Consider the following 328,809-nt stretch of genomic DNA (forward strand, 5'->3'; position numbering starts at 1 on the left):
CGTTCCAGCCCCGATGGGCGTATCTGACCTGGCGCACCAGGACCGGCCCGCGCCCCTCGCCCCCGCGGGCGTCCCCTTCTTCCCCGGCGCCCCGGTCCCTCTCGCCGCTCCCGCCGCCGGTGGCCCGTGAGACGGCCCGGGAGAACGGCCGCATGCGCAGGGCGGGGAGGTTCAGGAATCCGGGCGGGGGCGCTTCGACGCCCGTCTCATGGCCGCCGTGAAGGATGAGCACCGCTGCCGACGGCGGTCGTTGCGCCACGCGTACCTCCAGATCCGGGCGCGGGCCGCACCGCCCGCTCACCCCATATTCGGTGCGGGGCGGACCGCGGACGGGGCGAACGTGTCATTGAGCGGGAAGTGCCGTTCACTGTACGGGGAACGACATCGTCCGCGTACCTTCGACAAGGGATACGACATGGCATCAGGACCACAAATCGGCAGCCCCGCACCGGACTTCACCCTTCCGGGAGGAGTCCTGGAGGGCGAGTCCTTCGCACGCGCCGACTACCGTCTCTCCACCGCCGGGGGCCGGGCCGTCGTGCTGGCCTTCTACCCCGGCGACAACACCGCGGTCTGCACCAAGCAGCTCTGCTCGTACTCCTCCGGCCTGGAGACCTTCGACGGGCTCGACGCCGATGTCTGGGGAATCAGTCCACAGGGTGTGGACAGCCATGAGTCGTTCGCCCGGACCCATGGGCTGCGCATGCCGCTGCTGGCCGACGAGGGCCGGGAGACCGCCAGGGCCTACGGGGTCGCCGCACCGGGCATCGGAGTCCGCCGCGCGGTCTTCCTCATCGGGCCGGACGGGATCCTGCGCTGGAAGCACGTGGCGCTGCTCGGAGCCACCTTCCAGTCGCTCGACACCCTGGCCGACCAGTTGTCCGGCATCAAAGCCGCGTAAAGACTGCCGGGTCCCGGCAGTGTCCCGATCCGTTCGTGTATGGGATCATCCAGCCAGTTCGACGGAAAATAATCGGGGGAAATCGAAAATCGGGGAGTGATCACGTGACCTTGTTTCTCGGTCTCGGCATTGCGGGGATCATCCTTCTCGCGCTCTCCCTGATCTTCGACGGAGTCCTCGAAGGGCTCTTCGGCGGCGTACTGGACGGCCTGTTCGACGGCCTCCTCTCGCTGCCGGTGATCGCGGGATTCCTCTCGATGCTCGGCTTCGGCGGGGCGATCGTGCTCGGCACCACCGGTGGCGGGACGGTCGTCGCCACCGGCGCCGGAGTCCTGGCCGGGCTCGTCGCCGCCTGGCTGACCTGGAAGTTCAGCCAGACGCTGATGCGGGATCAGACCACCGCGACACCGCGCGGCGAGGATCTCGTCGGCACCTCCGGATCCGTCGTCACGGCCATCCCGGCCGACGGCTACGGCGAGGTGCTGCTGCGGCTGGCGGGTCAGACCGTGAAGTACGCGGCGAAGAGCGCCGCACCCGTCGAACGGGGCGCCGAGATCTGGGTGGAGGCGGCGCTGTCGACCACCTCGGTCGCGGTCCGCCCGGTCGAGCGCTGACCACGCCGACCAGCACCCGGCCGCCCACCATTCGCACCTGTCTGTAAACGATCTGCCGTCCCCCGTCGGGAGGCAGGGGGGACACCTCTTATGAGCCCAGTTGTCATCGCCGTCATCGGCATCGTCGTACTCCTCGTCCTGCTCGCCCTCGTGGTCATCACGCGCTACAAGGTCGCCGGGCCCAGCGAGGCGTTCATCATCACCGGCCGCCGCGGCAAGAAGTCGACGGACCCGGTGACCGGCCTCACCAGCACGGACAACAGCGGCCAGAAGGTCGTCGTCGGCGGCGGCGTCTTCGTCGTGCCGTTCGTGCAGCAGAAGTTCACGCTCGACCTCTCCAGCCGCCACATCCCGATCGCCGTGCGCGGGGCCGTCACCCTGCGCGGGGTGAAGTCCAACCTCGAAGGCGTCGCGATCGTCAAGGTCGGCGGCAGCGAGGACGCGATCCGGGCCGCCGCCCAGCGCTTCCTCCAGCAGCAGGACGGCATCGTCGGCTTCACCCAGGAAGTGCTCTCGGGTGCGCTGCGCGCCATCGTCGGCCGGATGTCGGTCGAGGACATCATCCGCGACCGCGCCGCGTTCGCGGGACAGGTCGCGGAGGAGGCCGAGGCCAGCCTCTCCGGCCAGGGCCTCATCCTGGACGCCTTCCAGATCCAGGACATCACCACCGAGGGCTCCTACCTGGAGGACCTCGGCCGGCCCGAGGCCGCCCGCGCCAAGCAGGAGGCCGACATCGCCGAGGCGATCGCCCGGCGCGCTTCGGAGCAGGCCCGGCTGAAGGCGGCCGAGGAGATCGCCATCGCCGAGCGGACCTTCAACCTGAAGCAGGCCGAGATCAAGGCCGAGACGGAGGCCGCCGCCGCCAAGGCCAACGCGGCGGGCCCGCTCGCCGAGGCCGCCCGTCAGCAGGAAGTCCTCCAGGAGCAGGAGAAGGTGGCCGAGCGCCAGGCCGCCCTGACCGACCGCGAACTCGACACCAAGGTCCGCAAGCCCGCCGACGCCGCCCGCTACCAGGCGGAGCAGGAGGCCGAGGCCCGTCGTATCGCCCAGGTCAAGGAGGCCGAGGCGGACGCGGAGCGCTCACGTCTGACCGGTCAGGGCGAGAAGCTGCACCGTTCCGCCCTCGCCGACGCCGTGCGCATCGAGGGTGAGGCCGAGGCCGCCGCCATCGCGGCCAAGGGCTCCGCAGAGGCCGAGGCCATGCAGAAGAAGGCCGACGCGTTCGCGCAGTACGGCGACGCGGCCGTGCTCCAGATGCTGGTCGAGGTCCTGCCCCAGGTCGTCGCCAAGGCCTCCGAGCCGCTGAGCGCCGTCGACAAGCTGACCGTGATCTCCACGGACGGCGCGAGCCAGCTGGCCCGTACGGTGACCGACAACGTGGCCCAGGGCATGGAGCTCCTCAACTCCACCACCGGCGTCGACTTCGCCGCCCTCCTCCAGAACCTGAAGGGCCGCACGGCCGGTCAGGCCGAGGTACCCGCCCAGGGCGCGGAGACGGCCGGGGCCGCCGCACCGGCGCCGGCCCCGGCCAACGGCAGGATCGAGATCACCGACTGACCAGATCCCCGTCCCCAAGTACCCGTGCCCGGCGGCGACCGCTCACCGCCGGGCACGGGTGTGTCGGCGGCCGGCCGGACACACGCGGCCGGGGCGTCGCGAGCGGCCCGGGGGACGTCCGAAGTCTCCGGATAAGGTAATGACCGGATAAAGAGATCACCAAGTGCGCCGTCGTCCGCCGCACACCTCGGGAGGAAGTCATGGGAACCCGTCACACGTCGCTGCCCGGAGTCGGTGCTCAGTACGACTTCACCACCGAGTCGGGACAGCACATCTCCGTCGTCGTCCACCACGACGGACGGCGGTTCATCGGCTTCTACGAACAGGACGACCCTGATTCATGCCAGTTGTCGGTACCCCTGACGACGGCGGAGGCGACGGCGCTCGCCCACCTCATCGATCCCGCCCCCATCGACGCCGTACGGACCGAGGGCATCGACCTCCTCACCGAGCACATCCCGCTCGGCGCCCGGTCCCCCTACGGCGGGCGGCTGCTGGGCGACACACGGGCGCGGACCCGCACCGGGGCGTCCATCGTCGCCGTGCTGCGGACACACAGCGCGCACCCGTCACCGGGACCGGACTTCCGGCTGGCCATCGGGGACACGCTCGTCGTCGTCGGTACGCGTGAGGGCGTCGACACGCTCTCCGAGATCATTGCGGAGGGCTGACCGTGCATGACACCACCGCACTACTGGTGGAGCTGGGCTCCGTCATTCTCGGGCTGGGGATCATCGGCCGGTTCGCCGGCCGCATAGGGCTCTCGCCGATCCCGCTCTATCTGCTCGCCGGGCTGGCGTTCGGTGAAGGCGGCCTGCTGCCGCTCGGCGCCAGTGAGGAGTTCACCGCCGTCGGCGCCGAGATCGGCGTCATCCTGCTGCTGCTCCTGCTGGGGCTCGAATACAGCGCCTCCGAACTCGTGACCAGCCTCAAGACGCAGTACCCGTCCGGGGCCGTCGACTTCTTCCTCAACGCGACACCCGGAGCCGTCGCCGCTCTGCTCCTCGGCTGGGGTCCGGTCGGGGCCGTCGCGCTCGCCGGGGTCACCTGGATCTCCTCCTCCGGCGTGATCGCCAAGGTGATGACCGACCTGGGACGGCTCGGCAACCGCGAGACCCCCGTCATCCTCGGCGTCCTCGTCATCGAGGACCTCGCGATGGCCGTCTACCTCCCGCTGCTCACCGCGATGCTGGCCGGGGCCGGCCTCGCGGGCGGCAGCGTCGCCCTGCTCATCGCCCTCGGAACGGTCGGCTTCGTCCTGTATCTGGCGCTGCGCCACGGACGCCTCATCAGCCGGGCGGTGTCCTCCGACAACCCGGAGATGCTGCTCCTCGTCGTCCTCGGCCTCACCGTCCTGGTGGCCGGTGTGGCCCAGGAGCTCCAGGTCTCGGCGGCCGTCGGGGCGTTCCTCGTCGGCATCGCGCTCTCGGGCGAGGTCGCGGAGGGCGCGCGCAAGCTGCTGACACCGCTGCGCGACCTGTTCGCCGCGGTGTTCTTCGTGTTCTTCGGCCTCTCCACGAACCCGGCGGAGATCCCGCCGGTGCTGCTTCCGGCCGCCCTGCTGGCCGTCGTCACCGTCCTGACCAAGATCTTCACCGGCTGGTACGCGGCCCGGCGGGCCGGAATCGCCTCGCGCGGGCGCTGGCGGGCGGGCGGCACGCTCGTGGCGCGCGGCGAGTTCTCGATCGTCATCGCCGGTCTCGCCGTGGCCACCGAGCCGCGGATCGGGCCGATCGCCACGGCGTACGTCCTGATCCTCGTCATCGTCGGACCGCTAACCGCCCGCTGGACCCAGCCCGTCGTGGCGAAGATCCAGAGCATGCGCGGGCACGGGGAGAAGAAGAGCGGCGGTGGCGCGAGCGGTACCGCCGCAGTGACGGGTCCCGAGGCCAAGGCCGTACCCGTGGCCGAAGAGGCCGCCGCCGGACCCGCCGCCGCAACCACCGGCACACCCGCCGCCGAGGTCCGGGCGTCCTCGCACGACGACCTCACCCCCGAACCGGTGGGGGACCCGCGCGACTGAAGGCCGTCCGCGCGGAACACCGTCGCAAGAGCACCGCAGAACGCCTCGACCGGGCCGTACGCCGCCCGTGGTCGGGGCGTTCGGCGTTGGCCGGGCGACGGACGGACCCTCGACCGGGCGGACCGCGACCGGGCGGACCCCGACCTGGGGGACCCGGCCGGACGGGCCCCGGCCGGGCGGACCGGCCCCCCGTGCGGGACAGGGGTGCCACCCCTGCTAACTTCTACACGTCTGTAGAGTTCCACTCGGTTCCGGCAGTGCACAGCAATGCACGGCAAACGCACCGCAACGTATGGAGACGTCATGGCCCTGTGGGATCGGATCAAGGAATCCGCATCGTCGATGCAGACGCAGCTGGAGGCGAAGAAGAACGACCTGAAGAGCGGCGCGTTCCGTGACGCCAGCATGGCCATGTGCGCCCTGGTCGCCGCCGCCGACGGTTCCATCGACCCGTCCGAGCGGCAGCGCGTCGCCTCGCTGATCGCGAGCAACGACGTACTCCAGAACTTCCCCGCGGACGACCTCCAGCGCCGCTTCAACGACTACGTGAACAAGCTCACCGCCGACTTCGCCTTCGGCAAGGTCAGCGTGCTCCAGGAGATCGCCAAGGCGAAGAAGAAGCCCGCGGAGGCGCGTGCCGTCATCCAGATCGGCATCGTCATCGGCGGCGCCGACGGCGACTTCGACAAGTCCGAGCAGGCCGTCGTGCGGGACGCGTGCTTCGCGCTGGGCCTCCCGCCGCACGAGTTCGACCTCTGAGGGCAGCCCCCGGGGCCTCGGCCCCCGCGGCACCACGGCCGGACCCCAGCACCCCGGCCCCACCCCAGTACCGCCGGAAGACCACGGACCGACCGACCACCGGTCCGCGCCCGGCAGGCCGGGGGCGTGTCACCCCCCCTGCGCGCCCCCGGCCACCCTCTTCGCCCGCCCGGCACCGGACCCCGGCACCGGACCCCGTGTCCCCGGACCCCACCCCCGTACGCGCATCAGCATCGCGTCACCGGGGTGGGGTTTTGCGTCAAGTGCGCGTCAAAGCCGTATCCGTCCCCCTCCCGCCTGGGCATAGCTTCGGCAGACGGGCCGATGACAGCAGCGGCCCCGCACACGCAGGAGGAACACCATGTCGGACCCCGACCCTCTCGAACCCGTCCCGGCCGGACCGCTCGTCGTCCCCGTCCGGCCGGGCTTCCCAGGCTGTTCGCCCTCCTTCATTGCACGGTTCTTCCGTACCCCCCTCGGTGACCGCACGGCCGTCGCCTTCACCTCCGTGTCGCAGCTCGAAGCCACCCTGGGCGCGGGGCAGCCGTGGATCCTTCTCGCGGAGCCCGCCCTGCGCGCGCTCGCGGCCCCGCTGGGGGTCGGTGCGCTCACCGTCGACCCGCAGCTCTCCGCGCCCCGGACCGCGTCATGGCCGCCGTGCACCGGTACCCGTACACCCGCCATCGCCGCGGTCGCCCTCGCCCGCCACGGCTGCTGAGAGGCCCGCGCCATGACCACGACTCCTGTTGTCCGCACCCCGGCCCCGGGCGCCGCCCCGGCCACCGACACCGCCCCGGCCCCGGACACCGCTCCCGACGCCGCCCCGGGCACCGCTGTGTCCGAGGTTCCGGCCGGCCTCTGGCCCGCCTCCGCGCGCCCCGGCACGGACGGGGACGTCGCCGTCGGCGGGGTCTCGCTCACCGAGGCCGCCGACCGGTTCGGGACACCGCTGTACGTACTCGACGAGGGCGAGGTGCGCCGACGCTGCCGCACCTACCGCGCCGCGTTCCCCCCGGACGAGGCCGACGTCGTCTACGCCGCCAAGGCCTTCCTGTGCCGGACCGTCGTCCGCTGGGTCCGGGAGGAGGGGCTGGGGCTCGACGTCTGCTCGGCCGGTGAGCTGCTGCTCGCCGTCGGCGCGGGGTTCCCCGCCGAGCGGATCGTCCTGCACGGCAACGCGAAGAGCCCGGAGGACCTGCGGACCGCCGTACGGCTCGGCGTCGGCCGGATCGTCGTCGACAGCACCTCGGAGATCACCCGGCTGGCGGCGCTCGTGCCGCGGGGAAGCCGGCAGCCCGTCATGATCCGGGTCGTCCCGGGCATCTCGGCGGGCGGGCACGCGGCCGTCCGTACCGGCACCGACGACCAGAAGTTCGGCCTGTCCCTCACCGACGGCTCCGCGCAGCACGCCATCGACCGGGTGCTGGGCCAGCCGCGCCTCGAACTGGTCGGCCTGCACTGTCACATCGGATCGCAGATCACCACCGTGAAACCGTATGTCGCCGCCGTGCGCCGCATGGTGGGGCTGCTCGCCCGCGTCCGCGAGCAGCACGGCACCGCCCTGCCACAGCTCGACATCGGCGGCGGGCACGGCATCGCGTACCGGCCGGGCGAGCGCGCCCTCGACGTCCCGGCCCTCGCCGCCCGGGTCCGCGCCGAACTCGTCGACGGCTGCACGCGGGCGGGCCTCCCCGTGCCGCGGCTCACCGTCGAACCGGGGCGGGCGCTGATCGGGCCCGCCGGGGTCGCCGTCTACCGCGTCCTCGCGGTCAAGCGGACCGGCACCACCACCTTCGTCGCCGTCGACGGAGGGATGAGCGACAACCCGAGGCCCGCGCTGTACGGAGTGCGGTACGCGCCCCGCCTCGTCGGCCGGTCCTCCGCCTCCCCGGACCGGGTGGTCACCGTCGTGGGGCGGCACTGCGAGGCCGGCGACGTCCTGGCCGACGGGGTGGAGCTGCCCGGTGACATCCGGCCCGGCGACCTGCTGGCGGTGCCCGCCGCCGGGGCGTACCACCTGTCGATGGCATCGGGCTACAACCTGGTCGGCAGACCGCCCGTCGTCTCCGTCGACGGGGGAACGGCGCGGCTGCTGGTGCGGCGGGAGTCCCTGGACGACATGCAACGGCGCGACGTGGGGGTGTGACCCGGCAGCCCGCAGGCCGCGGCCGGCAGGAGTGGATCCGACTGGGTGCGGCCGGCGGCGCGATGGTCCCGCCCCGGGTGAACGGCGGTGGACGGAGCCGCCGTTCACCCGGGGCGCTCCCCCGCGCGCCACGGCACCGCCTCAGAGCTCCTTGGCGGGCCAGTCCAGCAGCCGGGCCCCGATCACCGCGGTCTGGAGCGCGTAGCGGTGCATCGGGTCGGACGGGTCGGACCCGGTCAGCTGGTGGATGCGCTCCAGCCGGTAGGTCAGCGCCCGCACGCTCAGCGTCAGCCGCCGGGCGGCCTCGGCCGCGACGCAGCCCGAGTCGAAGTAGACGGAGAGGGTCTTCAGCAGCGGCTCCGCACCGCCCCTGGCCTCCTGGAGCGGCCCCAGTTCGCTGCGGACGAGATCGGCCATCGCCTGCCGGTCCCGGGTCAGGACCGGAAAGACCATCAGGTCGGCGGTGTACAGCACGGGGTCGTCGAGCCCCATCCGGCCGGCCAGATCGAGGGCTTCGAGCGCTTCGTCGTACGAGTGGACGACGCCGCCCGGCCCCCGGTGCGGGCGGCCGACCGCGACCTGGCCGCCGTCCGTCGCCGCGTGGGCCTGCTTGGCGAAGTACCTCAGGACGTCCGGCTGGCTGCCGGGGGCGATGCAGACCAGCCGCCCGTCCTTCGTCGTCAGCAGGATCTTCCGGCCGCTGAACCGGGCCAGCAGAGCCGCCTCCACACTGCGCGGCACGGCATCGGTCTCGGTGTACGCCTCGGGGCCCGTGGCCACCGCGACCGCGTGGGCCCGGGACAGCCGGAGCCCGAAGCGGGTGGCCCGTTCGGCGAGACGGCCCAGATCGCTGCGCCCGTAGAGCAGGTCGTCGATGAACTCACGGCGGGCCGCCTCCTCGCGGCGCACCGTGAGCCGCTGGGCCCGCTCGAACCCCTCGGCGAAGGCGTCGACGGCCTGTTCCACCGCGGCCAGCACACAGTCCGTGCCCGCCTCGGTGCGGACGAGCGCGGTACGCGGCCAGTCGGTACGGGTCACCGACAGGTGCAGCGTCACCAGGGCGCGGAGCTGATGCCCCGCCTCGGCGGCGCGGCGGCCCAGGGCGCGGCGGTCCTCCAGCTCCTCACGCGTGAGACGGCGGCCGGTGACGGCGACTTCCCCCAGGATGCGGGCATAGTCCCCCAGAAGCTCCTCGGGGATCTCCGGCTCGGCCACGCCGACTCCTCCACAGTTGAAAATTCATTGACACTTTCTTAACGCACTCGGGCCGGTGCCGGTGCCCGGCACCGGGAGCACGGGAAGATTGCCGGACTCCAGCAGTGCGGCGGTCCGGCCGCGGGTGACACGATCCGGTCAGCACCACGGGGGAAGCACGGGGGTACGGGGGAAGCACGGGGGAGCGACGGGGACGACCCGGCCGGTGCGGCACTGTCCGCAGTACCGCACCGGCAGCTCCTCGTCCGGGCCACGGTCCCGCATCCGTCCCGGCTCCACATCCGGGCCCCCTCGCCCCATCGGCTCCGCATGGACCCCCATGGACCCTCCTGGGCCCCCATCAGCCCCAGGCACCCCACCACCCCCACACGCACCGTCGCACAAAGATCACCGGCACCCCTCACCGATCGGGACGGAGCAAGGCATGCTGGGTTTCGTGCCCCCACTTCCCGTGCCTCCGCAGCCCCAACACCCCACGACCGCCGGACACATGGTCGTCTGCGGCGACGACGCGCTGGCCCGCAGGCTCGCGGTGGAGCTGCGTTATGTGTACGGAGAACGGGTCACGCTCCTCCTCCCGCCGGGCCGCGACGCGAACCGCCCGGAGCTGCCGCTGACCCAACGGGGCCGGGCGGCGGCCCTGTTCGGCCGGATGTCGTCGGCCATGAACCGCAACGGCGGCGGCACCCTCACCACCGGCACGGGGATCGCCACCAGCGACAGCGACACCAACGCCGGGGTCGAGCCGGTCCGCATCATGGAGGCGCCGGAGCCCTCCGACGACGTACTCGAAGAGGCGGGCGTCGACCGGGCGGCGGCGCTCGCGCTCGTCTACGACGACGACGAGCGCAACATCCGCGCCGCCCTGACCGCCCGCCGCCTCAACCCGCGTCTGCGCCTGGTCATCCGGCTCTACAACCGCAAGCTCGGCCAGCATCTGGAAGCCCTGCTCGACCAGGCCGCGGCCGTCACCATGCCGGGCATCGACCCCGCGGCACTGGACGCCTCCACCACCGTCCTGTCCGACGCGGACACGGCCGCCCCCGCGCTGGCCGCCACCGCGCTCACCGGCAGCAGCAAGGTCATCCAGGCCGAGGGCCTGCTCCTGCGCGCCGCCGAACGCACCCCGCCGCGGCCGGGCGACACGGCCGACCCCGGACTGTGCACACTGGCCCTGCTGTCCTCCACCACCCACGACCCGGCGGGCGCCGAGGGGTCCGACAGCAGCGGCGACGAAGGCCCCCAGCTCCTGCCCGACCAGGCCGCGGTGGACGCGGCGACCGGCCGCGGCACGGTCGTCCTGGAAGCCATCAGCCGGGCGGACCCGGACCGGCCCGCCACCCGGATGGGAGGCCGGGGCGCACCGCTCGCCCAGGTCTTCTCCCGGCGGCTGCGCTGGTCGGCGCTGGGTGTGGCGACGGCCGTGGTCGCCCTGGCCGTGGCCTCCGTCCTGACGACGGGGGACGACGCGCTGCACGCCGCCTACCTCACCCTGCTCGACCTCTTCGCGATGGGCGACCCGGCCGAGGGCGCCCGGCCGGCCCGCCAGATCATCCAGCTGCTCTCCGGTCTCGCGGGCCTGATGCTGCTGCCGCTCCTGGTGGCCGCGGTCCTGGAGGCGTTCGGCTCGCTGCGCACCGCGTCCTCGCTGCGCCGCCCGCCGCGCGGCCTCTCCGGCCATGTGGTCCTGCTCGGTCTCGGCAAGATCGGTACCAGGGTCCTGGTCCGGCTGCGCGAACTCGACATCCCCGTGGTGGTCGTGGAGGAGGACCCCGAGGCGCGGGGCATCCCGCTGGCCCGCAGCATGCACGTCCCGACGGTCCTGGGCGACGTCACCCAGGAAGGCATCCTGGAGGCGGCCAAGATCCGCCGGGCCCGCGCCCTGCTGGCCCTCACCAGCATCGACACCACCAACCTGGAAGCCGCGCTGTACGCCCGCTCGGTCAAGCCGGACCTCAGGGTCGCCCTGCGGCTGTACGACGACGAGTTCGCCACCGCCGTCTACCGCACCCTGCGCACCGCGCACCCGCAGGCCCTGACCCGTTCCCGTTCCGTCTCCCACCTGGCCGCCCCGTCCTTCGCGGTCGCCATGATGGGCCGCCAGATCCTGGGCGCGGTCCCGGTCGAGCGCAAGGTGATGCTCTTCGCCGCGCTGGAGGTCGCGGGCCACCCCCAGCTGGAGGGACGCACCGTGGACCAGGCCTTCCGCGCGGGCGCCTGGCGGGTCCTGGCCCTGGACGCCACCCCGCCCGCCGACCGCCGGCCGGACCTGGCCGCCGTCCCGCCGTACCGCCCCGACGGCGCCGACCAGCCCGCGGGCCTGATCTGGGATCTGCACCCCGGCTACGTCCTGCGCGCCGAGGACCGGGTGGTGATCGCCGCGACCCGCCGGGGGCTGGCCGAACTGCTGCGCAGACAGCGCTCGGTATCGCTGCGCCGCTGACGGCGTCCGGCCCGGCCCCCGCGCCGCGCTCCCTACCCGCGCATGCCCATGACCTCGCGCACCTCGTCCAGGGTGGCCTCGGCGATGGCGTTGGCCCGTTCGTTGCCGGCGCGGAGCACCGACCGTACGTACGGCAGATCCCGCGCGTACTCGGCCCGCCGGGCGCGGATCGGGGCCAGGAAGGTGTTGACCGCGTCGGTCACGGTCCGCTTGAGCGCCGCGCCGCCGCCGTCCCCGATCTCCTCGGCGACGTCGTGCGGGTCCCGGCCGAGACAGAGCGCGGCCATTTGCAGCAGGCCCGACACCCCGGGCCGGGTCGCGGGGTCGTAGGTGATGTGCCGGTCGGCGTCGGTCTTCGCCCCCTTGATCAGGCGGGCGGTCTCGTCGGCGGTGGCGCCGAGCGGGACGGAGTTGGCACGGCTCTTGCTCATCTTGGTCCCGTCCGTGCCGAGGAGCAGGGGCGCGGCGGAGAGCAGTGCGTCGGGTTCCGGGAAGACGGCCCCGTACCGCTCGTTGAAGCGCCGGGCGACGGTGCGGGTGGTTTCGAGGTGCGGCAGCTGGTCCTGGCCGACCGGCACCACATTGCCCTTGCAGAAGAGGATGTCGGCGGCCTGGTGCACCGGGTAGGTGTACATCAGCCCGCTGACCGTGGACTGCCGGGAGTTGGCGATCTCGTCCTTGACGGTGGGGTTGCGGCCCAGTTCGGCGACGGAGACGAGGCTGAGGAAGGGCAGCAGGAGCTGGTTGAGGGCCGGCACCGCACTGTGGCTGAAGACCGTGGAACGGGCCGGGTCGATGCCAGTGGCGAGGTAGTCGAGCAGCAGCCCGTCCTTGTACTCGCCGAGCCGGTCGGCCACGTCCCGGTCGGTGAGGACCTGGTAGTCGGCGATGATCACGAAGACGTCGACCCCCAGGTCCTGGAGCCGGACCCGGTTGTGGAGGGTGCCGAAGTAGTGCCCGAGGTGCAGGGGTCCGGTGGGCCGGTCGCCGGTCATCACCCGGAAGCGGTCGGGCGTCTGCCGGAACTGCCGCTCCAGCTCGGCGCTGCGGCGCCGGGCGGGGGCGAGGGACATGTGGTCGGTGCCGGAGGGGGCGCCGGAAGGAGTGCCGGAGGTGGTGCCGGCGGCGGTTTCCGGGAGCGTGCTGGTCATGGTCTCTCCTCGCTGGTGGTGTGCGTGGAGGACGGCCCGCCGGTTTCCGGTGTCTGTCCGCGTCCGTACCGTACGCGGATGCCGTACGGGGGCAGCGAAAAGGGCCGTCCATCTCGAACGGCCCTGGTTCCGTGCAGGTGCTGTGGCCGCTCCTAGGAGGAGCGCCACCAGTTTCGGCACAGTACGGAGGTCATGGGGCGAGTCTAGCGCGCGCCCCGGTCCGGTCTCCAGGGTTCGGCCGGCCCGGACCGGAGACGCGCCCAGGGGGCAGGAGACGGAATCCGGCGCCGGATCGGGGCGACGGAATAGGACGAGGGGGCGTCCCGTTGTAGGGTGTGTTCACATAGTTCAATGTTCAACTACTAGATCAGTTCCTTGATCAGTCAGTTCCACGTCTTTGGAGGCGGGCGCCATGCAGTTCGGGATCTTCACCGTCGGGGATGTCACCACCGACCCCACGACCGGCACGACACCGAGCGAGCACGAGCGGATCAAGGCGACCCTCGCCATCGCGCTCAAGGCCGAGGAGGTCGGCCTGGACGTGTTCGCGACGGGTGAGCACCACAACCCCCCGTTCGTCCCGTCCTCGCCGACGACGACGCTCGGCTACATCGCCGCCCGCACCGAGAACCTGATCCTGTCCACCTCGACCACGCTGATCACCACCAACGACCCGGTGAAGATCGCCGAGGACTACGCCACCCTCCAGCACCTCGCGGACGGCCGCGTCGACCTGATGATGGGCCGCGGCAACACCGGACCGGTCTACCCCTGGTTCGGCAAGGACATCCGCCAGGGCATCCCGCTGGCCATCGAGAACTACGCGCTGCTGCACAAGCTGTGGCGCGAGGACGTCGTCGACTGGGAGGGCAAGTTCCGTACGCCGCTCCAGTCCTTCACCGCGACCCCGCGCCCGCTGGACGGCGTCCCGCCGTTCGTCTGGCACGGCTCCATCCGCTCCCCGGAGATCGCCGAACAGGCCGCGTACTACGGCGACGGCTTCTTCCACAACAACATCTTCTGGCCCATGGAGCACACCAGGAAGATGGTCGACCTCTACCGCAAGCGCTACGCCCACTACGGCCACGGCACCGCCGAGCAGGCCATCGTGGGCCTCGGCGGCCAGGTGTTCATGCGGAAGAACTCCCAGGACGCGGTACGGGAGTTCCGCCCGTACTTCGACAACGCGCCGGTCTACGGACACGGGCCGTCCCTGGAGGACTTCACCGAGCAGACCCCGCTGACCGTCGGCTCCCCGCAGGAGGTCATCGAACGGACCCTGTCCTTCCGCGAGTCCGTCGGCGACTACCAGCGCCAGCTGTTCCTGATGGACCACGCGGGGCTGCCGCTGAAGACGGTCCTGGAGCAGCTCGACATCCTCGGCGAGGAAGTCGTGCCCGTACTGCGCAAGGAGTTCGCCAACCTGCGCCCGGCCGGTGTGCCGGACGCCCCCGTCCACCCGGCGGTCACCGCCGCCCGCGCCGCGCGCGGCGCGGCCGACGCCCCGAAGGAGGTCTGAGAACCGTGTTCGACACCATCGCGACCGAGCCGCTGAGGATCGTGGCCGTCTCCGCCGGGCTGAGCAAGCCCTCCTCCACCCGGATGCTGGCCGACCGGCTGGCCGCGGCGGCCGGCGAGCGGCTGGGCACGGAGCAGGACCGCGGCGTCGAGGTCCAGGTCATCGAGCTGCGCGATCTGGCCGTCGACATCGCCAACCACCTGGTCACCGGCTTCCCGCCGCAGGCCCTGAAGCAGGCGATCGAGACCGTGGCGGAGGCCGACGGGCTGATCGCGGTGACACCGGTGTTCACCGCCTCGTACAGCGGACTGTTCAAGTCGTTCTTCGACCTGATCGACAACACCGCCCTGACCGGGAAGCCCGTCGTGATCGCGGCGACGGGCGGCACGGCCCGGCACTCGCTGGTCCTGGAGCACGCGATGCGTCCGCTCTTCGCCTACCTGCGGGCCGTCACCCTGCCGACGTCCGTGTACGCGGCCTCGGAGGACTGGGGCTCGTCCGGTGACGAGTACACCGAGGGCCTGCCCTCCCGCATCCGGCGGGCGGGCGGCGAGCTGGCCTCGGCGGTCATGGGCCGGACGGTCTCCGGCGCGGTCCGGACGCCCGGCCTGGACGGCGGCGAGGAAGCGGTCGTGCCCTTCGAGCAGCAGCTCGCCGACCTCCGGCTCGACTGAGCCGGAGCGGTCCGGACCGGTCCGGCGGTGGGCCGGTCCTCCCGCCGGACCGACCCACCGCACGACAGCTTGTCCTGTTTGACTACAGTTGGATCGAAAGCTGATCTTTGACCTAGCTGGAGGCAGATATGGGCAGGATCGTCGTAGGTGTGGACGGCTCCGATTCGTCGATCAAGGCACTGCGCTGGGCCGTACGCCAGGCCGAGCTGACCGGTGACTCGGTGGAGGCCGTGAACAGCTGGGAGTACCCCGCGACCAGCTGGGCGTCCATGATGCCGGGCATGCCGGAGGACTTCGATCCGCAGGCGCTGGCGACCGTGTCCCTCAACGAGGCGCTGGAGGAGTCCCTCGGCGCCGAGGGAGCGGCCGAGGTCAGCAAGATCGTGGTCATCGGCAACCCGGCCCAGGCCCTGCTGGACCGGGCCAAGGGCGCGAATCTGCTGGTCGTGGGTGCCCGCGGGTACAGCGGCTTCAAGGCCACACTGCTCGGCTCCGTCAGCCTCCACGTCACCCAGCACGCGCCCTGCCCGGTGACGGTCGTACGCGACTGACGGTTGTACGCGACCGACCGGCGCAGGTGACCGGCGGGCCGGGCCCGGGGTTTCGGGGCGGCGGGCGGCCCCGCGTGATTCCACGCGGGGCCGCCCGCCGCCGTGGGCTGCTCCTATCGTGTAGCCATGACCCCTGCTCTCTTCGGGCGCGACCATCCCGCAGGCGTGCTCCGCTCCGAGATCGGCCGGGCGACGGAGAGCCACGGCGGCCTGGTGCTCGTCACGGGCGAGGCCGGCATCGGGAAGACGGCGCTCGTCATGGACGCCGCCCGCGGGGCGAAGCGGCGCGGGGCACTCGTGGTCGGCGGTTCCTGCTGGGACTCCGACAGCACCCCGGGCTACTGGCCGTGGGTGCAGGTGCTGCGCGGGGTGCGCCGCGCAGCCACCGGCGCGGAGTGGGCCGCGGCCCAGGAGGCGTCGGACGGACGGCTGGGCGTGCTGCTCGGCGAGGCGGGGAGCGGGCCGGGAACAGCTCCGGAGCCGGAGGCGGGTCCACCGGACGGCGCGGAGACGTTCGGGCTGTACGACGCGGTGACCACGGCCCTCGTCACGGTCTCGCAGAGCCGCCCGCTGATAGTCGTCCTCGACGATCTGCACAGCGCCGACCCGGCGTCACTGCGGCTCCTGGAGTTCGCCGCCCAGCACGCCTGGTTCGAACGTCTGCTGCTCGTCGGGACCTACCGGGACGTGGAGGCGGAAGCCCCGGAACACCCCCTCCGGCAGCTGATCCTGCCGCTCGTCTCCCGCGCCTCGGCCACCCTCACCCTGACCGGCCTCGGCCGCGACGAGGTGGGGGCGCTGATGGCCGTCACGACGGGCCGGGAGCCCGCGGCGCGGCTGGTCGACGAGGTCCACCGGCGTACGGGCGGCAATCCCTTCTTCGTCGAGCAGACCGCCCGGCTCTGGCACAGCGGCAGCCCGCTCTCCACCATTCCGCCCGGTGTGCGCGAGGCGGTCGGGCAGCGGCTGACCCTGCTGCCCGAGCCGGTGGTCGCCCTGCTGACCACCGCGGCCGTCCTCGGCCGGGAGTTCCGTCGCCAGGTGCTCGCCGCGGTGCACGGCGTGCCCGTCGCGCAGGTGGAGGCCCTGCTGGAACGCGCGGTCTCGGCACGCGTCGTCGTCGCCCGCCCGTCCGGGCACTACTCCTTCGCCCACGACCTGCTGCGCGAGACGCTGTACGCCTCGCTGGACGCGACGGCCCTCCGCGCGCGCCACGCGGAGGTCGTACGGAACCTGGACGCCCACAGCGGGCTCGTCGGGTCCGTCTTCCCCGGCGACCTCGCCCGGCACGCCCATCTGGCGGGCGGGGCCCTGGACCGCGAACGCCGTGTCGACCTGCTGCTGGAGGCCGCCCGGGACGCCTCGGGACGGCTGGCCGGCGAGGAGGCCGTCGGCCACTACCGGCGGGCCCTGGCCGCGGCGGAGGGGGAGACGGCGACCGGGGAGACGCCGGACCACCGCCGGATCGCGCTGATCTGCCTGGACCTCTCCTGGCAGCTGCGGCTCGGCGGTGAGCAGGAGGAGGGGCAGCGCTGTCTGGACCGGGTCGTCGCACTCGCCCAGGAACTGGACGAGCCGGAGCTACTGGCCCGGGTCGCGATGACCCTGCACCGCGAAGGCGCCCTGGGCTCCCGGGACGCGTCCACGCCGACCCTGCTGCGCGAGGCGCACCGCAGGCTCACCGGCAGGGACGGCCAGGAGAACCTCTCCGCCGACCGGCTCGCCCGGGAACTGGCCATCAACATCGTCTCGCTCGCCCGGCGCGGCTCGGACGACGAGGCGCTCGCCTTCTCCCTCTGGGCGCTCCACGACTCCCTGTGGGGGCTCGGCTCCTCGGCGGAACGCCTGGCGCTGACCGACGAGATGACCGCCGTGGCCCGGCGCACCCACCACCGCGAGATGGAGCTGCACGCCACGTCGATGCGGTGGGTGACCCTGCTGGAACTGGGCGACCCGCGGTTCGTGGACCAGTTCCGCACCTATGTCACGCTCGCCGAGCGGTCCGGCATGCCCCGCTTCGACCTGGGCATCGCCGTGGACACCGGCCTGATCGCCTCCCTGCAGGGGCGGTTCGCCGAGGCCGACGAGGCCCTCGCGGACAAGGCGCTGGGCAAGGGCGACCCCGCGGCCTCACCGTTCGGCTTCACGGCGGACCATCTGCACTGGGCCCACCAGCTGCTCCAGGGGCGGTACGAGAAGGCCGAGGCGGTCCTCACCGGCCTGCCGGGCTCCGGATATCCCTACTCCCGGCTGCTGGAGGCGATCACGGCGGTGGAGCAGGGCGACCCGGCGCCCGCGCTGCGCCATATCGCCGAGAGGTCCGACCGGGCCGCCCCCTACTCGCGGCCCCTCACCCCGCTGTGGCTCCGGCTGCTGGCGCAGACGGCCGCGCTGACGGGCGACCGGCGGCTGATCTCCCGGGCCGAGGAGGCGCTCGCGCCGTACACCGGGCAGTGGGTCGTCTCGCTGTACGGGTGCGACATCAGCGGTCCCGTCGACCTCTGGCTCGGCCTGCTCGCCGCCGCCCGCGAGGACCTGGACGCGGCGGTGGCCCGGCTCACCGAGGCCGTCGCCTCCTCGGACCGCCTGGGCGCCCGCCCCTGGTCCGTACGCGCCCGGCTGCACCTGGCCCAGTCCCTGCTCGCCCGGGGCGGGGGCGGGGCCGGGGCCACGGCGGGCGACGGGGCGGGAGCGGCGGGAGCCGCTTCGGAGGATGCCGCGTGGGCGGGCCGGCTGCTGGCCGAAGTCGGCAGGGAGGCCGCTGAGTTGGGCCTGCCCCACCTGGCGTCCGGGGCCGCGTCCCCGCAGGCCCGCTCCACCCCGCGTCCGCCGCCCGGCGGCATCGCCGTACCGGCCGCAGCGGAGTTCCGGCGGAACGGGCCCGTGTGGTCGCTCCGCTGGGCCGGGGTGAGCGTCCATGTGCCGGACGCCAAGGGGCTCCGCGACCTGCACACCTTGCTGCGGGTGCCCGGCTCCGACGTCCCCGCCGTACACCTGCTCGCCCCCGAGGGCGGCGAGCAGGTGGTCGCCGCCCGCCGGCTCGGGGGCGACCCCGTGCTCGACGAGGAGGCCAGGCGCCGCTACAAGGAGCGCCTGGACCGGCTCGACGCGGAGATCGACCGTGCCGCGGCGCGGGACGACATGCGGAGGGTGGGGGAATACGACCGGGAGCGGCGGTCACTGCTCGACGAACTGCGCCGCGCGGCCGGGCTCGGCGGCAGGACCCGCCGTCTGGGCGACGAGTCCGAACGGGCCCGCAAGACGGTCACCGCCCGCATCCGGGACACCCTGCGCAAGCTCGACACGCTGCACCCCGCACTGGCCGCGCATCTGCGGGAGTCCGTGACCACGGGCACCACCTGCGCCTACCGCCCCGGCGACCTCCCCGACTGGCGCCTGTGACACGGACGGCCCTGGCGCGCCCCCCTCACAGCGCCACGACATCGGCGACGACACACGCCACGTTGTCGGGACCTCCGGCGTCCGCGGCCAGGGCCGCCAGATCCCGTACGGCCGTGTCGGGACCGTCCGCCGCGATGACCGCCCGGCGCAGGTCCCCCTCGTCCACCACCGCCGACAGCCCGTCCGAGCACAGGAGGTAGCGGTCACCGGGACGGGCCTCGCGCAGCCGGACGTCGGGCCGGGTCCGCACCGTGCCGGCGCCGCCCGCCAGCGCCTTGAGCAGGAGCGCGCGCTGCGGGTGGGAGCGCGCCTCCTCGGCGGTCAGCACACCGTCGTCGATCATCGACTGGACCAGGCTGTGGTCGTGCGTGATCCGGAACAGCTCGCCGTCCCGCAGCAGATAGGCCCGCGAGTCCCCGATGTGCACCAGTCCCAGCCGGGAGCCGGTCCACACCATCGCGGTGAGTGTGGTCCCCGACTCCTCCGGCGCGGGACGCCCAGCCACGGCGTCCCGGACCGCCCGGGACGCGCGGTCCGCCGCGTCCTCCAGCGCGTTGAGCAGGTCCGCGGCGCCGACCACCCCCTGGGCGGCCGGTTTCAGCGCGTCGAGGGCCGCCGCGCTCGCCTCGGCGCCGCTCTCCCCGAAGCCGTCGGCGACGGCCAGCAACCGGGCCCCCGCGTAGGCCGCGTCCTGGTTGGACTCCCGCACCGACCCCCTCTCGGTGAGCGCCGCGTACCGGATGCCGAGCGTGCCCAGCCCGGCCCCGGCCCCGCCCCGCCCCGCGGTTCCGGCTCCGGCCCCGCGGCCGGGACCGTCGTGCGCGTATGAATCGTTGCCGCCCCGTGCGTCGTCCGGCGTCCTCGGCATCGCGACTTCCTCCGCTGTCAGATGGTCGATGAGGAACGTCGCCAGATCGCGACGGGCCGCCGTCTCGGTCTCCACCCGCGCCCAGTAGGCCCGGATCTCCGCAGCGGCGGCGCCCGGGTCGAGCGCCACCACCGCGGTGATCCGGCTGAGCGGCATGCCGACCCTGCGCAGCCACGCCACCAGCCGGGCCGTCTCCACCTGTGCCCGGTCGTAGTACCGGTAGCCGTTCCCCGGATCGACCAGGGCGGGGCGGAGCAGGCCCAGTTCGTCGTAGCGTCGCAGCGCCTTGGCGGAGAGCCGGGACAACCGGGCGAACTCCCCGATCGTCACCAGACCGCCCGCCGCACGGCCCCCGCGTTCCACCACGTACCTCCTCGTACCGGACGTCTTCCCGCCCGGCCCCACCGATGCTGGGGCCTCCCCCGCGGGGAAGGTCAAGGATGCGCCGCCGGAACGGAACGCCGAGGTCCGGGGCGGTGTCCATGACGTCCGCCGTACGCCCGCCGGGCGCGGCCCGTCACTTGCGGTTGTAGAGCCGCATCGTCACCGGGCCGAACACCGCCACGAACAGCGCGGCCCAGCCGAGCGTCCAGGCGATCTCCACGGTGGGCCGGTTCCCGGCCATCAGCTCACGTACCGCCGAGGCCAGATGGGTGACCGGGCTGTTGTTCACGAAGGCCTGGAGCCAGCCCGGCATCGTCTTCGGGTCGACGAACACATTGCTCAGGAACGTCAGCGGGAAGATCACCATCATGCTGACGCCCATCACCGACTTCTCGGACTTCAGCAGCAGTCCGAACATCGTCCAGATCCAGGAGAACGAGAACGAGAACACCAGCAGCAGGGCCACGCCCGCCACCATCCCGACCACTCCGCCGTCCGGCCGGAAGCCGATGATCATGCCGACGACGAGCATCACCAGTGAGGCCAGCACATAACGCAGCACATCGCCCAGCAGGTAGCCGACCATCGGCGCGGGCCGCCAGATCGGCAGCGTACGGAAGCGGTCGAAGACGCCCTTGGCGATGTCGGTGTTGACCGAGATCCCGGTGTACATCGTGATCATCACGACGCTCATCACCAGGATGCCGGGCAGCAGGAACTGGATGTACTCCCCGGTCGAGCCGGCCAGCGCCCCGCCGAAGAGGTACGTGTACATCAGGACCAGCATGATCGGGAACGCCGTCACATCGAACAGCTGGTCCGGCACATGCTTGATCTTCAGCATGGCCCGCCACCCGAAGGTGACGGAGGCCGACAGCGCGCTCGGCCTCGGCGGCCGTTCCCGACCCACCAGAAGGGACGCGAGCCGCTCCGCGTCCGGTGCGGCGAGCGCGACCTCGTCGAGTTCCGTCCTGGCAGTCGTGGTGCTCATGCCGCCGCCCCCTTCTTGTCCGTGAGTGCGAGGAAGACCTCGTCGAGGCTGGGCTGTCCCAGCGAGAAGTTGTCGACGGTGATGCCGGACCTGGCCAGTTCCGCCAGCGCCCGTGCGGCCTGCGCCGCCGCGCCCCGCTCGGTTCCGTTCCCCGTGACCCGGGCCGTCAGCACCAGGGGGTCCGGTTCCCGCTGGACCGTCGCGTCCAGGGCGCTCGCCAGCACCCGCTCGGCCTCGGGCCGCTGCGCGGGGTCGCGCAGCCGCAGATGGACGGTGCCCGATCCGACCGAGGCCTTCAGCTCGCCCTTGGTCCCCTCCGCGATCACCTTGCCGTGGTCGATGACGGCGATCCGGGACGCCAGCTGGTCCGCCTCGTCCAGATACTGGGTGGTGAGCAGGACCGTGGTGCCCTGGGCGACGACCGTCCGCACGATGTCCCACACCTGGTTGCGGCTGCGCGGATCGAGACCGGTCGTCGGCTCGTCGAGGAAGAGCAGGTCCGGAGTGTTCAGGATGGAGGCGGCGATGTCGATCCGGCGCCGCATGCCGCCCGAGTAGTTCTTCACCTGCTTTCCCGCCGCCCCGGTCAGCCCGAAGCCCTCCAGCAGCTGCTCCGCCCGGGTCCGGGCGGCCGGCTTGGCGTGCCCGAGGAGGCGTCCGAGCAGCACCAGGTTCTCGCTGCCGGTCAGGTCCTCGTCGACCGAGGCGTACTGCCCGGTGAGGCTGACCCGGCCGCGGACGGCGTCGGCGTCCTTCACGACGTCGTTGCCGAACACCCGCGCCTCGCCGCCGTCCGGCCGCAGCAGCGTCGCGAGCATCCGTACGGTGGTGGTCTTCCCGGCGCCGTTGGGTCCGAGGACCCCGTAGACCGTGCCGGTCGGGACAGCCAGGTCAACGCCGTCCACCGCGCGGTTCTCGCCGAAGGTCTTCACCAGCCCCGCGGTCTCGATGGCCAGTTCAGTACTCATGTTCCGTTCCTTGTACGTCGATGGGCGGGGTGCGCCGAGGTCCGGTCCCAGCTGTGCCACCCCGTACTGACCGGCGGACCCGTGCCCGTGGCTCCCGGAGGGGACCGGCTCGCGGCTCCCTCACCCCAGGGGCGCCAGACGACGGGGCGCGGTCGCCAGACGGAATCTGGCGGCCACGCCCGCGGAGGGAGCAGGACCGCTCGCTCGGTCCCGCCCGGTGCGGAACGCTCAGTCCTCCCTGGTGTAGAAGACATAGAACGAGGCGCACAGCATCACGGCCCCGACCACCAGTCCCAGCACGGTGGACCGCAGCACGCTGGTATCGGTGAGACTGACCAGGAATCCGATCGCGCAGGCGGTCAGCCCGCCGTAGGCCGCGGCTCTCAGCTCACGTGGCAGCGCGTGCTGGATCCGGCCCAGTACGAAGCAGAGCGCGGCCAGCGCCGCTCCGGAGACCAGCCCGAGCACCACCTGCCCGCCGGTGCTCGGGCCGCCGTCGCGGCGGATGAAGGCCGCGTAGAAGCCGAAGATCACGCCCAGCGTGAGCGGCAGGGCCCAGGCGAGCGGACTGTGATGGCGTGCCCGTGCGCGGACCCGCGAGCCCCCACGGGTCGGCATGGCTGCGTGTGTGGCCATGGCGGACAGCTCCTTCCCTCTCCCCCGTCGCGCGCCCCCGTCCCTCCAGCGCACACCCGACCACGCCGGACGGCAACTCGAATGGCGTACGGCCTGCGGCGTGCGGCCCGCGCAGGGGATTTGCTGGGGGTGTGCGGACCTCCCTCTCAGCGGCCCTGTCGGCAGCGCTCTTCCTTCTTCTCGCCGTCCTGGTGCCCCTGAGCGCGCTTTCCGCCTGGGTCGACCTGGAGATCGACGACACCGACCGGTACCTGGCCACCGTCTCCCCGCTCGCCTCCGATCCCGCCGTGCAGAACACCGTGGCCGAGCGGATCACCGACGAGGCGATGAGGCGGATCGACCTCGGACCGCTCCAGGACACCGCCCGGAGCCTCCTCCACGAGACCGTGCGGTCGTTCACCACCACCGAGGCGTTCCATACGGCCTGGGACACCGCCAACCGCGCCGCGTACGAGGCGGTGGCCGCGGCCCTGGACGGTGAGAGCGGGGAGGCCGTGACCATCGATCTGGCGCCCGTGATCGAGCAGGTCAAGCAGGAACTGGTACGCGACGGGGTCCCGTTCGCGGACCGGATCACCGTCCGGCACACACGGATCACGGTGCTGACCGCCGATCAGGCCGACGACCTCCGCGGCTCGTTCCGCCTGCTGCGGGACGGCAGCGTCTGGCCGGCCGTGGGAACCCTGGTGCTCCTGGTGCTGGTGGTGGGCATCGCGACGGTGCGTGGTGGCCGGCGGGCCGCACTGACGGCCGCGGCGGTCGTCGGGGCGGGGTTCGTGGCCGGAGCGGTCATGCTGTGGGTGCTGGTCGCCGTCGGTCGCGACCGGGTGCTGGACGGGGTGCCGGACGGCGACCGGGACGCGGCCGCGGCCGTCCTCGACGCACTGACCGCGTCGCTGCGGACGACCGTGTGGGTGGTGCTGGCCGTGGGCGCCGTCCTGCTGGTGGGGGCGGCCGTGGTGCGGCTGTCGGCGCGTCGCCGGGCAGCGCGGCCGGAACGGACGGACCCCGGCGTTCCGACGGGCTAGCGCAGCCGCCGTGCGGGCGGGCGTCACCCGGGCCGGCGGGGCCTCGCGCGGGCGGGCGGACCCGACGTGCGGGCGGGCGTGGGCCGGGCGACAGTGGGACTCGTGAGTACCGGGCGCGACAGTACCGGGCGCGACGGAGAGGTCATCCCCCATGCGAGCCATCGCGGTCAGCGCGTTCCGTACGGAGCCGCGCCCGGTCGAGATCCCCAAGCCGGAGCCCGGAGCCGGCGAGGTCCGGGTGCGGATCGAGTACGCCGCGCTCAACCCGCTCGACTGGCAGACCGCGGACGGAGCCCTGGAAGGCACCGCCCCGCATGTCTTTCCCCTGGTCCTGGGCGTGGACTTCGCGGGCCGGGTGGACATGATCGGCAGGGGCGGGAACCGGTTCCGGGTGGGTGACCCCGTCTTCGGCCGCGTGACGCGTCCGCCCGTGGGACAGGGGACGTACAGCGAGTACGTGTCGGTACCGCAGAACTCCCCGGTCGCCCTCGCCCCCCGTGACCTTCCGCTCCAGGTCGCGGCGGCGCTCCCGTCCGCCGGGATGAGCGCCGCGCAGATCCTCTCGGCCGTGCGGGTCGGCAGCGGCGGGACCCTGCTCGTCGTCGGAGCGGCGGGCGGTGTCGGCAGCTATCTGACCCAGCTCGCCGCCGCCCGCGGTGTGCGGGTGATCGCGGTGGTGCGCGGCGACGAGGACCGGCGGATGGCCGCCCTCGGCGCGACCGCCACCATCGACACCACCGCCGGGCCCGGGGCTCTCGAAGCGGGACTGCGGGAGCTGTCACCGGACGGGGCCGACGCCCTCGTCGACCTGGTCTCCGCCGACCCGGCCGCCTTCACCGCGGCCTCCGCCCTCGTGCGCGACGGCGGAGTCGCGCTCACCACCCGCCCGGTCGCCGGACGGGCCGCGCCTCCCCCCGGGGTGGAGTGCGTCGGCTTCCGGCTCGCCCCGGCCCCCGGTCTGCTCGACGTCCTCGCCGCCGGAGCCCTGTCGGGCGCGCTGCGCAGCCCCGTCGACATCGAACTCCCCCTGGAGAAGGCCCCGCAGGCCCTCGCCAGGAACCGCGCGGGCGGCGCCCGCGGCAAAACCGTCTTCGCCCTCTGACCCCGTCACCGGCTCTCACCGCACCCACCAGACTCCAACGGAGGAACCCCATGGCCGACCGCGACATCTTCGAGAACATCGACGGACTGGTCGCCGAGGAGCGGGCCCTGCGCGACCGGTCCACCGGGAATCCGGGCCTGTCGGCGGAGGAGAAAGCGCGCCTGCGTACGGTGGAGATCCAACTCGATCAGTGCTGGGACCTGTTGCGTCAGCGGCGCGCCCTCAGCGAATTCGGCGAGGACCCGTCCGTGGCGAGGGTCCGCCCCGCCGACGAGGTGGAGGGCTACCAGAGCTGACCGGAGACCTCGAAGAACAGCCAGGGGGTACGCAGTGGCCACGGCCGACGACTCCGCCGACGCGGATGCCGAAACGGAGGCGGAACCCGAACGGAAGCGCGCGGCACCACCGCCCTGGCTGCTGAACGGGCTGCTCCCGCAGCCCACGCCCATTCACCGGGCCGCGGTCCTGCGCGCCTCCGTCGCCCTGGCCGCCCCGCTGGCCGTCGGCTTCGCCGCCGACCGGCCAGCGTACGGCGCACTCGTGTCGATGGGCGCCCTGTCCGGCGTCATCGGCGACACCGCCGACGCCTACCGCATGCGGATCCTCAACATCGCCGTGCCGCAACTGTTCGGGGCCCTCGGCATCATGCTGGGCACCTTCGTGTTCGGGACCGGCTGGGCGGCCGTCGCCGTACTGACCCTCGTCGGCCTGGTCTCCGGCATGATGTCGACGATCGGCGCCGTCGCCTCCGTCGCCGGCCTGCTGCTCCTGCTCAACGCGGTGGTCGGCGCCGGCCTGCCGATGCCGGACCCCTGGTGGGTGGCACCCCTGCTGCTGACCCTCGGCGGCCTGGTGGTGCTGGTCCTGACCCTGCTCTCCTGGCCGTTCCGCGGCAAGCTCCCCGAACGCGTCGCGGTCGCCGACACCTACCGGTCCATCGCCGATCTGCTGACGGCCGCCGCGACCCCGGAGTACGAGCAGCAACGCCAGGCCGTCACCCAGTCGCTCAACACCTCCTACGACCTGATCCTCGCCCGCCGTGCCCGCTACCACGGGCGCAGCGCCCCCATGGTGCGGCTCCTGTCGCAGCTCAATGTCGTCATCCCGCTCGTCGAGGCGGCACCCGCCGTCCATCTGCGCCGCCACCCGCTGCCCGCCGAGATCCCGGCGGCGGTCCGCGAACTGGCGGACGACGTCGAGCGGAGCCGTACCGGCGAGCCCGAACTCCGGCTGCCCGAACCGGACTCCCCCGAGGCCCGTGCGGTGGACAGCGCGCTGCGGCACACGGCGACCGTCGTGCACAAGGCCGACCCCGACCCGTACAACGTGGACGACCGGCTCGGACGGCCCGCCGCGCTCGGTGTACGGATCCGGCGGACGACCCGCAGTGTGCTCCTGTCCAGCACGTCCTGGCGGTACGGGCTCCGGCTGGCCCTCTGCATCGGTCTGGCGCAGGCGCTCACCTCGCTGATCCCGGTGCCCCGCTCGTACTGGGTCGCGCTGACCGTCACATTCGTCCTGAAGCCCGACTTCGGTTCGGTGTTCTCGCGTGCCGTGCTGCGCGCGGTGGGGACGGCGGCCGGGCTGGTCATCGCCGCCCCGGTGCTGTCCGCGGTACCGATCGGGTGGTGGGACGTGCCCGTGATGGTGGTGCTCGCGGCGCTGATCCCGGTGCTCACGGCGAAGGGGTACGCCTTCCAGACCGCGGCCATCACTCCGGTGATCCTGCTGCTGTCGGACCTGCTGAACCATGAGGGCGTGGGCCTGGTCTGGCCACGCTTCCTGGACAGTCTGATCGGCTGCGGAATCGTGCTGATCGCGGGCTATCTGCTGTGGCCGGAGAGCTGGCACACGCGGATCGGCTCCCGGCTCGCCGACGCCGTGACGGACATCGCCGACTACGTGGCCTGCGGCTTCGACGGCCACGGCACCGACCAGGCCGAACGGGTACGGGCCCGCCGCCGTCTCTACCGCGACCTGTCCTCCGTACGGTCCGAGTTCCAGCGGGCCCTGACGGAACCGCCCCCGGTCGGCACCCGGGCCGCCGCCTGGTGGCCACTCGTCGTCGCCGTCGAACGGATCGTGGACGCGACGACGGCGGCCCGGGTCCGGGTGAACCACGGCGTTCCGGAGCCCTCGCCCGACGAGGTGTCAGGGATCGAGCGGCAGCTGCGGGAGCTGGCCGACGGCATCCGGAGCAGCGAGGTCCTGGTGGAGGTGCGGGCCGAGCTGCCGGGCGACGAGGGCAGTGTCCTTGAGCCGCTGCGCCAGGAGGTGGCGGCGGCCCGCGCCATCGCCTCGCCCCAGCCCTGACCGGCCCGGCCTCGCGGCGGCTCCCGCCCGGCCCCGTACGGGCTCGGCCCACCTCGGCCACCACCGCCCCCGGTCGGGTGTTTCACGTGAAACACCCGACCGGACGCGTACGAGGACCGCAGGAGCCCGCAGGAGCCGTACGGATCAGTGCCGCGGGCCGGGCGCCTGTTCCGGGGCGCGGCCCTGGAGGCGTTCCATCTCCCGCCGGTCGCGCTTGGTCGGCCGGCCGGCGCCCCGGTCCCGGACCGGTACCTCGATCGCCACCTCACGCGGCGGCGGGGGCGGACTGTTGTCGACGAAGCACTCCGCCGCGACCGGCGGGCCGACCCGCTTCTTCACGATCTTCGACACGACGACGATCCGGTCCCGCCCCGCGTGCCGGAGCCGCACCTCGTCGCCGACGCCGACCGTCTGGGCGGGCTTGGCCCGTACCCCGCCGACCTTCACATGTCCTGCCCGGCAGGCGGCAGCGGCCTGCGAACGGGTCTTCGTCAGCCGGACCGACCAGATCCAGACGTCGACCCGGACGCTTCCCTCCGTCTGTGGTGCGTCACCGGAAACCATGGGTCCGACTCTAAGGGCTGTCCGGCCCGGTGCGCCGGGCACGCGGGGCACCGGACAGGACGCGGGGGACGCGTGTCGGGCCCGCACCGATCCGGTGCGGGCCCGACACGCGTGACTGACTCCCCTGACGAAAGCGCGTCCGGTCTCAGACGCCGATGTCGCGGCCGTCCTTGCGCCAGACGGCGACGACCGACGGGCGGACGATCTTCCCGGGACCGTCGGGCCAACTGCTCGCCGGCTTCTCGACGGACGCGCCGTCGACCTCACCGGGGTGCTGCACGGCGACCAGGACCCGGCGGTCCTGGATGAGCGGACCACACGTCTCGGCGCCGGTCGGCACGGTCAGGAACTGCTTCAGCTCCCCGCGCCGATCACCCTGGGTGGCGACCCCGAACAGCCCGTCGTGCGAGCCCAGTTGGTTGCCGTCCGTGGAGATCCACAGGTTGCCGTGGTCATCGAAGGCCACGTTGTCCGGGCAGGAGATCGGGCTGACCTTCTCCTTGGGGAAGCCGGCGAAGTACGTCGCCGGGTCGTTCGGGTCGCCCGCGACGAGGAAGAGCCGCCAGGCGAAGCCGTCGCCCGCCGGGTCGTCCCAGTTCTCGGCGAGCTCCAGGATCTGGCCGTGCTTGTTGGCGTTGCGCGGGTTCGCCTCGTCCGCCCCGGCCTTGCCCGCCTTGCCGCGGTCGGAGTTGTTGGTGAGCGCGATGTACACGCGGCCGGTACGCGGCGAGGGCTCGACGTCCTCGGGGCGGTCCATCTTCGTGGCACCGACCTTGTCACCGGCCAGGCGCGTGTAGACGTACACCTCCTCGGCGGTCATGCCGGGCACGTGCGAGGTGTTGCCCGTGGCGAGCGGAATCCAGACCCCGCTGCCGTCGAACTCGCCGTCCTTGGGCAGCTTTCCGGTGCCGTCGAACTCCTCGACCGGGGAGTCGCCGGTCAGCTTCGCGACGTACAGCGTGCCCTCGTCCAGCAGCGTGAGGTTGTGCTCGCGGGCCGCCCGCGAGTTCCCCTTCTTCATCCGCTTGCTGGAGACGAACTTGTAGAAGTAGTCGAACTTCTCGTCGTCGCCCATGTAGACGACCGGACGCCCGTCGGAGGTCAGCCGGGGCTGGGCGGCCTCGTGCTTGAACCGGCCCAGAGCGGTCCGCTTGCGCGGGGTGGAGTCCGGGTCGTACGGGTCCAGTTCGACGACCCAGCCGAAGCGGTTGGCCTCGTTGGGCTCCTTGGCCAGGTCGAAGCGCTTGTCGAAACGCTCCCACTTGCGCTCCGTGGCGCCCGCCGCGATGCCGTACCGCTTGTGCGTGTCGGTGGAACCGTTGGCGAAGTACTGGTTGAAGTTCTCCTCGCCGTGCAGGGTCGTGCCCCACGGCGTGGTGCCACCCGCGCAGTTGTTGAGCGTGCCGAGCACCTTGCGGCCGGTGCGGTCGGCGGACGTACGCAGCAGGGCACTGCCGGCGGCCGGGCCGGTGACCCGGAATTCGCTGGTCGCGGTGAGCCGGCGGTTGAGCGGGTGCCGGTTGACCGGGCCGAGCTTGCCGGTGCGGTGCTCCTCCTGGACGACGACCACGGAGAGTCCGTGCGCCGCCCAGGCGATCTCGACCTGCTCACGGGTCGGGTTGGCCGGATCGTATCCACGGAACATCAGGATCTCGTCCGTGTACTCGTGGTTGGCGACCAGGACCTGACGGCCGCGCTCACCGCGGAGCGGGAGCAGGGAGAGGAAGTCGTTGTTGTAACCGAACTGGCCCGCCTGCGCCTTCGCGGACTGCTTGTCCGGATTGAAGGCGGGCGCGCCGCGCAGGATCGGCTCGCCCCAGCGGATCACCACGTTCTGACCGTACCCGTCCGGGACGGTGACCTTGTCGTTCTTGTTGGGTGCCACGGGCGTGAAACGCAGACCGCGGGCACCGGAGGGAGTGGGCCGGTGCGGGTGTCCGGGCCCGTGGCCATGACCGGCGAGCGCCGCGGCCTCGGCCTGCGGAACGTTCGGGCCGGTCAGCGCGGCGGTCCCGGCGGCAGTGGCCACGGTCACCACGGCGGCGGCACGCATCATCGAGCGACGCGACAGAGCACCGGCGATGACATCGCCCGCGTACTCGTTGTCGCTGGTGTTCGGTATCTCCTTGAAGCAGGCGTCACCGCAGCGGAAGCGGCAGGTCAGCGCAGAGCGCCCGCCCGGGTGCGAGCTGATGAGCGGCAGCAGATTGCGCACGTGGTTTCCCTCCATCTATGTGTCTTGCGTGACGGTAGGTGCGCATCCACGCGGTACGACGGACTCCCGGTGAACGGACGGTGAAGTCCGGGACACCGCTGCTCTCTTGATGATCCGCCGGGGCACCGGCACGGCCCGGCCGGAAATCGATCGCGGCTCAACCGTGCCGGGGGCGGGCCGCACCGCCGAACGGCCGGATCCGGCCGCTAACCTTACGTATCCGTCCTGGTCAGGGATCATTCTCCGCAGGTCGGACATTTACCGCACCCAACTCATGCGAAAGGCCTCGCCCATGGGCATTCGGAGCTTGCTGCGCAAGGTGTTCGGCCGAACGGAGCAGGACGAGCCGACCACGGCCACCGTCCCGCCCCAGGCCGAGCGCACCCCGCCCACGGAGTCGGAGCCGGAGACCACTTCGGCGGCCGCACCCGCGCCGGAAGCGAAGGCCTCGGTTCCTGCCCCGGCCTCGCCTTCCTCCACTTCCACCCTGACGTCGGTCTCCTCCGCCGCAGCCGGTTCGGGCTCCGGCTCCGCCACCGGTTCCGGTTCCGGTTCCGGTTCGGACTCCGGTTCCGGTTCCGGTTCCGCCGAGAGCGGGCTGGCCTCCGATCTGGTCGCGGCGGCCTTCGACAAGGCGGCCACCCCGACCGTCCCGGCCCAGGCTTCGTCCCCGGATCCGACGAAGCCGAAGGCCGGGCCCGTCGAGGCGGCCAAGGCCGACAGGACCCCGGACGCGGAGCCGGAGACCGCGCCGGAGCCGATCACGATCGACCTGGAGCCGGAACCGGAGGCCGAGGCCAGGCCCGCACCGGCCGCCGAGGCGCCGGCGCAGACAGCCGCCGGGGCCGAGGCAGCGGCAGAGGTCGAGGCCGGGGCCGAGGCAGGCGCAGAGGCCGAGCCCACGCCTGCGGTCACCGCCGAAGCCGACACCGAATCCGGCACCGAATCCGGCGCCGAGAGCGTCACCGAGCCGGAGCAGGCATCGGAGCCGGAGCCGGCTCTCCAGGCGGCGACCGAGCCCGTCGAGGCACCTGAAGCCGAGGCACCTGAAGCCGTCACGGCACCTGAGCCCGTCGAAACCCCGGACGCCCACGAGGCCGTCGAGGCCCCCGAGGCAGTCGAGGCTCCCGAGACCCCCCGAGCCGCCGAGCCCGCTGCCGCGCCGGAAGCACCCACCGCACCGGCCCCCGCCGACACGGCTGCACCCGCACCCGCACCCGGCAAGCCCGCCATCACCCTGGCCCGGGTCAAGTCGCGCGCCCCCCAGCTCGTCGCCCCGTACAAGGCGGCCCAGGCCGGGCTCAAGACGCACGGGCTGACGGGGCTCCGTGCCACCGTCTACCTGGTCCTGGACCGCTCGGGCTCCATGCGGCCGTTCTACAAGGACGGCAGCGCCCAGCACCTGGGCGACCGCGCCATGGCTCTCTCCGCGCACCTCGACGAGAGCGCCACCGTGCCCGTCGTCTTCTTCTCGACCGACATCGACGGCACCGGGACGATCGACCTCGCCGCCCACGAGGGCCGGGTCGACGAGCTCCACGCGGGTCTCGGCCGCCTGGGCCGTACCCACTACCACCGGGCCGTCGAGGAGGTCGTCGCGCACTACGAGAAGTCGGCGGCCACCGGCCCCGCACTGGTGATCTTCCAGACGGACGGCCCGCCGGACGCCAAGCAGGCGGCCAAGCAGGCGCTGGCCGAGGCCGCGCGGCTGCCGCTGTTCTTCCAGTTCGTCGCGTTCGGCGAGCAGGACGCGAAGGGCTTCGACTTCCTCCGGAAGCTGGACGCCGACAACGTCGGCTTCTTCCACGCGGGCCCGGCCCCGCGCGAGGTGACCGACGCCGAGCTCTACCGGGAGATCCTGGCCGGGCTGCCCGCCTGGATCGCGGCCCGCGAGACCGTGACCGGAGGCTGATCCACCGGTAGCCGTACGGTCACGGCGAGGCCGCCCTCCGGGCCCGGAACCGCCGTGACCGTACCGCCGTGGGCCTCAGCGATAGAACGTACGATCGAGAGACCGAGCCCGGACCCCGGACCCATCCGGTCCCGGCCCTCGCCCCGCCGGAACGGCTCGAAGAACCCCGGGATCTCCGCCTCGGCCACCATCGGGCCGGTGTTGCGCACCGCCAGGCACCCCTCCGCCGTCAGTGACACCTCCACCTGCCCGCCGGGCACGTTGTACGTCACGGCGTTGGCCAGCAGGTTGGTCACCAACTGGGCGAGCAGCAGCCGGTTGCCCCGCACGGTGCAGGGCCCGCTCACCACGGTCCGCACGTCGATCCCGTCCGCCTCCGGCCCGCCCTGGGCCCGGCGCGCCGCGCGCAGTCGGGAGTGCTGCCGGGCGGCCTCCTCCTCCACCACCCGGGCGAAGCCGACCGCCTCGCGCTCACCCGACGCCAGCCCGCGTTCGCTGCGGGCCAGCACCAGCAGCCCTTCGATGAGCCGCTCGCTGCGCCGGTTGGCGTCCAGGAGCATCTGCCGGGTCCGGACGAGATCCTCCGGGGTCGGGTCGTCCAGCCCCACCTGGATCGCCGCCCGCTGGGTCGCCAGCGGGGTCCGCAGCTCGTGCGAGGCATTGGCGATGAACCGCCGCTGGCTGTCGAACGCCTTCTCCAGCCGCGCCAGCAGCGCGTCGAGCGTCTCGCCCAGCTCCTTCAGTTCGTCGTCGGGGCCGCTGGACGCGATGCGCTCGTGCAGGGTGTGCTCGGAGAGCCGGCGGGCCTTCGCGGTCATCGCGTGGACGGGCCGCAGCACCCGCCCCGCGGTCCACCAGCCCACGCCGACCGCGCACGCCGTCATCACGAGCAGCGCGGCGACCGACCAGTACATGAGCTGCTGCCCGGCGGCGTCGCTGACATGGTCGGTGAGGTCGTAGACGGTGGGCGGTCCGAGCCGTCTACGGGTGATGAGGGGGCCGTTCACCGCGTAACCCGGCTGCACGACCGCCGCCGAGGAGGCGATGGCCCGCGCCTGGGAGTCCGTACCGGCGCGGGAGGCCAGGTTGACGGTGGCGAGCAGCGCCGTCCCGAGGACGAGGAACACCCCGCCGTACACGAGGGCGATGCGGGTCCGGATCGTGGAGCGCGGCATCCTCGCCGCGCCGGGCACCCGCGGGAGCCAGGGCCGCCGCCTCACAGGGCGTACCCGACGCCCTGCACGGTACGGATCAGCGCGGGCTCACCGAGCTTGCCGCGCAGCTTGCTCATGCAGACACGGACGGCCCCGGTGAACGGGTCGGCGTTGGCGTCCCAGGCCCGCTCCAGCAGCTCCTCCGCGCTGACGGTCCCGCCGTCGGCCTCCAGGAGCAGCTGGAGCACCGTGAACTCCTTCGGTGACAGATCCAGGTCCCGGCCGTCCCGGGACGCGGCCCGCCGTACGGTGTCGAGCCGGATTCCGTACCGCTCCAGCTGCGGCGGTACGGGCCTGGCGCTGCGCCGCCGCAGCGCGCGTACCCGTGAGACCAGTTCGGGGAACTCGAACGGCTTGGCCACGTAGTCGTCGGCGCCGAGGTCGAGCCCGGCGACGCGGTCCTCCATGGTCCCGGAGGCGGTGAGCATCAGGATCCTGGTCCGGGAGCCGGAGGCGACCAGTCTGCGGGCCACGTCGTCGCCGTGCACCCGGGGCAGATCGCGGTCGAGGACGACGACGTCGTAGTCGTGCAGCCCGAGATAGGCGAGCGCCGCGTCACCGCTGTACACCGTGTCGACCGCGAACCCGGCCCGGCGCAGCCCGGTCGCGACCAGCTCCGCCAGGATCTCCTCGTCCTCGGCGACAAGTACCCGCATCGTGATGTCCCCTGCCTCGTGCATGCGTGTCCACTCCCTCCCAGGATGCGTCTTAATTACCGGAAGGCATGTTTCGCAAAGCTCTCCACAGGCTGTCCACAGGCGCCCGGCACCTGCGGGGCGGCGCGCCCGGGGCGCTCAGCAGGCCCTTCCCGGCGCCGGCGGCGTTTATCGATGTGAGGGGAGCTCCCACGGGCCGTTAGGATTTCGACCATGGCGGCCACTGGATCCGAGAAGCAGGGGGCGAAGGCGTGAATTCCTTCTACGTATCGACCCCCATCTACTACGTCAACGACGCTCCTCACCTGGGCCACGCCTACACGACCGTCGCAGGCGACGTGCTCACCCGCTGGCACCGCCAGCGTGGCGAGAAGGTGTGGTACCTCACCGGCACGGACGAGCACGGTCAGAAGATCATGCGCACTGCCGAGGCGAACAACGTCACTCCGCAGGCTTGGTGCGACAAGCTCGTCGAAGAGGCGTGGAAGCCCCTCTGGGAGCATCTGAACATCGCGAACGACGACTTCATCCGTACGACGGAGAAGCGGCACACCGACCGTGTGCAGGAGTTCGTGCAGGACCTGTACGACAAGGACGAGATCTACAAGGGCGGGTACGAGGGCCCGTACTGCGTGGGCTGCGAGGAGTACAAGCTCCCGGGCGATCTCATCGAGGCCGAGGACGGCACGAAGCTGTGCCCGATCCACAAGAAGCCGGTGGAGATCCTCAAGGAGGAGAACTACTTCTTCAAGCTGAGCGAGTACGGCCCGAAGCTGCTGGAGTTCTACGCGGCCAACCCCGGCTTCATCCAGCCCGAGTCGGCCCGCAACGAGGTCGTCAACTTCGTCAAGCAGGGCCTTCAGGACCTGTCGATCTCCCGCTCGACCTTCGACTGGGGCGTCCCGGTGCCGTGGGACGAGAAGCACGTCATCTATGTGTGGATCGACGCGCTGCTCAACTACGCGACGGCGGTCGGCTACGGCGCCAACCAGGAGAAGTTCGACGGGACCTTCCCGGCCGATGTGCACCTGGTCGGCAAGGACATCCTGCGCTTCCACGCGGTCATCTGGCCCGCGATGCTGATGGCGCAGGGGCTTCCGCTGCCGGGCCGGATCGCGGCCAACGGCTGGCTGATGGTCGGCGGCGAGAAGATGTCGAAGTCGAACCTGACCGGCATCAAGCCGCAGGACCTGACCTCGCACTTCGGCGTGGACGCGTACCGCTGGTACTTCCTGCGCGCCATCGCGTTCGGCAGCGACGGCTCGTTCTCCTGGGAGGACTTCTCCGCCCGCTACACCTCCGAGCTCGCCAACGACTACGGCAACCTCGCCTCGCGCGTCGCCGCCATGGTCGGCAAGTACTTCGGCGGCGCGCTGCCGGAGGCCACGGCCGCCGGTGAGGCCGAGCGGGCCGTCCAGGAAGGTCTGGCGGCGGCGGTCACCGCGGCCGACCGGCTGATCGGCGAGGAGCTGGACTTCCAGGCGGGCATCCTGGCCATCTTCGACTTCGTGAAGCAGGTCAACGGCTACATCACGGAGCAGGAGCCGTGGAAGGTCGCCAAGGACACCTCCGCGGAGGGCCAGGCGCGGCTCGCGACGATCCTGTACACCGCCGCCGAGGCGCTGCGCGGGGTCGCGGTCCTGCTGAACGCCGTCATGCCGGACACCTCGCAGAAGCTGTGGGAGTCGCTGGGCGCCGAGGCGTCCCTGGGCGCCCTGGCCGGCCAGCGGGTCCAGGACGCGGGCACCTGGGGTCTGCTGCCCGCCGGTACGACCGTCACCAAGGGCGCGGTGCTGTTCCCGCGTCTGGAGGAGAAGCCGGCCGCCTAGGCTCTTCGTCCGGATCGGACAGCACAGGGGCCCGGGACCGATCACTCATCGGTCCCGGGCCCCTGTGCGCCGAGGTCTGCCGCGGCACGGTCTCAGCGCCCCAGCGCGGCGGCGTCGCCCATCACGATCACCGGCTTCTTCGCCGGGTCGAGGGTGAGCAGGAGTTCCTTCATCCGCTCCTCCGGGAGCGAGACACAGCCCTGGGTCGGTCCGCCGTGGTCCACATGGATCCAGATGCCGCCGCCACGCTCCAGACCGAGCGGCCGGGCGCGGTCCAGGGGACTGACGCCTTCCGCGCGGTTGTAGTTGATGGCGACCACGTAGTCGAAGGACCCCTCCAGGGGTTCGCCGAAGAACCCGTCGCCGCTCACCGCGAAGTGCGGCTGCTCGTCGTACGGCAGCCGTGAGCCGGGGTCGGGCAGCCTGCCGCCCGCGTCGGTGAGCGAGTAGACGCCGTTGGGGGACTTGAGGTCGCCCGAGACATGGAGGTCCGTCCACCCCTTCATCCCGTTGTGCGCGGGCCAGGGGGCGGTCAGCCTTCTCCAGCTCCTCGCCGGGGCGTCCCGGGTGTAGAGCGCGGCGGTGGCCCGGTGGGAGTCGGCGGCCTCGCCGGTCACCACGAACGCCTGGAGCGCGGTGGACGGGATCAGGGCCCTGGTCCCCGGGCCCAGGCCCGGGATCTCGGCGGGACGGGCGGGCGGTGCGGGGCTGGACGGGGCGGCACGCATGGCCTCCACCGCGGGTTCCGGGCCCGCCGCACCGCGCGGGGGACCGGCGGGCGAGGCGTCCGTGGCATCCGGGGCGACCATGGAGCAGCCGGTGAGGAGCAGGATCAGAAGGAGGATCGGGGCGGTGGAACGGAGGGACGGGCGGCGGGGGACGGACACGGTGGCGGGCTCCTCGGTGGTTCCGGCGGCCGGCACGGCACGGCACGGTGGTCTCAGGTGCCAGTCTTTGCCGGGCCCGGCCCGGCCGAATCCGGACCGGGGCCATCCGGCTGTACCGGTGACCGGGGCGGGACGGGCCCGAAGTCCACGTGCCCGTACGCGCCGGTGAGTTGGGTGCGCCGCAGTTCCCGCTCGTCGCCCGTCGGCCCCGCACGGCCCGTCACACACGGGGCCCCGCACAACGAAACAGTCCCCGATCAGGTGACCGGGGACTGTTTCACGTGAAACGGGCGCGGAGCCTACTTCTCGGTCTTGTCCTTCGAGGAGGCGACCGGCTTGCGCAGCTGGATGTTCAGCTCCCGCAGGCGGGTCTCGTCCAGCTCGGTGGGAGCGCCCATCATCAGGTCCTGGGCGTTGCCGTTGAGCGGGAAGGCGATCGTCTCGCGGATGTTCGGCTCGTCCGCGAGCAGCATCACGATGCGGTCGACGCCCGGGGCGATCCCGCCGTGCGGCGGGGCGCCGAGGCGGAAGGCGCGGAGCATGCCCGCGAACTCGTGCTCGACGGTCTCGCGGTCGTAACCGGCGATCTCGAAGGCCTTGAGCATCAGCTCGGGCTCGTGGTTACGGATGGCGCCGGAGGACAGCTCGATGCCGTTGCAGACGATGTCGTACTGCCAGGCGAGGATGTCCAGCGGGTCCTTCGTCTCCAGGTCCTCAAGTCCGCCCTGGGGCATCGAGAAGGGGTTGTGCGAGAAGTCGATCTTCCCGGTCTCCTCATCCTTCTCGTACATCGGGAAGTCGACGATCCAGCAGAACCGGAAGACGCCCTCCTCGAAGTTGCCGGACCGCTTGGCGGCCTCGACCCGGACGACCGACATGATCTTGGAGACCTCGTCGAACTCGCCCGCGCCGAAGAAGACCGCGTGGCCGGGGACCAGCGACAGCCGCTCGGTGAGGGTCTTGACGTCCGTCTCGGTGAGGAACTTGGCGATCGGACCGGCCAGCGTGCCGTCCTCGCCGACACGCACCCAGGCGAGGCCCTTGGCACCGTGCTCGACGGCGTAGGCACCGAGGCCGTCGAAGAACTTCCGGGACTGGCCCGCGGTGTCCGGCACCGGGAGGGCGCGGACGTGCTTGCCGGCGAACGCCTTGAACTCGGAGTCCGCGAAGATGTCGGAGATGTCGACCAGTTCCAGCTGGGCCCGCAGGTCCGGCTTGTCGTTGCCGTACTTCAGCATCGACTCGCGGAACGGGATGCGCGGGAACGGCGAGGTGACATGGCGGCCGTTGCCGAACTCCTCGAAGAGCTCGGTCATCAGCTTCTCGATCGGCCGGAAGATGTCCTCCTGCTCGACGAAGGACATCTCGACGTCGAGCTGGTAGAACTCGCCCGGCGAGCGGTCGGCGCGGGCGTCCTCGTCGCGGAAGCACGGCGCGATCTGGAAGTACCGGTCGAAGCCCGAGATCATCAGCAGCTGCTTGAACTGCTGCGGGGCCTGCGGCAGGGCGTAGAACTTGCCGGGGTTCAGCCGGGACGGGACCACGAAGTCACGGGCGCCCTCGGGAGAGGTCGCGGTGAGGATCGGGGTCGCCATCTCGTTGAAGCCGAGGGCGGTCATCTTGTGCCGGATCGCGGAGATGACGGCGGTGCGCAGCATGATGTTGCGGTGCATGCGCTCGCGGCGCAGGTCCAGGAAGCGGTACTCCAGACGCCGCTCCTCGTTGACCCCGTCCTCGGCGTTGATCGTGAAGGGCAGCGGGGCGGCCTCGCCCAGCACCTCGACCTCGGTGACCTCGATCTCGATCTCACCGGTCGGCAGCTCCGGGTTGACGTTGTCGGCGCCCCGGGCGGAGACCTTGCCGTCGATACGGACGACGGTCTCCTTGGTCAGCTTCGACAGGGCGTCGTTGCCGGGCGTGCCGGGGCGGGCGACGAGCTGCACCAGACCGTAGTGGTCGCGCAGATCGATGAAGAGGATGCCACCCAGGTCTCGGCGATTGTGCAGCCAGCCGCTCAGCCGGACGTCGGTGCCGACGTCAGAGGCGCGGAGCTCGCCGCAGGTGTGGGACCTGTACCGATGCATCGTCGTTCATCCAGTCTTCGCGGTTCGGGGTGGATTCAGCCACCCCAGGCTACCGCCCGCGCCCGCACCACTTCATTGCCTTTGACCGTTCAAGATCATCCGTAGGGGCCGCGGATGCCCGCGTACGGCCATCCCTCGGTGGCGTCGGCCGAGTACATCTTCCTAAAGTGGGGCAATGCGCACCGAGGAAATCCTGGCCGCGATCGCGACAGGTCTGTGGCGCTGGGACAACGCCGCCGGCACGGTCACCCTCGACGGGGAGGCGGCCCGGCTGCTCGGGCTGCCCGCCGAGCCCGGCGTCTACCGGGAGTCCGCGGTGCGCTCCCGTTTCCACCCGGTCGACTGGAACGAGATCTACGGGGTCGTCAATCTGGCGGTCGCCGAAGGCACCCTGGCCGAGGCCCGGCTGCGGATCGTGGACGAGCGGGGCCGGGTCCTGCGCACCGTACGCAGCAGGTCCAAGCCGACCTACCCGGCCGAGCACGGCGCCGAGAGCTATGTGCTGATGGGCACGCTCCAGGAGGTCGCCGAGCCCCAGCCGGGCGCCACCGCCGCGCACACCTCCATCACCGGGGACTGGCGCCGGTCCAGGGAGGCGTTCCTGCTGGACGCGGGGCGGGCACTGGCCGAGGCCCGATCCACCCAGGAGGTGCTGCGGGTCGCCGCCTCGCTCTCCATGCCGGGGTTCTCGCCGGACGGGCTCGCCGTCTTCGGCGCCGCCGGGGAGCGGCTGACCATCATCGGGCACCACGGGCACAGCACGGGGGACGAGGAACCGTTCACCGACATGCCGCTGGAGACCGACTACCCGGCCGCCGAGGTCGTCCGGACGGGGCGGGCCATCTATCTCCCCTCCCCCGACGACTACCGGAGCCGCTACCCGGCCACCTGGCCGCTCGCCCGCCGCTTCGGGCGCCAGTCCTGGGCCTTCCTGCCCCTGGTCTCCGCGGGCCGCACGATGGGGGCCTGGATGGCGGGGTTCCGGCACCCCGTGGCGTTCTCCCCCGACGAGCGCGCCGTGCTCACGACCGTCGCCCGGATGCTCGCGCAGGCGCTGGCCCGCGCCGGTGTCGCCGAGACCGAACGCGAACTGTCCCTGGGGCTCCAGCGCTCGATGATGCCGTCCCTGGGACCGGACATCCCCGGGATGACGGTGGCGGCGCGCTACATCCCGACCGGCGGCGGACTCCAGGTCGGCGGCGACTGGTACGACATGATCCCGCTGCCCACCGGCCGTATCGCGCTCGTCATCGGCGACGTCCAGGGCCATGACGTGCGGGCGGCCGGTCTGATGGGCCAGCTCCGCATCGCCCTGCGCGCCTACGCCTCCGAGGGGCACCGCCCCGACGCCGTGCTCTCCCGGGCCTCGCGCTTCCTCGCCGGACTCACCGAGGCGTACGAGGAGCCGGGCGACGGGGGCGGCGACGAAGCCACGGCTCCGCGCTTCGCGACCTGCCTGTACGCGGAAGTGGACCCGGTCGGCGGAACGCTCGACATCGCCCGTGCCGGTCATCCGGACCCGGTGGTGATCAGTGTCGACGGCACCGCGGTCATCCGGCAGACCGCGGGCGGGCTGCCGCTGGGCATCGAGGAGGACTCGGACTATCCGACGACCCGAGTGGTCCTGGAGCCCGGAGAAACGATCGTGCTGTGCACGGACGGGCTCATCGAGACCGGCGGGCACGACCTGGTCACCGGATGGACCCGGCTCCGGCCGGTTCTGGAACAGCCCGTCGACGACCTGGAGAAGCTCGCCGACGCCCTGGTCCAGGCCGTGCACGGGCCCACCTCGCACTACACGACGGGGCCTCTGGCGGACCGCCGCGAGGACGACATCGCGGTGCTGGTGCTCCGCCGCGAGAGCACCGCGGTCCGGGTCGCGCAGCCGCGCCGCACCGCGATGACGATCGCCCAGGCCGAGCCCGAGCGGGTCGCCGTCGCCCGGCAGCAGCTGCGGGAACTCCTGCACGACTGGGCCGACCCGGACCAGGTCGACTCGGCGGTCCTGATGCTCTCGGAGATGGCCACCAATGTCCTGGTCCACACGGACGGCGACGCGCTGATGGTCGCCGAGGCGGCCGGTGGGCGGGGCGGGCGGCGGCTCCGTGTCGAGGTGGCCGACGCCAGCGACGAACTGCCGCACAAGCGGCGGCCCGGCGAGATGGCCTCCAGCGGACGGGGGCTGGTGCTCATGGAGATGCTGGCGGACTCATGGGGGGTCGACCCGCGGGGCGAGGGCAAGTCGATCTGGTTCGAGCTGTACGAGTCGGCCGGGCCGGGAAAGGACGCGGACGGGCAGGCGCCGGGTGACGGCTCAGGCGCCGGGTGACGGCTCGGGGGCGCTGCCCGGCGGGCCGGACGGTCCGGGCTGGTCCGGCTCCGTCGCGGTGTCCGAGGGTCCCCCGTGCCCCCTTCTCAGTTCCCCGATCACACCGAAGGCCGCCGCGCACAGCGGTACCGCCAGCAGCATTCCCAGCAGCCCGGCGACACTGGCGCCCGCGGTCAGCGCGACCATGATCATGGCCGGGTGCATCTGGACCGTACGGCTCTGGATCATCGGCTGGAGTACGTGGCCCTCCAGCACCTGGACCGCGAGCACGACCCCCAGCGCCCAGAGGGCGATGACGAGGCCCCGGTCGGCGAGGGCGACCAGGACGGCGACGGCGCCGGAGATGAAGGCCCCGAGATACGGGATGTACGCGCCGACGAAGACCAGCGCCCCCAGCCCCACCGCGCCGGGCACCTCCAGGACCAGCAGGCCGACCGTGATGCACAGGGCGTCGATCAGCGCGATGAACGTGGTGCCGCGCATGAAGCCCTCGACCGCCTCGAAGGCCCGCCGCCCCATGGCCTCCACCAGCTCCCCGGTGCCGCGCGGGGCGATGGAGTGGGCGAGGTTCACGGCACGGTCGGAGTCGCGAAGGAAGAAGAAGGTCAGCAGCAGGGCGAGCACACTGGTCGCCAGCAGCGATCCGACCAGGCTGATTCCGCTGAGCAGCCCGCCCGCCGCGCTCGCGCCGAACTTCTCGACGAAGGTCTTGGCGTTGTCGGCGAGGCTGTTCACGTTCGCGTCCTCGGCGATGCCGAAGTGGTCGACCACCCACTGCCCGGCGTCCTTCAGCGAGGCGACGATCTGATCGCCGCTGTCGATGAGCGCGGTGACGACGATGTAGCCGGCTCCGCCGACCACCGCGACGAGCGCGGCGCAGGTCAGACCGGCGGCAAGGGAACGATTCAGCTTACGGGCGATCAGCCAGCGGTGGACGGGGCCGAGCAGCGCCGTACCGAGCAGGGCGAGCAGCACGGGCGTGATCGCGGTCTTGAAGACGATGCACAGCCAGATGGCGACCGCTGCGACACCGGTGACCAGCAGGACGACACCGCACCAGGCGGCCGTGCGCCGCGCGGTGTCGGGCAGGAGGGGCTTTTGGGTATGCACCCTCCCACCCGATCACAGCGGGAGCCCGTCGGCCCACCCGCACCTCCGTACGAGTGAGCAAACGTCGCATGGCGAACGTCACATACCGTGGACCGCGGGCACGGTGCCGAGACGGCCGGCCTGGAAGTCCTCGAAGGCCTGCTTCAGCTCGGCCTGGCTGTTCATCACGAACGGCCCGTAGTGCGCCATCGGCTCGCGGATCGGACGGCCGCCGAGAAGGACGACCTCCAGGTCCGGGGCGTGGGCGTCCTGCTGCTCGTCCGCGCGGACGGTCAGCGAGGAACCGCTGCCGAACACCGCGGTCTGCCCCATGTGGACAGGGCGGCGCTCCGTACCGGCGGTGCCGCGGCCGGCCATCACGTACGCGAGTCCGTTGAAGTCCTCGCGCCAGGGCAGTGTCACCTCGGCGCCCGGCCGGACGGTCGCGTGGATCATGGTGATCGGCGTGTGCGTGATACCCGGGCCCTCGTGCCCGTCGAGCTCACCGGCGATGACACGCAGCAGCGCGCCGCCGTCCGGGGAGGCGAGGAGCTGGACCTGGCCGCCGCGGATGTCCTGGTAGCGGGGGGCCATCATCTTGTCGGCCTTGGGCAGGTTCACCCAGAGCTGGAGGCCGTGGAAGAGGCCGCCGGACATGACGAGGGACTCCGGCGGGGCCTCGATGTGCAGGAGGCCGGAGCCGGCCGTCATCCACTGGGTGTCCCCGTTGCGGATGGTGCCGCCGCCGCCGTTGGAGTCCTGGTGGACGAAGGTTCCGTCGATCAGATAGGTGACGGTCTCGAAGCCGCGGTGCGGGTGCCAGGGGGTGCCCTTCGGCTCCCCGGCCTCGTACTCCACCTCGCCCATCTGGTCCATCATGATGAACGGGTCGAGGTACTTGTAGTTGATCCCCGCGAACGCGCGGCGCACCGGGAAGCCCTCGCCCTCGAACCCGCTCGGCGCGGTCGTGACGGCGAGCACGGGACGGGCCGCGGCGTCGCCCGGGGCGGCGACCTTGGGCAGGGTCAGCGGGTTTTCGACGGTCACTGCGGGCATGGAAGCCACCTCCGGGCGAGTGTTCTGCGTCCAATTTAGTTGAACAGTGAACATCTCGCAAGGCGGCTTTCATTCCCGGGCAGCGAGAAGGCCCGCACCACGAGTGGTGCGGGCCCTCCCCGCGCTGTCCGGCGGAGGCGATCAGCCGTACATGCGGCGCATCGCGAAATCGACCATCTGCTCCACCGCCTTGGCGTCGAAGACCATCCGGTGATCGCCCTCCATGTCCAGGACGAAGCCGTACCCCGTCGGCAGCAGATCGATCACCTCGGCGCCGGTGATCACGAAGTACTTGGACTCCTTGCCCGCGTACCGCCGCAACTCCTTGAGCGTGGTGAACATCGGGATCACCGGCTGCTGGGTGTTGTGGAGGGCGAGGAAGCCGGGATTGTCGCCGCGCGGGCAGTAGACCTTCGACGTGGCGAAGATCTGCTGGAAGTCCTCGGCGGACAGCGAGCCGGTGGTGAAGGCCCGTACCGCATCGGCCAGGGAGGGCGGCGAAGGCTCGGGATACAGCGGCTGCTCGGCGTAACCGCCGGCCATCTGCTGCTGTGCACCCTGGTTCTGGTCGTAGCCGTACATGCCGCAAAGAGTAATCGGACACATCTGCGCCTTGAGGGGTTGCGCCTTATTACTGACGGGTAGCATCATCGGAGAGGTCAGCTGATACACCCACGCCGGCCTGCCGCCCGACCCGCATCACTCCCCGGGGCGCTGTGCGCCACTGCTATTGATTACGGAGCCTTCCCATGGGGCACTACAAGTCGAATCTCCGCGACATCGAGTTCAACCTCTTCGAGGTCCTCGGGCGCGACAAGGTCTACGGCGCCGGCCCGTTCGCGGAGATGGACGTCGAAACCGCGAAGAGCATCCTCGACGAGGTCAACCGCCTCGCGGAGAACGAGCTCGCCGACTCCTTCGCCGACGCCGACCGCAACCCGCCGGTCTTCGACCCGGAGACCAACACCGCACCGGTCCCGGAGAGCTTCAAGAAGTCGTACCAGGCCTTCATGGACTCCGAGTACTGGCGCCTGGGGCTGCCCGAGGAGATCGGCGGCACCACCTCCCCGCGCTCCCTGATCTGGGGCTACGCGGAGCTGCTGCTCGGTGCGAACCCGGCCGTCTGGATGTACTCCTCCGGCCCGGCGTTCGCCGGCATCCTCTTCGACGAGGGCAACGAGGCGCAGAAGAAGATCGCGGAGATCGCCGTCGAGAAGCAGTGGGGCTCGACGATGGTGCTGACCGAGCCGGACGCCGGTTCCGACGTCGGCGCCGGGCGCACCAAGGCCGTGGAGCAGGAGGACGGCTCCTGGCACATCGACGGGGTGAAGCGCTTCATCACGTCGGGCGAGCACGACATGTCCGAGAACATCATTCACTACGTGCTGGCCCGCCCCGAGGGCGCCGGCCCCGGCACGAAGGGCCTCTCGCTCTTCATGGTCCCGAAGTTCCACTTCGACTGGACCACCGGCGAGCTGGGCGAGCGCAACGGTGTGTACGCGACGAACGTCGAGCACAAGATGGGCCTCAAGGCGTCCAACACCTGCGAGATGACGTTCGGCGACCAGCACCCCGCCAAGGGCTGGCTGATCGGCGACAAGCACGATGGCATCCGCCAGATGTTCCGCATCATCGAGTTCGCCCGCATGATGGTCGGCACGAAGGCCATCGCGACCCTCTCCACCGGCTATCTGAACGCGCTGGAGTACGCCAAGGAGCGCGTCCAGGGCACGGACCTGTCGCAGTTCATGGACAAGACGGCGCCCAAGGTCACCATCACGCACCACCCCGACGTGCGCCGCTCGCTCATGACCCAGAAGGCGTACGCCGAGGGCATGCGCTCCCTCGTGCTGTACACCGCCTCCGTCCAGGACGCGATCCAGGAGAAGGAGGCCGCGGGCGAGGACGCCAAGGCGCTGCACGGCCTCAACGACCTGCTGCTCCCGATCGTGAAGGGCTACGGCTCCGAGAAGTCGTACGAGCAGCTGGCGCAGTCGCTCCAGACGTTCGGCGGCTCCGGGTACCTCCAGGAGTACCCGATCGAGCAGTACATCCGTGATGCCAAGATCGACACCCTGTACGAGGGCACCACGGCGATCCAGGGCCAGGACTTCTTCTTCCGGAAGATCGTCCGCGACCAGGGCGCCTCGCTGAACGCCCTCTCCGAGGAGATCAAGAAGTTCCTCTCGGGCGCACAGGGCAACGAGGAGCTGGCGAGCTCGCTGGACTCCCTCGCCAAGGCCGCCGTGGACCTGGAGGCGATCGTCGGCGCGATGATCACCGACCTCACCGCGACCGGCGAGGACGTCAAGAACATCTACAAGGTGGGCCTCAACACCACCCGCCTGCTGCTGGCCTCCGGCGATGTCGTCGTCGGCTACCTGCTGCTCAAGGGCGCGGCCGTGGCGGCCGAGAAGCTGCCGACCGCCTCCGCGAGGGACATCGCCTTCTACCAGGGCAAGATCGCCGCCGCGAAGTTCTTCGCCGCGAACATCCTGCCCGGCGTCTCGGCCGAGCGCGCGCTCGCCGAGTCCGTCGACAACTCGCTGATGGAGCTGGACGAGGCCGCGTTCTAGGCCGCGTCCCTCCGCTCCTCCCGCGGTCCGGCACACCGGCTCCGGTTCCGGCCGCACTCCGGCACCGAATCGATACGGCCCGCCCCCTGCTCCGGGGGCGGGCCGTATCTATGATCGGCATCCAGGTCCGAGGGGGAGGTTCATTCGTGAGTGCCAAGGGTTCGGCCCCGCGAAGGTGGTCCGTACGGTGTGCGGCGGCCGGAGCGGCGGCGCTGCTGCTCACCGGCTGCGGCGGCGGTGACAAAGGCAGCGACGGCAAGGCGACGGCGCTCGACAAGTCCCAGGTGGCGGCGCTGCTGCCGGACCAGGACGCGATGCCGGGCTGGAAGCGCAGCGGGGACTCCTCGACCGCGCCGATGAACGACCTCGCCAAGAGCAACATCTGCCCCAACAAGGGCCACGCCGGGTGCGAGGACTCCAGCTACATGGGCTCCGTCTCCTTCGAGCGCGAGGACCGGGAGGCCGCGGTCCGGTTCTGGCTGGTCGCGTTCGAGGACGAGAAGGCCGCCGACGCCGCCTACGACGTCCTGTGGAAGGCGACCGCGCGCACGAACGGCGGCGAGAAGGCCGACCTGGGCACCGTGGGCGACGAGCGTGACGCCCGTACCGGACCCCAGGGGTACAGCGGCGCCCACAGCGTCACCGGGCAGATCCGGGTGGGCACGACGGTGCTGTGGGCGGCCACGGACGCCCCCAGCGAGGCCAAGCTGGACAAGGGCCTCGCCAAGGACCTCGCGGCCCTGTTCGCGCAGCGGTCGCAGCAGGCGCAGGACGGCGACGAGCCGTCGGCGGGGCTCGGCTCGTAGAGCCCGGCGGGAACGCGCAGGAAAACGGGATCACTCGTCCGGACCGGTCGTCCGGACCACTCGTCCAACGGGGGCAGGGACACGATGGCGAAGCGGCGACGGTACGTGCGGGGCGGCGCGGCGGCGGGAGCGGCGGCGGTGCTGCTCACCGGGTGCGGCGGCGGTGACGGGGGCGGGGCGCGGGCCGCGGCGCTCGACCGGAAGCAGGTCGAGTCGGTCCTGCCGGACGCGGCGGCCGTACCGGGCTGGCGGACCCACCTGGAGCCGGGGGCCCTGAAGCCGGACCCGGAGTTCCCGCCCTCGGTGTGCCGTGTCACCGAGGAGAAGAAGGCGGACGAGATCTGCCTGGGCGCCACCTCCTGGGGTGCCTCCGCCTACGCACGGACGTCCGACAGGACCTCGCTCAACTTCTGGGTGCTCGCCTACAAGGACGAGAAGGCCGCCGGCACCGCGTACGACGCCCTGGCGAAGTGGTACGGCGGCGACCGGGTGGGGGTGGGCGCGCGGAAGGTGGGCCTCGGCGACCTCGGCGACCAGCGTCTGGCGAACCGTGCCGACGTGGGCACCATGGGCGGTCCGGCGACGATCGCGCAGGTCCGGGTCGGTACTGCCGTGCTCGGCATCAGCACGGGCACCACCGGCGAGGACGAGACCTCCGACCGCGATCTCACCGCGTTCAGCGGCATGTTCGCCAAGCGTGCGCAGCAGGCGCAGGACGGCGGGAAGCCCTCGGCGAAGCTTCCCTCACGGTAGGCACACGCGGGGCGCACGTACCGCACACGCGGAGCGCATGATCGGCATGCACCACCCTCGGCCAACCGGCGATTCTCCCGGGCGGTCCTCGTTACAGTGAAGAACATGAGTTCTCCCCTCCGGTTCGACCGCGCGCACACCGACGACCTGATGTCCTTCCTGGCGGCCAGCCCGTCCCCGTACCACGCCGTGGCCAACGCCGCGGCCCGGCTGGAGAAGGCCGGCTTCCGCCAGGTCGAGGAGACCGCGGCCTGGGACGCTTCCACCGGGGGGAAGTACGTCCTGCGCGGCGGGGCGATCGTCGCCTGGTACGTACCGGAGGGCGCGGGTCCGCACACCCCGTTCCGGATCGCCGGGGCGCACACCGACTCCCCGAACCTGCGCGTGAAGCCGCTGCCCGACACGGGCGCGTACGGCTGGCGGCAGGTCGCGGTGGAGGTCTACGGGGGGCCGCTGCTCAACACCTGGCTGGACCGCGATCTGGGCCTCGCCGGGCGGATCTCGCTCAAGGACGGCACCCACCGGCTGGTGAACATCGACCGGGCGCTGCTGCGCGTACCGCAGCTGGCCGTGCACCTGGACCGCTCGGTGAACACCGAAGGGCTCAAGCTCGACCGCCAGAAGCACATGCAGCCGATCTGGGGACTCGGCGATGTCGCGGAGGGCGACCTGATCGGCTTCGTCGCCGAGGAGGCCGGTGTCGACGCCGCGGACGTGACCGGCTGGGACCTGATGCCGCATGCCGTCGAGCCGCCGGCCTACCTGGGCCGGGACCGGGAGCTGGTGGCCGGGCCGCGGATGGACAACCTGCTCTCCGTGCACGCCGCGACCGCCGCGCTGGCCGCCGTCGCCGGACAGCCGGACGAGGAGATCCCGTACATCCCGGTGCTGGCGGCCTTCGACCACGAGGAGAACGGTTCGCAGTCCGACACGGGTGCGGACGGACCGCTGCTCGGCACGGTCATGGAGCGCTCCGTGTTCGCCCGCGGCGGTTCGTACGAGGACCGCGCCAGGGCCTTCGCCGGAACCGTCTGCCTCTCCTCCGACACCGGCCACTCCGTGCACCCCAACTACGGCGAGCGGCACGACCCGACGCACCACCCGGTGGCCAACGGCGGGCCGATCCTCAAGGTCAACGTCAATATGCGGTACGCGACCGACGGCGGCGGCCGGGCCGTGTTCGCGGCCGCGTGCGAGAAGGCCGGCGTGCCCTGGCAGACCTTCGTCTCCAACAACTCGATGCCCTGCGGCACCACCATCGGGCCGATCACCGCCGCCCGGCACGGCATCCAGACCGTCGACGTCGGTGTCGCCATCCTCTCCATGCACAGCGCCCGTGAGCTGTGCGGCGCCGACGACCCGTATCTGCTGGCGAACGCGCTGGCGGCGTTCCTGGCCGGCTGACCGCCGGCGCGTCCGACACCCCGGGGCGCCGGGGACCCCGACAGCCGGGTGTCCCCGGCGCCCCGCCGTCTCCCCCGCCGCTCCCGGGACATGGTCGTCGCCGGACCGGGTACCCGGTCGTACACGGCCCGGAGTGACCGGGCCGTCGAGGAGGCAGAATCACATGGGACTCGGAGGATGCATTCTTCTCATCGGCGCCGGGGCGATACTCGCCTTCGCCACCGACTGGGAAATGGACACCGTCAACGTCGGTCTGGTCGGCTGGATCATGATGATCGTCGGCGTCGTCGGCGTCTTCGTCCACATGAGCGTCGCGCGCCGCCGCCGCATGGTCGTACCGCCCACCACCACCGTCGTGTCCGAGGACGACCGCCCCTATCAGTGACCGGGCGTCCGGACGGACCCCACGCCTTTGACCAGGTGTGACCCCTTCGCCGGCACCACGGCTCCCCGATATTCTGAGCACCGTTCCACGCCCCGACCGCGGGTGCGTCCTGCCCGGAAGGGAAGCCGTTCGTGGAGTTCCGGCTGCTCGGCACCGTCTCCGTCGACACGCTCACCGGGCCGCTGCCGCTCGGACCCGCCAAACGGCGCAGTCTGCTCGCCGCGCTGCTCCTGTCCGCCAACACACCGGTGTCCATCGGCCGGCTGACGGACTCCCTCTGGGACGACACCCCTCCGCTCCAGGCCCGCAGTGTCATCCAGGGCCATGTCTCCCGGCTGCGCGCCCTCCTGATGGGCGCGGACGCGGTGGCGTACGGGGTGGAACTGGTCACCCTCGGTGACGCGTATGTGCTGCGGATACCGGAGACCCTGCTGGACTCCCAGCGGTTCGAGGAACTGCTGATGCTGGCGCGGGAGCAGCGCGACCCCGCCGACTCCGTACTGATGCTCAAGGAGGCGCTGTCCCTGTGGCAGGGCCCGGCGCTGACCGGGGCCTTCACCGGGGCACCGCTCCGGGCCGCCGCGCACTCGCTGGAGGAGTCGCGGCTGGCGACGGTCGAGCAGCTGGCGCGGTCCTACTCGGCGCTGGGGGAGCACAACCGCGCCGCGGCCGTGCTGGGCGCGGAGGCGGTCACCCACCCGATGCGGGAGTCGCTGGCGGCGGCGCTGATGATGGCGCTGTACCGGGCGGGGCGTCAGTCGGAGGCGCTGGACCGGTTCCACCGCACGAGGCGGCTGCTCGCCGACGAGCTGGGGATCGATCCCGGACATGAACTCGCCGACGCGTACGCGCTGATCCTGCGCGGCGACCCCGGACCCGACGGCCCCGCGGCGGGCACTGGGTCTGCGGTGCCCGCCGCGGTCACCGCCCCGGCGGGCACCGCAGGCCCGGTGCCCGCCGCGCGCCCGGCGGCGGACCGGCGCAACGGTACGGAGGCGACACGGGAAGCCGCCGCCCCCTCCATCACCGCCGCCTCCGTCACCACCACCTCTTCCGCCCCTTCCACCTCTTCCGCCCCTTCCACCTCTTCCGCCCCGGCGGCCCCCGCCGTCCCCGTACCGCCCCGGCCCCTCCCCACGCCGCTGTCCGCCACCGGCGAGCCGCACCCCACCGACCTGCTGCCCCGCGCACCCCGCGGCTTCCACGGGCGGGTCACCGAACTGGCCGCCCTCACCCGCGCGGCGGCGGGCGAGGCACCCGTCTGTCTGGTCACCGGCCCGGCGGGCGTGGGCAAGACCGCGCTGGCCCTCCAATGGGCCCACCGCAGCCCCGCGGCCTTCCCGGACGGACGGCTCTTCGCCGACCTGCGCGGGTTCAGCGACACGGGCGAGCCGGCGCTGATCGAGGTTCTGCGCGAGTTCCTGCTGGCCCTCGGCGTCGCACCGCGCCGAGTCCCGGAATCCGTCCCCGCCGCCGCCGCGCTCTTCCGTACCCTGACCGACCGGCGCCGGCTGCTGGTGATCCTCGACAACGCCCGCGACTCCGCCACGGTCAGGCCGCTGCTCCCGGGCGGCACCGACTGCGTCACGCTGGTCACCAGCCGCCACCGGCTGGAGGGCCTCATCGCCTCGGACGCGGCCCGCCCCGTACCGCTCGACACGCTCGAACCGCACGACGGCACGGCCCTGCTCGCCGGGGTGCTCGGTGAGGAGAGGGTCCTGGCCGAGCCGGTCGCCGCCCGCCGGCTCGCCGAACTCTGCGGCGGACTGCCGCTCGCGCTGCGCGTCACCGCGGCCCGGCTGGCCGGACGTCCGCAGTGGACCCTCGCCGCACTGGCCGACGAGCTGGCCGACGAGCGCGGCCGGCTGGCGTACCTCGATGTGGACGACACCGGTGTCTCGGCCGCGCTGCGGCTGACCGTGCAGCATCTGCCGCCGGACTGCGTGCGTCAGCTGGCCCGGCTCGGTCACCATCCCGGCAGCCACTTCGACCCGTACGCGGCCGCCGCGCTCGCGGAGACCGATCCGGTCACCGCCGCGGCGGCGCTGGAGCGGCTCGCGGCGGCCCATCTCGTCACCGAGAGAGCGCCCGGACGGTGGGTGCTCCACGACCTCGTACGCCTCTACGCCCGCGGGCTCGACCCCGCCTCCGCGCCCCGGGCCCTCCTCGGTGTGCTGGACCACTACATCGCCACCGCGCTGGCCGCCGCCGACACCGCCGAACCCGGCGGGGAGCCCTGCTTCGTCCTGCCGGACGGCTACCGCCGCCCGTCCGCCGTCCGGGACTTCGGCTGCCGGGAGACGGCGATGCGGTGGCTGGCCACCGAGCGCGACGATCTGGCGCTGGCGGCCGTCGCCGCCCGCAACGCCGGTCTCGACGACCGGGCCTGGCGGATCGTTCTGCTCCAGTGGCCGCAGATCGTGTGGCGGGTACGGGACAGCTGGGCCCCGATGCTGGAACTCGCGCTCGACGCCGCCCGCGCCCAGCGGGACCCGTACGCCGAATCACGGGTGATCACCCTGCTCGGGTGGGTGCTGGCGGAGGAGGGCAGGACCGCCGAGGCCGTCGCCCTGCTGGAGCACTCGCCGGGCCTCGCCCGGCAGGCCGGTGACCGGCTCGGAGAGGCGACCGCGCTGATCAACCTGTCCGTCGTCCAGGCCGAACAGGGCGGGTTCGACGCGGCGCTGGAGGGCTGCGCACGGGCGGTCGGGCTGGCCCGCGAGGAGCGGGACCGGCACACCGAGATGCTCGGCCTCAAGCACCTCGCCCGGATGCAGCTCACCGCGAACCGTCCCGCCGAAGCCCTCGAATCCGCCCGGACCGCGCTCGAACTGGGGCCGGAGGACGAAGAGGTGGCCCGACGGGTGCTGTTGCTGACCGTCAGCGGGGAGGCACATCTGGCGCTCGGCGAGGAGGGCGACGGAATCGGTCTGCTGGACCGGGCGGCCACGGAAGCGGAACGCGCCGGATACGACGAGGGCGCGGTACGGGCGCTGGCGGCACTGCTGCGGGTGACGGCGCGGGCGGAGTACCGCAGACGGCACGAACAGGCCGTGCGGAGGCTCGCGGACGAGGCGTGAGCGCGGCACCCCGCCACCGCGCCCCGCGCCTCGCGCCGCGCGGTCAGTCCTGCGCGTCCATCCCCGCCAGCACCAGCGGCAGCCGGGCCGCTCCCCGCGCGGTCACGCGGACGGGGACGCCCCAGTCCTGTTGGTGGACGTGGCAGGCCGGGTACTCGTTGAGCGGGTCGTCGTCGCACGACGCCGCCATCGCGGAGACATGCAGGACGCCTTCGGTGAACCCGTCCGCCAGCACCAGATCACGGCCCAGGTCGGAGCCGGGCCCGGCCCCCTCCGCCAGCAGCTCGGGCGGGGTCGCGGAGACCAGCAGCCGGGTCGAGGGCCCGTACCGGGTGTCCAGCTTCTGTCCGGCGGGCGCCTGGAAGACCACGTCGAGCCGGAGTGTGCCGGGGGCGACCTCGGTGGCCGCGCGCCGGGTGCGATGCGCCCGGTCCTCGACACGCACGGCCTCCTCGGGCAGCCGCAGCCGGGTCAGCCGGTGGCGGGCGGACTCGACGACGACCAGGTCACCGTCGACCAGCACGGCGTCGCTCGGCTCCCGCAGATCGGTGGCCAGTGTGGTGACCTCGCCGCTCGCGGGGTCGTAGCGCCGCAGGGCGTGGTTGTACGTGTCGCAGACGGCGACGGACCCGTCGGGCAGCACGGTCACGCCCAGCGGATGCTGGAGCAGCGCCTGGGCGGCGGCACCGTCACGGTGGCCGAAGTCGAACAGGCCGGATCCGACGGCCGTGTGCACATGTCCGTCCCGGTCGATCCAGCGCAGCGCGGACGTCTCCGAGTCGGCGATCCACAGCCGCTCCCCGTCGGCCGAGGCGGCGAGCCCGGAGGGCTGGGCGAACCACGCCTCATCGGCGGGCCCGTCGACCAGGCCCTCGTTCGTCGTCCCGGCCGCGACCCGTACGGTCGCGCTCTCCGGGTCGTACGTCCACAGCTGGTGCACGCCCGCCATGGCGATCCACAGCCGTCCGGCGAACCACGCGATGTCCCACGGCGAGGACAGGTCCACCTCGCGCGCCGGGCCGCTGGTGGGCGAGCCCTGCCACCACTGGCGGCCGGTACCGGCGAGGGTGCTCGTGACGCCCGTCGACGGATCGAGGACACGGATCGCGTGGTTGACGGTGTCCGCGACGGCGATCCGCCCGTCCGGGAGCACGGCGAGGCCCTGCGGTTCGCTGAACCTGACGTCGGCCGGCCCCCCGTCCGCCAGACCCCGCTCGCCGCTGCCGTAGTGCCCGCGCACGCTCTCGCCGTCCGCGTCCAGCTCGACCAGCCGGTGCCGCGTGGTGTCGGAGACCAGGAAGCCACCGTCCGGGAGCGCCAGCGCCTTGCCCGGGAAGCGCAGATGCGTGGCGACGGGCTCGGGCGCGACGTACGGGCCGTCACCGCGCCGCAGCGTCCCCTTCGCCGAGTGCTCGGCCTCCAGCTCCTGGACGAGCTTCTCGATGGCGTGGGCGTGACCCTCGCCCGCGTGCTGGGCGACCACATAGCCCTCGGGGTCGATGACGACCAGCGTCGGCCAGGCGCGCACGGCGTACTGCTTCCAGGTGGCCAGCTCGGGGTCGTCGAGGACCGGGTGATGGACCTCGTAGCGCTCGACGGCGTCGACCACGGCCTGGTGCTCGGCCTCGTGCACGAACTTCGGCGAGTGGACACCGACGATCACCACGGTGTCGCGGTGCTTCTCCTCCAGCTCGCGCAGCTCATCGAGGACATGCAGACAGTTCACACAGCAGAACGTCCAGAAATCCAGGATGACGATGCGTCCCCGCAGATCGGCGAGGGTGTACTGCCGGTCGCCTGTATTGAGCCAGCCGCCCCTGCCGATGAGCTCGGGGGCGCGGACGCGTGCACGTGTACCCATGCCACAAGTCAACATCACGCCAACCTGCGCGCATTCCGCCGGGGCGCGGGAGAACCTGTGGCTCATGAGACTTCTCGTACGTGAGCGGCTGTTCGCTGTCGGTGACGACTACTGGATCGAGGACACCGAGGGGCGCAAGGTCTTCCTCGTCGACGGCAAGGCCCTGCGGGTGCGCGACACCTTCGAGCTGAAGGACCGCGACGGCCGGGTACTCGTCGAACTGCGGCAGAAGCTGGTCAGTCTGCGCGACACGATGGTCATCGAGCGCGGGGGCGAGGAACTCGCCAGGGTCAGGCGCAAGCGGCTCTCGCTGCTGCGCAACCACTACCGGGTGACGCTGGTGGACGGCACGGAGCTGGATGTCAGCGGCAGGATCCTGGACCGCGAGTTCGCCATCGACTACGACGGGGAGCTGCTGGCACAGATCTCCCGGCGCCTGCTGACGATCCGGGACACGTACGGCATCGATGTCGTGCGCGAGGAGGCCGACGCCGCGCTGCTCATCGCCGTGTCGATGTGCGTGATCGTGCTCGCGGACAAGGAGCGTGAGGGGCGCGGGGAGTGAGGCGGCGGGGCCGGGAGGGGGAAGCCGGGCCCGCATGCGCCGCGTGGCCCGGCACCCGCCCTTCGGTGGGTCGGTTTCACGTGAAACCGACCCACCGAAGGGCGTAGCCGCACCTCAGCGCGGCGGGGCCACGTCCTGCGGCGTGTCCAGTCCCAGCCGGCGGTCCTTCAGCGCGGGGAACTGCTCCCTCGTGGTGGCCACCTTCGCCGGGTCGAACTCCACGCTCAGCACCTCCTCGCCCCCGCCCGCCTCGGCCAGGATCTGGCCCCACGGGTCGACGGCGATGCTGTGCCCGGCCTGCTCGACCCCGCCGTGGGTGCCCGCGGTGCCGACGGCCAGGACGTACGACTGGTTCTCGACGGCGCGGGCCTGCGCGAGGAGCGTCCAGTGGGCCCGGCGGCGCTCCGGCCAGCCCGCCGCGACGATCAGGGTCTCGGCGCCCGCGTCCACGAGCCCGCGGTACAGCTCCGGGAAGCGGAGGTCGTAGCACGTGGTGAGGCCGAGCGTGGTCTGCGGGAGTGCGGCCGTGACCAGCTCCTCGCCCGCGCCCATCATGACCGCCTCGCCCTTGTCGAAGCCGAAGCGGTGGATCTTGCGGTACACGGCACGGCGTTCGCCCTCGGGCGAGAAGACGAGCGAGGTGTTGTAAAGAGTGCCGTCCGCGGCCCGCTCGACGAACGAGCCCGCGTGCAGCCAGACCCCCGCCTCGGCGGCGGCCCCTGCCATCACGTCATGGGTGGGACCCTGGAGGGGTTCGGCCTCGGCGGCGAAGTCGGTGTACGCGAACGCGCCGACCGGCCAGAGCTCGGGAAGGACCACCAGATCCGCGCCGCGCTGGGCCATGACCAGCGAAACCGCGCGTTTCCGACGGGAATTGACTGATTCGTCCGGGTCTACTGCGATCTGGATGAGAGAGGCGCGCACACTACCACCGTCCTGGCATTCGAGCCGTCAACGCGGGCCTACGATCGTCACACCAAAGCACTGCCGGGGTGCCTGCTCGCAGCGTAACTTAGCCAACGAACCTCCCACGCAGCTCGCAGACAGCGTCGTCAGTGCCGGCCAGCCCGCCAGCACGCCCTGCTCTCCCAGCCCATGCACCGCAGAACCGCACGAGGGGTCCCGTGACCGTCCATCCCAGCCTCCAGACCTACACCGACGCCGCGACCCACTCCATCGAAGCGATAGCCGAGCTGGTGAAGCCACTCGTCGAGGGGGAGTGGAACCGCCGTACGCCCTGCCCCGCCTGGTCGGTCCGTGATGTCGTGTCGCACATCATCGGCATGGAGTGCGAGATGCTCGGCGACCCGCGCCCCATCCACACCCTGCCGCGCGACCTCTACCACATGCAGAGCGACTTCGCCCGCTACATGGAGATGCAGGTCGACGTACGGCGCCACCACACCGCGCCCGAGATGACCTCCGAGCTGGAGTACACGCTCATCCGCCGCGCCCGCCAGCTGCGCAACGAGAACCGCTCCCCCGACACGATGGTCCGGGCGCCCCTCGGCGCGGAGCAGACCCTCGAAGTGGCGCTGCACATGCGGGCCGTCGATCTCTGGGTGCACGAGCAGGATCTGCGCGTCACGCTGGGCGTCCCGGGCAACCTGGACTCCCCCGGCGCCCACATCGTGCGGGACACCCTGCTCCAGGGGCTCCCCAAGGTGGTCGCCAAGGACGCGGGCGCTCCGGCCAATTCGGCCGTCGTGCTCGATGTGCACGGGCCGCTGGAGTTCCTGCGAACGGTCCGGGTCGACGCGGACGGCCGCGGTTCGATCGACGGCGCGCCGTCGCTGGGCCCCGCGGTGACGCTCGCGATGGACTGGGAGACGTACTACCGCCTGGCCTGCGGCCGGGTCCGCGCGACAGCGGTCCCGGACCGCATCAAGATCGAGGGCGACCAGGAGCTGGCCGCGGCGATCCTGCACAACTTCGCCGTCATGCCGTAGTTTCCCGGCCGCGGTCCCCTGTGCGGGAACCCGTACACGGTGTACCGATCGGCGGCGCCCGTCCCGGAGGACGAGAGACGGGCGCGCCGCCGGTTCACCCCTCACCACGCCGCCGGTTCACCGCCCAACCGCACGCGCCGCACGCACTCCGCGCTCCGCCCGCGTGCCGGTCGTGCGCCGCGCTACGCGGGTACGTGAACCGCTTCGACCCGGCTGACCACATGGTGGTCGCGTTCCCTGAGCGTCGCCCTGGCATGCAGCCGCAGTATCTGTACGACGCCGAGCGCCTCCAGGACGAAGACCGAGGCGAGCGCGACGCGGTAGTTGCCCCCGGTCGCGTCCAGCAGCACACCGACCGCGAACAGTGTGGTCATCGACGCGATGAAACCGCCCATGTTGACGATTCCCGACGCGGTCCCCTGACGCTCCGGAGGATTGGCTGGCCGGGCGAAGTCGAAACCGATCATCGAAGCGGGACCGCAGGCTCCGAGCACCGTGCACAGGACGATCAGCAGCCACATCGGCGCATGGTCGCCCGGGTGGAAGATCGTGGCGGCCCAGAGCAGAGCCGTCAGCCCCACCGTGCCCAGCGCGAGCGGGGCGCGCGCGGCGTGGTGGCGGGCGATGATCTGCCCGTAGACGAGCCCGACCACCATGTTGGAGAGCACCACCAGGGTGAGCAGTTCACCGGCGGTCCCCCGGCTCAGCCCCTGCGCCTCCACCAGGAACGGCATCCCCCACAGCAGCAGGAACACCATGGCCGGGAACTGCGTGGTGAAGTGCACCCACATGCCGAGCCGGGTGCCGGGCTCCCGCCACGCGGCGGCGATCTGCTTGCGGACGTACGCGGACCCGGCGTGCTCGGCGGGCGGCGGTTCATGCCCCTCGGGGTGGTCCTTGAGGAACAGCAGCAGCAACACCAGCACCACCACACCCGCGACCGCGCTCCCGGCGAACGTCGTGGTCCAGCCGAGGCCGTGCAGCGCGCGGGCGATGAAGAGGGTCGAGACGAGGTTGCCCGCCATCCCGAAGAGCGCCGCGACCTGACCGATCAGCGGCCCGCGCCGGGCCGGGAACCAGCGGCTGCCGAGCCGCAGCACACTGATGAACGTCATCGCGTCGCCGCAGCCGAGCAGCGCCCGGGAGGCAAGCGCCGTTCCGTAGGAGGGGGAGAGCGCGAAACCCAGCTGCCCGACCGTGAACAGGACGGCCCCGATGGCGAGGACCTTCTTCGTGCCGAGCCGGTCGACCATCAGGCCGACGGGTATCTGCATGCCCGCGTAGACGAGCAGTTGGAGGATGGAGAAGGTCGACAGCGCCGAGGCGTTGACGTCGAACCGGTCGGCGGCGTCGAGCCCGGCGACCCCCAGGCTCGTACGGAAGATGATGGCGACGAAGTAGACGGCGACCCCGATGCCCCACACCCAGGCGGCACGCCGGCCGCCGGGCGGATCACCGGGCAGGGACAGGGTGGGAGCGGCGGCAGAGCTCACCGGTCCTCACCCCTGACCAGCACCTTGACCCGGCTGATATGGCGCCGCACGACCTGCGCGGCACCGTCCTCGTCACCGGCCCGGATGGCTTCCAGCAGCTCACCGTGCTCCGTGATGTTGGCGGCGATCCTGCCGGGGTGGGCCTCCATCACCGCGACGCCCATCCGCAGCTGCCGGTCGCGCAGCTGGTCGTAGAGCCGCGAAAGGATCTCGTTGCCGGCGTTCCGCACGATCTCGGCGTGGAAACAGCGGTCCTTCACCGAGACGGCGGCCAGGTCCCCGGCCTCCGCCAGCTGCCGCTGCTCCTCCAGGAGATGTTCGAGGCGGCCGATCAGCTGCGCCGAGGCCGGCACGGCCCGGCGCACGGCGAACTCCTCGACGAGCAGCCGGGTCTCCACCACATCCGCGATCTCCTGCGCGGAGACGGCGAGCACCAGGGCACCCTTCTTCGGGTAGAGCTTGATCAGCCCCTCCACCTCCAGCCTCAGCAGCGCCTCGCGCACGGGCGTGCGGGAGACCCCCACGGCCTCTGCGAGATCACCTTCGGTCAGGAGCGTCCCGCCCTCGTAGCGACGGCCGAGGACCGCTTCCTTGATGTGGGTGTAGACGCGTTCGGCGGCGGGCGGCTGCTTGAGCGAGGTCTTGGGCGGCTGTGCGGGGGCGAGAGGCGCGGCAGGCATGCACACAGCATAGATACAACATGCACGCATGTGTTTCAGGCGTCCGAAATCTGGACAGGAGCGGCAAACCTCGGCGCCCCTCCCCGTAGGGATGAACATTCCAGGATCCGGTGGCACATTCGATTTGCTCCGCTTTACGTTCCGTCACGGAGGTGGTTCACATGACCACGGCGGACAGGTCCGGGACGGCGGGGCGGACGCCCGTACGGCGCGACGCGATCGACATCAACGACTTCGTGTACGGGGCGACCGGGGCCCGGATCCGGCGGCTGACGATGCCGGACGGAAAGCACTGGTTCCCGGCGGTGGACGTGTGCGGGCAGCTCGGCTACACAACACCGCACAAGACGCTCCGCGACCACGTGCCCGAGAGAAACCGAGAGTTTCTTGAGACAGTGACCGGAAGTCATGGTCTCAGCGTTCCCCCAGGTAGAGAGTGGCGCCGAGACTTGCAGCTCATCGATCTCCAGGGGCTGATCCACCTCATCAACGGCAGTACGAAACCGTCCTGCCGCCCCTTCAAACAGTGGGCCGTCGACGTCATCGCCACCGTCCAGCGGGACGGGTGCTACGACGTCGGCGGGCCTCCGGCCGACCCCGGTCCGCCCGGGGCGGAAACCCCGGCCGGCCACGGCGTACCGGACCGGGTCGCCGACGCGATCGTGCGCCTCGAAGAGCGGAACATCCGCCTCGACGAACAGTTCGCAGCCGCACAGTGCGAGAGTCTGGCGACCCAGCGGGAAGCCCTTCTCGCCCAGCGCGCGACGGCGCACGCCCTGGAACGCATTGCCGATCGCCTCGACACCCTGTTCGCCTCCCCCGCCCCCACGATCCCGACCCAGGTCTCCGTACCGCCGCAGCCGGCCCGCCCCACCGCCCAGGCCCTCCTGGACGACTGGAAGTCGCGGATGTCCGTGACGGAGGACGTCTGGTCGGTGGCCGTCGCCATCGCCCCCGCACTGGCGGCAGAGGGCGAGTTACGTCAGTCGCTGGAGTCCATCGCGGAGCGCACGGGCCTCAGCGCGCACCGGGTGAACGAGTGCCTCCGGTTCATGCGCCGGCACGCCTGCATCCGCTCCCTCGGCGGTACGGCGGACGGGGCGCCGCACTACGCGCTCCACCGCCCATGACGGCGCACGCCGCCCGAGGGGACGAACCGGCCGGGACCCGGTGAAAAAACCATCCGTTCAGGAGCACATCCATTGCCCCGCCCCAGGAGTCTCACCACCGAGCGGCACCCTTATGTGGCCGCAACTCAGGGGCATTTGGAGCGTTCAGTTGAATATCGGCATCAAGCGCATCAATCGCGCGACCGCCACGGCCACCGTGGCCCTCACCGCGGGCGCCGTTCTCGCGGGAAGTGCCTTCGCCACCCAGGCGCAGGCAGCAGCACCGCCGAAGCCGACGATCACCGCCAAGGGCGGCTTCGTGATGAACAACGGCACCGGCAAGACCCTCTTCACCAAGTCCGCGGACACCCGCCGCTCCACCGGCTCCACCACCAAGATCATGACGGCCCTGGTGGTGCTGTCGCAGAAGAACGTGAACCTGAAGTCCAAGGTCACGATCCAGAAGGCGTACAGCGACTACATCGTCTCCAAGAACGCCTCGTCCGCCCGGCTGATCGTCGGCGACAAGGTCACCGTGGGCCAGCTCCTCTACGGCCTGATGCTCCCCTCCGGCTGCGACGCCGCGTACGCCCTCGCCGACAAGTACGGCTCCGGCAAGACCCGCGCGGCCCGTGTGAAGTCGTTCATCGGCAAGATGAACTCCACGGCCAAGAGCCTCAAGCTGAAGAACACCCACTTCGACTCGTTCGACGGCATAGGGGGTGGGAACAACTACTCGACCCCCCGCGATCTGACGAAGATCGCCAGCAAGGCGATGAAGAACTCCACGTTCCGCACCATCGTCAAGACGAAGTCGACGAAGCAGAAGGTGACCACGAAGAGCGGTGGCTACCGCTACATGTCGTGGGGCAACACCAACACCCTGCTCGGCAGCTACAGCGGCGCGATCGGCGTGAAGACCGGCTCCGGCCCGACGGCCAAGTACTGCCTGGTCTTCGCCGCGACCCGCAAGGGCAAGACCGTCATCGGCACCGTGCTCACCTCGCCCTCCGCGGCGAAGCGCACCGCCGACGCGAAGAAGCTCATGGACTACGGCTTCAAGAAGTAACCCGCTCGTCCCGCGGCATCCCGACGGGGGTGCGGTCACCGTGAGGGTGGCCGCACCCCCGTCCGCGTACCGGCGACAATCTGCCGGTGACTCCAACCTCGCGCGGCCGGGACCGCGTACAGCGCCTGGACGCCGGCCGCATGGCCGAAGCCGTGCACGCCGGCACCGGGATACGGCTCACCGTGGAGGGCCCCTGCCCCGGCGGGCAGGTGGGAGCCGCGTACGTGCGATGGCCGGACGGCCACCGGTCCGTACTCAAGTGGCGCGCCCACACGGAGCTCGCCGCACTCCGGGCCGGCCCGCTCGCGGTCAGCGAAACCCTGCGGGCGGGCGGCTTCCCCGCCCCGGCCACCGAGCTGGCCGTCCAGGCCGGGCACGCGGTCGTCACCGTCCAGGAACTCCTGCCCGGCACACCGGTCGAGCGCCTGGAGCGGAACGGCCTGGACCAGGCACTGGCCCTCAACGGGGCACTGACCGGCCGACTGGCCCACCGCACCGACATCCCGGCCCTCGCCCTGCACCTGCGCGAGGACGGCCCCGGGTACTGCCTGCACGGACCGCTGCGCGACCACAGCCCCCGTACCGCCGCCCTCGAACGCCGGATCGCCGCCATCGGGGCCGCCCATCCGGACCGGCTCGACGGCACCGACGCGGTCCATCTGGACTTCCACCCCGGCAACATGCTGGCCGTGGGCGGAAGGATCACCGGGATCATCGACTGGGACGGAGCGGCCCGCGGGGACCGCAGATTCGACCTCGTCACCCTGCGCTTCGGTCTGCTCCCCGCGGAACAGACCGAACCGGAGACCGTGGCCCATCTGGACGCCGTGCTCGACATGGTCCCGCCGGACGTCCTGCTGCCCTCCTGGGCCCACATGAGCCTGCGCATGACCGACTGGGCCATCCGGCACTTCGCTCCGGCCGAAGTGGATCAATGGCTGGACCTGGCGGAGCGGCGGCTGCCGTAGGCGGGAGCGGCTCGGAGGTACGGGGCCGGGTTACGGGTACCTGCTCGCGCCCTGGGTGGGGCGGGCGCTCCGGCCCGGACTACGGCTGCCGGCGCACGTCTGCCGTGAAGGCGTCCCACGCGGCGGGGGTGACGGTGAGGACGGGGCCACCGGGACGCTTGGAATCACGGACGGCGACGGTACGGGGAACGTTGCGGGCCACCTCGACACACTCCTGGCCAGCGTTCCCGCCGCTGTAGCTCGACCTGACGAATCTGTACGCGACCACGGGGCCTACAACTCCTTGAGAATGCCATCGATCAGTCCGGCGTCGAACCACGCACCATCGGCAAGACCGTGTTCGCCGAACTCGCCGTACGGTGACACCCGGACATGCCGGTGGGCCCGCGCGAGACGACGCGCGGGCCCACCGGAGACACGTACCGCAGAAGGGCGTTACGCCCAGGTGATCAGCCGCTTCGGCTGCTCCAGGATCGCGGCGACGTCCGCCAGCACCTTGGAGCCCAGCTCGCCGTCGACCAGGCGGTGGTCGAACGACAGCGCCAGCGTGGTGACCTGACGGGGCTTGACCTTGCCCTTGTGGACCCACGGCTGGAGCTTGATCGAACCGACCGCCAGGATCGCGGACTCGCCGGGGTTGAGGATCGGCGTGCCCGTGTCGACGCCGAAGACACCGACGTTCGTGATCGTCACCGTGCCGCCCGCCATCGCGGCCGGGGAGGTCTTGCCCTCGCGGGCCGTGGTGACCAGCTCGCCCAGTGCGGCGGCGAGCTGGGGCAGGGTCTTGTCGTGCGCGTCCTTGATGTTCGGCACGATCAGACCGCGCGGGGTGGCGGCCGCGATGCCCAGGTTCACGTAGTGCTTCTGGACGATCTCCTGGTTGGCCTCGTCCCAGGCGGCGTTGACGTCCGGGTTCCGCTTGATCGCGACCAGGAGCGCCTTGGCGATGATCAGGAGCGGGTTGACCCGGACTCCCGCCATGTCCTTGTCTTCCTTGAGCTCGGCCACGAGCTTCATGGTCCGCGTGACGTCGACCGTGACGAACTCGGTGACGTGCGGCGCCGTGAACGCGCTGCCCACCATGGCCTGAGCGATGGCCTTGCGGACACCCTTGACCGGGATACGGGTCTCCCGGGCGGTCACCGAAGGCTGCGCGGCCGGGGCCTCGGCCCCGGTTCCGGCGGACTCCGCGGCGACGGACACCGCGGCGGGAACCTCGGCCACCGGCGCTGCCGCCGCATGGACGTCCTCGCGGGTGATGATGCCGTCCTTGCCGGTCGGGGTGACCGTCGCCAGGTCGATCCCCAGGTCCTTGGCCAGCTTGCGGACCGGCGGCTTGGCCAGCGGCCGACCACCGGCGGGCACCTCGCCCGAGGCGCCCGAGGCGCCCGAGCGGGCAGGACCCGAAGCGGCCGGAGCGGCGGGCGCGCCGTGCCCGTTCAGCTCGGCCTGCACCGCCGCCGCGACGGCGGCGGCCTCCGGAGCCGCGGCGGCTCCCTTGCGCGGCCTGCGCTTGGTGGAGGACTCGGACACGCCGTAGCCGACCAGGACCGGCTGCCGGCCCTTCGGTGCCTCGTCCTCGGCCGCCGAAGCCTTCGAGGGCGCGGCAGCGGGAACAGCGGCGGAAGCGGTGGCGGGAGCAGCCGCAGGAGCCGCGTCACCGCTGCCCGGTGCCACGTCCACCGAGATGATCACTTCGCCGACATCCACGGTCGTGCCCTCGGGGAAGCGCAGCTCGTGCACCACCCCGTCGAACGGGATCGGCAGTTCCACGGCCGCCTTGGCCGTCTCCACCTCGCACACGACCTGGCCGTCGGTGACCGTGTCACCGGGCTGTACGTACCACTTGAGGATTTCCGCCTCGGTCAGTCCCTCGCCCACATCGGGCATCTTGAACTCACGGAAACGGGCAGACGTCTCAGTCATCGTCGTCACGTCCCTCTCCCCTTCAGTACGCCAGCGAGCGGTCGACGGCGTCGAGCACCCGGTCGAGACCCGGCAGGTACTCGTCCTCAAGACGGGCCGGCGGGTAGGGGACGTGGTATCCGCCGACCCGCAGCACCGGTGCTTCGAGATGGTAGAAGCAGCGCTCGGTGATCCGGGCGGCGATCTCGGCCCCGGAGCCGTAGAAGACGGGCGCCTCGTGGACCACGACGAGCCGGCCGGTCTTCTCGACCGACGTCTGGATGGCGTCGAAGTCGATCGGGGACATCGACCGCAGGTCCAGGACCTCGACCGACTTGCCCTCCTCCTGGGCCGCCGCGGCGGCTTCCAGGCAGACCTTCACCATCGGGCCGTACGCGACGAGGGTGAGGTCGGAGCCCGCGCGGGCCACGGCGGCCCGGTGCAGCGGGCCCGGGATGGACTCGGTGTCGACCTCGCCCTTGTCCCAGTAACGCCGCTTCGGCTCGAAGAAGATGATCGGGTCGTCGCTCTGAACGGCCTGCTGCATCATCCAGTAGGCGTCGCTCGCGTTGGACGGCGAGACCACCTTCAGGCCCGCGACATGCGCGAAGAGGGCCTCGGGGGACTCGCTGTGGTGCTCGACCGCGCCGATGCCGCCGCCGTACGGAATCCGGACGACGACCGGCAGCTTGATCTTGCCGAGCGCGCGGGCGTGCATCTTCGCGAGCTGCGTGACGATCTGGTCGTACGCGGGGAAGACGAAGCCGTCGAACTGGATCTCGACGATGGGGCGGTAGCCGCGCAGGGCCAGACCGATCGCCGTACCGACGATGCCGGACTCGGCGAGCGGGGTGTCGATGACCCGGTCCTCGCCGAAGTCCTTCTGCAGCCCGTCGGTGATCCGGAAGACACCGCCGAGCTTCCCGACGTCCTCACCCATGATGAGGGTCTTGGGGTCGTTCTCCAGGGCGTGGCGCAGTGACTCGTTGAGCGCCTTCGCGATGGACATCTTTTCCACGGCCATGGCTAGTTGCCCTCCTCGGCAGAGTCTGCGAACGATGCCTGGTAGGCGGCGAACTGGGCGCGCTCCTCGTCGACGAGGGAGTTGCCGTCGGCATAGCCGTGCTCGAAGATCGCCATCGGGTCCGGGTCGGGCATGGCCCGTACCGCTTCGCGCACCCGCTTGCCGAGGGTCTCGCTCTCCTCGTCCAGCGCGGTGAAGAACGCGCTGTCGGCGAGCTTCTGCTTCTCCAGGTACGTGCGCAGCCGCAGGATCGGGTCCTTGGCCTCCCAGGCCGCCCGCTCCTCGTCGGCCCGGTATTTCGTGGGGTCGTCGGAGGTGGTGTGGGCACCCATCCGGTAGGTGAACGCCTCGACGAGGGTCGGGCCCTCGCCGCGGCGGGCGCGCTCCAGCGCGGACCTGGTGACCGCCAGGCAGGCGAGCACGTCGTTGCCGTCGACCCGGACGCCGGGGAAGCCGTAGCCCTGGGCGCGCTGGTAGAGCGGCACGCGGGTCTGCTTCTCGGTCGGCTCGGAGATGGCCCACTGGTTGTTCTGGCAGAAGAACACCACGGGGGCGTTGTAGACCGCGGAGAAGGTGAACGACTCCGCGACGTCGCCCTGGCTGGAGGCACCGTCACCGAAGTACGCGATCACGGCGGAGTCCGCGCCGTCCTTGGCGACGCCCATGGCGTAGCCGGTGGCGTGCAGGGTCTGCGAGCCGATGACGATCGTGTACAGGTGGAAGTTGTTGGTGTTCGGGTCCCAGCCGCCGTGGTTCACACCGCGGAACATGCCGAGCAGATTGGTCGGGTCGACCCCGCGGCACCAGGCGACGCCGTGCTCGCGGTAGGTCGGGAAGACATAGTCGTCGTCGCGCAGCGCCCGGCCGGAGCCGATCTGCGCGGCCTCCTGGCCCAGCAGCGAGGCCCACAGGCCCAGCTCGCCCTGGCGCTGGAGGGCCGTGGCCTCCGCGTCGAAGCGGCGGGTCAGGACCATGTCCCGGTACAGACCGCGCAGCTCCTCCGCGGTCATGTCGATCGAGTAGTCCGGGTGCTCGACGCGCTCACCCTCCGGCGTCAGCAGTTGTACGAGCTGGGGCTCGGAACTCTGCGGCGTCTTGGCGGCGCTGGTCCGCTTGCTGCTGCGTCGCGGTTTGCGCGCGGCAGTGCTTTCCACGGTCACGTGCGTGCTCCTCCGTCGGTCCGGCCCCCGGGGTCTGCCGGGAACCAGTGCGGCTCGCCTGTTTCCGGACCCGTGCACGGGGTGGGTGCCGCTCGGCCGGGATCAGGCGTGACAGGTGCCCCGGCGAGCGTCCTGTCATAGGCACGTTACCCAGTGCTTCGCATAACTGCGAAACCCTATCTGACCTGCGATTTTGCTTGGATTTCCAAGTAAATCGAAAAAATCGTGAAGCCTTGCTGGTCACAGCACTGGTAACAGCCTTGCAGGCCGCCGGAACAACGGCACGTTATCCCGGCGAAAGGCGCCAGGGAAGGGCAGCGAGGAGCTGATCCACAGCTGGTCCGAGGCCGACGGGGGCGGAGCCGGGGTGAATATGTGAGACTGCGTTTGTGCGCAACGATGGAAAAATCACTGTATTTCTGCTCGATGACCATGAGGTCGTCCGACGCGGAGTCCATGAGCTTCTCTCCGTCGAGGAAGACATCGAGGTCGTCGGCGAGGCGGGCACCGCGGCGGACGCGCTGGTGCGGATTCCGGCCACCCGCCCCGATGTCGCGGTGCTCGACGTACGGCTGCCGGACGGCAGCGGGGTGGAGGTGTGCCGGGAGGTCCGTTCCCGGGACGAGAACATCAAGTGCCTGATGCTGACGTCGTACGCCGATGACGAGGCGCTCTTCGACGCCATCATGGCGGGCGCGTCCGGCTACGTCCTGAAGGCGATCCGCGGGAACGAGCTGCTGAACGCGGTACGGGACGTGGCGGCCGGGAAGTCGCTGCTGGACCCCGCGGCGACTGCACGCGTACTGGAGCGGCTGCGCGAGGGCAAGAACGGCAAGGGCAACGACAAGCTCGACAACCTCACCGAGCAGGAACGCAAGATCCTGGACCTCATCGGCGAGGGGCTGACCAACCGGGTCATCGGCGAGCGGCTCCACCTGGCCGAGAAGACGATCAAGAACTATGTCTCCAGCCTGCTCTCCAAGCTGGGCATGGAACGCCGCTCGCAGGCCGCCGCCTATGTGGCCCGCCTACAGGCCGAACGGCGCTGAGCGGCGCCGTACGGCACCGGGTGGGGCGGGGCAGGACAGGGCAGGACAGGGGCCAGGGACCCGGGTGGGACCGATCGGCACCGTCGGGCAGGTTCAGACCCTTCTGGGAAGTGCGGGTTCCAACCCTTCTGGGAAGTTCCGGCGGCCCCGGGCGATCTGGGACTTTGGTCCCGGACCACCCGGGGCCGCCGACTCTTACCCGTCCCCTACCCGTGCCGGACAGTGGACCTATGCCCTCTGAGGAACTCCACGCAATCGAGCTGCTCGGCCGCGTCCCCTACGGCCGGCTGGCGACGAGCATGCGGGCCCTCCCCTTCCTGGCGGTGGCCCGGCACATCGTGGTCGGCGACCGCATCCTTCTGCGGATGCACAGCGGCTTCGGCTACCACGAGGCGTGCAACGGAAGCGTCGTCGCCTACGGTGCGGACAACTTCAACGCCGCGACCTCCAAGGACGGCGGGAATCTCTGGTCGGTGCAGTTCACCGGTCCCGCAGAGATCGTGCATCCTCGCCCTGACCTGCGAGAACTGTTCGGCACCGCCCCCGCCAGGGTCAACGGCGAACCGTTCGAACCGGCCTTCCTCAGCCTGGATCCCCACTTCGCGAGTGAGCACACTTTGGACTTCCACGCAAGTCCGCTGATCCGCAACGCAGCGTGATCTACCATTTGGTAAGTGCCGCGCTCATATGTAACCCGCCCGCCTGTTCCTCCGGTCGGCGAGGTGCTGCGCCGCTACCCGGACGTAGGTGAACCGCTCGCCTGCGAGCCGATCACCAAGGGCCTTCTCAATCACGGATACCGCGTCTCCACCACCAGCGGCTCCTACTTCCTCAAGCACCATCTGGACAAGCAGCATCTGGACGACGCCACCGGCGAACGCGCCACGATCGTGCGCCAGCACCGCGCGACCCAGCGCCTCCAGTCGCTCGGCGTGCCCGTGGTCCCGCCGCTCGCGGACACGGAGGGTGACACGGTCGCGGTGATCGGTGGCCGCAGCTATGCCCTGCACCCCTGGGTGGACGGTATGCACCGGGTCGGCGCCCAGCTGACCTGTGCCGAGTCCCAACGGCTCGGGACGCTCCTCGGAGCCGTACACACCGGTCTGGAACAGGTCATGGCACCCGGCAGCGGCGAGGACGGCGACAGCGACGGCAGCGGCGGTCGCGCCGGCGGTGGGGGCGACGGGCGCGATGGCCGTACGGGGTCCGGGCAGCCGCCCCGGCCCGGTTACGGGAGTCCCGACCCGGCCGACACCTTCGCGCTGATCGACGACCTGCTGTCCGCGGCCCGCGGGCAGCACCCCCGGGACACCCCGCGCGACGCCTTCGACGAACTCGCCGTACACCGGCTGGTGGAGCGGCGCACCCTGCTGGAGCGGCATGCCCACCGCCGCCCACCCACCCCGGAGGGACCCGCCACGGGCTGGGTGCACGGTGACTTCCACCCGCTGAACCTCCTCTACCGGGGCGCCGACCCGGTCGCGATCGTCGACTGGGACCGGCTGGGAGTGCAGCCGCGCGCCGAGGAGGCGGTCCGGGCCGCGGCGATCTTCTTCGTCCGGCCGGCGGGGGAACTGGAGCTGGAGAAGGTACGGGCGTACGCCCGCGCGTACCGGAACGCCGCCGGGGCAAGCGCGGCGGAAATGGCCGCCGCGGTGCACCGGGTGTGGTGGGAGCGGCTCAACGACTTCTGGATACTGCGCTGGCGCTACCGCCTGCACGACCGCAGGGCCGACCCGCAGTTCCCTGCGGTGTCGGCCCTGGCGGTGTGGTGGACGCGCGAGTACGAGGCGGTGAGCGAGGCCTTCGCGGGGTGAGGACCACCCCGCGAACGCGCGGCTAAGGGGTCAGACCCGTCGACGCACCGACGTTGTTGCCCGCTCCGCCGTCCTCCGAGCCTCCGTCGTCACCGTTGCCTCCCGGGGAGCCCGGGGCCGTGGTCGGGTTGGTCGGCTGGTCGGTCGGCTCGCCCGTCCCGCCCTCGTTCGTGTTCCCGTCGGAGTTGCCGCCCGTGTCCGGAGGGCTCGGGGAGTCGGACGGGGTGTACGACGGCTGGGTCGGCCTGTGCGAGGGAGTCCACTGCGGCTGGCTGGGCTGCGTCTGGCTGCCCGAGGAGTCGTCCGGCTCCTCGGAGGGCTCGGTCTCCTCGTCGGTCGGCTCCGAGGAGGTCTCCTCGTCGGAGGGCGAGACGGAGGTGGAGGGGGTGACCGGCTTCTTCCCCGTGCCGCCGTCGTTCGCCGCCTGGACGGCGAACGCGACGCCCGCGCCGATCGCGATCAGCGCGAGCAGGACGAAGAGCCACATCTTGCCGCGACCGCCGCCGGGCCGGTGCCCGCCGTCGTACGCCCCGTCGTCCGGGTTCATCGGCGGCAGGATCGGCCCCTGCGAGGTTTCCCCGTGCACCGGGTGACCCATCGCCGTCGTCGCGCCGGTCATGCCCATGGCCGGGGTGTGGCCGCCCTCGTGCATCGTGACCGGGCCGGTGTTCCACGTACCGGTGTGACCGCCCTGCACCTGGAGCATCTGGAGGCTGTACTGGACCAGGCCGCGCATCTCCTCGGCGCTCTGGAACCGGTCGTCGGGGTCCTTGGCCAGCGAGCGCATCACGAGCCCGTCCAGCTCCGGAGGCACCCCCTCCGACACCTCGGAGGGCGGCACCGGAATGTCCTGGACGTGCTGGTACACCACGGAGAGCGGGGTCTCGCCGGTGAACGGGGGCCGCAGGGCGAGGAGTTCGTAGAGCAGACAGCCGGTGGCGTACAGGTCGGAGCGGTGGTCGACCGCCTTGCCGAGCGCCTGTTCCGGCGAGAGGTACTGCGGTGTGCCCATGACCATGCCGGTCTGCGTCATCGTCGACTGCGCGCCGTGCAGCGCGCGGGCGATGCCGAAGTCCATCACCTTGACCGCGCCGGAGTGCGTGATGATCACGTTGGCGGGCTTGATGTCACGGTGCACGATGCCGTGCTGATGCGAGTACGCGAGGGCTTCCAGCACCCCCGAGACGATGATCAGCGCCTGCTCCGACGGCGGGGCCTCCGCACTGAGGAGCAGGTCACGAATGGTGCGGCCCTCGACCAGCTCCATCACGATGTACGGGACGGTCTGGCCGCCCACGACATCCTCGCCGGAGTCGTACACGGCGACGATCGCATGGTGGTTGAGGCCGGCGACCGACTGTGCCTCGCGGGTGAAACGTGCCTTGGAGACCGGGTCCTCGGCGAGATCGGAGCGGAGAAGCTTCACCGCGACCGTACGTCCCAGGCGGACGTCCTCCGCGGCATAGACCTCTGCCATACCGCCCCGGCCGAGCCGGTGGGTCATCCGGTAGCGCCCGTCGCCGACGACACCGCCGATGCCCCAGGAGTCGGTGCCATCCGAAACTCCGCCGCCGTTTGCTTCGGAATCGGGTGCCATCAGTCCTCGCCGTCGTATCTGTCCGCGCGTCCGCGGGTTCTCACGGTGCCTAGCTGCATTGCCACGTCACGCTACAGCCTCTGCCGGACACACCTGTTCCGAGAGGGACGGGTCATCCAACCGGCCGGCGTGCCGGTCAAGCAAATTCCATGCGCTTCCTGTAACGCTTCCGAGACGCTTCTTGTGCTTAGGGTCACGGAACGGGCACCTGGCTTGACGTGTCGTACCCCTCGGGCAGACTTGGCCCGTCAGACGGATCATCGCGTCAGTCGCGCCGAGGGGGAAGCAAGTCATGAGCCAGGACGGCGCACACGGCGCACAGGGTCGCTACGCGGGCGGTGCCGTCGCGGGCGGCCGGTACCAGCTCCGGGACCTGCTCGGCGAAGGCGGAATGGCCTCCGTATATCTGGCGTACGACTCGGCGCTCGACCGCCAGGTCGCGATCAAGACGCTGCATACGGAACTGGGGCGCGAGCAGTCCTTCCGCGAGCGGTTCCGGCGTGAGGCACAGGCCGTCGCCAAGCTCCAGCACACCAACATCGTCTCGGTCTTCGACACCGGCGAGGACGAGCTCGGCGGCGCGCTGATGCCGTACATCGTCATGGAGTACGTCGAGGGACAGCCGCTCGGCTCCGTGCTCCAGGCGGACATCCGCAGCTACGGCGCGATGCCCGCGGACAAGGCGCTCAAGGTGACGGCCGATGTGCTGGCCGCGCTGGAGACCAGCCACGAGATGGGGCTGGTCCACCGGGACATCAAGCCCGGCAACGTGATGATGACCGGGCGCGGCGTCGTGAAGGTGATGGACTTCGGCATCGCCCGCGCCATGCAGTCGGGCGTCACCTCGATGACACAGACCGGCATGGTCGTCGGTACACCGCAGTACCTCTCCCCCGAGCAGGCCCTCGGGCGCGGGGTGGACGCCCGGTCCGACCTGTATTCGGTCGGCATCATGCTCTTCCAGCTGCTCACCGGCCGGATCCCGTTCGACGCGGACTCTCCGCTGGCCATCGCGTACGCGCATGTGCAGGAGGAGCCCGTCGCCCCCTCCAGCATCAACCGCGCGGTCACCCCGGCCATGGACGCGCTGGTCGCCCGCGCCCTGAGGAAGAACCCGAACGAGCGCTTCCCCAGCGCGGCCGCGATGCGGGACGAGATCGCACGCGTGCTGAACGCCGGCGGCGGCCAGACCGGCGCTCCGGTGATCGTCAGCGGCGGAGCTCCGACGAACAGCGGTTCGGGTGTCGGCTCGGCGGTGTTCCCGCCCGTCGACCAGGCCACCCCGGCCCCGCACAGCGTCCAGACGCCCTACCAGCCGCACCCGCAGCATCAGCCCCACCAGCAGCCGGGGCCCTACAACCAGCCCACCCCGGCGCCCGCGCCGAGCTACGGCTACCCGCAGTCCGCCCCGGCGTACCAGGCCCAGGGGCCCCTGGCCCACCAGACCCCGCCGCCGTACGCGACCGCCCCGCAGCACACCGGTGCCGGCGGCATGGGCGTCAGCGGTGGCGGTCCGGGCGGTGGCGGCTCGAAGCGGAACATGCCGGTCATCGTCGGAGCGATCGCCGTCGCGCTGCTCGCGATCGGCGGTCTGATCACGGTGCTGTCCCTCCAGGGCTCCGACGCCGACAAGGACGATCCGGCGCCGAACGAATCGTCGGTGGCGGGCGAGCACAAGCCGCCGGAGCGCAACCGGACGATGAAGACCGAGAAGTGCACGGACGCGATGGAGGACTCTAACGACCCCTCGAAGGTCGCGGCTCCGAACTTCATCTACAAGGACATCAAGTCGGTGAAGGCCTGCGCCCTGGCGGCCGGATGGACGATCAAGGAGATCAAGGAGCCGGGCAACACGTACGCGGAGGACCAGGTCGTCGACCAGTTCCCGTCCTCGGGCACCGCCGTCTCCGAGCGGGGCGCCCACTTCGAGCTGCGGATCTCCACCGGCGACCCCGCCTAGGGACCACACCCGGCACACCGCGCACGGCATGCGTGAGGCGTGCCGGGTGAGGCGTGCCGGGGGATGCGTGACGCGTGCCGGGTGATGCTGTCCGGGCGGCATTATGAGGGATCCCCGGGCATCCCGTGGGCGTCCCCGGTGTCCGGGATGCCGGATATATCGGCGCGTGTGACGCTGATCTCATGGCTCCAGGACTCCTCCCAGCGCGGTCGTCGACATACGTGGCCTGTCTGGTGATGGCGGTCGGCGCGGCGCTGGGGACCGTGAGCGGGACGGCGTACGCGGGCGCGCCCCCGGACGTCTCGGCCTTCGCCTCTACCGCCCGTCCGGGAACGGCCCCCTCCGGTGCCTCTCCCTCGGCTCCGCCGGATGCTCACCCGGATGCCGCGTCGAGCGCCCCGCCGTCCTCGGCCCGGCCGTCGGTGCTTCCTTCCGCCCCGCCCTCCCCGCGCCCCTCCGGCACGGCGCCGCTCCGGCCCACGGAGGGCGGTCCGCCCGCACCGACCGGGGCGGCAGACGCGTCCGCCGGTGATGCCGCACAGCCACCCGCGGGGCCGGCGGAGGGAGCGGCCGAGGGGTCGGCAGGAAGGCCGTCCTCCGCCTCTTCCGCAGCCCTCCCCGCCCCGGATTCCGCTTCGGCTTCCGCTTCCGCTTCGGCTTCGGACCGGCCACTCGCCGGGCGGGAGGCCGGGGCGGGGCGGGCGCGCCCCGGGCGGTCGCTGTCGCCGCTGGAACTCGCGCGGGCGGAGGCCGACCTCGAACAGGACGTACCGGAGCCGGACGCCGCTGACGTGCCGGTGTTCACCCCTCCGGCCGACGCGTTCTCCAACCCGCCCGGGGCCGCCGGGCAGGCGCTGGACGCGCCGTCCGTGGAGCAGGTGAAGCAGGTCTCGCTGGGGGCCGGGATCGCGCTGGTCGGGACGGGACTGGGCTTCCTCGCCTTCCGGATGCGTCGAACCCACTGAGCGTTCCCGGCCTTCGGAGACCGGACGCGATCCGCCTGTGGCACCAGGACCCCGGGCTTGCCACGAGCAACATACTCGGTATACATACTGAGTATGTCGATCCGTCACGGGCTTCTCGCCCTCCTGGAGCGCGGGCCTCGGTACGGCTCCCAGCTCCGCACCGAATTCGAGTCCCGCACCGGTTCCACCTGGCCCCTGAACGTCGGCCAGGTCTATACGACACTCAGCCGTCTGGAGCGCGACGGCATGGTCGCGCAGGACGGCGCCGACGACGCGGGCCACGACCTGTACACGATCACCGACAACGGCCGCGCCGAGCTGCGCAGCTGGTTCGAGTCGCCCGTGGACCGCAGCAGCCCGCCCCGTGACGAGCTGGCGATCAAGCTCGCGATGGCCGTGGGCGCGCCGGGCGTCGACATCCGGCACGTCATCCAGTCCCAGCGCCACCACACCCTGAAGGCGATGCAGGACTACACCCGGCTGAAGGCCCAGGCCCTCGCCGATGTCCCGGCCAACCGTGACGAGGTCGCCTGGCTCCTCGTGGTGGAGCAGCTGATCTTCCAGGCCGAGGCCGAGGCCCGGTGGCTGGACCACTGCGAGGCCCGGCTCGTCCGCCTCGCCGAGGCCGCCGCCACCGAGCCGGCGGCCGGGGCCGGTACGGCCACCACCCGCGGCCCGGCACGCTTCCCGGCCGGCCGCCCGCGTACCCGTCGCTGACCGGAAATCTGCCGCCGCCCGCCTGCCGGACACGGACCGGGAACTCTGCCACCCGCGTACCGGACACGGACCGGGAACTCTGCCACCCACCTGCCGGGCACGGACCGGAATCACTGCCGCCTGCCCCGCCCGCCCCGGCGCCTGCCCGTCCCTGCCAAGGTCTGCGGCCCTGCCCACGCACGACCGCACGACCTGCTCCGAGCGTTCCTAGGGGGAACAACCCACCATGTCCTCGCCCGCCCCTTCTCCGTCCACCGGCCTGCCCGTGGACGAGCCCGTTCTCGAACTGCGGAAACTGACCCGCACCCACGGTTCCGGCATCGCCGAGGTGCACGCCCTGCGCGGCGTCAACCTCTCCGTGCACACGGGCGAACTGGTCGCCGTGATGGGCCCGTCCGGCTCCGGCAAGTCCACCCTGCTGACCCTGGCCGGAGGCCTCGACACCGCCACCGGCGGCCAGGTCGTCATCGAGGGCCAGGACATCGCCGCCCTGGGGCGCAAGGGCATGGCCGCCCTGCGCCGCCGCAGCGTCGGCTACGTCTTCCAGGACTACAACCTGATACCGGCCCTCACCGCCGCCGAGAACATCGCCCTGCCCCGCGAACTCGACGGAATCCCGCTCCGCAAGGCCCGCAAGGAAGCCCTCGCGGCGCTGGCCGAGATGAACCTCGCCGAGATAGCCGACCGCTTCCCGGACGAGATGTCCGGCGGCCAGCAACAGCGCGTCGCCATCGCCCGCGCCCTCGTCGGGGACCGGCGCCTGGTGCTGGCCGACGAGCCGACCGGAGCGCTCGACTCCGAGACCGGCGAGGCCGTCCTGGCCCTGTTGCGCAAACGCTGCGACGAGGGCGCGGCCGGGGTGATGGTGACCCATGAGCCCCGGTACGCCGCCTGGGCCGACCGGGTCGTGTTCCTCCGGGACGGCTCGATCGTCGACCAGACGCTGTCCTCCGGGGCCGACTCCCTGCTCGTCGCCGAGGCCGCCGAGTGAGCCTCTTCTCCGGATGGCGCGCCGCCCTCCGTATCGCCCGGCGCGACGCGATGCGGGCCAAGGGCCGCAGCGCCCTGGTGGTCGCGATGATCGCCCTGCCCGTCCTCGGCGTCACGGCCGCCGATGTGACGTACCGCAGCGCCACCCCGACCAGGGCCGAGGAGCTGACGGCCCTCATGGGCGCGGCTGACGCCCAGTACTCCGACCCGGGCCTGGGGAGGGTGCCCATCCAGCAGATGCCCGACCAGACCGCCTGGGACAGTGAGGACGAGGCGGCCGGACTGCGGCAGGGAGGGGAGCGGAAGCCGGTGGACGTACCGGCCACGTTCCCGAAGGGCTCACGGTTCCTCACCGAACGGTCCGTGCCCGCCTCCGTCACGACCGCCCACGGCATCACGAACACCGAGATCACCGAACTGCGCACCGCGGACCGGATGCTCCGCGGCAGGATCGAACTGGTCGACGGCGCGTTCCCGCACGGCAAGGGTGAGATCGCCGTCACCGAGGCGTTCCTGAAGTCGTCCGGCCTCCGCATCGGCTCCCGCCTCACCGTGCGCGGCCCCGACCTGGCGTACACCGTCACCGGTTCCGTGGAACTCCCCGACGCGCTGGGCAAGCAGACCCTGTACGCCGATCCGGGCGCCGTCATCGCCCCCTGGAAAGCCGCGGCCGACCGCGACGACAAGATCCTCCCGCCCAACCCGGACAGGACGGAGTGGCTGGTCCAGGGCCCGAAGGGCGCCGGGGTGACCTGGCCCGACGTGCTCGCCGCCAACGAGAAGGGCGTCCTGGTGCTGTCCCGCCGGCTCGTCCTCGACCCCCCGCCGGACTCCGAGATCCCGATGGCCTCGCGGATGAGCGGAAGAAGCGACGGCGGGCTGGTCATGAGCACGGCCGTCGTCACCGTCGTGGCCATGACGGTCCTGGAGATCGTGCTGCTGGCCGGGCCCGCGTTCGCCGTCGGCGCGCGCCGGTCGCGCAGGCAGCTCGGCCTCGTCGGTGCGTGCGGCGGCGACCGGAGTCAGGTCCGGGCCGTCGTGCTCGCCGGTGGTGTCGTGCTCGGCGGCGTCGGAACCGTGCTCGGGGTGCTGCTCGGACTCGGCCTGACGCTGGTGTTCCGCCCGCTGATCGAGGGCTACACCGGCAACCGCTTCGGCGGCCTGACCCTGCGCCCCGCGGAACTGCTGGCGATCGCCCTGCTCGGCCTGGTGACCGGCGTCCTCGCCGCACTCGTCCCGGCCGTCGTGGCCGGCCGCCAGTCGATACTGGAATCGCTCACCGGCCGTCGCGGCACCCGCCGGAGCTCCCGCGTGCTGCCCGTCCTCGGCTCCCTCATGCTGGCGGGCGGTGTCGCCATCGCCGTCTACGGGGGTGTCAGCGGTGAGACCCCCCTGGTCGCCGGTGGCTCGGTCGTCGCCGAACTGGGCGTGCTCGCCTGCATCCCGGTGATCATCGGCTTCCTCGGCCGGCTCGGCCGCAGGCTCCCGCTCACCCCGCGCATGGCGCTCCGTGACGCGGCACGCAACCGGGGACGCACCGCGCCCGCCGTCGCCGCCGTGATGGCCGCGGTGGCCGGCACGGTCGCCGTCGCCACGTACGCCTCCAGCTCCATGGCCGAGCAGGACTACGACTACTCCCCGGTCCTCACCAAGGGCACCTCCGCGCTCGTGGCCGAGGACCCCTCCGCGGCGAGGAAGCTCCCGGGCGCGCGGGCGGCCGTCGAGCGGAACATGCCCGTCAGCGGTGGCCGCTCCGACGTCGGACGGGTCTGGGCGGGCAGCGACTGCTACGTCTACTACCAGGAGGAGAACGGCTGCGGCACCCTCGAACTGATCAAGCCCACCGGCAAGGGCCACACCTGCCCCCTGAAGGGCCGGGGCGCCAAGGAGCTCGCCGCGCGGCTCTCCGCCGAGGAGCACAAACGGCTGACGACCTCCCCCGCCTGCATGGACGAGTACATGAACCTCACGTCCTTCGGCACCGACACCAACAAGATCGTCATCGGTGACGCCTCGCTGCTCAGCACGTACGTCAAGCTCGACGACCCCGCTGCCGCCAAGGCCCTGAAGGCGGGCGATCCCGTCCTGCTCAACCCGGCCTACGCGAAGAACGGTGAGATCACCCTCAGGGCCGTCCACACGTACAACCCCCGCGACAAGAAGAACCGCGCACTGCACCCCGGCAGGGCCCGGACCACCACGGACCGGCTGAAGGTGTACGTCGCGCCCGCGAAGTACACCGCGACGCCCGGCATCCGCGTGATCATGCCGCAGCGGACCGCGGAGCGGCTCGGTCTGCATACGCAGAGCCACGCAAGCGTGTACACGACCTCCCGCCCTCCGACGGAGGCGGAGAAACAGGCGACCTCGGCCGCGATCGACCAGGCCGGCGGCAACGCCCACGTCATCACGGAGAACGGTTCGTCCAGCCGGGAGGACGCGATCCTGCTGATCCTCGCCCTGTTCGCGGGCGTGGTGACCCTGGGTGCGGCGGCCATCACCACCGGCCTGGCCAAGGCCGACGCGGAGGCCGACCTCACCACCCTCGCGGCGGTCGGCGCGGCGCCGGGCGTACGACGCTCACTCTCGGGGTTCCAGTGCGTGGTGGTCGCGCTCACCGGGGTGCTGCTCGGCACGGCGGCGGGCATCGTGCCCGCGGTCGCACTGCGCCTGCTCGACCTGCGCGACGCGATGCGGCAGATGCGCCTGGAGCCGATGAACTCCGCGTACACACCGATCGTGCTGCCCTGGCTCACGATCGGGCTGCTCGCGGTGGTCGTACCCGTGCTGGCCGGGCTGCTGGCCGCCGGTCTCACCCGGTCACGGCTGACGCTGTCCCGGCGGGCGGGGTGAGCGGTTCACGGGCCGACCGCTGACCGGCTGACCGGCTGACCCGGTTGAGCTGCTTCGGCTCGTTGAGCCGCGTGGGCTCGTTGCGCCGCTGCGGCTCGGTTCACCAGCCGTTCCGGCTGTTCCGGTGCCCTCGGGGAGGGTGGATCATGCTTTCCCGGGGGCACCAGGGTGGTGTACGGCATGTGTGCGAGACAATGGGCCCCATGGAGATGCCGAGGAATGACCGGTCGCAGGAGCACCCCCAGGTCCTCGTGGTGGGACAGGACGGAATGGCTATCGGCGGCGGTGGCGGTGACGACGAGTCTCGCGAGGTCCCGGTGACGGAAATGGTCGAGCAGCCCGCCAAGGTCATGCGCATCGGCAGCATGATCAAGCAACTCCTGGAGGAGGTCCGGGCGGCTCCTCTCGACGAGGCGAGCCGGGTCAGGCTCAAGGAGATCCACGCCAGCTCCGTGAAGGAGCTGGAGGACGGGCTGGCCCCGGAGCTGGTGGAGGAGCTGGAGCGCCTCTCGCTGCCGTTCACCGAGGAGTCGATCCCCTCGGAGGCGGAGCTGAGGATCGCGCAGGCCCAGTTGGTGGGCTGGCTGGAGGGCCTCTTCCACGGCATCCAGACCGCTCTGTTCGCGCAGCAGATGGCGGCCCGCGCCCAGCTGGAGCAGATGCGCCGCGCCCTTCCGCCCGGCACGGGCCACGAGGACGAGGACGGCAGCGGGGACCCGCACGGAGCGATCCGCTCCGGCCCGTATCTGTAAACCGCCGGCCAGAAGCCGATCAGTACTGGACGGACCGGGCCCGGCACACACCTCGCTGTGTGCCGGGCCCGCTCGTGTGCCGGGCCCGCTCATGTGCGGGCCCGCTCGTGTGCCGGGCCCGCTCATGTGCGGGCCCGCTCGTGTGCGGCGGCGGCAGGCCCGGGTAGCTCAGGCGAGGACTCCTGACGAGGACCCGTACGCACAGCCGCGCGTCAGGCGGACACGGGAGCGAGCAGGAGCACCTTCCCGATGTGCGCGCTGGACTCCAGGACCCGGTGCGCCTCGGCGGCGTCCTCCATCGGCACCGTGCGGTCCACGATCGGCCGGACGACGCCTCTGCCGATCAGCGGCCACACGTGTTCGCGCACGGCGGCGACGATCGCGGCCTTCTCGCCGAGCGGGCGGCCCCGCAGGGAGGTGGCGGTGATGGCGGCCCGCTTGTTCAGCAGAGCGCTCAGATTCAGCTCTCCCTTGACCCCGCCCTGGAGACCGATGATCGCGAGCCGACCGTTCACGGCCAACGCCTTCACGTTCCGGTCCAGGTACTTCGCACCGACGATGTCCAGGATGACGTCCGCGCCCGCCCCGTCGGTCGCCCTGCGCAGCTCCTCGACGAAGTCCTGTTCGCGGTAGTCGATGAGGATGTCCGCCCCCAGCTCGGCACAGCGCGCCAGCTTCTCCGGACCGCCCGCCGTCACCGCGACGCGCGCGCCGACCGCCTTGGCGAGCTGAATGGCCATCGTGCCGATGCCACTGGATCCGCCGTGGATCAACAGGGTCTCGCCGGGCCGCAGATGGGCCACCATGAAGACGTTGGACCAGACCGTCGCGGTCACCTCGGGCAGCGCCGCGGCCATCGCCAGGTCCACACCGTCCGGTACGGGCAGCAGCTGGCCGGCCGGTACGGCGACCTTCTCCGCGTACCCGCCGCCCGCCAGCAGGCCGCAGACCTCGTCGCCGACCGACCATCCCGCGACCCCGGGACCGAGCGCCGTGATCCGGCCCGCACACTCCAGACCGGGGTAGGGGGAGGCGCCGGGCGGCGGGTTGTAGAAGCCCTGGCGCTGGAGCACATCGGCGCGGTTGACCGCGCTGGACACGACCTCGACGAGCACCTCGCCCTCGCCGGGTACGGGATCGGGCACCTCGGCCCACACGAGCGCCTCGGGGCCACCGGGTTCGGGGATAGTGATCGCATGCATGGCGGCGAGGCTACTCCGTGCGGCCCACGAGGTCCGTGACGGCAGGCGGAACGACCTGCCGGCCCCGTGGTCAGGGACGCTGCGGCGCCTGCGGCGGATTGTTCACCGGCGAGGTGGGGAGCGGACTCGCCCGCACGATGGTGATCAGCCGGTCCGTCAGCTGGAGGGGGCTGGCAGCCGGATCGTCGTAACCGAGCAGCCGGTGCCCGCGCAGCACGCTGACCACCAGGTCATCGGTCTCCCGGACGTTCTTGCCCACCTCGGCCTTTATCACCGGCCGCTCGACGAGGTCGAGACCGCTGCCCTGCTGGATCAGGTCCTCCATCACGGTGCCCGCGCTCGGGCTGAGGACGGAGAGACCGAGCAGCCGGCCCGCCGCACTGGCGCTGGTGATCACCGCATCGGCGCCGGACTGCCGCAGCAGCGGCGCGTTCTCCTCCTCGCGCACCGCGGCCACGATCTTCGCCCCGCGGTTGAGCTGGCGCGCCGTCAACGCGACCAGGACCGCCGTATCGTCGCGCTGGGTGGCGATGATGACCTGCCGTGCCTTGTGAAGCTCGGCCCGCAGCAGCACATCGCTTCTGGTCGCATCGCCGACCACACCGGTGAAGCCCTCGGCGTTGGCCGCCTCGATCACCTTCGACGCCGGGTCGACGATGACGATCTGGTCCTTCTTCAGGCCGGTGGTGCAGAGAGTCTGGATCGCCGAGCGGCCCTTCGTGCCGAAGCCGACGACGACAGTGTGGTCACGCAAGTTGGATCTCCAACGCTTCAGCCGGAAGTCCTCCCGGGTCCGTTCCGTGAGGACCTCAAGAGTGGTGCCGACCAGGATGATCAGGAAGAGCACGCGCAGCGGTGTCACCAGCACCACATTGGTCAGCCGGGCGCCGTCCCCGTACGGGGTGATGTCGCCGTAACCGGTGGTGGAGAGGGTGACGGTCGCGTAGTACACCGCGTCCAGCAGATCGACCTTGCCGTCGGCGTTGTCGTTGTAGCCGGCACGGTCGACCCAGACGATGAGCACCGTGGCGGCCAGCACCATCAACGCCATCATCAGCCGCTTGGCGACCTGCCGCGCCGGACCGTCGACGACCCTGCGCGGGAGCATCACCCGGGTGGGTACGACATGCTCCTCGGCGCGCCTGGCCATCGCGTCCTGGCCGGGAAGTTTCACGTGAAACACCCTTCCGTCCACGGCGTCGCCGAGGCCCACGGTAGATCGAGGATGTCCACCTCGGTGCCGGACCGTACCCCGCCCGGTGGCACAACGGCCAGCCCGTCCGCCCCGGCGACCCCGCGCAGCATCGCCGGACCGTTGTAGTGCAGGGGTACGACATAGTCCCGGCCGCCCGCACGGCCGACGCGATGGACAACCGGGACGAGCCGGGTGTCATGCGGGTGCCCGTGCACCTCGGCATGGACGAGCGCCCGGTACGGCTCCTGGGACAGCCTGCCCGCGATCCCTCCGAGCAGCGGCTCGGCGAGCGTGAGCAGGCCCGAGACGGCTGCCAGCGGATTGCCGGGAAGGCCGACCAGGTAGGGCCCGCCCGATGGCAGCCGGGCCAGCAGCATCGGATGGCCGGGGCGCACGGCGACCCCGTCGACCAGCAGCTCGGCGCCGAGCTCGGCGAGGACCGGGTGGACATGGTCGACCGGTCCCGCCGCGGTACCGCCGGTGGTGATGATCAGGTCGGCCCGTGACGTGGTCAGGGCCTGGCGCAGGGCGTTCGCATCGTCCCCGAGGCGGCGGGGTTCGGACACCTCGGCTCCCGCCGCACGGAGCCAGGGGCCGAGCATGGGGCCGAGCGCGTCACGGATCAGGCCGTCGTGCGGGAGGCCCGAGGTGAGCAGTTCGTCGCCGAGGACGAGGACGTCGACGCTCGGTCTGGCCACCGCGGCCAGCGCGTCGTACCCGGCCGCCGCGGCGAGGCCGAGCACTGCCGGGGTCACCAGCGTTCCGGCGGGCAGCAGCTGGTCCCCGGACCGGCACTCCTGCCCCCGGGGCCTGATGTCCTGTCCCGGAACGACGTCCCGCCGGGCGTGCAGCAGCCCTTTCGCCTCGTCGGCGTGAGCGTGCTCGCTGCGGATGACGGCCGTGGCGTCGGCCGGGATGCGCGCACCGGTGGCGATCCGCACCGCCCGGCCGTCGGGCAGCGGCGCGGGCGCACCGCGTCCGGCGAGCAGCCCCTCGTCCTTCCGGAAGCCCCATGGCCCCGGCCCCGCGACGGCCCAGCCGTCCATGGCCGAGGTGTCGAAGGACGGCAGGTCGGTGAGCGCGCCGAGGGCCTCGGCGAGTACGTACCCGAGGGCCCGGTCGAGGGGGACCCGCAGCGCGGCCACGGGTGAGGTCCGCCCGGCACGAGCGGCGATGCTCCGGGCCTGGTCCCAGGGGGTGTCTCCGGCCCTGTGCGCACGAGGGAGGCGGGCGGGGGAGGCCCGGTCCCCGGCAGAATCGGCCCGGCCCCCGGCGGAGGCACCGGCAGGGGCACCGGAGGCCGACGCCGGGGAGGGGGAGGCGTACGGCGAGGGGGAGGGAGAGGAGTACGGGGAAGCGGCCGGGGCGGGGGCCGGAGGACCTTGGGGGTGCGTGGAGTGCCGCCCCGAGGACCGCGCGGAGGACCGGCCGGGAGACTGGGCAGAGGCATGGCCCGGATGCTGGTCGGCGAACCGGCCCGGTGACTGGTCGGACCGGCCCTGCTGTCTGCCGGGCGACTGGGCCGGGTCCGACGGGCGGGGCGCTTCGTGTGCCTGGTGGGCGACCAGCGCCAGGGCCTGTTCCACGGCTCGCTCCTCCTCGTCCGTCTCCGGAGAGACATAGGGGGAGTCGCCACCGGCCCCGGGGCCGCGGTCGGTCATGGTGTTCCGGCCCCGTCGGCGCCGCCCGTCTCGTCCTCCCACCGCAGGGCGAGCGCGACCGCCTTGCGCGCGGCCTCCGCGACCGCCTCGGCGGCGCCTTCGGGACCGGCGTCGTCGGCCGCCTTCGCTGCCGCGTACCCGACGAGGAACGTCGTGAGCGGCGCGGCGGGCCGCGCGACACCGTGCGCGGCATCACGGGCGAGGTCGAGCAGGACGCCGGTGTCGACGTCGAGGTCGATGCCCAGTTCGGTCTTGACTGCGGTGATCCATTCGTCCAGCACGGTCCCATGCTCCCTGATGCGGGCCCTGGCTTCGGCGATGTCCTCCCAAGTGTCGCAGTCGAACGAGGCGAGGGGACCGGCCGCGACCCGGGCCAGTTCCAGCTCGGCCGTCAGCAGCCGCAGCGGGAGTCCGGCGAGACTGCCGTGCTCGGTGGCGATGAGTGCCAGCTCCCGGCGCAGCGGCTCGCCCCGGTAGGCGGCGACCAGCGGCTGGTCGCGCCCGTCCGGGTCCGTGCACAGGGCGCCTTCCCTGCCGTCCTCCCCGGCGGCGGCCAGCAGGGCTTCGACGGTGCCCACCCCCAGGAACGGCAGGTCGGCGGAGAGTACGAGAACTCTCTCCGCCGACGTGTGGCGCACTCCCGCCCCGAGCGCCGCCAGCGGGCCACCGCCCGACGGCACTTCGCGCGCCCAGGTCACGGGCCTTCCGGTGGGCCTGCGGCTCCCCACCACGACGGTGGTGCGGGCCCCTGCGCAGGCCGCGAGAACCCGGTCGAGCAACGCCCGGCCACCGACCCGGACCCCCGGCTTGTCGGCTCCGCCGAGCCGCTTGGCGGCTCCTCCGGCAAGGACGATCACGTCATAGGCGGTCATGCGTCGAGTATGGGTGCCGGCCACCGCCCCCGGTCCCTCCGGGGGCGGGCGCCTGCCTGATGTTCCGCTACAGCGTGCGCAGCAGCACCGCCGGTTGCTCCACGCAGTCGGCCACGTACCGCAGGAACCCGCCCGCCGTGCCGCCGTCACAGACCCGGTGGTCGAAGGTGAGCGAGAGCTGGACGACCTGGCGTACGGCCAGTTCACCGTTGTGCACCCATGGCTTGGCCATGATCCGGCCGACGCCGAGCATGGCTGCCTCCGGGTGGTTGATGATCGGCGTCGATCCGTCGACCCCGAACACCCCGTAGTTGTTCAGCGTGAAGGTGCCGCCGGTCAGCTGGGCCGGGGTGAGCGCCCCCGTCCTGGCCGCCTCGGTCAGCCGGGCGATCTCGCCGCCGAGCGACTCCACGTTCCGTGTGTGCGCGTCCCGTACGACCGGGACGACCAGACCGCGCTGGGTCTGGGCCGCGAACCCGAGGTGGACGCCGGGCAGCCGCACGATCTCCCTCGCGGCCAGGTCCACCGTTGAGTTGAGCTCGGGGAACCGGGCCAGCGCCGCCGTGCAGATCCTGGCCAGCAGGGCGAGGACCGACACCTTGGGCCCGGCGGACGGCCCGTCCGCGGCGTTCATCGCGGCCCTGGCGGCCATCAGCTCGGTGGCATCCGCGTCCACCCAGCACGTGGCGTCGGGGATCTCGCTCCGGCTGCGCGACAGCTTGTCCGCGACCGCACCCCGGACCCCGCGCAGCGCGATCCGCTCACCCGCCGGGCCCGCCGCGGCCCGAGCCGCGGGTGCCGCGGGTGCCGCGGCCCCGGCCCCCACCGCATCCGCCGCGGTGACCGCGTCCGCCACCGCCCTGATCGCGGATTCCACATCGGCACGCAGGATCAGCCCGTCCGGACCCGACCCCGTCAACTGCCGCAGATCGAGATCGTGCTGCCGTGCCAGCTTCCGTACGAGCGGCGAAACCACCGCCACCGGGCCCGACGACACCTGGCCGGTGCTCTCTGCGGGACCTACAGGAGAGGCGGGAGCAGCGGCAGCAGCAGACGCAGCGAGAGCGACGGCAGCGGCGGGAGCGGCGGCCGGAACAGCGACGGGCGCGGGCTCGGACGCCGTGACGACCGGCATCCGCTCGGGCCGGATCCGCCGACGCCGTGCCGCGGGAGCACCCGTCCCGTAGCCCACCAGCACATTGCCCGAGGACTCCGACTTCGGCTCCGCCGTCCGGGACGACCCCGCCGCCCCACCCGTATCGGCCGCCCCCTGTGCGTCCGCTTCCCCCGCCGAACCGACAGCGACGGTCAACAGCGGTGAGCCGACCGGAAGTTCCGTACCCTCCTCGCCGAACCGGGCCGTCACCACGCCCCCGTAGGGACATGGCACCTCCACCATCGCCTTGGCCGTCTCGACCTCGACGACCGGCTGGTCGATGGCGACGACATCGCCGACCTCCACCAGCCAGCGCACGATCTCCGCCTCGGTCAGGCCCTCGCCGAGGTCCGGCAGCTTGAATTCGAGCACCTGCGGCATCAGCCCTCCGCCTCCCACTGCAGCCGGGCCACCGCGTCGAGCACGCGGTCCACGCCCGGCAGATGGTGCCGTTCCACCATGGGTGGCGGATACGGAATGTCGAACCCGGCCACCCTCAGCACCGGAGCCTCCAGATGGTGGAAGCACCGCTCGGTGATCCGGGCCGCGATCTCCCCACCGGGGCCACCGAAGCCGGTGGACTCATGGACGACCACCGCACGCCCGGTCCGTCGCACGGACGCGGCCACCGTCGCGTCGTCGAACGGCACCAGCGAGCGCAGATCGACGACTTCGAGGTCCCAGCCCTCGGCGACGGCCGCTTCCGCCGCCTCCATGCAGACCGGGAGCGAGGGCCCGTAGGTGATCAGGGTGGCGCTCCGCCCCGGACGGCGGACCACGGCCCGGCCGATCGGTTCGACCGCCGCGGGAGCATCGGGCGACCAGTCCGCCTTGGACCAGTAGAGCCGCTTGGGCTCCAGAAAGACCACCGGATCGTCGGAGGCGATCGAGGCGCGCAGCAGCCCGTACGCGTCCTCGACCGTGGCCGGTGTGACGACGTGGAGGCCGGGCGTGGCCATGTAGTACGCCTCCGAGGAGTCGCTGTGGTGCTCGACCCCGCCGATCCCCCCGCCGTACGGGATACGGACCGTGATGGGCAGCGGCATGGCGCCCCCGGTGCGGTTACGCATCTTGGCGACATGGCTGAACAGCTGCTCCAGCGCCGGGTAGGCGAACGCGTCGAACTGCATCTCCACCACGGGCCGCAGCCCGTACATCGCCATACCGACCGCCGCCCCGAGGATGCCCGCCTCGGCCAGCGGCGTGTCCGTACAGCGGTCGTCGCCGAACTCCCTGGCCAGGCCATCGGTGATGCGGAAGACCCCGCCGAGGGTGCCCACGTCCTCGCCGAGGACGTGCACGGCCGGATCCTCGGCCATCGAGTCGCGCAGCGCCCGTCCGAGGGCCTGCGCCATGGTGGCCGGCCTGGCCTTCGCCGTCCGCGCACCGGTCGTCGCCGCAGCGGTGGTCATCGTCCGTCCTCCGCACCGTGTTCGCCGTGCCGTTCCTGTTCGGCCTCCAGCTCGGCCCGCAGACCGGCCGCCTGCTCCCGCAGCTGGCCGGTCCGTTCCGCGTAGACATGGGTGAACAGGTCCATCGGGTCGAGCACCGGGTCGGCGTTCATCCGCTCGCGCAGCGCGGTCGCCATCCGCTCCGCCGCCTCCCGCGCTTCCTCGATTCGGTCCTCGTCGAGCAGTCCGCGCCCGGTCAGCTCCCGCTCCAGGAGCGTGACGGGGTCGTGCGCCCGCCACACCTCGACATCGCTGTCGGTGCGGTACCGGGTCGCGTCATCGGCGTTCGTATGGGCGTCCATGCGGTAGGTGACGGCCTCGACCAGCGTGGGCCCCTCACCGCGCCTGGCCCGTGCGACCGCTTCGCCGAGCACCTCGTGCATCGCCGCCGCGTCGTTGCCGTCGACCAGCCGGCCCGGCATCCCGTACCCGACCGCCTTGTGGGCGAGGGAGGGTGCGGCGGTCTGCTTGGCCAGGGGGACGGAGATGGCGAAGCCGTTGTTCTGCACGAGGAAGACGACCGGGGCCCGCCAGACCGCCGCGAAGTTCAGCGCCTCGTGGAAGTCGCCCTCGCTGGTGCCGCCGTCGCCCACCATGGCGAGGGCCACGACGTCGTCGCCCTTGAGCCGCGCCGCGTGCGCCAGGCCCACGGCATGCGGCAGCTGGGTGGCGAGCGGGGTGCACAGCGGGGCGATGCGGTGCTCACGCGGGTCGTAGCCGGTATGCCGGTCGCCGCGCAGCAGGGTCAGCGCCTCGACCGGGTCGAGACCGCGCGCCACGGCCGCGAGGGTGTCGCGGTAGCTGGGAAAGAGCCAGTCGCGCTCCTCCAGCACGAGCGCGGCGGCGATCTCGCAGGCCTCCTGCCCCGTGCTCGACGGATAGACGGCGAGCCGGCCCTGCTTGGTCAGGGCCGTGGCCTGCGCGTTGTACCGGCGGCCTCGGACCAGCTCGGCGTAGAGCCGCAGCATCAGCTCGGGGTCCGCGTCGGCTGCCGCGTCCGTACCGAGCACCCGGTACGGCTCGGGGTCCGGGAGCAGCGGCGCGGGGTCGGTGAGCGGTTTCCAGGCCGGGGGCGGCGTGGGCCGGTAGGCGGCCGCACCGGGCAGCTCCTGGACCGTCATGAGAAGCACCTCCTGGGCATCGAGGGAGATCGAGGGGTGTCGAAATATGTCGAGATGTCGAGGGGCGGGCGAGGCACGGGTGTGGCGTGTCTCACCTACCGATTGTTCGGTCGTGAGGGCATTTTGGCTACAGGCACCGCCAGCCTGTGGACAAACGGTTCTCCACAGCCTGGGATGGGGACAGGTCGTCCACCAGAGGGAGGCACGGGCAGATGGCAGCTGAACAAATGGCCGACAGGAGCGACGATCCCGGCCAGGTTCCGCCCGCGCGACCGCTGGACGCCATCGACCGGGACATCCTCCGCATCCTGCAGACGGACGGCCGCGCCTCGATACGGTCGGTGGCCGAGCGCGTGCATGTCTCACGCGCCAACGCGTACGCCCGGATCAACCGGCTGGTCGAGGACGGCGTCATCCGGGGCTTCGGCGCACGGATCGACCACGAGCGGGCGGGGCAGGGCGCCTCCGCGTACATCACGCTCAAGATCGTCCAGAATTCCTGGCGCACGGTGCGCGAGCAGCTTCAGGCGCTGCCGGGAGCCACGCACATCGCCCTGGTCAGCGGCGACTTCGATGTACTGCTGCTGGTACACACCCCGGACAACCGCGCCCTGCGCGAACTGGTCCTCACCCGGATCCAGTCCATCCCCGAAGTCCTCTCGACCCGGACCCTGCTGGTGTTCGAGGAGACGGACCTCGGCCCGCGCCCGGAGCGGCCCCCGGAACTGTCCTGACCGGCTCGGCGTCGGGCTCTCAGCGGCCGGCCGACCGCATCCCCTCGAAGGCCAGCTGGACGACCGTGTCCGCGAGCTGGTCCTCGCCCGGGAAGCCGCCCGGCTGGGGCCGGTACCACTCGACCAGCGAGTTCACCATGCCGAAGATCAGCCGGGTCGCCAGCCGTATGTCCACGTCGGCACGGAGATCACCGTCGGCCACGGCCGCCTTGAGCAGCTCGGACACCCGCTGGTCGAACTCGCGCCGCCGCTCCAGGGCCCAGCGCTCCGTCTTGGTGTTGCCCCGCACGCGCAGCAGCAGCGTGACATAGGGGAGCTCCGCCATCAGCACCCCGACCGTGCGGCGCGTGACGTATTCGACCCGCTCGATCGCGCGCCCCCGCGCGGCCCCCGGCTCGTCGAGGATCTGGAAGAGCCCGTCGAGCGCGCGGCTCACGGCTCGCCGCAGCAGCTCCTCCTTGCCCGCCACATGGTGGTAGATGGACGACTTGGAGATGCCCGCCGCCTTGGAGAGGTGCTCCATGGACGTACCGTCGTACCCGCGCTCGTTGAAGACACGAACGGCGACGGTGAGCAGAGTCTCCGGGGTGTACGTGTCCCGCTTGGCCGTGGTCATGACCGCGATCCTCCCCCATGAGTTGTCCACAGGTTTCCTGGGGCCCCTTGTACCGACCGATCGTTCGGTTACTCTAACTCCGTCCGTACCTCCCTGCCCGGCTCGATGAGGAGTTGGTCCGTCATGGCCGCCGAGCTCACCCCCCAGCAGCTGTCCGAGACCCACCGGCCCACGCTCGACCGGGCCCTCGACGCGATCCGCACCCGTGACTACTGGTCCCCGCACCCCGAGCACCCGAAGGCGTACGGCGAGGGCGGCGCCCCGGGGAGCCTGGGAGCGGCGGAGGGCAAGGCGGCGTTCGACGCGGTGCTGCACACCCGGCTCGATCTCGGCCAGCCGGGCACGGACGGCTGGACGGGCGGTGAGACCTCGCCGTACGGGCCGGAGCTCGGCGTCGAGTATCCGCACGTCGACCCGGACGTCCTGCTCCCGGCCATGAAGGCCGGCATGGGCGCCTGGCGGACTGCGGGGCCCGAGACCAGGGCCCTGGTGTGTCTGGAGATCCTGTCCCGCGTCAGCGCCCGCACCCATGAGCTGGCCCACGCCGTGATGCACACCAGCGGGCAGGCGTTCATGATGGCGTTCCAGGCGGGCGGCCCACACGCCCAGGACCGTGGACTGGAGGCGGTGGCGTACGCCTACCAGGAACAGACCCGCACCCCGCTGACGGCCGACTGGTCCAAGCCGCAGGGCAAGCGCGACCCGCTCCGGCTGCACAAGTCGTTCACCGCGGCGGGACGCGGCATCTCGCTGCTGATCGGCTGCAACACCTTCCCCACCTGGAACGGCTATCCCGGCCTCTTCGCCTCCCTCGCCACCGGAAACCCGGTCCTGGTAAAGCCGCATCCGCGCGCGGTTCTCCCGCTGGCGCTCACGGTGCGGCTGGCCCGCGAGGTGCTCGCCGAGGCGGGCTTCGACCCGAATCTGGTCGCCCTCGCCACCGAGCGGCCGGGCGAGGGCATCGCCAAGACCCTGGCGGTCCGTCCCGAGATCAAGATCATCGACTACACCGGCTCCACCGCCTTCGGCGACTGGCTGGAGGCCAACGCCCGGCAGGCCCAGGTCTACACGGAGAAGGCCGGGGTCAACACGATCGTCGTCGACTCCACCGACGACTACCGCGGCATGCTCGCCAACCTGGCGTTCTCGCTCTCCCTGTACAGCGGCCAGATGTGCACCACCCCGCAGAATCTGCTGATCCCCCGCGACGGCATCACGACGGACGCCGGGGCCAAGTCGTACGACGACGTCGTCGCCGATGTCGCCGCCTCCGTCACCGGGCTCCTCGGGGACGACGCGCGGGCCGCCGCGCTGCTCGGTGCCCTGGTCAACCCGGAGGTGAAGGCGCGCGTCGAGGCGGCGTCGGACCTGGGCGAGGTCGCCCTGCCCTCCCGGACGGTCGCCAACCCCGAATTCCCGGACGCGGCGGTCCGTACGCCGGTCATCGTCAAGCTCGACGGCAGCAAGCCGGACGACGACGCGGCCTATCTGTCGGAGTGCTTCGGCCCGGTGTCCTTCGCCGTGGCGGTCGCCTCGACAGCGGACGCCGTGGACCTGCTCCGGCGCACCATCCGCGACAAGGGCGCCATGACGGTCGGCGCCTACACCACGTCCCCGGAGGTGGAGCGAGCGGTGGAGGACGCCTGCTTCGAGGAGTCGGCCCAGCTCTCGCTGAATCTGACCGGCGGGGTGTACGTCAACCAGACCGCGGCCTTCTCCGACTTCCACGGCTCGGGCGGCAACCCGGCGGCGAACGCCGCCCTGTGCGACGGGGCCTTCGTGTCCAACCGTTTCCGTGTGGTGGAGGTCCGCCGCCAGGCGTGATCACCGGTCCGAGGCCCCGCGCCCCCGGTCCGGGGCCTCGGACCGGGGGCGCGGGGCCTCGGACCGCCCAGCCCCTCGGAGTCCGAGCCCCGCGACCACTCGGCCCTTCGGAGCCCCGGCCCCGCGGCCACTGGGTCCCTCAGAGCCTCAGCCGCGGGGGTCCGGAACGTCCGCGTACCGCTGCACCCACGCATGCATCGCGATGGCCGCCGCGGCACCGGCGTTGATCGACCGGGTGGAGCCGAACTGCGCGATGGAGCACACCATCGTCGCGTGGTTCCGCGCCTCCTCCGTGAGCCCCGGCCCCTCCTGTCCGAACAGCAGCACACAGCGCCGCGGCAGCTCGGTCCGCTCCAGCGGCACGGCCCCGGGGAGGTTGTCGATCCCGATGATCGGCAGCCCCTCGGCAGCCGCCCACGCGGTCAGGTCCGCCGTGTCGGGGTGATGCCGGACATGCTGGTAGCGGTCGGTGACCATGGCTCCGCGCCGGTTCCAGCGGCGCCGCCCCACAATGTGGATCTCCTTGGCGAGGAAGGCGTTCGCGGTCCGCACCACCGAGCCGATGTTGAAGTCGTGGCCCCAGTTCTCCACCGCCACGTGGAAGTCGTGCCGCCGCAGATCGAGATCGGCGACGATCGCCTCCCGCGTCCAGTAGCGGTACTCATCACCGACATTGCGCCGGTCACCGTGGGCGAGCAGTTCGGGGTCGTACCGCTCGCCCACCGGCCACGGCAGAGGATGCGGCCCGACGCCGATCCCGGTCCCGTACCCGTCGTCGTACTGGAGGGGTTCCGTTTCCGGTTCCGCTTCCGGTTTCGGGGAAGGTTCGGGGGCCGCCGCCGACGGCTCGGGGGCCGCCGCCGCGTTGGGCTCTTCTGTTCTGCCGGTCTCGCTGCTCACCCGACGAGCGTATGGCCCCCACCGGCACCGCGCTGCGGGGCCTCCTCCGTACCGGCGCGATCGGTGCCCGGCCTGCCGGGCACCCGGCCGGAGTCAACAGAAGCACCCGGGCCGCCCGCCACGCGCGGCAGGCGGGAGAACAGCCGCTCCCGTCCGAGCGCCACCCGCCCGCCCAGCCACACCAGGAAGACGGTCGGCAGGAAGACGGCGTCCGCGGCGATCATCGCCATCGAGAAGAACGGCAGCCCGAGCAGGAGGGCGATTCCGGCGTGCTCACAGATCATCGCGACCAGCAGTACGTTCTTGACCCGCCGGTTGAACAGGGTGAAGGGGAAGGCGACCTGGACGATGACCGTGCCGTACGTCAGCGCCATCACCATCACACCGTTGGAGGCGAGGATGTCCGACAGAGCGGGCCAGGGCGTGAAGTAGTCGAGCTGGAGCGGGTAGTGGAGCGCCGTGCCGTCCTGCCAGCGCGACCCCTGGATCTTGTACCAGCCGGCGGTCGCGTAGATCAGACAGACCTCGGCCATGATCACGGCGAGGGTGGCGTTGTGGATGAGATTGGCCAGGACATCGAGCAGGGTCCGCGGTTCACCGTGCGGCGCAAAGCGGTTGGCGGCCCACCACGCGGCACTGCTCAGCCAGATCACCCACAGCAGAACGGGCAGCCACCAGGTTCCCCCGAGGCCGTCCGTCAGCGTGGCGAAGAGCAGGACCGGGCCGAGGACCGCCCACAGAACCGGACCCACCACGTCGCGTACCGGCGCGAGCCCGTTCACGGCGCGCTCCGCGTTCCGTACGGCGTTCCGCTTCGCGCGCCGGGCATCCAGCGACCAGACCTGGGCACAGCGCGTCAGGACCAGATAGATCGCCATCAGGTGGATGACGTTGTCCCCGCCGTCACCCATGAAAATGCTGCGGTTCTGCACGGAGAGCACGCCGGCCATGAAGAGGACGGACGCGGTCCGGGTACGCCAGCCGAGCAGCAGGGCTGCGGCGGACAGCAGCGTGAGGACGTACACGGCCTCGAACCAGAGCGCGCTGTCCGACCACATGAGTACGGAGAAGGCTTCGTTGTTCGCTATGAGCTGCCGGGCCATGTCCCAGTGCCACGGGCTGTCGGGGCCGTAGAGCTCATGGCGGTGAGGCAGTTCGCGCAGCAGGAACAGCAGGTACGTGGCCGAGAAACCGATCCGGATCACGGCGCTCTGGTACGGGCCCAGGGCCGACGCGGTGACACGCTGGATACCGCGGGCGAGACCGTTTCCGGCTTTCTGGCCGAGCGCGGGAGCGGGGGCCGGGCCGCGGCCCGCAGGAATCGGTCCGGGATTCGAGCCGGGAGTCCGGCCGGGATCCGAGCTGGGATTCGCGCCGGCAATCGGTCCGGGAATCGCGCCGGGAATCGGTCCGGGAGCCGGTCCGGGAGTCCCGGGATTCCGGCGGGAGGCCGAAGAGGCCTGCCGGGGGGACACAAGGTCCTGGCCCGGGTTCGGAGGGTTCTGGCCGGGGAAACCGGCCGGGGAGGATGTGGTCACTTGTCCGCCTCCTCGCCGCGCGACGCCTGCGGCGCTCCGGCGTTCTCGGGAAGATCGTCCGGGGTCACGGTCCACCACGGGAGCACCCGGTAGTTCGGCCGGGTGCTGATCTTCTCCTCGCTCCAGGAGGGCGGCCCGACGGAGCGGGTCTCGGAACGCACCTGGATGCGCTCGACGGTGCCCCCGTAGTCCCGCTCGCTGAGGCGCAGCATCACGATGCGCCGGATGTAGCGCTCGGAGAGATCCCCGCGCAGGCCGTTGGGGCGGTTCGCGCTGTCATGGGAGTTGACGAAGAAGTCCCAGCCCCGGCGGAGCTCGTTCTGATTCACGTGGCTGGGGAAGAAACTGCCACGTATCGCTTTGCCGTCCTCGCCGGAGAGGCTCATCCACGGGGTGGTGGTGCGGCGGCCGTCGGCACCGGCCACCTCGGCCCGCACATGGACGGCGATGTTCTGCTGGAGCGGATTGGGGGCGAACAGCTTCCAGTTCTGCTCGAACTCCGGGTAGACCCATTCGTCGACCGTTTCACCATGCTGCTTGGTCAGGGTGTTGGACGGTGCGACGTGCAGAAAGACCATGGCCACCTGGGCACAGGCGAGCAGTCCGATGAGGGACAGCGCGAGGGCCGCGACGGCTTGGTACCGGAAGGAGAGCGCGGCTATGCCGCCGCCGGCGGAGCCGGGCCCGGGGTCCGCCGGAACGTCCGCCGACGCGGGCGCCGGGATGTCCGCCGAGCCGCCCGCCGGGGCAGCGGGCAGGCCGTCCGCCCGGGGCGACGGCGAGGCTTGCGGCGGGGCGTCACCGTGGCTCACCACCTGCGGCCAGGGGCCCTTCTCCCTGCTGTCGGAGCGCCCACCGTGGTCCGAATCCATCCCGCCCCGCTCACCGTCGATCACCACCGAGTTATCCACAGGGTTGACACCCTACGGGCCGCCGACTCACCATTGAAGTCATTGAACCGAACGATCGGTCGGTAGGGAGTCCGGGATGGCGGCAGTGACCGCGGGCCAGAAGGCGCAGAGAACGGCAGACCCAGCGGATACGGCGGACGCGGCCCGCGTCGCGGCATTCGACGCGGCGGTGGCGGCCGACGACCGGATCGAGCCGCGCGACTGGATGCCGGAGGCGTACCGGGCCTCGCTGGTCCGTCAGATGGCGCAGCACGCCCACTCGGAAATCATCGGCATGCAGCCCGAGGCCAACTGGATCACCCGCGCGCCCTCCCTGCGGCGCAAGGCCATCCTGATGGCCAAGGTGCAGGACGAGGCCGGACACGGGCTCTATCTCTACAGCGCCGCCGAGACGCTGGGCACCAGCCGCGAGGAGCTGCTCGACAAGCTCCACGCGGGACGCCAGCGCTATTCCTCGATCTTCAATTACCCGACGCTGACCTGGGCGGACGTCGGGGCGATCGGCTGGCTGGTGGATGGCGCCGCGATCACCAACCAGGTGCCGCTCTGCCGCTGCTCGTACGGCCCCTACGCGCGGGCGATGGTCCGGATCTGCAAGGAGGAGTCCTTCCACCAGCGCCAGGGGTACGAGCTGCTGCTCGCCCTGAGCCGGGGCACCCCGGAGCAGCACGAGATGGCGCAGGACGCGGTCAACCGCTGGTGGTGGCCCTCCCTGATGATGTTCGGCCCGCCCGATGACGCGTCGGCGCACTCGGCGCAGTCGATGGCCTGGAAGATCAAGCGCCACTCCAACGACGAACTGCGCCAACGCTTCGTGGACATCTGCGTACCGCAGGCCGAGGCTCTGGGACTCGCCCTCCCGGACCCCGACATCCGGTGGAACGAGGAGCGCGGCCAGCACGACTTCGGCGCGATCGACTGGACGGAGTTCCAGGAGGTCCTCAAGGGCAACGGCCCCTGCAACGAGCAGCGCCTCACCCAGCGCCGCGAGGCACACGAAGAAGGAGCCTGGGTCCGGGACGCGGCAGCGGCGTACGCGGCCAAACACCCGGCCCGGGGATCCGCACAGCACACCCAGCCCGGGGAGGCGACGGCATGAGCAGCACGACCGACTGGCCGCTGTGGGAGGTGTTCGTACGCTCGCGGCGCGGACTGTCGCACACCCACGCGGGCAGTCTGCACGCACCCGACGCCGAGATGGCCCTGCGCAACGCACGCGATCTGTACACGCGCCGTTCCGAGGGCGTCTCGATCTGGGTGGTCCCGTCCACGGAGATCACCGCGTCCTCCCCGGACGAGAAGGACTCGTTCTTCGAACCGGCCGGGGACAAGCCCTACCGGCACCCGACGTTCTACGAGATCCCGGAAGGGGTGAAGCACCTGTGAGCGCGGCTCTCGCCCTGGGCGACGACGCGCTGGTGCTCTCGCACCGGCTGGGGGAGTGGGCGGGCCACGCTCCCGTGCTGGAGGAGGAAGTGGCCCTCGCCAACATCGCCCTGGACCTCCTGGGGCAGGCCAGGGTGCTGCTCTCCCTCGTCGGCGACGAGGACGAGCTCGCCTACCTCCGCGAGGAACGGGCCTTCCGCAACCTCCAGCTGGTCGAGCAGCCCAATGGCGACTTCGCCCACACCATCGCCCGCCAGCTCTACTTCTCCGTCCATCAGCACCTGCTGTACGCCGAGTTGGCGGCCGGACGGAGCCGGTTCACGGATCTCGCGGCGAAGGCGGTCAAGGAGGTCGCCTACCACCGGGACCACGCCGAGCACTGGGTCCTGCGGCTGGGCGACGGCACGGCCGAGAGCCACGAGCGGCTCCAGACCGGCCTGGACGCCCTGTGGCGCTTCACCGGCGAGATGTTCCAGCACGTCGAAGGACTGGACATCGACTGGCAGGCACTGCAAGGCAGTTGGCTGGCGGCCATCACCGATGTCATGGAGCGGGCCACGCTGAGCGTCCCGGACGGTCCGCAGTCCGGGGCCTGGGCGGCCGGGGCCGGCCGCCAGGGGCTGCACACCGAGCCGTTCGGCAGGATGATCGCCGAAATGCAGCACCTGCACCGCAGCCATCCGGGGGCGTCATGGTGACCGAGACCCTGCTGGAGGAGGAGCTGCACAGGCTGGCCGGCTCCGTGCCCGACCCCGAGCTGCCGGTCCTGACACTGGAGGAGCTCGGCGTCCTGCGGGGCGTCCAGGTGGTCGCCCCGGGCCGGGTGACAGTGCGGCTCACCCCGACGTACACCGGCTGCCCGGCGATCGAGGCCATGTCCGCCGACATCGAGCGGGTACTGCACGACCACGGCATACCGGAGGTCTCCGTGGTCACCGTGCTCGCACCGGCCTGGACGACGGACGACATCAGCGCCGAGGGACGGCGCAAGCTCGCCGAGTTCGGTATCGCCCCGCCACGCGCCCACGGCGCGGACGGGGGACCCGTGCCACTGACGCTCGCGGTGCGCTGCCCGCACTGCGGCTCCACCGATACGGAGCTGCTGAGCCGGTTCTCCTCCACGGCGTGCAAGGCACTGCGCCGTTGCGTCACCTGCCGCGAACCGTTCGACCACTTCAAGGAGTTGTAGATGTTCCATCCGCTCCGGGTCAGCGCGATCGAACGGATCACTGACGACGCGGTGGCCGTCACCTTCGCCGTGCCGGCCGAGCTGCGCGAGACCTTCCGCCACGCCCCGGGTCAGCATCTCAACGTGCGTTACACCGTGGACGGCGCGGAGATCCGGCGCTCGTACTCGATCTGCGCACCGGCCGCGGAGCAGCCGGCCGAACCGGTGCTGCGGGTCGGCATCCGCATGGTCGACGGCGGCGCGTTCTCCACATACGCCCTGAAGGAGCTGGCCGTCGGGGACGAGGTCGAGGCCATGGCCCCGATGGGCCGCTTCGTCCTGAAACCGCGTCCCGGCCTCTTCGCGGCGGTCGTCGGGGGAAGCGGCATCACCCCGGTGCTGTCGATGGCGGCGACGCTGCTGGCACGGGAACCGCAGGCACGGTTCTGCCTGATCCGCAGCGACCGGACGGCGGCGTCGACGATGTTCCTCGACGAGGTCGCCGACCTGAAGGACCGGTATCCGGACCGCTTCCAGCTGGTGACGGCGCTCTCCAGGGAGGAGCAGTCGGCCGGGCTCCCGTCCGGGCGGCTGGACCGTGATCGGCTCACCGGTCTGCTGCCCGCTCTGCTGCCCGTGCGGGACGTGGACGGCTGGTTCCTCTGCGGGCCGTTCGGCCTGGTGCGGGGGGCGGAGGGCGCGCTGCGCGATCTCGGCGTCGACCGGGCCCGGATCCATCAGGAGATCTTCCACGTCGACGAGGGCCCTGCGGCACCCGCCGCCGCGGCCCGCGTCGCCTCGCCGGCCGACAGCACTCTCACCGCGACTCTCCACGGCCGTTCGGGGAGCTGGCCGGTGCAGGATGCCGAGTCGCTGTTGGAGACGGTCCTGCGCAGCCGCTCGGACGCGCCGTACGCCTGCAAGGGCGGGGTGTGCGGGACCTGCCGGGCCTTTCTCGTGTCGGGCGAGGTGCGGATGGACCGCAACTTCGCGCTGGAGCCGGAGGAGACAGGGGCAGGCTTCGTGCTGGCGTGCCAGTCGCACCCGCTGACGCCGGAGGTGGAGCTGGACTTCGACCGCTGACCTTCCTCGTGCGCGGAGCGCTCGGGCGCCCGAGCGCTCCAGGCCGTCCGGGTGCTCGGGGTGCTCCAGGTCCTCCGGGTCTTCCAGGTGCTCCGGGACCTCCAGCGCTCACGGTGTTCCCTTCCTGTAGAACCTGTTCTATCTTGACGGTCCGTCAGGTCCGGTTGCGGACAGCGCGGTTCAGGGACGCTACGGTTCGCGGGAGGCCGGGACAGTGGACTTCACCTTCACCGAGGAACAGCAGGCGGCCGTAGAGGCGGCAAAGGCGGTCTTCTCCGGCGTCGCACCCGACGCCGTGCCCAGTCCCGCACTGACCCCGGGTGCGGTCGCCGAGGACATCGACAGGGCACTGTGGGCCGGGCTCGCGGGTACGGATCTGCTGAGCCTCACGCTGTCGCCGGAATACGGCGGGGCCGGCCTCGACCCGGTCGCCCTGTGCCTGGTGCTGCGCGAGTCGGCGAAGGTGCTGGCCAGGGTTCCGTTGCTGGAGGGCTGCGCGGTCGCGATGGCCCTCCAGCGCCACGGCGACCGCACGCTGGCGGCCGAGCTGCTGCCCGGCTTCGGCCGGGGCGAGCTCGTCCTGACCGTCGGGGCCAACGGGCGCACCGGACACGACCCGGCCGAGCTCGCCGTCACCGCCCACCGGGCAACGGCGCGCCCCGTCGGCGAAGGAACCACCGAAGCCGGGGCCGAAACCGGATCCCGGACAGGAGCCGAAGCCGGATCCAGGACCGGGGCCGCAGCCACGGCAGGAGCCGAGGCGGCGAACACGTCGGGGTGGGTGCTCGACGGGGTGCAGTCAGGGGTGCCCTGGGCCCAGATCGCGGACTGGATCGCGATCCCCGCCCATACGGGAGAGGGCCGGTCGGTCCTGGCGCTGGTGCGCCGCGCCCAGGACGGCGTGACGCTCGCCGAGCAGGTTTCCACGAACGGCGAGCGCCTGGCGGAGGTCACACTCCGGTCCGTGCGTATCGACGACCGCGAGCTGATCGATGCTCCGGGTGCCTGGGACTGGCTGCGGTCGCTGCTGACCACCGGTACCTGCGCGCTGGCCCTGGGGCTGGGCGAACGGGTGCTCTCGATGACCAGTGCGTACACGGGCAAGCGCGAGCAGTTCGGCTTCCCGGTGGCCACGTTCCAGGCCGTGGCCGTGCAGGCGGCCGACAGGTACATCGATCTGCGGGCCATGGAAGTGACCCTCTGGCAGGCCGCCTGGCGCATCTCCACCGAGTCCGGAGGCGCGCTCCCTCCCGCGGGCGACATCGCCGTGGCGAAGATCTGGGCCTCGGACGGCGTCCGCCGCATCGTGCAGACCGCTCAGCACCTGCACGGCGGCTTCGGCGCGGACACGGACTACCCCCTGCACCGCTACCACGCCTGGGCGAAGCAGATCGAGCTGTCCCTGGGACCGGCGGCGGCCCATGAGGAGGCCTTGGGCGATCTGCTGGCCGCCCATCCCCTCGGCTGACGCACAGGGTCCGGAACCGCCGGGCCCCGGTGCGGAACCCGATGCTCGCGGTTCAGCGGAACCCGGTGCTCGCGGTTCAGAGGACGAACGCCGGATTCCCGCCGTCCGCGACCATCGGGCGCCCGGCGCCGTCCCAGGCGAGCATCCCGCCGTCGATGTTCACCGCGTCGATGCCCTGCTGAACCAGATACTGGGTGACCTGCGCGGACCGGCCGCCGACCCGGCACATCACATGCACGCGCCGGCCGTCCTCGGCGGCTTCGGTCAGCTCACCGAAGCGGCCGACGAAGTCACTCATCGGAATGTGCAGCGCGCCCTCGACATGTCCGGCCGCCCATTCGTCGTTCTCCCGGACATCCAGGACGAGGCCGTCCGACGGCACCGCCGCGACGTCCACCGAGGGCAGCTGGGCGAAATTCATGGGTCAGGCCTTCTCTCGTCACATACGCGGCACAGTCATCCGAAACGCTACTGCACCATCTCCGAGAGCTCGGCCTCACGCCGGGACACCTCGCCCAGGAGCTGTTCGCCGATGTCCTCCAGCAGCCTGTCCGGGTCGTCCGGGGCCATCCGCAGCATCGAGCCGATCGCGCTCTCCTCCAGCTCCCGCGCGAGCACCGTGAGCAGCTCCTTGCGGCGGCTGAGCCATTCCAGCCGGGCGTAGAGCTCCTCGCTCTCGCTGAGCGGGGCCTCCGGCGGGACCGGGCCCGCCGCCCACTCCTCGACCAGTTCCCGCAGCAGGGCCTCGTCCCCGCGCCCGTAGGCGGCGTTGACCCGGGTGATGAACTCGTCCCGGCGCTCCCGCTCCCGCTCGTCCTGGGCCAGGTCCGGGTGGGCCTTGCGGGCCAGCTCGCGGTAGAGCTTGCGCGCCTCCTCGCTCGGCCGGACGCGCTTCGGCGGCCGGACCGGCTGCTCGGTGAGCATGGACGCCGCTTCGGGAGACAGCCCGTCGGAGTCCATCCAGTCGTGGAACAGCTCGTCGACCCCCGGCATCGGCATGACGACCGCCCGTGCCTCCTGGGCCTTGCGCACATCCTCGGGGTCACCGGTACGCGCGGCCCTAGCCTCCGCGATCAGCGCGTCCAGCTCGTCGAGGCGGGCGTACATCGGGCCGAGCTTCTGGTGGTGCAGCCGGGAGAAGTTCTCCACCTCGACCCGGAAGGTCTCCACCGCGATCTCGAACTCGATCAGCGCGTGCTCGGCCACCTGGACGGCCTTGGCGAGCCGCGCCTCGGGCCTCGGCGGCACCTGCTCGCCGTCGGGCACCGAGCCCTGTCCAGAGGCCTCTGCCGAACCCTGGCCAGGGTTCTGCGCGGGCTGCGGCCCGGCCTGCCGGTCGTTGTCCTGCCGGTCTTCGTCGATCCGGTCTTCGTCGTTCCGGGTGGTCGGCACCCCGGCGGCTTCGTGGGTCACCCGTCCAGCGTATGGCCACGACCGGCGCCCCGGGGACGCGCGGTCACCGCGGACCACGTCATATACCCAGCTCGGCGGCTATCCGCCCCGCCTTGACCGCCCGCACCAGCTCGGCATGGTCCGCTTCCGTACGGTCGGCGTAGGTGACCGCGAAGCCGGCCACCGCCTCGTCCAGTTCGGCACTCTTGCCGCAGTAGCCCGCGAGCAGCCGGGGGTCCGCGCTGTGCGCGTGCGCCCGCGCCAGCAGGGCACCCGTCATCCGCCCGTAGTCGTCGACCTGATCGGCCGCCAGCGCCGCCGGATCCACGCTTCCCTTGCGGTTCCTGAACTGCCGGACCTGGAACGGTCTGCCGTCGACCTCCGCCCAGCCGAGCAGTATGTCGCTGACGACCTGCATCCGCTTCTGCCCGAGCACCACCCGACGCCCTTCGTGCGCCGCCTCCGGAACATCGAATCCGACCGCCGGAAGAAACGGCGCCAGCGCGGACGGGCGCGCCTCCTTCACCTGGAGAACCAGCGGCTCACCGCGGTGGTCGAGCAGCAGCACCACATACGACCGGGTCCCCACGCTTCCGGTCCCGACCACCCGGAACGCCACATCGTGGATCGCGTACCGCGCGAGCAGCGGCACCCGGTCCTCGGAGACCGTACGCAGATAGCCGCCGAGGCCCGCCGCGACCGCCGAGGCCTCCGCGTCCGGCACCCGGCGCAGCACGGGCGCGGCATCGACGAACCGGCGCCCGCCGTCCCCGGTGTCCTCCGTGGACCTGGCGGCGAACCGGGCACTCGTGTTGTTGCGGGCCTTCGCCGAGACCCGCTCCAGCGTCCCGAGCAGATCCCGCGCGTCCGTGTGCGAGACGAGCTCCTCGTCCGCGATGGCGTTCCAGGCGTCCAGGGCGGGAAGTCCGGCCAGCAGCCGCATCGTCCGCCGGTACGCGCCGACGGTGTCGAACGCACCCCGTCGGCAGGTGTCCTCGTCGGCCCCGGCCGCACGTCCCGCCAGCACCAGCGAGGTGGCGAGCCGCTTGAGGTCCCATTCCCAGGGGCCGAAGACGGTCTCGTCGAAGTCGTTGAGATCGATGACCAGGCTGCCCCGCGCATCGCCGTAGAGTCCGAAGTTGGCGGCGTGCGCGTCGCCGCAGAGCTGAGCGCCCACCCCGGTGACCGGCGTGCCCATCAGGTCGTGGGCCATGAGCCCGGCCGAGCCCCGCAGAAACGCGAACGGCGTGGCGGCCATCCGTCCCACTCGGATCGGCGTCAGGCCCGGCACCCGGCCCCTGTTCGACTCCTCGACCGCCCGCACCGCGTCCGGCCGCCCTGAGGGGAGGACCAGCGCGTCGTGCGAGGAGCGCGGCACCCGTTCCCGCAGCGCCTTGCCGGCCGCCTTCGGCGACTTCGGTGCCGTGCGCGGGGCGAACCCGGGCACCTCCGGGATGCGCGGCACCGCCGTCGCCGCCCGCTCTTCCGGCATCGCCACCTCGACTTCATCCATGGAGCGCCGCCTCCCCCGCCCTTGTCCGACTGCCGTGCCCCGACATCGATCGACCACGACCGTACCGCCGTTCCCCAACAGCCGCCCGCTCCTGTGGATAACCACGCCGAACCCTGTGGACAACGTACTTCCCAGGTCAGACGCCGACCGCCTCCTCCAGCTCCTCCTCCAATTCCTCGTCCTGCTCCTCGCGCCGATCCGCCCGGTGCTCCGCCCGGTGCTCCGCCGCGACCGCGCCTCCGGCCCTTCCGGTGCCCCCGGCACCGGAAGCCGCCCCGGCCTCCGGCTGAACCGCTGCCCGCTTCCGGGCCTCGGCCAGACCGGCGGCGCCCATCACGGCCAGCCCCACGACGAACCACAGCACAAGCACCAGGACATGCCCGCCGAGCGCGTGACCGTCGAAGTAGACATGGCTGCGTACGCCTTCGACGAAGCCCGCGCCATTCCAGAAGGCGTGGAGGGAGCCGAAGAAACCGGGCTGCAGCTCGGGCCGGAAGATGCCTCCCGAGCTGGTGAAGTTGAGCATGACGAACAGCACCATCACCCCGAGCGTCGTCCACCGCTTGAGGAACGTGTGCAGCCCGACACCGATCAGCAGGATTCCCGCCGAATAGAGCCAGGCCATCGCCCAGAGGCCACCGAGTCCTTGGTCCACGAGGCCGAAGAGCGGCCCGGCGAACACGGCACCGATGAGGCTCACCACGAGTGAGGCACCCGCCACGAGCGCCGCCCTGATCCGCAGCGCCAGCGCACCGCCCGCGCCGCCGATCACGGCGACCGACGCGTACGACCCGATGCTGATGGCGACCAGCAGGAAGAAGATCCCCTGCCCGGTCGGATCGCCGTCCGCCGTCGGCGCCACGTTCGTTACCTTCAGCGGGGCTCCCTGCCCGGCCGCCACCTCGGTGAAGACCTTCTGCACCACCGTCGCGCTGGTGTCCGACGAGGCGGTGGCCACCACCAGTTCGGGGCTCTTCCCCGGCAGGTAAGCGCCGTAACTCGCCTGACTGTTCAGGTGATCCACCGCGGTGCCTCGGTCGGCGACGGTCCGCACGTCCAGCGCGCCGTCGCCCTCGTTCTGCAAGGTCTGCGCGAGCATCTGGGCGCTCGGCCCCGAGCCGACCACGTCCACGCGCAGATCGTGCGGCTCCGGGGCATGGAACGCGCCCAGATAGGCCAGCCCCATGCCGACGCACATCAGCAGCGGGGTGATGAGGTGACTGAGCACATGACGCAGCGCACCGGCGGTGGTGCCGGAAGCGGTACTCGGGCCTGCGGGCATCAGACGATCTCCTATGGTTGGCTTTTACAACTTTCAGATCCGTTGTACTATACAACTGAAATTCGAGGAAGGTGAATCCGTGCCAGGCACCCCGGGAGAGCGTGAGAAGTCGCTGGACGTCATCCAGCGCGAGCTGACCGCCTTCGCGCGCCGAGCACGCGCGGCGGCGGCGCGACTCCACCCGGAGCTGCCCCTGGTCTCGTACACCTTGCTGGCGCACATCGACGACCGGCACGGCTGCCGCGCCACGGACCTGGCCGCGCACTACATGCTCGACAAATCAACCGTCAGCAGGCAGATCGGAACCCTGGAGAAGCTCGGCCTGGTCGAGCGCCACCCGGACCCGACCGACCACCGCATCCAGGTACTGCACCCCACCGAAGCGGGCACAGCGGCCCTCGCCTCCACCCAGGCGAGCCGCCGGGCCGCCTATCAGGAGCGACTGGCCGAGTGGCCTGCGGAAGATCTCAGCCGGTTCGCGGAGTACCTGCTGCGCTACAACTCGGCCGGGGATTCAACGCAGCGGTAGCGGTTCCGCATCGGTAGCCGGTTCCGCATCGGTAATCAGCCTCACAGCGGCAGCCGACCCCTCGGCAACCGGCCCCTCGGCAGCGGGGCCGACGCCGCTACGGCAGCCGGTTCCCCAGCGGCAACCGGCCACTCAGCAGCCGGAATCCTCGCCCGGCAGATAGACGTCCGCCCACCGCCCGAGTTCCTTGAGGGCCGGCTCCATCGCGGCTCCCGCGTCGGTGAGGCGGTACGAGACGCGCAGCGGCGGCCCTTCATCGACCTCGCGCACCACCAGACCGGCGGCCCCCAGCTCGGACAGCCGGTCCGAGAGCATGCGCTCGCTGATACCGGGAATCGCGCGCCGCAGATCCGCGAAGTGCACGGACTGCCGCATCAGCACCGAGACGATCGGCCCGGTCCAGCGCTTGCCGAACAGCTCGAAGACGCGAGTGATGCCCACATCGACCCGCCGACAGGCCTGCTCGCTGTGATCCGCCATGCCCCTAGAGTACTGCGCCCACGTGAGGTGCTTACGAAAAGTAAGGGACTATGGTATTCATAGGTACACACGGAAAATTAGTTCCGATCGGCAGGTCCGCCTTCACGCCGGCCCGCCCCTCTCGCCCCCCTCATATCTGTGGAGACCTCCATGGCCACGCTTCTGCACCTCGACTCCGCCGTCTTCTCCCAGGGCTCCGCATCCCGGGACGTCACCTCGGCGTTCGTACAGGCCTGGCGCGAGCAGCACCCGGACGGCACGGTCGTCTACCGGGATCTCGCCGCCGAACCGCTGCCCCATCTGGACGCCGCAGGCGTGACCGCCGGTGCCGAGGACCCGCTGCGCCGGGAGCTGACCGAGGAGCTGGCCGCGGCGGACGCGGTCCTGATCGGCGCCCCGATGTACAACTTCTCCATCCCGTCCACGCTGAAGGCATGGCTGGACCAGGTGATCGTCGTCGGCCACAACGCCGGAGCTGACTCCCCCCTCGCGGGCACCCCGGTCACCGTCGTCGCGAGCCGCGGCGGCTCGTACGCGCCGGGCACCCCGCGCGAGGGATTCGAGTTCGTCCAGAACTACCTGGAGAAGGTACTGACGGGCATGTTCTCCGCCGAGGTCGACTTCATCGTTCCGGAACTGACCCTGGCGCACTCCAAGCCCGAGATGGCCGACCTGATACCGCTCGCCGAGAAGTCCCGCGCGCAGGCACTCAGCGACGCCGCCGAGAAGGCGAAGGCCCTCGCCGGGCGCATGGCCGCCTGACAGCACACCTGACGAGAAAAGGGCTGCGGGCTCAACCGAGCCCCGCAGCCCTACAGTCACGATCCGGGCGTTTCACGTGAAACGAAACGCCGCCTCCCCGGGGGGTCAGCCGCCTGCGGACAGACTCAGCCCGCCCGCACCCACCGTCGCTCCGAAACCGGCACCCACAGGGCCGCTCAGGGGGTCGCCGCCCCCCTCACTCTCCTCGGCCTCCTGCCTCTCCCGCTCCCGCGCCTGAGCGGCCAGGTCCACCCGGCCCTCCGGCTTGATGTGCACGATGACACCGGGGTTGGCGATGGACGGCAGGATGTGGCGCCACATCTGGGCCACGCGCTCCCGCAGATCGGCCCGTCCGGAGTTGGCCTCCGAGATCAGCTGAATACCGGTGAACGACGCGACGATGACCTCCGCCGACACCAGCGGGTCGATCTGGGGGAGCACCTCGCCGCGCTCCTTGCCCAGTTGCAGCATCCGGGCCGTCGCCGCGATCCAGTCGCTCCACGGGTGCGGGCCACCGAGAAACACACCCTCGATGGAGAGGCGCGTACCGGCACGCGCCATCGAGTCGTGGCGCAGGGCGAACGCGAACTGCTGACCACCGTCCACCAGTGACTGGAGCGGAGATCCGTCCTCCACCAGGTCCACCGTGGCCGTCTGCTCGTCCATGATTGCCTGAGCGATGGCTTCCTTGGACGCGAAGTGGAAGTACAGGGCGCCCTTGGTCACCTTGGCGCGGCGGAGGATCTCCGAGATGGCCGCACGCTCGTAGCCGTAGTCGTCGAAGACACTCGCCGCGGCTTCCACGATCGACCGCCTTGTCTGCACCGCGCGAGCCTGCTTCGCCATCTCTTGCCTCCGGGACGTTCTGTGCGCTCGGCCGTTGGCGCCGAGCAACCGAGCAACCGTCAATCCAGCATCAGTAGTCAGCGTATGCAAGCACTTCACTCTAACCGACCAACGGTCTGTTTATGTACTGGACCATAGGCGTCGAGTGCGCGGTGCGCACTACGCCGCCGGGTCGCCAATGCGCTGCCTCCCTACCCCACCTGCCCTACGGAAAACCCCCTTCTCCCCGTGAACCACGGGGGTTTGCGCAGCAGTCGGCCCGCAAGTTGAGCACTTTCTCCCATAGCATCAGCTGCCACTCGCCAGCAGACTCATTGCATAAATAAACCGACCCCATGGTTTGGATTTGCAGGACTGTGGAAGTCAACCGACTCCCGCGACGTGAAAGGGGCAATTCGCGTGACCGCACTCGCCGCTCGGCCGGACCAGAACATGCGCAGCCGCACACCCTCCACCGGCGAGCCACCCATCATGAGCCTCGTACCACCGCACCTCGTGCACCGGTCCGACGAGTCGGATGTCCTGCTGACACACTTCGGACAGTCCGATGCTGACACGTATCAGTTCGCGGTCCAATGGCCAACGACACATGCGTTGTTCAGCTCGGTGCTGGGCCGTGCGAACCCCATGCTCATCGCGGAAACGGTCCGTCAGGCCGGCACCGTCCTGGCGCACATGGTCTACGAGGCCCCCATGGACGACCAGTTCCTGCTCTGGAACCTCCGGTACGAGTCCCTGCCCGGCCTCCACGGGACCGCCGGCACGCCGACTCCCACCGAAGCCGTCATACGCAACCCCGAGGTCACCCTGCGCGGACGCCGACTGGCCACGATCCGCATAGAGATGGACCTGTTCGCGGGCCCCCTGCGGATCGGTCAGGGCGAGGCCTCCGCCAACTGCCTCTCCGCAGCCGCCTATCGCCGTCTGCGCCCCGGGGTCGTGGATCTGGCCGACGTACCGCGCACCCCCATCCCGCCCTTCCGCGTGGGCAAGGAGAGCGAGCGGGACGTCATGCTGTCCCCCAGCGAAACCGTTCCTGCAGTCGCCGCCGAACCCGCCGGCCCCGCCGTCTCTGCCGAACCCGCCGGCCCTGCCGAACCCGACGGCCCCACCGGCCCCACCGGCCCCGCTGTGCCCGTCGGCACGCCCCGCACCGCCTCCTGGCAGCTGCGCGCCGACCGGAACCACCCCGTCATCTTCGACAGCCAGAGCGATCATCTGCCCGGCCGGGGCATCATCGAAGCCATGCGCCAGGCCGCTCAGCTCGCCTCGGGCCTCGAACACGCCCTCGTACCGTCCATGAACGCCGAGTTCCGCCGGTACGTCGAACTCGACCGCCCCTGCACCGTCAGCGCCGAGATACTGGGGGGCCGGCGTGACGGCCGGATACCCATAGAGGTGACCATGCGCCAGGACAACGAGGTCGCCGCCCTGGCCGTCCTGTACCTGGAGGACGCCGCAACCGCCCGCCACGACCTCCCCGTAGGCCCGTGACGAGTCGCGGGGCGGGATCCCGGTCACGGCGCGGCTGGGCGGACACGGAGACTGGTACCGGGATTCCCTGTCCCCGAGACGCCCGCGCCCGCTGAAGAGGAGCCAGCCATCCCCACCGTCAAGCTCATCCTGGCCGACGACGAGACAATGATCCGGGCAGGGCTCCGGGCCATCCTCGCCGGCGACCCCACGATCGAGGTCGTGGCCGAGGCGGCGGATGGGCGGGAGGCCATCGCGCTGACCCTGGAGCACCGGCCGGACGTCGTCCTGATGGACATCCGCATGCCGGTCATGGACGGTCTCACCGCGACCGAGGAGATCAAACGTGTCTCGCCCAGCACCTCGGTGCTCGTACTGACCACGTTCTCCGAGAGCGAGTACGTGAGCCGTGCCCTCGCCGGCGGGGCCTGCGGATTCATGCTCAAGTCCGGTGATCCGCGGGAACTGCTGGCCGGTGTGCACACCGCCGCGGCCGGTGCCTCCTGCCTCTCCGCGAAGGTGGCCCGGCATGTCGTCGCGGAGCTGAACCGTGGCTCGGCCCGGCACCGCGACGCCCGCAGAGCGGCACTGCTCCGGCAGATCGCCTCACTCACCGAGCGGGAGCGACAGGTGCTCGCACTCCTCGGCAGCGGGTTGTCCAACGCCGAGATCGCGCAGCGGATCCACGTCGTGGAGGGCACGGTGAAGAGCTACGTGAGCGCCGTCTTCACCGGTCTCGGTGTGCGCAACCGGGTCGAGGCCGCCATCGTCGCGTACGAGTGCGGGCTGACCGGCCACGAGGACTGAGGACCCACGCCACCACAGCACCACGAGACCCGCAGGGCCTACGAAACCCGCAGGGCCAGAACAGACCCCGGGACCAGGAGAGACCGCAGGACCAGAGCCACACGAAGCCCCAGAAGCCGTGGAACCCACGAAGGCCGCCCGCGGGCGGCCTTCGTCCATGTCACACGCTCACCACGTCACACATCACGTCACACATCACGTTCACGTCATGTCACGTCGCCTCACGCGGTCATCCCCGCGCCATGCCGTCCGCGTGACCTGCGGAACCTGCCGACCGCCCGGGTGCCGGGCCCCGCCAGGACCGCCATCAGCAACGGCGCGAGCACCGCCCCGAGCAGGAAACCCGCCGCCACATCGTGCAGATAGTGGACACCGACGTACACCCGTGACAGCGCGATCAGCACCGCCGGCAGCAGCGCCAGCAGCCCGATGAGGCGCCAGGAGAAGAGGAGAGCCAGCGCCGACGCGGCCGCGATGACGGAGTGGTTACTCGGGAAGGACCAGTCACCCGGCTCCGGGCACCGCGCGATCACCGTGACCCCGGGGATGTCCCGGCAGGGGCGCTCCTCGTGCAGCCAGACCTTGATGATCTCGCTCAGCGCATAGACCGCCGCCACCGCGACGGGGCCGAGCAGCGCCAGGGCCATCGTCCGGTCGTCGCCCCTGCGGGCCCGCCACCACTGGAGGACGAAGAGGGCGACGAAGACGAGTATCCCGCCCTCGGTGACGAGTTCCCCCAGCTTCTGCATCCACTCCGGGGTCCCGGCCGCCCACTGGGTGATCTCGCGGAACACCCCGACCCCGTAGTCGGGCCCCGCCTTCTCCGGCGGTCCGGCCGCCACCGGCAGGGCCGTACCGCTCGGCAGGCCTCCCCCGAGCGCCGCGCCGCCATGGGCGATCCCGCTGTGTGCTGTGTCGATGTACATAAGGGGTGTCGTTCTCCGCACGCCGTTCCCACGTTTTCCGGTCATCCGGACCGTAAGATCCGGCCGGATATGGGCACATCCCACCGAAGGAACCGGCCGCCCCTCTTCCGACAGGGCGCCACCCCGACTTTCGTCACCCCGGCCTTCGCCACCCCGGCTCCGGTCCCCCGACTCCCCTCAGCCGGTTTCGTCAGCCGGACAAGATCACGTCCGTACAACGAAGAAGCCCCCGCTCCGGATCTCTCCGAAGCGGGGGCTCTCTTGTGCGCGAGGGGGGATTTGAACCCCCACGTCCCTAAGGACACTGGCACCTGAAGCCAGCGCGTCTGCCGTTCCGCCACTCGCGCATGAGTGGTGTTTCCAGACTCTCTCACCGTGTGGTGCGAGCGCCTGGCGACATCCGGAAGATTAGCACGCTGGACAGGGTGGATTCACATCCGTTGTTTCGCCGATGCCAGGAGGGGAAGCGGGAACGCGGAGCCGTCGCCCCCACTCCTTCAGTGAGCACCCCGTGTGCGGGACACTGTCAGGAGGCCACCTCTACGATCCGTGTGAGGGGTGACACTCATCCACAGGGCAGACAAGGGGAACCAGCCGATTTCCCGACGCGTGGATACGATCAGTAAGCAGTACAGGGACGACGACACCGGAGGAGGTGCCCCATGGGAGTCATGAAGCGTTTCGAGCAGCGTCTCGAAGGTCTGGTCAATGGCACCTTCGCCAAAGTCTTCAAGTCCGAGGTGCAGCCGGTCGAGATCGCGGGCGCCCTCCAGCGCGAGTGCGACAACAACGCGACGATCTGGAACCGCGAGCGGACGGTCGTCCCCAACGACTTCATCGTCGAGCTCAGCACGCCTGACTACGAGCGGCTCAGCCCGTACTCCGGCCAGCTCGGCGACGAGCTCTCCGGTCTCGTGCGCGACTACGCCAAGCAGCAGCGCTACACCTTCATGGGCCCGATCAAGGTCCACCTGGAGAAGGCCGACGACCTCGACACCGGGCTCTACCGCGTGCGCAGCCGCACCCTCGCGTCGAGTTCCTCGCAGCACGAGCCGCAGGGCCAGCCCGGCGGCCCCGCGCCCGCCCAGCCGCACCGCCCCGGCCCCGGGCGGTCCGCCGCCCCGCAGGGCCCCGGCGGCTACGGCTACCCCCCGAGCGCCCCTCCGCCGATGCCCGCGGCCCCGCCGCCCGGCGCCGGACGGCCCTCGGGACCCTCGACCGACCGGCGCCCGCCGAGCGCGCCCGGCCCCCTGCCGGACGCCCAGGTACGGCGCTGGATCGAGATCAACGGCACCCGCCATCAGATCTCCCGCCCGACGCTGGTGCTGGGACGCAGCACCGACGCCGACGTGCGGATCGACGACCCCGGTGTATCGCGCCGGCACTGTGAGATCCGGACCGGAACGCCCTCGACGATCCAGGATCTCGGGTCTACCAACGGCATCGTGGTAGACGGGCAGCACACCACCCGCGCTACGCTCCGCGACGGCTCGCGGATCGTCGTGGGCAGCACCACCATCGTTTACCGGCAAGCCGAAGGGTGAAGCGGGGGCAATGTCAGAGCTGACCCTTACGGTCATGCGGCTAGGTTTCCTGGCTGTTCTGTGGCTGTTCGTGATCGTGGCCGTCCAGGTCATCCGCAGCGACCTGTTCGGAACGCGCGTCACGCAGCGCGGCTCACGCCGCACTGCCGCCGACGCGCGCCCGCAACAGGCACGCCAACAACAACAAACGGCGCCGCCACCGCAGCGCCAGCAGTCCGGGCGCCAGCGCCGCGGGGCACCCACCAAACTCGTCGTCTCCGAGGGCACCCTCACGGGCACCACGGTCGCGCTCCAGGGCCAGACCATCACCCTGGGCCGGGCACACGATTCGACGATCGTGCTGGATGACGACTACGCGTCCAGCAGGCATGCCAGGATCTACCCGGACCGTGACGGCCAGTGGATCGTCGAGGATCTCGGGTCCACCAACGGCACATATCTCGACCGGACCCGACTCACCACCCCGACACCTGTTCCGCTGGGCGCGCCGATCCGTATCGGCAAGACCGTCATCGAGCTGCGGAAGTAGTACGACAATGAGCGAGCGGAGCGAGCGAGCCGCGGCGGTCCCGGCGACGGACGCCGCCCGGCTCCCGACCGGAGGGTGGGCAGTGTGGCTCGAGACCGGCTGTACCCCGAGCCGACGGGCGAGGTGCGCATGAGTCTGTCCCTGCGCTTCGCCGCCGGATCGCACAAGGGCATGATCCGGGAAGGCAACGAGGACTCCGGCTACGCCGGCCCCCGCCTTCTCGCCATCGCCGACGGCATGGGCGGCCAGGCAGCCGGTGAGGTCGCGAGTTCCGAGGTGATCTCCACGCTCGTCCAGCTCGACGACGACGTACCGGGCTCCGACATCCTCACCTCGCTCGGTACGGCGGTCCAGCGGGCCAACGACCAGCTGCGCGTGATGGTCGAGGAGGACCCCCAGCTGGAGGGCATGGGCACCACGCTCACCGCCCTGCTCTGGACCGGGCAGCGCCTCGGCCTGGTCCATGTCGGCGACTCCCGCGCCTATCTCCTGCGCGACGGCGTGCTGACCCAGATCACCCAGGACCACACCTGGGTGCAGCGGCTCGTCGACGAGGGCCGGATCACCGAGGAAGAGGCCACCACCCACCCGCAGCGCTCCCTGCTGATGCGGGCGCTGGGCAGCGGAGACCATGTCGAGCCCGACCTCTCCATCCGTGAAGTCCGGGCCGGCGACCGCTACTTGATCTGCTCCGACGGCCTCTCCGGCGTTGTCTCGCACCAGACGATGGAAGAGACCCTGGCCAGCTACCAGGGCCCGCAGGAGACCATCCAGGAGCTCATCCAGCTCGCTCTGCGCGGCGGCGGCCCCGACAACATCACCTGCATCGTCGCCGACGTCCTGGACGTCGACAGCAACGACACCCTGGCCGGGCAGCTCAACGACACCCCGGTCATCGTCGGAGCGGTCGCCGAGAACCAGGCCGCCCAGCTGAACGACGGCGGAGCCATGCAGACCCCCGCGGGACGCGCGGCAGGCCTCGGCCGCCCCGTCCCGCCGCCCTCCGGCGGCTTCGGCCCGCCCGGCAGCGGCGATGTCGGCTACGGCGGCATGCCGGACGACTCCTTCGACTCGTACACCGACGAGGACTTCGTCAAGCCCGGCGGACGCAGGTGGATCAAGCGGTCCCTGTACGTCGTCCTGGCGCTGGCCGTCATCGGTGGCGGGCTGTACGGCGGCTACCGCTGGACCCAGACCCAGTACTACGTCGGCACACAGAACGAGAACGTCGCGCTGTTCCGCGGCATCAGCCAGGACCTCGCCTGGGTCTCGCTCTCGAAGGTCGAGAAGAACCACCCCGAGATCGAGCTCAAGTACCTCCCTCCGTACCAGCGCAAGCAGGTCGAGGAGACCATCGCCGAGGGCAGCATCACCGAGGCCCGCAAGAAGGTCGGCGAACTCGCCCTCCAGGCCTCGGCGTGCAAGAAGGACGCGCAGCGCCGCGCGGCCGAGGCGGACAGCGATGCCCGCACCGGCGAGGGCGAAGCGGGCGGCACCGCAGGTGCCCCCGCCACCAGGACCTCCGCCACGTCCTCCACGTCCGCCAGCACCGCGACCAAGCCGACCGCAGCGACTCCCACTCCTGGCCCCAGCCTCTCGGAGGAAGAGAAGAAGCTGGTCCCGCAGTGCGGTAAGCAGTAAAGCCGTAGGGGGCCTTCAGCACCATGAGCGTTGTCACCAACACGACCACCATCGGCGCGATCGACGCACCGAGCCGTCGCAACACCGAGCTGGCACTGGTCGTATTCGCCGTCTTCATCTCGGTGTTCGCCTACGCCAACGTGGGTCTCGCCCTCAACGGCGAGCTGCCCTCCGGCATGCTCGGATACGGGGCCGGGCTCGCCCTCCTCGGCGGCGTGGCCCACCTCGCGGTGCGGCGGTTCGCCAAGTACGCCGATCCGCTGCTGCTGCCGCTGGCGACGCTGCTCAACGGCCTCGGTCTGGCGCTCATCTGGCGCCTGGACCAGTCGGAGCGGCTGCTCAGGCTCCCCAGCTTCGCGCCCGCGGCCTCCAAGCAGCTGATCTTCTCGGCGATGGGCGTCGCCCTGTTCATCGGCGTACTGATCCTGCTCAAGGACCACCGCATCCTCCAGCGCTACACCTACATCTCCATGGTGCTCGCGCTGATCCTGCTGATCCTGCCGATGTTCTTCCCGGCGCAGTTCGGCGCGAAGATCTGGATCACCATCCCTGGCCTCGGATCCATCCAGCCCGGTGAGTTCGCGAAGATCGTCATCGCGGTGTTCTTCTCCGGGTACCTGATGGTCAAGCGCGACGCCCTGGCACTCGCCAGCCGCCGCTTCATGGGCCTGTACCTCCCGCGCGGCCGGGACCTCGGACCGATCCTGATGGTCTGGGCGATGTCCATCCTGATCCTGGTCTTCGAGACCGACCTCGGGACCTCGCTGCTCTTCTTCGGCATGTTCATCGTCATGCTGTACGTGGCGACCGAGCGCACCAGCTGGATCGTCTTCGGTCTGGCCATGTCGGCGGCGGGCGCCGTCGGTGTCGCCTCCTTCGAACCGCACGTGCAGGACCGTGTCACCGCCTGGCTCGACCCGTTCGGCGGCTGGGGAACCCACGCGGCCAGCGAGCAGATGGCCCAGGTACTGATGTCCTTCGGTTCCGGCGGCACGCTCGGCACCGGACTCGGCCAGGGCAACTCCGACCTCATCCTGTTCGCGGCGAACACGGACTTCATCCTCGCCACCGTGGGCGAGGAGCTCGGGCTCGCCGGAATGATGGCGTTCCTCCTCCTGTACGGACTGATCGTCGAGCGCGGTGTGCGCACCGCGCTGGCCGCCCGTGACCCGTTCGGCAAGCTGCTGGCCATCGGGCTCTCCGGTGCCTTCGCGATCCAGGTGTTCGTCGTCGCCGGCGGCGTGATGGGCCTCATCCCGCTGACCGGTATGACCATGCCCTTCCTCGCGGCCGGCGGCTCGTCCGTCATCGCCAACTGGGCCCTGATCGGCATCCTGCTCCGGATCAGTGACACCGCCCGCCGCCCCGCGCCGGCCCCCGCACCCTCATCCGACGCCGAAATGACCCAGGTGGTCCGACCGTGAACAAGCCGCTGCGCCGGATCGCGATCTTCTGCGGGATTCTCGTCCTCGCCCTGCTGATCCGGGACAACTGGCTCCAGTACGTCCGCGCCGACGAGCTGAGCAGCCACAAGTACAACCGCCGCGTCCAGATCGAGCGGTACGCCCACGAGCGCGGCGACATCATCGTGGACGGCAAGGCCGTCACCGGGTCCGTCGAGACCAAGGACAGCGACTTCAAGTTCAAGCGGGTCTGGAAGGACGGGCCCCTGTGGGCCCCCGTGACCGGCTACTCCTCGCAGGCGTTCGACTCCTCCCAGCTGGAGAACCTGGAGGACGGCATCCTCACCGGCAACGACGACCAGCTGTTCTTCGACCGGACGCTGTCGATGTTCACCGGTGACAAGAAGACCGGCGGCAACATCGTCACCACCCTGAACGGCGCCGCGCAGAAGGCCGCGTTCAAGGGGCTCGGCGGGAAGAAGGGCGCCGTCGTCGCCCTGGACCCGCAGACCGGCGCCATCCTGGCTCTCGCGAGCACCCCCTCGTACGACCCCTCGGTCTTCGCGGGCAACTCGCTCAAGGACTCCGACGCCCGGCAGAAGCTCCTGAAGGACGAGGACAAGCCGATGCTCAACCGGGCATTGCGCGAGACCTATCCGCCCGGTTCGACGTTCAAGGTCGTCACCGCCGCCGCGGCGCTGGAGAACGGCCTCTACGACGACATCGACGAGAAGACGAACTCCCCGCTGCCCTGGACGCTCCCGCAGTCGACCACGCCCCTGAAGAACGAGGGCAACATCCCGTGTGAGAACGCCTCGCTCCGGGAAGCGCTCCGCTGGTCGTGCAACACCGTCTTCGGCAAGATGAGCGACGACCTCGGCAACGAGAAGATGATCGAGCAGACGGACAAGTTCGGCTTCAACAAGGAAGTCTTCATGCCGGTCCGCGCCGACGCGAGCATCTACCCCAAGGACAACAGGCCGCAGAACGCCATGGCGGGCATCGGCCAGGCCTCCAACCGCACCACCCCGCTCCAGATGGCCATGGTGGCCTCGGCCATCGCCAACGACGGCAAGCTGATGCAGCCGTACATGGTCGCCGAGCGCCAGGCACCCAACCTGGACGTGATCTACACCCACAAGAAGGAGCAGCTCAGCCAGCCGCTCTCGGGGGAGAACGCCCAGAAGGTCCAGCAGATGATGGAGACCGTCGTCAAGAACGGCACGGGAACCAACGCCCGGATCAACGGCGTCACTGTCGGGGGCAAGACCGGTACCGCCCAGCACGGTCTGAACAACAGCGAGAAGCCGTACGCCTGGTTCATCTCCTACGCCAAGACCGACAACGGCTCCCCGGTCGCCGTCGCCGTCGTGGTCGAGGACGGGCAGGCCAACCGGGACGACATCTCCGGTGGCGGTCTGGCCGCCCCGATCGCGCGGGACGTCATGAAGGCGGTCATCGACAGCAAGTAGTGAGACCCGTCACAGCGACCGCCATAACCGGACATCGGGATACCGGTCAGATATCAGCTGACGGGTGCGGGCTGATCACGTAGGGCGTGCCCGGTAGCGTATGCGCGAACAGCGCACCGCCGGACCACACACGGGTGCGGTCGGGACTGACGGAGAGGGCTGGAACAGTTATGGAAGAGCCGCGTCGCCTCGGCGGCCGGTACGAGCTGGGCTCGGTGCTCGGCCGTGGTGGCATGGCCGAGGTCTACCTCGCGCACGACACCCGGCTCGGCCGCACCGTGGCTGTGAAGACGCTCCGGGCGGATCTCGCCCGCGACCCGTCCTTCCAGGCCCGGTTCCGCCGTGAGGCCCAGTCGGCCGCCTCGCTCAACCACCCCGCGATCGTCGCTGTCTACGACACCGGCGAGGACTACGTCGACGGGGTCTCCATCCCGTACATCGTGATGGAGTACGTCGACGGGTCGACGCTCAGGGAGCTGCTGCACTCCGGGCGCAGGCTGCTGCCCGAGCGCACGCTCGAAATGACGGTCGGCATCCTCCAGGCGCTGGAGTACTCGCACCGCGCCCAGATCGTCCACCGCGACATCAAACCGGCGAACGTCATGCTGACGCGCACCGGGCAGGTCAAGGTCATGGACTTCGGCATCGCCCGCGCCATGGGCGACTCCGGCATGACGATGACGCAGACCGCCGCGGTCATCGGCACCGCCCAGTACCTCTCCCCCGAGCAGGCCAAGGGCGAGCAGGTCGACGCGCGCTCCGACCTGTACTCCACCGGCTGCCTGCTCTACGAACTCCTCGCGGTACGGCCACCGTTCGTCGGGGACTCACCCGTCGCCGTCGCCTACCAGCACGTACGCGAAGAGCCTCAGCCGCCGAGCAACTTCGACCCCGAGATCACGCCCGAGATGGACGCGATCGTGCTGAAGGCCCTGACCAAGGACCCCGACTACCGCTACCAGTCCGCCGACGAGATGCGCGCCGACATCGAGGCCTGCCTCGACGGCCAGCCGGTCGCGGCCACGGCGGCGATGGGTGCGGCGGGCTACGGCGGCTACGACGCCTACGGCAACGACCAGCCCACCACGGCGCTGCGCCAGGCCGATCCGAACAGCGGCCAGACGTCCATGCTGCCGCCGGTCAGCGCGGACGACGGCTACGGATACGACGACCGCCCGGACCGCCGCCGCCAGAAGAAGAGCAACACCTCGACGATCCTGCTGATCGTCGCGGGCGTTCTGGTGCTCGTCGGCGCGATCCTGATCGGCCGCGCCGTCTTCGGCCCCAACGCCGACGACGGCCAGGTGAGCGTGCCGAACATGGTCGGCTCCACGGTCGAGGAGGCACAGACACTCGCGGACAGGTCCGACGTCGTCCTCAAGATCGGCTCCAAGGAGCCCTGCGAGACCCAGGAGAAGGGTCTGATCTGCAGCCAGACGCCGGACAGCGGCAAGATGGACGAGAAGGCGACCGTCACGGTCGTCGTCTCCACCGGAGCGCCCAAGGTCGAGGTCCCCGACGTCCTGGAGAAGTCGGAGGCCGGCGCCCGCCAGGCGCTGGAGGACAAGGGCTTCACCGTCGTGGTCAAGACGGTCGAGTCCGGCGAGCCGGAGAACACCGTCATCGACCAGAACCCCGATGGCGGTTCGAAGGCGGACAAGGAGGCCGAGATCACGATCACGGTCGCCAAGAAGGCGACGCAGAACGTGCCCGGTGTGGTCGGCAGGTCCTTCGCGGACGCGGAGTCCCAGCTCAGGAACCTCGGCTTCACCAACATCTCGCGCACCGACGTCGACTCCAACGAGCCTGCGGGCCAGGTCACCGAGCAGACCCCGGCCCGGGACAGCAAGGCGGCGAAGGACGTCCAGATCGTCCTGAAGGTCTCCAAGGGCCCGGCGGTCCCCGAACAGGTCACGATTCCCGGCGACATCGCGGGCAAGACCTTCCAGGAAGTGAAGGCCCAGCTGGAGGCCATGGGACTGGTGGTCGAACTGGGACCGGGCTCGCCCGGCAACCCCAACGCCAAGGTGGTCACGAGCAACCCCGGCCCCAACAGTCCGGTGGACAAGAACAGCAAGGTCACGCTCTTCACCGCACAGGACGGGGTCGGCAACATCTTCGGCGGCCCGTCCGGCCGATAGGCGCTTCACCGCTTCACCGCTTCACCCGCTTCACCGCTTCAGCCCGGGAGCCCCGGTCCAGCGCCCTTACCGGCGGGGACCGGGGCTCCGTCGTTGACAAGGGCCGCACGGGAAATGCGAGGCGGGAAATTCCCGGGCCCGCACACAAAGGCCCGAAGCCGCATCAGAAAATGTGCGACTTCGGGCCGTAAATCAATGCGTGTAATCCAAAGAGAGCCTAACCGCAGTGGGTGGCCAGACTGCTGTAACTTCCCACATTCCCCGCGGGAGAGACAATCGCCCCGCCAATCAGAATGCAGCGCCCCGCGGCGTTGAACGAGACCGGTCCTGCATAAGAGGTGAACTTGGTCGAGGACCCGAACGGCGGGTCGTAGAGGGTGAGGTCGACGGAGCAACCCTTGCCTGCCGTGCTCCCCGCGACACAGCGCGCCATGTACACGTTCTTGACCGTGGCGGTTCCCGCACCGCCGGCCGCCGTCGCCACGTTCACGGCACAGTTCTTGCCGGTGGACGAGTCGTAGTAGAGGTGGATGTAGCCATAGACCGTGCCACCGGACGTCTTCACGGCGTACGAGTCGATCTCGGAGCCGCCGCATCCGTAACCGGCCGCGTGCGCTGCGGGCGAGAAAAAGAGACCACCGGCGAGCATGGCTGCCACCATGGCAATTCTGGCGAATATTCTTTTCACTACTTCTCCTTGAAAGTGCAACAAGTTCCGCGCGAACTCTACTGAATCGCACAGCACCCGGCAAGCACTTAACAAAGCGCTCCAGTACATGCAAGAAAGGCCGATCTTGCGCAATTTGACGGCCTTATATGCACGTTACATTTGATTTGCTCCGCCGGGAAAAAGCCTCTCTGTGACGTGTTTTCCCGATTTATGACCAAAGGCCGCCCCGTCAGGAATGACGGGGCGGTCTTCAGATCCATGCCGAGGACGGGGAAGAGCACCGTGGCGTGCCTGCGGGCGGGGCCACCGCGCCGTTCCGGCGCGACGGCGCCCGTCTCAGCGCAGTTCCGCCGGCTTCGTACGGTCCTTGTCGACCTTCTCCGTACGCACCAGCTCGCCCCACACGATGTAGCGGTACTTCGACGTGTAGACCGGTGTGCAGGTCGTCAGCGTGATGTAGCGGCCGGGCTTCTTCACACCCGACTCCTTCGGCACCGGCTGGATCACGTCGACGTTGTACTTCGAGGTCTCCGGGAGCTCCTTGTAGACCTTGTAGACGTACCAGGTGTCCTTGGTCTCGAAGACGACCGCGTCGCCCGTCCGCACCTTGTCGATGTTGTGGAACTTGGCACCGTGTCCGTCCCGGTGCGCCGCCAGCGTGAAGTTGCCCTGCTCGTCCCAGGGCAGCGCCGACTTCACCGGATCCGTGTAGTAGCCGGCGATGCCGCTGTTCAGGGTCTTGGTGTCGGTGCCCTTCTTGACCAGCACCTCGCCGTTCTTCATGGCGGGTACGTGCAGGAAGCCGATGCCGTCCTTGGTGTCCAGGGCGCCCGGACCGCCCGCCCAGCGGTCGCGGACGGTGTTGCCCTGCTTGTCTGCCTCACGGTCGGCGAGCACGTTCGTCCACCACAGCGAGTAGATGACGAAGAGACCGAGCACCAGCCCCGCGGTGATCAGCAGTTCACCGAAGACGCTGATGGCCGTCGCGACCGGATGGCGGCTCCCGCGCCGTACCGGGGGCGCGGGCTCGTCCGTCCGCGCTTCGTGCTCGGTCCTCGCTGCCACCGCACCCGTCCCTGTCGTGATGATGATCAGCCCACCAGAGCGTCGGGCTTTCCCTTGCTGCGCGGCCGCTCGTCGACCATCTTGCCCCAGACGATCAAACGGTACGTACTCGTGAATTCCGGTGTACACGTGGTGAGGGTGAGGTACCTGCCCGGCTTCGTGAAGCCGGAACCGGGCGGCACCGGGCCGATCACCGAGACATTGGACGGCGAGGTCTGGGGAAGGATGCTGGCCATCTCGTACGTGTAGTACGCCTCCTGCGTCTCCACCACGATCGGGTCACCGGGCTGCAGCTTGTTGATGTAGCGGAAAGGCTCTCCGTGGGTGTTGCGGTGGCCCGCCACCGAGAAATTACCCTGCTTGTCGGAAGGCATCGCGGTCTTCAGCTTGCCCTCGCCGTAGTGGCCGATCATGCCGCGGTCGAGGACCTTCTCCTTGTTGATGCCCTCGGCGATCGGCGCGACCACGTCGAGCTTCGGGATGTGCATGATCGCGAAGCCCTGACCTGGTTCGAACACCCCGGGCTTGCGTGCCCCGTTGGCCCAGTCGTCCTGGATCCTGTGCGTCTCCTTGCCGGCTATCTGGTCGGCACGGATGTTGGTCCACCACAGCTGATACGTGACGAACAGCAGCATCAGCACACCCAGCGAGATGAACATCTCGCCCACGACCCGGCTGGCGACGACCGCGGGGCTGTCCTTGGCCGCACGCGCCGCGCGCCGCGCCTCCAGCCGCGTCAGGGGAACCGCCGGTACGGCCGGGGCGCCCGGCTCGGCCTCCGGTCCGGGCGGCGGTCCCGGGCGGCGCCTGCCGCGGCCCTTCGCGGCCTTGCGGCGCTCGGCACGCCCTCCGGTACGGGGTTCGGACGGCAGGGGCGTGGATCCGGGAGCCGGCCCGGTGTCCGGATCCGCCTCCCGCCCGTCCCCGTCGGCTCCGCGCGGGCGGGTGTCGGCGGTCCGCAGCCCGACGGTCTCGTCGTCCGCCGGGCGAGGATGCGGCGCGGGCACGGCCACGGGGCCGGGAGCGGGGGCGTGAACTGGCCCGGCGGCGTGAACGGGCCCCGGGGCGGGAGCGGGCGTGGCGGCAGGAACAGGGGCGGGCGGCTCCTGCTGCCCGTACCAGTCCCGTTGGTAGCCCTCGGGGTCGTACCACTCGGTCGGGGTGTCCTGAGGCCTCTGAAGCCCCTGTGGTCCCGGGGACATCCCCTGTGGCGCGGACCCCTGCCGCGTCTGCGGGTCCAGCTGCTCCTGCCGGGCCTGCTCCGCGGGGACGTGGTCCGCCGGGATGTTGTCCGCCCGGAACCACGGCGAGGTGTGCCGGCCCGGCAGCGGGTCGTTCAGCGGGTCCGCGAGCTGTTCCACCGCCGCCTCGAACGCGCCGTCGGTCCCGTGTGCTCCCTGCGCGTACGGGTCCTCCCGCCCGGCATCGGGTTCGGGGCGGAGGGGAGTCACGCGGCGGCCTTGCCCACCACCGGCGCGAGCCCCTCCGACCTCGCGACGGCTCCCGCGTCACCGCACTGCTCCAGCCAGTTGGCGAGCATCAGGTGACCGTGCTCGGTGAGCACCGACTCGGGGTGGAACTGCACGCCCTCCACCGCCAGTTCGCGATGGCGCAGCCCCATGATGATGCCGTCCGCCGTGCGGGCGGTGACCTCCAGCTCGGGTGGCAGCGTGCCCGGTTCGGCGGCGAGCGAGTGGTAGCGCGTCGCGGTGAACGGCGACGGCAGCCCCGCGAACACCCCCTTGCCCTCATGGGTCACGGGGGAGGTCTTGCCGTGCAGCAGCTCCGGAGCGCGGTCCACGACACCGCCGTACGCGACCGCCATCGACTGCATCCCGAGGCAGACACCGAAGACCGGAACGCCTGTGTCCGCGCAGTGCCGCACCATCTCGACGCAGACACCCGCGTGCTCGGGGGTGCCGGGGCCCGGCGAGAGCAGGACGCCGTCGAAGCCGTCCTGGGCGTGTGCCGTCGTCACCTCGTCGTTGCGCAGCACCTCGCACTCCGCACCGAGCTGGTAGAGGTACTGGACGAGGTTGAAGACAAAGCTGTCGTAGTTGTCCACGACAAGGATGCGTGCGCTCACCGACCGGTCCCCGCTCCACTGGTGCCTTCGCCGTCGACCGTCACATCACCGAACGGAAGCAGCGGCTCCGCCCACGGGAAGACGTACTGGAAAAGCGTGTAGACGACCGCGAGGACCAGCACGAGCGAGATGACACCCCGCACCCACGCGTTGCCCGGCAGATGCCGCCAGATCCATCCGTACATGCTGACCCCTCCGTTCGGTACGCCACCAGACTAAAGGGCCGGGGCCGGAGCGTGGGTCAGCTGTGGAAAGCCGGTGGTCTGCCGTCCGTCACCGGCTGGGTGGCGTCCAGATGCGCCCAGGCGATCAGCCGGTGGCTGCTGCCCCACTCGGGCTCACAGGTGGTCAGCGTCAGATAGCGCCCCGGCCCGTCGAAACCCGATTTCCGCGGGACGGGGTCGATGACGGCGGTGTCGCCGGGCACGGTCCGGTAGGGCCGGGAGGCGATGCGGTACGTGAACCAGGTCGTCCCGTCCGTCAGCAGCACGGCGTCACCGGTGCGCAGTTGCGGGAAGTCCTTGAACGGGTCCCCGTACGTCCGGCGGTGCCCGGCCACCGCGAAGTTGCCGGTGGCGCCGAGGCGGGCGGTCCCGCTGTAGTGACCGAGCCCCTTCTGCAACGTCCTGACCTCCGTGTTCTCCAGGACGGGCCACTCCCAGCCCGAGCCGAAGCGGGGGATGTACATCATCGCGAAGGGCTTCCCGCCGCGGTACGCCTCCGGGGCGGGCGCGGCAGGGGCGGCGGGGCCGGCCGAAGCGTCGGGGCCGGGCGCGGGTGCGGGGCCGCTCACGGGCCCCTGCGCCCAGTGGCTCTGAAGGGTGTCGATCTGGCCCTCGGCCGCGTCGGCGGCTTTCACTCCGGTCCAGAACAGCACATAGACCACAAAGAGGACGATCAGGGTGCCGACGGTGACACAGAGCTCGCTGAAGGTCCTGACGATCACCCGTACCGTCACCGGCCGGCCTCCCCGGGGCTTACTCCACAGGCTGCGCGTAGTGGAGATCCACTGTGCCCGAGTAACCGGGAAGAGTCACCGCCCCGTTCTCCTCCACTTTCCAGCCGAGTCCGTACGCCTTCACATACAGCTGGTAGTTCTGGATCGCCGTGGAGTCGTCGAGCGCCTGCCGGAGCCTGCCCGGGTCGCCGACGGCGGTGACCTTGTACGGCGGGGAGTAGACGCGGCCCTGGAGGATCAGGGTGTTGCCCACGCAGCGGACGGCGCTGGTGGAGATCAGCCGCTGGTCCATGACCTGGATGCCGCGGGCCCCGCCCTGCCACAGCGCGTTGACGACGGCCTGGAGGTCCTGCTGGTGGATGACCAGGTCATTGGGCTGGGGATCGGGGTAGCCGGGGTTGGCGGTGGCGTCGGGCGGCGCGTCGTTCAGCGTCACGCTGACGGCTCCACCGGTGATCTTCGTGGTGCCGGCCGCCTTCTCCAGGGCCTTGAGCTTGGCGTCCTCGGCCCTGGTGCTGCCGTCGTCGCGCTGGGCGAGAGCGTCGATGTCCGCGCGCAGGGCCGCCGTCGACTCGTTGAGCCCGGCGTTGTTCTCGCTGCGCTCCTTGATCAGGTCGGAGAGCTTGAGCAGGGAGGAATCGCTGCGGATGTTGGTGCCCTTGGCCGTGTTGGCACTGGTGACGAAGATCAGTCCGGCCAGGGCGAAGACGGCAGCGGTGAGCCCCCGGGCCGGCCACTTGGAGGTGTGCCCGACCGGGCCGTCGGGAGAGTCGGCAGAATTGCTCAACGTACCCTTATCTCCTCAGGCGCCATGGAAGCACTACGCTAACGGACGCCCGGGGGAGGCAGCATTCCCCCTCGCGCCTCGCCCCGGCGCCAGCCACAGATCCCTGCGCGGTCACGCAGCGCATCGACAGGAGAGTTCCTCGTGCCGAAGTCACGTATCCGCAAGAAGGCCGACTTCACGCCGCCGTCGGCGAAGCAGGCAACCAACATAAAGCTGACCAACCGCAGTTGGGTGGCGCCGGTGATGCTGGCCCTCTTCCTGATCGGGCTGGTCTGGATCGTGATCTTCTACGTGACCGACGGCGAGCTCCCGATCGACGCCCTGGGGAACTGGAACATCGTCGTGGGCTTCGGCTTCATCGCCGGCGGCTTCGGCGTATCCACTCAGTGGAAGTAGCGCAAGCCCTGCCCTGAAGTTACCCACAGAGTTATCCACAGGTGGGGGAAAAGGTCAGACGATCTGTGGATAACTTCCACCGAGGTTGACGCCGATGTGACTGCAGCCTCCCTCTTCGAGGGAGGCTGCACCCCTTGTTTCTGCAGGAAAGACCCTGCTCAGCGACAACGGGAACACATGTTCCTCTTGCCATGCACAAGATCCCGTGCACGCTGTGGACAACTTTGCGGACGAGGGCCGGGGAACCGCTCAGGTGAGCGAGGCGGTCCTGGCGAGGACGATCCCGAGGACCGCCACCAGCACCAGCGCACAGGTGCCGTACTGCACGGCGGTACGGTGCTCGCGCGGGGCGTGCACCATGCCGATCGCGATCACCGTGCCCGCGATCAGACCGCCGACATGCGCCTCCCAGGCGATACCGCCCCAGGTGAAGGTGAAGAGCAGGTTCAGCGCGAGCAGCACCAGGACCGGCCGCATGTCGTAGTTCATCCGGCGCATCATGACCGCGGTGGCGCCCAGCAGCCCGAAGACCGCACCGGAGGCTCCGAGCGAGCCCTGGTTCGGCGCGGCGATCCAGTACGTCAGGGCGCTTCCGGCGAGTCCGGACAGCAGGTAGAGCGAGAGGTAGCGGGCGCGGCCGAGCGCGGCCTCCAGCGGACCGCCGAGCCACCACAGCCCCAGCATGTTGAACGCGATGTGCATCACTTCCTGATGCAGGAACATCGACGTCACCAGCCGGTACCACTGGCCCTCGGCGACACCTTCGACACTGCCCGGCGGCGGGGTGGAGTCCCAGGCCCGGCCCAGCAGCATCAGATCGTCGGACAGCCAGGACTGGTCACGGCCGGTGACCCAGACCGCGAGGAACACCGCGAGGTTGATGCCGAGCAGGATCTTGGTGATCAGCCGCGGATCGGCCGCGACCCGGCCGCCCGCGAGCGTGCGCGGCATGCTGGCGGCCGGGTGGTGTCCCGTGCCGGAGCCCTGCCGTACACAGTCCGGGCACTGGAAGCCGACGGAGGCGCTGATCATGCACTCGGGGCAGATCGGGCGCTCGCAGCGCGTGCAGCGGACACCGGTCTCCCGGTCCGGGTGGCGGTAGCAGGTCGGCGTACCCCGGCCGTCCCCGGACGGCACCTGGTCTGCCGGCGGCTGCTGGTCCATCGGTCCTGGCCTGCCTTTCGGTCCTCGTCGTGGCGGTGGCGCACACGCCGCCGCCCTGCACGTCCGCTATGTAACAGTACGGACGAGCAGGGCGGTTGGTTCCCTCCGGGCGGACCGTCAAGCGGCCTCGTGGACCGTCAGCGGCTCTCATGGACCGTCAGCCGCCTCCGGCGTACGGTCCCAGCGGCCCGCGCGGACCTGTCAGCGGCTCTCGACGACGACCGACTCGATCACGACGTCCTCCACCGGACGGTCGGTGCGCGGGTTGGTTTGGGTGGCCGCGATGGCGTCCACGACCTTCTTGCCCGCCTCGTTGGAGACCTCACCGAAGATGGTGTGCTTGCCGGTCAGCCACGCGGTGGGCGACACGGTGAGGAAGAACTGCGAGCCGTTCGTCCCCGGGCCCGCGTTGGCCATCGCCAGCAGGTACGGCTTGGTGAAGGCCAGCTCCGGGTGGAACTCGTCGGCGAACTCGTAGCCCGGACCACCGGTGCCGTTCCCCAGCGGGTCGCCGCCCTGAATCATGAAGCCGCTGATCACCCGGTGGAAGACGGTGCCGTCGTACAGCTTGTCCGTGGACTTCTTCCCGGTCGCGGGGTGGGTCCACTCGCGCTCACCCTTGGCGAGCTCGACGAAATTCCTGACCGTCTTGGGCGCGTGGTTCGGCAGAAGCCGGATTTCGATGTCGCCCTGGCTGGTCTTCAAGGTGGCGTAAAGCTGCTCGGCCACGATCTGCCTTCCGTAAGTCTTCACTGGCGTGCACCGATCCTCGCACGGACCACCCCCGGCGGCGTGCCGTCAGCGCCCGGCAGCGGCGCCCGCGCGAGTCCCGCAGACCCCCTCGCCGGGTCCGCGCCGGTCGGCTCCGGGACCGCTCCGGGTCGGCGCTCCCCGCCGGGACAACTGCGGCCGAGTGCCCGCCGAAGCCACGCACCCGCCGCCGATCCGTGGCATTGTCGTCGGCACGCTCCGCTTGCACCGCATTGCCCCGAAGAAGGCGTTCATGACCCGGATGCCTGCCCCGCATGCCGCTCAGGACCCTGACAGGCATGATTTCGAATTGGGTGGAAAGGCGGAGTACCTACCCGCCACCAAGGAGGAGGATCCCGTGACCCGCATTGACCGCGTGCGCGCCGCAACCTACTCGGCGAAGGACAGCGCGCAGCACGCCGCGGAAGTGGTGGCGCCCTACGCCGACACGGCCAGGGAACAGGCCGCGCACTATGCCCTTGAGGCGCGCGCACGGCTCGCGCCCAAGGTGACGAAGGCGGCCCACCAGGCCCGTGCCCAGTACGCGTCCCATCTCGCCCCGCACATCGAGCAGGCCCTGACCCATGTGCCGCCCAAGGTCGACGAGGCCGCGCACCGCGCCGCGCACCGGACCCGGCGGGCCGCCCGGAGCGCCGCCGACTACACCGTGCCCCGCGTGGAGCACGCGGTGGCCGTGGCCCAGCCCCTGGCCGAGGAGGCCACCGCCCGCAGCGCGGCGGCGCTGGCCGCCCTGCGCGGACAGGTCACGGCGAAGGAGATCCAGAAGCTGGTCAGGAAGCACGAGCGGCGGGCCAGGGCCGGCCGGCTGGCCAAGGGCCTCGCCGTGCTCGGTGTCGTGGCGGGCGGCGCGTACGCCGCCTGGCGGTGGTGGGACAAGCAGGCCAACCCGGACTGGCTGGTCGAGCCCCCCGCTCCCACCGAGGTGCCCGACGAGCGCGCCCCGCTGACCTCGGTCGACGGCAGCGGCCGTACGGTGCTCGACCCGGAGGTCCAGGCCAAGCAGGCCGACGCCGAATCGGGCGACGGGGAGAACAACGGCCTCGACGACCGGCACTGAACCGGCCACCGCCCTCCGGTGCCCCTGCCCCGAGGGCGGGGGCACCGGGTCAGGAAGCCCGGCCCGTCCCCGCCCCGGCCTCCGTGTCCTTCGCCGCTTCCTCGGCGGGCAGATCCGTGCGGTCGGCCCCGGCCCTGATGATGTGCCCCTTCGGGACCTCCCGTACGACAGTCCCGTTGACCGCGACAGCGGTCGCCTGCGCGGTGAACTCCTTCGGAGCGGGAAGCATCAGCGTGTACTGGGTGTGACCGGTGCGCACCTTGGCGGTCTGGCGGCTCGTGGGCGATGTCTGGATCTCGACGGTGTCGCCGACCTCCGCCCCGGTCAGCTTCCCCCACACGGTCCGGCAGTCCTGGCTGTAGCGGATCTCCAGCTGCATGGTGCCCGCGAACTGGGACGCCACCGTCTTCCCGCTGTCACCGCATCCGGTGGTCTTGGGGTCGAGCCCCGTACACCCCTCGCCCGAACAGCTGGGCGGGGACTTGGGGTCGGCCGCCGCCGTGGCCTGCACGGATGTCGTCGGCGAACCCGGCGCACCGCCCGCGTCCCCGCCGCCGCCGCCGTCCCCGAGCAGCGCGGTCAGGCCCACCGTCACCGCCGCGCCCACGACGGCGACCAGAACCGACCCGACGAGCGTCGAGGGACCGTGGCGCCGTATCCACGCCCCCGCACGGCCGACAGCCGCACCGTCGCCGGCCCCGCCCGCGCCTCCGGTGTCCCCGCCGGGCTCAGGAACGCCGGCGCCCGCGCTCCCCGAACGCCCGGAGCCACCTGAGCCCCCCGCGCTCCCCGTGCCCGCGGTCCCGCCCGCGCTCCCCGTGCCCGTCCCGCTCCCCGGGCTGCCCGCGTCCGCGCCCCCTGCCGGAGCGCCGGTCCCGTCGTCCGGCAATGGGGCCCCGCTGCCTTCTGCCATTTCTCACCATCCCCATCCCGACCGATGCTCAGCGCCGGCGGCTGCCCGCACATGAGGCACCAGGTCACCTTCCTCGCTTCCTGAGGATGTCTCTTCCCTGCCGTCCGGCTTCCGCCACACCAACTCCGGCCAACTCCCGCGACCCTCAACCTGCTTCTGCGGAAGCCCTGTTGGCGCCCGTCGGCGGCGCTCCCGTTAAACCTAAAGAGTGAGCGGCGGAGCCCGCCATCACAGCGCGCGGAACGCACCGGCCGCCCGGCCCACCGGGCCGTCGAAGCCACCGCGCCGCTGTACGGAGACCGCCAGTCCCGGACCGGCCGGACCAGGTCCGCGGAACAGACGAAAAAGTCCCCCCGGACCGCGCTTCCGCAGGCCGGAGGGACTTTCGTGATGTGGAGCCTAGGAGATTCGAACTCCTGACATCTGCCTTGCAAAGGCAGCGCTCTACCAACTGAGCTAAGGCCCCGGAAAACAGCACACGCAAACAACGCCGAACACGTCCGCGTCACGGCTGCCGTCGCAGACCAGAGTACCGGGTGTCCCCCCGAATCCTGCAAAAGGATTGGGACTCCCGGTGGGCGACCACTCTCCGTAAGATGCACGACGAGGTTCGCAGCAGCGAAGCCGCAGCGAAGGGGAGACGCCATGGACGCAGCGCAGCAAGAGGCAACGGCAAGAGCCAGAGAGCTTCAGCGCAGTTGGTACGGAGAGCCGCTCGGCGCGCTCTTCCGCCGGCTGATCGATGATCTCGGCCTCAATCAGGCCCGGCTCGCCGCGGTACTCGGGCTGTCGGCGCCCATGCTGTCCCAGCTGATGAGCGGCCAGCGGGCCAAGATCGGCAACCCCGCGGTCGTACAGCGCGTCCAGGCCCTTCAGGAACTGGCCAGCCAGGTCGCGGACGGCAGCGTCAGCGCGGGCGAGGCCACCGACCGGATGGAAGAGATCAAGAAGTCCCAGGGCGGCTCGGTCCTGACCAGCACCGGGCAGACCACGACCACGGGCGGAGCCCCCACCGTCCGCCGCGTGGTGCGCGAGATCCAGTCGCTGCTGCGGTCGGTGGCCGCGGCCGGCGACATCATCGATGCCGCGGACTCCCTCGCCCCGACCCACCCGGAACTGGCAGAGTTCCTCAGGGTGTACGGGGCCGGGCGCACCGCCGACGCGGTCGCCCACTACGAGGGACACCAGAGCTAGCGGAAACGGAACCGGAACCAGGGCCTCGCTCCGGACGGAGGGCCCTGGAACCGGCGGCGGCCCCGGGGGGTCCGCTGCACGGAACGCGGCGGGAACACCGAATCGGGAACCACCGGAGCGGGAAGCCGGATCAGATACGCCGAAACAGGAACCGGAACGGGGAGCGGGCGCAGCGCAATGGGTGAGGTCTTCGCTGGTCGGTACGAGCTGATCGATCCGATCGGACGTGGTGGGGTCGGCGCGGTGTGGCGGGCCTGGGACCACCGGCGCCGCCGCTACGTGGCGGCCAAGGTCCTTCAGCAGAGCGACGCGCACACACTGCTGCGCTTCGTACGTGAGCAGGCGCTGCGCATCGAGCACCCGCATGTGCTGGCTCCCGCCAGTTGGGCCGCCGACGACGACAAGGTCCTGTTCACCATGGATCTGGTCAGCGGCGGTTCGCTGGCCCATGTCATAGGCGACTACGGCCCGTTGCCGCCGCGCTTCGTCTGCCTCCTGCTCGACCAGCTGCTGTCCGGACTGTCCACGGTGCACGCGGAAGGCGTGGTGCACCGGGACATCAAACCGGCCAACATCCTGATGGAGGCCACCGGAACGGGCCGTCCGCATCTGCGGCTCTCCGACTTCGGCATCTCGATGCGCAAGGGCGAGCCCCGTCTGACGGAGACCAACTACGTCGTGGGCACGCCCGGTTACTTCGCTCCCGAGCAGATGATGGGCGCGGAGCCCGACTTCCCGGCCGACCTGTTCGCCGTCGGTCTCGTCGCGCTGTATCTGCTCCAGGGCCAGAAGCCCGACTCCCAGGCCCTCGTCGAGCACTTCACCACCCACGGCACCCCGGGCGCCCCGCAGGGCATCCCGGAACCGCTGTGGCAGGTACTCGCCGGACTCCTCCAGCCCGACCCGCAGTCCCGCTTCCGCACCGCGACCGGTGCGCGCAAGGCCCTGACGGCGGCGGTAGAGATGCTGCCCGAACCGGGTCCGGGCGACGAACCGGTGGAGGTTTTCGACCAGATCGGACCGCTGCCCTCCGGATTTGGCCCCGACGGCCCCGTAACGGGCCTCCAGACGCCCGGACAGGCCTCGCCGGTCCCCCACGCCGGTCAGCTGCCGCAACAGGCCTCCCAGGCCGCACAGCAGGCCTCCGCGCAGCAGCCGTCAGTACAGCAGCCGTACCCGCAGGGCCCGTACACACAGCAGCCGAACCCCCAGCAGCCCGTCTCGATGTCGGAGACGGGCAGCTTCCACCTGGCGCCGCCTCCTCAGCAGCCCGCCGCGCACACACCGCAGGCCGCCCCGATGCCGCACCCGGCGCAGACGCCCGCGCCCGCCCCTCCGCACCAGGCGCACGCGGCTCCCCCCTATGCCGCCGGTGCCCCGGACCTCTCCCACGCCCCCACGTCCGCCGTCCCGCACGATCCGGCGGCCACCCGCGCCTACACCGCCCAGCACCCGCAGGCCCCGCACCCCGGCGCGACGGCCTCCCCGTCGGCCGCCCCAGCCTCCGGCGCGCACGCCGCGCACGTCTCCTCCGCGGCGCACAGCGCCCCCGTACGCCAAACGCGACCGGGACCGCCCCCGAAGGTGGCGGTCCCGGTCCTGCTGGTGGCGCTGCTCTGTTTCGCGGTCGGCATCTGGGCACTGACCCAGGCCTGAACCGGCCGCCCGGAGCGACCGCCGGCCGCGGGCTACCCGGCCTGCGGCGGCGGACCGCCGAAGGGCGGCTGCTGCCCGCTCCCGGCCGGCGGACCGCCCGCGGGCCGCGGACGGCGGCGGGCCAGCAGCGTCCACACGCCGAGCCCGAGCACCAGCACGGTGCCCGCGCCGATCCCGCCCGCTGCGACGAGCTGCATCGTCTCGCTCCTGGCGGCCTGTGGAGCGCTGTCCCCGCTCTTCGCCATCTCCTTGTCCTTCTCGGTGACCGCGAAGATCCCGGCGTCACCGTCGTACGGCGATTCCTCCGCCTTGTTCTTCACCTGGACCGTCGTGGTCAGCGGAATCGGCTTGTCGCCGTACACCTCCGCGACCTTCGGGCTGAGGGTCACCGACAGGTAGTACCAGCCGGCGAAACGCATGCCGCTGACCTCGGAGCTGTAGTCGAACCGGTTGTTGTAGGCGACCGGCGGCACCGGGTCCAGCGACGCCGTCGCAGACCTCCCCGAATACGACAGGTACGCGTCGGTGACGTGGCCCCCGGCCGGGTTCTCCAGCGAGAACGAGAGGGCGTTGCCCATGAACTCGTCCTTGCCGCTCGTGCTGTTGCTGAGCGCGGTGGAGGCGAAGAGCTGCTGCCCCCAGTCCACCGGCACCCGGTAGAACCGCGTCTGTCCGGGCGCGACGGAGTCCACCCAGGTACCCGTCTCCAGGCCGGTGGCGTCGTAGTGGCCCGCGCCGCCCGCCCGCTTCCGGTCGTCGCCCGCGGGCGGCGCCGGTGACGTGGACGGCCAGGTCTCCGGCGCCTCGGTCGGCATCGCCGACCCCTTCCTCAGCTTCGGCTCCAGCGCGAAGCGGAGCTCCAGGTCCCAGGGTTCCTGGTTCGACGTCGGCTTGCTCTCACGCTCGATCAGGACGTCGTACGTACCGGCCTCCTGGCACGTACCGCTCTTCTTGTCCACGGTCCGGTACGCGTAGGCGGAGATCGGACGCGCGAACTCCGTCGAGCCGAAGCGCGCGTCCTCGGAACCGCAACGGGAATCGTTGAGGTCCCGGATGCTGACCGTGATGCCGTCCCCGTAGGCGGTCGCGCCGCCCGGCTTCGGCACCGCGACGGCGGAGACATACGCGTTCGACTTCGCGTCGAGCTTCACCCGGTAGTAGAGCTTCTCGCCCGGCCCGATCGCGCTCCGGTACACAGACCCCGCGTCCAGCACGGACGCCTCGGCGTTGGCCGCGGCTCCCCGGATCGTCCTCGCCCCGGGATCGAAGGTGTACGCCGGAGTTCCGGCCGCGTGCGCCTGCCCCGGCAACGCCGCCACCGCGCACATCGCCGCGGCCGACGCCAGCGTCACCCGGCCCTTGTTGCGCTGCCTCTTCACGCGCTTCCCCTCGTCGTCCGCATCGACTGCTCCGCGACGGCCGCGTACGGGCACGAGGCCCCCGGCCGCAGCCACCGGGGCGCCCGCTCCGGCAGCGGCCGCAATGCCGGTCCATCCTGCCACCACCGGACCACGCCATTCGCTCTCGCAAGCTAGTGATTTGCGTAGGCGAACTCAAGGCCTCGGCCGTCACGGTCACGCAACAGCACGGCCCCGCCCCGGAGGGCGCGGACCAGCGGGAGCCGGACCAGCGGGAGAGAACCAGCAGGCACGGACCAGCGGGAGCCGGGCGGGGGAGGGAGTGAAGGAGCCGGGGCCGGGCCGGGGAGGCCTCGCGCGAGGACCCCCGGACAGCACGAAGCCCCGGCCGCTCAGCGACCGGGGCCCGTAACAGACTGTGCCGTCTCACACACCCGAACCTGCGGGCACGGAGTCGGTCGCCTCCGTCCACAGATCCTGCTCGGCGCGATCCGCCTGGATCTGGCGGTACACGAGGAGCCCGCCGATGGCGGCCAGTGCGACCAGGAGAAGCTTCTTCACCGCGCGACCTCGTCTTTCCTTGACGTAGGGGACTTCTGCCGCCCGACTATACACACCGACCGATACCGATCGGTGACCTGCCCGGAACCCCACCGCGGCGGGCCGGAGGGTTCGTTCGGGCCTCGTCGGGACCCCGTGACCGCCCGCGGACAGCCCGTCAGCACCGGTTGCACCATACGAGTGGTGTTCATCTGAACATCGGCGCAGCGGGGGCGTCGGTCCCCGAAATCGCGAGCCGGATCCACATCATCAGAAAGGTAAGCAAACCGGACCACCTGAAAGCGAGGGGCCATGAGCGCCTTCAAGGTCAAGAGCATCTGGACCGCCTTCATCACCGCCTTCTTCGCGATCCTCGCGTCGATGGGCCTCGTCACCGCCCCCGCCGCGGCGGCGCAGCCGACGAGCACGAACCAGGAGCACACGGGTGCGACCGCGGCAACCGCGACCACCCCGTCGGTGCGATGGACCCTTCCGCGTGACAGGGCGCTGCCACCCACGATGAAGCAGCGCATCCGCGCCGAGGCGCACGGCTCCTCACCGGCCACCCGGCACCTGTCCGCGGACACCATGGACGTCCCGCACTCCGTGGACGCGGCCCGCACCGGCCACACGGCCCCGGCCGGCGACTCGCCCCTGCCGCCACCCTGACCCCACCGCGGCACCCCACCGCCGCCCCCGCACCCCAGGGCCCCTGGTCCGGTTCACACCGGCAGGGGCCTTCTCCATGCCCGCCTTCTCCATCCCCGTACACACACCGGAACCGGCGCACCGGGCGCCGACGGGCCGAACCGACGCCCCCGGAACCGGGAAGCAACTCACCGGGCCCGCCCCCCTCCTGGCGGACCGGAAGCCGGCGGTACCGCCGTACCTCGTACCGCGGGCGGCCCGCACGCCGGGCAGAAGAGCAGTTCCCTCTCGCCGGAAGTCCCCCGGGCCGTCGGATGCCCCCCGGGCGGTCGGATGTCCCCCGGGCCCGTCGAATGTCCCCCGGGCCGTCGTGCGTCCCCGGACGCGCGCCCCCGTGACCTGAAGGAACCGGGACACGAAGAAGGGCGCCTCCCCTGAGGGAGACGCCCTTGCTTCTTGCTGTGGGGCTAACAGGATTTGAACCTGTGGCCTCATCCTTATCAGGGATGCGCTCTAACCAACTGAGCTATAGCCCCGCCGCGCGCTGCGCTGACTTCTGAAGATTAGCGCACGTCGGGGCCAGTCCCAAAATCGATACCCGGCGGGCTACTCGTCCTCGGCCAGAGTGAGCTCGACGCCACCCACGAAGCCGGCCGACAAGTTGTAGATGAACGCGCCCAGCGTCGCCAGCGCGGTGGCCAGAACCACATCGATCACCGCGATGACCGAGGTGAAGATGAGGACGCGCGGCAGCGACAGGAACGACTGGAGATCGAAGCCGTTGCTCTCGTTCGAACCGGTGGCCTCACTGATCGTGCCGCCCACGGTCTCGAAGACGCCCATGGCGTCCATGACCATCCACAGCACCGCCGAGGCGACCACCGTGCAGATACCCAGGGCGATGGAGAGCAGGAAGCTGACCTTCATCACCGACCACGGATCGGCCTTCGCCACCCGCAGCCGCGCCTTGCGGGTACGCGGAGTGGTCCGCGCCCCCGTGCGCGGCAGACGCGTCGCCTGCGCGCCGCCCACACCCTGTGCACCGCCCTGTGTGCCGCCGCGCTGCTGGCCCCCTTGTGTGCCGCCCGAGGGCGACGGGTACGCCTGCGGCGGGTGGTACGGCCCCGCCGGCCCCGTCGCGGGCTCACGCTCGCCGGGCAACGGCCCGGTCGCGTAACCCTCGTACTGGGGCTGAGGCCCCCGAGTGTCCGTCACAGTGCCCCCTTGGGAGTCCGTGGCAGGGCCACGGGCACCGTTCGCTCCTGCTCCGGAAGCGGCCGAACCGGCGCCCGTGGCTCCACTCACGCTCTACTCCTCGTGCTCCCCGGTCGAAGGCTCCGTGCCCTCGACAGTGCCCTCGATCACGCTCTCCGCGTGCGCTCCGGCCGCCTCGCCCTCGGCGTCATCGGTCCCATCGACCTCTTCCGCCTCGCGACCGGCCTCGGCGTTGCGCGCGATGCCGACGACGGCATCACGCTTGCCCAGATTGATCAGTTGGACGCCCATGGTGTCACGGCCCGTCTCCCTGACTTCATTGACTCGCGTACGAATCACACCACCGCCGAGTGTGATGGCGAGGATCTCGTCCGTCTCCTCCACCACCAGCGCTCCGACGAGCGAGCCCCGGTCCTCCACGATCTTGGCGGCCTTGATGCCCAGACCGCCGCGGCCCTGGACGCGGTACTCGTCGACGGGAGTCCGCTTCGCGTACCCGCCGTCGGTTGCAGTGAACACGAAAGTACCGGGCCGGACGACATTCATCGAGAGCAGTTCGTCGCCCTCGCGGAAACTCATCCCCTTGACACCCGAGGTCGCACGGCCCATCGGGCGCAGCGCGTCGTCCGTCGCGGTGAACCTGATCGACTGGGCCTTCTTGCTGATGAGCAGCAGATCGTCCTCGGCCGACACCAGCTCCGCACCGATCAGCTCGTCGTCGCCGCCGTCCGCGGTCTCCCGCAGGTTGATCGCGATGACACCGCCGGAGCGCGGCGAGTCGTAGTCCTTCAGCGCGGTCTTCTTCACCAGACCGCCCTTCGTCGCCAGGATCAGGTACGGCGCGGCCTCGTAGTCACGGACCGCGAGGATCTGGGCGATCTTCTCGTCCGGCTGGAAGGCCAGCAGGTTGGCGACATGCTGCCCGCGCGCGTCACGGCCGGCGTCCGGAAGCTCGTACGCCTTCGCCCGGTAGACACGGCCCTTGTTCGTGAAGAACAGCAGCCAGTGGTGCGTCGTCGACACGAAGAAGTGGTCGACGATGTCGTCCTGCTTCAGCTTCGTACCGCGGACACCCTTGCCGCCGCGCTTCTGCGAGCGGTAGTCCTCGGTCTTGGTCCGCTTGATGTAGCCACCGTGCGTGATGGTGACGACGATGTCCTCCTCGGCGATCAGGTCCTCGATGGACATGTCGCCGTCGAAGGGAACCAGCGCGGAACGCCGGTCGTCACCGAACTTCTCGACGATCGCCGCCAGCTCCTCGCTGACGATCTGCCGCTGCCGCTCCGGCGAGACGAGGATCGCGTTGTACTCGTTGATCTTCGCCTGGAGCTCGTCGTGCTCCGCCGTGATCTTCTGGTGCTCCAGCGCGGCCAGCCGGCGCAGCTGCATCTCCAGGATCGCGTTCGCCTGGATCTCGTCGATCTCCAGCAGGCCCATCAGGCCCTCGCGCGCGACCTCGACCGTCTGGCTGCGCCGGATGAGGGCGATGACCTCGTCGATGGCGTTCAGCGCCTTGAGCAGGCCGCGCAGGATGTGCGCCCGCTCCTCCGCCTTGCGCAGCCGGAACCGCGTACGCCGGACGATGACCTCGATCTGGTGCGTCACCCAGTGGCGGATGAACGCGTCGATCGACAGCGTGCGCGGCACCCCGTCGACGAGCGCCAGCATGTTCGCGCCGAAGTTCGACTGAAGGTCGGTGTGCTTGTACAGGTTGTTCAGTACGACCTTGGCGACCGCGTCACGCTTGAGCACGACGACCAGGCGCTGGCCCGTGCGCGAGGACGTCTCGTCCCGGACGTCCGCGATGCCGCCGACCTTGCCGTCCTTCACCAGGTCGGCGATCTTCTGCGCGAGGTTGTCGGGGTTGGTCTGGTACGGGAGCTCCGTGACGACCAGGCACTGCCGGTTCTGGATCTCCTCGACCGCGACGACCGCGCGCATCGTGATCGAGCCGCGGCCGGTGCGGTACGCCTCCTCGATGCCCTTGCGGCCCACCACGAGCGCCCCGGTCGGGAAGTCCGGGCCCTTGATCCGCTCGATCAGCGCGTCCAGGAGCTCCTCGTGCGAGGCCTCCGGGTGCTCCAGGTACCACTGCGCACCGGCGGCGACCTCGCGCAGGTTGTGCGGCGGGATGTTGGTCGCCATCCCGACCGCGATGCCCGCGGAACCGTTGACCAGCAGGTTCGGGAAGCGCGCCGGCAGGACCGTCGGCTCCTGGTTGCGGCCGTCGTAGTTGTCCTGGAAGTCGACGGTCTCCTCGTCGATGTCCCGGACCATCTCCATGGACAGCGGCATCATCTTGCACTCGGTGTACCGCATGGCCGCGGCCGGGTCGTTGCCCGGGGAACCGAAGTTGCCGTTGGAGTCCACCAGCGGCATGCGCATCGACCAGTGCTGCGCGAGGCGGACCAGCGCGTCATAGATCGAGGAGTCGCCGTGCGGGTGGTACGTACCCATGACGTCACCGACGACACGGGCGCACTTGTAGAAGCCCTTCTCGGGGCGGTAGCCGCCGTCGTACATCGCGTACAGCACCCGGCGGTGCACGGGCTTGAGCCCGTCCCGTACGTCGGGCAGCGCACGCGAGACGATCACGGACATCGCGTAGTCGAGGTAGGAGCGCTGCATCTCCGTCTCGAGCCCCACGGGCTCGACACGCATGCCCACGCCTGCGACGGCGGGCTCCTCTTCGGGCGTGACAGGGGTGTTCTCGTCGGCCATTGCTGGTCAAAGTCCTTTCGAGCTGCGGCTTGCTTGTACGGCCGACTCAGATGTCGAGGAAGCGGACGTCCTTGGCGTTGCGCTGGATGAACGAGCGCCGCGCCTCGACGTCCTCACCCATCAGCACCGAGAAGAGGTCGTCGGCCTGCGCCGCGTCGTCCAGCGTGACCTGGCCGAGCACCCGGTGGTCGACGTCCATCGTCGTGACGCGCAGCTCCTCGGCGTTCATCTCGCCGAGACCCTTGAAGCGCTGGATCGAGTCTTCCTTGATCCGCTTGCCGTTCTGCTTGCCCAGATTCACGAGCGCGTCCCGCTCACGGTCCGAGTACGCGTACTCGAAGTCGTCACGGCCCCACTTGATCTTGTAGAGCGGCGGGCGCGAGAGATAGACGTGCCCCGCCTCGACCAGCGGCCGCATGAAGCGGAAGAGGAACGTCAGCAGCAGGGTGTTGATGTGCTGGCCGTCGACATCGGCGTCCGCCATCAGAATGATCTTGTGATAGCGGAGCTTCTCGATGTCGAAGTCCTCGTGGACCCCGGTACCGAACGCCGAGATCAGCGCCTGGACCTCGGTGTTCTGGAGGATCTTGTCGATCCGGGCCTTCTCGACGTTCAGGATCTTGCCGCGGATCGGCAGGATCGCCTGGTACATCGGGTTACGGCCCGACTTCGCCGAACCACCGGCGGAGTCACCCTCGACGATGAAGATCTCGCACTTGGTGGGGTCGTTCGACTGGCAGTCGCTCAGCTTGCCCGGCAGCGAGGCGCTCTCCAGGAGCCCCTTGCGGCGGGTCAGGTCACGGGCCTTGCGGGCCGCCACCCGGGCGGTCGACGCGGCGATGCCCTTGCGGATGATGTCCGCGGCCTCGTTGGGATTCCGGTCGAACCAGTCCGTCAGCTGCTCGTGGACGACCTTCTGCACGAAGGTCTTGGCCTCCGTGTTGCCCAGCTTGGTCTTCGTCTGGCCCTCGAACTGCGGCTCGCCCAGCTTCACCGAAATAATCGCCGTCAGGCCCTCGCGGACGTCCTCACCGGTGAGGTTGTCGTCCTTCTCGCGCAGCAGCTTCTTGTCGCGCGCGTACCGGTTGACCAGTGAGGTGAGCGCCGCCCGGAAGCCCTCCTCGTGCGTACCGCCCTCGTGCGTGTGGATCGCGTTGGCGAAGGAGTAGACACCCTCGGTGTACTGAGTGTTCCACTGCATGGCGATCTCGGCCGAGAGAAGACGCTCCTTGTCCTCGGCCGCGATGTCGATCACCGACTGGTGAATGACGTCGCCCTTGCGGGAGTTGAGGTACTTCACGAAATCGACGATGCCGTTTTCGTAGTGGTACGTGACCGATCGGGCGGTCTCCTCCTCGGCCGGCTCGACCGCGTCCGCGCTGTCCGCGCCCGCCGTCGCCTTCGCCGACTCCCGCTCGTCGGTGAGCTTGAGGGTGAGGCCCTTGTTGAGGAACGCCATCTCCTGGAAGCGGCGCGCGAGGGTCTCGAAGCTGTACTCGGTGGTCTCGAAGATGTCCCCGTCGGCCCAGAAGGTGACCGTCGTGCCGGACTCCTCGGTGGCCTCGTGCTTGGCCAGCGGGGCGGTCGGGACGCCGAGCTTGTAGTCCTGGGTCCAGCGGTGGCCGTCCGTCTTGACCTCGACGGAGACCCGCGTGGACAGGGCGTTGACGACGGAGACACCGACGCCGTGCAGACCGCCGGAGACGGCGTAGCCGCCGCCGCCGAACTTGCCGCCCGCGTGCAGCACGGTCAGCACGACCTCGACGGCGGGCTTGCCCTCGGACGGCACGATACCGACCGGGATGCCACGGCCGTTGTCGATCACACGCACCCCGCCGTCGGCGAGGATCGTGACGTCGATGGTGTCCGCGTGGCCCGCCATCGCCTCGTCGACCGAGTTGTCGACGACCTCCTGCACGAGGTGGTGCAGGCCGCGCTCACCGGTCGAGCCGATGTACATGCCAGGTCGCTTGCGGACCGCGTCCAGCCCTTCCAGCACGGTGATCGCGCTGGCGTCGTACGAGGCGGTGACCTCGCCCGGCTCACCGGCTGTGGACGGAATGTTCTCGTTGGGGTTGCCGGAATCGGCCACGAAGCGCCCTTTCTGGCACAGCACAGGCCGTTCTCCGGACAGGCGGGAGCGGCTGCGTCGTTCGGCTTGTATCGACGAATCCCGCACAGGAGCGGGATTGTCCATCAGTCTACCGGTAGCGCCGACATGAATGGGGGTTTGCCGGTACCTGAGTCCGCATGTGCCGCCCTGAATGAGCGGCTGACGACTCCCCATATTCAGGATGGGGCCCCAAGAGGCCCTGGCGGGCATTGAGCGCTTCGGCCTGTCAACCTCCCACTACGGTGAGGGACGCCCCGGCCCCACGGCCCGGTCTCCACCCCCGCACAACGGGCCGACCCGACCCCCGCGCACCCGCCGAATCACAGCGAAAGCCCAGCTCAGCGAGGTGCCACGACGGTTCTCCACAACCGCTCGGCAGGACCGGAGACGGGCCCGCGGACACGGCCGGAGACCGCGGAATCCCGGCCGCCGGGACGCCGGGGCGCCCCTGCGCACGGCGAGCACCCCGGCCACGCCCGGCCGGAACGGCGGGACGCGCGGCTCAGCCGTACGTATCCCCGGGGCCCGTACTTCCCGGCGCCCGCAGAGGACCGAACCCGCGCCGCGGCCCCCCCGGCCCCAGCACCTTGATCATCCGGACCGTGCCCTGCCCCAGGTCCTCGTTCAGCCGGGCCACCAGCCGCGGAGCCAGCAGCCGCAGCTGCGTCGCCCACGCCGTCGAATCGCACTGCACGGTCAGCACCCGCGCGTCCGGATCCTCGTCGTAACGCAGCGGCACACAATGATTCGCCAGATCGTCACCGACGATCTGCGGCCAGCGCCCCATCACACCGCCCACGGCCGCCGGCGTCTCCCAGCCCCGCTCGGTGATCAGCCGGTTGATCGCCGACCCCAGCGGCAGCGGATCACGCCCGTCCGACCGCGCCCCCGACCGCAGCCCGCCGCCCCGCCTGGCCTGCTTCTTCTGCTGCGCCGCGGCGCCCCGCGCACGGGCCTGCTCCTTCGCCGCGCGCAGCGCCACCCGCGCCAGGTCCACCCCCGACACGTCCGGCGGCTTCGGCGCCCCGCCCATGCCGCCGCGCGACGGCTCACCAGCACCGCCCCCGGCCGTCCCCGGCGAACCCGCCGGGTCCCCGTCCCGGCCGGTCATACCCGTTCCACCTCGCCGGCGGTCACCGCGTACCGCGTCCCCGCCAGCACGCCCGGCACATCGTCCTCCACCGCCGCCGTCACCAGCACCTGCTCCCCCGGAGCCACCAGCTCCGCCAGCCGCTCCCGGCGGCGGGCGTCCAGCTCGGCGAAGACATCGTCCAGGACGAGCACCGGCTCATTGCCCTCGGAACGCAGCAGCTCGTACGAGGCGAGCCGCAGCGCCAGCGCGTACGACCAGGACTCGCCATGGCTCGCGTAGCCCTTCGCGGGCATCCCGCGCAGCCCCAGCACCAGATCGTCCCGGTGCGGGCCCACCAGCGTCACACCGCGCTCGATCTCCTGCTTGCGGACCCCCGCGAGCGCCGCCATCAGCTGCTCGTACAGCTCCTCGCGCGTATGCGCCCCCGCCGCCCCGGGCCCGGCGTCCGCTCCGGTACCCACCTCGGGCCCCACGGAGCTGCGGTACTCCAGCGCCACCGGACCGCCGCCCGGCGCCACGTCCCCGTACGCCTTGTCGGCCAGGGGCTGGAGCGTCGCGATCAGATCCAGCCGCTGTGCCAGCAGCTCGGCGCCCACCCGGCCCAGATGCTGGTCCCACACATCGAGCGTCGACAGGTCCATCGACCGGCCACCGTGCCTGCGCGCCATCGCCGCGGACTTCAGCAGGGTGTTGCGCTGCTTGAGCACCCGCTCGTAGTCGGAGCGGACCCCCGCCATCCGCGGCGAGCGCGCCGTGATCAGCTCGTCGAGGAACCGCCGGCGTTCGCCGGGATCGCCCTTCACCAGGGCCAGATCCTCCGGAGCGAACAGCACCGTCCGTACGATGCCCAGCACGTCACGCGGTCTGACCTGTGAGGACCGATTGATCCGGGCACGGTTGGCGCGGCCCGGGTTGAGTTCGAGCTCGATCAGCTGCGAGCGCTCGCCCTGGGTTACCGCGGCCCGGATGACGGCCCGCTCCGCGCCCATCCGCACCAGCGGCGCGTCCGAGGACACCCGGTGGCTGCCGAGCGTCGCGAGATAGCCGACCGCCTCCACCAGGTTGGTCTTGCCCTGGCCGTTGGCCCCCACGAACGCGGTGACGCCCGGGTCGAGCGGGACCTCGACCCGGGCGTACGAGCGGAAGTCGGCCAGTGAGAGATGGGTGACGTGCATCCGCGCCGACCTCCCGACTTTCCTGTTCCGCCGTGTGCTGCTGGGACTACTTCTTGTTCTCGACCGCGTGCCCGCCGAACTGGTTGCGCAGCGCGGCGATCATCTTCATCTGCGGGGAGTCGTCCTGACGCGAGGCGAACCGCGCGAACAGGGACGCCGTGATCGCGGGCAGCGGCACCGCGTTGTCGATCGCGGCCTCCACCGTCCAGCGGCCCTCGCCCGAGTCGGCGGCGAAGCCCCGGAGCTTGTCGAGGTGCTCGTCGTCGTCCAGCGCGTTGACCGCCAGGTCGAGCAGCCAGGAACGGATGACCGTGCCCTCCTGCCAGGAGCGGAAGACCTCACGCACGTCGGTGACGGAGTCGACCTTCTCCAGCAGCTCCCAGCCCTCGGCGTAGGCCTGCATCATGGCGTACTCGATGCCGTTGTGGACCATCTTCGCGAAGTGGCCGGCGCCGACCTTGCCCGCGTGTACGGAGCCGAAGTCACCCTCGGGCTTGAGGGCGTCGAAGACCGGCTGGACCTTCGCGACGTTCTCGGCGTCGCCGCCGTACATCAGCGCGTAGCCGTTCTCCAGGCCCCAGACACCGCCGGAGACGCCGCAGTCGACGAAGCCGATGCCCTTGATGCCCAGCTCGACGGCGTGCTTCTCGTCGTCCGTCCAGCGGGAGTTCCCGCCGTCCACGACGATGTCGCCGGGGGACAGCAGCGCCGACAGCTCATCGATCGTGGACTGGGTCGCGGCACCGGCCGGGACCATCACCCACACGACCCTCGGGCCCTTCAGCTTGCCCACGAGCTCTTCGAGGCTCTGGACATCGGAGACGTCCGGGTTGCGGTCGTAACCGATGACGGTGTGGCCTGCGCGGCGGATGCGCTCGCGCATGTTGCCGCCCATCTTGCCGAGGCCGACGAGACCGAGCTCCATCAGAGATTCCTTAAGCGTTGTGCCGATTCGTACCCAGGGCCGAGCCTACGCCCGGCCGGGGACAGAACGGCGGGCATGCTCAGCGCTGAGCGTGCCCGCCGGAAACTGCCGTGCGTGGACCGTCTCGCGGATCCGCGAGGTCAGCCGGAGAGGCGGACCGGCATGATCAGGTACTTGTACGCGTCGTCCGCCTCCGCGTCGACGGCCGGTCGGCCGCTGAGCAGGGCGGGCTTGGTGGAGGTCGTGAACGAGAGCTGGGCGACCGGGGAGTCGATCGCGCTCAGACCGTCCAGCAGGAACGTCGGGTTGAAGGCGATCGAGATGTCGTCGCCCTCCAGCACCGCGTCGACCCGCTCCACAGCCTGTGCGTCGTCGCTGGAGCCGGCCTCGAGGATCAGGACGCCCTGCTCGAAGCTGAGCCGCACCGGGGTGTTCCGCTCGGCGACCAGCGCCACACGTTTGACGGCCTCGACGAACGGCGCGGTCTCGATCACCGCGACCGAATTGAACTCGGTGGGGAAGAGCGTCCGGTACTTCGGCAGATCGCCTTCGAGCAGTCGCGTCGTCGTGCGGCGGCCCGCGCCCTCGAAACCGATCAGCCCCTCGCCCGCACCGGATCCGGACAGCGCCAGTGTCACCGTGTCGCCGCTGGTCAGCGCCTTGGCCGTGTCCAGGAGCGTCTTGGCGGGCACCAGGGCCACGGCCGAGGCGTCCGCGTTCTCCGGCTTCCAGTGGAACTCGCGGACCGCGAAGCGGTAGCGGTCGGTGGAGGCGAGGGTGACGGTGTCGCCCTCGATCTCGATCCGCACACCGGTCAGGACGGGCAGCGTGTCGTCACGGCCGGCGGCGATGGCCACCTGGGCGGCGGCGGAGGCGAAGACCTCACCGGGGACGGTGCCCGTCGCGGTCGGCATCTGCGGCAGCGCCGGGTACTCCTCCACAGGAAGGGTGTGGAGTGTGAACCGCGAGGAGCCGCAGACGACGGTGGCCCGCACACCGTCGGTGGAGATCTCCACCGGCCGGTTGGGCAGGGCACGACAGATGTCGGCGAGCAGACGGCCGGAGACGAGCACCGTGCCGTCCTCGTCGATCTCGGCGTCCACCGAGACCTTGGCCGAGACCTCGTAGTCGAAGCTGGAGAAGCTGAGGGCCCCGTCCTCAGCCTTCAGCAGAAGGCCCGCGAGAACGGGCGCCGGCGGCCGTGCCGGGAGGCTGCGGGCCACCCAGGCCACCGCCTCCGCGAGTACATCGCGCTCCACCCGGATCTTCACCGGAAACCGCCTCCTGCTGTTGCTCGCTCGCCCTGCTGGCCTTCGTCGTCTGGATGGGGTCTCCCCGCCGATGGGCTGGGGAGGACGCCGGGGTCCAGTCTGACGTACGGCACCGACAGTCGTTGCTGCTCGGGGTCAAGTCGCGCCAAGAGCGTCGCGGCACTCGCCGGTCGAGTTGTACACAGGCCCCACTTCGAAGCGGATCCCTGGCTAACTCTGAGTGGTAGTAGTAGTAGGCCCTGTGGAAACCGTGGATAACGTCGTTTGCGCAGGTCAGAGCCGGTTTTTTATCCACTGCGCCTGTGGGTGCAGCAGTGGACAACCAGGCGCTTCTGTGGACACAGAAAAGTTCTGCACACCCGATGCACAGGAGGGGGCCACTTCTCCCCAGACCTGTCCCCAGCTTTACCCATGTTCCCCACAGCCCAACCGACCCTCTTGGTGTGACGCCTTTCACTCTCGGCGGTGAAAGGGCATGTTGGGTTGCCGAACAGTGGACAGGGCTGTGGAGAAGCTGGGGACAACACCGATCCGCCTGTGGGCCGACGGTGGACAACCTCGGAGGCTCCCTGTGGGCCAAAACTTTGTCCACAGGCTGTGGATCATTGTTGACCACAAATCCCCAGGCACCTGACCTGGTCTGATGGAGTATCGACAGCTGCCCCTGTGGACGCAATATGGACAACTTCGTGTTCCCCAGGCTGTGGACGGAAGATTCCTCGCACATCTGTGGAGAAGGGGCACTCGACGGCCCGTATTCGAACAGCGGTGGCGCGAGGGAGGGGCCGGGCCGGGGTTCCGGGGCGCGCTCGGGGCAGGTTTTGAGGCCCTAAAGGAGTTCTCCAGGAGCCCTTCAGCGGCTCTCCTGGGCGTTCCAGGACCCTTCGGAGGAGCCGCTGGAGAGCCTCAGAGGCTTCTCAGCGCCGATCGAGACGCCGCCGGGGCGTCGGCACAGGGGCGCGAGGACGTCCGGCGAGAGTGTCACCACACGTTCCGCTCCGGCGTGTCGAAGAGCGCGGGGCGGGCTGCGGGGACTCGACAGGCGGGGACGGCAGGCACGACGAAAGGCGCCCCGGAGGACCGTGGAGTCCTTCCGGGGCGCCTTTCGTGCGCGCGGCGCGGTGTACGCCGCGCGCGTCAGCCGTTCTTGATGCGGTTGGTGAGTTCGGTGACCTGGTTGTAGATGGAGCGCCGCTCCGCCATCAGCGCCCGGATCTTCCGGTCCGCGTGCATCACCGTCGTATGGTCCCGGCCGCCGAACTGCGCGCCGATCTTCGGCAGGGAGAGATCCGTCAGCTCACGGCACAGGTACATCGCGATCTGGCGCGCCGTCACCAGGACGCGGCTGCGGGAGGATCCGCACAGGTCCTCCACCGTCAGACCGAAGTAGTCCGCCGTCGCCGCCATGATGGCCGGCGCGGTGATCTCCGGGGCCGAGTCCTCGCCGCCCGGGATCAGGTCCTTGAGCACGATCTCGGTCAGCCCGAGATCGACCGGCTGCCGGTTGAGACTGGCGAAGGCCGTCACCCGGATCAGCGCGCCCTCCAGCTCGCGGATGTTGCGCGAGATGCGGGAGGCGATGAACTCCAGCACCTCCGGCGGGGCGTTGAGCTGCTCCTGCACCGCCTTCTTCCGGAGGATCGCGATGCGCGTCTCCAGCTCGGGCGGCTGTACGTCGGTGGTGAGGCCCCACTCGAACCGGTTCCGCAGCCGGTCCTCCAGGGTCACCAGCTGCTTGGGCGGCCGGTCGGAGGAGAGCACGATCTGCTTGTTGGCGTTGTGGAGCGTATTGAAGGTGTGGAAGAACTCCTCCTGCGTCGACTCCTTGCTCGCCAGGAACTGGATGTCGTCGACCAGCAGGATGTCCACGTCGCGGTAGCGCTTGCGGAACGTGTCGCCCTTGCCGTCGCGGATCGAGTTGATGAACTCGTTGGTGAACTCCTCCGAGCTCACGTACCGCACCCGGGTGCCCGGATAGAGGCTGCGCGCGTAGTGCCCGATGGCGTGCAGCAGGTGGGTCTTGCCGAGTCCGGACTCCCCGTAGATGAAGAGGGGGTTGTACGCCTTCGCGGGCGCCTCGGCGACGGCGACGGCCGCGGCGTGCGCGAACCGGTTGGAGGCGCCGATGACGAAGGTGTCGAAGAGGTACTTCGGATTCAGCCGGGCGTGGGGCTCACCGGGACCGGGCGGGGGCGCCGACTGGGCGCCCATCGGGCCGGGGCCGCCGCCTCCGGTACGACCGGGGCCGGGACCGCCCTGGCGGTGCTGCGGCTGCTGCTCCTGCATGTCGTGACGCTCGGGGCGCTGCTCGTAGCCCTGGCGCTCCGGCGGCTGCGAGCGGTAGTCGTGCTGCGGCTGCTGGGGGCGCCCGGTGCCGTACGGCTCGCGCCACGGCTCGGAATGCTGCTCGCGGTCCTGGTAGCCGCCGTGCCGCGGCTGCTGCCAGGAGAGGTCCTCCTGGGTGCGCGGCCAGGCGCCGGGCTCGGGGCGCTGCTGCTGGTAGTCGGGGTAGGCCGGGCGGGCGGTCGGCATGCCGTCGTCCGAGGGCCGGTGCCCGTAATTGTCGTACCCGTCGTTGTGCGGGGAGTCGTCGAGCGGCTGCCCCTGGTAGCGGTGCGCCTGCTGGCCCTGGTGGGGCTGCTGGTGCGACTGGTGCATCGGGGGCGCCGGCGGAGTGGGCGGTTCGCCGGCGGAGTCGTCGACGGTGATCGCGATCCGGATCGGACGGCCGCACTCACGGGTGAGCGTCTCGCTGATGAGCGGCGCGAGCCGGCCCTCCAGGACACGCTTGCCCCATTCGTTGGGGACGGCCAGGAGTGCGGTGTCGGCGACGAGTGCCAGCGGCTGGCAGCGCTCGATCCACTGCTTGTCCTTCGGCTCGATGCCCTGCTGGCCCTCCCCGAGGAGCTGTTCCAGCACTCGTGGCCACACTGCGGCAAGATCGGCAGGTACGTCAGCCACGGGGCACGCTCTCTCGCAGGTCCCACGAATGTGTGGTTCTCGGGACGGGATGGGTCGGGTCGGGTGAGGCCCGGCAGGCGGGAAGGAAAAGAACCGGAGTTCAGCCACGGTAGTCAGGCCGACCCGCGTGGTTCAAGTTGTTGTCCACAGGCTGTGCATAGTGGGGGCCTGTGCGGGGCCGGTTTGACCGGATGGCGTAGCCGCGCGTACCGTGACCAGGTCGAGTTGTCGATGGCTGCTGCCGCCTGCCTCCGATGGGCAAAGATCACGATCTGTGATTGTGAAGCGGTGCACTAAGGCGTTTACGCGAGTTCCTCGTGGGCGCACGGTGACAGCCAGGCGATGTCCCGCCAACACACGAATCATTTCTGGAGCCCCCGAGTGAGCAAGCGCACCTTCCAGCCGAACAACCGTCGTCGCGCCAAGACCCACGGCTTCCGGCTGCGTATGCGTACCCGTGCCGGCCGTGCGATTCTCGCGAACCGCCGTGGCAAGGGCCGCAGCAGCCTGTCCGCCTGATCGCTTACAGGTCATGACGTGCTGCCTACCGAGAATCGGCTGAGGCGGCGCGAGGACTTCGCGACCGCAGTACGACGAGGACGTCGAGCCGGACGTCCGCTACTCGTCGTCCATCTGAGCAGCGGTGCAACGGACCCGCACGTGACTGGGGAGACTGTTCCCCCGCCGCGTGCGGGTTTCGTTGTCAGCAAAGCTGTGGGTGGAGCGGTCGTACGCACCGCCGTGAAGCGAAGGCTTCGCCATCTGGTCCGCGAACGGCTGGCTGAGCTGCCCCCCGGTAGCCTTGTTGTCGTACGAGCGCTGCCCGGATCGGGCGACGCCGACCATGCACAGCTGGCCCGAGACCTGGACGCCGCCCTGCAGCGGCTGCTGGGAGGGGGCGCGCGATGAAGTACCCGTTGCTGGCTCTCATCAAGCTGTACCAGTGGACGATCAGCCCACTTCTCGGGCCTGTCTGCCGTTACTACCCGTCGTGTTCCCACTATGGATATACGGCGATCGACCGGCACGGTGCGATCAAGGGAACAGCGCTGACCGCATGGCGCATCCTGCGATGCAATCCGTGGTCACCCGGCGGTGTGGATCATGTCCCGCCACGCAGGCGCCCGCGTTGGCACGAGTTGCTGCGCAACGCTCTGCGCGGTGGCAAGGGCGGGGACTCCGCCGCTGATGTGCCGCCCGGAGGCTCGGTCCCCGAACCTCCCAGCTCGGCCACAGAGACCTCGCCCAAAGCTCAAGGAGCCTGATTAGTGGACACGATTGCCAGTCTGTTCAGCTTTATCACCACCCCTGTCTCGTGGGTCATCGTTCAGTTCCACAAGCTGTACGGGGCGATCTTCGGTGATGACACGGGCTGGGCCTGGGGCCTGTCCATCGTGTCCCTGGTGGTGCTGATCCGGATCTGCCTGATCCCGCTTTTCGTGAAGCAGATCAAGTCGACCCGGAACATGCAGGTGCTCCAGCCGAAGATGAAGGCGATCCAGGAGCGCTACAAGAACGACAAGCAGCGTCAGTCCGAAGAGATGATGAAGCTGTACAAGGAGACGGGCACCAACCCGCTCTCCTCGTGCCTTCCCATCCTGGCGCAGTCCCCGTTCTTCTTCGCCCTGTATCACGTGCTCTCGGCGATCGCCTCGGGCAAGACGATCGGTGTGATCGACCAGCCGCTGCTCGACAGCGCCCGGCAGGCACACATCTTCGGCGCCCCGCTGGCCGCGAAGTTCATGGACTCCGAGGAGAAGGTCCAGGCGCTGGGCGCCTCGCTGACCGACGTCCGGGTCGTCACCGCGATCATGATCGTGATGATGTCCGCGTCGCAGTTCTTCACGCAGCGCCAGCTGATGACGAAGAACGTCGACCTGACGGTGAAGACCCCGTACATGCAGCAGCAGAAGATGCTGATGTACATCTTCCCGGTCATCTTCGCCGTGATGGGCATCAACTTCCCCGTCGGTGTCCTCGTCTACTGGCTGACCACCAACGTCTGGACCATGGGTCAGCAGATGTACGTGATCAACCAGAACCCGACGCCGGGCAGCAAGGCGCAGGACCAGTACCTGGGACGTCTGCTGAAGAGCGTGACCGCCCGCGGCGAGGTCCGCGGCCGGACGCGGCGCAACACCGTCAAGCGGATCGTCGCCAAGGGCCCGGACCGCAACGACATCGAGCGCAAGTTCATCACCGGTCTGGCCAAGCTGGGTCTCGCGGCCCAGGAGGACGGCACGGTTGCCAAGAGCGACACCGCTGTTGCCGAGGCCGAGGGCGGCGGTGCGCAGAAGCGGCACCAGCCCAAGCGGCAGACCAAGGCGAAGCGGCAGACGGGGGCCGCCACGGCCGGCGGCGCGAAGGACTCCGATTCCGCTGATTCGGGCTCCAAGACCTCGCTGGAGAAGCGCGACGCCTCGCAGGACGACGACAAGCCGAAGGCGGCGGGCAAGCCCGCGTCCGGCTCCTCACGCCAAGCCAAGTCCGGACAGCGCAAGGGCCCGCAGCGGCCCAAGCACCCGTCCAAGAAGTAAGAAGGAGTCCATCCGTGACGGAAGGCACCACCTCCACGGCCGCTGAGGGCAGCAGCGACACCCTGACCCGCCTTGAGCAGGAAGGGGAGATCGCAGCCGACTACCTTGAGGGCCTGCTCGACATCGCCGATCTCGACGGCGACATCGACATGGACGTCGAGGCGGACCGGGCCGCGGTCTCGATCATCAGCGACTCGGCACGTGAACTGCAGAAGCTCGTGGGCCGCGACGGTGAGGTGCTGGAGGCGCTTCAGGAGCTGACGCGTCTGGCCGTGCACCGCGAGACCGGTGACCGCAGCCGTCTGATGCTGGACATCGGCGGTTTCCGGGCCAAGAAGCGTGAGGTCCTCGCCGAGCTGGGTGCCAAGGCCGCGGACGAGGTGAAGACCTCGGGCGAGCCGATGAAGCTGGACCCGATGACGCCGTTCGAGCGCAAGGTCGTGCACGACGCGGTCGCGGCAGCCGGTCTGCGGAGCGAGTCCGAGGGCGAGGAGCCGCAGCGCTTCGTCGTCGTTCTCCCGGCCTGACCGGATCCTTGTACTGTCGGCCCCGTCTGTTCGCAGGCGGGGCCGATCTTTGTCAGCCTGATAGTCAGCCACCCACAGTGCGCTAGTGCGGTACGGAAGGACGGTCCCCGTGACGGAGGCAGCAGAGCTCCCCCAGGCGCCTGAAGAGGCGCAGGCGGTATTCGGAGAGCTCTTCCCGGAGGCTGTCCGGTACGGGGAGCTCCTCGCGGACGCCGGGGTCAAGCGCGGCCTGATCGGCCCGCGTGAGGTGCCGCGGCTGTGGGAGCGGCACCTGCTGAACTGCGCGGTGCTCTCCGAGGTGGTTCCCGAGGGTGTCACGGTGTGCGATGTGGGCTCGGGGGCCGGCCTTCCCGGTATTCCGCTGGCTCTCGTGCGCCCGGATCTGAAGATCACCCTGCTGGAGCCGCTGCTGCGCCGGACCAATTTTCTTCAGGAAGTCGTCGAGCTGCTGGGCCTGGACCATGTGACGGTCGTCCGTGGCCGGGCCGAAGAGGTCCTCGGCTCGCTCCAGCCCGTTCATGTGGTGACCGCTCGCGCGGTTGCCCCGTTGGACCGGCTCGCGGGCTGGGGCGTTCCCCTGCTGCGTCCCTACGGCGAGATGCTGGCGCTGAAGGGCGACACGGCCGAGGAGGAGATCCAGGGGGCCCGTGCCGCACTGAGCAAGCTCGGCGTGGTCGAGACCGAGGTGCTGCACGTCGGTGAGGGTGTGGTCGACCCGCTGTCCACGGTGGTGCGTGTGGTGGTCGGGGAGAGCCCGGGTGGTGTGAGGTTCGCCGCAAAGAGGGCCAAGGCCGCGAGGGTGGGCCGGACACGTCGGCGGCGCTGACGTCCGACCGGTCGCGCGGGGCGGCGATACACGGTTGTCCGTTATCCGCGGTGTGCCTCACTTGTTGGCGTTGCTCCGGTGAAGAGGTCATACGTGCGCGTGCGGAGTGTCGTGGCCTGGTAGTTGGGCTGCGGGGGCATCGTGTTTCACGTGAAACGTCGCTCTCTGCTGCAGGGAATCATCAGCCGCGGTCGTGCGGCTGCCACGCCGCGCGACCGTAAGCCCGTGAGGGCTGCCGGGCCCGTAAGAGCTACCGAGTTGTCCACAGAAGTGGATTCATCCACAGAACAGCGGGCCTCGCTGGTTCACGACCCCGAAAGCATGGCAGGCTCTGTTCATTGCGAGCCTGAAGTCGAGGAGAGTGAATCCTTGCGGTCCGACGCCAACATCGCGGGACCGATGACCGATCCGGTCCCCGGTCCCCGAACCGAGTCCGCGGGGGAGGGTGTTTCACGTGAAACACCGCCGCCGCTGGACGACACACCCATCGGTCGTGCGGCCCAGCTGGCGGTCGAGGCCCTCGGCCGCGCCGGCGAGGGGCTGCCCCGCCCCGACCGCACCCGCGTCATGGTGGTGGCCAACCAGAAGGGCGGGGTCGGCAAGACGACCTCGACGGTCAACCTTGCCGCTTCGCTGGCCCTGCACGGTGCGCGCGTTCTGGTGGTCGACCTCGACCCGCAGGGCAACGCTTCCACGGCTCTGGGGATCGACCACCACGCCGAGGTTCCCTCCATCTATGACGTCCTGGTGGAGAGCCGCCCGCTCTCCGAGGTGGTCCAGCCGGTCCCGGACGTCGAAGGTCTCTTCTGCGCTCCCGCCACCATCGATCTCGCCGGTGCGGAGATCGAGCTGGTGTCGCTGGTGGCGCGGGAGAGCCGGCTTCAGCGGGCGATCCAGGCGTATGAGCAGCCGTTGGACTACATCCTCATCGACTGCCCGCCTTCGCTCGGCCTGCTGACGGTCAACGCGATGGTCGCCGGAGCCGAGGTGCTGATCCCCATCCAGTGCGAGTACTACGCGCTGGAGGGACTGGGGCAGCTGCTGAGGAACGTCGACCTGGTGCGCGGACACCTGAACCCGGATCTGCATGTGTCGACGATCCTGCTGACGATGTACGACGGCAGGACCAGGCTCGCTTCGCAGGTCGCCGAAGAGGTCCGAACCCATTTCGGCAAGGAAGTGCTGCGGACGAGCATTCCGCGCTCGGTGCGTATTTCGGAGGCTCCGAGCTATGGGCAGACCGTGCTGACCTACGACCCGGGATCCAGCGGGTCGCTGTCGTATCTTGAAGCGGCTCGTGAGATCGCCCTGCGGGGCGTCGGGGTGCATTACGAGGCCCAGCATGCCCACACGGGCAGTCAGAACAGCCAGCAGAGCATCTCGGAGGGCATTCAGTGAGTGAGCGTCGTAGAGGGTTGGGGCGTGGGCTCGGTGCGCTGATCCCCGCGGCTCCGCAGGAGAAGCAGGTGCCGTCCCCCGGGACGGCCGGCGCGGGTCCGGTACTGACGGCGGAGCGTGGAGTGGCCGCCGCGAAGGTGACCACCCTTCCGCAGGCTCCGGTGGTGCCGGAACCGAGCTCTCCGGAGGCCGAGCCTGAGAAGACCACCGGGGCGACGGGCTCCGCAGGGGCGTACTTCGCCGAGGTGCCCATCGGGTCGATCACACCGAACCCCCGGCAGCCCCGGGAGGTGTTCGACGAGGATGCTCTCGCCGAACTCGTCACCTCCATCAAGGAGGTCGGTCTGCTCCAGCCCGTTGTCGTGCGGAAGGTGGGGCCGGACCGCTTCGAGCTCATCATGGGTGAGCGTCGCTGGAGGGCCTGCCGTGAGGCGGGTCTGGAGCGGATCCCGACCATCGTCCGGGCGACGGACGACGAGAAGCTGCTCCTGGACGCTCTTCTGGAGAATCTGCACCGGGCTCAGCTGAACCCGTTGGAGGAGGCTGCCGCGTACGACCAGCTCCTCAAGGACTTCAAGTGCACCCATGACCAGCTCGCCGACCGCATCGGGCGCTCCCGTCCTCAGGTCTCCAACACCCTGCGCCTGCTGCGGCTCTCGCCGCCAGTGCAGCGGAGGGTCGCGGCAGGCGTGCTCTCGGCCGGCCATGCCCGTGCGCTGCTGTCCGTGGACGACTCGGAGGAGCAGGACCGGCTGGCCCATCGCATCGTGGCCGAGGGGCTTTCGGTGCGTGCGGTCGAGGAGATCGTCACGCTCATGGGGTCGAGCCCCACGAGTTCACCGAAGTCGAAGGGTCCGAGGGCCGGCGGACGGGTGTCGCCCGCGCTGAGCGATCTGGCATCGAGGCTTTCCGACAGGTTCGAGACCAGGGTGAAGGTCGACCTCGGTCAGAAGAAGGGCAAGATCGTCGTCGAGTTCGCCTCGATGGAGGATCTGGACCGGATTCTCGGCAGCCTCGCCCCGGGCGAGGGGCGGGTGCTGGAGCGCGGAACCGCTGAGGGCTCGGCCGAGGACGACGAGGGCTGAGACCGGCAGGACCTGTGCGGGGCGGGCTGTGTTCCGATGGATTCCGGAACACGGCCCGCCCTTTGCTCTTCCTCGGTATCCGCGGCATCTCTGGGTGGATACGATGCGTTCTGGTATGGCGCATCCACCTTGATCCACCTCGGAGGAGGGCAGGGCCGTGCGAACAGTGAGCCGCAGCCGACTGCTGACTGTCGGTTTGGGCCTGGGGGCCGTCGGAGGTTTCGTCGGCAGTCTGTTCCGCGAACGGAGTGCGCTGACAGCCGCACGTGATGCGGCGGGTGCAGGAAGTGAGGAATCGCCTTCATGGGGCGTCGACTCGTACCGCTCACACTCGACAACCTTCCCGATCTCCCCTCGCGTTGCCGCTCGTGCGTCTTCTGGGAACTTGATCCGGTCAGCGGGGAAGCCGCGGTAAAGGCGGGCAGGCCCGAGCTGGAGAAGGAAGCCTGGATTTCGGCGGTGTTGCTGGAGTGGGGTTCCTGCGGCCGGGTGGTCTATGTCGATGATGTACCGGCCGGCTTCGTGCTCTACGCGCCGCCCGCGTATGTCCCGCGATCGACCGCGTTCCCCACCAGCCCCGTGTCCCCCGATGCCGTTCAGCTCATCACAGGGATGATCCTGCCCGGATATCAAGGACAGGGGCTGGGACGCGTTCTGGTGCAGACGGTGGCCAAGGACTTGCTCCGACGGGGGTTCAAGGCGATCGAGGCCTTCGGGGACGCCCGGTGGAAGAAGCCCGCCTGTGTACTGCCGGCCGACCATCTGCTCGCGGTCGGCTTCAAGACGGTCCGCCCGCACCCGGCGTATCCGCGGCTGAGGCTGGAGCTCCGCACGACGCTCTCCTGGAAGGAGGACGTCGAACTCGCTCTCGACCGGCTGCTGGGGGCTGTGCAGAAGGAGCCGGTACTGCGTCCGCTCTGAACGGACGCCGTTGGGAAACGGAACGGGCCCGCCCCTTGGAGGGGCGGGCCCGTTTCACGTGAAACATCGTGCGGGTGGCGCTACTCGCTGATGAAGCCTTCGAGGTCGCGGAGGATCGCGGCCTTCGGCTTGGCGCCGACGATCGTCTTGGCGACCTCGCCGTCCTGGTAGACGTTGAGCGTCGGAATGGACATCACGCCGTACTTGGCGGCGGTGGCCGGGTTCTCGTCGATGTTGAGCTTGACGATCTCGATCTGGTCGCCGTGCTCGGCGGCGATGGCCTCCAGCGACGGGGCGATCTGGCGGCAGGGGCCGCACCAGGCTGCCCAGAAGTCCACCAGTACGGGCTTGGTGCTCTTGAGGACCACCTCGTCGAAGGTGGCGTCGGTAACGTGCTTCAGGTCGCCGGCCACGGCGGCCTCCTTAGATTCTCGTTGTGGGGTGAGATGAGGAAGATCAGACGGCCGGGGTCTTCTCCGGCTCGGCGAGCTGCTCGTCGGCCAGTGCGGCGAGGAAGCGCTCGGCGTCCAGAGCGGCGGAGCAGCCGGTACCGGCAGCCGTGATGGCCTGTCGATAGGTGTGGTCGACCACGTCACCGGCGCCGAAGACACCCGTCAGGTTGGTGCGCGTAGAGGGCGCTTCGACCTTGAGGTAACCCTCGTCGTCGAGGTCGAGCTGACCCTTGAAGAGCTCGGTGCGCGGGTCATGGCCGACGGCGATGAACAGGCCGGTCACCGGGAGTTCCGAGGTCTCGCCCGTCTTGGTGTTGCGCAGGGTCAGACCGGAGAGCTTCTGCTCACCGCGGACCTCCGCGACCTCGCTGTCCCACGCGAACTTGATCTTCGGGTCGGCGAAGGCACGGTCCTGCATGGCCTTGGAGGCGCGCAGGGTGTCGCGGCGGTGGACGATCGTGACGGACTTGGCGAACCTGGAAAGGAAGGTCGCCTCCTCCATCGCGGTGTCGCCGCCGCCGACCACGGCGATGTCGTGGTCCTTGAAGAAGAAGCCGTCACAGGTGGCGCACCAGGAGACACCGCGTCCGGAAAGCGCGTCCTCGTTCGGCAGGCCCAGCTTGCGGTGCTGCGAGCCCGTGGTCACGATGACGGCCTTCGCGCGGTGCACCGTACCGGCGGTGTCGGTGACCGTCTTGACGGCGCCGGTGAGGTCGACGGAGACAATGTCGTCGGGGATGAGCTCCGCACCGAAGCGCTCCGCCTGTGCGCGCATGTTGTCCATGAGCTCGGGGCCCATGATGCCGTCCTGGAAGCCGGGGAAGTTCTCCACGTCGGTGGTGTTCATCAGTGCACCACCGGCGGTGACAGCACCCTCGAAGACCAGCGGCTTCAGCGATGCCCGCGCGGTGTACAGGGCGGCGGTGTACCCGGCCGGTCCGGAGCCGATGATGATCACATTACGGACGTCGCTCACGGGTTACTTCCTCGTCTCTGCAGACTGCCTACTGCCTACTGGGGCCGGTTCAACGACTCTCACCCCACCCAACGGATCCTACGGGCGATGCATTCCCGACGTGCCGGAGCCGTGCTCAGGAGCGGCTGTAGGGGCGGGTGAGCAGCAGTTGCCCCTTGGCCCCGGGGCCGGCGCCGACGCATGTGGCGGCGACGACATAGGCCTGGACGCGCGTGGTGTCGGTGGCATGCGGGAGGACCACGAGGAAGGCGTCTCTGCCCTGGTAGCGGCCTTCGTCGATGGCGAGGGCCGCGGTGTTCCGGCCGGTGGCCTGCTGGACGCACGGGGGCACGTCCACGGTGGCGGTGCGCAACGGCTTGTCCGGGGCGGTGGCCTCTGTGGCCTCGGGAGAGCCGACTTCGCCGGTCGTCCTGGCGCCGGAGTCCGATTGCTGCTTCTGGCCGCGGGGGCTCTTCGAGGCGGTCGTGGCGCTGAGCAGGTCCTGGACCGTTTCTTCGAGGGTGCCCTCCGAGAAGCTGCCGGCGCTTCTCTTGTCGGTGCCGGCGCTGTGGTCCGCCATGCTGGTCGTCTTGTCCTGCGAGGCCTGGAAGGGCTGGAGGAACAGGACGCCCATGGTGATCACTGCGGCGCCGAACGCCGCGCCGAGGACCGCGGTACGTCGGCGGCGCCCGGAGGCGCGGCGCCCGGGGCCTGTGGGTGCCGGTGGGCGGCCTGCGGGCCGGTCCGCAGGGATGTCGTGGGTGCGCTGTCCCGGCAGGGCTTCCGAGGGCTCGGCGGGATCCGTCTGGCTCTTGGTGGGGGCCGATGTTTCACGTGAAACATCGGCCTCTTCGCCGGGGACGGTGGAGTCGAGGAGGGCCTCCGCGGCCAGAGCGGCGTCGATGCGGCCGGCGATGTCTTCGGGCATCGGCTGGGGGCCCGGGAGTGTGCCGAGAAGGCTGCGGATCTCCTCCAGCGAGGTCCGTACATCTGCGCAGAGCGCGCAGCCGTCGACATGCCGGCGGACCTCCGCCGTGCGGGAGGGGGGAAGAAGTCCTTCGGTGAGGTCGGAGATCTCCGAGACATCGGGGTGCTGAGCCGTGTCGGCCGTGGATGTCATGCGCGCCCACCTCCTCCCTTCACTGCCGCGGGATCACTCGTTTCCGAGTCCCTTGGTCCCGATGCCGATGGGACGGATGTCCCGGGCGTCCGGTTCCTTCCCACGGAAAGGCTGCCACTATCCCCGACATCACCGCGCAGATGGGTGACAAGGGGCGCCAGTCTCGCCCGCCCGCGTGCGCAGCGGCTCTTCACGGTGCCGGTCGGTACGTCGAGGATGCGGGCGGCTTCCGCGACGGGGTAGCCCTGCATGTCGACCAGGACGAGCGCGGCGCGCTGTTCGGGCGGCAGCGTGGTGAGGGCGGCCAGGAGCTGGCGGTGCAGATCCTGACGTTCCGCGGGTGCCTCGGCGGACTCGTGGGGCTCCAGGAGCTGATCGAACCGTTCGGCGTCCTCGACCGGTGCCGTTCTGCGCGAGGCGGCCTTGCGGGCGCGGTCGAGGCAGGCGTTGACGGTGATGCGGTGCAGCCATGTCGTGACGGCGGACTGACCGCGGAAGGTGTGGGCGGCCCGGAAGGCGGACACCAGGGCGTCCTGGACGGCGTCGGCCGCCTCCTCGCGGTCCCCGAGGGTGCGCAGTGCCACGGCCCACAGCCGGTCGCGGTGGCGGCGTACGAGCTCACCGAAGGCGTCCGGTTCGCCTGCTACGTGCTGGGCCAGGAGATCCTGGTCGCTTGTGTCGGCGAATCTGGCGTCGTCCAACGGTGAGCCCCCTCCCCTGGTGCCGTCAGCTGGTGATCTTGATGTCCGCGACCTTGCCCCGGTAGTTCCCGTCGTCGCTCAGCGGCAGATTTGTCAGCCAGACCAGAACGTACCGTGCCTGCACGGGCTTGCCGGGCTTGAGGGACACCTTTGTTCCGGATCCTTCGGCGATCTTCTTGAAGCCGCCGGGCAGCGCGGGGACGGACGGGTCCTCCGTGGTGCGGAGCTCGACCGAGGTGGTGCCACCGAGGAAGGTGACGTCGACGGAGCCGACCTGCTGGACCTTGCCGAGGTCGAGAACGACGCCGACGCCCTCCTTGAGCCGGCCGAAGTCGGCGCTGTAGTAGCCGTCGGTGTTCCAGAAGGTGCTGGGGTCTCCGTCGTGGACGTTCTTTATCGACCCCGGCTTCTCGGAGCCGTCCACGCCGAGCGGGTCGTAGTCCCGTGCTCCGGCGATGGTGATGGGCTTGCCGCCCTTGATGGCGTTCTTGTCGTCGTTGACGTCCGGGGTGGTCTGTGTGGTGCCGGGGTCCGTGCTGTCGTTCTTGTGGTTGAGGAGTGTCTCGGCGAGCTGCCAGCTGCCGAGCCCCAGGGCGGCGATGAGCAGGGCGGACACGGCCCACTTGAGGGCCCTTCCGGTGCGGCTCTGGAGCGGGGCGGGCGGTGCCGTCATCACGGGCTGGGTCGCCGAGGCAGGACGGGCCGACGGGCGTCCGTAGGTGCCCTGCTGGTAGGTGGTGCGCTGGTACGCGGGCGGGGCGGTGAAGGTGGGCTCGGGCGGCAGGATGCGCGGCATCGCCGCGACCGCCTTGGCCAGCTCGTCGGGAGTGGTGCACGGCGGTTCCTGCCGGGAGGCCGTGGCGCCGTCGTTGGCGAGCGCGCGCATGGCGAGCTCGGAGAGACCGCGGTGGACGCCGGCCCGCACCTGGTCCGGAGCGATCAGCCCCATGCCCTTGGGCAGCCCGGAGAGGCCGTAGGCGTCGCTCTCGTACGGCCAGCGCTGGGTCAGCGCGGCGTACAGCAGGGCGCCGATCGCCTCGGTGTCCGTGCGCAGGGGGCGCTCGGCGGTGATGCCGCGCAGTGCGGCGTTCACGGCGAGCCCGCGGATGCGGTACTGCCCGGTGGAGCTGCGCAGGACGGCGCCGGGCGTGAGCCGGAGGTGGGCCAGCCCCTCGCGGTGGGCGGCCGCCATGGCCTGGGAGATCTGGCTGACGAGCTGATAGGCGTCGTGGGCGTCCATCGGTCCGGCGGCCAGCAGAGCGGTGAGCTCGGTGGCGTCCGGGAGCCATTCGTGGACGACGTAGACGAGATCGTCCTCCTCGACCGCGTCGAGGACCTGCACGAAGCGCGGGTCGCCGAGCAGGGCGGAGGACCGGGCCGCGGCCAGCACCGAGCGGGCGCGCGGGTGGTCGGCGGGGAGCAGATGAACGCCCACCGCGCGGCGCAGCTTCTCATCGACGGCACGCCAGCTGCTGAATCCGTCCAGACGGGTGACGCACTCCTCGAGCCGGTAGCGTCTGGCGAGTTTGTGACCGCTGTGCAGATCGGGCGTCGCCGGGACGGCATCGGAGCTGTCCCGCTCACCGTCCGCGTCGTTGGGGCCTTCGCCCGCTGATTCCTTGGCTTCCGCCGTCCCGTCGGTCGTGGCCTCGTCCGCCTTGGCGGTCAGCGGCTCGTCGCCGCTGTTGTCGGCCACGTCGACGGCAGCCGTGCTACGTTCCGCCACCGTCGTTCCTGCCTCCCCATCCGTTGCGCGATGCCAGCCAGCTCTGCACAGTCACGCCAATTGTGCCCACACTCCGGCGCTATGCACGACACGCGGAGTCCGGCGATGGTTGTGCGGTCGGACGTGTCTTCAGCGTCCGAGCCGTCCCCGGACCATACCCATCAGGCCGTTGACCTCTTCGATGCGCATCTTCTTCGCGGCTGTGAAGAAGACGCCCAGGAGGAGGATGCCGCCGCAGATCAGCGAGACGAGCGAGCCGAGAGCCCCGTCGCCGAGGAGTTCGAGAAGGGCGTAGCCCACGCCGCCGCCGATGACCGCGGCGGGGATGGCCGCCAGGCAGAGCCGGGCGTACGTACGCACCACATGGGCACCGTCCAGATCGCCTCCCAGCCGGTCGCGCAGCCGTCGCCAGGCGATACCCACTCCCACCGCGTAGGCCAGTCCGTACGAGGCCGCCATGCCCACGACCGCCCACCGGGCGGGAAGCACGACGTAGCACAGCGCGGAGGCGGCGGCGTTGACCGCGGCGACGATGACCGTGTTGTAGAAGGGGGTGCGGGTGTCCTCGTAGGCGTAGAACCCGCGCAGCACGACGTACTGCACGGAGTACGGGATGAGGCCGAGACCGAAGGCCATCAGGATGAAGCCCATGGACCGTGCGGCCTCGGTGCCGCTGGAGGCGTACAGCAGGGTGCACATCGGCAGCCCGAGCGCGAGGAAGCTGAAGGCGACCGGCACGATGGCGACCGCGGAGTTGCGCAGCCCCTGCGAGATGTCGTCGCGGACTGCGCCGGGGTCGTTGTCGTGGGCGGCCCGGGAGATGCGGGGCAGCAGCGCGGCCATGACGGAGACGGTGATGATGGCCTGCGGCATGCCCCAGATCAGCTGGGCGTTGGAGTAGGCGAGGAAGCCCGTGCCGTCCTTGCCGGCGAGCTTGCCGGCCGAGGTCGCGAGCTGGGTGACGACGAGCACACCCGCCTGGTTGGCCAGGACGAACAGGACGGTCCACTTGGCCAGCTTGATCGTCTTGCCGAGGCCGTGGCCCTTCCAGTCGAAGCGCGGGCGGAAGCGGAACCCCGCCTCGCGCAGATACGGGATCATCGCGAGGGCCTGGACGACCAGTCCGAGCAGGGTGCCGATACCCAGCAGGCGCACGCCCTCCGGCGGGATCGTGTCCACCCCCATCCGGGACTCGGCGGAGGTGCCGTAGACCCAGATGAACAGACCGAACGTGAAGATCATGACGATGTTGTTGAGGACCGGGGTCCACATCATCGCGCCGAACTTTCCGCGGGCGTTGAGGATCTGCCCCATCACCACGTGCACGCCCATGAAGAAGATGGTCGGCAGGCAGTACCGGGCGAAGGTGACGGCCACACTGTCGGCCGCCGCGTCGTTCGCGATCGTGCTCGACATGAGATGGATCAGCAGCGGCGCGGCGAAGACCGCCACGGCGACGATCAGGCCGAGCGCGACCATCACCAGTGTCAGCAGCCGGTTGGCGTAGGCCTCGCCGCCGTCCTCGTCGTCCTTCATGGAGCGGACGAGCTGGGGTACGAAGACCGAGTTGAGGCCGCCGCCCACGGTGAGGATGTAGATCATCGTCGGCAGGGTGTACGCGATGGTGAAACTGTCACCGAGCATCGCGGCGCCCAGCGCGGCGGTGATGACCAGGCTGCGGACGAAGCCGGTGAGCCGGGAGACGAGGGTGCCGGCCGCCATCAGCGCGCTGGACTTCAGCAGACTGGAGGCGCGGCCGCCGGACTTCGGAGGTACCGGTGCCGGGGCGGCTTCGGGCTCCGGCGGACCCGGCGGCCTTCCGGTGCCTTCCTGGTCACGGAAGAGGTGGGCGAAGGCGTCCGGCTCCTCGCGGTCGTCGGACGCCTGTGTGACCAGCGCGTCCACTCCGACGAACTGGGTGGTCGCCGCGTTGTCGCCGTAGGGCAGGTGGCGGGAGGGGCCTGCGGGCTCGGGCGGCGGGGTCTGGGCCCAGAGGCGCGGGTCGGGGGCGTACGGGGCCGGGGGAGGCTGCTGGTAGAGCGGCTGCGGCTCCTGGTAGGTGCCGGGCGGCGGCGGTGGGTGCGAGGCGCGGTCGTAGAGCGCCTCGTTCACCGGATCCTGGGCGGCGAGGTCCTGCGCCCGGTAGGGGTCGTGCTCGTAGGCGTGCTGGAGGTACGGGTCGGATGGCACCGGACCGTCCTGGCCGGAGCCCGGAGGCACGGGTGGCCCGCCGGGATACCCTCCCCCGCCCACACCCTGGCCGCGGTCACCGTCGTACGGCGCGTTCATCGAAACCCCACCTCATCGTCCCCGGCCGACCGGCCACGACAGACATCGCTCAACGGTCCACTTTCTCACCCGTATCCGACGGGGCCCCGCTTTCCGGTCCGGTGTCCGGGGTCGGGTCACTCGGCTGCTCGGGTTCGCCGCCGTTGCCGTCCGCCGTGTCGCTTGCGATGGAGCGCTTGCGGTGGGTGTACATCCGGACGCCGGCGAGGACCAGCAGCAGCAGCCCGCCGGCGATCACCAGCAGCACGGTGGGGGTGACTTCGGACACCTTCACCGTGAACGTCATCTCTTCGCCGTACGGCGTTCCGTCCTCGGTGAACAGCCGCGCGGTGACGCGCGCCTGGCCGTTGGCGTTGGCCGACGCGTCGAACTTCAGCGACTGGCTGTGCCCGCCCGCGATCTTGACCGGCAGCTCGGCCACTGATCCGTCATCGTCGAACTTGAGCCGGATGTTGTCCGACGTCACCTTGAGGACCAGATGGTCGACGCCCTGCACCAGCTTGTTCTGCACCGTCACCGGGATCGTCGCGCTGCGGCCGGAGAGGGTGACGTCCGACTTCTCGATGAGCGTGACCTCGTTGGAGAGGCCCTGCAGATAGGTGCGGACCGAGTCACGGTACTGCTGTGCTTCCAGCGGGCTGCCGCGCCAGGACGTCGACATCGAGCGGTTGATCGCGTTGCCGAAGGGGGTCACGACCCGCTCGGGCTGGGTGAGGACGACCCGGAAGCTGTTGAGCGAGTCCTGGGTCGTCCTGATGTCCTGGAACGCCTGGGTGGGCAGTTCTTGGTCGCGGAGCTTCTTGGGGTACTTGGAGGCCTTGGGCACCTTCGTGGTGGCCCGTGCGTCGGGTTTCACCTCGGCCGCCGCCACCAGGTCCAGGGGCTGCGTCCAGTGACCGTCACCGAGCGCCCGCAGGGCGGTGGCCATCGTCTGGGCCTGGGCGGCGGTGGGCATCCGCTGCGGCGCCACCACGATGCTGCGCTCGTTCTCCGGATCCTGCTCGGTCAGCGCCAGCGTCTGGGCGAGGAACTTCTGGACGGCGAGCGTCGAGGCACCCGCCTTCGACATGTCGCCGTCGAACGCGGTGGACAGCCGGGCGTCGGCGACGACCGCGGTGGTGCCGCCGCCGATCGGCCGGGCCGCGGTCGGCGTGTACGGCAGGTTGCCGGTCTCCCGGAGGCTGTCGCTGCGCGCGATCACCTTGTGGGCACCCGCCGAGGTGGCCACATCGACGATCGACGGGTCGATGGCGCCGTTCACGGGCCAGGCGAAGTCCGTGGACGGCTTCACGTGCAGGACGGTCTCCACCGTCTTCGCGGCCACTTCGGAGGCGGTCTGCAAATGGCTCAGGGTGCCGGAGACGCTCTTGCCACGATGGGCGATGGACGCCAGATCGGGGTCGGCGAACGGCAGGGCGATCACCTTGTCGTCCTCCACCGCGGCCTCCAGCGAGGTGAGCCACTGCTTGGCGATGTCCTGGTTCTTCCCCGCGACCGTGGAGTCACCGACCTTGACCTGGTAGTTCTTGGTCATCGCGTCGACGCCGGCCAGCAGGTCGGGGTCGATGACCCAGGTCACCGGCAGCTGGCTGCCCAGCGACACCATCTGTTCGAGCCGTCCACCGGGGGCCAGCTCCGCGGCGAGGTCGTCGTTCGCGAACACCGGTGTCTGCTGTTCGTCCGAGCCCGTCTCCGCCGTCACATGCGGGGAAGCGATCAGGGGCCAGAGGAACGTCATCCCGGTCTTGCTGTCGGTGTCCTCGGGCTGCCAGGGCAGGAAGGAACGCTCGATGCCGAGGACCTGCCCGTACCCGCTGCCGGACGTCCGGCCCGAGAGCGAGACGCCGAGCTGATAGACACCCTCGTCGTCCAGCCCGAGCTTGTCGACGGGAACGGCGAGCGTGAAGTCCTGGCTGATGCCGCTGCGCAGCTTGGGGACCTTCAGCGTGTACTTGCCGCCGATCTCCACCGGGTCCGCCCCGGGGACGTAACCGGTGCGCTTGGCCGCGTCGTCGATCTCGCCCCTGCTGGACAGCCGCGGGCCCACCCGCAGGCCGACCTCGCCGTCGGTGACCGTTTCCTTGCCCTTGTTGGTCAGGGTGCCGGAAATGGTCAGTGTGTCGCCCTCCACCGGTGCGTTCGGGGAGAGGGTGTTCAGGGACACGTCGACCGTACGGGAACCGGTGGGAGCCTTGCCGGTTTCAGCGGCCTGCGCGGCCGGGCCGGTCAGCAGAGCGGCCACCAACGGTGCTCCGAGCGCCGCGGCGGCTGTGCGCCGCAGCCACCGGCGGGCAGGAGAGGGACTGATCCCCTGAAAGTCTGCCGCCTCGGCCACGCGCCTACCCGTCCCTCGTCGTCGTCAGCTGCTGTCGATCGTTGTCGGTTCTGCGTCCCCGCATGGTAACGATGTGCGCGGGGGCGAAGTGCTGGGGACCGAGCGACATGATCGGGAGAGTCTTGCAGGGTCCCGGTAAACGATGACGCTCGGGCCGGTCCATGCACGTAACCTTTTCTGTTGTGCCGAACGCCAACGAAGACAACGCCAGTGCCCTGAGTCAGGTGCAGCACCGCGCAGTGAGTGAGCTGCTGCGGGTGTCCCCGGTCGCCGACGACCTCGCCCGCCGATTCGAGGAGGCCGGATTCAGCCTCGCCCTGGTGGGCGGCTCGGTCCGTGACGCGCTGCTCGGCAGGCTCGGGAACGACCTGGACTTCACGACCGATGCCCGCCCCGAGGACGTGCTCAGGATCGTGCGTCCGTGGGCCGACTCGGTGTGGGAGGTCGGGATCGCCTTCGGCACCGTCGGCTCCCAGAAGGACGGCTACCAGATCGAGGTCACCACCTACCGGTCGGAGGCCTACGACAGGACCTCGCGCAAGCCGGAGGTCTCCTACGGCGACTCCATCGAGGAAGATCTCGTACGCCGGGACTTCACGGTGAACGCGATGGCGGTCGCTCTGCCGCAGAAGGAGTTCATCGATCCGCACGGCGGTCTCCGGGATCTCTCGGAGCGGGTGCTGCGTACTCCGGGTACGCCCGAGGAGTCCTTCTCCGACGACCCGCTGCGCATGCTGCGGGCCGCGCGGTTCGCCGCGCAGCTGGACTTCGAGGTCGCGCCCGAGGTCGTGACGGCCATGACCGAAATGGCCGGGCGCATCGAGATCGTCTCCGCCGAGCGGGTCCGTGAGGAGCTCAACAAGCTGCTTCTCTCCGCGCATCCCCGCAAGGGGCTGGGGCTGCTGGTGGACACGGGCCTGGCGGACCGGGTGCTGCCCGAGCTTCCCGCACTGCGACTGGAAAGTGACGAGCATCACCGTCACAAGGATGTCTACGAGCACTCCCTGACCGTCCTGGAGCAGGCCATCGACCTGGAGGAGGACGGTCCCGACCTCGTTCTCCGGCTCGCCGCGCTGCTTCATGACATCGGCAAGCCGAGGACGCGACGCTTCGAGAGCGACGGCCGTGTCTCCTTCCACCATCACGAAGTGGTGGGCGCCAAGATGGCCAAGAAGCGGCTGACCGAGCTCAAGTACTCCAATGACATGGTCAAGGACATCTCGAAGCTGGTGGAACTGCATCTGCGGTTCCACGGTTACGGTGACGGCGAGTGGACCGACTCGGCGGTGCGCAGATATGTGCGTGATGCCGGACCGCTGCTGGACCGGCTCCACAAGCTGACCCGGTCGGACTGCACGACGCGGAACAAGCGCAAGGCGAATGCTCTCTCGCGGACCTACGACGGGCTGGAGGAGCGCATCGCGCTGCTGCAGGAGCAGGAGGAGCTGGACTCCATCCGCCCGGATCTGGACGGCAACGAGATCATGCGGGTGCTGGACGTCGGTCCCGGACCAGTGATCGGCAAGGCCTACGCGTTTCTCCTGGAGCTGCGACTGGAGAACGGGCCCATGGAGCACGAGGCGGCGGTGGCGGCACTCAAGGAGTGGTGGGCCGCACAGAGCTGAGCGATCCGCCGGTCATGTTTCACGTGAAACATGACCGGCGGATCGTCGAGCGAGGGGCACTGTTTCACGTGAAACAGTGCCCCTCGGCATGTCCGCGCAGTGCACCGCGCGCCCGGTCGCCCGCGTGGCCCTGCCGATTCCGTCCATGCCTGGCCCGTCCCGCTAAGGCCTGCCGCTCGTTCGCCGCCACCGGAACAGCGCCACCGAGACGGCCGCGTAGAGCACGGCCACTCCCACCACCACGGTGACCGACCTGCCGTCCGGGGGCAGCATCAGGGCCGACACGGCGGCAGCCCCCACGAACGCGACGTTGAACAGCACGTCGTAGAGCGAGAAGACCCGGCCCCGGAAGGCGTCGTCCACCGAGGTCTGCACCACCGTGTCCGTCGCGATCTTCGAGCCCTGTGTCACGACTCCGAGGACGAACGCGGCGACCAGCATCGGCGCCGGAGCGAAGGTCAGCCCCAGCGCGGGTTCCAGGACGGCCGCTGTCCCGGCGCACACGATCATCCAGCCGTACCGCCCGACGCGCCCCACCGCCCAGGGGGTCAGAACGGCGGCGACGAAGAAGCCCGCGCCCGAGATCCCGACCGCCAGGCCGAGCAGCGCGAGCCCGTCGGACTCGGTGTCCGACCATGCGTAGCGGCACAGCATCAGCACCATCACGGTGAGGGCGCCGTAGCAGAAGCGGATCACGGTCATGGCGGCGAGCGCGCGGGCCGCGTCCTTCCCTTCCGCCAGATGGCGCAGTCCGGCGGCGAGACCGCGGGCCGTGACGGCCAGCGCCGCCCGCAGCCGCAGGGGATCCCCGTCGCGGTCGGGTCCCAGGAGCTTTCGGGGCAGGCTCAGCGAGGCCAGTGCCGACAGGAGATAGAGCAGCGCGCCCAGGGTGACCACGGCGGCATCGGACTCGTCCGCCAGCAGGCGTACGACGAAGGCGAGACCGCCACCCGCGGTGGCCGCGAGCGTACCGGCGGTCGGGGAGAGGGAGTTGGCCATGACGAGGCGGTCGGCGTCGACCACACGGGGCAGCGCCGCGGAGAGGCCGGCCAGCACGAAGCGGTTGACCGCCGTGACGCAGAGGGCCGAGGCGTAGAAGAGCCAGTCCGGTACCGAGCCCAGGATCAGCAGAGCCGTGCAGCAGGCGAGGCCCGCGCGCAGCAGGTTCCCGTACAGGAAGACCTGACGGCGTGGCCAGCGGTCCAGCAGGACACCGGCGAACGGACCGACCAGGGAGTACGGGAGGAGGAGCACGGCCATCGCCGAGGCGATCGCGCCGGCCGAGGCCTGCTTCTCCGGGGAGAAGACGACATGTGCGGCGAGGGCGACCTGATAGACGCCGTCCGCCGACTGGGAGAGGAGCCGCACGGCGAGGAGGCGACGGAAGTTCCGAAGGCGCAGGAGTATGCGCAGATCACGCGCGACAGGCATGTGAGCAAGCGTCACACACGTCGGGGGTCCCCGGGCGCATTGCCCGGGGACCCCCGACGTACGGCAAGGGGAGGAGCGTTGCCGCTCATCGCCCTGGTGAGGCTGTCAGCCGTGCCGGCCGATTCAGCGCTCGACGTCGCCGCTGATGAACTTCTCGACGTTCTCGCGGGCCTCGTCGTCGAAGTACTGGACCGGCGGGGACTTCATGAAGTACGAGGACGCGGAGAGGATCGGGCCACCGATGCCGCGGTCCTTGGCGATCTTCGCCGCACGCACGGCGTCGATGATGACACCGGCGGAGTTCGGGGAGTCCCACACCTCAAGCTTGTACTCAAGGTTCAGCGGAACGTCGCCGAAGGCACGGCCCTCAAGGCGCACGTACGCCCACTTGCGGTCGTCCAGCCAGGCCACGTAGTCCGAGGGGCCGATGTGGACGTTGTCCGCACCGAGCTCACGGTCACGGATCTGCGAGGTGACGGCCTGGGTCTTGGAGATCTTCTTGGACTCCAGGCGCTCACGCTCGAGCATGTTCTTGAAGTCCATGTTGCCGCCGACGTTCAGCTGCATCGTGCGGTCCAGGATGACACCCCGGTCCTCGAAGAGCTTCGCCATCACGCGGTGCGTGATGGTGGCGCCGACCTGGGACTTGATGTCGTCGCCGACGATCGGGACACCGGCCTCGGTGAACTTGTCCGCCCACTCCTTGGTGCCGGCGATGAAGACCGGGAGAGCGTTGACGAACGCGACCTTGGCGTCGATGGCGCACTGCGCGTAGAACTTCGCAGCGACCTCGGAACCGACGGGCAGGTAGCAGACGAGGACGTCGACCTGCTTGTCCTTGAGGATCTGGACGATGTCGACCGGCGCCTCGGTGGACTCCTCGATCGTCTCGCGGTAGTACTTGCCGAGACCGTCGTGGGTGTGGCCGCGCTGAACGGTCACGCCCGTGTTCGGCACGTCAGCGATCTTGATGGTGTTGTTCTCGCTGGCGCCGATGGCGTCCGCGAGGTCGAGGCCGACCTTCTTCGCGTCGACGTCGAAGGCGGCGACGAACTCGACGTCGCTGACGTGGTAATCGCCGAACTGGACGTGCATCAGACCGGGCACCTTGCCGGCCGGATCTGCGTCCTTGTAGTACTCGACGCCCTGCACCAGCGAGGCGGCGCAGTTGCCCACGCCTACGATGGCTACGCGAACCGAACCCATTCCGGTTGCTCCCTGTGTGTTCTCGGTATGACCGATGAAGGATGAAGCCCTGCGGAACTGCGGGGACTTCACTTGGCGGTGTCGTCGGACGGATCCGGCGGGGTGTTACCCCGGTGCCGGGGCAGGCCGCCCGTCTCTCCTGATGTGTCCTGCTGAGCTGAGCCCTCGGGCGAGGATCGTCGCTGATCCCGTCCCGACCGCTCGCTCTCGATGAGCTCGTTCAGCCAGCGCACTTCGCGCTCCACGGACTCCATGCCGTGCCGCTGCAGCTCAAGTGTGTAGTCGTCGAGTCGTTCACGGGTCCGGGCGAGGGAGGCGCGCATCTTCTCCAGACGCTCCTCCAGCCTGCTGCGCCGGCCTTCCAGCACGCGCATCCGCACTTCACGTTCCGTCTGACCGAAGAAGGCGAAGCGTGCCGCGAAGTGCTCGTCCTCCCAGGCATCCGGTCCGGTGTGCGAGAGCAGCTCCTCGAAGTGCTCCTTACCTTCTGCCGTCAGCCGGTAGACGATCTTGGCCCGGCGCCCCGCGAGTGACGAGGCGGGAGCCGCGGCCCGGCCGGTGACCGGCGGAAGGTCTGCCGGGGCACTTCCCGGTTCCTCGATCAACCAGCCGTTGGCGACCAGCGTCTTGAGGCAGGGGTAGAGCGTGCCGTAGCTGAACGCGCGGAAGATCCCCAACGAGGTGTTGAGGCGTTTGCGCAGCTCGTAGCCGTGCATCGGGGACTCGCGGAGCAGGCCGAGGACGGCGAATTCGAGGATGCCGGAGCGTCTGCTCACCTTCGCCTCCTCCTTCTCCGAGTGCTCCCGCGGAGCTCTTACGGCGAACTTATGCCGCGCTGATGTATCGACTCGATACATCAGCACGATAGATCGGTCAGCACGGTTCGACAAGGGGAGCCTTCGTGAACGGCGTCACATCACCAATTCGTAGGAAGCGACTTGCGTTATTTGGGGTGAACTTCGGCCCTAGGTGGGTTTTGACCGTGCGTAGTCTGTGCGGCATGCAGACCACCGGGAACCGAGTGACGCCGCCGGGCGTCAGTCATCGCGGACTGGCGGATGCGCTGCGGGGAAGCCTTCCGCAGGGCTTGTCCGTAATTCGGGGGGACCGGATCTCAACTGCCGCTTCCAGGCGCTCTCGCCTGCCCGAGGAGTAGTCGTTCGATGAGCGAGCACCGTCGCAAAACGCCTGAGCCGCAAGGTGGCGGGCGTGCAGCGGCCAGACGAGCCGCCCAGCAGTCCACAGGACGCCGCGCGGCACCGTCACGCAGAGCAACAACAGAGTCACCTTCCGAACCCCATGGCGAGGAGCGCCCGTACGGGGGCCGCGCCGAGGCCCGTCGTGCCGCACAGCGCGGCGGCCGGCGGCGGGGCGGCGAAGAGGCGGGCTCCGCAGGCCATGGGGCCGGCGGAGGCGGCCGACGACGCGGTGGCGGAGGGGGCGGGCACGATGGCCCGCGCGGCCGGGGACGCGGTGACAGCCGCCCCGGCAAGAAGCGTGTCATCGACTACCCGCGCCACGGGAAGTACGGCTTCCGTCGCTGGGTACCGTCGTGGAAGCTGGTCTCCGGCGTCTGCCTGGGCTTCCTCGGGGTCCTGATGGGCGCGGCCGGGATCGCGTACGCGCTGGTCGTCCCCCCGGAGGTCAACAACGCGGCCAAGGCGCAGAACAACGTCTACTACTGGGCCGACGGTACGCAGATGGTGGCGACCGGAGGCGAGGTCAACCGCCAGGTGATCAGCTACGGGCAGATCCCCGAGGCGATGCGGAACGCCGTGATCTCGGCAGAGAACAAGACGTTCGACGACGACCGGGGCATCGACCCGATGGGCATCGCCCGCGCCGTGTTCAACATGGCCAAGGGCGGTGATACCCAGGGCGGTTCGACGATCACGCAGCAGTATGTGAAGAACTCGATGCTGAGCCAGGAACAGACGCTGAGCCGCAAGGTCAAGGAACTGTTCATCACGCTCAAGGTCGGTGGTACGGCCAACAAGGAAGACGTGATGGCCGGCTACCTCAACGTCTCCTACTACGGCCGTGGCGCATCGGGTCTCCAGGCGGCGGCCCGTACGTACTACGGCAAGGACGCCTCCAAGCTCAACCCGAGCGAGTGCGCCTTCCTGGCGACCCTCCTCAAGGGCGCGAGCTACTACGACCCGGCCGGTGCCCCTGAGGTCGGCAAGGAGAAGACCTCCGCGAAGGCGAACACCAAGCGTGCGAAGGAACGCTGGGAGTGGATCCTCAACGAGCAGGTCAAGGACAAGCGGATGTCGCAGCAGGAGCGCGACAAGTACACCGAGTTCCCGATGCCGCTGAAGCCGAAGAAGAACGCCCAGCTGGGCGGTCAGACCGGCTACCTCGTTGACCTCGCCAAGAACTACTTCATCAACAACAGCAGCCCGAAGGTCGACGCCGAGGACCTCGCCCTGGGCGGCTACGAGATCCACACGACCTTCGAGAAGGGCAAGGTCAAGGCCCTCAGCGACGCGGTGGAGAAGGTCTACAAGGCCAAGATCGACCCGGAGAAGCGCCCCGGGACCGACACCCATGTGGAGTTCGGCGGGGCGTCGATCGACGCGAAGACCGGCGCCATGCTCGCCACGTACGGCGGTCAGGACGCCACCGAGCACTACACCAACAACGCCAACCCGACCGGTGCGCAGGTCGGCTCGACCTTCAAGCCGTTCGTGCTGGCCGCGGCCATGCAGTACGGCAAGCGCGATCCGTCGCTGGGGGCCGAGCAGGGCGATTCGGAGCGCACCCTGGTGTCGCCGAAGAGCGTCTACAACGGTGACGACAAGCTGGAGATCAAGAACTACAACGGCGAGGTCTGGAAGGACGAGAACGACAACAGCTGGCTCCAGACCAACGACGGCAACCACGACTACGGCGACATCGACCTGCGGTACGCCATGCAGGAGTCGGCGAACTCCCCCTATGTGCAGCTCGGCATGGATGTCGGGACGGACAAGGTGAAGGACGTCGCCGTCGCCGCGGGACTGCGTGACGACGACTACATGGCGAACGCGACCGTGCCGTCGTTCTCCATCGGTACGTCCTCGCCCAGCGCCATCCGGATGGCCAGCGCCTACGCCACCTTCGCCACCAGTGGTCAGCAGAACGAACCGTTCTCGGTGACCGAGGTGAAGAAGAAGGGCAACGTCATCTACCGGCACCAGAAGAAGCCCAAGCGTGCCTTCGACCCCGTCATCGCGGACAACGTCACGGACGTCCTGAAGAACGTCGTGGAGAACGGAACGGGTACGCCCGCCCAGCTCCCCGGCCGTGATGTCGCGGGCAAGACCGGTACGACGGACGGCAACAAGTCGGCCTGGTTCGTCGGCTACACCCCGCAGATCTCGACCGCGATCAGCATGTTCCGGCTGGACGACGACGAGAAGAACAAGGACCGTGAGTTCCTGAAGATGTTCGGCACGGGTGGCGAGAAGAAGATCCACGGTGCCTCGTTCCCCGCGTCGATCTGGCACGACTACATGGCCGGTGCGATGAAGGGGAAGAAGGTCGTGCGCTTCCCCGAACCGCAGCCCCTGGGTGACACGCTGTACGGCGGTGGTGCGGTCAGCCCGACCCCGACGCCCAGCCCGACCCCCTCGGACACCCCCTCCAGCGAGGCACCCTCGACGCCGTCGCCCGACCCCTCCACGGCGTCGCCCACACCGACCAACACCTGTAACCCGCTCGACTGGCAGTGCAACAACAACGGCGGCGGTGCCAACACCGGTGCGGACGGCGGTGGGAACAACGCCGGTGCCGACGGCGGCTCCGACACGGGAGCCACCGACGGATCCGCCAACTCCGGAGCCAACCAGGGCGCCACGGGCGGTGCCGACGGAAGCGGCGGGAACGGGAACGGCGGGAACGGGAACACCGGAACCATCTGGGGCGGCGGGGGCTAGCCACTCCCTCCGGGACTCCACCGGGCAGCCCGCCCGGAATCCAGCACCCGGAACTCCACGGGCCGACGAGGGCCGCCGCACCACACCCGGTGCGGCGGCCCTCGTCGTGTCCCCGGCCCGGCCACGCCCCGCCCACAGCCCCGTACGGCAGGATGTGCGGCATGCCAAGCGCAGAAGACACGAGCGTGCACCAGGAGCGGCCCGTCGTACGGCCCACGCGCCAGGACGAGGTCGCCGCAGCGGGCAGCGAGCTGATCGGCGGGCGGGTGGGCCGCTGGGCGCGGCTCGGCGACGGTCCGCTGACGCCCGTGCGGGTCATCGCCCTGGTGGCGATCGGGATGTTCGCACTCGGCATGGTGCAGAAGATCCCCTGTTACGAGTGGGCCTGGTTCAAGGGCGCCACCTCGCAGTACACCCACGCCTGCTACTCCGACATCCCGCATCTCTTCCTGGGGCGGGGATTCGCCGATGGTCTCGTGCCGTACTTCGACGAGATCGGCGGTGACATGCAGTACCTCGAATACCCCGTTCTGACCGGGGTGTTCATGCAGGTCGCCGCGTGGCTGACGCTGACGCCGGACAGTGACCCGCTCCAGCAGCGCGAGCAGATGTTCTGGATGGTCAACGCGGGCATGCTGATGATCTGCGCCGTGGTCATCGCGGTGTGCACCTCCCGTACGCACCGGCGGCGCCCCTGGGACGGGCTGCTGGTCGCACTCGCCCCCGCGTTCGCGCTCACCGCGACGATCAACTGGGACCTGCTGGCCGTCGCTCTGACGGCCGCGGCGATGCTCATGTGGTCCCGGGGGCGGGTGATCGCCTTCGGCGTCCTCATCGGCCTGGCGACGGCCGCCAAGCTCTATCCCGTCCTGCTGCTCGGCCCGCTCCTCGTGCTGTGCTGGCGGGCGGGCAGAGGGAAGGAGTTCGGGCAGGCGGCCATCGGCGCGGCGGCGGCCTGGCTGGCGGTCAACCTGCCGGTGATGCTGTTCGCCCCCGAGGGGTGGAAGAAGTTCTACACGTTCAGCCAGGAACGGCCGATCGACTTCGGCTCGTTCTGGCTGATCATCACGCAGCGCACGGGGAAGGCCATCGACGTCGGCACGGTGAACACGGCGTCGGTGCTGCTGATGGCCGTGTGCTGCGCGGGGATCGCCGCACTGGCGCTGATGGCCCCGCGCAGGCCCCGGTTCGCCCAGCTCGCGTTCCTGGTGGTGGCCGCGTTCGTCCTGACGAACAAGGTCTACTCGCCGCAGTACGTGCTCTGGCTGATCCCGCTGGCGGTGCTGGCCAGGCCGCGCTGGCGCGACTTCCTCGTCTGGCAGGCCTGCGAGGTCATGTACTTCATGGGGATCTGGCTGTACCTCGCGTACACGACCAGTGGCGACAAGCACCAGGGGCTGCCGCAGGACGGCTATCAGCTCGCGATCGTCCTGCACCTGATGGGAACGCTGTACCTCTGTGCCGTGGTCGTACGGGACATCCTGCTGCCCGAGCGGGACGGGGTGCGGAGCGACGGGTCGGACGATCCCTCGGGCGGGGTCCTCGACGGGGCGCCGGACGCGTTCGTCCTGGGGCCGGCGGTGCATCCGTCCCGGCACGCGGCGTCCGCGGTCGAGGGGCCGCGGGTGGAATGGGGCACGGCGAGCGACCGGACCGCCGCCGACTGACCCGCAGCCGGGGTGCCCGGTCGCGGGGCGCGCGGTACGGGCCGGGTCAGCGGTCCACGAGGCGGTCGAACTGGGTGGTCGTGTGGCGGAGGTGGGCCACCAGCTCGTCGCCGACCTTCGGCTCCTGGGCGTCCGAGGGGACGAACAGGATCGACACCTGCATGTGCGGCGGCTCGGCGAACCAGCGCTGCTTTCCGGCCCAGACGAACGGCGACAGATTGCGGTTGACCGTCGCCAGACCGGCGCGGGCCACGCCCTTGGCGCGCGGCATCACCCCGTGCAGGGCCTTGGGGGCCTCCAGGCCCACCCCGTGGGACGTACCTCCGGCGACGACGACCAGCCAGCCGTCCGAGGCCACCTTCTGCTGGCGGTAGCCGAACCGGTCACCCTTGGCGACGGCCGTGACGTCCAGGACGGCACCCCGGTACTCCGTCGCGTCGTGGTCGCCGAGCCAGAGCCGGGTGCCGATCCGGGCGCGGAAGCGGGTCTGCGGGAACTGCTGCTGGAGCCGCGCCAGTTCGTCGGCGCGCAGATGGCTGACGAACATGGTGTGCAGCGGCAGCCTGGCCGCACGCAGCCGGTCCATCCAGCCGATGACCTCCTCGACGGCGTCGGAGCCGTCGGTGCGGTCCAGCGGCAGGTGGATGGCGAAGCCTTCCAGCCGTACGTCCTCTATCGCGGCGTGCAGCAGCCCCAGCTCCTCCTCCTTCACACCGTGGCGCCTCATCGAACTCATGCACTCGATGACCACCCGGGCGCCGACCAGCGCGTGCACGCCGTCGACGGAGGAGACGGACCGGATGACGCGGTCGGGGAGCGGCACCGGCTCCTCGCCCCGCCGGAAGGGGGTCAGGACGAGCAGATCGCCGCTGAACCAGTCCTTGATCCGGGCCGCCTCGTAGGTCGTGCCGACCGCGAGGGTGTCGGAGCCGAAGCGGATGGCCTCGTCGGCGAGCCGCTCGTGGCCGAAGCCGTAACCGTTGCCCTTGCAGACGGGTACGAGCCCGGGGAACTGGTCGATCACGGACTTCTGGTGCGCCCGCCAGCGCGCGGTGTCGACGTAGAGGGAGAGCGCCATGGCCGGCCCGGAACCTTTCTGGTGGCTGCGGTGGAGTCAGAGGTGTACGGAGTTGCTGGAGTGTCCGTCGACGGGATCGCGTCGGCCGGCGTGTCCATTGAAACGAATGACACCGGTTTCGTCACCGATGTCACCGGGATCAGCGGCGCGACATATACATGTCGAGCGCCTTGTGCAGCAGCTTGTTGAGCGGGAAGTCCCACTCGCCGACGTACTCGACGGCCTCGCCGCCGGTGCCGACCTTGAACTGGATCAGGCCGAAGAGGTGGTCGGTCTCGTCGAGCGAGTCGCTGATGCCGCGCAGGTCGTAGACGGTCGCGCCCATCGCGTACGAGTCGCGCAGCATCCGCCACTGCATCGCGTTCGAGGGCCTGACCTCACGGCCGATGTTGTCGGAGGCGCCGTAGGAGTACCAGACGTGGCCGCCGACGACGAGCATCGTGGCCGCGGAGAGGTTCACGCCGTTGTGCCGGGCGAAGTACAGCCGCATGCGGTTGGGGTCCTCGGAGTTGAGGACCGTCCACATGCGCTGGAAGTAGGAGAGCGGGCGCGGCCGGAAGTGGTCGCGCACGGCCGTGATCTCGTACAGCCGCTGCCACTCGGCGAGGTCCTCGTAGCCGCCCTGGACGACCTCGACGCCCGCCTTGTCGGCCTTCTTGATGTTGCGCCGCCAGAGCTGGTTGAAGCCCTTGAGGACGTCTTCCAGGGAACGGTTGGCCAGCGGTACCTGGAAGACGTAGCGGGGCTGTACGTCACCGAACCCGGCGCCGCCGTCCTCGCCCTGCTGCCAGCCCATCTTGCGCAGCCGGTCCGACACCTCGAAGGCACGCGGCTCGATGTACGTGGCCTCGACGTCCCGCAGACGCTTCACCTCGGGGTCCTGGATACCGGACTTGATGGCCGCCGAGTCCCAGCGCCGGATGACCACCGGCGGGCCCATCTTCACCGAGAACGCGCCCTGCTGCTTGAGGTGGGCGAGCATCGGCTTGAGCCAGTCGTCCAGGTTGGGCGCGTACCAGTTGATGACCGGGCCCTCGGGGAGGTACGCGAGGTAGCGCTTGATCTTGGGCAGCTGGCGGTACAGGACGAGACCCGCGCCCACCATGTCGCCGTTGCGGTCGAACCAGCCCAGGTTCTCCGAGCGCCATTCGGTCTTCACATCAGCCCACGCCGGGACCTGGCAGTGACTGGCCGAGGGCAGGCTCTGGATGTACGCCAGATGCTGCTCTCGGCTGATGGTCCTCAGGGTCAGGCTCATGCGGGGCGCTCCTCGGCAGGTGTGTCCCCATCGGTCAGGGGCTCCGGCTCTCGCGCCGAAGCCTACTGTGACCGAGGAGCGCCCGGTCTGGCCCCGCCCGGACCGGGTCCCGTCCCCTTTGGGGCGGTGCCCGGCCGTGGGCGGGGCGTGGTCAGCCGATCACACCGCCGAAGAGGCCTCCGTGGGCCATCCCCAGGAAGAACCCGATGGCGGACGCTCCGAGGCCGAGGATGAGCGGGAACCTCTCGCGGGTGGTCACCGAGATGTACTGCCCGTAGGCGCCCGTGAGGATCCCGATCAGACCGGCCCACGAGCTGATCAGGTGCAGGTTGTGGAACATCGCCGTCACGAACGCGAGAGCGCCGAGAACCAGGGTCACCGCCATCAGGCCGTCCTGCAGCGGATGGGACTTGCCGTCCGTGGCGAAGAGGGAAACGGGGGGGCGGGGTCGCATTGCCTGTGCCATGGAGTACCTCCTGGCCGGAAGGCGGCGCACTGTAGCGCCGCTCACATCCGATGTGTACAGATTGCGTCCTTCGGGCACCGGATTTCAACCGGAAGCCGGTCTACGGGTACTCTGTACGGTCTGCACCGGTGTCTGCCCAGGTCAGCACAGAGCGAGTCCCTCTTCACGGAGCGGATTTGTCAGTGGCGGCTGTTTTACTCGGAGACACTGTTGCTTACGCATCACGACCCTCCTGCCACGGAACGACCGTGGCCGCTGAGTCCAAAGGAGGTGGGTTCCACATGCGTCACTACGAGGTGATGGTCATCCTCGACCCCGATCTCGAGGAGCGAGCAGTCTCCCCGCTGATCGAGAACTTCCTCTCCGTCGTCCGTGAGGGCAACGGAAAGGTTGAGAAGGTCGACACCTGGGGCCGTCGTCGGCTCGCTTACGAGATCAAGAAGAAGCCCGAGGGCATCTACTCGGTCATCGATCTGCAGGCCGAGCCTGCGATCGTCAAGGAGCTCGACCGCCAGATGAGCCTGAACGAGTCGGTCCTCCGGACCAAGGTCCTCCGTCCCGAGACCCACTGAGCATCTAGCTCAGTGGTCATCGGGTTCGAGTAGCAGCAAGCAGCCAGAAGCAATCCCCGCCGAGAGGTTCACCCATGGCAGGCGAGACCGTCATCACGGTCGTCGGCAATCTCGTCGACGACCCCGAGCTGCGCTTCACCCCGTCCGGTGCGGCGGTCGCGAAGTTCCGTGTCGCGTCCACTCCCCGCATCTTCGACCGGCAGACCAATGAGTGGAAGGACGGCGAAGGCCTGTTCCTCACCTGCTCGGTCTGGCGTCAGGCGGCGGAGAACGTCGCGGAGTCGCTCCAGCGAGGCATGCGCGTCGTCGTGCAGGGCCGGCTGAAGCAGCGGTCCTACGAGGACCGTGAGGGCGTCAAGCGCACGGTCTACGAGCTGGACGTCGAGGAAGTCGGCCCCAGCCTCAAGAACGCCACGGCCAAGGTCACCAAGACCACGGGTCGCGGTGGCCAGGGCGGCCAGGGTGGATACGGCGGCGGCCAGCAGGGCGGCGGCAACTGGGGCGGCGGTCCCGGTGGCGGTGGCCAGCAGGGTGGCGGCGGTGCTCCCGCCGACGACCCGTGGGCCACCGGCGCGCCGGCAGGCGGCCAGCAGAGCGGGGGCCAGCAGGGCGGCGGAGGCGGCTGGGGCGGAAGCTCCGGCGGTTCCGGCGGCTCTGGCGGCGGCTACTCGGACGAGCCGCCCTTCTAGGGCAGCTCGTACCCCCACTTCTTGATCACACAGGAGAAACACCATGGCGAAGCCGCCTGTGCGCAAGCCTAAGAAGAAGGTCTGCGCATTCTGCAAGGACAAGACCCAGTACGTGGACTACAAGGACACGAACATGCTGCGGAAGTTCATTTCCGACCGTGGCAAGATCCGTGCCCGCCGCGTCACCGGCAACTGCACGCAGCACCAGCGTGACGTCGCCACGGCAGTCAAGAACAGCCGTGAGATGGCGCTGCTGCCCTACACGTCCACCGCGCGATAAGGGAAGGGTGACAAGAGCATGAAGATCATCCTCACCCACGAGGTCTCCGGCCTCGGTGCCGCCGGCGACGTCGTCGACGTCAAGGACGGGTACGCCCGTAACTACCTGGTTCCGCGTGGCTTCGCCATCCGCTGGACCAAGGGTGGCGAGAAGGACGTGGCGCAGATCCGCCGCGCCCGCAAGATCCACGAGATCGCGACGATCGAGCAGGCCAACGAGATCAAGACCAAGCTCGAGGCCGTGAAGGTCCGTCTGGCTGTTCGCTCCGGCGACGCCGGCCGTCTCTTCGGCTCCATCACCCCGGCCGACGTCGCCTCGGCGATCAAGGCTGCCGGTGGCCCCGACGTCGACAAGCGTCGCGTCGAGCTCGGCTCGCCGATCAAGACGCTCGGCGGACACCAGGTGTCCGTGCGTCTGCACCCCGAGGTCGCAGCGAAGCTCGGCATCGAGGTCGTTGCTGCCTAAGGGCAGAGCTCAGCAGAGCAAGGTGAAGGGCCGCACCCAGTGGGTGCGGCCCTTCGTCGTTTCACGTGAAACGACGGTGGCCGTGGCCTCGGTTTCACGTGAAACGACGATGGCGGCGGGTGGAGCCGGCTCGCTTCAGCGTGTCCGGTCCCGCGTGTGGGTGTGGCTGGGTCAGCGTGTGGCGCCGGTGACGATCCAGCGGCCCGACCGGGTACGCAGCCACAGGGTCACCAGCCGGACCGCCATCATCAGGGTCATGGCCCACCAGAGTGCGGTGAGGCCACCGCCGAAGGCGGGGACGAGCAGGGCCACCGGGGCGAAGACGGCCAGGGTGATCAGCATGGCCCAGGCGAGATAGCGCCCGTCTCCCGCACCCATCAGTACGCCGTCCAGGACGAAGACCACGCCTGCGATCGGCTGGGAGATCGCTACCACCAGCAGTGCCGGGAGCAGGGTGTCCTTGACCGAGGGGTCGCTGGTGAACAGCGGGATGAACAGGGGCCGGGCAAGAATGATCAGTACGCCGAGCACCACTCCGCAGCCGAGCCCCCACTCCACCATGCGGCGGCAGGCCTCACGTGCGCCCTTGGCATCGTTCGCCCCGAGATAGCGGCCGATGATGGCCTGTCCCGCGATGGCGATCGCGTCGAGGGCGAAGGCCGTGAGGCTCCAGAGCGACAGGATGATCTGGTGCGCGGCGATGTCCGTGTCCCCGAGGCGGGCGGCGACAGCGGTGGCGATCATCAGGACGGCGCGCAGAGACAGCGTACGGACGAGCAGCGGGACGCCCGCCTGGGCACTGGCTCTGATCCCGGCGGCATCGGGGCGCAGGGAGGCTCCATGCCGGCGTGCTCCCCGCACCACCACGATCAGATAGGCGATGGCCATACCGACCTGGGCGATCACGGTGCCCCAGGCGGATCCGGCGATACCGAGGCCGGCGCCGTAGACGAGGGCCGCGTTGAGCGCGCCATTGGCCGCGAAACCGCCGATGGCGACGTAGAGGGGAGTGCGTGTGTCCTGGAGTCCGCGCAGAACACCCGTCGCGGCGAGTACCACCAGCATGGCGGGGATGCCGAGGCTGGAGATCCGCAGATACGTGGTGGCGTACGGGGCCGCGGTATCGGATGCGCCGAAGACCTCGACGAGCCAGGGCGCGGAGGGGAGGGCGAGCGCCACCACGACCGCACCGAGCAGCAGTGCGAGCCAGATACCGTCCATGCCCTGGCGGATCGCGGACGGCAGGTCACCCGCGCCGACCCGGCGCGCGACGGCGGCGGTGGTGGCGTACGCGAGGAAGACGAAGACGCTCACTGCGGTCATCAGCAGCGCGGCGGCGACGCCGAGACCGGCCAGTTGAGGGGTGCCGAGATGGCCGACGATGGCGCTGTCGACCATCACGAACAGGGGCTCGGCGACGAGTGCGCCGAAGGCGGGGACGGCGAGTGCGATGATCTCGCGGTCATGCCTTCTGCGGCTGGACGGCGGGGTCGCGGAGGCCTGGGTCATGGGGGTTAATCTAATCTTCCACAGGTAAGAGATGCAACGTCATTTCAGTCCTTACTTTTGCCCTGGCTGCGCGCGCGGGTGTGTGCGGTGCGCGGCGAACTTGAGCTGAGGGCAAAAGTTTTTCTCCCCCACAGTCAGTGGATGGAGAACATGCAGGTCAGGGCATTAATGGCCGGTCGGCTATGAGTTTGTCCACAGTGCTGTCCCCCGGTCCGTGCACAGGTTCGGCGGAGTTCTCCACAGCATCTGGTCCGTCGTCCACATGCCCTGTGGATAACCAGATTGGCTGACGGTGCGGAGCGGCCTACCGTGGTCCGGCGCCCGCACTCCGTTCCGGCCTCGGAACCCGCAGAACTCGACGCGCCGGAAGCGGAGTCGGGCGGCCTGTTTGTCGGTGCCGTGCCGTAAGAAAGAGTGGCATGGCGAGGTCCGCGAAGCGGACGGGAGGAGGTGGCCCGGTGAGCATTCCCGAGCCTTTGGACGACCCCTGGGCCGACACCGGTCCCAGTGACCGTCTGCCCGTTTCCCGTCAGCGCCGCGGAGACCGCAAGGGGCGCGAGGACCGGCACGACCGGGGCTCGGAGGACGGCTGGGACGGTGGCTCCCCCGGCTTCGAGCGGGTGCCGCCGCAGGATCTCGACGCGGAGCAGTCGGTGCTCGGCGGCATGCTGCTGTCCAAGGACGCCATCGCCGACGTCGTGGAGATCATCAAGGGCCACGACTTCTACCGCCCGGCCCATGAGACGGTCTACACCGCGATCCTCGACCTCTACGCCAAGGGCGAGCCGGCCGACCCGATCACGGTCGCCGCCGAGCTGGTCAAGCGGGGGGAGATCACCAAGGTCGGCGGAGCCCCGTATCTGCACACCCTGGTCCAGTCGGTGCCGACCGCGGCCAACGCCTCGTACTACGCGGAGATCGTCCACGAGCGGGCGGTCCTCCGGCGGCTCGTCGAGGCCGGCACGAAGATCACGCAGATGGGATACGCGGCCGACGGCGATGTCGACGAGATCGTCAACTCCGCGCAGGCCGAGATCTACGCCGTCACCGAGCAGCGGACCAGCGAGGACTATCTGCCGCTCGGCGACATCATGGAAGGCGCGCTCGACGAGATCGAGGCGATCGGTTCACGCAGCGGCGAGATGACCGGTGTGCCGACCGGCTTCACGGATCTGGACGCCCTGACGAACGGGCTGCACCCCGGCCAGATGATCGTCATCGCGGCGCGTCCCGCCATGGGAAAGTCCACGCTGGCCCTGGACTTCGCGCGGGCCTGTTCCATCAAGAGCAACCTGCCGAGCGTGATCTTCTCGCTCGAAATGGGGCGCAACGAGATCGCGATGCGTCTGCTGTCCGCGGAGGCGCGGGTGGCTCTGCACCACATGCGCTCCGGCACGATGACCGACGAGGACTGGACGCGGCTCGCCCGGCGGATGCCCGATGTCTCGGCCGCCCCGCTGTACATCGACGATTCGCCGAACCTCTCCATGATGGAGATCCGCGCGAAGTGCCGCCGCCTCAAGCAGCGCAACGAGCTCAAGCTCGTGGTCATCGACTATCTCCAGCTGATGCAGTCCGGCGGCGCGAAGCGCGCCGAGAGCCGGCAGCAGGAGGTCTCGGACATGTCCCGAAACCTCAAGCTGCTGGCCAAGGAGCTGGAGCTGCCGGTCATCGCCCTCTCGCAGCTGAACCGTGGACCGGAGCAGCGTACGGACAAGAAGCCGATGGTCTCCGACCTGCGTGAGTCCGGCTCCATCGAGCAGGACGCGGACATGGTCATCCTGCTGCACCGCGAGGACGCGTACGAGAAGGAGTCGCCCCGGGCCGGCGAGGCGGACCTGATCGTGGCCAAGCACCGCAACGGCCCGACGGCCACCATCACCGTGGCCTTCCAGGGCCACTACTCCCGCTTCGTCGACATGGCGCAGACCTGATCAGCCGGTGGGCAGGGTCCGGCGGAGCAGCAGGAGCAGGCGGTCCCAGTGGCGCTGCACCGCTGAAGGGTCGAAGGCGTCGGTGTCGGACATGGTGAAGCCGTGGACGGTACCGGGGTAGATCTCGGTGGTGTGCTCGACACCCGCGGCATCCAGGGCCTGGAGGAGTCCAGCGGTGGTCTCGGGGGTCATGTCGCCCTCGGCGAGGCCGAGATGGACCTGTGCGGTGAGTTCGCCGAAGAGGTGGTGCGGGCTGTCGGGTGCGTCGGTGACCAAGGGGCTGGGGTGGAATCCGGCGACGGCGGCGACCCGGCCGGGGTGGGCCGCCGCGGTGCGTACGGCCAGGGCGCCGCCCATGCAGTAGCCGATCGCGGCGACGGGGCCGGCGGTGACCTCGGGCCGGTCGGCGAGGTACGTGAGGTACGCGTCGGCGTCGCGCAGGACCCTCTCGGTGGTGTGTGCCGTGATCAGGGGCATCAGCCGGTCGATGACCGCGGGCCGGATCTCCTTCCCGATGTGCCCGGGAAGCCCGGTCACCGGTGCCGGGCCGTGCCGGTAGTAGACGTTGGGGACGAGCACGTAGTAGCCGTGCGCGGCCAGTTCGCGGGCCTTGTCCTCCAGCTCGGGCCGCAGGCCGAAGGCGTCCTGGTACAGCAGCACCCCCGGGTGCCGCTCGCCGCCGTCGGGGAAAGCGGCGAAAGCGTCGGCCCGGCCGTCCGGGGTGGGAATCCGCACTGTCGTGGTGGGCAAGATCTTCCTTCCTTGGAGTCCGCTCGAACAACGTTAGTCACGCTAACGATCTTGGCGCGAGCGAAACTACATCGTTAGTCGGACTAACGCAATGAGTAGGATGGGCGCCATGACCGGATCCGAGGCCGCGGACCTGCCCGACGACGGCGCGCTCGCGACGCCCGACAGGCTGCGCCGGCGGGCGAGCCGGCTGCTGTCGCAGCTGACCGTACGGTCGGACCGGCTGATCTCCGAGGGCCTGGCCCGGGTCGACACCCGTAAGTGGCACTACGCCGTGCTCGCCTCGCTCCAGGATCTGGGGCCCGGCAGCCAGGCGGTGCTGAGCCGGCGTACCGGCATCTACCGCAGCGACATGGTCGGCGTGCTCAACGAGCTGGCCGAGCGCGGTTTCGTCGAGCGGGCACCGGATCCCGAGGACCGGCGCCGCAACATCATCACGATCTCCGCCCGGGGCCGCCGTCAGCTCCGCCTTCTCGACGACGTCCTGGACGGCCTCCACGACGAACTGCTCGCGCCGTTGACTCCGGCCGAGCGCGAACAGTTCACGCGGTTGCTCACGCGCCTGCTGGACCACCACACCCGTACCGCTTGAGCGTTGGCCATGCTGCGGTGAAGGTCCTCCCGGACCGCGTTGTCAGTGCTCCCTGCTTCGATGTCCTCATCGTGATGTGACGACACCATGCGGAGGAGCAGCCATGGGCACGTGGGGCAGCGGGAACTTCGAGAGCGACACGGCCAGGGACTATCTGTCGTCCTTCATCGACCGGCTCGTCGCGGAGGTCGCCGAGGCGATGGACGGCGATCCGGTCGAGATCGAGGCCGACGAGTACTGGGGAGTCGCCGTGCCGTGCCAGCTGGAGCTGCTGACCGTCCTCACCCGGGCCGGCCACACCTCGGACACCCCGCTGCGCCCGGAGCTGGTGGAGAAGTGGAAGAAGCACTTCATAGCCGTCTGGGAGCGGACGATCGACGATCTGGAACCCTCGCAGGACTACAAGGAGGAACGGCGGGCGGTGCTGATCGGCACCTTCGACCAGTTGGCCGAGGCCGCTGCCGCGCACATGGAGTAGCCGGCGGGACGGCCCTCAGCCGCTCGTGAGGACGACGAGTTGCCGGGTGGCCCGGGTCATCGCGACATAGCGGTCGACCGCTCCCTCGACGCCCTCGCCGAACGTGTCCGGGTCGATGAGGACGACCAGGTCGAATTCGAGCCCCTTCGACAGCTGCGGGGTCAGCGACCGGACGCGGGGTGTCTCCGGGAACGTGGGATCGCCGATGACACAGGCGGTCCCGTCGGCGTGCGTGGCGAGCCAGGCGCCGAGGATCGAGTCCCGTTCCGCGACGGATCCGTGGACGACGGGGAGACCGCTGCTGCGGATCGAGGCCGGTACGTTGGCGTCCGGGAGCACCGCGCGGATGACCGGCTCGGCTTCCGCCATGATCTCTTCCGGCGTCCGGTAGTTGACGCTCAGGGAGGCCAGGCCGATCCGGTCGAGGCCGGCCCGTTCGAGCCGTTCCTGCCATGACTCCGTGAAACCGTGCCTGGCCTGGGCCCGGTCGCCGACGACGGTGAAGCTCCGGGAAGGGCACCGGAGCAGCAGCATCTGCCACTCCGCGTCGGTCAGCTCCTGGGCCTCGTCCACGACGATGTGCGCGAACGGGCCGGCGAGCAGGTCGGGCTCGATGCCGGTCGGTGCGCTCTCGTCGACCAGGGTGTTCTGGATGTCCTTCCCGCGCAACATCGTGACCAGGCCCTCCCCGTCGTCGTCGGCTTCGAGCAGGGCGTCGACGACCTGGTCCATGTGCTCGCGTTCGGCGGCGACCGCGGCTCTGTGCCGCCGCCTGCGCCGGGACGCCTCCGGGTCGCCGATCCGCTGCCGTGCCGCGTCCAGGATCGGCAGGTCGGACACCGTCCAGGCACGGGTGTTTTCGCGTTGCAGCAGCGCCACCTCGTCAGAGCCGAACCAGGGAGCGCACTTGCGCAGATAGGCGGGTACCGACCACAGGTCTGCGACGATGTCGGCCGCTTCGAGCAGCGGCCATGCGCGGTTGAAGGCCGTGCGCAGCTCCCTGTTCCGTCCCAGTGACGCGCGGAGCTGGTCGTCCGGGGCATCGCCGTCGTGCTTGTCCACCAGGATCGTGAGCAGCTCCTCCCAGATCTGGTCGTGCGCCTCGTTGTGCGGCGTACCGGGTTCCGCAGCTTCGAACGCCGCGGCCCAGTCGTCGGCGCTCAGCCGGATGTCGGACCAGTGGGTCGTGACCGTCATTCCCCCGGCGGGCGGGTCCTCGTAGAACCTGACGGCCGTCTCGACCGCCTTGACCAGCTCCGCGGAGGACTTCAGCCGGGCGACGGCCGGGTCGGTCTCGGCCGTCGCCTCGGCTCCCTCGGTGACGAGGTCGCGCAGGGTGCAGGTCTGCACGCCCTCCTCGCCGAGGCTGGGGAGGACATCGGCGACGTAGCCCAGATAGGGCTGGTGCGGGCCGACGAACAGTACGCCGCCGCGGCGGCGACCGAGGCGGGGGTCGGAGTAAAGGAGGTAGGCGGAGCGGTGCAGGGCGACGACGGTCTTGCCCGTGCCCGGCCCGCCGTCGACGACGAGAGCGCCGCGGGAGCCCGCGCGGATGATGGCGTCCTGGTCGGCCTGGATGGTGCCGAGCACATCGCGCATCCGCGCGGACCGGTTGCTGCCCAGGCTGGCGATGAATGCGGACTGGTCATCGAGTGCGGCGTTCCCGGCGAAGCCGTCCGAGGTGAACACCTCGTCCCAGTAGTCGCTGATCCGGCCGCGGGTCCAGCGGTATCTGCGGCGGCTGGTCAGCCCCATCGGGTTGGCGTGGGTGGCCCCGAAGAACGGCTCGGCCGCGGGGGAGCGCCAGTCGAGCAGCAGCCGGCGGTCCGCGCTGTCCGTCAGGCCGAACCGTCCGACGTACACGGGTTCGCCGCTCTCCTCGCTGACCATGTGCCCGAGGCACAGGTCCAGGCCGAAGCGGCGCAGTGCGCGCAGGCGAGCGGTCAGCCGGTGGATCTCCAGGTCCCGGTCCATCGCCTGCCGGCCGATGACCCCGGGCGCCCGGCGCTCGGCGTCGAGGCGGTCGGACAGTTCGGCGAGCGACGCTTCGAGGCAGTCCGCGACGGCCGCGAAGTGACGTTCGTCAGCGGCGATCAGCGCCGGGTCGGCCTTGGGGGAGAGACGGTCGGGAAGGTCGAACGCGCTGGTGGTCAGGGGGTGCACGGCAGGACTCCGATCTGAGGCCGTTGCGGCCGTCGCGTCCGGCGGGACGGTGGGCCGGCGGTGGCCTCGGCGGACGATTCTGCGGCACACGGGGGGCCTTGCCGCAAGGCCCCCCGTGCGCTATAAGTTGAAAGTGGAAAGGCGTGGGTACTCCCCTTTCCCCTCTCGTCCGCCGGCTGTCGGCGACACCCTCCTGGCAAGAAGCCCCGGCGCCCCCGTGCGTCCTGCCGTGGCCCCGGTCGCCGCGGGTGAGGTGCGGCGCCGACGCCCCGTGGCCGTCTACCGCTGGGGCATGATGCGCGTGACGACGGTCTCCACCACCCGGTCCAGTTCGATGTCGCCGAGCATGTCGGGCAGGGTGAAGTGCTCCAGGAGCACACCGGTCATGGCCAGGTAGAGGACGAGGAACGCGTCGGTGTCGCCGGGGAGTTCCGCGTCCTGGTGGAACCGGGCGCTGTCGTCGAAGGCCGTGCGCACCGTCCGCGTCAGTTGTGCCCGCAGGGCGGGCCGGCGCGTGGCCTCCAGCCGGAGTTCCAGCATGGCCAGATAGCCGGTGCGGTCCTCGGCCATGCGCTGGACGAGCCAGCGCATCAGATCGGCGATCAGTTCGCGGGAGGGCGCGGGGCGCATCGCCTGCTCGACCCGGTCCGGGTCGGGTGTCATACGGCTGTTGATGCGCGCGCCCGCCTGCATGAACAGGTCGTCGCGGCTGCTGAAGTAGTTGGAGGCCGTGCCCACCGGCACACCGGCCCGCGCATCCACCGCGCGGAAGGTGAGCCCGCGCGCTCCTTCGTGCGCCAGCACCTCGATCGCCGCGTCCGTGAGCGCCGTTCTGCGCTCGGGGTTCTTCGCCATGGCCCTGCTCCTCGCCGGTCTCCGCTGATCGCCTCCCGTAAAAGAGGCTTGCTTAACCACTACACATGAAGCACTATAAGCGAAGTGGTTGAGGCGCGGTGCGTGAGTGCCGCGGCTGTCACCTTGAACAGGACTCTTCGGCCTGTGCCGAACGTGGAACGGGGAACACTTGCGAAAGCTCACGTACTTCATCGCCTGCTCGATCGACGGGTTCATCGGCGATCCCCAGGGCGATGCGTCGACGATGTATCCCTTCGTCAGCGAGGAGTTCCTCGGATTCCTCACCTCGGGGTACCCGGAGACGATCGCGGTCCAGGGCCGCGAGGCGCACGGACTCCAGGACGCGAAGCACGGACACTTCGACACCGTGATCCAGGGGCGGTCCAGCTATCAGCTGGCGCTGGACATGGGCATCACCAGCCCGTACGGCCACCTGAGGGAGTTCGTGGCGTCCCGGACACTCGCCGAGTCACCGGACGCGAATGTGGAGATCATCTCCGAGGGTCTGGTCGCCCGGGTCAGGGAGCTCAAGGCCGAGGACAGCGAGCTGGACATCTGGCTCTGCGGAGGCTCGCAGCTGGCGGGAGAGCTGCTCGACGAGATCGACGAGCTGGTGATCAAGACGTATCCGCTGGTGTACGGAAGCGGGATGCCGATGTTCGGGTCGGACTTCGCGGTCACCGAATTCACCCTGGAGGACGTGCGCTCCTTCGAGAACGGGGTGCTGGTCAGGACATACGGCCGCAAGGGCTGAGGCGTACCGCCCGGCCCTGCTTCCTGGCCGCCGGTCCCGGCCGGCCCGTCCCTCCCCCGCGGCCGTCCCCGCGCCCGCCGTCCGTCCGGCGGGCACTCGGGCGCCTCGCGAAAAGGGTTCGTCACAGGCCGGGCGGCCGGGTATGTGTGGACCATGACCTCTCCCCGTGAAGAACTGCTCCCCAGCACCCGGCGTGCCCTGCTGCACCGCGCTGCCACCGCGCAGGCCGAAGGGCGTGCTCCCTCGCTCGTGGCCGCCGTGCAGCGGCAGGGACAGCCCGTCTGGAGCGGCGCCCGCACCTGTGTCGAAGGGCATGCCCCGGACGGCGATACGCAGTTCAGGATCGGCTCGATCACCAAGACGTTCACCGCCGTACTGGTGATGCGGCTGCGCGACGAGGGCCTGATCCATCTGGACGACCCGCTGGAGAAGCACCTTCCCGGCACGGGAGTGGGAGACGTGACCGTCTACCAACTCCTGGGGCACAGCGCGGGTCTGGGGGCCGAGGCGCCCGCTCCCTGGTGGGAGCGGACCCCGGGGACCATCCGCCCGGAGCTCGCCGATGTCCTCGGTGAGAAGCCGCAGCCGCATCCGGCCGGTCACCGGCACCACTACTCCAACCCCGGCTACACCCTGCTCGGTTCGCTGATCGAGGCGGTGCGCGGAGCGTCCTGGGAAGAGGTGCTGCGCCGCGAGATCCTGGAGCCGCTGGGCATGCGGCGTACGTCCGCCCAGCCGCAGGCGCCGCACGCGGGCGGCTGGGCCGTGCACCCCTGGGCCGATGTCCTGCTGCCCGAGCAGGTCGAGGACCTCGGCCTGATGGCGCCGGCCGGTCAGCTCTGGTCGACCGCGGCCGATCTTCTCCGGTTCGCCGCGTTCCTCGCGGAGGGGGACGAACGGGTCCTGCGTGCCGCCTCCGTGCGGGAGATGCGCGAACCTTCGGCGCCGTCCGAGTCCGGTGACTGGCAGAGCGGTTACGGTCTGGGCGTCCAGATCGTGCAGCGGGGCGGCCGTACTCTCGTCGGGCACACCGGGTCGCTTCCCGGCTTCCTCGCCGCCCTGTGGTTCAGCGTGGAGGACGACGTCGCCGCTGTCGTGCTCAGCAACGCCACGTCCGGGCCGTTCACCGGTGATGTGGCCGCCGACCTCGTACGGATCGTCGCCGAGGCGGAGCCGCGGATCCCCGAGCCGTGGCGCCCGCTGCCCGAGGTGGACGGGCAGCTGCTGGCCCTGACCGGGCTCTGGTACTGGGGCACCCACACCTTCGCGCTGAAGCTGATCGCGGACCGCGGTCTGGAGCTCCGGCCGCTGCGCGCCACCGGCCGCGGTGCGGCCTTCCGCGCCGAGCAGGACGGAACCTGGACGGGCCTCGGCGGCTACTACGCGGGGGAGACCCTGCGTGTCGTTCGCGCCGACGACGGGTCGGTGGACCATCTGGACCTGGGCTCGTTCGTCTTCACCCGTGAGCCGTACGACGCGGGGGCGGCCATTCCCGGCGGTGTGGACGAGGGCGGCTGGCGGGGGCTCGGCAGCTGAATCCGGGGGTGCGTGTTTCACGTGAAACACGCACCCCGCCCGGCCCGGACGGCCCGGTCAGAGTGCCAGCTTGAAGCCCACATGGCTGGCCGTGAACCCGAGCCGCTCGTAGAAGCGATGCGCGTCGGTACGGGTGACATCCGAGGTCAGCTGCACCAGCTGGCATTCCTGCCGCCGTGATTCGTCCACCGCCCACTGGATCAGCCGGGTTCCGAGACCGCTGCCGCGCTCGTCGCCGTGGATACGGACACCCTCGATGATCGAGCGGGTGGCTCCACGCCGGGACAGCCCGGGGACGACCGTCAGTTGCAGGGTCCCGACGACGCGGTCCTCGCGTACGGCGACGACGAGATGCTGGTTCGGGTCCTCGTCCAGCCGCTGGAACGCGGCCCGGTACGGGGCCAGATCGTCGGGCGATTCGCGCTGGGCGCCGAGCGGGTCGTCGGCGAGCATGGCCACGACGGCCGGGAGGTCAGTGAGGACGGCAGGGCGTATCTCAAGATCACTCATGATCGGCAGAATACGCAGCCTGCCGTGCTGCACGGGGACCTTCCGTCCTTCGACCGCCCGACGCGCGGTGCCGGACTGCTCACGATGGCGATGACCGTCCTGGGCTTCGGCGGAGTCCTCGCCGAATCACCCGCATCACCCCGATGATGACCGGGCCCGCTGGACACTCCACATCGTCCGTCACCTGGCCGCTGGTCCTCTTCGGGCTCGGCACGACACACCGCCACCCGGCCCTACCGGACGGGTGGCACCGCAAGTCCGCGCGGTGTCAGCCCGTTGCCACGGTCAGCGGGGCGAACCGGCGGGTCCAGTCCCCCGGCAGGTCATGGCTCCCGTACGTCATCACAGCCGTACGGGAGCCCGGCCGCAGGCCGTGCTCCTCGAACCAGTCCAGCAGTTCCTCGTGGCGCGCGTCGATGTCCGCCCGCAGCGGACGGTCCGTCGTCGCGGCCAGCGAGGCGACGAGAGCCGTGGCCGTGGCCGTGTCGCGTGCGATCAGCGGGCCGACCACATGCGCGTTCCCGCTGGGCCAGAGCGCCGCGTAGCCGACGAGTTCGCCTTCGGCCTCCGCGACCCGGAGCCTGTCGGAGAAGGCCGGGAGCCGGGCGAGCATATGCGTCCGGTCGGTCCCGAAGACCGTGTGGTCCAGCCGGATCATCGTCTGAAGGTCGTCGGCCGCGGCCGGGCGGGTGGTCACGGACGCCGCAGCCGCGGCATCGTACGCGTCACCGCGCGGGAGGAACTGTCCGGCGACGCGGTTCGACCAGCCCACGAGCCCGAAGCCGAGCTGTTCGTAGAGAGGCTGTCCCTGCGCTGTCGCGTACAGCGAGAGCGGCGTGCCGTCGGCGACCTCGATGACATGCTCCATCAGCCTGCGCGCGACGCCCTGCCTGGTGTGGCGCCCGGCGACGAGCAGCATGCCGATGGCGGCGAGCCGAGGTCCGTACGAGGTCACCACACAGGCCGCCACGAGACCTTTGCCGCCGGGGTCGTCGATGCCGTATCCCGTACCGGCGGAGAGCAGCAGGCCCCATCGGGGCTCATCGCGTGGCCAGCCGCGGTCCTCGCAGAGATCCGCGCAGGCGACCAGGTCTTCCCGGGTGAGACGCCGGATGGGCAGTTCGGCGAGCGGCCGGGGCTGTGGGCGGTGCATAGAGGTCAGGCTGTCCGACGCGATGATCGCCCGTCCACCCCTTTGACGGAACTCGCCGAGACGCGCAGCCGTCGGCCGCGCCGGGTCGGCCCCCAGGGCTTGAGCACCGAGACGGCGGTGATGAAGAGATAGGTCGCCGTGGCCACCGCAGGTGCGACGACCAGATCGATGTCCACGGTGCCGCTCGCCGCGGCGTGGTTGATCCCGGGGCGCAGAGAGAAGATCGACAGCCCCGCTGTGATGAGGGTCAGCCAGAACTTCGTCCAGACCCAGCGATGGCGCGCCAGTCCCCATGGGGTGCCGAGGGCGAGGACCAGGCCGCTGAGAAGCGCGAGAAGGGCCACGGGGACGAGCAGCCAGTCCCCGAAGATCTTCATGGCGCGGGTGGCCGCCTCGGCGGTCGTGGCGTCACCCGTGAGGAAGGCCGTGAGACCGAGGGTCAGCAGACCGACGGTGAGGCCGAGCCAGCTCACGGAGACGGCGATATGGGCGACGAGGAGACCTCGGCGAACGGGACGCTTGAGTGGTTTCACGTGAAACACGATGCCGAGCCAGAGGCCAGGGGGCGTCTGCCGCGGGGAGTATCCGTCGATACTGGCCTCGGAGTACGAACCGCTGCCCTCGGCTCCCATGTGTGCGGGGGCTACCCGCACGGCCAGGGGGCAGGAGAGCCTGAACCGTCAGGTACTCCACAGTCCCGCCCGGTACTCCGCGCTGCGGATCCGGCCATCAGCAGACGTTCGAGGCGAGGCACAGATATGGACGCTCCGGCCACCACATCGGCCGACACCACCGGGACCGGCGGACCCACGGGGACACGCGGACCCACGGCGCCCTCCCCGTCAGCCGATGCGGTCCTGATCCACCGCACTCTCGCGGAGGTCGGGCCCGTCGCCGACCGGGCCACCTCGTACTTCTACGCCCTGCTGTTCATCCGGCACCCGGAGCTGCGGGACCTGTTCCCGGTGGCGATGGACATCCAGCGCGACCGTCTGTTCCGGGCGATCCTCACCGCTGCCGGCCTGCTGGACGAACAGGAGGCGCTCGTCGAGTACCTCGGCGGGCTGGGGCGCGGCCACCGGAAGTACGGCACACGCAGCGCGCACTATCCCGCCGTCGGTGAGGCCCTGCTGGGAGCCCTGAGCCGCTACGCGCTCACCACCTGGGACGGCGAGACCGAGGCGGCCTGGGTGCGTGCCTACACCGGGATCTCGCAGATCATGATCGACGCGGCTGCCGAGGACGAGAGGCGGGCGCCCGACTGGTGGCAGGCGGAGGTGGTCTCGCACGAGCGGAGAACGACGGACATAGCGGTGCTCACCGTCCGTCCCGACCAGCCCTATCCGTTTCTGGCCGGGCAGTACACGGCCCTGGAGACGCCCTGGTGGCCCCGAATATGGCGGCACTACTCGTTCGCGTCGGCTCCCCGGAGGGACGGACTGCTCTCGTTCCACGTCAGGGCGGTTCCGGCGGGCTGGGTGTCCAACGCGCTGGTGCACCGTGCCCGGCCGGGCGACATCCTGCGGCTGGGGGCGCCGACGGGTTCGATGACGGTCGACCACACCACGCACCACGGCCTTCTCTGTCTGGGCGGCGGTACGGGCATCGCGCCCATCAGGGCACTGGTCGAGGACGTCGCCGAATGCGGTGACCGGCGTCCGGTCGAGGTCTTCTACGGGGCGCGCAGCGAACGCGACCTCTATGACATCGGCACGATGATGCGCCTCCAGCGGACCCACCCGTGGCTCACGGTCCACCCGGTGGTGCCCGGAGGACCGGGTCGGGGAACGACGGGACTGCTGCCCGACGCGGTGCGGGAGGCCGGTCCATGGAGGGGGTACGAGGCCTTTCTGTCCGGCCCGCCGGGGATGATCCGCAGCGGCGTGGAGGTGCTCAGGGGCATCGGCCTGCCCGCCGAGCGCATACGCCACGACGCGGTCGAGGAACTGACGGCGGTCTCACCATCGCCCTGAAGCCCTGAAGCCCTGAAGCCCTGAAGCCCTGAAGCCCTGAAGCCCTGAAGCCCCGTGCCCCTGTGCCCGGCGTCGGCCGGTGTGTCAGCCGAGGTCCGATGCGTGCATGGCCCGTACACCCTCGATGTTGCCGTCCAGATAGTGCCGCAGCGACAGCGGCACGAGATGGACCGCCGCGATCCCGACCCTGCTGAACGGCACCCGGACGATCTCGTACTCCCCACAGGGGTCGTCGATCTCGGGGCCGTGGCGTCGTGACGGGTCCATCGACTCCAGCCGGCAGACGAAGAAGTGCTGGACCTTCACTCCCGTCACCCCGCCGTCCGCGATGTGCTCGACGGTGTCGACGAAACACGGCACCACATCGACGATCTTGGCGCCGAGCTCTTCGTCGACCTCGCGGTGCAGGGCGTCCACCACGGTCGCGTCCTCCGGTTCGACTCCGCCGCCGGGCGTCAGCCAGTACGGATCCACCCCCGGCTTGGTGCGCTTGATGAGGACGAGGTCCTCGCCGTCGAGCAGGATGGCGCGTGCGGTGCGCTTGACCACAGGACGTTCGGTCATGGCAAGAGCGTGGCCCGGGAAACGCGTTCCGAAACTCCCCGGGCCCGCCGGGTCACCAGGCGACGGCAGCACGCACCAGCGATTCGTGTGCCCGCGCGAGGTGCGGCAGGGCGAGTGTGCCGGTCCGTACGGCGAGGAAGTACGTCCGCAGCGGTGGCACCGGAGGATCGAGCAGGGCCACGACCTCGCCCCGCTCCAGTGCCCGCTCGCAGAGGTAGCGCGGCAGGACGGCGAGCCCGGCACCCGCCACCGCGCACTCCAGGACCGCCCGCAGATCCGGAGCGACGACGGCGGCGGACGCGGCGGGCGGGCTCTCGAAGACGGCGGCCCAGTAGCGGGAGACCAGCGGAAGGCTCTCGTGCACCTCGATCACAGGCAGCTGCTCCAGCACCACGGGGCCCTTGTGGCGCAGTGTCCCGGGTCCCAGCCGTCCGGCCCAGCGCGGTGCGGCCACCAGGACGTGTTCCTCGTCGCAGAGGGCGGTCGAGGTGAGCAGCCCACCGCGCGGCCGGGCCGTGGTGATGGCCAGGTCATGATGGCCCGCGGCCAGGCCCTCCAGCGTCTCTTCGGCGTTCGGGACGAAGGAGCTGCGCAGGGCGAGGCCCTGCGAGACCAGTGGTGTCAGCGCCGGCAGCGCGCGTACGGAGGTGAACTCCGGCGGACCGGCCAGATGCAGGGTGCGTACGCCCGACTCCTCGTCGAGCCCGGTCTCGGCGATCTCGATCAGCGCGTCCAGATGGGGAGCCGCCCGGTGGGCGAGTTCGTCGCCGATGCTGGTCGGGGTGACTCCACGGGCCCTGCGCAGGAAGAGGGGGCGGCCCAGCTGCCGCTCCAGGGTGCGGATCTGCGAGGTGACGGCGGGCTGGGAGAGCCCCAGGAGCGCTGCGGCCCGGGTGAAGGAGCCGGCCCGGTGCACGGTGACGAACGTGCGGAGCAGGGCCAGGTCCATGTCCGTCCCCTCCCAGCCGTGCACCGTGTGGATCCGGACAACGATAGATTTGTCGATAGGTCGCTGCCGCTACTGTGATTGGACACTGACGCAGAGTCAACTAGCCTTGTCCAGACGGTTCTTCGCGCGGAGAACCGGGGCGGTCCGAGCCACGAGGGGGGAGGCTCGGACCGCCGGTCGACGCTCTGCCACCGGGTCCTCGGCGCACCGCCTCGTCCAGTGCCCGCTCCACATCGGCCAGCAGGTCCTCCGGGTCCTCCGCGCCGACCGAGAAGCGGATGAAGCCTTCCGGTACCGCGTCGCCGCCCCACCGGCCCCGGCGTTCGGCCGTGGAGCGCACCCCGCCGAAGCTCGTCGCGTCGTCCACCAGCCGCAGCCCGGCCAGGAAGCGCTCGGCGGTCTCCCGGTCGGCCAGCACGAACGAGACCACGGAACCGAAGCGCCGCATCTGCCGCACGGCGTTGGGGTACGAGGGGTCGCCGGGCAGTCCCGGATACCGCAGCCCGGTCACCTCCGGACGCTCGCCCAGGGCCTCGGCGAGCGCGAGCGCGGTGGTGCACTGCCGGTCGATCCGCAGGTGCAGGGTGGCCAGCGAGCGGTGCGCGAGCCATGCCTCCATGGGCCCCGGAATCGCTCCGACGACCTTGCGCCAGCGCCGTACCCCTGCCGACAGCCGGGGATCACGGCAGGTCACATGGCCGAGGAGGAGGTCGCCGTGTCCGGTCATGCCCTTGGTGTCACTGGCCACCGAGAAGTCGGCGCCCAGTTCCAGCGGTCGCTGGCCGAGCGGGGTGGCCAGGGTGTTGTCGACGGCGACCAGCGCGCCCGCCGCGTGCGCGGCATCGACGAGCCGTCGTACGTCGCAGACATCGAGGCCCGGGTTGGACGGGGTCTCGATCCACAGGAGCCCGGCGCCGTCCAGGACGGCGAGCTGGGCGTCGCCTCCCGTCGGCGCGGTCCGTACCCCGACGCCGTAGGCCTCCAGCTGTTCACGCACCAGTGGCAGCGCCTGGTAGCCGTCGTCCGGCAGCACCACGGTGTCACCCGTGCGCGTCTGGGACAGCAGCACCGCCGAGACGGCCGCCATTCCGGAGGCGAACACCGTGGTTTCGACGTCCTCCCCCGGCGCCTCCAGCTCGCCGATGGCCCGCTCCAGATGGGTCCACGTCGGGTTGGAGTCCCGGCCGTAGGTGTACGGGCCGACCGGTTCGCCGGACAGATGGAAGTGCGCGGCGAAGACCGGACCGGGCAGGGTGGGTTCGTACTGCTCCGGTTCGGGAAGCCCCGCCCGTACCGCCCGTGTCCCGTCGCCCATCGTGCTCATGCTGATTCCTCGCTTCTCTCCCCGGCCTCACCGGTCCGCCCAGCACTGTTCCAGGTGACCCGGAGCGGGCTTCGGCGGCCCCTCGGTCAGTCCTCTTCGGGCAGGACCACGTTGAGTGCCCAGGACACGACGGAGATGATCAGGCCGCCGAGTACGGCGGTCCAGAACCCGTCGACATGGAAACTGAGATCGAACAGGCCGGCCAGCCATGAGGTCAGCATCAGCATCAGGGCATTGACGACCAGGGTGATCAGCCCGAGCGTCAGGATGAACAGCGGGAACGTGAGCAGCTTCACCACGGGCTTGACGAGGAAGTTCACCAGCCCGAAGAGCAGAGCCACCACGATCAGGGTGAGCGCCTTGCGCCCGGTGCTCCCTCCGTCGAGCGTGATGTCCTGGACCAGCCAGATGGCCACGGCCAGCGCACCCGCGTTGGCGATCGTCTTGACTAGGAAATTCTTCATGTGTCTGATCGTGGCAGACACGATCGGTGGCCGACACCGGCACAACAGGCACAAAGGGGCGGACGGGCCATGAAGGCATTCAGACTGGACGAGCTGGAGGCGGAGCGGGCCGCCAACGACGGTGCGTATCTTCAGTTCGTGCGGGAGCGCAATATGTCCGTCGGCCTGTACGCGCTGAACGCCGGTGAGCTCGACCCCCAGCAGCCGCACCAGCAGGACGAGGTGTACTTCGTCGTCAGCGGCCGGGCGGCGATCACGGTCGGCATGGAGACGACCCCGGTCGGCCGGGGAAGCGTCGTGTACGTCCCCGCCGGGGTGGCCCACAAGTTCCACCACATCACCGAGGACCTGAGGGTGATGGTGGTCTTCTCACCGCCCGAGAGCTGAGCCCGGAACCCCGGGTTCCCTAGGGGTTCGATCAGGGGACTCCAAGGGCTGCGGAGCCCCCGCCGGGCCACCTCGCGCCTCTAGCATCGAGGCAGGAACTCACAGAGACGAGGTAGAGCGATGGCCGTGCGGGAGATATTCGCGGGGATGCCGTGGTGGGTGAAGTGGGTCGCGGTGCCCGTCATCGCGATCGTCGTGTTCGGCGGGCTCATCGCCAGCGTGGTCGGATTCGTCATCGGCCTGCTCTTCAAGGTGCTGGTCTTCGTCGTCCTGGTGGGCGGTGTCGTCTTCATCGTCCGGAAGTTCATGTCGTCGTCCTCGTCGCGCGGCGACTGGTAGGAACGCGGGCGCCGCGCGGCGGCAGGCGCGGCACAGGTCCGATGAACACGCAGAGCGACGACGGTTAGGCCAGCTGAGCTAAGTCCCCCAGGAAACCGCATCCCGAAACGGGCGGTACGGATACAGTGGGGTACCGCTGCCGCCATCTGGGATGTAACCGTCCGTCACCACCCTGACCAGTGGTTTGTATGACAGTCCGTTTGCCGGACCCCAGGATCGCGGCAGGCCCGTGGGGGCGGCCCCCACGGGAGGGCTGACCGCCCGTCACCATGCCTGGGGGTGACCTTTGACCACGGCAACGAATGCCGCTGTCCCGACGCTGATCGGTTCGGTTCAGCGGGCGCTGAGGCTGCTGGAGGCTGTGGGCACCCATCGGGACGGGGCACCAGCGAAGCAGCTTGCGCGGGAGGCGGGCCTTCCGCTTCCCACCGCGTACCACCTGCTGCGCACCCTGACCCATGAGGGCTATCTCCGCAGGGAGAAAGGTGTCTTCGTCTTCGGCGCGGCCGCCGAGAAACTGACCGGGCTGCCGGCGGTGCAGAATCGTCGCAGCTCCGTCACCGACTCGCTCGCGCATCTGCGCGACGTGATCGGCGCCCCGGTGTACTGCGCCGTCTACCGCGAGGGCGAGATCGAACTCATCGCGGTCGCGGACACCCCGGCCGCCCCCGCCGTGAACGAGTGGGCCGCGTTCCGGGAGACGGGGCACGCGCATGCGATCGGCCAGTGTCTGCTGAGCCAGCTGGACGAGAAGGCCCGCGAGGAACATCTCGACCGCCATCCGGTCCAACCGCTCACCCGTTACTCAGTGCGAGATCGTGAGTCGCTTCTTGAGCGGTTCAGAACGATGGAGCGTACGGAACCTGTCATCGAGCGACAGGAGTACGCACTGGGCACGGTCTGCGCCGCCATCCCGATCACCGCGGGTTCCACGGTCGCCGCAGTGGCCATTTCCTTACCCCTTGACCAGGAAGATCGGTTGCTCCCCGCAGTCGAACAGCTACGTGGCGAAGTGACGAGCCTCTTGCGTTCGTTCGTGTTCTCTATCAGTATCTGAAAAATCACTCCTTGTGATCTGCTATCGCGTGCACCACGATGGCGTCAATAGGGCCATGGGGGATCATTCCTGGCCAGTTTCATCTACTGCGGGGTTGAACGATGCGCGAGTCGGTTCAAGCAGAGGTCATGATGAGCTTCCTCGTCTCCGAGGAGCTCTCTTTCCGAATTCCGGTGGAGCTCAGGTACGAGGTCGGTGATCCGTACGCGATCCGAATGACGTTCCACTTGCCTGGCGACGCCCCTGTGACCTGGGCGTTCGGCCGTGAGTTGCTGTTGGACGGTCTGAACAGTCCCAGTGGGGACGGTGATGTGCACATCGGGCCGACCGAGCCCGAAGGGCTGAGCGATGTGCACATCCGTTTGCAGGTCGGCGCGGACCGCGCTTTGTTCCGGGCCGGCACGGCGCCCCTCGTGGCGTTCCTCGACCGGACGGACAAGCTGGTGCCGCTGGGGCAGGAGCACACGCTGGGTGACTTCGACGGAAACCTCGAAGAGGCGCTCGGCCGGATCCTCGCCGAGGAACAGAACGCCGGTTGAGGCGGACGGGTCCCTTGCCGGTTCAGGAGAGCGGCGCGACGCCTGCCCAGGAGCGGCGCGGCGTCCGAGGGAAGAAGCGGGGTGGTTGTCGCCGGCGGAAGCGAGGTGTCGGTTGAAGCGCGGTTGAGCGCCGGTTGAGCGGGTGGTACGCGGTTGTTCGCGGTCATGCCTTGCGACGACGGCCTCTCCCGGTCCGTACGGGTGCAGGAGCTCCGGCTTCCGCGCCGAGCCCTGTGCGGTCCGCGGAGACGACCAGAGCGGCGAGCACCGTGGTCACCGGTACCGAGGCGACCAGTCCGATCGATCCGACCAGCGTCCGGACGATCTCCTCAGCCACCAGCTCGCTGTTGGCGACCGATCCCACACTGCTCTGCGCGATGGTGAAGAGCAGCAGCAGCGGCAGCGCCGCGCCCGCGTAGGCGAGCACCAGGGTGTTGACGACCGAGGCGATGTGGTCCCTTCCGATACGGATCCCTGCCCGGTACAGCGCCCGCCAACCCATCCGCGGGTCCGCCTGGTGCAGTTCCCAGACGGCCGAGGTCTGGGTGACGGTCACATCGTCGAGCACGCCGAGCGAACCGATGATGATCCCGGCCAGCAGCAGGCCGCTCATGTCGATGTCCGGGTACAGGCCGTGGATGAGGCCGGTGTTGTCGTCGGTGTTGCCCGTCAGGCTCGCCCAGCCGATGAAGAGCGAGCCGAGCAGCCCGATCAGCAGCAGCGAGATCAGGGTGCCGATGACCGCGACGGACGTACGGGCCGTCAGCCCGTGGCACATGTAGAGGGCTGCCAGCATGATGGCGCTGGCCCCGATCACCGCGACGACCAGGGGATTCGACCCCTGAAGGATCGCCGGCAGGATGAACAGGGTCAGTACGGCGAACGACACGGCGAGCGCCACCAGCGCCATCACCCCGCGCAGTCTGCCCACGACGACGACCGCGAGGGCGAAGATCCCGGCCAGCAGAGCCATCGGGACCGTGCGGTCCACATCGATGACCGAGTACTGGAGGTCGTGCGGCGCGTCGGGCGCGTACGCCACGACGACGCCCTGTCCCTCGCGCAGCTGACGGGGAGCGTCGGGCTGGATCACCTCGACGAACTTCCGGCCCTTGTCGTTGCCGGTGGTCACCTCGATCGTGGCCTTCGCGCACTGCCCCGACCGCTCGTTGACCGCTTCCCGCCCGGACGGGGTGGAGGTGCCCCCGGTCGGCGGCACCTGTGCGGCGTTGACGTCCTTGCAGTCGACCTTGTCGACCCGCACCACCGTGCCCTCCTGGGTCTGCCGGTCGAAGCCGACGCCGGTGCGCTCGTGCGCCGGGACGCCGCCGGGCCAGAAGGCCACGAGACCGACGACGACCGCGGTGGCGAAGGGGATCAGTACGGCCGCGATGACCTTGCGCAGATGCTTGGAGACGGGCGCGGCGGGGCCGTGACTGTGCGAGTGGCCATGTGCGTGGCCCTGGGATGCGGGGTCGCTTTGGGGGGAAGTCACGGGGCGATCATCGCAAGAACGGGAGGGGGCCTCTGTTCAGCTCGCCCGGGAGGACGCTAGCGTGGTGGCACCTTTGCACACGCGGGAGCTCGGAGCACCGGGCTGAGAGGACGCTGATCTCCGTACATCTGTACGGGACATGCTGCGTCGACCGCCGAACCTGTTACCGGGTAATGCCGGCGTAGGGAGTAGGTCTCATGACCACATCGGACGCACGCACGCCTGCCTCGAAGCGGAATGACCAGGAAGCGCAGAATGTGCGCGCCGGTCAGGACGCAGTGAACGACGAGGCCGGGAAGTCCATCGGCTGGCACAAGGGATACGTCCAGGGCTCGCGCCCGGACCTCCGGGTGCCGGTCCGTCAGGTGCACCTCACCAACGGCAACGACGTGACGCTCTACGACACCTCGGGGCCGTACACCGATCCGTCCGTCGACACCGATGTCCGCCGCGGGCTCGTACCGCTGCGGGAGAACTGGATCATCGCCCGCGGCGACACCGAGGAGTACGCCGGCCGTCCGGCCCGCCCCGAGGACGACGGACTCAAGCACACCTCGCCGCGTGGCGGACTGCGCAACCTCGACGCCGTCTTCCCGGGCCGCCCGCGCCAGCCGCGCCGCAGCCGGGACGGCCGGCCCGTCACCCAGCTCGCGTACGCCAGGCGGGGCGAGATCACTCCCGAGATGGAGTACGTCGCGATCCGGGAGAACGTCGAGCCCGAGGTCGTACGCCAGGAGATCGCCGCGGGCCGGGCGGTGCTGCCCGCCAACGTCAATCACCCGGAGATCGAGCCGATGATCATCGGCAAGCGGTTCCTGGTGAAGGTCAACGCCAACATCGGCAACTCGGCGGTCACCTCCTCCATCGAGGAGGAGGTGGACAAGATGACCTGGGCCACCCGGTGGGGCGCCGACACGGTCATGGATCTCTCCACGGGGCGCAACATCCACACCACCCGTGAGTGGGTGCTGCGCAACTCCCCGGTGCCGATCGGCACCGTCCCCCTCTACCAGGCCCTGGAAAAGGTCGACGGCCGGGCGGAGGAGCTGAGCTGGGAGATCTACAAGGACACCGTCATCGAGCAGGCCGAGCAGGGTGTCGACTACATGACGGTGCACGCCGGCGTGCGTCTGGCGTACGTCCCGCTGACCGCCCGCCGCAAGACCGGCATCGTCTCCCGGGGCGGATCGATCATGGCGGCCTGGTGTCTCGCGCACCACAAGGAGTCGTTCCTGTACGAGCGCTTCGAGGAACTGTGCGAGATCCTCGCGGCGTACGACGTGACGTACTCGCTGGGGGACGGTCTGCGCCCCGGCTCGATCGCCGACGCCAACGACGAGGCGCAGTTCGCCGAACTGCGCACGCTGGGCGAGCTGAACACGATCGCCAAGCGGTTCGGTGTGCAGACGATGATCGAGGGGCCGGGCCATGTCCCGATGCACCGGATCAAGGAGAACATCGATCTCCAGCAGGAGATCTGCGAGGAGGCGCCGTTCTACACGCTCGGCCCGCTGACCACCGATGTCGCCCCGGCGTACGACCACATCACCTCCGGCATCGGCGCGGCGATGATCGCCTGGTGGGGCACGGCGATGCTCTGCTACGTCACGCCCAAGGAGCACCTGGGGCTGCCCAACCGGGACGATGTGAAGACCGGGGTGATCACCTACAAGATCGCCGCCCATGCGGCGGACCTCGCCAAGGGGCATCCGGGGGCGCAGGACTGGGACGACGCGCTGTCGGACGCGCGTTTCGAGTTCCGCTGGGAGGACCAGTTCAATCTGGCCCTCGACCCGGTCACGGCGCGGGAGTTCCATGACGAGACGCTGCCCGCCGAGCCGGCCAAGACGGCGCACTTCTGCTCGATGTGCGGGCCGAAGTTCTGCTCGATGAAGATCTCGCAGGACATCCGGCGCGAGCACGGGGGCTCGCGGACGGAGATCGAGGCGGGGATGGCGGAGAAGTCGAAGGAGTTCGCGGCGGCCGGGAACCGGGTCTATCTGCCGATCGCGGACTGACGGACGGCCGGGTCTCCGACGGCGTACGGGCGGCATGAACGGCGCTGTTCCGGGCGGTCTCCCGCCGGGAACAGCGCCGTTCTCCGCGTGCGGAGAACCGCAACGTTTGTCTTGTACGTGACATTTGAGCCGGTCGGTGTCCATCCGGCCCGGTTTTTCATGCAGGTTGAGCGACGGTATGGACACGGTAGTGCTGCAGCTGGATGTACGTTCCGCCGAGGGTCCGCCAAAGCTTGACCGTCTCCTTATCTGTGCCTTACTTTCCGGCATGCCTGGCCGAAAAATGTGAGCCCTCGCACGGGGGGCCCGGGGAGGGAATCACCATGAACTGGTACCTGGACGTACTCAAGAACTACGCAGGCTTCAGCGGTCGCGCGCGCCGCAAGGAGTACTGGATGTTCGTGCTCTTCAACTTCATCGCGGCCGTGGTCCTGATGGCCATCGGTGCGGCGATAGGCACGCAGGTCCCGTACTACATCTACATCGTCGCCGTCATCGTCCCGTCGCTCGCCGTCATGGTGCGCCGTCTGCACGACACCGGCCGCTCGGGCTGGTGGATCCTGATCTCGCTCGTCCCGCTGGTCGGCGGCATCATCCTGCTCGTCTTCCTGGCCACCGAGGGCAAGTACGAGGCGAACGAGTACGGCGCCAACCCGAAGCTGTCGCCGCAGGGCGTCTGATTCTCACCGCTCCGGTGCCGTTACGGGCCGGAGCACCGCACGGGCCGGGTGCAGCGCGAGCTGCCCCGGCCCTTGCCGTGTCCGACGCGCCGGGGACCGCCCGTGCGCGAGTACTCCCCGGGGCGCGCGGACGCTGTGTCCGGGAGGACTTCCGCGTGCGGGAGCGTCACTCCGGCTGGTGCTCGGGGCCGCCGAAGTCCGGACTGGTGAAATCCGGGCTCGTGAACGTCGGCCTCGGGCCCGCCGCGGGGCCGCCCTCCGGACCGGAGAAGTCCGGCCTGCTGTAGCCGATCCTGGGGATGCGGTTCGGGGAGCGGTGCGGGGTCCGTGCCGCGGGGCCTGCCGTGGGATCGGCCAGGGCGTCCCGCAGGAACGGCAGGATGCCGCGCTCCAGCAGGGCGTGGCGCCAGGCCTCCCGGGCCCGTGCGATCTCTTCCGGAAGCTCCTGCTCCTCGTTCTCGGCGGAGAGCGAGGTCGCCCCGTTGCGCAGGGCCGTGATCAGCAGCCCCACGGCGGCGACGAGGATGGCCGCGGCGGCGGCCGCCGCGAAGAACCAGCCGGCCGTGACCATCGTGCCGGCGAACGCGAGGGACGGGCTGACGGCCTTCAGCAGATAGCCGACCAGCAGGAAGATCGCCGCCGCCGTGCCCGCCAGGACCGGGGCCAGGACGGTGACGACCGCGCCTATGCCCGCGCCCGTACGCGCGGTCCCGTCCGCCCCCGCGCCGCCGGGGGCGTGGTCCTGGCCCTGCTCGTCGTCCGGGTCCAGGTCCGCCGCGCCGGTGGGCCTGCGCAGCTCACCGCGGGCGCGCACATAGTGGTCGTACTCGGTGGCGGCGGCCTCGGTGATCAGGTCCGTCGCGTTCAGCGCCATGGTGCGCAGCTGTTCCGTGTTGAGACGGTCCCCGACGCCGTCCAGATCCGGGCGTTCATGAGCGTGGCGCAGTGCGTCGCCCAGGATCCGCTCGTACTCGGGTCGATCCTCGGCCAGCAGGTGCGGAGCGCTATTCATGTGCATCCCCCGATGCTCCGTAGGGCCTGACTGCCGTGTGGACCGGGCGATCGGGCGGAAACGGAGGAGAGCCTGCTACTGATACGCCGATGGTAGAGCGCCCACGGCACGGGGTGACAGGGGGTTTCCGTAAATAGGCCCGGTGATCGGAGCGGTCAGGTCGATGATGCGTCTTCCCCGGCAGCCGTCAGTCATGCAGGGGGAGTTGGACCACCAGAAGCTTTCCGGCCATGGTCACTCCGCCGTCCATGGCGATGGCGAGCCCGTCCGCGTAGACATGCGGGCCGGTCACGAGCGGACCCGCGCCGCTCTCGCCGTCCTCCGGGCCGACCTCGCCGAGCAGATACGGAATGGGGCTGTGACCATGGACGACGCGCTGTCCGCCGTACGTCGACATGAGCTCGCGCACCGCCTGCGCACCGCCCTCGTCGCGGAAGGCGAACCGCTTGGTGAGCTTGCGGAAGAGGTCCCAGCACTCGTCGGCGTCGTTGCGCGTGAGAATGGCGTGGACTGTGTCGTTGACGTCCTCGATGGTGGACCCGTAGTCGAGGTAGGCCGTCGTGTCGGAGTGCATCAGCAGATGCCCGTCCTCCTCGACGACCGCGTCGAGCCGGGACATCCACTGGAGGTGGACGTCCTGGAGCCGCTCCATGTCGGTCTTCTGGCCGCCGTTGAGCAGCCAGGCCGCCTGGAAGGTGGCGGTGCCGGCCCCGGAGTTGACCGGGGTGTCGGCGAACCGCTTGGCGCCGATCAGCAGGAGTTCGTGGTTGCCCATCAGGGCCTTGCAGTAGCCGCCGGCGGCCGCGGCCTCGGCGGAGAGCCGCATGACGAGGTCGATGACGCCGATGCCGTCGGGCCCGCGGTCCGTGAAGTCGCCGAGGAACCAGAGCCGGGCGTTGCCCGCGGTCCAGTTGCCGTCGGCGTCGACGAGACCCTGTTCGGCGAGGGCGGCCAGCAGCTCGTCCAGATAGCCGTGGACGTCCCCGACGACGTACAGCGGGCCGCGCTCCGACTCCGTGGCACTCCGCGGGGCCGGCGCGGCCTGCACCTGGACCGTGTCGCCGCGCTTGATGACGGGAAGGTCGCGCTCGGTGGGCGTGTAGCCCTCCGGCGGCTCCTGGCCCAGCACGGCGTTGCCGGGGTGCGGTGGGTGCTGGGGCACGGGTGTCCGCGCGTACGGAGGTACGCGGAAGTCGCGCAACGTCGCCGTCCGCACCACGGGTTCCTGACCGGCCCCCTGAGTCATCGACCCCTCCACCACCGTCGCGCCGCCGTACACCTGACGGGCCGTGCCTGGTAGAGGTGGTCCGCGGTGTCGTGCGCCCATCATAGGAATGCGGATCGTGCTGTGTGACGCACCAGGGGTGGTGAATCCGGGCGCACTCACGGTTCACCCGCCGTTTGGTCCGAAATAGTACGATCAGTCCCCGCTGGGAGATCGTGGCGGGCTGACCGTGGTGCGCGGCGGACGGCGTTGCGAGGAGGTCCGGACGATGAGCTCCGTCGGTATCACCTGCTCCACCGGACCGTCGTGCTCGACGCCTTCGATGGCGTCGATGAGGAGCTGGACGACCGCCGTGCCGATGCGGCGAGGCTTGAGCGAGAGCGTCGTGATGGGCGGTTCGGTGCTCGCGTAGACCGTGGACTCGCTGCAGCAGACCAGCAGCAGGTCCTCCGGGACCCGCAGACCGTAGCGGCGGGCGGCCGCCAGCAGATCGGTCCCGTTGGGGTCGAAGAGCCCGTACACGGCGTCCGGCCGGTCCGGGCGGGCGAGGAGGCGGTCGGCGGCGACCGCGCCCGCGCAGGGGTCGTGGGCCGGGTAGGACTCGTAGACCGGGTCCTGGCCCACCCGCTCGCACCAGTGGAGATACGCGGTGGTGGACAGCCGGGTGTACGTGTCGGTGGTGGTGCCGGTCAGCAGGCCGATGCGGCGCGCCCCGGCGGCGGCGAGGTGGTCCAGGAGGTCGAGCACGGCGGCCCGGTGGTCGTTGTCGACCCAGGCGGTGACCGGAAGCGTACCGGCCGGGCGGCCGTCCGAGACGACGGGCAGGCCCTGGCGGACGAGCTCGGTGACGACCGGGTCCTGGTCGGAGGGGTCGATGACGACGGTGCCGTCGAGCGCGACGTTCGACCAGACGTCGTGGCGGGAGGTGGCGGGGAGGATGACGAGGGCGTACCCGCGGTCGAGGGCCGCGGAGGTCGCGGCTCTGGCCATCTCCGCGAAGTAGGCGAATTCGGTGAAGGTGAAAGGTTCATTCCCGTACGTGGTCACGGTCAGGCCGATCAGGCCGGATCTGCCCGTACGGAGGGTTCGGGCCGCGGCGGACGGGCGATAGCCCAGGCGCTCTGCGACCTCTCGGACATGGCGGCGGGTGGCGTCCGGGAGCCTGCCCTTGCCGTTGAGCGCGTCGGAGACGGTCGTGATCGAGACCCCGGCCGCGGCGGCCACATCACGGATCCCCGCTCGTCCCGGCCGGCCGTTGCGCCGGGGTGTCTCCGTCCGGCTCACCTGGTGCTTCCCTGCTGCTGTCATGGCGAGCCGATAGTAGGGCTCCGGAGGGCGGTCGGTCCGGTCGCATATGCACGCGTTGACAGGCACGTTTCTGCATGGTCATCCGCAACCAAATACCTTGCAAATCAAGGGTGTTGGCCGCCTGGGCGTAAGTGTGTCATGTGTGGACCGGTGTGGGCCTCATAAATGTTCGATGTTTCGAAGAGGTCTCAACTCACCTCTTCGGGGGACGCGCGCCACGGAGTGAGCCACCGGCGCGCGCCAGGACGGGAAACGCTCCCCCCAGGAAACGATTCCTCGCTCCGCCATTCGCAGGGGCGCCCCATCCTCATAAGGTGAGCAGTATTGATCCGTACTGATGGCCTAGGAGGACCTGCGGTGAGCGAGACGAGCCCCAAGCTGCGTGCTGCGCTGGACGGTGTTCCCGCCTATGTGCCGGGCAAGCCGGCCGCTGCGGACGGACCGGTCGCCTTCAAGCTGTCCTCCAACGAGAATCCGTATCCGCCGCTGCCCGGCGTGCTGGAGTCCACCCTTGCCGCGGCCGAGCGGTTCAACCGGTACCCGGACATGGCGTGCACCGGCCTGATGAACGAGCTGGCGAACCGTTTCGGTGTCCCGCTCGCGCACCTGGCCACGGGCACGGGTTCGGTCGGTGTGGCGCAGCAGCTTCTCCAGGCCACCTCGGGCCCCGGCGACGAGGTCATCTACGCCTGGCGCTCGTTCGAGGCGTACCCGATCATCACCCAGGTCAGCGGGGCGACCTCGGTGAAGGTGCCGCTGACCGACGGTGAGGTGCACGACCTCGACGCGATGGCGGACGCGATCACCGACCGGACCCGGCTGATCTTCGTCTGCAACCCGAACAACCCGACCGGCACCGCCGTGCGCCGGGCCGAGCTGGAACGGTTCCTGGACCGGGTGCCGGGCGATGTGCTCGTGGTCCTCGACGAGGCGTACAAGGAGTTCGTCCGTGACGTCGAGGTGCCGGACGGCATCGAGATCTACCGGGACCGGCCCAATGTGGCGGTGCTGCGGACCTTCTCCAAGGCGTACGGCCTCGCGGGGCTCAGGGTCGGGTTCGCGGTGGCCCACGAGCCGGTGGCCGCCGCGCTGCGGAAGACGGCCGTCCCGTTCGGTGTCAGCCAGCTCGCGCAGGACGCCGCGGTCGCCTCGCTGCGGGCCGAGGACGAACTGCTGGGACGGGTCGGCACTCTGGTCGGCGAGCGCTCCAGGGTGTACGAGGGACTGGTGGGGCAGGGGTGGACCGTTCCGGAGTCCCAGGCCAACTTCGTCTGGCTGCGGCTCGGTGAGCGCACGGCCGACTTCGCCGCGGCCTGTGAGCGGGCCGGTGTGGTCGTGCGCCCGTTCGCGGGCGAGGGGGTGCGGGTCACGGTCGGCGAGAGCGAGGCGAACGACCTGTTCCTGAAGGTCGCGGAGGAGTACCGCGGCCGGCTGTAGGCCGAGCCCCGGCGCGGGGCGGACGTGCCGCGGGAGCGGCCGTGCCGCGGGAGCGGCCGTGCCCCGGCGGCGGGACGGACGCTGTGCGTGCCGGTGGCCCCGGACCTCGATCGGTGAGGTCCGGGGCCACCGTGCTGTCCGGGGCCACCGTGCTGCCCGGGACCGCTGAGCCGTCCGCGGCCACCGGGTCGTCCGGGATCACCGCCCGGCCCGGGATCACCGCCCTGTCCGGGGCCACCGTGCTGTCCGGGCATCTGGGTGGATTGGGGCCGGGATCATGCCGAAAGCCCGAAGAGGGGTACCCCGCACGAAGGTCCCGAAAGTCTGTGCGCCATAATGCTTGTGAATGTGAACGCGTTCACAAGCGTGTCCCGGTTCATCCCCTGTTTTGTGGGATTAAAGGGGCAAACTGCGGCTGTGACCACGGCGACCTAAGGAGAAGACGACGTGGACCTAGCTCTGGCGCCGGAGACCCTGGCGCGATGGCAGTTCGGCATTACCACCGTCTACCACTTCTTGTTCGTTCCGCTGACGATCTCGCTCGCCGCGCTCACCGCCGGCCTGCAGACCGCATGGGTCCGGACGAGCAACGAGAAGTACCTCAGGGCCACCAAGTTCTGGGGCAAGCTCTTCCTGATCAACATCGCCATGGGTGTGGTCACCGGCATCGTCCAGGAGTTCCAGTTCGGGATGAACTGGTCCGACTACTCGCGGTTCGTCGGCGACATCTTCGGTGCACCGCTCGCCTTCGAGGCGCTGATCGCGTTCTTCTTCGAGTCCACCTTCATCGGGCTGTGGATCTTCGGCTGGGACAAGCTGCCGAAGAAGATCCACCTCGCCTGCATCTGGATGGTCTCGATCGGCACGATCCTCTCCGCGTTCTTCATCCTGGCGGCCAACTCCTGGATGCAGCACCCGGTCGGCTACCGCATCAATGAGGAACGCGGTCGCGCCGAGCTCACCGACTTCTGGCACGTGCTCACGCAGAACACGGCGCTCACCCAGTTCTTCCACACCATCACGGCCGCCTTCCTCGTCGGTGGCGCCTTCATGGTCGGCATCGCGGCCTTCCACCTGGCGCGCAAGAAGCACATCCCGGTGATGCGCACCTCGCTGCGGCTGGGCCTGGTCACGGTCGTGATCGCCGGGCTGCTCACCGCCGTCAGCGGCGACCTGCTGGGCAAGGTGATGTTCAAGCAGCAGCCGATGAAGATGGCTGCGGCCGAGGCGCTGTGGGACGGCCAGAACGCCGCGCCCTTCTCGGTCTTCGCGTACGGGGACGTCAGCAAGGGCCACAACTCCGTGGAGATCTCGATCCCGGGGATACTGTCCTTCCTCGCGGACGACGACTTCAACTCGTACGTCCCCGGCATCAACGACATCAACAAGGCCGAGCAGGAGAAGTTCGGGCCCGGCGACTACCGGCCGAACATCCCCGTCGCCTTCTGGAGCTTCCGCTGGATGATCGGCTTCGGGATGGCGTCCTTCGCCCTCGGCATCCTGGGGCTGTGGCTGACCCGGAAGAAGTTCATGCTGCCACCGGGGATGCGCACCGGTGAGGACGAGGTGCCGCATCTGGTCCTGTTCAAGAACAAGGCGCTGAGCCCCAAGCTCACCAAGCTCTACTGGATCGTCGCGCTCTGGACCCTGCTCTTCCCGCTGATCGCCAACTCCTGGGGCTGGATCTTCACCGAGATGGGGCGTCAGCCCTGGGTCGTCTACGGCGTCCTCCAGACCCGTGACGCGGTCTCCCCCGGTGTCTCGCAGGGCGAGGTGCTCACATCGATGATCGTCTTCACCCTGCTCTACGCGGTGCTCGCCGTGATCGAGGTCAAGCTGCTCGTGAAGTACATCAAGGCCGGACCGCCGGAACTCACGGAATCCGACCTCAACCCGCCCGCCAAGATCGGCGGCCACGACCATGACGACGCCGACCGGCCCATGGCCTTCTCCTACTGAGAGCAGAGGAGCTGAGAGATGGAACTCCACGACGTCTGGTTCGTGCTCATCGCCGTCCTCTGGATCGGCTACTTCTTCCTGGAGGGATTCGACTTCGGCATCGGAGTCCTCACCAAGCTGCTGGCCCGCGACCGCAAGGAGCGGCGGGTCCTGATCAACACGATCGGGCCCGTCTGGGACGGCAACGAGGTCTGGCTGCTCTCCGCGGGCGGCGCGACCTTCGCGGCCTTCCCGGAGTGGTACGCCACCCTCTTCTCCGGGTTCTACCTGCCGCTGCTGATCATCCTGCTGTGCCTGATCGTGCGCGGGGTCGCCTTCGAGTACCGCGCCAAGCGGCCCGAGGAGCGGTGGCAGACCAACTGGGAGAACGCGATCTTCTGGACCTCGCTGATTCCCGCACTGCTGTGGGGAGTGGCGTTCGGAAACATCGTGCGCGGCGTCAAGATCGACGCCGACATGGAGTACGTCGGGAACTTCTGGGACCTGCTCAACCCGTACTCCATCCTCGGCGGACTGGTCACGCTCTTCCTGTTCACCTTCCACGGCGCGGTGTTCGCCGCGCTCAAGACGGTCGGGGACATCCGGACGCGGGCGCGCAAGCTCGCTCTGAAGCTGGGCCTGGTCACCGCGGTGCTCGCGCTGGGCTTCCTGATCTGGACGCAGGCGGACAACGGCGACGGCTGGAGCCTGCTCGCGATGATCATCGCCGTGCTGGCGCTGGTCGGCGCGATCGGCGCCATCGCGGCGGGACGCGAGGGCTGGTCGTTCGCGCTCTCGGGAGTGACGATCACCGCGGCGGTCGCGATGCTCTTCCTGACGCTCTTCCCGAACGTCATGCCGTCCTCGCTGAACGACGCCTGGAATCTCACGGTCACCAACGCCTCGTCCAGCCCGTACACCCTGAAGATCATGACCTGGTGCGCCGGGATCGCGACGCCCGTGGTGCTGATGTATCAGGGGTGGACGTACTGGGTGTTCCGCAAGCGCATCGGCACCCAGCACATCGCCGACGCGCACTGATGTACCCGCATGAACGTGTGCGTGTGCACGGACGTACCGATGCGTAGGTACGTGTACGTGTCGACGCGCACCGAGCCCTCTGGGGGATGTTTCACGTGAAACCGATCGACCCGCGCCTGCTCCGGTACGCCAGGGCCACCCGCTTCTTCCTGGCGGCCGTGGTGGCACTCGGACTTGTCGGTGCGACGCTGGTGATCGCCCAGGCCATGCTCATCGCCGAGGTGGTGGTGGGCGGATTCGAAGGCCGGATGACGGTCTCCGAACTCCGCACGCCACTGCTTCTGCTCGCCGCGGTCGCGCTGGGGCGGGCGCTCGTCGCCTGGCTCACCGAACTGGCCGCGTACCGGGCGAGCGCGGCGGTCAAGTCCGAACTGCGCGGCAGGCTCCTGGAACGGGCCACTCGGCTCGGGCCCGGCTGGCTGAGCGGCGAGCGCACCGGCTCCCTGGTGGCGCTGGCCACCCGCGGGGTGGACGCCCTCGACGACTACTTCGCCCGCTATCTGCCGCAGCTCGGACTCGCGGTGGTCGTGCCGGTGGCGGTCCTGGCGAGGATCGTCACCGAGGACTGGGTGTCGGCCGCGATCATCGTGGTCACGCTGCCGCTCATTCCGCTGTTCATGATCCTGATCGGCTGGGCCACCCAGTCCAGCATGGACCGTCAGTGGCAGCTGCTCTCCCGGCTGTCCGGGCACTTCCTGGACGTGGTCGCCGGGCTGCCGACCCTCAAGGTCTTCGGGCGGGCCAAGGCGCAGGCGGAAGCGATCCGCACGATCACGTCGCAGTACCGCCGGGCCACCATGCGGACGCTGCGGATCGCGTTCCTGTCCTCCTTCGCCCTGGAGCTGCTGGCCACGCTGTCGGTGGCGCTCGTCGCCGTCACCATCGGTATGCGGCTCGTCCACGGTGAACTCGACCTCTACACCGGACTGGTGGTCCTGATCCTCGCGCCCGAGGCCTATCTGCCGATCCGGCAGGTGGGGGCGCAGTACCACGCGGCGGCGGAGGGCCTCTCGGCCGCCGAGGAGATCTTCGCGGTCCTGGAGACCGAACCGCGGGCCGACGGCACACAGGCCGTCCCCGCATCGCTGCGTCTGGAGCTGGAGGACGTGACGGTCCGGCACGGCGACCGCGGCGAACCCTCGCTCGACGCCGCGTCCCTGGTCGTCGAGCCGGGGGAGACCGTCGCCCTGGTCGGCCCGAGCGGCATCGGCAAGTCCACCCTCCTCCATGTGGTGCTGGGCTTCGCGGTGCCCGACGAGGGGCGGGTACGGGTCGGTGGCACCGATCTCGCGGAGCTCTCCCCCGAGCGCTGGCGCGAACGGATCGCCTGGGTGCCTCAGCGCCCGCACCTCTTCGCGGGCACGATCGCCGAGAACGTACGTCTGGCCCGGCCGGACGCGGACGACGAGGCCGTGGCGGCGGCACTGCGGGACGCCGGGGCGTACGACTTCGTCGCGGAGCTGCCCGAAGGGGCGGGGACGCCGCTGGGCGAGGACGGTGCCGGGCTCTCGGCCGGCCAGCGTCAGCGCCTCGCCCTCGCGCGGGCGTTCCTCGCCGACCGGCCGCTGCTGCTGCTCGACGAGCCGACCGCGAGCCTGGACGGCGAGACGGAGGCGGGCATCGTCGAGGCCGTACGGCGGCTGGCGGCCGGGCGGACCGTGCTGCTGGTGGTGCACCGCCCGGCGCTGCTGGCGGTCGCCGACCGCGTGGTGACGCTGGAGCCCAGGGAGCCCCGGGAGCGGTCCGCCGCGGCCGTCGGCGAGGAGCCCGGGAAGCGGTCCGCCGCGCCCGCAGAGGGGACGGCGGACGCCGCTTCGGCCCTCCCGCAGCGGCGCCCCGCCGGTACCGAGCCGCTCACCGCCGTCGCCCCGGGGGATCTCCTCGAACCCGTGCTGCGCGACACCGCGCCCCGGCCCGGCGGCCGGGTGCTGGCCCGGGTCCGGGAGGCCGCCGGCGCGCGCCGCGGACAGCTGGCGCTCGCCCTGCTGCTGGGCAGCCTGGCCGTGGGTTCGGCCGTCGGCCTCATGGCCGTCTCCGGCTGGCTGATCTCCCGCGCCTCCGAGCAGCCCCCCGTGCTCTATCTGATGGTCGCCGTCACCGCGACCCGCGCCTTCGGCATCGGCCGGGCCGTCTTCCGCTACGCGGAGCGGCTCGTCTCCCACGACGCGGTGCTCAGGATGCTCGCCGAACTGCGGGTGGCCGTGTACCGCGGACTGGAGCGCATCGCGCCCGCCGGTCTGCGCACGACGCGCCGCGGCGACCTGCTGTCCCGGCTCGTCGCCGACGTGGACGCGCTCCAGGACTACTGGCTGCGCTGGCTGCTGCCCGTGGGGACCGCGGTCGTCGTCGGAGCCGCGGCGGCCGGCTTCACCGGCTGGCTGCTCCCGGAGGCGGGCGTGGTGCTCGCCGTCGGACTGCTGCTCGCCGGAGTGGGCGTACCGCTGGTCAGCGGCGCCTGCGCCCGGCACGCGGAACGTCAACTCGCCCCCGCCCGTGCCGCGCTGGCCACCCGCGTCACCGATCTGCTCGGCGGCACGGCCGAACTGACCGTCGCCGGGGCGCTGCCCCGCCGCCACACACGGGTGCGCGAGGCCGACGGTCTGCTCACCCGGATCGCCTCCCGGGCCGCCGCCGCGACCGCGCTCGGCAGCGGGCTCTCCGCCCTGATCTGCGGCCTCACCGTGGTGGCCGCCGCCCTCGTCGCCGTACCCGCGGTGTACGACGGACGCCTGGAGGGCGTCGCGCTCGCGGTGGTGGTGCTCACCCCGCTCGCCGCCTTCGAGGCCGTGGCCGGACTGCCGCTCGCCTTGCAGTACCGCCAGCGGGTCCGCCGGAGCGCGGAGCGGGTGTACGAGGTGCTCGACGCCCCCGTACCGGTGCGGGAGCCCGTGAGCCCGGCACAGCCGCCCTCCTCGCCCTTCCCGCTGGAGGTACGGGGGCTGACGGCCAGGTACGCGGGGGCCGGGCGGAACGCCCTGGAGTCCGTCGACCTGACCCTGGTGCCCGGCAGGCGGGTGGCCGTCGTCGGGCCCTCGGGTGCGGGCAAGACCACGCTGGCCCAGGTTCTGCTCCGCTTCCTGGACGCGCGGGAGGGGACGTACCGGATCGGCGGGACCGACGCCTTCGAGCTGGACGGGGACACGGTCCGCGCGTCCGTCGGGCTGTGCGCCCAGGACGCCCATGTCTTCGACAGTTCCATCCGCGAGAACCTGCGCCTGGCCCGGACCGGTGCGACCGAAGCCGAGCTGCGCGACGCCCTGGCCGGGGCCCGGCTGCTGGACTGGGCCGAGGCGCTGCCGGAGGGGCTGGACACCCTGGTGGGCGAACACGGCGCCCGGCTCTCGGGCGGGCAGCGCCAGCGGCTCGCGCTGGCCCGTGCGCTGCTCGCCGACTTCCCCGTGCTCGTCCTCGACGAACCCGCCGAACACCTCGATCTGGCCACCGCGGACGCCCTGACCGCCGACCTGCTGGCCGCGACCCGGGGGCGGACGACCGTGCTGATCACCCATCGCATCGAGGGCCTGGACGCCGTCGACGAGGTGCTGGTCATGGACATGGGCCGGGTGGTGCAGCGTGGCCCGTACGACGATCTCGTGGCCCAGGACGGGCCGCTGCGCCGCATGCTGGAGCGCGAGCGGGAGACGACGGTGGCGGAAGGGGCGGCGCGCGAGGCCGCGCGGGAGAGCGTGGGGAGCAGCCGGTAGCCGGGGCTCCGGGGCTGAAGGGCTGAGGGCTCAGGGGCCCGGCGACTCAGGGGCCCGGCGCACGGGGGACCTGGGTCTCAGGGGCCCGGTACGGACGCGCTTGCGGGCGTCACGCCGAGAGGTGTGGCGCCCGTACCGGAGGAGGCCGGACGGGAGGTCCGACTTTCGTTGCCAATCGGGACTAATTAGGCTCGGTGCATGTCAGAGCAGGACCCGAAGGACTCACTCGAAGCCGCGACACAGGCGACGCGCAGCCTGCGAGGGCTCTCCACCGAACTCACCGCCCGTGTCCCGCAGCTGCTGGAGGCGATGCGGTCCGTCGGCACCGGCCTGGAACTGCACTCCACCCTCGACCGCATCTGCGAGACCGCGGCCGAACTCGCGCACGCCCGCTACGCGGCGATCGGCGTCGTCGACGAAGCGGGCGAAGGGCTCTCCGACTTCGTCACCTTCGGCGTCCCGGACGACGTGGCCCGCGCGATCGGGCGCAGGCCCGACGGGCACCGGGGGCTCCTCGGCGCTCTGATCCACGACCCCGTCCCCGTCCGGCTGGCCGATCTGACGGCCGATCCGAGGTCCGCCGGCTTCCCGCCCAACCATCCCCGGATGCGCACCTTCCTCGGCGTACCGATCCGGGTGCAGGGAGAGATCTTCGGCAACCTGTATCTGACCGAGAAGCACGACGGGGCCGAATTCAACGACTACGACCTGCACATGGTGCGGGTGCTCGCGACCGAGGCCGGGATCGCGATCGGCAACGCCCGCCTCTACGAGGAGGCGCGGCAGCGGGAGCGGTGGATCGACGGTTCGGTGGCCGTGACCACCGCGCTGCTCTCCGGCGGCGACGCCGACGACGCCCTGGCCGTCGTCGCCGAACAGGCCCGTCATCTCGCCGACTCCGCCGCCGGGATCGTGCTGCTGCCGGCCGCGGAGGGCGGTCTGGAGATCGTCGCCGTCTCCGCCGACGACCCCACCGCGTCGCTCGGAGTGATCATTCCGGCGGAGAGCTCGGTGGTGGCGACGCTGCTCGACGGCGACCCGGTGTTCATAGACGACTCGGCCACCGACTCCCGCATGATCACCAGGCTGGCCGACCGGTTCGGCCCGAGCATGCTGCTGCCGTTGCACAGCGGGGGCCGGGTGCTCGGTGCGCTGGCCACCCCCCGGGCCCGGGGTGGCCGCCCGTTCACGGAGACGGAACGGACGCTGGCCACCCAGTTCGCCTCCCAGGCCGCGCTCGCGCTGATGATGGCCGAGGCACAGCGGGACCGGGAACGGCTCGCCGTGTACGAGGACCGCGACCGGATCGCCCGCGACCTCCACGACCTGGTCATCCAGCGGCTGTTCGCCACCGGGATGATGCTGGAGAGCGCGCAGCGCCGGTCGGAGGTCCCCGAGGTGCAGACCGGCGTCGGCCGGGCGGTCGACGAACTGGACGTGACCATCCAGGAGATCCGCACCGCCATCTTCGCGCTCCAGCAGGAACCCGCCGAAGCGCCGTCGGGGCTGCGCACCCGCGTCATGCGCGAGATCAACATGGCGGCGGTGCCGCTGGGCTTCAAGCCGTCGCACCGCTTCCTCGGCCCCGTCGATTCACTCGTCGGTGAGCTGACCGGCAAGAATCTCATCGCCGCCCTGCGCGAGGCGCTGTCCAACGCCTTCCGGCACGCGAACGCCTCCCTCATCGACGTGGTCGTCGACGCGACCGTCACCCTGCCGGACGGGCGTGACGCGGTACGCCTCTCGGTCGCCGACGACGGGGTGGGCATCCCGCGGGATGGTCGTCGCAGCGGACTGCGCAACCTGGCCCGCCGCGCCGAGTCGCTGGGCGGGGCGAGCTGGTTCGGACCGGGGATCGGCGAGGACGGGGGCGGTACGACGGTGGTGTGGCAGGCCCCGCTCTGAGGGGCGGCCCGCCGGGCGAGGCTCCGGCGGCCCGGCGCCCCCGGCGGCTCTCGCGGCCTGGTGGCCCGGCGGTCCCGGCGGTTCTCGCGGCCCGGCGGGAGTAGGCCGGTTGGCCGTACGACACCTCGCGGTCCCGGGAATTGCGGCGGCCGGGGGTGACCATCCGGAGATGGCTTCCGCCGCACTGAGTCGCCGCCGTCCCGGTACCGGTACAGGTCCTGCCCCTGGCCCCGGTCCCGCCCTCGGGCCTGCCTCTGACCCCGGCCCCGGCCCTGCCCTCGGTCCTCGGCGTGGCCGTGGCCGTGGGCGGCCGGCCGTACTGCTGGTCTGTGCTCTGCTCGCCCTGTTCACCCTGCCCGCCGTGGCCGCTCCCGGGCCTCCCCGGCCGCCCGGCCCGTCCGGCGCGGGCGCCGCGGTCACCCGGCTGTACGAGGAAGCCGCGAGGGCGGCCGAGGCGTACGAGAGGGGCAGGCGCTCCGCCGCCGCGCAGCGGGCGAAGGCGGGGCGGTACGAGAAGGCGCTGACGGCACATCGGCGCACCCTCGCGGCCATCGACGCGGACCTGGGCCGGCTGGCCCGCGCCCAGTACCGCGGCGAGGGCGCCGGCCTCCCGTACGCCGCACGGCTCCTGCTCGCCGATGACCCCGGACAACTGCTGCGCGCCCATCGGCTGGCCGGGCAGGCGGAGCGCGCGGTGACCCGGCTGCTGGAACGCGCCCGGCGGGCCGGACGCGCCCTCCGCACCGCCGAGCGGCGCGCGCGGAAGGCCTGGCGCGACCTGGACGTACGCATGATCGGGCTGGCCGAGGTCAAGCGGGGCATCGCGGACAGACTGGAGGCGGCCCAATGGCGGCTCCAGGGCGAGGCGGAACGCAGCGTGGCGGCCGGGAAGTGCGCCGGTGCCGTACGTATCGAGCAGCCGAAGGGCCCGCCGGACGGGCGGAGCTGGGTCGCGCCGGTGGAGACGTACGCGTTGTCGGCGGGGTTCGACAGCGCGGGCGCGCACTGGGCGAAACGGCACACGGGGCAGGACTTCGCCGTGGACATCGGCACGCCGGTGCGCTCGGTGGGCGCGGGCCGGGTGGTGTCGGTCTCCTGCGGGGGCGCGTTCGGTGTCGAGGTCCTGGTGCGGCACCCGGGTGGCTACTACACGCAGTACGCGCATCTGGCGGGCGTCGCCGTGGACCAGGGCGAACAGGTGCACGCGGGCCAGTGGGTCGGCCAGTCGGGCACCACGGGGAACTCGACCGGCCCGCACCTCCACTTCGAGGTGCGCCTCACTCCCCAGCTGGGTTCCGGCGTCGATCCGGCACGCTGGCTGCGCGAGCACGGCGTGCGGATCGGACCCGGTACGCCGCCGGGCCCGGCGGCGTAGGGGAAGGTCAGCCGGCGGCGATGATCCGCTCGATGACGACCGCGACGCCGTCCTCGTTGTTGGTGAGGGTCCGGCCCGACGCGGCGGCCAGGGCGGCGGGGTGGGCGTTGCCCATCGCGTACGAGGCACCGGCCCAGCTGAGCATCTCCACGTCATTGGGCATGTCACCGAAGGCGACGACCTCGGCGGGGGAGATGCCGCGCTGCGCGCAGCATTCGGCCAGGGTGCTGGCCTTGGAGACCCCGAGCCCGCTGACCTCCAGGAGCGCCGAGGGGCTGGACCGGGTGAAGGAGGCCCGGTCACCGGCGACCGCGCGGGCCAGCGAGAGGAACTCGTCCGGGGCGAGCTCGGTGTGGTGGGCGAGGATCTTGAGCACCGGGGCACCGGTGCCCGGGGCGTCCTCGTGGAGCAGTTTCTCGGCGACGGCCACCGCGGCCGCCGGGTCCAGATGGAACGGAGGGTAGGCCGGTTCGTAGTTGATACCGGTGGTCAGCTCGACGGCGAACGAGGTGCCGGGGGCCCGCTCGCGCAGGGTGTGGATGGTGTGGAGGGCGGCTTCGCGCTCCAGGGCGTGGACCGTGAGCAGCTTGCCGTCGGCACGCAGATCGGCGACGGCCGCGCCGTTCGCGCAGATCGCCAGGCCGTGGCTGTGGACGTGGTCGCTGACGACGTCCATCCAGCGGGCGGGCCGGCCCGTGACGAAGAAGACCTCGATCCCGGCCTCCTCGGCTGCGGCGAGGGCGGCGATCGTGCGCTCGGACACGGTCTTGTCGTCGCGCAGCAGGGTGCCGTCCAGATCGGTGGCGATCAGCCGGGTCGGGGCAGGCGGGGGCGAGTCGGTAGCTGGGGTCACCGGTTCATTCTCGCGTACGAGGGTGCACGGGTGTGCGCAGGGGCGCGCATCTGAGGACGCGCGCCCCTGAACTGCGAAACATTCCTCCGGCATATGCCTGAAGGCGTCGCCGTACCGCTCCGTCGGTCAGGCGAGCTGGGCCGGCCCCTCGGTGGCGATCCGCTCGAAGACCTTCTCGTCCGCGGCGAAGTCGGACCCGGGGACCGGCCAGTGCAGGACGATCTCCGTGAAGCCCAGTGCGAAGTGGGTTCCGGCGAAGTCGACGAACGCGTCGAAGGAGTCCAGCGGGTTGTCGGGGGTGAAGCCGGTGAGCAGGATCTTGTCCAGCTCCGCCACGTCCCGTCCGACCGACTCGCAGGCCTCCCCGAGCTTCGCGACCTGTCCGCGGATGGCTGCCACGGACTGCTCGGGGGTCCCGTTCTCGAACACCTTCGGGTCGCCGGTGGTGACCCATGCCTGGCCGTACCGCGCGGCGAGCTTCAGCCCGCGCGGACCGGTGGCGGCGACCGCGAAGGGCAGCCGGGGGCGCTGGACGCATCCGGGGATGTTGCGGGCCTCGTTCGCGGAGTAGAGCTCGCCCTCGTACGTCACCGAGGGCTCGCGCAGCAGCTTGTCCAGCAGCGGCACGAACTCGGCGAAGTGATCCGCCCGCTCGCGCGGCGTCCACGGCTCCTCGTCGCCGCGGCGCAGGGCCGTGGCGTCGAAGCCGTTGCCGCCCGCGCCGATCCCGAGGGTGATCCGCCCCTCGGAGACGTCGTCCAGCGTCATGAGGTCCTTGGCGAGCGTCACCGGGTGCCGGAAGTTGGGCGAGGTGACGAGGGTGCCGAGCCGCAGCCGCTCGGTGGCGAGGGCCGCCGCGGTCAGGGTCGGAACCGCTCCGAACCACGGGCCGTCCCGGAAGGTCCGCCAGGACAGGTGGTCGTAGGTGTACGCGGCGTGGAAACCCAGCTCCTCGGCGCGCTGCCAGACCTTTCGGCCTTCGGTCCAGCGGTGGATGGGCAGAATGACAGTGCTCAGACGCATGGCTCGACGATACGGCGGGCTGTTGTCGTACGGGGCGCGACCGCCGTATTCCGAGGCCTTCGTCCCGCGCGGTGGGGCCGCGCCGTAATGCGTGGCGGGGGCCGGCGACAGTGGTTGCCGCGGGGCCTTCCCGGCGAGAGGGTGGAGGCGGGCCCGCCCGGGGTCCTCGCGTGCGAGTGCGCGGCGCCGGGGCGTGGTCCGCCGGAAGGATGAGACGTCATGAGGATGCTGCTCACCGCACGGATGGACACCGAGGCCGCCAACCGCGCGGTCAACGACGGGACGATGCCTAAGATCATCAATGAGGTCGTCGAGCACCTCAAGCCCGAAGCGGCGTATTTCGCTCCCGTCGACGGCGTACGTACGTGCATGCTCGTCTTCGACATGCAGGAGTCCGCGCAGATGCCGCCGATCAGCGAGCGGTTCTTCCAGGCCGGTGCCAAGGTGAGTCTGCAGCCGGTCATGAATCTCGACGATCTCCGTACCGGTCTGTCGAACCTGGCGCGGTAGGCGCGCCGGCCTCGTGGCGCCGGTGTGGACGCGTCAGCCGGGCAGGCGCAGGAACTGCGGGGGCACGGCGTCCGCGAGCCAGACGCCGTTGGCGCTGACCCGGAAGGTGTGGCCCGCGCGGTGCATGGCTCCCGCGTCCACGGCGAGGACGATGGGCCGGCCCCGGCGGGCGCCCACGCGGGTGGCCGTCTCACGGTCGGCGGAGAGATGAACGTGGTGGCGGTCCATGGGGCGCAGCCCCTCGGCGCGGATCACGTCCAGGACCCGGGCGACCGTGCCGTGGTAGAGGTACGCGGGCGGCTCGGCCGGCGGGAGGTCCAGGTCGACGGCGACGGTGTGGCCCTGATTGGCGCGGATGCGGTCTCCGTCCAGGGTGAAGCGCTGCTTGTCGTTGGCGGCGACGACATGGTCGAGTTCGGCGCGGGTGAGGGCGAAGCCGTGCCGGGCCGTCGCGCGCAGCAGTTCATCGACGGTTACCCAGCCGTGGGCGTCGAGAGTGATGCCGATCCGTTCGGGCCGGTGCCGCAGATGCTTCGAGAGGTACTTCGACACCTTCACGGTGCGTTGTTCGTCCATGGAGCCAGGGTGCCCGCGACACGCTTTCCGGCGCATCAGGATTTCCCTCAGCGTTCAGGCAGTAATTTCTGTCCCCAGGTTTGATCCACAGCCAACTCGGGTTATCCACAGCTAATTTGGCGATTCTGTGGACAAGTGACCTTGGATTTAATCCATTTGGTCAATATCCTTACGCTTTGCGTCAGATGGGGCAAGTGCGTCCAATGTCCGGGCTTGTACCTCTCGTTCGGTCGCAGCAGTGACAAAGGCGGCTACGTTCCGTGGCCCAACGAGTGCCTGCACCGCCTGCGTTGTCCGAGCGGGAAGGAGGACCGGACGCGGCTCCTGCGGGTCGGCGCAGTCACCCTCGGCGCCGAGGTGGTGGTGCAGATGCCGGGTGGCGAAGGTCCGCATGGCACGGGCCAGTTCGGCGTCGACCGTCTGCTGGGCCAGCGGGCGGAGCCTTCGCACCATCGAGGCGGCCTCCGCCGCGTCGGCGTCCTTCGGAGGACGGTGGCCGAGGTAGCGGGCGAAGACGTGCTCGGTGGTGAACTCCAGGAAGCGGGACGCTATGTGCTCGACCTGCCCGCGAAGTTCCCGCAGGTGTCCGGAGATTGCGGGCAGGGGGACTCCTGCGGCATGCAATTCCACTGCCACGGCCAGCTCTTGTGGGCTCGGTACGAGGAACTCGTCCTCCCGGCCCGGAACACGTTCGAGGATGCCGAGCTCCACAGCCTCGGCGACCGACTCGTCGTCCTGCGCTCCGCCGAACCTCGCCTCCAGCTCGGCCCGGGTGATCCGGTCCGCCTCCTCGTCGGTCCACGGGCCGTGCACCTCCGCGACCAGCCCGAGCACCCCGCCGAGACCGCGCCCCGCGTCCCAGGCCTCCAGCAGCTCCTTGATGCTGGCCAGGGTGTAGCCGCGGTCCAGCAGGTCGGCGATCTGCCGCAGCCGGGCGAGGTGGGTCTCCCGGTACACATTGGCCCGCCCGCGCCGCTCCGGAGTGGGCAGCAGCCCCCGGTCCTGGTAGGCGCGGATCGTGCGCACCGTGGCGCCGCTCGCATGCGCCAGATCCTCGATCCGGTACTCCGCCCCGGCCCGGACCTCCGTCGGCGAGGATGCGGTCGGCCCGCTCACAGCGGCGGCTTCAGCCGGGCGACCCCGCGCAGCACCCCGGGGCTGATCCTGGACAGCAGCCGGGCACCCCGGGCCTCCGGTGTCACCGGCACCACGGCCTGGTTGCGCACCACGGCCTTGAGGATGGCGTCGGCGACCTTCTCCGGCGGGTAGTTGCGGAGACCGTACAGCCGGCTGGTCCGCTGCTGGAGACGCTTCTCCTCCGTCTCGTCGGCACCCGCGAAGTGCGTGGTCGCGGTGATGTTGGTGTTGACGATGCCGGGGCAGATCGCGCTGACCCCGATCGACCGTTCCGCCAGCTCCGCCCGCAGGCATTCGCTCAGCATCAGCACGGCCGCCTTGGACGTGCTGTACGCGGGCAGCGCCCGGGAGGGCTGATAGGCCGCCGCCGAGGCGGTGTTGACGATGTGGCCGCCCTGGCCGCGCTCGGCCATCTGCCTGCCGAAGATCCGGCAGCCGTGGATGACTCCCCACAGATTGACGTCGAGGACGTTCTTCCAGTCCTCGCTGGTGGTCTCCAGGAACGGGCCGGACAGCCCGATCCCGGCGTTGTTGACCAGGACGTCGACGACTCCGTACTCCGCGGCGACCTTCTCCGCGAGCTTCTCCATCGCCTGCTCGTCGCTCACGTCGACGGTCTCGCCCCAGGCGGCCGGGGCGCCGATCAGCAGGGCCATCTCCGCCGTCCGGGCCGCGCCCTCGCCGTCCCGGTCCACCGCCACCACCCGGGCCCCCGCCTCGGCGAAGGCGAAGGCGGTGGCCCGCCCGATGCCGCCCGCCGCGCCGGTGACCAGCACCAGCTGACCGGCGAACCGCTCGGCGTACGCGCCCCTGGCCGCGGTGTCCTGCACCGGCAGCCCCTCGTGCCGGGCGTCCTCGTTGGCCGTGACGAACTCACTGATCCAGGAGGCGAGCTGGTCCGGCCTGGTCCGCGGCACCCAGTGCTTGGCCGGCAGCGAGCGGCGTACCAACTGCGGGACCCATTGCTCCAGTCCGTCGTAGAGCGTTTCCGAGAGGAAGGCGTCACCGGTCGGTGTGATGAGCTGGACCGGCACATGGGCGTAGGCGTCGGCACGCGGCCTGCGCAGCCGGTAGCGGATGTTGTCGCGGTAGAGCCAGGCACCGTGCGCCGCGTCGGCGGGCAGGGAGGACGTCGGATAGTCGCCCGCGGGCACCTTCTCCATCCGCTCCAGGATCCGGGGCCACCGCTTGCCGAGCGGCCCGCGCCAGGCGAGCTCCGGCAGCACCGGCGTATGGAGCATGTACACGTACCAGGACTTGGCGCCCTGGCCGAGGAGCTGGCCCACGCGCCGGGGGGTGGGGCGGGTCATGCGCTGCTTGATCCAGTGTCCGAAGTGGTCCAGGGAGGGACCGGACATCGAGGTGAAGGAGGCGATCCGGCCCTCGGTGCGCTTGACCGTGGCGAACTCCCACGACTGGACCGACCCCCAGTCGTGCCCCACCACATGCACCGGCCGGTCCGGGCTGACGGCGTCGGCGACCGCCAGGAAGTCGTCGGTGAGCTTCTCCAGCGTGAAGCCGCCGCGCAGCGGCTTCGGCGCCGTGGACCTGCCGTGTCCCCGCACGTCGTAGAGCACCACATGCCAGTGCTCGGCCAGTCGCACCGCGACGTCCGACCAGACCTCCTTGCTGTCCGGGTAGCCGTGCACCAGAACCACCGTCGGCCGCCGCTCATCGCCCAGCTCGGCGACGCACAGCTCGATTCCGCCCGTGCGCACCCGGCGTTCGCGCGTTCCTGACAGATTCACGCCGCCACCTTCTCCTCGGCCCAGCGCCGCACGTGCGGCAGATCGTCGTCCAGCCAGAAGGCGCTCTGCTCGGGGTCCCGGGAGTCGGTGACGACCAGGATCTCCTCGAACTTGGCGCCCGTACCCCGGAATCCGAGGTGGGGTTCGACCGCCCACAGTCCGGGCCGCGGGGGATGGTCGGAGAAGCGGTAGGGACTCCACAGCGGCGACCAGCCCTCCCGGTGCCCGTGCAGCGCGTCGCTCACCAGACCCTTGAGCGACTGGGTGCCGAACCCGAACACCTGCGGGGACCAACGGTGTTCGGCGACCCGGTCCACCTTGTGGGCGATGACACCGAAGGGGTAGGCGCGGTGCCGGTTCGCGTAGCCCTGTCCGACCATGAGGCGCTCGACGTCCTCGTAGATGTCGCGCAGCGAGCGGCGTTCGCGCACCTCGCGCAGGATCAGCTCACGATGGGCCTCCAGGTCGGCCATGAGCCTGTCGTGAAGGGGGCTGAGCCCGAGACAGCCGGAATACCCGATGTCCGCCGTGAATCCCTTGTACACCGGGGCCATGTCGAGAATGAACGGCATGCCCGGCTCCAGCTTCCGGTTGGTCGGGAAGAACTGGAGCGGCACCTTGAAGCCGGTGAACGCCGTGCGGTCCCCGAACCAGGCGAAGGGGAGGTGGAACCAGTCCCGCACCCCTCTCCGGCGCAGCCATTCCCGCTGCATCCGCGCCGCCTCGCGCTCCGTCACCCCCGGCCGGAGCTGGGCGGCGACCGCCTCCGCGCAGTCGTAGGCGAGGCGCTGCACCTCTCTGAACCCCCGCAGTTCCGGGGCCGTTCCGTCCTTCACCGCCGAGGTCATGCCGTGCCACCGTCCGTTCCCTGCCGTGTGCGGTACGTGCCCGTAACGTGACACTGATGAATGTGACAATGTCCGGCGGCTACGTCAAGAGGCGTGCGAGGTCCTGTGGACAACTCCCCGGCTCCTCCCCGGGCTCCTGCCCTGACCTCCCCTCGGGCTCCTCCCTCGTGGGGTCCCCTTACGGGTCCGTACACCTGGAGTCTGAGGCGGAACCAGCCGCCAGGGCTGACGACCGCTGTGGCCCGCGCCACTACCTTCGTAGACGTGACTGTGATCGCGACCGAAAGCCTGAGCAAGCGGTTCCCCCGGGTGACCGCTCTTGACCGGCTCTCCTTGGACATCGGAACCGGCGTGACCGGCCTGGTGGGTTCCAACGGAGCCGGCAAGTCCACACTGATCAAGATCCTGCTGGGTCTTTCCCCCGCCACCGAGGGCCGGGCCGCGGTGCTCGGGCTGGACGTGGCGACCAGCGGCGCCGCCATCCGGGAACGGGTGGGTTACATGCCCGAGCACGACTGCCTGCCGCCGGACGTCTCGGCGACCGAGTTCGTCGTGCACATGGCCCGGATGTCCGGCCTGCCGCCGACAGCGGCGCGCGAGCGCACCGCCGACACGCTGCGCCATGTCGGCCTCTACGAGGAGCGCTACCGCCCCATCGGCGGGTACTCGACCGGTATGAAGCAGCGGGTGAAGCTGGCCCAGGCGCTGGTCCACGACCCGAAGCTGGTCCTTCTCGACGAGCCGACCAACGGCCTGGACCCGGTCGGCCGCGACGAGATGCTCGGCCTCATCCGCCGTATCCACACCGACTTCGGCATCTCCGTGCTGGTCACCTCGCACCTCCTGGGCGAGCTGGAACGCACCTGCGACCATGTCGTCGTCATCGACGGCGGCGCTCTGCTGAGGTCCAGCTCCACCAGCGACTTCACCCAGACCACCACCACCCTCGCGGTCGAGGTGACCGACAGCGACACCCACCCCGACGGCACGGGCGCCCTGCGCGGGGCACTCACCGCGGCCGGGGTCACGCTCATCGGCCACGACGGACTCGACGCGGAGGGGCTGCCCGGCGCGGGCCACATCCTGCTGGTCGAGGCGACCGGCGAGGAGACGTACGACATCGTCCGCGACAGCGTCGCCGGGCTCGGACTCGGCCTCGTACGGATGGAACAGCGGCGCCACCACATCGCCGAGGTCTTCCGTACCGAACAGGCTCCCGCGGACCGGGACGTGGCACGGGCCGCGTCCGCGACCGCCGGGGCCGTACAGCAGAAGGGGAACGGTCGCGATGAGCAGCACTGAGACCGGGGCCGTGAGCGGGAGCGACACCTCCCGGATCCACAACATCGGGTACCGCTCGTACGACGGGCCGCGTCTGGGCCGCGCCTACGCCCGCCGCTCGCTCTACTCGCAGACCCTGCGGGGCTCCTTCGGACTGGGCCGTTCGGCCAAGTCCAAGGTGCTGCCGATGCTGCTGTTCGGTGTGATGACCCTGGTCGCCGCAATTCTGGTGGCGGTCTCCATGGTCGCTCCGGACGCGACGAAGCTGGTGGTCAAGTACACGTCGTACGCGATCTACCTCCAGGCCGTCATCGGCCTCTTCATCGCCTCCCAGGCGCCGCAGGCCGTGTCCAGGGACCTCCGTTTCAAGAGCGTGCCCCTGTACTTCTCGCGGCCGATCGAACGGGTCGACTACGTGGTCGCCAAGTTCGCGGCCATGGCGTCGGCGCTGTTCGTGCTCACCGGGGTGCCGTTGCTCGTCCTGTACGTGGGCTCCCTGCTCGCGAAGTTCGATTTCGCCGATCAGACCAAGTGGTTCGGCCAGGGGCTGGTGTCGGTGGCGCTGCTGTCCGTGCTGTTCGCCGGTCTGGGACTGGTGATGGCCGCACTCACTCCGCGCCGCGGATTCGGCGTCGCCGCGGTCATCGCCGTACTGACCATCTCCTACGGTGCGGTCTCCACGGTCCAGGCCATCGCCTGGGACACGGGCTCCACCGGAGCCGTGCAGTGGCTGGGGCTCTTCTCGCCGATCACACTGATCGACGGCGTCCAGACCGCGTTCCTCGGCGCCACCTCGGCCTTCCCCGGAGGGGAAGGCCCGGGGGCGGGCGCCGGAGCGGTCTACCTGATCGTTGTTCTCGCGCTCGTCGCCGGCTCGTACGCCGTCCTGATGCGCCGTTACCGGAGGGTCGGGCTGTGACCACCATCGAGATCGACCACACCTCCCGCTGGTTCGGCAATGTGGTCGCCGTCAACGACGTGAGCATGACCGTGGGGCCCGGTGTCACCGGGCTGCTCGGCCCCAACGGTGCCGGGAAGTCCACGCTGATCAACATGATGGCCGGGTTCCTCGCCCCGTCGACGGGCACGGTCACGCTCGACGGCCGGACGATCTGGCGCAACGAGTCGGTCTACAAGGAGATCGGCATCGTCCCGGAGCGGGAGGGCATGTACGACTTCCTGACCGGCCAGGAGTTCGTCGTCGCCAACGCCGAACTCCAGGGACTGGGCGCGGCGGAGGCGCAGCGGGCGCTGGCCACGGTCCAGATGGAGTACGCGCAGGACCGCAAGATCTCGACGTACAGCAAGGGCATGTGCCAGCGCGTGAAGATGGCGTCCGCCCTGGTCCACGAGCCGTCCGTGCTGCTGCTGGACGAGCCGTTCAACGGGATGGACCCGCGTCAGCGGATGCAGCTGATGGAGCTGCTGCGGCAGATGGGGGCGGAGGGCCGCACGGTCCTGTTCTCCTCCCACATCCTCGAAGAGGTCGAGCAGCTCGCCACACACATCGAAGTGATCGTGGCGGGGCGGCATGCCGCGTCCGGTGACTTCCGGAAGATCCGCCGCCTGATGACGGACCGGCCGCACCGGTATCTCGTACGGTCCAGCGACGACCGGGCCCTCGCGGCCGCGCTCATCGCCGACCCCTCCACGGCGGGGATCGAGGTCGACCTGAGCGAACAGGCCCTGCGGATCCAGGCCGTCGACTTCGGGCGCTTCACCGAACTGCTGCCCAGGGTGGCACGTGAACAGGGCATCCGGCTGCTGACCGTTTCGCCGTCCGACGAGTCCCTCGAATCGGTCTTTTCCTATCTCGTAGCGGCCTGAGTAGTGGCCTGAAAGGAGCTGTGAAGCGTCATGTACGACCCCACAGTCGCCCGGCTCACCTACCGGGCCCTGCTCGGCCGGCGCCGGGCCGCCATCCTGTTCGTCCTGCCCGTGCTGCTGGTGGCCCTCGCCGTGGCCGTCCGCGCCTTCGCGGGGGCCGATGACCAGGTCGCCGCGAACGTGCTCGGCGGTTTCGCCATCGCCACGATGGTGCCGCTGATCGGTGTGATCGCGGGCACGGGCGCCATCGGCCCCGAGATCGACGACGGTTCGATCGTCTATCTGCTGGCCAAGCCGGTGAAACGGCCGACGATCATCTTCACCAAGCTGATCGTGGCCATCGCCGTCACGATGGTGTTCTCCGCCCTGCCGACCCTCGTCGCCGGGCTGATCCTGAACGGCAACGGGCAGCAGATCGCCGTGGCCTACACGATCGCGGCGCTGGTCGCCTCGATCGCGTACAGCGCGCTGTTCCTGCTGCTGGGCACGATCAGCCGCCACGCGGTGGTGCTCGGCCTCGTGTACGCCCTGGTGTGGGAGACCCTGTTCGGCAGCCTGGTGCCGGGAGCGCGGACGCTGAGCGTGCAGCAGTGGTCCCTCGCGGTCGCCGAGAAGGTCGGCCGGGAAGGGGCGATCACCTCCGACGTGGGTCTGCCGCTCGCGACGGTGCTGCTGGTCGCCGTGACGGTGGCGGCCACCTGGTACGCGGGCCAGAAGCTGCGTGCGCTGAAGCTGGCCGGCGAGGAGTGAGCGGCTTCTCCGAGGTCCAGGGGGTGCCCGGCGCAGAGGGCCTGGCCGGCACGGGCCCTCGCGGGAACGTGAGGGACCCCGCGGGCCCTTGAGGATCACGGTGCGGGCCCCTTGACCGAGGGGCCTTGCACGACCCCTGTGCGGGACCTCGCGGTGTCCGTACGACAACCCCCGTCCGATGGGCGGGGGTTGTCCTATGAGCGGACCGTCGTACGCGTAACTGTGCGGTTATCGGGTCGTTGTGCAGGGTGCGTGGAGGCAACTGGATTCCGTGGCGTCGTAGCTTTCGTGAAATCGGGGAGTGCCGGCACGGGTGGGGACACCGCCCGTCGGGCCGGTCATCGAGTGAGTGGCAACCGTGAGCGTTCTCCACCGGAGGAGGACCTGCGGACGAGGTACGACTCGCTCGACCGGCGCGTCACGCGCATCGAGAGCTGCCTCGTCGGAGTCGGCAGCGCGCTCCAGGAACTCGGCCCGGTGCTGTGCCGGATGTCCGAGCGGTTCGACAGCCTCGACCGGAAACTGGAAGCGACGCGTCAGGTGGTCGGAGCCATCAGTGTCCGGCTGTCGGACGTCTCGCGGGACATCACGCGTATCGACGCGCGCATGGACGATTTCGTCCACCGGTTGAAGGACCTGCGCCGCCGCAACAGGCGCCGCTGACCCGCGGCCCGCGGGGCCGGCCGGGACGACGACTGCCCGCGACCTTCGCGGTCGCGGGCAGTCGGAACCGGTCGCGGGCAGTCGGAACGGAGTGCCCGCGAGACCGGGCGGCACCGAACCAGGCAACCGGGCGGCACCGCGAGACGGGCGCCGTTACGGGCGGGACGCCCGCAGCAGTTCCTCCAGCACCACGGCGATGCCGTCGTGCTGGTTCGAGGCCGTGATCTCGTGGGCCACGGCCTTCAGGTCGTCGTGCGCGTTGGCCATCGCCACGCCGTGCTGCGCCCAGCCGAACATCGGGATGTCGTTCGGCATGTCGCCGAAGGCCAGCGTGTCCGCGGCCTTCACACCCAGCCGTCGCGCCGCCAGTGAGAGGCCGGTGGCCTTGCTCAGCCCCAGCGGCAGGATCTCCACGACACCGGGTCCGGCCATGACCACGTCCACCAGGCTGCCGACGGCTTCCCGGGCGGACCGGGCCAGGGCGTCGTCGTCGAGCTCCGCGTGCTGGATGTAGATCTTGTTCAGCGGGGCGGCCCACATCTCGGTCGCGTCGTCCACGAAGACGGCCGGGAGCGGGCCCTCCTGGATCCGGTAGCCGGGGCCGAACAGCACCTCGCCGTCGAGCCCGTCCCGGCTCGCGGCCAGCGCCAGCGGGCCGATCTCCGACTCGATCCTGGACAGCGCGACCCCCGCGAGCTGCCGGTCCAGGGTCAGGGAGGTCAGCAGCTTGCGCTCGCCCGCGTGGTAGACCTGCGCGCCCTGGCCGCAGACCGCGAGACCGTCATATCCCAGGTCGTCCAGGATGTGCCGGGTCCACGGGACGCCGCGTCCGGTGACGATGATGTGTGCGGCGCCGGCCGCGGTGACCTCGGCCAGCGCCTCACGTGTGCGCTCGGAGACCGTGTCGTCGTCACGCAGCAGCGTGCCGTCCAGGTCGGTCGCGACGAGCTTGTAGGGGAAGGTCACTTGGAGACCGGCTCCAGAACCTCACGCCCGCCCAGGTACGGACGGAGCACCTCGGGCACCCGGACCGAACCGTCGGGCAGCTGGTGGTTCTCCAGGATCGCCACGATCGTGCGCGGTACGGCGCAGAGCGTGCCGTTGAGCGTGGAGAGGGGCTGGACCTTCTTGCCGTCCCGCATCCGGACGGAGAGGCGGCGCGCCTGGAAGCCGTCGCAGTTCGACGCGGAGGTCAGCTCGCGGTACTTGCCCTGGGTCGGGATCCAGGCCTCGCAGTCGAACTTGCGCGAGGCCGAGGACCCGAGGTCACCGGTGGCGACGTCGATCACCTGGAAGGGCAGCCCGAGACCGGTGAGCCACTGCTTCTCCCAGTCCAGGAGCCGGCGGTGCTCCGCCTCGGCGTCCGCCGGGTCGACGTACGAGAACATCTCGACCTTGTCGAACTGGTGGACGCGGAAGATGCCCCGGGTGTCCTTGCCGTACGTACCGGCCTCGCGGCGGAAGCACGGGGAGAAGCCCGCGTACCGCAGGGGCAGCTTGTCGGCGTCGATGATCTCGTCCATGTGGTACGCGGCGAGGGGTACCTCGGAGGTGCCGACCAGGTAGTAGTCGTCCTTCTCCAGGTGGTACACGTTCTCCGCGGCCTGGCCGAGGAAACCGGTGCCCTCCATGGCGCGCGGACGGACCAGCGCCGGGGTCAGCATCGGGATGAAGCCGGCCTCGGTGGCCTGGGCGATCGCCGCGTTGACGAGGGCGAGCTCCAGCAGCGCGCCGACGCCCGTCAGGTAGTAGAAGCGCGAACCGGAGACCTTGGCGCCGCGCTCCATGTCGATGGCGCCGAGCTTCTCGCCGAGCTCCAGGTGGTCCTTCGGCTCGAAGCCCTCGGCTCCGAAGTCGCGGATGGTGCCGTGCGTCTCCAGGACGACGAAGTCCTCCTCGCCGCCGACCGGCACGTCCTCGTGGACGATGTTGCCGAGCTGGAGCAGCAGCCGCTTGGCCTCGGCGTCGGCCGCGTCCTGGGCGGCGTCGGCCGCCTTGACGTCGGCCTTGAGCTGATCGGCCTTCTTCAGCAGCTCGGCGCGCTCCTCGGGGGAGGCCTTGGGGATCAGCTTGCCGAGCGACTTCTGCTCGGAGCGGAGTTCGTCGAAGCGGACGCCGGACGACCTGCGCAGCTCGTCGGCGGAGAGCAGGGCGTCGACGAGCGCGACGTCCTCTCCACGGGCGCGCTGGGAGGCGCGAACACGGTCGGGGTCCTCACGGAGCAGGCGAAGGTCAATCACGCCTCCAGGCTACCGGTGCGCGCTTCTGGCGCTCGAACCGATATTGCCGTGCGTGTCACTTTGCCCGTATTGCCGGAATTGATAATCCTGGGGAGGAATCGCCGGGTACGGGGCGAGCGGGGGCGTCAATTAGGGGAGTGTATTCCCCTAAACAGGGCAGAAGGGGCGACCCGTCTTGACGTATCGGCCTTCTCCATAAGGGGAGTTGGGGGGCCGTCGTCCCGATGTTGTCCACAGGGGGCCTGTGGAGAATTAGTTATCCACAGGCTGTGAAGAAGTTCTGTGGATGCTGGAAGGAGTCGTTCCGGGGTGTCGGGCAAGGCTCGTGGAATCTCACCCCAAACCCGCCCCACACGCTCATTCGGGTGGGAATTCCTCGCCCCAAAGAGTTGATCAAGGGAATTGGGCTGACATTGAAGCCCCTGAGCCCTCCTGAACCCCCCTGGGTGCATCTGGGGTCGCTGGGTGATTTGTCGACGATGTCGCATTGCGGTGTCGACTTATCCCCAGGCTGAACCGCCGCCCTGTGGATAACCCTGTGGGTACATGAAAATCTGCAGGTCGGACCGGAGCGGAACGGCCCGTGCGGCCCTCGCCCCGGCGATCCCGTACGGCCCGGGGCGGGCGTCAGACCCGGCCGTCCTGGCTGCGCGCCAGCCAGTCGGAGGCGTCCGTGAACTCCCGGTCCGAGGTCCCCGCCCGCAGCGGTCGCACCTCGTCGGGCGTCACTCCGGCCCGCGGGTACGAACCGAGGAACCGCACGTTGGGACAGATCCGCTTCAGCCCCATCAGGGCCTCGCCGACCCGCCGGTCCGCGATGTGCCCCTCGGCGTCCACGGCGAAGCAGTAGTTCCCGATGCCCTCTCCGGTCGGACGCGACTGGATGAGCATCAGGTTGACCCCGCGGACGGCGAATTCCTGGAGGAGTTCGAGCAGCGCACCGGGGTGGTCGTCGCCCAGCCAGATCACCACGGACGTCTTGTCCGCCCCGGTCGGGGCCGAGGGCCGGGCGGGCCGGCCCACGAGGACGAAGCGCGTCTGGGCGTTCTCCGCGTCGTGGATCTCCGTCACCAGAGGTTCCAGGCCGTAGGTCGCCGCGGCGAACTCACCCGCGAAGGCGGCGTCGTAACGCCCCTCCTGGACCAGCCGTGCCCCGTCCGCGTTGGAGGCGGCCGATTCCCATGCGGCCTGCGGGAGATGGGCCGCCATCCAGTTGCGTACCTGCGGCTGGGCGGCCGGGTGCGCGGTGACCGTCTTGATGTCGGACAGCTTGGTCCCGGGGCGCACCAGCAGCGCGAAAGTGATGGAGAGCAGCACTTCGCGGTAGATCATCAGCGGTTCGCCGGAGGTCAGCTCGTCCAGCGTCGCGGTGATGCCGCCCTCGACGGAGTTCTCGATCGGTACGAGCGCTGCCGCCGCCTCCCCGCTGCGTACGGCGTCCAGGGCGGCCGGTACGGAGACCATCGGGACGAGCTCCCGGGTGGCGGCTTCGGGGAGCGTGCGGAGGGCGACCTCGGTGAAGGTGCCTTCGGGGCCGAGATAGGCGTAGCGCGTGGCTGACATACGGTCACCCTAATGCGCCGTACGCCCGGTGCCGGGCCGTCCCGGAACGCGATCCGGCGCGCATCCGGAGTTGCGCGACCCCGATGGCCGGAGCGTCGGCCCTCGGCCGCCGGAGCCTCAGGATTCCAGCAGCCGCTGACCCACGTACTCGCCCTTCGCGGCGCCGCCCGGTACGGCGAAGAGTCCGCTCGCCTCGTGCCGGAGGAACGGCGAGAGCGCGTCGCCCCGGTCGAGTTTGCGCTGCACCGGGACGAAGCCCCGGAACGGATCCGCCTGCCAGCAGATGAACAGCAGCCCGGCGTCCGGGGTGCCGTCCGCCGAGATGCCGTCGTGGTACGAGAAGGGACGCCGCAGCATGGCCGCGCCACCGTTCTTCTCGGGCGAGGAGATCCGGGCGTGGGCGTTGTCGGGGATCACGAGCCTGCCGTCGGGACCGGCCTTGTCGAGGTCCATCGGGGTGGTCTCGGAGCCACCGCTGAGCGGGGCCCCGTCCGACTTGCGCCGCCCTATGACCTGCTCCTGCCGGTCCACCGGAAGCTTCTCCCAGTCGTCCAGCAGCATCCTGATGCGCCGTACGACGGCGTAGGAGCCACCGGCCAGCCAGTCCTGCGAAGCATCCGGAGCCCCCGGAGCCCCCGAGGCCCCCTGAGCATCCGCCGCGGACGGTACGAAGATCCGGGTGTCGAAGTCGTCGTCGGTCTGCTGCGGATTACCGGTGCCGTCGATCTGGCCCATCAGATTGCGCGCGGTCATCGGACGCCCGGTGGCACCGGGAGTGCGGTTGAAGCCGTTCATCTGCCAGCGCACCCCGGCCGCTCCCACGGCCTCCTTCTGGATGGCGCGCAGGGCGTGGAAGGCGACCAGCGCGTCGTCGGCGCCGATCTGCACCCACAGGTCGCCGTTGGAGCGCCTGGCGTCGAGCTGGTCCGAGGAGAACGGGGGCAGCGGGTCGAGCCCGGCGGGCCGGCGGCCGGTCAGGCCGGTGCGGTCGAAGAAGGTCCGGCCGAAGCCGAAGGTGACGGTCAGCGAGGAGGGCCCGGCGTCCAGGGCGATGCCGGTGTCATGACCGGGCCCGTCCGTGCCGCCGGCCGGGCGCCCCGCCATCAGTTCCCGTGCCACGGCCGACCAGCGGCGCATCAGCGCGGCGGCCTCCTTGCGTCCCGCGCCCGGTGCCAGGTCGAAGGCGATCAGATGGCCCCGGGCCTGAAGCGGAGTGGTGATCCCCGGTTGATGTTTCCCGTGAAACATCGCCTCGGTGGCCCCGATGGCGGTCAGCGCGGTCGGCTCGTCGGGGCGGGACGCGGCGTACCCGGCCGCGCCCCCCGCGGCACCGAGCACCAGGCCGGCGGCCCCGGCGGCCCCCGCGCTGCCGAGCAGCCGCCGCCGGGAGAAGCCGACGCCATCCGTGCCGGTACGGCCCTGCGAGCCGGTACCGGCCCCGGCCACCGTCTCCGCCCCGGCAGCCGTTCCCGCCGCCGCAGCCGTCCGTGCGGACGCCGAGGGATCCTTCGTACCCCTCGCGTTCCCCGCGCCCTTCACACTCTTCGTGCTCTTGCTCACCGTGCTCAGCCGATCTTTGCGTTCTTGTCGATGGTGGCCTGGTCGATGTCCGACGTACGCACCGTCACCGCGATCTTCCAGTCGCCCGCGATCGGGATCTGGACACCGCTCGCCGTCCAGTGCCCCTCGGCGAGCCGGTCGGGGACGACCGGCAGCGGGCCGATGTCCTTGGACTCCAGGGTGAGGGCGAGCTTCACCTCGGGAACGTCCATCGGCTTCCCGTCGCTGCCGTCGACCCAGATGTGCAGTTCGTTGGAGCCGGTGCCACCGGGTTCGAGGTCGATCCGGACGGTTCCCTTGCCGTTCTGGCCACCGGTGTCGAAGGGCATGCTCAGATTGACGGGGCCGGAGGCGCCCTGAGCGGCGGTTGCCGTGGTGCTGCGGGCGGCCTCCTCCTCGGTGCGGGCCGGTTCGGTGGAGGTCAGGACCGTCGCCACGGCGAGCAGCACCACGGCGACGGCCGCCTCGGCCAGGACCGAGCGGCGCAGCCCGGAACGCTCGGGGTCGGCGTCACGGACCCGCTTCTTCTTCGTGGCGGTGAGAACGGCCTGCTGCCGGGCGAGCTGCGCGGCGCGCTCGGGCGCGATCTCCGGCGCGGGCTCCTGACCGCTCTCCCCCTCCCCGGGGTCCGCCCCGTCCTCGGGACCCTCGCCTTCTTCGGGGCTCTTTGCCGTCTCGTCGGCCTTCGCCTCGTCGGCCTCCGCCTCCTCCGAGGCCTCCGCTCCGGGCTGTGCCCCGTCCGTCAGCCGGCCCGTCCATCGACGGGAGATCCAGGCCAGGCCGATGAGTACGGCGAGCAGCCCCACCTTGATGATCAGCAGCTGTCCGTACCGGGTGCCGGTCAGCGCCGACCAGGAGCCGACCTGGCGCCAGGACTGGTAGATGCCGGTCGCGGTGAGGACGAGCACGCTGCCGAACGCGATCCGGGAGAAGCGCCGTACCGCCGCGCTGTCGATGCCGGGTGTCCGGTACAGGGCGACGAGGAGCGCGGCGAGCCCGCCGAGCCAGGCGGCGACGGCCAGCAGGTGCAGGACGTCCATCGGCATGGCGAGGCCCGCCTGGATACCGGTCGACGCGTGCTCGGAGAGCGCCCACGTACCGGCGATGCCCGCGGCGATGACCGCGCCCCCGATGGCGAGTCCGAAGGTGAGGTCCTTCTTCTCCTTCTCGTCCTCGCGCTTCGCGTACGCCCCGAACAGGACGGCGATGAACAGGGCACCGGCACCGAGCAGGAGCAGCCGGGCGACGAGTGCGGCGCCGGGTTTGGTGTCGAGCACGGCTTGCAGGCCGTTGAGGTCGAAGGCGTCGGCGAGCTTCCCGCTGCCGGTGTACGGGCTGCGGAGCAGCAGCATGAGCAGGGTGGCGGCGGTGAGGGTGATCCAGCCCCGGACGACGAGGCGTTGCAGCGGGCGGGAGGCGGCGCCGCGCTGCCAGCAGGCGAGGACGAACGTGGCTCCGCCGACGAGCAGGACGAATCCGGCGTACGCCGCGTAGCGCGCGATGCTGTAGAGGGTGCCGACGAGACCGCCGCCCGCGCTGGTGGAGGGCAGCGCGACCGTGGTCTCGGACGGGGCGCCGATGGAGAAGGTGAAGGCCCCGGAGACGGGGTGGCTGTCGGCGGACACGGCCTGCCAGGCCACGGTGTAGGTGCCGTCGGGCAGACCGGAGTGGAGTTTGACGCCGTACTGCACGGTGCCGGGGCTGTTCATGTCGCGCGGGGCACCGTCGTCGGCGCGTTTGCCGGTGGGGTCGAGGACACGGATCGAGTCGTCGCCCATGGCGATGGATTCGGAGAAGGTGAGCGTGACCTCCGCGGGGGCCGTGTCCACCACCGCCCCGTCCTGCGGGTTGCTCCCGGTGAGGGCCGCGTGCGCGGAGGCGGGGCTCGCGCCGGCCAGCACCAGACCGAACAGCAGGCTGATCAGCGTGGTGAGGAGCGCGGCCGCGGCGAGCGGCCGTCGTATCGGGGATGGCCCGAAGCGCGGGGCGGTGGCGGTCATGGGTGTCAGTCCCTCACTGCTTCTTCGGGTTGTGGGTGGTCTCCTTCACGGGAAGGTCGACCTTGATGGGGTCGGCCTTCTCGAAGTGCAGCTCCATGGAGACCTTCTCGCCCTGCTTGGGCTTCTGCTTGAGCTTCATGAACATGATGTGGTTGCCACCGCGTTCAAGATCGAGCTCGCCGCCGGCGGGGACTTCGAAGGACGTGACCTTGCGCATCTTCTGGTTCTTCGTCTCGTGGATCGTGACGTCGTCCGAGAGGGGGCTGGTCACCGAGGTGAGCCGGTCGGCCGTGTCGCCGCTGTTCTGCACGACGAGGAAGGCGGCGGCCATGTCGCTGACGGGCTGCGGCATGAACGCTCCGACGACTTTCAGCTCGGGTTCGCTGTCCGTGGAGCACCCCGCCAGCGTCAGCCCGGTGGTGAGGGCCAGAACGGCGGCGAGGGTCGTGCGGCGGTTCACGGGGTCTCCCCCTTGAGGATCTTGGGGAGGTCCTTGGCGTAGTCCTCGGACGTGGTGTCCTCGCCGTAGAGCAGGTAACCCTGGTCGGTCTTCGGGGAGAAGGCGATGACCTGGGCGCCGTGCATCGAGACGACGGTGCCGTCCTTCTCCTTCTTCGGCGCGTCGATGCCGATGCCGATCTGCCGTGCTCCCGCCTGGATGGCCGGGAAGTCGCCGGTGAGCCCGGTGAAGGACGGGTCCTGCGCCGCGAGCCACTTGCCGAGGGAGGACGGGGTGTCCCGCTCGGGGTCGGTGGTGACGAAGACGACCTGGAGCTTGTCCTGGTCGGCCTTGGGCAGCGCCCGCTTGGCGAGCGAGATGTTGCTCATGGTCAGCGGGCAGACGTCGGGGCACTTGGTGTAGCCGAAGTAGATGAGTGTGGGCTTGCCCTTGGTCTCCTCGCGGAGGTCGTACTTCTTGCCCTTGGTGTCGGTGAGTACGAGGTTCGGCTTGGTGAACGGCTGGTCGAGCACGGTCGCGGCCTGGGTCCTGGCCTCGGCGCTGACGTCGGCCACGGGCTTCTTCGCCGAGTCGTCGCTGCTGCCGCAGGCGGACAGGGTCAGTGCGGCCGCGGCGGCGAACGCCACGGCCGGCACCATCTTCTTGTTGCGCATGGAGAGTTGTTTCCTGAGTGTGGTGCGGGTGGTGGAACCGGCGGGTCAGGCGGTACGGCGACGGCCTGCGAGGACGCCGAAGGCGACCCCCGCGATACCGATGACGATGCCGATGATGCCCAGGGTGCGGGCGGTGTTGTCGCTGGCGGACTCGGCCGCCGCGGTTTCCTCGGAGGACGCGGCCTTCTCGTCCGTCTTGTGCTCGTCGGCTTCCTTGCCGGCCGCGGCACCGCCGTGGGCATCGGACGCCGGCGCGGTCAGCTTGAGGACGGGGGCCGGGCTCTCGGGCTCGGCCGCGCCCTCCTTGGGCTCCTCGATCCAGCGGACGACTTCCTTGTTGTCGTACGTCTGGAGGGCCTTGAAGACGAGCTGGTCGGTGTCCTCGGGGAGCTGGCCGACCGAGAGGGGGAACTGCTGGAAGTAGCCGGGCTCGATCTTGCCGCCGTCCGCGGTCCAGGTCACCTTGGAGACGGCCTCGTTGATCTTCTTGCCGTGGACGTCGAGCGGCTTGTCCAGCTTGGTCTTGTCGACCGTGATCTTCCAGCCGGGCACGGCCTGCGGGGTGACCGAGGACAGCGGGTGGTCGGCCGGGAAGCTCACCTCGACCTTGACCGTGGAGGCGTTGTCGCGCTCGTTGGGCACCTTGAAGTTGATGGTGGCGTAACCGCCCTTGGCGGCCTCGCCCTGCGGCTGTACGCCGACGTGCGCGGCGGCGGGACCGGCGAACAGCAGGACGGTGGACGCGGCGACGCCGCCCGCGATGGCGATGCGTGAAACGTTCATGGCAGGGATCACTCCACAGGAGAACGAGGGAAGGTGTTCCGGCGCGCGGGTGCGCGACGGCATCACGACACCCCGGCCGCGCGGAAGGCGGTGAGACGGAGAAGGTGTCGCGTCAGGCTGCGAGTGCGTACGCGGCGGGAGGCCCGCGCCTGGTCACCAGGTGCTGCAGGTGTTCCCCGGAGGCGGGCGCCGGGGCGTCGTCGGCCGTACGGGGAGTGAGCGGCCCGGTCGTGCGCTGTCCGGGCAGACCCGCGCTCAGGGCGCGTACGAGAGCCAGGGCGGCGCGCAGGGAGCGCAGCCGGGCTCCGGCGGCGAGCTGCTGGGCGCCGTGCGCCGAGAGCCGGGCGAGCCGGAAGAGGGCCGCCTCGCCCCGCCGCAGCAGCCAGCCGGTGGCGAGCGCGGCCAGCAGGTGGCCGAGGAACATGGGCAGGCTGGGCAGCAGGTCCAGCACCGGCGCGTACAGTCCGCCGCCGGGGACGGGGCCGGGTACGGCGGTGGCCGCTCCGGCCGGTGCGAGGTGGTCGTGCCCCGGGGCGACGGTCGACGGGTCGATGCCCGCGGTGGTGACGATGCGATGGGCCTCGGCGGCGTTCAGCTGGGAGGGCCCCATGCCGCACACGAGCCCGGCGGCGAACCGGACGAGGCCGCTGTCACCGCTCGTGCCCGCGGTCATGGTGCCGGCCGCCGTGTGGCCGCCGATGCCGAAGAGGGTGTGCAGGACGATCTGGCCGCCGGCCAGAGCCCCCGCGATCGAGGGCAGCGACCGCTCGCGTCCGGCGAGCAGCGTGGCGGTCGCGAGGATTCCGAGGAAGCCCGCGAGTACGGTCCAGACCGGCACCGCGGCGCCGGCCGCGAACGTGTGTCCCGCCGCGGACAGCACGACGCAGACCGCGGCGAACACCGCGGCCCTCATGAGCCGCAGACCGGCTCCGGCACGTGCGACAGGCGTGGACATGGCCGGGACATCATCGCACTGCGCCCCCCGCCCGCGTACGGCAGGTCCGGAAGATCTACTTCCGTCCGCAAGGGCGGCTGTTGCACCTGTTCGCGGAGGCCGCCGAGGGGACCGGCGCGGTGGCTGCGGGCCGGACATACACCGCTGAGCGGAATATTCGCATCCGCCGAATGAGGGCTCTCACAGTCGTTCTGTGCTTACAGGGCGCCCTGTGCGGCAATACGTATCGGTATGTCGAGCCGCAGCCAGGAGGCTGGAGCATGAGCATCTGGTGGTCACTCCATTTGCGGCGCGAAGCTGCGAGCGTTCCGCTCGCCCGTCGTTTTCTGCTCGGAACCATGGAAACGGCCGGGGTGGATCCGGACATCTCCTACGACCTGTCGGTCGCGCTCAGCGAAGCCTGTGCGAACGCCGTCGAGCATGGCGGCGGCCGGGAGGATTCCGGGTACGGGCAGCCCCGTACGGACTCCGGGCAGTACCGCGTCACGGCGTATCTGGACGGCGAGAAGTGCCGTATCGAAGTCGCCGACTCGGGGCCGGGCTTTCCCGCCCGGCGTGTGCTTCGCCCTGCCGCACAACCCCTGCCCACCGCCGAGAGCGGCCGGGGCCTGGGTCTCATCGAGCAGCTCGCCGACCACGTCCACTTCGGCAACCGGCCGGGGCGGGGCGCGGTGGTGAGCTTCGACAAGGTCCTCAAATGGCGGGAGGGCGCGCTGCTCATGGTGTCCTGAGCGGCGCGCCCTCCGTCGCCGGAAGAGTGGGGCGGGGGTCAGCTCTTCAGCTGGGCCATCCACGCCTCGATCTCGTCGGCCCGGCGCGGCAGCTTGTCGGAGAGGTTCCGGTTGCCGTCCTCGGTGACGAGGATGTCGTCCTCGATCCGGACGCCGATGCCGCGGTACTCCTCGGGCACCGTCAGGTCGTCGGCCTGGAAGTACAGTCCGGGCTCCACCGTCAGGCAGACGCCCGGCTCCAGCGTGCCGTTGACGTACGACTCGGTGCGCGCGGCGGCGCAGTCGTGGACGTCCATGCCGAGCATGTGGCCGGTGCCGTGCAGGGTCCACCGGCGCTGGAGACCCAGCTCCAGGACCTTGTCCACGGACAGGTCGCCCAGCAGGCCCCACTCGACGAGCTTCTCGGTGAGTACGCGCTGTGCGGCGTCGTGGAAGTCGCGGAAGCCGGCGCCGGGCCTGACGGCCGCGATGCCCGCTTCCTGGGCCTCGTACACGGCGTCGTAGATCTTGCGCTGGAGCGGCGTGAACGTGCCGTTGATCGGCAGGGTCCGCGTCACATCGGCGGTGTAGAGGTCATGGGTCTCCACGCCGGCGTCCAGGAGCAGCAGCTCACCGGCGCGGACGGCGCCGTCGTTGCGGACCCAGTGCAGCGTGGTGGCGTGCGGGCCCGCCGCGCAGATCGAGCCGTAGCCGATGTCGTTGCCCTCGATGCGGGCGCGCAGGAAGAAGGTGCCCTCGATGTAGCGCTCGCTGGTCGCCTCGGCCTTGTCGAGGATCCGGACGACGTCCTCGAAGCCGCGTGCCGTGGCGTCGCAGGCCTTCTGGAGCTCGGAGATCTCGAAGTCGTCCTTCACGAGGCGGGCCTCGGAGAGGTAGACGCGCAGTTCCTCGTCACGCTCCGCGGTGACCTTGTCGGTCAGGGCGGCCTCGATGCCCGCGTCGTGGCCGCGGACGTTGCGGACCGGGCCGGTGGCCTCGGTCAGCGCGGCGGCGACCTCGCGGACGTCCTTGGCCGGGATGCCCAGCAGCTGCTCGGCCTCGGCGAGGGAGTGGCGGCGGCCCACCCACAGCTCGCCCTGGCCGTCGAGCCAGAACTCGCCGTTCTCGCGGTTGGAGCGCGGCAGGAGGTAGACCGTCGCGTCGTGCCCGGTCCCGTCCTTCGGCTCCAGGACGAGCACGCCGTCGTGCGTCTGGTCGCCGGTGAGGTACGCGTACTCGGTGGAGGCGCGGAAGGCGTACTCGGTGTCGTTGGAGCGGGTCCTGAGGTTGCCCGCGGGAATGACCAGGCGTTCGCCGGGGAAGCGCGCGGAGAGCGCGGCGCGGCGGGCGGCGGTGTGTTCGGCCTGGGCGATCGGCTCCAGACCGTGCAGCTCGGTGTCGGCCCAGCCCGACTTCATGCTGTCGGCGAGCTCGTCGGAGACGCCCGGGTACAGGCCGTTCTTCCGCTGCTTGATCGGCTCTGCTTCTTCGGTCTCCGGCTCCGGGTTCTCCGGGGTGAGCTCATCGGACACGATTTGTCTCTCCTTGATACGACACTGGACCATCTCCATCGTACGGGTGTGCGTAAGGGGGCCCAGGGGCGAATGACCTGTTACATGTCGCGCACGACCCGCTGCCTGTCCGGCGCCGGACGCGGCACGTGGATGTACGCGGGCGCGGAGGTCGCGGACGCGGGCATGGACGCACATGCGGGTACGGACGCGGATATGGGTCCAGGCACGGACGCAGGCGTGGGCGCAGACGCGAGCAAACCGAACGTACGTACGTGGCGGTAGGCGTGCGTCAGTCGAAGCGCACGGCCAGCACCACCACGTCCTCGGTGCTGTCGTCCAGGTCGAGGCTGTCGGGCAGCATGGTCCGCAGGACATGGTCGGCGACGGTGCCGGGATCGTCGCGGTCGGCCACGGGCACTCCGGCCGCCGCGGAGTGCAGCCGTGCGAAGGCCCGGTCCATCGCGTCGCCGGTGCGGCGCAGCAGCCCGTCCGTGTAGAACAGCACGGTCTCGCCGGGGCCGGGCGTGAATTCCACGCTCGGCGCCTCCCAGCAGGCGAGCATGCCCAGGGGCGCGGACAGCGTGGTCTCCACGAACTCGGTGCGGCGGTCGCCGATGACCAGCGGCGGCGCGTGTCCGGCTCCGGCCAGCACGATCCTGCGGGCGGCGGGCTCGCAGTAGGCGAAGAGCGCGGTCGCGGTCCTGGCCGGCTCGGTCAGCCGGAGCAGCAGTTCGAGATCGGAGAGTACGGCGACGGGGTCCTCGCCCTCCATCACGGCGTACGCCCGCAGACTGGCCCGGAGCCGGCCCATGGCGGCCATGGCTCCCGGCCCCGATCCGCCGGCCGACCCGACGGCGAGGCCGAGCGCGCTGTCCGGCAGCGGAAGCGCGTCGTACCAGTCGCCGCCGCCCCTGACGGCGCTCCGGCGGCGGGCGGCCAGCCGGACACCGGGGATCCGGGGCAGCCGGCTGGGCAGCAGTTCCTCGGCGACGGTCGCCACCGCCGCCCTGGCCCGTTCCAGTTCGAGCAGCCGGGCCAGGTGCTCGGTGGCGTACCGGGCGTACAGGCCGACGAGGTGGCGCTGGCGCTCCAGGGGTTCGGCGGGCTCGTCGTACAGCCAGACGGCCGCGCCGAGCCGTCCGGCCGCCTCGGTGGCGAGCGGCAGTGCGTAGCTGGCGGCGTAGCCGAGCCGGGCGGCGACCTCGCGCTGGCGGGGGTCGAGGCTCTTGTCGCCGAGCAGGTCGGGGTTGGTCAGCGGGCCCTGGGCGTCCGGGAGCCCGTCGAGGATCCGGCCGTAGGAGGTGGCGCCGCGCGGCACGGTCTCGATGTGCCCGAGTTCGGCGTGGGCGAGTCCGAGGCCGACGGTGGTGGAGGGTACGGAGCCGTCCGGGGGTTCCAGTACGAGGAGTCCGCGGCGGGCGCCGACCAGAGCGGCTCCGGCGCACAGCAGCTCGTGGAGGGCGTCGTCGAGCGTGTTCGTTCCGGCCAGCCGCTCGGTGAGTTCGTGGAGCGTGGTGAGGTCCGACACCCAGCTCGCCAGCCGGTCCTGGATGAAGGCTCCGGGGGCGGCCGGTACTTCTGCCAGAGGTGCGGCAGTGTGCGTTGAAACCGGAACTGTGGGGTCGATTCCAGCCACTTTCGGCGGGTGGAGGGAGCTCATGGCAGCCAGCTTTCCGGCCGGCGCGATTCGTCGAATAGCATCGCAAACCCCCATGTCATTCTGCGCCGCTATCAATGCATCCACATGTACACGCACAAGTAAGCTGATGTCCAGCATTGCCCTCGGGGGATTCGTGGTGTCCAGGGCCTTCTTAACTTGGCCAAAAAATGCACCCTATGGCAGCAAATTGCGGTCGACTGGTCGTGCTCGACAGGGGGTGCCCTCGGGGTGAAGTGCCGGAGGGAGCGTCATTCCGGGCGTGCTGGGTACCTAATCGGTGATGAGCAGGGGCAGTTGTGATCAGCCCCGGAACCTGGCAGCGGGCCTGGACGTCCTTGTCCGTGACGGTTACACCTCCGCCCCCGAGTGGCGGGGTTTGCACCAGGGACGGCAAGCGCGGGGCGCGTGCCACCCTCGCCATGATGTGGCCGGCCACCGGCTCACCCCCCGATCCGGCGCCGTCCGTTCGGCTCCGCCGGGTCGGTTCGACTCTGCTCAGTTCGACTCTGCCCGGCTCCACTCAGATCGGCTCCACTCCGCTCGGCTCGGCTCACGCTCGGTATCGAGGGCTTGCCCGTACCGCAGAACTGATGAGTGTGTACGCACAGCGAAGAGACGCACACGTGGTGTGATCCGCACGTGGTGTGATGTGGACCTCGGCGTTCAACGGAAAGGAACGAGCGCTCATGCGCGAGATCCTCGGAAGGCGACGCAGGCTCCGGCTCCGGCGCAAAGGGGGCCCCGCTCAGCTCGACGCGGCGCTGACCTGCGCCACCGCCTGGAAGTGGCCCGTGCTCCCCGGGGCCGGTCTGGCGCCGGCCGGCCCGCGTGGTGACCGCGGCCGCGGCTGCGCCTGCCCCGACCCCGAGTGCGCCGTACCCGGCGCGCACCCCTTCGATCCCGGTCTCCTGGCGGCCACCACCGACGAACGCATGGTGCGCTGGTGGTGGGCCAACCGCCCCGCGGCCCCGCTCCTGCTGGCCACCGGCGGCCGTGCGCCCTGTGCGGTGAGCCTGCCCGCCGTGGCCGGAGCGAGAGCGCTGACCGCACTCGACCGCATGGGGATGCGCCTGGGCCCCGTAGTGGCGACGCCGACCCGGTGGTCGCTGCTGGTGGCCCCGTACACCCTGGAACGGCTCGGGGAGATGCTGCACGCCAAGGACTGGGTGCCCAGTTCGCTGCGGTTCCACGGCGAGGGCGGCTATCTCGTCCTGCCGCCGTCCGAGGCGGGTACGGGACAGGTGCGCTGGGAGCGCCCGCCGGGCCCCGGCTCCGCCGCACCCTGGCTGCCGGACGTGGAGGCGGTCCTGGACGCCCTGGTCGAGGCGAGCAACAGCGCACCCGACGGCGGCAGCCGGCTCGCGTACTGACCGGGGCGACGCGGGCGCGGGCAACCGGTCGGGACACAGGCGCCTGCCGAGCCGTGCCGGGCCGGGGCGCCGGGGCGCGGGCGGGCCCGGGGTGCGGCGCCGGGCGGGGAGCGCCCCCGGGGGCTGCGGGCGCCGGACGAGGTGCTGGCACCGGCCGCGCTGACGGTCCGTGTGCCGACGGAGATCCGGGCGGCTCACCCGTGCGGGTGTGGGCCGCCCGAGTTCTGCGGTAAACGGGTGCTCGGCGTACCGGTGTCGTGTATTCCGCCGATATCTCGGCTCACCGTCAGAAATTCCCGTGCAATCGGCGGGTGGGAACCGCCGGGAATCTCCGCATGATCGACCGAGATGGCCGTGGTGATCTCTGCCGGACGGCTTCCGGGGAGTGTTCGCGTCCGGCCGGCGGACGGCGCGGATCCGGTATCGGCGATACGGAATCCGTTGCCGTAGAGGCAAAATCCGCTGGGGGCAGGCATTCTGACGATCCTTCCGGCAGCCCTTCCCGGTGAACCCTTCCCATGCCCATTCCGGCAGTCCTTCTTCACGGCCGTCGAAAAGGATTTCCGGACTCGGACCATTGTCTGAATTCCAGCGGTCCGGGACCGCGGACGACGCCGGTACGGCCCCGGGGCGCGGGCACGCGCCGGGGCGGTGCACAGGACCCGGGCGGCGGGCCCGCCGCCGCAACACCGCCGGTGGGGCGCCGCGTTCGGCCGTCCGTGCGCCGAGAACACCCCGAGGTGCCGGCCGCGCCCTGTCCGGCGGTGCCGGGTACGGGGCAGAGCGCCGGGCGGGGGTGCGTGGGGTGAGGTGTCCGGGGAGCGGGGCTCCGCCGCGGTCGCGTTACGGGCCGAATCAGCCGTTCCACGCATCCGACCGATGAGGAAGAGGAAGGGCCCCGATGGTCCCCGGTGGTCTCCCGCGGCCGGAAGGGCGGGGCCGTTCGGCCGGTCGCCGCACCGCGATGGGGCAGAACATACCGCGCGCGCGTTGGCCGTACGCAGAACGCGTCCGGAAAATGAGGACGCCCGATCGCTGGCGACGGGGGATGCACCAGCGACCGGGCTTTTAGAACGGTAACAAGAGATCTGCCGTTCGCAAATTCGATCTCGCCTATTCGGACAGTGATTTACCTGCGGGTACGGGGAGTTGTGACGCGAGTCACCAAGCGGTCGCAGGTTTCGTCACTGTCAGCTGAGCGTCACTTGGCGGTTCGTGAGCCCGCCGCGCGCCCGCCGCTCCTCGGCGGTGAGCGGGGCGTCCGAGGCGAGTGCCTCGGCGAGCCGCTCCGCGAACTCGACCGCGGGCTTCTCGCACGCCTCGGCGCCCATCGAGGTCGGCAGGTCCCAGACGGGGACCATCAGCCCGTGCGCCCGGAACGAGCCGACCAGCCTGGTTCCCTCGCCGAGCGAGGAGGTGCCCGCGGCGTGCAGCCTGGCGAGGGCGTCGAGGAGCTGCTCCTCGGGGTGCGGCATGACCCAGCGCAGGTGGTTCTTCTCCGGGGTCTCGCACCAGTACGCGGCGTCCACACCGGAGAGCAGCGTGGTGGGGATCGCGGCGGCGTTGGCTCGCTCCAGGGAGGCGGACACCTCGGGGGTGGCGTTCTCCGCGTCGGGCACCCAGAACTCGAAGCCGGAGTGGACGGCCGGCGCGAACGCGGCGTCCGGGTCGAGCAGATCCTGCAGCCGCGGTCCGTCCGCGGGCACGCGCCGGGCGGTGACCGGCGAACCGGGCTCGGTCTCCAGCGCCCGCAGCAAGGTGTCCGCGAGGTCCCGGCTGAGGTCGCCGGAGGAGGTGTCGTTCTGCAGCGCGAGCAGGACGGAGCCGTCGTCGCGGCGCAGGGCCGGCCAGGCCATCGGCAGTACGGTCGCGAGCGTCACGGAGGGCACGCCCTCGGGCAGCCCGTCCTTCAGCGTCAGCGCGACGGTGGCGGAGGGCACCAGTTCGCGCAGGGAAACCCAGTCGCACTCACCGGCCAGGCCCTCGAACGGACGGTGGACGAGCTCGGTCACGGCCTGGGCGGCGGCGCGTCCGTGACACGCCTTGTAGCGGCGGCCGGAACCGCACGGGCAGGGCTCACGGGCCCCGACCACCGGGATCTCACCGTCCTTGAGCTGCTGCTTCCCGGCCTTGGTCTGAGGGCGCTTCTTGGCCATGGTGGGCATTCTCCCGTTCGCGACAGTGCGGTCTCGGCGCGAGCCTAGCCCGCCGGTACCTCCCCGGGTCACACCCGCCTGTACGACTGCCGCCACCGGGCCCGCCGGTCGCGGCCCGGCCCGCTCTCACAGGGCGCCCCGCCGGCGCCGCGCGTACGCCGGTCCCGGGTCGCCGCGCGTACGCCGGCCCCCGCCCCGCGCTTTCGCCCGCGCTGTCGGCCCGTGTCCTCGGCCCGCGCCCTCGGGCCGTGCGGTCAGCTCGCGTCGTCGAAGGCTTCGGCGAACTCCAGCCCGTCGAAACCTGCCAGCCCGCCCAGTCCGTTGAACCGGTGCCGCCCGGCGGACACGAGGGCCCAGACGGTGACCTCGCCCGAGGAGTCGTCGCGTACGCCCCACTCCTGGGCGAGGGCGCTGATGATGTTGAGCCCGCGGCCTCCCCGTGCCGTCACCGAGGGGGTGGAGGGGATGGGCCGGGTCGGCCCGCCGCCGTCCGTCACCTCGACGGTCAGGCCGCCGGTTCTGTCCATGTGCCATGCGGCGCGGACATCGCCGTCGCCGATCTCCGTCTGCCACCCCAGCGGCCTGCCGTGCCGGCAGGCGTTGCTGAGAAGTTCGGAAAGGATCAGAACCGCGTCGTCGACGACCGAGTCCGCCACCCCGTTGCTGCGCAGCTGCTCGCGCATACGGTGTCGCGCTTTGCCCACGCCGGCAGGGCCATGGGGAACGGCCATGCTCGACGACGTGGGCACTTCTTGTGCCACCACAAACGCCACCCCCGAGACCTCCTTTGCCCCACGCCACGGATTGGATGCCCCACCGGACTGAACCGGAAACCGGTCAAAGCCCTCCCGGTGACGCACTCGTAACGATCGGGCACTCGCTGAGTGCGCCGGTGCACTCCCCGTAACTGATCTTAAAGACGACCCAGTTGCGACAGGACCTGTTTCGGGCGATTCGTAATGATTGCGGCTACGCCGAGGCGCGCGCAGAGCTCGACATCCGCCGGTTCGTTCACCGTCCAGACGTGCACGCGGTGTCCCGCGCGGTGGAGCCGTTCGATGTAGCCGGGGTGACTGCGCACGATCCGCATCCCCGGTCCGGCGATCCGCGCCCCGGCGGGCAGCCGCCCGTCGCGCAGCCGCGGGGAGACGAACTGCATCAGATAGACGGTGGGCAGCGTGGGCGCGGCGGCCTGGACGCGGTGCAGCGAACGGGCGGAGAAGCTCATGATGCGTACCGGGGACGGGCCCTCGGCCGGTGCTTCGTCCAGGCCGAAGCGCTTGAGCAGGTGCAGGAGGCGTTCCTCGACCTGTCCGGCCCAGCGGGTGGGGTGCTTGGTCTCGATGGCCAGTTGCAGCGGCCGGCCGGCCGCCCGTGTCTCGGTCACCAGCTCCAGAAGCCGTTCCAGGGTGAGTACGGAGGTGAGCTCGCCCGGCACCGGATCCCAGTCGGGCGACTCCTCGCGGTCCTTCCAGGAACCGAAGTCGAGAGCGGCGAGATCGGCGAGCTCCAGGGCGGAGACGGCGCCGCGGCCGTTGGACGTACGGTTCACCCGGCGGTCGTGCACACAGACGAGCTGGCCGTCCGCGGTGAGCCGGACATCGCACTCCAGGGCGTCGGCGCCGTCCTCGATCGCTTTGCGGTAGGCGGCAAGGGTGTGCTCGGGTGCGTCGTCGGAGGCTCCGCGGTGGGCGATGACCTGGATGGGCGTCTGCGGGGTGTGCTGCCGTGCGTGGGTCACCGCGTCATGGTGTCACCGTGACGCGGTGGGTGCGGGCACGTCGTCACGGAGGACTGTTTTGTCTGATGTAAGTATTGGTGTGTGGATGCACAGGTCCTGCTTACAGTGGCCCGACGTGCTGTGGGAAAAGCTGACCGCAGACACGTGCACAGCGGATCTCTTGCCGAATGCCGAGTGGAACCGAGGAGTAAAGAGCTGTGAGCACCGAGAACGAGGGCAACGAGGGCAACGCGGTTCCGGCCGTACCGTCCGTTCCGTCCGCACCTCCAGTGCCGGCCGCCACTCCTGAGGGCACCCCTGACGGAGTCCCGCCCGCGACGCGGGCCGACGAGCCCGTCGCGGATCCCGGTGCGGGAACCACGTACGAGGACCAGCCGCAGGCGCCGACGCAGCCGGTGCCGCCCCTGCCGGAGTCGCACCAGCCCCTGCCCCAGCCGCCCCACCACCAGCCGTACCCCGCGCCGCAGCCCCCGGCCGCCGCGGGTGCCTGGCCGCCCCCTCCGCCGCCGGCGGTCCCGTCGTACGCCGGTGGCGGGGCGGGCGGCCCGGTGTGGGGTGCTCCGGTCGCTCCGTCGTCCGACGCGCCGCGCAAGCCCCGCGCGAACGGTCTGATCGCGGCCGTGGTCGTGGCGGCGCTCGTCGCGGGCGGCATCGGCGGAGCCCTCGGCTTCTGGGCGGCCGACCGCAGCGGCTCCTCCAACGGGTCGACCACGGTCGCCGCCTCCGACACCCCGAAGGACCTCAAGCGCGCGGACGGCACCGTGGCCGGAGTCGCCGCGAAGGCGCTGCCCAGCGTGGTCACCATCGACGCCCAGGGCGGCGACGGTGAGGGCGGCACGGGCACCGGCTTCGTGTACGACAAGGAGGGCCACATCCTCACCAACAACCACGTGGTCGCCTCCGCGGCGGACAGCGGCCAGCTGTCGGCGACGTTCTCCGACGGCAAGAAGTACGACGCCGAGGTCGTCGGCCGTGCGCAGGGCTACGACGTGGCCGTGCTGAAGCTGAAGAACCCGCCGTCGGGTCTCGCGCCGCTGCCCCTGGGCAACTCGGAGAGCGTCGCGGTGGGCGATTCGACCATCGCGATCGGTGCGCCGTTCGGCCTGTCCAACACGGTGACCACGGGCATCATCAGCGCGAAGAACCGCCCGGTGGCCTCCGGCGACGGCTCCAGCAACAAGAACTCGTACATGAGCGCCCTTCAGACCGACGCCTCCATCAACCCCGGCAACTCCGGCGGCCCGTTGCTGGACGCGGGCGGCGCGGTCATCGGGATCAACTCGGCGATCCAGTCGACCAGCGGAGGCGGTGTCGGACAGTCCCAGGCCGGCTCCATCGGCCTCGGCTTCGCCATTCCGATCAACCAGGCGAAGAACGTCGCCGAGCAGCTGATCAAGACCGGTCAGCCGGTCTACCCGGTGATCGGCGCGACGGTGACGATGGAGGAGAAGACCGGTGGCGCGGCCATCTCGGCCGCGGGCGCGGGCGGCACTCCGGCGGTCACCCCGGACGGTCCCGCCGCCAGGGCCGGCCTCAAGGCGGGCGACGTCATCACGAAGTTCAACGACACCGTGGTCGACAGCGGCCCGACCCTGATCGGCGAGATCTGGACCCGTAAGCCGGGTGACAAGGTCACGCTGACCTACAAGCGCGACGGCAGGACGGCAACGGCCGAAGTCACCCTGGGCGAGCGCAAGGGCGACAGCTGACCGGCTAGGCTGTCCCACGCGTCGAACCGCCCCTGAAGGGCCGGTCGAACCGTCGGGCCCCGGGGCCCGACGCGCCGATGACGCGGGGTGGGTTGCCCGAGCGGCCTAAGGGAACGGTCTTGAAAACCGTCGTCGCAGCGATGTGACCGTGGGTTCAAATCCCACACCCACCGCCATGAGTACGGCCCCTGACCGGGAAACGGTCAGGGGCCGTACTCATGCGCGCCGGTCGCCGGTCCGGCTACCGCGTGATCAGGGCCGGGCGGGCGTCCGGGCGTCCGAAGGCGAGGATGCGTGGCAGCACCTCGCGCAGGCGGGCCACGTCCGCCGGTGGTGCGTGGAGCAGCGCCTCGACGACGGGGTCGCTCAGGCCGAGAGCGTCCAACGACGAGGGGTCCAGGGTCACCCGCAGCACCTCACCGCTCAACTCCACTTCGCGTACGCAGCCGTACGCGGTGCCCTGGTCGGGCGTGACGAGGCAGTGCGTGTCCAACCCGAGCGACACATCCTGGGAATCGGGCTCCTCGAAGCCGCACATGAACAGGAGGGAGAACCCCTCCTCGTCGTCCGACTCGGCCACGCCCGCCATCACACAATCGTCGGCGTCCGGATCGTCGAGTCCGCAAGCAATCCGTGCTGTGAACCTGTACGTCATACGTGCGTTCTATCACCGGGGTCCGGCAGCCGGGAGCTGCCCGTGTGGCGGAAGGCGTCGCCGGTCGGGCCGGGGGTGGACGACAGGCGGGCGGGGCAGGCCGCCGGGTATCCGCTCAGCCTCCGCCGGCTGCTCGAAGAGCCCGGACGGGCCCTGCCCTCAGGCGTGTTCGGGGCGGCCCGCGGTGAGGCGGGCGGCGGAGGCGATGGCGGCTCGGGCCTCGTGTGCGGTGAGACCGGTGCGGACAGCCGCGTCGGTGAGGGCGTCCGCGAGTTCGTCGCCGAAGCCGTGTTCGTACGCCCGGCAGGCCGCCCAGAAGAGCCGGGTGTTGCGCTGTCCCTCGTGCGCCGCGAGCACGAACTGGATGAGGCCCTGACCCTGCCGGCTGCGCGAGGCGTGGCCGGTGGCGCGGCGCGGGCGTGAGGGGGGCGTGAGCAGGCGCAGGAGGGCTCGGGGGCAGGGGGCGGGGGCGATGCCCGCCGTGCCGGGTGCGAGCCGGTACACGCCGTGGGTGGTGACCGACCCGGGGCCGACCAGATACCCGCCTGCCCCGCGGATGTCGATGCCCGGGGCGAGGCGTCCGGCCGAGTTCGGTACGGAGACGTCGGGGGGCCCGGTCAGCCAGAGGTGGCGACCGCCGCTCGGGGTGAGCACCGTGACGGTCGGCGGGACCGTGAACAGGTGCTGGAAGGCCAGCTGTTGGAGTGCGGCCAGGGAGTCGTTGCCGCCGGTGGTGTCGATGTCGAGATCGACACCGATGAGGCGGTGCGGGGCGCGTCCGCAGGCGATGCCGTAGCCGGTGGCGCGGGGAGCGGCGGCGAAGAGGGCGCGGACGGCGGCGGGGTCGGTGGTGGCGTCGTGGACGCCGTGGCCCGGAAGGCCGCAGGCGCCGCGGCAGAGGACCGGCGGGGTCTCGCCGCGGTGGGGGGAGCGCAGCGCGGGGAGCTTGGTGGCGGACAGGGGGAAGACGGGGAGCCCGCGCCCGGCGGCGGAGAGGGCGTGGGCCAGGGCCAGGGTGGCGGTCTGCCGGTCGATGGTGGCCATGCCTTCATTTTCGTACAAGCGTTCGAAGAAAGGAAGGGGGAGGTGGTGGCGCGCGGGGGCGGGTGTTGTGGTGCCGGGGTTGACAGGACACCTAAATCTGACGGACAGTCAGAAACCTGTCAGGTCCCTTGATCCGCCCTGAGCCGTACGCCCGGGAGGCCGCCACCGTGCACCTCGCCCCGACGGAGCGCCAGCAGCGGCTGCGCGCCGAACTCCGCACGTACTTCCGCGATGTGATGCCCGGCCGAAGGCCCGGGGAAGGCGCCGAGCAGCGCAGCCTGCTGCGCCGGATCGGCTCCGACGGCATGCTCGGGCTCGGCTGGCCCGTCGAGTACGGCGGACAGGGCCGGGGCCCCGACGAACAGTTCGTCTTCTTCGACGAGGCCTACCGGGCGGGCGCCCCCGTCTCCATGGTCACGCTCAACACCGTCGGGCCGACCCTGATGAAGTACGGGACCGAGGAGCAGAAGGCGTACTTCCTGCCCCGGATCCTCAGTGGAGACCTCGTCTTCGCGATCGGCTACAGCGAGCCGGAGGCCGGTACGGATCTGGCGTCCCTGCGGACGAGAGCCGACCGGGACGGGGACGACTGGGTGATCGACGGCCAGAAGATCTTCACCAGCAACGCCCAGCACGCCGACTGGATCTGGCTCGCCTGCCGTACGGACCCGGCGGCGCCCAAGCACAAGGGCATCTCGATCGTCCTGGTGCCGACGGACGCCCCGGGCTTCTCCTGGACGCCCATCGAGACGGTGGGCGGGCTGACCACGACGGCCACGTACTACGACGGCATCCGGGTACCCGCCACCCACCTCGTCGGCGCCGAGAACGCCGGCTGGGGCCTCATCACCAACCAGCTGAACCACGAGCGGGTGGCGCTGGCCGCGATCGGGATGCAGGCCGAGGATTTCTACGGGGCGGCGCTCGCGCACGCCCGCACCCCCGACCCCGTGACCGGGCGGCGCCGGATCGACGAGCCGTGGGTGCGCTCCCGGCTGGCCGAGGCGTATGCCCGGCTGGCGGCGACACGTCTGCTCAACTGGCGCCTGGTGGGGTCGGTGGGGGCGGGTTCGCTGGCGCCGGGCGAGGCGAGCGGCGTGAAGTTCGCGGGGACCGAGAGCGCCGTCGAGGTGTACCGGATCTGCCAGGAGGTCCTGGGCGAGGCCGGGCTGATCAGGGGTGGATCCCTCGGCTCCTTCGGCGCCGACGCCGGGGCCGGTGACGGTGAACTGGAGCGGATGAACCGGGCGGCACAGATCAACACCTTCGGGGGCGGGGTGAGCGAGGTGCAGCGGGAGATCGTCGCGACGATGCGGCTCGGCATGAAGCGGGGGAAACGATGACGGGCGGCCGGGCGGAACCGATGAGCGCGGCTGCCGGGCCGGAGGGGCGGGACGCGCCGGACGGGCGGAACGGACCTGACGCGCCGGACGGGCTGTACGAGCGGCTGAAGGAGTACGAGGGGTGCTCCGCCGCCACGGCGGGCGTCGGCAAGGACCTGGTCAACGAGGCGATGATCCGGCACTGGTGCGAGGCGATGGGGGACAACGGGCCGGCCTACCGGGGGCCCGGGGCGATCGCCCCGCCGACGATGCTCCAGGCCTGGACCATGGGCGGGCTCTCGGGGCACACGGACCGCTCACCGGCGTACGAGGAACTGTTCGGCCTGCTCGACGGCGCCGGGTACACCTCGGTGGTCGCGACCGACTGCGAGCAGGAGTATCTGCGAGCGCTGCGCCCCGGTGACCGGATCACCTTCGACGCGGTCATCGAGGCGGTGTCGCGGCGCAAGTCCACCAAGCTCGGGACGGGTTACTTCGTCACGACCCGGATGGACGTCCGCGCGGACGGGGAGCCGGCGGGGACGCACCGGTTCCGGATCCTCAAGTACGCACCCGCGGCGGCGGGCCGGCGCACGGAGAAGAAACGACCCGGTGCGGCTGGGGTGAAGCTGCGGCCCCGGCCGGTGATCAACCGGGACAACGCCGGATTCTGGGCCGGGGTCGCCGAGCACAAACTCCTGATCCAGCGGTGCGGCGACTGCCGGACCCTGCGTTTCCCCTGGCTGCCGGGGTGCAACGCGTGCGGCGGCCGGGACTGGGACACCGTGGAGGCGAGCGGTGAGGGGACCGTCTACAGCCATGTGGTGATGCACCACCCGCCGTTTCCCGCCTTCAGCACGTCCCCCGAGGGCGCCGAGGGCGGCCCGTACGCCGTCGGGCTGATCGAACTGGCCGAGGGCGTCCGCATGGTCAGCAATGTGATCGGTGTGCCGTACGACAAGGTCCGCACGGGCATGCCGGTACGGCTGGAGTTCCTGCGTACGGACCCCGAACTGGAACTGCCCGTCTTCCGCGGCGATGTACGGGAGCGGTCCGAGGAGAGCTTCCGGGAGAGCGAGGCCTGACATGGACTTCACGCCCACGGAGGAGCAGGCCGAGGCACAGGGGCTCGCCGCGCGGATCTTCGGTGATCTGTCGACGCCCGAGCGGCTGGCGGCGTCCGGTACCGGGACGGACGCGGAGCTGTGGAAGGCGCTGTGCGCGGCGGGGCTGCCCGCCGCCGTCGAGGACATCGGGCTGCTCGGCCTGGTGCTCCTCCTGGAGGAGCAGGGCCGGACCACGGCGCAGGTGCCGTTCGCGGTCACCTGCGTCTATGGGCTGCTCGCCGTCGCGGAGCACGGTACGGCGGAGCAGCGGGAGCGGCTGTTGCCCGCGCTGCGCGAGGGTACGGCGGTGGCGACCGGCGCCTTCCCGGCGCGGGGCGGGGTGCGGTCGGCGGCGGTGAGCGCGGGAGCCGGTGGTGCCGGCGGGGAACTCTCCGGCAGGGAACTCTCCGGCAGGGAACTCTCCGACGCGGAACTCTCCGACGCGGAACTCTCCGGTGTGGTGCCGTACGTGCCGTGGCTGCGGGACGCGACCCACGTACTGGTGGCCGACGCGGACCAGGACCTGTGGATCGTACGGACCGGTGAACCGGGGGTGACCGTGCTTCCGGTGGAGACCACGGCGCCGTGGTCCGCGGCGCGGCTCGTCCTCGACGGCGCGCGTGGCGAACGGCTGGGCGAGGCGGGCGCCGGTGGGGGTTCGGCCGTCGGGGAGCGTACGGAAACGGGGCGCTCCGGTGCGTACGCCTCCGTGCTGGCCGCCGGCCGTACCGCCTTCGCCGGACTTCAGGCCGGAGTGTGCGCCGGTTCACTGGCACGGGCGGTCGAACACACCGTGACGCGTGAGCAGTTCGGCCGCCCGCTCTCCACCAACCAGGGGGTCCTGCTGCGCGCGGCCGACGCGCATATGGACGTCGAGGCGATCCGCGTGACGGCGTACGAGGCCGCCTGGCGCAGGGATCAGCAACTGCCGTGTCTCGCACAGGCGTTGACGGCTGCCTGGTGGGCCTCGGAGGCCGGCAGGCGGGTCGTGCACGCCGGGCAGCATCTGCACGGCGGGACAGGAGCGGACCTGGAGCATCCGGTCCACCGGCACTTCCTCTGGGGCCGTCAGCTCGACGCGTATCTGGGAAGTGGCGGCGAAGTGCTCCAGGAGCTGGGGGAGTCGCTGGCCGACGAGGAGAGGGCGGCCTCGTGAAGCGGGAGGGCGGCGTCGTGAAGCGGGCGGAAGGCGTTGCGAAACGGGAAGAAGGCGTCGTGGAGCGGGCGGAGGGCGTCGTGGACCGGGCGGAAGATGTCGTGGAGCGGGAGAGGGACGACGTGGAGCGGGCGGAGGACAGCGGTACGCGGGTGGGTGAGGAGCTGGCACCGCTGGAGATCCCCGTGACCCGGACCCTGATCGTCGCGGGGGCCGTCGCCTCCCGGGACTACCAGGACGTACACCATGACGCGGAGCTCGCGCGGGAGAAGGGCTCGCCGGACATCTTCATGAACATCCTGACGACCAACGGCCTCGTCGGCCGGTACATCACCGACCACTTCGGCCCCTCGGCCGTCCTCCGCAGGGTCGCGATCCGGCTGGGCGCCCCCAACTACCCGGGGGACACGATGGTGCTCACCGGTACCGTCACCGCACTCACCCCCGGCCCTGATCCGGTGGCCGAGGTGGCGGTCGTCGGTACGAACGGCCTCGGCCGGCACGTCGCCGGAACGGTCACCGTCGCCCTGCCCGGAGGTGCGGCATGAGCGTGCGCAGGGCCGACTCGCTGGGCGGGAAGGCCGCGATCGTGGGCATCGGGGCGACCGAGTTCTCCAAGGACTCCGGGCGCAGCGAGCTCACCCTGGCCGTCGAGGCCGTCCGGGCCGCGCTCGACGACGCCGGTCTGTCGCCCTCCGACGTCGACGGTCTCGTCACCTTCACGATGGACACCAGTCCCGAGATCACCGTCGCCCAGGCGGCCGGTATCGGCGAACTGTCGTTCTTCTCCCGCGTCCACTACGGCGGCGGGGCGGCCTGCGCCACCGTGCAGCAGGCGGCCCTCGCGGTGGCGAGCGGGGTGGCCGACGTCGTGGTCTGCTACCGCGCCTTCAACGAGCGCTCCGGGCGCAGGTTCGGTTCCGGGGTGCAGCGGCGCGAGCCGACCGCCGAGGGCACGGCACTCGGCTGGAACCTCCCCTTCGGGCTCCTCACCCCGGCCTCCTGGGTGGCGATGGCGGCCCAGCGGTATCTGCACACGTACGGACTGGAGCCGGAGGTCTTCGGCCATGTCGCGGTCACCGACCGGCGGCACGCGGCGCGCAACCCGGCGGCCTATTTCCACGGCAAACCGATCACGCTCGCCGACCACGCCGCCTCGCGCTGGATCGTGGAGCCGCTGCGGCTGCTCGACTGCTGCCAGGAGACGGACGGCGGTCAGGCGATCGTCGTGACCAGCGCCGAACGCGCCAGGGACCTGCCGCGACCGCCCGCGGTGATCGTCGCCGCGGCGCAGGGGGCGGGGCGGGCCCAGGAACAGATGACCAGCTTCTACCGGGACGGGCTGACCGGGCTGCCGGAGATGGGTGTGGTCGCCCGGCAGCTCTGGCGGACCTCCGGGCTCTCCCCCGCCGACATCGACGTGGGCATCCTCTACGACCACTTCACCCCGTTCGTGCTGATGCAGCTGGAGGAGTTCGGCTTCTGCGGGCCCGGTGAGGCCGCCGGGTTCGTGGCGGACGACGCGCTGCCCCTCAACACCCATGGGGGCCAGCTGGGGGAGGCGTATCTGCACGGGATGAACGGCATCGCGGAGGCGGTCCGGCAGATCCGTTCCACCTCGGTCAACCAGGTCACCGGCGCGGCCAGGACCCTGGTCACGGCGGGCACCGGCGTCCCCACGTCGGGGCTGATCCTGGGCCGGGACGGCTGAGAGCCCGGAGTGCGCGGGCCCCGGGAGCGTACGGCCGGGTGTCCGGCCGCTGTCTCAGGGGTGGACCCTGACCGGCGGTAGCGGCCCCTCCACCTACAGGAGGTGTAGTCCGCCCCGCCCCTACAACCTGAGGCGGACCCGGCTTCGGGACCTGGGGGCGATCCCCCGGGCGGCCCCCGCTCCTAGCGTGGAGCCATGACCACGCCAGTCTGCACGGGCGCCTCCAGGGCAGCCACTGCCGCCGCCGGACACCCGCCCTACGCGTCGTTCTCGTCGTACGTACGGGCGCGGGGGCCCGTACTGCTGCGCACCGCCCGCTCCCTCACCGCGAATCCCTGCGACGCGGAGGACCTGCTGCAGACCGCGCTCACCAAGACGTACGTCGCCTGGGAGCGGATCGAGGACCACCGGGCGCTCGACGGCTATGTCCGCCGGGCCCTGCTGAACACGCGCACCTCGCAGTGGCGCAAGCGCAAGGTCGACGAGTTCGCCTGCGACGAGCTGCCCGAACAGGAGGGCGTCCCGGCGGCCGATCCCGCCGAACAGCAGACGCTGCACGACGCGATGTGGCGTGCCGTGCTGAAGCTCCCGGACCGGCAGCGGGCGATGGTCGTCCTGCGCTATTACGAGGACCTCAGCGAGGCGCAGACGGCCGAGGTGCTCGGGGTCTCCATCGGCACGGTCAAGAGCGCCGTGTCACGGGCGCTCGGCAAGCTCCGCGAGGACCCGGAGCTGACACCGGTCCGCTGAGCCGACGTCCGGCCCGTCGGCCCGCCGATCCGCCGATCCGCCGACGTCCGGCCCCCGGTCCGCCGGCCCGCCGGTCCGGCGTGGAGCAGGCGGGTCCGAACCGTCCGTTTCCGTCGGCCGACACCGATTCGTACTCCCGGAAGTAGTGACATACCGCGTGGTATGTGAGCAGAATCAGCGGAACCTTACTGCCGCGTAGCGCCCACCGGGAGGACGCCGTGCTGAGCACCATGCAGGACGTACCGCTGACTGTGACCCGCATCCTGACCCATGGGATGACCATCCATGGGAAGTCGCAGGTCACGACCTGGACCGGCGAACCCGAGCCGCAACGACGCACCTTCGCCGAGGTCGGCGCACGTGCCACGCAACTGGCCAACGCCCTGCGCGACGAGCTGGGAATCGACGGCGACCAGAGGGTGGGAACCCTCATGTGGAACAACGCCGAGCATGTGGAGGCGTATCTCGCCATCCCCTCCATGGGCGCCGTGCTCCACACCCTCAACCTCCGGCTGCCCGCCGAGCAGCTGGTCTGGGTCGTCAACCACGCGGACGACAAGGCGGTGATCGTCAACGGTTCGCTGCTGCCGCTCCTCGTACCGCTGCTTCCCCACCTGCCGTCCGTCGAGCATGTGATCGTCTCGGGTCCCGGTGACCGTTCGGCCCTCGCCGGGGTCGCGCCGCGCGTGCACGAGTACGAGGAACTGATCGCGGGCCGCCCCACCACGTACGACTGGCCGGAGCTGGACGAACGCCGGGCCGCGGCCATGTGCTACACCTCCGGCACCACCGGTGACCCCAAGGGCGTCGTCTACTCCCACCGGTCCATCTACCTGCACTCCATGCAGGTCAACATGGCCGAGTCCATGGGACTGACCGACAAGGACACCACCCTCGTGGTGGTCCCCCAGTTCCATGTGAACGCCTGGGGCCTGCCGCACTCCACGTTCATGACCGGCGTGAACATGCTGATGCCGGATCGTTTCCTCCAGCCCGCCCCGCTCGCCGACATGATCGAGCGCGAGCGGCCGACCCACGCCGCCGCGGTGCCCACCATCTGGCAGGGCCTGCTCGCCGAGGTCACCGCCAACCCGCGCGACCTCAGCTCGATGGCCAACGTCACCATCGGCGGCGCCGCCTGTCCGCCCTCCCTCATGGAGGCGTACGACAGGCTCGGCGTCCGCCTCTGCCACGCCTGGGGAATGACGGAGACCTCGCCCCTGGGCACCATGGCCAACCCGCCCGCCGGGCTCGACGCCGAGGCCGAGTGGCCCTACCGCGTCACCCAGGGCCGCTTCCCGGCCGGAGTCGAGGCGCGCCTGGTGGGCCCCGGCGGCGAGCACCTGCCGTGGGACGGCGAGGCGGCGGGTGAGCTGGAGGTCCGCGGTCCCTGGATCGCGGGGGCGTACTACGGCGGCGCGGACGGCGAACACCAGCGCCCCGAGGACAAGTTCAGCGAGGACGGCTGGCTGAAGACCGGCGATGTCGGCGTGATCAGCGCCGACGGCTTCCTCACCCTGACCGACCGGGCCAAGGACGTCATCAAGTCCGGCGGTGAGTGGATCTCCAGCGTGGAGCTGGAGAACGCGCTGATGGCCCATCCGGATGTCGCCGAGGCCGCCGTCGTCGCCGTCCCGGACGACAAGTGGGGCGAGCGTCCGCTGGCGACCGTGGTCCTCAAGGAGGGGGCCGTCGCCGAGTACGAGGCGCTGCGGGCGTTCCTCGCGGAGTCCGGCATCGCCAAGTGGCAGCTGCCGGAGCGCTGGACGATCATTCCGGCGGTGCCGAAGACGAGCGTGGGCAAGTTCGACAAGAAGGTGATCCGCAAGCAGTACGCGGACGGCGAGCTGGACATCACGCGGCTCTGACGCGACAGCGGAAGCGCGGATCAGCTCAGCGGGACAGAGGGAGGAGGGCGGTACGGGAGCCTGCTCCCGTACCGCCCTCCTCCCATGCCGCTGGACCTGCTGGACCTGCTGGATCCGTTGTTCAGTTGGTCCCTATCTTCGCCAGCAGGTCGACGATGCGGGACTGCACCTCGTCGCTGGTGGACCGCTCCGCCAGGAAGAGAACGGTCTCGCCGGAGCTGAGCCTCGGCAGCTCCGCCCGGTCCATACCGGCCGAGGTGTAGACGACCAGCGGGGTGCGGTTCAGCTGGCCGTTCGCGCGCAGCCAGTCGATGATCCCGGCGCGCCGGCGGCGTACCTGCATCAGGTCCATCACCACCAGGTTCGGCCGCATCCGGGTGGCGAGTTCGACGGCCTCGCTGTCGGCCGAGGCCCGCGCGATCTGCATCCCGCGCCGCTCCAGCGTCTCCGTCAGGGCCAGCGCGATCTCCTCGTTCTCCTCGATCAGGAGCACCCTCGGGGGATGCTGCTCACTGTCCCGAGGGGCGAGTGCCTTGAGGAGTACGGCGGGGTCGGCGCCGTAGGCGGCCTCCCTGGTCGCCTGCCCCAGTCCGGCCGTCACCAGCACCGGAACCTCGGCCGCCACCGCCGCCTGGCGCAGCGACTGCAAGGCCGTACGGGTGATCGGCCCGGTCAGCGGGTCGACGAACAGCGCGGCGGGGAACGCGGCGATCTGGGCATCGACCTCCTCGCGGGAGTTGACGATCACCGGGCGGTAGCCGCGGTCGCTGAGCGCCTGCTGGGTGGAGACATCGGGCGCGGGCCAGACGAGCAGCCGGCGCGGATTGTCCAGCGGCTCGGGGGGCAGCTCGTCGTCGACCGGCCGCGGCTGCGGGCGGTTGGCGACCTCGACCGCGCCACCGGGGCCGTCCAGCGGCTCCGGACCCTCGGCGCCCTCGTCGGGTGCGCCTATGGCGTACGCGCGCCCCTCGGCTGCCGGGGGAGCCAGCAGCCGGCCCGAACCGGAACCGGGTCCGGTGGCCGCGGCCTGGGGGCCACCACCGGGACGGGGGCCGCCGGCGTGGGTGCCACCGGGCTGAGGGGCACCGGGGTGGCCGCCGGCCGCCGGGGTACCGCCTGCCGGGGTGCCGCCCGCGGGGGCCGTGCCGGGCTGGTCGGCGCCCGTCGGGTCGGCCTCCGGAGGGGCGGCGAGCTTACGGCGCCGTCCCGCACCGCCGAGGCTCTGGTTCTGCTGGTGCGCGAGGTGCTGCGCGAAGGGCACGCCCTGCCCCAGGGTCCGCACGCTGAACGCCCGCCCCTGCGTCGAATCCGACGACGCGCCGGGCATCGGCGCCTCCGCGGGCAGCGGCTGCCGTCGCGCGTCCGGCACGGGGGCGCCCGCGCCGCCGTCGGCCGGGTGCGGCGGGACGGGGGTGCCCGTGGTGCCCGTGGTGTGCGTGGTGCGGCCGGGAGCGGCCCAGGACACCTCGTCCGGCGCCTGACTCGGTGCGCCCGTGGAAGGAGTCCCCGTGGAAGGAGTCCCCGCGGAAGGCGTTCCTGCGGGCGGTGCGGCCGTGGTGGGCTGCGCGGCGGGCGGTGTCGACGGCCCGCTCTCCGGTACGTCGACGTCGTCGTACACCGTCAGCGCGGCCAGGCCCCGACCGGACGTACCGCCACGCCCCCAGTCGGACTGCGCGGGGTGCGCCTGCGGTGGAGTGTGGTCGGCGTCCGGCGCGGTGCGGACGGCATCGTGGCGCTCCTGGCCCGCCCGGGGCTCCCGGACCTCCTGGGGTGCGAGCGGCACGGACGGGGCCGGCGGGGCCGGCGGGGCCGACGGGACCGGCGGGACCCGGTCGGCATCGGCGGGCGGAAGGGCGAACGTGGTGCGCGGCCCGGCCGCCTCGGCCTGTGCGGAACGCTCCTGCGCCGCCGCCAGTGCCCGCCGGGCCCGCCGCCCGCCGGGCTGCTGGGCCTGCGAGGCGTCGGCGTCGGCGTCGGTTTCGGCAGGGACGGGAGCTTCGGTGAGGGCGTTGCCGGGCGCCTCGGCGTCATGGCTGCCGGAGGTGAGAGCCGGGAGCGCGGGCCGGTTCTCCCCGTCGCGGCGCGCGCGGCGCCCCGTGGGAGGTACCGGCTGCTGCGCCTCGGACGGCACGCCCTGCGGCGGTACGGTCTGCCCTCGCTGCGGGCGCCCGCCGCCGGCCTGAGCAGCCCCCTCGGCCGCCGTGACGACGGACCCCTCGGAGGGCGCGGGGGAGACGGCGGCCGACGGGGCCGCGGAGGCCGCCGAGGGCAGCGCGAGGGCCTGCCCCTGCTGTCCTGCCTGCTGCTGTGCCGGCCGGGGCGACTGCTGAGGTGTCTGCTGGGGCGACTGCCCGGCCGGACCGCCGGGAACGGCCGCCGCTCCGGTCGCCACGGATCCGGTTTCCGCCGCTCCGGTCGCCACGGAACCGGTCTCCGTCGCCCCGGTCCGGACCGCCCCGGTCTCCGCCGGGCTGGGACGGCCGCGCCTGCGGCCCGAGCCCTCGCCCTGCTGAGCCGGGATCAGCTCCTGGGCCTGCTGCTGCCCGTCCGCCGCGACGGGCGCGCGGCGCGCCCTGCGCCGCCCCGTCGGTTCGGCCGCCGCGGTGTCCTCGGCCTGTGGCGCTCCCACGGGGCTCTCCAGGAACGCGTCCGTGGACGACCTGCGCGCCCGTCGCCGCCCCCCACTCGTGGCCTCCGGAGCACCGGCATCCGGAACAACGCTCTCCGGCGAACCCGTCCCCGCACCGGCCGCCTGAGCACTGTCCGCCGCCTGCGCGCCGAACTCCTCCGGGGCGACCGGGGACACGGCCTGGGACACGGCCTGGGACGCGACCGTCCCCGAACCGGAGCCGATCGGCACTTCGAGCACGTACGCGCTGCCGCTCATCCCCGGCACCTCGTGCGTCTGGAGCACGCCGCCGTGCGCCCGTACGATCCCGCGCACGATCGGCACATGCACCGGGTCTCCACCGGCGAACGGCCCGCGCACCTCGATGCGTACGACGTCACCGCGCTGGGCCGCGGCCACGACCACGGTCGAGTCGACATAGCCGCCGCCCGGGACCGGCCGTGTCTTGCCGGTCGAGTCGACGCCGGCCACGTCCGCCACCAGATGGGCGAGGGCCGTCGCCAGCTGCCGCGCGTCCACCTCGGCCTCGATCGGCGGGGCGTGCACCGCGAACTGCGCGCGCCCCGGGCCGATCAGCTCGACCGCCCCGTCGACGCCCGCCGCCACGATGGCGTCGAGCAGCACGGGGACCTTGGCGAGCCCCTCCGTACCGGCGTCGAGCCGCTGGTAGCCCAGCACGTTGTCGACGAGCGTCGTCATCCGGGCGTATCCGGCGGCCAGGTGATGCAGGATCTGGTTGGCCTCGGGCCAGAGCTGGCCCGCCGGATCGGCGGCGAGCGTGGACAGCTCGCCGCGCAGCTCCTCCAGCGGTCCGCGCAGTGATTCGCCGAGTACGGCGGTGAGCTGGGCGTGCCGGCCGGTCAGCGCGGCGATGCGCTCGGCCTGTTCCTCCAGCTCGGAGGCGTAGCGCTCGGTCCGGTCGGCCAGCTCGGCGGCGTGTGCCTCGGTGAGGGCGGCGACCTCGGCCGCATGCCGCTCGGTGAGCGCCTCGACCTCGGCGGTGTGGCTCGCGGTCAGTTCGGCGACGGACGCCGTGTGCTGCTCGGTGAGTTCCTGGTGCGGCCTGCGGTCGGTGAACGTCATCACCGCGCCGACGAGCTGGTCCCCGTCCCGTACCGGAGCGGTCGTCAGGTCCACCGGTACCTGCGCGCCGCTCTTGGACCAGAGCACCTGCCCGCGCACCCGGTGCTTGCGCCCGGACCTGAGCGTGTCGGCGAGCGGCGACTCCTCGTACGGGAACGGCTCGCCCTCCGCACGCGAGTGCAGGATCAGCGGGTGCAGTTCCTGGCCGCCCAGGTCGCTCGCCCGGAAGCCGAGGATCTGCGCGGCGGCGGGGTTGACCAGGACGACCCGGCCGTCCGTGTCCGTGCCCACGACACCTTCGGAGGCGGCCCGCAGGATCATCTCGGTCTGACGCTGCGAACGGGCCAGCTCGGCCTCGGTGTCGACGGTGCCCGACAGATCCCGTACGACGAGCATCAGCAGCTCGTCGCCCGTGTAGCTGGCGTGGTGGATGTCGTTGTACTCGGCCTGCCCGCTGTCCAGGCTCGCGCTGGTGACCTCGACGGGGTACTCGTTGCCGTCGGTGCGCCGCGCGGTCATCCGCGTCGGCCTGGTCCTGCCCTGCTCGTCCGCAGCCTCCGGCCGGCGCATCGACCCCGGGATCAGCTTGGAGTCGAACTCCGGAAGCAGATCGAGCAGTCCGCGCCCGACGAGCGCGGTGCCCGGGGTCTCGAACATTTCGAGGGCGATGGTGTTGGCGTTGACGACCGTGCCGTTGCAATTGACGAGCAGAAGCCCGTCCGGGAGGGCGTCGAGTATGGCTGCGAGGCGAGCAGCGCCTCGGGATGGCCTGCTGCTCACGACGACGCTTCCTCCCTGGTTACCGCACCTTGCCGACAGCGGGCCCCATCTTGCCCCTCGGGCCGCAGGCTGTCACTGGAGGAGTCTAAAGGCTGGGGAGCGCCGAGGGGCGGCGGATGAGGGGGAGCTCTCACCAAGGTTCTGTGCGCGCCGTGTACGCCGGGGGCCGGTGGCGTGCCCGACCGCGCACCCTGTGACGTGCGCGGACACAGGGCGGCGGGCCGGGCGGGGGCGGCTACTTGACCGTCGGCAGCAGCGGAACGAGCCTGTTCCAGCGCGAGATCTCGCAGCCGTTGCTCCGGCTCACGGTCGTGTCGATGTGGCGTCCGCGCCAGGTCCCGACGACGCGCGCGGAGGCCGGCCCGCCGTCCATCTGGGTGCACATCGCGTCCGCGGGTGTCGGCGCGAACAGCTCCTCGTCCGCCCCCGCCGCCTGCGTCAGCCGGTCACAGGCCTGCTGCCGCTGCGGGTGGCTGCCCCCGGTCGGCGCGCACTGGAGCTCGAAGACCCCGTCGGCCGCCCGGTCGCCGGACTCCGAGACCGTCACGGTCAGCCGGGTCGGCTCCGCGGCACCGGCCCCGTCCAGCCAGCGGCCGAGCCCGGCCCCGGCACCCTGCCCGTTGCCCAGGGCGCCGCCCAGCCCGTTCCCCAGCCCGTCCCCGAGGTCGTGGAAGACCGGCAGCGGCGGGATCGGCATGGACAGCGGCCCCGCGGCCGTCGCGGCGGGAGCGGCGGCGGACAGCACGGCGAGGGAGGCGAGGGAAACGGCGGCGGTGAGGGTGAGACGACGCAGCATGCGGGGCTCCTGTGCTCTGACACGACGGACTCGACGGACTCGGTGGAAGGGCGGCTGCGGACAGCGGACGGCCGTCAGCGATCGTGACCCCGTCTCTCTAACGCGCCGCACGCCCCGACGTTGCGCACCGGTACGGGGAAGATGCTTTGCCCTGGCACCCGCCTGCCTAGTACCGTGGGCGGCGATTGGTGACAGCACGCTCGTCTGTGTCATCATCTGCACGCACCACTCGCGTTCGCGCGGGGTGTGCTGGAGGCGTCGCCTAGTCCGGTCTATGGCGCCGCACTGCTAATGCGGTTTGGGTCTTAAAGCCCATCGAGGGTTCAAATCCCTCCGCCTCCGCTCGAACACCGAAGCCCCGTGCCACCGGCACGGGGCTTCGGTCGTCCCCGGACCGTCGTCGCTGCGACGCAGGGGGCGCAAGCGCGCGAGGAGGTGGCCGAGATCCGCCTCGAAACGGCGTTTTCGCAGGTCGGAGGCGGTATGGCTAATGGATTTCGCGTCACGGCACAGGTCATGTAATGTTGTTCTCGCAACGCCGACCAGGCAGAAAAGCCCGGAACGCCAAGCACTCGTAGCTTAACGGATAGAGCATCTGACTACGGATCAGAAGGTTGCAGGTTCGAATCCTGCCGAGTGCACAGCAGACGAGAGGCCCCCAGGAGAAATCCTGGGGGCCTCTCGCGTGTGATCCGTGTGATCCATGGAGGGCAGGTACCGGCTCATGGGATGGCTGTGCACCGGGCTGCGGTGGCCGGGGGAGAGTCCCGAGCTGGGGTGGCGCAGAGGGGACGCCCGGCGGGTGAGTGTGCTCGCGTACGGGGCGGAGCTCGGGTTCCGCGCGGTGGGGGAGCGGCACTGCGTGGGGGCGCGGGGGAACGTGTGTCCGGTGGGGGCGGTGGTGCCGGCGCGGAGTACCGGGGCGCGGTGCGCGGAGTGCGCGCGGCTGGACCGGGCGCATTCGGTGGCCGCGGACACGATCGCCGATGACCCGCGCACGTACCGCGTCTATCTCGCGTGGTTCGGGCCCGGGATGGTCAAGGTCGGGATCACCGGGGAGGAGCGGGGGGCGGCGCGGCTGCGGGAACAGGGGGCCGTGGTGTTCAGCTGGCTGGGGCGCGGGCCGTTGATGGCGGCGCGGCGGACCGAGGAGTTGCTGCGGGCCGCGCTGGGGGTGCCGGACCGGATTCCGTACGCGAGGAAGCGTGCGGTGCGCGCGGGGCTGCCGGGGGCGGCGGAGCGGGCCGCCGAGGTGGCGGAGCTGTACGGGCGGGCGGTCGCGCTGGAGGGCGGCGGCTGGCCGGAGTCGTTGGAGCGGCTGCCGTTCGAGGCGGTCGACCAGGTGGGGGTGTTCGGGCTGGAGGGGGCGCCGGAGGCGGTCAGGGCCGTGAGCGCGCTGGTGGACGGCGGTGTCGTCGCGGGGCGGCTCGTCGCGGCGGCCGGGCCCGATCTGCATCTGGCGACGGCCGGGGCGGGCGTCGGCGGGGTGGTGGTGCTGGACACCCGGCTGATCACCGGCTGGGATCTCGTGGCGGCCTCGGCGGCTCCGGGAGCCTCGACGGCGTCCCCGGGGGCCCCGGGAGCTTCGACGACGTCTGCGGCGGGCTCGACGACATCCCCTGCGGGCACGTTGACTTCCGCGGCCCCGGCGGACCCGGAGCGCCCGGTGCGCAGCGAAGTACGTGTCCCACTCATCGACATTGGGGGCGGCGGCGTGCAGGGTGGGTTGTTCTGAGGCAGGCCGGTCCGCGGCCGGTGAAGGGCGAGGGAGCGCGCGTGGGGCAGGAACGGGACGAGGTCGTGGCTTTCTGGGAGCGGCTCGGGCTCCCCGGGATCATCGACGTCCATACGCACTTCATGCCGGAGCGGGTGCTGAGCAAGGTGTGGGCGTACTTCGACTCCGCCGGGCCGCTGACCGGCATGGAGTGGCCGATCACCTACCGGCACGACGAGGACGAACGGCTCGCCCTGCTGCGTTCGTTCGGTGTCCTCCGGTTCACCTCGATGCTCTATCCGCACAAGGCGGGGATGGCCCGCTGGCTGAACGGCTGGGCCGCGGACTTCGCCGCGCGGGTCCCCGACTGCCTGCACACCGCCACCTTCTTCCCCGAGGAGGGCGTGGAGACGTATGTGAGGGAGGCCGTGGAGGCGGGGGCCCGGGTCTTCAAGTCGCACCTCCAGGTCGGCGCGTACGACGCGAACGACCCGCTCCTGGAACCCGTCTGGGGGCTGCTGGCCGAGGCCGGGGTCCCCGTGGTCATGCACTGCGGGTCCGGGCCCGCCCCGGGCGCGTACACCGGACCCGAGCCGATCGGCCGGCTGCTGGCACGGCACCCCCGGCTGCGGCTCGTGGTGGCGCACATGGGGATGCCGGAGTACGCGGAGTTCCTGGCGCTGGCCGCGGCGTACCCGGAGGTGCGGCTCGACACGACGATGGCGTTCACCGACTTCACCGAGGGTTTCACGCCCTTCCCGCCGGCGGAGCGGGCGCGGCTCGCGGACCTCGGTGACCGCGTCCTGCTGGGGACCGACTTCCCGAACATCCCCTATCCGTACGTCCATCAGCTGCACGCACTGGAGCGGCTGGAGCTGGGGGACGCGTGGCTGCGGGGCGTGTGCCACGGGAACGCGAGCGCGTTGTTCGGCTGAGACCGGCGGGGATTCCGGCGCGTACCGGCGCAGAAACCGGCGCAGAAACCGGCGCTGGGACCGGCGCTGGGACCGGCGCTGGGACCGGCGCGGATCCGGCGTGAATCCGGCGGGGCTTCTCAGGAAATTCACAGGAACGGGTCAGGCGTCTCTCAGACGCGCCTCACAGGGTGGGGTCATGACGACGACGACCTCGCCCCAGGGGCGTACCGAACTGCTCAGGCCGGACCGCAGCCCCGTGCGCGTACTGGTCGTGGACGACGAGGCGCCGCTCGCCGAGCTGCTCTCCATGGCCCTGCGTTACGAGGGCTGGGACGTGCGCAGCGCCGGGGACGGTGCCGGAGCGGTACGCGCGGCGCGCGATTTCCGCCCGGACGCGGTGGTGCTCGATGTGATGCTCCCCGACATGGACGGCCTGTCCGTCCTCGGACGGCTGCGGCGGGAGTACTCCGACGTCCCGGTCCTCTTCCTGACCGCCCGGGACGCGGTGGAGGACCGGATCGCGGGGCTCACCGCGGGCGGCGACGACTATGTGACCAAGCCGTTCAGCCTGGAGGAGGTCGTGGCGCGGCTGCGCGGGCTGATCCGGCGATCGGGCACGGCGGCGGCGACCGTGCGCGCCGAGTCGACGCTCGCCGTCGGTGACCTGGTGCTGGACGAGGACAGCCACGAGGTGAGCCGGGGCGGGGACTCGATCCACCTCACGGCCACCGAGTTCGAGCTGCTGCGCTTCCTGATGCGCAATCCGCGCCGGGTGCTCAGCAAGGCCCAGATCCTGGACCGGGTGTGGAACTACGACTTCGGCGGCCAGGCCAACGTCGTCGAGCTCTACATCTCGTATCTGCGCAAGAAGATCGATGCCGGACGGACGCCGATGATCCACACCCGGCGCGGGGCGGGGTATCTCATCAAGCCCGGTGAGTAGGGGGCGGGCGCGGTGGGCGGGCGGTGTTCCGCGGAGACGCGCGCGGCCGGTCGGCCCTGCCGGGCGGAGGCCGTGGACGCTGCGGACCCGGCTCGTGGTGTCGGCCGTCTCCCTCATCGCGGTCGTCGCCGCCGTCATCGGCTCCGTCACCGCGATCGCCTTCCGCAGCTATATGTACGGCAAGCTCGACGACCAGCTGCACTCCATCGCCGTACGCGCGGAGCGGCCACCCGGCCCCGCGCCGCTTCCCGCCGGTCTCCGCGGCACCCGGACGCTGGGCTTCATCGGCGGGGGCGGCCAGCCCTTCGGCACCTTCGGGGCCGTGATCGTCGATGGGACCGTCACCGATTCGAAGGTGGTCGTGGACAGTGGCCGGCGCGCCCAGGAGAGCGCCGAGCCACTGACCGGCGCCCAGCGGGCCGCGCTGGAGAGCGCGCTGGCCGATGGGCTCAGGGACGGGCTGCCGGACGGGGCGGACAGCGTCGGGCCCGGCGCCGGCGGGGAGGCGCGCGGCATCGATCTGCCCGGCCTCGGCGCGTACCGGGTGGAGGCCGTCGCCACCTCGGACGGGCACACCGTCCTGGTCGGCGTCCCCGGCGACGAGGTCAGCCGCGCCCTCTCCACCCTGATCCTCGTCGAGGTCTGCGTCACCGCCGCCGGGCTCATCGCCGCCGGGATCGCGGGCGCCGCCATGGTCGGGGTCGCCCTGCGACCGCTGCGCCGGGTCGCCGCCACCGCGACCCGGGTCTCCGAACTCCCCCTGCACAGCGGCGAGGTGGCCCTGTTCGACCGGGTCCCGGACACCGAGGCCGACCCCCGTACGGAGGTCGGGCAGGTGGGCGCCGCGCTCAACCGGATGCTGGGGCACGTCGGTTCGGCGCTGGCGGTGCGGCAGGAGAGCGAGACGCGGGTGCGGCAGTTCGTCGCCGACGCCAGCCATGAGCTGCGCACCCCGCTGGCCTCGATCCGCGGGTACGCCGAGCTGACCCGGCGGGGCCGCGAGGACACCGGCCCCGACACCCGCCACGCGCTGGGGCGGATCGAGTCCGAGGCGCGGCGGATGACGGGGATGGTGGAGGATCTCCTGCTGCTGGCACGGCTCGACGCCGGGCGCCCGCTCAGTTACGAGAGCACCGATCTGCTGCCGCTCGTCGTCGACGCGGTCAGCGACGCGCGCGTGGCGGACGGGGCGTCCGAGGCGGGGGGTGCCTGGCGGGGAGGCGGGGGCGGGCATCACTGGCGGTTGGAGCTGCCGGACGCTCCCACGGCCGTACGGGCCGATCCACCCCGTATCCAGCAGGTGCTGGTCAACCTCCTGGCGAACGCCCGTACGCACACCCCGCCCGGGACCACCGTCACCGTCCGGGTTCTGGCGGCCTCCGCCGAACGGCCCCGGGTGACGCTGGAGGTCCGGGACGACGGGCCCGGCATCCCGGCCGAGCTGCTGCCGCACGTCTTCGAACGCTTCGCCCGGGGTGACGCGTCCCGCTCGCGCGGCGCGGGTTCCACCGGGCTGGGGCTCGCCATCGTGCAGGCCGTCGTGGACGCGCACGGCGGGCGGGTGGTGGTGCGTTCGGAACCGGGTCGCACGGTCTTCGCCGTCGAGCTGCCGGCCGGCCCGGTGGACGCGGGACCGGGCGAAGGGGCCGGCCCGCGGACCGGGGCCGGTGACTCACAGGGTGGGCACAGGCTCAGCACACCGGTGTGACAGGGCGGTTGGCGAATGTCGATGACATGCGAACCGACAGCCTCCGGAGCAGCGGCAGTAGCGGAAACAGCGGCAGTAGCAGCGACAGCGGCAGCGGCAGTCGCGGTGGTGGTGGCGGTGTCGGCGGAGGGACCAGCAGCCTGCCGGCGAGGGAGCATCTCCTGGCCTGCGAGGCCGATGCGGCCGGTGCCCCCGTGCTCGACGTCGTGGTCCCCGTCCACAACGAGGAGCAGGACCTCGAACCCTGTGTCCTGCGCCTGCACGACCATCTGGCCCGCACCTTCCCGTACCGCTTCCGCATCACCGTCGCGGACAACGCGAGCACCGACCGCACGCCCCAGGTGGCGGCGGCCCTCGCCGCGGCCCTCCCGGAGGTGCGGTCGTACCGGCTGGAGGAGAAGGGGCGCGGCCGGGCGCTGCGTACCGTGTGGTCGCACTCCGACTCCCCGGTCCTCGCCTATATGGACGTCGACCTCTCCACCGACCTCAACGCGCTGCTCCCGCTGGTCGCCCCCCTGATCTCGGGCCACTCCGACCTGGCCATCGGTTCGCGGCTGACGCGCAGTTCACGCGTGGTGCGCGGGTCGAAGCGGGAGTTCATCTCGCGGGCCTACAACCTCATCCTGCGCTCGTCGCTGGCCGCCCGCTTCAGCGATGCCCAGTGCGGCTTCAAGGCCATCCGGCGCGAGGTCGCCGAACGGCTGCTGCCGATGGTCGAGGACACCGGATGGTTCTTCGACACCGAGATGCTGGTGCTCGCCGAGCGGGCCGGGCTGCGCATCCACGAGGTGCCGGTCGACTGGGTCGACGACCCCGACTCCACCGTCCACATCGTGCGGACGGCGGCCGAGGACCTGAAGGGCGTGTGGCGGGTGGGGCGGGCACTGGCCGTCGGCGCGTTGCCGCTGGACCGGCTCGCCCGGCCCTTCGGGGACGACCCGCGCGACCGCGCGCTGCCCGGGGTGCCGGGCGGGCTGGCCCGCCAACTGGTCGGGTTCTGTGTCGTGGGCGTCCTGTCCACACTCTTCTACCTCGCCCTGTACTCGCTGTTCCGGATGGGTCTCGGCCCGCAGACCGCCAACGGCGGCGCGCTACTGGTGTCCGCCGTCGCCAATACGGCGGCCAACCGGAGGCTCACCTTCGGCGTACGCGGCCGGGGCGGCGCCGTACGCCACCAGGCGCAGGGGCTCGTGGTCTTCGCCATCGGCCTCGCGCTGACCAGCGGCTCGCTCGCCGCGCTGGGGGCGGCCACCGGCTCGCCCTCGCACGGCACGGAGCTCGCCGTGCTGATCGCGGCCAACCTCGCGGCGACGGTGCTGCGCTTCCTGCTCTTCCGCGCCTGGGTCTTCCCGGACCGGCGCACCGACCCGCGTCCGGATGACATGAGGGACACCCGATGACCACGAGCACCACCCCGCCGATTCCCCCGCCGGTTCCCCTGCGGCTCCCCGCGCCGCCGACTGCCCCGAGCCCTCCGGTGCCCGCCGACGCCCGCTGGGTGAAGCCCGCGTTCCTCGGTCTGCTGCTCCTCGTGGGGCTGGCGTACCTGTGGAATCTCAGCGCCTCCGGCTACGCAAATTCCTTCTACTCCGCCGCCGTTCAGGCCGGCAGCCAGAGCTGGAAGGCGTTCTTCTTCGGCTCGCTGGACGCCGCCAACGCCATCACCGTCGACAAACCCCCGGCGGCCCTCTGGCCGATGGCCCTGTCCGTGCGTCTCTTCGGAATCGGTTCCTGGGCGATCCTCGTCCCGCAGGTGCTGATGGGCGTGGCCACGGCCGCCGTGCTGTACGCCGCGGTACGCCGCCGCTTCGGCGCTGCCGCCGGGCTGACCGCCATGGTGGTCTTCGCGCTGACCCCGGTCGCCGCGCTGATGTTCCGCTTCAACAACCCGGACGCCCTGCTCGCGCTCCTGATGACCGTCACCGTCTACTGCGTCCTGCGGGCGATGGAGAACGGCAGCACGAAGTGGCTGGTCTGGGCGGGGGCCGCCGTCGGGCTCGCGTTCCTGACGAAGACCCTTCAGGCCTTCCTGGTCCTGCCGCCGCTGGCGGTGCTGTACGGGGTGTTCGCGCCCGGTTCCGTACGCCGAAGGCTCGGCCGACTCGCCCTCTCCGCCCTCACGGTGGTCGTCGCGGGCGGCTGGTGGGTGGCGATCGTCGAGCTGTGGCCCGCCTCCTCGCGACCGTACGTCGGCGGCTCCCAGAACAACTCGTTCCTGGAACTCACCTTCGGCTACAACGGTCTCGGCCGGATCAACGGAGAGGAGACCGGCAGCGTCGGAGGCGGCGGACGGGGCGGCGGCTGGGGGGAGACCGGCATCGGCCGGATGTTCAACTCCGATATCGGCGGCCAGATTTCGTGGCTGCTGCCCGCCGCGCTGATCCTGCTGGCCGCGGGCGTCTGGCTGACCCGGAAGGCGAAGCGGACGGACACGGCCCGTGCGGCCTTCCTCGCCTGGGGCGGATCGCTGCTGATGACCGCAGTGGTCTTCAGCTTCATGGCGGGGATCTTCCACCAGTACTACACGGTGGCGCTGGCGCCGTACATCGCCGCCCTCGTCGGCATGGGCGCCACGGTCCTGTGGGAGGAACGGTCCACGTGGTGGGCGCGCGGCGTGCTCGCCGCCACCGTCGCCGTCACGGTGATCTGGTCGTACCTCCTGCTGGGGCGCACCCCGGACCATCTGCCCTGGCTGCGGTGGGCCGTCCTGGGCGCCGGTCTGGTGGGCGCGGCCGGGTTGCTGTTCGCCGGACGGGCCGGGCGCCGGCTCGCGTTCGCCGCGGTGGCGCTGAGCTCCGTCGCGTCGCTGGCCGGGCCGGCCGCGTACACGGTCAGCACGCTGAACACCGGGCACCAGGGGTCGATCGTCACGGCGGGACCGTCGGGCGCGAGCGGTTTCGGCGGGCCGGGCGGAGGCGGCCGGGGCGGTCCCGGTGGCGGCGGGGCCCGGGGCGACGGCGATGGAACGCGCGGCGGGACGCAGCCGCCGGGGCAGCCGAACCAGCAGGGTGGCGGTGCGGTACAGCCACCGGCCGGCGGTCCGGGCCAGGGCCAGGGGCAGAACCAGGGTCAGGGGCAGAACCAGGGGCAGGGGCAGGGCAACAGTCGGCAGGGCGCTGTTCCCGGCACCCCGCCCGGGGCCATGGGTGAGGACGGCAGGGGTGGCAGGGGTGGCCTGGGCGGTGGTGGCATGGGCGGGCTGCTGAACGGCGCGTCCGTCGGCGCCGAGGCCAGGAAACTCCTGGAGAAGCACGCCGACGACTACACCTGGTCGGCCGCCGCCATCGGCTCTCAGAACGCCGCGAGCTATCAACTCGCCACCGGTGAACCGGTGATGGCGATCGGCGGGTTCAACGGCAGTGACCCCTCCCCGACGCTCGCACAGTTCAAGAAGTACGTGACGGACGGCAGGATCCACTACTTCATCTCGGGAGGCGGCGGAGGTGGCGGAGGCGGCGGTATGGGCGGTGGCGGTATGGGCGGCGCCGGGGCGTCCTCGCAGATCTCCTCATGGGTGACGGAGAACTTCAAGGAGGTCACCGTCAGCAGCGCCACCTTCTATGACCTGACCCAGCCCACCACCTGACCCAGCCCACGACCTGACCCCGGTCCACGACCTGACCCCGGTCCACGACCTGACCCCGGTCCACCGCCTGAACGGGCGTCCGTCGTCCGGCGCGCTCGGCGGAATCGAGTTGTACGGCGTACAGGGCATCCCATACGGTGTATGGCGTCTGTCCCGTACGCTGTACAAGCCGCGCTGGAGCCCAAGGAGCCCGTATGACGGCGAACGCCGCCGAGCCCAGAGACCTCGCCCCCCGGGGCCACCCGCAGCGCTGGCTGATCCTTGGCGTCATCTGCCTCGCCCAGCTCACCGTGCTGCTCGACAACACCGTTCTGAACGTCGCGATCCCCTCCCTCACCACGGAACTGAACGCCTCCACGGCCGATGTGCAGTGGATGATCAACGCCTATTCCCTCGTGCAGTCGGGTCTGCTGCTCACCGCGGGCAGCTCGGCCGACCGCTACGGGCGCAAGAAGATGCTGGTCGCGGGTCTCGCCCTGTTCGGGATCGGTTCGCTGGCGGCCGGGCTCTCGCAGTCCTCCGGGCAGCTCATCGCGGCCCGTGCCGGGATGGGCATCGGCGGTGCGCTGCTGATCACCACCACCCTCGCCGTCATCGTCCAGGTCTTCGACGACACTGAGCGGGTGAAGGCCATCGGTCTCTGGGCGACCGTCAGCTCGCTCGGCTTCGCCGTCGGCCCGCTCCTCGGCGGGTTCATGCTCGACCACTACTGGTGGGGCGCGATCTTCCTCGTGAACATCCCGGTCGCGGTGATCGGTCTGATCGCCGTCGTCCGCCTCGTACCGGAGTCCAAGAACCCCCAGGGCGACCGCCCCGACCTGCTGGGCGCGGTGCTCTCCACCATCGGGATGACCGCGGTCGTGTACGCGATCATCTCCGGGCCGGAACACGGCTGGACCTCCGGCCAGGTGCTGCTGACCGCGTTCGCCGGGGCCGCCGTCCTCGCCGGGTTCGTCCTGTGGGAGCTGCGCATCCCCAACCCGATGCTCGACATGCACTTCTTCCGGAACCAGAGGTTCATCGGTGCGGTCGGTGGTTCGATCCTGGTCGCCTTCGGGATGAGCGGATCGCTCTTCCTGCTCACGCAGCACCTTCAGTTCGTGCTCGGGTACGAGCCCCTGGAAGCCGGTCTCCGTACGGCTCCGCTCGCGATCACCGTCGTCATCCTCAACCTCGCCGGTGTGGGCGCCCGGCTCGTACCCAAGCTGGGGACTCCGCTCACCATCGCCGCCGGGATGACCTGCCTGGCGGCCGGTCTCGCGGCGATCGCCCTGCTCGGCAGCCATGACTACGCGGGCATGCTGCTCGGCCTGGTCGTGATGGGGGCGGGCATCTCGTTCGCCATGCCCGCGATGGCGAACGCCATCATGAGCGCCATCCCACCGGAGAAGGCGGGTGTGGGTGCCGGGGTCAACGGCACCCTCGGCGAGTTCGGCAACGGGCTCGGGGTCGCCGTGCTCGGTGCCGTGCTCAACTCCCGGTTCGCCGCTCTCGTGCCCGCCGCCGTCGGTGCGGCCTCGCTGCCCGCCGCGCTCGCCGCCGCCGACAGCGAGTCGGAGGCGCAGGGCATCAGGGACGCCTTCGCCTCGGGTCTGGAGACCAGCCAGCTGGTCGGCGCCGTGGCGGTGCTGATCGGCGGACTGACCGCCGCGTTCCTGCTGCGCCGGGCCGAACGTGCCGAGGCGGCGGGCGCGGGAGCGGGCTCGGGATCCGCCTCCGGTTCCGGTTCCGGTTCGGGCCTCGCTTCCGGTTCTGCCTCCGGTTCCGCTTCCGGTACGGACCGGGAGGTATCCGCCCAGGCGGACTCGACCGGCCCGGCGGCATAGCATCGGATGGGACGCATGTACCGGACGTTCACCTTCCGGTCCATGCGTCCGCCACCGGCTCGTTCCGCCGGCAAGACGAGGAGAGTGCGCCATGGTGTCCGCGGCCGACCGTGCGAACAACCCCGCGAGGACCAGCGTGTGGCTGGATCAACGGGACACCTCGCGCGCCCGCAGGGCCGACTCCCCGGCGGGCCTGGACCGGGACAAGATCACCGCGGCGACCATCCGGCTGCTGGACGCCGAGGGCCTGGCCAAGTTCTCCATGCGCAGGCTCGCCGCCGAACTGGACGTCACCGCGATGTCCCTCTACTGGTACGTCGACACCAAGGACGACCTGCTGGAGCTGGCCATGGACCTGGTCTACGCCGAGATCGGGCGCCCGCGCGAGGACGGCGACTGGCGCGACCGGCTGCGCGAGCTGGCACGCAGCTACCGCGAGCTGATCGTCCGCCACATCTGGCTTTCCCCGCTGGCGGGTCACTTCCTCAACATCGGCCCGCACGCCATGCTCTTCTCGTACGCCGTCCAGGACGTCATCCGGGCCACCGGCCTGCCCCTCAAGCACCAGTCCGGCGCGCTGTCGGCCGTCTTCCAGTTCGTCCACGGATTCGGCACCATCGAGGGCCACTTCGTCGAGCGGGCCAAGAGTGCGGGGCTCACCGAGGACGACTACTACCAGCAGGCCATGGGCACTGTCCGGGCCCAGCCGAATCTGAGGAAGATCGTCACCAACTCGCAGGATCTGATGGACGCCCGCGGCGGCGACACGGTCGCGGACATGCGCGAGCTGGACTACGCGTTCGCGATGGACATGCTGATCGCGGGCATCGAGGCGATGCGCGACCGCGACCGTGCCGAGGCGGGCGCGGGCACAGACACGGGCGCGGGCACGGGCACAGACACGGGCACGGACGTGGCGGTGGATGACGTGGCGGTGGACACGGCCGCGGACGCGGCGACGACATCCCCGTAACCTCCCCGCCCAAAGGCCCTACTCAGTACCCCCGGCCCACGTCCACGGCCAGACGGGGTACGCGGCCCTCGCGGACGTCGCTCCAGCAGGTGCCGAAGTCCGTGGTCACGTCCTCGTCGGCGGTGATCCCCGCGGAGTGCGAGGTGATCACCGTACGGGGCAGCCGCCAGCACCGGTCCCCGGGCGCGGCCGGCTCCTCGGGCAGCACATCGAGCACCGCCCGCCGCACCGAACCGTCCCGCAGCGCGGCCTCCAGCGCGCCCATGTCCACCGTCGCGCCCCGGCCCACATTGACGAAGGTGGCCCCCCGCACGGCCGCGAACCGGTTCGCTCCGAAGAATCCCTCCGTCGCCCTGGTCAGCGGCAGGGCGGACACCACCCACCGCGCGGTGGCGAGTGCGCCGGTGTCCTCGCCGGCCCCGATCACCCGGTCGAAACCCGGCGGCGGGACGGCACGCGCGGCACGGGCCACGCCCACCGTCCGGATTCCGCAGCCGCGCAGCAGCCCGGCGACGGCCGCACCGATCCTTCCGGTCCCATAGATCAGGGCCGTCCGCCCGGCGACGAGTTCGGACGGCAGACGACGCCACTCGGCCCGCGCGTGCTGCGCCGCGAACTCGGGCACGGACTGGCACTCGGCGAGCACCCAGGCCAGCACGTACTGGGCGATCCGCTCGCCCATCCGCCCGACGGTCCGGGTCAGCAGTGCCCCGGCGGGCCAGGGGCCGGCGGCGAGCAGCGCGTCCGTCCCCGCGTTGACGCTGTGGAACCACACCAGACGTCCGGTGCGCCAGGCGTCCGGCAGCGAGGCGCCGACACAGAGATGGGGGCCGTCCGGCGGGGCACTGCCCATTGGTTCCGCGCGGCGCCCGGTGATCCGTTCCACCTCGCGTACCAGGGAGGCGTCCAGGGACGGCGCGGTGAACAGCCGGGCCCGCGCGAGCAGGTCCGGATCCGGGATGTCACCAGGAGGAACAGCCACGGGAGCGTCAGTTTCCCGGGGCGAGACGGGCGGGGAATCCGCCGGTGGCGATCGGGCTCCAGCGCTCCGGGGTGACCCGGATGATCGACTTCCCCTGCTTCACCATCGCCGCCCGGTACTCGTCCCAGTCGGGGTGCTCACCGGAGATGTTCCGGAAGTACTCGACGAGCGGCTCGACCGAATCCGGTGAGTCGATCACCTCGGCCGAGCCGTCGATCTGCACCCATGGCCCGTTCCACTCGTCCGACAGGACGATCACGCTGACCCGCTCGTCCCGCTTCGCGTTGCGGGTCTTGGCCCGTTCGGGGTAGGTCGACATGACGATCCGGCCCGCGTCGTCGACGCCGCAGGTCAGCGGGGAGCCCTGGGGGCGGCCGTCGGACCGGGTGGTCAGCAGGACCGCCCGGTGCCTGGGCCGTACGAAGGCCAGCAACTCGTCGAGTTCCACGGCGGTGTTGGTCGCGATGTCGGGTGCGGGTGCCATGGAGCCAACCCTACGGTGGCGGTCCTCACGGCGCCGGTCCCCGCGACGGTGGTCTTCCACGGCGCCGGTCCCCCCACGGAGGCAATCCCCCGTGACGTGGTCCCCACGGAGGCGGTCCCCGGCGACGCGGGACCGCCTCCCGTCGTGGCGGCGTTCTACGACGGCAGGGCCTCGCCCTGTACGGCCTGGATGTCCAGCTCCACGCGCAGTGTCGTTCCGATCGCCGAGATGCCCGCCTGCACCACCTGGTTGTAGTTCATGGCGAAGTCGTCGCGGCGCAGCTCGGCCGTGGCGTGGAAGGCCGCGCGTACCCCGCCCCACGGGTCGGGGCCGGTGCCCAGGTAGCTGAGGTCCAGGTCGATGGCCCGCACGACACCGTGCATCGACAGTTCGCCGTGCACGGTCCAGCGGTCGGGTCCCGCCGGGGACAGCCCGCTGGAGCGGTAGGTGATCTCCGGGAACCGGTCCACGTCCAGGAAGTCGGGCGAGCGCAGGTGCTTGTCCCGCATGCCGTTGCCCGTCTCGATGCTGGCCGCGCCGATGACGGCGTCCACCCGGGACCGGGAGATGTCCTCGGCGATCTCGATCCGGCCGCCGAACTCGGTGAACCGGCCGTGCACGCTGGAGATCCCCAGGTGCTGGGCCACCGCGGCCACCGAGCAGTGCGCCGGGTCCAGCGACCAGGCGCCCGGCGGCGGAAGCTCCACGCCGCCCTGCCGGGCCAGCACGATCTGCCCGCCGGAGATCACGCCACTGGCCGTGACGAGTGCGGTGGAGGCGGCGGGGGCGTACCCGACCGCGGTGACGATCACCGTGTACGCGCCGGCCGGCAGGGTGCCGTCGGTACGGACGGCACCGTTCTCGTCGGCGGCGGCCCGCAGCACCTGGGTGCCGGTCATGTCGGTGACCGTGACGACCGCGTGCTGGACCGCCCAGCCGTCCCGCGTCCGTACCTGTGCGCGAAGTGCCATCCCGTTTTCTCTCCTTGCTTCTTGACCCGGTGGGTCAATGAGTCGGGCCCCGGGGCGGGGGCGGCAGGCCGTCCCCTGCCTGCCGTCCCCACCGCCGGGGCCCATTTCCACCGGCCGGGACAGCCTCTCCGCTGGGAGTGCCGTACCGCCAGGGGTCTTGTCACCCGGGATACCTCCGATCCCGGGGTAGCTCCGATCCCGGGGTACCCGCGTCGCCGCGGGCTACCGGTTCACTCGCCGGGGTGGGCGAGCTCGATGTCGTGGCCGTCGACCCCGTGACCGGCCACGGTCAGCGAGCCGGCCACCGGCGGGTAGCCGGTCGCGATGACCGAGTACTCGCCCGCGTCCAGGTCGGTGAAGGCGTACGCCCCGTCCTGGCCGGTCGTCGAGGTGGCGACCACGTTGCCCGCCGCGTCGATCAGCGTGACCCGTGCGTCGGGCAGCGGGGCCCGCGCGGCACCGGCCCGTACGACACCCTGGACCAGCGCACCGGCCCGGAGGGCGGCGTCGACCCGGGTGACGCCCTGGCCGCCGATCTCCACCGGCAGGGCGAGCGGGCGGAAGCCCGCGGCGTTGACCGCGACGGTCACCGCACCGGGAACCAGCTCGCCGAACGCGAACTCGCCCGTCCCACCGGACGTGCCGGTGGCCAGCACGTCGCCGCGCACATCGGTCACGATGACCATGGCGCTCTCGACCGGCGTACCGGACTCGGCGGCCCTGACGGTTCCGGCGAGGCCGCTCGTACCGACCAGCAGGATGTCGAAGGCCAGCGGCTCCTCGCCGACGACCATGGTGGTCGCCTGCGGCTGGAAACCGTCGGCGGACGCGATCAGGACGTAGCTGCCGGAGCCCGGCGCGTCCAGGGTGTAGCCGCCGTCGGCGCGGGCGACGGAGCGGCCGAGCTGCCGGCCGCCCAGCGAGATCAGGGTGACGGCGGCGCGGGCGACGGGCGCGCCCTCGGCGCCGCGCACCACACCGTGCACCGGAAGGCCCTGAACGGTGGCCGTGGGAGCCTCGGGCGAACCCGCCGCCGACCCCGTACCGGCGAGGGGCGCCGGGGCCGGTGCCGCGGCCGAGGCCGTCACCGATGCCGGAGCCTCCGCCCCGACCAGGGCGTGGGCGGGGACCGGAGCCGGGGCGGACGACAGGGCGGGCACCGGCGCGGAGGACTGGGCCGTGGCCGGGACGTCGCTCGCGGCGCTCGTCTTCAGCGCGACCTCCTTGATGAAGATCGTCACGATGAAGGCGATGAGCGCGGCCGGAGCGGCGTAGAGGAAGACGTCGCCGACGCCGTGGCCGTACGCGGCCTCGACGACCGTGCGGATCGGGCCGGGCAGCGTGTCCAGGTCGGGGATGCCCCCGCCGCCGGTGCCGCCGTGGCCCATGGCGGCACCTTCGGGACCGAGGTCCGCGAGGCCGTCCTTGACGTAGTGGGTGACGCGGTTCGCCATGACGGCGCCGAGCGCCGAGACACCGATGGCACCACCGAGCGAACGGAAGAAGGTGACGACGGAGCTGGCCGCGCCGAGGTCGCTGGGGGCGACCTGGTTCTGTGTGGCGAGGACCAGGTTCTGCATCATCATGCCGATGCCGAGACCCATGACGAACATGTAGACCGCGATGTGCCAGTACTCGGTGTCGTACCGGATGGTGCCGAGCATCCCGAGACCGGCGGTGACCAGGAAGCCACCGCTGACCAGCCAGGCCTTCCAGCGGCCCGTCTTGGTGATGATCTGGCCCGAGACGGTCGAGGAGAGGAACAGACCCGCGATCATCGGGATCGTCATGACGCCGGACATCGTCGGCGACTTGCCGCGCGCCAGCTGGAAGTACTGGCTGAAGAAGACGGTGCCCGCGAACATCGCGATACCGACGAACAGCGAGGCCACCGAGGCCAGCGTGATCGTGCGGTTGCGGAAGAGGCGCAGCGGGATGATCGGCTCGCTGGCCTTGGACTCGATGAGCAGGAAGAGGCCGATGAGGACGACGGTGCCGCCGAGCATCGTGTACGTCTGCCAGGAGATCCAGTCGTACTTGTCGCCCGCGAAGGTCACCCAGAGCAGCAGCAGCGAGACGGCGGCGCTGATGAAGAACGCGCCCGACCAGTCGACCTTGACCTCGCGCTTGACGACCGGGAGCTTCAGGGTCTTCTGGAGCACGATCAGAGCGATGACCGCGAACGGCACACCCACGTAGAAGCACCAGCGCCAGCCCATCCAGCTGGTGTCGGTGATGACACCGCCGAGGAGCGGGCCGCCGACGGTGGCGACGGCGAAGACGGCGCCGAGGTAGCCGCTGTAGCGCCCGCGCTCACGCGGGGCGATCATCGCGGCCATCACGATCTGGGCGAGGGCGGAGAGGCCGCCGACGCCGATGCCCTGCACGACGCGGCAGGCGATGAGCATGCCGCTGCTGGTCGACATGCCGGCCACGACCGAGCCCGCGACGTAGATGACCAGGGATATCTGGACCAGCAGCTTCTTGCTGAACAGGTCGGAGAGCTTGCCCCACAGGGGGGTGGTGGCGGTCATGGCCAGGAGCGAGGCCGTGACGACCCAGGTGTATGCGCTCTGGCCGCCGCCGAGGTCGGAGATGATTTCCGGCAGGGCGTTGGAGACGACCGTCGACGACAGGATCGCGACGAACATGCCGAGCAGGAGCCCGGTCAGCGCTTCCATGATCTGCCGGTGTGTCATCGGCGTGCCGTCGGCGGCATCGGCGCCGCCGTGCTTGGCGTGGCCGCCCCGCACACCGGTTGGTGTGGTCGTAGCCATGGAGTTCCTTCTCTTTGCTTCTGTTACACAGGTGTACGGGTGTGCGCGTCGCCGGAGGGCCGGGTGCGGCAGTCACCGGTGTGTGTCCCGGGGGCGCATCCGCCGGAGCCGCGACAGGCGAAGCTGTCGCGCAGCCGGGCCAACAGCGAGTTGAGCTGTCCGACGTCTTCGTCGGACCAGTCCTGAAGATTGCGGGCGAACATTTCGGTGGTCCGCCGGGTCAGCTCGTCGAGCTGCTCGTTGCCGGCGGGGGTCAGCCGCAGGATGCGGGACCGCTTGTCCGCAGGGTCGTGAGACCGTTCGATCCAGCCGTGCTCTGCCACATGGGCGACATGACGACTGGTCACCGACATGTCCACGGCCAGCAGCTCGGCGAGTCTGCTGATGCGCATCTCGCCGTGCTGAGCCAGGAGCGCCAGCACGGCGGCGGAGCCACCGGGACACTCGGAGGGAAGAATTCGGGCGAGTCCGCGCTTGACGGCTCCGACGGCGCTGAGCTGCCGGGCCAGTTCCTCGTACTGGCTCCGCTTGGCCACGGGACCCCCAGACAGACTCACCGATATCTTGTTGCTTAGGGCAACCATAGATTCGTTGGTTGCCGCAGGCAAACGAAAATGGGCTTGCAGAAGTAAAGGAAGGCAAAAGCCTCCGTAGGGTCCCGGTCAAGGGTGGCGGCGCCTCCGCGGCGCACCCCGGGCGGGCTGTGTGCCGCGTCACGCCGACGCCGTACGGCCCTGCCGCGGAGGGCCCGGGTGCGGCCGGGGGCACCCTGCCGCGTACGTGAGCGGGAGGTGTCCTGCTGCACGTGGGTGGAGGCGCCCAGCCGTGCGCGAGCGGAGGCGTGCTGCTGTACGCCGGCGGAGGCACCCCGGTTCCGCGTGACCGGCGTCACTGGCGTCACTGGCATCACCAGTGGCGCGGGCGTCACCGGGGTCACTGGCGTCACCAGTGGCATGGGTGGCATGGGTGGCACGGGTGGCACGGGTGGCGCCGGCGTCACTCCTCCGTACATGCCGAGGAGGCGCCCCGGCCGGACGTTAAGGGGTGATGTGTACCTACGTGTCACCCTCCCTGTGGGCCCCGGGGGTTGGGCCGTACGTCCGAGTTCGCTAGGGTCCTGCCCCATGGCACACAACCCCCACGCCCCTCAGCAGGGCCCCGAGGGCAATCACGACCCGGCGGGCAGCACGCAGATGTTCCGCGCCTTTGTCGACGAGGGCGAGCCGCAGCGCCGGCAGCAGCCGGCGGCGACCTCGTCCGGGCCGAAGGCCGGGGTGATCGCGGCGGTCGTCGCGGTCGTCGTCGTCCTCGGCGCGGTCGCCTGGCTCGCGCTCAGCTGATCTTCCGCCGCCCGGCCGGTCCCGTACCGGGGCACCCGCGCGCACGCGGGTGTCTCACTTCCATACGGCGGTGACGTCCTGGGTCTCGACACGCATACCCAGGGGAACCCGCCAGGCGTCCACACAGACGGTGTACGTCTTCTTCCGCACCGCTCCCGCGTCGATCGGCGCGGGCAGCGGCTGCGTCGACTCGATCGTCGCCCAGTCGACCCCCAGCGCGCCGATGATGTGCGTGGCGAAGGTGACGGTGCCCGAGCGCGCCGGTGAGCCGCCGGTATTACGGAACTCCACGCTCACGTTCTCGCACCAGCGCTCGTCGGCCGGGGTGCGCTCGGGGGTGCCGATCCTCAGCACGGCCGGAGTGGGCGGAGTGGGTGTGCCGGGGGTGGTGGACGGCGCGCCGGGCGAGGTGCCGCCACCCGTACCGCCACCCGTGCCGCCACTTGCACTGCCCCCCGTGCCGCCGCCCGCCGGCGGCGTGGAACCGGGTGTTCCGCGCCCACCGGATGCCCCTGCGGGCGCGTCCGGACTTCCGGGACCGGTCGCTCCCCCCGAGCCGCCACCCGCCGTGCCCGTGCGGCCGGAGGGGCCGCTTCCGGTGCCCTCCGCGGTGCCCCCGGTGTTCCCGGTGCCCTTTCCGCCGCTCTTCGGCCCGCCGCCCCCGGCCTCGTCCAGCGGGATCAGCGTCACCCGCCCCGAAGGGGCCCCCGCGCCCTCGGGCGTTCTCTCGGGGCCTGCGGCGGCTCCCACGGCCGCGTAGCCGTCGCCGTCGCCCGTGCCGCCCGCGCAGGCGGCCAGGGTGCCGCCCAGACACAGCACGGCCGCCGAGGCGGCGATCACGGTGCCCCGGCGGCCGGTCGAGCCGATTGTCTGACGTCGCATCGCGTCAGTGTGGCTGACGGTCCGTCAATTCGGAACCCTTGTGCGCACTGCACCGGGTCAGTCGGCGATCAGCCCTTCCCTGAGCTGGGCGAGTGTGCGTGTGAGCAGCCGGGAGACGTGCATCTGCGAGATGCCGACCTCCTCGCCGATCTGCGACTGGGTCATGTTGGCGAAGAAGCGCAGCATGATGATCTGGCGTTCGCGCGGGGCGAGTTTGGCCAGCAGCGGCTTCAGGGACTCGCGGTACTCGACGCCTTCCAGCGCCGCGTCCTCGTACCCCAGGCGGTCGGCGAGCGAGCCCTCGCCGCCGTCGTCCTCGGGCGAGGGGGAGTCCAGCGAGGAGGCGGTGTACGCGTTGCCGACGGCCAGGCCGTCGACCACGTCCTCCTCGGAGACCCCGAGCGCCTTGGCCAGCTCCGGCACGGTCGGCGAGCGGTCGAGCTTCTGGGACAGCTCGTCGCTGGTCTTGGTGAGGGCGAGCCGCAGCTCCTGGAGGCGGCGGGGCACCCGTACCGACCAGGAGGTGTCGCGGAAGAACCGCTTGATCTCCCCGACGACGGTGGGCATCGCGAAGGTCGGGAACTCCACGCCCCGTTCGCAGTCGAACCGGTCGATCGCCTTGATCAGGCCGATCGTGCCGACCTGGACGATGTCCTCCATCGGCTCGTTGCGGCTCCGGAAGCGCGCCGCGGCGTACCGCACCAGTGGGAGGTTGAGCTCGATGAGTGTGTCCCGCACGTACGCCCGCTCCGGGCTGTCCGTTCCCTCGGGGCCCGGTGCGGGTCCCAGCGCGGCGAGCCGCAGGAACAGGGAGCGGGACAGAGTACGGGTGTCGATGGCTTCCGACGAGCTGGTGAGCACGGCGGGTGCCGACACGCTCTTCGTGAGCGTGAGCACCTTCGAGCTGCCCTGTTCTGCGGACATGCCACCCCCTTGAGGTCGCGGACGGTCGCGGTGACCGCGACCATCGGAGGAACGCAGCCTCCACCTGAATACCGGAGGCGAGGCTGCGGCAAACGCGGTTCCAGCAGAATGTCACATGTCGGCAACGCGCTGTAGTGACAAGTCGACAAGTCAGCGTCGTGTCTGCGCAGATAACAAGGGGTGTAGGGCTTTTACACCGTCAGAACCGCTTTCCCTACGGTCTACCCGATCCGACTACGCCTCGATCCTATTTGCGGATCGGAGTCGCGCGAAGCTTCTGGCCAGAAGTCTTGACACATGCATCTGCGACACGCCCAGCTCGGCACTGATCTGAGACTGGGTCAAGTTGCTGTAGTAGCGCAGCAGGAGGATGCGCTGCTCGCGTTCGGGCAGCTGGACGAGGAGGTGCCGTACGAGATCGCGGTGCTCGACGCCGGCCAGCGCGGGGTCCTCGTAACCTAGCCGGTCGAGGAGTCCGGGCAGCCCGTCGCCCTCCTGGGCGGCCTCCAGGGAGGTCGCGTGGTACGAGCGCCCCGCCTCGATGCAGGCCAGCACCTCGTCCTCGGAGATCTTCAGCCGTTCGGCGATCTCGCCCGTGGTGGGGGAGCGGCCGTGAGCGGTCGTCAGGTCCTCGGTGGCGCCGGTGACCTGGACCCAGAGTTCGTGGAGCCGGCGGGGGACGTGGACGGTCCTCACGTTGTCCCGGAAGTAACGTTTGATCTCGCCGACCACCGTGGGCATCGCGAAGGTCGGGAACTGGACACCGCGTTCCGGGTCGAACCGGTCGATGGCGTTGATCAGGCCGATGGTGCCGACCTGGACGACGTCCTCCATCGGCTCGTTGCGGCTCCGGAAGCGGGCGGCGGCGTACCGCACCAGCGGCAGGTTCGCCTCGATCAGCGCGGCGCGCACCCTGCGGTGTTCCGGAGTGCCCGGCTCCAGGTCCTTGAGCTGCCCGAAGAGCACCTGTGTGAGGGCCCTGGTGTCCGCGCCCCGGGTTCTGGCGGGCGGGGCGGTCGGATCGGGGGTCTCGGTCTGGATGTCCTCGTTCGGGACGTTCTGGGGAGGCACTTGAGGCGCTGTACTGGCCGGCACGGTGATGCCACCCCTTTGCGGTCAACTGCGGTCAACTCATCCGTCAAAAGCGGTCATAGCATCACAAGACATGTCCACTGTGTGCAAGCACCGCATACAGCCGTGTTGGGGGCAGTTTTGTTTTAAACACCAAGAAACCCCTCACCTGTGCGGTGAGGGGCTGCGGTACGGAGGGCCGGACGGTGCGTCAGAAGGGGTAGTCGGCGATCACCCAGGTGGCGAATTCACGCCATTGCCCGGCCGCTGCCTGATGGGCCGGGTGCTCGATGTAGCGCTTCAGGGCGTCCTCGTCGGCGACCGCGGAGTTGATGGCGAAGTCGTACGCGATCGGCCGGTCGGTGATGTTCCACGCGCACTCCCAGAACTCCAGCTCCGGAACCACCCCGTCGAGCTCCCGGAAGGCACGCTCCCCGGCGACCACCCGCGGATCGTCCCGCTCGACGCCGTCGTTCAGCTTGAACAGGACCAGGTGGCGGATCATCGGGTACTCCTACTTCACCAGCTCGGACATGAAGTCGCCGACGCCCTGGGCGGCGCTGGAAACGCCTTCGAACCCTACCTGGACGAGATCCGCGGCCCTGGCCGGGGACGTGATGATCGTGTACAGCACGAAGACCACCACTATGTAGAGCGCGATCTTCTTCGCTTGCACCACAGCCCCTGCCTCCCCTTCGATCCCGTGCGCAGTCGGGCGATTCTATCCGCACACGTGGCCGTATTCCGTGGTTGTTTCCGATCACTGATGCGCTCTTTAAGGACCTATGGCCCGGCTGTCGGGGTCTTTTGCCCGCCGGGGCGGCTCCCGGGGAGGGGCAGGATGGGTGACGAGCCCAGCGGATCTGGCAGGAATCCGAGGGGCTGGAACAGGACCTCTCTGTGGGGTCCACGCCGCGAGACTTCCCCCTGACTGCGGCGGGGACCAGTAGGGCCTGTTCTCATCGGGGGAAGCGGCTTGTCCCCCCGATGCCGCTTCCCCCGACCTAAATCTCCGGGCCCGGTTGTTCGGCAGTTCCGCGCGGCGCCGCATGGCCCGAGCGCCCGTACTCCGGTCCCGCGCAACCGCCCCGCCGCCCCTTCGCCGCCCCGAGCGCACCCCAGTCCCCGTAGATGTGGCCGCCCGGTTCGACGCGGACCGGCACCGACCTGAAGCGCGGGGACCCCGGGCGCGGGGGACTCCGGGCGCCGGGGCGTCGGCGTCCCGGTTCAGCGGCGCAGGACGGTCTCGCGCCGCATGTGTGACAGCTTCTCGGGGTTGCGCATGGCGTAGAGGCCGGTGATGAGGCCGTCGTCGATGCGTACCGACACGACGGTGTCGACCTCGCCGTCGATCCGGAGAACCAGCGCCGGGTAGCCATTGACCTGTACCGGCCGCAGCTCCGCCGCGGTGATCCTGCCCATGCCGGCGGCCAGCAGACGGGCGACCTTGTCGGCGCCCACGATGGGCCGCAGGACGGCCTGCTTGATCCCGCCGCCGTCACCCATGAGGACGACGTCGGGGGCGAGGAGGTCGAGGAGGCGTTGCAGGTCTCCCGTCTCGGTGGCTTGTTTGAAGGCGTCGAGGGCGGCTCGGGTTTCGGTGGGCGTGATGGTCGTGCGTGGCCGGCGTGCGGCGACGTGGGCGCGTGCGCGGTGGGCGATCTGCCGCACGGCGGCGGGGGTCTTGTCGACGGCTTCCGCGATCTCTTCGTATCCGAGGTCGAAGACCTCGCGCAGGACGAACACGGCGCGTTCGGTGGGTGCGAGTGTTTCGAGGACGAGGAGCATGGCCATCGAGACGCTGTCGGCGAGTTCGATGTCGTCGGCGACGTCGGGGGCGGTGAGCAGGGGCTCGGGGAGCCAGGAACCGACGTAGGACTCCTTGCGGCGGCTGAGGGTACGCAGCCGGGTGAGCGCCTGCCGGGTGGTGATCCGTACCAGGTACGCACGCGGCTCCCGCACCGTACCGAGGTCGACCCCCGCCCACCGCAGCCATGTCTCCTGCAACACGTCCTCCGCGTCAGCGGCCGAGCCGAGCATCTCGTAGGCAACGGTGAACAGCAGATTCCGATGAGCAACGAACACCTCTGTCGCCTCCGTCGCGGGATCCACGCTCTCGCTGTCGGCGAGTGCCCCGTACACGTGCTCCGCGCTCTCGCCGTTCTCCGCGCTTTCGCCGGCCTCCGCATGCTCGCTGTGCTCGCTCTTCACCGGCTGCTCCTGCCTGTTCACTCTCGACGGTGCCACGCGCACAAGACGCCGGGCACCGCCGTTCTGTGACACCCGGGAGCGGTGGCGCACGTCACACGACCGCCCCGTCACAGGGAGCGGGCGGCCGGCATCTCGTGTTCGTCCAGCGCAACACCACGAGTGAGGACGAGATCATGACCACCCGATTCAACCTTTTCGACAACCCGGTCGCCTCCAAGTTCGCCAAGCGGTTCGCCAACACCGGCCTCGTGATCCAGCAGTCGCCGCTGCCGGCGTCCACCCAGGAGCTGGTATCGCTGCGCGCCAGCCAGATCAACGGCTGCGGCTGGTGCATCGACATGCACACCAAGGAAGCCACGGCAGCCGGCGAAACCGCGGCCCGGCTCCACCTGGTCGCCGCCTGGCGCGAGTCCACCGTGTTCACCGAGGCCGAGCAGGCCGCCCTGGCCCTCGCCGAAGAAGGCACCCGCCTCGCCGACGCCGCCCAAGGCGTGTCCGACGAGACCTGGGCCCAGGTACGCAAGCACTACGACGACGACCAGCTCGCCGCCCTGATCGCCCTGATCGCCCTGATCAACGCCGCCAACCGACTCGCCGTGATCGTGCACCAGAAGGGCGGCTCCTACGAACCCGGCATGTTCGCCGCAGCATTCAACTGACCCCACGAGAGCCACCCGGCCGGGGCCCGCATGACCCCGGCCGGGCCACCTGCCCGCGGCCGGGGGGCCTGTCCCGGCCCCTGGCCCGCTCGGGCCCGGATCCGGCCGCAATGCCGCGGAGCGGAGAACCCCAAGAACACCACATACGCGGGGACCACAACGATGTCGTCTTCATCGAGACAACTCAGGTGGGACCAACCCCGCACGCGCGGGGACCACGCAGTCATGGCCGGGGATCTGGCTGGTGGTCAGGGACCAACCCCGCACGCGCGGGGACCACGCAGAGCCGCCCCAGCTACCGGCCACCGGCTCCAGGGCGCTCCGGGCCCGCCCCCGGCCGGTAGTCGCTCCCGGGCCCCCCGTCGGGACCAACCCCGCACGCGCGGGGACCACCCGGACCGGGGGCCTCCGATGCGGACGAGCAGGGGACCAACCCCGCACGCGCGGGGACCACCGATGTATGCGGGCTCTCCGGCCACGGGGTCAGGGACCAACCCCGCACGCGCGGGGACCACAAGGCCATAGAGCACTACGGCAGCGAAACGCTGGGACCAACCCCGCACGCGCGGAGACCACAGAACGGCTGGCATCCACACACCAACCTCCTGGGGACCAACCCCGCACGCGCGGGGACCACATGCGGGTTCCGCACCAGGCACACATGTGGACGGGACCAACCCCGCACGCGCGGGGACCACACTCCGGCGCAGTGGTCTGGCGGACCAGCGTCGGGACCAACCCCGCACGCGCGGGGACCACTCAACCGCCTTGATGACCGAGGAGCGGGCCGCGGGACCAACCCCGCACGCGCGGGGACCACTCGGCGTTGGTCATCTCGTCGTCGTCCATGTGGGGACCAACCCCGCACGCGCGGGGACCACCCCGGCGCCCTTTTCCAGGGCCATATCTCCGCCGGGACCAACCCCGCACGCGCGGGGACCACCGCGTGCCCGGCGCCGCCGAAATCTTGCGGTCGGGACCAACCCCGCACGCGCGGGGACCACGAGGAGCAGCCGCTCCGCGTGTCCCCCGCCGGGGGACCAACCCCGCACGCGCGGGGACCACCCACCGATGGTGGCGGGCATGCCGAGGGCCTGGGGACCAACCCCGCACGCGCGGGGACCACCTCGCCGCGGCGGACGCAGATGACCGTCTCACGGGACCAACCCCGCACGCGCGGGGACCACCAGACCCGGTCCACGATCGCCCGCAGCGCACTGGGACCAACCCCGCACGCGCGGGGACCACCGGCTGGGTCAACATCGGGAAGATCGTGAGCGGGGACCAACCCCGCACGCGCGGGGACCACTCACTGTCGGCGGACCGGAGCACCTTGCGGATGGGACCAACCCCGCACGCGCGGGGACCACGCAGAAGAAGCAGACCTGCCACGACTGTTGAAGGGACCAACCCCGCACGCGCGGGGACCACTGGTCTGACCTGGGCGGACGGGCGGTGTCCGATGGACCAACCCCGCACGCGCGGGGACCACCTCGTGTGACATGACGTGACGTCTGTCCTGCGGGGGACCAACCCCGCACGCGCGGGGACCACATACCCAGGATCCCGGCCCCGGCCGCCGTGCCGGGACCAACCCCGCACGCGCGGGGACCACTGTGAGAACCAGTGACTGACCAGCGGTTAGACGGGACCAACCCCGCACGCGCGGGGACCACCTCGCCCGGCTCATCGCCGCCGGCGCCCCCGTGGGACCAACCCCGCACGCGCGGGGACCACTGTCGATCTCCTGGACCCACATTGCATGCCAGGGGACCAACCCCGCACGCGCGGGGACCACACGCCAGCGCTGTGCTTAGTGCGTGGTTTCGCGGGACCAACCCCGCACGCGCGGGGACCACCCCGTTCGGCGTCGTGCTGCGCATGCCGCACCCGGGACCAACCCCGCACGCGCGGGGACCACTTTGGTCACCTGGTTGAGGTAGCCCCGGCGGCGGGACCAACCCCGCACGCGCGGGGACCACGGTGGCGGTGGCGGCCAGGGTCACGGTCTGCTGGGACCAACCCCGCACGCGCGGGGACCACGCCTTGCGCCACAGGGTGGAGTCGTAGTCGACGGGACCAACCCCGCACGCGCGGGGACCACAGACGCTGACCTGCAAGTTCAGGCAGCGGGGCGGCTGTTTTTGCTTACTTTCTTGGATTCCGGCATAGGGGCCCTTGCTTCTCATTTCGGGAGGTTCGAAGTGTCCTTCTCCCGTAGCACTACTCACCCACTCACCCACCCCCCTACCGCCCCCCGAACTTCCGCCGCTTCGACGCCTTGCTCCAGCCCTGGCGGGGCACGTCCGCCGGCTTCTTCGCGGTGCGAGGTGCGTTCGTGTTCGGGCGGCGGATCAGGGTGAGGCCCTCGTGGTCCGTGGGGTGCCAGGCGTGATCGTGGGTTTCGAACGCGTAACCCTGTTCCGTATTCGTCTGGTAGGCCAGCAGCGCGCGGCCCTGGCCCGCGTACTGGCGTACCTCGTTCCACAGGATTTCGCGGATGCGGGTCGTGGGGGCGCCCAGGAAGACGCCGGGCGAGATCTCCAGTAGCCAGCGGGTGAGGAAACCACGCAGGCCGACCGGGCAGTTGGTGAGGACGATGACGGTCACCAGAGGGGCTCGTCTCCGTAGTTGTGGCCGCTCTCGACGTGGAGGTCTCCGTCGGACTGGAGCGTGACGCGGTCCCGTGTCTCGCCCCCTGCCTCACGTGTGTCGCGTTTGCCGTCCCAGCCCAGCAGGTCCCTGATGTCCCTTACACAGCGGTCGAGGAGGCCGGTCCGGTTGATGCTGTCCCGGAGCATCCGGCGGGTCCGGGCCGCGATGTCGTCCTTTCCCTCGACTGCCGCGTCGAAGGCGGCGGGGATGGCGATCTCCGTCTTGTAGAAGTCGGCCACGTCCATGACGAACGAGCGCTCGTGCCCCGAGTGGACGAAGCCCAGGCCGGGCGAGCAGCCGAGGGCCACGACGACGGAGTGGGAGACCCCGTACATGCACTGAGCCGCTGCGGTGATGGCCTGGTTGGGGGCATCGCCCGCCGAGAAGTCGTCGCGGTGGTAGTCGCGTCGGCGCCACGGGACGCCGGTGCGCAGCGACTCCTGCCGGTAGCAGTCCTTCAGGCGCCGGCCCTCCGTTCTGAGGAGGTCCTGCCGGGTCTTTCCCGCTGTGTCCTCGCCCGGGAAGCGCAGGCGGTACATGGCGCGTGCCACGTTCAGCCGGGTGCGACGGTTCGCCCAGGCCATGGCCTGGGCCTCGATCAGGCCCGAGGAACGTGTCAGGGCCCGGCCGCCCGCGTAGTACCGCACCCCGTGCTCACCGACCCACGCCACGCCCGCGCCGCTGTCGCCGAGGAGGGCCATCGCCTGGTGGGTGACGCGGGTTCCCGGTCCGAGCAGGAGGGTGCCGATCGTGGCGGACGGGATGTGGGTGACGCCGTCCGCGTCCTCCGCCGTGATCGCGTTGGAGTCCCGGTGCACGGTGCACCGCTCCAGGTAGACGAACGAGAGCCGGTCGCCGACCCGCGTGAGTTCCCGGGGCGAGGAGGCGCCCCGGCGGCTGACGGTGCTCATGGCTTCCCCCGTACCGGTGCCAGCGTCATCAGACCGCAGCCGTACGCCTTGGCCTTGCCCAGGCCGTGGGTGAGCGTACGGCGGAAGCGCTCCGGGTCGGTGATGCGCAGGCGGCCGTCGAAGGTGACCTTGGTGATCTGTACGTCGTTGCGGCTCGGCTTGGCCGGGGCCCGGTGGAACTGGAGGGGGATCCGGTCACGGACGATCAGCTCGTACTCGTCGCCCTGCTCCAGGAGTTGGCGCTCCACCGGCTTCTGGACGATCTCGAAACCCGATGTCTCCTGCCGTTGGAGCAGCCACCGCGTCTGGTGCGGCGTGGTCCGGTGGGCGGCGCGTTTCGTGCGTTCGCCCTCCTTGAGGAACTGGTGGCGGATGTTGTGGACGGGGTTCGCCGTGAGCCTGAACCCCCAGGTGTCCCCGGCGCGGAGGGCCGTGAGGAACTGCTCGTACGCGAACGTCGTCCAGCCGGGTTCGTCCGAGGCGGGCCAGCCGGCCTGTTCGACCAGGTGCGTCAGATCGGGGCGGGTGGGACTGGTGATGTACAGAAGCGTCTCGGAGATTCCGTTCCGGTCCACCCGCCACAGCACCCGGGGGCCTGAGCCGTCCCGGGGCGGCGGGGTGGGGAAGGACATGTTCACCGCCCCGTGCAGGCGATGCGGCGAGCCGAGCAGTTGCCGGGCACCTGACCGGCCGGTGTTCACTCGGAAGCGGGTGAGGTACATCAGTCGGTCCTCGGTGTGACGGGCGGGAGCAGGGCGGTCGGCTCGTGGGGCGGTGGTGCGGCGGGCCGGGGGACGGTTCTGCTGCGGACGCCCCGCAGCGCGTACCGCCGGTTGCGGGGGTCGAAGCTCAGGGGCAGGTCGCGCAGTGTGATGTCCGGCTCCTGGTCGGGCGGGCAGTCCAGAAGGAGACCGAGCCCGTCCCCGGGGGCCTGGCGGGCTTCGGCCGACCGGCGCGAGGAATGGACGAGACGTTCCTTGTACCAGGCCGACGCCTCCCATTCCGCGGTTCTCAGGGCCTCTTCGAGGTCCGTGTTCAGCGGGGGCCCGATCGGGATCGGCTGTGAGGGAGGGCAGGATCTCCGCCCGAGATACGGCAGGAACACGGGGTCCAGCAGCGACTGGTGCAGCCGGTGCACCAAGCCGCTCTCTCCGCTCACACCCGCCACGAACACCGCGTCCGCGAGGTAGAAGCGTTGCGACAGCGGCATGGCCTTGTCCGTGTCGCCGTGGTGGGCGGTCTGGAAGTCACGCAGACGGGTGCCGGGCTGGTCGATCCGCACGCCGAACCCCAGCGTCGCGAGGTCGGTCAGGTCGGCATCCCGCCCACGCCCCTGGGCCGCTGCGAGCAGACCGATGACGCCGCTCTTCGTCGGCGCGTTCTCGGTCGTGCGGCGCGTGAAACGGGCCGCGGACCCCCAGGACTGAAGAGGACCCGCGAGCCGCAGCAGCAGCACGCTCATGCCCCGGTCTCCGCGGCGAGGGCCGGGTCCCCGCTCTGCCGGGCGGCCGGGACCTCCGGGGTCAGCCTGGCATCCACGGCTTCGCCCACAGCCGCCAGCAGTTCGGACAGGTTCACCTCGGTGCCGCCGAGCTTCGCGAGGGCGTCCGTCTCCTCGCCCACCCGGAGCACCCAGCTCTGCCCGCTGTCGGCGAGGCCGTAACTGTTCTCAAGCTTCGGTACGAAATCGGCGAGCCGTTCGCAGCTCTCCTGGAGGAAGCCGCCGGCCTCGCCCATGGTGACGGGCTTCTCGAAGGCCGCGACGTAACTGACCGGCCGCCGCGAGCGGACCTTGACGATCACCGCGGTCGGCAGGGTCTGGTTGGCGAAGGTGTTGATCTTCCCGGTCGGGAGGGAGGTGATGAAGCCTTCGAGGAACGCGGTGACCGCCCGCCGCGTGGGCTCCGTCGGCCGGGCCGAGTCATGCCCGGCACCCAGATTCTCCTGGAGCCGGTCGACATCGACCGCCGCGTACCGGTAGAGGGTGGCCGAGTTGAAGTCGATGGAGCCGATCATTCCGGCGCCGGTCTCGGCATCGGTGTTCTTGTCGTCCACCGCTGTGTAGTAGTCCGACTCGACCTCCACCGCGTGCACGCTCAACGCATGCGCGACCTGTGCTGCGGCGTCCACGCCCAGATCCGTCGAGTCCGCGACCATCCGGCCGAACAGCGCGATGTCCACCGAGTGTTCGGTACGGGCGAGCTGCTTGGCCCGCGCCTTGTTCTCCTTGACCGAGAAGAATTTCTTGAGCGCCTTGACGTCACCGCCCTTGCCGCCCTCGACCGCGATCCCGGCGAGAGTGTTGAACTGCCGGTCGCTCAGGAACATCAGATAGGTGGACTCGGCGGCGGGGTCGTCCACGTCCTTGTTGCCCTTGCGGTTGGGAACGACGGGCTTCGAACCGGTCGCCGTGAAGATTGTCTCCGCGGCCAGTGCCTGTGCGGCGGCCCGCGTCAGCGACGGGTCGAGCTCCTGGATGCGGTCGGCCAGGACCGCCACGACCTTCTTCGTCCGGACGCCGAGTTCGGAGGTGTCGAGCAGCTCGGCGAACGACTCGCGGGTGGCCCGCTTCCATGCCTGACTGGACACCCGCGAGCGTCGCACGCCTCCGTACGTCGCCGACTTCGGTGTCCCCGTGTCGTCGCGGTTCAGATTGCTCGGCGGGACGGTCTGAAGGATGTGGATGTCGAGAATCGTCCTGGTCACGCGTACTCAATTCCTCTTCGTAGACGTAGAAGGTGTTCCGGATGGCCGGGCAGGACCGGCCGAGGTCGTCGGACCGGGCAGGGCAAGACGGACTCCTGCTGACGCGAAGCAAAGCGACGCGACGCGAAGCGAAGCAATGCGACGCGAAGCAAAGCGACGTGACATGACACGACGCACCGTCACTCACCAGCGGCGTAGCCGCCGTATTCCTCGGACGCACCCAGCGACGGGTCGATCGCGTCACCACCATCCGCAGCGCCGCCCTTGCCGCGCGTCGCGCGAGGAGGGGCGGCCAGATGGAACTCGCGTCCCCATTCGCGCTGCACGGCCGCCCGGTCGGGCCGGTACTGCCAGCGGTGGAGCTGGCCGGCCAGCCGTCCGTAGTCGAGCGGGACCCGGGCGGTCCGCAGGAGCAGCACGATCTCCCTGAGCCGTACGGCGACGGACTCGACCGATTCGGCGGTGCCGACCCGGACCAGGCGCGTACGCAGGGGAGAGCCCTCCTCCTCGTCGCCCGAGTGGCCCCTCGACTCCGTCTTCAGCCGGATCAAGGCGCGGACCGCCCCGCCCAGGGGTCGCTCCTTGACGTGCATGCCGTGCTCGCGCCCCGACTGCTGATGCAACGCCCACAGGGTTGAGGCGAGGAAGACCGCGTGCTCGGCGTCCGTGCGGCGGGGGAAGTCCCGCCAGCCGGCCAGCAGTCCCGCCAGCTCCTCCAAGCCGCCGACTCCCCAGAGGTCCTGGACCTGGTGCGCCCGCTTGCCCGCCCCGCGCCGCAGCCGGGCCAGCTCCGCCACAGCCGCCGGGTTGTCATTGAGGTACAGAGGCTGAAGCCGTGCGATGTACGTGTCCGTCGCCCGCATGACCAGGGAATGCACCGACGGCGTCCCGGCCCGGCCGCTGCTGGTGGGGGAGGAGCCTTCGGCGGCTGCGCCGGTCGTCGTCGTGGTCATACGGTTCCGTCCAAGGGGCTTCGTCGGGCTGGGGCTGGGGGCTAGGAGGCCGGAGGAGCGGGCGGGTCCGGTGGAGGCTTCGGCAGCACCTGATTGATCCGGGTCCGGAACCACAGGTCCGCCCGCGAGCTGTCCATCCAGCGCTTGCCGACGTGGGGAAGCTCCACCACCCGCCCCTCCGCCGCGGCCCGCCCCGCCGTGTCGAGCAGCTGACGGCCGAGGTCCAGAACGATCCGGCGGGCGACGGCCTGCCACGCGACGCGTGCGGCTTCCGGGTCCTGTGCCGCCCCGAGCGCCGCCAGCCACCGCCGGTACGGTCCGTCCAGCGCCCCGAACCCCAGATCGCGGGCGGTGTCCGTATGCGGCCCCGGCTCCGAACCCGCCGCACGTGCCAGATTCCCGGCCAACTGCCCCAGGGCCGCCACGGCCCGCTCGGCGTCCGTCACCGCGTCGACCGCGGCCGCGGCGTACAGCGGGCGGTCCTGGTGGAGCAGGACGACCGGCAGGGTGACACCGTCGTCGACCACCTCGTCGACCACGGACTGCTGCGTCCCGTACACCGCACCGATGAGCCGCGTACGGATCAGCGACTGCTTCGGCAGGACGTCCTCACTGGTCAGCAGGGTCAGCCACCGCACCACCCCGGACGGCAGGCTCTGGTCCGTCCCCCTGCCCGTCGTATCGCTGTCCGACTTCCGCGCGCACAGCAGACTTGCCAGACCGCGCCAGGCGGCCCGGCTCGGATCGTGCTGTCGGGGCAGGTAGACCAGCGGGCGGCACAGCTTCTTCTCCTGTGCCCGGCTCCGCCGCCAGCCCGTCATGGGTTCCGCGTTCCATCGGTTGGCGTGGGCGAGCGGGTCGCCGTAGCCGAGGACGACCCCTGTGACGTCGCTGCCCTCGCCGTGGAGGAGCAGCCGCCGGGACTGCCAGGTGTAGAGGTCGCGCGGACCGGCGGGCCGGGGCACGGACGGGTCGTGCTCCAGCACGCCGGGGCCGGGCGGTGTCTCGCGACGCCAGACGGGCAGATCGGCCTTCCGGTCCGTCGTCAGGATGCCCTCGCCCGTCGGAATGAGGTTCAGCAGGAGCGTGTCGCGCAGCGTGGCGCCCTCCGCGAGGACGCCGCCGAGACCGCCCGCCCATCCCACGCCCTGCGGGTAGACCTTCCCGCCCTTGACCCGGTCGTCGCCCTCCATACCGGACTTGATGCCGGACGGGTCGTACGCGTGTGTGTGCACCAGCCAGCGTGCCGCTTCGGCGAGACCGAGCCGGTCCACACCCGGCCGGCGCATCGAGAAGAACACCTCTCCGTTCGGTACGTCGGCCACGATCCGGTTGAGCGAGGCGACCTCGTGCTTCTCCGTGTGCAACCCGGCGACCTGGAAGAACGGGCGCTCGGGGTGAAGAAGGTCGAAGCGCTCGCGGTACCGGTCGAGATACCCGGCGACGACGGAGAGCGAATCCTCCGCACGCCACAGCTCCTCCCAGTCCTCCAGCTCCGCCGGAGCACCTGCCGCGTTTCCCTCCGCCTCGTCGAGGGCGTCGTACAGGATCGCCAACAGCAGTCGCAGCAGGGCCAGTTCCTGGGTGGGCAGATCACCCACCAGGCGCCGGACGCCGCCCGCCTGTGCGAAGACCTCCAGGAGCGACAGTTCGGCGGTGGTTCCGTCCTTGCGCAGTACGGGCAGCCAGGGCCGGGAGACCAGATCGAAGGAGGGCGGCGCCATGGGGTCGAGTCCCTTTGCCTTGGGCGCGCCGACGGGGTTCACACGGAGTCCGTCGGCCGAGCTGTAGTGGAGTTCGAAGCCTGACAGGCGGGTCCGGCACTCCTCGTCGAGGACGAGCAGCAGTTCGCCGGCCAGCCAGGGGCACTCCTTCACCTGCCAGGCCGGAACGACCCATCGTTCAAGCTCCGCGATGGTCCTGTCGATTGCACCCGGATGGGTGAGCGGCCGAGGAAGCGTCAGCGCGCTCGCGGCCACCGCCTCGGCGGCCTGGAGGGTCGGAGGCGCGTGCTCCGGGAGGTCCAGTCCGCCGCGCCCGCCGTCGAGCCAGCCCACGGTGGTCAGCCGGCCGTCCTTGTGCCGCTGGATGACCAGCACCTCAAGGGTCTCCTCGCTGTCACGCACCTGCGCCCGCCCGGTGCGGCTGTCGTCGGCGTCCCCCGCGTTGCCGTCCAGCCAGCCGAATACGGGCCGCCCCGCCCTGCGTACCGGGCCGAGCCGGAACACATCCGCGCGCTCCTGTTTGCCGGCGAGCCGGGTCGCGTACGCCCGCCGGGCATCGGCCAGCACGGGCGCCCACCGGTCCGGGCCGACAGGCCGCTCGTCGTACGCGGCCTGGACCAGCGGACTGATGTGGTCCGGCAGCACCACCGGGGCTCCGTCGAGATGCGGCCCGAGCACGGCCAGCGCCCGGAGCAGCGTGTGCGTGCCCTGGTAGACGGCGAGCGAGCCGCCTACGGGTTCGGGCGGGTCGGCGCTCCAGTCCGCCACACCCGTCACCAGACAACGGGCCCGTACGAGCCGGGGCGGGCGGGTACGCGGGTGGCGGTGCAGCCGCCCCATGCGCTGGAGCATCAGGTCGACGGGGGCGAGGTCGGTGACCAGGAGGTCGAAGTCGATGTCCAGCGACTGTTCGACGACCTGGCTGGCCACGACGATGTGCGGCCCGGCGGGCCGGTCACCGCCGGGACCGAACCGCTCGCGCAGGTCAGTGTCCTTGCGCGCCCGGTCGGCCGCCAGGAACCGCGAGTGCGCCACGGTCACGGCGTCCGCGCCGAAGTGCGCGCGCAGATGCTCGGCCGCCTCCAGCACCCGGTCGACCGTGTTGCGTACGACCAGTGCGCACCCGCCGCCGCGGAGCTCGTCGGCCAGCCGCTCCACGAGCCGTGCGGGGTCGTCGTCGAGCCGTTCGAGAGTCACTTCGGTACGACGCCCCGCAGCCGCTTCGGGGCGCGCGGTCAGGACGGTCCCGCCGGGCGCGGCGGCGGTGAGCAGGGGGTAGGCGTCGTCGGGGAGGTTCAGGGCGTCGGCGAGTTCGCCCGTCTCCTCACCGGCGTACGCCGCGGCCAGTTCCCTGCGCCGCTTCGCCGGGAGCGTCGCTGAGAGCATCACGACGGGCACCCGGTAGGCCGCCAGCCACTCCAGTACGCGGTCGAGATAGGCGTTCATGTACGCGTCGTAGGCGTGGACCTCGTCGATGACGACGACCTTGCCCGCGACCGCCAGATGCCGCAGCGCCAGGTGCCGGCTCTTGAGCCCGGCGAAGAGCACCTGGTCGATGGTGCCGACGGCGAATGAGGCGAGCAGCGCCTTCTTCCGGCCGCGCAGCCACTGATGGGCGTGCAGCTCGGAGGGGTGGGACGGATCGGCGGCTCCGGCGCGGGACACGGCGGCGTCCGGAGCGTCCAGCTCGACGGCGGCGATCGTACGGTGACCGGCCCTCGTCATCCCGGACCAGACCTCGTTGAGGGCGGCCTTGGCGTGGGCGAGGACCACGGACCGGGGGCCGTCCGCAGGGAGCCGCGCGAGCCAGCTCAGCAGCCGCGGGAACATCGCGTCCCCGGTCGCCCGAGTCGGCAGGGCCACCAGACAGCCCCCGGCACCCGTTCTGGCCGCCAGGATCTCCGCCGCCGCGAAGGCCGCCTCGGTCTTGCCCTCGCCCATGGGCGCCTCGATGATCAGCAACCCGGCGGGAGGCATCTGCCGGGCCACCCGTACGGCTTCCTCCTGTACGGGCCTGACCCCGGCGCCGTCCGGCAGGTCGAACCGCTCCCGGAACAACTCGGCTGCCGTGCCGTCCGGTTGCTCGGCCGTCCACGGTCCGGGCAGATCGAGCCCGGCCCAGGCGGCGCCGAGCCGTCGGTCCTCGCCCACGGCCCCGAGCGGCGACCAGGAGGACGGCTCGTACGGGAACAGCTCGGACGCGCTGGCGATCCAGTCCGAGACGATCACGATCGCCGTGAGCACCACCTGCACGGGCTGGGGCAGCCGTACGGAGCCCCAGTCCGCGAACCGGTCCTCCACCCCGGCCCGCCGCGCGCATGCGTCCATCAGCTCGTACTGCACCGAGCGCCAGACATCCTCGCTGTCTCCCCGGGTGCGCAACAGCCGTGGGTGAAGGCCGAGATCATGGATCTGCTGATGATCCGGCGGCGTTCCGTGATGCCCACCCGCCACCACGGCGAACTGCCCGGAAGCCCGCCCACTCCACCCGAACCGCTCGCCCAGCCACTCCTGGAGGAGTAACTGCCCGGCCAGCCCGTGCGGGGCCATCCTGCGGTCCACGCCGAACTGCTTCTCGTACGGCATGTCGAGCCCGGCCTGCCGCATCCGGTCGGCGAGCCCGTCCACCTGGCAGGCGAAGGCCGGGGTGGCCTTCCCGATGTCATGGACACAGGCCAGATGGACGGCAACCTGCCGGGCATCGGCGGCCCCGCGCGGGAACACCTCCGCGACGAGCGCCTTCACATTCGCGGGCACCCACGCGTCCCAGAGCTTCCCGGCCACGGCGGCACTGTCCGCCATGTGCCGCCACAAGGGCAGCCACTGCTCGGTCTTCCGGTCGTGCTTGCCCCAGGCGGTCCGGGACGCTGCGGACAACTCGGCGTACGCGGTGGGGCATTCGGGAAGATCGCTGGGCATGGGGCTATTCGATAGGGCGTGGTGCGGGGTGGGGTGAGCTGTTCGAAAATGCGTGAGAACTGACCGAAGGCGACGTATTGGTCATCGCGGGCTTCGTGTGCAGGGCGGGAATTGACCGCCTGGGGGACTGCGATTGTTCGATCCGTCTCGTCTGTGTCTCTGTGTCTCTGTGTCTCCGTGCTGATGTGCTGGGTGTGTCGTGCTTGGGCCCCTGTTCGGGAGCACGGGGAGCGTGGCCCGCAGGCAGCGCCCGACGGCCGACGATGAGGGCTCGCCCGGCGGAAGCGAGCTCAGCGATTAGCACATGCCCCTGCCCCTGGGCGCTGGCGCAGCTCGTGCGGGAACTTGGCGGTGATTACGGGGACTCTGGATCCCGTACGAGAGATCGACCCCGCGTACGCGGGGACCACCACAGCATCCCGAGCTCCGTGTCCGGCCGGCAGGTACCAACCCCGCGTACGCGGGGACCACAAGGCGATGGCGGCCTGTGCGTACTTCCCGAGGGGACCAACCCCGCGTAAGCGGGGACCACTCGGTCTGAACATGGACACGGCGCTGTACTACGGGACCAACCCCGCGTACGCGGGGACCACCGGATCGTCGACGTCATCGCGGACGCCATGACGGGACCAACCCCGCGTACGCGGGGACTACGGTGACAGGTAGACCGCCGAGGTGGCAGTCAGGGGACCAACCCCGCGTACGCGGGGACCACCTCTCAGTGTCGAAGGGCTCGGAGGATCGGCCGGGACCAACCCCGCGTACGCGGGGACCACCTGTGCACCAACGTGGGGCGGCCGGAGCAGGCGGGACCAACCCCGCGTACGCGGGGACCACCCGTAGGTGCGTGGCCCGCACCTGGGCGCAGAGGGACCAACCCCGCGTACGCGGGGACCACTGCCGTCCCGGGTCTCGGGCGGGCCTTCCACCGGGGACCAACCCCGCGTACGCGGGGACCACGAGGGCACCGTCGTGGACACCGCCGGGCAGTGGCTGATGGTGTTGGGACCAACCCCGCGTACGCGGGGACCACCCGACCGTACTGCCGACCCGCTCGTCCAGGCCGGGACCAACCCCGCGTACGCGGGGACCACACAGGTACACGCCGGAGGAGCTGGGGGCGTCCGGGACCAACCCCGCGTACGCGGGGACCACTCGGCCTGGCGCCGCTCGAAGTGCGCCAGGCGGGGACCAACCCCGCGTACGCGGGGACCACATCCGCAGCTCGTCCAGGCTGATCTGGCGCATGGGACCAACCCCGCGTACGCGGGGACCACCAGGAACAGCTCCATGCCGCATTCGATGTTGCGGGACCAACCCCGCGTACGCGGGGACCACCGACCCACGACCCTGTGGAGTCCCGTACCCGCGGGACCAACCCCGCGTACGCGGGGACCACCTTCTTGCTCATGCGGCCAGCTCCTTCGCGATGGGACCAACCCCGCGTACGCGGGGACCACAGTTGCTGACCTGCGGGTTTATGTGGGCAGGAGGCAGTTTTTGCTTACTTTGCAAAAGCTGGTCGTAGGAAGCCTCCTGCGCATCACTGGAACCGCTACGTGCGTAGTTCTGCGTTCCAGGTGGACTAGCCCCTCGGTGTTCGGGTGGCTCACAGACGTCCCGCTGCGACGGCCCCCACCATCGCTGCCAGGGCCACGCGGCTGAAGATCAGAGCCGGCCCGGACGGTGCCTTGCTGTCTCGGACAGCCACGCTCTCGTCGTTGACGACTCCGCACTCCAGGCAATCGGACTGCGCACCGGACGCGCTGGACTTCCACCACTCGACAGGCAGGGCGGAAGCGTCGTGTACGGAAGGGTTGCTCGTCATTTTTGGTCCCTTATCTCTCTGATCATGGCCCTGGACTCATCAACGGAAAGAGCCGCCGCGCGAAGTTGCTGGACTGCGTCCTGGTACACGGCCACGTCGTTGCGCTCCTCGACGTACAGAGCGCTGGTCAGTGACTCGACGTGCACGACAGCCAGGTCTGCGTGGGTGCCGTAGCCGAGGATCGAAAAGGCACCCATCTGCCCGACGTGTGGCGCCACGTTCGAGGGGAGTACCTGGACGGTGATCGTCGGTCGACCGGACAGGGTGATGAGGCGATTGAGCTGGTCGTACATGATCCTGGAGTCGTCGCACTGTGTGCGGAGGGCGGCCTCGCCGATGATCACCCGGAGGTTAAGCGGGTCCTCACGGGTGAGTACGGACTGTCGAGCGAGTCGTACTTCCACCAGAGCGTCCACCCGGTCTCCGACAGCTGTACTCATCGCTGTGGCAGAGATGATCTGCTGTGCGTACTCTCCGGTTTGGAGCAGCCCGGGGATCACTGTCGGTTGCCAGGCGCTGAGATGGTCGGCCTCGCTCTCCAGGCTGATCAGGTCTTCGTAGGCGGACGACAGAACCGACCGATACGACTGCCACCATCCGCGCCGTGCACCTTCACGGGTCAGCTTCAGCAGGGAAGTTCGTAGCTCATCGTCCACGCCGCCGAGTGAGTCGAGGATCAAGCCCACGTCTGCGGCCGTTGCCGCTGTGAGCGCTGTCTCGATACGCGAGAGCTTGGCCCGGTTGATGGCCCCGCCCGAACGCTGGGCCACGTCTTCCTGCTTGAGGCCGAGTTGCTCGCGCATGGCACGGAGGGTGCGGCCGAGCTGCCGCCGTCTCACCGTTGGTGCGCTCACAAATTCCGCCTCTCGTACAGGGTTCGGCTCAGTCTGCCGCGATGAACCACGCCGTGTCACGTTGAAGACCCCCTGTTACAGGCATTCTCATCAGTGCATGCACATGTGCACTTTAGAGTGAGCGTGTTGCAGCATTCAGTGTACGCAGTGCATTCTTGGGCCGGATCTCGTTGGCGCCGAACGGATGCGATGCGGTCGTTCGGCTGTACGTGAGGGAGCCGCATGATGACCATGCGTCCGCATGCCTTACCGCCCATCCAGCCCTGCTGCCCGCCAGTCGTGCCGCCGCAGGCGATCTACTCCGCCGACCCTGAGTCCGTCCGGGCTGCTCGGCGCTACGTGAGAGAGGCGACGGCCTGCCAGGAGCCGTCCGTCACCGAGGACGCGCTAGGCACCTTGGAACTCGTCACGAGTGAATTGGTGACCAATGCGGTGCGGTACGGAACGGAGCCGGGCGACTCATTCCTGGTGAAGGTGGGTGCGCAGCCGGGCAGTTGCCGAATCGAGGTGCACGACACCTGTCGCAGAAGGCCGCGCATCAGGCCGGCGTCGGACGAACGGGTCCGTGGCAGGGGGATGCATCTGGTCGAGGCGCTGGCAGTGCAGTGGGGTGTGAACGACCGCGAGTTCGGCAAAATTGTCTGGGCGGTGGTCGTGTGGTGAGCGATCCGTTGCGGTGGCCGGTGGCCGGTGGCCGGTGGGCGATGCCGTGGTGCTGTATCGGGCCTTGCTCGATCGCACGGTGGTTTGCCGGGTGTGTTGGCGGCGCGATGCGTGTCTCCAGCTGACTCGCCTGCGTGAACTGGCGCGTGCTGCCACAGGAGTTCGGGCAGTGCGGGCCGAGGCCGCGCGCGATCCGCATGAAGTCACAGGCGTGGCTAAGGAACGCGTTGAGGAAGGAGTAAAGGAGGAAGGGAGCGCGCCCGTACGCTCGGGGACCACCACGGCGAAGCCGAACGGCGACCTCGGCTGGGGGGAAGACCCCCGCACGCGCGGGGACCGCAGTTACTGACCTGCGTGTTTAGTGGGGCAGGGGTCTGTTCTTGCTTACGCTGCGATATCCGGGCATCGCGGACATCCTGTACGTCACTCGTGCCTCGTTGTGCTTCGTGCCACAGTGCCATGCGCCCCGGAGAGGCGCTGTCCACCATCAGGTAATCGCAGCCACCGCCGAAGGCGCAGGCCGAATGCGCCGACGTGATCTACGTCGGCCTGTCCGGCCTCGCTGGTGCCATGGCCGCTGCGGCTGTCGCCGCCCATGAGACGCGCGAACGCCCCCCTGACTGCGTTTCCGCAGTTCAGGAGGGCGTCGATGGCGGTAGCGGAGGGATTTGAACCCTCGGTGAGTTTCCCCACACTCGCTTTCGAGGCGAGCTCCTTCGGCCGCTCGGACACGCTACCGAGAGAGAGCTTAGACCATCCTGGGCCGTGGATCGAAATCCAATCTCAGAGCGTGCGGAAGAAGGCCGTCAGCTGGGCCGCGCACTCCGCCTCCAGTACGCCCGGGACGACCTCCGGGCGGTGGTTGAGGCGGCGGTCGCGTACGACGTCCCAGAGGGAGCCGGCCGCGCCCGCCTTGTCGTCGCGGGCTCCGTAGACCACCCGGGCCACGCGGGACTGGACGAGGGCGCCCGCGCACATGGTGCAGGGCTCCAGGGTGACGACCAGGGTGCAGTCGGTCAGGCGCCATGCGCCCAGGGTGGTGGCCGCTCGGCGCAGGGCCAGGATCTCCGCGTGCGCGGTCGGGTCGCCGGTGGCCTCGCGTTCGTTGTGGCCGAGCGCGAGCAGCGTGCCGTCCGGGCCGAGGACGACGGCGCCGACCGGCACATCGCCGGACGACGCCGCCTGCGCCGCTTCGGCCAGGGCGCGGCGCATCGGTGCCTGCCACGGATCGCGTACGGGGTCCTGAACCGGATCCCGGACAGGATCCCGGACAGGATCCCGGACAGGATCCCGTACGGAATCGGAGGCGGGCTTGGGGGAGGGTTTCGGCGGTCGTGCGGTCACCCGCGGACCCTAACGGACGGTCTCCAGGACGTCGGCCGCTCCCAGCGCGTCCGCGATCTCCACCAGTGCGTCGGTCCGCAGCGTCAGCAGCTCCTTCTCGGACATCCCGAGGTCGGCGAGGATCCCGAGCTCTCCGATCGGCCCCGCCGGTACGGCGTCGGGGTCGTCGTCGGGGTCGATGGCGTCGATGGGTCCGGCTGCGGGAGCGGGGACGGAACGCCTCGCTCCGCCGGCCCCGTCCGGCTCGTCGTCCTCCGTACCGTCGAGGTCGACTAGCTCTTCGAGTGCGGCGATCTCGTCCTCGGCCCCTGGTTCGCGGCCGAGGAGTTCGTCGGTGAGCAGGATCTCCCCGTAAGAGGAGCGGGCGGCGGCGGACGCGTCCGATACGTAGATTCGGGGGTCCTCCTCACCGTCCACCCGGATGACGCCGAACCAGGCGTCCTCCTGCTCGATGAAGACCAGGACCGTGTCCTCGTCCACCGAGGCGTCCCGGGCCAGATCCATCAGATCGGACAGGGTCTCCACATCGTCCAGCTCTGTATCGCTCGCTTCCCACCCGTCTTCGGTGCGCGCGAGCAGTGCGGCGAAGTACACCGTGACTCTCCCACTGGTCATAGGTGAATCGGTCCGACGGGAGGGCGGACGGTGATCCGTCCGACCTGAGCCCCGCCCAATCGGCATCGTGGCAGAAACAAGCGCCGCGCGAGACCTCTTCCGACGTTGAGTCGGCCATCAGTTCCAGGAGTGCCTGCTCGGCGGTGTTCCTGACCTGGGCGATCCGGGGTGGGGCCGACCACCCGTTCGCCACGATGGTCACCAGCGGAACGTACGCATCCGCATCTGTTGGCGCATACGGGCCGCACGGGCTCTGCGCGGCTGTACCCGGTCCCGGAGCTGTTTGGCCTCGTGGAGCTCCCGGAGGAACTGGGCACGTCGTCTGCGCCGGGCGGCGTCACTCTCCTGCGCGTCCAGTACGTCCGGTGCCGCGTCACGCGCGTCGCGCGCGTCGCCCGTCCGGTCCGGCCAGGGTGCCTCGAATGCCTCAGGCACCTCGCGCGGGGGCCGTTCCCGCTTCCGTCGCTCCCCGTCCTGCATCGACACACCACCCCAACGCCGGGTCCGTTGCCCCCACCTTCCCCCCGAACAGGTGGTTGATGCCAGCGCAGAGTGCCGGAAGGCGCGGTTACTGTTGACACATGCGGATCCATGTCGTCGACCACCCGCTGGTGGCGCACAAACTCACCACGCTGCGCGACAAGCGCACCGACTCCCCGACCTTCCGGCGGCTCGCCGACGAGCTGGTCACCCTCCTCGCCTACGAGGCCACCAGGGATGTGCGCACCGAGCAGGTCGACATCGAGACCCCGGTGACGCGGACGACGGGTGTGAAGCTGTCCTACCCGCGACCCCTGGTCGTGCCCATCCTGCGTGCCGGTCTCGGCATGCTGGACGGCATGGTGCGGCTGCTGCCGACCGCCGAGGTGGGCTTCCTGGGCATGATCCGTAACGAGGAGACGCTCCAGGCCGAGACGTACGCGACCCGGATGCCGGAGGACCTCTCGGGCCGCCAGGTCTATGTCCTGGACCCGATGCTGGCCACCGGCGGGACCCTCGTCGCGGCGATCAGGGAAATGATCAAGCGCGGTGCGGACGATGTCACCGCGGTCGTGCTCCTCGCGGCGCCCGAGGGCGTCGAGGTCATGGAGCGCGAGCTGGCGGGCACTCCGGTCACCGTCGTCACCGCCTCGGTCGACGAGCGGCTCAACGAGCAGGGCTACATCGTGCCGGGGCTGGGCGACGCGGGCGACCGCATGTACGGCACGGCGGACTAGCCGCGCGTACGGATGGCCGGGTGACCGTTCACGCACCGTACGGCCGCGAAGCCTCCCGGCCCGCGGACCGCGGACCGTAGACCGGATGAGGCTCCCGGCCGCCGTACCGGCCGCGATGACTCCGTTGCCCGGGTTTCCCCGGGCGCGCGGGGCGGTCTCAGCAGGACGACGGGGCAGGCGCGGGCTTGGTGAGCGCCGTGAGCGCCGCCGCGGCAGCCTGCGGGGTGCTGAACGCCTTGAACTTCGTCCCCAGAATCAGATCGATGTCCCCGGACTTCCGGGCGTCGGTCTTCTGCACCGTCCCCGGCAGTTGCGTACCGAGCACCGGGAAGGTGCCGTTCGTCGCCGTCGGCGCTCCCAGCAGCACTCCGGGACCGGGGACCTTCTTGTCGTACGCGGCGGGGGCGTTGCCCACCTTGCCGATGGTGAAGCCACGCTTCTTCAGCTCGTCCGCGGCGGCCTTGGCGAGACCGCTGCGCGGCGTCGCGTTATAGACGTTGACCTTGATCCCGGCCGGTTTCGGCAGCGCCTTCGGGGGCGGCGCCGGCTTGGCGGTGGGGCATTCGCGTTTGTGATCGGCGGCGTTGGCCTTCTTGTCGCCGCCGGTGAAGACGTCGATGAGCTGCAGCGTGCCCCAGCCGGCCAGGCCGAGGGCCACCACGGCGGAGACGCCCGCGAGGACGAGCTTGCGGCGGTGACGGGGGCGGCGCATCCGTGGGTACTTGTCGCCCGTGATGCGGTACTTTCCGCCCATGCCGGGGGGAGTGAGCATGCTCATGGGCGCAGCGTAGTGCGACCTGGTGATGATGCGTACTAAATGATCAATCGATGGCACCCGCATGCGCGCTAAAGCACCCGAAAGGCCTGAATCGCGCCGGCGGCGGCGGGTGGGTCAGCCCATTTCCAGGACGCGGGCGTGCAGCACCTGGCGCTGCTGGAGCGCCGCGCGGACCGCGCGGTGCAGGCCGTCCTCCAGATAGAGGTCGCCCTGCCACTTCACGACATGGGCGAACAGGTCGCCGTAGAACGTGGAGTCCTCGGCGAGGAGGGTCTCCAGGTCCAGTTGGCCCTTGGTCGTCACGAGTTGGTCCAGGCGAACCGGACGCGGCGCGACATCCGCCCACTGTCGGGTGCTTTCCCGGCCGTGGTCGGGGTATGGCTTCCCATTTCCGATGCGCTTGAAGATCACACGGAAAGCCTACCGGGCAAGGGGCTCCGGGCGCAGCCGGGGAACGGTACTGCGATGCTGGGCGAAATGCCATATAGCGCGTGATACCGGGACAGGGGTCGTCATGAGTGGGAGCGCGAACGCGGGCGGGCATGCGGGCGCTGCCCCGGGTGCGAGCGCCGGAGCGAGCGCCGGTACGGGCGCCGGTACGGACTCCAGTGCGCGTACGGGCTCTGAGGCGCGCGCCGGAGCGGGCGGGGCCGACGGCGGTACGGGGACTCCCGGCGGTACGGGCATGGGTGCGGGGACGGGCTCCGGCGCGGGTGGAGCCGCCGGTACGGGTGCGCTGCCGCAGCCGGCCCAGGAGATCGCGGACGGGTACGCCGTTTCCGGCGCCGCCCTCGATCTGGGCGCGCTCCTGTGGGACGGCGTCTGTCTTCCGGCGGCCCGGATCCGCATCCCGTTGGGCACGCTCAACCGGCACGGACTGGTCGCGGGCGCCACCGGTACCGGCAAGACCAAGACCCTCCAGCTGATCGCCGAGCAGCTCTCCGCGAACGGTGTTCCGGTCTTCCTCGCCGACATCAAGGGGGATGTCTCCGGTGTCTCGGCGCCCGGGGTCCCCGGCGACAAGGTGGCGGAGCGGGCCGGGCAGGTGGGGCAGACCTGGCGGGCGACAGGTTTCCCGAGCGAGTTCTACGCGCTCGGCGGTATCGGTCCGGGCATCCCGCTGCGGGCGACGGTCACCAGTTTCGGGCCGGTCCTGCTGTCCAAGGTGCTCGGGCTCAACCGGACGCAGGAACAGTCGCTCGGGCTGATCTTCCACTACGCGGACGCCAAGGGGCTGGAGCTGGTCGACCTCAAGGATCTGCGGTCCGTCGTCGCCTTTCTCGTCTCGGACACCGGGAAGGCCGAGCTGAAGGGGATCGGCGGGCTCTCCACGGCCACCGCCGGAGTGATCCTGCGCTCGCTCACCGCCTTCGAACAGCAGGGAGCGGGCGACTTCTTCGGGGAGCCGGAGTTCGACACGGCCGATTTCCTGCGACAGGCACCGGACGGGCGAGGGCTGGTCTCCGTACTCGAACTGGCCGCCGTCCAGGACAAGCCGCAGCTCTTCTCGACCTTCCTGATGTGGCTGCTCGCCGACCTCTTCCACGATCTCCCCGAAGTCGGCGACCTCGACCGGCCGAAGCTCGTGTTCTTCTTCGACGAGGCGCACCTGCTCTTCAGCGACGCGTCGAAGGCCTTCCTCGAATCGATCACCCGGACCGTGCGGCTGATCCGCTCCAAGGGGATCGGGATCTTCTTCGTCACCCAGTCCCCGCAGGACGTACCGGCGCCCGTACTGGGGCAGCTCGGAAGCCGGGTGCAGCACGCTCTGCGCGCGTTCACGCCCGACGACGCGAAGGCGTTGCGCGCGACGGTGAAGACATTTCCGAACTCGCCGTACGACCTTGAGGAGCTGCTGACACAACTGGGTACGGGCGAGGCCGTGATCACCGTGCTCAGCGAGAAGGGTGCGCCGACGCCGGTCGCCGCGACCCGGCTGCGGGCGCCGGAGTCGCTGATGGGCCCGGTGGCGGCGGACGTGCTGGACGCCGCCGTGAAGGGATCGTCGCTGTACGGGCGTTACGCCGAAGCCGTGGACCGGGAGTCGGCCTACGAGAGGCTCGCGGAGCGCTCGGAGACCGCCGAACGCGCGGAGCGTGCGGAGCAGGGTGAGCGGGGGGACCGTGAGGCTGAGGACACCCGTGAGGCTCAGGAGGCGGCTGACCGGGCGGCGGTGGAGGAAGCGGTGAAAGCGCCGGAGCGTACGCCCGGCGGGCGCGGCAAGGAGGACACTTCGCTGGTCGGGCAGGTGGTGGGCAGCGGGATGTTCAAGTCCCTGGCGCGGTCCGTGGGGACCCAGCTGGGGCGGGAGATCTCGCGGTCGCTGTTCGGTACGGCGCGCCGCAGGCGCTGAGGGTCGGCCCGTGTCCGGCGGCGCACGCCGGGGTAGTCGTACGGGCGAGGGGAGCGGCGGCCGGCGCCGGTGTGCGCCGGCCGCCTTGTCGTGCGGGCCGAGCGGGCCGTTCAGGTACCCGTGTTACCTGTGTTTCCCGTGTTACCCGTGCTACTCGGTGACTCCGTGCGCGTGGCCGTCGCGCAGGCCGCCGCCGCTGCCGGGCCCGCCCGTGGTGGGCGTGGAGGTCACCGGGCGGGTCAGCGAGCCGATGTCGTGGGCGTATGTGCCGACGGCGTTGGCGATCACGTCGATGTTCGAGTCGAACAGGGCCATGTCGATGTTGTCCAGGTCGTCACAGGCCGCGTGGTAGCAGGGGTCGAACGCGATGCCCGCCTCGCCGCCGAACTTCTCCGCCTGGGCCGGGGACTTGATCTCCTCGGCGCCGGTGTCCGTGCCGCCGGAGGGGATGCCGACCTCGATGAACGGCCCGTAGTCGGAGCGTCCGGTGAAGTCCGTGCCCTCGTGCGGGGTGCCGGAGCGGTCGAGGAAGTCGTTGATGTCGCGCTCCAGCTGGGCGGAGCCCTCCGGCCCGGGGCCCTCGCCCACGTTGTCGGAGTTGTCGCCGTCGAAGACGAACTGGGCGCCGTTCGGCGAGGCGATCATGTCGAAGTTGAGGTACAGCTTGACCTGGGCCCGCTGGGCCTCGGTGAGCCCCGCGACGTACGCCTCCGAGCCCAGGAGGCCGTTCTCCTCGGCGGACCACCAGGCGAACCGGACCTTGTTGGCGGGCTTGTCCTTGGACTTGGCCAGTTCCAGGGCCACTTCGAGCAGGCCCGCCGAGCCGGAGCCGTTGTCGTTGATGCCGGGGCCCTCGGTGACCGAGTCCAGGTGGGCGCCGAGCATCACGGTCTTCGCCGCGCTGCCGCCCCGGGTCTCCGCGATGACGTTGCGGGTGGAGCGCTTCTCCTGGAACTCGCGGATCTCGAAGGCGACCTTCACCTCACCCTTGGCCAGATCGGCGACGAGCTTCTCGCCCTCGGCCTGGGTGAGGCCGCCGGTGGGTATCTTGCCCGAGGGCACATCGCCGAGGGTGCCCGACAGGACCCCTGCGGTGTTGTTGTAGATGACCGCACCGGCCGCGCCCGCCGTCGCGGCCGCCGCCTGCTTCTCGGCGAAGGAACAGCCTCCGCGCTTGATCAGCGCGATCTTGCCGGTGAACGTCTCCGAGGCGTAGTCGCCCGCCTCGCACCCCGTGGTCTCGTCGGCGGGGACCCCGACGAGCTCGGCCGTCAGACCGCCGACCTTGGTGGACGGGGTGTACGTCATCGCCTTGATGTCGACGTCGCGGGGCGTGGGGGAGACCACGGAGAGCTTCTCGGCGAGGGTCTCGGTGTAGATGAAGTCGAAGTTCTCGTACGAGACCCGGTAGCCGGCCTTCTGGAGCTGCCGGTAGACGTAGGCGGCGGAGGCGTCGTGCCCCAGCGACCCTGCGGCACGATGTCCCTCGGCGGAGTCGGCTATCGCCTGGAACTGCTGGAGATGCCGGTACGCGTCCTGCGCGGACGAGCGCTGCACCAGCTTCCGCGACAGCTTGGCGCCGTCCTTCGCGGGGTCGTGCGAGGACGGGTGGCCTTGGTTCGGGGACGCGGCCATCAGCAGCGGCGTGGCCAGGGCGGTGGCGGCCACAACCGCGATGGCTCTGCGACGTGTTGCGTGCACAGGAGTCCTTCCGATCTGAACGGATGTGCTGGGAAAGCTAGCGAGTGAGCTGACTTCTGTGAACCGCTGTGGCCGTTTGTGATCAGTTGTTATTCGATACGTGGCCCCTCATGGGCGACGGCCCACCTGCGACCGGTTCCTGATCACTTCTTGGCGCCCTGCTTCGCCGTCTTCGCGGTCGTCGCGGTCTTCGCGGCTCTCGGCGTCTTGGCCGCCTTGGCGGCTTTGGCCGCTGCCTTCGCCTCCTGTTTGTGCGCGCGCACCTGGGCGAGGGAATCCGGGCCGGTGATGTCGGCGACCGAGCGGTGCGAGCCGTCCTCCCCGTACGGACCGGCTGCCTCGCGCCACCCCGTGGGCCGTACACCGAACTGTTTGCCGAGCAGCGCCAGGAAGATCTGCGCCTTCTGGGTGCCGTAGCCGGGCAACGCGTTCAGCCGTTTCAGCAGCTCGTCCCCGGTTGTGGCGTCGGCCCACACGGCCGTCGCCTCGCCGTCGTACTCCGCCACCAGGAACTGGCACAGCTGCTGCACCCGCTGGGCCATGGAGCCGGGATAGCGGTGCAGGGCCGGTTTGGCGGTGAAGAGTTCGGTGAAGGCATCGGGGTCGTAGGCGGCGATCTCCCCGGCGTCCAGGTCGTCGGATCCCATGCGCTGTGCCAGCGTGAACGGGCCGGTGAACGCCCATTCCATCGGTACCTGCTGGTCCAGCAGCATGCCGACGAGCGCGGCCAGCGGGCTGCGCCCGAGGAGCTCGTCCGCTTCGGGCTGCTGGGCGATCCGCACCGTTGTGGCCTTGCCGTTCTCGCTTCGAGTCATCTTTCGATCATCCCGAGAGAGGCGGGGGACGGCGAGTCCAGCTGCTGCTGATGGCCGAGAGGGGCGAGAGGGGCGAGAGGGGCGAGAGGGGCGAGAGGGGCGAGAGGGGCGAGAGAGGCGAGGGATGGGGCGCCGCGAGGGCGACGCGAGGCGACCCGAGCGGGGCGGGCAGCGAGCGGCGAGGCGAACCGTCTCGTCTCCTGCGTTCGGGCCCCCCGCCCCGCTCCCGTCTCCCGCTCGGGTCGACGTCTGCCACCCTTCCGGGTGTGCGGAGCCGTCTCAGCCCTTGACGGCCTCCGCGATCTGCTGGGCGGCCTGGTCGGGTGTGAGGTGCGTGGTGTCGACGACCTCGGCCTCGTCGTGCAGCCACGTGCGGGCCGCCTCGGCGTAGGGCTTGAGGTAGTGGAGCCGGAACGGGGAGTCGGGGCCGAGAACGGTGTCGCCCGCGATGCGTCCGCGAAGGGTCTCCTGGTCGGCGTGGAGGACGAAGTGCCGGACCGGGATGTCGTGTTGGGCGAGCCCCGCGCTGATCTCGCGCCAGTACTCCTCGACCAGGACCGTCATCGGAATCACCAGCGTGCCGCCGGTGTAGGCGAGTACGTGGCGGGCGGTCTCGACCACGAGCGGTCGCCACGGCGGCCAGTGCTGGAAGTTGTCCGTTCCGGGCAGCCCGGGTGTGATGTCCATGAGTGTCTCGCCGACCTTCTCGGCGTCGAACACCCGTGAATCCGGGATCAGCCGCTGCACGAGTGCGCTGGTCGTCGTCTTGCCTGCACCGTGGGTGCCGTTGAGCCATACGATCATGGGTCCGACGCTAGCGGTGCTCGGGTGCGGGAAGGTGCTGATCTCGTCACAGAACGGGCACGCCGCGAGGCCGGCACGGTTCCGGCGAACCGGCGGAACGGGTCACAGGTGCAGCCCTCCCGGAACGTCACGGCGGTCGGCGTGGGTCCTGCCGGTGAACACGGTCGCGGCGGTGGTTGTCAGTGGTGGATGTCAGGATCGGTGATGTGGACATCGGTAACTGGCAGTCATTTCTGGACCGTTGGAGTGCGCAGTGGATCGCGGCGCAGGACCTGCTCGATCCCGAGGAGTACGACGAGGAGGACGTCGCCGCCGGCCTCGGCTTCCCGCCCGCCGGCGAACAGGGGACGGCTGCCCTGGAGGAACGGCTGGGCACCCGTCTGCCACCGTCGTACCGGGCGTTTCTCCAGGCATCCAATGGCTGGCGGTACACGGGCACGGCGGTGTATCTGCTCGGCGTCGCGGAGGACGTCCACTGGCACCGGGACCCGCTGGGGCTCACTCCGCTGTACGAGGAGAATCTGGACGAGCGGTCGGGGCAGGACGAGATTCTGCGGGCCGGGATGTGGAAGCGGTCGCTCCAGCTCTCGCTGGACTCGGACATGACCGATGTGCTGCTCGACCCGGGGGACGTCGGGGAGGACGGCGAGTGGCCGGTGTACGTCTACAAGGGCTGGTCCGGTGAGTACCCCGACCGCTACGACTCGTTCGCCGACTACATGGAGGCGATGTACCGCGAGTTCCACCGGGGGTACAGCGACCGGCCGGAGTTCGACAACGAGGTGACGCGCGAGCTGGACGCCTCCGTCGAGCGCGCCCGTCTCGCCTGCCTGGCCGGGGGCGATGTCGACGAGCTGCTGGTCGTCCTCGACCGGGCCGGGTCGTTCGGCCGTGAACGGGCGCGGCGGCTGCGCGACCAGATGGCCGCGATGCTCGGCCCCGCGGGCTACCTGGCGGACACCGTGGACCTGGACGATCCGCTGTACGTACGCGAGATCCTGCCCGTCGTCGTCGCGGCGGAGGTCAGGTACGGCGGTTCCACGGACGAGGAGTGGTTCCTGCGGCGGTACGAGGAGAAGGACCGCCCCCGGGTGGAGGCGGCGTTGCGGGACGCGAAGGAGAGGACCTTCCGCTACGAGGCGCCGGGTCCGTTCGGCCGGGCGGTCACCGAGGCCCGTGAGCAGGCGCGCTGGGGCGACACGGACGCGGCGTGGCGCACGCTCGCGGCCGGCGTCGCGGAGTGGGAGCCGTACGGCCCGGAGCAGGTGGCGCCGGTCGGGCTGATGGCCGATCCGGTTCTCGGGCCGGTCATCACCCCGGAGCGGGGCCGCCGTCTTCTGCGTACGGCCAGGGGTGGGGCGGAGCGGAGGCGGACGGGGCCTCTGCCCGACGTTCCGGCTGTCGGTTCCGGGGCGGTTTCGGTTGCTGTTCCGGAGGTGGTTCCCGTGGTGGAGGCCGCTCCTGCGGTGGTCGCGGTTGCCGAGGCCGATCCCGTTCCGGAGGCGGGGCTCGGGTGGCTGGCCGGGGAGCGGGGCGAGCACTCCTACCGTCTCGTGTTCGTCCACGGAGTGACGCCCGAGGCCCTTGCCGAACGGCTCGGCGCAAAGGGCCCGTTGCTGGCCCCGTGCAACGAACAGGACATGTGGGGCCTCCGCCACTGGAGCCGGGGCCGCGGGCGGGGCGACGCGGTGTTCCGGGTGGGATCGTGCGCCGGTGGCTGGACCTTCGCCTTCGAGCGTGGGCCCGAGACCCTCCAGCCGGGCAGGCTGAGCGGCCTCGATGCCGAGGTGTCGCGGGGCACGTGGGCGATATCGATCTGGAGCGAGAGACACCAGGCCGCCGACGAGGCGTTCCCGGACGCGTTCCGCTTCTCGTACGCCGAGGACGGCCGGGAGCGCTTCGGGAGTACGGCGCGCGGCGGCGGGGCCGAGTCCACCGGGACACCGCCCGAAGGCCTGGACCCGGCCCTCTTCGGTGCCGCTCTGGTCGACGGCTCCGGCCCCCGCCTCGACCGCGACGCGGAGACACGGGCGCTCGACGCCGTCGCCGGGACGTTCGGAGTGGCCCTGCCGCGGTTCGCCGTGCGCCACGGCCGGCTGCACGCGGCGCGGGGTACGTCGTGGATCCGGCCGCCGGGCCCCGGTGAGCGGTATCTGACGTTCAGCCGGATCCGGGGAGGTACCGGGAGCTGACCAGCCCGGCCCGTGCGGCCCCGGCCCGTGCGGCCTCGGCCCGTGCCGCCTCGGCCCGTACCACCCCGGTCCGTGCCGCCTCGGCCGTACCTCCGCGCGACGTGTCCGGCCCGTACCGCCGCGCGACCCGTACCGCCCGGCTGCCCGAAGAGGCAGCATCGGGTGCCCCGGGCGGGCCGGGCGGGGGCTGGACGGGGCAGGGGGCCTCCCCTGATGGTGGAGGACCGAGACCGGTGCGGTCAGGGGAGATGACGATGAACGCACACGACCACGACCATGACCACGATCATCAGCACGAGCACGAGTACGACCCCGAGCGGGACCACGACCGTGCCTTCCCCGGGGAGAGCGTCCACGAGGACGAGCACGGCCGCCTCGGGCAGCTCGGGCATGGTGACGCCCTCGCCGCGCCGAGGGCGGCCGACGCCCATGACGGCGGGGCGGACTCGCACCACCTCTTCCGGGCCGCCGCCGCCGGGCGCGCGGACGTGGTCGGTACGGCCGGGATGGGCGTGCTCCAGCGGACCGTCGGCAACGGGGCCCTCGGCCCGTTGATCCAGCGGTCCAGGGCCGCCCGGTCCGAACAGGCCGAGGAGACCCAGGAGACACCGCGCTCCCCGGTGCACGATGTCGTGTCGTCCGGCGGCGGCTCGCCCCTGGACACCGATACGCGGACGGACCTGGAGAGCCGCATGGGCGCGGACTTCTCCGACGTACGCATCCACAACGACTCCGCCGCGCACGAGTCGGCGAAGGGCGTCGGGGCGCACGCGTACACCGTGGGCAACAACGTGGTCTTCCAGCGCGACGCGTACGATCCGTCGTCACCGCAGGGCCGTACGACGCTGGCGCATGAGCTGACCCATGTGATCCAGCAGCGCAGCGGGCCGGTCGAGGGCACGGAGGCGCCCGGCGGCATCCGGGTCAGCGACCCCTCGGACCGCTTCGAGCGGGAGGCCGTGGCGAACGCGGACCGGGTGCTGTCGGACCCGGCCCCCGAGTCGTCGCCGGCAACCGGGTCGGCTTCCGCCGGACCTGCTCCGTCGGCTTCCGCCGCTCCCTCGGTGCAGCGGGCGGCCACGGAGGACGAGGACGAGCAACCGGCCGACGTGCAGGGTTCGTTCGTGCAGCGCGCGGAGGAGAAGCCGGAAGAGGAGGAAGAGGCCCCACCGGCCTGAAGGCACCGGGCGACGAGCCGCCCGCGCCCGCCGTGCGCGCCCTGCCCCGTGCCCCGTGCCGGCGGGCCCCTCGTGCGCCGTCGTGTCCCGCCCCCGCCCAGCCCGTCCCGTTCTGCCCCGTCCCGCGCTGCCCTGTTCCGGCCCCGCCTCGCCCCGCCCGCGCGGCGCCCCGAGTGGGTCGGCGCCCCGGGCGGTTCAGCCCGCGGAGTCCGGCCGCATCGTGCCGCCGAGGAAAAGCGACTCGGAGCACCGGGAAGGTGCCGGGGCGCCCACCGGTTTGCCGACCTTCCGGCAGTCGATGGTCATGGTCACCTTGCCGCCCGCGGGTACCAGGATCGGCGTCACGAAGTGGTAGTCGGAGTCCCGGAAGTTCTCCAGCCCGAGGCTCAGTACGCGGTTGCCCTTCCCGGCGGAGACGGTGACCGTACCCGCGTCGCCCTGCGGGTTCTGCACCACGATGTCGGTCAGCTGGAAGGTGTGCCCGTCCGGTACCTCCAGCGCCGTGGAGGTGTTCGAGCCGTCCCCCACCGAGTCCCTGACCCGTACCTGGGCGCTGGTCGGGGCTGCCGCCGAAGCGGCGTCCCCGGGGGCGGCGGGGCTCGGTGACGGACCGGGCTTCGACGCTCCGGCGCCCGTGCCCGCCCCTGTGGAGTCGCCGCCGGAACCCGCCCCGGCCGGGTCGCCGCCCTGGTCCGGTGCCTTGCTCTTGTCGGCCGCCGCCGCGGACCGTACCGCCTCGGGCGTGACCGCCTCCCGGGCCGCCGACTTCACGGCCGGGCGCAGCAACGCGTACCAGAGGCCGACCAGCGCGATCAGCAGCACAGCCGCAGTGATGAGTGCCCGGGGCAGCCAGCGCGGAAGGACCGGGTCCTGTTGGTAGGAGCCGTCGACGAGGACCGGTTCCACCGCTTCCTGGCCCTCGGCCACCTGCGTGGCGGCGTACACCTGGAAGGAGTGGGTGACCGGCGTGCCGCGCCACATCCGTTTGGCCGGCCGCACGCGCAGCTTCCCGAACTCCGCGTGTCCCGGGGCGATCCGGAGCTCGGACGCGGCGAAGGCGACGCTCGCGAGTTCCGAACCGGGCCGGGAGCCGAGCCGCACGGTGACCGGTGTGTTCCCCCGGTTGTCCACGGCGAGCTGATGCCGTCCGCCGCGTGAGCCGTGCGAACCGCGCGGCACCAGTTCGGCGGTCGTCTCGGTGAACGGCAGTACCGTCACCCGTCCTTCGGGAACCACCGTCTCGTCCGGCGCACTGGCGGGCACCACCCGGATCCCGAACGGGGTCTCGCCCGCGGGTACGGTGGAGTCCCGCGGCGGTCGCAGCATGAGCGATACGGTTCGGGAGTCGCCCGGGTACAGCGACAGGACCGCCGGCTCCACCGCGGACCACGCGGCACAGTCACCGACCACCTCGAAGCGGTACTCCTCCACGGTCCGGCCGGAGTTGAGGACCTGGAGGGGCAGGGCTGTCTCCTCGCCCGGTGCGGCGGCGACGGACGACTCGTCGAGACTTGCCGAGAGACTCATACGGCGGACCGTAAGGTCGATGGCCTTGGCAGGCATCGGCCGTGGAGGAACACTTTCGGGCAGATTTACTGCCCGTAACAACCTTTTAGTTTCCTCTTTGGTAATCAAGGGAATCTTCTGACCGCCTCATAGCTCATGAGGCTGACGAATGCAGCTGTGAGGCTTTGGGCATGCTGTGAGGCTTTGGGCGTGCTGTGATACTTACGGCTGTTGCCCAGGGGGAGCATTGCCATGGAGCGGACCACTGTCGCGCTGAGAGCCCAAGATCCAATTTCGCAGGCGGGTGTGGCCAGTCAATTACGGGCCCGCCCCGAGGTCAGTGTCATGGATTGGGACGAGGCCGGGGAATCGCCCCAGGTCGTGGTCGTGGTCGTGGACGCCGTCGACGAGGACGTCCTGAGAACGCTGCGCCACATCCAGCGTACGAGCAGCGCCCGCGCGGTTCTGGTGACCACGGACATCGATGAGCAGAAGCTGGTGAGTGCGGCGGAGTGCGGGGTCGCCGGTGTGGTCAGGCGCTCCGAGTCGACGCCGGAACACCTGGTGCATGTCATCGGTACGGTGGCTCGCGGTGAGGGCCATCTGCCCTCCGACCTGCTCGGACGCCTCCTCGAAGAGGTCGGCAGGCTCCAGGGGCAGGTGCTGGGTCCACGCGGACTCCACTTCACCGGGCTGGCGGCGCGGGAGGTGGATGTGCTGCGGCTGGTCGCCGAGGGCTACGACACCGCGGACATCGCGACGAAGCTCGCCTATTCGGAACGCACGATCAAGAACGTTCTCCATTCGGTGATGACCCGGCTTCAGCTGCGAAATCGTTCCCACGCGGTGGCGTATGCGATGCGGCAGGGCCTTATTTGATCTACGCGAGATGTGATCTTCGCGCGTCGCCGTATTGCCTCAAAGGGCAGTGAGGGTTTCCCGTGGAAGGGGCTCGCTTTCCGCTGTGGGTGCCCGGTTCGTACGGGACCGTGCGAACCGGTCGGGTCGAACCGGTCGGGTCGGGTCCGGGGGAGGAATTCCGTGCGGTGGTTTCAGCCAGGAAAAGGATCACGCAGGCCGGCCGGGGCGCGTCGTGCGTCGGCGCTGGTCCTGCTCCTGTTGGCCGCCGGGCTGACCCCCGCATCGGGCGTGACGGGGGTGGCCACGGCCCTACCGGTGCCCCCTGATCCCTGGGTCACCCCGGCGAGCCTGCACGAAGCCCTCGACCCGGGCGGCTCCACGGGCGTGGACAAGCGGGTGCGTACGCCCCCGATCCCGCCGATGCCCGATGTGGTGCTGCTGGTGGACGGCACCGGAAGCATGGCCGTCCCGATCGGTGACGTACAGAAGGGATTGAAGGAAATCACCGCCACCATACGGGAACAGCAGCCGGATTCCCGGTTCGCCGTGGCCACCTACGGCGACGAGAAGGACGATCCGACGGCGGAGTTCGCCGTGCTCCAGGGGCTGACGAAGAACCTGGAGGATGTGCAGAAGAAGGGGGTCGACGAGTTGGACACCTCCCGTGGCTTCAGGAGCAAGGGCCCGTCCGAGGACTGGATCTACGCGCTGTGGAAGGTGGCCAACGGTGCGGACGGGGGGACGGTCTTCCGGGACGGAGCCAGCCCGGTGGTCGTGCTGGTCGGTGATGCCTCAAGCCACGTCCCCAGCAACGGCATTCCTTATGACGAAGCGGTGTTCGCCCTCCAGGACAAGGGCGTACGTGTCATCGCCGTCGACGTGACGACGGAGAACGGTGACGGTCTCAACGGGTTCGGGTACAAGAGCGAGACCTACAAGGACCCGTATCACGATCCTGATCAGGCAAAACGGATCACCGCGGCAACCAACGGCCGGATGCTCAACGGGATTCCGGGCGACGGTGTGACCGACGCGATCATCGAGGGCTTCAAGAACCTCCCCACCTCCGTCGGCTATCGCCTCGACGCCTGCGACCCGCACCTCTCCGTCGCCCTGGATCCGCCCACGCGCCGGCTGACCAGCGGCGAGACCGCCGAGTTCGCGGAGACCATCGACGTCTCGGCCGACGCACCGCAGGGCACCACCCTCACCTGCACCGTTCAGTTCCTGCTGGGCACCCAGGTGCCGGGGACGGACACCCTCGGGCCCACCGCCGAGCCCGATCCGGACTTCCAGCAGCGGATCAGCATCGACGTGAACGACATCAACGCCCCGGTCGTCACCGTGGACGACCGTACGGCGAGGGCGAAGGACGACGACGGGGTGCGGATCAGCTACACGGCAACGGCCACCGATGCCCAGGACGGAACGCTGCCGGTGGCCTGCACGCCCGCTTCCGGCTCGCTGTTCCCGGTCGGGAGGACCACGGTCACCTGCTCGGCCACGGACACGGCGGGGAACACCGGTACGGACACGGCGGAGTTCGAGGTGCTGGAGGCCCCCGTGCCACCTTCCTCGGACCTCGCGGTCAAGGCCGATGTCCGCCCGGACCGCACATACGTCGGGCGCCCGGCCCGCGCCCGTTTCACCCTCACCAACGCCGGTCCGGACGCGGCGACCGGGGTCGTCATCGGTGCGACCTGGCCCAAGCCCGCCAAGGCGAAGGACCGCAGCCTGCCGTCCCTGAACCGCTGCACGGCGGCCGAGCCGTGCACGATTCCCGCCGGTGGCCGGATCGAGGTGACGCAGACGGGCACGTACCGGGCGGCGGTCACCGGGAACGTACGGGCCTCCGTGCGCGGCACGCTGCCCGACCGGCGTACGGCGAACAACAAGGCCACGGACCGGCTGCGGGTCCTGAAGCCCTCGCTCACCGTCACTCCGCAGGTGGCCAGACCGGGGCAGCCCGTACTGGCCCGGGGCAAGGACTATCCGCCCGGCGAGACCGTACGTTTCACGTGGAACATCGGCATCACGGCCGACCGGTCCGGTGTGCGGGTGGGCCGCGACGGCACCTTCGAGGTGCAGATGCTGGTGCTGCGCAAGGACACGCTCGGCCCGCGCGTCCTGCGGGCGGACGCACGCGACCTTCCCCGTCTCCAGAAACCGGTCCTGGTCGTCCAACGCCACCTTCAGCCACCGGACTTCGCGGGGCGGTCATGAGTGGCGGGGCGGGCGTGAGTCGCGGGGCGAGTGTGCGTCGTGGGGCGAGTGTGCGTCGTGGGGTTGTCATGAGTCGTGGAGCGGGCGTGAGTCGCGGGGCCGGCGTGACAAGGGCGGCGGTCACCGGATGATCCACGAGGTCGACGACGTACTACGGTCGCTGATCCGGGCAGAAGTGCTCGAAGGCGGTCAGATCTCGGTCGTCTTCGATGCGCCGACGCGGGAGTGGGCGGCGAAGGTCAACGCACCCATGGTCAACCTCTACCTCTACGACATCCGAGAGGACATGAGGCGCCGCGAGCGCGGCCTGCACAACGAGTACGACGAGCGCGGTGCGGTCGTCGCACGCCGCCGCCCGCCCCGCTACTTCAAGCTGTCGTACCTGATCACGGCATGGACGAAGCGCCCGGAGGACGAACACCGGCTGCTGTCCTCGCTGCTGGCGTGCCTGCTGCGCTACGAGGCGCTGCCCCCGGAGCGGCTGACGGGCTCACTGGCGGAGATCGGGGCCGCCGTACCGATGTCGATCGCGCTGCCGCCGCCGGAGGACCGCTCGTTCGCGGACGTGTGGAGCGCGCTGGGTGGTGAGCTGAAGCCCTCGCTGGACCTGGTGATCAGCGTCCCGGTGACGGCCTCGCCGAGCTACGAGGCGGGACCCCCGGTGGGGGACGAGGGGCTCCAGGCGCGGTTCGGGGACGTACCCGCCCCTACGGAGGGCGAGGCGCGGGGCCACCAGGGTGGGACGCAGGACCAGCCCGGCCGCAAGGGGCTGCCGGTGTACGGGTCCCGTCCCGGCCGGCCGGTCCGCCCAGGCCGCGAGGAACCGGAGGCTTCCGGTACGGCGGGACCCCGGCGGGGCCTCTCGCTCCGCATCACCGAGAACCGTGATGCCCGGGACCAGGACGGCCGTACGGAGGACAGCACCGCATGACGACCCCGGCTGCTCCCGGCCCCGCGCCTTCGTCCGCTCCCGGCCCAGTGCCTTCGTCCGCCCCCGGGGCCGTGTCGTCCGATCCGAGCCTGCGCCACCTGCTCGCCCGCGCGGTGGCCGTCGAGCAGCGGGTACGCCGCGCGGTCGAGGCCCGGCAGCGGACCGATCCGGACCCGGACGACGCGTTCCGCGGTCTGTACCTCACGGACGAGAACATCGTGAGACTGCTGGACGAGAAGGCGGTACGCGGGTTCCCCGATCCGGTCGGGGAGGCTCCGGAGACGACCCCGTATGCCCCGGAGGGCCCGGCCGTCTCAACCGTCCCAGAGGCCCTGGGAGACCTGGGGGCCGTGGGGGCCCTGGGGGCCATGCGAACCTCCGCCGTCCCGGCTGCCTCCGTCGTCCCGGCCGCCGCATCCTCCGCGCGGTCCGCATCCCGACTGACCTCCCTGGCGGCCGAATTCGGGCTCACTCCGCTCGACATCGAGATCCTGCTCATCGCCCTCGTACCGGATCTGGACGACCGCTTCGAGGCGTTCTACGGCTACCTCAACGACGACGTGACCCGCCGCCGCCCGTCCATCGGCCTGGCCCTGGGCCTCTGCGGCTCGACCCCCGCCGATCAGGCGGCACGCGGCCGGCTGTCGGCCCGCGCCCCGCTCCGTGAGGGCAGGCTGCTCCTGGTCGAGGACCTGGACCGCCCGTTCCTGAGCCGCGCCCTTCGCGTACCGGACCGGGTCACCGCGCACCTCCTGGGCGACGACACCCCGGACCCGCGCCTCGCCGACCTGCTGGCCCCCTGGCACGCCGTGGCGGGCGTCGGCGACCCGGGACCGCTGGCGGGGGTCCTGTCCGACGGGGTTCCGCTGGCCTACCTCAGCGAGGACCAGGGCGGCGCGGGTACGGCGCTGGCCGCGTCCGCGCTCACCCGGGCGGGCCTCGGGGTCCTGGGCCTTGACCTGGCCCGACTGGCCGAGGACCCCGCCCCGGCGGAGGCGGTGCGCTCCCTGGTCCGCGAGGCGCGACTGACCGGGGCGGGCCTGGTCTGCGCCCCGCTGGACGCGGTCTCCCGGGAACACCCGCACCTGCTCAGGCTCCTCACCGCCACCCCCGTACCGACCGTCATGGTGGGCAGGGTCCCGTGGGACGCGTCCTGGTCGGCCACCCCGCCGCTGCTCCTGCACGCCCCGCGGGTGGAGCCTTCGGCGCGCGGGGCCCTGTGGACGGACGCGTACCGGGACCTGGCCCCGGCCCCCGTACCGCCCACGATCGACGCGGACCACCTGCTCGCCCCTTTCCTCCTCACCCCGGAACAGGTCACGGGCGCAGCGCGCAGCGCCGCCCAGACGGCCCGCCTCAACGGCGGAAACCTCACCGCCGACCACGTACGCCAGGGAGCCCGCGCCCAGAACGCGGCCGGCCTGGACCGCCTCGCCCGCCGCATCGAACCCACGGTGACCTGGGACGACCTGGTCCTCCCTCCCGACGCCCACGCCCAGCTCCGTGAACTCACCGCCCGCGCCCGCCACCGCGACCGGGTCCTGGGGGAGTGGGGCATGCGTCCGGGAGGCGGCCGGGGCCGGGGGGTCTCGGCGCTGTTCGCGGGGGACTCCGGCACCGGCAAGACGATGTCGGCGGAGGTGATCGCCGCGGACCTGGGGCTGGACCTGTACACGGTCGACCTGGCGACGGTCATCGACAAGTACGTGGGCGAGACCGAGAAGAACCTGGAGCGCATCTTCACGGAGGCGGCGGGCGTGAACGGCGTCCTGCTCTTCGACGAGGCCGACGCGATCTTCGGCAAGCGCTCGGACGTGAAGGACGCCCATGACCGCTACGCGAACGTGGAGAGCGCGTACCTCCTGCAACGCATGGAGTCCTTCGACGGCCTGGCCATCCTCGCCACCAACCTCCGGGCCAACCTGGACGACGCGTTCACCCGCCGCCTGGACCTGGTCATCGACTTCCCCGTCCCCGACCCGGACCAGCGCCTGGTCCTCTGGGAACGTTGCCTGGGTCCGCTCCTCCCGAGGGGCAAGGACCTGGACCTGGCCTTCTGCGCGGAGAACTTCGAGCTGGCGGGCGGCAACATCCGCTCGATCGCGGTGACGGCTGCGTATCTGGCGGCGGACACGGGCGACGCGGTGACGATGGAGACGCTGATCCACGCGATCCAGCGGGAGTACCAGAAACTGGGCCGCCTGACCCTGGCCTCGGAGTTCGGGCCGTATCTGGGGCTGGTGCGGGGGTGAGGGGGCGGGGGTGAGGGGGCGGAAGTGAGCACCACCGCCACCGGCTTCTGCGCCTGCAGAGCCGTGGCCGCCACGACCGTGCCATCAGGCGGCGTTCCCCGTGGTGCCCGCAGCTCCGCGCAGCAGAGCGCGTGCGGCGTCGATCTCGGCCCGGTGGAAAGGTCTGTGCTCGGCTGAAGGCTCCGTGCTCGGCCTCGTGCTCGGCCTCGTGATCGGTGGTCAGTCCGGGCAGGTTGTCGCGCTCGACATGACGCTGCACGGCGGCGTCGGCGTAGACGGACCCGGTCCCGGTCCCCGCGTGTGCCCTTGCGCGGACCGTTGCCTGCCACCACCGTGGACGGGCGGGCCATTGACCGAAGACCATCGCCGTACCGTGACGGGAGTCAGCGTGACCGCATGGATCGACCACTCACCGGGTGACTCCGTCATCCAGCGGATGTCGGCAACCGTGCCGCAGCGGGTGCGCGGAATCCTCGGGGCGCTTCCGTTTCCCGCGTCCGGCCTGTCTCAGCCGCCCGAGCGGTGGGGGCTGTTCCAGGGGCGGGCGCTGTTCGAGCTGCGGGCGCTGTTCGAGGTGCGGGCGTGAGCGGGTCCGGCCCCCGAACCCCCGTACCGGACGTCTTCGACCCGGGGCAGTACGCGCGGGGCGTCCCCCACGACCGCTACCGCCATCTGCGCGACCACCACCCCGTCGCGTGGCAGGAGGAGCCGGAGGTACGGGGCTGGCCCGCGGGCCCCGGTTTCTGGGCGGTCACCCGGCATGAGGACGTGGTCCGGGTCCTGAAGGACTCCTCCACGTACTCCTCGTACCTCGGCGCCACCCAGATCCGCGATCCGGACCCCGCCGACCTGCCGTTCATCCGCCGCATGATGCTCAACCAGGACCCTCCGCACCACCGGCGGCTGCGCACGCTCGTCAGCCGCGCGTTCACCCCCGGGCGCGTGGACCGTTTCGGGACGGCTGTCCGGGAACGGGCCCGTTCCCTGCTCACCCGGGCGGTGGCCGAGGCGCGGGGAGGTGACGGTACCTGCGACCTGGTCGCCCGCGTCACTGATGACTACGCCTTGCTCAACCTCACCGACCTGCTCGGAGTGCCCGCCACCGACCGAGGCTTCCTCCTCCACTGGACCCAACGCGTCATCGGCTACCAGGATCCCGATGAGGCGGGGACTCCGGTACTCGGCCCGGACGGCAAGCCGGTCAACCCGCGCTCTCCGGCGTCGCTGCGCGACATGTTCGACTACGCGCACGAGTTGGCCGCACACAAGCGTCAGTACCCTGCCGACGATGTGATGACAGCCCTCGCCACCGACCCCGAACTGACCGCGCCCGAACTGGAGATGTTCTTCTTCCTGCTCGTGGTGGCGGGGAACGACACGGTACGCAGCGCGGCCCCCGGCGGCCTGCACCTCCTGGCCCAGCATCCGGATGCGTACCGGAGCCTGTGCGACGGAGAGGCCGGGTTCGCCACAGCTGTGGACGAACTGCTCCGCCGCCATCCCCCGGTCCTGTCCTTCCGCCGCACCGCTCGCCAGGACACGACTCTGGCCGGCACGCGCATCCGTACCGGCGACAAGGTGGTCGTCTTCCACGCCTCGGCCAACCACGACGAGCGCGTCTTCCCCGACCCGTACGCCTTGGACCTCTCCCGGTCCCCGAACCCGCACATCTCGTTCGGCGATGGCCCTCATGTCTGCCTGGGCGCGCACTTCGCGCGCTTGCAACTACGGGTCCTGTACGAGGAGACGTGCCGCGTCCTGCCTGACGGACCACCTCGTATGTCGGGCCCACCGCGCCGCCTGGTGTCGAACTTCATCAACGGGTTGAAGACGCTGCCTGTGCGGGTGGGCGATGCGTGACGTCACATGCCATCCGACCTGCACGGGCATTCGCGCCGACTGCGCCGGGCAAGTCGATGCTCGAAGCATCCCGAGAGCGGTTGCCGAGCCTATGCCCCCCCGTCTGTGACTCGGGTGCGCTCCGCCAATCTGTCACGAAGATCCGACAGGTCGTCTTCGGGGAACTCACGGGCGAGAAAGTCGAGCCCGTCGCGTAGGTAGGGCAGTGAAACAGACATGCCGTAGTTGTCTTTGTCAGGCTCTGCGAAGAGGTACTGCCAGTCGTAGAGGCCCTTGGTGCGTAACATGACGTCGAGGTAGTCGCTGTAACTGATGTGGAGCCGAGAAGGTCCCTGCCGGAGGTCGAAGTACCAGATCTCCGGCGAAACCTCATTATGGGTGAGCCTTAGCGCGGAGTATGTTCCGGTCCCTCCCACAGGATGGGTCTCGAAAATCCTAAACTCCTCGATGAGCTGCCCTGCTTCGGAGGTTGCCGGGTCAATCGCCGACGGCTGAGGTCCACGCACCACTGCCTCGGCGATGTGAACGATATGAAACTCCCCTGCAATCTTGTCGAACGGTTCCAGCGCGCGCCAGGAGAAGGAGAGATTGGAAAATCGATGGAAATTCCCTGCAAGTTCTGCTGGCGGAGGAATATCCTGAACCATTCTGATGATCTCGAATGCGTCTTCGGCGCGCTTGAGGTAAATCGCCAACGGGCCCCGGTCGTACTTATTCGTCCGAATGGAGCTGCGTGCCTGGACTTCCTTCACTGTATTGCGAAGTTTGAGTTCATATTCGGTTTCCATGTCATCCTCCGGCTAGGCGCTTGCGTGGAAGCTCCGTCGGGTGAATATCAGTCGAACCTGAGTCGCTGTGTGGCGTCGGCGTTTGTGAGTTGTGTGGTGAGGTGTGGGAGCTTGCTGAGGGCGTCGGGGAAGTCTCTGAGGGGTGTGGTCTTCACTAGCTTTTTGATTGCTTTCGCTTCGGCTCTGCCAATGCCGAGGGAACTGAAAACGGCGTACTTCTCTTTAGGCTCATTGATTCGAAGTACGTGATGTGGTGCCATTCCGAATCTGAGTCGTTGTGCTGTATTGGCGTTTGTGAGTTGTGTGGTGAGGTGTGGGAACTTGCTGATGGCATCAGCGAGGTCAATGAGCGGTCGATTCTTCACCAGTTTCTTGATCTTTTCCGCGTCGGTTCTTCCGATGCCGAGGGAATGAAAGACGGTGTATTTTACTCCTGACAGGTTGATCCGAAGGATGTCGTTGGTCAGCGGCGCTGGTGGGTCCTGCGTGTCGGCGAAGGATCTGGGGCCGTTGCCAGGCCGCGGCGAACGCTCGCTCCACGTTCCGCCGGAGTGGTCATAACCTCCCCACTCGACCTCGATTGTCTTGGGGAATCCTGCATGGGTTGCGTAGTAGTTGACATTGACGTTGTACCAAATCATGCGCTCAAGGGCTGGACTCGTGGCTGCCTTGTTAAGGGATGATTTGGCTGGGTTTTCCACGGCCCAGAGGAACATCGGGTTGTTGATGAAACCCCTTGCGGGGACCAGATTGGAGTCTTTTGCGTCGCCTCCAAGGAATGCGGGAAGGAGATGCATCTTCACCCAGGCGTTATTGTTGGCCCCCGTCGTGTTGTAGGTCTCGGCCACGTTCCATCCCGTCAGAGTGGCTCCGTCGTAGGTACTTGCCTCGGTGCCCTTCTGGATATCCTTGTCGATGTAGCTCGCTTTGAACGGCTGGGCGAGGACGCCATGCTCGAACGGCGGGAGTACTGGCGGAGGCAGGGGTGGAGCCGCGCCCGGTCGATGGGCCAGGAGCTGGGCAAGCTTGGAAAGGGCTGAAAGGAGCGCCTTGTAGGCATCCTGCTTGGCTTGTGATCCCACGGGCTGTGAGCGAAATACTTTGTTCAGTGACTTTACTTCCTGCTCATTCTTCTTGACATCGTCAAGTGCGGCACGAGACCCGTTCTCGGCGCTCGGGCCCGCCGTTCTCAGTTCGGTTTCCCAACCCGTCATGTATTTATAGATGTCCTGCGGAGTGCTGTGCACGACGAGGTCGGCGTCGGCGCCTTCTCCGTTGAACTGGACCTTGTGGTTCTCCTTGTCGAGCGACTGGAAGCTTTTTTTGGGGGATGGGTAGAACGAAGAACCCTTCTCGTTGTTCTTCCCTTTCTCAGTGGCGTCCTGCTTCTTGCCATCAGGAGCTCTCTTGGGTTTCTTCCAAAGCGCCTTGCCCTTCTTCGCTATGAAGTCGACGATTTTGTCGATGGCCCTGTTGACGGGGCGGGACACCGCGTGGAAGACGCTCTTCACCTTGTTGGCGAGGCCGCCGATGCCCAGCAGTGAGGCCAGGAATCCGATCAGGAGCGGGACGCTGGTGGCGAGGGCGGCTTCGACCAGCTTCGGGACGCCTGCGGCGCCGCCGTTGGCTATGGCGATGACCGCGTCCAGGACCGCGTTGACGAAGTCGGCTATCTGGGCGCCCTGGGTCACGATGAACGTGACGATGTCGATGATTCCCTTGACCGCGCGGATGAAGGCGGAGGCCGGGTTGAGGAGGGAGAGGATCCAGGTGATGCCCGCGATGATGACCGTGGGAATCAGATAGCTCGTCAGCTTTTCCAGGATCGTGGCCTTGAGGTCGCCGGTCTCGGCCTGGATTTCCTTGACCGCGCCGGCCGGGCCCTCGCGGGCGAGGTTCTTCGCTACGGGGACGGATGTTTCGACGGCGGTCATCGCTTCGTCGGGGACGCCCTTGCGGGTGACGCGGGCGCGGATGTTGTCCCAGGTCAGGCCGAGCAGTGAGCCGATCAGCTGGATGATGCCCTTGAGGTCGAACTTCTGGGGGAGTTCGAGGCCCGCCTTGACCGCGGTGCCCAGGAGCCAGGACACGACGCCGGTCTTCAGGTGTTCGGCGATGTTGGTGATGAAGAGGTTGAGGCCGGCGCCGACGGCCTTGACCAGGTTGCCGAGGAACCCGATGGGGTCCTTGAGG

The 328,809-nt window shown here is 70.6% G+C and carries 280 protein-coding genes, 7 tRNA genes, 3 pseudogenes and 2 CRISPR repeat arrays (1 of these 292 only partly in view); of the genes and pseudogenes, 138 read left to right on the forward strand and 152 right to left on the reverse strand.

Annotated elements, in window-relative coordinates; all coding sequences use genetic code 11:
- A protein-coding gene (locus ABT170_RS05485) for an alpha/beta hydrolase (protein WP_329944601.1) crosses the window boundary here: on the reverse strand, positions 1–259 show its beginning. It extends 533 nt beyond the left edge of the window; the window shows 259 of its 792 coding nt (coding positions 1–259); the start codon lies at positions 257–259; its stop codon lies beyond the left edge, outside the window.
- A 156-nt stretch (positions 260–415) separates the two neighbouring features.
- Between ABT170_RS05485 and ABT170_RS05490 the strand changes: the two genes are divergently transcribed.
- From ABT170_RS05490 to lysA, 8 genes are all read left to right on the forward strand, one after another.
- Complete coding sequence (locus ABT170_RS05490) at positions 416–901, forward strand: peroxiredoxin family protein (protein ID WP_351864266.1); 486 nt, start codon at positions 416–418, stop codon at positions 899–901.
- Between the two features lie 104 nt (positions 902–1,005).
- Complete coding sequence (locus tag ABT170_RS05495) at positions 1,006–1,515, forward strand: NfeD C-terminal domain-containing protein (protein ID WP_351864269.1); 510 nt, start codon at positions 1,006–1,008, stop codon at positions 1,513–1,515.
- Between the two features lie 90 nt (positions 1,516–1,605).
- Complete coding sequence (locus tag ABT170_RS05500; protein ID WP_329944604.1) at positions 1,606–3,072, forward strand: flotillin family protein; 1,467 nt, start codon at positions 1,606–1,608, stop codon at positions 3,070–3,072.
- Positions 3,073–3,272: 200 nt separating this feature from the next.
- Positions 3,273–3,743, forward strand: a complete 471-nt coding sequence (locus ABT170_RS05505; RefSeq protein WP_266922297.1) for a cation:proton antiporter regulatory subunit — start codon at positions 3,273–3,275, stop codon at positions 3,741–3,743.
- A gap of 2 nt (positions 3,744–3,745) precedes the next feature.
- Positions 3,746–5,095 (forward strand): cation:proton antiporter, encoded by a 1,350-nt coding sequence (locus tag ABT170_RS05510; RefSeq protein ID WP_351864273.1) that lies wholly within the window; start codon positions 3,746–3,748, stop codon positions 5,093–5,095.
- 303 nt (positions 5,096–5,398) lie between these two features.
- On the forward strand, positions 5,399–5,854 hold the full coding sequence (locus ABT170_RS05515) for a tellurite resistance TerB family protein (protein WP_329944606.1): 456 nt from the start codon (positions 5,399–5,401) through the stop codon (positions 5,852–5,854).
- A 361-nt stretch (positions 5,855–6,215) separates the two neighbouring features.
- Positions 6,216–6,572, forward strand: coding sequence for an SAV_915 family protein (locus ABT170_RS05520; RefSeq protein WP_351864277.1), 357 nt, complete (start codon positions 6,216–6,218; stop codon positions 6,570–6,572).
- A gap of 12 nt (positions 6,573–6,584) precedes the next feature.
- Entirely contained in the window at positions 6,585–8,000 is a 1,416-nt protein-coding gene (gene lysA / locus ABT170_RS05525) for a diaminopimelate decarboxylase (protein ID WP_329944608.1), read from the forward strand.
- Positions 8,001–8,141: 141 nt separating this feature from the next.
- Here the strand turns inward: lysA and ABT170_RS05530 are convergent, their stop codons facing one another.
- Complete coding sequence (locus ABT170_RS05530) at positions 8,142–9,215, reverse strand: PucR family transcriptional regulator (RefSeq protein ID WP_329944609.1); 1,074 nt, start codon at positions 9,213–9,215, stop codon at positions 8,142–8,144.
- A gap of 424 nt (positions 9,216–9,639) precedes the next feature.
- On the opposite strand from ABT170_RS05530, the gene ABT170_RS05535 reads away from it, so the two are divergent.
- Entirely contained in the window at positions 9,640–11,658 is a 2,019-nt protein-coding gene (locus ABT170_RS05535) for an NAD-binding protein (RefSeq protein ID WP_351864281.1), read from the forward strand.
- 32 nt (positions 11,659–11,690) lie between these two features.
- On the opposite strand, the gene trpS is transcribed toward ABT170_RS05535, so the two are convergent.
- Positions 11,691–12,731: a tryptophan--tRNA ligase gene (gene trpS / locus ABT170_RS05540; RefSeq protein WP_329944935.1), complete on the reverse strand. Its 1,041-nt coding sequence runs from the start codon at positions 12,729–12,731 to the stop codon at positions 11,691–11,693.
- A 490-nt stretch (positions 12,732–13,221) separates the two neighbouring features.
- On the opposite strand from trpS, the gene ABT170_RS05545 reads away from it, so the two are divergent.
- The 4 genes from ABT170_RS05545 to ABT170_RS05560 all read left to right on the forward strand — a co-directional run bounded on the left by ABT170_RS05545 (position 13,222) and on the right by ABT170_RS05560 (position 18,955).
- A complete protein-coding gene (locus ABT170_RS05545; RefSeq protein ID WP_351864283.1) occupies positions 13,222–14,328 on the forward strand; it encodes an LLM class flavin-dependent oxidoreductase in 1,107 nt (368 codons plus the stop codon).
- 83 nt (positions 14,329–14,411) lie between these two features.
- A complete protein-coding gene (locus tag ABT170_RS05550) occupies positions 14,412–15,002 on the forward strand; it encodes a CE1759 family FMN reductase (protein WP_329944936.1) in 591 nt (196 codons plus the stop codon).
- A gap of 128 nt (positions 15,003–15,130) precedes the next feature.
- Entirely contained in the window at positions 15,131–15,553 is a 423-nt protein-coding gene (locus ABT170_RS05555; RefSeq protein ID WP_351864286.1) for a universal stress protein, read from the forward strand.
- A gap of 126 nt (positions 15,554–15,679) precedes the next feature.
- Entirely contained in the window at positions 15,680–18,955 is a 3,276-nt protein-coding gene (locus ABT170_RS05560; protein ID WP_351864289.1) for an AAA family ATPase, read from the forward strand.
- Positions 18,956–18,980: 25 nt separating this feature from the next.
- Here the strand turns inward: ABT170_RS05560 and ABT170_RS05565 are convergent, their stop codons facing one another.
- The 4 genes from ABT170_RS05565 to ABT170_RS05580 all read right to left on the reverse strand — a co-directional run bounded on the left by ABT170_RS05565 (position 18,981) and on the right by ABT170_RS05580 (position 22,802).
- Positions 18,981–20,186 carry a MerR family transcriptional regulator gene (locus ABT170_RS05565; RefSeq protein WP_351864292.1) on the reverse strand — a complete coding sequence of 402 codons (1,206 nt, stop codon included), beginning with the start codon at positions 20,184–20,186 and terminating at the stop codon, positions 18,981–18,983.
- Positions 20,187–20,340: 154 nt separating this feature from the next.
- A complete protein-coding gene (locus tag ABT170_RS05570; RefSeq protein ID WP_329944615.1) occupies positions 20,341–21,198 on the reverse strand; it encodes an ABC transporter permease in 858 nt (285 codons plus the stop codon).
- Positions 21,195–22,166: an ATP-binding cassette domain-containing protein gene (locus tag ABT170_RS05575; protein WP_329944616.1), complete on the reverse strand. Its 972-nt coding sequence runs from the start codon at positions 22,164–22,166 to the stop codon at positions 21,195–21,197. Before ABT170_RS05575 ends, ABT170_RS05570 begins: the two co-directional genes overlap by 4 nt.
- 228 nt (positions 22,167–22,394) lie before the next feature.
- Complete coding sequence (locus tag ABT170_RS05580; protein WP_351864297.1) at positions 22,395–22,802, reverse strand: hypothetical protein; 408 nt, start codon at positions 22,800–22,802, stop codon at positions 22,395–22,397.
- A gap of 131 nt (positions 22,803–22,933) precedes the next feature.
- Here ABT170_RS05580 and ABT170_RS05585 point away from each other — a divergent pair, with 131 nt between their 5' ends.
- The 4 genes from ABT170_RS05585 (at position 22,934) to ABT170_RS05600 (ending at position 27,245) form a co-directional block, all read left to right on the forward strand.
- Positions 22,934–23,830, forward strand: coding sequence for a hypothetical protein (locus ABT170_RS05585; RefSeq protein ID WP_351864300.1), 897 nt, complete (start codon positions 22,934–22,936; stop codon positions 23,828–23,830).
- Positions 23,831–23,981: 151 nt separating this feature from the next.
- Complete coding sequence (locus ABT170_RS05590; protein WP_329944619.1) at positions 23,982–24,932, forward strand: NADP-dependent oxidoreductase; 951 nt, start codon at positions 23,982–23,984, stop codon at positions 24,930–24,932.
- Between the two features lie 50 nt (positions 24,933–24,982).
- Complete coding sequence (locus ABT170_RS05595) at positions 24,983–25,228, forward strand: DUF2630 family protein (RefSeq protein WP_266922280.1); 246 nt, start codon at positions 24,983–24,985, stop codon at positions 25,226–25,228.
- 118 nt (positions 25,229–25,346) lie between these two features.
- The gene (locus ABT170_RS05600) at positions 25,347–27,245 is read left to right on the forward strand and encodes an FUSC family protein (protein ID WP_502970482.1); all 1,899 of its coding nucleotides are present in this window, start codon (positions 25,347–25,349) and stop codon (positions 27,243–27,245) included.
- Between the two features lie 144 nt (positions 27,246–27,389).
- Here the strand turns inward: ABT170_RS05600 and ABT170_RS05605 are convergent, their stop codons facing one another.
- A complete protein-coding gene (locus tag ABT170_RS05605; protein ID WP_266922279.1) occupies positions 27,390–27,809 on the reverse strand; it encodes an RNA-binding S4 domain-containing protein in 420 nt (139 codons plus the stop codon).
- Positions 27,810–27,954: 145 nt separating this feature from the next.
- Positions 27,955–30,024 carry a PhoX family protein gene (locus ABT170_RS05610; RefSeq protein WP_329944938.1) on the reverse strand — a complete coding sequence of 690 codons (2,070 nt, stop codon included), beginning with the start codon at positions 30,022–30,024 and terminating at the stop codon, positions 27,955–27,957.
- Positions 30,025–30,316: 292 nt separating this feature from the next.
- Between ABT170_RS05610 and ABT170_RS05615 the strand changes: the two genes are divergently transcribed.
- Complete coding sequence (locus ABT170_RS05615) at positions 30,317–31,936, forward strand: VWA domain-containing protein (RefSeq protein WP_351864305.1); 1,620 nt, start codon at positions 30,317–30,319, stop codon at positions 31,934–31,936.
- Here ABT170_RS05615 and ABT170_RS05620 read toward each other — a convergent pair.
- Positions 31,870–33,111 (reverse strand): sensor histidine kinase, encoded by a 1,242-nt coding sequence (locus ABT170_RS05620; protein WP_502970483.1) that lies wholly within the window; start codon positions 33,109–33,111, stop codon positions 31,870–31,872. The two genes, ABT170_RS05615 and ABT170_RS05620, sit on opposite strands and share 67 nt — an antisense overlap.
- Before the next feature lie 41 nt (positions 33,112–33,152).
- Positions 33,153–33,806: a response regulator transcription factor gene (locus ABT170_RS05625; RefSeq protein WP_329944939.1), complete on the reverse strand. Its 654-nt coding sequence runs from the start codon at positions 33,804–33,806 to the stop codon at positions 33,153–33,155.
- Positions 33,807–34,019: 213 nt separating this feature from the next.
- Between ABT170_RS05625 and metG the strand changes: the two are divergent.
- Positions 34,020–35,635, forward strand: a pseudogene (metG, locus tag ABT170_RS05630) (methionine--tRNA ligase).
- Between the two features lie 92 nt (positions 35,636–35,727).
- Here metG and ABT170_RS05635 read toward each other — a convergent pair.
- Together ABT170_RS05635 and aspS are read right to left on the reverse strand one after the other, a co-directional pair.
- On the reverse strand, positions 35,728–36,522 hold the full coding sequence (locus ABT170_RS05635) for a L,D-transpeptidase family protein (RefSeq protein WP_351864311.1): 795 nt from the start codon (positions 36,520–36,522) through the stop codon (positions 35,728–35,730).
- A gap of 299 nt (positions 36,523–36,821) precedes the next feature.
- The gene (gene aspS / locus ABT170_RS05640) at positions 36,822–38,606 is read right to left on the reverse strand and encodes an aspartate--tRNA ligase (RefSeq protein WP_329944622.1); all 1,785 of its coding nucleotides are present in this window, start codon (positions 38,604–38,606) and stop codon (positions 36,822–36,824) included.
- A 175-nt stretch (positions 38,607–38,781) separates the two neighbouring features.
- Between aspS and ABT170_RS05645 the strand changes: the two genes are divergently transcribed.
- A complete protein-coding gene (locus ABT170_RS05645) occupies positions 38,782–40,935 on the forward strand; it encodes an ATP-binding SpoIIE family protein phosphatase (RefSeq protein WP_329944623.1) in 2,154 nt (717 codons plus the stop codon).
- Here the strand turns inward: ABT170_RS05645 and ABT170_RS05650 are convergent.
- The 3 genes from ABT170_RS05650 to ABT170_RS05660 all read right to left on the reverse strand — a co-directional run bounded on the left by ABT170_RS05650 (position 40,921) and on the right by ABT170_RS05660 (position 43,662).
- Positions 40,921–42,045: an AI-2E family transporter gene (locus ABT170_RS05650; RefSeq protein ID WP_329944624.1), complete on the reverse strand. Its 1,125-nt coding sequence runs from the start codon at positions 42,043–42,045 to the stop codon at positions 40,921–40,923. The two genes, ABT170_RS05645 and ABT170_RS05650, sit on opposite strands and share 15 nt — an antisense overlap.
- A 78-nt stretch (positions 42,046–42,123) precedes the next feature.
- A complete protein-coding gene (locus ABT170_RS05655; protein ID WP_329944625.1) occupies positions 42,124–43,080 on the reverse strand; it encodes a pirin family protein in 957 nt (318 codons plus the stop codon).
- Between the two features lie 141 nt (positions 43,081–43,221).
- Complete coding sequence (locus ABT170_RS05660; protein WP_266922271.1) at positions 43,222–43,662, reverse strand: SseB family protein; 441 nt, start codon at positions 43,660–43,662, stop codon at positions 43,222–43,224.
- Positions 43,663–43,829: 167 nt separating this feature from the next.
- Between ABT170_RS05660 and ABT170_RS05665 the strand changes: the two genes are divergently transcribed.
- The 6 genes from ABT170_RS05665 (at position 43,830) to ABT170_RS05690 (ending at position 52,084) form a co-directional block, all read left to right on the forward strand.
- Positions 43,830–45,656, forward strand: a complete 1,827-nt coding sequence (locus tag ABT170_RS05665; RefSeq protein ID WP_329944626.1) for an acyl-CoA dehydrogenase — start codon at positions 43,830–43,832, stop codon at positions 45,654–45,656.
- A gap of 146 nt (positions 45,657–45,802) precedes the next feature.
- Positions 45,803–46,462, forward strand: a complete 660-nt coding sequence (locus ABT170_RS05670) for a hypothetical protein (protein WP_329944627.1) — start codon at positions 45,803–45,805, stop codon at positions 46,460–46,462.
- Positions 46,463–46,546: 84 nt separating this feature from the next.
- Positions 46,547–47,215: a hypothetical protein gene (locus ABT170_RS05675; protein ID WP_351864318.1), complete on the forward strand. Its 669-nt coding sequence runs from the start codon at positions 46,547–46,549 to the stop codon at positions 47,213–47,215.
- Between the two features lie 105 nt (positions 47,216–47,320).
- Entirely contained in the window at positions 47,321–48,619 is a 1,299-nt protein-coding gene (locus ABT170_RS05680) for a M18 family aminopeptidase (RefSeq protein WP_329944629.1), read from the forward strand.
- 163 nt (positions 48,620–48,782) lie between these two features.
- Complete coding sequence (locus ABT170_RS05685) at positions 48,783–49,004, forward strand: DUF6458 family protein (protein ID WP_351864321.1); 222 nt, start codon at positions 48,783–48,785, stop codon at positions 49,002–49,004.
- Positions 49,005–49,135: 131 nt separating this feature from the next.
- Positions 49,136–52,084: an AfsR/SARP family transcriptional regulator gene (locus ABT170_RS05690; RefSeq protein ID WP_351864323.1), complete on the forward strand. Its 2,949-nt coding sequence runs from the start codon at positions 49,136–49,138 to the stop codon at positions 52,082–52,084.
- Between the two features lie 43 nt (positions 52,085–52,127).
- Here ABT170_RS05690 and ABT170_RS05695 read toward each other — a convergent pair whose 3' ends face one another.
- Positions 52,128–53,945, reverse strand: coding sequence for an NHL domain-containing thioredoxin family protein (locus ABT170_RS05695; RefSeq protein ID WP_351864325.1), 1,818 nt, complete (start codon positions 53,943–53,945; stop codon positions 52,128–52,130).
- Between the two features lie 64 nt (positions 53,946–54,009).
- On the opposite strand from ABT170_RS05695, the gene ABT170_RS05700 reads away from it, so the two are divergent.
- A complete protein-coding gene (locus ABT170_RS05700; RefSeq protein ID WP_329944633.1) occupies positions 54,010–54,510 on the forward strand; it encodes an LURP-one-related/scramblase family protein in 501 nt (166 codons plus the stop codon).
- A 114-nt stretch (positions 54,511–54,624) separates the two neighbouring features.
- Here ABT170_RS05700 and ABT170_RS05705 read toward each other — a convergent pair whose 3' ends face one another.
- The gene (locus tag ABT170_RS05705) at positions 54,625–55,434 is read right to left on the reverse strand and encodes a carbon-nitrogen family hydrolase (RefSeq protein ID WP_329944634.1); all 810 of its coding nucleotides are present in this window, start codon (positions 55,432–55,434) and stop codon (positions 54,625–54,627) included.
- Between the two features lie 200 nt (positions 55,435–55,634).
- Here ABT170_RS05705 and ABT170_RS05710 point away from each other — a divergent pair, with 200 nt between their 5' ends.
- Entirely contained in the window at positions 55,635–56,459 is an 825-nt protein-coding gene (locus ABT170_RS05710) for a maleylpyruvate isomerase family mycothiol-dependent enzyme (RefSeq protein ID WP_329944635.1), read from the forward strand.
- Between the two features lie 182 nt (positions 56,460–56,641).
- On the opposite strand, the gene ABT170_RS05715 is transcribed toward ABT170_RS05710, so the two are convergent.
- Positions 56,642–57,952, reverse strand: coding sequence for an MFS transporter (locus tag ABT170_RS05715; RefSeq protein ID WP_329944636.1), 1,311 nt, complete (start codon positions 57,950–57,952; stop codon positions 56,642–56,644).
- A complete protein-coding gene (locus ABT170_RS05720; RefSeq protein WP_351864330.1) occupies positions 57,949–58,632 on the reverse strand; it encodes a GntR family transcriptional regulator in 684 nt (227 codons plus the stop codon). Before ABT170_RS05720 ends, ABT170_RS05715 begins: the two co-directional genes overlap by 4 nt.
- Before the next feature lie 161 nt (positions 58,633–58,793).
- Here ABT170_RS05720 and ABT170_RS05725 point away from each other — a divergent pair, with 161 nt between their 5' ends.
- The 3 genes from ABT170_RS05725 (at position 58,794) to ABT170_RS05735 (ending at position 61,778) form a co-directional block, all read left to right on the forward strand.
- The gene (locus tag ABT170_RS05725; RefSeq protein WP_351864333.1) at positions 58,794–59,762 is read left to right on the forward strand and encodes a BRO-N domain-containing protein; all 969 of its coding nucleotides are present in this window, start codon (positions 58,794–58,796) and stop codon (positions 59,760–59,762) included.
- A gap of 148 nt (positions 59,763–59,910) precedes the next feature.
- Positions 59,911–60,810: a D-alanyl-D-alanine carboxypeptidase family protein gene (locus ABT170_RS05730; protein WP_329944639.1), complete on the forward strand. Its 900-nt coding sequence runs from the start codon at positions 59,911–59,913 to the stop codon at positions 60,808–60,810.
- Positions 60,811–60,896: 86 nt separating this feature from the next.
- Complete coding sequence (locus ABT170_RS05735) at positions 60,897–61,778, forward strand: phosphotransferase (RefSeq protein WP_351864337.1); 882 nt, start codon at positions 60,897–60,899, stop codon at positions 61,776–61,778.
- A gap of 79 nt (positions 61,779–61,857) precedes the next feature.
- On the opposite strand, the gene ABT170_RS05740 is transcribed toward ABT170_RS05735, so the two are convergent.
- The 4 genes from ABT170_RS05740 to pdhA (ABT170_RS05755) form a co-directional block, all read right to left on the reverse strand.
- Positions 61,858–62,046 (reverse strand): DUF397 domain-containing protein, encoded by a 189-nt coding sequence (locus tag ABT170_RS05740; RefSeq protein WP_351864340.1) that lies wholly within the window; start codon positions 62,044–62,046, stop codon positions 61,858–61,860.
- A gap of 167 nt (positions 62,047–62,213) precedes the next feature.
- Positions 62,214–63,713 carry a dihydrolipoamide acetyltransferase family protein gene (locus tag ABT170_RS05745; RefSeq protein ID WP_329944641.1) on the reverse strand — a complete coding sequence of 500 codons (1,500 nt, stop codon included), beginning with the start codon at positions 63,711–63,713 and terminating at the stop codon, positions 62,214–62,216.
- A gap of 13 nt (positions 63,714–63,726) precedes the next feature.
- Positions 63,727–64,707, reverse strand: coding sequence for an alpha-ketoacid dehydrogenase subunit beta (locus tag ABT170_RS05750; RefSeq protein WP_329944642.1), 981 nt, complete (start codon positions 64,705–64,707; stop codon positions 63,727–63,729).
- Positions 64,708–64,709: 2 nt separating this feature from the next.
- The gene (gene pdhA / locus ABT170_RS05755; RefSeq protein ID WP_329944643.1) at positions 64,710–65,867 is read right to left on the reverse strand and encodes a pyruvate dehydrogenase (acetyl-transferring) E1 component subunit alpha; all 1,158 of its coding nucleotides are present in this window, start codon (positions 65,865–65,867) and stop codon (positions 64,710–64,712) included.
- Between the two features lie 389 nt (positions 65,868–66,256).
- Between pdhA (ABT170_RS05755) and ABT170_RS05760 the strand changes: the two genes are divergently transcribed.
- The 3 genes from ABT170_RS05760 to ABT170_RS05770 all read left to right on the forward strand — a co-directional run bounded on the left by ABT170_RS05760 (position 66,257) and on the right by ABT170_RS05770 (position 68,733).
- Positions 66,257–66,916 (forward strand): response regulator, encoded by a 660-nt coding sequence (locus ABT170_RS05760; RefSeq protein WP_329944644.1) that lies wholly within the window; start codon positions 66,257–66,259, stop codon positions 66,914–66,916.
- A gap of 230 nt (positions 66,917–67,146) precedes the next feature.
- Entirely contained in the window at positions 67,147–67,575 is a 429-nt protein-coding gene (locus ABT170_RS05765; RefSeq protein WP_329944645.1) for a pyridoxamine 5'-phosphate oxidase family protein, read from the forward strand.
- A 63-nt stretch (positions 67,576–67,638) separates the two neighbouring features.
- Positions 67,639–68,733, forward strand: coding sequence for a phosphotransferase enzyme family protein (locus ABT170_RS05770; protein ID WP_329944941.1), 1,095 nt, complete (start codon positions 67,639–67,641; stop codon positions 68,731–68,733).
- Between the two features lie 22 nt (positions 68,734–68,755).
- Here the strand turns inward: ABT170_RS05770 and ABT170_RS05775 are convergent, their stop codons facing one another.
- On the reverse strand, positions 68,756–70,330 hold the full coding sequence (locus ABT170_RS05775; protein ID WP_329944646.1) for a protein kinase domain-containing protein: 1,575 nt from the start codon (positions 70,328–70,330) through the stop codon (positions 68,756–68,758).
- Between the two features lie 292 nt (positions 70,331–70,622).
- Between ABT170_RS05775 and ABT170_RS05780 the strand changes: the two genes are divergently transcribed.
- From ABT170_RS05780 to ABT170_RS05805, 6 genes are all read left to right on the forward strand, one after another.
- Positions 70,623–72,290 carry a protein kinase domain-containing protein gene (locus ABT170_RS05780; protein WP_351864344.1) on the forward strand — a complete coding sequence of 556 codons (1,668 nt, stop codon included), beginning with the start codon at positions 70,623–70,625 and terminating at the stop codon, positions 72,288–72,290.
- A gap of 182 nt (positions 72,291–72,472) precedes the next feature.
- The gene (locus ABT170_RS05785; protein WP_351864346.1) at positions 72,473–73,255 is read left to right on the forward strand and encodes a hypothetical protein; all 783 of its coding nucleotides are present in this window, start codon (positions 72,473–72,475) and stop codon (positions 73,253–73,255) included.
- 93 nt (positions 73,256–73,348) lie between these two features.
- The gene (locus ABT170_RS05790) at positions 73,349–73,972 is read left to right on the forward strand and encodes a PadR family transcriptional regulator (protein WP_351864349.1); all 624 of its coding nucleotides are present in this window, start codon (positions 73,349–73,351) and stop codon (positions 73,970–73,972) included.
- A 226-nt stretch (positions 73,973–74,198) separates the two neighbouring features.
- On the forward strand, positions 74,199–74,963 hold the full coding sequence (locus ABT170_RS05795; RefSeq protein WP_351864352.1) for an ABC transporter ATP-binding protein: 765 nt from the start codon (positions 74,199–74,201) through the stop codon (positions 74,961–74,963).
- A complete protein-coding gene (locus ABT170_RS05800; RefSeq protein ID WP_351864355.1) occupies positions 74,960–77,815 on the forward strand; it encodes an FtsX-like permease family protein in 2,856 nt (951 codons plus the stop codon). Before ABT170_RS05795 ends, ABT170_RS05800 begins: the two co-directional genes overlap by 4 nt.
- Before the next feature lie 203 nt (positions 77,816–78,018).
- The gene (locus ABT170_RS05805; protein ID WP_329944652.1) at positions 78,019–78,567 is read left to right on the forward strand and encodes a bacterial proteasome activator family protein; all 549 of its coding nucleotides are present in this window, start codon (positions 78,019–78,021) and stop codon (positions 78,565–78,567) included.
- A 212-nt stretch (positions 78,568–78,779) separates the two neighbouring features.
- On the opposite strand, the gene ABT170_RS05810 is transcribed toward ABT170_RS05805, so the two are convergent.
- The 7 genes from ABT170_RS05810 to pdhA (ABT170_RS05840) all read right to left on the reverse strand — a co-directional run bounded on the left by ABT170_RS05810 (position 78,780) and on the right by pdhA (ABT170_RS05840) (position 87,225).
- Positions 78,780–79,769, reverse strand: coding sequence for an NAD(P)H-quinone oxidoreductase (locus ABT170_RS05810; RefSeq protein ID WP_329944653.1), 990 nt, complete (start codon positions 79,767–79,769; stop codon positions 78,780–78,782).
- A 70-nt stretch (positions 79,770–79,839) separates the two neighbouring features.
- On the reverse strand, positions 79,840–80,982 hold the full coding sequence (locus ABT170_RS05815; RefSeq protein WP_329944654.1) for a potassium channel family protein: 1,143 nt from the start codon (positions 80,980–80,982) through the stop codon (positions 79,840–79,842).
- Positions 80,940–82,625, reverse strand: a complete 1,686-nt coding sequence (locus tag ABT170_RS05820) for a molybdopterin molybdotransferase MoeA (RefSeq protein ID WP_351864360.1) — start codon at positions 82,623–82,625, stop codon at positions 80,940–80,942. The genes ABT170_RS05815 and ABT170_RS05820 overlap by 43 nt, the downstream gene beginning before the upstream one ends.
- Positions 82,622–83,497 carry an NTP transferase domain-containing protein gene (locus ABT170_RS05825; protein WP_351864363.1) on the reverse strand — a complete coding sequence of 292 codons (876 nt, stop codon included), beginning with the start codon at positions 83,495–83,497 and terminating at the stop codon, positions 82,622–82,624. The genes ABT170_RS05820 and ABT170_RS05825 overlap by 4 nt, the downstream gene beginning before the upstream one ends.
- A 67-nt stretch (positions 83,498–83,564) precedes the next feature.
- Positions 83,565–85,034, reverse strand: coding sequence for a dihydrolipoamide acetyltransferase family protein (locus ABT170_RS05830; RefSeq protein ID WP_351864366.1), 1,470 nt, complete (start codon positions 85,032–85,034; stop codon positions 83,565–83,567).
- Positions 85,034–86,065 (reverse strand): alpha-ketoacid dehydrogenase subunit beta, encoded by a 1,032-nt coding sequence (locus tag ABT170_RS05835; RefSeq protein WP_351864369.1) that lies wholly within the window; start codon positions 86,063–86,065, stop codon positions 85,034–85,036. The genes ABT170_RS05830 and ABT170_RS05835 overlap by 1 nt, the downstream gene beginning before the upstream one ends.
- Complete coding sequence (gene pdhA / locus ABT170_RS05840; protein ID WP_329944659.1) at positions 86,062–87,225, reverse strand: pyruvate dehydrogenase (acetyl-transferring) E1 component subunit alpha; 1,164 nt, start codon at positions 87,223–87,225, stop codon at positions 86,062–86,064. Before pdhA (ABT170_RS05840) ends, ABT170_RS05835 begins: the two co-directional genes overlap by 4 nt.
- Before the next feature lie 212 nt (positions 87,226–87,437).
- Here pdhA (ABT170_RS05840) and ABT170_RS05845 point away from each other — a divergent pair, with 212 nt between their 5' ends.
- Positions 87,438–87,959, forward strand: coding sequence for an Lrp/AsnC family transcriptional regulator (locus ABT170_RS05845; RefSeq protein WP_329944660.1), 522 nt, complete (start codon positions 87,438–87,440; stop codon positions 87,957–87,959).
- Between the two features lie 19 nt (positions 87,960–87,978).
- Here ABT170_RS05845 and ABT170_RS05850 read toward each other — a convergent pair whose 3' ends face one another.
- Complete coding sequence (locus ABT170_RS05850) at positions 87,979–88,575, reverse strand: TetR/AcrR family transcriptional regulator (RefSeq protein WP_329944661.1); 597 nt, start codon at positions 88,573–88,575, stop codon at positions 87,979–87,981.
- Between the two features lie 123 nt (positions 88,576–88,698).
- Between ABT170_RS05850 and paaN the strand changes: the two genes are divergently transcribed.
- Positions 88,699–90,399 (forward strand): phenylacetic acid degradation protein PaaN, encoded by a 1,701-nt coding sequence (gene paaN / locus ABT170_RS05855; RefSeq protein ID WP_351864374.1) that lies wholly within the window; start codon positions 88,699–88,701, stop codon positions 90,397–90,399.
- A gap of 147 nt (positions 90,400–90,546) precedes the next feature.
- Here the strand turns inward: paaN and ABT170_RS05860 are convergent, their stop codons facing one another.
- The 3 genes from ABT170_RS05860 to ABT170_RS05870 all read right to left on the reverse strand — a co-directional run bounded on the left by ABT170_RS05860 (position 90,547) and on the right by ABT170_RS05870 (position 93,709).
- The gene (locus ABT170_RS05860) at positions 90,547–91,299 is read right to left on the reverse strand and encodes a TrmH family RNA methyltransferase (RefSeq protein ID WP_351864377.1); all 753 of its coding nucleotides are present in this window, start codon (positions 91,297–91,299) and stop codon (positions 90,547–90,549) included.
- A complete protein-coding gene (locus ABT170_RS05865) occupies positions 91,296–92,693 on the reverse strand; it encodes an HTTM domain-containing protein (RefSeq protein WP_502970484.1) in 1,398 nt (465 codons plus the stop codon). The genes ABT170_RS05860 and ABT170_RS05865 overlap by 4 nt, the downstream gene beginning before the upstream one ends.
- A gap of 140 nt (positions 92,694–92,833) precedes the next feature.
- Entirely contained in the window at positions 92,834–93,709 is an 876-nt protein-coding gene (locus ABT170_RS05870) for a DUF5819 family protein (protein WP_351864671.1), read from the reverse strand.
- Between the two features lie 115 nt (positions 93,710–93,824).
- On the opposite strand from ABT170_RS05870, the gene paaA reads away from it, so the two are divergent.
- The 6 genes from paaA (at position 93,825) to ABT170_RS05900 (ending at position 98,853) form a co-directional block, all read left to right on the forward strand.
- Entirely contained in the window at positions 93,825–94,847 is a 1,023-nt protein-coding gene (gene paaA / locus ABT170_RS05875; protein WP_329944663.1) for a 1,2-phenylacetyl-CoA epoxidase subunit PaaA, read from the forward strand.
- Positions 94,844–95,134, forward strand: a complete 291-nt coding sequence (gene paaB, locus ABT170_RS05880; RefSeq protein WP_329944664.1) for a 1,2-phenylacetyl-CoA epoxidase subunit PaaB — start codon at positions 94,844–94,846, stop codon at positions 95,132–95,134. Before paaA ends, paaB begins: the two co-directional genes overlap by 4 nt.
- Complete coding sequence (gene paaC, locus ABT170_RS05885) at positions 95,131–95,832, forward strand: 1,2-phenylacetyl-CoA epoxidase subunit PaaC (protein WP_351864381.1); 702 nt, start codon at positions 95,131–95,133, stop codon at positions 95,830–95,832. Before paaB ends, paaC begins: the two co-directional genes overlap by 4 nt.
- Positions 95,826–96,323, forward strand: a complete 498-nt coding sequence (gene paaD, locus ABT170_RS05890; RefSeq protein ID WP_329944666.1) for a 1,2-phenylacetyl-CoA epoxidase subunit PaaD — start codon at positions 95,826–95,828, stop codon at positions 96,321–96,323. Before paaC ends, paaD begins: the two co-directional genes overlap by 7 nt.
- The gene (locus tag ABT170_RS05895) at positions 96,324–97,385 is read left to right on the forward strand and encodes a 2Fe-2S iron-sulfur cluster-binding protein (RefSeq protein WP_329944667.1); all 1,062 of its coding nucleotides are present in this window, start codon (positions 96,324–96,326) and stop codon (positions 97,383–97,385) included.
- Between the two features lie 214 nt (positions 97,386–97,599).
- On the forward strand, positions 97,600–98,853 hold the full coding sequence (locus ABT170_RS05900; protein ID WP_351864385.1) for an acyl-CoA dehydrogenase family protein: 1,254 nt from the start codon (positions 97,600–97,602) through the stop codon (positions 98,851–98,853).
- A 76-nt stretch (positions 98,854–98,929) separates the two neighbouring features.
- Here ABT170_RS05900 and ABT170_RS05905 read toward each other — a convergent pair whose 3' ends face one another.
- The 4 genes from ABT170_RS05905 to ABT170_RS05920 all read right to left on the reverse strand — a co-directional run bounded on the left by ABT170_RS05905 (position 98,930) and on the right by ABT170_RS05920 (position 103,040).
- Positions 98,930–99,274, reverse strand: a complete 345-nt coding sequence (locus tag ABT170_RS05905) for a rhodanese-like domain-containing protein (RefSeq protein ID WP_329944669.1) — start codon at positions 99,272–99,274, stop codon at positions 98,930–98,932.
- A gap of 47 nt (positions 99,275–99,321) precedes the next feature.
- The gene (locus ABT170_RS05910; protein WP_351864388.1) at positions 99,322–100,266 is read right to left on the reverse strand and encodes a hypothetical protein; all 945 of its coding nucleotides are present in this window, start codon (positions 100,264–100,266) and stop codon (positions 99,322–99,324) included.
- Between the two features lie 58 nt (positions 100,267–100,324).
- The gene (locus ABT170_RS05915) at positions 100,325–101,758 is read right to left on the reverse strand and encodes a DUF2252 domain-containing protein (protein WP_351864391.1); all 1,434 of its coding nucleotides are present in this window, start codon (positions 101,756–101,758) and stop codon (positions 100,325–100,327) included.
- Positions 101,759–101,894: 136 nt separating this feature from the next.
- The gene (locus ABT170_RS05920; RefSeq protein WP_351864394.1) at positions 101,895–103,040 is read right to left on the reverse strand and encodes a hypothetical protein; all 1,146 of its coding nucleotides are present in this window, start codon (positions 103,038–103,040) and stop codon (positions 101,895–101,897) included.
- 79 nt (positions 103,041–103,119) lie between these two features.
- On the opposite strand from ABT170_RS05920, the gene ABT170_RS05925 reads away from it, so the two are divergent.
- On the forward strand, positions 103,120–103,569 hold the full coding sequence (locus tag ABT170_RS05925; RefSeq protein ID WP_329944673.1) for a MarR family winged helix-turn-helix transcriptional regulator: 450 nt from the start codon (positions 103,120–103,122) through the stop codon (positions 103,567–103,569).
- 132 nt (positions 103,570–103,701) lie between these two features.
- On the opposite strand, the gene ABT170_RS05930 is transcribed toward ABT170_RS05925, so the two are convergent.
- The gene (locus ABT170_RS05930) at positions 103,702–104,049 is read right to left on the reverse strand and encodes a winged helix-turn-helix transcriptional regulator (RefSeq protein WP_266922218.1); all 348 of its coding nucleotides are present in this window, start codon (positions 104,047–104,049) and stop codon (positions 103,702–103,704) included.
- 150 nt (positions 104,050–104,199) lie between these two features.
- Here ABT170_RS05930 and ABT170_RS05935 point away from each other — a divergent pair, with 150 nt between their 5' ends.
- Complete coding sequence (locus ABT170_RS05935; RefSeq protein WP_351864397.1) at positions 104,200–104,811, forward strand: FMN-dependent NADH-azoreductase; 612 nt, start codon at positions 104,200–104,202, stop codon at positions 104,809–104,811.
- Positions 104,812–104,916: 105 nt separating this feature from the next.
- Here the strand turns inward: ABT170_RS05935 and ABT170_RS05940 are convergent, their stop codons facing one another.
- Complete coding sequence (locus ABT170_RS05940) at positions 104,917–105,657, reverse strand: ScbR family autoregulator-binding transcription factor (protein ID WP_329944676.1); 741 nt, start codon at positions 105,655–105,657, stop codon at positions 104,917–104,919.
- A 399-nt stretch (positions 105,658–106,056) separates the two neighbouring features.
- Between ABT170_RS05940 and ABT170_RS05945 the strand changes: the two genes are divergently transcribed.
- Positions 106,057–107,151 carry an AfsA-related hotdog domain-containing protein gene (locus tag ABT170_RS05945; protein ID WP_351864401.1) on the forward strand — a complete coding sequence of 365 codons (1,095 nt, stop codon included), beginning with the start codon at positions 106,057–106,059 and terminating at the stop codon, positions 107,149–107,151.
- A 147-nt stretch (positions 107,152–107,298) separates the two neighbouring features.
- On the forward strand, positions 107,299–107,937 hold the full coding sequence (locus ABT170_RS05950) for a response regulator (RefSeq protein ID WP_443034331.1): 639 nt from the start codon (positions 107,299–107,301) through the stop codon (positions 107,935–107,937).
- Positions 107,938–108,158: 221 nt separating this feature from the next.
- On the opposite strand, the gene ABT170_RS05955 is transcribed toward ABT170_RS05950, so the two are convergent.
- Entirely contained in the window at positions 108,159–108,863 is a 705-nt protein-coding gene (locus ABT170_RS05955; protein ID WP_351864404.1) for a phosphatase PAP2 family protein, read from the reverse strand.
- A gap of 264 nt (positions 108,864–109,127) precedes the next feature.
- Positions 109,128–109,210, reverse strand: a tRNA-Leu gene (locus ABT170_RS05960).
- Positions 109,211–109,525: 315 nt separating this feature from the next.
- Between ABT170_RS05960 and ABT170_RS05965 the strand changes: the two genes are divergently transcribed.
- From ABT170_RS05965 to pknB, 6 genes are all read left to right on the forward strand, one after another.
- On the forward strand, positions 109,526–110,407 hold the full coding sequence (locus ABT170_RS05965; protein ID WP_329944679.1) for an FHA domain-containing protein: 882 nt from the start codon (positions 109,526–109,528) through the stop codon (positions 110,405–110,407).
- Positions 110,408–110,417: 10 nt separating this feature from the next.
- A complete protein-coding gene (locus ABT170_RS05970) occupies positions 110,418–110,936 on the forward strand; it encodes an FHA domain-containing protein FhaB/FipA (protein WP_266922212.1) in 519 nt (172 codons plus the stop codon).
- A gap of 129 nt (positions 110,937–111,065) precedes the next feature.
- Complete coding sequence (locus ABT170_RS05975; RefSeq protein WP_266927633.1) at positions 111,066–112,577, forward strand: Stp1/IreP family PP2C-type Ser/Thr phosphatase; 1,512 nt, start codon at positions 111,066–111,068, stop codon at positions 112,575–112,577.
- 23 nt (positions 112,578–112,600) lie between these two features.
- Positions 112,601–114,001: an FtsW/RodA/SpoVE family cell cycle protein gene (locus ABT170_RS05980; protein WP_329944680.1), complete on the forward strand. Its 1,401-nt coding sequence runs from the start codon at positions 112,601–112,603 to the stop codon at positions 113,999–114,001.
- Entirely contained in the window at positions 113,998–115,452 is a 1,455-nt protein-coding gene (locus tag ABT170_RS05985) for a peptidoglycan D,D-transpeptidase FtsI family protein (protein ID WP_329944681.1), read from the forward strand. Before ABT170_RS05980 ends, ABT170_RS05985 begins: the two co-directional genes overlap by 4 nt.
- Positions 115,453–115,622: 170 nt before the next feature.
- Complete coding sequence (gene pknB, locus ABT170_RS05990; protein WP_329944682.1) at positions 115,623–117,593, forward strand: Stk1 family PASTA domain-containing Ser/Thr kinase; 1,971 nt, start codon at positions 115,623–115,625, stop codon at positions 117,591–117,593.
- 217 nt (positions 117,594–117,810) lie between these two features.
- Here the strand turns inward: pknB and ABT170_RS05995 are convergent, their stop codons facing one another.
- The 7 genes from ABT170_RS05995 to ABT170_RS06025 all read right to left on the reverse strand — a co-directional run bounded on the left by ABT170_RS05995 (position 117,811) and on the right by ABT170_RS06025 (position 123,159).
- The gene (locus ABT170_RS05995) at positions 117,811–118,281 is read right to left on the reverse strand and encodes a hypothetical protein (RefSeq protein WP_329944683.1); all 471 of its coding nucleotides are present in this window, start codon (positions 118,279–118,281) and stop codon (positions 117,811–117,813) included.
- Between the two features lie 318 nt (positions 118,282–118,599).
- Positions 118,600–119,328, reverse strand: a complete 729-nt coding sequence (locus ABT170_RS06000; RefSeq protein WP_329944684.1) for a class E sortase — start codon at positions 119,326–119,328, stop codon at positions 118,600–118,602.
- 26 nt (positions 119,329–119,354) lie between these two features.
- Positions 119,355–120,779: a class E sortase gene (locus ABT170_RS06005; RefSeq protein WP_329944685.1), complete on the reverse strand. Its 1,425-nt coding sequence runs from the start codon at positions 120,777–120,779 to the stop codon at positions 119,355–119,357.
- On the reverse strand, positions 120,776–121,414 hold the full coding sequence (locus ABT170_RS06010) for an aminodeoxychorismate/anthranilate synthase component II (protein ID WP_266922205.1): 639 nt from the start codon (positions 121,412–121,414) through the stop codon (positions 120,776–120,778). Before ABT170_RS06010 ends, ABT170_RS06005 begins: the two co-directional genes overlap by 4 nt.
- Positions 121,411–121,599 carry a hypothetical protein gene (locus ABT170_RS06015; RefSeq protein WP_329944686.1) on the reverse strand — a complete coding sequence of 63 codons (189 nt, stop codon included), beginning with the start codon at positions 121,597–121,599 and terminating at the stop codon, positions 121,411–121,413. Before ABT170_RS06015 ends, ABT170_RS06010 begins: the two co-directional genes overlap by 4 nt.
- A gap of 56 nt (positions 121,600–121,655) precedes the next feature.
- Complete coding sequence (locus tag ABT170_RS06020) at positions 121,656–122,372, reverse strand: class E sortase (RefSeq protein WP_351864413.1); 717 nt, start codon at positions 122,370–122,372, stop codon at positions 121,656–121,658.
- Between the two features lie 19 nt (positions 122,373–122,391).
- Positions 122,392–123,159 carry a DUF881 domain-containing protein gene (locus tag ABT170_RS06025; protein WP_351864416.1) on the reverse strand — a complete coding sequence of 256 codons (768 nt, stop codon included), beginning with the start codon at positions 123,157–123,159 and terminating at the stop codon, positions 122,392–122,394.
- A gap of 141 nt (positions 123,160–123,300) precedes the next feature.
- Between ABT170_RS06025 and crgA the strand changes: the two genes are divergently transcribed.
- Positions 123,301–123,555 (forward strand): cell division protein CrgA, encoded by a 255-nt coding sequence (crgA, locus tag ABT170_RS06030; protein ID WP_266922201.1) that lies wholly within the window; start codon positions 123,301–123,303, stop codon positions 123,553–123,555.
- Positions 123,556–123,804: 249 nt separating this feature from the next.
- Here crgA and ABT170_RS06035 read toward each other — a convergent pair whose 3' ends face one another.
- On the reverse strand, positions 123,805–124,719 hold the full coding sequence (locus tag ABT170_RS06035) for a rhomboid family intramembrane serine protease (protein WP_351864419.1): 915 nt from the start codon (positions 124,717–124,719) through the stop codon (positions 123,805–123,807).
- Between the two features lie 201 nt (positions 124,720–124,920).
- Positions 124,921–125,448: a peptidylprolyl isomerase gene (locus ABT170_RS06040; RefSeq protein WP_329944690.1), complete on the reverse strand. Its 528-nt coding sequence runs from the start codon at positions 125,446–125,448 to the stop codon at positions 124,921–124,923.
- Between the two features lie 379 nt (positions 125,449–125,827).
- On the opposite strand from ABT170_RS06040, the gene ABT170_RS06045 reads away from it, so the two are divergent.
- Positions 125,828–126,547, forward strand: a complete 720-nt coding sequence (locus ABT170_RS06045) for a DUF5324 family protein (protein WP_329944691.1) — start codon at positions 125,828–125,830, stop codon at positions 126,545–126,547.
- A 49-nt stretch (positions 126,548–126,596) separates the two neighbouring features.
- Here ABT170_RS06045 and ABT170_RS06050 read toward each other — a convergent pair whose 3' ends face one another.
- Together ABT170_RS06050 and ABT170_RS06055 are read right to left on the reverse strand one after the other, a co-directional pair.
- Positions 126,597–127,154: a DUF2690 domain-containing protein gene (locus ABT170_RS06050; protein WP_351864423.1), complete on the reverse strand. Its 558-nt coding sequence runs from the start codon at positions 127,152–127,154 to the stop codon at positions 126,597–126,599.
- A 699-nt stretch (positions 127,155–127,853) separates the two neighbouring features.
- Positions 127,854–127,926, reverse strand: a tRNA-Ala gene (locus ABT170_RS06055).
- A 179-nt stretch (positions 127,927–128,105) separates the two neighbouring features.
- On the opposite strand from ABT170_RS06055, the gene ABT170_RS06060 reads away from it, so the two are divergent.
- On the forward strand, positions 128,106–128,654 hold the full coding sequence (locus ABT170_RS06060; protein ID WP_329944693.1) for a helix-turn-helix domain-containing protein: 549 nt from the start codon (positions 128,106–128,108) through the stop codon (positions 128,652–128,654).
- A 177-nt stretch (positions 128,655–128,831) separates the two neighbouring features.
- Positions 128,832–130,310 (forward strand): serine/threonine protein kinase, encoded by a 1,479-nt coding sequence (locus ABT170_RS06065; RefSeq protein ID WP_351864426.1) that lies wholly within the window; start codon positions 128,832–128,834, stop codon positions 130,308–130,310.
- A 32-nt stretch (positions 130,311–130,342) separates the two neighbouring features.
- Here the strand turns inward: ABT170_RS06065 and ABT170_RS06070 are convergent, their stop codons facing one another.
- Both ABT170_RS06070 and ABT170_RS06075 read right to left on the reverse strand, forming a co-directional pair.
- Positions 130,343–131,689: a hypothetical protein gene (locus ABT170_RS06070; protein WP_351864429.1), complete on the reverse strand. Its 1,347-nt coding sequence runs from the start codon at positions 131,687–131,689 to the stop codon at positions 130,343–130,345.
- Between the two features lie 405 nt (positions 131,690–132,094).
- On the reverse strand, positions 132,095–132,229 hold the full coding sequence (locus ABT170_RS06075) for a DLW-39 family protein (protein WP_003958712.1): 135 nt from the start codon (positions 132,227–132,229) through the stop codon (positions 132,095–132,097).
- A 291-nt stretch (positions 132,230–132,520) separates the two neighbouring features.
- On the opposite strand from ABT170_RS06075, the gene ABT170_RS06080 reads away from it, so the two are divergent.
- Positions 132,521–132,877 carry a DUF6344 domain-containing protein gene (locus ABT170_RS06080; RefSeq protein ID WP_329944696.1) on the forward strand — a complete coding sequence of 119 codons (357 nt, stop codon included), beginning with the start codon at positions 132,521–132,523 and terminating at the stop codon, positions 132,875–132,877.
- A 441-nt stretch (positions 132,878–133,318) separates the two neighbouring features.
- On the opposite strand, the gene ABT170_RS06085 is transcribed toward ABT170_RS06080, so the two are convergent.
- The 9 genes from ABT170_RS06085 to dnaA all read right to left on the reverse strand — a co-directional run bounded on the left by ABT170_RS06085 (position 133,319) and on the right by dnaA (position 146,330).
- Positions 133,319–133,392 (reverse strand) — tRNA-Ile (locus ABT170_RS06085).
- Between the two features lie 70 nt (positions 133,393–133,462).
- The gene (locus ABT170_RS06090; RefSeq protein ID WP_329944697.1) at positions 133,463–134,071 is read right to left on the reverse strand and encodes a DUF3566 domain-containing protein; all 609 of its coding nucleotides are present in this window, start codon (positions 134,069–134,071) and stop codon (positions 133,463–133,465) included.
- A 93-nt stretch (positions 134,072–134,164) separates the two neighbouring features.
- Positions 134,165–136,792 (reverse strand): DNA gyrase subunit A, encoded by a 2,628-nt coding sequence (gene gyrA, locus ABT170_RS06095; RefSeq protein ID WP_266922191.1) that lies wholly within the window; start codon positions 136,790–136,792, stop codon positions 134,165–134,167.
- A gap of 46 nt (positions 136,793–136,838) precedes the next feature.
- Positions 136,839–138,908: a DNA topoisomerase (ATP-hydrolyzing) subunit B gene (gene gyrB, locus ABT170_RS06100; RefSeq protein WP_329944698.1), complete on the reverse strand. Its 2,070-nt coding sequence runs from the start codon at positions 138,906–138,908 to the stop codon at positions 136,839–136,841.
- A gap of 499 nt (positions 138,909–139,407) precedes the next feature.
- Positions 139,408–139,938, reverse strand: a complete 531-nt coding sequence (locus tag ABT170_RS06105; RefSeq protein WP_329944946.1) for a DciA family protein — start codon at positions 139,936–139,938, stop codon at positions 139,408–139,410.
- Between the two features lie 74 nt (positions 139,939–140,012).
- On the reverse strand, positions 140,013–141,173 hold the full coding sequence (gene recF, locus ABT170_RS06110) for a DNA replication/repair protein RecF (protein WP_329944699.1): 1,161 nt from the start codon (positions 141,171–141,173) through the stop codon (positions 140,013–140,015).
- 46 nt (positions 141,174–141,219) lie between these two features.
- A complete protein-coding gene (gnd, locus tag ABT170_RS06115; RefSeq protein WP_329944700.1) occupies positions 141,220–142,098 on the reverse strand; it encodes a phosphogluconate dehydrogenase (NAD(+)-dependent, decarboxylating) in 879 nt (292 codons plus the stop codon).
- A gap of 140 nt (positions 142,099–142,238) precedes the next feature.
- Positions 142,239–143,369, reverse strand: coding sequence for a DNA polymerase III subunit beta (gene dnaN / locus ABT170_RS06120; protein WP_329944701.1), 1,131 nt, complete (start codon positions 143,367–143,369; stop codon positions 142,239–142,241).
- 1,137 nt (positions 143,370–144,506) lie between these two features.
- Positions 144,507–146,330, reverse strand: a complete 1,824-nt coding sequence (gene dnaA / locus ABT170_RS06125) for a chromosomal replication initiator protein DnaA (protein WP_329944702.1) — start codon at positions 146,328–146,330, stop codon at positions 144,507–144,509.
- A 381-nt stretch (positions 146,331–146,711) separates the two neighbouring features.
- On the opposite strand from dnaA, the gene rpmH reads away from it, so the two are divergent.
- The 9 genes from rpmH to ABT170_RS06170 all read left to right on the forward strand — a co-directional run bounded on the left by rpmH (position 146,712) and on the right by ABT170_RS06170 (position 153,624).
- Entirely contained in the window at positions 146,712–146,849 is a 138-nt protein-coding gene (gene rpmH, locus ABT170_RS06130) for a 50S ribosomal protein L34 (protein ID WP_003967884.1), read from the forward strand.
- Positions 146,850–146,867: 18 nt separating this feature from the next.
- On the forward strand, positions 146,868–147,239 hold the full coding sequence (gene rnpA, locus ABT170_RS06135; protein WP_266922185.1) for a ribonuclease P protein component: 372 nt from the start codon (positions 146,868–146,870) through the stop codon (positions 147,237–147,239).
- A complete protein-coding gene (gene yidD, locus ABT170_RS06140) occupies positions 147,236–147,595 on the forward strand; it encodes a membrane protein insertion efficiency factor YidD (RefSeq protein WP_266922184.1) in 360 nt (119 codons plus the stop codon). Before rnpA ends, yidD begins: the two co-directional genes overlap by 4 nt.
- A 3-nt stretch (positions 147,596–147,598) precedes the next feature.
- Entirely contained in the window at positions 147,599–148,867 is a 1,269-nt protein-coding gene (gene yidC / locus ABT170_RS06145) for a membrane protein insertase YidC (RefSeq protein ID WP_329944703.1), read from the forward strand.
- Between the two features lie 14 nt (positions 148,868–148,881).
- Positions 148,882–149,394, forward strand: coding sequence for a Jag family protein (locus ABT170_RS06150; RefSeq protein WP_266922182.1), 513 nt, complete (start codon positions 148,882–148,884; stop codon positions 149,392–149,394).
- A 109-nt stretch (positions 149,395–149,503) separates the two neighbouring features.
- A complete protein-coding gene (gene rsmG / locus ABT170_RS06155) occupies positions 149,504–150,220 on the forward strand; it encodes a 16S rRNA (guanine(527)-N(7))-methyltransferase RsmG (protein ID WP_266922181.1) in 717 nt (238 codons plus the stop codon).
- Between the two features lie 321 nt (positions 150,221–150,541).
- Entirely contained in the window at positions 150,542–151,618 is a 1,077-nt protein-coding gene (locus ABT170_RS06160) for a ParA family protein (protein WP_323179595.1), read from the forward strand.
- Complete coding sequence (locus tag ABT170_RS06165) at positions 151,615–152,703, forward strand: ParB/RepB/Spo0J family partition protein (protein WP_329944704.1); 1,089 nt, start codon at positions 151,615–151,617, stop codon at positions 152,701–152,703. Before ABT170_RS06160 ends, ABT170_RS06165 begins: the two co-directional genes overlap by 4 nt.
- Positions 152,704–153,006: 303 nt before the next feature.
- A complete protein-coding gene (locus ABT170_RS06170; RefSeq protein WP_329944705.1) occupies positions 153,007–153,624 on the forward strand; it encodes a GNAT family N-acetyltransferase in 618 nt (205 codons plus the stop codon).
- A gap of 80 nt (positions 153,625–153,704) precedes the next feature.
- On the opposite strand, the gene trxA is transcribed toward ABT170_RS06170, so the two are convergent.
- The 7 genes from trxA to ABT170_RS06205 form a co-directional block, all read right to left on the reverse strand.
- Positions 153,705–154,037, reverse strand: a complete 333-nt coding sequence (gene trxA / locus ABT170_RS06175) for a thioredoxin (RefSeq protein WP_329944706.1) — start codon at positions 154,035–154,037, stop codon at positions 153,705–153,707.
- 43 nt (positions 154,038–154,080) lie between these two features.
- Positions 154,081–155,052 (reverse strand): thioredoxin-disulfide reductase, encoded by a 972-nt coding sequence (trxB, locus tag ABT170_RS06180; RefSeq protein ID WP_266922177.1) that lies wholly within the window; start codon positions 155,050–155,052, stop codon positions 154,081–154,083.
- A 115-nt stretch (positions 155,053–155,167) separates the two neighbouring features.
- On the reverse strand, positions 155,168–156,151 hold the full coding sequence (locus ABT170_RS06185; RefSeq protein ID WP_351864444.1) for an RsmA family anti-sigma factor: 984 nt from the start codon (positions 156,149–156,151) through the stop codon (positions 155,168–155,170).
- A complete protein-coding gene (sigM, locus tag ABT170_RS06190) occupies positions 156,148–156,852 on the reverse strand; it encodes an RNA polymerase sigma factor SigM (protein WP_351864447.1) in 705 nt (234 codons plus the stop codon). The genes ABT170_RS06185 and sigM overlap by 4 nt, the downstream gene beginning before the upstream one ends.
- Before the next feature lie 25 nt (positions 156,853–156,877).
- Positions 156,878–158,578: a serine/threonine protein kinase gene (locus tag ABT170_RS06195; RefSeq protein WP_329944709.1), complete on the reverse strand. Its 1,701-nt coding sequence runs from the start codon at positions 158,576–158,578 to the stop codon at positions 156,878–156,880.
- 129 nt (positions 158,579–158,707) lie between these two features.
- Positions 158,708–160,867 (reverse strand): murein biosynthesis integral membrane protein MurJ, encoded by a 2,160-nt coding sequence (gene murJ / locus ABT170_RS06200; RefSeq protein ID WP_329944710.1) that lies wholly within the window; start codon positions 160,865–160,867, stop codon positions 158,708–158,710.
- A gap of 49 nt (positions 160,868–160,916) precedes the next feature.
- The gene (locus ABT170_RS06205) at positions 160,917–163,202 is read right to left on the reverse strand and encodes a DUF6049 family protein (protein ID WP_351864451.1); all 2,286 of its coding nucleotides are present in this window, start codon (positions 163,200–163,202) and stop codon (positions 160,917–160,919) included.
- A 182-nt stretch (positions 163,203–163,384) separates the two neighbouring features.
- Between ABT170_RS06205 and ABT170_RS06210 the strand changes: the two genes are divergently transcribed.
- On the forward strand, positions 163,385–164,827 hold the full coding sequence (locus tag ABT170_RS06210) for a CCA tRNA nucleotidyltransferase (RefSeq protein ID WP_329944712.1): 1,443 nt from the start codon (positions 163,385–163,387) through the stop codon (positions 164,825–164,827).
- Positions 164,828–164,989: 162 nt separating this feature from the next.
- Here the strand turns inward: ABT170_RS06210 and ABT170_RS06215 are convergent, their stop codons facing one another.
- From ABT170_RS06215 to ABT170_RS06230, 4 genes are all read right to left on the reverse strand, one after another.
- Entirely contained in the window at positions 164,990–166,258 is a 1,269-nt protein-coding gene (locus ABT170_RS06215) for an MFS transporter (RefSeq protein ID WP_329944713.1), read from the reverse strand.
- 123 nt (positions 166,259–166,381) lie between these two features.
- Positions 166,382–167,464, reverse strand: a complete 1,083-nt coding sequence (locus ABT170_RS06220; RefSeq protein WP_145807988.1) for an inositol-3-phosphate synthase — start codon at positions 167,462–167,464, stop codon at positions 166,382–166,384.
- Between the two features lie 68 nt (positions 167,465–167,532).
- A complete protein-coding gene (locus ABT170_RS06225) occupies positions 167,533–168,240 on the reverse strand; it encodes a PadR family transcriptional regulator (RefSeq protein WP_329944714.1) in 708 nt (235 codons plus the stop codon).
- Positions 168,241–168,747: 507 nt separating this feature from the next.
- Positions 168,748–168,984: a hypothetical protein gene (locus ABT170_RS06230; RefSeq protein ID WP_329944715.1), complete on the reverse strand. Its 237-nt coding sequence runs from the start codon at positions 168,982–168,984 to the stop codon at positions 168,748–168,750.
- A gap of 78 nt (positions 168,985–169,062) precedes the next feature.
- Between ABT170_RS06230 and ABT170_RS06235 the strand changes: the two genes are divergently transcribed.
- Positions 169,063–171,384 (forward strand): transglycosylase domain-containing protein, encoded by a 2,322-nt coding sequence (locus tag ABT170_RS06235; protein WP_329944716.1) that lies wholly within the window; start codon positions 169,063–169,065, stop codon positions 171,382–171,384.
- A 152-nt stretch (positions 171,385–171,536) separates the two neighbouring features.
- Complete coding sequence (locus ABT170_RS06240) at positions 171,537–173,051, forward strand: glycosyltransferase family 87 protein (protein WP_351864457.1); 1,515 nt, start codon at positions 171,537–171,539, stop codon at positions 173,049–173,051.
- 46 nt (positions 173,052–173,097) lie between these two features.
- On the opposite strand, the gene ABT170_RS06245 is transcribed toward ABT170_RS06240, so the two are convergent.
- The 3 genes from ABT170_RS06245 to ABT170_RS06255 form a co-directional block, all read right to left on the reverse strand.
- A complete protein-coding gene (locus ABT170_RS06245) occupies positions 173,098–174,129 on the reverse strand; it encodes an alanine racemase (RefSeq protein WP_329944718.1) in 1,032 nt (343 codons plus the stop codon).
- 139 nt (positions 174,130–174,268) lie between these two features.
- Complete coding sequence (locus ABT170_RS06250) at positions 174,269–175,387, reverse strand: lipid II:glycine glycyltransferase FemX (protein WP_329944719.1); 1,119 nt, start codon at positions 175,385–175,387, stop codon at positions 174,269–174,271.
- A 151-nt stretch (positions 175,388–175,538) separates the two neighbouring features.
- The gene (locus tag ABT170_RS06255) at positions 175,539–175,853 is read right to left on the reverse strand and encodes a hypothetical protein (protein ID WP_329944720.1); all 315 of its coding nucleotides are present in this window, start codon (positions 175,851–175,853) and stop codon (positions 175,539–175,541) included.
- Between the two features lie 281 nt (positions 175,854–176,134).
- On the opposite strand from ABT170_RS06255, the gene rpsF reads away from it, so the two are divergent.
- From rpsF to rplI, 4 genes are all read left to right on the forward strand, one after another.
- Positions 176,135–176,425: a 30S ribosomal protein S6 gene (rpsF, locus tag ABT170_RS06260; RefSeq protein ID WP_266922161.1), complete on the forward strand. Its 291-nt coding sequence runs from the start codon at positions 176,135–176,137 to the stop codon at positions 176,423–176,425.
- Between the two features lie 74 nt (positions 176,426–176,499).
- Complete coding sequence (locus ABT170_RS06265) at positions 176,500–177,114, forward strand: single-stranded DNA-binding protein (RefSeq protein WP_351864463.1); 615 nt, start codon at positions 176,500–176,502, stop codon at positions 177,112–177,114.
- Between the two features lie 43 nt (positions 177,115–177,157).
- Positions 177,158–177,394 carry a 30S ribosomal protein S18 gene (gene rpsR, locus ABT170_RS06270; protein ID WP_003967857.1) on the forward strand — a complete coding sequence of 79 codons (237 nt, stop codon included), beginning with the start codon at positions 177,158–177,160 and terminating at the stop codon, positions 177,392–177,394.
- Between the two features lie 18 nt (positions 177,395–177,412).
- Positions 177,413–177,859 (forward strand): 50S ribosomal protein L9, encoded by a 447-nt coding sequence (gene rplI / locus ABT170_RS06275; RefSeq protein ID WP_329944722.1) that lies wholly within the window; start codon positions 177,413–177,415, stop codon positions 177,857–177,859.
- Positions 177,860–178,030: 171 nt separating this feature from the next.
- On the opposite strand, the gene ABT170_RS06280 is transcribed toward rplI, so the two are convergent.
- Positions 178,031–179,368: an MATE family efflux transporter gene (locus tag ABT170_RS06280; protein WP_329944723.1), complete on the reverse strand. Its 1,338-nt coding sequence runs from the start codon at positions 179,366–179,368 to the stop codon at positions 178,031–178,033.
- Between the two features lie 458 nt (positions 179,369–179,826).
- Here ABT170_RS06280 and dnaB point away from each other — a divergent pair, with 458 nt between their 5' ends.
- A complete protein-coding gene (dnaB, locus tag ABT170_RS06285; protein ID WP_266922157.1) occupies positions 179,827–181,302 on the forward strand; it encodes a replicative DNA helicase in 1,476 nt (491 codons plus the stop codon).
- Here dnaB and ABT170_RS06290 read toward each other — a convergent pair whose 3' ends face one another.
- Entirely contained in the window at positions 181,303–182,052 is a 750-nt protein-coding gene (locus ABT170_RS06290) for a dienelactone hydrolase family protein (RefSeq protein ID WP_351864468.1), read from the reverse strand.
- A gap of 109 nt (positions 182,053–182,161) precedes the next feature.
- Between ABT170_RS06290 and ABT170_RS06295 the strand changes: the two genes are divergently transcribed.
- Together ABT170_RS06295 and ABT170_RS06300 are read left to right on the forward strand one after the other, a co-directional pair.
- The gene (locus tag ABT170_RS06295; RefSeq protein ID WP_329944725.1) at positions 182,162–182,644 is read left to right on the forward strand and encodes a MarR family winged helix-turn-helix transcriptional regulator; all 483 of its coding nucleotides are present in this window, start codon (positions 182,162–182,164) and stop codon (positions 182,642–182,644) included.
- Between the two features lie 103 nt (positions 182,645–182,747).
- On the forward strand, positions 182,748–183,122 hold the full coding sequence (locus tag ABT170_RS06300) for a DUF4259 domain-containing protein (RefSeq protein ID WP_329944726.1): 375 nt from the start codon (positions 182,748–182,750) through the stop codon (positions 183,120–183,122).
- A gap of 15 nt (positions 183,123–183,137) precedes the next feature.
- On the opposite strand, the gene helR is transcribed toward ABT170_RS06300, so the two are convergent.
- Positions 183,138–185,285 carry an RNA polymerase recycling motor ATPase HelR gene (helR, locus tag ABT170_RS06305; protein WP_351864473.1) on the reverse strand — a complete coding sequence of 716 codons (2,148 nt, stop codon included), beginning with the start codon at positions 185,283–185,285 and terminating at the stop codon, positions 183,138–183,140.
- A gap of 279 nt (positions 185,286–185,564) precedes the next feature.
- Positions 185,565–186,140, reverse strand: coding sequence for a TetR/AcrR family transcriptional regulator (locus tag ABT170_RS06310; protein ID WP_351864476.1), 576 nt, complete (start codon positions 186,138–186,140; stop codon positions 185,565–185,567).
- Between the two features lie 169 nt (positions 186,141–186,309).
- Between ABT170_RS06310 and ABT170_RS06315 the strand changes: the two genes are divergently transcribed.
- Both ABT170_RS06315 and ABT170_RS06320 read left to right on the forward strand, forming a co-directional pair.
- A complete protein-coding gene (locus ABT170_RS06315; RefSeq protein WP_329944729.1) occupies positions 186,310–186,894 on the forward strand; it encodes a dihydrofolate reductase family protein in 585 nt (194 codons plus the stop codon).
- 153 nt (positions 186,895–187,047) lie between these two features.
- Positions 187,048–188,430 carry a serine hydrolase domain-containing protein gene (locus ABT170_RS06320; RefSeq protein WP_329944730.1) on the forward strand — a complete coding sequence of 461 codons (1,383 nt, stop codon included), beginning with the start codon at positions 187,048–187,050 and terminating at the stop codon, positions 188,428–188,430.
- Between the two features lie 57 nt (positions 188,431–188,487).
- On the opposite strand, the gene ABT170_RS06325 is transcribed toward ABT170_RS06320, so the two are convergent.
- Entirely contained in the window at positions 188,488–188,940 is a 453-nt protein-coding gene (locus ABT170_RS06325) for a GNAT family N-acetyltransferase (RefSeq protein WP_329944731.1), read from the reverse strand.
- Positions 188,941–189,015: 75 nt separating this feature from the next.
- On the opposite strand from ABT170_RS06325, the pseudogene ABT170_RS06330 reads away from it, so the two are divergent.
- Positions 189,016–189,152: pseudogene (locus ABT170_RS06330) on the forward strand (MFS transporter); the annotation flags it as partial.
- Between the two features lie 56 nt (positions 189,153–189,208).
- Here ABT170_RS06330 and ABT170_RS06335 read toward each other — a convergent pair.
- Together ABT170_RS06335 and ABT170_RS06340 are read right to left on the reverse strand one after the other, a co-directional pair.
- Entirely contained in the window at positions 189,209–190,093 is an 885-nt protein-coding gene (locus tag ABT170_RS06335) for a GNAT family N-acetyltransferase (RefSeq protein WP_329944732.1), read from the reverse strand.
- Between the two features lie 5 nt (positions 190,094–190,098).
- Positions 190,099–190,626, reverse strand: a complete 528-nt coding sequence (locus ABT170_RS06340) for a DUF2269 domain-containing protein (RefSeq protein ID WP_351864481.1) — start codon at positions 190,624–190,626, stop codon at positions 190,099–190,101.
- Here ABT170_RS06340 and ABT170_RS06345 point away from each other — a divergent pair.
- Complete coding sequence (locus ABT170_RS06345) at positions 190,579–192,066, forward strand: globin domain-containing protein (protein ID WP_502970479.1); 1,488 nt, start codon at positions 190,579–190,581, stop codon at positions 192,064–192,066. The genes ABT170_RS06340 and ABT170_RS06345 overlap by 48 nt on opposite strands.
- Positions 192,067–192,150: 84 nt before the next feature.
- Here the strand turns inward: ABT170_RS06345 and ABT170_RS06350 are convergent, their stop codons facing one another.
- The 4 genes from ABT170_RS06350 to ABT170_RS06365 all read right to left on the reverse strand — a co-directional run bounded on the left by ABT170_RS06350 (position 192,151) and on the right by ABT170_RS06365 (position 195,367).
- Positions 192,151–192,630 carry an NUDIX domain-containing protein gene (locus ABT170_RS06350; protein ID WP_329944734.1) on the reverse strand — a complete coding sequence of 160 codons (480 nt, stop codon included), beginning with the start codon at positions 192,628–192,630 and terminating at the stop codon, positions 192,151–192,153.
- Positions 192,631–192,682: 52 nt separating this feature from the next.
- Positions 192,683–193,579 (reverse strand): LysR family transcriptional regulator, encoded by an 897-nt coding sequence (locus ABT170_RS06355; protein ID WP_351864488.1) that lies wholly within the window; start codon positions 193,577–193,579, stop codon positions 192,683–192,685.
- A gap of 100 nt (positions 193,580–193,679) precedes the next feature.
- Positions 193,680–194,903 (reverse strand): cystathionine gamma-lyase, encoded by a 1,224-nt coding sequence (locus tag ABT170_RS06360; RefSeq protein ID WP_329944736.1) that lies wholly within the window; start codon positions 194,901–194,903, stop codon positions 193,680–193,682.
- 86 nt (positions 194,904–194,989) lie between these two features.
- The gene (locus tag ABT170_RS06365) at positions 194,990–195,367 is read right to left on the reverse strand and encodes a phage holin family protein (protein WP_266922141.1); all 378 of its coding nucleotides are present in this window, start codon (positions 195,365–195,367) and stop codon (positions 194,990–194,992) included.
- Positions 195,368–195,436: 69 nt separating this feature from the next.
- On the opposite strand from ABT170_RS06365, the gene ABT170_RS06370 reads away from it, so the two are divergent.
- The 4 genes from ABT170_RS06370 (at position 195,437) to ABT170_RS06385 (ending at position 197,689) form a co-directional block, all read left to right on the forward strand.
- On the forward strand, positions 195,437–195,754 hold the full coding sequence (locus ABT170_RS06370) for a cupin domain-containing protein (RefSeq protein WP_266922140.1): 318 nt from the start codon (positions 195,437–195,439) through the stop codon (positions 195,752–195,754).
- Between the two features lie 126 nt (positions 195,755–195,880).
- Positions 195,881–196,093 carry a DUF5326 family protein gene (locus ABT170_RS06375; RefSeq protein ID WP_266927630.1) on the forward strand — a complete coding sequence of 71 codons (213 nt, stop codon included), beginning with the start codon at positions 195,881–195,883 and terminating at the stop codon, positions 196,091–196,093.
- Positions 196,094–196,379: 286 nt separating this feature from the next.
- Complete coding sequence (locus ABT170_RS06380) at positions 196,380–197,150, forward strand: IclR family transcriptional regulator (RefSeq protein WP_329944738.1); 771 nt, start codon at positions 196,380–196,382, stop codon at positions 197,148–197,150.
- A gap of 101 nt (positions 197,151–197,251) precedes the next feature.
- Entirely contained in the window at positions 197,252–197,689 is a 438-nt protein-coding gene (locus ABT170_RS06385; RefSeq protein ID WP_266922139.1) for an SsgA family sporulation/cell division regulator, read from the forward strand.
- Positions 197,690–197,852: 163 nt separating this feature from the next.
- On the opposite strand, the gene ABT170_RS06390 is transcribed toward ABT170_RS06385, so the two are convergent.
- A complete protein-coding gene (locus ABT170_RS06390) occupies positions 197,853–199,184 on the reverse strand; it encodes a YibE/F family protein (protein ID WP_329944739.1) in 1,332 nt (443 codons plus the stop codon).
- Between the two features lie 197 nt (positions 199,185–199,381).
- Here ABT170_RS06390 and thiC point away from each other — a divergent pair, with 197 nt between their 5' ends.
- Together thiC and ABT170_RS06400 are read left to right on the forward strand one after the other, a co-directional pair.
- Positions 199,382–201,202, forward strand: a complete 1,821-nt coding sequence (thiC, locus tag ABT170_RS06395; protein ID WP_351864495.1) for a phosphomethylpyrimidine synthase ThiC — start codon at positions 199,382–199,384, stop codon at positions 201,200–201,202.
- A gap of 323 nt (positions 201,203–201,525) precedes the next feature.
- Positions 201,526–201,882, forward strand: a complete 357-nt coding sequence (locus tag ABT170_RS06400) for a DUF805 domain-containing protein (protein ID WP_329944741.1) — start codon at positions 201,526–201,528, stop codon at positions 201,880–201,882.
- A gap of 166 nt (positions 201,883–202,048) precedes the next feature.
- On the opposite strand, the gene ABT170_RS06405 is transcribed toward ABT170_RS06400, so the two are convergent.
- From ABT170_RS06405 to ABT170_RS06415, 3 genes are all read right to left on the reverse strand, one after another.
- Complete coding sequence (locus ABT170_RS06405; protein ID WP_351864498.1) at positions 202,049–202,900, reverse strand: hypothetical protein; 852 nt, start codon at positions 202,898–202,900, stop codon at positions 202,049–202,051.
- A 181-nt stretch (positions 202,901–203,081) separates the two neighbouring features.
- Positions 203,082–204,155 (reverse strand): metallophosphoesterase, encoded by a 1,074-nt coding sequence (locus ABT170_RS06410; RefSeq protein WP_443034340.1) that lies wholly within the window; start codon positions 204,153–204,155, stop codon positions 203,082–203,084.
- A gap of 159 nt (positions 204,156–204,314) precedes the next feature.
- A complete protein-coding gene (locus ABT170_RS06415; RefSeq protein ID WP_329944744.1) occupies positions 204,315–205,427 on the reverse strand; it encodes a LacI family DNA-binding transcriptional regulator in 1,113 nt (370 codons plus the stop codon).
- A 357-nt stretch (positions 205,428–205,784) separates the two neighbouring features.
- Here ABT170_RS06415 and hisC point away from each other — a divergent pair, with 357 nt between their 5' ends.
- The 6 genes from hisC (at position 205,785) to ABT170_RS06445 (ending at position 216,827) form a co-directional block, all read left to right on the forward strand.
- Positions 205,785–206,864, forward strand: a complete 1,080-nt coding sequence (gene hisC, locus ABT170_RS06420) for a histidinol-phosphate transaminase (RefSeq protein ID WP_329944745.1) — start codon at positions 205,785–205,787, stop codon at positions 206,862–206,864.
- A 447-nt stretch (positions 206,865–207,311) separates the two neighbouring features.
- A complete protein-coding gene (locus ABT170_RS06425) occupies positions 207,312–208,823 on the forward strand; it encodes a cytochrome ubiquinol oxidase subunit I (protein ID WP_329944746.1) in 1,512 nt (503 codons plus the stop codon).
- 18 nt (positions 208,824–208,841) lie between these two features.
- Positions 208,842–209,843, forward strand: a complete 1,002-nt coding sequence (gene cydB, locus ABT170_RS06430) for a cytochrome d ubiquinol oxidase subunit II (RefSeq protein WP_329944747.1) — start codon at positions 208,842–208,844, stop codon at positions 209,841–209,843.
- Positions 209,844–209,938: 95 nt separating this feature from the next.
- Complete coding sequence (gene cydD, locus ABT170_RS06435) at positions 209,939–213,547, forward strand: thiol reductant ABC exporter subunit CydD (RefSeq protein WP_351864504.1); 3,609 nt, start codon at positions 209,939–209,941, stop codon at positions 213,545–213,547.
- Positions 213,548–213,745: 198 nt separating this feature from the next.
- Positions 213,746–215,452: a GAF domain-containing sensor histidine kinase gene (locus tag ABT170_RS06440; protein ID WP_351864507.1), complete on the forward strand. Its 1,707-nt coding sequence runs from the start codon at positions 213,746–213,748 to the stop codon at positions 215,450–215,452.
- A gap of 361 nt (positions 215,453–215,813) precedes the next feature.
- On the forward strand, positions 215,814–216,827 hold the full coding sequence (locus tag ABT170_RS06445; protein ID WP_351864510.1) for a M23 family metallopeptidase: 1,014 nt from the start codon (positions 215,814–215,816) through the stop codon (positions 216,825–216,827).
- Between the two features lie 7 nt (positions 216,828–216,834).
- On the opposite strand, the gene ABT170_RS06450 is transcribed toward ABT170_RS06445, so the two are convergent.
- Both ABT170_RS06450 and ABT170_RS06455 read right to left on the reverse strand, forming a co-directional pair.
- Positions 216,835–217,680: a Cof-type HAD-IIB family hydrolase gene (locus ABT170_RS06450; RefSeq protein WP_329944751.1), complete on the reverse strand. Its 846-nt coding sequence runs from the start codon at positions 217,678–217,680 to the stop codon at positions 216,835–216,837.
- Positions 217,681–217,806: 126 nt separating this feature from the next.
- A complete protein-coding gene (locus ABT170_RS06455) occupies positions 217,807–218,703 on the reverse strand; it encodes an LLM class flavin-dependent oxidoreductase (protein ID WP_351864513.1) in 897 nt (298 codons plus the stop codon).
- Between the two features lie 219 nt (positions 218,704–218,922).
- On the opposite strand from ABT170_RS06455, the gene ABT170_RS06460 reads away from it, so the two are divergent.
- Complete coding sequence (locus tag ABT170_RS06460; RefSeq protein ID WP_329944768.1) at positions 218,923–219,213, forward strand: hypothetical protein; 291 nt, start codon at positions 218,923–218,925, stop codon at positions 219,211–219,213.
- 33 nt (positions 219,214–219,246) lie between these two features.
- Here ABT170_RS06460 and ABT170_RS06465 read toward each other — a convergent pair whose 3' ends face one another.
- From ABT170_RS06465 to ABT170_RS06480, 4 genes are all read right to left on the reverse strand, one after another.
- Positions 219,247–219,789 carry an RNA 2'-phosphotransferase gene (locus tag ABT170_RS06465; RefSeq protein WP_329944769.1) on the reverse strand — a complete coding sequence of 181 codons (543 nt, stop codon included), beginning with the start codon at positions 219,787–219,789 and terminating at the stop codon, positions 219,247–219,249.
- A 147-nt stretch (positions 219,790–219,936) separates the two neighbouring features.
- Positions 219,937–220,905 carry a MerR family transcriptional regulator gene (locus tag ABT170_RS06470; protein ID WP_351864517.1) on the reverse strand — a complete coding sequence of 323 codons (969 nt, stop codon included), beginning with the start codon at positions 220,903–220,905 and terminating at the stop codon, positions 219,937–219,939.
- On the reverse strand, positions 220,902–222,674 hold the full coding sequence (locus ABT170_RS06475; protein WP_329944771.1) for an SDR family oxidoreductase: 1,773 nt from the start codon (positions 222,672–222,674) through the stop codon (positions 220,902–220,904). Before ABT170_RS06475 ends, ABT170_RS06470 begins: the two co-directional genes overlap by 4 nt.
- The gene (locus ABT170_RS06480; protein WP_329944772.1) at positions 222,671–223,522 is read right to left on the reverse strand and encodes a M24 family metallopeptidase; all 852 of its coding nucleotides are present in this window, start codon (positions 223,520–223,522) and stop codon (positions 222,671–222,673) included. The genes ABT170_RS06475 and ABT170_RS06480 overlap by 4 nt, the downstream gene beginning before the upstream one ends.
- A 270-nt stretch (positions 223,523–223,792) precedes the next feature.
- Here ABT170_RS06480 and ABT170_RS06485 point away from each other — a divergent pair, with 270 nt between their 5' ends.
- The 5 genes and pseudogenes from ABT170_RS06485 to ABT170_RS06505 form a co-directional block, all read left to right on the forward strand.
- A complete protein-coding gene (locus ABT170_RS06485) occupies positions 223,793–224,824 on the forward strand; it encodes an ABC transporter ATP-binding protein (RefSeq protein ID WP_329944947.1) in 1,032 nt (343 codons plus the stop codon).
- Positions 224,811–225,722 (forward strand): ABC transporter permease, encoded by a 912-nt coding sequence (locus ABT170_RS06490; protein ID WP_329944773.1) that lies wholly within the window; start codon positions 224,811–224,813, stop codon positions 225,720–225,722. Before ABT170_RS06485 ends, ABT170_RS06490 begins: the two co-directional genes overlap by 14 nt.
- Complete coding sequence (locus tag ABT170_RS06495; RefSeq protein WP_351864522.1) at positions 225,719–226,630, forward strand: ABC transporter ATP-binding protein; 912 nt, start codon at positions 225,719–225,721, stop codon at positions 226,628–226,630. The genes ABT170_RS06490 and ABT170_RS06495 overlap by 4 nt, the downstream gene beginning before the upstream one ends.
- A gap of 30 nt (positions 226,631–226,660) precedes the next feature.
- Complete coding sequence (locus ABT170_RS06500; RefSeq protein WP_329944775.1) at positions 226,661–227,380, forward strand: ABC transporter permease; 720 nt, start codon at positions 226,661–226,663, stop codon at positions 227,378–227,380.
- Positions 227,381–227,755: 375 nt separating this feature from the next.
- Positions 227,756–228,043 (forward strand): annotated as a pseudogene (locus ABT170_RS06505) (hypothetical protein); the annotation flags it as partial.
- 153 nt (positions 228,044–228,196) lie between these two features.
- On the opposite strand, the gene ABT170_RS06510 reads toward ABT170_RS06505, so the two are convergent.
- The 9 genes from ABT170_RS06510 to ABT170_RS06550 form a co-directional block, all read right to left on the reverse strand.
- Positions 228,197–229,009 carry an HAD family hydrolase gene (locus tag ABT170_RS06510; protein ID WP_351864525.1) on the reverse strand — a complete coding sequence of 271 codons (813 nt, stop codon included), beginning with the start codon at positions 229,007–229,009 and terminating at the stop codon, positions 228,197–228,199.
- Entirely contained in the window at positions 229,006–230,283 is a 1,278-nt protein-coding gene (gene serS, locus ABT170_RS06515) for a serine--tRNA ligase (RefSeq protein ID WP_329944777.1), read from the reverse strand. Before serS ends, ABT170_RS06510 begins: the two co-directional genes overlap by 4 nt.
- 627 nt (positions 230,284–230,910) lie before the next feature.
- The gene (gene pheA / locus ABT170_RS06520; RefSeq protein WP_329944778.1) at positions 230,911–231,846 is read right to left on the reverse strand and encodes a prephenate dehydratase; all 936 of its coding nucleotides are present in this window, start codon (positions 231,844–231,846) and stop codon (positions 230,911–230,913) included.
- A 117-nt stretch (positions 231,847–231,963) separates the two neighbouring features.
- Positions 231,964–233,292 (reverse strand): iron uptake transporter deferrochelatase/peroxidase subunit, encoded by a 1,329-nt coding sequence (gene efeB / locus ABT170_RS06525; RefSeq protein WP_351864677.1) that lies wholly within the window; start codon positions 233,290–233,292, stop codon positions 231,964–231,966.
- Between the two features lie 119 nt (positions 233,293–233,411).
- Entirely contained in the window at positions 233,412–235,406 is a 1,995-nt protein-coding gene (locus ABT170_RS06530; protein WP_351864530.1) for a copper resistance CopC/CopD family protein, read from the reverse strand.
- Positions 235,407–235,419: 13 nt separating this feature from the next.
- Positions 235,420–235,866 (reverse strand): copper chaperone PCu(A)C, encoded by a 447-nt coding sequence (locus ABT170_RS06535; protein WP_329944780.1) that lies wholly within the window; start codon positions 235,864–235,866, stop codon positions 235,420–235,422.
- Positions 235,863–236,519, reverse strand: a complete 657-nt coding sequence (locus ABT170_RS06540; protein ID WP_329944781.1) for an SCO family protein — start codon at positions 236,517–236,519, stop codon at positions 235,863–235,865. The genes ABT170_RS06535 and ABT170_RS06540 overlap by 4 nt, the downstream gene beginning before the upstream one ends.
- A 45-nt stretch (positions 236,520–236,564) precedes the next feature.
- Positions 236,565–237,302 (reverse strand): YcnI family copper-binding membrane protein, encoded by a 738-nt coding sequence (locus ABT170_RS06545; RefSeq protein WP_351864534.1) that lies wholly within the window; start codon positions 237,300–237,302, stop codon positions 236,565–236,567.
- A gap of 112 nt (positions 237,303–237,414) precedes the next feature.
- Positions 237,415–238,257, reverse strand: coding sequence for a hypothetical protein (locus ABT170_RS06550; protein WP_329944783.1), 843 nt, complete (start codon positions 238,255–238,257; stop codon positions 237,415–237,417).
- A 260-nt stretch (positions 238,258–238,517) separates the two neighbouring features.
- Between ABT170_RS06550 and ABT170_RS06555 the strand changes: the two genes are divergently transcribed.
- On the forward strand, positions 238,518–238,988 hold the full coding sequence (locus ABT170_RS06555) for an ATP-binding protein (RefSeq protein WP_266922106.1): 471 nt from the start codon (positions 238,518–238,520) through the stop codon (positions 238,986–238,988).
- Between the two features lie 38 nt (positions 238,989–239,026).
- Here the strand turns inward: ABT170_RS06555 and ABT170_RS06560 are convergent, their stop codons facing one another.
- Together ABT170_RS06560 and ABT170_RS06565 are read right to left on the reverse strand one after the other, a co-directional pair.
- Positions 239,027–240,499 carry an aminopeptidase P family protein gene (locus tag ABT170_RS06560; RefSeq protein WP_329944784.1) on the reverse strand — a complete coding sequence of 491 codons (1,473 nt, stop codon included), beginning with the start codon at positions 240,497–240,499 and terminating at the stop codon, positions 239,027–239,029.
- A 271-nt stretch (positions 240,500–240,770) separates the two neighbouring features.
- Positions 240,771–242,258, reverse strand: a complete 1,488-nt coding sequence (locus tag ABT170_RS06565) for a PP2C family protein-serine/threonine phosphatase (protein WP_351864539.1) — start codon at positions 242,256–242,258, stop codon at positions 240,771–240,773.
- Positions 242,259–242,827: 569 nt separating this feature from the next.
- Here ABT170_RS06565 and ABT170_RS06570 point away from each other — a divergent pair.
- Entirely contained in the window at positions 242,828–243,511 is a 684-nt protein-coding gene (locus ABT170_RS06570; protein WP_329944786.1) for a bifunctional DNA primase/polymerase, read from the forward strand.
- 194 nt (positions 243,512–243,705) lie between these two features.
- On the opposite strand, the gene ABT170_RS06575 is transcribed toward ABT170_RS06570, so the two are convergent.
- From ABT170_RS06575 to ABT170_RS06590, 4 genes are all read right to left on the reverse strand, one after another.
- Entirely contained in the window at positions 243,706–243,987 is a 282-nt protein-coding gene (locus tag ABT170_RS06575; RefSeq protein WP_351864542.1) for a hypothetical protein, read from the reverse strand.
- Positions 243,988–244,701: 714 nt separating this feature from the next.
- Positions 244,702–245,667, reverse strand: coding sequence for a DUF5926 family protein (locus tag ABT170_RS06580; protein ID WP_351864545.1), 966 nt, complete (start codon positions 245,665–245,667; stop codon positions 244,702–244,704).
- 254 nt (positions 245,668–245,921) lie between these two features.
- Complete coding sequence (locus tag ABT170_RS06585; RefSeq protein WP_351864548.1) at positions 245,922–246,527, reverse strand: ATP-binding protein; 606 nt, start codon at positions 246,525–246,527, stop codon at positions 245,922–245,924.
- Positions 246,528–246,580: 53 nt separating this feature from the next.
- Positions 246,581–247,408 (reverse strand): glycerophosphodiester phosphodiesterase, encoded by an 828-nt coding sequence (locus ABT170_RS06590; RefSeq protein WP_266922100.1) that lies wholly within the window; start codon positions 247,406–247,408, stop codon positions 246,581–246,583.
- Positions 247,409–247,605: 197 nt separating this feature from the next.
- Between ABT170_RS06590 and ABT170_RS06595 the strand changes: the two genes are divergently transcribed.
- Positions 247,606–249,117 carry a S1C family serine protease gene (locus ABT170_RS06595; RefSeq protein ID WP_351864551.1) on the forward strand — a complete coding sequence of 504 codons (1,512 nt, stop codon included), beginning with the start codon at positions 247,606–247,608 and terminating at the stop codon, positions 249,115–249,117.
- An 86-nt stretch (positions 249,118–249,203) separates the two neighbouring features.
- Positions 249,204–249,293, forward strand: a tRNA-Ser gene (locus tag ABT170_RS06600).
- Positions 249,294–249,358: 65 nt separating this feature from the next.
- Here the strand turns inward: ABT170_RS06600 and ABT170_RS06605 are convergent.
- Positions 249,359–249,772: an Imm10 family immunity protein gene (locus ABT170_RS06605; RefSeq protein ID WP_351864554.1), complete on the reverse strand. Its 414-nt coding sequence runs from the start codon at positions 249,770–249,772 to the stop codon at positions 249,359–249,361.
- Between the two features lie 159 nt (positions 249,773–249,931).
- Entirely contained in the window at positions 249,932–250,816 is an 885-nt protein-coding gene (locus ABT170_RS06610) for a bifunctional DNA primase/polymerase (RefSeq protein ID WP_329944791.1), read from the reverse strand.
- Between the two features lie 167 nt (positions 250,817–250,983).
- Here ABT170_RS06610 and ABT170_RS06615 point away from each other — a divergent pair, with 167 nt between their 5' ends.
- The 7 genes from ABT170_RS06615 (at position 250,984) to ABT170_RS06645 (ending at position 258,729) form a co-directional block, all read left to right on the forward strand.
- Complete coding sequence (locus tag ABT170_RS06615) at positions 250,984–252,159, forward strand: acyl-CoA dehydrogenase family protein (protein WP_351864680.1); 1,176 nt, start codon at positions 250,984–250,986, stop codon at positions 252,157–252,159.
- Between the two features lie 20 nt (positions 252,160–252,179).
- Positions 252,180–253,223: a bifunctional MaoC family dehydratase N-terminal/OB-fold nucleic acid binding domain-containing protein gene (locus tag ABT170_RS06620; RefSeq protein ID WP_351864558.1), complete on the forward strand. Its 1,044-nt coding sequence runs from the start codon at positions 252,180–252,182 to the stop codon at positions 253,221–253,223.
- Between the two features lies 1 nt (position 253,224).
- Entirely contained in the window at positions 253,225–254,400 is a 1,176-nt protein-coding gene (locus ABT170_RS06625) for an acyl-CoA dehydrogenase family protein (protein WP_351864561.1), read from the forward strand.
- Between the two features lie 122 nt (positions 254,401–254,522).
- Positions 254,523–254,948, forward strand: a complete 426-nt coding sequence (locus ABT170_RS06630) for a MaoC family dehydratase (protein ID WP_329944950.1) — start codon at positions 254,523–254,525, stop codon at positions 254,946–254,948.
- Positions 254,945–256,111 (forward strand): lipid-transfer protein, encoded by a 1,167-nt coding sequence (locus tag ABT170_RS06635; RefSeq protein ID WP_329944794.1) that lies wholly within the window; start codon positions 254,945–254,947, stop codon positions 256,109–256,111. The genes ABT170_RS06630 and ABT170_RS06635 overlap by 4 nt, the downstream gene beginning before the upstream one ends.
- 195 nt (positions 256,112–256,306) lie before the next feature.
- Positions 256,307–256,861 carry a SigE family RNA polymerase sigma factor gene (locus ABT170_RS06640; protein WP_329944795.1) on the forward strand — a complete coding sequence of 185 codons (555 nt, stop codon included), beginning with the start codon at positions 256,307–256,309 and terminating at the stop codon, positions 256,859–256,861.
- A 218-nt stretch (positions 256,862–257,079) separates the two neighbouring features.
- Complete coding sequence (locus tag ABT170_RS06645; RefSeq protein WP_329944796.1) at positions 257,080–258,729, forward strand: long-chain fatty acid--CoA ligase; 1,650 nt, start codon at positions 257,080–257,082, stop codon at positions 258,727–258,729.
- 121 nt (positions 258,730–258,850) lie between these two features.
- On the opposite strand, the gene ABT170_RS06650 is transcribed toward ABT170_RS06645, so the two are convergent.
- Entirely contained in the window at positions 258,851–263,221 is a 4,371-nt protein-coding gene (locus ABT170_RS06650; protein ID WP_351864566.1) for a hybrid sensor histidine kinase/response regulator, read from the reverse strand.
- A 235-nt stretch (positions 263,222–263,456) separates the two neighbouring features.
- Complete coding sequence (locus ABT170_RS06655) at positions 263,457–264,017, reverse strand: SSI family serine proteinase inhibitor (protein WP_329944798.1); 561 nt, start codon at positions 264,015–264,017, stop codon at positions 263,457–263,459.
- A 251-nt stretch (positions 264,018–264,268) separates the two neighbouring features.
- On the opposite strand from ABT170_RS06655, the gene ABT170_RS06660 reads away from it, so the two are divergent.
- The 10 genes from ABT170_RS06660 (at position 264,269) to ABT170_RS06705 (ending at position 275,684) form a co-directional block, all read left to right on the forward strand.
- A tRNA-Ser gene (locus ABT170_RS06660) sits at positions 264,269–264,359 on the forward strand.
- A gap of 226 nt (positions 264,360–264,585) precedes the next feature.
- Positions 264,586–264,658, forward strand: a tRNA-Arg gene (locus ABT170_RS06665).
- Positions 264,659–264,741: 83 nt separating this feature from the next.
- Positions 264,742–265,752, forward strand: coding sequence for a DUF2797 domain-containing protein (locus tag ABT170_RS06670; RefSeq protein WP_351864684.1), 1,011 nt, complete (start codon positions 264,742–264,744; stop codon positions 265,750–265,752).
- Between the two features lie 41 nt (positions 265,753–265,793).
- Positions 265,794–266,666 (forward strand): amidohydrolase family protein, encoded by an 873-nt coding sequence (locus tag ABT170_RS06675; protein WP_329944800.1) that lies wholly within the window; start codon positions 265,794–265,796, stop codon positions 266,664–266,666.
- Between the two features lie 178 nt (positions 266,667–266,844).
- A complete protein-coding gene (locus ABT170_RS06680; protein ID WP_329944801.1) occupies positions 266,845–267,591 on the forward strand; it encodes a response regulator transcription factor in 747 nt (248 codons plus the stop codon).
- 94 nt (positions 267,592–267,685) lie between these two features.
- Positions 267,686–269,299: a HAMP domain-containing sensor histidine kinase gene (locus ABT170_RS06685; protein ID WP_351864571.1), complete on the forward strand. Its 1,614-nt coding sequence runs from the start codon at positions 267,686–267,688 to the stop codon at positions 269,297–269,299.
- 26 nt (positions 269,300–269,325) lie between these two features.
- Positions 269,326–270,699, forward strand: coding sequence for a bifunctional glycosyltransferase family 2/GtrA family protein (locus tag ABT170_RS06690; RefSeq protein ID WP_502970480.1), 1,374 nt, complete (start codon positions 269,326–269,328; stop codon positions 270,697–270,699).
- Positions 270,696–272,885, forward strand: coding sequence for a mannosyltransferase YkcB-related protein (locus tag ABT170_RS06695; RefSeq protein ID WP_351864574.1), 2,190 nt, complete (start codon positions 270,696–270,698; stop codon positions 272,883–272,885). Before ABT170_RS06690 ends, ABT170_RS06695 begins: the two co-directional genes overlap by 4 nt.
- A 194-nt stretch (positions 272,886–273,079) precedes the next feature.
- The gene (locus ABT170_RS06700; RefSeq protein ID WP_329944805.1) at positions 273,080–274,711 is read left to right on the forward strand and encodes a DHA2 family efflux MFS transporter permease subunit; all 1,632 of its coding nucleotides are present in this window, start codon (positions 273,080–273,082) and stop codon (positions 274,709–274,711) included.
- A 91-nt stretch (positions 274,712–274,802) separates the two neighbouring features.
- On the forward strand, positions 274,803–275,684 hold the full coding sequence (locus ABT170_RS06705) for a TetR/AcrR family transcriptional regulator (RefSeq protein WP_329944806.1): 882 nt from the start codon (positions 274,803–274,805) through the stop codon (positions 275,682–275,684).
- A 22-nt stretch (positions 275,685–275,706) separates the two neighbouring features.
- On the opposite strand, the gene ABT170_RS06710 is transcribed toward ABT170_RS06705, so the two are convergent.
- The 5 genes from ABT170_RS06710 to ABT170_RS06730 form a co-directional block, all read right to left on the reverse strand.
- A complete protein-coding gene (locus ABT170_RS06710; protein ID WP_351864578.1) occupies positions 275,707–276,666 on the reverse strand; it encodes an NAD(P)-dependent oxidoreductase in 960 nt (319 codons plus the stop codon).
- Positions 276,667–276,673: 7 nt separating this feature from the next.
- Complete coding sequence (locus ABT170_RS06715) at positions 276,674–277,150, reverse strand: PPOX class F420-dependent oxidoreductase (protein WP_351864581.1); 477 nt, start codon at positions 277,148–277,150, stop codon at positions 276,674–276,676.
- Between the two features lie 155 nt (positions 277,151–277,305).
- Entirely contained in the window at positions 277,306–278,121 is an 816-nt protein-coding gene (locus ABT170_RS06720; RefSeq protein ID WP_329944809.1) for a YceI family protein, read from the reverse strand.
- Between the two features lie 230 nt (positions 278,122–278,351).
- Positions 278,352–280,820, reverse strand: a complete 2,469-nt coding sequence (locus ABT170_RS06725; RefSeq protein ID WP_502970485.1) for an MFS transporter — start codon at positions 280,818–280,820, stop codon at positions 278,352–278,354.
- A gap of 101 nt (positions 280,821–280,921) precedes the next feature.
- On the reverse strand, positions 280,922–281,434 hold the full coding sequence (locus ABT170_RS06730) for a MarR family winged helix-turn-helix transcriptional regulator (RefSeq protein WP_329944811.1): 513 nt from the start codon (positions 281,432–281,434) through the stop codon (positions 280,922–280,924).
- A 588-nt stretch (positions 281,435–282,022) separates the two neighbouring features.
- On the opposite strand from ABT170_RS06730, the gene ABT170_RS06735 reads away from it, so the two are divergent.
- Positions 282,023–282,238: a hypothetical protein gene (locus tag ABT170_RS06735; protein WP_329944812.1), complete on the forward strand. Its 216-nt coding sequence runs from the start codon at positions 282,023–282,025 to the stop codon at positions 282,236–282,238.
- Between the two features lie 54 nt (positions 282,239–282,292).
- Here the strand turns inward: ABT170_RS06735 and ABT170_RS06740 are convergent, their stop codons facing one another.
- From ABT170_RS06740 to ABT170_RS06765, 6 genes are all read right to left on the reverse strand, one after another.
- Positions 282,293–283,120, reverse strand: coding sequence for a hypothetical protein (locus ABT170_RS06740; protein WP_351864588.1), 828 nt, complete (start codon positions 283,118–283,120; stop codon positions 282,293–282,295).
- A gap of 57 nt (positions 283,121–283,177) precedes the next feature.
- Positions 283,178–284,044 carry an RNA polymerase sigma factor SigF gene (locus tag ABT170_RS06745; protein WP_266922057.1) on the reverse strand — a complete coding sequence of 289 codons (867 nt, stop codon included), beginning with the start codon at positions 284,042–284,044 and terminating at the stop codon, positions 283,178–283,180.
- Positions 284,045–284,278: 234 nt separating this feature from the next.
- A complete protein-coding gene (locus ABT170_RS06750) occupies positions 284,279–285,139 on the reverse strand; it encodes an RNA polymerase sigma factor SigF (protein ID WP_266922056.1) in 861 nt (286 codons plus the stop codon).
- A gap of 187 nt (positions 285,140–285,326) precedes the next feature.
- Entirely contained in the window at positions 285,327–285,620 is a 294-nt protein-coding gene (locus ABT170_RS06755) for a Dabb family protein (RefSeq protein WP_329944814.1), read from the reverse strand.
- A gap of 9 nt (positions 285,621–285,629) precedes the next feature.
- Complete coding sequence (locus tag ABT170_RS06760) at positions 285,630–285,794, reverse strand: hypothetical protein (RefSeq protein WP_266922054.1); 165 nt, start codon at positions 285,792–285,794, stop codon at positions 285,630–285,632.
- Positions 285,795–286,342: 548 nt separating this feature from the next.
- Positions 286,343–287,257: an RNA polymerase sigma-70 factor gene (locus tag ABT170_RS06765; RefSeq protein WP_329944951.1), complete on the reverse strand. Its 915-nt coding sequence runs from the start codon at positions 287,255–287,257 to the stop codon at positions 286,343–286,345.
- A gap of 242 nt (positions 287,258–287,499) precedes the next feature.
- Here ABT170_RS06765 and ABT170_RS06770 point away from each other — a divergent pair, with 242 nt between their 5' ends.
- The gene (locus ABT170_RS06770; RefSeq protein WP_329944815.1) at positions 287,500–287,985 is read left to right on the forward strand and encodes a carboxymuconolactone decarboxylase family protein; all 486 of its coding nucleotides are present in this window, start codon (positions 287,500–287,502) and stop codon (positions 287,983–287,985) included.
- A 364-nt stretch (positions 287,986–288,349) separates the two neighbouring features.
- A CRISPR array of direct repeats spans positions 288,350–290,089; the repeat unit is 29 nt; unit sequence GGGACCAACCCCGCACGCGCGGGGACCAC.
- A gap of 143 nt (positions 290,090–290,232) precedes the next feature.
- Here the strand turns inward: ABT170_RS06770 and cas2e are convergent.
- From cas2e to ABT170_RS06815, 9 genes are all read right to left on the reverse strand, one after another.
- Positions 290,233–290,595 carry a type I-E CRISPR-associated endoribonuclease Cas2e gene (cas2e, locus tag ABT170_RS06775; RefSeq protein ID WP_351864594.1) on the reverse strand — a complete coding sequence of 121 codons (363 nt, stop codon included), beginning with the start codon at positions 290,593–290,595 and terminating at the stop codon, positions 290,233–290,235.
- A complete protein-coding gene (gene cas1e, locus ABT170_RS06780) occupies positions 290,592–291,551 on the reverse strand; it encodes a type I-E CRISPR-associated endonuclease Cas1e (RefSeq protein ID WP_351864597.1) in 960 nt (319 codons plus the stop codon). The genes cas2e and cas1e overlap by 4 nt, the downstream gene beginning before the upstream one ends.
- On the reverse strand, positions 291,548–292,273 hold the full coding sequence (gene cas6e, locus ABT170_RS06785) for a type I-E CRISPR-associated protein Cas6/Cse3/CasE (protein WP_329944818.1): 726 nt from the start codon (positions 292,271–292,273) through the stop codon (positions 291,548–291,550). The genes cas1e and cas6e overlap by 4 nt, the downstream gene beginning before the upstream one ends.
- Positions 292,273–293,013 carry a type I-E CRISPR-associated protein Cas5/CasD gene (gene cas5e / locus ABT170_RS06790; RefSeq protein WP_351864600.1) on the reverse strand — a complete coding sequence of 247 codons (741 nt, stop codon included), beginning with the start codon at positions 293,011–293,013 and terminating at the stop codon, positions 292,273–292,275. The genes cas6e and cas5e overlap by 1 nt, the downstream gene beginning before the upstream one ends.
- Positions 293,010–294,257 carry a type I-E CRISPR-associated protein Cas7/Cse4/CasC gene (cas7e, locus tag ABT170_RS06795; RefSeq protein ID WP_351864603.1) on the reverse strand — a complete coding sequence of 416 codons (1,248 nt, stop codon included), beginning with the start codon at positions 294,255–294,257 and terminating at the stop codon, positions 293,010–293,012. The genes cas5e and cas7e overlap by 4 nt, the downstream gene beginning before the upstream one ends.
- Positions 294,258–294,436: 179 nt before the next feature.
- Positions 294,437–295,210 (reverse strand): type I-E CRISPR-associated protein Cse2/CasB, encoded by a 774-nt coding sequence (gene casB, locus ABT170_RS06800; RefSeq protein ID WP_351864605.1) that lies wholly within the window; start codon positions 295,208–295,210, stop codon positions 294,437–294,439.
- Between the two features lie 41 nt (positions 295,211–295,251).
- Positions 295,252–299,853 carry a type I-E CRISPR-associated protein Cse1/CasA gene (casA, locus tag ABT170_RS06805; RefSeq protein ID WP_351864607.1) on the reverse strand — a complete coding sequence of 1,534 codons (4,602 nt, stop codon included), beginning with the start codon at positions 299,851–299,853 and terminating at the stop codon, positions 295,252–295,254.
- Positions 299,854–300,234: 381 nt separating this feature from the next.
- A CRISPR array of direct repeats spans positions 300,235–301,313; the repeat unit is 29 nt; unit sequence GGGACCAACCCCGCGTACGCGGGGACCAC.
- 149 nt (positions 301,314–301,462) lie between these two features.
- Positions 301,463–301,681 (reverse strand): DUF397 domain-containing protein, encoded by a 219-nt coding sequence (locus ABT170_RS06810; RefSeq protein ID WP_351864610.1) that lies wholly within the window; start codon positions 301,679–301,681, stop codon positions 301,463–301,465.
- Positions 301,678–302,595 carry a helix-turn-helix domain-containing protein gene (locus ABT170_RS06815; protein ID WP_351864613.1) on the reverse strand — a complete coding sequence of 306 codons (918 nt, stop codon included), beginning with the start codon at positions 302,593–302,595 and terminating at the stop codon, positions 301,678–301,680. Before ABT170_RS06815 ends, ABT170_RS06810 begins: the two co-directional genes overlap by 4 nt.
- 162 nt (positions 302,596–302,757) lie before the next feature.
- On the opposite strand from ABT170_RS06815, the gene ABT170_RS06820 reads away from it, so the two are divergent.
- Positions 302,758–303,198, forward strand: a complete 441-nt coding sequence (locus ABT170_RS06820) for an ATP-binding protein (RefSeq protein ID WP_351864616.1) — start codon at positions 302,758–302,760, stop codon at positions 303,196–303,198.
- Positions 303,199–303,848: 650 nt separating this feature from the next.
- Here ABT170_RS06820 and ABT170_RS06825 read toward each other — a convergent pair.
- The 4 genes from ABT170_RS06825 to ABT170_RS06840 form a co-directional block, all read right to left on the reverse strand.
- Positions 303,849–303,936, reverse strand: a tRNA-Ser gene (locus tag ABT170_RS06825).
- A gap of 45 nt (positions 303,937–303,981) precedes the next feature.
- Positions 303,982–304,410, reverse strand: coding sequence for a tRNA adenosine(34) deaminase TadA (gene tadA, locus ABT170_RS06830; RefSeq protein WP_329944952.1), 429 nt, complete (start codon positions 304,408–304,410; stop codon positions 303,982–303,984).
- A gap of 141 nt (positions 304,411–304,551) precedes the next feature.
- Positions 304,552–305,136, reverse strand: coding sequence for a tRNA adenosine deaminase-associated protein (locus ABT170_RS06835; RefSeq protein ID WP_329944953.1), 585 nt, complete (start codon positions 305,134–305,136; stop codon positions 304,552–304,554).
- Positions 305,137–305,355: 219 nt separating this feature from the next.
- Positions 305,356–305,637, reverse strand: a complete 282-nt coding sequence (locus tag ABT170_RS06840; protein WP_443034333.1) for a hypothetical protein — start codon at positions 305,635–305,637, stop codon at positions 305,356–305,358.
- Between the two features lie 101 nt (positions 305,638–305,738).
- Between ABT170_RS06840 and upp the strand changes: the two genes are divergently transcribed.
- Positions 305,739–306,374, forward strand: a complete 636-nt coding sequence (upp, locus tag ABT170_RS06845; protein WP_329944828.1) for a uracil phosphoribosyltransferase — start codon at positions 305,739–305,741, stop codon at positions 306,372–306,374.
- A 157-nt stretch (positions 306,375–306,531) separates the two neighbouring features.
- Here the strand turns inward: upp and ABT170_RS06850 are convergent, their stop codons facing one another.
- Positions 306,532–307,128 carry a LytR C-terminal domain-containing protein gene (locus tag ABT170_RS06850; protein WP_329944954.1) on the reverse strand — a complete coding sequence of 199 codons (597 nt, stop codon included), beginning with the start codon at positions 307,126–307,128 and terminating at the stop codon, positions 306,532–306,534.
- 138 nt (positions 307,129–307,266) lie between these two features.
- Positions 307,267–307,563, reverse strand: a complete 297-nt coding sequence (locus tag ABT170_RS06855; RefSeq protein ID WP_073727519.1) for a type II toxin-antitoxin system VapB family antitoxin — start codon at positions 307,561–307,563, stop codon at positions 307,267–307,269.
- A 274-nt stretch (positions 307,564–307,837) separates the two neighbouring features.
- Between ABT170_RS06855 and ABT170_RS06860 the strand changes: the two genes are divergently transcribed.
- A complete protein-coding gene (locus tag ABT170_RS06860; protein WP_351864692.1) occupies positions 307,838–309,505 on the forward strand; it encodes a helicase HerA-like domain-containing protein in 1,668 nt (555 codons plus the stop codon).
- A gap of 150 nt (positions 309,506–309,655) precedes the next feature.
- Here ABT170_RS06860 and ABT170_RS06865 read toward each other — a convergent pair whose 3' ends face one another.
- From ABT170_RS06865 to ABT170_RS06875, 3 genes are all read right to left on the reverse strand, one after another.
- Positions 309,656–311,173: a M28 family metallopeptidase gene (locus ABT170_RS06865; protein WP_351864695.1), complete on the reverse strand. Its 1,518-nt coding sequence runs from the start codon at positions 311,171–311,173 to the stop codon at positions 309,656–309,658.
- Positions 311,174–311,349: 176 nt separating this feature from the next.
- Positions 311,350–312,021, reverse strand: a complete 672-nt coding sequence (locus tag ABT170_RS06870; protein ID WP_351864622.1) for an HhH-GPD-type base excision DNA repair protein — start codon at positions 312,019–312,021, stop codon at positions 311,350–311,352.
- Positions 312,022–312,300: 279 nt separating this feature from the next.
- The gene (locus tag ABT170_RS06875) at positions 312,301–312,825 is read right to left on the reverse strand and encodes an AAA family ATPase (RefSeq protein ID WP_351864625.1); all 525 of its coding nucleotides are present in this window, start codon (positions 312,823–312,825) and stop codon (positions 312,301–312,303) included.
- A 206-nt stretch (positions 312,826–313,031) separates the two neighbouring features.
- On the opposite strand from ABT170_RS06875, the gene ABT170_RS06880 reads away from it, so the two are divergent.
- Positions 313,032–315,017, forward strand: a complete 1,986-nt coding sequence (locus tag ABT170_RS06880) for an SMI1/KNR4 family protein (protein ID WP_351864628.1) — start codon at positions 313,032–313,034, stop codon at positions 315,015–315,017.
- 248 nt (positions 315,018–315,265) lie between these two features.
- On the forward strand, positions 315,266–316,195 hold the full coding sequence (locus ABT170_RS06885; RefSeq protein WP_351864631.1) for an eCIS core domain-containing protein: 930 nt from the start codon (positions 315,266–315,268) through the stop codon (positions 316,193–316,195).
- Positions 316,196–316,390: 195 nt separating this feature from the next.
- Here the strand turns inward: ABT170_RS06885 and ABT170_RS06890 are convergent, their stop codons facing one another.
- On the reverse strand, positions 316,391–317,722 hold the full coding sequence (locus tag ABT170_RS06890; RefSeq protein WP_351864634.1) for a COG1470 family protein: 1,332 nt from the start codon (positions 317,720–317,722) through the stop codon (positions 316,391–316,393).
- Between the two features lie 231 nt (positions 317,723–317,953).
- Between ABT170_RS06890 and ABT170_RS06895 the strand changes: the two genes are divergently transcribed.
- The 6 genes from ABT170_RS06895 (at position 317,954) to ABT170_RS06920 (ending at position 325,828) form a co-directional block, all read left to right on the forward strand.
- Complete coding sequence (locus ABT170_RS06895) at positions 317,954–318,580, forward strand: helix-turn-helix transcriptional regulator (protein WP_329944834.1); 627 nt, start codon at positions 317,954–317,956, stop codon at positions 318,578–318,580.
- A gap of 297 nt (positions 318,581–318,877) precedes the next feature.
- The gene (locus ABT170_RS06900; RefSeq protein WP_351864637.1) at positions 318,878–320,785 is read left to right on the forward strand and encodes an HYR domain-containing protein; all 1,908 of its coding nucleotides are present in this window, start codon (positions 318,878–318,880) and stop codon (positions 320,783–320,785) included.
- Between the two features lie 127 nt (positions 320,786–320,912).
- Positions 320,913–321,716, forward strand: coding sequence for a Pvc16 family protein (locus ABT170_RS06905; protein WP_329944836.1), 804 nt, complete (start codon positions 320,913–320,915; stop codon positions 321,714–321,716).
- The gene (locus ABT170_RS06910) at positions 321,713–323,968 is read left to right on the forward strand and encodes an ATP-binding protein (RefSeq protein ID WP_351864640.1); all 2,256 of its coding nucleotides are present in this window, start codon (positions 321,713–321,715) and stop codon (positions 323,966–323,968) included. Before ABT170_RS06905 ends, ABT170_RS06910 begins: the two co-directional genes overlap by 4 nt.
- 184 nt (positions 323,969–324,152) lie before the next feature.
- Complete coding sequence (locus ABT170_RS06915) at positions 324,153–324,554, forward strand: hypothetical protein (RefSeq protein WP_351864643.1); 402 nt, start codon at positions 324,153–324,155, stop codon at positions 324,552–324,554.
- Positions 324,551–325,828, forward strand: a complete 1,278-nt coding sequence (locus tag ABT170_RS06920; RefSeq protein WP_351864646.1) for a cytochrome P450 — start codon at positions 324,551–324,553, stop codon at positions 325,826–325,828. The genes ABT170_RS06915 and ABT170_RS06920 overlap by 4 nt, the downstream gene beginning before the upstream one ends.
- Before the next feature lie 89 nt (positions 325,829–325,917).
- On the opposite strand, the gene ABT170_RS06925 is transcribed toward ABT170_RS06920, so the two are convergent.
- Together ABT170_RS06925 and ABT170_RS06930 are read right to left on the reverse strand one after the other, a co-directional pair.
- Positions 325,918–326,616: a hypothetical protein gene (locus tag ABT170_RS06925; RefSeq protein WP_351864648.1), complete on the reverse strand. Its 699-nt coding sequence runs from the start codon at positions 326,614–326,616 to the stop codon at positions 325,918–325,920.
- A 47-nt stretch (positions 326,617–326,663) separates the two neighbouring features.
- A partial coding sequence (locus ABT170_RS06930) for a phage tail protein (RefSeq protein WP_502970481.1) occupies positions 326,664–328,809 on the reverse strand: 2,146 nt, incomplete at its 5' end.

Source organism: Streptomyces sp. NPDC001787 (genome assembly GCF_040297465.1).
In the GTDB taxonomy this organism is placed as follows: Bacteria; Actinomycetota; Actinomycetes; order Streptomycetales; family Streptomycetaceae; genus Streptomyces.

Excerpts from the sequence above, each read along its gene's own strand:
- ABT170_RS06555 (WP_266922106.1), top strand. The coding sequence starts at position 238,518 with ATGAGCATCTGGTGGTCACTCCATTTGCGGCGCGAAGCTGCGAGCGTT.
- ABT170_RS05695 (WP_351864325.1), bottom strand. The coding sequence starts at position 53,945 with ATGGGTACACGTGCACGCGTCCGCGCCCCCGAGCTCATCGGCAGGGGC.
- ABT170_RS06745 (WP_266922057.1), bottom strand. The coding sequence starts at position 284,044 with ATGTCCGCAGAACAGGGCAGCTCGAAGGTGCTCACGCTCACGAAGAGC.
- ABT170_RS05625 (WP_329944939.1), bottom strand. The coding sequence starts at position 33,806 with ATGCGGGTACTTGTCGCCGAGGACGAGGAGATCCTGGCGGAGCTGGTC.
- ABT170_RS05490 (WP_351864266.1), top strand. The coding sequence starts at position 416 with ATGGCATCAGGACCACAAATCGGCAGCCCCGCACCGGACTTCACCCTT.
- ABT170_RS06370 (WP_266922140.1), top strand. The coding sequence starts at position 195,437 with ATGAAGGCATTCAGACTGGACGAGCTGGAGGCGGAGCGGGCCGCCAAC.
- ABT170_RS05675 (WP_351864318.1), top strand. The coding sequence starts at position 46,547 with ATGGCGAAGCGGCGACGGTACGTGCGGGGCGGCGCGGCGGCGGGAGCG.
- ABT170_RS05955 (WP_351864404.1), bottom strand. The coding sequence starts at position 108,863 with ATGTACATCGACACAGCACACAGCGGGATCGCCCATGGCGGCGCGGCG.
- ABT170_RS06570 (WP_329944786.1), top strand. The coding sequence starts at position 242,828 with ATGCGCGAGATCCTCGGAAGGCGACGCAGGCTCCGGCTCCGGCGCAAA.
- ABT170_RS06670 (WP_351864684.1), top strand. The coding sequence starts at position 264,742 with ATGGGATGGCTGTGCACCGGGCTGCGGTGGCCGGGGGAGAGTCCCGAG.
- ABT170_RS05790 (WP_351864349.1), top strand. The coding sequence starts at position 73,349 with ATGTCGATCCGTCACGGGCTTCTCGCCCTCCTGGAGCGCGGGCCTCGG.
- ABT170_RS06770 (WP_329944815.1), top strand. The coding sequence starts at position 287,500 with ATGACCACCCGATTCAACCTTTTCGACAACCCGGTCGCCTCCAAGTTC.
- ABT170_RS05825 (WP_351864363.1), bottom strand. The coding sequence starts at position 83,497 with ATGACCGCCTATGACGTGATCGTCCTTGCCGGAGGAGCCGCCAAGCGG.
- ABT170_RS05775 (WP_329944646.1), bottom strand. The coding sequence starts at position 70,330 with ATGGCACCCGATTCCGAAGCAAACGGCGGCGGAGTTTCGGATGGCACC.
- ABT170_RS05785 (WP_351864346.1), top strand. The coding sequence starts at position 72,473 with ATGGCTCCAGGACTCCTCCCAGCGCGGTCGTCGACATACGTGGCCTGT.
- rpsR (WP_003967857.1), top strand. The coding sequence starts at position 177,158 with ATGGCGAAGCCGCCTGTGCGCAAGCCTAAGAAGAAGGTCTGCGCATTC.
- ABT170_RS06565 (WP_351864539.1), bottom strand. The coding sequence starts at position 242,258 with ATGCTGGACATCAGCTTACTTGTGCGTGTACATGTGGATGCATTGATA.
- ABT170_RS06885 (WP_351864631.1), top strand. The coding sequence starts at position 315,266 with ATGACGATGAACGCACACGACCACGACCATGACCACGATCATCAGCAC.
- ABT170_RS06720 (WP_329944809.1), bottom strand. The coding sequence starts at position 278,121 with ATGGCACTTCGCGCACAGGTACGGACGCGGGACGGCTGGGCGGTCCAG.
- ABT170_RS05620 (WP_502970483.1), bottom strand. The coding sequence starts at position 33,111 with ATGCCGCGCTCCACGATCCGGACCCGCATCGCCCTCGTGTACGGCGGG.
- ABT170_RS06280 (WP_329944723.1), bottom strand. The coding sequence starts at position 179,368 with ATGACCCAGGCCTCCGCGACCCCGCCGTCCAGCCGCAGAAGGCATGAC.
- ABT170_RS06105 (WP_329944946.1), bottom strand. The coding sequence starts at position 139,938 with ATGGGCGGGGCGCCGAAGCCGCCGGACGTGTCGGGGGTGGACCTGGCG.
- ABT170_RS06490 (WP_329944773.1), top strand. The coding sequence starts at position 224,811 with ATGAGCAGCACTGAGACCGGGGCCGTGAGCGGGAGCGACACCTCCCGG.
- ABT170_RS06245 (WP_329944718.1), bottom strand. The coding sequence starts at position 174,129 with ATGGCGCTCTCCCTCTACGTCGACACCGCGCGCTGGCGGGCGCACCAG.
- ABT170_RS06870 (WP_351864622.1), bottom strand. The coding sequence starts at position 312,021 with ATGACTCGAAGCGAGAACGGCAAGGCCACAACGGTGCGGATCGCCCAG.
- ABT170_RS06740 (WP_351864588.1), bottom strand. The coding sequence starts at position 283,120 with ATGCGACGTCAGACAATCGGCTCGACCGGCCGCCGGGGCACCGTGATC.
- ABT170_RS05520 (WP_351864277.1), top strand. The coding sequence starts at position 6,216 with ATGTCGGACCCCGACCCTCTCGAACCCGTCCCGGCCGGACCGCTCGTC.
- ABT170_RS06890 (WP_351864634.1), bottom strand. The coding sequence starts at position 317,722 with ATGAGTCTCTCGGCAAGTCTCGACGAGTCGTCCGTCGCCGCCGCACCG.
- ABT170_RS06820 (WP_351864616.1), top strand. The coding sequence starts at position 302,758 with ATGATGACCATGCGTCCGCATGCCTTACCGCCCATCCAGCCCTGCTGC.
- ABT170_RS05920 (WP_351864394.1), bottom strand. The coding sequence starts at position 103,040 with ATGCCCGCAGGCCCGAGTACCGCTTCCGGCACCACCGCCGGTGCGCTG.
- paaD (WP_329944666.1), top strand. The coding sequence starts at position 95,826 with ATGGTGACCGAGACCCTGCTGGAGGAGGAGCTGCACAGGCTGGCCGGC.
- ABT170_RS06320 (WP_329944730.1), top strand. The coding sequence starts at position 187,048 with ATGACCTCTCCCCGTGAAGAACTGCTCCCCAGCACCCGGCGTGCCCTG.
- ABT170_RS06530 (WP_351864530.1), bottom strand. The coding sequence starts at position 235,406 with ATGACCGCCACCGCCCCGCGCTTCGGGCCATCCCCGATACGACGGCCG.
- ABT170_RS05655 (WP_329944625.1), bottom strand. The coding sequence starts at position 43,080 with ATGCCCGCAGTGACCGTCGAAAACCCGCTGACCCTGCCCAAGGTCGCC.
- ABT170_RS06465 (WP_329944769.1), bottom strand. The coding sequence starts at position 219,789 with ATGGACGAACAACGCACCGTGAAGGTGTCGAAGTACCTCTCGAAGCAT.
- ABT170_RS06640 (WP_329944795.1), top strand. The coding sequence starts at position 256,307 with ATGACCACGCCAGTCTGCACGGGCGCCTCCAGGGCAGCCACTGCCGCC.
- ABT170_RS06690 (WP_502970480.1), top strand. The coding sequence starts at position 269,326 with ATGCGAACCGACAGCCTCCGGAGCAGCGGCAGTAGCGGAAACAGCGGC.
- ABT170_RS06700 (WP_329944805.1), top strand. The coding sequence starts at position 273,080 with ATGACGGCGAACGCCGCCGAGCCCAGAGACCTCGCCCCCCGGGGCCAC.
- ABT170_RS06605 (WP_351864554.1), bottom strand. The coding sequence starts at position 249,772 with ATGACGTACAGGTTCACAGCACGGATTGCTTGCGGACTCGACGATCCG.
- paaA (WP_329944663.1), top strand. The coding sequence starts at position 93,825 with ATGGCGGCAGTGACCGCGGGCCAGAAGGCGCAGAGAACGGCAGACCCA.
- ABT170_RS06065 (WP_351864426.1), top strand. The coding sequence starts at position 128,832 with ATGGGTGAGGTCTTCGCTGGTCGGTACGAGCTGATCGATCCGATCGGA.
- ABT170_RS06905 (WP_329944836.1), top strand. The coding sequence starts at position 320,913 with ATGATCCACGAGGTCGACGACGTACTACGGTCGCTGATCCGGGCAGAA.
- ABT170_RS05570 (WP_329944615.1), bottom strand. The coding sequence starts at position 21,198 with ATGAGCACCACGACTGCCAGGACGGAACTCGACGAGGTCGCGCTCGCC.
- ABT170_RS06265 (WP_351864463.1), top strand. The coding sequence starts at position 176,500 with ATGGCAGGCGAGACCGTCATCACGGTCGTCGGCAATCTCGTCGACGAC.
- ABT170_RS06895 (WP_329944834.1), top strand. The coding sequence starts at position 317,954 with ATGGAGCGGACCACTGTCGCGCTGAGAGCCCAAGATCCAATTTCGCAG.
- trpS (WP_329944935.1), bottom strand. The coding sequence starts at position 12,731 with ATGTCCCTCGCCCCCGCCCGGCGCCGCAGCGCCGAGCTGGAGCGGCAG.
- recF (WP_329944699.1), bottom strand. The coding sequence starts at position 141,173 with ATGCACGTCACCCATCTCTCACTGGCCGACTTCCGCTCGTACGCCCGG.
- ABT170_RS05830 (WP_351864366.1), bottom strand. The coding sequence starts at position 85,034 with ATGCCGCAGGTGCTCGAATTCAAGCTGCCGGACCTCGGCGAGGGCCTG.
- ABT170_RS06415 (WP_329944744.1), bottom strand. The coding sequence starts at position 205,427 with ATGACAGCAGCAGGGAAGCACCAGGTGAGCCGGACGGAGACACCCCGG.
- ABT170_RS05780 (WP_351864344.1), top strand. The coding sequence starts at position 70,623 with ATGAGCCAGGACGGCGCACACGGCGCACAGGGTCGCTACGCGGGCGGT.
- ABT170_RS06695 (WP_351864574.1), top strand. The coding sequence starts at position 270,696 with ATGACCACGAGCACCACCCCGCCGATTCCCCCGCCGGTTCCCCTGCGG.
- ABT170_RS06400 (WP_329944741.1), top strand. The coding sequence starts at position 201,526 with ATGAACTGGTACCTGGACGTACTCAAGAACTACGCAGGCTTCAGCGGT.
- ABT170_RS05750 (WP_329944642.1), bottom strand. The coding sequence starts at position 64,707 with ATGGCCGTGGAAAAGATGTCCATCGCGAAGGCGCTCAACGAGTCACTG.
- thiC (WP_351864495.1), top strand. The coding sequence starts at position 199,382 with ATGACCACATCGGACGCACGCACGCCTGCCTCGAAGCGGAATGACCAG.
- ABT170_RS05555 (WP_351864286.1), top strand. The coding sequence starts at position 15,131 with ATGGGCAGGATCGTCGTAGGTGTGGACGGCTCCGATTCGTCGATCAAG.
- ABT170_RS05845 (WP_329944660.1), top strand. The coding sequence starts at position 87,438 with ATGGCAGCTGAACAAATGGCCGACAGGAGCGACGATCCCGGCCAGGTT.
- ABT170_RS06235 (WP_329944716.1), top strand. The coding sequence starts at position 169,063 with ATGGGCGCGGCCGGGATCGCGTACGCGCTGGTCGTCCCCCCGGAGGTC.
- ABT170_RS06060 (WP_329944693.1), top strand. The coding sequence starts at position 128,106 with ATGGACGCAGCGCAGCAAGAGGCAACGGCAAGAGCCAGAGAGCTTCAG.
- ABT170_RS05905 (WP_329944669.1), bottom strand. The coding sequence starts at position 99,274 with ATGAATTTCGCCCAGCTGCCCTCGGTGGACGTCGCGGCGGTGCCGTCG.
- ABT170_RS06925 (WP_351864648.1), bottom strand. The coding sequence starts at position 326,616 with ATGGAAACCGAATATGAACTCAAACTTCGCAATACAGTGAAGGAAGTC.
- ABT170_RS05720 (WP_351864330.1), bottom strand. The coding sequence starts at position 58,632 with ATGCCTGCCGCGCCTCTCGCCCCCGCACAGCCGCCCAAGACCTCGCTC.
- paaB (WP_329944664.1), top strand. The coding sequence starts at position 94,844 with ATGAGCAGCACGACCGACTGGCCGCTGTGGGAGGTGTTCGTACGCTCG.
- ABT170_RS06215 (WP_329944713.1), bottom strand. The coding sequence starts at position 166,258 with ATGCCTGTCGCGCGTGATCTGCGCATACTCCTGCGCCTTCGGAACTTC.
- ABT170_RS06455 (WP_351864513.1), bottom strand. The coding sequence starts at position 218,703 with ATGCGTCTGAGCACTGTCATTCTGCCCATCCACCGCTGGACCGAAGGC.
- ABT170_RS06755 (WP_329944814.1), bottom strand. The coding sequence starts at position 285,620 with ATGATCCGCCACCTGGTCCTGTTCAAGCTGAACGACGGCGTCGAGCGG.
- ABT170_RS06860 (WP_351864692.1), top strand. The coding sequence starts at position 307,838 with ATGGGTGCGGGGACGGGCTCCGGCGCGGGTGGAGCCGCCGGTACGGGT.
- ABT170_RS05930 (WP_266922218.1), bottom strand. The coding sequence starts at position 104,049 with ATGGCGGATCACAGCGAGCAGGCCTGTCGGCGGGTCGATGTGGGCATC.
- ABT170_RS05645 (WP_329944623.1), top strand. The coding sequence starts at position 38,782 with ATGCGCACCGAGGAAATCCTGGCCGCGATCGCGACAGGTCTGTGGCGC.
- ABT170_RS05950 (WP_443034331.1), top strand. The coding sequence starts at position 107,299 with ATGATCCGGGCAGGGCTCCGGGCCATCCTCGCCGGCGACCCCACGATC.
- ABT170_RS06080 (WP_329944696.1), top strand. The coding sequence starts at position 132,521 with ATGAGCGCCTTCAAGGTCAAGAGCATCTGGACCGCCTTCATCACCGCC.
- upp (WP_329944828.1), top strand. The coding sequence starts at position 305,739 with ATGCGGATCCATGTCGTCGACCACCCGCTGGTGGCGCACAAACTCACC.
- cas1e (WP_351864597.1), bottom strand. The coding sequence starts at position 291,551 with ATGAGCACCGTCAGCCGCCGGGGCGCCTCCTCGCCCCGGGAACTCACG.
- ABT170_RS06385 (WP_266922139.1), top strand. The coding sequence starts at position 197,252 with ATGCGCGAGTCGGTTCAAGCAGAGGTCATGATGAGCTTCCTCGTCTCC.
- gnd (WP_329944700.1), bottom strand. The coding sequence starts at position 142,098 with ATGGAGCTCGGTCTCGTCGGCCTCGGCAAGATGGGCGGCAACATGCGC.
- ABT170_RS05595 (WP_266922280.1), top strand. The coding sequence starts at position 24,983 with ATGGCCGACCGCGACATCTTCGAGAACATCGACGGACTGGTCGCCGAG.
- ABT170_RS05590 (WP_329944619.1), top strand. The coding sequence starts at position 23,982 with ATGCGAGCCATCGCGGTCAGCGCGTTCCGTACGGAGCCGCGCCCGGTC.
- ABT170_RS05895 (WP_329944667.1), top strand. The coding sequence starts at position 96,324 with ATGTTCCATCCGCTCCGGGTCAGCGCGATCGAACGGATCACTGACGAC.
- ABT170_RS05850 (WP_329944661.1), bottom strand. The coding sequence starts at position 88,575 with ATGACCACGGCCAAGCGGGACACGTACACCCCGGAGACTCTGCTCACC.
- ABT170_RS06705 (WP_329944806.1), top strand. The coding sequence starts at position 274,803 with ATGGTGTCCGCGGCCGACCGTGCGAACAACCCCGCGAGGACCAGCGTG.
- ABT170_RS06170 (WP_329944705.1), top strand. The coding sequence starts at position 153,007 with ATGGGGCGTCGACTCGTACCGCTCACACTCGACAACCTTCCCGATCTC.
- ABT170_RS06500 (WP_329944775.1), top strand. The coding sequence starts at position 226,661 with ATGTACGACCCCACAGTCGCCCGGCTCACCTACCGGGCCCTGCTCGGC.
- ABT170_RS06310 (WP_351864476.1), bottom strand. The coding sequence starts at position 186,140 with ATGGCGAAGAACCCCGAGCGCAGAACGGCGCTCACGGACGCGGCGATC.
- ABT170_RS06715 (WP_351864581.1), bottom strand. The coding sequence starts at position 277,150 with ATGGCACCCGCACCCGACATCGCGACCAACACCGCCGTGGAACTCGAC.
- ABT170_RS06575 (WP_351864542.1), bottom strand. The coding sequence starts at position 243,987 with ATGCCTGCCCCCAGCGGATTTTGCCTCTACGGCAACGGATTCCGTATC.
- ABT170_RS05545 (WP_351864283.1), top strand. The coding sequence starts at position 13,222 with ATGCAGTTCGGGATCTTCACCGTCGGGGATGTCACCACCGACCCCACG.
- ABT170_RS06220 (WP_145807988.1), bottom strand. The coding sequence starts at position 167,464 with ATGGGTTCGGTTCGCGTAGCCATCGTAGGCGTGGGCAACTGCGCCGCC.
- cydB (WP_329944747.1), top strand. The coding sequence starts at position 208,842 with ATGGAACTCCACGACGTCTGGTTCGTGCTCATCGCCGTCCTCTGGATC.
- ABT170_RS06035 (WP_351864419.1), bottom strand. The coding sequence starts at position 124,719 with ATGGACCAGCAGCCGCCGGCAGACCAGGTGCCGTCCGGGGACGGCCGG.
- ABT170_RS06440 (WP_351864507.1), top strand. The coding sequence starts at position 213,746 with ATGTCAGAGCAGGACCCGAAGGACTCACTCGAAGCCGCGACACAGGCG.
- ABT170_RS05870 (WP_351864671.1), bottom strand. The coding sequence starts at position 93,709 with ATGGATTCGGACCACGGTGGGCGCTCCGACAGCAGGGAGAAGGGCCCC.
- ABT170_RS05970 (WP_266922212.1), top strand. The coding sequence starts at position 110,418 with ATGTCAGAGCTGACCCTTACGGTCATGCGGCTAGGTTTCCTGGCTGTT.
- ABT170_RS06680 (WP_329944801.1), top strand. The coding sequence starts at position 266,845 with ATGACGACGACGACCTCGCCCCAGGGGCGTACCGAACTGCTCAGGCCG.
- ABT170_RS06810 (WP_351864610.1), bottom strand. The coding sequence starts at position 301,681 with ATGACGAGCAACCCTTCCGTACACGACGCTTCCGCCCTGCCTGTCGAG.
- ABT170_RS06335 (WP_329944732.1), bottom strand. The coding sequence starts at position 190,093 with ATGCACCGCCCACAGCCCCGGCCGCTCGCCGAACTGCCCATCCGGCGT.
- ABT170_RS06620 (WP_351864558.1), top strand. The coding sequence starts at position 252,180 with ATGAGCGCGGCTGCCGGGCCGGAGGGGCGGGACGCGCCGGACGGGCGG.
- ABT170_RS05820 (WP_351864360.1), bottom strand. The coding sequence starts at position 82,625 with ATGACCGACCGCGGCCCCGGGGCCGGTGGCGACTCCCCCTATGTCTCT.
- ABT170_RS05515 (WP_329944606.1), top strand. The coding sequence starts at position 5,399 with ATGGCCCTGTGGGATCGGATCAAGGAATCCGCATCGTCGATGCAGACG.
- ABT170_RS05680 (WP_329944629.1), top strand. The coding sequence starts at position 47,321 with ATGAGTTCTCCCCTCCGGTTCGACCGCGCGCACACCGACGACCTGATG.
- paaN (WP_351864374.1), top strand. The coding sequence starts at position 88,699 with ATGGCCGCCGAGCTCACCCCCCAGCAGCTGTCCGAGACCCACCGGCCC.
- ABT170_RS06840 (WP_443034333.1), bottom strand. The coding sequence starts at position 305,637 with ATGCAGGACGGGGAGCGACGGAAGCGGGAACGGCCCCCGCGCGAGGTG.
- ABT170_RS05560 (WP_351864289.1), top strand. The coding sequence starts at position 15,680 with ATGACCCCTGCTCTCTTCGGGCGCGACCATCCCGCAGGCGTGCTCCGC.
- ABT170_RS05605 (WP_266922279.1), bottom strand. The coding sequence starts at position 27,809 with ATGGTTTCCGGTGACGCACCACAGACGGAGGGAAGCGTCCGGGTCGAC.
- ABT170_RS06300 (WP_329944726.1), top strand. The coding sequence starts at position 182,748 with ATGGGCACGTGGGGCAGCGGGAACTTCGAGAGCGACACGGCCAGGGAC.
- ABT170_RS06480 (WP_329944772.1), bottom strand. The coding sequence starts at position 223,522 with ATGACCTCGGCGGTGAAGGACGGAACGGCCCCGGAACTGCGGGGGTTC.
- ABT170_RS06545 (WP_351864534.1), bottom strand. The coding sequence starts at position 237,302 with ATGAACGTTTCACGCATCGCCATCGCGGGCGGCGTCGCCGCGTCCACC.
- ABT170_RS06460 (WP_329944768.1), top strand. The coding sequence starts at position 218,923 with ATGAGGATGCTGCTCACCGCACGGATGGACACCGAGGCCGCCAACCGC.
- ABT170_RS05810 (WP_329944653.1), bottom strand. The coding sequence starts at position 79,769 with ATGCATGCGATCACTATCCCCGAACCCGGTGGCCCCGAGGCGCTCGTG.
- ABT170_RS06360 (WP_329944736.1), bottom strand. The coding sequence starts at position 194,903 with ATGAGCACGATGGGCGACGGGACACGGGCGGTACGGGCGGGGCTTCCC.
- ABT170_RS06365 (WP_266922141.1), bottom strand. The coding sequence starts at position 195,367 with ATGAAGAATTTCCTAGTCAAGACGATCGCCAACGCGGGTGCGCTGGCC.
- ABT170_RS05580 (WP_351864297.1), bottom strand. The coding sequence starts at position 22,802 with ATGGCCACACACGCAGCCATGCCGACCCGTGGGGGCTCGCGGGTCCGC.
- ABT170_RS05535 (WP_351864281.1), top strand. The coding sequence starts at position 9,640 with ATGCTGGGTTTCGTGCCCCCACTTCCCGTGCCTCCGCAGCCCCAACAC.
- ABT170_RS05725 (WP_351864333.1), top strand. The coding sequence starts at position 58,794 with ATGACCACGGCGGACAGGTCCGGGACGGCGGGGCGGACGCCCGTACGG.
- ABT170_RS06550 (WP_329944783.1), bottom strand. The coding sequence starts at position 238,257 with ATGTCCACGCCTGTCGCACGTGCCGGAGCCGGTCTGCGGCTCATGAGG.
- ABT170_RS06345 (WP_502970479.1), top strand. The coding sequence starts at position 190,579 with ATGGGCGACGAGGAGACCTCGGCGAACGGGACGCTTGAGTGGTTTCAC.
- ABT170_RS06625 (WP_351864561.1), top strand. The coding sequence starts at position 253,225 with ATGGACTTCACGCCCACGGAGGAGCAGGCCGAGGCACAGGGGCTCGCC.
- lysA (WP_329944608.1), top strand. The coding sequence starts at position 6,585 with ATGACCACGACTCCTGTTGTCCGCACCCCGGCCCCGGGCGCCGCCCCG.
- aspS (WP_329944622.1), bottom strand. The coding sequence starts at position 38,606 with ATGCATCGGTACAGGTCCCACACCTGCGGCGAGCTCCGCGCCTCTGAC.
- ABT170_RS06355 (WP_351864488.1), bottom strand. The coding sequence starts at position 193,579 with ATGGACCTGGCCCTGCTCCGCACGTTCGTCACCGTGCACCGGGCCGGC.
- ABT170_RS05980 (WP_329944680.1), top strand. The coding sequence starts at position 112,601 with ATGAGCGTTGTCACCAACACGACCACCATCGGCGCGATCGACGCACCG.
- ABT170_RS05660 (WP_266922271.1), bottom strand. The coding sequence starts at position 43,662 with ATGTACGGCTACGACCAGAACCAGGGTGCACAGCAGCAGATGGCCGGC.
- ABT170_RS05805 (WP_329944652.1), top strand. The coding sequence starts at position 78,019 with ATGGAGATGCCGAGGAATGACCGGTCGCAGGAGCACCCCCAGGTCCTC.
- ABT170_RS06910 (WP_351864640.1), top strand. The coding sequence starts at position 321,713 with ATGACGACCCCGGCTGCTCCCGGCCCCGCGCCTTCGTCCGCTCCCGGC.
- ABT170_RS06610 (WP_329944791.1), bottom strand. The coding sequence starts at position 250,816 with ATGGCCACCATCGACCGGCAGACCGCCACCCTGGCCCTGGCCCACGCC.
- ABT170_RS05940 (WP_329944676.1), bottom strand. The coding sequence starts at position 105,657 with ATGGCGAAGCAGGCTCGCGCGGTGCAGACAAGGCGGTCGATCGTGGAA.
- ABT170_RS06405 (WP_351864498.1), bottom strand. The coding sequence starts at position 202,900 with ATGCACATGAATAGCGCTCCGCACCTGCTGGCCGAGGATCGACCCGAG.
- yidD (WP_266922184.1), top strand. The coding sequence starts at position 147,236 with ATGAAGTACCCGTTGCTGGCTCTCATCAAGCTGTACCAGTGGACGATC.
- ABT170_RS06850 (WP_329944954.1), bottom strand. The coding sequence starts at position 307,128 with ATGGGCGGAAAGTACCGCATCACGGGCGACAAGTACCCACGGATGCGC.
- ABT170_RS05615 (WP_351864305.1), top strand. The coding sequence starts at position 30,317 with ATGGGCATTCGGAGCTTGCTGCGCAAGGTGTTCGGCCGAACGGAGCAG.
- cas5e (WP_351864600.1), bottom strand. The coding sequence starts at position 293,013 with ATGAGCGTGCTGCTGCTGCGGCTCGCGGGTCCTCTTCAGTCCTGGGGG.
- ABT170_RS05550 (WP_329944936.1), top strand. The coding sequence starts at position 14,412 with ATGCTGGCCGACCGGCTGGCCGCGGCGGCCGGCGAGCGGCTGGGCACG.
- ABT170_RS05915 (WP_351864391.1), bottom strand. The coding sequence starts at position 101,758 with ATGGATGAAGTCGAGGTGGCGATGCCGGAAGAGCGGGCGGCGACGGCG.
- ABT170_RS05965 (WP_329944679.1), top strand. The coding sequence starts at position 109,526 with ATGGGAGTCATGAAGCGTTTCGAGCAGCGTCTCGAAGGTCTGGTCAAT.
- ABT170_RS06540 (WP_329944781.1), bottom strand. The coding sequence starts at position 236,519 with ATGCGCAACAAGAAGATGGTGCCGGCCGTGGCGTTCGCCGCCGCGGCC.
- ABT170_RS05665 (WP_329944626.1), top strand. The coding sequence starts at position 43,830 with ATGGGGCACTACAAGTCGAATCTCCGCGACATCGAGTTCAACCTCTTC.
- ABT170_RS06295 (WP_329944725.1), top strand. The coding sequence starts at position 182,162 with ATGACCGGATCCGAGGCCGCGGACCTGCCCGACGACGGCGCGCTCGCG.
- ABT170_RS05975 (WP_266927633.1), top strand. The coding sequence starts at position 111,066 with ATGAGTCTGTCCCTGCGCTTCGCCGCCGGATCGCACAAGGGCATGATC.
- ABT170_RS05505 (WP_266922297.1), top strand. The coding sequence starts at position 3,273 with ATGGGAACCCGTCACACGTCGCTGCCCGGAGTCGGTGCTCAGTACGAC.
- casB (WP_351864605.1), bottom strand. The coding sequence starts at position 295,210 with ATGACCACGACGACGACCGGCGCAGCCGCCGAAGGCTCCTCCCCCACC.
- gyrA (WP_266922191.1), bottom strand. The coding sequence starts at position 136,792 with ATGGCCGACGAGAACACCCCTGTCACGCCCGAAGAGGAGCCCGCCGTC.
- ABT170_RS06350 (WP_329944734.1), bottom strand. The coding sequence starts at position 192,630 with ATGACCGAACGTCCTGTGGTCAAGCGCACCGCACGCGCCATCCTGCTC.
- casA (WP_351864607.1), bottom strand. The coding sequence starts at position 299,853 with ATGCCCAGCGATCTTCCCGAATGCCCCACCGCGTACGCCGAGTTGTCC.
- ABT170_RS05685 (WP_351864321.1), top strand. The coding sequence starts at position 48,783 with ATGGGACTCGGAGGATGCATTCTTCTCATCGGCGCCGGGGCGATACTC.
- ABT170_RS05765 (WP_329944645.1), top strand. The coding sequence starts at position 67,147 with ATGCCCTCTGAGGAACTCCACGCAATCGAGCTGCTCGGCCGCGTCCCC.
- ABT170_RS06255 (WP_329944720.1), bottom strand. The coding sequence starts at position 175,853 with ATGGCACAGGCAATGCGACCCCGCCCCCCCGTTTCCCTCTTCGCCACG.
- ABT170_RS05835 (WP_351864369.1), bottom strand. The coding sequence starts at position 86,065 with ATGACCACCGCTGCGGCGACGACCGGTGCGCGGACGGCGAAGGCCAGG.
- ABT170_RS06655 (WP_329944798.1), bottom strand. The coding sequence starts at position 264,017 with ATGCTGCGTCGTCTCACCCTCACCGCCGCCGTTTCCCTCGCCTCCCTC.
- tadA (WP_329944952.1), bottom strand. The coding sequence starts at position 304,410 with ATGCGCCGCGCCCTGGCCGAAGCGGCGCAGGCGGCGTCGTCCGGCGAT.
- ABT170_RS05700 (WP_329944633.1), top strand. The coding sequence starts at position 54,010 with ATGAGACTTCTCGTACGTGAGCGGCTGTTCGCTGTCGGTGACGACTAC.
- ABT170_RS06185 (WP_351864444.1), bottom strand. The coding sequence starts at position 156,151 with ATGACATCCACGGCCGACACGGCTCAGCACCCCGATGTCTCGGAGATC.
- ABT170_RS06015 (WP_329944686.1), bottom strand. The coding sequence starts at position 121,599 with ATGTACGGATGGATCTGGCGGCATCTGCCGGGCAACGCGTGGGTGCGG.
- ABT170_RS05500 (WP_329944604.1), top strand. The coding sequence starts at position 1,606 with ATGAGCCCAGTTGTCATCGCCGTCATCGGCATCGTCGTACTCCTCGTC.
- murJ (WP_329944710.1), bottom strand. The coding sequence starts at position 160,867 with ATGAACGCGCCGTACGACGGTGACCGCGGCCAGGGTGTGGGCGGGGGA.
- ABT170_RS06325 (WP_329944731.1), bottom strand. The coding sequence starts at position 188,940 with ATGAGTGATCTTGAGATACGCCCTGCCGTCCTCACTGACCTCCCGGCC.
- ABT170_RS06250 (WP_329944719.1), bottom strand. The coding sequence starts at position 175,387 with ATGAGCCTGACCCTGAGGACCATCAGCCGAGAGCAGCATCTGGCGTAC.
- rpsF (WP_266922161.1), top strand. The coding sequence starts at position 176,135 with ATGCGTCACTACGAGGTGATGGTCATCCTCGACCCCGATCTCGAGGAG.
- ABT170_RS06635 (WP_329944794.1), top strand. The coding sequence starts at position 254,945 with ATGAGCGTGCGCAGGGCCGACTCGCTGGGCGGGAAGGCCGCGATCGTG.
- ABT170_RS05935 (WP_351864397.1), top strand. The coding sequence starts at position 104,200 with ATGGCCACGCTTCTGCACCTCGACTCCGCCGTCTTCTCCCAGGGCTCC.
- pknB (WP_329944682.1), top strand. The coding sequence starts at position 115,623 with ATGGAAGAGCCGCGTCGCCTCGGCGGCCGGTACGAGCTGGGCTCGGTG.
- pdhA (WP_329944659.1), bottom strand. The coding sequence starts at position 87,225 with ATGACGGTCCAGGAGCTGCCCGGTGCGGCCGCCTACCGGCCCACGCCG.
- ABT170_RS06580 (WP_351864545.1), bottom strand. The coding sequence starts at position 245,667 with ATGGCCAAGAAGCGCCCTCAGACCAAGGCCGGGAAGCAGCAGCTCAAG.
- pheA (WP_329944778.1), bottom strand. The coding sequence starts at position 231,846 with ATGTCAGCCACGCGCTACGCCTATCTCGGCCCCGAAGGCACCTTCACC.
- ABT170_RS06240 (WP_351864457.1), top strand. The coding sequence starts at position 171,537 with ATGTGCGGCATGCCAAGCGCAGAAGACACGAGCGTGCACCAGGAGCGG.
- ABT170_RS05795 (WP_351864352.1), top strand. The coding sequence starts at position 74,199 with ATGTCCTCGCCCGCCCCTTCTCCGTCCACCGGCCTGCCCGTGGACGAG.
- ABT170_RS06160 (WP_323179595.1), top strand. The coding sequence starts at position 150,542 with ATGGCAGGCTCTGTTCATTGCGAGCCTGAAGTCGAGGAGAGTGAATCC.
- rplI (WP_329944722.1), top strand. The coding sequence starts at position 177,413 with ATGAAGATCATCCTCACCCACGAGGTCTCCGGCCTCGGTGCCGCCGGC.
- ABT170_RS05575 (WP_329944616.1), bottom strand. The coding sequence starts at position 22,166 with ATGAGTACTGAACTGGCCATCGAGACCGCGGGGCTGGTGAAGACCTTC.
- cas6e (WP_329944818.1), bottom strand. The coding sequence starts at position 292,273 with ATGTACCTCACCCGCTTCCGAGTGAACACCGGCCGGTCAGGTGCCCGG.
- ABT170_RS06735 (WP_329944812.1), top strand. The coding sequence starts at position 282,023 with ATGGCACACAACCCCCACGCCCCTCAGCAGGGCCCCGAGGGCAATCAC.
- ABT170_RS06725 (WP_502970485.1), bottom strand. The coding sequence starts at position 280,820 with ATGACACACCGGCAGATCATGGAAGCGCTGACCGGGCTCCTGCTCGGC.
- ABT170_RS06875 (WP_351864625.1), bottom strand. The coding sequence starts at position 312,825 with ATGATCGTATGGCTCAACGGCACCCACGGTGCAGGCAAGACGACGACC.